The organism is Limosilactobacillus portuensis (assembly GCF_028607025.1).
Classification (GTDB): Bacteria; Bacillota; Bacilli; order Lactobacillales; family Lactobacillaceae; genus Limosilactobacillus; species Limosilactobacillus portuensis.
Window position 1 is genome coordinate 1,152,411 of sequence record NZ_CP117296.1, and the last position, 461,373, is coordinate 1,613,783.

Sequence of the window (461,373 nt, forward strand, 5' to 3'; positions counted from 1 at the left end):
GCAGTACAAACACTCAATATCAAGCTACAGTAAAGCTCCATGGGGTCTTTCCGTCCTGTCGCGGGTACCCTGCATCTTCACAGGGATTTCAATTTCACCGAGTCTCTCGTTGAGACAGCGCCCAGATCGTTACGCCTTTCGTGCGGGTCGGAACTTACCCGACAAGGAATTTCGCTACCTTAGGACCGTTATAGTTACGGCCGCCGTTTACTGGGGCTTCAATTCAGAGCTTCGCCGAAGCTAACCCTTCCTTTTAACCTTCCAGCACCGGGCAGGCGTCAGCCCCTATACTTCATCTTACGATTTTGCAGAAACCTGTGTTTTTGATAAACAGTCGCCTGGGCCTATTCACTGCGGCTGGTCTTGCGACCAGCACCCCTTCTCCCGAAGTTACGGGGTCATTTTGCCGAGTTCCTTAACGAGAGTTCACTCGCTCACCTTAGGATTCTCTCCTCGACTACCTGTGTCGGTTTGCGGTACGGGCAGTTAACGTGCTCCTTAGAAGCTTTTCTCGGCAGTGTGACATCGGCAACTTCGCTACTGTAATTTCGCTCCCCATCACAGCTTGTCAACCCGGATGTAAGCATTTGACTCACATCCTGACTTACTGCTTGGCCCCACTCTTCCAATCGTGAGGTTTGCTTAGCCTCCTGCGTCCCTCCATCGTCAAACGCAGTTAACTGGTACAGGAATCTCAACCTGTTATCCATCGCCTACGCCTCTCGGCCTCGGCTTAGGTCCCGACTTACCCTGGGAGGACGAGCCTTCCCCAGGAAACCTTAGTCATTCGGTGGACAGGATTCTCACCTGTCTTTCGCTACTCATACCGGCATTCTCACTTCTAAGCGCTCCACCAGTCCTCACGGTCTAGCTTCACCGCCCTTAGAACGCTCTCCTATCACGTGCACGTAGTGCACATCCACAGTTTCGGTAATATGCTTAGCCCCGGTACATTTTCGGCGCAGAATCACTCGACTAGTGAGCTATTACGCACTCTTTAAATGGTGGCTGCTTCTGAGCCAACATCCTAGTTGTCTATGCAACTCCACATCCTTTTCCACTTAGCATATATTTAGGGACCTTAACTGGTGATCTGGGCTGTTCCCCTTTACACGGTGGATCTTATCACTCATCGTGTGACTCCTGGGCATAAATCAATGGCATTCGGAGTTTATCTGAAGTTGGTAACCTATGACGGGCCCCTTGTCCAAACAGTAGCTCTACCTCCACGATTCTTTTTCCCAAGGCTCCCCCTAAAGAGATTTCGGAGAGAACCAGCTATCTCCAAGTTCGTTTGGAATTTCACCGCTACCCACACCTCATCCCAGCCATTTTCAACTGACACGGGTTCGGTCCTCCAGTGCGCTTTACCGCACCTTCAACCTAGACATGGGTAGGTCACCTGGTTTCGGGTCTACAACTACATACTTCGTACGCCCATTTCAGACTCGCTTTCGCTGCGGCTCCGGTTTTTCCACCTTAACCTTGCATGCAATCGTAACTCGCCGGTTCATTCTGCAAGAGGCACGCCGTCACCCATTAATGGGCTCCGACAGCTTGTAGGCACATGGTTTCAGGAACTATTTCACTCCCCTTCCGGGGTGCTTTTCACCTTTCCCTCACGGTACTGGTTCACTATCGGTCACTAGGGAGTATTTAGCCTTGCGAGATGGTCCTCGCTGCTTCCGACGGGGTTTCACGTGTCCCGCCGTACTCAGGATCCTGAACTGAGAGAGTGCCGTTTCGTCTACTGGGCTTTCACCATCTCTGGCACAGCTTCCCAACTGTTTCGACTACGTCGCTCTTTGGTAACTCAAATGTTCAGTCCTACAACCCCAACGAGCAAGCTCGTTGGTTTGGGCTCTTCCCCGTTCGCTCGCCGCTACTAAGGGAATCGATGTTTCTTTCTCTTCCTGCAGCTACTGAGATGTTTCAGTTCACTGCGTCTACCGCTTGCTAGCTATAGATTCACTAGTCAAGCAACCAACGACTAAGTTGGTTGGGTTTCCCCATTCGGAAATCTCCGGATCAAAGCGTACTTACCGCTCCCCGAAGCATATCGGTGTTAGTCCCGTCCTTCATCGGCTCCTAGTACCAAGGCATTCACCATGCGCCCTTCATAACTTAACCTTGATAATCACTTCGTGATTATCCGATTAATTGAGTTAGCGATTAATTTCTAAAAAACTCAAAATAACGCGGTGTTCTCGGTTTGTTTTGTTAATTAATAAAGAAAATTGATATTATTTAGTTTTCAAAGTGCAAGCTTGAGAGTAAACCTCTCAAAACTAAACAAAGTTTCCACAATGTGTAGGTTTCCGTTTTATTCCTTAGAAAGGAGGTGATCCAGCCGCAGGTTCTCCTACGGCTACCTTGTTACGACTTCACCCCAGTCATCTGCCCTGCCTTAGGCGGTTCCCTCCAAATGGTTAGGCCACCGACTTTGGGCATTGCAAACTTCCATGGTGTGACGGGCGGTGTGTACAAGGCCCGGGAACGTATTCACCGCGGCATGCTGATCCGCGATTACTAGCGATTCCGACTTCGTGTAGGCGAGTTGCAGCCTACAGTCCGAACTGAGAACGGCTTTAAGAGATTAGCTTACTCTCGCGAGTTCGCAACTCGTTGTACCGTCCATTGTAGCACGTGTGTAGCCCAGGTCATAAGGGGCATGATGATCTGACGTCGTCCCCACCTTCCTCCGGTTTGTCACCGGCAGTCTCACTAGAGTGCCCAACTAAATGCTGGCAACTAGTAACAAGGGTTGCGCTCGTTGCGGGACTTAACCCAACATCTCACGACACGAGCTGACGACGACCATGCACCACCTGTCATTGCGTCCCCGAAGGGAACGCCTAATCTCTTAGGTTAGCGCAAGATGTCAAGACCTGGTAAGGTTCTTCGCGTAGCTTCGAATTAAACCACATGCTCCACCGCTTGTGCGGGCCCCCGTCAATTCCTTTGAGTTTCAACCTTGCGGTCGTACTCCCCAGGCGGAGTGCTTAATGCGTTAGCTCCGGCACTGAAGGGCGGAAACCCTCCAACACCTAGCACTCATCGTTTACGGCATGGACTACCAGGGTATCTAATCCTGTTCGCTACCCATGCTTTCGAGCCTCAGCGTCAGTTGCAGACCAGACAGCCGCCTTCGCCACTGGTGTTCTTCCATATATCTACGCATTCCACCGCTACACATGGAGTTCCACTGTCCTCTTCTGCACTCAAGTCGCCCGGTTTCCGATGCACTTCTTCGGTTAAGCCGAAGGCTTTCACATCAGACCTAAGCAACCGCCTGCGCTCGCTTTACGCCCAATAAATCCGGATAACGCTTGCCACCTACGTATTACCGCGGCTGCTGGCACGTAGTTAGCCGTGACTTTCTGGTTGGATACCGTCACTGCGTGAACAGTTACTCTCACGCACGTTCTTCTCCAACAACAGAGCTTTACGAGCCGAAACCCTTCTTCACTCACGCGGTGTTGCTCCATCAGGCTTGCGCCCATTGTGGAAGATTCCCTACTGCTGCCTCCCGTAGGAGTATGGACCGTGTCTCAGTTCCATTGTGGCCGATCAGTCTCTCAACTCGGCTATGCATCATCGCCTTGGTAAGCCGTTACCTTACCAACTAGCTAATGCACCGCGGGCCCATCCTGAAGTGATAGCCGAAACCATCTTTGAAACGAAAACCATGTGGTTTTCGTTGTTATGCGGTATTAGCACCTGTTTCCAGATGTTATCCCCCGCTTCAGGGCAGGTTGCCCACGTGTTACTCACCCGTCCGCCGCTCACTGGGAATCCAACGTCAATTCAGTGCAAGCACGTCATATCAGTTGGGCCAGTGCGCTCGACTTGCATGTATTAGGCACACCGCCGGCGTTCATCCTGAGCCAGGATCAAACTCTCATATAAAATATAAGAACTTGAATAGCTCTAATTCAAATTAATTAAGCGAATTGACTTCGCAAATGTTTTGCTTCAAATCATTATGATTGAAGACCCTACACATTTGATTCGTCGAAACTTTGTTCAGTTTTCAAAGGTCTACCTTAGTCAGCAACAAGTGTTGACTAACAAATTTATTATATCAGATGCTCTTTGTAATGTCAACAACTAATTTTAATATTTTAACTAGCTGTCATACTTTTTAACAAGCAACTTTTATAATATATCATGTTGTCTCGCTTAAGTCAACAATTAATTTCAATCAACATTTGATAGAAATCATTGCCTCGCAGACAACGTTAATTACTATACCTTGTTCTTAATACTATGTCAACAGAATTTCTAAAAAATATTTTGCAATATTATTTTAGTCATTATTAAGCTTTAACAAAGCCTTTAAATTGCACTTCACAAAGTTAACAACGGTTGATAAACTTACTAAGTATTGTGAATTTTTAAAAGGAGCTAGTCAATGATTTCAACATTAATTGATTTTGTTTTACATATTGATACTCACCTTATTCAGATCGTAAATAACTTTGGTGATTCAACCTACCTTATTCTCTTTGCGATCATCTTTATCGAAACTGGTGCAGTGATTCTTCCATTTCTCCCCGGTGACTCACTACTATTTGCAGCAAGTGCTCTAGCAGCTAACGCACAATATCACCTTAATATTTGGATATTTGTTTTTGTTTTCCTTGTTGCCTGCCTTCTTGGTGATTCACTAAACTTTTATATTGGCCACCGAATTGGCAAAGGACTATCTAACCATTCATTATTTGGAAAATTAATTGATAAAGATAGTCTTACAAAAGCTGAGCAGTTCTTTGAAAAGCATGGCGCTCCGGCAATCATTCTTGCCCGCTACATGCCAATAATTAGAACGTTTGCTCCATTTGCAGCAGCTGGTTCTGGATTCCCTTACAGGAAATTTATTCGTTACAGCGTCATTGGCTGTCTTTCCTGGGTAACCATTTGTTGTGCAGCTGGCTATTTCTTTGGCAATCTTCCATTCGTTCAGGAACACTTCTCAGTAATTATTATTGCCATCATTGTCGTTACGTTAATACCAGCAGTGGTCAGCTATCTAAAATCTAAATTTACCGCTAAATAATTTTTGCCGATTATAAAACCGCAACCAACTAAGAATCGCAACAGTAACTACCAGCCAAATACCGAATAATTTCAAAAAGAAAATTGGTGGCATCCCCATAATGATTGGGTCAGTCTGCGGATTAAAGATCCACTTATTATCACTAAATAGTAAGTAATGGAACGAAATAAATGTTCTCCCAAAGTCAATTGCCGCTAACCCGCTAAATATTAACAATCCAAGATATAGATAATCAATAAGCGAAACCAACGTTATCAGCTGGCTTCGCTTTTTTTCCTGTTTGATTTTGCTAATAACTAATCCCCAACTGACAAAGCATACTCCTTCATTAACTATCAAGAAGTACCGTACCATTGAAAAATGTTCAATTGCATTGTTACTAATCGGTAAATAATGAAAAGTTAACTGATTAGCTATTGGGGACTGAAGATAAATTATTAAGCGACGATAATCACTCATAATTTCTCCCCAGTTCAATCCGTTAACGGCAAATGGGCACAATAAATTAATCGAGATGTTTGTCGTAATGATTACTGCAATAGAAGCAGCTGCAAAGAAATATACTAACACCTCCAGGATGCTCTTTAGTCCTATTTTCATCGCTCAACCTGCCAATCATCCAAACTATCAACTTGATGAGTCGGTTGAATAGCTTCCTTGCTAACCTCTGATTTTGTAGATAAACCTGAATATACTAATAAACTATCAATTCCAAAATTAATTGCCGCTTTAATATCCGTATTGTAGTTATCGCCGACCATCACAACCTGCTCTTTATTAAGGCCGCTTTTCTTCAGCGCCATTGCCATTATAATTTTTTCTGGCTTGCCAATCATAATTGGTTGCTTTTGGGTAGCGTATTCTACTAATTTCACTAAGGAGCCTGCTCCAGGAACCATTCCCCGCTGATTTGGCAAATTACTATCTGAGTTGGTTCCAACAAACGTTGCTCCTGCTCGAATTAGTAAAACGGCAGTTGCTAACTTGTCATACGTTACCTCTGAATCTAATCCTACAACCACATAGTCTGGTGATGTATCTGTAATAGTAAAATGACGATTAGTAAGCGCATTTCGTAGACCACTTTCACCAACTACGTACACCCGTCGTTTCTCTCCTGCAATTTGATCTAAATAATCAGCAGTCGCGAGGGCAGTCGTATAAACGTTATCGCTATTTACATGAATATCGTGGTTAATAGTTAAGTTATTAGCGACAAACTCTGGTGACCTCGTACTGTTATTGGTTACAAATAAAATTTGCTTACCTGCCTCTTGAAGGCGCTTAATAAACCTTGCCGCAGCTGGGATCCGCTTAGTTCCTTTGTACATTGTCCCATCAAGATCGATAAAATATCCTTGATAATTATTTTTCATTTTGATTCCTCTTTACCCGTTGATGGATAACAAATTTTTGTTGGTGATTACCAACTTTAACTCGTTTTGCTGATTGGCGACGACGCTTCCGTGGCTCTGGTTGGTTAAGTTTCCGACGCCGCTCCCTAATTGCCGGAGAATGTTCTTTTCGGTGTCGCCGATTACGTCGTTTAGGCAGGCGAATATCACAGTTTTGAACGATAAAGTATGGGCAACCAAAATTACAATCTTCGTACAAGTAGTCTTCAATCGTCTCAACTCCCTGTTCAGGTCGAAATAGTGGATTATCTAGATCGTAAAAGCCCTTCAAGCGTAACTGATCGTAACCCCAATCACCAACAATATAGTCATACTTATTTAGAACATTGCTAAAACGATTAGCTAATTGCTCACCATCGAATCCTTCACGATAATTTTTTAATAATTTATACTGGTGACCATTGAGAAGGAAATCATTTTCAGATTGTTCCTCGTAATGATATAAATCGACTCGTTGCTCTTCGCGTTGATCAATATACTCCTGAATTTTTGCACGATTCATTTTTTCACCTCGTTTCATTTAAAACTTAAAATTACTAATTATCATAATACCACGTTCTTAACGTCGCTTGGCAAAGTCATCTGTCTTACCATTGATTAGCTTTTCGATTTGACTAAAGCTAAGTGGTGCGCCAAATGGTATTTTTTCAGGCAATAAATAATCAAATTCTGGTGAATCAATCCCAACATTAATGTTTTCCTTCGCCGGAACTGCATAATGATGAATATGACCATGAAGATTAATAATTTGCGGTGCTATTCCCAACATCAAAGGATAATGAGTTAGGTAATACTGACGATGATCGTATTTCAGCAATACGCCAACATCATGAAAATCAAACTTGGGCTTTCCATTAAAAAAATAGTTGTTTTTAGCTAAGTATTTAAATAATCCTCTACTGTCATGATTTCCTTTGATTAATACTAAATGACCATTTAATGAGTTAAGAATTTGAAAAACTTTTTCATACGCTTTAGTCTGCGGCTTAGCAAAATAAACTGCAATATCGCCAAGGTGATAAACAATATCATCCTCACTAACTCGTTCATTCCAATTTTTAATAATCGTTTGATCCATTTGATCAACCGTCAGGAAAGGCCGTGGTGCGAAATCATCAATTCCTAATAAATGCTCATCTAAGAAGTGAGTATCAGCCGTAACAAATTGCATTCTCTTCACCCCTTATTCAAATTTAAATAAAAACAAACCGATAGTTAGGGCAAAAGGTCTTCCCCAACTATCGGTTTTTATAATAAATTACTTGCTTTGCTTCTTCAAGCGTTCAATATCCCGAACGATCATTAATTCTTCGTTAGTTGGAATTAATAACGTCTTAATCTTAGCGTCCGGTGTTGAAAGATCCCGTTCAACACCATGACAATTATTCTTTTCCTGATCAATCTTAATTCCGAAGTATGCCAGCTTATCGGTAACCATCTTCCGAATTGGAACACTATTTTCACCAACACCGGCAGTGAAGACAATTGCATCTGCTCCGCCCATTTCTGCAATGTAGGCACCAACATAACGAACAATTCGGTTTACATAAATATCAATGGTCAATTGGGCACGCTTATCACCCTTGTCAGCTGCAGCAAGAATATCACGCATATCTGGGGAAATACCAGAAATTCCCTTAACCCCAGACTCATGGTTTAAAATATCAATCATTTCTGGTGCAGTCTTACCTAACTTTTCTTGCATAAATTCAACCAAGGAAGGATCTACATCCCCTGAACGGGTTGCCATTGTAATCCCAGCCAATGGTGAAAAGCCCATAGAAGTATCGTATGACTTACCATCCTTAACAGCAGTAATTGAAGCACCCGCCCCAATATGCATTGTGATTAATTTCAGATCTTCAAGTGGCTTGCCAAGCATTTCAGCAGCCCGTCCAGCAACATAACGGTGACTAGTACCATGAGCACCATACTTCCGGGCACCATACTTTTCGTACCATTCATAAGGAACACTATAAAGAGCATTCTTCTTTGGCATATTTACATGGAATGAAGTATCAAATACAGCAACTGCAAATGCATTTGGCAGCACCTTACGGAATTCCTTAATTCCGACTAATTCAGCTGGATCATGTAATGGAGCATACTCAGCCAAACTATCAATCTTGGCAATTACATCATCAGTAATTACTGCAGAATCCTTAAAGTATTCACCACCGGCAACAACCCGGTGACCAACAGCAGTAATCTCATCATAGCTTTTAACAATCTTGAGACTGATTAATTGATCCAATAGGTACTTAACAGCAGTACCGTGATCGGCAAAGACCCGTTCTTCCTCATGCTTTTGACCATCACCATACTTAATCTTAGCATGGCCCATCTTTTCGCCAATTCGTTCAATTGTTCCTTCAGCAACGACATCCTCACTTGGCATATCAAATAGCTTAAACTTTAGTGTTGAACTTCCGGCATTAACTGCAATTGTCTTTGACATATGATAACCGTCCCCTTTATTTTTTAATATTTGTTGCAACCCAATCATTAATTTCCTGCATAAAACGAGCAAAGTTTTTTTGATCCTTAAATGATGGAAATTCGCCAAGGAGAACTTTGGCGGCTTGTTTACCGTTTCCTCCATGACGCTGCAATAGTAAAATTGATTTTTGTGCAGCTGGGTTAGCAAATAATTCACTTGGCAAATTAACGAATCCTTGAAGATAAGCAACTGAATGAATCCACTTAACAAATCCTTCAGTTTCCTTCGTTTGAAATAAACTACTTGGAACAAGAAAAACGCCAAAGCTACCTGGTTTTAAATAATTCATCGATTGTTCAATTAACAGGTGATGAACATACGAGTGCCCATCTTTCGCACGCGTCTGATAATCCTTAGTATTGTTATCAAGCGGGTAATAACCAATTGGTAAATCACTAACTGCTAAATCACACTGTGGAATATCTAAAGCGCTAACGGAATCTTGATGGAATAAATCCACATTAGCATGCTGCAACGCAACGTTGACACTGGCGACACTAAGCATTGAATCATCATTGTCAATCCCAAAACCTTTAATATTATTATGTTCATCTTTATCAAGCTGGTTAATAACAGTCGTTAATAAATTAGCTGTCCCAACTGCGGGATCAAAAATTGTTTCAAGCTTTGTGCTTTGAGTCACCTTTTCGATCAAGAATGCCATCAAAAGGCCAATTGTATCAGGCGTCATTTGGTGGTTTGCTTGAATTGCATCTTTTCGAATAACTTTCAAAAAGCTTAACTGAATTAATTGACGAATTGCCTCTGCTTTAACATTTTGAAGATCAAGTTGCTGGTAGATCTTCTTCAGTTTTTCTTGAGTCTCCTTATCAGGAACGCCATCCTCTACCCGAACAGTATTGTCATCAATAATATTCTCTGCATTCTCTAGCATTGCGTCTAAGTAGGAACAATTTAATGCAGATTGTAAAAGCATCGTTCCCTGATCAAACAACTCAAATAGTTTTTGAACTGATTGCTGTGACAGTGTAGGTCACCTCCATTACATTACAATCATCTTTAAGTTTAACGATTCTGTCTATTAAATTCAAGGTAACGCTTTACTAACGAACATTATTTAACCATTTAAGCTAAAATCACCTTATTTGTTCTTAAAATTGTGAACTTTTTCCTTTGCATAATCATCTGCTCCCTTTAAGTTTTCTCTAATTTGATCCTGTAGTTTTAACATTAATTCACGATTAACTGCCAATTGATTTTTTTGATACTGAAATTCAAACACTACCACTCCAGTTGAAAGCACCAATAAAATCAGACTAATTAATATTGCATACCCCGCCCTCATTCTGATAGTTCGTTTTTTCATAGAACCTCACTACTCCTAATATCGTTTGTCCATTTTTGCGTTGCGCCTTTACTGCAACTCGTGAGCCAGCTAACTTACTAAACATTACTGATCCTGGCTTTATATCATCAAAAAGTAGCAAATAGCCACCACAATTTTCACGACTCAGGTATAAACGATCCGTTGCATGTAATTCATACGTTAATCCGGAATGCTGGCTTGTTAACCATAATTTTTGTCGTTCAACCCGCTCAAGTATAAATTGATGATCAGTGGATTCCAACTCTGTCAAACAAACATACCAATCAAGAGGCTGATTACTCGATTTAACAGTAGTCGATTTAATAACTCTTATCTGAAGTGAGACCAGGGTAGTAATCAACGCCATAATCATCAATGCAATTAAGCACTCTAATAGGGTAAAGCCCTTTTCCCTTATCATTTTCTAACCTCTAAAATTGTTTGACCACCAAGGGATACTATTACTTTCTCTTCAGAAGTAACCGCACTAAGCTTGTCACGTCTTATATAAACCGGCCGGTGAGTCGTTATTAATTCATCAGTAGCTTCCTTAGCAATTCTATATGCTGCTAAATCAATGCATTGTTTTTTAGATTGACGTACCAGGCACTGATGACAAATTAAGGTAAACGTGATCCCTAAGGAAATAATCGTCAACGCAATTAAACTGTCCGCTAAAACAAATGCATAGTGCTTATTTCTCTTCAATCCGATACCCTCCCCAAGCTAACTGAATTCGCATTAAATATTTCCGCCCATTAATTGACGATTGAAACTCCTGCGTCCGTGGCTTTGTATAGCCATTTTCGTGTATTTTAAAGTCATCAAATTTTCTAACAAGGATGGTTTCTGGTATGTCCAGCTTGTCTTTAACCAGCTTGCGTTGTTCGCGCCAATCAAATTCTATTTGATAACTTACGGGGTCAAAAGTCACTATTGTTTCAATGTGTTTAGTTTTGGGGCGAACCTGGGCCGCTTGCCATGATTGACGAAAATCATTCCAAAATTCGTGTTCCACTACTACCTGTCGACTACGCGTCAAGTTAGGAAAAGAAAAGGTAATGATTATAGCAGTTAATATCAAAACAATAATTGCTTCAAGCATGGTAAAAGCCTCTTTTTTCACCGCTTAATAACCTTTCCGTCCACAATTACAATGTGTTGCTCATGAGCTTTCTTTACTTGGGCAGCCGTCAAGTACTTGGCATCCCTTAGTTCTTCTAAACTAACATTCTCATTACCACCATCATTTGCGTATTCATCAACTTGGGTCTGCACAACCGAAACCATTGCATCACGGTGAATCCTTTTAGCACTTTTTCGTTGAGCCGTTAAATTAGGCAAAACGATCAAAATTAACAAACTAATAATAAAAAGGACAATTGACATTTCTAATAAAGTAAATGCTTCTCGCTTTCGTAACATTAAATTACCCCCTGCACTGAATGATAAATCGGCAATAATAGTCGTAAATAAAGTCCAATAATAATTAACGCAATTATGCTAAAAATAATTGGCTGAATAAGTGCTAATAAGCGCTCAATTCGTCTAGTTAAGCGAGTAAACAAAATATTAGCTAAGGCTGTTAAATCACTACCTAGATCTGATAAGGTCGATCCCTTTGCTACAATTATTTTAAGTTCTCCTGGCAGAAATCGTGCACGCTTAAACGGTTCTGTTAATCCGTGTCCTTGATTAACCGCATTTTTTGTAAGATTTCCTAGTATTGATAAGAAGCTTTGCTCAGCACCTTCGCTAACAATTGCGCAAATTTCTTTAATCGTTAATCCATGGCGAATCATCATTGCAAGATTGGTAACCACATAGTAGCCGTAAAACAGTTGATAGCATTTGCCGATTACCGGTAATGAACATAATGTATTGATCCTTTGCAACTGATCTAATTTCAGCCACCGTAGTCCTACTAAAAGGCTTCCAGCTAATATTCCCCCACTAAGATAGGCAACTACTTCTAACAAGTAATAATCAGTCTTATTTTGTGGATTTACCGTTCCCCATTGAGATAGTTCAGGAAAAATGAACATTTTTAATGTCACCATTAAACTTACCAATAATCCCAGTAAGATTAATGGGTATTGCAATAACGTCATTAATTTTTGTCGTTGCTTTTCTTGATGGAGCATCAGCTTACCAATTTCTTGCAAACATTCTTCTAAGCTTCCGTGCTGTTCTGCAAAAAGTAATTGGTAATATAAATTTGTCTTTATATGCGGTTTTAAGCACTCTGCAAATGATTTTCCATCTTGCATTGCCAAATTGATTTCCTGAAAAATAAATTGGTATCTTTTTAAGATTGCTCCTGAAAACTCAACCGCATGGCGTAGGGAGAAGCCGCTTTTTAATAAGTCAGCAACTAATAATAACCACTCTGCTTGAGCACGATAATTAAATTTACCCGTTTTTAAGTTTTTCATAGTTTGCTACCGTGATTCTCCCTTCTTCTCGTAATTTTTTGAGTTGTTGCCGCCAAGCATTACTCATCCCTTGCATTTTTTGTTCTTCAATTACCGTCGATAATTCTTTTCCACTCAATACATCAAATAAAACAGCCGCTCCATCACAGAGAGGAAGCAATCTCTGATAACAAATTCCCGTTAATCCTTGATGAAGATAATATTTTTCAATTCCTAATTGTTGCATCCTGGCAACTACTCCGTAAGCATTTGCTGCATGGACCGTTGCTAAGACAAGGTGTCCACTAAGAGCCGCTTGAATCGCTAGCTTTGCCGTTTCCCGATCACGAATCTCACCAATAACAAAGTCATCTGGACGATGCCGTAAACCAACTTTTAATAACTCTTGATATCCCATTGCCGCTTTATCATTGACCTGTAACTGCAAAAATGTTGCTTCCTCAATTTCTACGGGATCTTCAATCGTCATCACAAGTTCTTCCTTTGCAAGTTCCTTAGCCAACCGGTACATTGTCGTTGTTTTTCCCGATCCCATTGGTCCCGCAAATAATATTAAGCCACGTGACTGAGTTAATTTGGTGATCAGGTTCCACTGTTCCGGTCGATTTACCCGGTAATTAATGTCTTTTAATGAATAAATAAAACGAATAACCATTGATTCTTGCGCTTGATAATTTCCGACAGTCGATAAGCGCATATCAATTGCTTCATTACGGCTAATCCACCATTTGAGTGCTCCAATTTGCGGACGACGATGTTCACTCATAATCATATTGCCGCGGTATTTAAAGTAGGCGATCATCTGATGTCCCTCATTTGCCGTTAATTCCTCAACCACACTTTTTTTACCTTGAACACAGGTTAGGATCCGGTAACGATTCTGGTAGGGAAGAATGAATAGATCAGAACTCCGGTTTTCAATCGCATTATTTATTAGTTTTCGAAACTTTTCCATTTAGTCACCTCCAATATAAAAGAACGGAATTTAATTCAAATTCTATTTTTTAAAAGAAAAAACGATCAAGATTTTCTCTTCTCAATCTTGATCGTCGACTTTTTCTCTACAGCCCATATTAAATTAAGAAATTATTTAAAGTAATAAAGAGATTGGGAATACCAATCTCTTTATTACTACTATTCAGCATCTTCTGGTAGCTGACCAGCTTCATAGATATCCGCAACATCATCATTAGCAGTTAATTCGTCAATAAGGTGATTATATTGCTTAACCTTATCTTCTGGAACTGCAGTCCGGTTTTGTGGAATCATGGTTACTTCAGCAGTATCTAACTCGTAACCCTTTTCTTGCAAGGCATCACGAACACTAGTCATATTACTTGGATCTGTGAAGATTTGGAACTTTTCGTCAGTTGCCTTCATGTCATCTGCACCCGCATCAAGTGCATCCATTAACATATCATCTTCACTCTTATCAAGACCATCACGAAGGACTTCAATTAATCCTTTCCGGTCAAACATGTATGAAACTGAACCGCTAGCGCCAAGTGAACCGCCTGCATGGGTAAATGCTGAACGTACCGCTGAAGCAGTCCGGTTCTTGTTATCAGTCAAGGCAGATACCATTACGGCAACACCACCTGGAGCGTAACCTTCATAGGTAACTTCTTCAAACTTCGCGCCACCAATACCAGAAGCCTTAGCAATTGCCCGATCAATGTTCTTCTTTGGCATGTTAGCAGCGTGGGCCTTATCAATTACCAAACGTAATTGAGCGTTGTTCGCTGGATCAGGGTCACCTGCTTTAGCTGCTTGGTATAAGTCACGTGAAATCTTTTGGAAAATCTTACCACGCTTAGCATCTTGGGCGTTTTTCCGTCCCTGAATGTTATGCCATTTTGAATGTCCTGACATTACTGACTCCTCTTTTCTTAATTAATGTGATAAACAGGTAGATTTTAGCAGATCTCCTTCTGAAATTCAAGGCCACCGTCTTTTTAGGACTCCCCTAACTATTCGCCAACCAAATAAAATAACCGTGAATATTAGGATAACTAACCAAGAACTAATTGCTTGAGAATGGAAATCCGTCCCTAATTGAGCTGTAAAGGAGCTAAAATCCGGATAATTACTACCGATCTGGTTGATAAGTGCTCCCAGACCAAGGATTAAAGCATAAGTAATTAACGAACTCCACAAGCCAACCCACGAAAACGAGCGAATAAAATACTTCCTCAAAACCGCAACTAGGGCCATAATTCCTAAGCCGATTACGGAAATTAAGGCAATTACATGATCAACCGTTTTAGCAATTGAGATCACACTAGTAAATTGCTTAACCTGTGAAGTATTTAACTGACTATTAATTGCATTCGCAACTTCATCGCTAACACCAGCGGTCATTGAATCAGTAACCTCAGCAGATATTCCATACCTTGCAGCTGTTTGTGAGGCTGAGTTGCCAACATTATTTATTACTGGTTGCAAGTTAAGGTTAATCTCTTTTTCTGAATAAACCTGATCAACAGCTTGAGTAACAAGTTTATTTGCTTCCTTATCGGATAAAGCCGTCGTTGATATTCCATACTGCGATAGGTTACTGTTCACGGTTTCCATTACCGTTGAGGATAAGTTTGAGCGAGAAATTTCGTGGTTAACAAACCGCGCATTCAGGAGTGTTTGGTTTAAAATTAACGAAAGCATTAACAAGACAACTAAAATTGTCCCCCAAACAATCACTAGCGGATGACGGTGTGGCTGTTCCGAACCACTACTTAGCGATTTTTGCTGTTTACGCCGAATTGCACTTCGCGTTTCCACGATCTTATTAACCCCGTCGCGTGGATTGCCGTTCAATAATTCCGTGATCAAGAATTACATCGTCAGTGTCACTAACCTCGCCATCCATCATTTTCGTTAAGAGGCGCATTGAAATTGCACCAATATCATAAAGGGGTTGTGTAATCGAAGTTAAAGTTGGCCGAGTGATCTTGGCATATGTTGTATCATTCGAGGTAACAATTTCAAAATCATCGGGAACTTTAACCCCATTATCAGTTAAGCCATTTAAGAGCCCGGCAGCTAAATCATCATCACTAACGTAAGCAGCTTTAATTCCCTGCTCAATTAAGTGATCAGCTTGTTGATAAGCACGATTATAATCACCGTTTGTTTCAATTACGTATTTAGATTCAAATGGGATCCCATGTTCTGCCAATGCCTCTTTATATCCGGCCAACCGGTACTTAGAGTTAATTGAGTAGTCAAGGGAACTAACAACAAAGGCAACTCGATCATCGTTATGATCTAACAGATAGTTTGTTGCTTCTTTAGCAGCGTTCTGGTAGTCAATCCGAACTGTAGCAAGCTTATCATCGTTAACAATAGAGCCAGCAACAACTACCGGAGTATTAGAAGCTGCAAATTCTTGCTGTAACTCAGCAGACATATCATGACCCATGAAGATAATCCCATCAACCTGCTTTGCAAGCAAGCCACGAGCAACCTTTAGAATCTTATCGTCGTTAAAGTCTGAATTAGTTAAGATAATATTGTACTTGTACATGGTTGCAATATCATCAATTCCTAAGGCAAGTTCGGCAAAGTAGGGGTTAGTAACACTAGGAATGATTACCCCAACCGTTGTTGTCTTCTTTGAAGCTAAACCACGAGCAACGGCATTAGGCCGATAGTTTAACTTTTTAATAACATCAAGAACCTTTTGACGAGTTTCCGGCTTAACGTTTGGGTTCCCATTTACCACCCGTGAAACGGTAGCCATTGAGACTCGTGCTTCTCGCGCTACAGTATAAATGGTAACTGCTTGTTTCTCCATATTGATAGCCCTTTCTTTACTGTTTTTATTTGTTTTCATATTTTTTCATAACCACATTAATATAGCAGATCAATATTCTTTTGGCAAACGTTATCATAAAAAAATTTTAAAATCTCAATTAATTAATTATGCAGAATTATCAGATCTAAAAAGGCCGACAACATCACTTCTTGATATCATCAGTCTTAATCACCTTTATTGCTAATTAATTCTTCGTTAAATTTAAAAGCCACTGGCTAATCCTTATCAGTTTTACTTTCTTCAGCTGAGGCATCCTTAGAATCTTGAGTGTCTGGTTTAGCTGCTGCATCGGTCTGGCTTGTAGCATCAATGATAATATCAGGATCGGCGCTTTTAGCAAGTTGTTGCCGAATTTCTGCCGTTTCCTTATCAAAATCATCATTGGTAAAGTGATCAACTACGTGGTTTGCCTTGCTCTTAACCTTATCTGCTGTCTTGCTAAAACGACTGCTTAAATCATCTAACTTTTCACTTGCGTCATGTTCAGCTAGCTTCTCATCAATAATATCAAGAGCATTTAATGCATAGTCAGTGGAAGCGTCAGCAACTTCATTTACATATGAATTAACATTTTTCTTAATATCATTCTTTTGCTTATCAGATAAACACTTCCATACAACATAAGTAGCGGCACCACCAAGGATGGTTCCTAATAATAAATTCTTACTCATTATTCATCCATCTCCTTTGCCTTTTTTGTTTGTCGGTGTTGACGTATTTTTCGCCATGCGCTCATGGCAACAGCTTGAGTTGCCAATTTAGTAAGTCCAGAAAATTTACTTTGGCGTTCTTCATGACGTTCAACAAAGTTATTAACCGCTTCGTTAACATTTGAAACGCTTTGACCAACATCAGCAACTGCTTTCACTGCCGGATCAAGTTCAATAGATTTCTTATTCAAATCTTCCAATAAACTATTAGTATTTCCTAGCAGCTTTTCGGTTTCTTTGCTCAAAGTATCAACATCATCCGATAAGACTTTAACTGATTCATTAGTCTCCTTAAGAACTTTACTTACTCGACTAAGTGAAATGCAAGCAAAAATAACCAAAATAACAAATGCAATTGCTGCAATAAGACCAGCTAATTCACCAATTGTCATTATTTATCCCCTTCCTATCAAGAAATCTCGATAATTCTACCCACATTAGTAGAATAGCATACCTAACTCCCATTCGACAATTGATCCAATGGCTTGTACAATAAAATAAGTCTTTTTAAGGAGGAAAATAATGAATTCGGTGCTTAACAAGCAAGTCCAACAAGTTACTAAAGTTTTTACTGATTTATCATGGCATGAAATTTCACAACATTTTTTCAGTCGATTACTCTTAATCGTGGTTACCCTTTTATTATTTTGTGTCCTACTCTGGTTAGGACGGTTAATTATCGATCACTTATTCGTTGAATCAAACCATGTTAAATTTCTCCAATCAAGTAACCGGGTTGCTACTATCCATGCCCTTACCCTAAACATCTATCGTTATACCTGTTACTTTTTTCTACTCTACGCCATTTTATCGGAAATTGGTGTTCCAGTCGGGACATTAATTGCTGGAGCCGGAATCTTTAGTATTGCTTTAGGGCTAGGTGCTCAAGGATTTGTCAGTGATATGGTTACCGGTTTCTTCATTCTTTTAGAACAGCAGCTAGACGTTGGTGATGTTGTAAAGGTTGATTCAATCAAAGGAACAGTCACCGCGCTCGGGCTTCGGACGACCCAAATTACAAGTAGTGATGGAACACTTAACTACATTCCAAATCGAAATATTACAACCGTGCAAAATTTTTCACGAAATAACATGGTTGCTAACGTTGATATTCGTATTTCTGCTAAGGCACCATTAGAAAAAATTGCTGAAATTATTAGTGCAGAAAACAAAAAGTTGGTGGCCACCATCCCTGAGCTTCGTTCTACACCGGTAATTGTTGGTCCCGTTAATGTCGGTGGTCAACTAGTTTTTCGTGTTACAATTACCACTCAAAACGGTGTTCAGGATAAAATTGCTAGCCGCTTTCTTTCAGATTACTTAAAGGCATTACGAAAAAACAAAATTCCACTAGGCTGGGTTAATGATTCTAATCCAAATCCAAATAACTAAAGATAATGCAATAGGTCTCTAAAGTGAATTATCTTAAATTGTTAGGTTTGTCTAACAATTTTAAGGTATTTCAAACTCTAGAGACCTATTTTGCGCTCTCTTCTTTTCCAAATATTACTATTTATTATCCAACTGTTTTTTGGACATAACCTCATAGTTTTTTCCAAATTCATGCAAGGTATAACTAACTGCCTTTAATAATTCTCGCCGTGTTACAATCCCACAAAACTGATCTTGGCGATCAACAACCGCCAAAAATGACTGATCAATCATTAAACGAAGGTTTTCTTCAACATCAAACGGATCCTGAATTACAGGGGTATTAGTTTGCATTACGTCGGCAACCGTTAATTCATTCAGCTTATTAACGTTAATTTGCTCCGTTTCTAACAGCCGATCAGTAATCATTGCTAAAGACAGCTGACCACGATAATGATTTTCATTATCAACCACGATAATCTTCGCATAACGATCCTTCGTCAATACTAAGAATGCATGATCAAGACTGTTATTAACGTTCACCGTTGCTACCAAACTTGCAGGAATCATAAATTTCCCCCGACGCTGAAGTAGTAACTTTTGGAGATGTTCTTCAATCATTAACTAGCCCACCCTTCATCTTTAATTAATTTCAGGAACGATTAAATTCAAAATGTAATTCAGAAATTGGCGAACAATTACGGTTATAGTAATCAACAACAAATTGCTTCTTTGTAATCCCTACAATTGCAAATGTGCCCCCAATTCGTGAGTATTCACCAAGAGGAAGACTAATGCTCCCAGGATTAATGAAGAGGGTTCCTGCATCCATTGAGACCGCTAACTGGTGAGTATGACCATAACAAACTACTTGTACACCAAGTGACTGGGCTTTAAGCATTAGCGGTGTTAATGAATAATTAACCCGATCGCGATCACCATGAACAACTAGGAATTTAACGTCTTTAACCGTCAAAGTTAGCTGTGGCGGGTAATTTAACCCCCAATCATTATTTCCCTTAACTGCCTGAAAATGGGTCATCTCGGTAGAATCATTTGGTAATTCAGAATCACCGCAATGGATTAGAACATCAACCTGCTTAGCAAACTGATCCTGGATATCCTTCAAGATTTTTTGATCACCATGATTATCGCTAACAATTAGTGCCTTCATTATTTATTCCACCATTCTGCAAAATGTTGAAGAAATTCTTCTAACGCCTGTCCACGATGACTAATCGAATTTTTCTGTTCAGCAGTTAGTTCTGCCATCGAACAATCAAATTTTTCGACATAGAATAATGGATCATAACCGAAACCATTTTTGCCACGGGGACTTGTTAAGATTCGTCCGTCAACTCGACCATTAGCAACTAACTTAGCACCATCTGGTTTTAAAGCAACAATCGTAGTATGAAAGTGAGCTGTCCGCTTCATTGGAGGTACTCCTGCTAATTCACGAAGCAACTTTTCATTATTTGCTTGATCATCATGGTCACCAGCATAACGAGCTGAATGAACTCCTGGAGCACCATTCAGCGCATCAACTACTAGCCCTGAATCATCCGCCATTACAGGGACGCCCAGCCTTGCCATCACAGTTTGTGCCTTAATTGTGGCATTTTCTAAAAAGGTTGTCCCATTTTCATTGATCTTAATCGGTACTGAAAAATCAGCTAGCGTTTTCACATCAATGTTGTAGGGAGCAAACATTTCACGATATTCACGTGCTTTTCCTTGATTTTTAGTTGCGATTACTAGGGAATCCATTAATTGTCTCCTTCTAAATTCAAATTATTACAACTATCATATTGACCATGCAACCACTTATCCGCACCAGCAATCAAATCATTACGGTCTCCAGTAGAATAGAGCTGATAGCTGGCAGCTTGTTGTGCCAATCGGTGCTCGGTGGTTAATAATTTTTTTACTTGATTAACTGTTTCTAGTGCGGGATCGATTAGCCTTACTTTGTTCCCCATTTTTTGATTAATCTCATGGGTAAGAAATGGAAAGTGAGTACACCCTAAGATTAACGCATCTACTGGTTCCTGATCAAAGGATGCTAATTGTTGATCTACTGTTTTCTGTGCTTCCACGGTTCCGGTCTTACCGTGCTCAACAATTGCTACTAACGGTTGTGTTGCTTTACTAATCACCTTAACGTGAGGATCAAGTTTCTGTAACTCACGTACATACGCACCATCTTTAGTAGTTGACTCAGTTGCGATAACACCAATCCGTTTTGCTTTACTTTCAATTGCAGCAGTTGCTCCAGGATTAATTACGCCAATAACTGGAATTGGCAACTCTTTTTGTACCGTTGATAAAGCAGCTGCCGTGGCGGTGTTACAGGCAATTACCATTAATTTTACTGGCTGTGCTGCTAAAAAACGGCCAATTCTTAAAACAAGTTGGCGAACAAGCTCTTGTGGTTTAGTACCGTAAGGAAAATGCCCTTCATCCCCAACAAAAATAACAGATTCATTTGGAAGTTCTTGTTGAATGACCCGGACAACGGAAAGCCCTCCTAATCCTGAATCCATAACCCCGATTGGTCGATTATCCATTTTATGCACCTCATTCTTTAGAAATCCTTGAAACTATATTATTTAATTTTCTCAAATCTTTTGCAAGTTTTCGAGTAAAATCACCGTCTTTTCCCTAATTATTCAGTATAATAGTAGTGATTTATCAAAAGGAGTATTAATCAATGAGCCAAAAGTTATATGATTCACTGCTAAATAGTCACAGGGGACTAATGAACGGAAGTCTTCGCGATGTTATTCTCCCCGCAATTCTTGGTAAAGAAACCGATGAAATGCTTTACTGGATTGGAAAAGATGTCGCCAGGCAATTCCCCGTTGGCTCGCTTGAGGATCTGCAACTAATCACCAGACAATTGGGATTCGGTGAACTATCGCTACAAAAGAAAACCACTACTAGTCAACAATGGAAACTAAGCGGTCCCATTGTTCAAGAGCGGATCAAGCAAAATGGCGAACAGACATCCTTTGGTCTTGAAATTGGATTCATCGCCCAAGAAATTGAGTTCCAATTAATGACCGTTGCTGAAGCTGAACTTAGTGAGCGAAAAAAGGACTGTATCTTCATCGAAGTCAAAAACGATCCACAAAATAAAGCTGATAGTGAACGAACAGAATTAATAACGTTCCTTGATCTTCACAATCATCAATCCGCAAACGATAAGAAGCAGGATAATTAAAAGCTAAAGAAAGTCGGCTGAGAAAAAGGAAAATCTTTTCTCAGCCGACTTTTTATTATTTTTCGGACTTACCGAGTTTAATCACGGAAATTCGAATAGACTTATTTAGGAATGGGTAAGCAAAAAACTTCTTTAAATGAATACTTCACTTAAGCATTCTCATATTGTTCAAGCAATTGCTTCAATTGCTCCTTTGAGTGATAACCCACTACTTTATCCACTACCTTACCATCTTTCTTAATCAGCAAGGTTGGAATACTCATAATTTGAAACTCTTGAGGTACCTGACGATTTTGATCAACATCCATCTTCGTAAAGTGAACATTTGGCATTTCTGCAGATAAGTTTTCAATTACTGGTGACTGCATCCGACATGGGCCGCACCAAGTTGCCCAAAAATCAGTCAAGCTTACACCAGTAGAAGTATCTTGTTCAAAGGTTTGATCCGTTGTTACTTTAACAGTCATATCAAATTCCTCCTCGATTGATTTACTCATAGTGTATCAAACTCTTACGATCTTGTCAGATAATATGCTTACTTTTTAGAAGTATTTATAAATTAACAATTGTTGCTCCATCACCGCCATTATTTGGTGCCGCATAATCAAACGATTTTACCCGCGGATTGGACCGAAGATACTCCTGAGTTCCCTTCCGTAAAGCACCGGTTCCTTTACCATGGATGATTGTTACGCTTGAAAGGTTATTCAATAATGCGTGATCGATAAAAGCAGATAATTCACTCATTGCCTGTTCATAGCGATGACCACGAAGATCTAACCGCGCACTGGTCTGTCGAGTTTGGGTTGTCCTAACTCCAGAGCTAACCTTTTCCTTTGCCCGTTCTTCTTTTCGTAACTGCTTATGGCTAATTTTTTCAAGATCATTCTCGTCAATTTCCATCCGAAGAATTCCAATTTGAACTTCCCACTTATGCTTACCACGTTTCGACAGTAGTTCGCCCTGTTGACCATAAGATTTAACAAGGACTGCATCCCCAACGCGAAGATCGTGCTTCTCCTTTGCTCTTCGCAGTACTGCATTTTTCTTCAAACGCGGACCTTCACGGTGAAGGGCATTTAATGCTCCTTGTGCATCAATTAATTCATTTTCCTTAACATTTCCGGCTTGACTAATTTCTAACTGACGCAGGTGGTGGATAATCCGGTCAGCTTTCTTCTTAGCCACTGATACTTCGTGATTAGCTTCATTCCGCGCTTTTGCCAATAGCGAATCGCGTTGTTCGTTAAATCGCTCTAACTTAGTTGTTAAATCGGTTTGCTTTTTACGGTTAGCTACTAATAGTTTCTCTAACCGTTCCTTTTCTTCACGAGCAGCTTTCCGTTGTTCAACTAACTCCCCAATCATTTGGTTAAGATCCTGACTATCTTCACTCACTAGGGACTTAGATTCATCAATGATCATTTGATTAATTCCTAGCCGTTGAGCAATTTCAATCCCGTTTGAGCGCCCAGGAATACCTAGAAGAAGGTGATAGGTTGGCTTAAGGGTCTCCTGATCAAATTCCATACTAGCATTAATTGTTTCCGGACGATCATAGCCATAAACCTTTAACTCTGGATAGTGAGTCGTGATCACTACGGTACTCCCCTTACTTGCAATATAGTCAAGAATGGACATTGCAAGAGCGGCCCCTTCCTTAGGATCAGTTCCGGCACCTAGTTCATCAAGAAGAACTAAACTTCGACTAGTAATTCGTTCAAGAATCGACTTCACGTTCTCCATATGACCGGAAAACGTACTCAGGTTTTGTTCAAGCGATTGCTCATCACCAATGTCCGCATAGATATTATCGAAGACCGCAATCGTACTTCCCTCTTGGGCTGGAATGAACAGCCCTGCCTGACCCATCATTTGAATCAAGCCAAAAGTTTTAAGGGTAATTGTCTTCCCACCAGTATTTGGTCCGGTAATTACAATTGACTGGTATTCGTCCCCGATTTTAATATCATTAGCAACAACTTTTTGCGGATCAATTAAAGGATGTCGAGCCTGACGAATAATTACCTGATTATCCGTACTGAGTAATGGCAAACTATCCTTATGGTCGCGGGCAAAACGAGCCTTAGCATTGATAAAGTCAAGGTGCCCCAAGATTTTTGCATTTGCAGCAATCTCGCTTCGGTATGGGGAAATAAGAGCTGATAACTCCGCTAATACTTCTAAAATGGCCTGTTTTTCCTCTATTTGAGCCTGACGCAGCCGGTTATTATACTCAACAACTGCGGCCGGTTCAATATATAATGTTTGCCCACTTGCACTTTGGTCATGAACGACACCGCCAAACTTGTTCCGGTAACGTGCTAATACTGGGACAACATATCGATCATTCCGGACAGTTACAATTGCATCACTCAAATACTTGGCATTTTTCCCTTGGGTAAACCGTTCCATCCGTTGGTGTATCTCTGCTTCAGTCTTGCTAATCAGTTGCCGAATCCCATGAAGTTTGGTTGAGGCTTCGTCTGTGACTCGACCATCAGGATCAATTGATTGAATTAACCGTTTGGTAATTGTTGGAATTGTTATTAGTTGCTGAACAGATTCATTAATTACTCGTAATTCAATTTTTTGTTGTTCCTTAAACTCAGCAAAGAAGTTTTTGACACTCATACTAGTCTGAAGGACCTTAGTAATTTGCGCAAGTTCGGTTCCGTTTAAATTGGCATTGATTCGTAACCGTTTTAACTGAGGCTGAATATTTTTTAATTTTGGAATAGGAATACTACCCGTTAAGCGTAAGATATCAGCACCATCGGTTGTTTCATCTAACCAATACTGAATTTGATCATGATCGGCTGATGGTGTTAACGTTGATAGTTCGTGTTTACCTGCTGCTGAGACCAGATAGCGTCCCAGCTCATGCTTAACCTGATCAAATTCCATTGTTGAAATTGTTTTTTGATCCACTTTTCTTTCCTTTCTAACCTAAAAAATTAATAAGTGTCTGCGTCAAAAATGGTGTCTCCTTAATCATTAGTTGAGCAATTTCCGAATTTGCTAACTGAACTTGCCACCAACCAACGGGACATAACTGAAAAACCATTAGTAAAATAAAAATAATTACATAGCAAATAATAAAATCTAATATTGCACCAATCCAGCGATCAACTGTTCCTAAAATCGGTAGCTTTGCAAACCATTTTAACCGTCGTAACAAGAGTCGAATAACTATCATTAAGATAATAAAACAGCTAGTAAAAGCGATCCCCCGATAAAAGAATTGGCTAAGGTTTAAACTCGCCAGGACTTCTCCCGAAATTGTTGTCCCATGATTAATTTCAGGAAAAAAGTTTGTCAACCAGTCGCCAATTACTGGTGCTAAAAACTTAGCACCAAAATAACTAATAAAGAACGTTAATCCCGTAATAATCATTGACAGTAAGCCATTTCGATAGCCACGAATAATGCTAACTATCAGTAGTAATAAAATAATTGTTGAAAGAATCAATCGTCAATCCCCCGTTAAAGGTAATCAAGAGGCCAAATGCTATGATATTTCTTCTATTCCATAGATAAAAAACGAAGCTATGAACAGTAACTGTCACGCTTCTAATGCTTCCCCTCTAAGCAAGATCAAAATTTAAGATATTTAAGATCGAAAAAAGACCAGGTTACCACCCAGCCCTTTATAGAATACAGTTAGCTTTAAGCCTTAAAGTTTCCATCATTATCCAAGAAAGTATTTAAAACTTCTTCAACCATATCCCATTCTTTATCGTCTTCAATCGGTACCAAGTCTTCACCATCACCATCTTGGTTATCAGCAATGATATAGGCCTGAATATCTACTGAATCATCATTTTCTTGTTCAGCTAGATAAATAAAAATATATGATTTTCCCCAATCATCTGAATCAAACGTAAACAATTCCTTAAAAAGCTGTTCATTACCGTTCTCATCAACTAGAGTGATCATTTGGTCATCTGTATTTTGTTGCTCACTCATTAATCTTTACCTCATTTCAATACTTGGACAAGTTTGCCGTGTCGATCTAAGTAACTTTGCAAAATAAAGGTGGCAGCCACTTCATCAATTACCTTCTTCTGCTTAGCCCGCGAAATATCAGCCTCTTCAACTAACATCCGGTGAGCCTCCACTGTTGTTAACCGTTCATCCTGAAAATCAACCGGAATTGATGGAAAACGCTTCTTGAGCAATTCACCATAATGGTGCGAAGCCTCGACACGGGGACCTTCAGTGTTATTCATATTTTTCGGTAAACCAACAACAAATCCCGCAACTTGCTTTTGCTTAACGATTTCAGCAACCCGATCAATTCCGAAGATTTCTTCATCTTCATTAATAGGGATAATTTCAACTGCTTGAGCGGTCCAGCCAAGGGGATCACTAACCGCAATTCCAACAGTTTTCGAACCAACATCTAATCCTAATAACCTCATTTGGTTTCCCCATTATTTTTAAGATATGACCGTACTAACTCCTCAATAATTTCATCACGTTCATGCTGACGAATAAGGTTCCGCGCATCATTTAACCGTGGAATATAAGCTGGATCACCTGAAAGAAGGTAACCAACAATTTGGTTAATGGGATTATATCCCTTTTCTTCTAGTGCTTCATAAACAGTTTTTAATGTTTGTTTGATATCTTCTTGACCATTTTGACCAAAATCAAAAAACATCGTCTTATCATTATTCCCTGACACACTTGTCACCTCCAGTGACTATTCATAGTTCAATTTTACTATAATCATTGGTAAATCACAATTCACTCGCTCGAAAAATAAAGGGAGCAACCATCCAAAGTCATTCCTGGCTTTTTAATGGTCACTCTCTCTTAAAGTTAACTGTAGCCTATTAACAAGTATTAATGAAGGCTTCAGTTACCTATTTAATTATTCAGATAATCAGCTGCTTGCTTAAGGGCGTCTTGGATTCCCTCTGGCTTCTTTCCACCTGCTTGTGCAAGGTTTGGTCGTCCACCACCGCCCCCGTTAATAGCAGGAGCAATTGCTTTAATTAAATCACCGGCCTTTAAGCCGTCCTTAACCTTGTCATCACTAACAGCAACTAATAAATTAGCTTTACCATCATTAGCGGTTCCTAAGACAAGAACATCTGAAAGGCTCTTTGCCCGCCAACTATCAGCTAATTGACGAAGCTGACCCATACCAGCTACCTGAACTTCAGCAGCGATTAAACTACCATTAGCCGTCTTCTGAACATTTTCGAAGACATTGTTAGCTTGTTGAGCAGCAATTTTAGCTTGAAGTGCAGTGCTTTGCTTTTGCGCATCTTTAAGCTCACTTTGCAAAGCTTCAACTTGGTGAGGAACTTCCTTAATTTGGGCAACCTTCAAATCAGTAGCCACCTTATTAAGAAGGTCGTCCCGATCCTGGAGGAAGTTAAAGGCATCGCTTGAAGTTACCGCTTCAATTCGCCGTACTCCAGCACCAACACCTCCTTCAGAAACGATCTTAAAGAGGCCAAGCTCGTTCGTATTCTTAACGTGATCACCACCACAGAATTCAGTGTTGTAATCACCAATCTTAACAACCCGAACCTTATCACCGTACTTATCAGAGAAGAGGGCGATCGCTCCCATTTCCTTAGCAGAATCAATATCGGTCTCAACAGTTTTAACCGGAATTTCCTTCCAGATTTGTTCATTAACCATTTGTTCAACTGCCTTTAGATCCTTAGCGGTAACTTGACCAAAGTGGTTAAAGTCAAAACGAAGGTAATGTTCTTCAACTAGGGAACCGGCTTGTTGAGTATGACCACCAAGAACATTCCGCAATGCTTGATCAAGCAAGTGTGTAGCAGTATGGTTCTTTTCGATCTTTAAGTGACGAATCCGGTCAACAACTAATTTGTAACGGGCACCCTTTTTCAATGGAGCATTTAATTCAACTCGGTGAAGATTTTGTTGGTTAGGAGCATGTTGAACATCAACAACCCGACCAACTTTCTTTCCATAATTGTCAATAATGTCACCAGTATCAGCAACTTGTCCACCCATCTCAGCATAGAAAGGAGTTACATCAAAGATTACTTCAATGTTCTTATCACCCGGTTGCGCATCGTCAGCCTGTTTGCCATCATGAGCCAACCCAATTACCTTAGCATCATCAACAGTTAAATCAGTGTAGCCAACATAACGACTTGCTTCCTTAAAGTCTGTCCACAGATCCGTTTGAACACCCATTCCGTTATCCATATCACGAGCATTCCGTGCCCGATTTTGCTGTTCAGTCATTGCAGCTTGGAAACCATCTTCATCAACTGTTAAGCCCTCATCGCTTGCATATTCCTTAGTAAGTTCGATTGGGAAGCCATAAGTATCATAAAGTTTGAAGGCAGTCCGGCCGTCAATTTCATTGCTGCCATCTTTCTTGGCATTTGCGATCACGTTGTTCAAAAGGTTTAGTCCACCGTTTAACGTTGCACTGAAACGATCCTCTTCAGACTTGATTACTGATGCAATGTAGTCAGCATTTTCTAGTACATCTGGATAGTAGTCTTCCATGATCTTACCAACGGTTGGCACCATCTTAGCAAGGAATGGTTCATCAATTCCCAGCTTCTTTCCAGCAACAACTGCTCGCCGAAGAAGCCGTCGAATAACGTAGCCTCGACCAACATTCGAAGGAAGTGCACCATCACTAATAGCAAAGGTAATGGTCCGAATATGATCAGCAATGATCTTGAACTGAATATCATCTTCCTTGCTTTCGCCATACTTTTTACTACCGCTAAACTTTTCAGTTTGCTTGATCAATGGCATAAAGAGGTCAGTTTCAAAGTTAGTTGGCGCGTTTTCAAAAATTGAAACAACCCGTTCAAGTCCCATCCCGGTATCAATGTTCTTATGTGGAAGTGGTTCATAGGTGTCTTCAGGAGTGTGGTTAAATTGACTGAACACGATGTTCCAAATTTCAAGGTACCGTTCGTTTTCGCCACCCGGATAATTTTCAGGATCGTCGTCAGCCAAATTGTTAAATTCTTGACCACGGTCGTAGAAGATTTCGGTATCTGGACCAGAAGGACCCTGACCAATATCCCAGAAGTTATCTTCATCAGGAATAAGGTGATCCTTTGCCACACCAACTTCACGCCACTTGTTATAAGCATCATGATCCTTTGGGTAGTATGTAATATAAAGCCGTTCTGGGTCAAAGCCAAACCAGTCATCACTCGTTAGTAATTCCCAGGCCCATGGAATAACTTCATTCTTGAAATAATCACCAACTGAAAAGTTACCGAGCATTTCAAACATCGTATGGTGCCGCGCAGTCTTCCCAACATTTTCAATATCATTGGTCCGAATACTCTTTTGTGAACTAGTCATTCGGGGATTTTCAGGAACAACCTTACCATCAAAGTACTTCTTCATCGTTGCAACACCAGAGTTAATCCATAATAAGGTTGGATCATTAACCGGCACAAGGGAAGCACTTGGCATAATCTTGTGACCATGTTCTTCAAAGAACTTCAAGTACATTCGTCGTACTTGGGCACTGTTCAGCTTCTTTAACTGCTTCATAATATCTCCCTTTCAAAAACAAAATCCATCCCTGCTTTCAGAGACGCCGAACAGACGCGGTACCACTCTGATTGCAACGATGGATTTCGTTAACCTCTTATTTCTTACTTAAAAGTAAGTTTAATATTAAATTTTCTGAATGGGTAGCATTAACTAAAACCGCATCAACTGTCACACCACCCCAGTTGTCTCTGGAATGCAGGCTTTGGCTAATATGTCCCAGACGAGTCATATTATAACGAATAATAATCGCAAAATCAACGGCTATTTCGTTCGCGACGATGTTGCCGTTGTCGTGCTCGTTTAGCTTTCCGGATTTTATGTCTTAATTCTTGTTTTTTCTTTTGCTGCTCATCCTCACGAATTGCCCGCTTAATTCGTTTTTTATAACCCGGCTTAACCTTCTTCTTTGTCTTCTTCACAAAGCCCTTCATTGAAGGATCAAGTTTTGCTTGGCGGCGACTATAATTTTGCCGACGGTTACGATCATGAGTTGTAACAATTCGACCATGACGAATTTCTTTTGGTACAAACTTAATTCCGCGTTCTTCCAATTTAGCAATTAATTCATCCTCAGAAGGAGCATAAAGGGTAATTGCTGTTCCCGGCATCCCGTTTCGACCAGTCCGGCCAACACGGTGAATAAAGTATTCCAAGTCGCTTGGAATATCATCGTTAATTACCAAAGAAACCCCATCAATATCGATTCCCCGTGCTGCTAAATCTGTTGCAACAACATATTGAAAGTCAAGATCACGAATCTGACGCATCGTTCTCTTCCGCCGACGCGCTTCTAAGCCACCATGAATTAAGGCAACCTTCAATCCCTGCTCACCTAAATACGTAGCCAGCTCAATTGCCCGCTCTTTAGTATTCGCAAAAACCAATGCTAAGTAAGGTTCGCCCATTGTCAGTAATTGGTATATTAACTGGTTTTTATCCCGACCTTTAGTCGACATTAACCAGTTTTTAACGTCAGGATTAATTACGGTCTCTGTTGGGATTTCCTCCATTACCGGATTTTCCATATATTTTTTCAAAAATGGTCGCAATTTTTGCGGTATCGTAGCAGAAAAGACCATCATCTGAAGATCATCAGGAAAATGACTAGCAATTTGATCAACTTGATCCAGAAATCCCATATCAAGTGTCATATCTGCTTCATCAACAACAAACTTAGTTGCGGTATGAATATCAAGTGCTTGACTCTTGATCAAGTCTAATACTCGTCCTGGAGTTCCAATTACTAATTGTGGTTGCTGACGCTTCAGTTGCTCAATCTGGTGTTGCTTATCAGTTCCACCAACATAATTATGAATTGTTACTGGTGTAGGCAAATGCTTGTTTAATTGCTTTGCGGCTGCATATATCTGGTAGGCAAGTTCACGACTTGGAGTAGTTATTACTGCTTGAACCTCTTGTTTAGCAGGATCTAATTGAGAAAAGATCGGCAATAGAAAGGCATGTGTTTTTCCACTACCAGTTGCTGACTGTCCAACAACACTTTCACCTTTTAGGATTAATGGAATCACCTTTTCCTGAACCGGAGTTGGTTGGTGAAAGTTAATCTCTTTAATCGCGTCTAAAAGGTATGGTTGCAAATTAAAATCAGCAAATGTTTTTGTTTGACCCATCATTGGCCTCCCTTCGTTACTTTTGGCATTCACTTACCAATGTATCTAATTCTTTTATAACTTGACTAATTTCAGCGTGATCTACCGCCTTAGCACCACTTGCTAGTGGATGTCCGCCACCATCATGATTCTTAGCAAGCTCATTAATTACCGGGCCCTTTGAACGTAAACGAATCCGAAAATGGCCATCCTCTTGTTCTACGAATATTGCCCACGCTAAGACATTTTGAATTCGTCCAGGAAGTGAAACGACAGCTGAAGTACCAGCTTCAGTAAGGCCAAACTTGGTCAAGGTGTCATTGTCCAAAACAATGTAAGCTGCGCCACTCTCATTGATCGTTAAGTTTTCATAAACATAGGCTGATAAGCGCGCCACTGGTTCGGAAATTTCATTTTCTCGCTGACTAATTGCTGAGGCATCAGCACCCGCAGCCATTAGTGCACCCGCTACCAACATTGTCCGTGGGGTAGTGGCGGGATATAAGAACCGTCCTGTATCCCCAATAATTCCTGCATAAAGCGCCGAAGCAGCCTTCTTTGGCAGCTTTAAATCCTTTGCAAAATGTTGATAGAAAGAATAAATCATTTCTGAACAACTCGATGCTTCTGGTTCAACCCACATTAAGTCGCCATATGGTTCATCATTCGGATGGTGATCAATTTTTATTAACTTGTCACCGTTATCGAAGCGGCGATCATCGATTCGGGGAGCATTCGCTGTATCAGTAACAATTACTAAGGCGCCATCAAAAGTTTGCCCGTCAATTTCATCCATTTGACCAATCCAATCTAAGCCAGGAATATCTTTCCCCACAACGTAAATTTGCTTATAGGGAAATGATGCTTTAAGGATCTCAGCCAAACCGATCTGCGACCCAATAGCATCAGGATCCGGTCGTTGATGACGATGAATAATAATCTTATTATATTTTTTGATTTGTTCAAGAATTGCTTCTAATTGATCAGCCATGTCATATCTCCGTTTCTAAATTAGTACTCTTTAAAATTATAGCACTGCTAACCAGTTTGATTAAAATATTAATTTTACCGATAAGTTAATTAAATGTCTAGGCTACTGCCACTAAACCAATAAAATAAATGGGTCAAAGCACTCACAGTGTGAATGCCTGACCCATTGTGATTAGGAAATTTATATAATTAAACTAAACTTCCTACTCTGTATTATTATTTAAGGTTTACTTAGCCTTGTCCATTGCGTGGCCACCGAAGCTATTCCGTAATGCAGAAACAACCTTACCATCAAAGCTGTCATCTTGCATTGAACGGAACCGTTGACTTAATGCTTCGTAGATAACTGGAGTTGGAACTTGCTTGTCCATAGCATCCATCAAAGTCCAGTGAGCTTCACCAGAACTGTGCATCCGGCCAGCAATCTTATCAAGGTGAGGATCCTTTTCAAAGGCTTCTTGAGCCAATTCCATCAGCCATGAACGGATAACAGAACCGTGGTTCCACATCTTAGCAACAGCTGCGTTGTCGTAGTCAAAGTCAGAAGCTTCAAGAACTTCGAAACCTTCACCCATGGCTTCCATCATACCGTATTCAATTGCGTTGTGAACCATCTTAAGGTAGTGACCAGAACCAGCCTTACCAGTGTAAAGGTAACCATCCTTTTCAGCGATACCATCATAAAGTGGAGCAAGACGTTCGTCAAAGACCTTCTTGTCATCCCCACCGATCATGAAGTTACCATCCTTAAGGGCACCCTTCCAACCACCGGAGGAACCGCAGTCAAAGTAGTGAATACCCTTTTCGGTAAACATACGGTTGTGGCCCATAGAATCTTTCCAGAAAGTATTACCACCATCAATAACAACATCATCAGCATCAAGCAATTCAGCTAACTTTTCCATGGTGCTGTCAGTTGGCTTTCCGGCTGGAACCATTACCCATACAGTACGTGGCTTGTCAAGCTTAGCAACCATGTCTTCAAGACTACTTGACTTAGTTGCACCATAAGATGCAGCTTCATCAACAAGGTCTTGATCCAAATCAAAGGCAACAACATCGTTACCATTGTTCATCATGTTTTGAGCAAGGTGAATACCCATCTTACCTAAACCAATCAATCCAATTTGCATTCTAAAATTCCCTCCTGTTTTACAGTCGTGATGAGCGAAAATGCGAACACTCAACAATAATAATGGCAATAGCTTATTGTCATTATGAAATTACAAACTAAAAGGCTTGCAATAACGTTCTTTAAAAGTTTCCCACGTTTCGCTATACGTGTCAATTACTTTTCATCATTATTGTCATCTGATGCTGGCGCTTCAGACTTAGCTGAATCAGAAGCAGCTAGTTCTTCCTTAGTGTCAGAGCTAGTTTCTTCTTTTTCAGTAGCTTCCTCGGCTGGCTTATCTTCAGACTTAGTTTCTGCGGTATCCGCTGGTTTAACAACCCGCGCAATTGCTACCATATCAAAAGTTAAGTAAATTCCTTCACAGTCCAAAGTAACTGTCCGGTCTTCACGGTTAATTGAATCAATTTTGCCGTGCATCCGACCAATTGTGACAACTTCATCACCCTTGTGCAACTGACTCATCATGTCTTGATGTTGTTTCCGTTGCTTTTGTTGTGGGCGAATCATAAAGAAATACATTAAAGCAATCATTAGAATGATTAAAATCATTCCAGAATAACTACTAGCACTGCTTGATGCAGCACCAAGGTTCATAAATTGTAACCCGTTCACTGAATATCCATCCCTTCAAAATTCTTCAAGTTTAACTGTAACAAAAAACACGGTAAAAAGCTACTCACTACTAGGTAGAATAGTAATCAAAATCAATTAATTTTCGAACTAAGGTTAGCTATAAATTGGTTTAGCCAGAAGAGATTATGTTCCAAGATTAAACTGGTGTATTGTGGCGAATTTGTTCTGGCAAGGTAATGAAGATAGGCGCGTGAATAGTGACTGGTACATACAGGACACTGACATTCTGAATCAATAGTTTCCCAGTCATTACTAAAGGACTCCCGAGTAAAATCAAGGCGCTTTCCCTTATCCACCAACGCATTGCCCATTACTGCTTCGTGAACAGCAACATCAGAGTAAACTATATCAATCCCTGAACGAATTACCGTTATTAATTGTTCGAAATTAGCCTTTATCTTCGTTACCCGCAGACTTTCAAACGGTAGTAACTTTATTATTGCTGCAAGATTACGCTTAATTTCAGCAAGTGAATCAATCTGTTCAGTTTGGGTAACAAAATAGCCAAACGGTTGCTGTCCGGTTACAGAATCAACACTTTGCCGATGAAGCTTTTCCAAGCCGCCACCAGTAATTGGAAATAATTCATTCTGATTAGCTGAATGCCAACGTCCCGTTAATTCCACCGCGGCAGCTAAGTCATCAACCGGAGCATAATAATTTACATCACGATATAGTTGTTCAGTTATGTCTGCTCCCGATTGTTCTTGAAGCTGGATTGCCTTTTTCGGTGATAAGCTAATCAATTGTCCCTGATTGGGCAGTCGAAAATTAACCCCATTAGCCTTGTATCCTCGTGGCTTGGCAAGTTTACCAATTTCAGTAGCACCAGAAGTTGTAAAAAGGGTCCCTTGCCAACCGAGTACCCGGTGTAAATCAGGCAAATCGGCAAGATCTCTTTTGCCCAGTTCTTTTGCAAGAACTATTGGATCATAATATAAAGCCTTAGTATTAGTAGCGCGGACTTGTTCTGTCCTTAAGTATCGAATTACGTTTTCCGAGTGAACAAGCAGTGGTGTCCTCAGTTCTAGCCCATTAACCACTAATTTCCCGGTGCGTAACCCCTCTTCAGTCCGCTTAATTTTAAAATACCTATTCATAGCAACCTCACTTTGTCGGGTACTCCAAACCTAAATGCTTATAGGCAGCTGCTGTAACCATTCTTCCCCGTGCAGTTCGCGTCAAATAACCGATTTGCAGAAGGTACGGTTCGTACATTTCTTCAATTGTTGACTTTTCTTCACCAATGTTAGCTGCGATTGTTTTTAGCCCTACTGGACCACCATGATAATAGTTAATCATTGTCAAAAGAAGCTTCCGGTCAATTTCGTCAAGACCCTGATCATCAATTTGAAGGAGTTTTAATGCCTGACGGACACTCACTAAATCGATCGAGCCCTTTCCAGCCACTTGAGCAAAATCACGAACCCGTTTCAATAAGCGATTAGCAATTCGTGGCGTTCCTCGTGAACGTAAGGCTAATTCATGCGCTCCCTCATCTTCAATTTTTGTTTGAAAAATACCAGCTGAACGAAAAATAATCCTTGTTAATTCATCTTGGTTATAGTAACTCATATGTTCTACAATTCCGAAACGATCTCGCAGCGGGGCAGATAGCATTCCAGCACGAGTTGTTGCACCAATTAAAGTAAAGGGCGGTAGGGGAAAATGAACGGGGTGGGCTGTTGGACCCTCACCAATTACAATATCAATATAGTAATCTTCCATTGCGGAGTATAGCATTTCCTCAACTACTTTCGGCAAGCGATGAATTTCATCAATAAACAAGACATCTCCTGGCTTCAATTCATTCAGCAAGGCTACAAGGTCTCCTGGCTTTTCAATTGCCGGGCCACTCGTTGTTTTGATATTTACTCCCAGTTCATTGGTAATTACCATTGCGAGAGTAGTCTTTCCCAAACCAGGTGGGCCGTATAGAAGAACATGATCTAATGCTTCTTCCCGTTCTTTTGCGGCCTTAATATAGATATTTAATTCATGCTTGATCTTGGCTTGACCAATATAATCAGCTAAATTTTGTGGACGAAGAGTTAGTTCAAACGCCGACTCCGCTTTTCCTGTTGTCTTACCGGAAACTAGTTCATGTTCATCTTGATCTGCCATCTTCTCTAACCCCCTTCCTCTAGTTTAGTAGCCTTAAAGCATGACGAAGATATTCTTCCGTAGAAGTTTCTGCTTCTTTTGCCAGTTCTTTTTTAATTCGTTTAACTTCTCGTTCTTTATAACCTAAAGCAGTCAACGCTTCTAGAGCATCCTGTAAAGCCTCATTACCATCTTCACTCTCTGGCAATAGTGGTTTTAACAAGTTTGCTTCACTCGGTGCTAAACGTTCAATCTTATCCTTAAGATCCAAGCAAATCTGTGAAGCAGTTTTCTTGCCAATTCCCGGAAATTTAGTCAGGTATTTAACATCATCGTTAGCGATTGCATTAATTAACCCTTCATGATCCGGATTGGCCAAAATTGCCAAAGCGCTTTTGGGGCCAATTCCAGAAACATTAATCAACTGCATAAACAACTGCTTCTCGTCTTCATCACTAAAGCCAAATAACGAAATATCATCATCACGAACAGCTTGGTAAACATAGACGGTTACTTTTTGTTGCTTGTCAATATGATAACGGTAAGGATTAGCAACTAATAGTCGGTAGCCGATCCCGTTTACTTCGACCACAATGTAACGCGGTTCGACTACTGTAACTAGTCCGGTTAGGTATTCATACATTCTCTTGTACTCCTCTTTTAAAATTCATGTTCATCAAAATCTTGAGCAAATGGGACATGTGAATCTTGAATCCGCTTAAACATTTTCTCTAAGTCACGGTCGTTAAAGTGAACCGTCACTGGCCTACCGTGCGGACAATTAAAGGGATTTTCACATTTTGGCAATCGCTGTAAAAGTGCCTTAGCTTCACGATCATCGAGGTGATGATTAGCTTTAATCGCCCGTTTACAACTCATCATAATTGCGGTCCGCTGACGAAAATCGTGAACTGAAATTTTTCCATCATTAATTAACCATTCAATCATTTCCTTAGCAGTTGCTTCTTCCTGCCCTTCTGCAAACCAGGTTGGATGAGAACGTAAAATAAAACTATTCGGGCCAAAGGATTCTAAGTGAAGACCAACTGCTTCAAGCGTATCCAAGTGTTGAGTAATGGTCATCGTATCAACTGTTGAATAATTTAACACTAATGGCACTAAAAAGGTTTGTTGATCATCGCTTACTTGACCAATCTCTTTACGAAACTTTTCATAATTAATTCGTTCTTGAGCAGCATGTTGATCAACAATATATAACCCATCCCCCGCCTGTGCTAAGAGGAAAGTTCCTTGCAACTGGCCAATATATTGTAAATCAGGAAAACGTTTTTGCGATTGATCGCTTTTATCGCGCACATCTAGTTCAATACTTTCCGCCCGGATAGGTTTCTGGGGAGCCTGCTCATCTGGACTACCAAACGGATAAGCAATTTCCTCGTCATGATAGCGTTGATCAAATTTTTGCATCTGCAAGCTTACCAGTTCATCTTTCTTATGGATAACAACTGGTTCGTGAACAATGCTATCAGCTGCATCAACATCCGCTGGTCCCCCATTTGTAATTACACTTGCAGAAGACGAAGCAGTAGATGAATGAGTAAAACTAGTCGATGGAGTTTCGTACTGTTTAGCTGCCTCATTCAGTTGTCGTTCCAAATCGTCCACATCTGGTTCGTCAGGAATAAATTGCTTAGCGTCCACATCGGGAATTAAATTTTCTGTTGATATCCGTTGGCGAATAACCTTAGCAATTAGCTCCGCCAGCTGCGGTTCTTTGCTCAACCGGACCTCACGTTTTGCTGGATGCACATTAACATCAACTAATACGGGATCCAGCTGAATATTAAGGACAGCAATTGGGTAACGACCAACCATCAATTTTGATTCGTAGCCATTGATAATTGCTTTCGTTAATTCAAAATTACGAATATAACGATGGTTAATCGTGATCGTGATGTACTGACGTGATGCGCGCGTAAGTTCAGGTAAGGAAACTAGGCCACTAATCTTAAAATCATTATCTTCTCCCGCAAAGGGAAGCATTTTCTTGCCGACCTGAATCCCGTAAATTGCAGCAACAACCTGTTGCAAATTATCATTCCCTGCAGTTCGGAATAGTTCCTTATTATTATGCGTCAGGCTAAACGCTACTTGCGGATTAGCCAGAGCCAAACGATTCACGATATCGGTAATTCGTGCTAATTCAGTTTGGGGTGATTTCAAATATTTTAACCGTGCTGGGGTATTAAAGAAAAGCTCACGAACAACCACGTCAGTTCCTTGACGCGCTGGTCCTGGCTTTACATCAACTAATTCACCACCATGAATATGGATTAAGGAACCGGTCGTACTACCTGGTGTCGCTGTTGTTAACGTAACATCAGCGACTGAGGCGATACTTGGCAAAGCTTCGCCACGAAACCCCATCGTCCGGACCTTAAAAAGATCACGCCGAGTCGTAATCTTACTAGTAGCATGACGTTTAAATGCAATTTCAACATCATCATCCGCAATTCCAGATCCATCGTCAATCACTCTAATACTATCTAGGCCAGAATTTTCGACAATAATGTCAATTCTCTTACTGTTGGCGTCTAACGAATTTTCGACCAGCTCCTTAACAATTGACGCGGGCCGTTCGATTACTTCCCCAGCGGCAATTTGATCCGCTAAGACATTAGTTAATTCATGGATCTTTCCCATTTATGCCACCTTACTTTAACTTTTGCTGCCATTGATAAATTTGGTTCATAACATCCATTGGTGTCATCCCCATCAAATTAAGGTTCTTTAACTGCTTAATAATTTTTGCAGCTGCCGGATCCTTTGCCTTTGGCGTAGGAGATCCAAATAGTTCTAGTTGCCCATTTGGATCAACCAATGGCGGCTGAGAAGCAGAATGAGTAGTCTTTTCTTTAACCTTACCTGTCTCAGGTTGCTGCTCAGCGGAGTCAGAAATTGTCGGCAACTTCACATCCTTTCTTTCTAAAGAGCTAAGAATTTTATCGGCACGCTTAAGTAGAGTCTCAGGCATACCAGCCAATCTAGCAACATGAATCCCATATGACTTATCTGCTGGTCCGGCGCTCACCTTATGCAAGAAAACCAATTCGCCATTCTTCTCTGTTGCACCAACATGGACGTTTTTTAGCCTCGACAAAGTCGTTTCAAGAGCAGTTAACTCATGATAGTGAGTCGAAAAAAGTGTTTTAGCTCGCAAATGTTCGTGAATGTATTCAATAATTGCTTGAGCTAACGCCATCCCATCATAGGTAGCAGTCCCCCGACCAATTTCATCAAATAAGATTAAACTACGATCAGTGGCGTGCATTAAGGCATTATTAGCTTCCATCATTTCAACCATAAAAGTACTTTCACCAGAAATTAAGTCATCCGCTGCCCCAATCCGGGTAAAGATTTGGTCAAAAATCGGTAATTCTGCCTGTTCCGCTGGGACAAAGCATCCCATTTGAGCCATCACTGCTGTCAATGCTAATTGACGCATATAGGTACTCTTACCAGACATGTTCGGTCCAGTAATCAAAAGGATATCCGTTGATTCATCCATCAGTACATCATTAGGAACATATTCTTGATGCCCCATAAACTTTTCAACAACGGGGTGCCGCCCATCCTTGATTTTCAATACGTGCCCCGTGTTCATTTGTGGACGGACAAAATGATAATCCTCACTGACAACTGCAAAGCTTTGGAGAACATCTAATTCCGACAACGCTTGAGCCAAGCTTTGTAACCGTTTAATCTGGCCCTTCACTTTCTCCCGAATTTTAACAAAGACATCATATTCAAGTGCGGTTGATTTTTCTTGCGCTCCCAAAATCAACGCTTCTTTTTCCTTTAATTCAGGCGTTGAGAACCGTTCTGCGTTTACCAGTGTTTGCTTCCGTTCATAGCGGTCACGGGGAATTTTATTGAGGTTAACTTTGGTCACTTCGATGTAGTAACCAAAAACATGGTTATAGCCGATCTTGAGGTTATTAATTCCCGTTACCTCTCGTTCGTGCTTTTGTAGATCTGCGATCCATTGCTTACCGTTATTCATCGCGTCACGATACTCATCAAGCTGCTGATCATAACCATCCTTAATTACACCACCATCAGTCACGCTAATTGGCGGATCTTCAACAATTGATTTTTCGATCAAAGATGCCACGTCACTCAACGGATCAAGCTGCTTTTCTAAGTCAGCAAATGCCGGTGCGTCAAGTGTCTCTAAGGTATATTTAATTTTTGGTACCTGGAGCAATGAAGTCTTTAACTGAATTAGATCCCGACCGTTAACACTTCCATATGCCACACGACCAGCAAGGCGCTCTAAGTCATAAACTTTGATCAATTCTTGCTGAATATTATTTCGCTCAAAATAGTGTTCAAGAAGCTCTTGAACCTTATCCTGGCGAGCACTAATTTGCTTGGGATCAATTAATGGTCGATCTAGCCACCGTTTTAATAGTCGGCTGCCCATTGCTGTTTTTGTTTCGTCAAGTAACCAGGCTAACGTTCCCTGTCGTTTACCGCTCCGCATGTTGGTCATTAATTCAAGGTTAGTTTTTGAATAATGATCAATCTTCATAAAAGAGCTAGGCCGGTAGGAAATTGCTTTTTGCAAATGAGCTAGTGACCGTTTTTGTGTTGTTAACAAATATGAAACCAGGAGCGAAACAACAGTTTGCTGCCCCTCATCAGTTAAGTCTTGAGTTAAGTAACTCACTTCTGCTTCATTCACAATTTCCGGCTGATGTGATTGTAAAATATTTCGTTTAGTCAGCTGCTGCTTAAAATCATCCTCAACTGAATCATCAAGGACAACTTCCCGACTCTGCAAATTAATCAACTCGTTAATCGTTTCGTCCTCACTTGCAAAATCAGTTGTTTTTAACTCCCCAGTTGATAAATCAGTATAAGCCAGATAATAATGACCATTTTGACGAATGATTCCCGCTAAGTAGTTATTATTTTTAGCCTGATCACCATTCAGATCCATTTGAGTTCCCGGAGTAATTAACCGGGTAACTGCCCGCTTAACCATTCCCTTTGCCTTTTTAGGGTCTTCCATTTGCTCGCAAATTGCAACTTTATACCCTTTATCAATCAGTACATCAATGTAGCTATTTACAGCTCGATGCGGAACACCACACATTGGAATGGGGTTCTTAGCACTATGATTTCTTGTTGTTAGCGTTAACTCAAGCAATTGAGCACCCTTAATTGCATCATCGTTAAAGAGCTCATAAAAGTCCCCTAACCGGTAAAATAAAAATGCGTCTGGGTATTGATCCTTGACCTTTTGGTATTGTTCCATCATTGGCGTTGTTTTCTTTGCCACCTAATTTCACCCCGTAAATTTTCTCTCTATATAATTTAGAACGTTTTTTTACCCTATCTTTACTTTATTTATTATATTTTTTGCGTAATTCAAGTGCAAGAAAGAGAATCGCCAAAATAAAGAAAGAGGCCAGGAGGTAACCTAGTCTCTTTACCATATTAAAGTATTTTCCCTAACATGTTATTTACTTTGCGTAGTCGATCGCACGAGTTTCTCGAATAACAGTTACCTTAATATGACCAGGGTATTCAAGCTCCTGTTCAATCTCATGTTTAATATCATGGGACAAAGCAACTGCTTGAAGATCTGAAATTTTCTTTGGTTTGACTATTACTCGCAGTTCACGACCTGCCTGAATTGCGTAACTATGATCGACACCATTATGGGCATTTGCAATACTTTCTAGTTTCTTTAAGCGTTGGATATATTGTTCAAGCGATTCACTCCGCGCACCAGGACGTGCACCAGAAATAGCATCAGCAGCCTGAACCAGCGCAGCAATTACTGATTTTGCTGGAACGTCACCGTGGTGTGAAGCAATCGTGTTAATTACTACTTTATTTTCTTTATATTTGGTAGTTAATTCAACACCTAGCTCAACATGCGAACCATCAACTTCGTGGTCAATTGCTTTTCCAATATCATGAAGAAGACCTGCCCGTTTAGCAAGGGTCACATCTTCTCCTAACTCTGCTGCCATTATTCCAGCAAGCTTAGCAACCTCAATCGAGTGATCAAGAACGTTTTGACCATAACTAGTCCGGTACTTCATTCGTCCAATTGTCTTAATCAAGTCTGGGTGCATTGAATGAATTCCGAGATCAAACAGAGCCTGTTCTCCAGTTTCCCGAAGGTTAGCATCCATTTCTTGACGCGCTTTATCAACAGCCTCTTCAATTCTTGCCGGATGAATCCGTCCATCCTGAATCAACTTTTCCAAGGCAATCTTAGCAATTTCACGCCGAACCGGATCAAAACCACTTAGCACAACGGCTTCAGGAGTATCATCGATAATCAAGTCAATTCCCGTTAACGTTTCCAGGGTCCGAATATTCCGTCCTTCTCGACCAATAATTCTCCCTTTCATATCATCGTTTGGTAAGTTAACAACCGAAACCGTTGCTTCAGAAACAACATCCGCAGCACTTCGTTGAATTGCTTCAACAATTAACTTCTTTGCCGTCTTATCAGCAACTAATTCAGCATTTTGTTCACTATCACGAATCATAATTGCCCGCTCGGTCTTTAGCTCTTCCTTAACCTGATCTAAAACCTGTGTCTTCGCTTCATCATGAGACAGTTGAGCAACTTTTTCCAATTCTTGTTGTCGCTGTTCAATCAATGAATCTGCCTTTTCTTGAGATACTTTTAACTGGTTAGTTTGCTGTTCAAGTTGGTGTTCCCGTTTACCAACAGCACCTTCTCGCTTTTCAAGAGCATCATCTTTACGATCTAATGAGGTTTCCCGTTGTAAGAGACGATCTTCTTGCTTTTGAACCTCATTCCGTCGTTGTTTCAGTTCTTGTTCAACACTTTCCCGGTAACGATGGCTTTCTTCCTTGGCCTCTAAAATAGCCTCTTTTTTCGCCGTCGCTGCATCTTGTTTTGCAGTGGAAAGAATTTGCTCTGCACTTTGATTAGCAGCTTTAAGTTGCTTTTCAACAGAAACTTTATGAATTGCATATCCAATAATAATACCGATAATCATAGCAAGCGCGGCGAAAACTAAGCCGAAAGCTTCCATCATTTCACCTCCGCTTTCACTATTTTTATTATTGGTTCAATTAATTAGTTTAATTTAACCGTATGATAAATTAAATACCACACAAATTAAATTTTAAGCTTGCCATTAATTAGTGTCAACCATTCTTTCAATAATTAAAGAAGACCGAGAAAAACAAAATGATTTCCCGATCTTTATCTATTACTAATAGTTATTAAACTTAAAGAATCTAATTCTTAGTATTTACTTTTTGCTTGCTTCTTCAATGGTTTCTTGCTTAGCTTCAGAATTAGCGCTTTGCTTCTCATTATGAGTCTTATTTGCAGTATCCTTTAATGGTTCCATTCCATTGGCTTCGCGAACCTTGTTCATCAGCTCGGTCATACTATCAGGGTGTTCAGCTAACCACTTCTTAGCATTTTCACGTCCCTGACCAATCCGTTCATCGCCATATGAGTACCATGCGCCAGATTTCTTAACAAGATCTTGCTCAACAGCCATGTCAAGAAGTTCACCAGTCTTAGAGATTCCCTCACCATACATAATGTCAACTTCAGCACGTTTAAATGGTGGAGCAACCTTATTTTTGACGATTTTAATCTTAGTCCGGTTACCAATAACATTAGTCCCGTTTTTAATCTGTTCAGACCGACGAATTTCCATCCGAATTGTTGAGTAGAACTTTAATGCTCGACCACCAGTAGTAGTTTCTGGATTCCCGAACATCACACCAACTTTTTCACGAATTTGGTTAATAAAAATGGCAATCGTCTTCGTCTTATTAATTTCTCCAGAAAGCTTCCGCAATGCTTGCGACATTAATCGTGCTTGAAGACCAACATGGGCATCACCCATCTCACCCTCAATTTCGGCACGGGGAACAAGCGCAGCCACGGAGTCAACAACCACCAAATCAACTGCTCCACTGGAAATTAATGCATCTGCAATCTCTAGCCCTTCTTCCCCAGTATCAGGTTGGGAAAGAAGCAAGTCATCGACATTTACACCCAATGCCTCTGCATATTGAGGATCAAGGGCGTTTTCCGCGTCAATATAGGCAGCCGTTCCGCCTTGACGCTGTACTTCAGCGACCGCCTGTAAAGCTACGGTCGTCTTACCTGAACTTTCAGGACCATAGATTTCTACAATTCGACCACGAGGATAACCACCTACACCAAGGGCCTTATCAATTGCTAATGAACCACTTGAAACTGTAGCAATCTTCATATCGGCAGCGTCACCCATTCGCATGATGGAGCCCTTACCGAAATTCTTTTCAATTTTACGAATTGCGACATCAAGTGCTGCTTTTCGTTGATCAGCCAAAATAATTCCTCCTTTGAAACGGAATATCCGTTAATAATCATAACAGTTTTAGACAAAAAAACAAGAATTTTAGCAAACAATAGTTCGGTTATTTTTTTAATTCTTGTAAAAGCATCTGTAGACCATATTGGACACTCAACAACCGAATTTCTTGTCGTCCCAAATATCCAGCCAATCGCAACTGCTTAGAGATAGTAGGTTGTCCTTTGCGTGCTAGTCCAATCCACACCGTTCCGGCTGGTTGTCCTTCTAGCTCATCGGGTCCTGCTACACCTGTAAAGCCGATTCCAAAATCTGCATCAAGTTTTTTTCGTGAGTAATCTGCCATTGCCTGAGCAGTTGCGCTACTTACAACCCCGTTTTGTTTAATTAGTGAAGCTGGGATACCGAGCAAGCTGATTTTTGCTTCAGCAGCATAGGTAACAAAGCCGCCATCAAAGATTGCTGAAGCTCCAGGAACTGAACAAACCGTACTTTGAAAGAGCCCGCCAGTTAAGCTTTCAGCTCCCGTAATTTTTAACTTTTGCTGCTTCAAAAGACCCACAACTTCATTTGCTAAATTAAAGTCATTTCCCATTCCTAAATAGTATTGTTGCTCCTTTTTCAGAATTACCTCAGTCACCTGATCAAACATTGCCTTAATATCTGCTTGTGCATCTGTAATTATCGTCAACCGCAGTTCGATATTAGTTGGTTTGACATAGGAGGTAATAGCAACGTTAGGGTAGTCTGCCATTATCGGCTTTAACTCGTTCATCAAGGTCGATTCAGGTCGACCAAGAAAATGGAGTGCTCGTGTTTTGATCGTTTTTTGAATACTAAACTCCTTGATAATTCGTGGAAGGACCTCCTGATTCACCATTGCTTGAAATTCGGCAGGGGGTCCGGGAAGAATTACCACTCGGTGCTTTTCCGCTTTAAACCAGCTTCCTAAAGCGAGTCCCCGCGAGTTTGGAATCAGCTCACCAATATATTGAGCCTGTCGCTTATTTTCAGGTTGAACCGGAATTTGTCGCTGTGCAAAGATCCCCAAGAGGTGGTGCCAGGTTTGATCATCAGTCTTTACCAGTGCTCCAACACCCCGTGCAACAGCTGACAAGGTAACATCATCTACTGTTGGTCCTAACCCGCCACAAACAAAAATAATCTCCGCGCGATCCTGCGCATCCCGCACACAGTTAATAATGGCAGTTGGATCATCCCCGACTGTTACTTGTGTTGCCACCGTAATACCCAACGAATTGAGCTTTTTTGCTAAAAACGCTGAATTAGTATTCGCAATTTCACCACGCTGCAGTTCATCACCAACCGAAATAATTTCTGCATTCATGTTTTTTGCCTCCAACTAGTAATAACGTAAAATTACTTTAATTTTATTTTTTAAGGAAATAATTTTAGCTGTCCTAGGTAAATGATATAACTAATTTCTTAAAGATATAAGTCTCAAACAAAAAACTCTAGTATCCAGATAAACTGAAACTAGAGTCTTTCGGTTACGAATGTTATTAAAAAACAGCTTGGTACTTATTCCTTAATATTTTCCTCTTTGGCAAGCTTAGCCACACGATTTTCGTTAAACATAATATAGATTAACAATAAGAGGGCAAGCGTTGTAGCTGAATAGAGGACAATGTTACTTGCTAGCCAACCATACTTGGATACTAAAACCCCAATTAAGGCGGTTGCTAAGGTTTCACCAAAAATGTATTGGAAGAAGCCCATGAATCCTGTTGATGATCCAACAGCAAACTTGGGAACAGCTTCATTAACCATTAAACCAACCAATGTTAGCGGTGCATAAATTAGAGTTCCCATAATGAAAAGAACAGTAACAATCAAAGCATGACTTGTACTAAAGAAGTAGGTAGTCAGGCAAATGAAAAGTAAGATAACACAAGCGATACAAACAATTGCCCGTCGATCTTTCAAGAAGTCAGAAATAGCACCCATGATAATAACACCAGGAACAGTTGCTAATTCAAAGATCCCAACTAACCACTTAGCAAACGATGGACTAAAGCCCTTAGATTGAACAAGGAAACTAGGAATCCAACTCATAACCCCGTAACGAACTAGGTAAAGAGACATTGAAGTTAACGTGATCGCCCAAACTACCTTGTTAGTTAAAATGTACTTTACAAAAATTTGTGGCAAAGTTAAGTTTGTCAATTCTGATGAAGAAGCCTTACCATTTTCAAGGACAACTTCATCACCAGTATATTGAGAAATACTTGGCAAACCTACAGTTGTTGGCCGGTCAGCACCACAAATCAATACGAAGGCAGCAATAATCAGTGAAACAACTGATGCCGTGTAGAACACAGCTGGAATTGAGCCAGAGAACATGAAAGTTGCTAATTGGACAACGGCAACACAGACAAAGGCACCAGCGTTGTGGGCAGAGGACCAAATGGAGTAAATAGCCCCACGGTGCTTCTTACCCCACCAAAGTTGAACGATCCGTTGACATGCGGCTGCCCCCATCCCTTGCGCAACTGACATTACAAGCATTAAGAACATCATTACGTAGAGGTTCTTGGTAGCCCCTAATCCGAAGTTCAAAATCGCTGAAATAATCAGCCCAGTTGCCAAGTAATGGTTTGGGTTACTCTTATCACTAAGTGCTCCCATGAATAACTTAGAAATACCATAACCAATACCAAAACATGAAAGAACCATCCCGATATCAGCCGTAGTAAATCCATATTGCTTCATAATGTCGTTCTGTTCGGTTGTAAAAATAAGACGAATAACATAATAGCCAATGTAACCAATACAGATTGACAATAAGACACCAACTTGACGCCACTTATAAACGGTTGAAATTTTATCCTTCGGAACCTTAGTTTTAGCATCAGGAGCTGGTTTTAAGAATGAAAGCATAACTACATCTCCTTAATATGAAATCCCTTTCAAAAAAGGTACAGACCAATTTTATCATATTTCAAAACATAAATGAACATTTTTCCTAAAAATATCAATAACTATTTTTATTACAATAAAAACGACCCTACCAAAGATGAGCAAGGTCGCTTCTTAATGTATATAAAACTAATAGTTATTTAAAGCCGTCTGAAAAGACATCCCGTCCCTGAATAAAGTAGTCAACTCCAGAATAAATGGTAAAGAATAAGCAAATGTACAACATAATTTGGCCAAATGGAATTCCCCAAATTGCAAAAATCACGTTATTAAGAAGCAGGAAGATAATTGCAATAAACTGGGTAGTTGTTTTGATTTTCCCTGGCATTTTAGCAGCCAGAACAACGCCATCTTGTTCTACTAATAAGAGCCGCAATCCAGTCACCGATAATTCTCGCCAGATAATAATTGATGTTACCCAAGCAGGAACAACCTGATTACCAGTTAAAACAATAAATGCCGTCATTACTAGTAATTTATCTGCTAGCGGGTCAGTAAACTTCCCAAAATTAGTTACCAAGTGGTGTTTACGCGCAATTCGACCGTCTAAATTATCAGTCAATGTTGCTGCAATAAACAAGATTGCCGCAATGAATTGTGAAACAGGGATCGTTGCTCCCCAAAAGCTGACTGCTCCCCACGATTGTAACGGAAGAACCATTAATAGTAAGAAAAAGGGGATAATGATTAACCGCACAACGGTTAGTTTATTAGGTAAATTCAAATTACTTCCTCCTCATACCCATTAGCGTGATTGCGTTTGATTTGTTTGTGACTGTTGTGTCTGTGTCCGGTTCTGACCTTGATTTGTAGTAGTCCGGGACGCATTAGTCGTTGTACTCTGACTTGTTCTCGTCGGTTGAGGAGCAGTCTGCTGACCACTAGTAGCTCGACTAGAAGAACCACCGCTTGATACGGATGAACTTGATGAATTACCAAAGTGGATCGTCACTGTCCGAGTATTGTTGTAGCGACCATTATCCGTAAAGTTAATCTTCTTATTACCAAGTTTTAAGGTAGTAGCTGAAGCATTACCGACTGTAATAACAACCGTATTAGTAGTTCGCTTAATAGTCACATCAGCCGTTGAATTAGCGTCCATTGTCCGACTTAAAGCATTTGTGCCATCGGTAGTAACACTGTTCCATGCCCGACCGCTTGTCTTGATTTGTAACTTGGCATCCTTCTTTAATGAAGCGGCATTGTAAGTAACACTATTATTATTCCGGCTAGCTTCCGTTAATTTAATGGCCGTACTCTTCTTCGTCTTAGTGGAACTCTTCTTTACAGAACTGCTACTCTTCTTTCGGCTTTCACCTGAAACCGAAACGGAACTATTATCAATCTTGGTTGAGGAATCCTGGTGACCGCGAACAATTGCAGTTACCCAAATTGCAGCTAGAACAATTACAATTACACACGCAATAATAATGGTTGGCATGTATTGACGAACCTTACTAACCCCTTGGCTAACAGTTTTTCGCCGATTTGCTCGGGTTTCAACTGCCTGATTAATATGATCGGAATATTCTTCTGTTTTTGCCTTAGGTAATTGTTCATTGAACTCTTTTAACAGCTCATTACCATCAAGGCCCACCGTATCTGCATACTGCTTAATAAAAGCCCGAACGTAAAAGTCCCCTGGCAATTCGTCAAACTTTTCGTCTTCAATTGCAATTAAGTATCGTTTCTGAATTTTCGTTAACTGTTGTAAATCATCTAACGTATAGCCCTTAGCTTGTCGAGCACCACGTAGCTTCTTTCCAATTTGGATTTGTTGTTCATTATCGTTTTCACTCATTGTGATATCTCCATCTCTGAATTTTAATCCTACCTGCTAATTATAGCATGGCATCCCGCTATCAATTATTAAGAAAGTCTTGAATTAACGATGCTGGGGAATGATTTGGAATACAGAAATTCCCTGTGAAACAATGAAGCGCTTGGCAACATCATAAAGGTCATTCAAATCAATTGATCGTAATTCCCTAATCTCATCCATCAGGTTAGCACCATCAAAGAAACTTCCTCCATAATGGTTTGCAACAGCCTCTGGTGAATCCAATAAGCCAGTTAAACGGCCAATCTCCGCATTCTTGATTTCATTAAAGCGTGTTCTCGCGGCATCAATTTGCTGATCCGCACTTTCTAAGATAGCAATCACTTCATCCGCAAATCGTTCCATTTGATCGGTGTCAGAACTGAAATATGCAAAGTAAAAGTCCCGTTGCATTTCTAAATTATAAGCAAATGAATCGTCAAGAACCTCATTGTTGTATAACCGTAAATAATTGTCCGAAGTATCATCAAAAAGAACATCAAGTAACAAATCAATTGCTAATTTATAATGTAATCGTTCTCGACCACTTTCAGGCATCTCAATTCCGCGCAACCCAACAATGACTTTTGGTCTAGCCACATCCATCGTTAGGGACCGAAACGGAATAACATCGTGAGCGGATGGATCATTAAGGTTAAATACCCGCTCTGGTGTTATTGCAGGTAAGAATTGCCGATGACTTTGATTATCAGTTACCCACTCAACAACCTCATCCGGATCCAACTTTCCTGCCAATACTAGGTTCATATTACTTGGTTGATAGAAGGTCCGATAAGTTTCCATTAAGTACTCGGGAGTAATCTTACTAATACTATCAACAGTTCCTGCAATATCAATGTGCATGGGATCATTAGGATAAAGGTTACCTAAGATTCCAAGATATAACCGCCAGGAAGCGTCATCCTCATACATTTTTATCTCTTGACCAATAATTCCCTGTTCTTTCTTTACCGTTTGTTCTGTAAAGTACGGTTCCTGGACAAAATCGAGCAGGACATTCAGACTTTCCCGAACATGATCGGTAGTAGAAAAGAGGTAACTAGTTTGAGTAAAGCTCGTAAAGGCGTTTGAATCAGCGCCAAGTTTCCCAAATAAGTCAAAGGCATCATGATCAGCCTTTTCAAACATTTTATGCTCTAAGAAATGCGCGATCCCGTCCGGAACCTGAATTGCGTCTTTTTTGCCGTACGGAACAAAATGATTATCAATTGAGCCAAAATTAGTAGTAAAAATTGCATAAGTTTTATGATAACCACTCATTGGAATCATTTGCAAAGATAAGCCGGTTGGTAGCTGTTGCCGGTAAACCGGTTGGTTGAATTCGTCATAAACTTCTTTATTCATATAGTTTTATTTTTCACCACTCAATAAATAACTTGCCTGTAGTTTGATCATTGATGCAACTTTCATCACATCATTCTTTGTCACCCGGTTGATTTGATTTGCAAAGTCTGTTTGTTCTCCTAATGAAAGTAATTGATTAACCAAGTGATGTTCTAAAATGTTATTTGCAAGATCGAAACCAGCATAATGCTGATTAATTAACGCGTCCTGAACTTCACGCATTAAGTCGCCAGTAAAGTTTCCGGTTTGGAGTTCGTTTACTTGTTCCTGGATCATTGTTAAAGCAGTTTGGTAATCAGTTGGCTGGATTCCGGTCTGCACGTTAACTAATCCAGAGAATGGTGCCAGGCGACTTGAAGCGTAATATGCTAATCCTGCCTTTTCACGAACATTAGTAAATAGTTTTGAATAAGGTGTCCCACCAAAGAGACCATTGAAAACGAGAGCAGCCGGATACAGCGGATCACGGTAATAAATCGGCAGGTGATAGCCAAGGTCTAGTTTAGCCTGACTAACATGTTGCTGTTCTTCTTGACTAACTACATCTTCATGAACTTGTTGAAAGTAGAATGGTTGGTTGGGAAGTTGTGGATTTCGGTCAGCAAATGGTAATTGATAAATTGCTGAATACACGTTTTCAGGATCAACATTTCCCAAAACAAAAATATCAATTTTATCCTGATTAATCATCTTTTCATATGTTTGAACAAGACTTGCTGGCGTACAGTAATCAAGATCCGTAATTTTACCAAAGCTTGGCGTCCTCATCACAGAATCAGGAGAATAATAAAGCTTTAATAATTGCTGATTAGCGTAAAATTGCTTGTCATCATATAGCGCCTTAATTGAACTAGCAAGGTTATTTACCTGCAGACGAAATGTTGGGCTATCAAATTCACCATCATCAATTAATGGGTGGAATAGTACCTGATTAATTAACTCAGTTACCTGTGCAAATAAATTATTCTGTGCCAACTGATTATTAATAAAACTTGATCGCAGCCGAACGGTATGCAACTGGCCTACCCGACCAACACCAAGCGAAACAAATGCTCCATACAATTTTGCCATCTGACGTGCAAACGCTGTTTGTGTCGGATAAAGATGAGTACTTGTTTCTAATAGGTTAGCAAGGAGGTTCCTTGCTGTGGCATTCGTAGTTGTCTGTAGTGTCGCAAAGTCAATCAAGATATGGGTCATCTTAAACTGCTTTGTCGGAATAACATGCAAATCGACACCCTTAGCAAGACGATAATCCACTGATATATCTCCCTTCCCCAATGCAATTAAAATTATAGATCGAACTAAATCATACTGAATAATAATACTTTATCACGCTCTAAATTACAAACTTTGCCAATAATTTAATTTTAATAAAGATGGGAGCGTGACAGAAGTCATTTATGACTTCGTTTTCACGCCCCCGCGAGCGCAAATAGGGTTCCAGAGTTCGGTTATACCGGACACTGGAACCCATTTGCGTACCGCGCTGTTCGTATTTGAACTTGGTAAAAGTACTTATGTCACAATCCCTTTTATGGTTTAAATATGTCACAGAAAATTTTTAATCCGCACCAAGGTAGTTACTATTAGTACCAAACCATTTCTGGTTAATTTTCCTTAGTTCACCATTCTTTTGTAGTTTACCCAGTCCAGCATTAATTTTTTGGTGAAGAGTCTTATCACCCTTCCGCATCCCCACAGCATAATACTCAACAGGAAGTTCTTTACTAGAATAGGTTCTGTAGGAAGAACTATTTTTTTGGTGTTTAATATAGTAATCCGCATATACCTGGTCCATCAAAATTCCTTGAATCCGATTTGCATTTAAATCAATAAATGCGTCCGGAAAAGTATCATAGAGGACTGGCTTTTGGTTTTTGATTAAGTCCTTAAGAACCTTTGGCCGCTCATCCAATGCGGTAAGTCCAGTTGAGCCATTCTGAACCCCTAATGATTTCCCCTTCATATCAGCAAAGTTTAAAATATTAGACGCCTTTTTGGTAACAAGAATCTGTTTATTCTTCAAGTATGGTCGACTGAAAGCAACCTTTTTCCGTCGACTAGGGTTAATTGAATAACCATTCCAGAGCAAATCAATTGTCCCATTTTTTAATTCCGTTTCCTTCATTGACCAGTCAATTGGTTGAAAATCAGCTTTAATTCCGTACTGCTTAAAAACGGCCCGTGCCAAGTCAACATCATACCCAACTAACTTTCCGTTTTTTTGCCGAAAACCCATTGGAACAAAACTATCATCCAGTCCAATAATAACCCGCTTTCTACGTTCAATTCGATTCCAGGTATCTTGAGTATCCGCACGTTGGGTGACACTCTCACAACCACTAAGAATAATGACAGGCGTAATTAAAGCTAGAAGTACCAGCCAATATTTAATTTTACGCATCTCAAACACCTCTCATTCTTAGTCTCGACTTTGATCAAGCGGATTAACCTTCAGTAAATCGTCAGCAATTTCTTCAGCAAAATCCAAATCGTGCGTAACTACTAACTGCGTTACGCCACCCTTCTTTAGTGAAAGAATAATGTTAGCAACATCTTGACGAAGATTAGGGTCAAGGGCTGATGTCGGTTCATCATAGCAAAGAATTTTAGGTTTCATTGCTAAAGCCCGCGCAATTGCTACCCGTTGCTTTTGCCCACCAGACAATTGCCAGGGATAAAGATTTCCCTTTGTTGACAAACCTAATTCAGCTAATAACTCCTGGGCTTTTTTTACTGCCTCATCTTTTGGTTGTTTAAGCACCATCGTTGGCGCAAGGGTAATGTTTTCCATCACTGAGAGATTTGGGAAGAGGTTAAAATCTTGAAAGACAACCCCAATCACCCGATCTGAAGCACCTGTTCCTTGAGGATCAAATGGCTTACCATCCATCAGGAATTCACCACTATCAGGAGTATCTAGTCCAGTAATGCAACGCAACAATGTCGTTTTCCCCGCACCAGAAGGACCAACAATACAAAGAATTTCATCGTCCTTAACGGTTAGGTTAACATTATCAAGAATTACCCGATCGCCAAAACTTTTCTTTAAATTTTTAACTTCTAACATTGACTACTCCTCCTTACTTAAAATATGAATACCGCTTTTCGACTTGGCGTAATACCAACGTGCAAATTCCAACAAGAATTAGGTAAATTAAACCAACTAGGAGCAATGGGACAAGAGTAACATCCCGTGAAGTTGCCACATTCCCCGCACGTAAGAGGTCACCAAGACCAATAACATAAACTAAGGAAGAATCCTTTACCAAGTTAATAACTTCATTTCCAATTGACGGGATAACGATTTTAACAACTTGGGGAATAATAATCTTTCGAACGGTTTGCCAGTAATTTAACCGTAACACCTTAGCAGCTTCATATTGACCAACACTAACTGATTGAAAACCACCACGGAATATTTCAGCAAAGTAAGCGGCGTAATTAAGAATAAATGCAACTAAAGCCGCATCGTATCGTTGAAAAACAATCCCAATAATTGGTAGTCCATAAAAGACAAAAATTAATTGCAGAAGTAACGGCGTCCCCCGCATCAGCCAAACATAAATTTCTAAAACCCATTTAAGTGGCTTAACCTTCGATGTTAGTCCCAAACTTACAATGATTCCTAAGGGGATTGAAACAATTAGTGTCCAAAAAAAGATTTGTAGCGTTAATCCAGCCCCCTGAATAAGTGAGGGCAAGATTTGTGAAACATAATTGAGTGACATTTTAAAACCTCCTTGAATTGCGAAAAACGTTAAACAAAAAATCCTCTTAAACTAGTGTTAGTTTAAGAGGACGAGCAAGTCGTGATCCCACCTCATTTTATAATTACCTCACAGTAATTACCTCGTGAGTCTAATTATCCGGAAAGAGAAAAACGCCCTCATAGCCAAAATTGACTATGAGGGCGTTTTACGCGGTTCCACCTCATGTTGTTACTTTCTCACAAAAGCAACCTCAGTAAGTTCATTAATTAAACTCCGCGCTGTAACGGGCTTCCCCGGATCCACCTACTTACTTCAATGGATCAACTTGCAGATGTGATTCAAGAACACTAACCCATTCACATCCCACCATCGTGAACTCTCTAAAGAGCAAGTTAATTCTTTACTAGTCTGTTCTTCGTTTTTTGATATTGTCATGTATCTTACACTTGATAATTAACTTTGTCAATCCTTTTCTAAGATCTTTTTTTCGTTAAAGCCCAAGTATAAATTGCCTGGATTGGCCAATAAAGGATCACAAAATAAACCAAGTTAAGGGCTAGTGTTGGCGCAAGAGTGTACACAAGGTAATCGCCAAGATTCATATGCGTAATCCCGACCAATGAATATGCCCAGTATGTTAACGTTACAAAGGCAACAATATCAATAAAGAAAATCATAATAATCGTTAAAAATGACTGGCTAAAATATCTCGAAAGAACTTTAGTAAGTTCAACGATTAATGGGAAAAGGAAAATATCTAATCCCAGAATTCCCGTAAAATAGACATCAAATACGATCCCTGCAAGTGCAGCAAAGGGAATTAATGGAATTTCAATATCCTCTTCAAAGTAATACGAGAGAACCAACCACAGCAGCACTAATTCACTCATCATTGAATACGGATAGCTAAAAAATAGCTTTGCCCAGACATTACTTAATGAACCATCTAAGAACAATGATATAAACAACCCTAACGGAAAAATGTATCTTAATCTCGATAATCTATACATTCAACCACCTCGATTAAGCCGGCTCGGCAACGGTCACAATATTAACGTCATTCATATCAGCAGCAGGCTTAATGTATACCTTTTGAGCTAGTCCATAGTCGTCTTTCCCTACACGGGTTACGCGACCGACATAAAGGCCCTTGGGTGTTACTCCTCCCATACCACTCGTCATTACTTTGGTCCCCTTCTTCAACTTAGCCTTAGAACTAACCTGCCCCATAATTAGCTCATCAGTTGAAGCATCATAACCGGTAATAATTCCGTTAACAGTTCGGCCATTAGTCCCGTCAATCGTTACGGCAAATCGATTGGCGGATTCACCAGTATTGCTTAATAGTTCAACTTTACTATTAGTCTTGTTAACCTCACTAATTCGACCAATCAACCCGCTACCACTCATTACTGGCATGTTTTTCTTGATCCCATTAGTTTGTCCCTTATTGATTACCAATTGTTTCTGCCATGAGGATGGTGTTCTCATCATTACAGAAGCCGTAATTGTATTGTAATCAGTCAAGGATTTATTAAGCTTTAACTCTTGTTTTAGTTCTTTATTTTCCTTTGCTAAGGTCTGATCACGGACCTTCGTTTGTGCTAATTCAGTTACCTGTTGCTTCAATTCCCGGTTTTCAGAATATGTATTCATCAATTGTCCCACAGAACTAAAGCCACTCTGAACAGCGTTTACCGGAATAGCAACGATTCCATCTACAAAACCAACGATATCATTACCAAATTGTTGGATCAATGGAGGCGTATTCCGACGATTACGCATTGAAACAGAACCGGCCATTAAACCGAAACACGCAATTAAAATCAGCACAAGAATAACAAGCCGTCGATTGGAAAAAAACTTGCGCATTTTATTCCTCCAGCATTTCTTTACTAGGTAATAAGAAAGGACTGGACAAAACAAATCGTTTTGCGACCAGCCCCATCCCGTTACTTATTACTTTTTCTTCATTACATCGATACTCTTTAATGATTCACCTGTCCCAGTTGCAACACAGTCAAGCGGATCATTTGCAATAAATACGGGAACCTTAGTAGCATCAGCAATTACGTCAGGCAGGTGCTTTAATAATGCACCACCACCGGTGAGGACGATTCCGTGATCAATAACATCAGCAGCAATTTCTGGAGATGTTTCTTCCAGAGTCCCTTTAATTGCATCAATAATTGAATCAACAACATCCTGCAATGCAACGGAAACATCCTTTGCAGAAACTTCCATTGTCTTTGGTAATCCGGTAACAAGATCCCGTCCCCGAACTTCTGTTGAACCCATTTCAGCAGCAGCATCGGTAGAAGCAGAACCAATATCCCATTTAATTTTTTCAGCAGTTCGTTCACCAATCAGCAGATTCATATTTTGACGAACATACTGTGCAATTGCATCATTCATTTCATCCCCAGCCATCCGAATTGAACGACTAGAAACAATGCCACCTAATGAAATAGTAGCAACGTCGGTAGTTCCCCCACCAATATCAACAACCATACTTCCTGTTGGATCCATAACTGGAAGACCCGCACCAATGGCAGCTGCAAATGGTTCTTCAATAACGTAAGCGTCACGTGCTCCCGCAACACGAGTAGCATCAATCACAGCTCGTTTTTCAACTTCAGTAATTCCACTTGGAACACATACCATTACGTATGGCTTACCGTTAGAATTACCAAGGGCCTTCTCAATGTAATACTTCATCATGGCAACAGTCGTGTCATAATCGGCAATAACCCCATCCTTCATTGGCCGAATGGCTGTAATACTACCTGGGGTTCGACCGATCATATCTCGAGCATCTTTACCTACGGAAATAACTTCATTGGTCTTGGTATTACGAGCAACAACTGATGGTTCACGTAATACAATTCCTTTGCCTTCAACATACACAATTGTGTTTGCTGTTCCAAGGTCGATGCCAATATTTTTGGTTCCGATTCCTAGCAATCTGCTTCTTCCCTTCATTTTAGTAAATTATTTTCAATCTAATATCGAGCATATTATACCATAGCAAAAAGCCATATACGAACCTTAATATACACAATAAATTGCCACAAAAGGCTTATTCTTTGATAAATTAACGTTTTCTTTAACTTTTTTCTTCCTCATTTTTGTGAAATGCCTGATTTTCACGCCAACTATAATAACTATTCTGACCAATAATGAGAAAATCAAGGAACGTTATTCCTAAGATCCGACTGCCACTTTCTAATCGCTTAATCATCGCGATATCAGCTGATGACGGTTCAACATTCCCAGAGGGATGATTATGAACCACTGCAATCCCATTTACAGATTGTAACAACGCCCGGCGGAAAACCCGGTCAGGGTAAACACTACATTCGCTCAATCCGCCAACAAACATTTTTTTAATATCAATAATATCATTATGGACATCCGTACCAACTAAATAGAGGCTTTCTTGCTTTTCCCCGCTTAACCGATCCATCATCTCAGTGCTTAACAGTTGGCTAGAATAAGCGTGGCCAAGCAATGGCGCCTGACTCCGGACCACCATTGCCCCAAGTTCAATTGCTGCAAGAAGAACTTCCATTCGTTCATCTTCTTCAATCAGTTTATCTTTTTCAGCATTTGTCATATTTTTGATTGAAATTGGCGTTGGATACTGACTAATAAACTGCCGAAATAGTACATTTGCTTCTTCACTACCATCAATTAGAATTCTGCTAACAAGCTGTAGGTATTGGGTTGATTCTGATGTAAACATAAATAAAAACTCCTTTTTTCCGTTCTATATATACATGACGGAATAAAAAGAGCTTTGCATTATTTTATTTTAAATTTTTTCTAACTTCAGAAACAAAATAGAGCGAGCCAGTAATAATCATTACATCATCGGCTGCCAATTCTTGAGATAACTTGACGAACCCAGTCTGCCAATTTTCTGCAACCTGGATTGGGTGTTTCGTCTTAAACTCACTAATTGTAGTAGTTAGATTAGCGCTCGGTCGCTGAGGTCCGGGACCCGCAAAATTAGTAACCATCAAATGCACATTCCCCAGACTAGCCAATTCACCAAGCATTAGCTCATATTGTTTATCAGCTAAAATAGCAACGAGGACGTATACTTCACGATCGCTAAAATCATCGTGAATTGTTTTAACTAACGCCTGCATTCCGGGAAGATTATGCGCCCCATCCAATAATACTAGCGGCTCGTTAATCACCGTTTCCATCCGGCCAGGCCACTGAGTCAGTGCTAACCCCTTTTTCAAGTCAGCGGCAACTACCGGGATTCCTAGTTTCTTTAGTACTATTTGTACTGTTGTAATTGCAATTACAGAATTTTCAACTTGGTAGTCACCAGCTAGCCCGAGATTACTCCGAAAATGATGCAATTGACCACCATCATATATAATCTCCGCTTTAATGACATTGTGGTTAATTTTCCGCGCTGAAAAGTCTTTACCCAGTTCATAAACTTTGGCATTCTTTTCGGTTGCTTCTTCCATAATTACTTGATGCGCTGATGGGGAAAGCCGACCGATCACTACGGGAACTTTCTCCTTAATAATTCCCGCCTTTTGGTGAGCAATTTTGGCTAAAGTATCACCAAGATATTTCATGTGATCCCAACTTACGGTGGTAATCACACTTACTAACGGTGTAATTACATTTGTCGAATCATATAGACCGCCAATACCAACCTCAAGAAGAACTAAATCTGGTTGCTTTTCTGCAAAATAGCAAAACATAATTGCAGTATCAATTTCAAATTCAGTTGGTCCACCGGTTGGTAATTCCTGGTCTAACTGCTGAACAACCGGTTCTACTTTGCGGGCGAACCTTGTCAAATCTTCATCGCTAATCGGCTTAGCATTCAGTGCTATTCGTTCGTTAAAGCGAGTAATAAATGGAGAAGTAAAGCTCCCTATATTTAGCCCCGTCTCCATTAACATTGCTCTTAACATTGCAACGGTTGAGCCCTTGCCATTTGTTCCCGTAACGTGGACGTACTTCAACCCCTTTTGCGGGTTTCCTAACCTTTCGAGGAAAAGTTTCATCCGGTCTAACGTTGGAATTTTTTTGAATTTTGTCCGTCCATGAATAAAATTCAGCGCTTCAGCATATGATTCAATCATTTCCTATTCCTTCCACTTAATTAACTTAATACCACATCTTAACATAATTTAATCGGCAAATGGACTCCATCCCCAGAACATAGAATTCACTTTCCAGATAAACAATGCAGTATATAGAAAATAAAAGAGTTGTGACATAAGTTATATTACCTAGATGATATGCAAACGACACAGGATATAAAAAGGCTTCAACGCCAGGAAATCCCGAACGTTGAAACCTTTTTGTGTGGGGTTCGAAGATGAACTAGCGAGCTAGTTATCTCTCCCTATTCTAGTGATACAAATCAAACCGTCCCTTAGCAAGGAGTTCCTTCAATCCCCCCACTTCTAAGAGTGAACGGTTAGCAATCATTTTCTTCATGAACGAACCGATGTATCCCTTAACTTCATGTCCCATAGCAACACCAAAAGCACGTGTATTACCGACTGAAGCAACGGTACCAAGTGACTTGTATGAGTATGGTTCGCTTAACCGTTCGCCTTTTCTTACCCGATCGGCAATGTCATCAGCCACATAATCAGCCATTGAAAGTGCCAACTGAGCTGTAGTTGGGTATGGACGAGGTGAACCTGGAGCCATAACCGCTGCCACATCTCCAATAATGTAAAGGTCTTCGTGATCTGGATCATTTAAGTGATCAGTAACAACAACCCGACCACGTCGTTCATTAAAACCAGACTCAGCCATTACTGGGCTACCACTAACACCGGTTGTCCAAATAATAGTACCAGCAGTCATTGATTCATCACCATTGCCACGACCATGTTGATAAATTACGGTACTTGGCTTAATCCGTGAAATCAAGCAACTTGTGTAAAGATGAACTCCAAGCTTCTTTACCAAGTTAACACCATAATTAGCAAGATCTTGGTTAAACATTGGTAAAAGACGTTCTGAGGCTTCAATCAGTGAGATTTGAATATCTTCAGGCTTTACCCCGGCAATTTGGGCATAGCGTGGACGAGCATCAACTAGTGCACCCGCTAATTCAATTCCAGTAAATCCGGCACCACAAACGATAATCTTCAAGTCATCAGGATTCTTGGTAATCTTGTAATCTTTCATCTTATCAACAATGTGCCTGTGAATTTCAAGTGCTTCCTTTACGTTTGTCATTTGAAGCGCATTTTCCTTAGCCCCTTCGATTCCAAACGTTTCAGAAGTAAACCCAAGACTAACAACACAATAGTCATAATCTAATGGTTGTTCACGATGTGCTAATTCAACTGTTTTATCATCAGGATTAATTTTAACAACCTCATCTTGAATAAAGGTCGTTACCTTAGAATTAATCAAGTCACTAACTTGATATGAAATCTTTGCAGGTGGCAAATTTCCCGCAGCTACTTCATGGAGGTCAGTTGCTTCGTAGTGGTAAGTATTCCGGTCAACTAAGACAATTCGTCCTTCACCCTTCAACTTCTTTTGAAGGAGAACAACAGTTTTTAGGCCCGCGTATCCCGCACCTAATACAACAATCTTTTTCATAAATAATTCATCCCCTATTTAAGTAATAGTATAAAACATTCTTCAGCAATTATGCTTCTTTTTTACAGACCTTGATCTGCTTTTTTGAGTTTTTGGTAATGGGGATTATTTTCCCATAACTCTTGTGGTGTCCCACTCATTGTTATTTTACCATTTTCAAGGAAGATCACGCGATCCATTGCATCAATTCCTTGTAAATGGTGCGTAATCCAAATAAGTGTCTTCCCAGCTAATTCGTTCATAAAAGTATCAATAACCTGCTGTTCAGTTAGCGGGTCAAGGCCAACAGTTGGCTCATCTAAAATAACAATTGGAACATCCTTTAACAGGATCCGAGCTAAGGACAGCCGGTGGCGTTCACCACCAGAAAAGATCAGTCCAGCCTCGCCGATTTTTGTGTTTAGGCCATCCGGCAATTGACGAATTTTTTCTTCCAGACCGACTCGTTTCAGGACGCTCCAAACATCTTCTTCCGTTGCATCCTCATTTCCTAAACGAATATTATTCAAAACTGTCGTGTTAAATAAGTATGGCGACTGGTGAACAACGCCAATATAGTTAGCAATTTGATCACCAAATTTGGCTGTTGGCTCGCCATTAATCGTTATCTGTCCTTCGGTAGGTTGCAGATCACCACGAATTAGACTGGCTAACGTACTTTTCCCGGTTCCGCTACGTCCAAGAATCGCTAACTTCTCACCAGGCTTAATTTGTAAATTCAAGTGTTGCAGAATTTGCTTTGTATCTGGTGAATACCGAAAACTAACATTATCAATATCAATCTGGTACGGCGCTTTAATTTGCGAGATCGCTTGCTTATCCTTACTAGGTTCTGGGAGGCTATTCAAACGGACTAATGAATCTGTATAAACGTTCGTTTGCTGAGCAGCAGCTGGCAATCCGGCCAAAGCTTCATCCAACGGAAAAACACAGAGAACAAATGCAGCAATCCAATTAGCACCCCAATGACCGCCAAAACGATAGGAGCCCCAGACTACTAATGAAATAATAACCAGGAGAATTAACATTTGGAGAACAAAGTCACGGAAATTATTGAACCGGTGCATTTGTCGTTGCGAATTCAACAATTTCTTTTCATCGTTATCATGCCGCTGAAGATACTTACTAGAGTTCCCTGAAAGCACCCAATCAGTAATTCCCATCACGTTATCAGTTAAGTCAGAATAAAGCCTGTTAGTTGCTTCCTTTTCCTGTTCTTGACGTGCTCCATTAACCAAGATTGACCAAACTGGGATTCCAAAAATAATTAACCCAAATAAGATTAACATTAACAATCCCATCCATGGCGTTAAGGCACCCAGAGCAATTACAATAATGAGATACAGCCCGCAAGCAACCAACATTGGAAAAATAGTCCTCAAATATAGGTTTTGAATATGGGCAACATCTTCAGAAAGCAACCCTAAGATATCACCAATCCGGTACTTGCTGTTGAAAAACACTGCATCCTTTTCTAATGAGTCATAAAGTCTCTTACGAAACATTGAAGTCATTTTAAAGACCCAATTATGACTCGTTAATCGTTCAGCATAGTGAAATACGGGACGAAAAATTCCGAATGCCCGTGTTAATACTATTGGAACATAAACAAGTAAAATGTTAAACGGCATTGTTGCACACTTGCTGATTAGGTAACCAGCAGTGAACATTAAACCACCAGCACAAACAAAGGTTAAAATTCCCAATGAAATAGCTAATACTAATGTCCAACGATATTTTTTGAGGAATGGTCGAACCCATCGATCATGACGGAGGGCTTTTAATAATGGAATTTTATTCATTAATCTTCCCCCTTTGAACGGTCAAACACCAAATCTGTGAAATATCCTGGCTTAGCCATTAATTGATCATAGGTTCCTTGTTCGATAATCTTACCATGGCGCATCACAATAATGTAATCCATCTGTCGCATCCAATGCAACCGGTGAGTAGCAAACAAGACAAGGTGTTCCTTCATGATTGGGATCATCCGTTCCTTCAATTCTAGTTCAGTTTCAATATCTAAGTGAGCGGTTGGCTCATCCAAGATCAAGATTCGCCGCGATTGATCCAAGAAGGCCCGAGCAAGCGCTATTCGTTGTGCCTGACCACCGCTTAATTGCCGATGCCCCTTACCAATCATTGTGTCAAGGCCATCAGGTAATTCGGCGACCAGTGATGTAAGGCCCATCATTTCAATAGCTTTATCAATTTGCTCCTGGCTAACATCCGGCGTATAGAAACAAATGTTGTTTCGCAAAGTATCATCAAAAATATATGGATCCTGGGGAATATAAATAATCTGTTTTTGCCAATCTTCAATATTTAAGGTTTTAACAGTTTGTCCCTGAATTTTTATTGTTCCGGATATGGGATGGAGGAAACCGCCTAAAAGATTAATTAAAGTGGTTTTCCCAGCCCCACTCATCCCCACAATTCCCACTTTCTGAAAGCCGTGAAGGTTGATGTTAACTGGTGCTAATTGACTCCCGTGTTCATATTGAAATTCCACATCGTTTAACTCCAATTTACTATCTGCTTGCCATTTTTTGAGATTAACATGCGGTTCAGGCGGAACTTCTTCTTGCAAAATTCTTTCAACTGCATGAAATGAATTCTTTCCGTTGAGAGTTGCATGATAATCATTGGCAAAATTACGGATCGGCATGAAGTATTCTGGAGCTAAAATTAGGATTCCCAATGCCGGAAACAGTAATAGGTGCCCCTCAATCAACCGTAAACCCAAGAAAACCGCCAAAACAGCAATTGACAGGGTGGTAAAGAAGTCAAGAGCGAAAGTCGATAACATTGCAACCCGGATAACACTCATCGTTGATTTTCGGAAACGTTCACTTGAGCGAAAGATACTCTTAGAATACCGTTTGCTTAAGCCAAAATACTTTAGTGTGTCAATTCCCCGCAATGAATCAATAAAGTGGTTTGACAGAACTTGAAAGTTAGCATATTGACGATCGGCTTTAGCCTTGGCGGCATAACCAAGAATAATCATAAAAAGAATTATTAATGGGTAAACAAGCAACATTACCAGACCAGAAATCCAGTCCAACCAAAAGCAAACAATCAGAAGCATCACTGGAATAATCATCATGCTAACAAACTTACTAAACAAAAGATTAATGTAGTTTTCCACTTCAGAAATCCCGTCTAAAGTTAACGTAACAATATTCCCCGTACCTTGCTGTTGAACTAGTTGCGGGCCAAGCTTAAATAGTTTAGCTAGTAATTCTTGTCGTAAATGCTGTGCGGTTTTCCGGGCATAGTTATCAAGCAAAACAGTATCGAGCCAATTAATAATATGCCGACCAATAAAACAACTAATAAATCCAACTAGCCAGCCCCATTCACTTGCCAGAGAATGACCAGCCCAAAGATTTGTTAATAGTGAAGCTAGCGAAATTGCTTGACCAATGATAAGAAAAGCTTGCAGGACATAAAACCCTACAAGCTTTATCATGATCTGTTTGCTCCCCTTAAGCATGAAGAGTAATCGATCAATCATAATGCTTACTTAGCCTCCGTAACAACTGGCATTGCAATCCGCTTACGGAAAATCCAGTATGCCCAGATCGTGTAAGCAAGAACAAATGGCAATAAGCAGCATGTAGCAATTGTCATTACTGTCAATGTGTACTGAGTTGATGATGCATTCTGAATCAATAAGTCATACCGTGGGCTAATTGAACTAATTAGTACCCGTGGGAATAAGCCGACAAACAGAAGAACAACCAATGCAACTAAAGTTAATCCACTAGCAATAAAGGCAGTTAATTCCTTCCCCTTGATCGCTGCTACTTGAGCAATAATGGTTAAAGCAACCATAACAACTAGCATTACAATTGTTGCGACTGGGTGAACCTTCATGAAGTCGGTCATAAAGATCAGCATCAATGCAAAGACAACCAACCCAACATAAAGTACCCAGTAGAGGAACTGGGCAACATTATTTGCCCGTTGACGAATATCTCCAGCAGTCTTTAATGCAATATAGTTAAGTCCGTGAAGGTATGTTAAGAGGGTTAAAGCAACCCCACCAACAACGGAGAACCAATTAATGTAATCAAAGAAAGTTGCGTGGAAGTTCCCGTTAGCATCAATTGGCATTCCTTGAATCATGCTGATAAACATAACTCCCAGGAAGAATGGTGCCATAAAGCTTCCGATACCGAGTGCCCAATCCCAGATCCGCTTTCGTGGCATTGGTGACTTTGCACGGAATTCAAAAGAAACCCCACGAATGATCAAGCCAACCAGAACTAACATCAAAATAATGTAGTAACCACTAAATAAACTTGCGTACCAGTATGGGAAAGAGGCAAACATTGCCCCACCGGCAGTAATTAGCCAAACTTCATTTCCATCCCATACAGGACCAATCGTCCGAACCATTTGATCACGTTCTGCTTCGTTACTAGTTAACGTAACGGTTGCCATTCCGACACCATAGTCAAAACCATCGAGGAAGAAGAAGCCAGCAAAGAGAACACCAATCAAAACAAACCATAATAATTGGAGAAAACTCATTTAGAACGCCTCCTTATCGAATGGATCAAGAACCTTCTTGAACTTTGGCTCAATCGTTTGAGTTGGATCCTTCTTCAACTCATGAACAATTAACCCAATCAAGGTAATTGCTAACGCTGTAAACAATACAAAGTAAACAATATTAGAAGTTAATAGTGAGGCAACAGAAACGTTTGGCGAAACACTTTGTTGAATAGTAAAGAGTCCGTAAACGGTCCATGGAACACGACCAAATTCTGTAACGAACCAACCAGCAGTGTTACCAATAAATGGTAAGAAGGTGGTTAGTGCCAAAATCCAAAGTGTCCACTTATGCTTGTATAGGTATCCCGACTTCTTACGACTCATAATCAAGCCAACGAATGAAACTAGAATAATCCAAGCAGAAATTGCACACATAATCCGGAAACTATAGAATAGTGTATTTACTGGTGGATAATAATCAATATTCTTACCATACTTCTTCTTGTATTGTGCATTCAGTTCATTCATCCCGGTAACGGCCCCGGTTGTCTTGTGATAAGACAAAATACTTAACATATCTGGAATATCAATGTTATTTTGAACCTTATGTTCTTTCGTGTTAGCGATTCCGACAATAGTCCATGGAGCATGCTCACCAGTTGTGGTGTAAACATCTTCAGTAGCAGCAAACTTCATTGGCTGTTCCTTAACAAGGTATTGCATTTGCATATCACCAAGTACAAGACCAAAGATCGCAAAAATCAATGACATCCACAAGCTAAGACGCATTGTCTTCTTGTAAATTGTTCGTGCTTCATTGGAAATCTCACGCTTCTTCAATAACTGGAATGCGGTTAATCCAGCGAAGATTACCCCACCCATCATAATTGCGTTCAAGATAACGTGACCGAATTCAAACCATAATTGAGGATTCTTCAATAGGGCACCAAAATCAACCATTACTGCACGACCACCACGAATGGCGTAACCAACCGGGTGTTGCATAAATGAGTTGGCGGTCAAAATCCAAAGAGCGGAAGTAAGTGAACCAAAACTGATCATCCAAATAAAGAAAGCATGGAGCCCTGGCTTTACCTTATCCCAGGTAAATACCCAGAGACCAATAAATGTAGATTCAATAAAGAATGATAGCAAAGCTTCCAAGGCTAATGGAGCACCAAAAATGTCCCCCATGAACCGTGAATAATCAGACCAGTTCATCCCAAACTGAAATTCTTGAATAATACCTGTAACAACACCGACAGCAAAGCTTAACAGGAAGATATTCCCCCAAAACTTTGTCATCTTTTTATATGATTCATTCTTAGTATGAACATACATTGATTCCATAATTGCAACAATGAAGGCTGTTCCGATAGTAAATGGAACAAAGAAAAAGTGGTAAACAGTCGTCATTGCAAATTGGAATCGAGCAAGACTAAGAATACTCATAATAAAGGCCTCCCTCCGAAAAAGAAATAAACGTGAAACCGTTACCGTGTTTCATTCACCTTTAATCATAATACTGTTGATAAATAATTACAATTTTTATTCCGAATTATTTTAATCTTTTTTCAAATCTAATCGCTTGACTTAGCTGTGCTTTTCATCTTATCAAATGATATGCAATTCATAAAAATAAAGAATTAAAATTTGAACTAAGCTGTCGGTTCACCTGCTTATTTTGTAAGGACGGCTTAATTAGTCAATCGTTAATTTTAGGCATAGCAAAACCCCATAATTAGAATTTCTCATCCAACTATGGGGCTCCATATCATAAGTAATAATTAAGCATCCTGAAGTGAAGCTAAACGATCCTTAGCAGCATCAAGTTTTTGTTGCCATTCTTTAGCCTTAGTTCGTTCTTCTTCCACAACTTTTTCTGGTGCATTCTTAACAAAGTTCTCGTTGCCTAATTTCTTTTCCGAACGCTGAACTTCTTTTTCTAAGTTAGCGATCTCTTTCTTCATCCGTGCTCGCTCTTCATCTAAGTCAACTAATTCCGCCATTGGAATGTCAACTTCTGCTCCGGTCAAAATCCCGGATAAAGCAAGCTTAGGTGTTTCAACATCGGTTCCAATAATTAACTTTTCTGGATGACAGAAGCGGTCAATGTAATCCTTGTTTGCTTCAAATGTCTCAGCAAGGTGATCATTTTCAACCTTAATGATCAAATCAACCGGCTTCGACATTGGGGCATTTGCTTGGTTCCGAATGTTCCGAACCGCGGTAATTAATTCAATTAAGTGGCCCATTTGTTCAGTCGCAGTATCATCGTCGAATTCATCATGAGCAACTGGATATTTAGCAACCATAATCGACTTGCCATCATGCGGCATTGATTGCCAAAGCTTTTCTGTAACAAATGGCATGATCGGGTGCATTAATTTCAAGATTTGGTCTAAAACGTAACCAAGGATATTCTTCGTATTGGTCTGCTCTTCAGCTGTCCCATTATTAAGCTTTTCCTTAGTCATTTCAATGTACCAGTCACAGAAGTCATTCCAAATGAAATTGTAAAGTGCTCGACCTGCTTCACCAAACTCAAACTTCTCGAACTGAGCATTAACTTGCTTAACAGTCGCGCTTAACCGACTTAAAATCCAGCGATCTGCCAAATCCCACTTATCCTTTTCCGGAAGAACAGGTGCTGGCATCTCGCCAAGGTTCATAATAACGTAACGACTAGCATTCCAAATCTTGTTAATAAAGTTCCAAGCAGCATCCATCTTGGTATAGCTAAAGCGAATATCCTGTCCAGGGGTTGAACCGGTAATCAGGAACCACCGTAAGGCATCGACACCATATTTCTTAATTACGTCCATTGGATCGATTCCGTTACCAAGAGACTTACTCATCTTCCGGCCTTGTTCATCACGAATCAACCCGTGAAGCAAAACATTTCTGAATGGGGCCTTGCCAGTAAACTCAAGTGATTGGAAAATCATCCGGGAAACCCAGAAGAAGATAATATCGTAACCAGTTACCAAAGTGTTAGTTGGGAAGTAACGCTTGAAGTCCGCGGAATCGGTGTCTGGCCAACCCATTGTCGAGAATGGCCAAAGAGCACTTGAGAACCAGGTGTCAAGAACATCCTTATCTTGTTCCCAATTTTCAGCATCTTTAGGTGCCTCCATCCCAACATAAACTTCACCAGTCTTCTTGTTATACCAAGCCGGGATCCGGTGTCCCCACCATAATTGACGAGAAATAACCCAATCATGAATGTTTTCCATCCATTGTGTAAAGGTATGTTCGAAGCGTTCAGGAATAAAGTTAACGCGATCGTCAGTTTCCTGATTCTTTAAGGCAGCTTCTGCTAATGGCTTCATCTTAACGAACCATTGAGTTGAAAGCCGTGCTTCAACCTGAACTCCGGTCCGTTCTGAGTGACCAACTGAGTGAACAATTGGATCAACTTTAAGCATATAGCCTTGATCTTCCAGATCCTTAACCATTGCCTTTCGAGCTTCAAACCGGTCCATTCCTTCGTATTTCCCGGCATTTTCGTTCATTGAAGCATCTTCATTCATGGTATTTAGCTCAGGAAGATTGTGGCGCTTACCAACCTTAAAGTCGTTTGGATCGTGAGCTGGGGTAATCTTTACCATCCCGGTACCAAAGTCAGGAGTTACATAGTCATCCGCAATAATTTCAATTTCCCGATCAACTAATGGGACGCGAACATGCTTACCAACTAAGTCCTTGTACCGTTCGTCATGCGGGTTAACGGCAACTGCTTCGTCACCAAACATTGTTTCTGGACGAGTAGTAGCAATTTCAATGTAGTCCTTACCGTTAAACTTGGTTCCATCAGTAAATGGGTATTTAACGTGGTAGAATGCCCCTTTATCGTCTTTGTGGATAACTTCAATATCTGACAATGCGGTCCGTGCTTGCGGATCCCAGTTAATAATGTAAGTTCCCCGGTAAATTAATCCCTTATTGTAAAGATCAACAAAGACCTTCCGAACAGCCTCGTTCAGCCCTTTATCAAGGGTGAATCGTTCCCGATCATAATCAACGGAAATTCCCATTTTAGCCCACTGCTTATGAATAATGTCAGCATATTCATCTTTCCAGTCCCAAACTTGTTGAACAAATTTTTCTCGGCCTAAATCGTAACGTGAAATTCCTTGTTTGCGTAGCCGTGCTTCAACCTTTGCCTGGGTAGCGATTCCGGCATGATCCATCCCCGGAAGCCAAAGGACATCGTATCCCTGCATCCGCTTTTGACGAATAATCATATCCTGCAACGTTGTATCCCATGCGTGACCCAAATGAAGCTTTCCGGTAACATTCGGCGGCGGAATAACAATTGAATATGGATGTGCCTTTTTATCTCCACTAGGCTTGAATAAGCCTTGATCAATCCACCATTGATAACGACCAGCTTCGACAGCTGTTGGGTCATACTTAGTGGACATATCTTTTTCAGTACTCATCATGAGTCCTCCTCTAAGTAGTTAATTAACAAGTATTTTTACGTTGAAAAAATAAAAAAACTCGCCCTAAAATATAGGACGAGTTCCGCGGTACCACCTATTTTAGACTATCTAATTATAGTCTCACTCATTCATTTTATAACGGTAAAATGAACCGTTCTAACCTACTATTATTTTAGTTAGAGTGCTACCAAACTACTTTCAATAACTATTTTCTAGGAATATCCCATCAACTATTCCCTTTCTGCAAAGAAAATAGCTACCTACTCTTTTGATCAACGCATTTACTATTTGTTTGTAATAATAGCCAATTTAAAAACGATCGTCAAGCAGAAGTTTAAAGAAGTTCTGCAAAAACGTCCTCATTCTGGTTTAAGAAATCTTCACCAGAATGAATTTCAGTAATTTCAATCCCGTCTAACGCCCGTTTGATTAAGCCGTCAATATCCAAACGTTCTTCGTATTTCCGGGTTTTTTCAAGATCAGGTTTAGTCTTTGGCGAAGGCGGTGTAAAGACAGTACAGCAGTCTTCGTATGGCAAAATAGAAAGATCGTAAGTATCAATTTTCTTCGCTACATCGATAATTTCGGTCTTATCATAAGAAAGAACCGGTCGCAATACCGGAAGGCTAGTAACGTCATTAATTACTAGCATACTTTCCATCGTTTGCGATGCCACTTGTCCTAAAGATTCACCATTAAAGATTGCTAAGCCATGACGTTTCATCGTTAGTGCAGCGGCTAATCGCAGCATCATCCGTCGCTGTACGGTCATTAAATATCCTTCTGGAACCTTCTCCTTGACGGTTTCCTGAATTTCAGCGAATGGTACCTGGATGAACTTAATACTCCCACTGTACTTAGCAAGTTTTTCCGTCAATTGCTTTGCCTTTGCAAGGGCTTGAGGACTAGTATATGGCGGACTGAAGAAGTGAACCATTTCCATGGAAACGCCCCGCTTCATTCCTAGGTAGGCAGCAACAGGTGAATCAATTCCACCCGAAAGCATCATCATTCCTTTACCAGCGGTTCCAACGGGGAGACCACCAGCACCCTTAATGGTTTCACTTGAAAGGAAGATCCCGTTCAAGCGAATTTCCACCCGGAGCGTTAAATCAGGATGGTGAACGTCAACCTTCAAAAGATCTGGAAACTTTTTCAGGAGATAGCCGCCTAGTTGATCATTCATTTCAAACGTATCAATTGGAAACTTATGATCAGAACGACGGGTATTAATTTTAAATGTAATTGGGGACTTAACCTGTTCACGGATCATTTGCTCGGCAGCCTTAGCAGTTGCTTCAAAACTTTTCTCAACCCTAATTGATGGTGAGAAATTTTGAATTCCAAAAACATCCTGTAATCGTTCCATTACTTGATTGTAATTAGCCCCGTTTAATTCGACGTGAAGGCGATCTCGCTGAGCATGAACTTTAACCTGTTCAAAGCGATGAAGCGCCTTTCGTACATTAGTACCAAGACGGTCAATGAAGTTTTTCTTGTTATGGCCCTTGGTTGATAATTCACCATACCGAACCATAATCTCAGTATAATCCACTAGTATCGCTCCCTCCTATTCAATAATTTTCTTAAATCCTGCATAGAGCTTATCAAAGGTTTTATTAAACTGATCTGCTTCTTCCAGCGTATTCTGATCGCCTAAACTAATCCGAACCGCACTCGTTGCTTCGTCTTCTGGAACTTTCATTGCAGCCAGTGTTCCTGCTTCAGCATGTTTCTTTGATGAGCAAGCACTGGTCGTTGAAATATAAATTCCTTGATCTTCAAACGCATGAACGATTGTTTCACCACGAACACCGACAATTGCAAAGCAAAGGATGTGGGGGGCAAATCCCTGATCACGTCCAGAAAAGATCTTAACGTGGTCAAACTGCTTAATGTGGTCATAAATTCGGTCTTTAATGGCTTGTTCACGCTTGATAGCATCAGCCTCGCCCTCTTTAACTAACCGAATTGCTCGGGCCATTGCAACGTCACCAGGAGTATTTTCAGTTCCGCTCCGTAATCCGCGTTCCTGACCACCACCAGCTACTAGCGGCGCTAACTTTCGCCCAGCCTTAACATAAACAAAGCCGGTTCCCCGAGGGGCGTGAAATTTGTGTCCAGAGAATGTAGCAAAGTCAACCCGATCACTAAAAACGGCGGCATCAATTCCCTTGCCAATTGCTTGAACAGCATCAACGTGAAAATGGATATTCGGATAATCCTTTAATATTTCACCAACTTCTTTAATTGGTTGAACTGTTCCAACTTCATTATTTACTGCCATAATTGAAACCAAGATCGTGTCTGGACGAATAGCTGCTTTTAAATCTGCTGGATTAATTCGTCCTTCCTTATCAACGGGAAGATAAGTCACATCAAAGCCCAACTCCTTTAGCTGTTCTGTTGGGTTACGAACAGCGGCATGTTCAACCGAAGTTGTAATAATGTGTTTACCAAAGCGTTGTTTTGCCATCGCAGTTCCTTTAACTACCCAGTTATCCCCTTCGGAACCACCACTAGTAAAAATTATTTCGCCTGGATTAACGTGAAATAAGTTAGCAATTTGTTGTCGTGCTTGTTCCAACAGGTTCCAAGCTTCTTCCCCAAAATTATGAAGACTGCTTGGGTTACCCCAAATCTTTTGGCTAACCGTGTTATAGGTTTGGAGAACTTCAGGTGCTACCTGAGTTGTCGCACTATTATCAAAATAGATCATGCTTATTTTCCTTTCATCAAACAAAGCTTGATTATAAATATTATTAATGCGCTAAAATTGGATAGATATTTTGGTTGCGACGCCAATAAACCAGTTTTTTATTATAACAGATAATAATTAAGAGGGTGAGAAAAACATCTGCTTTTCTTACCCTCTTAAATTTATTTTTCATTATAGTAGCTATCTTCAATTCGCTTATAACTACCCGGCTCAACTTCTTCTAGTGCTGTTGCAATCGTTTCTAAGCTTGTCGTGTAATTAAACTTATTAAACTCTTCCTGAGACTTTGCCGCTGCAGCAGCAATTTTTGGCTCATCACTGAAGCGATTAGCATATTGTTGAAGTCGCTCAGTTAGCTCAACGCTATCACGAATATCATTTGTCTTTTCACCAAGAGTTTCTAAGTCTGATTCAACAATGATTAGTTGTTTAGTAACTTCATCCATATTAACTTTATATTTTTGGAGTTCATCAGCTAACCGCTTGATCTCATCACTAACCCCAAAGAAGTAGTTCAAATAATCCTTTGGTAATCCAGGCAAATTTAGTTGCTCAACTTGTCGCCGCGTCGTCCGCAGCTTTGTTGAATACTTTTGCAGCATTTGTTCAGCCCGTTGCTGATCGCCTTGCAACTTAGCAACCTCATCGTTAATCTTTGCCTGTTGCTTTTCAATTTCTTTTAAAGAACGTTCATTTTTATTTTGCCGTGCAAGGACTTGACTATAAATTGCATTATGATCATTGATTGCAGCCTGATCGTTCTTATATTCCTTTTCAATATTAATAATCTGTTCATTTAATGAACGAGCAGTTTCAATTTCGTGGTTATTCAACGTGTAATTAATGCTTAACCGCTCAAGTTCATTACTCAACTCATTATTTTGGGTTGCAGCATGGTTAATAAACTTTCCTAAAACTCCCATCAGATGTTCGACTTGTGGTCGCGCATCAATTTCACTTTGCATTGCTGCATATAAATCGTCAATCTGATCAGCAATGTCTTTAATCGAATCCTCAACCCCGTCAAGCTGAAGATTGTTAATCTGCTTGAGATCCTCTTGGCATAACTGCCGTAGCTGATCAACCTTTTCAGGAATGTTATCCATAGTAAACCGATAATTTTGCTTAGTTAATTGCTTATAGCCACTTGCCAATTCATTTAACTGAGTAGGAAATTCAGCAATCAATGGTTTATAAAGCTTCGGAACTTGTTCAATCAAGTCTGCCAGTTTTTGATTATTCTGCTTTAAATCAGTCAACACCTGCTGAGCAGCATCAAAATCTCCCGTCTGACTTAACTTAGAAAACTGATCGTATTCATGTTCAAGCTCTTCAAGTTGATCATTAAGCATTTTAATACTATCGCCATATTCAAAGCTCTTTTCATCAAGGACGTGATGGAAATGACGATAACGTTGCTTGATTTGATCGATTGCCCGCTTATGAGCTTGATGCAGCTCTTCTAAATGATGAAGTGAAGCTTTTATTTGTAAGCACTGATCGTTCAATTGATAAACCGCTAATTCCAAATCACTTAACTGTTTAGAAAGGACGAGGGCTTTACTTGTATGAATTAGTGACTTAATTGTTGCTAACTCGGCCACTAGCTTCTTTTCTTGAGGAACAACCTTGTCTTGATAGTCTTTTTTGAGCTTCTTTAATTGCTCCTGGGAATCGCCAGTTACCTTCAATTGCTCAACCTTTTTAAAGTGTTGCTCAATTTTCATTTCCTGTAACTGCTTAACTTGTGCATCAATTTGCTCATATTGACGGATTAACCGCTTTTGGTAGTAATATAATGCCGCCAAGATAATTGCAAGAACAATTAAAATCCCAATTATTATTTGAAAAACCAATTTATCCACCTACACATTTTTTAGCCATCATTGACAAATTATATCTATCGGCTCTAAAATTCTATGAAAATTATACCATAATGGGCTACCATTACTGGAATCAATTTAACATTAACAGAAAGAAGAGACGATTATGACAGAATTATCCCTGCTAAATGAACAGCTTTCCGCACTATTGACTAACGAACATTCAGCAATCGCTAACTTAGCAAACGCAAGCGCATTAATCAATGAGAGCGTAGATAATCTAAATTGGGCCGGCTTTTATCTTTACAACTCTAAAAACGATCAGCTTGATCTTGGACCATTTCAGGGGAAGGTTGCCTGCATGCATATTGCACTCGGCAAGGGAGTATGTGGGGTTGCCGCCTCAACTAAAGAAACACAAATTGTAGACGATGTTTCTAAGTTCTCTTCATACATTGCCTGTGATAGTGCTGCCAAGTCAGAACTTGTTGTCCCAATGTTAAAACAGGACGGCTCACTCTATGGTGTCCTTGATTTAGATGCACCAATCCTCAATCGGTTTAATCAATCATTTGCTAGCGAAATGGAAGAATTTGCTAGGCGGCTCATGGCAACTATTGACTAATAAGGAATAGTTGTTGTATATTATTCTTTGTGTAAAATAATGCAGCAGTGAGGGGCAAGCTCGTCAACAGACTGGTGCCATAAGGTGTTTTTAGTAACCCAGCTGCAAGGGTGAACAATTCAGATCAGCCTGCACGAATGTCAATCTCACATCGGATTATTTTACTCCAACAAAAATATTGGAGGATTTTATTTATGTCACGTTATACAGGTCCTAGCTGGCGTCTTTCACGCCGCTTAGGTGTTTCACTTTCAGGTACTGGTAAGGAATTAGCTCGTCGGGCTTACGCTCCTGGTGATCATGGTCGTGATCGTCGTGGTAAGCTTTCTGAATACGGTACTCAACTTCGTGAAAAGCAAAAGCTTCGTTTCATGTACGGAATGACTGAACGTCAATTCTCAAACCTTTTCGTACGTGCCGGTAAAATCAAAGAAGGTACTCACGGTGCCAACTTTATGGCTTTACTTGAACGTCGTCTTGACAACATGGTTTACCGTCTCGGTTTAGCTACTACTCGTCGTCAAGCTCGTCAATTGGTTAACCATGGTCACATTACCGTTGATGGTAAGCGCGTTGACATTCCTTCATACGAAGTTAGTGTTGGCCAAGTTATCGCTGTTCGTGATAAGTCAAAGAACCTTGATGTTATCAAGAACGCTGTTGAAGCAGTTGTTTCTCGTCCATCATACGTTGACTTCGACGCTGACAAGCTTGAAGGTAAGTTAAACCGCATTCCTGCCCGTGAAGACATGGATGCTGATATCGACGAATCACTTATCGTTGAATTCTACAACAAGTAGTCTTTAAGGTTACTAAAAGGTTGATTTATCAACGTTTATGAACTAGCTGGTGTCGCAATAGTGTCCCAACTATCAAAAAAGAGTACTTCCACTACTTTGTGGAAGTGCTCTTTTTGTTCCAACCCAATTACACTATCGCATAAACAGCTGTTCGCTTTACGGAAATAAAAAAGACGATATACTTTAACTGTCAAGTCTAGTATATCGTCATTGCCATCAGTTATCCCTGATGGATTTTTTTATTTTAAACTAATGATAACTTTTGCAAAGTTTTTACTAATTTAGGGTTTTCTAATAATTCATTCATAGTTGATTTAGGATTAATATCAACAGTTTTATTTACAACCTTGCTTATTTTTTTACTTGGAACTTTAACGAATTGTCCTCTTAACCTTTTATTCATTATATCAGCTCCTTATTCATAATATATATATATCTTAATTAATTATTATACGACAAAAACCCGAGTGGCCATTGCATTATCTGCAACAACCACCCGGGCCGTGTTACATTGCCAGAGGGTCTATCCTCCTATTCTTCCACTTTAATTTTTAATTTTGCAAGTTGTGCCTTAACTTCACTTTGAATGTAGGCTTTAAGCTGATCATCAAGCATAATCTGCTTATCAACAATTGGCTTTACTTCAGCTGGCTTAGTTTCCTGAGTAGTTTCTTCTTTCAGGACGCCATTTTCATCAAAGACATACTCTTTACCGTCAATGGTTTGCTTGCCAGTTAACATCCAAGCATTCTCTGGATCAAAGTAGTACTTCTTATCATTGATGGTTTGCCAACCTGTGAGACACCAAGCGTTATCCGAATCCATGTAGTACCAATGACCATTAATCTGTTGCCAGCCAGTTAGAGCAGCACCAAACGTTCCGTCATGGTTAATATCGAAGTAATACCAATGATTGTTAATCTGTTGCCAACCAGTAATCATATTCCCAGACTCATCTAGGTAATACCAACGATTATCAACCTTGCGCCAGTCGTTCTTAACTGGTGTTCCGTTTTCGTAATAATGCCAGGCGTCACCTGAACCTTGCCAGCCATTGTTGCTTGCACTTGGATTAGCCATTTTTTGCCACGTCTCCTTCGTAAGGTAGAAGATACTTCGGTCCATGTCGCCACCGGTAAACTGCCAACCAGTCAGGGCGCCAAAAGCACCAGAAGAAACGCTCATGTTTGGTAAAGTCCAACTGTTCCAAGTCATTGATGCATACTTAGCTACCCAGGCACCGCAGTATTGAGCACAGTTAGCAGCCTGCCATAACGCCGATTCCTGTGCATAAATTAAAGGCCATACTCCAGTAAGTCGATGTACTTCTGTAACGAAGCGCAACGACCATGAAGCATCGCCCCAAGCGCTATTTTGGTAACTTTCCCAGTCAAGAATTAAGATACCTTGACCAACGTAGTTCTTAATGTTGTTAATGAAATATTGGGCTTCACTTTCAGGATTGCCACCACCCGCGTAATGATACAGTCCCCGTAGCTTGCCTAATTGTCCGGCTAAGTCCCATTGGTGATTGCAACGGGGGTTAACATAGCTAGTGCCTTGGGTGGCTTTAACAATGACCCCATCAGCGTGTGAATCTTGAATAATACTATCGGAACTTCCAGAATAAACATCAACTGTATACAATGCCATTGCTAATCAGCCTCCTTTGTTAAATCATTAGCCCGGTTAGGTGCGTTTTGAATGGCAACCTTAACCGGGTCAGTAGTATCATTACCAGTTAAGTTTGACTTTTCATAAGCTGATTGCACTGCTGATTCAATCGACTTCACATCAACGTTAGTAAAGCCCTGCTTAGCAAGTGCATCTTGTACAATTGCCGTTGCTTGGGCGAACTTAGCATCACCAGTAATGTCCTTACTTACTAAGGAGTTGACTGCCGTATTAGCAACCTGTTCAATGAAGCTCCACAGCTCTTTTGATTGAGTAGTTTTGGCATGTTGAACCTTGCTGTGTAGTAAGTTCTTCCCTGCATTCATGAGATAAAAAATAGCGGTAGAAACAACCGCTGTAATTACATATTCCGGAATTGCATTAATAATTTCATTCATTATTTGTCACCCTTCTTAAATACTTCATGCTCTAAATTGGCAATCCTTGTATTTCGTACTTTTGCCTCACCAATATGCTCCTCAAAGCGATCTTCTAGTGAATCAACCCGATCGGCTGTCCGATTGGCTGTTGATTCAATCGAATCCATTGTGTGACTTAGGTTATCAATCTTTACAATCAGATCCTTTACCACATTTGACAGCTTTTCAGTTCCATTCTTAATTGCTAAGTTAAGCAACCAAATCAAGAATCCACCAACGATTGAAAAAATAGTTACGATTGCCAACAGCTCATCCCACGAATACCCCGCAATGCTATGCATGTATTCACCTCCAATCTACAAAGATTATTTATGATATAATATGTTTACAGATAAAGATTACATCGTGTGTAGTGAGTATTTTCCAGCTCACAAGCCGGTGTGGGTGGATGCCTTTTTGGCACCTGCCTTTTTTATAGCCGCCCATAATAAAAGCGTGCGATTGCGTTAAATTTTTAACGCTTTCGTACGCTTTTTACTATGTATTGTGTATTTCTTCGGCGACTATGTGTTAGCTATATATCAACTATATCTAGCTATCTAATTTACTATCTAGGCAACCGTAGCTGGTGCCACGTAATCCTTACCAGTAATTTGCTTGTACTGTTCGGGCGTAATTACCACATTAACATACCCTGTTACTACATTACCTAGGCTAAACATCGTTTTAACAAATTCCGTCCAATCCATAATTAGTTACCTCCATTTTCTTTCTTATCTTTCATGGTTAACTGTGCTAACTGCAAGCCTAGCTGATTAATTGACTGCTTTAATTGCTTATTTTCAGCTGTTAATGACGCAACTTGTAAACCAAGGGTATTCATAGCCTGTGCACTTTCACTTGGTTTAATGTTAGCTTGTTGCTGGGCGATTGATACCGCTACTTGTTGTTGGAATGTTGCATCGTCCATTCCGCCAACCCACTCAGTACCATTAAACTTTTGATAGCTCTTAGTTGGATCTGGCGCTACCGTTGTCGTATATGGCGGTAAATTATTGGCATCTGCAACTTCAGTTTCAGCTAATAGATACCCGTAATGTTGATCATACATGAATGCTTTCATCCGATTTCACCTCCCCTTTATTGTTCGTACTTAGTTTGTACTATTGTCCATTTATCCCATGCAGTGCCCGCATAGATTCGCATGAACATCCAGCCACCAGTACAACAGATTAACTGTACTTTACAGTTATCGCCGGTTCCCAGATGGATAAGCCATCCCCATTCAGCGTTGTTTTGTAGTGATTGAGGCCAATTACTATTCGCTGGCACCTTGCTATCATCCCAAAAGCCAAAGCCATGCACTCCCCCACTGATATTATTAAGATCAGGATTATCTTTCCCGATAAAGTTGCCAATTTTCAGTGCATTATTACTCAACGTGTCTAATTGATTGTCTTGACCAATATTTTCTTCAAGTAGTTTGTTAAAGTTTTCAGCAATCTTTTCTGCACCTAAGTCCATACCAGTAAAGATGCTTGCAATATCTTTTGCTGTTAAAGCCATTAATTATCATTCCTCTCTTTTGTAATAAAGAGCCTTGTAGCCTTCAAAGACTCCAAAGCTCTTGTCTGGTAGTTGCTTCATTGTTAAGCCATCGCTCATCAAGTTAAAGCTGTTGGTAATTTCAATCGTGCTCATCCCGTTAGCTGAACTAATCACTTTTGACGGTAAAATTTGTCGATTGCCACCACCGAACATGCCCTTGGGTTCTGTCCCAATCGGAACTAATCCCAATGCATATTCAAGGTAGACTAACGACACCGTTGCCCCAGCGGTTAAGCTAACTGGCACTTTAACTTGAATCCCCCGAGTTTTAACTGTCAAGCTCGTCCTTGGACTTTCACGGAAGCCATTAAAGGACGCTACTGACAAGTTATAAGCAGTGTTGGGAGTTAATCCCGTTACTTGGTACTGCTTATTGCTTACCGTAGCAATTAGCTGGTCGCCATTCCTGATTCGATACTGCATTCATCATCAGTCCCAACTTAGGTCAACACTATTAGCAGTAACGTTCTTAGCAGCTAAATTATTCACGTTAACCAGCGCTTCGTAAACCGTTAAGCTAATCACGTTAGAAACCTTTTCGCCAATCTTTGCGGTGATCGTAGCTGTCCCCGGAGCAATTGCTTTGACATTCCCTGCACCATCAACCGTTGCCACTTGTGGGTTTGATGAGGTCAATACTGCTGCACCGTCAGTTTCATTAGCCGGCGTAATTGTAACGGTAACCTTAGCAGTTCCACCAACTTCAAGTGCCGTTTTATCAATTGCCAAAGTAATACTTTGAACTGAAGTAGCACTTGTCTTAACCGTGATCACGTTCGACTTAGCACTTTCTCGCAAGCCATTGTAGGAACTTACAGCGAAGCGATAAGTTGCGTTAGCCGTTAAACCAGTAACGATGTATTCTTTTTTATTCTCAACTTCGGCAACCTTCTTCAGTTCACCGTCCGTTCCAACGCCTTGATAAATATAGAATTTCATTAACTAATCCCTCCATAGTAACCGTTGCGTGTGTTCATCAATGTAGACCGCCCGGAGGTCGGTTGGACTTGTTGGCTTCGAGAAGTAACCCGTGTTCGGTGAGAGGTAGCTGCTACCTTCCCCATCGCCTGCTTGGGCTTTAGCGTCATCAATCGGCATTCCCAAGTCAACCTTGATCGTCCGGTTACCGTCAATCAGATACCAAGCACCAAATTTATAGTGCGGTACGGCATCAAGATAGAAGTTCCGGGGAATCTTAACCTTGATTGTGTTCGCATCGGGATACTCCGCAATGCAATTAATTAACTTGGTGTTTGTTTGCCCGAAGCCATGACTAGTCTTTCCTAGGCCATCTCGTTCAGTCCCGATAGCGTCCTCGTAGTACAGCACTGCCGGACGTAACGGGTGCTCACATTGATTATGCTTAATCTCAATTGTGTACCCGTAGAGGAAGTCTTCTAAGCTGTCCGCACTCAACAAGGATGAGTTCCGTTCCGCAACTAAGCCCATATCGGTATTAATGCTAATGACGTTCTGCTCATCCGGCGTTTCATCCTTATGCTTAACCCGAATATTCCAGTAAGCCCCGTGACCATCGTCGTAGTTATCCCAACCTTGAGTAATAACTACATCTCCAGCAATTAACGGTGTATATGATTTCATATCCGCAACTGTTTTCAATTGAAACGGTCGATCATGAAACTGTGCTTGCTTCAAGGTCCCCTGGATTTGCTTAGTCATATCAAGCAATTGCTTATAGCGAATATACAATCCATCTTTAGGATCGTTAATTTCCGCCATTGCATCATTTAAGGCTTGCTTATATTTATTAATCCAAGTTTCAAAATCAGTTTTAAATTTAGCACCAGTATCTTTAATATCCTGAGTGGTTTTGTTTCCGGCATCGGTTACCGCTTGAAGAATTTTTTCAAATTCTTCGACATAAATATCTTCAGCATCACCAATATGCGCTAAAAATTTATCATCAATAACGTCAAAGTCAATGTCGATTGATGAAATCGTTTCCTCGTTTTCATCAATAAACCGAATATAGAATTGTTCCCAATGTCCCGGAACATTAAAAGTATGCTCGTCAAAAGGCAAGGTGAACTTTCCTTTAACTGGAGCATCACCGTGATGAATCTTTAGGTCCCCTATCCGTGTAATAACATGACGATGAGGAACCGTATTAGGATCTACTCCACCATAGATAACTCCGTAATTACGCAAATCAACTGTGTAATCATTATTTGTTATCCGTAATGAAAGCAAGTCTTGAGTATCACCAACCCGAGCGTTAAAGTGCCCAGAAATATCCGTTTCTTGTTCGTTATATCGTGTTAAGTCTAATAGAACACGTTTTCCATCACCTTGTAACGTCATTTTCTCACTCCTTTCTTTTAGTAATTCATAAACTCTAGAGTGTAACTGTTGAGCTTATCTAATAGCTCGTTACATTCATCAAAATTATTTTGAAGTTTCAACATATAAATATCATCTACCACTAATCTTTCAGGCAACCAAAGCTTCAGTTCCGGTGTATCACCAATATCTTCATCAATAATATCGTTATCATTAAAATCTCCGACAACATTGTTCATGACCATTTGAAGCCGCTGGATACAAGACACCGTCCACTGATAAACAACACGATTCAGCAGGTCGGTTGGATTGTTTAACTTCACTACCTGAAGATCCGGAAGCTGAACATCCTGATCAAAATAAGGACTTGCCTTTGAGTACAAGTCCTTAATTCGGTTATAGATATTTTGAATATTATTCTGATACGTTGCTATCAGATCCATTTTGCTTATCTCCTTCTGAATTATCAATTAGCGCTTCGACCATTGGTTTTAATAATTTCCAAAGTCGTTCAGCATCGTCTTGCCTATATTTGCGCCCTTCAGTAGTATCCTGGACTATAAAAGTTTTACCGTTATCTGGAGAATATCCTCGACCAAAATTTCCGGTCTCAGTATCATAACCATATTCGCCAACTATTTGTCGAATTACATCTTCTTGAGGTGTTGGTACTGGTTTATTGGGCTTGTCAGGTTCACTTGGCTTATCTGGGTTAGACGGTTTACTACTCTCACTAGGATTAGCTAACTTATTCCAACCAATTTCGTCAAGGTAAAAAATACTTTTATCCATTCCACCGCTACCAAATTGCCAGCCAGTAACCGTATCCCACGCTCCAGTAGGAACTTTAATATTAGGAAGCTCCCAACTGGTCCAATTATCTGTCTTATAATCTGCAACCCATAAGCCGCAGTCACTTGAACAATTATCAATTTGATCCAGTGAAGATGCTTGGCAGTAAATTAACGGCCAGATGTTAGTCTGACGATGAACTTCATCAACGAACTTACGTACCCAGTTAGTATTGTCCCATGCTGAATTCTGGTCTTTTTCCCAATCAACCGCTAGTACAGCTTTACCAATGTAATTGTGGATATTGTTCAGGAAGTATTGAGCTTCAGCAACCGGATCACCACCAGCAGCATAATGATAAAGTCCTCGCAGTTTACCATTTGCTCCGGCTAGATCCCACTGGTGGTTACACTTTGGGTTAACATAGTTTGTCCCTTGAGTAGCCTTAATAATAACCCCTTGTGCATGAGAATCAGTCACGATGCTATCTGCACTACCTGAAAAAACATCAACAGTATATATAGGCACCATCGCACCTCCTAGCTATCAACAAACTTCTTAATCTTTTCTTGCTCTTCTTTAGTAAGTAACACCATGTTGTTGAAATGATTTTCACGTCGCCCACCAGTAGCACCATTAAAGTTAGTATTACCAACATCAGTATTAATATTAGTAATGCTTTTTAACAATATCGCATTAATATCTTTCATAGCCTTGCCAGTATTATTGAAATTAATTGTTGCATCAACAGGGTTGAAATCATTAACGGTATAGCTAAAGATAACCATATCAGTATCAACGTTTAATTCTGGGTCAATAGTGTGGATACTATCGCCAAGCTCGTAGTGAAAGTTATCCTTATGGGTCCAAGTCATTGTAGTAGCAGGTTCAACTTGCAAGTGATTTTCAAGCCAATTGTTAACTGCATTCTGATCATAAAGAGTATCCAGTGTCTGAACTTCTCCTCTATGTTCATCGTATTTATCAATTGAATCTTGATTCTTATAAGTACCGCTCAATTGGTAAAACTCAGTTGTTGATGAGGAACTACCTGAATCGTCAGCGTTCCCACCACCAGAAACTATCGCTGCCATTTGATCATTACGAGCAATCCAGCTTGGGTAATACCAACTAGCCGGTTCTTCTTTACAAACCTCACCAGGCTGTGGTTCAAAGATAATCGTATTTGCATCTAGGAATAAGCATATATGATATGGATTTCCATGTGCTCCATAAAACCCAACATCCCCTGTCTGTGGCGTGCTGACTTCATGGAAGCTAGACTCTTGTGACCATGTAGTCCAACCAATATCAATACCAAACTTGGCATATACAAAGTGAACAAATCCTGCACAATCGGTTCCAGCAGTAGTTCGCCCACCAAGTATATATGGAACTCCTAGCCATGAACGAGCATAGTCAATAACCCCCTGTGCATTCTTAGTTACAGGAGTATTATCGTCACCTGTTGTAACAGTCTTTTCCATTTTTCCGGCCTGATACTGAACAGAGTTAACCATATCGGTACTTGATGATTGAATATCTACATTGGGCGAGTGATAAATATATCTAAATGTTTCACCAGTTTTATGAGTAAGACTAGGTAAATCATATATCTTAAGTGTGTTCCCATCTGGGATCCAATATCCACCAAACGCTGCTAGATTAGAAGTAAGATAATCAAAGCAGCTTCCTTGAGCTTGTGCTGGCTGATCAATAAACTGTCCGTGTAATTCATACCTTATTCCTTGATCATTATTATCAAAGAATTGGTGCATCACACTATCTAATGAATAAGTTTGATCAGCTTGTGCTCGCTGAATTACTGTTCCAGGTTGCTGGTTATCATTACTAGAATCACCTGCTGATGAATTGCTATCTTTGTTAGCCTCCGGTAAGCGAAGATTACGTAGTTTATCAATTAAAGCATTAACAGCAGTGATTTTATTAGTTACTACTCCTTGCTCACTAGTGATTGGCTCAACTTCTTTAATCTTGTACACTTGCCCGTTGAACAGCACTTCTGCCTGAATTTTTGCTAAATTGAAAACATATTCAAATCCTGGCAAATATCTCATAGTAAATGACACCTGAAAGGTTTGCGATAAAGCAAATTCCCTAGACCAAGTATTATACAAGTCAGCAAAGTTAATTTGTTCTTCTGCTTTACCATCATGGCTCCTAATTAAGGCATATGTCATGACTTCCACCAGAAAGGAAAGTCAACCGTGACTTTACCTGAAAAATTATCAATTTGGAAATCGTTCATACCAATTTGAAGAGTAATTACACCATGATCAGTGTTAATTCCATCATGGTTACCATTAAGCATTGGATTTATTTCATCAAGTTCCCACTTACCTGACCAGCTACTTGTTCGACTAATACTATCCCCAGTAGTCTTATTAGTAATCTTCATATTACCTTGTGAACTACCCTCTAACATTAACTTAAACGGATGACCCCGTCGCTCTGGATCAATTAAGACATCAGACTGATTAAGAACGCTGAATGAATTGCTATTGAATGAATAACTAGCATTAGCTATTGAATTATTTCCAATACCTAATACATAACTAGTAGAAGTTCCTACACTTCGACTTAATCCAATCAAATCAGTAAATGTGACATTGCACGTCCATCCTTTATCGCTCGTATAGGTTGGGGTTGTTAACTTTGACTTACCATAATACATACGTTGTGGCCAATTTTCCCAACAAATCCAATATGGTTCACGAGAATCTAAGAACCGTTGCAATGCATCAAACGCTAAATACATATCCGGTTCATCTAAACCATTAAACCAGAACGACATAGTTAGTTCACGATTAGAATACGTTGAAGAATTTAATCGCTGACCATCATTAATACCTAATTTCTCAGTATTATCAGATTGAGTAACTGCTGACGGTGAATGCATATAACAAAGCACACCACCTAAATCTGGTTGATCGTAGATAGAGTGCCATTTTTTACCATCTGGTGAGATAGATAATTCAATCGGTTTTAATGGGACATAAGTTTTAAAGTCATCGTGAGGTGTCAGGAATGGATATTGTTTAGGTTTATCTTTTCTTGTAGAAAAAACTTGCATTAAATCACTATCCTCTCATTGCCATCCGCCAATCTGTGGCGTTTTGTTTATTAATCATGCGTCGGGTTTCATCAACTGGCAACACTGGTTGTAAGTTAATACTCTTGATAGTTTCAATCGCCTTTTGTAGCAGTGCTACTACTTGGCCATTGAACTGACCAGCACTAGCAGTAGAACGAAGTTCGGGATGAACCATTTCCATTTTTTGCCAAGCATCACGCATTAAAGGTATTGCCTGACTATTATAGGGATTAATTACATATTCATCATGTTCAGCATTATCACCAATTAGGGCAACGTCGGGATGCGTCATGTGAACCCCAGAAGCCCAACCATGACCATTACCGATATTGCCCCAGCCACCTTCGCCACCATGATTAAGAGCGTTGATAGCTGCCATAATCTGATCAAATCCAGAAAGGATATTATGGTGTCCTGGCATAGCCCATGTATTAAATGTTGATGGAATAAATTGAAGTAACCCTTGTGCAGGATTACCACTTGCCATATTTTGATCCCAAACTTTTTGGCTTACCTTTTCATCACCACCGGATTCAGTCGCAATCTGACGAAGTAATTTTTGAACTTGCCAATCTGCTATATGAAAATGCATTTTAGCGGCAGCCGACCTGATTACTCGAGTCCAATCGCCATTGATGGGTTCTTTGACTTCTCCAAGTAAATCTTTCAATACATTAGCAATTCCACTGGATAACCCGATAGCTAATGACTTACCGAACGAAGGAATGATTGGAACAGATGAATTCCAATCAGTTAATTTAAGCATTAGTTGCTTAGATGCACTAACTGGATTATTTTCAAATTGTTCAGCCAATTTATCCATTTCTTCATCGGATAAAGTACCATCTGCGTAATGTGGAATTCCAAGTCGTGAAAGTATTGGATGAGCATGCGGTGCATCGATAACCATTGCTCCTTCTTCCAAATCGTGAACAGTGTTCTGCCCTTGTGGAAGTGAGAAGCCACGTGATGGTTCCCAAACAATTTCTTGTTTATGTGCAGTTAATCCATCATTAAGTACAGCCTTACCACCCGGATGAGCGATTGTCCCGTGAGCATAACTAATAGTGCCAAGCTTCTTGTCTCCACCAAAATCACCGATTACTTTGTTAATTCCTGAAATACCTTTGTTCAAGCGACTAACAATCTCAGACATTGATTTGCCAGCAATCCCGGGGAGCTTATTAAAGCCACTTCTAAACTCACTAACAATATCATCAAGCCAATCTGACCATGATTTCTTAAAGCTCGATTCAAACCCGTTTTCAGTTGAACGTAATGAATTAAATCCATGATATTCTGCTCTATCAGCTCTAGTAAGAGCACGATCAACGTCACGATCTAAATTTCTCCACACAGAATCCCATTCACGTGAAAAAGCTTTATTAAAGGATTTAAGACCCGCTTCAATTGAAAGAATCATATTACCAAATTCTTTAACAAAACCATGCTTGCCAACAGCCTTATTGGCTTCTTGCATTTGTTTAGACAATGTTTTAGCAAAATTATACTTAACTAAGTCCTTTGATAAGGTCTTCAAATCTGAATCAACTTTTGATAAGCCTGTCTTTTTATTCGACAGTTTACTTATAGTCTTTTCAAAAGAATTAAATTCCTTATCAGCTGATTTCAATGGTTTGATTAGATGTTCCCAATCTTTGACCATTGCACCAAGATACTTAGTAAGTGACTTAAATTCATCAGCCAATTTTGACTTCTTAATTGACTTGGCTAATCGGTCAAAATACTCTCCAACTTTGGAATGTTTCATATCCTTATCAAGTTTGGAAATATCCTTGTCAAATTCACCTAAGCCGTGCTTACCAGTTAGACTCTTGATAGAATTAGCCATTGTTTTAGTAGACTTGCCAAAAATCTTAAAGTCCTTAGATGCTTTATCTAGGGGTTTAACTTCTTTTTGAAGCTGTTTGACAAATTCTTTTAAACGCTTGTTCATCGAGTTCAACTGTTTAGTAGGATCATTATGCTTAATAACTTGCTTTAACGACTTCAGTGAACGAGTGTACTCAATAATTGCACGATTCATTTGCTTAACATTGGCAATATCAGTTTTAGAATAATGATTTCCGCCTAGTGAACGAATTTTCTTTTCAGATGGCTCACTAGATTTATGAGAACTTGAATTGCTACTTGATGATGAATCGGTGCCATTCCACCAATCCTTGACTTTCTTCCAAGTGTCTTTAGCCCAACCGGTTACACTCTTCCACATAGATTTAAATCCTTTTGCAATACCACTAAAAGCATCGCTCCAATCACCTTTAAGAATATCCTTAAAGAATTTGATAGAACCCTTAAAGGCTTTGGAAAGTCCCGGGCCAAGTTTGCCACCAATCAAGCCACCAAGCATTGAACCAACGATCGGGCCAAACGGGCCAAGTACGGGAGTTAATGCCATACCAGCAGCAGTACCGGCAATAGTGCCGACACCTTTACCAATCATTTTGGCTCGATTATGGATATGTGAACCAGTTAAGCCACGGAGAATATCAACAGCGCCTAAACCGATACTTATTCCACCAGCTAATTTAGTCGCTATTCCTTTACCAACGAAAGAAAAGTTAACACCCTTAAACCAGTTAGTAGGATTAATACGAAGCTTACTAATTTGCTTTAAGTTGCCCATTAAATCGCTGAGCATATGACCGCTAAACTTGAACTTACCAATTGCACCTAGTTTCTCATTTACTAGTCCTAAACCACCAGCAATCTTAAATAACTTACCGTAAGCAAATTGTGTCATCAAGATTCCACCGATTCCCTCAAGAACCGTCATAGCAATCTTGTTTTTACTAATATGGTCAAGTGCATCAGCAAATTTATCAAAACCATCAGCAGATTTACTGGAATTACCGCTTAATAGTCTAAATGGAGCACCTAATGCTTCAACAATTAGTTCAAATGACTTCCAAGCACCTTTGGCAATAACGGAGCCAATTCTTGTTAAAGCTTCCAGCACAGTCACTAAATCTTTAGCATGCTGAGGAGTTAACCAGTCACCCATCGCCTTAGCAACATTAGCAATACCTTGACCCAGTTGTGCAATAGCACGCTGAGTTTCTTTATTATCTAATGCTTTACTGAGTGAGTCTAAGCCAGTAGCTGAAACACTAACCAACGGTGCCATTAAAGCCTTTTTAGTATCAGCCCATGAAACTTGCATATGGTGTAATGCACCATCAGCGGTTTTATTCCATTCACTGGAGTTCTCTTTCCAATCATTAGAGGCTTTTGACAAGATATCGTTGAATTGATCACTCGTCATTTTACCTGAAGCTAGTAAATCATCGAATGCTTTCTTCGACATTCCAGAAGCTTCTTGAAGTGCTTTAGTAAGACCAGGGGCAGAGCGTTCAAGACGTCCTAACGACTGAGATGTTACTTTTCCAGAAGTCTCAATTCGAGTTAAACCGTTAGCAAATGCATCAGCCTGATCATTAGAAAGCTTCATTTTATCCGCTAAGGAGCCAATACCTGTTGCTAATTCTCTAGCTTTCTCAGTTGAACCTGTAAACCCATAAAATCGGGTTACCAAGTTACCAACTGCTGCACCTGATAAGTTAGAATTCTCTTTTAGATCCTTAACGGTTGCTCCAACTTGTTTAACCTCTGCATCGGTCATTCCTAAGTTTTTCCATCTTTCAGCTACTTCAGTACCTGCTTTGGCAGCATTATAACCTTCAACAGCCCAACTTTTAAGGCTACCAACAATATTATTAATACCATTAGTAATCATTCCACCAAAGACAAAGCTTTTGGTTAATGAATGACCAATACCTTCAGTTTCCTTAGCGCCTTTATTAAGCTCACTATTATCCATCTTAGGCTTAATGATTGGAGATTTTAGTTCATTAACAGTCCGTTCAAACTCAGATGTTTTTTCATTAGCCTGAGTTGTATCAGCTTTAATTTCGACTTTCTTATCGTGTAAGCCACTGATAGTATGATCTAATCTTTTTGTTGCTTCCGCCGTTTCAGAGGCAGAAGCTCTGACCTCATTTAACGACTGCTTAAATAAATTCTGAGCACTTACTCCTGAATTCATTTTTTGATCAAGTTCACTAAACTTCTGCACAAAATCAGTTAGTTTTTGATTCATTAATGATATCGGTTCAGTAACCTTATCAATCGCTTTAACAACAATTTGCTTTTCGGCAATAATTGCTGGCATTCACTCCTACCTCCTTTCACATAAATATGTCAATGAACCGTTGCCGTTGTTTCCGTTCATTTTCCATTTGCTTATGCAACTTTTCATCGGTAATAGCATTAATTGCATTACGACGCTTTTTTAGTGCATTATCTGCTTCACTAGTATCAGCCTTAGGATCAGCAAGTGCCGCAGGGACGATTGTATTAGCTACAACAAAGCGATTATCAATCAAAGCGTTATAACTTCGTTGATAACCACCAGCTAAAATATAATCAACCTCCTTAGGGGTTAAATCGTAAACTTCTTCTGGCATAGTCTTACCAACTACCTCATTCATCTCACGGAGAAGGTTCAACATTGCCTGATGAAAGTTATCAACTACTTGGACAGCTCTTGAAGTTGCTTCTTGGCTAGTTCGTAATTCTGCTTGGCTACTTCTACCCCAAGTTCTGCTTCCCGAAGATTCTTTTGGTCGCTCTTGTTGGTCTTCTGACGAACCACTTTCAATGCGACTTCGGAGTTCTTCCAGGCGTCTTTCAGCAAGTAGAGTAAGTGATGAATCTTCATCGCTAAAAAACCGTTAGCTTTAATTTCTTTGTAAACATTATTGAAAACATCTGCTGAATCAAATACTCCTGATTCTTCTAATGCGTCGCCAACAGCATTGACACTCGGCAATGACTTTGACTGGCATGCACAACGATAAGCATTAATAACAGCATCTGGATCTTGTGAGATCAAGCCCTCAATAAGGTTGTTAAATCCATCGACATTTGAATCTTTATTTTTACGAGCATATTCACTAACGATACGGTCATAAAAACGGTGATTGAACTTGATTGGGTACGTCTTGCCGTTAATTTCTAATTCATTCATTTTATTTCCTCCAAATAACCGCCCTTACGTACTGTTTATTTCATAGGCGATTTAATATTTTTATTGATTAGAAGCAGAACTTTCTGGCGCTACTTGACCAGCTGAAGAAGCTGGCGCACTTGGTTGACTAGTGGCAGACGCACTAGTAACTGGTGTATTGCTTGCAGGAGTATCCGCATGGTTTACCTGACTAGTAGCAGGTTGACTGTTAGGATTTACTCGCGGAATCATTCTTTTGGCCTGCTTCCATCTTTTGGTTCATTGGAACGGTACCAGAAGCATCCCCTTTGTTATCATCATTAATCCCAGCGGTTGAAACAAGCTTACCTTCTGCATTAGCACCAATTTCAGTAGGCTTAGTAAATCCGTAGTATTTAACAATATCTGAGAACATTCCCGAATCGAAGTCTTCAGGTCCAAGGACAAATGGGTTACCTTGTTCGTCATATCGACGTGCAAGCCCGGTAACTTCAAAGGTAACGTTTTGAGTAACTGCTGTGTTAAGTGCTTCTGTTTCTGGAAATGCTGAAATCTTAACTTCGGAAAATTCCGCATTAACTACTTGCTTGCCATTGACAGTTCGTAATGAGTTCCAATCAACTCGCCATAAAAGCATTGTCATCTTATGTTCCCAAATGTAATAAAGGTCACGAGCAACATCAGTAAGCATATTGCCGCCCTTAGTCATTACAACGTTAACAACCCGCTGTTGGTTAGTTGAACCAGTATCCTTAATAGTTGCCTGCTTTGTAGGCGTTGAACCCAATGTAGCTGTGTTAGTGCCTGATGAAGCACCTTGAACACCTAAAACGTGGCAAGGATTTGATTGAGGTTCCCAAGGAGCCTTGTAGTAATACATCACCTTGTCAGATGATTGTGGTTCAACAATTGGCTTTAATGAGTCATCTGCCATAATTTTCTTCATTCCTTTCTAAAAGAAAAACCACAACTAAAAAGCTGTGGTTTCAATTACCGAGTAATTAATTCTGATTATTTGTCGATTTAATGTTTTATTGGTCGAATTATCGACCATTGATGTTAACGATGGCTCGTCATGACCTACAGAATATCCGCTGATGCTTAATTGACAGCATAACTGCATAATCTTATAGGCATTGACCAAGCTTCGTTGTAGGGCATTCTGAACATCTACTACATCAACTTGAAAAGAATAGGAATATTGCCGTGCATTCGTAAACTGATTAGTTGAGTTGTTGTTTAACAGCTGAATACGACACACAGGCATTTGTTTCGGTATATCTTGTGATGCAGAAAATGTTTTGATTCCTAATTCATTAATTTCTTCAATTAATTTCAAATAAATAGCAACAAAAGGTGGTTCTTGTGTCATACATCAAACCCCTTTCTAATTGCTTCATCAATTTCATCATCAAATGAACTGTTAAGCTGGTTGACCCCCAAATGATTAACAGCATCTTGAAAGGGATGATGAGCAGGATAATTTTTAGTCAACAATCCAAACTCAAACGCTTGTGAATAGTTATAACCACCATTCGTTGTAGTCGTATAAATACGATGTTTATTACCATCAACATGATCTTTCAAGTTATCAACCATATGCTGGTTATTAGCTTTCCGACCAAAAGCCTTTGTCCCTGGACGATAACCTGGTTGACGATACTGCCGTTCACGCATAAGATTACGGACTTCATTTGTCGTTTTTTCAGCCATCTTATTAACAGCACGTTCACCATTATAAGAAGCCATTGCAGTCATATTACGCAATTTAGCTCCAGCATTGCCAAAATTGTTCTTATCCAACGTAGCCGATATATTAGCCATTACTGATTTCAATTGCTCATCATTGTAGATAAAATCAATTTCAGGGATGTTGTCGTTATTCCAGCTCATTAGCACTCACCTCCAAATCATTAGAGAAGTAAATATCAGTTCTCGTCGCATGTTTCCGCACCTGAATAACTGTCATCTTCTCTAATTCACTATCGGGTTTACCATTTTTTACGAATGATACTGAGTCAGCATTAACGTTACCTTGAATCCGAGCAACCCATGACATGCCATATTGCTTGCCAAAAAGATTATTTTGTAATTGAGCACCATTAACTTCAGTAACATGGGCACGTACAACTTGATACGTCCACTTTTCGCTGTCGTCTAATGTCCCGTGAACTAACTCTTTATGACCAAGCACCAATGGAATAAACCTTACCATGACCACACACGACCTTTCGATCCTGTGGTCTGATTGGCAAGATAACGCTCCAGCAATGGAATATATGGGTCTAATTCGTTATCTTGAAATGACCAACTAGCTCCTTCTTCTGAATATGACTTTGTCCCATCGGCATCATTAACCGACTGAACGTAGTGTGCTTCAGTAATCCTAATAACTACAACTTCAAGCTGAGATGGTAAATCATCGGCTCCAACAAACAGGCAAACCATATCGCTTGCCTGCTTAATAAAGTTTGATAAAAGCTTGTCCAAGTCATCCCCATCAATATTCTTATCAAGCTTAACGGTGGCCAATAGTTCACTGACCTTTGTGTCTTTCATTTAGACCACCTCTTTTTTTAATTACTTGCTTTGTTTAGGATCAGGCTGCTTGTCATCAACTGATGGATTAGGTTGCGGCGCTGAGGTAGAACCACCAGCAAAGCCAATAGTTGCAAGTAAAGCATCGTTATAAATAGACGTTGCAAGGTATTCGGTAGTTGAAGTCTTGTTGATTTGATGATCGCCATCATACCAAGCATAAACTTGTGGAGCTTGCTTCATGTAAGTCTTCATAGCACCAGGCTTTACAGCAATTGCATGTCCTTTAGTTAACTTAGCAGTCCGAATGATTTCCCATCCCAACAACTCACCAAAGCCACCATTAATTAAAACATCATCGCCTAAATCAGATGCACGAGTCCAGTTGTCCCCGGCCGCCTTACGCAAAGAGGCAGCATCTTTATATGAGACATAAAGAACACCTTGTTGAGGATAAGTGGTACCTTCAATGGCGTTTGTAGCGTGAGCAAAAGCGTCTTCAAGATTATCAATTAAATCAATTTGATCTGGAGTATTACTAGTAACCCTTAATGGAGCGTTCTTAGCAGTATCGAGAACATCATCATCAACGTAAGTAGCTAGAGCCATAGCCATTTGACGAGCCGCTTCAGTACGTGGATCGCCATATGGAATCTTAGCCGCTTCATCTGAAATGGAATAAGCAGATACAATTTTCTTAATCTTCGCTTGTTGAGTCGTGTATTCCAGTGAATCGAAGTTAATTTGTTCACCTTCACCATATTCACGAGCTGAACCGGTGTACTTGTACTTTGGCACAGTAATTGTGTCACCAGGACGACCTTCTAAAGTAGTATCAACCGGTGCAATAGATGAAAACACATTGAGTTTTGATAATTGGGCGCCAATCATCGGTGCTAGAACTTGCGGGTCTAACATATCGGCAAAATGAGTATAATTTGTTGAACTTGCTACCATAATTTAATTCTTCCTTTCGCTAATTAGTTTTTTGACTTTCAACATATTTCTGCATTTCTGCATATGTCATTTCAGCCATATTCTTGTTTGAGATATCTGTCTGTGCTGGAGAACCATTTTGTGGAGTTTTACCAGCAGATGACTTGTGTAACTCATTACGCACACCCTGACTAACCAATTGTTTAAATCGTTCAATGTTAGCCTTAGTTTCATCTTCTGTTGAGCCAAGTAACATATCAGCCCCATCAGTTGGCAAATTCTGTTCAGCTAACAAGTCTTTGGTATGAGCTAAATGCTCACGACGATCTAGTTCTTGTTCACGCTTGTTTAAAGCGTCTTCTTGTTGCTTAACCTTGTCGGCTTGCTCCTTAGCTTGCTTTTCCGCTAACTCCTTGGCGGTCATGTTTGCTTCAGCCTTGCCGTCTTCCTTTGCCTTTTCGATTTCTGATTGATGTTGTTCTTCCCACGTCTTCCGCTCTTTAGCAATTTGAGCTGAGACAATCTGCCCTAATTCTTCACGTGTAAAAGTCTTTTGAGCTTCTTTTTCTGGCTGTTTCTCAGGCTCTTGTTGCTCTTGAGTTTCTGTCTTTACAGGTTCTTCTGCCATTTCAAATTCTCCTTTACGTGTAACGCTCGCCAGCGAAACTCGTTTAACGTCCGGCGACGAATCAGTGTTCTTTACCGACTGCACCGAAAAAAGTCCAAAATAAAAGCAACTGTTCGATATTTTCGAATAGTTGCTAACTAATTTCTGTTATCTTCGTAATATTTGACGACATTAAAATAGTTTCTTTGCCATCTAACGTTGTCGTTGATATAAACGGGATACCATTACATAAAGCATCCAAGGTTTCATTACTTATTTTTAATTTAAGGCTATGCCAAAATCCCTTTGAAATATCTTCAGGACTAGGTCCGTCCCAATAAGTTACTTGATAAGTTTTTATCTTTGTCTTCATTAGCTATCCTCTGTTACTTCTAAATCATCGCCATTACCATATTCATCAGTGGTATCTTCAACTTCTTCAATCCAGCACTGACAATTAGGGTGCATAGGAGGTAGATTAACACCTTCTTGTGCATCCTCAATGTTATAAATGTTTCCATCTAAATCAGTACAGTCCTGACAACTATTTGCAGCTTCAAGAGATAAGAAACGATATTGAGCAACTCCACGTGCTTGAAAATCTGCAATTGTAGAATTATTTAGCTCACGACAAGTTTGTGTTCGCATAGTAGTTTCAGCTTGTGCGCTAGCACCACCTGAACCATCTTTACCACTTAGAATGCGTTCAATATCTTTCATATAATCATGTTTGCCATCACTATCTTGTGCTGCTTGTTGGCATACGTTACTAATTTTTGTAATCGTTTGATGAATATTGCGATTAATATTATCCTCAACACTTTTGCGTTGAGTTACAGTACGTGACACAGATTTCTGAAGCATAACGTCATAATTGTAAGGAATATGGTGCATTACCGGTGTAACTACTTGCTGAGTTCTACTAATTTTCTGAACATCACGGGGTATCTTACTACCGCAGTGCTGCATCATATTATGAATTGATTGACCAACTTTAATCATAGGAACTGCAACCCGTGCGGTTAAAACATCAGATTGTTTAGGGTGACCCAGCAAAAGACTAGAGGTATAAAAAGCGGCAAGTGGAGCCACACTGTTATTAAAATGCTTTAATTCTTCCACAGCATCCTGTATATCGTCTTTTTCCGCTGGAGATGACCAATTTTCACTAGCTAAAAAAGCACTAATTTCGCCTTTAATTTGACGATTAGCATTACGATACATTTGTTTTATCTGCTTAATGAATTGAGCGCTGGTTCCATATGTCGAGCGAATCAGTCTTCTTTGTTGGTTTTTACTTAGCATTATCATCATCTCGTTGTTGATGTTGAGCTATAAAATCAATTGGTGACTTAGGCTGTTCTGTTTGTTGCTCAGCCTGATTTCTTGCTTCAGCTAAATCAGCTGGATTAACTCCTTGAAGAGGGGCTTGGTCGAAACCATAAGTATTTTGATTAGGATCCGCTTTCTTTTCTTCTTCCAGTCGTTGTTCTTCGGCATCAGCGGATACACCAGTAACAGTTGCAATAAACTCACGCATCGTCTGATCGCTTAAGATACCCAAACTATTTAATTGGACTGCCATCTGTACAATATCAGCATTATTACGTGGTAAATTCGGGTAATAGTCTGGTTTGTAGTTATTCATAACATCGGGATCACTAAGTTCCTGATTATACTTCCAGTAATTTCCAAGCAACCGTAAACGACGCATAATTCCACGAGTGTATAAACTTTCCTGCATTGATCGCTCCTGATCTTCACCAAATAGTTTATACATAAGTGCAACTCCTGATGATTGACCACTAAATGCATCATCTGTGGTGTTTGGCGTATTAGTATCCTTATGGATATCAGTAATTAACTGATTAATATAGGTTTGCCATCCCTGTTCATTTAATTGCTTGGTCAAGTATTGAGCAGATGAAGGAACGACTGTTGTTCCGTTAGCATTATCATGGAATGCTGGCTTTAACCATAAAAACGGGTCTTTAGTATCAATCCTTGGCACCTGAACTGGTTCGCCGTTGTTATCAACCATATCAGTACCATCCGAATTCTTAACCGTAACTAGGTCATCACTAAAATCAATATCACCATTTAACATAAGCTTAGCATTAGCAAAATCTTCTTCACTGTTAGCCATCTCTGACATCGCTAAATCGTAAGCGTCAATCTCGTCAAGCTTAGATTCCCAATCTCCAGTTTTATTCTCATTGTTAATGAATTCGGTAAGTGGAACTGCCCCAAAGTTAGTTGATTCTTGGCCAAGCAAAGTATAGTCACCACTATTATCTTCGTTAGTTGTATTTGACCGAAAATGGTAAGTAGTATCAGCTGTATAAACATCAACATAATATTGCTGTTGATTATCATAATTAACAACGTAATAACGAACGCCAAACAGTGAATGGCGGTCAATTGACGTGTCGTAAACCACAAAGGCAGTTGCTGGGTCAATAGCCCGCATTTTAACTTCTGGTGTAGCAACATTACCGTCTTCATCTTCTGTTGCTTCATCGGCATAAAGAAGTTCGTAAGCTCGACCAGTAACAGATAGATTAGTCTTCATAACTTTTTCGTGGTATTGCTCATCGTTTTTTTCGTTAAAGTCCTTTAAATCTTCATCGACCATTGTGTCAGGATCACCCTTCTCCTCATTATATTTGAATTGAATTGGTTTACCTAACATATATCCAACACGCATATTAGTAATAAATTTAGCGAAGCCAGAAGCAATTCGATTATCAGCTCGTCCCATTTGCTTCTTATTGTTAATCCAGTAATGAATATCATTATCACCTAAATAATAACGTTGAAGCTTGGCAATCCGAGGAGCATCTTGCGTTGAATGACGTTCAACAAATTTTTGAACAACTGTAGCAATTCCTGATGGATTATGATTATCAAAAATCTTATGAAATACATTGTCAGGCATAACATATGTCTGATTAACCTGCGTATTCCACCGCTTGCCATTTAAAATTGACCGTGAATACAATTCAGGATTATCTTGTAACATTTAATCACCTCACTATAAACCGAATCTCTTAAGCCCGGCTTTAATGTTGTTTCGACTATTAGTTTGATGTTGTTTCTTAAGCTCTTCCAAATGAATTGGAGTAGCTAATGCATACCGCATGGAATCCATTACGTGATCCATCTCTTTAACAGGCTTGTCCTCCGCTTTATCGTCCCATTGGTAGTTGTAAACTTCTTCCATAAACTTCTGAGTATGGTTCTTCCATACAAAAAAGCGCCCCTGTTTCATAAGAGACGCTACTATTTCAATTCCGGGAACAACTTGCTTCCATCCATTCAATGCATTAATTCCAGCGTTCTTGAAGTGTTGGATATACGCTGGTGTTGCAGTATCACAATAGAACGGCATGTTATAACCATATTTTTGTTGTAATTTCTTAGCTACATTAGTCCAGTAATCTATTTCCTTAAATCTCTCCGTATATTCGTCAACCAGATAGTACCTACCAAACTCATCAATTCCAAACACCGTGATAGAGCAAGGGTGATTATATCCCCAGTCGACCCCGGCATAATATTTAAGTTTTTTTGGTGCTCCATCAACGACCATCTTCCTTTCATTGAAATCACGGTAAATAGCACCTTCACCAGTGACCCATAGGCCTTTAATAGCTCGATCATAGTACATCCCTGATGGAGTTGAAGCTTTAATCCGTTCAACATAATCTGGCGCCAAGTGGGTGTTGTCGTCAATCGTAAAGTGATAGACAAATTTCTTCATCTTCTTGTCTTCCTTGTCGATATAATCCACTTTCAACCAGTGTTGCGGGTTATCTGGGTTGGTATCCACAATGATATGTGATCCTGGCATAGAACAACGCTGAAGTATTTCTTGAAATACAGGTTCTACACCAAGCGTCGCTTCGTTAACATAGCCTCCATACGCAGTAAAACCACGAGCGCCTTTCAATCCTGCCATCGTAGCAGTCGAAACGGGTGTTATATCAACGCCAAATAAATGATAATGGCCGTGACGGTCAAGCTTAAACTCAACACCAAACTGGTTCATGCACGAGATAATCACGTTCTTGTTAATACTGTCTGAACTAGCACCAGCAAGAATATACTGGGGATGTTTATCGCCATGTTCCTTAGCAAGCCTAGCTGTTCGCCTTAACTCATAGATAAACAGCAGATTATCAATGAAAGTCTTGCCTGAACGAACAGCACCAGTTAGAATCATCATCCCAAAATCATCATTCAGATAAGAGTGAAGCACTTCTAATTGTTTTGGTGCTAAGTAATCACTTAGGCTCATCACTCTTATCCTCCTTTGTGATGGTATCTAACATCTTATTAAGCAGTAGTTCCATATCTTGACCATTATCTTCAAGCGCCTTCGCTCTGGCTTCAGCAACCCGAGCATCAGCATTAGCCTTACGAATCTTCGCTCTATCTAACTCTGGTGTACTGTTATCTGACAACATACCAGAAAGCTTCAAAATTGAGTTGGCAGCTTGAAGCTGAACCATCTCCGACTTAGCTTCTAGCAAATCAACAAGTTTCTTTAATGCCCTACTTTCAAAGCTTCTTTTGACGACCAAATGGTTATATTGTTGTTGAGCCGCCTTAAACAATTCATCGTTTTTCCAATTATCTAGTGTGGATCTACGCCGTTGGACAGCTTCAGCAATTTGTTCGTCCGTTAATTCGTCTTCAAACAGCAATCTAACAGCTTTTCTACGACGTTTATCCAATTGATAAAAAGGGCCAGATTGTCCAATTTTATCCAATTTTTTCATGGCATATCGCCACACCACCTTTCTGATTCAGTGTAAAAGAAAAGACGGTAGCCATTAAGCTATCGCCTTTACCAATCTAAATTGCTAGTAATCCAAGAGCAAAAATAACAAGCACAATAACTAACATTTGTGGACAAGCAGACACAATAATAAGAGCCAAAATACCTGCCAGAATTGAATAGAATTCCTGCTTCATAAAAAGCACTCCTTTCTGCACAATTTGATGAGATTAATCTTCATCAATTCTATGATTACATAAAGGAACTATTTCTTAGTTATTTACTTAATTTTTTCAAAATCGTAATTTTCTATAAGATTATTTTCTATTTCTATATACTTTAAAAGCCGGCAAGCGTTGACCTGTCGGCTTTTTCTATACGTTCCTTTGCAATCTTGAAATAGTCCTCATCTAGCTCCATACCAATAAAGTTGCGGTTAAGGCTAACCGCTGCAACACCAGTAGAACCACTACCCATCGTGTTATCTAATACGGTCATACCCTCATCAGTATATGTCCTGATTAGATATTGCAATAAACCAATCGGCTTCTCTGTTGGGTGATTACTATGATTGTTTCCGTTGCCAAAATTAATTACATCAATTGGGAATCGTTCACCGTGTTTGGAATCAATCGGCTTATAGTTTCCACTCGCTTTATGATAATTATGTCCGGCACCTTGACTATGCCCTTTATACGGCTTAAAGCCCAATCGCATTTGTGGGTGATAAGTTGGCAAATGCTTATAAAACACGTATATATTTTCATGAGCCCGTAATGGCATATGGTGTGACCATAGGAAACCAACAGGCATTGTTTTTTGCCATACCCAGTCATAACGATACGATAGTTTCTTAGGAGCATTCATGATTAATTGAGCACCAAACTTACCCATCCCAAATAAAAGAACAGCACCATGTGGCTTAATAATTCGTTGGTACTGTTCAAATAGTGGAGTTAAGGGAATAACCGAATCCCATTTATTAGCTGTCATTCCATAAGGTAGATCGGCCAGGACTAAATCAATTGATTCATCTTTTATTTGTTTTAGTAGTTCTAGGCAATCGCCTTTGAACAGCTTTACGCTCACGTTCAAGCTCCTTTCTATGCTGTTCAGCATGTGCCATCATGTATACTTCTGCACCACAGCTCACGCCCCAGTTCTTATAATGTTTCATTGCTAAACTTCCCAGAAAATCCGTTCATTCAGGATATGCTTGTAAGTCTTCATGACACTCTTTTGTGCCTTAAGCAGTTCTTGATCATCTTCATCCAAGTTATGAAAATCATCGCTATGCATGAACTTCTTTAACTTATTGATTTTCAATCCTAAATCATCACGTTCTTTAACTAGTTTCAAATTATGTTCACTCATATTTTTCACTCCCAAGAAAAGTGCTGCAATCCATTCAGTATTAGGCATCCTGTATGGTAGACGTAACTTTTTGCTTGTAATATCGTAAAGCCACGTCGAAACATCTGGCATTCCATGAGGATTGCTTACTGGTTTACCTTCAATATCGAAGAACTGCATACTTGGAATATCCGCACCATCATATGTAAAAGTGTGATATGTTTTACCGTTTTCAAGTTCGACGAAAAGAATTTCGTTGCCTACCATATGTATTCCTCCAATAAAAAAGCCAGCGCTAGGCTGACTTCTAAAGATATATTTATTTTACAAATAGCTTAATAAAGATAGGAACTAACATGCTGCCAATTATTAAAGTTATAACCCAATTTAATTTTGAGTTAATTCCATTAACCTTATCACCTAGAGAATCAACTTTTACATCCAAAACATTAATTTTCCCACTGGTCTTTTCATTTGAAACTTCAATTTTACTATTTAATTTCTGTTCTGATAACTTTAATTCATCATGGGTTGCGTAATTGTTATTATTCATTGAATCATCCCCAACTGACCAATTATTAGGCGAAACTGGTGGAACACTTGTTAACTTTTTAGAAGGGGTCAATCACCTTCCTAAAATTATTTGTGCTTCCAATGCTGATGTATGGAATCGAACCATACCATTAAGGGGTTCAGCCTTAACCTTTATCAGCATAATGTAAAGCGCTCGCCCCGCAATAGGCTCCGTAGAGTATCTATCACTCTTTCTTCTTACGAAGGCGAAACTTACCTAGCTTTACATAGTAGATACCGGGAACTGCCCCCGCAAGCGTTGTCGCTTGGTGTCTAACTTCACGTATCCACATAATCAGAACTAATTAACTCCCGCACCCGGTCGTAGTTTTCCGCCTACTCCTGTAACGGACGTTAGTGTTCTGAATAATTGTAATCTTCTAGCCGCTGAGTTAGATTACAGAACTCTTCTGCTGATAACAGCACGGCTACCGTGAGACTAGCAGAGCCGGTATACATAAATACAAAGGAAGTGTTTCTTTACATCATCGAAATGTGTATGGCAAGTACATGCTAGTCTCAACGTGGATTATGGAACTTGCATCCATCTCCGGCTTGGTTACCGTTCCACACACTTAACAGAGAGAATCCTGAGTTGCTGGTAGTAACTCATCTACTCCTCTGCCAGAGTCAATAAAGTCGTATTATTAAGCAGTTTAAGGACGTGAATGCTGAAGTCATTCGTGCTCAGGTCACATCTTATTCTTTCGACAATACCATTATTGCTTATAAAGTAGCCCCGTGATGACCCCAATTTGGCCCCTTTTTTGCCTCGTTTTGGCCCATTTTTGTCCCAAATTTAGTATGGAGGTCTGGGATTATCTTTTCTTCAACAGAATAATAGTCACAAGCCGGTTCAATACAATCCGCAAATTCTAAGGCTGCCTGCTTAACTAACTTGTTATAGGTCCCATTTCCTTTATAGCCAATTTGATTTTTAATTTTCCAGTTAGGCAACTCGTCAATATATTTCAGTTGAATTATCTTTTGACTAGTTAGGCTGCACCCTTTAATTGCATAACGCACAGCATACAAGGCGCTAGCATAACGGGAATGATTAATCATTCTTCTCTCAGAACCATTACCAGCAGAGGGGGCTTTAGGCATACCGTCAATAGATGGCGAACTATAATCTCCCCATGCTCCAGCTTTTCGCTTAATTTCTGGTAATCGTTCATAGAAGAACCATCTTACAGCACGATAGGTCTCATCTACGTCTAACTCATCGAACAACGCCACCATTAGCACTCTCCCTTGTGATATAATTGATTTGCTTTAATTAATATCTCAAGGGCGCTCTCATGGTAGAGCGTCTTTTTTATTCGGCTCTCATTAGTGCCAAAGCGTCAGTTATTTTTAAGACCTTTCGATTTTCACCATAGTGGTTATTTCGATAGTTCAAAATAATCTGATCGGCTGTGCTCTTAGGAATATCAATTATTTTCGTTATTTTTCCAGCAGATAAGCCATGCTGATATAAGAACTCTGTTTGATATTGCTTATCCGTAAGCTTGCGTTTAGCTAATTCCTGTCGAATAGCTTTTATATCATGCTGTTCACGTAACTTCTCAGCAGAAGCTATCTGTTTTCTAAACTTGATAATCTCTTTCATTCGCCAATCATTGGGTGGTAAAACGTTATCTATCTTTTCACGCAACGCACCCCAGTTATCAATAGCATTAAGAGCTTCGCTTAGATCCGGTGTAATCAAGTCCATCTTGACGTTCCCTCTTCAATTCATTTTCCTTCCGCCGTTCCCGCTTCTTCCGGAGACGGCTTTTTTGCTTTCTTTTTCTTTGATTTCATGCCTCTTCCTAAAATCCGATTAAGTCGTGCACATCATAATCAATGCTCTTGTATACGTTATAGTAGTCGTAGTAAGGTTCTCCATTCTTCCTTCGTCGAACATTACCATGAATATCGTGTTGAGCATGTGCTTCTTGAATCCTCGGATTAGTAAACCCGAATAATTTCATCTTGAAATCGTGTTGATGAGGAACAACTACTTCAACCGGTAATCCAGTTCTTAGTGAGAACAGCTTAAAACGTAGCTTAGCGCTCGTATCGACTGCTCGTTGATTAATTCCCGTCTTCACATCGTAAACGTGCTCAACGGCTCCGTCAGTGCTAAATACAACAAAGTCTGGTGCGTACGTAATTCCACGCTGATTATATCCACCAACCGAAAACTTATTGACTACCTTGTAGCTTGGATGAACTTTGAACTTCTTTCCACTGCTCTCGATGAACTGAATGAAGAAGTCACGTTCCTTAATCGAATCAAAGTCCCAATCCTTGTAATGAACTTTCTTCCCAAAATGCTTCACTTGCGCTTAATCCTTTCGTGCGTATCGTCGACCTTAATCGTTGTTACTACTCCCAGAACGAAGCCAACTGCTCCGGCTGCTGTGATTGCTAGTAAGTCGTATATACTCATTAGTTATCCTCCACTGGTTTAAACTTATTACTATATCCTTCTCCGCTTTTATACACGTCAACTTCTTCCCCATCCACTAAAGTTGATAAAGAACGACATGCTTTTGAATTGTTAAACAAGAATTCATTCCACTTGTACTTACGGATAACAATACTGTCATCATCAAACCACCAGTGTTCTTGCGAGTTAACGTAGTCTGCTGCTTGCTTAGCCAGTTCTAGCGCTCGTTCTTTGCTGTCAGCAATTCCCACAACTTGCTCAAGATAGTCGCTATAACATCCTGTGCAATACACAGCTACATAAATTGTTTGTCCTTTTTCCATTGTTATTCCTCCATCGGTTCTTTCATTGCATCAAACGCTTCTTTGGGGAACCATTCAGATAAAATGCTCAGATCTTCATCTGTAAATTTGTGGGCATATTCTTTGCTTCCAAAATTAAACTTCATGCAGTCACCATTAGCGTAAAAACTTGTAACGTATTGCTTAATGGCAATTGGCCCTTCAATATATCGCATAGTTGCTAGACAATATATCTTTTCTGGAAAACGTTCCTTAACTGGAGTATGAAGAAGTTTTTCAATCAATGCTGATAAATACTCACGATCTGCCTTATTCCAATACAGACTATTGCTCGTTGCACACGTATCAATTTCAATAAAGTTAGTTGCATCTTCTGGAATAAAGAAAATTCCCATATTATCTGGTGTGCCGATTACAATCTTTTTATCGACTTTTTTAGCCCGCATTCCATCATGTTCGTTTACTTTTTCGATAAATTCATCAATCTTCATCTTTGCTGACCTCCTAAAAAGGTAACTCTTTATACGTTGTTTTAGCGTGCTTTAGGATTCCGTCAATATGTTTGTATTCGTGAAAAGTTGGTTTAGGCTCCCCGTCATGCCAATAGTAGGCACTTAAAGGCTTTTGACCGGGTTTGAAATCCATCTCCCAACCATATAGATTAGGTTTAATTTCATACCATTCGCCTTTTGGATAATCTTTGCCAATTGGAAACCACCGATATGTACAATCATAGCCACCATCGTATTCACCATTAACATCAGGTACATCGCTACCTGCGGGCCAGATTTCCTTAGTTGGTCTTGATTCATACCATTCACCATCCACGTTCCTGACAATTTTATGAGGAGTTGCTTTATAGCCCCTAATTGTTTTTGGATAAATCATCACTACCACCCTTCATGAATTCGCCCTGCAATGAATGCTAGACCTGCTGTTAGTATCATCGGTACCATTATCCAGCCACCGACTATGCTCATAGTTACCAGCACCGCAAGCGCTATGGTAAACCAGATGATGCCATACAACACACTATCCATTTTCTTTATCACTCCTAAATTCATCTAAGCTAACCCCTAATGCATCAGCTATCTTGATCATGTTACTGAAAGTTGGCTCAACGCCATTGTTCTTGTAAGAAAATATCGTTGGATTAGGTATCCCTGTCAGCTTTGACAAGCGGTAAACCGACATTGATTGTTTTTCTAATTGATTTTGTACCAATTTCCACATCATATTGTATTATCCTCTTTTCTATATCAATATCTTGTGATATGGTTAGTTAGCAATTAATAATAAATCTCCTTTTGAATAAATAATTAATTGCAATTCAGTCACAAGTGAGGTGAATTAAATAATGTATTTTTCTATTCATAAAGCAACCAATGGTCAATACTATTTCTTAATTAATTCTGACAATCATGAAGTAGTTGCTACTAGTGAAACTTATTACTATAAAGAATCAGCCAAGCGTACTATCAATTCAATTAAGCGTGGTATTAATCCCGATACAATGGTTATTGATGTTACAAAGCATTAATAATACGTTTGATTCTATTTGCTAGAGTTAGATTTTCAGCTGCCTGTTCTTCAAGTTGCTGAACAATCTTCTCTAGCTCTTTTTTGTTCAAATCCATTATTCAAGTTCACTTCCCCGTTGCCATTCGGCTATTAATTCCTGCGCTCTTACTAACTGGTCATGCTCATAATCACTGTTAACACCTATCCGTACCAGCTTTGTGTACTCACGTTGACTACCTAACAGCTCACATTCACCAGCAAATCCTTTGCCGACAAAGCGCATCTTGTAGTTGTTTAACTGGGTTACTGCCACACCAAGGTGAGTTAGTGTCATTTTCAAACCTTTAAAGTTCAATCCAGCTCACTCGCTTTCACTTCGTAAATATCCGGAAACATCTGGTCCACCTCTGCAACTTGTACGGTATGATTCAAGTAATTAATGCCAATAATCTCACACAACTTGCCTTTGTAGTGTACGTTAGCTCCAGCTTCGTACAGGGCTTTCAGTCGTTCAAACTTCATACGCATTTCTCCTAGCCATCTTGGCGCACTCATGCTTAATCCTGATTGCTTCATCGAGCTTTTTTTTCCCAACAGGCTCACTCAACAAGCTTTCAAACTTCTTTCGGTCAAACGGCACTTGGTATTCTTCACCTCGTTCGTCAAGGCACCCAAGATAATACACAGCTACACGCAGGTTAGACTTAACAGACCCACTAGCTTTGTAGTAAACGACACCATCATCGCCAATGAATTTATCTTCGGGTAAAACTTCTAGTTGCTTAATCGTGGAAGCCCATTTTCTTCTAGCTGCTGTTATCATTTGTTCCACCTCACTTTGGTATTGGATCCATGCTGTCATCTGGCATTACATAGCCATGCTGAATACGTGGATCAGGATTTTGTTTGGACTTATCCTCAAGGTCTTTTCGCATCCACTCTGGTATTGGTTCACGCCTTTTTGGCTTGTTGAACGACCTAGCCCCGTATTCACGACTAGCCTGTTGTTGATGCTGATTTTCTCTTTTTTCAGCCTGTTCAACGGTGGTTATCCCTTCTTGCTGGTAACGTTCAAACGTTCTGGCTAGGTAGCGATCGGCGCCCTTAGAGTTAATATTTCGCCGTAGTGCAAAAGTAATCGCATGTATTACTAAGTCAGCGCCAAACTGGTTAGTCCACTCGGTTAAATCTTGTTGAGCAATTCCGTTTGGAAATCCCCAATTTGACTCCCAGAGATTAAAAACATCTGAAATTGATTTTTCATCGCGTGCGTCACTTAACACTTTATTATTTTGTTTAGTTTTGTCTTGTTTAGTTTTATTAAGGGGCACACTGTTATCACTACTGTTATCCCCACTAATATCACTACTGTTATCACTACTATTAACACTACTGTTAAATGCACTCTTATCACTACTAAGGTCTAACAGCTTGTAAACAGTGGATTTTCTTCGTCCTCTGGATTTGAAATCAATCAACCCTAGAGCTTTCAGTTTTTCACGTGCCTTTACTATTCCATTGGCTGATAAGCCACTGTATAGTTGTAAGGTTGCACTTGTTGGATCAAAGCCATCCGCCCAAGATTTTTTCTTGCCTGTTTTGTCTTTGAAATTCATATCAATATTTTTTAAATCCAAGAGGGCATGAAACAGCGCAATTTCTCCTGTTGTGGGATTTAGCATTGGAATCTGTCGTGCAAAATTGATACTGATGCTCAGGTAATTCATGACTTCACCTCCTATTCGTTATAGTTTCCTTTGATACCTAGTTTCTTTAAATCTTCCTCACTTAACTTGATACCAGGTTTAGTTAAGTGATACTTCTTGCAGAACTCACTAGGACCAATTTTGTGATATTCGGTATGGTGAATCCTACATAGTGCCATTACTCGGTGCTTAGTATGATCCACCTTTGTTTGATCTCTTCCCATGCCTACCGTGTCGATATGGTGAACATCTGCATGCTGTCCGCAAATTAAACAGCTCTTATGCATTACGCTTTGATACTGGAAGTGTTCTTCGTTTCTCGGCAATAATTCATAGCCCTGTTTAACCGGAACCTCATTGTCGAAGATAAAATCAATCACATAATCAATCATTCTTTTAGCGTCACTGACCGTATTGGTTGTGTTATTACTTAAACTAATTTCTTGACCACATGTTTTTTCCCAGTAAAGATTGTGGAAATATTCATCAAGGTAATCCTTAGCCTCACCGGACCAATTAATGATGTCGCCAAGCAACGCATAATAGAGTCGTCTTTGACGTGGCCTTGCTCTTCTCGGGTCCACATAGTTAACTTCAACAGGGACACCTTGAAGGTTGCCATCATTAATTGTTGCGATGTGTTCCCAGTTAGGTTCAACATCATATTTAATTATTCCGTAGCCCTTTTGAATCCAAGCTGACCCTGTTTCCATCATTTGTCAGTCCTTAGAACGGTAGTTGACTGTCATCAATATCAATTGGTGCACCGTCACCACCGTATGATTGTGCTTGACTTTGATTATTGTTGTAGTTGCTATTACCAAATTTATTGTTTTGATTATTGCTTTGAGGTCTCTTGATACCATTAGGTTGACTACCGTTAGCAAGCAACTGCTGGTAGCTCTTAACATTCAAATAATAGTTGCCGTTATCACTTCTTTGCCATTCAGTTTCAACAGCAAGCCGTTGATTAGTCATTTGTTGAACAAATTCTGGAATAGAATGAATTTTAATTCCGTCTTGAAAGCCTGCTGCCATCATCGCAGTATTAAATCGCTTAACTGATAAGTCATGATTCTCTTGAGTATTAGCAGTCCAAGTTAATCGGTCAAAAATACGTTTACCCTTTTGTGTTCCGTCAAGCACCACATAATTCATTGAAGCCATTGGATTATTATTGCTAGAATTTTTTGCGATTGATTGTGGTGAAACAGAAACGTTATAAATACCAGCTTCATCTGGTACCTGTGATCCGAAAACATTTCTATGATTAGTTATAAATAATACTGGTTGGTTATCCATGATTAAGCAGCTCCTTTTTCTTTTGGTTCTTCTTGTTTAGGTTCGATTAATTCTTCCGCACGAAACTTCTTTCGTTCATCAATTCGATTTTTACCGTGATTACCGCTCTCTGGGTTGCAATCAATCCAGCGCTGGTCATCTTCAACGTACAAGCGTCCAACGAAATCAAATACGCTAGTAAAGGCATTAAACGTTTTCTCGTTCATATCGGCGCCATAGCGTCCTGCTCCGGTAAGACCTCCTGCACCATTATCTATTTGGTGTGCCGTTGCGAATATTGTCATATTGCTTTCTCGCAACATAGTTGCTAACTGACGGAACCACAACTGCAACTTTTGATAGTTTTGTCGATTATCTTTCGAGGCATGGTCAATGTTATCCAGTACAATATTTTGCAGTGAACTAACGTTGTCTAATGCAATTGCATCGTAATCACCGCTATTAATAACTCTTTGAATAAAACCAGTTACTAAATTTTGAACATTAGCAAAATCTTGTTCTTCAATGACCATGAAGTCTGTATCTTTCTGACCTCGTAATGGATTGGTTGAGCGGTCAAAACTAAATAAAATCTTCTTACCTTGAAATTGTTTAAACAGGCTTGTCTTACCTGTTCCACCATCTCCATAAATAAAGTACATGTGTGGAACTTCTGGAATTTCTCCAGCTTTATAGAACTTCATGATGAACACCTCACTTGTCCAATCGAATGACTACTTGTTTTTGACCACCCTTGATACCAAATAAGCCATTAATAATTTCTCCGGTATCATTCAGTACCACCTTGCCATCATCGGTAATAGTGGTTGCTTCCTTGATTTTTGGCTTATCTAATTCAGTTACAGTTTTAAGTAGTTCACTCGGTAATGACTTCATCGCTTTCTGTTGGATGCTTTTACTTCCCCACTTCCAGCTATCCTTTGTGGTCCGTGCTTGAACATTCCCCATTGAGGTAGTCACTGATGTTTGACCATTCTCGGTATCAATAAACCCAAGTAGTTCTTGTTTAAGCCGTTCATTATCTTCTTCAAGCTGATTCCGCTTGTAGTCATAAAACTGCTTAACTTCTTGCAGTTCAGAGCGTTCGGACTCATCAATTGCTTCAAGTTTCTTCTTGTTAGCTCGATATTCACGCAGGCGAAGATTAATAGCCGCCGCTTCATCGAGTGCATAATCGGTTGTTTCCATTAGTCTTCCTCCTCGTCTTCGTCACCGTAGTAAGTACCATCGTCATATGGTGTATGGTCAATCCAAGGACAATTAGACATGGACTCACTATCGTCCTCAAACCACTTATCCCAATTAATGTTATTCACTAGATCCACCCCATTTCTTCAGCAAATCGCTCATCAAAAGAATCTGCTAGAAGGTAATAAACTTTGATGCGTCCGATCTGAGTTGGAGTAGTCTTAACCTTAGCTAGAGCAAGCTCATCAGCTAACTCTTTCCGATAAGCGTCACGCTTACCCATGTAGTAAGCAGCCTTTAATGGCATATCTTTAATTGCATTCAAAATGTTTTCCATCTATAATTAACCTCGAATCTATATTTGATTTATTACTTATTTTGAGCATTCGTTTTTGCGGAACGAGTGCTCTTTTTTTGATCCATGTGATTGAGTAGCAGTAGCAGCGCATAAATCATTGGGATAAATAATGCCCCGTCATATGCACCGATTGAACCGCAGTAAACCATCCACGCTCCAAGTGCGAATGCTATCAACCGTGAGTGCAGAACTTCGTTAATCATGACTTCTTACCTCCTTTCAATGTGATATGCTTAACTCATCTCCTATGAAAGGAGGTGAATTGTATGACTGATAAAGAACAACGTGCTCATGATTTGGCAATGCTGATGCTTAGTCATGGTATTAATCATTTAAGTGCTGACGGACAAGGCTTTTCATTTGAAATGTGGGAAAAAGCCGTGTCAGGTAATGCAGATGGATGTGATGCTATTACCGATTACTATCAGCGTGCTTACAATGGTTTCTTGAAGTCACTTGAAAAGAAAGACTTTTAATTAGGCCAGCTCTTATCGTTGATAGTGAGAGCTAAGATTATTTGAGCAATTTTACTGATTTGCCTATCGGTAAAATTGTTCTTTTTTAATGATTCATAAGTTTCTAAAGCACATTTAATTGAGCTATTTTTAATCATTTGTTTCCTCATTCCTTTAGGTTGAAATACAATCCAATTAATGATGCTGCTAACGTTATTAGTTGAAAAAACAGTATCCATGCTGTCATTTAGTCATCTCCTTTCGAGGTGGCTTTTTTCTTTACCTCTTGAAACGAATTACCCAGCACAATCAGCATTGCGATTGCTACTGCTGCAAAAAATACTATCTGTGTCATGATTACCTCCTTATGCTGTTTTAGCTTCCCAGTCGATGTCATATTTATGTTTTTCCATCCACCGGGTAGCTTCGTAAGCAAAAATAGTAGTTCCTTTGATGCCATCAGTTTTATGTGGTGCCAAGCACCAACCACCATTTGCATAGTCTGTTTCAGGAAACTCGTCAAAAATGAATGTCCGTACCCAAGTTGGTGACTTGCCGCCACAACACTTCTTACGAAACTCGTCCATTGTCCAGGTAATTCCTTGCAAATCACTCTTCGGCACGAGATTCATTTTTTCTACTACCTCATGCACAGCAGAATTAATTTGCTCATCTGGAATGGGAATACTCAACTGTGCCATCTAATCAACTCCTTTCTTTTGCTATAATTAATTCATCTCCTAATGAAAGGAGGTGAATATTAATGGAGCCCAAAAAACATATTTATGCCAATTTAGCCCCGATGGGTTGGACTGATTTAACATCTGACCCCAACTGCGAAGTTGGCATTCATCACAAGTCGCCTTTAATCTGGTGGGAAGAAAATGCTAAAATCTATGCACCGGAAAAACGTGACATGTTTAACTCCGCATATCAGTTGCCTTACTTAGAACTGATTTACGAGGGCAAGGAATATCGCATTAGTCCTTATCTGTTGCAAATCGTTTATGACTAATGTACGTTCTTAATTGCTGAACTGATCTCTTCGGAGGTCAGTTCTTTTTTTGTTACGTGATAGCTCGCTTCAATAATGCTTGCTACTTCTTCAAATTCACGATAGCTGAGTCCGCTCATCGCTTTAGCAATTTCTTTTACTTTTTCTTGTTTCATCAAATCACCTCCTACATATTCAGAACACGGTAAATCTTCTTGCGAATTTCAAACGCTTTAGGCGAATTGTCACCCTTGATTGCGCGATTAACTTGTTGACGATTAATGGTTAGCAAACGTGATAACTCAGCTTGTGTCATATCACGCTCAAGAAGCTTCATCTTAATGTTTCGCTCTACATCAGCTGTTGCCTTTTCAAGCTCGTTTTCTACTGACATAGCCTATTCCCCCTCTCTTGAAACGTTTATCAACTTGTTGCTTGTTTCTATCACTCGTGATAAAATCAACTTAAAACAAAAACCGTTATTTTACGGCGTTTATGGCTTTTTGTTTATGTTACTTAACTTGTTGACAATCTTATTATCAATCATTCGTGATAAATTGTCAACTGTTTTTTAATCATTCGTGATAAAAATAGTCAAAAGAAGGTTTGATTGATATGAAAACTGTAGACAGAATTAAGGAATTATCAAAAAAGAGAGGATGGTCACTGCAAAAAGTAGCAGAAGAAGCCGGTATAGGAATTAATAGTATATATCGTTGGAACTCAAAAACTCCCAGTACACAATCTTTAAATAAAGTTGCTAAGGTTTTAGGAGTATCCGCAGACTACTTGCTTGGCGAAACCGAGAAAAAGAAAACAGCCGATCTTGCAGATAAAGATACTATCTTTACATATGAAGGGAGAGAAATTCCACCAGAAGATCTAGAGTACATGAAACGTTTATTGCGTGGTGATGAGGAATGATTTATGAACGAGTAGAGGAAGCTTGTGACTATTTATTAGAAAAAGCTAAAGAATATCATATTGACATTAAGTGGAAACATTTTTCGCCTATTACCCCACCGGGTAGTAGTTATGAATACAGACGTGTAGTAATGAATCTTGATTGGCATAATCCTAAAGAATTCGTTTTTCAATTAGCTCATGAAATGTCGCATGTCATTCATGGAGACAAAGGCGATGTTTATTATTACCACGCCTGCTTTACTGGTAAAGAATCTGTGGAATATAAGGCAAACGTTGGAGCTGTTAAGCTTTTGATCCCGTTCTATTGTCAAGATACAGATATTCAATGTGTTAACAGTGCTAATTTCATGCAAGCTTTTCATGTGCCACACTATCTTTCTAGTGTAGTAAGTGAAGAAATTAAAGAGTATTATGCGAAATAATTAATGTGTGTCCAAATACTGATGACGATAAAAGCTGAAATTATGAGGAGTTATGAAATCAATAGTAAAAATTAATAATGAAAAGCCAGATAACAATTAAACTTTATAATGCTTCAATGGCTACTTTAGCCGTTATATCCATTCTGCTTATGGTCATGGATTATAGCAACGAAATTAATATTGTTAGTCCACCATACAGCTATATTGATAATGGTATTTTAATAATCTTTGCAATTGACTATTTCGCTAGACTAATATTTTCAAAAGATAAGCTTAGATTTATCAAAAATAATGTTTTTGACTTACTATCTATTATTCCTGCAAGTGGAATATTTTCACTGTTCAGAATTAACCGTATAGGTAGACTGATTAGATTATTCAAGATACTTAGAATTGCTCGTTTAGTTGGTCTTGTAGGTCGGCTCGAAAAATTTTTAAAGATTAATGGATTAATGTATTATCTGTATATCAGTCTGGCAGTTATGATAATAACGTCGTCAATCTTTTGTATATCCGAAAAGGTTAGTTTTGAAACTGCTCTTTGGTGGTCAATTACAACGGCAACGACTGTTGGTTATGGTGATATTTCTCCAGCAACAGGTTTAGGGAAAATTGCAGCAGTTATTGACATGCTTATCGGAATTGGACTAATTGGTATGTTAACTAGTAGCTTAACAAGCATTTTTGCTAAAAATAATAGTTCAAATAATGAAATTGATGAGTTAAAACGGCAAAATAAAAGGCTAGAGGATAAGTTAAATGAAATAGAGTCATTGCTAAAAGAAAGGAAGTTGTAACTATGGGGTTATTCAGTTCACGTGAAGACCAAATAAAAAAATTAGATGAAAAATTATCAAACTTCGATGATGAGTTAGCATATAAAAAGATTATTTCAAGAATTCAAGATTCAGTAGATAGTGGCAATATTATAGGAACTGACCCAAGCTTAGTTAGTGCTTACATTATTCATCATGATTTGCAGGAAATTAAGAAGGAACTCCATAAACTAAACGAAAAATAAAAATAACCGCCCCACCGGTATTTGTGGAGCGGTTTAAAAAGAAAGTAAAATGAACATACGTACGAAGAGGTGAATTGAAAGAATGATTGAATATAGTGAGGAACAAAAAAGAAAAAAGATTTCTAAATTTAATGATATTTATTATGGTGGAGACCCTTCCAATTGGAAAGTATCCAGATTACCTAATTGGATGTCGTCATATGGATATCTACTTGATAAAGAAATTAAAAATAATTTGCCACATTATTATAGGCGATTTCGCCAGGGTACTATTGTTATGATTGATTATGGTGTAACGATTGGTAACGAATTGGGTGGAAAACATTTCGGGGTTGTTATTAACAATGATGATACTAAGTATAAACGGAAGGTTACGGTTGTTCCATTATCATCTCATTATCACAGAGGATATATAGATCTAGGATACGATTTAATGTCCGGTATAAATGAACTAATTGAAACACGTAAGGCCGAAGAGCAAAAGAAGATCAAAAAAGTTGTTAACAGGCTTGAGGAGTTCACTAGTAGCCATAAAAATAATCATTTTTCTTTCACAGATAATGACATTAAGTTTATTAACGACAATAACATAAAAGACTTTCCTAAATCAGATTATAAGATTGAACTAAGCCCATCTAAAAATGATGAGCTTGAATCCTTAATCAAACAAATAAAACAAGCTGACTCATGGGAACAGCATAAGAATATTTTTGATTTTGTATCATTCGTTGAGACTGCGATCATTTTCCAAAAAAATATAGATGATACTATTAGTGAACTAAATGATAATCTTCAACAGATGCAGGAGTTAGCTAAGAAATTAAACAGATATAATAAGCAATCTTATGCTGTCATTTCTGATATTAAGTCGGTCAGCAAGTTACGTGTTGCAAAGCTAAGCCACTATACAATTTCAGGAAATACACAGATTTCCCCTGAAAATTTAGATAAGATTAGACAGGGATTAATTAAAATAATTGAATAATATAACACTATATGACATAATAAACGTATCGACAGAAATGCCGACCATTTTCTACTAAATGGTCTATATCTATTACTCTATTAAGAGCGAGGGCTATATTATTTCTTTTGAAGTAATATAGCCCTCTTTTAATTAAAAAGAGGTGAATTAATCATGGCTCAAATAGTAAAACGTGGTAAAAGTTACATGGTTCGTGTAACGTGGCGTGACGCTTCTGGTAAGCAACATAAAAAGTCAAAATCAGGGTTTAAGACTAAATCAGCAGCACGGGAGTACGGTGCAAAACTAGAAATTCAAAAATATAATGGCGTTCTAACCTCACTTAACCCCACGTTCTTAAAATACTATCAAGATTGGTACGATACTTATAAGAAAAATAACGTCTCAACAGCAACCGCTAAATTTTATAGTTACTGCATCAACGTTATTAATCAATATTTTGGTAATTCTAAGCTAGAAAATATCACGAGAAGGCAGTACCAGTTATTCATCAACGAGTTCGGTAAAAGCCATTCAAAACCAACAGTCAGCAAGGTTAATAGCTACCTTAAAACTTGTGTTAAATCTGCAATGGCTGACGGAATCATTCATAAGGACTTCACTGCTAATGCGCAATTAGTGTGGAATGATGAGAATGTCAAAAAAGTACAGTATCTTAGCATTGATGAGTTGAACAGATTAACTAACGCCCTGGAATTTAAGTTGACCCCCTATTTCACAACTCGGTATATGATTTTGACAGCAATTTATACTGGAATGCGATTATCTGAAATTGCTGGGTTAACTTGGAACGATGTTAATTTCAGCTTTAAAACGATCACAATCAACAAGTCATGGAACTATCTTTCAGGAACACCAGACAATCCATTCAAGCCAACCAAAACGCAATCATCAAATAGAATTATCCACGTTAACGATGAACTTCTTGACCTGCTATCACAGTTAAAAGGCAATGATGAACAGCTTGTCTTTATGAACCCAACTTACGGTAAAATGCCCGGCTCTTCATCTGTTAACCGTACGTTGAGAACGTTTCTAAAGAAGTGCAACATTGACAAGCCTAACTTTCACTTTCACAGCTTACGTCACTCTCATGTCGCTTACTTGCTAGCTCATAACGTTCCATTATATGCAATAAGTAAAAGGTTAGGGCACAGTAATATCACCACAACCGCTAATCGGTATGCTTATTTAATTGACGAATACAAAAAAGAAGGAGATAAGCAAATCGACAATGCACTTTCACAAATTGGTGTCCCGAAAAGTGTCCCAACTTCAAAATTGGTAACGAAAGGTAACGGCTAGAAATAGAATTTTTAGCTCTTTAAAATCGGTAAAAATTACAGTAAACGCTACAACAAGTAATCTTTAAGGTTACTAAGTTCCTAAAAAGGAGTCGGAATTTCCGGCTCCTTTTTGTTTTCCTAACTATAAAAAAGACATTCCCTTATGGATTATCAGCCGATATTAAAAGGGAATGGATCTACCGATCATTTCATTTGATTAAAAATAAAAAATATTATATATTCATAACTGTAAATAGTAATTATTATTTATATTTGATTAGCACAAGTGGATTATTAATATAATTCGTTCTTTCTAAATCTTACCTAGGAGTCTCCGCTTTATCCCGCCTTCTATCTTATTGAAATGCCTACGTCCTAAAGTTATAGCAACACTTGTCAATATATTTAAGGTAGTAAATCCCCACTTATCCACATCCCAAGAGCCTTGAGATAATTGAAAGACAACGAATTATTTATCGCGCTGCTTTCGAAGTGAGTCATGTTCAGCAGTTTATTGTTGAGCTAAAACGTGACTTTCAAAACTAAACAATCTAAAATAATTGAACATAAAATAATGCATTAAATTAAGAGTTTTCTCACTAGTGAAAAAATACATTGAATCTGATACTGTATCAGTTCAACCTACTTTTCCTTCCCACAATTATTGAGTATAGGTTCATAGCTACTAATTTCTTTCTTTAAATAGAGGGTCGCAAGTCTGATCTGGTAAGACTTGTGACCTTCGTTTTGTTATTAGTTCATTTTTCATGTTTCTGAAGTTCAAAATAAAACTTTTCAGTTGTAGAAAGGTCTTTTCGAAATTGATATCCACCAACGGAAAACTCTTTTAAATCAGATGCCTTGGTTGCGTCAATTTCTGCTAAGAAGCGAACCATATTCCCTCGAGCCATTTTTGCCAAGGTTGCCTTTTGCTTAATCTTACCGTTAACTTCTTCGCCAAAAATACAGGTAATCATTCGATCTTTTGGCTGCAAGAATGGTTTGACTGCCTTTGAATATTCATTTGAGGCGAGATTAATCACTAATTGATCATCCCGAAACAGCTCCTGATACAAGCGATCACCCCAAAATTCATATAAGTTCTTAGTATGATTAACCGTTGCTCGATCACCCATTCCCAGACGATATTGAGAAATTCCATCAAACGGTTTAAGGATTCCGTAGAGCCCTGATAAAATTCGCAAATGATCTTGAAGATAATCTAACTGACGTTCGGTCATTACTCCTGCACCAATGTACTGGTATTGAAGTCCCTGAAAGGCTAAAACTGCGGTGGTGAGATTATCAGTAAGGGTCATTTCTTTAACGCGTCGATAGTTAGTTTGCGCAAGTTGCTCACTACAATTCCACCATAACCGGTGTAATTGTTTAAATGTTAATGTCTTTAACCACTTCAATATTTCCTGGCTCTGTTCCAGATATTGAGGTAAGGAATCATAAGGTAAAGAATCAGGATCACTTTTCATTCTTCGTGCTGGTGAAATAATAATTTTCATTATCTACCTCCTTCTAATCAAAATAACCGAAAAATTTTTTAATTGCAATTTTTGTTTTTAAAATCACTTATATGTTAACCGGTTAACATATAATTTAATAAATTTATTTATAAAGAGTTAATATGTCACAATCGCACTATTGACAACCCTTTCATAAGGTTGTAAATTTATTTTCCGTAATAAGCGTGAATACTTTCACGATTTATAAGTTCACAGATCAAAGGAGCATAATTATGAACGATGATATTCCAACACAAGGACAAGTACAGCAACGAACAATTTCTTTGGCCGCTAGCTGGGCTCTCTTTGCTTTCTCAATTGTAATCAATTCAATGGGGAACGTTCTGACACTAGTAACTAGTTCACACATTCATCCCCAATTTCTTGGTTCAGCATATTGGACAGCTGCCGAAAACAACCTTGGGATTGCTGTTCTCGGGAACAAGCCCACTACCCTTTTCTGGGCATTTATGGTACTAGGAATGTTAACCTCCGTCCTTAATGCAATTTTGATGCACAAATGGGATTGGCGGCGGATCGGTGGTAACTTTATCTTTATGTTGCCATTCTCACTGTTTATCCAATGGTTTTCAAATATTTTTAACCGAATTATGCCTGATGCAACTACCCTACCAATGATTATTCTTTACGTATTCATTAACTTCTTAGGGGTTGCCCTTATTGGAACTGCCATTTCAATCTACCAGCGGGCTAACCTAGTTCTTCACCCAGCCGATGACCTCTTCCAAATTATCCGCTTCCGTTACTGCAAGGGGAACGCAACAATTGCAATGTGGTTATCATACATTCCACCGACAATCATGGCAATCATTGCTGCTGTTATGCAAGGCGGAATTTACAACTTTGGTCTTGGAACCTTATTTGCTCTTGCTTTCCAGGGAGCAATTACTGGTTGGGCTGATAAGAAGATTTTCCCTAAACTAAAGCACCAAGCTCTTGATATTGGTAATTAATTTCCGCGATTAGAGAGGCTGAGAAAAACGTTTTGTTTTTTCTCAGTCTTTTACTATTACTAGTAATTTCCGAAATTGCCGAGTCTAATCACGCAAATCAAGCTTCGCATCTTTTACCAAATGCTCTTTTCTACCACCGCTTAATCATTATTGGTATAATAGTTAGATATATTATCAACGGGAGGTTAAGCCATGACAGAAGATAAATCAGCAACGGAACAACGGATCGATAACGCAATTTATGGTCCGCCAAAGATCAAACCAGACGAACAGCGAAAATATCTTGGTACTTTTCGTGAACGGGTCTGCCTTACAATCAGTGTTGCTGAGCTTCAAGAACGAAACTGGTCATTTGCTGTCTCTAAAGAATTACGGCGAGGGATTGGTAACCAAGTTTTCCTTAATGGTAACCTTCCCCACGCTGAGTTACGTGATTATATCAAAAGCGCCACTGCAGCTAATGCTAATTTTACATTAAAAACCGAACCAGAATTTCGAACTGATCCAGATTCGTTAGCTGTCGTTGTAGCCGCAAAAACAGCTGTTTATCAGTTACCAGTCGACGTCAAAAAGAGATATCCTAACACCCAAGTTCAGCCGTCGACAAACCAGGAACCATCAAAGAAACATTTCTGGCAGAAATTATTTAAGAGGGAGGATAAATAGTTTTGCAACCGTTGGCATATCGAATGCGACCACGGAATCTTAGTGAGGTCGTTGGTCAGCAACACCTCGTCGGTCCCAATAAAATTATTTCCCGAATGGTCAAAGCAAGAATGTTATCATCACTAATTCTTTATGGACCACCTGGTACTGGAAAAACAAGTATTGCGAGCGCCATTGCTGGTTCAACCAAGTATGCATTCCGTAAACTAAATGCAGCAACGGATACAAAGAAGGATCTCCAAGTAGTTGCTGAAGAAGCAAAAATGAGCGGGACAGTAATTCTCTTGCTTGATGAAATTCATCGTTTAGATAAAAGCAAACAGGATTTCTTACTTCCCCATTTAGAAAGTGGTCAAATCATCCTTATTGGGGCCACAACCGAAAATCCTTATATTAGTATTAATCCGGCAATTCGAAGCCGAACCCAAATTTTTCCGGTACCCCCCTTAAGCATTGATGATATGAAAGTTGCAGTTAATCGTGCTCTTACTGATTCAGAACGTGGATTAGGTAAAATGCCAATTAAATTAGATCCTGCCGCCGAAGAACAATTATTGACCGCAACAAATGGTGACTTACGAAGCGCTCTAAACGGCCTCGAATTAGCAGCTAAGTCAACTGATCCGGATAAAGATGGAATAATCCACCTAACCCTCCCCGTAATCGAAGAAAGCGTGCAAAAGAAAGCAATTGCCAGTGAACGGGATGGCGATGCTCACTATGATGTAATTTCCGCATTTCAAAAATCGATCCGGGGTTCTGATACTGATGCTGCCCTGCATTACCTTGCCAGGCTGATTGAAGCTGGGGACCTAATTAGCATTTGTCGACGATTAATCGTGATTGCTTATGAGGATATTGGTCTCGCTAACATGCCTGCAGTCCAACGAGCTGTTACCGCAGTTCAAGCTGCCCAACAAATCGGTTTCCCTGAAGCACGGATCCCCCTAGCTGATGTTGTAATCGAACTTTGTCTCTCACCAAAATCAAATTCGGGAATCAGTGCCGTTGACAGTGCATTAGAGCAAGTCAGAGCTGGCGGAACTGGCGAGGTCCCTGATCACCTGAAAGACGCTCATTATAAAGGTGCTAGTAAACTTGGTCATGGCAATAACTATCTATTCCCTCATGACTATCCGCAAGATTGGGTTGCTCAACAATACCTTCCAAGAAGAATTCAAAACGCTCAATACTTCCATCCTAAGAAGAACGGCCGGTTTGAACAAGCATTAGGCAATCAATATTGGCAACTTAAAACCGCTCAAAAGAATGGGCTTCGTCACCATTCACAACGCCCTTAATTAATTGCTAATTCAGGGAGATCATGCTAATATAAATGGTGAAAATTCTGTGGTGTACGCGTTGTCTAAACGCAGGTTTGCCTTACAGTCTTATAAAATTGGGACTAGTACTTCGTTAGTTGGCCAGTATGCCTTTTCACTTGGTAACTGAATAGCTAACAGTCATGTCCCACCTGTCTTAAACACAGGTCAACACTGAATGACAATTAACGGCACTAACGGAGTTTTCGTACATAATTGTCAACTGGGCGTCAATGTTCTCTTTCACGAACGTTGACGCCCATTGATATCTTATTAAAAATACGAGGTTAATCATGTTACTATCAATTTTAATGACGCTTTTCGGCTTAATTGCTGCATTTGAAGGTTTGTTCTTCTTAACTCATCTTCACAAGCCATTTCTAATCTTTCATCCTGAACGGCAAGCCCCCCTTTCCAAAGCATTAATTATCTGGGGATTTCTGTTATTAATCATCGGTGGTTTAGCGATGATCGCAGCCTGGACCAATTCAATTCTCTTTATCGTTATAATGGTCGTTATTGGCTGTGTTTGTGAGACTTTAATGGCTTATTCATTAATGGGATATTTTCAGGCAGAACAACGAAAAAACTAGACGCTTGAGTCTTTACTGTCATTTTTGTTTCAGTGTATAATAGAGGTAAATAATTAAGGAGGCACCACAATATGGCTCAACAATACAAACATATTTTGGTTCCAGTTGACGGTTCTGAAGAAGCTGAATTAGCTTTCAAGAAGGCTGTTGCTGTTGCTAAGCGGAACGGTGAAGAAACAGAATTACGGTTATTACACGTTGTTGATACCCGGGCATTCCAAAACATTTCCAGTTTCGATAGTTCAATGGTTGAACAAGTTACTGAGACCGCAAAGAAGACTCTTGATAAGTATATTGATTATGCTAAAGACAAGGGCGTTAAGAATGTCAACTACTCAATCGAATATGGTGCACCTAAGACAATTATTGCCCGAGATGTGCCAAAGGAAATGAATGCTGATTTAATTATGATCGGTGCTACAGGGCTAAATGCCGTTGAACGGATCCTAATTGGTTCTGTTACCGAATATGTTACCCGGACAGCAATCTGTGATGTATTAGTCGTTCGGACTGATTTGGATAATAAGCCAATCGAAGTTGATAAGAAGAAAAAGAAGTAACTCTAACTAAAACTAACAGGAACTCCGTAATTATTAATACTAGTTATGGAGTTCCTGTTAGTTTATATCTAAAGATAGGAGCATTGATATATTTTCTGGTATTGACGAGAAATCAATACCAGTTTTTTACATAAAAAGTGTAACTTCTACTTTAGTGTAGTGCAATCAATTCACCACAAAAATTATGTAAAGAAAGTCATACAGATATCCCAAAATAATTTACACTTATATCTCCTTGGAATTGAAGACCAGAATATTAAGGTTCTTAATATTAAATCTATTCTTAAACCTAACAAACAGATCAAATTAATCCAGGCTACGTTATCTTATCCGATGATACACTGTAAAAAAACAGTCATTCATACATGCTACCAAGTATGAATTTCCAACGGCCTCCTAGAAGGAATTAACTGTAAAATTAAAATACTCAAACGAACCTGTACGAGTTTACCAATCAAGAATTTTTCTTTTTAAGAATTGATTATCTATTTACATAAAAATGCCACCCACATTTCTGTGAGTGGCATCAATATCCGTCAATACTAGTTGACAGATACTCTTTTTTAATTCAATTTTTCTAATTCAGCAGCAATTTCATCTTTAACGAAAGATTCACGACGCGCTACACTAATGCTTCGAGCAATTTCCAAAGTTTCCTTTGCCTGCTCATCGTCACCCAATGCTAGTTCGTCTTTTCCTCGAATAAGGTATAATTCGTCCAAAATGAAAAGGGAATCATGCTCACGACAAAGTTCAATTCCCCGTTCAACAATGTCTTTCGAATCCTTATAATTACCTAAGTTACTATAAAGTTCGCCAAGTTGGCAGTAAATTGATGCCCATTGGTGCAGGCTCCCGATCAATTTTTTATTATCAATTAACCGAACCGCCCGATCAGTTAATCTTGCTGCCCGCTCTGGATCATTGCGTTTACAGTATGCCAATGCCATTCCCGCAGTGGTCATTGCAAGGTAGATATTAGCGCTGGTTGTCGCAAACTGGGTTAACACTAATTCAAAGCTAAAGATTGCTTCATCAATCTTATTGGAGTTAACTTGAACCATTCCTAATAGGTAATAATACCGTTGCTTATCAAAATCACTTTCTAGCTTCTTTACCGGAATCTTATTTAATGCTTCCGTAGCAATCTCGAATTTACCAGCAACTAAATCATTTACAATTGTGTTAAATTGGTCATTAATGCCGCTTCCGCTATTCTCCACAATTCGTTCTGTGGGAATATTTAGCCGCTCACAAATTGCAGTCAGAATATTCATTTTAGGCAACCGGTTCTTCTTTTCCATTAAACTAATTGTTGCCTGGGTACAGATACCTTCTGCTAATGCTGTCTGTGATAACCCTCTTTTGCGGCGAATTTTCTTTAAGACGTCTCCTCGGAGTTTCATTTTCTTCCCTTCCTCAACTTATTAATAATATGACTAAAATTATTAGAAAGATCAACTGATCTACAAACTATAGTTGAAAATATCCTTATGCATTATAGCACTAATCATGGGTTTATGCGAAGAAATCTGGAACAAAAAAAGACTAGTAGGACTTATTTTGACCAGTCTTTCTTTTCTTATTCTTTTTTCATAAATTAAATAGACAGTTTAAATAAAAATGAATATAAAGTGAATACTTTAATCTTCATTGTACTTTTTAGTACCGACTTTTTCTTCACCAAGTTTACGGAAGTCATACTTAATCTTACTATTTCGATCAAATTCTTCTAGGCCAAGCTGAATTAATCGGTCAATCAAATCGGAGTAACCAATTCCTGAAACTTCCCACATTTGCGGATACAAACTAATATTAGTGAATCCTGGTAACGTATTAGGTTCGCCAAGGTATGGTACATTATTTGAATCAACCAAGAAATCAATCCGTGCCATTCCCTTCATGCCAAGAACCTTGTATGCTTTCAAAGCCATTGAAGTAATTTCTTCAGTTAAGTATTCTGGTAACTTTACTGGTAATTCAAAAACAACCCCACTAGCATCCACAAATTTATTTTCATAATTGTAGAAAGAATCGCCTTCAGGGACACGAACAGCACCAAGCTTAGAAGCAACTGGATGCTCATTTCCAAGAATAGAGATTTCAACTTCTTGCGGGTGATCAATCCCTTGTTCTACAAGAATCTTGTAGTCATATTTAAAGGCATCATCCAACGCCTTTTCATACTCTTCCGCATTTGTTACCTTATGGATTCCAACAGAAGAACCTTGTTTTGCTGGCTTTACGAATGCCAAATCACCAATTTTTTCTTCAACCTTAGCCCATGGATAATCTGCCCGGTTTTCTGGTGTAACCACCACGTAAGGAGTATTCCGAATGCCAGCTTCTGTAAGGATCTTCTTGGTTAAGTCCTTATCAAAGGCCATCGCACTGGCCGCAATATTAGAGCCAACATATGGTTTCTTCAAAAGCTTAAAAAGCCCCTGAACAGTCCCATCTTCTCCAAGGTTACCATGAATTACCGGGAAGAAGAGATCGACAGTCTTCATCTCGTTTAATGCCATAATTGGTGCTAATGGTTGATTCAGGTCCATTTTTTGGTATTCTTCTTGAACAACTTGGTCTTCATCATCACCATTAAAGATTCGCTGTGATGCGCTATTACCAAGAAGAATCCCATCTTTAGTGAACATAAATAAGCTAACGTTATACTTATCTTTATCAAGAGCATCATAAATATTATGCGCCGAACGTTTTGAAACATCATGCTCAGATGAATTGCCACCAAACAGCAATGCGATGTTTAACTTTTTAGTCATTGCGTATACCACCTTATTTAGTTTAACTTTATTTATTACCGTTTTCCTAGAATCTTTAGTATACCATGAATTAGTTCTTCTTACTAGATTTAAGCAAGAAAGCCTTAAATTAACATCCCCGGTACTTTGCGTTATAATAAAAAACACTTTTTTCGCAAGTTTAAATTAAAGGAGTTATCGTATGGTAGAAAAGAGAATCCCAATTTGGCAACGGAACTTACGCGTTCTTGCAATTGCCGTCTTTATCGCCGGAATTGCTTTTTCCGAAGTAATGCCATTCTTGCCACTTTACATTAACACGCTGGGCCATTTTTCCCATCAACAATTAAACATGTGGGCCGGATTAGTTTTTTCAGGAATTTATTTTGTCTCTACTTTTGTTTCTCCATGGTGGGGGAAATTAGCAGATCAAAAAGGACGGAAACTAATGATCCTCCGTGCATCCCTTGGTATGGCAATCGTCTTAGCAGCAATGGGACTTGTTACTAATGTTTGGCAACTGTTTATTCTCCGGATGACTCAAGGTTTCTTTGCCGGCTTTGTTTCTAACTCCAATGCCTTAATTGCAACAGAAACACCAAAAGAGAAATCAGGTCAAGCATTGGGAACCATGGCTTCCTCGTTTACAGCCGGGAATCTTCTCGGTCCCTTTATTGGTGGTGCTCTTGCTTCGTTATTTAGTTATCGGGTTACTTTCTTTATTACCGGTCTTTTGCTTTTGATCGCCTTCTTCTTAGCCCTCTTTTTTGTTCATGAAGATGATTTTAAACCGGTAACCAATCAGAAGCTTGCAAGTTCACGTAGTGTGGTGGCTGCACTTAAAAAGCCACGGTTGATCTTTGGACTTCTCCTAACAACCCTGATCATTCAAGCAGCCAATAATTCGATTAACCCGATCGTTTCCCTCTACGTTAGTCAATTAATGCGTCACCAGGGGAACGTTGTCTTCGTTTCTGGAGTAATTGCAGCACTTCCTGGAATTGCCACTTTTCTTGCCGCTTCTCGGTTTGGTGCAATTGGTGATCGTATTGGTACCCAAAAAGTAATTATCGCCGGTTTTACTGGTGCAATTGTTCTCTTCTTCCTGACCGCCTTTGTCCAAAACGCGTTTGAACTTGGGATCTTACGCTTCCTGGTTGGCTTTACGGATGCATGTCTTTTCCCACAAGTACAAACCCTTCTTACCAAAAACACGCCTGCAATGATTACTGGACGTATTTTTTCCTGGAACCAAAGCGCAATGTACATTGGAAATATTTTTGGTCCACTACTTGGCTCCACTATCGCTGGAGTTTCTAGTTATAGTATGGTATTTATCATTACAGCTGTAATTGTTACCTTTAACCTTCTCCTCTTCAAACTCAATGTTGTTAATTCACTAGGTTAAGTTTTAAAATATTAATAGCTCCAAGCTTTCGATAAAAACGAATTCTTGGAGCTATTTATTTATATTGAAACGGTTACTCTTTTATTTACCATTAGGGTAAACCGCAACGACACCACCGTTGTAGTGCTTATTAATCCATTGTTGAGTTGACTTGGATTGAAGGGCCTTAACTAACTTCTTAATTGCTGGATTATTCTTGTTCTTCTTTTGAACTGCAATTAAGTTAGCGTAAGGTGAAGTATTCTTTTCAAGGGCGATTGAATCCTTCTTTGGATTTAAGCCCGCTTGAACAGCGTAGTTGGCATTGATGACAACTGCGTCACCTTCACCACGCTTGTAGAATTGCGTCATGAGCTTTGGTTCAAGATCTGTCTTGAACTTCAGGTTCTTCTTGTTAGTTTGAATATCATTAAAGTTAGCAGATTCAATCTTAGTTCCCGGCTTCAATGTAATTAAACCGGCATCCTTTAAGATTTGAAGAACCCGTCCATAGTCCGCAACGTTATTTGAAACTAAAATCGTTGCCCCATCAGGTAAATCAGATAACTTCTTGTACTTCTTAGAGTAGAATCCAATTGGTTCCAGGTGAACATTTCCGACACTAATTAAAGTTCCATGATTCTTCTTGTTCCAGTTGTCCAAGAATGGCTTGTGTTGGAAGTAGTTGGCATCTAAATCACCACTTGCTAACTCTTTGTTTGGCAATACATAATCTTGGAATGTCTTAATTTGAAGGTTAACCCCTTCCTTCTTTAATTGAGGTTGAACGTGCTTCAAAATTTCAGCGTGAGGGGTTGAAGAAGCCCCCACAGTCAAAGTTGTTTCCTTTTGCTTTCCACATCCGGTAAGGACTAATGCCCCTAATGCTAATGTTGCAATTGCTGCTAACCATTTTTTCTTCATAAGAATTCCCTCCGTTTTCTAATTAACGCTTATCAATTTTCTTAACAACTGTGTCACCCAAGAATTGGAAGACAAAAACAATTATGACGATAATAATCGTGGCCATCATTGTAACGGCATTGTTACTTGCCTGGAAACCATCTAAGTAAGCAAGGTTCCCTAAGCCACCGGCACCAATTGCCCCAGCCATTGCGGTGTAACCAATTAATGAAATGGTAGTAACCGTAATTCCCGAAACTAAAGCTGGCGAACTTTCCGGAATTAAAACCTTAGTAACAATTTGCCAGCGGGTTGCGCCCATTGCCTTAGCTGCTTCAATCACCCCATGATCTAAATCATCAAAGGCGATTTGAACTAACCGGGCATAGAATGGTGCAGCTGAGATAATCAGCGATGGTAGCGCCGCTCGTGGTCCCATAATCGTTCCAACCAGTGCTTGAGTTGCTGGTAGCAACAGAACAATTAAGATAATGAACGGGATTGACCGGAAGATATTTACTAGCGCTGCAACTACCCAGTTAACAATCTTGGCACCAATTGAGTTACTATTCTGGGTTTCAAACAAAATCAATCCAAGAATAATCCCCAAAATTGCTACCGCAACCATAGAGACAACCGTCATCCAAACAGTCTCCCAGGTTGCTTGACCCATTTTTGTCCAATCAACTTTATTAAATTCAAAGAATGAAGCAAATCCACTATTGTTCACGGTTAATCACCTCTGTTTCTACTCTCATTGTCTTCAGATAATCTAAAGCGCCCTTAATTTGATCCTGGTTATCGTTATCGACAGTTAATTGAATATACAATGAACCAATTGATCCTTCCTGTGTTTGGTGAATATTCCCTTCAATAATACTCATATTTGTTTCAGGGAATTGTCGTAACATTTCAGAAACGATTGGCAATTTTGCCTGGTCACCATGGAAGGTTAATTTAACAATTACCCCATCAGGATGGGATTCCAATAATTGTTTAACGACAACTTGGGTATCATCGGCAGAACCAGTAGATGTTTCTTGGTTAACAAACCGTTTCGTAATTGCTTGTTGCGGGTGCTTAAAGACATCCAAAACCGGCCCCTCTTCAACAATCGTTCCAGCATCCAGTACCGCAACATGATCACAAATTTTACGAATAACATGCATTTCATGAGTAATTACGACAATTGTTAATCCTAAACGGCGATTAATATCAACAAGGAGATCCAAAACTTCATCCGTTGTCTTTGGATCCAAAGCGCTTGTCGCTTCATCAGATAATAAAATTTTAGGGTCATTAGCAAGGGCGCGAGCAATTCCAACCCGTTGCTTTTGCCCACCAGACAATTCTGAAGGATAAGCATTTTCTTTTCCTTGAAGGCCAACCAGTTTAATTAATTCTTCCGCCTTTTGCTGACGTTCTGTCTTGTTTCCCTTTTTAGAAATTTCTAATGGAAATTCAACATTTTCCTGGACGGTTCGTGACCATAACAAGTCGAAGTGCTGGAAAATCATCCCAATTTTTAATCTGGCTTCCCGGAGCGCTTCCCCTTTTAGTTGACTAATTTCTTGACCATTTACGGTTACAGAACCAGTAGTTGGTGTTTCCAAGCCGTTAATCATTCGAATTAGAGTACTTTTCCCAGCTCCAGAATAACCAACGATCCCATAAATTTTTCCATCAGGGATTGTCAAGTTAACGTCTTTAATTGCCTTTACCGGGCCTTCTTTACCATTATATGTTTTTGAGACATCCTTAAACCGAATCAATTACTCTTCCTCCTTTTCAATAAAAAAGCCTTTCGTTCGTTCAATAAACAAATTATTAAACGGACGAAAGGCTTCGTGGTACCACCGCAGTTTATGATCACTTCACAATGATCACCTTAATAAGTGTCAGTAAACACTCACCTGCGATAATGGGCAGTAACCAATATTAGCTTATCATCAGACTCACTAACACGCTTTAATCAAAGACCATCTTCGGTACCATCAACCAATTCTCTTTCACCAATCAAGAACTCTCTGAGTGATTAATTAGTATCTACTCATCTTTTCAAATAGTATTCTAATATTTCAATTGATATTATAATACTAAGTTCACTTTTTATTGTCAATACCTAATTCAAATTAATTTTAAAAATGAAAAAGGCCAGGTTTCCCTAAGCCTCTTACCATATATCATTAGAATGTTATGCCTTAACCTCAACAATCCAATTATCATTTTTGTCACTTGAACCAAGCAATTCTGGTTGATCAATTGCTTTTTGGTTTACCGCAACAATTTCACCGTCAATTGGACTATCAATATCAGTTACTGCCTTCTCAGCTTCAACAGCAACAAACTTACCCCCGTTAGTTAACTTTGTTCCAACAGCAGGAACATCAATAAAACTAACTTGGCCAAGATCATCACGACCATTATCATTTAAACCTAAACGTGTGTTACCGTTGTTTTGTTTTTCTGTCCAAAAGTAACTTTCAGTAGCCATCTTCCACTACACCCCATCTATCTAAATTCTTTGTTATTACTAAACATGTAAGAGTGATGGTGATATCTCATCGACATTACCATCCCGATTCCGATCAGGTTACCAATCAGGGACGAACCACCAGCACTAATAAATGGTAATGGAATACCAGTTAGTGGTAGCAATCCGATGTTCATTCCAATATTTTCAAAAACGTGGAATAAAATCATCATGATTACACCCGTTGAAATATACGCATAGAATTCATTTCTGGTATCAAAAGTTACCCGAATCATTAAATAAATTAACAGAAGATAGAGAAGAATCAACAGGGCACTTCCAATAAAGCCAAAGTTTTCCCCAATAACTGAGAAAATCATATCTGATTCACGAACAGGGACGTATACCTTAGAGTTATCAAAGCCAGTTCCGGTAATTCCGCCCGAACCAACTGCCTTAATACTTTGCCATAGTTGGTAGCCCTGGTTGCTTGTGTCTTGTTCTGGATGAAGCCAAGTATCAACCCGGTCAAACTGGTAGGCTTGAAAGCCAATATGCTCCAAAATTGTCCGACCAACAGAACTTGTAACCATTGCCAGTGCCGATCCCCCAACAACAATTAGCCCAATTGCGGTTGGGGCAATAATCCGCCATGTCACTCCGGAAACCAGGATCATTCCACAAAAGATTGCAAAGAAAACTAATCCTGTCCCAAAGTCATTTTGTAACTTTAGTGAAATTAAAATTGGTAATAACCACAAAAACATTGTCCCAATTAATCGCCAATCGGACCTAACTGTATGAACATTATAATGGTTATTGTGAGTTGTAATTACCCGGCCCATCATCAAAATGTAAGCCGGTTTCATAATTTCTGATGGTTGAAAAGTAAATGGTCCAATCGCAAACCAGCTTTTGGCCCCCGTATTGGCGTAATATGCTCGACTGTAAAATACGAGGATCGCAAACATTAAAAATATTCCAACCCAGTAAACTAACGGAGCAACCTTCCATAGCTGTTCCGAATCGAACTGCATAATTATAATAACCAGAATTGTTCCGATGACATACCAAATCAACTGACTTACTACTTGACGCATAACACTAGTTGAACCACCCGTGTCATGGACAGCCGCAACGTAAATTGAGGCTAACCCAATTAAGGCCAGAAGTAAAACACAGAAAATAATCCCCCAGTCAATTCGACTCTCATCATCACTTTGAGAACGTTGCATTCTTGAGCTCCTTTTTTGAGATTTTAGCAACGCTGCTGCATCGCATTATCCTTGATGTAAATGATATTGTTGGAGGACAACTTCTAGTCCTTCTTCTTGAGAACGAACATAAAACTCGCTTTCGTCAGCGGTTAGCAAGGCTTTGAATCGGTTACCATCCGCTAATACTTCACCAATCAGTCGCTTGCCAATGAACACTTGCTGAACTGGTTGATGACGACGCTCAATATCCTTTACATTAACTTCAATTTTTTTATCTTTTTTTGCCACTTTTTCACCTTTACTATTTCATAACTCGATGGAAAGTAAATTTTGTTGGAACCGGATCGTAACCACCATGAGCAAAAGGATGGCACCGTAGTACCCGAACGATTCCAAGCAGTATTCCCTTTAATCCAAAACGCTGAATTGCTTCTAACGTATATTGAGAACAAGAGGGATAGTACCGACAAGCTCTAAAAGATCGCTTCGCCGATATGTTTCGTTGATACCACCGAATCATCCGACACGCGAACTTACTCACTAGTCCTTACCTTTTTTACTATTATCTGTCTTTTGCATTCGTTCTAGCATTTCACCAGCACCCTTGGCGACATTATCAAGTGGATCCTGAGAAACAACAACGGGAACCTTTAACTGATCACTGAAGAGTTGATCAATTCCCTTAAGAAGTGACGTCCCTCCAGTAAGCATAATTCCCCGATCAATAATATCGCTTGCTAATTCAGGTGGGATGGTTTCAAGAACACTAATTGTTGCCTTAACAATTTGATCAAGAGTACCGTGAATTGCCTCTTCAATTTCATTTTCATCAGTTGTGATTTGCTTTGGCATTCCGGTAGCAACATCACGACCACGAACATCCATTTTTTTAGGTTCATCAACTGGTAATGCAGTTCCAATCTCCATCTTAATTTGTTCAGCAGTATGCTCACCAATAATTAAGCCATGGTGATCCTTAATGTAGGCAGTAATATCATTGTTTAACTTATCACCAGCCATCCGGATTGACCGGCTAGCAACAATATCACCTAGTGAAAGAATGGCAATATCACTAGTACCACCACCCATATCAATAACCATGCTACCACGTGGTTTAAAGATATCGAGCCCTGCACCAATTGCAGCAACCTTAGGCTCATATTCAAGGTAAACTTTACCCCCACCTGATTGCTCGGCTGCTTGAATAATTGCCTTTCGTTCAATTTCAGTAATGTTTGTTGGAGCACAGATCATGATATCTGGCTTTGACATAAAGCCCTTAACACTCAATTTGCCGATAAAGTATGAAAGCATTTCTTGAGTAACATCGAAGTCGGAAATAACACCGTTCTTCAATGGACGAATAGCACGAATATTGCTTGGTGTCCGCCCAACCATTCGATATGCTTCTGAACCCACAGCTAATACTTTATTAGTTTGCGTGTCAATTGCTACAACTGAAGGTTCATTCAGGACAATGCCCTTGCCTTGAACATAAATTAGAACGTTTGCAGTTCCTAAATCGATTCCGATATCCTTTGCCATTTATGTAATTTCTCCTTCCGGTCAATTTTTATAATAACGTTGGTAATTATACCACATAATTGAAAATGCTAACCACGTTCAGGATGGTTAACCTCTTTAGTAGATGCCAACTCGATTTGGTCCTCAATATTAACCCGATCAATCTGTGCACCGAGTTGTGCCAGTTTCTGATGAAGGTGGTAATATCCACGGTCAAGGTACTTCAAATTACGAACTTGGGTAATTCCCTGGGCAACCAATCCCGCAATGACCAAAGCTGCACCAGCACGTAAATCGGTGGCGGCAACCTCCGCCCCGCTAAACTTCGTTGGCCCACTCAATACAGCCGTTGAGTTTTTAATTTGGTATTCTGCATTCATTCGGCGCAATTCTTCAAGGTGCATGAAGCGTTTTTCAAAGACCGTTTCATTCATCATACTTGTACCGTTTGCTAATAGCTGTAATACTGTCATTTGCGGCTGTAAATCTGTTGGGAAACCAGGATACGGTGCTGTTTGGACCGTTGATGGTAACAAGACCGAAGTTCCTAGCACTCGAATTCCATCATCCTGGTCGATCACCGTAACTCCCATATCTTGCAGCTTTGCAATTAATGGTTCATTATACTTGCTTTCGGCATTCTCAATAACGACATCACCATTAGTTGCAGCGGCTGCAATCATAAAGGTTCCCGCTTCAATCCGGTCAGACATTACCCGATAATCACAGCCATGTAAAAAGTTAACTCCTTGGATACGGATAACATCGGTCCCAGCCCCATGCACCCGGGCACCCATTTTATTTAAGGCGTTTGCTAAATCAACAATTTCTGGTTCACGAGCACAATTCTCAATTGTTGTAATCCCCTCTGCTAATGTTGCCGCCATCATAATATTCTGGGTAGCACCAACGCTAGGAAAATCTAAGTAGATATTTGTTCCAACTAATCGATCGGCTCGTGCTTCAATATAGCCATCGTGCTGTTCAATAACTGCTCCAAGCTGACGGAGTCCTTTAAGATGAAGATCAATTGGTCGGGAGCCAATTGCACATCCGCCTGGAAGAGCAATCTTAGCATAACCAGTTCTTGCCAATAATGGGCCCATTACTACCATCGAAGCACGCATTTTACTTACATATTGAAACGGCGCTTCTGATGAAACCTTTTGACTAGCATTCAAATCGATAACATGATTCTCCTGATTAAATTGAACCCGAATATTTAAAAATTTTAATAATTCATTCATCATTAGGACATCTGATAATACCGGAACATTAGTTAAATGAAGAGTTCCAGTAGAGGCAAGAATTCCTGCTGCTTGAAGCGGTAAAACAGCATTCTTTGCTCCCTCAACGGCAATGCGTCCAAATAAACGATGACCACCCTTAATAATTATCTTTTCCATAATTTAACTCCTTATTAAGTCAACGCAATAAACCGGGTAGTTGGCTAACTGCATTAATGAACCCGATGAAAAAACTGGCGCATAAGTAACCGATCGCTGTAGAAAATAAGACAATTGCTAACGGTAACGTTTTCGGGGGACGACGAAAAAGACGTTCAAGCCGAAAGCCCTGAATTGCGGTAAAGGTTAGCCAGATCATTCCGAGTTGGATAACTATTTCTACTAAAGCTTTAATTCCTGTTATCTGCACCTTTTCACCCTCTTTAAAACCAACTACAATTTTATCATACCAACTAATGAGTGATCAGTCATCATTAACAACCTTTAGACTAAGTTAATAATCAAAAAAGGATATTTAACAAGCATTTTACTCATTAAATATCCTTTTATATCGTTAAAAAGTAGGGTTACTTTTGCTTAAACTTAGAAACTTTAAGACGGTTAACAGCACGCTTTAAATGAACCTCAGCACGAGCAAGATCATTTTGTCGGTGCGCTTCCTTCGCTTTCCTAATTGCTTCTTCAGCACGTTGCTTAGCTTCTTCAGCACGAGCAACGTCGATCTTTTCGGGCATTTCAGCACTATCTGCGGTAATTAAGGCAGTTTCACCATCAAATTGCATGATTCCACCGTTAACAGCAGCAATTTCATCAGTACCCTGATCATGCTTAATTCGTAACTCACTAATTGTTAATGATGCTAATACAGGTACGTGTTTAGCCATGATCCCCATTTGACCACCGGAAGTGTTCATAATAACCATCGTGGCATTATCATTATCATAAACCGTACCATCAGGAGTGATAATGGTGACTTTAAACTTAGTATCAGCCATAATTATCCCTCCTACTCTGCAGTTTCTTTAGCAGCATCAGCCTTCATTTTCTTAGCCTTTTCAACAGCATCATCGATTGTACCAACTAACCGGAATGCTTCTTCTGGTAAGTCATCATACTTTCCTTCAAGAATACCCTTAAATCCTTTAATAGTATCCTTCAATGGAACATACTTACCTGGCGTACCGGTAAACTGTTCGGCAACACTGAAACTTTGTGATAAGAAGTTTTGAATCCGCCGAGCACGAGCAACAATAACCTTTTCATCATCAGATAATTCATCCATCCCTAAGATAGAAATGATATCTTGCAATTCATGGTATCGTTGCAAAACGTGTTGAACTTCAGTAGCAACTTCATAGTGTTCCTTACCTACAATTTCAGGAGTTAACGCTGTTGAAGTTGATGCTAATGGATCAACGGCAGGGTAAATACCAATTTGAGTCAACCGCCGTTCCAAGTTAGTGGTGGCATCCAAGTGCGCAAACGTTGTAGCCGGAGCAGGGTCGGTATAGTCATCGGCTGGAACATAAACGGCCTGAATCGAGGTAATTGAACCCTTCTTAGTAGAAGTAATTCGTTCCTGTAACTGACCCATTTCAGTAGCCAACGTTGGCTGGTAACCAACGGCAGAAGGAATCCGTCCTAACAGGGCAGAAACTTCTGAACCGGCCTGGGTAAACCGGAAGATGTTATCAATGAATAGCAAAACATCTTGACCCTTTACATCACGGAAGTATTCCGCAATGGTAAGTCCAGTTAAGGCAACCCGCATCCGGGCACCAGGAGGTTCGTTCATTTGACCATAAACCATGGCAGTCTTTTCAAGAACTCCTGAAGCCTTCATTTCGTAGTACATATCGTTACCTTCACGGGTCCGTTCACCAACACCCGTAAAGACAGAAATACCATTATGCCCTTGTGCAATGTTGTGGATCAATTCCTGAATCAAAACGGTCTTACCAACACCGGCACCACCGAATAACCCAATCTTACCACCACGAACATATGGGGCTAACAAGTCAATAACCTTAATCCCAGTTTCAAGGATTTCAGTATTGTTGTTTAATTCATCATACTTAGGTGCATCACGGTGAATAGGCATCCGCTTTGCATCTGGTCCAAACTTAGGACCGTTATCAACTGGTTCACCTAAAACGTTGAAAACACGTCCCAGAGTATCGTCACCAACCGGTACACTAATAGGTGCTCCGGTATTTTCGACTTCCATTCCCCGTTGAAGACCATCGGTACCGTCCATGGCAATTGTCCTCACTACTCCATCACCCAATTCAAGGGCAACCTCAGTAGTTAAGGTTTTGTCATCACTTTCCTTAATCTTTAACGCGTCATTAATCTCTGGTAGCTTTTCATCTAAGGGGAACTCAATATCAACAACTGGTCCGACAACTTGAACAACTTTACCAGAACTCATGTTGTTTCCTCCTCAGTTAAATTTTATTCTTGTGCCGTCATACCACCGGTAATTTCAGTAATTTCGGTGGTAATAGCAGCTTGACGAGCACGGTTATATTGCAGTTCCAGTGATGAAATGATGTCATCTGCATTATCAGTAGCAGACCGCATTGCGTTCGCACTTGATGAGTGTTCTGACGTCTTTGCATCAAGGATGGCTCCATACAATAAACTTTCCGCATATTGTGAAACAAGTCCAGCAATAATTTCCGTATCCGAAGGTTCAAATTCGTATTCAGCAGTAATTGGTGATTCATCTTGAACGGATTCTTCCTCATCCTCCATCAATGATTCAGCCGTAATTGGTAATACATCATGAACCCGTACTCGGGACGTAATTCGATTAACGTAATGGCTGTATGCCAAGTACATTTCATCGAATACGGCATCGTCATACATCTGAACAGCAGTCTTTACAATTTGATGAACTTCACGGAATGTTGGCACATCGCTAATTCCTGAATACTCGTAGACGACGTTCATCCCACGTTTCTTAAAGAATTCAGTCCCGGTTTTACCAACAGTTAAGAATACTGTGTTTTCAGCAGTTAGATTCTTGTCCTTCATTAATTGTAAAGTTTGCTTGATAATATTGTTATTGTAACTACCAACCAAGCCACGATCAGATGTAATAACTAAAATTCCAGTCTTTTTAACTGGACGCTTCTCAAACAACGCAGCGTAAGCGTCATGACTGGCGCTAGCTGCAGATGCGTTGTGAGATTTAACCAGATCGGACAACATCTTCTTAACCTTCTCAGCATATACTTCATATGACTGAGTATGGTGTTGAATTTGATTCAATTTTGCAGTTGAAACCATTTGCATTGCAGCAGTAATCTGGCGCGTGCTTTTTGTGGATTCAATCTTATGCTTAACAGCAGCAAGTGAAGCTGGCACTAAATCTCACCGTCCTTTCGACTAGTCATTATTAATTCTTTTGTGCGGCTTTTTTCTTGTCATCACTGGTTTGGAAAGATTTCGTAAACTCAGCGACAGCATTCTTTAAGTCGTCACCTTCTGGTAACTTACCAGTTGACTTAATCGTGTCATAAAGGTCTTGGTGATTAGCATGCATAAATGAAGCAAGTTCGCTTTCATAGCGTGGAACATCATCCACCGGAATTTGGTCAACGAAACCGTTTGACAAAGCAAACAGTGTTACAACTTGTTGTTCAACAGGTTGTGGTTGGTGCAATCCTTGCTTCAAAAGTTCCATAGTGTGCTTACCACGTGATAACTTGGCTTGAGTTGCTTCATCCAGATCAGAACCGAACTGAGCAAATGAAGCTAATTCATTATATGATGCAATATCCAAACGCAATGTCCCGGCAACTTTCTTCATTGCCTTAACCTGAGCATCACCACCAACACGAGAAACTGATGTACCAGCATCAATGGCTGGACGTTGACCTGCGTAGAATTCATCAGAATTCAAGAAGATCTGTCCATCAGTAATTGAAATAACGTTGGTTGGAATGTAGGCAGAAACATCACCAGCTTGGGTTTGAATAATTGGTAATGCAGTCATTGATCCACCACCAAGGTCATCAGATAACCGTGCAGCACGTTCTAGTAACCGTGAGTGAGTATAGAAAATATCACCAGGGTAAGCTTCACGACCAGGAGGCCGACGAAGAATCAATGAAAGTTCACGGTATGCATCGGCCTGCTTTGAAAGATCATCATAAACAATCAAAACATCTTTGCCACCATACATAAACTCTTCACCCATTGCGGCACCAGCATAAGGGGCAATGTAAAGCATTGGTGCAGGGTTAGAAGCACTAGCTGAAACAATAATTGTGTAGTCTAATGCTCCATAACGCCGCAAGGTTTCAACGTTTGCTCGAACAGTTGATTCCTTTTGTCCAATGGCAACGTAAATACAAATTACGTCCTTGTCCTTTTGGTTAATGATGGTATCCAATGCAATGGCAGTCTTACCGGTCTTCCGGTCACCAATGATCAACTCACGCTGACCACGACCAATTGGTACTAAGGCATCAATAACCTTAATACCTGTTTGTAATGGCTCACTAACACTCTTCCGCTCCATAACACCTGGAGCTTTCTTTTCAATTGGACGTGTCTTGTCAGTCTTGATTTCACCAAGTCCATCAATTGGTCGACCTAATGAATCTACTACCCGTCCTAACAATGCTTCACCGACGGGAACTTCCATGATTCGACCCGTCCGCTTAACGGTATCACCTTCACGGATGCCAGAAAAGTCTCCCAAAATAACGATACCAACATCGTTACTTTCGAGGTTTTGTGCCATTCCGTAAACACCGTTACTAAATTCGAGCAACTCACCAGCCATGGCATTTTCCAAGCCGTCGGCACGAGCAACACCATCACCAACATAGGTAACAGTACCCGTTTCCTCGACAGATACTTTGTCTTGGTAGTTGGCAAGTTGTTTCTTGATGAGTGAACTGATTTCCTCAGTTTTAATGCTCATAAAGGTCTCACCTCTTCGAAATAAGATAATTTATCTAACTAGTAAACGACGAATCTGCTTAATCTTTGAACTTAAGCTACCATCCAATGTCTTATTATTAAGATGAACGATAACCCCGCCCAAAATTTCGGGATCAACTTGTTCATGAAGAACAACCTCCTTAGCTCCAAATCGTTGGGCTAAGTTAGCCTTAAGTTGATCACGTTGTTGTTTATCAAGTTGGATCGCTGTAACAACGTCGGCATGAACACGTTTCATCTTAGCGTCATACCGTCGCTCAAACTCATCAATGATTGCAACTAGATCGTTAATCCGGCCATAATCAAAAGTCATTTGAATTAAATTTGAAACTGGTTGAGAAAAACCCTTCTTCAAATCATCAATAAGGGACTTCTTTTCACTGAGTGATAATTGAACTCCTGATAAAACAGAAGCCAGTGCAGCGTTGTCCTCAAAGACTTGACGTAGAGCAGTCAATTCTTGATAAGTTTGATCGAGTGTATTGTCTTCATCGACCAACTCGAACAGTGCTTTCGCATAACGATTTGCAACTGTTTGCTTATCAAGACTCATGATCTACCAACCCTTCAATATACGAATCGATCAATTCTTTTTGGTCGTCCGCATTTAATTCTTTGTGGATGAGTTTGGAAGCAATCTCAATAGATAAGTTTGCAACGTCATCCTTTGCACCATTCAACGCATCACGACGAGCCTGCTTAGCATCTTCTTGTGCGCGTTGCTTAAGTGCTTGAGCGTCATTTTGTGCAGTTTCAACAATTTGAGCACGTTGGGCTTCACCAGACTTCTTGGCATTATTAACAATGTCAGCAGCTTCTTGGTGAGAGTTTTGTAACTCAGCTTGTCGTTTAGCAGCCATCTTTTCAGCGTTCTCACGTGATTTAGCAGCATTGTCAATATCACTAGCAATCTTATCTGCACGCTTTTTCATCATATCCGTAACTGGCTTCCAAGCAAAGTGCTTGATAAGTAACATCAGGATAATGAAGGTAACGATATAGAATACCAAATCACCAACGTATAAGCTATTAGATTCAGCTAAAACACTGTTCACAAACATCTATTGACACCTCCTTGTTCTCTAAAATAAAAATTATTAATCAAAATAATTACTTGTTCATAACAAGGAAGCCGATAACAATAGCGATGATAGGCATGGCTTCGATCAAACCAACACCGATGAACATCGTTGCTTGTAATCTACTTTGTAATTCTGGTTGACGCGCGATACTGTCAACAGTATGTCCGATTAAGATACCATCACCAATACCACCACCGATAGCGGCACCCATAGCCGCGAGTCCTGCAGCAATTGCTCCTAATGCCATTTTAAAATTCCTCCTTAAGAGATAGATTATTATTCGGAAACCTTCCGAGAAATATAAACTGTCGTTAATGTTACAAAAACATATGCCTGAATTGAACCGATAAATACTGAGAATCCTTGCCAAAGCAACTCAAGTAAGAATCCTGGAATGATTGTTAAAGCACCGTGTGAAAAGGCAACTCCAGCAACCAACTTTAATAGCAATTCACCAGCAAAAATGTTACCAAAGATCCGCAAACCCAAAGTTAAGAAGTTAGCCAATTCTTCAATGATATTGACTGGCAACATCAATGCAAATGGCTTTACATACCCCTTCAAGTAACCGCCAAGACCCTTATTTGCAATTCCTGCAAAGTGAGCGAGCGTAATTACCATCAGCGAGAATGTTAAAGTAACAACTGGATCCGCCGTTGGACTTCTAAGGATTTCTTGGTTATTCCAACTAAGATTAAAAATCAGACCAAACTGGTTGGCAAAGAAAATGAAAACGAAAAGAACAAAGGCCAAAAAACTGTAATGACCAGTCTCTTCATTTGGCATCTGACTACGAACAATTCCATTCGTAAAGTCGATTAACCATTCCAAAACATTCTGCGCACCTTTTGGCTTCATTTGAATCTTTCGGGACATGCCAAATAATACAAAGAATACGATTGCATAAATAACAAGACCTGAAATGATGTTAGTTGCATTAAAAGTTAAGCCAAGAAACTTAAAAGTAAAAGCATCACCGCCCATTCATATTTCACCTCTTTCCTTAATAACAATAATTTGGCTGTAAATTGGATGAACGTCGTATACTAATACGAACTAGCCCAATATACGAGTATTAATATATCATCATTTGAAGCAACATTCAAAAAGATTTCTTGTTTTTTTAAGAAATAAACCGTTAACAAAGACCGTTCTAATTAGATTTCCTATTTAATAATTCATTTCTTCTTGTGATCCTTTAATCATCTTTTAATAAAAAAAGAAGCTTAACGTGAGCTTCTTTTCCTGAACTATTTAACTTTGTTGACTTTTTCAGAAATTTCTTTTTCACTCCGCGCTTCTTGTGGAAGAATGAGGTTTAATGCAATTCCCAAAACAGCCGCAACTGCTAATCCAGAGAACTGGTATTGTCCTAATTTCAAGTAGGCATTCCCAATTCCGATAACCAAAATTGCTGAAGCGATCATTAGGTTCCGCTTTTTATTAAAGTCAATCTGGTCTTCAATCATTACTCGTAAACCACTAGATGCGATCACCCAAAAAGAAGAAAAGAAATCCCACCAATAACTGGCATTGGAATTGTTTCAATTAACGCACTTAACTTGCCAATAAAACTAAAGAAGATTGCAAACGCTGCAGCACCAGCAATAACATAAACAGATTGAACCTTAGTAATAGCAATAACACCAATATTTTCACCGTAACTAGTAACTGGAGGGCCACCAACGAATCCAGCGATAATTGATGCGGTCCCATCCCCTGCTAAGGTGTGGTTTAATCCCGGATCCTTAAAGAAATTTCGCTCGGTCAATTCGTTTAATACCATAATATGACCTAAGTGTTCAGTCATCGTTACAAAGGCGATCGGTGCCATACTTAGAATTGCTCCCCAGTAAAATTGTGGGTGGTAGTTAATAAACGGAATTTGGAACGCAGGTAGACTGAACCAATGAGCTTTCTCTACCGGTGTAAAATCAACGATCCCAAATAAGCAAGCAACAATGTAGCCAAAAACAATCCCCATCAAAATTGGGATCAGTCCCATGAACCCTTTAAAGTACATATTAAAAGCAATTGTCAGTAGCATCGTGATCATTGCAACTGCAAAGAATTTAAGATCATACTTTCCCGTTACTGAATTAATGGTGGCATCCTTGGCCGCTGTGCTAGCCAATGAAAGTCCAATAACAACAACCACAGGGCCAACGATAATTGGTGGCAAGATCTTATCAATCCAATCCGAGCCAATTAAACTAACAACTACTGAAACAATCAGGTAAACACACCCAACGGCAATTGTCCCCTGTGCAATCCCCGGATAACCAGTTGACTTCATTAATGCCATCATGGGGACAACAAACGAGAAACTTGAACCCATATATGCTGGGATCTTATGTTTTGTAATTAACAGGTACATTAACGTACCAACACCGGAACTAAAAAGTGCAATCCCTGGATTCAACCCAACAAGAATTGGTACCAGAACAGTAGAACCAAACATGGAAAACATGTGTTGGAGTGAAAGTCCAATCCATTGACCTGTTTTTGGCTTTTCATTAACGTCTAACACGACATCGTCACGATGAGCCATGAATATTTCCCTCCCTAAAAAAAATAAAGCAGCTTTGAGTGAGGCCTCAAAGCTGCTTTAGTAAATATTCTCCTACAAGCATGTAGTGTCATTTCACCGCACCTTTGAGGCCTCACAGGACCTCGTTTAAAGGTTTTAATTTCAAAATGTATCTTACTTCGTTTCTACTGGTTTGTCAATGACCCGATTTCGTCGTTTAACCATTACTAATGAAGTAATTGGAACAGTCAGGAGGACACCGAGAAATGAAATCAAAATTTCAATTAGCTCGGCAACAAAAATCTTATTGTTGAAAATCATTCCAAATGAATAGTGTAATCCGGCAAACCAAATAAAGAGAGAAAGAAAACCACCAAAGAAGCCGAAAAATAAAGTATTCAGAGTAGTTCCGATAATTTGCCGACCAATTTCCATTCCCCCCTCAACTAATCGGGAATTGCTGATTTGAGGATGAGTTTCCAGGATTTCCGTTAACCCTGCGGATATTGCCATTGCTGCTTCAGCAATGGCTCCTAATGTACTAATAACAATTGCGGTAACCGAAACCTTTAAATAACTAATTCCAATTAGGATCGACATTCCCTCAAGGTCATCACTATCCTCAGTACCAAATCCTTGAACCATTGCCCAATGACTGACAAACAGAATAAGTAAAATCAGAATTGCTAAAACAATCAATGAAGCATAAAAAGCCGTCACTGTTGTTCGTAGGTCATCTTCCCCCATAAAAATTGTGATTGCTAAAATCGTAATTCCGGTAGTCGCAACAACAAACATTGGCGGAACATGAAATTCAATCAGGACAATGGCGAAAAACAAAAAGCCAAAATTCAATAATAAGCTAAGAAAGGATCGCCATCCTTGCTTACCGCCAACAAGGATCATCAAACATAGCAATACTATTCCTAATGCATAAATCGCGCTCATTATCGGTTCCTCCTTCCTAGTAGTAATGCACCAAGGAAACTAACTACCGGAACTGCTAGCACAATTCCAATTCCGCTAATTAAACTTTGCACCATCCCCAAGCTCATATTCATGCTGAATGTATACCCCCATGAATTACCATTTTTTAGGTAAAGTAAGCTGTTTGTAAAGGTATCTGCCATAAAGATCAGAAAAAGGACATTTACTAACGGCCCCATGATCGATTTACCGATACTCCTTCCAGACATAAACAACTGCAGCCGTGTGACGGTTGGATCAATTCGTTTCAATTCAAATAGCGTTGCTACAATATCACTTGATTCATCCATAACTGCACCTAATGATCCTAGTAAAATTTCCGCAACGAATAACGGTCGCGGTACTTGAGTCACATACTGCATGGATTCATAGTAAACCCCTCGATTATGGGTAAGGTGAAGGACCAGGACCCCAATTAAAATTGCCACTCCTGTTCCAATAACCGTTGCGCCTAATGTGGCGAGCATTTTTTTAGTTGGTCCAAGAACAAGCAGGAGACTAATAAAAGTAAAAATTAAAGCTAATGTTGAAAAAATCAGCAGGACATGATTCCCCTGATTATGAAGGTCTAGTGAAACCGCCAGTAAAAATAAAATAGTATTAATTACTACACTAATAAGTGCAAACGTTCCTGCTCTTCCCATTGTTAGCAGTAAAACTGTAATAACAAGCCAGCTTAAAAAGACAATCACTGTATCTCGCTTTGGCCCTGCTGGATTAGCTGATAATTTCCCATGGTTGGTTTTTAATTGAGAAAGAAATAACTGATCACCTACCTTATACTGCTGATCCATTGGTTGCGAATCACTAAATGTGTTTTGAACCTTAACTTTATCCCCACGTCTTTTTCCGTTCATCAGGATTGTTGTAAGCTCCTGATTAGTCTGATGATCAACGTTTTTAAACTGGTCTTCAGTTCGTTGAGGCTTTTCATTAGTTACTTGCACAACCCGAGCAATTGGTTGCCGATAAAGGCGCTGGTTATGAGTAACAAAAAGCATTGCTACAATTCCGCAAATAATCATCCCAATTAATAAGTATGTTCTCTGGCGTGACCACTGAATTGTCACGATTTTCACTTCCCTTTTTTACAATCACCCAATATTTTACTATTCATTTAAAACAAAAAAAGAGCTGATAAAAATCTTATCTTTATCGTAAGCTCTTCACTATTAATTATTCGCTTTTAGCCAATTTTCAACTAAGTCGTGAACTTGATTGGCAGTTTCACACTTTGTTACTGCTTCATGATATAACTGCTGACATTCTTTAATATCAAGATTCCTCATCATTGAACGAGTACGTAAAATCGATGTTGCACTCATCGAATACTCGTCTAATCCCATTCCCATTAAAAGTGGCAAGGCGAGACGATCACCGGCCATCTCACCACACATCGCCACCGTTGTATTATGCTGGTGACCTGATTTGATAATGTGATCAATTAGTTTTAAAAACGGTGGGTTCAGTGGTTGATAAAGGTAGGAAACCGCTGCATTCCCCCGATCGGCCGCAAAGCAGTATTGAATCAGATCATTGGTTCCAATGCTAAAGAAGTCGACCTCCTTGGCTAATCGCTCTGCATATAGTGCAGCCAGTGGAACCTCAATCATAATTCCTAATTTAATATTTGCCCCAACATGCGGATAATCTTGGCGCAACTTTTCTCGCTCTTCATAGTAAATCTTTTTGGCTGACCGAAGCTCTTCCAAAGTCGTAATCATTGGAAACATGATATTGATTTGACCAAACTGTGAAGCCCGAATTAGTGCCCGTAACTGAGTACGAAACATTGATGGGCGATCCAACGAAATCCGAATTGCTCGATAGCCTAAAAACGGGTTTAATTCATGAGGAAGCGGCATGAAAGTTAGCGGCTTATCTCCGCCAATGTCCAGTGTTCTCACTACTAGCGCCTTCCCCCCGAGGCTTTCAACCGCATCCTGATATGCTCGAAGCTGCTCCTCCTCAGTCGGTAAGTGTTCACTCTTCATGTAAAGAAATTCAGTCCGGAAAAGACCAATTTCATCTGCCCCATTATTAACGGCTGCCGGAATATCATTCGACGAACCAATATTAGCAGAAATAGTTAACTGTTGACCATCCTTCGTAACTGAAGGACTATCAACTAACTTCGCCCACTGAAGCTTTTCTGCCGCATACTGACTTGCTAGTTGTTGATAATGCTCTACCTGTTGAGCAATGGGTTCGACAATTGCTGTCCCTGAAAAACCATCAACAATCATTCGTTCACCATTTTTTACTTGGTGAGCAATCTTTTTACAACCAACAATTGCCGGAATCTGCAATGAACGAGCCATTATCGCAGCATGACTGGTTCGACCACCAACCTCAGTGACAATTCCCTTAACATACTTAGCATTCATTTGGGAAGTATCCGATGGTCCAATCATATGGGCAACCACGATTACTGGGTGATCAAGCGTTTGCAGATTAGGAAGCTGTTTTCCTTCAAGCTTTGCTAATACCTGATCCCGAATACTAGCAAAGTCCGTTGCCCGTTCCTGCATGTACTTATTACCCGTCATTGATTCAAATTCGTGAATAACCCGTGTGATTACTTCTTCAAAAGCTGTTTCCGCGTTAATCCGCTGACTACGAATCCGGGTAACAACCTGATTAAACATTTCTGGATCATCTAAGATTTCAATGTGAACATCAAAAATCGCGAGCTCATCTTTTGATAACTTTTTTGTAGCTGCTTTTTTTATCGCCCTAAGATCATTACTAATCGCAAGCAAGGCATTTTTAAAGCGCTGAATTTCTGCAAACGGATCACTAATCCGTCGCTTTTCAAAACTCAAATCAGGTTTATCTACAATATATGCTGGTGCAATTCCGATACCATTACTAGCCGCTGTTCCTGTCGTTTTTAAAGTCATTTCTATCTGCTTACCCTCTTTAAAGAAACCGGTTTACATCTATTATAGGAGAATCTTTTCTTAATGACCAGTTCAATAAATACCCATTTAGAATTTAAAGAAGAGACAAAAAAGACCGAGAAAAAACTATTTTGCTTTTTCTCGATCTCTTTCCATAATCGGCATTTTTTAACTTACCGAGTCTAATCAAAGTTACTTTGTACCAAAGAGACGGTCACCAGCATCACCTAATCCCGGAACAATGTAACCATCCTTATTTAAGTGATCATCAAGCCCAGCAGCGTAGATATCTACATCTGGGTAAGCTTCACGAACAGCCTTAACCCCTTCTGGAGCAGCAACTAAACATGCAAACTTCATGTTCTTTTCAGAACAACCGCGCTTCTTCAATGCTTCAATTGCCATCATTGCTGAACCACCAGTTGCTAACATTGGATCAACAATGAATAATTGCCGTTCAGTAATGTCATTTGGTAACTTTACAAAGTATTCATGTGGCTTTAGCGTTTCTTCATCACGGTACATCCCGATAAAGCCAATCTTGGCAGCTGGAATCAAATCAGTCATTCCATCAACCATTCCTAGACCAGCACGAAGAATTGGGATAATTGCTACTTTCTTCCCCGCTAATTCCTTCTTAGTTGTCTTGGCAATTGGTGTTTCAACTTCAACATCCTTCAATGGCATATCACGAGCAACTTCATATGCCATCAATGTCGAAATTTCCTTTACCGTTTCCCGGAAAAACTTTGTCCCAACGTTCTTATCCCGAATCATTGTCAATTTGTGTTGGATCAATGGGTGATCCATCACTTCAAATTTACCCATGCCTAATACACTCCTTTGAATTTCTTCCCTATTTTACCAAAAAAAATGCCTATTTGATAAACAAATAGGTAATTTTTTTATTTTGTTGCAAAATGTTCGCCACCAGCTGACTTATTCAACCGGTTCATGTATGCCCGACCAAGATCCTTTGCCGGGAATGCTTGGGTAACAATTGCCTTAACATTCGGTTGATCATCAAACTGACGTAAACCATCAAATAAACGAGCACTTGCATCAGCAACATTCTTCCCTAACGAAAATTGAATTGCATTCATTGGTAAAGTCGACTGTTGCAAGATTTTTTCTTCTGCCATCATCCCTACATCAAATGGCTGTTGCTTAATCCAATCAACAACTTGTTTCCAGTCGCTTCCCTCATCAACAATGTAAACCTGAGCGTTAGGAGCATAGTGCTTATACTTCATTCCCGGCGCCTTAGGGGTTTCATTTTTACCAACATGGTGGTGATTCAAGTCAATCGAACCAATTACTTCTTCAATTTGGTGCTTCGTTACTGCCCCAGGACGTAAAATAACGGGCTGATCAGTTGACATATCAAGGACCGTTGATTCAACCCCCACTCGAGTAGGACCATTATCAATTATTCCCGCAATTTTCCCGTGAAGGTCATGATAAACGTGCTGGGCAGTTGTTGGACTAGGTTTCCCAGAAGTATTGGCTGATGGACCAACGATCGGTACTCCGGCTTCTTTAATTAAATCAAGTGTTGGTTGACAATCAGGAAAACGGAAAGCTACCGTTGAAAGGCCCCCAGTAACGGTCTTTGAAAGAACCTCCTTCTTAATATTTAGGATAATTGTAAGCGAGCCTGGCCAAAATTCCTTCATTAACTTTCGGGCGTTATCTGGAATCTCACTTGCATATTTCTCTACCATCTCAATTGAGGCAACGTGAACAATTAGCGGGTTATCACTTGGACGTCCCTTTGCCAAATAGACATTTTTTACTGCCGCTTCGTTAGTCGCATCTGCTCCTAGCCCATAAACAGTTTCGGTAGAAAATGCAACTAATTTGCCATCTTGAATGGCTTTCGCCGCTTGATTAATTTCATCTAAATGAAAAATCCTCGTATCCATTCTTTCTAATTTCCTCCTACGTTTGAAAAATCCCATACGTGTATCATCCTCATCTTCCCAGCAACGTCATGCCGTGGTTCAATTTGGGCAGTGCTGTCTACCCGATGCAATAATTCTTGAATTGCTTGTTCCTGATCAAAACCAGTTTCACCAAATAACTGCCCTTGCGAAGTCAAATGACTAGCAATCGTTGCAAATAAACGATGATAAAATCCTAGCCCATTCTCATCGGCAAAGAGTGCTAATTTAGGTTCATATTTCAAAACTGACCTATCCATCAGCGCAGTAGCATCATGAGAAATATATGGTGGATTAGTAACAATCAAATCATACTTTTCATTAACCAGGTTAGCAAAAAGGTCGCTTTGCACCAGCCTTAAATTAAGGTTAAACCGCTGCATGTTTTTTTGTGCGACCATCAAAGCCGCGGGTGAGACATCACTTAATGTAACATCCCATTGCGGACGCTCCAGAGCCAAGGTAATTCCGATTACCCCGCTCCCGGTTCCTAAATCAAGAACTTTTAACGGGGCAGAAGAATTTTCCTTCAAGACCCAATCAACTAGCTCTGCAGTCTCGGCTTCTGGAATCAGGACATCATGATTAATAATGAATGTTCTTCCGTAAAACGGAGCACTTCCAACAATATACTGAGCAGGCTCATCATTTAGCAAGCGCCTAACTGCCCCCTGAAACCATTGCCATTCATCATCTGGCATCAATTCGCGATTATGAACCAGTAGGTGGGTATCATCCCAACCGTGACGCTCTTTTAAAAGAAATCGAGGTGAGCCGGGATCAATATTTTGTCCACTTAATTGTTCCTTTGCCCAGCGTTGTGCAGCGAAATAAGTTTGATTATTCATTCCGTAATTGTTCCAACTTCTTCGTTTGGTCAGCAACAATTAATGCCTCGATAATCTCGTCAAGATCACCTGACATAATTTTATCAAGCTTATTGAGGGTTAAACCGATTCGGTGATCCGTAACCCGGTTTTGAGGATAATTATACGTCCGAATTCGTTCAGAACGATCACCCGTTCCAATCGCATCTTTTCGCTTGGCATCGTATGCGCTTTGCTCTTTTTGTTGGTAGTAGTCATAAACCCGGGATTTCAAAATCCGCATGGCCTTGGCCCGGTTTTGTTGCTGTGACCGCTCATCCTGCATGGCAACAACAATTCCCGTCGGCAAGTGAGTCATCCGCACTGCTGATGAAGTTTTGTTAACGTGTTGACCACCAGCACCACTTGAACGGTAAACATCAACCCGAATATCTTTTGGATCAATATCAACGTCAACATCCTCTGCTTCTGGCATTACCCCAACAGTAGCGGTAGAAGTATGTACCCGTCCAGCAGATTCGGTAACTGGCACCCGTTGAACCCGGTGAGCCCCGTTTTCAAATTTTAGTTTTGAGTAAACCTTATCACCGGTAATCATCAAAGCAATTTCCTTAAAGCCACCGACTTCCGTTTCACTCTTATCAACGACTTCGACCTTCCATCCCTGGTTTTCAGCATAGTGAAGGTACATGTTGTAAAGGTCAGCCGCAAATAGGCTCGCTTCATCCCCACCAGCGGCACCACGGATTTCCATAATAATGTTTTTATCATCATTTGGATCTTTTGGAATTAAAAGGATTTCCAATTCTTTTTCTAATTTAGCTTGTTGATCCTTAGCGCTACTTAATTCATCTTTTGTTAATTCAGTTAGATCAGGATCATCGCTCTCCCGTAACAATTCCTCATCATCGCTAATTGTCTGCGTCACCTTTTTATACTCATTATACTTTTCAACAGTTTCTCGTAGACTCCCCTCTTCTTTAGAAAGTTTCATAAACCGTTGTGAATCAGCAATCACTTCAGGATCACTAATCAGCTCATTTAATTCGTCATATCGGTCAGCTACAGCTTGCAGCTTATCGAAAATTTCAGCCATTTCCATAGGTTACTTTTCTCCTTTTTCCTGTATTTTTGGATGGAAATAATGGTAACGACAAACTGGATAATACGACTCATTACCACCAATTTGAACCTGCTCACCTTCATAAACTGGTTGTCCATTATGAATCCGTAAATTCATCGTTGCCTTTTTCCCGCAGAACCAACAAATTGTCTTCATTTCTTCAATTTTGTCGGCATAGATTAGTAAGTACTTTGACCCCTCGAATAATTCGTTTTTAAAGTCATTCTTTAGGCCAAACGTCATTACCGGAATGTGAAGCTCATCAACAATCTTGATTAGTTGAAGAACATGTCTCTTCTTTAAGAATTGTGCCTCATCAATCAAAACGCAATATATTTTTTCGTTCATTTGACGAACATAGTCATAAATATCTGTGTCCGCCATTACAGGTTGAACTTTACGTGAAAGACCAATTCGACTTGCAATTACACCTCTTCCGGAACGGTCATCAACCCCGCTGGTTAGCAAGACTACTTTTTTACCTTGCTCCTCATAATTATGAGCAACCTTCAGGATATCAATAGACTTTCCGGAATTCATTGCGCCATACTTAAAAAATAGTTGCGCCACAATTCGCACTCCTTTTATACACATAGATAAATCTATTATATCTGAAAGCATTTTTCATTTAAATACTTAGCTAGTGAGTAATGGTTTCTTAATATTAATCCGAAACACTTTTCTTTTAATCAATTAAAGATTAAAATTAGTCGTAATCTAATTTCGGTGAAAGGATTTTTAATACATGTCATTACGCAGTTCATTTGCTGAAGCAGCTGGTCGGTCAAGCTACTGGTTTCTCCACACCTTCATGAATGGCGGGAGTTCATTACCCGGGAAATTAACATTAAAGCTTGACCCTAATATTCTGCAAGCATTCAGTAAAAAGTATGATTTAGTAATTGTCACTGGTACTAACGGCAAGACCTTAACAACTTCTTTAAGTGTTAGGGTTCTCCGCGAAAAATACGACCAAGTATTGACCAACCCAACCGGTTCAAACATGGAACAAGGAATCGTTACTACTTTCATTACGGCACCACGGCCAAAGAAAAAAGGGTTGGCAGTACTTGAAGTTGATGAGGCAAACGTGGTAAAGGTCACTAAGTATATCACACCAATTGCTTTTATCTTCACTAATATTTTCCGTGATCAAATGGATCGATATGGGGAAATCTACACCACATACCAAAAAATTCTTAACGGGGTTAAATTAGCTCCAAAGGCAACAATTATTGCTAACGGTGACGAACAGTTGTTTAATTCTCACGATTTACCTAATCCCATTATTTACTATGGGTTTAATCACGAGCAACGGGAACCATTCGATGCGCCAGCTAACACGGACGGCCTTCTTTGTCCTAAGTGTCAGCACATCCTAAAATATCGAATGCGAACTTATGCTAATCTTGGTGATTATTTCTGTCCTCATTGTGGATTTAAACGGCCAAAGCTGACTTATGCTGTCACAAAAATTGATCAACTGACGCCAACTAGCTCAACCTTTGAACTTGATGGTGAAAAATACAAAATCGGTATCGGCGGTCTCTATAATATCTATAATGCCTTAGCAGCCTATGCGTTAGGAAGATTTCTCGGGGTTAGCCAAGCCCAAATTAAAGATGCCTTTGAATCTGATGAACGGGTCTTCGGTCGTCAAGAAGTCATTAATGTAGATGGTAAAGAAGTTACGTTAATTTTGGTTAAAAATCCGGTTGGGTTAAACCAGGTCCTTGATATGATTGAAACTGATCCCCAGCCCTTTAGCTTTGCTTTTCTTTTAAATGCTAACTATGCTGACGGGATTGATACTAGTTGGATCTGGGATGGTAACTTTGAAAAGCTGGTTCAGCATAATATTCCTCAATATATGACCGGTGGTGAACGTTATAAAGATATCACTACCCGACTTACAATGGCTGGCGTCGACAGCATGTGGCACGAGCCTGATTTAACTCACGTAATTGCTAAAATTAAAGAAATGCCGACAAAGCATGTCTATATCCTAGCTACCTACACTGCAGTTCTGCAATTACGAAAACAACTGGCAGAAAAGGGCTACATTAAGGGAGGAATGGATTAATGGCAAAATATCATCTTAATCTTGCACACCTGTACGGAAATCTACTAAACACTTATAGCGATGTCGGTAATATTATTGCTTTACAGTACTATGCTAAACAGATGGATGCTGACATTACGGTTCAAGTGATCAGTATTGGTCAGGAATTTGATCCAGCAAAGTTTGACCTGGCCCTTTTTGGTGGCGGTCAAGACTATGAACAATTCGTTGTTTCAAAGGATCTGCCAAATAAGAAGACTGGGATTAAACAATTTATTGATGATCAAAAACCATTACTTGCAATCTGTGGTGGCTACCAATTACTTGGTCAATATTATATTGGCGCTAACGGAGAAAAAATTCCGGGATTAAATATTCTCCCTCACTATACTCTCAGTCAGGATCACAACCGTTTTATCGGTAACATCACTATTAAGAACGAACAAACGGGTGACGAATACCACGGCTTTGAAAATCATAACGGGATGACCTTCTTAGGCGATGGCGAACGACCACTCGGCAAAGTAATCTCTGGTCACGGAAATAATGGTCAAGACAAAACTGAAGGAGCAATTTACAAAGAAGTTTATTGTTCATACTTCCACGGGCCAATTCTTACCCGGAATGGCGAAATTGCCAAGCATCTTTTGTTAGCTGCCCTTCACAAAAAATACCCAAATGAGGACTTTAGTAACCAAGAACAGTTAATAATTAAACAAACATTTTAGCTAATAAAAACAGGTCCTGAGAATGAATGTAAGCATTCTCAGGACCTGTTTTCATTAAAAGTTAATTCCTCCACGAAGGATCATTATTAGAGCTAGAATTCCCGCTAAGCCGATTACTAGCGCAATTGCTTTTTCATATTTTCTCATTTTTGGTTTTGCAGCTAAATAAACTGGAATACCTAATGAAAAAATAATTGCACTTGCAAAGGCATATTCAATCCCAGTAGCAAATAATGTATAAATCGCATAGGCAGACGCGATTAACGCAACGATCTTAAACCCAAAACCATATGATTCCTTAAAAGCTAGTTTGAGTCCATACAAAGACGATAATAAATATGCTACTAAGGTCGTTGTTGTCGCCAACGTATAAGCAATTGTATAAGCAGTTTGTAACTGTGGCAATAGAAGGACCATTAGGAGTACCTGCATAATTAACGTATAGATAATTAATGCAAATCCCGGAACATTATGCCGGTTGACTAACTTAAATGGTTTGGGCATTGCATGATCCATGCTCGTAACGTAAGCAATTTCAGGACCAATCATAAACCAACTCAACAACGCTCCTAACAACGAAATTAGTAATCCGACTTTAATAATTAATGCACCCCAGCTACCGATAACACTTTTACTAAGCACAGTTGCCAGTGGCACAGAGGAAGTACTTAATTCGGGTGCCGAAACAATCCCCATTGGTAAAAGCGAAACTAAAACATACAAGCTCCAAACGATGACAAAGCTAATTACCGTTGCTAAACCAACTTCTGAATGTTTCTTTGCTCGACGTGACATTGAAACTGCTGCTTCAATCCCCACAAAGCACCAAACAATCGTACTCATTGCTTGACCAATTTGCTGAGAAAGATTAGCAGTTTTCCCAGTTGATACCAATTGCTGTGTCCAATGCGGAACGCTAAAGATGTGTGGCTGGAATAGCGTAATTCCGATAATAATTACTAAAATCAGTGGTAAGACTTTAGCAATCGTAATAACTGAATTAAGAATACTAACTTCGCGAACACCATGCCACACGATTAGCGTGTATCCCCATAAAATAATGGAACCACCAATAAAACATCCAAAAGGCGATAACTGATGTGGCAACATACTATTTAGGGTCTTAAAGAAGAGAGAAATAAAGGCAATATTACCAAAAATTGCTCCTAACCAATAACCCCAAAACGAATTAAAACCAACATAATTACCAAATCCTTCTTTTGCATAGGTATAGATTCCACCATTAAGATCTGGTTTGACAATTGCTAGCTTATAGAAAACAAGCGCTAGCATTAAAATTCCGAATCCGCCAATTATCCAAGCAATTAACGCTGCTAATGGATTAGCCTTTAAAATAAGGTCGGTGGGACTATTAAAAATTCCACCGCCGATTATTGTTCCAACAATTAAGGTGATTAAGAGGAATAGATTTAATTTCTTTTCCTTCACCTTAATCACCTCACTTGTTTTTTATTCAATTATTATATCACATTAACCCACAGTGATTGTACCATTGGCAACAAGCCAAATAGCAACAACACTAAGTACAAGAATTAATACCATAACCCACTTTTCGGCAGCGCTCATCTTATGGTCATTTTCGCGGCAGGCAAGGTAATAGATGATAAATCCAGGGATGAAACTGATGGAAACAAGTAATACTTCTTGCCAACCAGCCAAGAACATGCATGCGAACATGAATGCAGCTGAAAGCAAACCAATGGTGAATTGACCCCATTCTTTATGTTCCGAACTGTACTTCATTTGGTAAAGACCAACGAATAAGTATGAGAACAAGATAGCAGCAGAACAAAGTGAGTAAGCAAATTCATATGCCTTATCAGTGAAAAGCAATGAGAAGAGGAAGATGGTTTGCAATACAGCAGTAATCATCAAGGAAGCAGTAGGTGCGTTCTTTGAGTTAACCTTTCCCCAAACCTTAGGCATTGCCTTATCTTCAGCAACCAGCATTGTAGTTTCAGCTGGCAGCATCGTCCATGATAACCATGAAACAATGGTTGAAATAATCAAACCAACGTTAATCAGAATTGAGCCCCAAGTACCAACAGTTGCTTGAAGAACGTGACCAATAGCAGGTTGACCCATTGAAGCCAATTGTGCACGGTCTAATACACCATATGGCAAAATTGAAATCAAAACATAGATTACAACCAAGAGAACAAAAGCAGTAATTGATGCTTGCTGAGCAGCAGAGCGTGACTTAGCACGGTGGGCCATAACAGAGGCACCTTCAACACCGATAAATACCCAAATCAGAGTCATCAATGTTCCTTGCATTTGTGCCCAAACAGAACCAGTAGTGGTTCCCTTTGAAGCATTGCTAGCAACACGACCCCAGAAATCTGCGGTAAACATTCCGGCCTTAAAGCAAACAACCATGATAATAATGAAGATAACAAGTGGTAAGACCTTGCAGATTGTCCCAATCATGTTTACGAAGGACGCACTTTCCACACCATTGTTAACAAGGATTGTCAAAAGCCAACAGAAAACAATTGCAACAATAATTGATGGTAGGTTTTGACCACCCTTAAAGGTTGGGAAGAAAGTACCAATTGAACTCATCAACATTGTCGCGAAGGCAATGTTACCAAGCCATGCAGATAACCAGTATGACCAACCGGAAATAAATTCACCCATTGGTCCGAAACCGGCACCAGCATATGAGAAGATCCCAGCAGTTAAGTCAGGACGCTTTTCAGATAAGTTGTTCAATGAGAGAACAAGCATTAAGAATCCGATACCAACGAAGACCCATGCTAACAGAGCAGGACCTGGCGCAGCGGCAGCAGCAACATCACTGGTAATCCCAAAGATACCAGTACCAATACAGGAACTAACAATAAGGGCAATTAATTCGCCTTTACTGATCCCTTTCTTTTCATTTTCCATCTTTACACCCCTTTTAGTCTAAATGTGAGCTAATGTGCTTCATTATTAAATTGTAAATTGCACGCGCATCGTTACTATTTTTACTAATAATAATTAACGTATCATTCCCCGCAATTGTGCCAACAACTTCAGGAATATCCAGCTCATCAAACATCCCACCGAGGATCGTTGCGTAACTAGAATTCAAGGCCGTTTTTACAACATTAATAAATTGCACGGTTTCAATTGTACGAACATTCTCACGAATTCCCGTATACAATCTACTGAAATCATGCTCCGGCGCTAATTGTAGTTGGACATAGTAGGTATGGCCTTCACCATCATTAGCCTTAACAATATTGAGCGCATGAATATCACGAGAAATCGTCGCTTGGGTGGTTTCGATCCCCTGTTGGGTTAATAAATCCAACAATTCATCCTGGGTTTCGATTTTGTGATCACTAACTAACTGTTCGATCACCTTTCGTCGCGCCTTACGATTCATTCACGTTCACCCCTAATCACAATTTAACAAATTAATTATACAACAATGTTATTTCAGTACAATAAAAGCAGCAAGAAACACTACAACTGAACCAGGATTCAGCTTCCAAGTGCATTTGCTGCTTTCAAACTAACTAGTTTTTAAGATCTTCACGTACAATTGGGCAGGACATGCAACGTGGACCACCACGACCACGAGACAATTCACTTGAACGAACCTCATGAACGAGAATTCCGTGCTTCCGCAGCAAATCATTAGATACATAGTTACGGTCGTAAGTAACAACCTCACCTGGTGCAATTGTTAACGTGTTAGAACCATCGTTCCATTGTTCACGTGGAGCAACGATTGGATCACCATTACCAGTAGGGATCAAGTCAATTTCAGGCTTGTCCAATACTTCTTCAAGAACCTTTTGAAGGTCTGTCCGGTGTTGAATTTCAACTTCCCCATCCTTACCTGGGTGGAGAATGTAAGTATCAATCTTACCACCATCCAAGATTTGCGGATGAACAGTAAATTGATCGTAATTAATCATTGTGAAGACCGTGTCAAGGTGCATCATAGCATGGTTATGTGGAATGTGGATAGCAACAACAGTGTCGTAGTTAGAATCCTTGAATAAGTTCCGTGCGATGTCCATGATTGCATCTGCTGAAGTACGTTGAGAAATACCAATAGCAAATACGTGGTCGGAAAGAACTAATTCATCCCCACCTTCGATCCGAGTGTCATGGTAACGGTCACGCCATACATGAACACCCTTGTTAGCGAACCGAGGGTTGTGCTTAATAATATATTCAGTGAATAGTGATTCACGTTGACGAGCCTTAAATGTCATGTGGTTAATGGTAATACCATCACCAATTGAGGCTTGTGGGTCACGAGTGAAGTATGCGTTTGGCATTGGATCCATGAAGAATGGGTAATCTGCATCTTCAGCCATTTCTGCAAGTGAAACGAACTTGGTGTGGATTTCATCCTTCCGTACCCCAGCAATAATCTTGTCAACCATTGCTTGGGTATCCATGCTAAGTAAGTATTCCTTCAAAGCGTCATGAACAGCACCAGCAGCGTGGCCAGATTCTGCTAACATTTTTTCAAGGAATTCATTCTTTACTTGATCATCTGCTAAAGCTTCAGCTGCCAACTTAGCGAAGTAAAGTACTTCGATTCCTTGGTCCTTTAAAGTCTTAGCAAAGTAATCATGTTCTTCTTGTGCGATTGGCAGGTATGGAATATCATCAACGAGCATCCGGTGAAGAATGTCAGGGTAGACGTTTTCAATTTCATGGCCAGGTCGATGAAGCATAACTGTCTTAAGCTTACCAATTTCAGATGTTACGTGAATTGGGCTTTGCATATACACTCACTCCTTTTGTGTGCTTTCATTTGATTACGTGTATATAATAACTAGTTTTGAAACCGTTGTCAAATACCATTTTGACGCAGATTTGTGTAATTTTATCCTTGAATGAATTTTGGCAAAAATTATACATTTTTATATACAATCAAGACCACAAAAATGCATAATCCGTCCATCTGTTTTGTATAAAGTTGAATAATAATTTCACAAAGTTTTTTTAGTAATTAATTACGCGTTTTCTTTTTCGTGGAGATAAGTAGCATAAAGTCGGTCACGGGCCTGCAGGTAAGCCTCATTTTTGGCAGTAGGATGAACTCGATTTGTCAAAACTATCATCCCTTGGTCTTCTTCTCGGTCAAGGATTAACCACGTTCCCGTAAAGCCGGTATGGCTAATGATGAGATGACGATCATTAACTGCGTGAAGAAGTTTCCACCCTAACGAACGACTATGCTCTCCCGGAATTAATGTCTGGTCCTTAAATAGCTGGTCAACCATCCAATTGTCTAACAGGCCATTAAGGTTAGTTTCAATCAGTGCGTGACTATAAAGCAACAAATCATCTAACGTTGAAAACATTCCGGCACACCCACACTCGGATCCTAGAACATACGCCTTCGGATCATGAGCAGTTCCCCGAATTAACCCTCGTTCTTTCTGCACTTCAGTCGGAACACTATTTATCGCAAATGGTTTGAACGTTGTTTCCTTCATGTTCAGCGAATCTAACACCTGCCTTTGAATCAACGACTGAATTGACTGTCCATAGATTTTTTCTGCAATCCAACCAAGATAAAGGAAATTAACATCAGCATACCTGATTTGACGATTGAGACTAGAATCAACATGCTGTTGTGTTAAGTATGCCTGCTTAAGCTCTCTTGCCGTTAATTCATCACGGTGCGGAATATATCCACAAATTCCTGAAGTATGCGTTAAAAGATTCTGAATGGTCGGTCGAGGGTCCTTAAACTCTGGTAAATACTTTTGCACTGGATCAGTTAGCTTAAGTTTCCCCGCTTGAATTGCGATTGCAATTACCGGAACAGTACCAATTACTTTTGTTAGTGACGCTAAGTCATACTGCATTCTTGCTTTTAATGGTTCTCTTTTTGGCTGTATTTCTGCATAACCCTTTACTTCTCGATACTCTGTTCCGTGATCAAAAAGCGCATAGCTTATTCCCGGAACAATTCCCCGTTCAACCAACTCATTTAATCCAGCAATTGTTTCTCGATATTGATTTTTCATTCCTCTTTCCCCCATTCATTCCATTCAGTCCATACTATTGTAGCGCAAATAAAAAAGCCGGGAAATTCTCCCAGCTTTATTCAAATAATTCAATCTTTCATTAAAGGTTATTACCAACAAACTGACTATTATAAAGGTCAGCATAAAAGCCATTTTTCTTCATCAGGGACTTATGATTTCCCGTTTCAAGAATATGACCATGATTCAACACAATAATTTTATCCGCATTTCGAATTGTCGACAACCGGTGGGCAACAACAAAGCTTGTTCTTCCCCTCTGTAATTCATTCATTGCCCTTTGAATTAGTTCTTCTGTCCGCGTATCAACAGAACTTGTCGCTTCATCCAGGATTAATACCTCTGGATTTGCTAAGAATGCCCGGGCAATTGTTAATAGTTGACGCTGTCCCTGTGAAATATTGGATGCTGACTCATCCAATATGGTGTCATAGCCGTCTGGAAGTTCACGAATAAAGTTATCTGCATGTGCTAGTCGAGCCGCTTGGTAGACTTCATCATCACTTGCATCGTTTCGTCCATATTTAATGTTATCAAAAATTGTCCCAGTAAATAACCAGGTATCTTGAAGCACCATTGCAAGACGACTTCGCAGTTCATCACGCGACATCGACTTGGTATTTTGCCCATCAAGATAAATCTTGCCGCCCTTAACCTCATAGAACCGTTCTAAGAGATTAATAATGGTAGTTTTTCCTGCACCAGTTGGCCCGACAATCGCTACCATTTCGTTTGGCATCGCTTTAAGGTTAAAGTTTTCAATTAATGGCTCGTCATTATAGCTGAAATCAACATTAGCAAACTCAATCTTTGGTAATGGTTTCTCCTCAACTAATGTTGGATCCGCGTCTGAAGAAACCATCTCTGGCGCATCAAGCACCTCAAAGATCCGTTCTGCGGAAGCAATTGTTTGCTGAATTGTACTACTCAAGTTAGCGATTTGGGTAATCGGTTGAGAAAACTGGTTCGTATATTGAAGAAAAGCTTGAACATTACCTAATGTGATCTGCCCATGAATTACCTCAATTGCTCCTACTACCGCAACCATTAAGTAGCCAAGGTTCCGAACAAAATTCATTAACGGAAAGATCAAAATAGAGAAAAATTGGGCTTTCCAGGCAGCCTGATAATAGCGATGATTTTTCTCTGCGAATGTTTTCTCTTCATCTTTTTCCTTATTAAAAGTCTTAACAATCGTGTGTCCGGCGTAGGTTTCTTCAACTTGACCGTTAATTTTACCAAGTTCTGCCTGTTGATTACTAAAGAGTCGTTGGGCAGTCGGTGCTACAAAAGCAACAATTAACGCACTCAGCGGTAACGTAATCAGTGCCACTAATGTTAGCTTCCAGCTAATTGTAATCATTAACGCTAAAACCCCGACAAAGGTAATAACGCTCGTAACAATCTGAATTAAACTTTGTTGAAGAGTTCCCGCAATATTATCCATATCGTTAACCATCCGGCTCATAATATCACCATTACTATGGGTATCATAAAATTTAACCGGAACCCGTTGCATCTTCTCCTTTAAATCGCCACGAAGATTGAAAACGACCTTCTGGGAAATTCTGGTCATAATAATCTGCTGAGCAAAACTAAATAATCCCGAGAAGACATACAGCAGGATTACAGTTAAACCGATCTGAAAGATCCGGTGAAAGTCAATTGGCAGGCTAGTAAGGTGGACTCCTTGCTTCATTTCTGCATAGCCACGCATTACCCCATCATAAATAATGGTGGTTGCTTCCCCAAGAATTTTTGGTGCCAAGATTGATAGAACAACGGAGATGATCGCTAATATTATTGAAATAATTACGCCAAACCGCCACGGCTTAAGGTAAGCAAATAGTCGCTTCGTCGTTGGCCAAAAGTGTTGAGCCTTTTTCACTCGTCCACGTGGTCCGTTATGCATTCTGGTCATCCCCCTTTGCTATTTGTGAATAAACAATTTCTTGATATACCGAATTATTCTTCATTAATTGCTCGTGAGTTCCCTGACCAACCACTTTACCATCATCTAAAACAATAATTAGGTCAGCATTAGCCACGGTCGAAACCCGCTGAGCCACAATTACACTAACAGCATTTTGTAATTGCGGATCTTGCTTAAGAGCTTGTCGTAATTCGGCATCTGTCTTGAAATCAAGGGCAGAGAATGAATCATCAAAAATGTAAATTGAAGCTGGCTTAATAATCGTCCGGGCAATTGCTAATCGTTGTCGCTGACCACCAGAAAAGTTACTTCCCGACTGCTCAACCTTAGCATCTAAGCCACCAGCTTCCTTAACAAAGTCAGCTGCCTTAGCAATTCGTAGTGCCGACCACATTTCGTCTTCCGTTGCATTCGGGTTTCCAAATTGAAGATTTGAACGAATCGTCCCGGTAAAGAGAACCGCCTTTTGCTGGGTAATTGAAATGACCGAGTGTAGTTCCTGCTGACTTAATTTATCAATTGAGATACCGTTAACCTTGATTTCACCACTCTCAATATTAAAGAGCCGCGGGATTAAATTAACAAGGGTCGACTTCCCCGAACCAGTTCCACCGATAATCGCTAATGTCTGTCCAGCCGTTACTTTAAAATTAAGGTTTTCCAACGCTAAACGTTCAGCGCCCGTATACCGAAAATTAACGTGATCAAAACTTAATGAAGCTGGAGTCTCTTCTGCAAGATGTTCCCGATCTACTACAGGAAGATCTTTAACGCTTGGTTGATGTTCAAGGACAGCATTAACCCGCGCTGCTGAGGCAGATGCCCTGGGAACAAAAACGAAGACCATTGATAACATCATAAAACTAATCATGATCTGTGTAGCGTAGGTCATAAATGCAATTAGGTTCCCGACTTGCATCGTCATATTTGCGATCAGGTGACTTCCTAAAAGAATAATCCCAACATTCGTCAAACTAAGGATTAAGGTCATTACGGGAAACAAGAATGAAACTAATGTGTATGCTTTAATTGCAGTATCTGTATAATCAGCATTAGCCTCTTTGAACCGTTTTTGTTCACGCTGATCCTGACGGAATGCCCGAATTACCCGCACCCCGGTCAGTCCTTCCCGAAAAATCAAGTTAATTCGGTCAGTTTTAAACTGAATGCTTTTAAACAGAGGAACCGCAAAGTACATTACAACGCCAACAACAATTGCCAAAATCGGTAAACTAATTAAAAATACCTTAGTCAGTCGTGGCTCACGAATATAGGCTAAGACACAAGCGGCCACCAGCATAATCGGTGATTGCAGCATCATTCGCAAGACCTGCATCATAACATTTTGAATTTGCACAATATCGTTAGTGGACCGGGTAATTAGCGACGAGTCGCCAAACTTACTCATATCACGACTAGAAAACTTCATCACATGACTAAACACTTGTTTACGAAGCTTTTCACCAACCTGCATTGATTGAGTAGCCGCAAAATAAACATTCCCCGCTGCTGCTGCGACACCGATCCCAGCAACAATTAGCATTAACCCGCCAGCATGCCAAATATAACCTAAATTTTGCTTTACAATCCCGTTGTTTACTAGATCGGATGTGATTGTTGGCAAGTATAAGTCACAGGCAACTTGGACTAATAAGAACAGCACAGCCAAGGTCGTTGCCCATTTAGCAAGGTTATCTCTAGCAATTTTGATCAAAGCGTTCACCTTTCCTTTCTTTTGATAACCGATCACCGTAATAACAGTGAAGGTTCTTTTCCATCATATTGACTACCTTAACAAAACGCACTAGGTCTTCCTGCTTGATTCCTTCTAAAAGGTGACTGCCAAATTCATGCCGCTCTTCTACAATTTTTTGGTAAGCTTTTCGTCCCTTCGTCGTCAACCGGACGTGAATTACTCGACGATCATTTGCAAGGCGTTCCCGCTTTATAAGGTTATCTCGCTCTAAACGTTCAAGCACTTCCGTTAAAGAACCCGGCTTAATATTCGCCATATCCGCTAATTCTCGTTGCGATAACGGTTGATCCCGCATTGCCAAGATATGAATTATTCGGCCCCTCCCAAGGTACATTCCCGAATGCTTAACGTTTCTTTTGGAGAGATTATGCATTTGTCTGATTAAACTAAACAACTGAGGAAATACTTCATCATCGGTGATCATTCTTCCATCTCCCATCGTTAGGTGCATAATTGTTAAGTACATAACCATTACATAATAACCACGTTTTCTGTAAAAAGCAATGATCATGAATAAATTTTAAAAATAAAGACTCAGGTCTCACCTAAAGTGAAATACCTGAGTCCTTAGTAACTTTAACAAAAAACGAAATTATTGGTTCCCAATAGTTGGTTGGGTACTAATTGTTGGTTGATTACTAATGGTACTACCGCCACCAGTATGGCCACCACCATTATAGGAGTGGGATGGTGTGTAGCCGCCACCACCTGTATTACCACGGTAACTACTACCACCGCCATTGTAAGATGCTCCAGAGTTATTATTTCCACCAGCATTATTATTCCCTCTGTTGTTGGAATTACTGCTTGAAGAATGGGATGAGCTATGACTAGAAGATGAGCTGCTAGAAGAGCTAGAACTACTTGCAACAGATGAGGATGAAGAAGATGATGAATCATTCTTTTGTTCCTTAATTGTAATGGTCTTCTTAACCTTCTTATCACCACGAGTTGCGATAATATCGTACTTAGCAGCATATTCGAAGTCATACTTAATTGTTACAGGACCATCACTCTTTTCCGCCTTGAAGGTCTTGTAAACTTTACCAGTATCATGGCCAACGATTTTCACCTTTGTATCTGGTGAGACAATAATTTTCATTGGTGCTACACCATCACTATTCAACCGTGCCTTCTTCTTGTCGAAGTTAATATATACTTGGTCAGCTTCCTCATCATTATCATTGGTAATTGCCTTGGTTTCTGTTATATCAGAATCCGCCTTTGAGTGGTGATCTGCATAAACAGTTCCACCAATACTACCAATAATAATAAACAACAATAGCCAGTTAACAAATGCTCGGCCGCGGCTAACAAAGTTATTACCTTGGCGCATTCGTCTAACTTGCCCAACATACTGGATAATTAACAGAATTAGTGCAATTACCCCAACAATTATAAGTACATTTTTTAAATTCATAATCTAAACACCATTTATTTTTGCAAATTTAAAAATAACACTATCTTAGTGTAACACGTTTCACTATTATTCTTAATCATTTTCATTAAAATAATCGTTAAATTCAAAAAGCGCTAAAAGAAGTAGTTAGCCTGCCTCCCTTGCGCTTTCTTGTGGTTAAATATTATTTACCTATACTACATAGTTGAAAATAAAAAATCACCCGCACGGGGATCGAACCCGTAACTCCGCCTTGAGAGGGCGACGTCTTAACCAATTTGACCAGCGGGCAATAAACAATACAAGAGAAGTATACAGATTTTCTCATATATTGTCAAACATTAATTAACTTAATTTACTATCTGGATCAATCAGAATTGATTCAGATAGTAATACATCGTTATACAATTGAAAAACATACTCGCGCATATTTTCGCGTTGGGAAACCATGTCTAAATAATCCCGCTCGGCCTTAAACGCCCACCGAAGTGCTCGCTGTTCCAGTTCTCGCTCCTCAGCCGAAAATTCAGGCGATTTACTGAAGCGGAACTATTGTTGCCAAAAATCTTTGAGCGAGTTATTAGATCTTTGATCCCGAAGATCGTAACACACACTTTCCCTAACCCGGTCAGGAAGATAAATATTTTGAACAGCCTTTAATCCTTCTTCCACCATTGCTTGTTTTAGACTGTTCATTCGTTGAATAGTCTCTTTCTCAGAAATATCATGCTTCAGGATAAACGGAAAAACTATGGTAGGAACTACCATACTTAAGATCACAACCAATGCCTCAATCAAAATAATGTTGCGAAATTGAGTTGCTGTTACACTATTGGCAACGGTAAATACTAATGCAAGAGTAATCGCACCACGTACACCACCGAGGGAGAAGATCCAACTGCCACGATTTCCCATCTTATATCCACGACCAAAAAGATAGCGAATGATGATATTGATAAGGTAAAGAATGATCCCGATGCCAATCCAATTAAATCCCGCGTCTTGGTTGATGATATCATCCCTAATAACTCTTATTATGAGAACACCCAAAATAACAAAGACAAAGTTATTTAACAGTTCATTTAAAAGATTAATCAAAACCTCACCAGTATGAAATTGTCGAGGATACACAAAACGACTACTTGCACTTTCACTATTTTGCATTAATCCCGCACAGACTACAGCAATAATTCCGGAAACATGTAATTCTTCAGCAATAAAGTAAATCACAAATGGCGTAATAATGAACAAAATATTCTGTGCATTAGAAATCAAAACATTAAACCGGTATAGACTCCGGCGAAAGCTAATCATAATCAAAGCAAAAATAACACCTACAATGATCCCGCCAATTGCTGAAAAGAGAAAGCCGCTAATTGTTCGTTGATAGTCAAAATTACCCTGTTCAACCCACAAGGCGGTAGCACTCGTTAAAATAATTCCGCTTGCATCATTGAAAAGCGATTCCATTTTTAGGAATGATTTTTGAATTGGTGGGACAATCAACCCTTCCGACACTGCTTCAGTTGCTGTTGCATCCGTAGGGGTACTTAACGCTGCCACCAAAAAGGCAAGCGCCACCGGAACACCAACTAAACTTAACGTTGTTCCTGACACAACCATCATAATTACAACCAAAATAACGGCTGTCCAAACAATTTTCCAAACTGACTGTCGAATCAAGTTAATCCTCATTGTTTGCCCCTCAAAATAAATTAGCGGTGCAACCACGTACATAAATACTTCAGAATGGAAAGGCGCAATTAGCCGATTCAATGGCACAATTAATGCAATTCCTACTCCAATTATCATGCTGACATAGTTAATTGATATTCGCGGGACGAGCGCATGAATGATACTAGCTACGATCGCTGCCCCAGTAATCACAATCGTGGAAATGAATAATGCCATAATCTCCTTTGCACCATCCCTAAATTATTCAAACGATAGCTCTAATAAATAAACCCTCATCTTCTTGACGTGAGCAGTTGTTACCCAAACATCATGATAGTTTTTTTCTTTTTGATGCGTCTTAACAAAAAAACTTTCTAGCAAATCACCATTTTTAGCCACAAAGTCATTTGATAGCCGATTTACCATTAGGCGATCATCCGGAAAATAGAAAGAAGCATCCGCAATTTTCAATGAGTCCTTAATAAAAACGGAAATTGTGTTGGTATATTGCACTTTTTCACTAACTATTAGTTCTGGATGATGCTTAATCTTGGTTAATACGTAATAAATTGAATCAGAATTACTTGCCATTTTATCTTCCCCTCAATGTCTAAAGGTATTTTACCAAGAAACAAATCACACATGAAATTTCAATAAAAAAAGGCTCCGAATAATACGGAACCCTAACTAATTGGGCATACTGGTCTCGAACCAGTAAATTATGGATTCAGAGTCCACTGCCTTACCAGTTTGGCGAATGCCCAATAAGATAACAATAATAATATACACGGTGAATTTTAATTAGTCAACCATTTTCTACGGATTCGTTTTAATCAAATTCACTAGTGACGATGTTTTTGTAACCAAATCCGCCACTTCGTTACCATATTAATCCACGGGTGCCTAGTACCATTATTCCAATAATCAACATCTGCTTTAATTTGTCGTTGTGACCACCACGGATAATCATGATGCATAAAGTTATAATCCTGCACATCAGACTGGCTTTCCCAGATAGCAGCCATTATAAACTGGCTTCGGGTCCGTTGTAGCTTAGGATCGACTTGATCTACCGCAGTAACATCCAGCACTTTAGCAGTTGCAATTGGCGGAATCACCCGATTTTCCTTAATATATGGGCCAACCGGAACGTTAATCAAAGCCCCCTTCATTACCTCTTGCCAATTCTCTCGTGTTTGATAACGATGCTCTAAGCCCGGCTCTACATCATTTGCTAATAGGTAATCTCTCTTTTCGCCCCAACTAAGTTCAACATGGAGTTTAAATCCTGCAACCATGATCGATTTCCCCCTCGCAACCTTATTATAAACTATTTTACCGCAAAACTTTTCCCAGTAGCGGCTTATATAGTTATAAATCCATTCTAAATAATAGACAAGCTGTGAGAAGTTCATTAGAATGCACTTTATGGGGGCAATCCAATGAAGAAATATTCGAAATTCTTTCTCCCACTAATTTATAGCTTGATTTTTATCACTGCAATCTGGTCTTATCAAAATATTGAAATAGTAAACTCTAACGTTAATATTTTCATCCATGAAGTTCAGATTCACACCCAAAACGTTATTAACCAGGTTACGGGAAAAAAGAAACAAAAACCAAAATTAACAAAAGGCAACTCGCAAAGAACAGAAAAGAAAACCACTTACTCGAAGCCTGTCGGTAAATGGCCAACAAATTTTGCCACTATTTTTATTAATATCAAAGATCCGGTTTTACGAAGTGCTGCTAAATCAGCAATCAAAGCATGGAACGATACTGGTTCCTTCACTTTTCACGTGGTTAAGAAGCAAAAAAATGCTAATATTCTTTTTACAACAATTGACGATGACAAGGATGGAGCAGCTGGTTTAACAGAAGCAAACATCAATTCTAGCAATGGCAACTTCATCTATGTGAGAGTTGAGCTTAACTCTGCATATCTACTAAATCCAGTCTATGGCTATTCACAACGACGCATTGTCAATACAGCCGAACATGAACTTGGTCATGCAATTGGTCTTCACCATACAGATGATATTTCAGTAATGCAGCCAAGCGGTTCTAATTACCCAATTCAATCAACAGATATTCAAAACGTTAAGCTCCTCTATTCAAAGAAAAATGCCTCATCAACCGCACCTCAAGCTCAAACTAATAATAACTAGATTCCTTCTTAAAATTTAAAATCCGCCAACTGATTCATGGTAAAATGACATCGTGTGTATTTTTAAGAAAGGTTATCGTTTCAATGAATTCAAATAAAAAAGCTCTTGGTCTTGCAATGGTAATCACCGCAACCACTTTTTGGGGAATTTCCGGTCTGTTTGCCAAGGCCCTTTTTAATATTAGTCCATCCATCACTTCATTATGGCTAACTCAATGGCGATTAATTTTTGGTGGTGTGATTATGATTGTAATCAGCAAACTAATGGGCAACCATCCATTTGCAATTTTCCATAACTTGCACGATACCTGGGTTATTTTTGCCTATGGTGTAATTGGTCTGGTACCTGTTCAGTTTGCTTACTTTATGGCAGTTCAGGAAGGAAATGCCTCCATTGCCACTATTCTTCAATTTGTTGGTCCATTCTTCATTATCGCTTACCTAGCAGTTTTTCGACATGAGCCGCCACGACGGATTGAAATCATTTGTGCAATCATCGCTTTCCTTGGTGTTTTTATCATTGCCACTCACGGTCGCTTTAACCACTTAGCCGTTACACCGGCGGTCCTCTTTTGGGGCTTTATCTCAGCGGTTGGGGTTGCAACCAACACCTTGATTCCTCAGAAGATGTTGCAAACTGGGCGCGTGCCCTCGTTAGACGTTACTGCATGGGGACTTCTGTTCGCTGGTATCGTTCTTTTAGCAATTCACCCTCAGCAACCGTCAATTCCAAACGTTCCCAGTGTTTGGATTGATTGTGCAAGTATCCTAATTATTGGAACAATTATTCCGTTCTACCTGGCAAATACCTCACTTAAGTATATTGATGCAACAACATTTAGTCTAATGGATGCCTTTGAACCACTTTCCGCAACTATTGGTTCCGTTTTAATTTTCCACCTTTACCTAACCGGAGCTGATATTCTTGGATCCATTCTGGTTATCGTTGCGGTATGTGCAATCAACATTCGTCCACACTGCAAGAATGCTAATGACTAATAGGAAGGGGAATATAAAATATGGCAGAAGATGGTTATAAATATGATGAAGATGGTTTTCGTGAGGATCTTAAAAATGATCCAGACGTTCTTCACCAGCCTGACGCTGATAGGACAAGCTGGAAATTAAAGGTTCTTTCTTACGATGAAACAATTGACGTTCTTAATGGTGATACTAAGGTCAAACCTGAGTTTAAATTCTCTGATGAAGTATTGGATAAAATTGTTAAGGAAAAACCTGAGTTGAAACCTGATGAGGATATTAAAAATCTCATTAAAGATAAGGACCAGCAAATCCTTCTTGCCAGGTACAACGAAGATCAAGCTAAAAATTATACAATTAGCGCAGACAACAAAAAGGATAACAACTAAAACAGCAGCTCAAGAAATGATTAGCCTCAGGCCTGAATTCAAAATTCAAGTCTGAGGTTTTGTTTAGTTTAAAAGCTCAATGTTAATGGGACAAAAAAAGACTATCCAGAATCATCTGGATAGTCTTTTGAGAGATAGACTTATGATTAGTTATCACTAATAACAGTACCAACCTTACCAGCAAGGGCATCGTCTAAGCCGTTAAGTGAAGTAATCAAAGCTTTCCGCTCTGGGTGACCTTCAACGAAGGATAAGCAGGCTTCAATCTTAGGAAGCATACTACCAGCAGCAAATTGCTTTTCATCCATGTACTTTTGGGCTTCAGCAACATTTAATGTCTTCAAAGCCTTTTCATCTGGCTTACCGTAATTTACAAATACGTAATCAACAGCAGTTAAGATGATTAAAGTATCAGCATCAATCTTATCAGCAAGCAATGCGCTAGAACGATCCTTGTCGATAACTGCTGGAACACCTTGTAAGCCATCGTCAGTCATGATAACGGGAACACCGCCACCACCACCAGCAATAACAAGATCGCCAGCTTCAATCAAGGTCTTGATACTGTTCAATTCCATAATCTTCTGTGGAAGTGGAGAAGGAACAACTTGACGGTATCCACGACCAGCATCTTCTTTGAAGGTGTAGCCCTTTTCCTTTTCAATCTGTTCAGCTTGTTCTTTAGTGTAGAAGTCACCAACAGGCTTAGAAGGATTTTGGAATGCAGGATCTTCTGGATCAACAGCAATTTGAGTAACAACAGTTGCTACATTTTTGTTCATCCAACGACGGTGCAATTCATTTTGAAGACTTTGTTGTAAGTGGTAACCAATGTAACCCTGACTCATTGCGCCACATTCTGGAAATGGGAAGGCAGCAGTCTTACCATTTTCAGCAGCAAAGTTCATACCAAGGTTGATTGCACCAACTTGTGGACCATTACCGTGACTGATAACAACTTGATTACCAGCATCAATTAACCCGATTAATGATGAAGCAGTATTCTTAACTAACTTCAATTGTTCTTCGGGAGACTTACCGAGGGCATTACCACCCAAGGCAACAACTACTTTAGCCATTTAGGAGTCCTCCTTAGTTGTGTTCACCTAAGGTTGCAACCATAACAGCCTTGATAGTGTGCATCCGGTTTTCAGCTTCACGGAATACAACTGAGTTCTTGCTTTCGAAGACTTCATCAGTAACTTCCATTTCCTTAAGACCGAACTTCTTGTAGATTTCCTTACCTACTTCAGTGTCAAGGTTGTGGAATGCTGGAAGACAGTGTTCGAAGATAGCGTTAGGGTTTTCAGTAGCGTCCATAACTTCCTTAGTAACTTGGTAAGGCTTGAGAAGCTTGATCCGCTTTTCCCACATGTCATCTGATTCACCCATTGATACCCAAACATCGGCGTAGATAACATCCATGCACTTAACGCCTTCCTTAACGTCGTTAGAAACAACGATCTTAGCGCCAGTTTCGGCAGCAATAGCGTTAGCCTTGTCAAGAACTTCCTTAGTTGGGTTCAATTCCTTAGGAGTTACAACGTGGTATTCCATACCCATAACAGCAGCACCTAACATCAAAGCGTTAGATACGTTGTCTTGACCGTCACCAACAAAGGCGAACTTGATTTGTTCGTAAGGCTTCTTCAATACTTCATGAGCAGTTAAGAAGTCAGCCAATACTTGTGTTGGGTGGTCTTCATCAGTTAAACCGTTCCAAACCGGAACACCTGAGTACTTAGCCAAAGTTTCAACATTCCGTTGTGAGAAACCACGGTATTCAATACCATCAAACATACCACCAAGAACACGGGCAGTATCCTTAACAGATTCCTTGTGACCAATGTGTGAGCCTGATGGGCCAAGGTAAGTTACGTGAGCACCTTCATCCTTAGCACCAACTTCGAATGAACAACGAGTACGAGTTGAACTCTTTTCGAAGATTAAGGCAATGTTCTTGCCTTCAAGGTTCTTACCTTCAGTACCAGCATACTTAGCCTTCTTTAAATCTTCAGCAAGGTCAAGCATGTATTCCATTTCACGCTTGTTAAAGTCTGAAAGTGTCAAAAAACTACGATTACGTAAATTGAATGCCATAATTAAATTTCCTCCTTGAAATTCTTTACGGTTTATATAATAGTAAGCACTTTCAGAAAAATTCATTTTGCTTCAAAATGATTCACCAAAAAGTTTGAATTTATTTTCACAATGATCGAAAATATACATTTAAAGAAAGCGGATCCATCACTATTCATTCATTATTCAACCCAATAATATACATTTCACAAGCATTTTATTAATCAGTATGCTTAATATTCAATATCTAATGAATTATTATTGACTTTCGCTTTAGCTTCAAATAAACTCAAAATGACTCAATTTGATTCGAGGTATTAAAATGAACTTCTACATTGTTGATAATGATAATAACGCTACATCTCTCCTTAAAGATATTATTGAAAATGACTTTAATAATTCAGTTGTTGGTACAACCTTCAATGCTGAGCAGGCATTTGAGGACGTTATTCGCCTAAGTATTGATGTTATGTTTGTTAACCCGTCCCTGTCCCAAATTAACGGAATTGAACTAATTAAACGAATTCAACAAAGCAACCATCACCCTCATTTTATAATGGTTAGTCAGGCATTTGATCCTGCTGGAAGGACAAATGCTTACCAGGCCGGAGTTGACTTTTGCATCGAAAAACCCTTGAACGTTGCTGAAGTAAAAACTGTCATTAAATTAATTGGCGAAAACATCAACATGTCAAACCGGATGTTGCAGATCCTTGATCTGGTCAGTGGAGCTGCTAATCAAAACACAACTAATATTAACTTCAAGAGTAAAGAAAAGGAAAATGTGAAGTCAATTCTTCGTTTTCTCGGGATTACAAATGGTTCTGGCGCCCAAGACATTACCCGGATTATCAATGTCATGATTGAACAAGGAATTACGTTTGATAACATTAACTTTCATGAAATTTTCCGCTGTGACGATCACGGTAAAAAAATTATTCTTCAGCGAATTCGTCGTGACCTTAAGACGGGGCTAAATAACCTCGCCCACATGTGCATTGATTATCCAGAAAACGATATTATTTTGGAATATGCTAATAACCTTTTTGAATACAAGAATGTTCATAATGAAATGAAAATTATTAACGGTACTGCCTCACGTGGTGGTCAAGTTTCAGTCAAGCACTTTTTCAACGGTTTGGTTCAGGAAAGTGCTCAAAGTTAAATGATTATTAAAAATAAGAACCATTCAGAAACTAGCAAAGTTTCTGAATGGTTCTTCTATTTTTTCATCAGTTGGATCGTCAAATAAACCCAAATAATAATCAAAATAAAGGTATATAGTGCTGCGATCCACATAACCCACTGCAAGAATGGGATTAGTTTGAACGTATTTAAAATCGTAAAGCAAATTGTCAAAACACACCAAACAGCAATTCGCATCTGCAGATGATGACGTTGCTTATTGAGTTGCTGACGATTCATTTACTTATTCTCGTCCATTTCAGCCCGCAGCTTCTTGCCGATCTCTTCGTAACCTGGCTTGCCTAACAGGCCAAACATGTTAACTTTGTAGGCTTCCACTCCTGGTTGGTTGAATGGGTTGATCCCGTTAAGGTAGCCGGAGATTCCCATGGCCACTTCAAAGAAGTAAATTAGGTAACCAAGGGTGTATTCATCTTCCTTTGGAATGTGAACAGTCATTACCGGTACTCCACCAGCGGTATGGGCAGCGACAACCGCTTCATAAGCCTTGGTATTGGCAAAGTCCATCGTCTTGCCTTCCAAGTAGCCTAAGCCATCGAGATTGTCTGGTTCACTTGGAATTTCCATATCATGGTTTGGCTGGTCGAGCTTCACAACGGTTTCCATCAAGAACCGGCGACCTTCTTGGATGTATTGACCAAGGGAGTGAAGGTCAGTGGTGAAGTTAGCACTGGATGGGTAAATCCCCTTGTGATCCTTCCCTTCAGATTCACCGGCTAATTGCTTCCACCATTCGGCAAACATCGTCATGTTTGGTTCGTAGTTTTCGAGCAATTCGGTTTCGTAGCCCTTCCGGTAAAGGATGTTCCGGTAAGCAGCGTATTGATAAGCTTCGTTGTTTTCTAACTTTGGATCCGTGTAGTCCTTTTCCGCTTGGGCAGCCCCGGCCATTAACTGGTCAATGTCACCGCCAGAAACGGCAATTGGTAAGAGACCAACTGGGGAAAGAACAGAGTAACGACCACCGATCCCGTCTTGGATGACAAAGCTTTCATAGCCGTGGGCATCGGCTTCGGTCTTTAAAGCCCCCTTAGCTTTATCGGTGGTAGCGTAGATCCGCTTGTTAGCTTCATCTTCGCCATACTTCTTAATCAAGAGGTTCTTGAAGATCCGGAAAGCAATTGATGGTTCAGTGGTGGTTCCGGACTTGGAAACGACGTTGACGGAGAAGTCCTTGTCGCCAATTAATTCGATTAAGTCATGAACATAGGTTGAACTTAAGGAATTGCCAGCAAAGAGTACTAATGGATACTTCCGGTCTGCAGCCTTTTGGGCTTGGTAGAAGGTATTGTGCAAGAAGTCAACTGCCATCCGGGCTCCAAGGTAAGAACCACCAATCCCGATGACCACTAAGATATCTGAATCTGATTGAATCTTCTTGGCAGCGGCTTTAATCCGCGCAAACTCTTCCTTATCATAGTCAGTTGGCAAGTGGAGCCAGTCACGGAAGTCAGCTCCGGCACCAGTACCGTTGCGTAATTCATCATCCGCCGCATTCACCATTGCTTGCATTTCGCCTAATTCGTTATCGTTAACGAATTTCTTTAAGCCTGTACGATCAAATGAAATATGTGTCATTTCCAGAACTTCTTTCTTAATTGTATTTACACTCCTAATCATACCGAACCATGAAGCCGTTTTCAATTAGAATTGCTAAATACAAAATTAATGCTTTCCTGGGATTTTTCCGTCTATCTATATTAGGGAGTGTTCCCTAAATTAATGTAAGGAGTAGCATATGGCAAAATCAAATTTAGAAAAGCGTTGGGAAGAGGCAGGATTAACTGACGACTTTATCTTTAGCAAGGTCTTTCTCGATCCGCAAATTACCTTGGAATTACTGCGACGAATCTTTCCCGAACTCGTAATTAAAGATATCAAAGTGCTCAATAGCCAGCAGGAAATCAAGAGTACTTACGATGCTAAAAGCGTCCGTTTTGATATCTACATCGAAGATCGGGACAATAATCACTACGATATTGAAATGCAGGTTGCAGATCACCATAATCTCCCCCAACGAAACCGCTTCTACCAATCTAGCCTATCAACAGCCGCATACACTAAAGGCCAGAACTACAGTCAAGCAGATAATACGTTTATTATTTTCTTCTGTTGTTTTGATCCCTTTGGCCTGGGCGAACAGCGTTATAAGGTTAAGCGTGGCATTGAGGCCTACCCCAACTATCCATACCAAGATAGTGAGCAGACTCTCTTCTTTGACATCACTAGTCTTCAGAAAACTGTCGGTCCAAAATTGCAACGTGTATTAGATTTGTTAGCCAACCGAAAGCTTGATGAAGATGATGATTTCATTATAAAATTAAGGCAAAGAATCTGTTTTGTAAAACAAAACCGGAAATGGAGGAAAGAATATATGCAACGCTCATTATACGAAATGGATATCGAGAACGAACGGAATGAAGCTGTTAGAGAAGGCCATGAACTCGGCCGACAACAAGGGTTAAAAGAAGGTCGGCACGAGGGACACGAACAAGGACTGAAAGAGGGTCGTGAACAAGGTCGTGAAGATGGCCGTAAGGAAGGCCAAGCTAAGGAGCGTCTTTCGCTAGTGACTGACTTAATTCAAAGTGGTCAAAATCAAGCACAAGTGGAAAACTTTTTAATTAATATTCGGAAAATGGATCCTAGTCAGGCTACCCAGTATTATCAAGAAGCTCTAAGACTGTTAAAGTAATATTTTTCCAATAACTAATCAAAAATGGTCTTGCCGAAGCAATGATGCTACGACAAGACCATTTTATTTTTAAATGATTTTCTTGATTATGCAAAGGCAGTAGCGATACTACCAACAACGATCAAAACAATTCCCCAAATGGTGTAAGTCATTTCGCGGTGACTCTTGTGTTCGTGAAGAATCCAAATTCCACCAAAGGTTGCAATAATAACATTCAGTTGGGTAAAGATGAATGCTTCGGTAACACCAAGGGCCTTAGCAGAAAAGATATAAGCAAAGGCGGCAATTCCCCATGAAAGACCACCGAGAATGTTTAAGTACTGTTCCTTTTGCTTGAATGAAGAAGCATTGCCAGAGCAGATTGCGTAAATTACAGAGCCAAGTAGGATTCCGAGCATTTCTGGAAGGAAGATCCCTTGAGCACTTTCATTGGCAACGATTGGAATCTTTGGAAATGCTGAATATACCCAGTAACCAATAGTAGTTACCAACAAGAAGATAAAGTTACTAGCAGTAACTTTCTTATCCGAATTACTATCAGAAACTGATGTCATCAAAGCACCAACAATAACGATTGCCAATGCAACAAAACCGATTGTAAGCGCCCGAGCACTATGCCATTCACCAAAGATAATAACCCCAATTAGTGAGTTACCAACTAATTGTAAAACGGTGGAAAGCGGCATGGTATTTGAAACACCCATCCGTTTAAAAGAAACGAATTGTCCAACCTGACCAATCGTCCATAAAGCACCACATAATACAGAAAACCAGAAAGCAGTTGTACTAACAGTCGGCTGAGTAACCGCATAGGCAACTAATCCAATGATTGTGGCACCAGCACCGATACCGAACATCTGATTAACAGCAGAACCACCAATCTTACCAGTGATTAATGGCATAAGCCCCCAACCAAGTGCTGGGATTAATGCAAGTAAATAAACCATCTTTATTTCTCTCCTATCAAATGAATAATTGATTACGAGATAGTATTATAACCGGTTGCAAACGTTTACACAAGTATTTTCACAAAATAAATAGATGGTATAAATATAATAAAAGTTTGCATTATCTATAAGAAAGCGTTTAATAAATTATTGGTATAAATGTGAAATATTAATTCTGGCTATTCCTATGCGGTGCATGTTGAGGATCCGGAAGAAAGATAGTAAAGGTTGTCCCCTTTTTGGGTTTACTTTCAACCGTTACCTTTCCGCCATGAAGATTTACTAATTCATGAACGATCGGGAGACCAAGTCCCGACTCACTATATTGATTACTTCGTGACTGGTCAGCTTTATAGAATCGCTCCCAAATGTTCTTTACTTGATCATTTGTCATCCCAATTCCATTATCGCTAATCTTAAACTCACATCCCCGTTCAACACGACGCGCCGAAATTTTAATTAGTCCCTTATTGGTGAACTGAATGGCATTCTGAATAACGTTAAACATAATTTGGACAAAACGATCGTAATCGGCATAAACCAGGAGGCCTTCAGGAACATCTAATTGGATGTGGTCTCCTTTCTCTATGGCACGCTTATTCAATTGTTCTTTAAGATTATTTAAAACAGCAGAACAGTCAAATAGTTTCCGATCCATTGAAATTTGATTAGTGCGGATCTTCTCATAATCTAAATTGTCGTTAACCAACCGAATCAACCGCTGAGTATCGTTCTGCATTAATTCAATACTATGGTTCCAATCTTCTTTAGGAATAGCATCATACCGAAGTCCTTCTAACAATCCATTAATTGTCGTTAACGGAGTCCGCATTTCGTGGGCAGCATCAGCCAAGAATTTTCGCCGCCGTTCTTCTTGTCGCCGAATTTCCCGATCGGACTCACGAAGAGCAGTTGTCATCTGGTTAAAGCTTCGGGCAAGGTCATCTACCTCATCCTTGCCGTTAACTGGTACCTTTACATGGTAATTCCCTTTAGCAACCTGACGAGTAGCAGTCCGGAGCTGATCAATTTTTTTAGTAATTGACCGAGCAAGAAGATAACTAATTAAAAGTGCAGCTAAGGTAGCAATAAGAAAGGCAATTGCTAAGTTAATTTTCAGCTGATGCATATTTTCTTCTACCACCGAGACAAAGGTAGCAATCGAAACGACCGCAATCATTTTCTTATGATAGAAATACGGGCGAATTACTTCTGTCATTGCTGACTGGTGAGCTTTTTGATTATTAATCTGTGGCCGTGTAAGTCGAAGATAAATGGTCTTGCCTTTCTTTAATTTTTTCCAATCATCCTTACTTATTTGAGGAGCAAAGCCATTGCTAGCAAACGTCTGCCGCTGTGTTACATCAAAAATTGCAAAATGAACATGCTGGTTAGAAAGCAAGGCTGCATTGCTCAATAAAGCCTGATTCTCAAAGCCCTTAAAGGTATGATCAACCGTATCATAACGAATTGCATCTTGAACCAAGCTATCAGAATAAGTTTTCAACTGATTCCAGGTATTTCGATACATCGTCTCATTAGTCACATTAATGAAAGCCAGACTCAAAACCGTCATCAGTGTAATAATTACCGTAAAGAAAGCAATCATTAATCGATATAGTAACTTCATTATTCGTTTCCTTCATCATCAAACTTGTAACCAACACCCCAGACTGTTTGAATTACCTGTGGGCCAACCGCTTCAAGTTTTTGACGAAGCTTTTTAATATGGGCGTCAACCGTTCGTTCATCACCATAGTATTCATAGTCCCAAACTAGTTGGAGCAATTGAGAGCGGGTGAACACCTGACGAGGCTTGCTAGCCAATGTCTTTAATAGATCAAATTCCTTTGGGGTTAGATCCTTTACTGGCTTACCGTACATGTATACTTCACGGGTCTTAGTATCCATCTTAAAATGCTTAGTCTTAATGTCAAAACGATCCTGATCAGGATGTTGTGCTCCCTGCGTCGTACTTAATTGGGAACGCCGCTGAAGAGCCTTAATACGAGCAATTAACGTAATCGGACTAAATGGCTTAGTTACATAATCATCCGCACCAATCTCCAACCCAAGCACTTGATCACTTTCAGAATCACGTGCAGTCAGCATGATCAAGGGTACTGTGGTTGATAGCCGACGAATATCGGCCGCCACCTGCATCCCGTCCTTCTTTGGTAAATTCAAATCTAAAAGAATAACATCCCATTCATGCGGAGCAGCACTAAATTTTTCTTCTGCCGCGACCCCATCATAGGCGAACTCATATTGCCAACCCTCTTTTTTGAAAAACATTGCCATCATTTCGCATACTGAGTGGTTATCCTCAATCATCAAAATTTTCATTCTACAATTCTCCCTCACTAATTATAAAAATCAATTCACTATTTCCCGGGAAATAACTTTCTTCACCCTACCTTAATAAATGATATTTACAAATAAAAAGGCTGAGAAAAACAAAAGCTTTTTCTCAGCCTCCCTTCTGCAATGGAGATGACGGGAGTCGAACCCGTGTCCAGGCATATCGCCATTCCAACCTCTACGTTCATATCTCAACTATTTAGCATTCATTAATCAAAACGCCGTTGATCAGGGCAACCATGATTAACTAGCTTGGTAATCTCTTCTTAATACTTCAAGCGTGAGTGTTAAGCGTAGTCCACTAATATATGAAACCCATCACTGCATCATGAACGAACCCAGGATGGATTTACGCGCGCTACTTGTTAGGCAGCGTATGCGTAAGAGTTTGAATTATTGTTTGCAGTTATAATTTAAAACTGAGCGTTTTTACGAAGACGCAACCTTCGAAACGCAATTGAAACTCGACCTATACCTGTCGAATCCAAAAACATCCCCAAAATACAGTACTAATTGTAACATTGATAAAACAACAATGCATCATTTATGCATTAATTTTTCTAAGTAAAAAAACGGTAATGGTATTACTCACCACTACCGAGAAAATCGATTTATTCTTTCTAGACTATATAGTTAAGTTCTGTTTGCCAGAAGCTTGCTGGAGCTGTTCTAATACATCATGGTCAAAACGCGCTCGCAGGAAAGTCCTTAGAGACAACAAACTCCCTCCCAGATGCTTTCAGCATCCAGTCGGGAGAAATTGTTGTCTTACAGGACCTTTTTAATCCTGCTCGCGCTCTCATTTTTAATACCAACCATTTGCCATCCAGTGTTGTTGGGCGGCGGTCCAAGAACCGTAACGACTAGCTACATATTGATCCGCAACTCGTTCTTGGTTGGCTGCTGAGTAGTCACCATTGAGGTATGATGCTGAAAGTTGATACTTTCCAATGTATTGTCCATTAGTAGCACCATAATTTCCACCAGATTCGCGGTTAGCAATCCATGCTTTAGCAGCCGCTTCTGAACCACTTACAGTACTTGTTGACGACTGTTGACTAGTAGCATTATTACTATTTTGGGTAGTTGTTTGAGATGATGCTGGTTGAATTTCACCATCGCTCTTAATAATTAAGCGTTGGCCAACATAAATCTTGTTAATATCCTTAATGCTGTTCTTTTGGGCGATTTCATTAACAAGGCTGTTGTTCTTATTAAACTTGTAAGAAATGCTTGAAAGCGTATCACCACTCTTAACAGTGTAAACTGTATCAGCATTAACAACAGCTTGAGTAGCTGCAACACCAAAGACAATTGCACCGACAGACGCAGTTAATTTTGCAAGCTTTTTCTTAGAAACCATAAATTCAATACCATCCTTTTTTATTATTCCGATTCAACAGTCCCTATACTACACGATGAATATTACTACTAGATAACAACGATTTATCGTTTAACAAATTATTGCGAAGTGTTTGTAAAGCTACTGAAATATTAATTGTAAATAATCGCACATTTATAGAAATTGACGTGCTAAAGACTATCATAGTAGGATCTGAAATTTTCTTTGGTTGTCCTAACTTCTTTATATGATAATAAAAAAAGTTGTTAAATTAAGGGCAATTTTCACTAAAACCGTCTAATTTAACAACTTTATTGACTAATTTTCTACTTTTTTATTACAGTAATGTTGCAAAATACTGCTCACAGTAGCTTGCAACGCCATCTTCATCATTCGAATCCGTGATTGCTGTGGCAACCTTCTTAACTTCAGGAAGACCGTTTGCCATGACAATTCCCTGAGCAGCAGCTTGAATCATTTCCAGATCATTATCAGCATCACCAAAACTCATCAAGTTACTAAAGTCTAAATTAAAGTGCTGTAAAAGTGCTTGCAAGCCAACCATCTTATTAACTTTGGGGGGCAAGAATTCCATAATCATTGGCTGTGATTGGACCGCATGATACTTCTTCTTAAGTTCAGCAGGAAGGCCCTGAATGATCGGGGTTAATTTCTCAGCGGGAATTGCCATAACCGCCTTGCTGTAAGTCGTTTCCTCAAGCTCAGTACTTTTAGTATCACGAAATTCAATGTTCTTTAAGACTGTCTTGTAAATTGAACGGGGTTGATCAATTAGTTCGTAAACTCGATCGTAGTCCAAAATATCAAGAGGAATGTTTTCATGCTGAACAAACTTTAACAGTGGTTGAAGATCGTCTCTAGTCATTCCTAACTCAAAAAGATGTTCCTTAGAGACATTATTAATTACCAATCCACCATTAAAGGTAATTGTATAATCATCTGGTTTTGTCAGACCAAGTTGTTCAATCAATGGCCAAATAGCGTTAATCGGCCGGCCAGTACACAAGACAACGTGAATGCCTTGAGAATGAAGTTTCTTTAGGACCCGTTCATTACGGATACTAATTTCCTTGTTACTGTTTAACAAAGTATTATCTAAGTCTAACGCAATTACTTTAATCATTTTTTCTCCTCGCTATAATTTGCCTGAACAATTTGCTTATTAAAATCTTCTAAAAGATCCAATAACTCAGTACCTCGATCCTTTCCGTAAACATCAAGCCAGTTTGAAAAGCGTTTCAACACAAGTGAACCAATGTGCTGTTCAACCTGCTTCCCTCTAATGGTACTGATTAAGAACAACCGACGACGATCTTCAGGATCGGCCTCTTGTTGGATGTAATTATGATTCAAGAGGGGCCGAAGCTGCCGTGAAATCGCACTTCTGGTTACTCCACGTTCATCAGCGATATCCATTAATTTTATTTTGGGGTTATGAACAATCTTTTTTAAAATTAGATACTGTTCAAATGAAAGGGAATATTCCGCAGAAGGCTCCGAAATAAACGAGTCAAGGCCTTTCAACCCGGTTAAATACAGATCGATCGCCTTATCTAATAATTTTTCATTATCATTCATTAACTATTCACCCCGTTGATCCTTCAAAATAGTTTTCGTAATTAATTTTGCATAATGGTTATTTCCCTGTTTATTCATGTGAACGCCATCTTTTGCAAACCAACCGGATTGACCATTACTTGCGGTATACCAATCAACTAAGTGAACATTATGGTGTTCCTTTGCAATCTCCTGAATCTGATTATTAACCTGCTGTTGCCAGCTCTTTGATGGAATATGGGGAGTTACCCAGTAAACTTGCCGATCCTTTCCAATTGTCTTTAGAATATCATCAATCGTTTTTTGATCCATGGCTCCATTATTCCCTAAGTTCAAAATAACGATCCGATTGAGGTGCCCACTCTCCTCTAACTGACTAAGGACTTTAGGCGTTTGTGAACCCTGACGTCCCACCTTAGCATCAACGTAGGCGTGCGGCATTAATTGTTGAAGGCTATTAGAAGCATCAAGCATTACTGAATCACCAACCGCAGTGACCTTCAGTTTTTGAGCCCGCTTAATCTCGTTCTTACTTAGCTGGTACTCTTTTTGCACAGTGCTAATCTTAGCTGTTTCAACATTTTTTCCCTTACTAAGTTGCTTATTATGCTTTTCAGTTAATTGATCATTCTTTTCAATTTGTTTCTGAACCGTCGTTTTTTTTGGTTGAACATTAGGCTGACAGAGTCCGTAACCTGCTGTACCTACAATTAACAAAGCGATGATTGCCGTTACCGCCTGTTTCCAATTATTAAACTTAATCTTTTGCCAATTGAAATCACTTAACCGACGCTTAGCAAGCGGTTGTTCGATCAACCGGTATGAACATTCACTGATAATCACAATTAGCGCTAGTTCTTCCACCCCGCTAACAATTGGGTGTACACCAACATTAATTGCTCGTTCGTAAAATATAAGAACAGGATACTGATAGACGTAGATCCCGTATGACCGCTGACCACACCAACTAAAGAACGGGTTAGTTAGCCACCGGTTCATCCGACTCCCCGGATGAAGGATCGTTGCTAGTAAGACAGTCCCAACTATACTATAAAGAAACATCCCCCCATGGTAAGTAAATGGGGACTGCCCATCTAAAGTTATAAAGCCATATAGGGTAATAATTAAAGCAGCAATTCCTAAGCCATCTAATATCCGTGAATCAGTTGCGGTAACCTTTGTACTTAACCGGTCAAGCGGCCAAACTAGACCAAGCCATGAGCCAAGTAAAAGGGAGAATGCTCGCGTATCAGTTCCATAGTAAACCCGGTTAAGCGTCTCCGGATGGTACAAAACAGCCATTTCAATTGCTGACAAGACCGCTAGCCCCAAAACAAGGTATTGAACGATTGAACGTTTCTTGAATACCTTAAATAAGAGGAAAATGATCAGCGGCCAAAGGACATAGAATTGTGCTTCAACTCCTAATGTCCAAAGGTGAGTAAATGGTGATTGATTGGCGAACTGATCAAAGTATGATTGCCCATGATAAATCTCCCACCAGTTGTAAACCCACAAGATATTAGTAACAAAGATTTGTCGAATGTTATGCAATAGCTCATGAGCAAACAGCGTAATGTATGCAATTGTTAATACTAACATCGTAATTAAAACTGGATAAAGGCGGTAAAAGCGTTTAGCATAAAAATGCCTTAACCCAAGTCCAGCACCACGTTCAAGCTTTTTACTGAACTGGTAAGTAATAAAATAACCCGAAATTAATAGGAATAGTGGAACACCGAGAAAGCCACCCTTTAGCTGAGTTGGCAGTAGGTGATAAATAATTACTCCCAAAACTGCAATTGTTCGTAACCCATCGATTCCTGTAACGTGGTGTGGCTGAGCTCGACTGCTCACTAGGCCTTCTTTTTTGTTCATTAACAGAACCCCCAAGAAATATCTTTTCTAATTATAGTGTCTTGGCAAATTACTGTATAGCCTCTTTTAAAAGAAAATTTATTGAATAATAGTACCCTTAACTTTTTAGCCAATATGGTTTTCTTCCAATATATCATGAACAATTTTATCTGCTTCCGGAGTCCGCTTCCACTCGTCCCAGTGATCCATCGACTCATCCTGCATTTGGTAATGGGTATTGATGAAGTGTTCATACTTAATGACGTTTTGGGAATGAGGAATATTTAACTGCAAGATCCGAACCTCCTTGATAAAGCCACGTTCAGCAGCTAATTCAGCTCGTCCATTTTGAACCATATTACCAATTTCATAGTAGCTAGTCCCATCATTCCGTGTAATTTGTTCAATCAAATCCAAGACTTCATGTTGTTCTTCCACAATCCTAACTCCCTTCATAATCTCCAATTTATTATAACGAGAAGCACAAAAAAAATCATCGTCAAAATTGGCGATGATTGGCATAAGAGAGAAAGAGAATTGATTAGAAGGTAATTACTTAAATACCTTACAGTTATTATGATAGCGGTTTCATATATCGCTGTCAACAACTTTTTAGCAATTTTACTAAAAAGTGTCAAAGTATTTCTTTCCTAATACACAAATAATCGTCAGTTGCTAACGTCTCTCACGTGCAACTGACGATTATTGATTAATTATTGAACAGTAACAGACTTTGCCAAGTTCCGTGGCTTGTCAACATCCAGACCCTTACCAAGACTAGTGTAGTATGCCAATAGTTGCGCTGGAACAACACTCAGAAGCGGACTAAGTAATTCGTCAACATCTGGCAGGATAATGTTATCGCCATCCTTTGCCAAGTGACGAGATACAATTGTCAGAGTATTAGCACCCCGCGCTTCAGTTTCTTCAAGGTTACTCCGTGTTAATCCAGCAGTCCGGTCTTGAGTAATAATCCCAATAACTGGCGTTCCCTTTTCAATCAGAGCAATTGTTCCGTGCTTTAATTCACCTGAGGCAAATCCTTCAGCTTGGACATATGAAATTTCCTTTAGCTTAAGAGCTGCTTCAAGTGAAACTGACCAGTCGATTCCCCGACCGATGTAGAAAGCATTCCGTGGCTTTGAAAGGTACTTGTCTGAAAGATCCTTCAAAATGCTCTTACTATCAGTAATTGATTGCATTCCGTTGGCAACCAAACCTAATTGGTGCTTAACATCGAAGGCACCAGCAACTGGCTTATTCATGTATTCACCAAGTGCCTTAGCTAAGATTGCTTCAACGGCAATTTGTGCTGTGTAAGCCTTAGTTGAGGCAACAGCAATTTCTGGACCAGCATAAAGCAATTCAGTAAAGGTTGCTTCACGAGAAAGAGTTGACTTATCCACGTTAGTAATTGTAAGGCTTGGCCAATTATTCTTGTTAACGTTAACCAATACTTCACGACTATCAGCCGTTTCACCACTTTGACTCAAGAAGATAAAGAATGGCTTCTTAGAAAGCAATGGTTGCTCATAAGCAAATTCTGATGAAATGTGAACAGAAGTTGGGATTCCAACCAACTTTTCAAAAATCCGCGCACCAATCAACCCGGCATGGTAACTAGTCCCAGCTCCAACAATGTACAGGTGATCGGCTTCAGACATTGACTTTAATAATTCTTCATCAATTGTTGGCTTGCCATCTTCATCAAAGTACTTTTGAACTAACTTCCGCATTACAGCTGGTTGTTCATCAACTTCCTTTAACATGTAGAATGGGTAAGCACCCTTGTCTGCTGCGTTTGGATCCATATCAACAGTGAAGGTATCACGGTGCTTTTCGTTACCGTCAAAGTCTTCGATTTCAACTGAGTCCGGCTTAACAATAACTAATTCATGATCATCCAATTCCATAAATTGGTTAGTTTGCTTCAACATTGAGGTAGCGTCTGAGCCGACCATGTTGTAGCCATCAGCGATTCCAACCAGTAATGGACTCTTATTCTTAGCAACATAAAGGGTATCTGGTTCTTCCTTATCCATTAATACAAATGCGTATGAAGAATCAGGACTGATTAACTTCAAAACCTTTAATAACGCATTCTTAGTTGAAAGGTGATCTTCAACAACAAATTTGTCCACTAATTGAACAATTACTTCAGTATCAGTTTGGCTCTTAAAGTCAACATCCGCCAAGTAATCTGCCTTTAATTGAGCATAGTTTTCAATTACCCCGTTGTGAACAAGGTAGAAGCGTTCGTCACTAGAATATTGAGGGTGAGCATTAGCTTCATTTGGTTCACCATGAGTAGCCCACCGGGTATGACCAATGCCTGACATTCCATGAACATCATCGGTCAATGCATCTTCAAGGTTGCTAATCCGACCGGCGCGCTTAACCAGGTAGTCATTACCCTTGTTATCATTAACGTAAACCCCAGCTGAATCATAGCCACGGTATTCAAGCCGCTTTAAGCCATTAATTAAAATTGATAGACTGTCTTGACTCCCAGTCACTCCAACAATTCCACACATATTTAATACCATCCTTTTTAAAATTGGTATAGACACATATAGCATGTCCAGCCCATTGAATACACTTAGTATAATAATGTTTTTAACTAGTATTGTCAAACTAAGCGACTTTAATTGGTCTAGGTAAGATATTTAGTGAGCTGATCAAAAAAAGAACAGGAAATTTTCCTAGTTCTTTTTCAATCATTTTTATTTAACTTCTAATTCCTTACGGGCAACCTCAGCAATTCGTTCAACATATTGATGAACTAATTCTGGTGTCGCTGCTTCTGCCATGATCCGAAGCAATGGTTCTGTTCCGCTCGGACGAACAAGAACTCGCCCATCACCGTTCATTTCACCTTCAACTTCTTCAATAATTGCCCGAAGCTTTTCGTTCTTCATTGCAGCAGCCTTATCAGCAACTTTGATGTTAACAAGTTCTTGTGGGTAATTTGTAACGTCGCTAGCTAACTCCTTCAGTGACTTACCTGTTTCCTTAATTACTGAAAGGAGCTGTAAAGCAGTCAGCATCCCATCACCAGTTGTGTTGTAATCTAAGAAGATAATGTGTCCCGACTGTTCACCACCCAGGTTATAGCCGTTCTTTAACATTTCCTCAACAACATACCGGTCACCGACCTTTGTCTTCACACTGGTCATACTATGACTTTCAAGCGCCTTGTACATCCCCAAGTTGCTCATTACGGTAGTGACAATTGTATCCTTCTTCAATAGACCGTTATCATCCATGTATTTTCCACAAATGTACATAATCTTGTCACCATTAACAATGTTTCCTTCATTATCGACGGCAATACAACGGTCACCATCACCATCAAAGGCAATCCCAAGATCAGCCTTATTCTCGACAACAGCTTTTTGTAAACCTTCAGGATGAGTTGAGCCACAGTTGAGATTAGTGTTCAAGCCATTTGGTTGAGCGTTGATTGGAATAAAGTCAACATTCATATCGGCAAATAGGTTGGAAACAAACCCTGAAGTTGCACCATTAGCAGCATCAACAACTACCTTTAACCCAGAAAGATCGGTTGAAACTGTTTGTTCAAGAAATGAAGTATATTTCAAGGCACCTTCATGATAGTCAGCAACAGTTCCTAATCCTTCATCAGATGGTCGTGGCAACGTATCTTCCTCAGCATCTAATAGCTGTTCAATTTCATATTCCAAGTCATCTGATAGTTTGAAGCCGTCTCCACCAAAATATTTAATACCGTTATACTTAATCGGATTATGACTTGCGGTAATCATTACACCGGCATCAGCTTCTTGGGCACGAACAAGGTAGGCAACCCCCGGAGTGGTAACAACTCCTAATCGTAAAACTTCAATTCCAACCGAGAGTAAGCCAGCAACCAACGCGTTTTCTAACATTTGACCAGAGATTCGGGTGTCGCGTGAAACAAGAACTTGCGGTTGCTTTCGTTCAGAGTGCCTAGTAAGAACGTATCCACCAGCACGACCAACCCGAAAAGCCAACTCAGGACTTAAATCCCGGTTTGCAACACCACGAACACCATCAGTACCAAAATATTTTAACTTCATTATTTTTCTCCTCTTAACTAAAATCTACTCATTTGAACTTACTTGTGCGCTACTACTCGATGAACTACTACTTTCACTTGAACTTACGCGACTAGAGCGACTATTACTTGAGCTTGACTGCGCATTATCATTATCACTTGCTGAGCTACTAGTAGTATCGCCCTCACCATGAATCGGAATCGTTACGTTAGTTGTGTTTGGTTCAATTACCACGTTAAGGGTTTGCCCATTTTTATCCACTGCTTGTAGGGTTACTAACCGATGAATATCGGACGTTGCCTTGGTCGGCATTGCAACAAATGCGAGAACCCGATCAACCTTATTAACTTCTTCGCGAGAGCCAGATATCTGAACGTGATCAATATCAGTCCGTGGCGTTCCCACCTGGTAATTATTACTTAGCGAATGGGAACTTAACCGGACGGTAATTTTTTTAGTAATTGTCTTCCGCGGCTGAATATTAACTGTTACATACTGTGGCTTTACGGTTGCGTGAAGCTCAGAATTCAAACCGCTAGTTTTAACCTTCACCCGATGTTTTCCTACTCCAACATTAGTCAGATCAATATAAGCTTTAAAGTTTTGCGTATTTGAAGTTGTTGTTACCAACGCCGAAGGACCATTTACGGTTACCCGGACAGTTTTAGGATAGCCGCTGACAACGTAATTATTATCGGTTGTAATGTCAAGTGGCATCTTAATAACCGCAGTTTTGTTAGACATCAAGGCGCTCGTCTGATCATGCTGCCTGGTATTTTGTCTTAAGAAACCATTACTCCCGTTATTAACGTAGAAAAAGAGGAAGAGAGCCAGGACTAGAGAAGTGATCCGTAAGAACCATTTGTTATTAAAAAATTCCCAGTTATTCATTGCTGCCACCTCCCCGACGACCGAAGAATGAAAATAGCTTAGTAAAGAAGTTATTATCCTTCCCGGTTGTTTGGCTGTATAGTTGGGCCCGCAAGAACTTCAAATAGTCATTTCGTGACATATTGCGAATTAACTCATTATCCTTCGTAATTGAAACTTCACCAGTTTCTTCAGAAATAACGATTGTTAATGCATCGGTAACTTCACTAATTCCAACGGCAGCCCGGTGTCTGGTCCCTAATTCTTTAGGAATCAGTTTACTGTCAGATAGGGGTAAATATGCCGCTGCAACTGAGATTCGATTATTTTTGATGATTACCGCGCCATCATGAAGCGGTGTATTAGGAATGAACGTGTTAATCAGTAATGCACCCGAAATATCTGCATCTAGCGGAATCCCAGTTTCAATATATTCTTCCAAACCCGTCTTCATTTCAATACTAATCAACGCTCCGATCCGTCGCTTTGACATGTATTGGATTGCCTGATCTAATTGCTTAATCGTCTCTTCTTCAGTTTCGTTAGCCGTTTGATTGTGGGTAAAGAACGTCCCTCGTCCTAGGTGTTCCAGCCCCCGACGAATTTCTGGCTGGAAAATAATCACAATGGCGATTACTCCCCAGTTAATGATCTGATCCATTACCCAAGAAACCGTACTTAAACCAATGTACCAACTGACTACCTTCACCAGAATGATAATCAGAATTCCCCGGAATAGTTGAACAGCCCGAGTACCACGAATTAATAGTAATAACTCGTAGATTAAAAACCAAATTACTAAGATATCAATTAGATGGATCAGGTTTTGCCAAGTAAACAGCGCCGAAATAAACTGCATAACTTATCTCACCATCCTCTAAATTACCATAACATTATATCATTTTATCCCGGAAAGAACTGTACTTCATTAAATTTCTGGTATCTGTGATAAAGTCTGGTATTCTAAACTATAAAAGACTCATTTACGGAAGGGACCCGATCAGATGTTTAAATTAACTAAGCAATGGCAAATTCGTTTTTTCTTCTGGATTGCAATCATCCTCCTGAAAATTTTTATGCCAAAGCCGTTTAACTTTATGGCTTTTAACGTTTTCTTAGCTTATATTCCGGTTGAAATTGGCTTTCAGCTCCCCCGTTTTAATGATCGACGGGCGTTAGCTTTCTGGGGGTGCCTCATTATTTGGTTATTGTTTTACCCAAATACTCCCTATGTCATGACTGATCTTTTTCACCTCTCCTGGCTTAATCCCCATACTAGTATCAACGGACTCTTAAAATCTGATCCCCACATTTGGTTAATTTTTGCCATAATGGTTCTTTGCGCGATCAGTTGTCTCTTCTTCGGTCTTTTGTCGTTAGATCAAGTTAGTCATCAACTCACTGAATTAATTTGTCCGCATCATCCAAAAATCAAATTTTGGTGGATCATCATCTTCTCATTCATTTCAAGCATTGGAATTTACATTGGTCGCTTCCTTCGTCTTCATTCCATCTACCTTTTCTTTACCCCAAGTTGGTTTTTCCGCCAATTAATGTCCATTTGGTCAATCGATATGTTAAAATTCACCATTATTTTTACCTGTTTGCAAATTCTTTCCTACTGGATCCTTAAAACAGTTCAAAACACAAAATACAAGGGATAATAGTTTAGTTATACAAAAAGTAAACGGATAAGAAAACCAAGGAATTTTCTTATCCGCTTACTTTTTTACTTCTAATCCTAACAAACTAATCCCGACCAATAATCCGGACTTCGGTCTCCAATGAAACACCAAATTTATTCTTAACGACTTCTTGAACGTGGTGAATAACATTTAAGTAATCGGTGGCCGTTCCGTTATCAATATTAACAATAAAACCAGCGTGTTTCTTTGATACTTGCGCGCCACCGGAAGTATACCCTTGTAAGCCAGCATCATGAATTAGTTTTCCGGCAAAATATCCTGTTGGGCGCTTGAAGACACTTCCACAAGACGGTAACTCTAATGGTTGTTTAGCGGCACGTCGAGCATTCAGTTCATCCATTTGAGCGGTAATCTCTTCCTTGTCTCCTGGTTTTAGTTCAAATGTTGCTTCAAGAACAATCCCATGATTATCTTGAACGCTACTATGACGGTAACCAAAGTCAAGTTCTTCATTGGTTAATTCTTGAATTTCGCCAGTTGGCAACATAATGGTAGCTGACTTAACCGCAAATTTGGTTTCGCCACCATATGCACCGGCATTCATAAAGACAGCACCACCGATGCTTCCAGGAATTCCGGCAGCAAATTCCAAACCAGTTAAACTATGATCTCGTGCAACCTGAGTCGTCTTAATATAAGTTGCTCCTGCTTGAGCCACAACATTGTTACCCTCAACCTTAATCTGGTTCATACCAGTTACAATTAATACCAAACCCGCAATTCCGCCATCACGAACAATTAAGTTACTGGCATTGCCAATTACGGTCAATGGCATATCATTTTTCTTAACAAACTTTACTAATTGCTGGACCTGCTCAACATTTTCTGGGAAAGCCAACCAATCTGCCTTTCCTCCAGTATGAGTAAAGGTATATTTGGATAGTGGTTCCTGCTTTTTAATATTAATTTGGGGAAATTCTTGAATTAAATTAACTACCATAATCTTGTCGTCCTTTATTTTAATCTAGTATTATTGTACCATGCTTAATCACTAATCTTTTGGCAGAAGAAACGAATTACTGGTAAAATTGAAGTCATTAACCTACCCCTGACGAAAGGAGATCTCGCTTCATGAACTTTGTTGCAATGGACTTTGAAACAGCAAACGGCAAACGATACAGTGCCTGTTCTCTAGCACTGACAATCGTTCGAGATAGCAAAATTGTTGATGAATTTTATACTTTAATTAATCCCCAAACTGATTTTTTCTGGCGAAATGTGCAGATCCACGGAATTCATGAAGAGGATGTTCAAGATGCGCCAACATTCCCCGAGGTTTGGCAACACATTAAACAGTTCTACCGACCAGAACAACTTGTAATTGCCCATAATAATAGTTTTGATAATAGTGTCCTGCGAAATACCCTTCTTCATTATGGTATTCAACCGCCGACCTTTCAAACTCTTGACACCGTGAAAAGCAGTCGTCAACTAATCCCTGGGCTTAACAACTATCGGTTAAATACCGTTTGTGATGCCTTACAAATCGATTTGCATCACCATCACAATGCTCTCGATGATGCTCAAGCCTGTGCCAATATTCTTTTATATGAAGCTCAGCATTTTGGTGGAGAACAGCTTCGCCCATTTATTAACTTTTATAATTAAAGGAGAACCCAATCTATGAATAATGAAACAGTCAAGCTATTAGGCGGTAGTTTAACCCTAACCCAATTAAACGCTATTTTTCAAACCATTCCTGAAGAATTTGACTTTATTGATGAACATGACATTGTTCGCTGGTCTTCGGCAAATAAGCACCGCCTCTTCAAGCGGACTGACGATGATCTCGGCAAACACGTCTTAGAGGTTCATCCCGGTCATAGCCAAGAACGGGTGAAACAAGTCTTACAGCAAATGCACGATGGCAAACGTGGTGTCTTAAGTCTAATCATTCACTATCACGATAAGCCAATTAACATTGCCTTCTATTCACTTCATGATAATAATGGTAAGTATATCGGCTGTGTTGAAGTAACCCAGGATGTTTCAGGACATCAAGAAAAAGGTGCCTGGTTACATAACATTAAGCAAGTACTATTCAAACATAAATAATCAATAACGGCTCCTGACATTCGCAACTCTGAATGCCAGGAGCCCTTTATTCTTGCCGATAATCCATCTGGAGTGCCTTTCGTCCTGAAACTAATCGATGCTCACGAACCACAAAGTTCATCTTACGATATAAGTTAATTGCCGGAACATTATCCTCAAAAACATCTAAGGTAAGTTGAGCCAAACTACTATAATTAGCAAACCAATATTCAGCTTCATCCACTAATAACTGGCCAATTCCTTGATGCCAGTATTTTTTGGCCACAATAACTCCTAACTCACCCATCTGAGTTTCGTTAGGTAACCGCATTATTGTTACCATCCCCACAATCTCTTTTTCAAACACTGCTAGTAACATTATACAATCGTCCACGCTGTTAATTATTTGAATATTTTCGCGTTCTTCCTTCGCGGTTACTCTTTCTAGGTGCGGAATTGTGACCGCATCACTTTCCGTTGCTGCTTGTCGAAGAAAGTTAAGAATAACAGCTGCATCCTCAGGTTCAGCTAATTTAATTTTAACAGTCTCTGACATTATTACAGCTCCGTAACTACCTGTTCAAAGTGACGGCCGTGTGGTTCAAATTGAAGAAGACGGGTATTTTCGTCATCCGTTCGCTTAAAGTGAATTGCCAAAAAATCAGTAGGTAACTCCTCTTCAACAAATTGGGCCCACTCCACAACACTCACTCCGTCACTATCAAAGTATTCCTCTAGTCCTAAGTCTTCTGCACCACCGTTTTCAAGGCGGTACGCATCCATATGGTATAGCGGTAGTCGACCATCATGGTACTCACGGATAATGGTAAAGGTTGGACTCTTAATCAGGTCTGGAATATCTAATCCCTTAGCTAATCCCTTAGTAAAAGTTGTCTTCCCGGCACCAAGATCACCATCTAAAACTAAAACATCTCCAGCCTTTAATAGCCGTCCTACCCTTTCACCAAGCTCAATCGTTTTTTCGCGATCAGTTAACTTTACTTCTTTCATCCGTCTCCGCTCCTCAGTTTTTCTAAAGCTATTGTAGCTGATACCTAAGCTTAAAAGCAACAAAAGAGAGAAGAGACTGGTGTTTCCCAGTTTCTCCTCTCAAGAGTTTTTAAACTTATTATATTCTATTATAATGCCTGAGCAGCTGTAATAATAGCTACCTTGTAAGCATCATCCTCACTGCATCCCCGCGAAAGATCGGCAATTGGAGCATTCAAGCCTTGGAGAATTGGGCCTACAGCAGTAAAGCCACCAAATCGTTGGGCAATCTTGTAACCAATATTTCCGGCTTCAAGGCTTGGGAAAATAAAGACATTTGCGTGGCCGGCAACCTTAGAACCTGGAGCCTTTAACTCGCCAACTGAAGGAACAACAGCAGCATCGAATTGCATTTCACCATCAGCAGGAAGATCTGGTTCCATTTCATGAACCTTTTCTGTGGCTTCAGCAACCTTAGTAACCATGTCTCCCTTAGCCGAACCCTTAGTAGAGAAGCTAAGAAGGGCGACCTTAGGATCAATACCAAAGATTTTGGCAGTCTCTGCACTTTGAACAGCAACCTCAGCCATGGTATCCGCATCTAATTCAATGTTAATTGCACAGTCAGCAAAGATGTACCGTTGGTCACCTTTTTGCATCAAGAATGCCCCACTAATTCGGTGAGCATTTGGCTTTGTTTTAATAATTTGTAATGCTGGACGAACAGTTGAACCGGTTGAGTGAACTGCTCCAGAAACCATTCCATCAGCCTTTCCCATATAAACTAACATGGTTCCAAAGTAGCTAACGTCTTCAAGCATCTTTTCAACTTGTTCAGGAGTATTCTTTCCCTTACGGCGTTCCAAGAGAGCATCAAACATGGCCTTCTTATCAGCTTCTGGATAAGTTGCTGGATCAATAATCTTTAAGCCGGTAATATCGAAGTTATTTTCCTTAGCGGTTGCTTCAATCTCATCCTTTGTTCCAAGCAGAATTGGTTCTACTAAACCATCGTTTTGTAAACGAACGGCAGCACCTAAGATTCGCTTATCAGCACCTTCAGGGAAGACAATGGTTTTGTCTTGTCCCTTTACCTTTGCAGCAATTTCATCAAATAAATCCATCTACAAGAACCTCCTTATTGGTTATCAAGCCTTACCGTCAACTATCGGTTGGTCCGGTAATTGCCAATCAATTGGCTCCTCTCCCATTGCGCGAAGTGCTTCATTTGTCTTTGAAAATGGTTTTGAACCGAAGAATCCACGGTTAGCTGAAAGCGGACTTGGGTGTGCTGATTCCAAGATAATATTTGTCTTAAGGTTAATCAGCTTTTTCTTATCCCGCGCCGCTCTTCCCCAGAGAATAAAGACAACTGGTTGAGGGCGTTCGGACAATGCGTGAATTGCAGCGTCCGTCAATTGTTCCCAACCATGCCCCTTGTGAGAAAAGGCTTGGCCTGCACGAACTGTTAAGACCGAATTCAAAAGCAAAACACCTTGATCAGCCCATTTTTTTAGGTAACCATGTTGAACCAGATGACAACCGACATCACTTTGCAGTTCCTTATAAATATTTTGCAATGATGGTGGAACAGGGATCCCTGGCAAAACCGAAAAGCTGCATCCATGAGCCTGGTGAGGACCATGGTACGGATCTTGACCTAAAATGACAACTTTGACTTTACTAAAGGGTGTCCATTCAAAAGCCTCAAAAATATGATGCATCTCCGGATAGATTGTCCGATGGCTGTACTCTTCTTTTAAGAAATTATGTAACTGCGCATAATATGCACTTTCAAATTGGGGTTTTAAAACGTCCCACCAATCATTATGAATAAGTTGTTTCACGATTCTAGCACCTCAACTAATATTTTAGCATAAGTAGCGATGGGCGGGAATGGAAAATGAAACCGCTTTGTAAAGTTATCATTTTTATAAGTAAACTGGTACAATAATGGTAATTAATTTGTCTTTAAGGAGCGGTGATTGGATGCGGCAACTTTATTTACGTGATCATGATACAGACCTCCACGGAACTACCGTTATTCGTAACTATCAAGGACGTTCGCTATACCTCCTGGTAGGTAAATGGGGTGCGCTTCACGATGTTTTATCTTTATATTCAATTTCTGGTGACTTACTTGCCGAAGTGAAACAGCTCAGTTTTGGAATAATTCCAAAGTTTGCCTTATTTAAGGATCGCCAAAAAGTGGGAACAGTTAGTAAGTCTCTTGGTTTCGTTCGTGAGGTTATTTATATTAAGGGCCTTAGCTGGGTTGTCGTTGGTTCACCATTTTCGGGAAAGTATCGCGTTTTTAAAAAGAATCACCTCGTCTTTTCCATCCAGCCAGTTGCTTTTACCGGCGATTATTATCACGAGTTAAAGGTAAAAAATGAAGAAGATGAACCACTTGCCATCCTTGTTGCAAGTGTTCTCCAACATTGGGCTCGTCGCAAACAATCATCCCCACTCCACGTCCACTGGGGAAGCGTTGCTACGGGGAATGATACTTGTCTTGGTTACCAAATTGAATCGTCACAGTTTAAAAAGCAAAAATAATGATTAAATTAAAGCTGCTTAAACAAACAAGCGACTGACAAAATTGTCAGTCGCTTGTTTTGCGTATATGGTTGCATCGGCGACATAGTCAAGAACTGCTCGCCAGGAACTTGCTAGCTCGCACTCTATTAAACGTGCTCAGCCTAAGCTCCCTCAAGATAACGACCTCTCTCCGCAGTAGCTGACCGAACTTTATATTCATAAAGTTCTAGTCATCCTTGCGAAGGTTAGCGATTCTACTGCAATCGAGTCAAAACGAGTTCGCCCTAACCTTCCTCGAGCTAACGACCTCCACCTCCGACGACGAAACGTCGTTCGGTGGAGAAATCGTTAGCCACCAGAAGGTTTTAACGGGCTCACTCTCTAATAATGCTTCATCACCCGTTCCATCTCACGGTTGGCTTCACGGCGCTTAATGGATTCACGCTTATCGTATTCGTGTTTTCCTTTAGCAAGACCGAGAAGAACCTTTGCATAGCCGTGCTTAATATACATCTTTAACGGGATAAGGGTAACTCCCTTATCTTGGAGAGCACCAGTTAATTTATGAATCTCTTTTTTGTGGAGAAGCAGTTTACGATTACGAAGCGGATCCTGATTGAAGAAAGTTCCATTATCGTATTCACTAATATGAACATTCATTAACCATGCTTCACCATTACGAATTTGAGCAAAGCCATCTTTTAAATTAACCCGGTGTGCTCGTACAGACTTAATCTCCGTTCCCGTTAAAACTAGTCCTGCTTCATATGTGTCAGTCACAAAATAATCATGACGGGCCTTTTTGTTTTGAGCGATTAAATTATCATTGTTTTCATGCTTTTTGGCCATGGAATCCCCCCATCAGGTCAAAATATTAATGTCGGCGTCGACGCTGTCCTTCAAAATCACGAGAATTATTATGGTGACGGGCCTGTCCACGATTTATTTGCCGGTTATTCCGATTACCATTCTCACGACCATCGTGTTTCCACTTTCCTTGTGTATTCCGGAAGTGACCGCCATTTTGCTTGTGACTACCATTACTGTGACCATGCCGATTATTTCCCCGACGACCGCCACGACGATCATCGTTATGGGGAACCCGAATCTTGGTTGTTGGTGCTTCTTCGGGGTTAACTAATTGAAAATCGACTTCACGTAGATCCTTGTCAACCCGAACTAGTTTAACCTTGATCGGTTGACCAATTTGGAAAATTCGGTGGTGACTACGACCAATTAAAGCCAGATGCTTTTCTGAATATTCATAGTAGTCATCATTCATGACGCTAATATGGACGAGTCCCTCAACGGTATTCTCTAATTCAACAAATAGTCCGAACTTCATAACTGAACTAACAACTGCATCGAAGGTTTCTCCAACATGGTCCTCCATATATTCAGCCTTCTTCATGCTATCAACATCACGTTCAGTATCAATTCCCCGCCGTTCTGTAAATGACGTATGCTCAGCAATTTCTGGCAAACGATCACGCCAGGCAGCCTTTGCGTCTTCTCCCTTACCATGCTTTTCATACCACTTGATTAAACGGTGAACCGTATCATCAGGGTACCGCCGAATCGGTGAAGTAAAGTGGGTGTAATACTTTGCACCTAAGCCAAAGTGACCAACCTCTTCATCGTCATACTTTGCCTGTTGCATACTCCGCAACATCATTACTTGAACCATTTGTTCTTCCGGCTTTCCAGCAACCTGTTTCAAAACATTTTGAAGCATTTTCGGCTTAACATTATTAATATCACCATGAGCATTAATCCCGAAAACATTTAGGAATTCAAAGAAAGACTTAATCTTCTCATTATCAGGTTGTTCGTGAATCCGATAAAGGAATGGGACATGCTCCTTGTAATAATGTTCAGCAACCGTTTCGTTAGCGGCAAGCATAAATGATTCGATCATCCGCTCTGCCAATCCGCGTTCACGAAGTTGAATATCAGTTGGGTGCCCCTGATCATCAACAATAATCTTGGCTTCCGGTGCTTCAAAGTCAATTGCACCCCGGCGTTTCCGTGCATTTAACAGGATCTTATGAATATCGCGCATGGTTTCAAACATCGGAACTAAATCCTTGTATTCAGCCATTGTCTTAGCATCATGGGATTCCAGGATCCGATTGACTGCCTTATAAGTCATTCGCGCGTGGGACCGCATTACACTTGGAAAAATCCGGTGCTTAACGATCCGTCCTTGTTCATCAATCTCCATTTCACAACTCATGGAAAGTCGTTCTTCACCTGGATTAAGTGAACAAATACCATTAGAAAGCCGTTTAGGAAGCATTGGTACTACCCGGTCAGTTAAGTAAACTGAAGTTCCCCGCTTAAATGCTTCCTTATCAAGAGCGGATCCTGGCTTAACGTAGTGGCTAACATCAGCGATATGAACTCCAAGATGATAGTGACCGTTATCCATCTTCCATGCGACAACCGCATCGTCCAAATCTTTAGACTCAATTGCATCAATTGTTACTAACGGCTGGTCAGTAATGTCTACCCGACCCTTCTTTTCTTCAGGAAGGACCTTCAATGGGATTTTATTAGCTTCATCCATTACCTCTTGAGGAAATTCATGAGGAACGTCGTGGGCATAGATCACCGAAAGAATATCAATTCCCGGCTCATCCTTATCACCAATCACTTCGTTAACTGCACCAGTCATTACTTGCGGGGCCTCATCATCAGGATAGGTGGCAATAGTCGCGGTAACTACTTGACCATCCATTGGTTTTAGTCCTTGATCATTGACGAAGAACCGGTAATTAGAAAGCTTTTTATCCTTTAAAAGAATTTCACCAATGTAATCACCGACAGTTTCTTGCTTAAACTCACCAACGATTTGATCGTAGTTATGTTCAACAATTTTAACTACTTGCCCTTCAGGGCCCTGGTCACTCCCTGGCTTAGCGGGGCGAAGAATTTTTACTTCAACCTGATCACCATTTAAGGCGTGCATTGTATGGTCAGGGTTTATATACATATCCGGTAAGTCAGGATCATAGTCAACAAAGCCAAATCCCTTATCATTAGCATGGAAAGTCCCGATAATTGCTTGGGGCTTAATCACAGCCTTAAATTCTCCGCGATCAGTCACTGTCACTTTCTTCTCACGTTCAAGTTCGGCTAATGCTTGAACAATTGGCGTAAAGGAATCAGCATCAGCCATCTTTAATGCCCGTCCTAGTTTTTCAGCTGAAAAACTAACATTGGCATTTTCCTTTAGGTAATCTAATATCTGATCTTTTAATTTCGTTTTTGTTGTCATATTACACCTCAAATGTTTTTTGTAGGAAGTCAGTAACGTCAGCAAATAACTGGCGATGGGCATTGTTAACGGTAAGAACGTGACCAGCCTGCGGATAATAATGATAGTCAGCTGGAGTTCCTTGGGCTAATAACTTTTCGGCTAATTCTTTTCCAGAATGAGGGTTAATCATTTCATCCCGACCACCTTGACCAATAAAAAATGGCTGGTGGATTTGCTCCAGGTGCTGATCTATTTCCCGTGTCATTTCGCTAATAGCAGTTAATTGTTTTGGTAACAATTGATTAATTTTTACAATTCGTTCGTTAATTTCCCGGGAATCCAATCCTGCTTTCTTATAGTAAGTAGTTGCTAATTGCGGGAAAAATTGTGGAACATTTGATTGTCCCCAAGTAGTAACGGGAGACGCAAAAACTCCCCCGCCTACTAGGGTTGGATCATTCTCTAATGCCTTGGTAGCTAATAATCCTCCTAATGACAAACCGAGAATCGCTATCTTCTCCATTCCCATATCCTTTAATCGCCGAATTGCAAATTGCGTATCAGTCCACCAATCTTCTGGACCACTTTTTTCTAAGACAGTCAGTGGACCGCTCCCGTGCCCAGTAAACACTGGAGCATAAATCGTATAATCCTGTCGCTCCAGGTGTCGTGCAAGCATTCGCATATCAGCACTACTACTCGTATATGAATGTAATAGAATAACCCCAAAACGACCGTGCGGAAATAAAAAGGGCTTCCCCGAACTAACTTCCATTATTTCTTACTCCTTAAAATAAAAAAGCCTCCTGAATACATGATACAGGAGGCAGCGCCGCTTTAGTGTGATGAAACGAAAACCAAGGCCAAAGCTAGGATAAAGAAGATCGCCCCACAAATCGTAGTAACAACTTGCATTACGGCTTCAAATCCACGAGCCTTACGCCGTGAGAATAAATCTCCAGCTCCACCTGTTAAAGCAGACATTGCATCATTATCGTTCTTAGCTGGTTGCATCATTACACATGCAATCAGAACTACACAATCTATTAAAAATAAAGTCATTAATGTGTTATACAAGGATTTTTCCTCCTAATAATTGCCCACTATATCTAATACAGAATAACATACTCTTTACCTAATTTCTACATTTTTGGCGTGTGAGATGACCGTTCTAATATTTCTTGAAGCTTATTCTTATCGGAAATATTTGCTTGGATGAGCAAGGTATCGCCAGCCAAAAGAATTGTTTTCCCGTTTGGAATAATTTTATCTTCTCCACGATAAATAAGGGAAACGATGCAATCAGCCGGCCATGAATAATCCGCTATTTGACATCCATCAAGTTCTGATCCCGGATAAATCGTTACCGAAAGCGTCTCTTGGTGGAGTGGCTTTTTCTCAGCACGCAGTCCGATAAAGTTTTCAAACATCGCGGTATAAACAGGTCTACCATGCAACGCATCAACCACCAGATAGGCAATAATCGAAACCATTGCTAACGGCATCAAATGTGCTAACGAACCTACCATTTCGGTAATAAGCAGAATTGCAGTAAATGGCGCCTTACTGATACAAGCAAAGTAGCCTGCCATTGCGTAAATAATGAAATTTGGTAGGTACCGCGCAGGCAAAATTCCCACTTTAACCATTAGTGTACAATAAACTGCTCCCAAGACTGCTCCTAAGGTCAAAATCGGCAGAAAGATTCCCCCAGGTAATTGGCTTCCGTAGCTAATCATTGAAAAGACAAAGCGAAGAACAAACAAGCCGATAAAAAGAGTTAGGGAGAATGGCAGTAATCTTAACTCAGCAATTAACTGGTTTCCACCACCAAGAGTATAAGGAAGGTACCAAGCAACCGGGATAACTAAAAGAAATGGGATAACAGGATATACTGAAGGCTTAAGCCATGTTAGCTTTCCTGACCAATGATCAAGTCGCAAAATAACAACCTGATAAAGCCGGCCCAGAAAGCCAAGCGCAATTCCTAGAATAATTAGATGCCAATACAAGCCAACCGGCAATTCATATTGATAAGGAACATTTAATACCGGCTTAAGGCCAAAGATAGTCATAGAAACCATATTTGAGCAAAGCGAACTAATAAAGGTTGCCAGCCAAATTAACGGTGAGAAGTTATGATAAACTTCCTCCAGAATAAAAATGGTACTTGCAATCGGTGCATTAAATGCTGCTGCCAATCCAGCAGCGGCACCACTAGCAATGCCAACACGACGGTTAAGTGAACTAACGTGGGCCGTTTCGGCAACCCCCTGACCAATTGTCGCTCCCAACTGGATTGAAGGTCCTTCGCGGCCGAGAAACAGACCAGAACCAATGGCAAAAATTCCGCCAAGATACTTTCGCCATAAAACCGGCCACCATTTTTCGTCAAATTGACACTTTAACTGACCCTCAACCTGAGGGATCCCGGACCCTTTAATATTCGGGTAGCGCTGTGCAAGCTGGCCCAAAATTAATGCTAGAATTACCGAACCAACTGTCCAATAAATTAATCCCGTTGGGTGATGGTGGAAATAGGCAAAACTCGCACTAACAAATTCCAAAAAATGTTGAATGATTAACCGAAATGTACTAACCACTAATCCCGTTAACAGTCCAATAATAATGGCGCGAATCATTTGCTTAACTTGGCTATCCTGGTTAACAGTTCTTTCCTTATTCATTGTTTCTCCTAACTTTCCCTAAGATTCACCCAAGTATTGTACTACATCTCCAAAGAAAAAACAGGTAGTGGATAGTGATTAATCCAGAACCTGCTAGTTAAGTTCTTATTTAGCTGTTGTTCTCTTTAAGCCATGCCGAACAAGGTAAACAATTGTTGCAACAATCAGAACAATTGCCCCGACAATAACCGAAATCCGGGTATCAGGATTAATGAACATAAAGATCACAATTACAATTAGCATAATAAACGCGAAGTAATTTGAGAATGGATAGAGAGGTAACTTAAACGGATGATCTACCATCAAGTCTGCATTATTCTTCCGGAAACGTAATTCCGCAAGAAGGATTACAAACCACGGAATCATCCCTGGCAGAACTGAAGAACTGAAGACAACGACAAACATATCGGAAGTTGAATGATTATAAATTGAGGAAATCATATCAATGATAAAGCCAATTAAAATCCCCCCGGAGATTCCAAGAATTGCCGCATCAGGAACAATTCGCTTTGAAAGGCGACCAAAAATCTTTGGTGCATCCCCTTCATGGGAAAGTTTAAATAGCATCCGACTTGAACTGTAAATTCCGGAGTTAGCACCAGAAAGGGCTGCCGTTAGTACAACAAAGTTAATAATTGATGCTGCAGCAGTAATCCCCACCTTAGCAAAGGTTGATACAAATGGTGAACCAACACTGCTTAGCTTATCCCACGGGTAAATCGTTACGATAACGAAGATAGCCCCAACATAGAAAATCAGGATCCGAAAAAGGACAGACTTAACAGACTTAATAATTGCTTCCTGCGGATCGGCAACTTCACCAGCAGAAATTCCCAGTAATTCAATTCCCTCATATGACCCAACGATAATTGACATTGAGAAGAAGAAACCACTAATTCCGCCCGTAAAGAAGCCACCATGTGCCCAAAGATTACTAAAACCTGTTGGGTGACCACCGTTACCAAAACCGAAAAGGATCACCATGAAGCCTAAGAAAATCATGAAGATAATTGTAACAACCTTGATCATTGCAAACCAAAATTCTAGCGAGCCATATGCCTTAGCACTAGCAAGGTTTGCCAATACCAAGAAGATAATGATCACGATCCCGGCAATCCAAGTATGCATGTGTGGCCACCAAAATTTCAGATATTCGGTAGCCGCCACAACTTCCGACATTCCAACAACAATATATTCAAAGACATTCGCCCATTTAGCAAGATATCCTGCAAGTGGGTGCACATACTCAGTAGCGTAGTCCGCAAACGACCCCGTTCCCGGATTAATGTAGATCATTTCTCCAAGAGCCCGCATAACAATGTAGAGGATTAAGCCAACAAATGCATAAGCTAAGAGTACTGATGGTCCGGTCCACTTAATTGTTGATGTTGAACCCATAAATAACCCAACACCAATTGCTCCACCTAAGGAAATCATTTCCATTTGGCCAGCAGTCATTGATCGCCGTAACTTTGGCGCAGAATTTTTCATTAGTATCAAATCCCTTTCTCAAATTATAGCTCTTCAAATTATATTATATGAATCACTAATTGCCAAGAACTTTTCTAATCATTCTCTCATTATTAATTGGTTTAACAAAAAATAATTAACTTAATTAAGAAAGAAAAGCTGATAAAATAATAAAAATAACTTAAACAAAAATAGACCTTCCACAGTCAACTGAAATTGACTATGAAAAGGTCTATTATTCTTTAACGTTATGTTAATTAACGGTTTTCGATGTCTTGACGAGCTTGTTCACTCAAGTTGTAGAAGGAGTGGATACCCTTGTATTGAGCAACATCACCAAGTTGGTCTTCAATCCGCATTAATTGGTTGTACTTAGCAAGACGGTCAGTCCGGCTCATGGAACCAGTCTTGATTTGTCCAGCATTAGTAGCAACAACTAAGTCAGCAATGGTAGTATCTTCAGTTTCACCAGAACGGTGTGAAACAATAGCAGTGTAACCAGCTTCCTTAGCCATTTCGATTGCTTCAACAGTTTCAGTCAAAGTACCGATTTGGTTAAGCTTAATTAAGATTGAGTTAGCTGCACCCATCTTAATACCCTTCTTAAGGTAATCAGTGTTAGTTACAAAGAAGTCATCACCAACAAGTTGAACCTTCTTACCAAGCTTGTTAGTAAGGGTTACCCAGTCATTCCAGTTGTTTTCATCAATTGGGTCTTCAACAGATACAACTGGGTACTTTTCAATAATTCCTGAAAGGTAGTCAATAAATTCATCAGTAGTGAATTCTTCACCAGTTGACCAACGAAGCTTGTACTTCTTGTCTTCGTCGTTCCACAATTCTGAAGCAGCAACGTCAAAGGCAATTGCAATATCCTTACCTGGCTTGTAGCCGGCATCCTTGATAGCTTTAATCAAGTATTCGAATGGTTCTTCGTTGTTAGCAAAGTCTGGAGCAAATCCACCTTCGTCACCAACAGAAGTTACCTTTCCAGCAGCTTCCAATTCCTTCTTCAAAGCATGGAAAGTTTCTGAACCCCAACGAATTGCTTCACGAACAGTTGGTGCACCAACTGGCATGATCATGAATTCTTGGAAGTCAACCTTGTTATCAGAGTGAGCACCACCGTTGATAACGTTCATCATTGGTGTTGGCAATACGTGAGCATTGAAACCACCAAGGTAGTTGTAAAGAGGAATTTGTAATTCGTCAGCAGCAGCACGAGCAGCAGCAAGTGAAACAGCTAAAATAGCGTTAGCACCTAACTTACCCTTGTTTGGAGTACCGTCTAACTTAATCATTGCCTTGTCAATTGCAATTTGGTCGGTAACTTCCATACCAACAATTTCCTTAGCAATAACGTCGTTAACATTAGCAACGGCCTTTAATACTCCCTCACCGCCAAAACGGTTCTTATCACCGTCACGTAATTCAACGGCTTCGTGTTCACCAGTTGAGGCACCTGAAGGTACGATTCCACGGCCAACACCACCAGCTTCAGTATATACTTCAGCTTCAACTGTAGGGTTACCACGTGAATCAAGAACTTCACGTGCATAAATATCTGTAATAAGTGACATTTGATGAATCTCTCCTCTGTCTTAAATTCGATAGCAATCGCGCTATTTCATTAATATTGTATTATTTTGTGCAACCAAAAACAAGCATTTAGTGGTTAACTAATTTTAAAAATGTTTCAGGATCCAAGCTCGCACCACCTACGAGGACCCCATCAATATCCTGACTTGACATTAAGTCATTGATATTACTAGTTGTTACGCTTCCTCCATAAAGGATTCGAACGTCATCAGCAACGTCATTCCCGTACATATAAGCTATCGTCTGCCGAATTAGGTAACATCCCTCTTCAGCTTCATTAGGATCCGCACTTTGACCGGTCCCAATTGCCCAACTTGGCTCATAAGCAATTGTAACGTGTCTAATCTCGTCGCTTGAAAGTCCCTTAGCATCGTAAAGAATTTGGTTTACAACCCAATGAACTTTTTTCCCTGCTGTCCGTCGTCCCATTGTGTCATCACAACAAACGATGGGGCAAAGATGATCAGCTAATGCTGCTTTAATTTTTTTATTTACGATCTCATCAGTCTCATGAAAGTACTTCCGGCGCTCGGAATGTCCAAGGATTACATGGTGAATTCCTGCTTGATAAAGGGCGTATGGACTTGTCTCGCCTGTATACGCACCTTCATTTTTATAATAGCAGTTCTCAGCAGCAATTTTCAGTGGAGAGCCTGCAGCAGCTTCTTTCATTGAAACTAACGATAACGTTGGCCCCGCTAATGCAGTTTCCAACTGTTTTGCTGGTGGCAGCTGATCCTTTACCTTTTTAACAAAATCAACTGATTCAGCCACCGTTTTATGCATTTTCCAATTGCCAGCGATAATTGGTACCCTCATCAAAATCACTCCTTTAAACCGCAAAAAAAGCAGAATAGTCCCGTTTCAACCATTCCGCTTTATTATATATTACTTTTCAGAAATTGCAGCAATTCCTGGCAAAGTCTTACCTTCAAGGTAGGTTAATGAAGCTCCACCACCAGTAGAAATGTGGGTAAGTTGATCGGCAACTCCTAATTGCTTAACAGCGGCAGTAGAGTCACCACCACCAACAATCGTAGTTGCATCGTTCAAAGTACCAAGGAACTTACCTACTTCAAGGGTTCCCTTAGCAAAGTTAGGCTTTTCAAAGACACCCATTGGTCCATTCCAAACAACTGTCTTAGCATCTTTCAAAACATTCTTGAATTCTTCAACAGACTTAGGACCAATATCAAGAGCCATCCAGCCGTCGTCAATGTCGCCTTCAACAACCTTAGTGTTAGCATCATTGTCAAACTTGTCAGCTACAACGTTGTCAATTGGAAGGACGATCTTATCGCCAGCCTTATCAAGGATCTTCTTGGCAACATCAATCTTGTCTTTTTCAACAAGTGAGTCACCGGTCTTAATACCCTTAGCAGCGTAGAATGTGTAAGCCATTCCACCACCAATGATAATCTTGTCAGCCTTGTCAAGAAGGTTATCAATAACGCCAATCTTGTCTGATACCTTAGCACCACCAAGAATAGCAACGAATGGCCGTTGTGGATTATCAACTGCGTCACCCAAGAACTTGATTTCCTTTTCCATCAAGAAGCCGGCAGCAGCCTTTCCTGGCATGTTAGTAGCAATTCCAACATTAGATGCGTGCTTCCGGTGAGCAGTACCGAATGCATCGTTAACATAAACGTCACCCAAGGAAGCCCAGTACTTACCTAATTCAGGATCATTACCAGATTCACGCTTTACGTATTCGCCATTCTTAACATCTTCATAACGAGTGTTTTGAACAAGCAATACTTCGCCATCCTTAAGTTCGTTAATAGCATCTTCTAGTTCCTTACCTTCAGTAACTGGAACAAACTTAACGGGCTTATCAAGTAATTCAGAAAGACGTTCAGCAACAGCCTTTAAAGACTTAGCAGGCTTGTCTTCTTCTTTCTTAATTCGACCAAGGTGTGAGAACAGAATAGCCTTACCACCATGTTCGATAACGTACTTAATAGTTGGTAAAGCGGCAACGATTCGGTTATCATCTTCAACCTTAGTACCGTCATCACTAATTGGAACGTTAAAGTCAACCCGCATTAAAACTTTTTTACCGTTTAATGGTAAATCTTCAACAGTTAATTTTGCCATAAATTATGTTTCCTCCTTCTTTGTTAAGAAAAAGGGTGGTTGGAGTCTCCTCCTCCCACCTTTTTTATGTCGCTAATATTTCAGCATTCCGGATTAAAGGTTTGCAAAGTGAAGCAAAGTCCGGATCATGTTGCAAGTGAAACCATTTTCGTTGTCGTACCATGCAACAGTCTTAACTAATTGAGTACCATCTTCGCCTTCCATAATTTCGGTTTGTGATGGGTCAAATACAGAACCAAAAGTAGAACCAATAATATCAGTTGAAACGATTGGGTCATCAGTGTAACCGAATGCTGGGTTATCCTTGGCAGCTTCCTTCATAGCGTTGTTAACATCATCAACAGAAACCTTCTTGTTCATGATAGTAACAAGTTCAGTTAATGAACCATCAGGAACAGCAACACGTTGTGCGTGACCTGAAAGCTTACCATTCAATTCAGGAATAACAAGACCGATAGCCTTAGCAGCACCACTTGAGTGAGGAATAGTGTTAACAGCAGCAGCACGGTTGTTACGGAACTTCTTGCCACGTGGTTGGTCAAGAACAGCTTGGCTACCAGTGTAAGCGTGAACAGTAGTCATAGTACCAACCTTGATACCGAAGTTCTTGTTCAACCAGTATGCCATTGGTGCAAGACAACTAGTTGTGCATGAACCAGCTGAAACAATCTTGTCATCAGCCTTCAAAGTATCCAAGTTAACACCAGGAACAACAGTTGGAATGTTACCAGCAGGAGCAGAAATAAGAACACGCTTTGCGCCGGCATCCAAGTGAGCTTGTGACTTTTCTGCAGAAGTGTAGAAACCAGTACATTCAAGGACAAAGTCAACACCGTCGTTCTTTACCCAAGGAATGTTACGTGCGTCACGTTCTGCGTATACAGGGTATTCCTTACCATCAACAACGATACCCTTGTCAGTTGATGAAACTTCGCCATCAAAACGACCTTGGGTTGAGTCGTACTTAAGTAAGTAAGCCAACATTTCTGGTGAAGTCAAATCGTTGATAGCAACAACTTCAATATCATCAGTGTTGAGTTCGTGAATACGACGGAATGCCAAACGACCAATACGGCCGAAACCATTAATACCAATCTTTACAGTCATACTGCAATTTCCTCCTTTAGGAAAAACATAATTAGTGTCTTTGCTAATTCAATCACATTCATACAATACTAACCACATCTAAGCAGTATTAAGCATCTACCAGATCATGACTTAGCAATTACAACCTTACGGTATTAATAATACTCATATTTCACTAACTTGTCTATCCAATTAGCCTGAAAAGTTTTATTTTTCTTGTGAAAACGTTATCATTATTAAAAATAAAAATTTATTGTTGCAATTATAGTTAAAGTAAGATAATATAATATTTGTTGACGCGCCCTTAGTGTAATGGATCGCACGTGAGATTCCGGTTCTCGAGATCCGAGTTCGACTCTCGGGGGGCGCATTTTTTATAAGGAGACTAGCAAAATTTGTTAGTCTCCTTTTTTAGTAATATTTAATATAGAGGGAAACTGGGAATTAACCCATTTAAGAGCCTGATGGGCTAACCTAGAACGACGAATGATGATAAACTCATCAGAGTCGTTCGTAGCCGAATAGGCTTGCTCCGCTGTGTTAGACTCGAAGGCTCGGGTTACGAAATGAAGTGAGCCTATTTGGATTCTCGCGATTAGACTCAGTAGTTTCGAAAATTGCTGGTAATAGTTAAGAAGCCGAGAAAAAACGTCTTGTTTTTTCTCGGCTTCTTAACTATTGTTTAATGATTTCATCAATATTTATCGTCCTATGCTAGTCAGTCTTTCCTCTAAGAAAGTTAACTTCCGGTTGATCCCTATTATTAAATAAAGTAAATAAAAAAGTTGACTAAAATAGATTCAGTCAACCATTACGATATTAAACTACTTTTCTTCAGCTGGCTTTTCCTTAGCCCACTTACGAATAGCTTCAATCTTCTTTTCCTTTAATGCTCGCTTGTACTTAGGAGCAATTGGCCGACGACCTTGAACGCCGTATGGGTGTGCTTTACGCATAGCAAATGCCTCCTTATATATTAAACGTAAATTAATTAACGTTCCAATTATACCGGGCATGGATTTAAAAAGCAACCCTTCATAAGATGCTATCTCTTGTCAGGATTATCATAGCAGCATTTGCTAAAGTAAAAAAATTTCTTCAAATTAAACTATACCAATTTAATAATATCTTTAACAAAATTAATAAGCAAAAGAACTTACAAAGTATACCAATAGGAGGTACTATATAGTCGTAAACAAAAAAGGGCCAATTAAAAGTCCCAATATATGAAAACGAGGTAATTTATTATGACTAAAGATACATTCAAAGCATTCATTAAATTTAACAACACCGACTGGACAACCCTTGATAAAGAATCAGCTGCTACTGAACTCAGTTTGATTGCTAAGGATCTTCACTAAATTAAATTAATACCAACTATGCTATACGGCTCATTATTTCCTCTCCCCCTATCATTAATGATGCTTAGCCGTATAAACACCACGAATTGACCATAATAAAATAATGAGACCGTTAAACTCCCAGTCTCATTTTATTTTTCACGACAAATCATTTGACCTTTTTTGACCAAACGAGTATAGTATTCACATAAGTTAGCAATTAATGCTAACAAGTGCTAAAAATAAGGGAGGCTAATCGACTATGAATTTAGTTCCTACTGTTATTGAGCAATCATCTCGTGGTGAACGTGCTTATGACATTTATTCACGGCTTCTAAAGGATCGGATCATCATGCTATCTGGTCCAATTGAAGACGATATGGCTAATTCAATCGTTGCGCAACTTCTTTTCCTAGATGCGCAAGATTCAACAAAAGATATTTACCTTTACATCAACTCTCCAGGTGGTGTGGTTACATCTGGAATGGCAATTTACGATACCATGAACTTCATCAAGTCTGATGTTCAAACTATTGTTATCGGAATGGCCGCTTCCATGGCTAGCGTCTTAGTATCTTCGGGTGCTAAGGGTAAGCGGTTTGGTTTACCACATTCACAAGTCTTGATTCACCAACCATCTGGTGGTGCCCAAGGCCAACAAACCGAAATTGAAATTGCTGCTACTGAAATTCTGAAGACACGAAAGATGATTAACGAAATTCTGGCCAAGAATTCAGGGCAGCCAATCGAAAAGATTAATCGTGATACCGAACGTGATCACTACTTAACTGCTCAAGAAGCTGTTGATTATGGTTTGCTTGATGGAATTATGGAAAACAATTCTAAGTTAAAGTAACTAATGATCAAAAATAAGCTGAAGGAAAATTTCCTTCAGCTTATTTTCGTTTAAACTTTCTTATTTAGTCAATGCTCTGGTTCGCAGCTCATCCGCATACGCGTTTAGCTTTCGCAAGCGATGATTGACACCAGACTTCGAAATTGGACCACCAGGAACTAATTCTCCTAATTCTTTTAAACTGACTTCCTGGTGAGCAAGCCGCGTTTCAGCAATCTCGCGTAACTTATCTGGCAAGCTTTCTAAGCCGACACTTGCTTCAATGAGCTTAATATTTTCGATCTGTTTAGTTGAGGCATTAGCGATCTTATTCATATTTGCATTCTCACAGTTAACGAGACGATTAACCGAATTACGCATATCGCGAACAATTCGAATGTTTTCAAATTGCAGCATCGAATTAGTTGCGCCAATTAGCGACATAAAGTTAGCAATTTTCTCAGCTTCTTTAAGATAAACAATGTACCCGCTTCGTCGAGCAGTTGTTTGCGCATTTAAGCCAAACTTATTCATCATTCGAGCAATCATCTCATTATGTTCTTCATAGAGAGAATAAATTTCTAAATGATATCGAGAAGTTTCGGGATTATTTACAGAACCACCAGCTAAAAATGCACCACGTAAATATGAACGAACCATCCATTCATCCTTTAACAGCTCAACAGGAACCTGTTCCTTGATTTGCATCCCTTGTAAGATTTGTAAATCATCCAAAACACGTTCTGCAGAATAACGCAAACGAACAATATACTGATTATTTTTCTTTAGTTTCATCTTCCGCCGAACAACAATTTCACTTTCAACGTGATAGAAGTCTTTTAGCAATGAATAAATTCGTCGAGCAATGGCAGGATTTTCAGTTTGAATATTCAATACTAGGTGATGATTACTAATTCCGATTGAGCCATTCATCCTGATTAAAGCCATTAGTTCCGCTTTAGCATTATCACGATGAACCTTAATTGCCGTTAACTCTTTTTTTACTTCGCTAGCATAGGACAATGCTAGTCACCCCCTAATCATGAACTTCATGGAGGCGATTCATTAACTCATTAACAACCTTATCACGGTCATGAAATGCTCCATTATCCTTTAGCTGTAAGAAGTTGGAACTAATAACTCGGCATCCCTGCTTCCGGAGCCCCTGAAAATCATGTCCCACAGGCTGGGAAATTTCGTTCCATTCCTTAAAGTCAATATAATTATCGGGAACTGGCTGAATATTAACCAATACGGTATCAATAAAGTCTTTCCCAAGGTGACGGTTAAGTACCCGAACATGATCGGCATCAGTAAAGTGATCGGTTTCTCCCTTTTGCGTCATAATATTACAAATATAGACTACTTCTGCCCTACTTCTGCATACAGCCTGGGCAACATTGCGAATCATCAAATTTGGCAGAATACTTGTAAACAGACTACCCGGTCCCAAAACAATTTGATCTGCATTTTCAATTGCCTTAATAACCTCAGGAACCGCTTTTGCTTTATGACCGTCATCATCATTTGATGGCGTTACCCAGACACGTTTAATCTGCTTATGGGCCTTAGTAATTTCTGACTCACCACTAATTGTCGAGCCATCCATAAATTCAGCATTCAATGTTAATGGTTCATCAGAAACAGGGAAAACGTGTCCCCGAATCTCCATCATCTCTGAAAGTTCCTGAACTGCATCAAAAATGTCACCCTGCATTTCTGAAAGTGCGGAAATAATAAGGTTGCCAATGGCATGGCCTGCTAAAAATTGGTCAGTCGTTTTGAAACGGTACTGGAAGATTTCTTTCTGTAATTTTGGTAATTCAGAGAGAGCAACCAGAACATTTCGAATATCACCAGGCGGGACCACATTAATATAATCTCGTAGGATTCCCGATGAACCACCATCATCCGCAACGGTAACTACCGCTGTAATATCAGCATTTTGATCGCGTAACCCACGAAGGATAACTGGAAGACCAGTTCCACCCCCGATCACAACGATCTTTGGCTTATGAAACATATAATCCTTCCTCTACTTCTTTATTTTGCCTTATCGACGTCCCGATGGTGAATATTAACTTGATAACCATCAGCTTTTAAATCAGTTGCAATCTTATTTGCAATAGTAACGGAACGGTGTTGCCCTCCAGTACAGCCAATTGCAATCGTTAGACTACTTTTCCCTTCATGAATATAGCCTGGCATTGCCGTTTCTAATAATGACCTTAAATGAGCATAAAATTCCTTTGCTAACGGGCTTTTCATCACGTATTCCTGGACGGCAGCATCATTACCTGTCAAATGTTTAAGCTCTGGAACGTAAAAGGGGTTAGGGAGAAAACGAACGTCAAGCACAATGTCAGCATCTAACGGCAATCCATACTTAAAGCCAAACGACATTACTTCAATATAGAAATTGCTTCCCTCACCATGACCAAAGATTTTATTGAGTCTTAGTTTAAGGTTTCGTGGCGTCAAAGAAGTAGTATCAATCCGAATGTCTGCCTCACTTTTAAGATTATTCAGTAGTTTTCGCTCAGCCGTCACTCCGTCCAATAACCGACCATGAGGTGATAGTGGGTGTGAACGACGTGTTTCCTTATAACGAGAAATCAATTTATCATCGGCGGCATCGAGGAAAAGTAAACTAACCTCAAGATCTTCACGTCTTTTCAATTGTCGAATACTTGGCAGCACTTGATCATAGAATCTCTGGGAACGAGAATCCATTACCATAGCTACCTTATTAAACTGACTCGCTTTTTCCATCACATCGACAAATTTTTCTGCCAAGTTAGGAAGCATATTATCGAACACGAAGTAGCCTAAGTCTTCAAGACTATGAACAGCAACGGTTTTCCCGGCACCGCTCATTCCGGTAATAATTACCACTCGCATCTTCTCTACCATGTTCTCCCCCTCTTTTCTACACTTATACCTAATCATTGTATCACAACAATCCGGGCGTGTCTTTTAATAACTAAAACTAAAGCAGGTCTTATTATTTTTCAGGAAATGCTAGTTAATACTTAAAAGACACAGAAAAAGCTTCAAAGCTCGCCAATCTCGAACTCTGAAGCCTTCTTGAACCATTTTCCAAGGAATCGCTATGCGTTAGTAATGGATCCCTTCCCTAGGTTATTTAGAAACTTTAATGTTGCTTTTTCTCTTCAAGTGCCTTATCCCGTTCTAGCATCTTCTTCAGATATTGTCCGGTATAACTTTCCTTAACCTTTGCAACCTCTTCAGGAGTTCCAGTAGCAACAATATAACCACCCGCTTCTCCTCCCTCGGGGCCAAGATCAATTAGCCAATCAGCTGATTTGACAACATCAAGATCATGTTCAATTACCAGGACGGTGTTTCCAGTATCAACTAATCGCTGTAAAACCGCCAGCAAGCGTTTAATATCATCCATGTGTAGTCCAGTGGTAGGTTCATCAAGAATATAAAAGCTTTTACCTCGTGATTGACGATGGAGTTCGGCAGCAAGTTTCATTCTCTGGGCTTCACCACCTGAAAGTGTAGTAGCTGGTTGACCTAGAGTTACGTAACCTAAACCAACATCTTCAATTGTTTGCAGTTTTCGCTTAATTTTTGGAATTGCACTAAAGAATTTCAAGGCTTCAGAAACGGTCATGTTCAGAACCTGTGAAATATTCTTTCCCTTATATTCAACTTCAAGGGTTTCTGAATTATAACGTGTTCCATGACAGACTTCACACGGAACGTAAACATCTGGTAAGAAGTTCATCTCGATCTTAATAATTCCGTCACCATGGCAAGCTTCACAACGACCACCCTTTACGTTAAAACTAAAACGTCCCTTATTATAGCCGCGCATCTTTGCCTGATTTGTTTGAGCAAAAAGCTCGCGAATATCATCAAAGACACCAGTATATGTAGCAGGATTACTCCGTGGTGTTCGCCCAATTGGCGATTGATCAATATCAATTACCTTCTCGATATTTTTAATTCCACTAATTGATTTATACTTGCCTGGCTTAGCAGAATTATTGTTCAACTTCTGTGCCAGGATTCGTTTCAAAATCACATTAACTAAAGTTGATTTCCCAGAACCAGAAACACCAGTTACGCAGATAAACTTACCAAGAGGAAAATCAACATTAATGTTCTTTAAGTTATTTTCAGCAGCGCCCTTAAGAATAATGTGTTTTCCATTACCCTCCCGGCGTTCTTTAGGAACCTCAATCATCTTTTTACCAGAAAGATACTGGCCTGTTAGTGATTTTCTGGAACGCATAATTTGTTTTGGTGTCCCAGCAGCCATTACCTTTCCACCATTAGCTCCTGCTCCCGGACCGATATCCACAATATAGTCTGCAGCCCGCATGGTATCTTCATCGTGTTCAACCACAATCAAGGTATTCCCAAGATCACGCATCGCTTTAAGGGAAGAAATTAGTCGATCATTATCCCGCTGGTGTAAGCCAATTGATGGTTCATCAAGGACGTACATAACCCCAGAAAGATTTGAGCCAATTTGTGTTGCCAAACGGATTCGTTGAGCTTCACCACCGGAGAGCGTTCGTGCAGAGCGACTTAATGTTAAGTATTCAACACCAACATTTTTCATAAATGTCAGCCGATCTAAAATCTCTTTCAAAATTGGCCGGGCAATTTTTTCTTGTTGTTCAGAGAATTGAACACCTTCAAAGAACGTAATAGCCTTACTAATTGGCAATTCAGAAACTTCACCAATATTTTGACCGTTAATTTTAACTGCTAACGCCCGTTGGTTAAGCCGGTAACCGTGACAAGCCGGACAAGGCAGTTCTGTCATGTACTTTCGCATTTGTTCTCGAGTAAAGTCAGAATTGGTTTCCTTGTACCGACGCTTAATATTATTAATAACTCCCTCAAACGGCACATCAACATCCCGGACTCCACCAAAGTCATTTTCGTAGTGGAAATGGAATGTCTGATCGCCGTTACCATACAGGACCTGCTGCTGTTGCTTTTTGGAAAGTTTATTAAATGGCGTATCCATGTTAATTCCAGCAGCTTCACAGAATTGTTCCAGTAACTGTGGATAGTATTGTGAAGAAATCGGGTTCCACGGAATCATTGCTCCCTCCCGAAGCGTTTTAGTTCGATCAGGAACCACTAGATCCACGTCAACTTCTAGCTTTGAACCCAAGCCCTCACATTCAGGACAAGCACCAATTGGAGCATTGAAAGAAAACAGTCGCGGTTCAAGCTCACCTACAGTAAATCCACAAATTGGGCAAGCATACTTTTCGGAAAATGGAATTGGTTCCCCACCGATCACATCTGCAATCGCGTAACCGTCACTTAACCTCAAAGCAGCTTCAAATGAATCAAACAAGCGAGAGCGAATCCCATCCTTGATAATAATCCGGTCAATGACAACATTAACCGTATGCTTCTTATTCTTATCAAGTTCTGGGACTTCATCTAGTTCATAGGTTTCACCATCTACTTGAACCCGCACAAATCCTTCCTTTTTGATCTTTTCAAAGATCTTCTTTTGGGTTCCACGCTTATCACGAACAACTGGAGAAAGAATTTGAAGTCGAGTTCGCTCAGGGAGTTCCAGTACCCGGTCAACCATCTGGTCAGGTGATTGACTGCTAATTGGAGTGTGATCGTTGGGACAAATTGGAGTTCCTACCCGTGCCCACAACAATCGCAGAAAGTCGTTAATCTCCGTGACAGTCCCTACCGTGGAACGGGGGTTATGAGATGTAGTCTTCTGGTCAATCGATATTGCGGGTGAAAGGCCATCAATTGAATCAACATCCGGTTTATCCATTTGACCTAAGAATTGACGAGCATAGGCAGATAAACTTTCCACATAGCGGCGTTGTCCCTCTGCATATAAGGTATCAAATGCTAGCGAACTCTTTCCCGAGCCGGATAGGCCAGTAATTACAACTAACTTATTCTTGGGGATTTTTACATCAATATTCTTTAAGTTATGGGCACGTGCGCCATGAATAATAATCTTATCGTTTGCCACGAATAATTCACTCCCCCTTATTTTTTACTCTGCTTTATCCTTTTAGTTTTCTTTCCTGTCATCTGTGCTTTTAATTCCATTATCGTATCACGAAGCGTTGCAGCCTGCTCAAAGTCTAACCGCTTAGCTGCCGTCCGCATTTGTTCAGTTAATTCTTCAACCATCTTTGTTTGATCATCACGGTTTAGCTTAGCAAAGTCCTTAGTAGTAAATTCTGTACTGTCAGCTTCTTTTCCGCTATCCTCAGTCTTCGTAGTTGAGGAAATAGCCTCTTGAATTGGCTTAATGATAGTCTTAGGATTGATCCCATGCTTCTTGTTGTAAGCCATTTGAATTTCCCGTCGCCGCTTTGTTTCGTCGATTGCTTTTTGCATTGAATCAGTAACTGTATCAGCATACATAATTACGGAACCATTTGCATTCCGCGCTGCTCGACCAATTGTCTGAATTAAGGAACGCTCATTCCGTAAAAAGCCTTCCTTATCCGCATCAAGAATCGCGACTAAAGATACTTCTGGAACGTCCAGCCCTTCCCGAAGAAGGTTAATTCCTACAAGAACATCGAACTTCCCTAAACGAAGATCACGAATGATTTGTGTCCGCTCTAGTGTTTTGATATCGCTATGAAGATATTTAACCTTCAGTCCAAGATCTTTAAGGTAGTCAGTAAGATCCTCTGACATTTTCTTAGTCAATGTTGTGACAAAGACTCGTTCATGTTTCTCAATCCGCTTATTAATCTCACCAACCAGATCATCAATTTGTCCCATTACCGGTCGAACCTCAATTGTTGGATCCAGCAAACCAGTTGGTCGAATAATTTGCTGAACAACGTGATCTGTTTGTGCCATTTCATATGGACCTGGGGTGGCTGACATATAAACGACTTGATTAACGTGTTTTTCAAATTCTGCTAGTTTTAATGGTCGGTTATCAAGCGCACTCGGTAATCGAAAGCCATAGTCAATCAGCATCTGCTTCCGAGCACGGTCACCATTGTACATCCCCCGAACTTGGGGCATCGTTTGGTGCGATTCATCAACTACTAGTAAGAAGTCTTTAGGGAAGAAATCCAGTAAGGTATATGGTGGCTCTCCAGGTTTGCGTCCATCCATATACCGTGAGTAATTTTCAATTCCGTTGCAATACCCCATTTCACGGAGCATTTCGATGTCATAAGTTGTCCGTTGCTGAATCCGTTCTGCCTCAAGGAGTTTTCCTTCATCAGTAAACTTTTTGACCTGTTTTTTCATATCGCTTTCGATCTGCGGAAGTGCCCGGTCCATAATCTCTTCACTTGTTAAGAAGTGCGTTGCCGGGAAGATCGAAATATGTTCCCGATCACCAATTACTTCGCCAGTAAGGGCATCAACTTCACGGATCCGGTCAATTTCATCACCAAAAAATTCAATTCGCAATGCCTTATCTTCACGTGATGCGGGGAAGACTTCAACAACGTCCCCGTGAACTCTGAATCGGCCCCGTTGAAAGTCAATATCGTTCCGTTCAAACTGAATATTAACCAATTCACGGAGTAATCGATCCCGTTCAATTTCTTGGCCAACTCGTAGTGAGACTACGTGATTATGGTACTCACTTGGATCACCAAGACCAAAAATACTAGAAACAGAGGCCACAACAATAACATCGTCTCGTTCCATTAATGAACTAGTTGCTGAATGGCGTAATTCATCAATCTCATCGTTAATTGATGCGTCCTTTTCAATGTATGTATCGCTAGAAGGAACATATGCTTCTGGCTGATAGTAATCGTAATAGGAAACAAAATATTCAACCGCATTATGTGGGAAGAATTTTTTCATTTCACTATATAATTGTCCAGCTAGCGTTTTGTTATGAGATAGAATTAATGTTGGTTTATTAACTTTTGCAATAACATTTGAAATCGTAAAAGTTTTCCCCGTTCCGGTGGCCCCTAACAGGATCTGGGCCTTTTCTCCCTTTTTGATTCCAGTAGTTAATTCCTTAATTGCTTCTGGCTGATCCCCAGTCGGCTTATAGTCTGAAACTAACTCAAAATTTTTATGAGGTTGACGATATATCACGATTAATCCTCCTCAGCACTCGAAAATGGAAGGCAACAACTCGTTCTTCATTACCTTCCGTCTTTATGATCATAAATTACCTTCTTTAGTTTATCATCAGAACATGCATTCGTCTATCAATATAAAATTTCTAAATTGTCCTACTATAAAACGATCAATATCCGTAAATTAACTTTACCTTAATCATTGTTCTCTACTATTGAATCACGACTTTGCTTGCACATATAATAGTAATGTTTAAATTTCATAAAAGGAAAGTTGGAGATCAATGTTTAGTAGTTTAAAGCAAAAGTGGGGACAGCAATTGGGGACGTTGTTTGTTGTCTTAACAATTATTTGCTTTTTAGGAACCGCAAGTCAGTTTCTCACCCACCTCCAAGAAGCAACCTGGCCCTTTATTCTTTGGTGGATTCTAAAAACGTTTGTTAGCACAGTTGTCTTATGGGTACCAATCGCCATTGGTGCTAATCAACAGCAAAAGCAATTTAACCGTCAGGCAGTTGTCCTTGCTCTCTGGATTATCGGAATTATTACCTTCACCTGGGCAAAGTTTACTACCCAACCAGTAACCACAACCGACCAGCCATCTCCCGAACTCTACGTTGTTCAACAAGTATTTATCACTTGGCTTGTCTGCAGTGGGCTATACCTTTTTGCTCACCCATTACAAAAACTGTGTCATCATTGGTCAACAATTACGCGTCGTCACTGGTTGATTAGTTTTTCATTCATTTTCTTTCTTATCAACCTGATCAGCGGTTATGATGCATTTGGATTTCATCGTGGAACAAGCCTAATCTGGTTCAGCTATCTTTTTGCCCTTGGCGACTGGTTAGCAAATGATCAACAGTGGCTGAAGAAGTGGTCAAACAACCGCTATGCCGGATTAACAATGATTAGCTTACTGGTTTCCTCACTAATTACCTGGCTCAATATGAACCATGTTGATTATAGTCCGCATAGTGATCTTACTCCCAATACGCACTATTTATTAGGAATTAACTCATACCAACCATTTCTTCTCCTCACTTGTTTACTGATGACTGCATGGTTCTTACGAGCAAGTAATAAGAGTCCGAAAGACTACCTTTTACCGATCACCGGGATCCTGCTTCTTAACCTGCTCGGGTTGCCAATGATCTTTACTCCCTGGCTCTTACCACATGTCAATTGGCAGCTTTCACTTCTAATCGGTATTATAATCGCTGTCGTTTTTGCTGGAATTTTAACACTAATTAATTTCCTGGGAAATAAAATAACCTGGCAGTTAAATTATCGTAGCCTTCTTAACCGTCTTAAACAAATTTGCCAAAACTTCTGGCCGATCCTCTTAACCTTTCTCATTCTCTGGCTGATCACTCTCGGTTCATTCGCTATCCTTTGGGATGGTAAATTTACGATGGTTCAGTGGATGTTAACTGAACGACCAAAGATCATTACAGTAAACGTTCTTATTATTTTTGCAATTGCTTTGATCTTAATGGCAATTACTAATCGTTGGTGGTTAAGTTCAGGAATAACAATTCTTTTCTACCTATGCTGGTTAGGCGCTTCGATCCTCAAAATTGCGGCCAGAAATGAACCAATTATCCCTACCGATATTTCAACACTAACCGCCCCTAGTGAAATGCTGGGAATGGTTAATAAGTGGGTGATTGTTTTTACTTTAATTGGCACCATCGTTATTATTACGGTTTGCTGGCAACTAGAAAAACGTGTCGGTAAGTCATGCCGGTTTAACCCATTTGTCCGGATTGCAATTGCGTTTCTTTCCTGTGCCTATCTTTTTAGCTTTAGCTTTGCAAATCATAGTAATTCGATCGTCTATAAACAGTTGCAAAATATCAACGATACTCCATACTTCTACTCCCAATTACGGGGTGCTAAAATGAACGGTACTCTTCTCCAATTTGCCAACAATATTGACGTTCACGTAATGAATAAGCCTAAAGGGTATTCAGCTTCTACAATGAAAGACTTAGCTAACCGTTACTCTAAGTTGGGAGCAAAAATTAATCAAAATCGTACCCATAATAGCGTTGGGAACCAAAATCTGGTGTTTGTCCTTAGTGAAAGCTACTCTGATCCATCCCGTGTCCCAGGAATGAAAGTCAGCGGTAACCCAATTGCCTACCTTCATCAGTTAAAGAAGCATTCAACTAGTGGATTAATGCTTAGTTCTGGGTATGGTGGCGGAACAGCTAATATGGAATACCAGGCCCTAACTGGTCTTTCGATTGCAAACTTCTCGCCAACATTACCAACACCGTATTCACAACTAGTCCCTTACCAAAAGCGGACTTTTACCATTAACAACCTGTTTAATTACAGTATTGGAATCCACCCGTTTTCCGCAAACCTTTATAGTAGAAAAACGGTTTACAAAAAGTTTGGCTTTAATAAGTTTTATCACTTCGATGGTGGCAACAAAATTACCTATACTCAAAAAATTCAGCACAGTCCCCGTGTTAGTGACGATTCTGCCTACAAAGAAGTAACATTAAACCTTAAACGTCAACCCCACGGTAAGTTTGTTCAATTAGCGACGATGCAAAACCACATGCCATATGAACCAACCTACTACGCCAAAAATAATTACCATGTTTCCGGAAAAGGATTTAAAACTCCTGACCAAAAAGCGCAAATTGAAACCTACATTCAAGGAATTCATTATACTGATCAAGCATTAAAAAAGTGGATTACTGAGCTGGATAAGCTTAATCAGCCGACCACTGTCGTTTGGTATGGTGATCACCTCCCCGGAATTTATCATGGCCTGCCGATGGGGAAATATGGTACTCAGCTCCATGAAACTGATTACTTTATTTATAGTAATGCTGCCGCACGAAAGACTAACCAAAATCGCCTTACCTGGCAGCATCGGCTTGTTGGGCCAAATAATTTTGCCGCAATGGCACTTGCTCAAATGGATGTTAAAGTTTCACCCTACTACGCTCTGCTAACGAAAGTTGCCGAAGATATTCCGGCAACATCATTACCGACTAACGGAACCGCAAAAAACAATTCGGCTCATCAAGGAGGAACCGATTTTGTTAACGCTCGCGGAGAACACGTTAAGCTTACTTCAAAGCAAAAGAAACTCTTTCACGACTATCAACTAGTTCAGTATGACCTTACTGCTGGTCACCATTACCTACTAAAAGATTCATTCTTAAAACAAATTGCAAAATAAAAAAGAAGCTGGAAATTAACCCATTTAAGAGCCTGGTTGGCTAACCTAGAACGACGAATGATGATGAATTCATCAGAGTCGTTCGTAGCCAAATAGGCTTGCTTCGCTGCGTTAGACTCGAGCTCGGGTTACGAAACAAAGTGAGCCTATTGGATTTCCGCGATTAGACTCAGTAAGTTCGGAGATCACTAAATATAGATAGAGGGTGAGAAAAACATTTAGTTTTTTCTCACCCTCTATCTATTTAATATTCTACACCGCTAAAGCTATTCTTCTGCAAATTCCTTCAATGCCTTTTCAAAAGCAGCTAGCTTAGAATTAGCTTCGTCAAGTGATGGTGCACTAGTACCAATATAGAACTTTAATTTTGGTTCAGTACCGGATGGTCGGATAGCAATCCAAGTCTCGTCATCAAGAACGTAACGAAGGACATTTGATTCAGGAATTCCAAGTTCACTAACCTGACCATCAGCAGTTGTCTTTGTTCCCTTAGAGAAGTCTTCAGTTACCATTACCTTGTGTCCAGCAAAGTCAGTTGGTGCCTCTTCACGGAACTTCTTCATTAATCCTTGAATCTTAGCTGGACCATCAACACCTGGATACATGTTAGCAACGGTCTTTTCACGGAAGTAACCATACTTCTTGAATAATTCTTGAAGGCCATCATACAATGTCATCTTCCGACTTCTGTAATAAGCGGCCACTTCAGCCAGTAAGGTTAATGATTGAATAGCATCCTTATCACGGACAAATGGCTTAATAAGGTAACCGTAACTTTCTTCAAAGCCAAACATGAACGTGTGGTCAGCCTTACCAGTTTCATATTGGTGAATTTGGTCCGCAATCCACTTAAAACCAGTTAGAACATTAATCATTTCAACACCGTAACTTTCGGCAATCTTAGCAGCAAAGTTAGTTGAAACAATTGACTTTACAGCAGCAGCATTCTTTGGTAAGGTTCCTGCTTGTTTACGAGCTTCAAGAATGTAAGCCAACATGATTGAGGCAATTTGGTTACCAGTCAGCAATTGGTATTCACCATTTGGTTGACGAACTGCACAGCCAAGTCGATCCGCGTCAGGATCTGTAGCAATCAAAACATCTGCATCAATTTCTTTTCCTAACTTAATGGAACGAACAAATGCCTCTGGAAATTCTGGGTTAGGGTGTTCCAGGCCAGGGAAATCACCGTTTGGTTGTGCTTCAGTTGGTTCGATTGTAAAGTTAGTGAAACCAGCTTGACGTAATGCCCGTTCACCAAGCATCCGACCAGTACCACATAATGGAGTAAAGACAAACTTCATGTCCTTGCCATATTCTTTTGCCAAATCCGGATTAACGGTAACGCTCTTTGCATTAGCCAAGTATGCAGCATCCACATCTTCACCAATAATTGTTTCCGTCCCGTTATCTAACAATTCTTGTTCATCAGCTAATTTGATGTCAAAGATATCGGTAATCTTCCGGATATAACCAGTCATCATGTCTGATTCCTTTGGTGGCATTTGACCACCATCTTCGCCATAAATTTTATAACCATTGTATTCTTTAGGGTTGTGACTAGCTGTAATCATAATCCCAGCATATGTGTGTAGGTGACGAACCGCAAATGACAATTCTGGTGTTGGCCGTAAATTATCGTAAATGTAAACCTTAATTCCGTGAGCACCTAATACTCGTGCTGAATCGTGAGCAAATTGGCGTGAATTATGACGAGAATCATAACTAATTGCAACCCCACGATTTTTAATTTCATCCCCTAGAGAATCCATTAACGTTGCCAAACCTTCAGTTGCTTGACGAACAGTGTAAATATTCATCCGGTTAATTCCAGGACCCATTAGTCCCCGCATCCCGGCAGTACCGAAAGACATTGGTGCGTAAAATGCATCTTCAATTTCCTTATCATCATGCATTGCAGCTAATTCTTTCTTTAATTTTGGTTCAAGATCAGTCCGGTCTTTCCAAACTTGGTAAGTATCTTTCCAGCTCATCAAAATTGCTCCTTTGTTTCTCATAATCTGCTATCAGTATAACTCATTATCAAGTAGCTGTGTTCGTTTACTTCATTGTTTTACTAAAGTTTTACTCCGACTAATCGATCGTCCGAATCCAGTCGATCATCTTTTCTACTTGATCATTCTCGAAGACTAAGTACTGGTCATTTCCGGCCATACTCATCGTATTATTAAATGCCAGAACTGGTTTCCCGCTTTTAAGAAACTGCCTAATTACTTTAATGTCTTTCATCCCCCGATTAACATCAAGATAGGCTTTCGCACAATTAAGCCGGTCTGTCATTACTTGTGGAAGAATTCCCTGATATAACCGAACATTGGGGTACTTTAGGAGTGACACTAGCTTTGGTCCCATTGAAGTTCGCGCGGCAATTTCAAATTGGTAATCTGATAGGGTCGTCACAAGTTCGGTCAAATGGCTAAAGTCCTGGCTATTCGTTAAACAAAATAGTGGACCACGAAGTTTTGACCATTGCGGCTTATTTGTTCCTAAAGTGACGTGATCAATAATATCCCGAATACTCATTCCGTTATAGTACCACCACAATTCACGGTAGCGAACTGTTGAAAGTAAATTCCAGGGCTTATCGTCAGAATCAAAGTGAATAATTACCGGATCACTGATTCGTGCTAGCTCGCTAATTATGCGGTCAATATGGTGATAGACCGCATAACCTTCTATTCCAACCTCATAATTATAGGTACGGGGCAAAAATTTGGCCTGGTGGTAAAAGAACTGACTTAAAACCGATTGATCAGCATTCTTTAACCCAGGTCGTTTACTAGCAGACAATAACTGATCAACAATCCCCTGTTGTTGATTAATTACTGGATTATTAAAATACACTACTCCAGCATTAATTTCACTGTCTGGAGAATTAAGATCCTTAACTGCTGCTACTGGTTCAGAAAAATCAAGGTTAAGTAAGGTAGTTATTGAATGATTAATAATCACATCGCTGTCTAAATACAGTACCTTTTCTCCCGGTAAAAGCTTCGGTAACAATAATTTATTAAACGTCATCGTATTTAAACGATTACTGAATGAAATTTGGCTACCAACGAAAACCGATTGATCCACTTTCAAGTCAATTACACTATCGCCAATTGAATTCAACTGCTGATTAACATTTTTAAACCACTCTTGAGGAATATCAGGATTTAAAATATAAACTTTCAAGCCGCTATTATGATAAAGAAGTGATTTTAAACTAGTAAATAATTTATCAAGGTACGCATAGTTACATTGCATTGCGATTACTGGTACTGACATATTAGTGCTCCTCCTCATTCATCATAACTATACCCTTTTAGAATTAAAAAGAAAATAAGAAAAGGGAGATGACACATGCTTTAAATAGCTTCTGTCATGCTCCCGTTCTCCAGTGATTAAATTATTTACTTTTCTAATGATTGAATATATTGGTAGACCTGTTGTCCGGCGATTGAACCATCACCAACAGCCGTTGCAATCTGTCGTAATGGTGTGTCACGAACATCACCGACAGCAAAGATCCCAGGAACTGCTGTCTTCATCGTGTTATCAGTCTTAACCCAGCCTGCATCGTCAAGAATACCTAATGAGGTAAACTGCTTTGTCATTGGCACGTTCCCAACATAAATAAAGATCCCATCTGCAGCCATAGTTCCATCTTCACCAGTTTGGTTGTTGTGGGTTTTGACACCAGTAACCTTTGTATCGTTACCGACAATCTCAGTTACGCTAGTATTAAAGATAAACTTCATTTTATCGTTTTTCCTTGCTTCATCTTGGAGCATTGGTTGCGCGCGAAGCTTATCACCACGAACCAAAACTGTTACTTGAGATGCTAAATTAGCAAGGTACATTCCCTCTTCAACAGCAGAATCACCACCACCAACAACGATCAGAGGTTTATCCTTAAAGAAAGCACCATCACAAACAGCACAGTACGAAACACCACGACCGCTAAATTCTTCTTCACCAGGAACCCCTAAGTGACGCTGCTCAGATCCTGTTGCGATTACAATTGCCTTAGCAACAAATTGTTCATCCATATCAGTGGAAACTGTTTTGGTCCCATCAGCATTCACTTCAACCTTAGTTACGGTTCCATAAGCATATTCAGCACCAAACTGAACCGAACCATCATACATCTGTTGAGCAAGCTCTGGTCCTTTAATACTCTTAAAACCAGTATAGTTTTCGATCGTTGCCGTATTATTCAAATTACCGCCATAAATTCCGCGATCGAGCATTAAGACGGATAAGTTAGCCCGTGAAGCATACATTGCCGCAGTCATTCCACCGGGTCCGGCACCAATTACTACTACATCATAACGGTCCTTGTTAGCCATTTTAAAGCTCCTCCTTAGTACACAATTTAATTATTATTCATGATAACTTGTTTCACTGTTATTGTCTATCACTATGCTTACTTTTTATAAGTATAGAGGCGTGTTTTAAGCAAAAAAAGATTCTTAAATTCAATTACCTGAATTTAGGAATCTTTTTCTATACTGTTACTGTGTCTAAAGGAGTTCACCGCGACCGCCACCTCCGTCTAAATTGTCCAGACTCGATTGTACCAATCATCATCTGGACTTCCTTAGTACTCGGTGGCTAATCCCGTCGCGGTTCACGTTCTACTTTTTCTTATCCTCAGCTTCAAACTTGGTGCCAAGTTCTTTGATGTATTGACGAAGTTCATCCTTAACTTGTGGGTGCTTCAACCCATATTCGATGTTAGTCTTAACCCAACCAAACTTGTTACCAACATCATAACGGTCACCCATGTATTCACGAGCAAAGACCCGTTGAGTTTGGTTAAGAGTATCAATTGCATCAGTTAATTGAATTTCGCCACCCTTACCAGGCTTAGTCTTTGCTAAAACATCAAAAATTTCTGGAGTAAAGACATACCGACCAATGATTGCTAGGTCACTTGGTGCTTTTTTTGGATCTGGCTTTTCAACAAAACTAGTAACGTTAAAGAGACCTGGTGTGACTTCCTTACTTGGATTAATAACACCATACTTAGCAGTATCTTCATGTGGTACTCGCATAACAGCAAGGGTTGATGCACCAGTTTGTTCGTAACTTTCGATTAATTGCTTAGTTAATGGTTCACCATCATTGTTAATGTTGTTCAAATCATCACCTAACATTACAACAAATGGTTCATCACCAATAAAGTCACGAGCTGTTAAGACGGCATCCCCAAGACCACGTGGATGTGATTGACGAATGAAGTAAATGTTAATATCGGTTGTTTCTTCAACTAACTTCAACATCTCATTCTTATGCTTAGCCCGTAAATTATCTTCAAGTTCTGGATTAGAATCAAAGTGATCTTCGATTGAGCGCTTGTTCTTACCATCAACAACAACAATATCTTCAATCCCAGACTTCCGAGCTTCTTCAACAATAAATTGAATCGTTGGCTTATCAACGATTGGTAGCATTTCCTTTGCTAAAGCCTTTGTTGCTGGAAGAAAACGAGTCCCCAAACCAGCAGCAGGAATAATTGCTTTACGTACGCGTTTCATAATAATAAACCCTTTCCATGAGATTTTTTAATTCCCAATCTCTACTGTATGCATTTTACCATACTTATTCAATTTCTGAAGTAAGATCTCGGCTCATCAGCTGGGAAATTGCGTTTTTTATGTCCTCACCCTCATACAGAACCCGGTATAGGGCATCAGTAATTGGCATCTTAACTTGACGCTTGAGGCTTAGTTCGTGGGCCGCTTTGGTAGTATATACTCCTTCGATTACCATTCCCATATGTTCAATTACATCGTCAAGCTTTCTCCCTTGGCCTAATTGATAGCCTGCACGCCAATTCCGTGAGTTCTTACTGGTTGCGGTAACGACAAGGTCACCAACACCAGAAAGGCCAATAAAGGTCATCGGATTAGCACCGAACGCTACACCAAGACGCCGAATTTCAGCAAGTCCCCGAGTAATTAATGCCGCACGAGCATTATCATGGTAACCGAGTCCCTGAAGTGCCCCTGCACCAATCGCAATGATGTTTTTCAGGGCAGCACCAAATTCCGCACCAATGACGTCATTATTCGTGTAAACCCGGAAGTAGTTGTTGCTAAAAAGCTTCTGAATCTTATCCGCATCATTGATGTTAGCGCATGCGGCAGTCACAGCAGTCATATCCTTAATTGCAACATCTTCGGCGTGGCTAGGACCAGACAATACAACAATGTCTCGCCGATTTTCTTCATTTATTTCTTCCATTAACATTTCAGAAGGCCGCTTATAAGTATTTTGTTCCAACCCTTTAGTGGCATGAACAATTAATGGCCGTTGATTATTCTGCTCCAGAATTTTATTGAGTTGGCCCGCTACCTGGCGAAGTCCCTTAGTCGGAATAACAATCAAAATCACCTGAGCACCCTTAACTGCATCTGCCATGTCAGAAGTTGCCACTAACTTGTCCGAATAAACAAGATCCTTCATGTAATGAGGATTTACATGCTCATTATTTAATTGGTCAACCTGTTCTTGATTACGTGACCACAGCTTAACGTCATGACCGTTTTCAACCAACATATTTGCCAATGTACTTCCCCACGAACCTGCTCCTAAAACTGCAATTTGTTCAGCCATAATTCTTCTCCTTTAACAAATTAAACTTATTGATTTACATACCACGGAAGATCTATCCGTCGCCTTCTAACGATTAAGGTAACTAGTGCCACAACGAAAAAGATTAATGATAACATTTGTGACACTCGAATTGTATTGCCGATCATTAAACTATCTGTTCGCATTCCTTCAATGAAGAACCGCCCCACGGAATACCACATAACATAGGTCAAGAAAACTTCTCCCCGTTTGAATAGGTGGTGGCGGTGACGCAACAGCATTAATAGGGCAAATCCACTAAGATCCCATAGCGATTCATATAAGAAAGTCGGTACGCGATAGTGATTTCCAATATCCATTTGGTTAATAATCCACATTGGTATATGCTGGCTAATTAATGCTGCACGGCTAGTAATTGCCCCGAATGCTTCTTGATTCATGAAGTTTCCCCAGCGACCAATTCCCTGAGCCATAATCAACGCTGGTGAAATAACATCCATCATTGTCCACATTGAAATTCGACGAGCACGACAGAAAAAGTATAGTGTGAGGATTCCACCAAGAATCGCTCCATAGATCGCAATTCCACCGTCCCAAATTGCAATAATTTCTGCAGGATGGTGTGAATAATAACCCCACTGAAAAATAACGTAATAGAAACGGGCACAAATAACCGCAATCGGTAACGCCCATAAAAGGTAATCATAGAAATAATCCTCATTGATACCTCGTCGTTGTCCCTCACGTACCGAAAGAATTAACGCGAGAACAACTCCAGTCGCAATAATAATTCCATACCAGTGAACTTGAATTGGTCCAAGATTGAAGGCAATTGGGTTAAGTGCCAGAAGCGGTAAGCTTAAATTAATCATTGCTTTGCTTTTCCTTTGTATCCCGTGCAGAATTCTGCTTAATTAACCGGTTCAAATTATCATCGAATGTCTTGGTGGCATCATACCCCATTGTTTCTGCCCGGTAGTTCATTGCAGCAGATTCAATGATAATTGCTAAATTCCGCCCAGTCTTAACGGGAACAGAAACCTTGGGAACAATTACGCCTTGAATTGTCTGCTTATCGCCCCGATCGCCTAACCGGTCAAACTGAACATCTGGAGTCCACGTTTCCAAGTGAACAATCAGGTTAATAACATCACTTGGCATAATTGCTCCAGTCCCATAAAGAGTAGAAACATCAATAATTCCAATACCCCGAATTTCCATAAGGTGCTTTAAAATTGCTGGTGCCTTACCAACAAGGGTTTGTTCATCACGGGCATAAACTTCCACCCGGTCATCAGCTACTAACCGGTGACCCCGACGAACTAATTCAAGAGCAGTTTCACTCTTTCCTACTCCCGAATCACCAGTAATTAAGACCCCAACACCATTAATATCAACAAGAACACCGTGTAAAGACTGCCGCGGTGCTAGTCGCCCAAGGAGATAGGAAGTCATGTTACTCAAAATTTGTGATGACGTTAGGTGGGTTCCTAAAATAGGAATTTTAGCATTTTTAGCAGCGACTTGCAGTTCTGCGGGAATCGGTAAGTTAGTTGAAATAACGAAACATGGCGTCTGAGGGGCACACATTTTCGTTAAATATTTCTCGCGCTTTTCGTGAGTTAAATCTTTGGCAAAGGACGTTTCAGTAATCCCTAATAATTGAATCCGCATTGCAGGGTAGTGTTTAAAATAACCAGCGAATTCAAGGGCCGGCCGTGAAATATCACTAGTAGTAATTGGCCGTTGAAGATATTCCTCACCCTGTAAAACTTTTAACCGAACATTATCAACAAGTTCTTTAACAGTAATATGATCTGCCACTATTTCCACTCCTTCACTAATTATTAATGTGATCGGAAATAATCACATTGCAAATCGACATAACAATTGCAATCAATATTGCTGAGCCAAAGGATGAGAAGTGAAAATAATATGATCCGACAAAGGATGATGTTAACTGTAACATCAGGGCGTTAATCACAATACTAAACAATCCTAAGGTAAGCACATTAATGGGCAACGATAGTATTAACAAAATTGGTTTTACTAACACATTCAACACTGCTAAAACAGCACTTGCTAGCAAGGCAGTTCCCACACTGTTGACATAGAACATTCCAGTCCGCGAAAAGAGACCGGCTAATGCAATAAAGAGAATTGTATCTATTATTACACGTTTGATAAATTCCATCTACGACCGTCCATTCTTCTTTATATCTTTCTCTTCAACATCAGTTAATTGCCGTCTTCCTTGTGAATCCCGCGTTTTTTGCGGGGTTGACGTTAAATCAGCAAACGTCTTAAAGAGACCAGCAATTCCGGGATGGGCTTGATCGGGTGGGATAATTGCCAGTAAAACAATGTAAACAATAACTCCAGGAATGATCCCGGTAATTGCGGTAAAGAGAATATAGGCAATCCGCAAGTAAAGCGGCTTAGTATTGAAATACCTAGCAAATCCACTAAGGACCCCAGCTAGCCACCGATCATCGTAGGATCGAGTTAGCTTTTTTGACATAGTTCATCCCTCCTAATAGCTTAATCTTACTGTGTTTTTCCGGTAACTGCAATTAGATTTACTGAGGATTCTTCTGACTTAATTTCCATTGAAGATAGGCATTAATAAATGGATCCAGATCACCATCCATGACCGCTTGTCCATTATGCGTCTCATGGCCACTCCGGTTATCCTTAACTAAAGTATAAGGGTGGAAGACATAGGAGCGAATCTGGGAGCCCCAACCGATTTCAAGCTGTTCCCCTTCAATTTCAGCTCGCTTTTTTGCCTTCTTTTCTTCCTCTAATTCATACAGTTTTGACTTCAACATGTTCATTGCGGTTACCCGATTTTGCAACTGGGATCGTTCTGCTTGGGAAGAAGTAACAATCCCCGTAGGAATGTGAGTAATTCGCACTGCTGATTCGGTCTTATTAATGTGCTGACCACCAGCCCCGCTTGAACGAAAAGTATCAACCCGAAGATCGGAAGGATCAATATCAATATTCACACTCTCATCAAGTTCGGGCATCACATCAACCGAGGCAAATGAAGTGTGTCGCCGGCCTGTCGCATCAAATGGTGAAATTCGGACAAGGCGGTGAACACCCTTTTCACTTCTTAAGTAACCAAATGCATTATGTCCCTTAATTAACAGGGTAACACTTTTAATGCCGGCTTCTTCCCCTGCTTCATAGCTTGCAGTTTCAACGTTAAAGCCATGTTGTTCACCCCAGCGAACATACATCCGCAGCAACATTGCTCCCCAGTCCTGAGCTTCTGTTCCCCCGGCTCCCGGATGAATTTCCAGAATCGCGTTTTTCGCATCATACTCGCCGTCAAGCAACTGATTTAACCGGTATTGCTCTAGTTCTTTCTGTGTTTCGCCAAACGATTTTTCAAATTCACTCTGTAACTCATCATCAGGTTCTAATTCCAACAGCTCGATTGATGTTTGCAAATTACCGATATTATCCCGTAATTTCACAAAGGTATCGCGCTTATCTTTTAATTCATTATTCGCATTAATTACTTTTTGTGCTGCAACATTATCGTCCCAAAAACCAGGTTCAGCCATTTTTTGGTCATTTTCTGCAATACTTTCATCTAAAGCATCGAGGTCAAAGAGACCTCCCGAAGCGGGCAACCTCTTGTTGCATTGCTTCTACTTTTTTCTTTGCTTCACTAAGTTCCAAAACGGTTCCTCCAATATTTAATTTAAACCAAAACGGCAACAGGTACCGCTTTGGGGCCACCTGCTACCGTACCTTGATAGTTAACACTATTTAATTATTGATTAACGGGTAACATTTTGCCGAATTTGTGACTTCATAAAGAGTCGAGTAGTTTCGTATTCGATATCCGCAATCATTTGTTCAAACATGTGGTAACCAGCAGTTTGATATTCAACTAATGGGTTCAACTGACCATAACCACGGAGACCAACAGATTGACGGAACTGATCCATCACATCAATATGATCTGTCCAGTGTGAGTCAACTACCCGCAAGAGAACAACTTTTTCAAATTCAAGCATTTGGGCTGGATCGTAAAGTTGCTTCTGCTTATCCTTGTAGATCTGCTTAGCATATCCCATTAAGAAATCAACCATTTGTCGTGGCGACTTATCTGCCAAGTCAGCAACGGTAATTGTATCTGGCTTAACAATGACTTCTTCTGCGAAATCAATAATTCCTTTAAGATCCCAATCCTTGCGATCGCCTAAAGTATGTTGTTCGACTTCTCGTTGGATTGTCTGCTTAAAGATTGGCATTAGAACCCACTTTAATGACTTATCTTCTGTGATGATTTCCTGACGTTCTTTATAGATGATTTCCCGTTGTTCACGCATTACATCATCATATTGAAGAACGTTCTTCCGGGAATCATAGTTATTCCCTTCAACCCGCTTCTGAGCTGACTCAACTTGGTGGGTTAAGAACCGGCTCTTAATTACTGCATCATCGTCAACTTTCATCCGTTCCAAGAAGGCCTTAATCCGGTCACCACCGAACCGTTTCATTAAATCATCTTCAAGGGAAAGATAAAATTGGGAAAGGCCTGGATCACCTTGACGACCAGAACGTCCCCGCAGCTGGTTATCAATCCGTCGTGATTCATGTCGTTCGGTACCAATAACAGCAAGTCCGCCTAATTCACGGACGCCAGGGCCAAGTTTAATATCGGTCCCCCGTCCAGCCATGTTCGTTGCGATTGTAACCGCACCTCGCTGACCAGCATTCTTAATGATATCAGCTTCCTTTGCGTGGTTCTTCGCATTCAAGACAACATGCGGAATATGTTCTTGATCCAGTAAGTGGGAAAGGTATTCTGAAGTTTCAACAGCCACAGTACCAACTAGGATTGGCTGTCCCTTTTCGTGAAGACTCTTGATCCGCTTAACTACCGCGGCAAACTTACTCTGCAATGTCGGATAAAGCAAGTCAGGTTCGTCCTTCCGTTGAACTGGCTTGTTAGTTGGGATGGTGATTGTTTCCATGTTATAAATCTCACGGAATTCTTCTTGCTCAGTCTTAGCAGTACCAGTCATCCCCGCAAGCTTGTTGTACATCCGGAACAAGTTTTGGTAAGTAATGTTAGCCATAGTCTTGTTCTCTTCTTGAATTTGAACGCCTTCCTTAGCTTCAATTGCTTGGTGAAGACCATCAGAGAACCGTCGTCCTTGCATTACCCGTCCGGTAAATGAATCAACGATCAAAACTTCCCCATCAGAAACCACGTAATCCTTATCCAGAAGCATAATGTAGTTAGCACGCAATGCTTGATCCAAGTGGTGGGTCAATGCAGTGTTTTCTGGATCATACAGATTCTTTAAGTTAAAGTACTTTTCAGCTTTTTGAATTCCTTCATCGGTTAAGGCAACCGTCTTTGATTCAAGATCGACCTTATAATCAACCTCGTTCTTTAACGTCTTAACAAACCGATCAGTTTGCTTATAAAGTTTTGATGTTCCTGTTCCTGGACCAGAAATAATCAATGGAGTCCGCGCTTCATCAATTAAAATTGAATCCACCTCATCAACAAGAGCGTAGTTTAATCCTCGTTGTACCTGGTCTTCTTTATAAACGGCCATGTTATCACGAAGATAGTCAAAACCAATCTCACTATTAGTGGAGTACATAATATCAGCTTTATATGCTTCACGCTTTTGATCGGGCGACATCTCGGAATTATTGACACCAACACTGCAGCCCAACCAATTGTAGAGCTGGCCCATTTCAGTAGCATCACGTTTTGATAAGTATTCGTTAACTGTAATAACGTGAACACCCTTGCCACTAATTGCGTTTAAGTAAACAGGCATGGTAGCAGTCAATGTTTTACCTTCACCGGTCTTCATTTCGGCAATATTCCCTTCATGAAGAACAATTCCCCCCATAATTTGAACATGGAATGGGTAAAGCCCTAAGACTCGTTTGGCTCCTTCACGTGCTACCGCAAAGGCTTCCGGTAACATGTGGTCCAAATCTTCACCTTTTTTGTAGCGTGCACGAAACTCATCAGTCTTAGCTTTTAATTCATCATCTGATAGTGCCGCCATTGGCTTAGCATATTTTTCAACTTTATTAGCGATCTTATTAATCCGTCGCAGTTCACGACGATCGCTTTCAATCCATTTTTTTAGAATGTTAGCCATAAAAGCGTCCTTCCTAATTAACGTTTTTAAATTTTAACTTGAGATTTAGCAACTACTCAAGCCAATTTTAATTTATATTCTAACCTTAATATTCTAACACGTTTCGGGTTAGAGTGCGAGCCAGCAAACCGTGAAGTCTTAAAAAGCTTCCGGTTGATAACAAATTCTCTCGACAAGGGCAACTTGAGAGTTTGTTATTTTGAGGAAGCTTAACTTTTTAGCTATATCGCTTAAAGCATTAGCCAAAAAATAAAAAAGACTGGTTTTTCACCAGTCTACTTAATATTTTATTATTCAGCTTCAATTAAACCGTAACGGCCATCTTTACGACGGTAAACAATGCTGGTTCCGTCAGTTTCAGCATCTTGGAAAACAAAGAAGTCATGTCCAAGCATATCCATTTGGAGAACTGCTTCTTCTGGATCCATTGGCTTGAGTGAGATTTGCTTTGTCCGCACAATCTTCAAGTCATCTTGACTTTCAGCGTCGTCATCGGTTGGGACAAATTCTAAGTTCTTGAAGCCTTTTTCACGGGACTTACGGTTAACCTTAGTCTTGTACTTCCGAATTTGCCGTTCAAGCTTATCGGTAACGAGGTCAACACTACCGTACATGTCATTAGAAGTTTCTTCGGCCCGTAATGTAAGGTATGGTAATGGAATAGTAACTTCTACCTTGTAAGTACGGTTAGGATAAACTTTTAAGTTCACATGGGCTGTTGCTTCTACGTTATCTTCGAAGAACTTTTGTAACTTATTAATCCGTTTTACCACATAATCACGAATTGAATCAGTTACTTCGATGTTTTCACCACGAATATTGAACTTTAACATAGTAATTTCTCCTTTCAGTTCAAGCACTTTGCTTGATCTGGTATCAGAAGGACCACTCTTCTCATATCCTTAACTATATTATAGTGTAGTTAATACTATTTAACAAATGGATCAGGATAATATTTAGATTTTTTTAACGAGCAAGCGAAAGGCTTTGGACACGCTTACAACCATTCTGGTAGCAAAGTTCTGCAGCATGATATAAAGTCCGTCCAGTGGTATAAACATCATCAACCAGAACGATCTGTTGTCCTTGTAAACTAATCCTTTTATTAAGAAAGAATGGCTGCTTGGCTTTGAGCCGTGATTGACGATCTTTCTTTGATTGAGCTACTTTCTGCTTTTCACGATGCTTTATCAATTCTGTATACCGAATATTTTCTAACAATCCCGTTACCTGATTAAAGCCTCGTGTCCTCATCGTATGATTAGTGACCGGGATCGGAATTAAAAGGTCATAATCCATCTGGTTAATTACTGTCTGCAAAGATTGCTGAAAAACCGCTCGTAAATGATACTGTCCTTGAAATTTATACTGTTGCATAAACTCCTTCATTGCCTGGTTATAATGAAAAAGTGGCCGATGACTTAAATACCACCCATATTGTTGCTGCCATCTTTGGCAATCAGCGCATAACTCCCCCTCATTCTCACGACCACACCCTCGACAAACGTCCTTACTAGAATAACGATCAAATTTTTGAAAGCAAACTTTACAAACTACCTGTTCCCTAATTGGGCCAGGAAAAACGATCTCACTAATCGTTAATTTTTTTGTTAACGAACGGTTACAAAGCAGACAATTAACCATGAAGTAAACGCCGCCCTTTCCTATTCATATAGGCAATTTGTCGCTGGGTTTCCCGGACTTGACGACTATACGACTGAATCCAAAACATCACTTTACCGGTCGGTCGACTAACCGAACGTCCTGCTCGTCCTGCAATCTGAACCAGTGCTGACGATGAGAAGATCGGATCATCAGCACCAAGAACAAAAACGTCAATTTCTGGAAAAGTAACCCCCCGTTCTAAGATTGAGGTAGTAATTAAGAATTCATACTTTCCTTCCCGCATTTGCTGAACTTTTTCTAGCCGTTTGGGATCAGCAGCATGGACGGTAGTAAATTTCTTATCGGTTAAAGCTTCTTGTAAACACAAAAAAGTTGGTTGGAGATCTGAAACATGCGGAACAAACAAAAGACACCGGTAATTAGCTAGTGTTTTCATTAACTCATTCAGGAGTTTGTTAGGGAGTCGCTTTCTTTGCAGCTGTTTCCGCCAATCAGATGTTAAGAAAATCTTGATTTGAGGAAGTAGGTTGCCGTGATAACGAAGTGGAAGATAACTAACCATTAATTTTTTCTTGTTAATTTGGCGAATCAACTTTTTACCAGGAGTCGCTGTCATAAACAATATACCGCCATTCTTCTTAACTGCCTGCTTAGTAGCAAAAAGCAACGCCGAATTGGCAGCATACGGAAAAGAATCAACCTCGTCGATAATTAAATTATCAAAGGCATGGTAAAAGCGTAACAACTGGTGAGTTGTGCAAATTGTCAGCTGACGATACTTATATTTCTGTGACTCTCTCCCGTGAAGAAGAGCAATTGAAAAATCAGCAAAAGCCACCTGGAGCCTAAGGTATAGCTCCAGGCAAACATCAACCCGTGGTGATGCAATTGCAACCCGTTCGCCTCGTTTCAGCGCTGCAGCAATTCCGGCAAAAATCATTTCTGTTTTCCCTGCACCAGTAACTGCCCATAACAACTGATGACGATGTTGACCCATCCGTTCTTTTATCATTACCGATGCCTTAGTCTGCAATGGTGATAATTGTCCCGCCCACGTTAAAATCCGCTGAGGAACTTCAAATTGATTTGGTTCTGGAACATGGTAAAATTTATCAAGAGTTGACACCCGTCCTAATGTAACGCATTGTGGGCAATAGTATTGCTGATTAGGCATTGCAGTAAGCTGCTTATTTGTTATCGTCCCGCAACGTAAACAGGTTATTGTCTTTTTTCCTACTTTCAGCGTTGGTAAAGTTTGGATTTGCGAACCATCAATTGGTAATCGTTCTACTTGCGGGCATAATACTCGTCGCCCGTATAATTCACTAATATCCATTCTGATCCCTCCCACTAAGTTAATACGGGAAAAAGCCAAGAATTCACCAAAGGAGTAATAATTAATGTCAGAACCCTTTCTCACTATCTCTAAAAGCACTAGCAATGAGATGATCATCAAAAAGTCTCGTTTTATATGTTCAATTGCCCGGGTAACCTCCGATGAAGCAGCCCAACAATTCATTAACCAGGTTAGTACCGAAAACAGGAAGGCAACTCATAACTGCTATGCCTACATGGTCGGCGATCGTGACCAAATTCAACGAGAAAGTGACAACGGTGAACCTAGCGGAACAGCTGGTGTGCCAATTTTGGAATCACTTCAATTAGCTAAGATTCATAACGTGGTCGCCGTTGTTACCCGTTATTTTGGCGGAATCAAGCTAGGAGCTGGAGGCCTTATTAGCGCTTATAGCAACTCCACCACCAACGCGATTCACAAAGCGGGATTGGTCCAATTAGTTACCCAGGCGATCCTTGAAATTACGGTTAGTTATGCACAACATGATTCCCTTCTCCATTATTTAAAAGAGCATCAGATTGAGGTTGCTGATGAACAATTTGGTGCTACGGTTCAAACAAGCATCTATGTTGATGAGGATCAAGTTGCCGCTTTCACTAAGTTACTAATCAACCGTTTCAACGATCAATTAACGATCAAAAAAGGAACCTCGCGTGAGCACGAGATCCCTTATCTTACTAACTAGCTTAATACCGTTTCGATTACATTAAGAATAACAATAAGCAGTAATAGAATAATAACCCATGTGGTGACCACCCTTGTTTTGTGATCACCACTTTTTAATTTCGACCAATTAAAGCCAATATAGGAACCAATTAAGAGAAAGGTCCCTAAAATTCCAATCAAATCAGAATGAAAGCCCAATTGGTCAAGGCTAAAGCCGCCCATTAAAAATAAACCAACAGCAAACAACAAGCCCAAGACGATATTTCTTTTTCTCACGTTATCCACCCCGTAAATAATTTCCCGGGAAATTTCAAGCCAACCTTTTTTATAACATTGAAAACTGTCCCTGAACTTATTAGTATTCACCAGCAAAATTATTCAATTTACGCCTACTCATGTAAATGATAATTGTAGCTTGCAACAACAATATTCTGCCGAGAATTAAGAACCGTCCGTAGCCGAACACTAGTCTGGTTATGAAGAGCAAGCTGCCATGGGTGCTTAGGGATAAATTGCGGAACTAAAACAGTCGTTGAATAGTTACGGGCAGCTGCCCTTTTAGCAATCACATCTACAAACCGCAAAGTTGGCTTAGCAATTGACCGATACGATGAATGAATATCAACAAAACGAACATCTGGAAATTCAGCCTTAAATTCATTAGCAGTCTTATGCTCTTTGCCTGGATTTTCATCAAACGAAACGTGCATTGCGATCACGTAATCACCAATGGAACGCGCATAGTTAATTGCTCCCCGAGTAACTCGCGTAACGTTCCCAACTAAAACAATAACAGTTGCGCCATCATAATCATGTAACTGCACCTTTGTCTTTTCGGCAACCCGTAATTGTTTGGCAACTTTTATATAGTGACGGTGAATTGCATGAAACATGTAAAGCAATAGCGGCATGATAATTAAGTACGGCCAAACATTACCAAAGTGCTGCCAGAATAATGCAAGAACTAATGCCAGTGAAATTAACGCTCCGACAAGATTAATAAACGCCTTCCCTAGCCATAGACCTTCCCGTTCACGGAACCAATGAATGATCATCCCAGATTGAGATAGTGTAAACGGAACAAAGACCCCGACGGCATAAAGCGGAATCAGCATGTTAGTTTGTCCATGGAAGATCAAAATTAGGATAATTGCGCCAACCGCCAACGAGATAATTCCATTAGAATAACCGAGACGATCTCCACGATCCATAAATGCATGGGGCATATACTTGTCTTTGGCCATGTTAAAAGCAAGGATTGGGAAAGCAGAAAACCCTGTATTAGCAGCAACAGCAAGGATCATTGCCGTTGATAATTGAAGAAGGTAAAAGCCAATCCCATGGCCGCCAAATACGGCAAGGCCAATTTGCGAAAGCACGGTAGTCCGTTTATTAGGAACAATTCCAAAGTAAAAGCCGTAGAAGATAATTGCAATGAAGAAGATTGCCAGGATCGTACTCATAATTGCTAGAGTAACCGAAGCATTCTTTTCCTTTGGTTTATTAAAGTTCGGGACAGCATTACTTACCGCTTCAACCCCGGTTAATGAAGATGAACCAGCAGAGAATGCCCGAACGAACAGAACAAATGTCATTCCGGTAACTGGAGTTCCATAATCAGCAGGTGCTTGGTAATGAACTTGACCCGTGATTATATTATAGGCACCCCACAGAATCATTACAGAAATCATAATTACGAAAAAGTAAACCGGAATTGTCAGGAAATTGGCACTTTCACTCATTCCCCGCAAGTTCATGAACATAATTAAGAGAACGATAACAATTGCAATTGGAACTGAGAACCGGTAAAGTGCCGGGATTGCAGAAGTAATTGCTTCCACTCCTGATGTCGTAGAAACCGCCACGGTTAACATATAGTCAACCAAAAGCGATCCCCCGGCAAATAGTCCACCATTGCTTCCCCAATTTCGGGTGGCAACAACATAGGCACCACCACCACTTGGGTACGCACGAATAATCTGTTGATACGAAAGAGTAATTGCCAATAACAGCAATAATACAATTGCGGCAATTGGAATCGAGTACCACATTGCCATTGCAGATAAGGTTACTAAAACCGTCGTGATCTGTTCTGGCCCATAAGCAACTGACGAAATTGCATCGGATGACAGCATCGCTAATGCTTTGAATTTAGTTAGGTGAGTTTGTCCCTCATCCAAAGTTTTCAAAGGTTTCCCAATTAAAACTCGTTTAATATAACGCCACATACTATCCTCCCAGTATTCATGGAATGTAATCGTTTAATCGATTTCGGATAACTGAACAATAATACAATTATTTTAACTACTTTGCAATCGCTAAAACAAGACGTAATTACTACTGATTGTCTATTTTTCTTTAAGTCGCTCATTCACTTTCTTTGCTACTGGATCTATTTTAGTCATTCGACTGTTGACTGCCCAGGCATAAAAGAATAAGGAAACAAGGATAATCACAATGAAATCAAACGGGTACGGAATCCAGTTTTGACCACCAAAGCCCTCACTTCCCGCGTAAGAAATTAAGGAAATAAAGGCCATATAACAAATTAACCAAGCGGCACTTCTCAGCTGCTGACGCCAGTTTGTCTTTTGATAGCGCCATTCATAGTAGAGATAAATCGGTAAGCCAAGCGCAATCACAAAGATTACCTGAACTGTTGTTGGCCACATTGTCCAATAAATCGCCAATCCCGTTACCACGAATGCAAATGGTGCTAGCCACTTCATATAGTTAGGTGCAAACGGCCGTTTTAAGTCTGGTGCCATTTTTCGTAAAGAAATCACCGTTACTGGCCCGGTTAAGTAAGCGATCAGAGTTGAACCGGTGATGACCGTTGCCAATAAGCTCCAATTTCTGAAGACATTTACTAAAATCGTGGCTAAAATCAGATCCGCTACCATAGCAAACCGTGGAATCATATAACGTCGCTCTAACCGACCAAGCCATTTTGGTAAGTGTCCAGTATGGGTCATTGCGGCCAATGCTCGAGATGCCGTTGCCACAAACGCAACTCCTGTCCCAAATGGTGAAACAAACGCATCCATGTATAAGAGAATCGCTAGCCAATTCAAGCTCAATAGAATTGCAATATCAGCAAATGGTGACGCAAAGTTAATCCCATGCCAGCCGCTCTTTGCTAGTGAAGCAGGACTAACTGCACCGATAAATGCTACTTGAAGCATGATATAAATTGCAGCGGTTATCAACATTGAGATGAGGACTCCCCGGACAATATTCTTATGGGGGTTCACCATTTCACCACCCATATTAATAACTGTTTGGAAAGCATCATAGGACATAATGATCCCTGATACTGCTGCCGCTTCAAAAATCGAACGACTTCCATATGGCATAAACGTCTGAATGTTATGACCAAAGTTCTCAGTATGAAAGCCGCTGATAATCAACATAATAATCGTTAAGGTTGGCAACAAAATTTTAAAAACTGAAATCAAATTTGTAAACCGGGTCATTAATTTAACAGACCAAAAGTTAATCAAGGTAAAAATTACCATAAAGATGAATACAACAAACATCCCCATTGAAGTAATATTTCCCCCGCTAACAAAATGATGCGTCCAATTAGCCCACGACCACGGCCATGAACTCATATATTGAACTGATGCAACTGCTTCCATTGGAACAAGGGTAATCAATGAAATCCAGTTAGCCCAAGCGGCAACAAACCCCAGCAGTGAGCCATGACTATACTGTGCATAGCGACTCATCCCCCCGCTTTCTGGAAACATTGCTCCTAATTCAACATAGGTCAATGCAATGCTAATTATAATTACTGCACCAATAATCCATGAAATAATGGCCGCTGGTCCGGCAACTTTAGCAGCGGTTCCGGCACCAAATAACCATCCAGAACCAATTAACGAATTTAGGGCTAACATCACAGCGGAAAATAACGTTATTTTATGCCCTCTCATCTTATCCATGCTTTTCTCCCCTATTAATTGCTTTTTTGAATAGATAATTAATCATACCACTAACTCTAACACTTTATTATTAAAATCGAAAAAGAGCTAGATTTTTTGATAAACGTATAACTATTATTTATTTTTTGTAGGATATAATACTATTTCGTTTTAATTGATTTATTTCGTACATCGTTTGATAATATAAGTGATATTTGTTGTAGATTAAGATGATGGGAGGAGAAAAAAATGATTGATCATGCTACCAAACGATCTGATGAGATCGTTGTTAGCAAAAAGTATAAATACTTTATGGTTTTTCTTTGTATGTTAACTCAAGCTATTCCGTATGAAGTAGCACAAACAATTCAACCATTGTTTGTACACCCAATCGTTAATACTTTTCATTTTACGTTAGCTTCATACACGTTAATTTTTACCTTTGGAGCGGTGGCTGCTTCGTTTACCTCGCCATTTATTGGTAAAGGCTTAGAAAAATTCAATTTTAAGCTGATGTATCTTATTGGGATCATCTTATCAGCATTGGCTTACGTTGTTTTTGGAATCAGCACTAAGCTTCCCGAGTTTTACGCTGCTGGAATTCTCTGTATGATTGGTTCAACATTCTATTCCGGTCAAGGTGTGCCATGGGTTATTAACCACTGGTTTCCATTTGAAGGTCGTGGTGCTGCGTTAGGAGTAGCCTTTTGTGGTGGTTCAATCGGTAATATCTTTATGCAGCCAATTACCCAAAATCTTCTTAGTCACTACATGACTGGTAATGCAAAGACTGGTCACCTAATTTCCATGGCTCCATTTTTCTACTTTGCTGGAATGTTATTAATTGTTGGTTTAATTATTACTTTCTTTATTCGAACACCAAAGAAAGATGAGACAGTTGTTTCGGAAGCCGAAATTAAAGCTGGTAAAGAAGCCGCAGCAAAGAAAAAGGCCAGTGAATTTCAAGGCTGGACAAGTAAGGAAGTTATTCGGATGAAAGAATTCTGGATCTTCAGTATTGGTTTCTTGATTATCGGCCTTGGTTTAGCCTCACTTAACGAAGACTACGCTGCCTTCCTTGATACTAAGTTGACCCTTACAAAGGTTGGTCTAATTGGATCAATGTACGGTGTCGGGGGATTAATTGGTAATATCACCGGTGGGATCCTCTTTGATAAATTTGGTACCGCTAAATCAATGTCTTACGCCGGAGTAATGTATGTCCTAGCTATTTTAATGATGATTATTATTAGTTTTCTCTCCTTCGGTAATAAGATGAATATGATTGCGGGATGTGGCTATGCCATCTTCACTGGATTAGCAGTCTTTAGTTATATGTCAGGACCTGCCTTTATGGCCAAGGATCTTTTTGGTGCCAAAGAACAGGGGGTTATGCTTGGATATATTGGTTTAGCCTATGCAATTGGTTTTGCGGTTGGCGCACCTCTTTTCGGAATGATCCGTGATAGCGCTAATTTTACAGTTGCATGGTGTGTAATGATGATCTTTGTTGTTATTGGTTTCCTGCTGCTTGTTTCTGCTGCTGTCAAAATAAAGCATCGTCAGAAAGAACTTATTAACGGTAACCATTAGTTCTAATGCATAAAGGAGGAATTAAATTGCCTAGTTCATCATCAACGGCGAACCATCCTACACGGACAGTTAGCAACGCCTATAAATATTTCATGGTCTTCCTATGTATGCTAACTCAGGCCATTCCTTATGGGATTGCCCAAAATATTCAGCCACTATTTATTCACCCATTGGTTAACACATTTCACTTTACACTTGCTTCCTATACCCTAATTTTCACTTTTGGGGCGGTTGCCGCTTCAATTACCTCACCATTTATTGGTAAAGGCCTGCAAAAGTTTAACTTTCGGTTAATGTATATTATCGGGATTGCCTTATCTGCATTAGCCTACGTTATCTTTGGCTTTAGTACCAAGCTTTCTGGTTTTTATACGGCAGCGATTGTTTGTATGATTGGTTCAACGTTCTTCTCCGGTCAAGGGGTTCCGTGGGTTATTAATCACTGGTTCCCACTAAAGGGCCGGGGTGCTGCTTTAGGAATTGCCTTTTGTGGTGGCTCAATCGGTAACATTTTCTTACAGCCAGTTACTCAGGGAATTTTAAAGCATTATATGACAGGAAATACTAAAACTGGTCACTTACTTTCAATGGCCCCATTCTTCTACTTCGCCATCGCTTTGCTAATTACCGGTGTAATTATTGCTTGCTTTATTCGGACGCCAAAGAAAGACGAAGAAGTTGTTTCGGAAGCTGAAATTAAAGCGGGGAAAGCTGCCGCTGCCGAAAAGAAAGCCAAGGAATTCCAAGGTTGGACTGGTAAAGAAGTTCTTAAAATGAAAGAATTTTGGGTATTTAGTCTCGGCTTCTTAATTATCGGTCTCGGTTTGGCCTCATTAAATGAAGATTACGCTACATTCCTTGATACTAAGCTTTCCCTAACTGAAGTCGGCTTAATTGGTTCAATGTACGGAATTGGTTGTCTAATCGGTAACGTTTCTGGCGGAATTCTTTTCGATAAACTCGGAACGGCAAAGTCAATGGCATACGCAGGTTGTATGTACGTTCTTTCTATTGCCATGATGATTTTCGTTAGTCATCAACCATTCGGTGCCCACATCAGTAAAGTTGCCGGAATTGCATATGCGATATTCTGTGGATTGGCTGTTTTCAGCTATATGTCAGGACCAGCATTCATGGCAAAGGATCTGTTCGGTTCTCGTGAACAAGGGGTCATGCTTGGATATATTGGTTTAGCTTATGCCATTGGATACGCTATCGGTGCTCCCCTTTTCGGCATCATCAAGGGAAAAGCCAACTTTACCGTTGCTTGGTACTTTATGATGGCATTCGTCATTATCGGCTTCATCCTCTTAGTCTTTGCCGTTGTTCGGATCAAGCGTTACCAGAAACAATATATAGCTAGTCATAAAGAAACTAATTAATGGAGGTCTTTAATATGTGTACAGGTTTAAGATTTACTGATCCAGAAGGAAATTTATATTTTGGACGAAACTTAGATGTCGGAATTGATTACGGTAAAAAGTTAATCATCACTCCTCGTAACTATCCGCTTCCGTATAAGTTCTTAGACGATAGTAAAACCGTTAAAGCCACGATCGGGATGGGAATCGTCATGGATGATTACCCACTATACTTTGACTGCTGTAATGAAGATGGGCTGTGCATTGCTGGTCTGAATTTCCCTCACTATGCTCAATTTAGTGACGGTCCGGTTGATGGTAAAACTAACCTCGCTCCTTATGAACTAATGATGTGGGTCACCCAAGAATTTTCGTCAGTTGCAGAAGTCAAGCAAGCACTTAAGAACGTTAACTTGGTTAATAAGGCCCTTATTGACTCACTTCCGGTTGCTCCACTTCACTGGCTTATCAGTGATCAGCACGAAGCCATCGTCCTTGAACAATCACGACAATATGGTTTACGTGTATTTGAAAACCATCTAGGAGTCCTCACTAACAGTCCTGACTTTGCATGGCAAATGACTAATCTTTGTAATTACACTGGCTTAACTCCTCATGATGCTAAGCCACAGACCTGGACAAAGCAAAATATCATTCCACTGGGTGTTGGGACTGGAAGCATCGGTCTCCCTGGTGACAGCGTTCCAGCATCACGGTTTGTTAAGGCTGCATATTTAAATGCTAACTATCCTACAGTTGAAGGTGAAACTGCAAACGTAGCAAAATTCTTCAACATTCTTAAAGCTGTCGCTATGGTTAAAGGAAGCGTTGTTAACGTTAAGGGAAAGTATGAGTACACCGTTTATACCGCTTGCTACTCCGCCAAGACCAAGACTTACTACTATAACCTTTACAACGACTTTAACCTTCATTCTTGCCAGCTCACTGATGATCAGGTTAACGGCAATAAGCTAGTTGTAATGGATGCCTAGTTGAATACTGGAAGTTAACTTTATTATTCGGGATGACTATTCTGAATTTAAGAGTTAACTTCCAGTTTTTTTGTTAAAATGGTCTAAAACGAAAGGCATAATTATGAATTACTTCATCACTAGCCGTGAAGACATCAAAACTTCAGCAATTGAACTAGCTCAAGTTAAGCGACTCCAAATTTTTGATTACCTTCATCAACCAGCTAAAATTGTAACCATGTATTATAATTTTGCTCATCTTGATGCGGAGAACAAGCTAGGTACTAGCGGACGGGTAATTAATCTTTTCCAATTTTACCAACGACTTTCTTATCATATGGAGCCGAACTTCGATCAATCCCTTATTAAGCAAATTTTAAATGTTCCAGGCTATCAGGTAAAAGGCAACCAGGCTGAACGCAATGGGAAAGTCAGAATTAGAGTAAATCAAGATAATAACCGTCTTTACTATGTCGATTATTTAGATCAGTATGGGTTTACTGATCGACGTGATTACTATGATTGTGGCTGTAAAACTTATACCGAATTCTTTGAAGATCGCGCCCGGCTAGTTTGTCGACAATACTATGACCAGTCAGGAGCAGTCAAAATAACTTATCATTATCGTGGTGGTCAGGGAAACGTCCCCGTCCTTACTCTGATCCAATTAGTTGATAAGAATCAAGAATTACAATTTGATAACCAAAACGAATTCCGCGCATACTTTCTTGATCAGTTAGTTACTGATGATCCTGACGCACTGTTAATTAACGATCGTTCTGACGTGACATTAGCTGCCTTTCGGTTAATGCGGACCTCACCGCGCCGTTACCAAGTTTTTCATTCCGCATTTACCCAAGATGGGCAAAGTAACAGCGAGATCTCACCTGTTTACCAGCCCATTAGTGAAATGCTAAATCAAGGACAATTAACTGGACTGATCTCATCAACAAAGCGCGAAGCAACTGATGCAAGTCGACGTTTCAATACCAATATGAGCTTTGATCTTCCGGTAACCTTCCTTAGTCAAGCACAACTTGAAAAAGATATTCCGGCGACCCAACGGCAGGCTGGTCATTTTATCGCTGTTGCTCGTCTTACAAAGGTTAAACAACTCGATCAACTAATTAATGTTATCATTCGCCTTCATAAGGATTTCCCTAAAGTACAATTAGAGATCTACGGCTATTCTGATGGTTGGAATAATTATCAAACAGCGAACGAACTTAAAAAGATCGTTAATCATCAAGGTGCTGACCATTACATTCATTTCTGTGGTTATCAACATGATCTAACCCGTGTTTACGAAACTGCTCAAGCTGAAATACTTACCAGCCAGTATGAAGGATTTGAAGTGCAACAAAAAAGTTAGACAAAATTGATTATTTAAGCTACCAAGGTATGATTTCGGTATTCAACCGGAGTCATACCTTTTGTTTTTAAGGAGATACGTTGGTAATTAAAGTAATGAATGTATTGAGCTGAGAGTGATTTTAATTCAGCTAAGTCTTTACATGGTGGGAAACCATCTAATAACTCTGTCTTAAACAGGTGAAAGAAACTCTCCATTGGTGCGTTATCATGACAATTTCCCTTACGGGACATACTTTGAATAAAGTGATTATCAGCTAACTTTTGGGTATAGTACCCCAGTTGATAGTGCCACCCCTGATCAGAATGAATAATTGGTTGAGCATTATCAGGCAGCTTTGTACATAGCTCGTTGAGAGTAGCGGTAATCAACTGTCGATCAGGATGTTGACTCAATTGGAAGGCTAAAACTTCCTTACTGGCTTCATCGATAATTGAGGAAATATAAGCCCAACTGTGATTAGCTAAGCGAACTTGAGAAACATCTGTGTGGAGGACTTGATAAGGAATGGTGGCCTGAAATTGTTGTTTTAGTAGATTATCCGCAACTGTGCCCACATTACCTTCATAAGATGAGTATTTACCACTACGGTGGCGATTATACAGTGCCACTTGAACATCTAATTTCGCCATCAACTTGTTCACCGTCATGTCCGCCAAATGAATGCCCATTGCCCGCAGTTTTTGGTTCACGCGACGATAACCGTAGGTCCATCGTCCGCGGACTTGCCCTTCTTTAGCCACGCTAAGAATCACTTGCTTAACACTCGCATATTTATCATGATGGTTAGCGATGCGCTTGCGCTCATCATGGTAAGTAGCCTTAGGAAGGTTGATTTTATGGAGAATGTCACCAATCTTATAGCGATATTTCTTCGGTAGCGATGCTTGATCTGCCCTGATCTGATCAACTATTTGCGTTTTCTCTTTGCCTTGGAGGGTCCGAACAGGGCCAACGATTTTTTTAAGATGTCACGTTCCAATTTTGTGTCATAGAGTTCTTGGCTTTTCTTGGCAAGTTCTTCTTTTAAACGTTCCACTTCAGTCTTATTAGTAAGACGACGAAGTCGTTTCTTAGTATGTTTCACCTTTGACGGCCTACCTTTCGGGTGAGGTTTCAAGGCTTCAATACCATCTCGCTTGAACTGTGACCGCCAAAGTGAAATTTGGCACGCTTGCACGTCAAATCGAGCCGCTACTTTAACCATCGATTCCTCATGAGTTTGGTAGTAGTCTATCACACTCAACTTAAAATCTGCGGTAAGGGTTCGTGGATGACGACGCCGTTTCAAGGCGTCTATCCCACTTAAGCGATATCTTTGAATCCATTTCCTGATCAGTCGGCTACTGATACTGTATTTGCGCCCCAAGGCTCGAGAACTTTGTGGAGTAGTCAGATATTCGTGGACAATTTTAGCTTTAAAGTCAGGTTTGTATTTAGTCATAAAAAGTGCCTCACAATCGTTAGAACTTTTGTCTAACAATTATGAGGCACTTCAATTCGCCATGGCCCTATTAGAATCGCAGGGGCATGGTTGTCCAGCAATTAGTTATGATATTAATTACGGCCCCGCTGAAATTATTGATAATAATATTAGTGGCAAATTGCTTCCCGCTAATGACTGTGACGCCCTTTATCAAAGTTTGCGCCAGTTACTGGTTAACCCTAAACTATTTCACCGATACACGCAAAATGCTCAACATGCCGCTGCTAAATTTTCCTTTAATAAGGTTGCTAAAAAGTGGCAGGATTTTCTCAAAAAAGCATAATTAAATAACCTTTCTCGCAAAGGGAGTGAGACAGAACTAGCTCGCTAGTTCGTTTTCGAACCCCCGCAAGCACAAATAGGGCTTCAGCGTTCGGATTTTCTGAGCACTGAAGCCCATTTGTGTACTGCGTCGTTTGTATTTTATCTAGGTAATATAACTTATGCCATAACCCCTTTATAGTTTAAAAGAAACAATTATTAGTTTCTTACTATTAATTTCAATTAATCACGTTGTTTCCGACCAATTTTACCAAGTCCAAACGCAGAGAGTAATCCCATGATGCCTAATGCTAATGCACCACGATTATTTTCATTACCGGTTTGAGGTAACTGAGCATTCTTTTGCTTGTTAACCATTACTGGTGAGTCAGAAGCTTGGCCTTGACTAACTGTCCTTGGTTGGTCACCTGTTGTTTGTGTAACTTGCGTCGGTTGGGTAACTTGTGTTGGTTGCGTTACTTACGTTGGCTGAGTTACTTGCGTTGGCTGCATAGCCTGCGTCGGCTGAGTGACTTGTGTTGGTTGCGTCACCTGCGTTGGTTGAGTTACTTGCGTTGGCTGCGTTACCTGCGTTGGCTGTGTTACCTGCGTTGGCTGCGTTACTTGCGTTGGCTGTGTGACCTGCGTTGGTTGCGTCACTTGCGTTGGTTGCGTTACCTGCGTTGGCTGCGTCACTTGTGTTGGTTGCGTCACTTGCGTTGGCTGCGTTACCTGCGTTGGTTGCGTTACCTGCGTTGGCTGCGTTACCTGCGTTGGCTGCGTTACCTGCGTTGGCTGCGTTACCTGTGTTGGCTGCGTTACTTGCGTTGGCTGTGTTGGTTGTGGCAATTGCATGTAAACAACATAACCATCTGGCAAAGTATTGTTCTTTGGCCATTCCATCCCTGTTGGATCAACAGCAACAACACCTGTATTCTTATCCAAGGTAACTTTGTGTTGCCATTGATCATTACTTTCGCCAATAGTATCTGGCGTATCTGCTTTAGCAAACTCATACTTGCCATTGTTTTCGGTAACACCGGAATGCTCACCATCAATTATCCAAGTTTCTTTAGCAGGATTTTCGGCAGTTGGCTCAACAACGACATCGTATTGTTGACCATTAATAGTAACGGTCTTCGTATTAACACGGTTACCATCATGGTCAGTGTAGTAAGTACCAGTTAAAGTTACTTTCTGTGTAGTCGGTTCTTTCAACTCCTGACCTTGAGTTACGTCATCGCTATCATTAACAATACCAACATAGTGAATGGTCCGTTCTGCTTGCTTAGTTTCAGTTTGCTTATTAGCAACTCTCATTAAGTAAACGTATTGATCTGGTGTATCTTCAGAGAGTGGTTGTTTCCCTAATTGATCCGGCTCTGATACTAAAACATAACCGTCATCTTCATAATTCTTCCATAAATCGGCAGTTCTATCAGGTTTTTCCCCCACAATGCCATTAATGTTAGTAACTTCATGACCTAAATCATTACCGTCAGTTGGCTTAAAGCTATCTGTCTGACCTTTAGCTACTAAATCAGTTACATCACGGTAATGGATGCTGTAACTACCCTCTTGCTTGTAAACTAGGTAGCCGTCTTTGACTTTAAATTGACCATCTTTACCAGTAAGCGTTCCATTCTTTAAGGCAGCTTGCCAATCAGAATCTAGGGCTTGTTCACCGTTATTCTCCTGTGATACCAAATGCCAAGCATCCTTACCTTCGCCAATCACTTGTGGCGTATTGATCTCATCTAAGGAAATATTGCCATTATTAACAGTTACCTGATCGTCCTTTGCAGGGGCTACTGGGCTCCATTTGACAGCGACACTCTCGCCTTCTACACCCTTAGCAGCTTCAACTTTATTACCATCCTTATCTGCAATCGTTTCGTGCTCAGCAACTTTCTTACCCGTAACGGCATCTACCCAAACTTCTCCATTAAATTTAGCTGTTTGAGTTGTCTTGTTTTGTAGGTCTTTGCCGTCTTTCGAGTTAGCCTTGTAATATACGTCACGAGTAACAGTAACTGTTAATGTAGATGGATCAACGGCTGGTTTACCATCCTTATCTTTTGGTACATCGTTTGTCTTTGGAGTTACCTTAACCGCTTTATGCTTCAAGTAAACATAAACATCATCAGTAGGTTTGGAAATTGTACCGCTTGTTGCAGAGTCAGGAACAGCTTCCGCTAAAACATAATTATGTTTAGCATAATCCCAAAGCGTGTTGGTGTATTTATCACCATAATTCTTATCAGTAATACTTTGCAGAGTACCTGAAATTTCCGTACCATCACTAGGCTTGAAGTGACCATCAGATTCCTTGCCATTAACATCAATGTAGTGGATATTTACGTTCCCCTGCTTGTGAGTAACGTAGATAGTAAATAACCTAGGTTCAGTTTCACTAAAGTTACCATTGATCTTATCGGTTACCTTTAAATTACTACCTGCTGACGTTTTCAAAACAACATTATAGTTTGGAAGTTCTTTGGCCAAATTGTCTATGATACTTTGATATTTCTGCGCTAAAGTTTCTGAACTCTTGCCTGATGGATCAGACAAACTAGTAGCAATATCTTCATCTTGACCACCAACACCTAGTTTTGTGGTTGTTATTAATGGATTATCGTCAACCTTACCATTTTCGTCTTCTACAAGGACTTGATAGTTTGCTGGATATTTAGCCTGCTTCTTAAGGAATACATAGTAATTCAATGTTGCATATAAAGATCCAGCATATCTCATACCCGCATCATTTCCGTCATATGATCCATTACCCTGATCACTATCTAAAACATCAAATTGATGCTTACCACGAGTTTGCTTATCACGTTGAACAACAACATATCCCTCTTCAGCTAATTTAGAGATAATATCATTATCTTTATTTGTATTATCAAAGGTTTGATCAACATTAGCTAAGTTAAAGATCGATGGTGGATTTCCTTGAGCATCTGTTTCTAATTCTTGCCCCATATAAACACCATACTTACTTGTTGCAGGATCGAGTTTGTATTGAATACCTGCATTTTCTGGATTCAGGTGATCTACTCCAGTTACGTCCACATAGTGAATTTGTACCTTCGCACCACTACCGTCTTCTGGCAATGGAATAGGAGCATAGTGTAAGTTCAAAATTTGAGGACTAGGATCCTGCATCTTTTTAGCATCATATTCAGTATTATCAAAAGCCCAAGTTTGATCAGCTGGAATACTGATATACTGACGTCCCGATTCATCAGTCGATACTTTCCAATTTTCATCACCAGTAATTTTTACTTTGTATGGTGTCGTTTCTGCTGTATACCCATCTAGAGTTAAATAAAGTTTATTATCCCCACCATATTGTGAAGGACCGCTAGCTAAATAATTAAGAATAGGTAGTAAAATACTATCACTAGAATAGTAAAAACCTGATAGTCCTTGACTCGGATCATAATTCTTCGTCAATTCTGCAGTAAATATAAGTTCATGCTTCTTCCCTTGAGAGTCGGTGTACTCATAACTTGCTTTATCAATACGATAACCTGTACGTTGGTATACCAGCAATTGACTTAGGTAAGAATTAGAATCATCTTGTGGTACAGACGGTGTATGTTTAATTGGGTTACCATTTTCATCATAATCAGATTGACCAGCAGTATAGTTAACTGGACTCCCGTTATTGTACAAAGCATTATATGTGCCTGAACCATCCGTTTTAGTCGGTAAAACAGTATTTCCTGTCTCACCTTGCATCTTAAAGTAATCAGTGCCCGACTTATCAGCATCTTTTATCGTTTCAGGTAATGCAAATTGCTTAGTCACAGGATCTCTTCTATATGGGTCGTTATCACTCAAAATATAGAATTCTTGTTTTCTTTCCTGAACTGGCGTATAAACTACAAAGAAATTCTGAGAATACTCTGCTGGAATAATTCCATCAGTAACTGAATCATATTTTCCGTTAGCCCTTAAGGCATCGGCTAAAGTATCGTAAGCGGAAAGAGTCCCATCATTTACATGACTCAATAAAGAGGATTGTGACAATGAATGAACAACTTCATCCTCTGTACTTTCATAGTCTTGAGAAAGGTCCATTAAATTTTGCTGATTTGAATAGTAAATCTTATAGTTATAGCCATCACGCTTCAAATCAGCATCAGTTAGCTTGAACTTGATATCTGTATCACTATTCTTACCAGACGATGAATCTAATATCTGATTTGGTTTGCCTAATCCTTGACCTATCAAAACCAAATTAGCGTGGTTAAGCCCATACTTAATGACGATGTTTTGATCAAATTCAAAGGTGTTTGCTGGAACTTTGTTACTAGTTACTTTTTTAACACCATTATCACTAACATTGTACATTTCACCGGGGGTATCTGAACTAATGTTATTACTATTCAAAGTATTATTAATATAAGCGGCTAATATTGAGCCTGGAACCTCAATTGTTGTCCAATTATTTTGATCTAGTTGGCCAGTTCTGGTATTAGCATTCTGGTATATTAAATCATCTAATACATCCGGAAATTCATATTTCGCTAAAGTTAACCTATCACTACTATCTGAAAGATCATTAACGGTTAATACTTTCCCTGTTAATGGGTTATATGTTCCTGAAATTTCAACCGGATCTAATTCCTTATTATCGTCTGGCTTAAGTGGTACACCAGGATTATCAATATCTTCAAATTTAACAATTCTTTTAACTATTATTTTCTTAGTAAAAGTCTCTGCCTTAACCAGATTATAAACAACCGTATCACCATCAAAATCATATATTACCGTTTTGCCAAATTCGGCCGGATTATTTGCACAATTGTCTGGATACTTAGCATTTGAATTTTCAATGTTAGCACCAGATTCAACATCCAATACATATCCATTCGGAATTGCATCGATCACTGCTTTAGGGATTAAAGTATAATCCTTATTCTTAACGGCATCATCAAAGTCACTATTCTTAGTTGCTTTAATAAAGTCGGTCTTTTGCATTGTATCTTTACCATCTTGGTAAGTATGACTTAATTCAGGAATAGCGATATCTGCCTGACTATTATCATTAAAGTGTAGCTTAAAATTCACAGTTAATTGACCTGTAATTGTAACTGAAGCAGAATCCTTACTTCCGGCAGCTATTACAATTGGCTTTAGTAAATCTGTCCATACAACAGAAGAAGCATATGCCGTCTTATTATTATCACGAACAAAATTAGGGGCATAGCCATCAAGATTAAGACCATAAACTGTATCCCCTGGAATTTCAGCAATCGTGGCCATAACGGTCTTAACCTTTGACCAGTCGTTTATTTGATCAGCACTAACAAAGTGGGTCATCAGGTCAGAGTCATCCGAATTAAGCTGAGTTAAGTTTAGATTTTCTGTCGAATAATAAATTCGTACTCCCTGAGATACTGTTTGGTTAGTAGTAATATTTTTTACTTTAGCTGAATTCCCGCCTTTCAACTTAAAATCAAATTCAGACTTCGTATCATCCGTTCCAGGAACATGAGCAATAATCACTGCATCATGTTCTGCCTTGGATTCAGAATTAACTAAAACATTAGAAAATGTCATTTCTGATGAACCCTTATCATCAGATTGACCTTGCATGGTTAAATCTTTATTTTGGTTACCTTGGGCTTGAGTTTTTGGATAAACACCTGTTGCGGCAATAACATTCCAATCACCCCAAGCAAGCTGATAAGCATTAGTAGAGTTATCTACAAAAGGCAGCTTATCAGGATTTGTCAGTGCAGAATAGCTATTGTTTCTTTCACCATCAGGCAATACTACATAGACCTGATAATCACTATTCAGGTTACTATGAGTAATTAAATTAGAATTATCTAGGTTGATTTTCCATTGTGTACTTGTATCCTTCCGACTAAAATCACCCACAATCTTAACAACATTCCGCCCATTAATTCTCAGTTCAGACATCTTTGTATTCTTAGGTAAGTCTGCACTATTAAAGACTGCATTAGTTGGCAGTACCACATAATAGGTCAATTTTTCTGGATCATTTAGGAAATCGCTCGCATAGGAATATATAGATCCAGCGTTCTTGGTTCCTGGTTGCTTATTAGTCTGGGATCCCGATGCACTAATTTGATTGTTGTGAATTTCAGGTCTTACTGGAATTTTTTCAACAATTTTCTGATTTTGGGTAAAGGTGGCAGGCTCATCTGGTGATGCAATTCCATTGGCAGTTAAATGAAGTTCAGTATGTAAGTTATTACCTGCTTTTACTTCAGAGCCATCTTGATAGTTCTTAGCCAAAACCCCGTTTAAGCCAAAATTATTTACTGAATCAAAGGCAATTAGTTTGTCAAATACTAATTGAACTTTTTTGATCTTCTTTCCAGCAGTTGTGCTAAGTAATGTTGATAAACTACCTGCATTAAACGTCCCTGTCTGCTTACTGCCATCCTCTAAAGTAAAGGTGTAAGAGAAACTGTGTCTTGTATCATTCACCGATAAGCCACTAATATCCATTCCATCAGGAACATCAATTGTTGCCTGAACATCGGATAAGTCATAGGGACTGCTATTGATAATATCGATGTTTTTATTCAAATCATGATTAGTCTTATTTTCAATTGCCGTTACAGGCTTACTAGTATCCTGATTGCCATTTTGATCATATTCATAAGTATCCGGTTCAATGTTGCCTGAGAATATATCACCCGCTGGAATCTTATCCAATCCATGGTCTTGTCCCAGAATTATTACTGACACAGGGTTAACTATATCGCTTACACTATTATTGTTTCCTGTTTCTTGGGTTACTTTAGGATTAACATTACTTGCTAGCGGAGTATCTCCCTTGGGGACATCCATCTTAAACTGGCCAATGATCTCAAAATTTAAAGAAGATGAATATCTAATCTTTAGATTTTTTAGCTGTTCGTTAGACAATTGTGGCAAATTAATCTTTACGACATTACCATCCTGAGTTACAGAAGCATTATATGATTTTCTCAAGTCAGCAATTGCATTATTAGTAGCAGCTGTATTTAAGACAAAATGATCCGGCATCGGAATTTCCAATGTTGTTCCATGATTAAATTGCGGATAAAAAGTACTAATAACCGGTTTCCAAACATAATCAGTATTAGCCAGAATTGCCTTATTCGTTACTTCTTTACCTGCAGTTGTATATATGGCTTCATTACTAGAATATACACCGTCTTTATGTTTCCAAGCTAAACTTACATAAGTAGAAATTTTTTGATTAAATTCAACTGTCTTAAGTAATTGGTCATTCTTATACAAATAAGCCTTACGTTTAAATGTACCAGTTGAATGAAGCTTACTTGTGTCAAAAGAACTATTTGTAGACAAAATAATTGGCTGCGTATTGGCATTATCCTTAGTAAAAGTATCAGTTAGTACCCACTGTTTATTAGCTTTATCGTAAGCTAAACTTCCGTTCCCGTAATCACCTTGGAATTGACCAAAATCAACTGTATCAATTCCATTGCCATCTGAGTCGGTTGCGTCAAAGCCATCACTGGTTTCGGGGATGACAACTTTGTAAATGTCCCCAGCCTTAGCCTCATTGGTATTGAAGTTAAAGGTAATGTCATTACCTGAATTAATATCAGTCTTATCAGCCGTAAATTCAGTATGTTTTACTTGTCTATCCCCGTCTTGGTTTTTCTGTTCCTTAACCGCATCTTGCGTAAGTGGTTGTTGTGTCTGGTCTGAATTAAGGGTTGTCGTTTCCGCAGTTGACTTTGATTTCTCCGAATTCTGGGCATTATCGCCTTGCTTATTTGACAAACTAACCGTCTTTTCAGACTGAATAGCTACCGCTGAAGAGGAGGCACTTTCCGAAGAACCCGTTTCAGGCTTCACCGGCGAATTGCTATCAGCGTGGGCTACCGTACTTCCTCCAATAACAATAGTAGTTCCTAGTAAAACTGAAGCAACGCCAACTGTAAGTTTTCTTAATCCGAAACGTTGACGTTGCTTTTCCATTTTACGTAAATATTCTTGAGTATTTCTACTAGACAATGTCCATTTCCTCCCCATTAGCAAACTATCTAATAATTAAAACTATAACTTCAATCGATTTAATTAATTATACGATCAATTTAACCTATTGAAAACTAATTCCAACAAATCAAACGATAAGCAAAAAGACTGTCAGCCCCTCGCTTTTTAACGAAGGACCGACAGTCTTTTAATTAATTAAATTTAATTTGTGATTAGCGGAATTACATCATTCCACCCATTCCGGCACCTGGTTGAGGAGCTGGAGTTTGGTTATCATTTGGTTCTGGCTTGTCAGCAACAACTGCTTCAGTAGTCAACAACAATGCGGATACTGATGCAGCGTTTTGAAGTGCAGAACGGGTAACCTTGGTTGGGTCAACAATTCCGGCTTCAACCATATCTTCAAACTTGCCATCAGCAGCGTTGTAACCAATTCCTGGCTTTTCGCTCTTTAATTGGTTAACAATTACTGAGCCTTCAACACCGGCGTTTTCAGCAATTTGACGAACCGGTGCTTCCAAAGCATCCTTAACGATGTTAACACCAGTAGCTTCATCGCCAGTAGCCTTAATGTCATCTAATGCTGGAAGAACGTTTACTAAGGCAGTACCACCACCAGGAACGAAACCTTCTTGAACGGCAGCCCGGGTAGCGTTCAAAGCATCTTCAATCCGGTACTTCTTTTCCTTCAATTCGGTTTCAGTTGCGGCACCAACCTTAACAACTGCAACACCACCAGAAAGCTTTGCAAGACGTTCTTGAAGCTTTTCCTTGTCAAAATCGGAAGTTGACTTACTGATTGCTTGCTTAATTTGGTCAACCCGTTCAGTGATTGCTTCCTTGGAACCCTTACCATCAACAATAGTAGTGCTGTCCTTAGTAACAGTTACCTTGTTAGCTTGACCAAGTTGATCAACGGTAGCATCCTTCAAACTCATACCTAAGTCATCAGAAATAACTGTACCACCAGTCAAGACAGCGATATCTTGCAATTGAGCCTTCCGTCGGTCACCAAATCCAGGAGCCTTAACAGCAACAACGTTAAAGGTTCCCCGAATCTTGTTCAAGACAAGGGTTGGCAATGCTTCACCAGTAATATCATCAGCAATGATTAAGAGTGAACGACCTTCTTGAACAACTGATTGAAGAAGTGGCAAAATGTCTTGAATGTTGCTAATCTTCTTGTCAGTAATCAAAATGTATGGGTTATCCAAATCGGCTTCCATCTTGTCATTATCGGTAACCATGTATTGTGACATGTAACCGCGATCGAAGCTCATCCCTTCAACGACGTCAACACTGGTTTCAACACCACGAGAATCTTCAATAGTGATAACACCATCGTTACCAACCTTTTCCATTGCATCGGCAATCAACTTACCAACTTCTGGGTTAGCAGCTGAAATTGAAGCAATTTGTGCAATGTCGTCCTTAGTCTTAACGTCATGGGACATCTTCTTCAATGCTTCAACAGCAACTTCAGTAGCCTTGTCAATTCCCCGACGAATACCAACTGGGTTAGCACCAGAAGTAACGTTCTTCATCCCGGCATTAACAATTGCTTGGGTCAAAACGGTAGCAGTAGTAGTACCGTCACCGGCAATATCGTTAGTCTTGGAAGCTACTTCTGAAACAAGCTTAGCACCCATGTTTTCAAAATGATTTTCTAATTCAATGCTCTTAGCGATTGTAACACCATCATTAGTAATGGTTGGTGTACCATAGCTTTGTTCAAGGACAACGTTCCGTCCCTTTGGCCCCATAGTGGTCTTAACTGTGTCAGCTAACTTATCAACACCGCGAAGCATTGAGCTCCGTGCATCTTCAGAAAACTTAATTTCTTTTGCCATTTTTTAATTCACCTCATATTAATATTAATGCTGTCATTTATTAAACCTTGATCGCTTATTCAACAATAGCAACAAGGTCCTTTTCATGAACAACGAGGTACTTTTCGCCGTCGTATTCAACTTCATTTCCGGCATACTTATCAAAGAGGACGCGATCGCCTTCCTTAACAACTGGTGCTAACTTTTCGCCATTATCTAAAGTCCGTCCAGCACCAACAGCAATTACCTTTCCTGTAGTTGGCTTTTCCTTAACGTTAGAAGCAAGAACAATGCCACCAACAGTCTTTTCTTCTTCTGTTTCTGCTTTAAGAAGAACGCGATCTCCTAATGGTTTTAACACGTTAATCCCTCCATTTTGATAAATTCCATACTCAAATTAGCACTCTCATGTACCAAGTGCTAATTACATTTTCTACTATACCATTTTTAGAGTTGATTGCAACCAATATGCTCTTCAGCGATGCTAACTAAAAAATCGCCGGTAATTACAGTTAACGTAACTACCGACGATTCTATAATTTAGTTTGTTTTCTCATCATGATTATTTTCAGCATAATTCTTGATGAAGTAAATTAACGTTTGAAGTTCATTAGTTAAGTCAATATTTTGCACTTGAACATTCTTGGGAACCGAGAGACGAACTGGCGTAAAGTTCAAAATTCCCTTTACCCCAACGCTAACTAATTGATCAGCAACCTTTTGAGAAGTTGAACTTGGAACGGTTAAGATCACGGCATCGATCTGCTGTTCCTTAATTTGCTTTTGCATCTCGCTTGCTGGATAAATCGGGATCCCGCTCTTTACGGTATTTGCTAATTCCGGCTTAGTATCGAACGCTGCGCTAATCCGTAAGTTAGTATCTTGATGGAAATTATAATTAAGGAGCGCGCTTCCTAACGAGCCGACACCAACAAGGGCCACGTTAGTAAGGGTATCCTGATTTAGGATCCCCTTGAAAAAGTTCAGCAGGCTCTCAACATCATAACCATAGCCCCGCTTTCCTAATTCACCAAAATAAGAAAAGTCACGGCGAATGGTTGCGGAATCAACCTGGACCGCTTCTGAAAGCTCCGTCGATGAAACCCGTCGTTTGTTTGCACTTAATAGTACACTAAGGTAACGGTAATAAATTGGTAACCGTTTGGCCGTTGCCTTAGGAATTTTCTTGGTAACCATTCTTTGTTATTCCTCCTACGATTTTTATATTATTCAACATTAGTGAGCTTTAAATCTTTACTCAATTTTGCTAGTTTGTGAAATCCAATTCTCTTATTATTCTAGCAACAAACTCTCCCATTGTGAACACTCAAACAAAATTATTTTCAAAAAATTTTCCATTTGCTTAATCGTTAACGTAATTTACAGGTTAATTTTTGTGAAATCAAGGTCAACCAGCGTATAATGGAAAGGTACATCTTTTGAAGAACGAGGTAAACAAAATGATTCTTTTGCAAGCCAATAATGTAATGCGTCGTTTTGGCGCGGATGTCCTCTTTCATGACATCAATCTCCAAATTCAAGGACATGGGCGAACTGCCCTTGTTGGTCGCAATGGTGCTGGAAAAACGACCCTCTTAAAAATGATTGCCGGAATCACAAGCCCCGATGAAGGAACAATCTCTAAGAGCAAGGATTTAACTATCGGTTACCTGGCTCAGGATCAAGGGTTAGACAGCCAAAATAGTATCTGGGCTGAACTTGATCTAGTATTTGCTCCCCTCCATAAAATGGAAAAGCAAATTCACCAGTTAGAAGATCAGTTAGCTTCACTTGATCCAGCAACTAAAGAATTTCAACTAACAACGGAGAAATATTCCCAACTTCAAGCTGAATTCAAGAAACGAGGCGGTTTTGAGTACGAATCGCGAATGCGGGGAATCTTAAAAGTCTTTGGGTTTGGAGAAGCTGACTACCAAACCGCGATCAACTCCCTATCTGGCGGACAAAAAACGAAGCTCGCCCTTGCTAAAATTCTTTTGCAGTCTCCTGACCTTTTGATCCTGGATGAACCAACAAACCACTTAGATATGAACGTCCTTGCATGGCTAGAAGATTATTTAAAAAGCTATCAGGGCGCTCTCCTTGTTGTTTCTCACGACCGCTACTTCCTTGACCGAGTTGTTTCCGATATTTATGATCTCGATAACCATACATTGCGGCATTATACCGGCAATTACACCCAATTTATGCAACACAAGCAGGAATGGCTTACTGCTGAATGGAAGCACTATGAACAGCAACAAAAGAAGATTGCGAAACTTGAAGACTTTGTCAACCGTAACATTGTCCGTGCATCAACCACAAAACGTGCTCAAGCGCGCCGGAAACAACTAGAAAAAATGGAGCGGCTGGATCGTCCCGAGACTGACGATCGGTCAATCCACTTCCACTTTCACAGTGATAAGGATAGCGGTAATGAAGTTCTTGACGTTGATCACGCGGTAGTTGGTTATAATGATCAGAAGCTTGCCGGGCCATTATCTTTCTCCGTTCGTAAGCCCCAACGAGTTGGAATTATTGGGCCCAACGGAATTGGTAAATCAACCCTGCTAAAGTCAATTTTGGATCGGATCCCGCTAATTAGCGGATCGATTAAGTTAGGTGCTAACCTTCAAATCGGTTACTATGATCAGGAACAGCAACAACTTCATCCCGAAAAATCAGTTTTAAATGAAGTTTGGGACGATCATCCAAACATTCCCGAAAAGGATATTCGCTCTCTCCTTGGTAGTTTTCTCTTCGTTGGTGATGATGTTTATAAACTTGTCCATGATCTTTCTGGTGGCGAGAAGGCTCGTTTAGAATTAACCAAACTTTCTTTTAAACCAATTAACTTCTTAATTCTTGATGAACCAACAAACCACTTAGATATTGATAGTCGTGAAGTCCTTGAGAACGCAATTAACGAGTTTCCTGGAACGGTCCTATTTATTTCCCACGACCGGTACTTTATTAACCAGGTTGCTACGGATGTTCTTGACATGAGCGCTACCGGAATTAAGCATTATGAAGGTGACTATGATGACTACCTTGAAGCCGTCAATAAGGAATTAGCTTCAACCGCAGGGCAAGAACAACAAGACAGCTCTACAGCTAAGCCCAAGAAATCCAGCGCTCAACAGTCTTACCAGCAAAGTAAGGAAACCCAGCGTGCCCGGCGAAAGCTCCAGCGACAGGTTGACAAGTTAGAAAACCAGATGGCTTCCCTTGAGGAACAGGAACAAGCACTTCAAGAGCAGATGAGCCAACCTGAAATTGCTACGGATATTGGTAAATTGACGGACCTTCAAAAACAACTAAATAAGTTAAACGAGCAGTCTGAAGAAGTCGAATTGGAGTGGACTAGTGCAGCTGAGGAATTAGAGAAGTTCGATCAAGAAAATAGTTGACTTTTCACCAAGAAGAAAGTAAACTGCAATCAAATGATCCAAGTAGGAAGTTCCAGAGAATGGTGGTCACCGGCTGAGAGCCACTTGCATAATTCCGAATCCTAATCATTACTAATCCAACACGTAAATAATATTTTTGAAAAAGAGTAAAGCATGTCTTTGAACGAGGATGGTAACGCCGTAACTGGTGCCTCGACTTAGGCATGCTTTTTGTTTAGAAGGGATGGTTAATATGGGAAAGCAGCATCAACGCATTGTCGTTAAAGTCGGGACAAGTAGTTTAATCTACCCCAATGGTCAGGTTAATTTACGAACGATTGACCGTCTTGCGTATACTCTCGCAACTTTAAATCATCAGGGGTACGAAATGGTTCTAGTTTCTTCTGGTGCGATTGGTGTTGGTCTTGCTAGCCTTGGCTTAACAAAACGACCAGCTGAAATTGCCCAGCAACAGGCCTTGGCCGCAATTGGGCAAACCGAATTAATGCGGATCTATTCCCAACGCTTCTTGGACTACCAGACTAAGGTCGGCCAAATTTTATTAACCCGCGATGTTCTTGATTATCCGGTTAGCCGTCAGCATATTCTAAATACAATTGAGACTCTTCTTAGTGATGCAGTCGTCCCAATTATCAATGAAAACGACCCAGTTTCGGTTGATGAGCTGGATCACCACACCACTTTCAGTGATAACGATGAACTCTCTGCTCAGGTTGCCACTAAAATTAAGGCCGATCTGCTAATCGTTCTTTCTGATATTGACGCTTTCTACGATCGTGATCCGCATAAATTTACCGATGCACACCCCATTCGTCACGTTAGCGAAATGACTCCAGAATTAGAACAAGCCGCAAGTGGTAGTAGTACCCAATTCGGAACTGGCGGGATGGTCACTAAGCTCCGGGCCGCTGCCACTATTATGCAGGCTAACCAACATATGGTCCTTTGCAACGGCCGTGATCCCAAAATTATCTTCCAAATCCTCGACGGTAACGAAGAAGTAGGAACGAGGTTCGGAAAATAGAGTGTGAGTCGTGACGAATTAGCAATCGAGTACTAAGGAATCCCGGACGATGATTGTCTTACAATCAAGGACGGGATAGTTAGACGGAGATTGCGGTCACGGCGAACACGTTTCGACTCAGTCGCCTAGAACGTTATCTTGAGGGAGCCTAGGCTGAACGCATTTAAAAATAGAGTGCCTTCGCCCCAAAGAGTTTCCGGAAAGCTAGCAATTTCTCCTGACGAAGGCGTCTCGTGCCTAGGAAGGAGGTTGCTAGCTCTAGGAAACTCGGACGAAGCACGTTTCGACTCGGTCGCCTAGAACACTATCTCTAGCAAATTCCTAGCGAGCAGAGACTATATAACAATAGGAGAAAACTCAAAATTCAACCAAGGAGGACTATCTCATGACATCACTTAATCAAATCGGTAAACAAGCGCAAATAGCTGCACGACAATTAGCAATCCTTGATACTGCATCTAAAAATAAGGGTCTCATTGCAATGGCTAATGCTTTAATTGCCAACCAAGCTACTATTCTTACAGCAAATAAACAAGACTTGGCTAATGCTAATGAAATGCCAAAGAAGTTTCTTGACCGCTTAATGCTCAACGAACAGCGAATCACTGACATGGCAAATGGCCTTCGCTCTATCGCCCAGCTTTCCGATCCGACCGCGCAAATTGACCGAGGATGGATTAGTGCTGACGGATTACAAATTATTCAACGGCGAGTTCCGTTGGGCGTCATTGGGATTATTTTTGAAGCCCGACCAAACGTTACTGCCGATGCTGCTGGTCTTACTTTTAAGAGTGGTAATGCGGTAATTCTCCGTGGCGGTAAGGAAGCATTACAAACTAATCTCGCAATTGCCAAGGTTCTTCGCGAGGCTCTTACCCAATCCGGACTTCCAGCCGATGCTATTCAAATGATCGCTGATCCAAGCCATCAAAGTGCTTGGGAAATGATGAATTTAACTCAGTATATTGATGTTCTCATCCCCCGAGGCGGTCGTGGCCTTATTCAACGAGTTGTTAAAACCGCAACCGTTCCCGTAATTGAAACAGGAGCCGGTAACTGTCACGTTTACGTCGATCGTGATGCCGATCTTGAAATGGCAACTGCAATTGCGGTTAACGCCAAGGTTCAACGCCCATCCGTCTGCAACGCTGCTGAAAAGCTACTAATTCATAAAGACATCGCTAAGCAATACTTACCAACTATTACCCATGCTTTAATCGATCATGGTGTTCAACTTCGTGGTGATGAAACGGCACGGGAAATTGTTCCCGAGATTATCCCAGCAACTGCAGAAGACTGGGACACTGAGTACAATGATCTCATTATGGCGGTTAAAGTTGTTGACAGTCTTGATGCTGCAATCACTCACATTAATGACCATAGTACCCATCACTCCGAAACAATTATCACTAACAACTTAGAACGAGGACGAAAATTCCAGGAGCAAATTGACTCTGCGTGTGTTTACGTTAACGCTTCTACCCGGTTTACGGATGGCGGAATGTTTGGCTTCGGTGCTGAAATTGGTATTAGCACCCAAAAGCTTCATGCCCGTGGACCAATGGGACTACACCAACTAACAACGATTAAGTATGAAATTACCGGTAATGGACAAGTTCGAAAATAACAAAATGTGAGCTTTAGAGTTCGGCTTTTCCGAACACTGGAGCTCACATTTTATTTTTTGCACACTTATCTTACTTCATTCGTCCATACATTAATCCTGGCTCTGCATTCAAATCCATTCCAGCACGATCACCATGTTGATAGCACATGTATCCAGCGGCACCGATCATTGCTGCATTATCACCACATAGTTTCAGTGGTGCCTGAAGCATCGTTACGTCTGGATGATACTTATGCATGTCATGATCTAATCGGGAACGAAGACCATGATTAGCAGCAACCCCACCAGCCAAGATCAGTTGCTTTACCGGATAGCGGTCAAGTGCCCGCATCGTTTTTTCTGCTAACACGTCAACAACACTTTGTTGGAAGCTGGCCGCCAAATCATACTTATTTAGTTTTTCACCCCGCTGATCAGCATTATGAACTGTATTAATAAAGGCACTCTTTAAGCCGCTAAAACTAAAGTCATAGTTTGCCTCTTTTTCCATTGCTCGTGGGAAGTGGAAAGTATCTTCCCCCTTAGCCGCCCATTCATCGATCGTTTTTCCAGCAGGATAATTAACCCCAAGAACCCGACCAATTTTATCATAAGCCTCTCCAGCAGCATCATCACGCGTTTCACCAATGATTTCAAATTCATGTTCAGCTTTCATGTAGACTAATTCTGTATGACCGCCTGAAACAAGCAATGCCATTTGTGGATATTTAAACTCGCCGACATACCGAGCAGCATATAAGTGACCAGTCATATGGTTTACCGGCACTAGTGGTAAATTATGTGCCCACGCAATTGCCTTGGCTGCAGTAACCCCGATTAATAATGAGCCGACAAGTCCCGGACCATAAGTAACCGCGACAGCTTTTATATCGTTATATGAAACATTAGCTTCTGCTAGTGCCTGGTCAGTGCACCGGGTAATCCATTCAATGTGGTGCCGACTAGCCACTTCCGGAACAACACCGCCAAATCGTTGGTGACTATCAATCTGGGTTGCAACAATATTTGACAAAATCTTGGTGCCATTTTCAACAACCGCGACACTTGTTTCGTCACAGCTCGTTTCAAATGCCAAAATTAACGTTCTATCTGCCATAACTAAGTATTTTCCCCTCTATTACAATTTTACTTCCATCTCAACCGCGTCTTCACGGTTATCAATATAGTAGTGCGATTTTATGCTGGTTTGATGAAACCCAAGTTGTTCATACAGTTTTCGTGCCCTTAGGTTATGAATCCGGACTTCTAATGTCATTCGCGGATAACTATGGTTGCCAGCATAAGCTTTTAAGGTTTGAATCAAATTAGCACCGATTCCTTGATCTTGATAAGCCGGACTTACACCAATATTAGTAATGTGACTTTCATGTTTATACCAGTTAAATGAACAACCAGCATAGCCAACAACCTGTCCATCATAGACCGTTACAAGATATAAACGATCGTGATCCCGTTCTAGTTCAATTTGAAAAGCATTGGCGCTCCAGGGAGCCGTCCCGTAAATCAATTCTTCAATTCTAATAATTGAAGGGATATCAGTGAACCTTGCACGGCGAATGGTAAACTGACGCCCATTGATTAGCTTCGTTTGTTGATCAAATGTTAATTGACCTGCTTCCCGATGATGTTTAAGCCAGTTTTTAAACTTCGCGAACATAATTTTGCCTAGTCTCACCCGGATGAAGTTTTTGCCAATTAGCCTCAGCCTCTGTAATCCGTAGATAATGCGGAATCAGCGAATCAATATCTGCAACTGGCTGAGCATTTTCTCCAACAAGTGCTAACTGGTAAGTTGAAGGAATGGCAAATGGTCGTGGAGCTAACTGGATGTTAGCTGGCATTTCTCCCATTGTCTTCTCAATCCGTTCAGTTAAGTGCCCAACTAACAAAATTGGCTGCTGTAATTGATCAAGCTGCTGCAGGAGGTCCTTCATTGCTAGATGTTGATCGGGAATCCGATTAATCAATTTTCCATCTTGCCACTGGTATGCACCTGCAAAAACATTTCCGCGCCGGGCATCAAAAAATGGCACAATTACTTCTTTAGTCGTTGGAACAACATTCCGTGCTAATACTTCAAGGCTCGAGATACCGACTAACTCCTTCTTCAATGTGTCAGCGAGTACCTTAGCGGTTGAAACTGCAATCCGAATACCGGTATACGATCCCGGTCCCTGAGCAACAACGATCCTGTCAACGTCTTCTGGTTGCCACTTAACAAGTTTAAATAGCTTATCAATTGCTGGCATCAAATAAATACTATGGTTACGCACCATGTTCAATGTTTCAGTTGCCAAAAGCTGATCATCCTCAACTACCGCAACACTCATTGGATGGTTTGACGTATCAATGGCAAGTACTTTCATTTCTTCGATCATCCTTTCAATCATCTAACATCTTATCACACCAACCACTTTTTGCATTAATTTTACGCCAAAATAAAAAGTAGCGGTCAGCTAAACTCCCCCTGCTAAACGTTACTTTTTAAAGGTTTATTATTATGAGTACATTCTAGGTTTTACTAATTAGTCGCGGTCATCATAGCCCTTTGGGTGGGTTGAATGCCACTTCCATGCAGTTGCGATAATATCATGAACATCATCGTACTTTGGATCCCAGCCAAGAACGTTCCGGGCCTTGTCACTAGCGGCAACTAATGAATCAGGGTCTCCTGGACGCCGTGGACCGATCTTTGCGGGAATTGGTTCGCCAGTAACTTCCCGAGCTGCTTCAAGCATTTGCTTATTAGAGAATCCGGTTGAGGAACCAAGGTTAAAGGCATTACTTTCATTACCAGCTTCAAGGTACTTAATTGCTAGGATGTGAGCATCAGCCAAGTCCATAACATGAACATAGTCACGAACATTAGTCCCATCTGGTGTGTTGTAGTCATCCCCAAAGATACTCAATTCGTCACGCTTACCTTGAGCAACTTGCAAGATAATTGGAACTAAGTGAGTTTCGGGACCGTGATCTTCACCAATAGTGCCGTCTGGTGCAGCACCAGCAACGTTGAAGTAACGAAGGGCAACAAACTTAATCCCGTAAGCCTTGTCAGCCCAGTGCATCATCTTTTCCATCATCAGCTTACTCAAGCCGTACGGGTTAATTGGATTTTGTGGATCCGTTTCCTTAATTGGTATATGCTCTGGAACGCCATAGGTAGCAGCGGTAGAGCTAAAGACAATGTACTTAATATTGTGGTCACGCATTGCTTCAAGCAAGGTAATCATTCCACCGGTGTTGTTATCAAAGTACTTCAATGGCTTGCTCATTGATTCAGGGACAATTGAAAAGGCAGCGAAGTGAACGACCGCTTCAATGTTTTCATTATCAAAGATCTTGTCCAAAAACTTCCGGTCGCGAATATCCCCTTCGTAAAACTTAGCTTTAGGGTTAATTGCGTCACGGTGACCTGTAGAAAGATTATCGGCAACGACAACTTCTTGACCATGTTCTACTAAATCCTTAACCATGTGCGAACCGATATAACCGGCACCACCAGCAACTAAAATTGCCATGTTGTTTCCTCCTTATCCGACAACATCTGCTAATACCAGACTGTCTACTAATTCCTTGTTCAAATACGATTGTAGCACTTTTATAATTGGTCGTTTAGTAAAATTAAGTAAAATTTTAGTAAATAATGTAACCGATTACAGAGTGATTAAGTTTTCTAAACTAGTTTCATGCTCAAGGTACCGAAATAGTAATCCTTCGCGAAGACCACTATCACTAAATTGAATTTGTTGAATTTGCTGCTGGCGGACAATACTCATTAATGGTAATAAACCCCCAACAATAACATCAGCCCGTTCTTTATTAACACCACGAATTCCAGCCCGTTCACTTCGCGAGCTTCTTAATAGTTGCTGCATAATTGCGAATGCCTCATCAGGACTCATTGTTAACCCATGGACTGGTGCAACCCGGCTTGAATTAACTGCTTGTTGCCAACGAAAGATCTTCGCTAATGCTCGGTTGCAACCGCCTAGTGCAACTAGTTCACCATGGCGAATTCGATTTAACCATAATTCCTTACTTAGGACCTGATCTACCTTTACAATTGCGTTAAACAAGTTAGCAGCACTAATTTGATCGCCAAGTTCATACCGTTGTGAAAGTAAAACTGAACCGAGCGGGATACTTACTACTTCCTCAGCCTGACCATCATTAACCAGGATAATCTCCATACTAGCACCACCAGTATCTAAAATGGCACCATTCTTAAGAGCTAGAGTATGACTAACCCCGATATAATCAAGGTAAGCTTCTTGTTCACCAGAAATCACGTGAATTACAAAGCCAGTTTTTTTCTGCACTTGCTGTAAAAAATCACTTTGATTCTGTGCCTGACGAACCGCTGCTGTCGCCACAGCAAGGATTTTCAGATGCTTATACTGATCACAAATCTGGCGAAATTCGGTAAGAGCTCTTAGCGTTCGTTTAATTGGTTCCGGTTTTAAAATCTTTTCTGGTCCCATCTCTGACGAAAGACGAACATATCGTTTCTCGTACTGCTTTGTCTGGTACGAACCATCAAGGTTAATCTGATCAATCTTTAAGCGGACTGAGTTAGAACCAAGATCGATGATTGCTAAGTATTGAGAATCCTTACTCATGATGTTCACCCTTTCGTGAATCAAGGTGGAGACTTGGAACGTGGCGACTTAACGTTTCAAAGACATTTGAAAAATGACGTTTCGATTTTTCCTGACGTTTCGTTTGCTTGCTTTCAACATTTGCCCGTTGAACAAAGAATTCTTGGGCATTAAATGGCTCTTCACCATGATTATCAATTCGTTCATAGTGATCGCCAACAAGGATCCGGGCTTTGACGTTATCCTTCCACATATCGTCAAGAATTGAAATTGCCTTGGCCTTTGTATCTGCTTGTTCTACCGGATAAAGTTCCTCAACCCGCCGATTAAGGTTTCGGGTCATCATATCAGCACTTGAAAGGTAAATTTCTTCATTACCGTTACCTTCAAAGTAGTAAATCCGGGAGTGTTCAAGGAACCGACCAACAATTGAGTGAACCTCAATATTCCCGTGCAGTTCCGGTAAATCATTCCGCAAACAGGTAATTCCCCGAATAATCAGCTGAATCTTAACTCCCTTAGATGCTGCTTCATACAAGTGAGCAATAATTTGTTTATCCGAAAGTGAATTCATCTTCATTCGAATTAAGGTTGGATTGCCACTCTCAGCAATTTTAATCTGCTGATCAATCTTCTGGTTAATAAAGTTCCGAATCCCGTTTGGCGAAACCCGAATCTTATTGAAGTATGGTGGTCGAGCAAATCCAGATAACATGTTAAAGAGGTTTGTCATATCCATCCCAATTTCCTGATCACAGGTAAGAAGCCCCATGTCAGTGTAGAAATGAGCAGTCACATCATTATAGTTTCCGGTCCCAAGGTGCATGTAACGACGAAGGCCATCTTCATCCCGCCGAATAACCAGGGCAACCTTACAGTGTGTTTTAAGACCGACAAGTCCGTAAATTACGTGACAGCCCATTTGCTCTAGTCGTTGAGCCCACCGAACGTTGTTTTGTTCATCAAACCGGGCCTTAACTTCTACCAGAACAGTTACTTGTTTTCCTCGTTGGGCAGCCATCCCTAAATACTTAATAATCGGTGAATTCCCAGATACCCGGTAAAGGGTCATCTTGATCGCAAGAACCTCTGGATCAAGGGCAGCCTGGTGAATAAAGTTAACTACCGATTGGAAACTATCATACGGGTGCTGCATTAAATAGTCATGCTTCCGGATAGCAGCAAAAATATTGTGTTCCATGTCTAAAGCAGGATTTTGGTAAGCGTGGAATGGTGGGAAACGGAGATCGTCATGCCCATCAACCATCCCCAAAAGCTTCTTCAAGAAGGTTAAATCTACTGGACCATTTACCCGGTAAATTGAACGCTCATTCACGTGCAGGTTGTCAATCAACTGATCCTCTAGCCACTCATCAATTGAATTTTCTACCTCAAGCCGCATTACCTCACCATGTTCCCGTTCACGTAACTGATGCTTAACGGCTCGTAACAGGTCAGAAGTATCTTCTTCTGCCACATCTAAGTCCATATCCCGCATTACTCGGTAAGTTGCTGAAGCTAAAATTTGATAACCAGGAAATAGCTGACCAAGGAATCGTTTAATCACTTCATCAATTAAAATAAAGTTATTCTCTCCCGGCAAACGAACAAGTCGCTTATAAATAGACGGAACACGAACAGTCGCAAACTTAATATCCGATTCTCGACTATCATCGTGAGGTTCAAGCTGGCGACTCTTAACTTCCTGATCGCCTTCAAGGATTTCTTGTTCCTGAACGGCTTTCTTTTGCTTTGGATCCCGCCGTAATTGAATGGCAATGTTAAGTGAATTGTTAGCAATAAACGGGAATGGTCGTGATGTATCGTCAGCCATCGGTGTTAATACTGGCATTAGTTCATCGCTAAAGTACCGCCGAATAAATTCCTTTTGCCGATCATCTAAATCAGCTAACTGCATAATCTTAATATGGTGTTGTTTTAGGTCAGGAATAATTTGCTTGTTATAGACTTCATAACGTTCCTTTACCATCTCATGTTCTTTTTTATTAACAGCCGTCAACTGTTCCTCAGGTGTCATTCCTGATGCATCCGTCGTTGTTACATTAGCAGCTGCCAATTTATGAAGTGACGCAACCCGTACCATAAAGAATTCATCGACATTACTTTGGGTAATTCCCAAGAAGTTTGCCCGTTCAAGAAGCGGGTTACTAGTATCTGTTGCTTCTTGAAGAACCCGACCATTAAAATCGATCCAACTAAGTTCCCGGTTAACGTAATTTTGTGGTTTATAAAATTCCTTGTACATTTTACCGCCCCTCTTTTTCCTTCAACACCGGTTTAATACCAAAGACATCACCAAATAGTTGCGACTTCTGGCTAAATGACCAGCTTTCTAGCACTAGATCATCTGAGCTAGTCGCTTTGATAATTAAGCGGCCATTTTTCAGTTTCAACTGAATTCGACTAATCTTCTGCTGCCGTGAATCATCTAAGGAATCAACTAACCTTAAGATTGCTGCTAATTTAGCAACCGGCATTTGAATATCTTCATCCAGGTGACGATAGTGTGACTGGTTGATAGTTGGACTTTCCGTACTGTGATAACGGGCAACCTCGGCAATAATCAGGTTGTCTTCATCTGAAAGCCCAATCATCGGGTTAGCCTCCAAAATATATGCCGAATGGCGATAGTGACCTTGCTGATTTATAAAATTCCCAATATCATCAACTTTAGTTGCCACTTCCAACAACAACCGATAATGATTACTTAACCGATGAATTGGCCGTAATTCGTCAAAAAATTGAAGCGCATATTTCTTCACAAAGTCTGCATGAGCAAAATCAATTCCGTACCGTTTAGCAATATTATCAGCAGATGTCCGAATCATATTATTTACGGTAGCTTGAGAAACGTCATTATCTGTTGCAATCCCGTTTGCAATCCCATCCATAATTGAAAGGTTAGTAACGTAAAGGCTTGACGGGTTAATCAATTCTGACATTCGAGCAATTACCAAATAGTTCGGTAAAATATATTCATCTTGCGCCTCCGCTAGATCAATATCATTGTTGTACATATACCGATCTTGAGGAATCAGTAGGTGATTAAACGTTTCCCGAAACTTTTTCCGGTCAATTTCGCCAATTTTTTGGTGTTTCTCTACATAACGTTTTGCCAACGAAGGTGCATTCTGGACAATCATCGTTGTCTTCTGCTGTTGTGTTAGCTCAGGTGCTAAGTAACCAAGCTTACTACCGATATAATCCTGAATAATTTCTGTCGGATTGGTCGTTGTTTGTCGTAGCTGGTTAACTAAGCGATGGATTTGAGCACCACCAAGATCAATTTCCCATGAAGTTTCAAAGTTGCCATGGTGGAAAAATGCCAATGTTGAGCTATCTAAACCAATACTCAAAATATACAAACAGTGTTTACTTAGCCTCTTAAATTCTGGTAACTGATCAACAATATAACTCATTGACTGGGCCATTAACTGATTATTATTCAGCCACTCAATCTTCAGCCCAGTACGAACCTTTAGCTGGTCCGCAACATAACTAGCAGTAACGCTATCCATATCTTCATAAGCACCGTAGAACCTAATATTATCAACTTGATAATCACTGATCAGTTCCTTAAATCCTTCTATATTATCGGTAATTGCCGCCATATTTTTTCGATAATTAGCGGTTTTATCATCTTCACCGATATCAAATAACCCTGAACGGACGTCATTAATTACCTTAAGGCTTGGGAGCTCAATAATCCGTAAGAAAATCTGGTCCGGTTGTAAATAAATTACTGCCGTCAACGAATTTTTCATTCTAATCACCCCTCAATGTTTTTCCACTTTAAGTCTACCATTAATGAACAAAAAGAGAGTGCTAAAAAGGGTTCAGAAAAAAACAAAATGTCTTTTCTGAACCCTTTTTAGTACAGTAGTTTTTGAACATCTTCAATTCGATAATTTTTTAACTCAACCAGCTAAACTCAGCCCTCGTACAAAGGGTACCGTTATTTTTAATCTGGTGAAGACTAGTATGCGAATCTACCATCATGAACTCACTAGTAATGTCGTGGTCGGCACGAACTTCTTGCTGATATTGAATTGAAAAGGACTTTAACTGATGAGTCGTTAAAAATTCTTCACCAAGCGGATCCAAGAGCCAATCAAAGTAACGAGCATTATTGACATGGTGATTAGCATCTAAGTCAAAGTAGCGAACATGGTATTGTTTCCCTGATAAGGTTGCGTCTTCTGGGATTTGCTTAGGTCGCTGCCCGCGTGGCACCCGTTTAACTTGTGGTGCCTGGTAAGCTGCAATTACCTTTTCAGGAATCTGCTCCATCTTTCGACTAGTTAAATTCATAAATACTAGTAACGCTTTTACATGGGCATATTCTTTTTGACCATCCTTATCACGAACCCAAAACTCACGGGTAGCAAAAAAACGGTTATACCCTGTTGCTCGTGTCCCCAGAATAACAGTGTCACCACTTCTCAAAGATTGAAGATCAAGCTCCCCTTCAAAATTCACAAAGACCCACGAACCACCTGTCGATTGAACGACTTCCCGATTTAATCCTAGTTTGTTGCTTTGTTCATCTGCAACAACAGAGAGCATACTCATTACCATACTCAAAGTAGGGTGATCTAATTCATCACACTCATAATAAGTTAGTTGATGCGGAATTTCATATTCTTGTGCTGATTGTTTTAATTCCATTTTTACTCCTAAATATTATGGTACTGCTTATAGAGTTCCTGACGGTTTAGCTTATTTTTCTTAGCAACTAGTTTAATCGCCTCATTAGTAGACAATCCCTCACTGATTGCCTGATCAATTTGTTCAACCGGGGTACCAGTTTCTTCTTCCTCTTCTTCATCAGGATGAGAATTTCCCGCAACTAACACAACGTATTCCCCTCGTGGCTGGTGTTCATCATAAAAAGCAATTATCTCAGCTAAACTTCCCCGACTAAACTCCTCATACCGTTTAGTCAATTCACGAGCTAAAACTGCCTGCCGATCGTCACCAAAAACTTCAGCCATCACTTTAAGAGTTTTTTTCAAGCGATGAGGTGCTTCATAGAAGATCATGGTCTCTGAACGATTCCGCAATTGTTCTAATTCCTGAACTTGTTGCTGGTGCTTCCGTTCAAGAAAACCATAAAAGTAAAACGGCTGGGGAACGAGACCAGAGGCAATTAATGCTGTCAAACCAGCGTTAGCACCGGGTAATGGAACAACCGGGATTCCCTCTTTTACTGCTGCCGCAACTAATTCTTTTCCGGGATCAGAAATTGATGGCATCCCCGCATCACTACATTGAGCAATCGTAATTCCGGCTTTTAATTTACCAATTAATTCTGGAATTCGTTGTTCCGTATTATGTTCGTGGAAACTAATCTCAGGCGTGTGAATATCAAAGTGATTTAATAATTGTTGAGTATGCCGCGTATCCTCAGCTGCAATCAGGTCTGCTTCCGTTAGCACTTTAACTGCTCGAAATGTCATATCGTCTAAGTTGCCGATCGGTGTTGGTACAAGGTATAACGTTCCCGAATTCTGATTTTGAAAGCTACTAACCTGTTGCATTTTCCTCTCCCTACTTAATTGTTGGCTGATCATGACCGAAAATCGTATCTAAACAAAAAGTACACGATTCATTCTGTTCAAGCCGCTTTCCAAAGTATTCACTGCAAACATGAAAGCCTTGCTGGTACAACTTTTTTAAATTTTCCCGTGAACCGGAAAGATGATCATCATGCTTTGGCTGATGCATCTTCTTTAACATCGTTCGTAAATGGTCATTTTCAATTGAAAGTTCAGCATTAGTTTCCATTAATTCTGTCACCTGGGCCTGGAGCTGTTCCATATTAGCAACTAGGTCATGCGTTTGCTTAGTTACCTGAGCGAAGCGATCATAAATATTACTTGGATTACTATGTTCACTCATTGTGATTATCCTCCTATGCCGAAAGTGCTTGGGCAATTTTGATGGTTAACTGTTCCGTAACGTTCTGAAATGCCATGTTTTGATCCAAAAGATGTCGACTAGCCAATGTTTCCTGACTAATTTCCAACAATGTCTGTACAGAATATTGTTGAGCAGTTGTAGTTAGGAGTTCTTGATCCTGTAAAAAGTGCAGATCCTCTTCAGCAGTCATTCCGTTGGCAATCAATAACGTATCTCGCCAAATCAATGCCATGAGATCGAGAATCAACTGCTGCTTTTGGCGATCAGTTGCTAGCTTAACGATCTCTGTTTGAACATCAACGAAGCCTAGCATGTTTGCATTACTGATGTGCCGATACCACAGCGAGATTGCTGCAATCGCCTGCTTTAACCAGTCATCTTTTCGCCATTCCAGAATCTCGCTTACAGAGTCGGTTAACCCAATAGCAACGCTTCGTTCTGTTCGTGGAATTTCTTGCTTAGCTAATGCTTTTTCAAGTTCAGCCCGCGCTAAAGGACGCAACTCAATCACTTGTGTCCGTGAACGAATTGTTGGTAACACGGCACTCTTATTAGTGGTTAACATCAAAATGTAAATTCCTGGGCTCGGTTCTTCAATAAATTTTAACAAGCTATTGGCAGCATTATTCGTCATCTTTTCGGCATCATGAATAACAAAGAGCTTTTTATTGCCCTCAACAGCACTTTTGGTAAATTCATCCTTTAAGTGACGGATCTCATCAACCTTAATTTGCCGTCCTTCTGGTTTAGCAACGACCACATCAGGATGGTTGCCGCTTAAAATTCGCTGACATTCAGGACAGGTAAGATCAGGCTCACCATTTTGTAAATGAAGACAGAAAAGGCGTAGCGCTAACCACATGGCCAATTGACTTTTTCCTGAGCCGGTTGGACCAACAAAGAGGTACGCATGCGCTAATTCATGATTTTTTATTACCGTTTGCAATTGCTTAACAATTAAAGGCTGCAAACGCTCTGCCTGCAATTGGTCAGCCACTTCTTTTCACCTACTCAACTAAAACTTATGGAACTGTTCTACTGGCATTACAAAGACAGTTGCTCCGCCAATTTGAACATTAACCGGAAAGGCAGAACCACCTTCAACATCCATGTGCATTTGCGACGTAACATATTGTTCACGAGATTTAGCGTTCTTCTTAATAATATCAAGAACGTCTTGAACGCGCTCATCTTCAATTCCAATCAAAAACGTTGCGTTTCCTTCACGAAGAAAGCCACCGGTTGTAGAAAGTTGAGTCATCTGGATATGGTTGTTGGCAAATGCCTTCCGAAGCCGATTACTGTCCTTGGATTGAACAATCGCAATTATCATTTTCATAATAAATCACCTTTCTTTAAATGCCACTAACTTAAAATAAATCGTTAAACTTTGCGTGAATCGTTTGTTTAACATCGCTAATTACTTTAGGCAGTGACTGACTAGCATCAATCAACTTAATTCTTTCTGGATTTTCTCGTTGAAGACGAAGAAATGCTTCACGAACAGTTTTATGGAAACTTAACTGTTCTTCGTCTAACCGGTTAACTTGGTCAGCTCGGTGTTTAGCAATTCGCTGCAACCCCAACTTTGACTCAACATCCAAATAAATAGTTAAATCAGGCAGCAGCCCGTCAATTGCGTACTGGTTAATTTGCCAAATTTTCTGCTCACCAAGGTGGCGGCCAGCTCCCTGATAAGCAATTGAACTATCGACATAACGATCACAAAGAATTACTTTACCTGCCTTTAAGGCTGGCAAAATCTCTGAAACGATGTGCTGACGACGGGCAGCCGCGAATAATAGCGCCTCCGTCCGGCCATCCATATCAGTGTTATGCTCGTCAAATAAAACTCGGCGAATTTGCTCAGAAATATGGTTGCCTCCAGGTTCACGCGTATACATTACCCGTTCTTTACCAAGCTGTTGCTCTAACTCAGTTTGAATTGCGGCAATTACACTTGTTTTCCCAGCACCATCTGGTCCTTCAAATGAAATAAATTTTCCTACCATTAATCCTCTTCCTAACGATCGATTACGCTCTGGTTTAGTTCACCATGTACTTTAAATTTGCGTGCAATTCGGTAAAGGTACAAATATTTTTGTTCTTGCAAGCGACTTCGATAATGAAGTTCCGTACTTGCATTTGCCTCGTAAACGGCCCGCTCTGTTTCCTTTGCGTGATCCCAACTTGCCTTTGTTTCATAAATTAAATTCAGTAGTCGCTGGTCACGCTCTTGCTTTACCTCTTCTTGATTCCGATGATGAAAAAGCATTTGTTACATCTCCGTTCGTCCTTGAACAGCCTTAAACAGGGTTACTTCATCCGCATAGTCGATATCAGCCCCGACAGAAAGTCCATGGGCTAACCGCGTAACTTTGATTCCGGCAGGTTTAATTAATTTTGCAAGGTAACTAGCAGTTAACTCGCCATCCGACGAAGCGTTAGTTGCAATAATCACTTCTTTTATCTCATCGTCCTTTTTCAGACGATCTAATAGGCTAGTAATATTAATATCTTCCGGGCCAGTCCCTGCAACGGGTGAGATTACACCATTTAAGACGTGGTACAAGCCATGGTACTCATGCATTCGTTCCATTGCCATAACATCCTGTGATTGCTCAACCACAAGAATTTGTGAACGATCACGAGTCTTATCTTGGCAAATTGGGCAAGGATCGTCTTCCGTAATGTTGCCACAAATACTACAACTATGGAGATCACGCTTAGCTGATAATAATGATTTAGCAAAGTTTGTAACGTCATCACCTTGCATCGTCAGTGTATAAAAAGCTAGCCGGGTAGCCGTCTTTTGACCGATACCCGGTAGTTTTGTGTAGCTTTCAATTAGCTTTGCTAGCGGTTCAGGATACTGCACTCTTACATCCCCAAGCCACGAGTGTACTTACCCAAGGTACTTTGGGTAGCATCGTTGACCTTCTTCATTCCATCATTAACGGCTGCCAGCACAAGATCTGAAAGCATATCAATATCATCTGGATCAACAGCTTCTGGCTTAATTTCCAGATTAACTAACTTATTATCGCCAGTAAAGGTTGCGGTTACCATGCCATCTGGTGCTTGGCCAACGAATTGTTGCTTAGCAAGTTCTTCGTGTTCAGCCATCATTTTCTTTTGCATTTCTTTAGCTTGTTTTACCATTTGTTGCATGTTCATACCGTTCATCATAATTTATCATTCCCCTTTAATTATTTTCTACCTTAACAATATCACTACCGAACAGCTCTTGGGCAGTCGTAACCAAATCTTTTTGCTCGTCTGCCTTTGGTTGTGGTTCTTGAACCGCTGCCGGCGCAGTTGAAACCGGCTCCTCTGCTGGCGCTTCAGCACTTGCTGTCGTGAGTTGCGGGTTATCACCAGTAGAACGAGAAGCCCCTTTTCCTAAGCCATGACTTTGAATATACTCTTTCCGTATTTGCGGCCACTGATCCTTAGGGACAAACACAACTCTTCGCTGATCACCACTCAGGCGTTGCAGTCCATCTTCCATCGCTTGAATTAAAGCTTGATCATCAGTTGCCTGCTGAAAAAGGAATGCATAGTCAAATGCCACGATAATCCCATCCGGGCTGGCAGCCACAGGTTGAGAAACGTGTAGGAGAGAGCGCTGAGGGACGCTAAGCATATTAAGCATATCTCCCCAGAGTTCCTTCATTTTAGCAAGATCCTGACGCGTAGCAGCCCCAAGAACCGGATAAATCTGGTGCAAATTGACCCGATTACTTCGTGATTTAACACGTGGCTGCCCTTTAACTGCTTTAGAAGAACTTTTAGCAACCGGCTTAACAGTTGGGGCTTCTTGTTGCTGAAGCTCTTTAACAGTTTGCTGCAGGGCTTGAATCTGCGCTTGAAGTTTATTAACTTCCGCTTGATTTGCCTCTTGATTAGCTTGGGTTGGCTTTGACACGCTAGCAACAGGCTGATCTGCTTCCGGCTGGGATAACTTAACGGTTAAAACCTCTAAATAGACATCCGGATGGGTCGTAAATCTCATTTCCATCTGAATATTATTTAGATCATCAATCATTCGGTATAACGTTGTTGACGAAGCTGCTTTACTTAGTTCCGTAAAGTCCTCATCTTTTAACCCCGTGCTCTCAACCTTTATCAAATCAGGCGATTCTTGATACAAAAGGACATCTCGAATAAATGAGATTAAATCTTCAATAAATCGCTGACCATCTTTCCCCTCACCAAGGATTTGCTTCATTGTCTCTAACGCAGAAGCACTTTGGTTTTGGCAAACCTCCAAGAAATACTTCTTTAAAAGTTGTTTAGTAACACTCCCCGTTACTAAAAGGGCGTCATCAAGCTTAACCTGATTATCGCTAAAGGAAAGAACTTGATCCAGAATACTTAATGCATCCCGCATCCCACCTTCTGCAGCATTTGCGATTACCCATAATGCCTTTTCATCATACTCCACCTTTTTCTGATCCAAAATGTACTTCATGCGTTCAAATGAATCAGTAGCTGAAATACGACGGAAATCAAACCGCTGAACCCGAGAAATAATTGTAAGCGGGATCTTATGCGGCTCAGTTGTTGCCAAAATAAAGATTACATTGGCAGGTGGTTCTTCCAACGTCTTAAGCAAAGCATTAAACGCCCCTGTTGAAAGCATGTGAACTTCATCAATAATGTAAACTTTATAGTCCGCTTGCGTTGGTGCATACTTCGCCTTATCACGAATATCACGAATCTCCTCCACACCGTTATTCGATGCAGCATCAATTTCAATAACATCATTTAATTGGCCGTTAGTAATTGCTTTACAAGTATCACACTCATTACATGGCTCACCATCTTGAGAATGATGACAATTAACAGCCTTGGCGAAAATCTTAGCCGCAGAAGTCTTCCCAGTCCCCCGTGGCCCAGCGAAGAGGTAGGCATGACTAATTTGGTGAGTAATAATGGCGTTTTTGAGTGTCCGGGTAACAACTTGTTGACCAACCATATCGTCAAACCGTTGTGGACGCCATACACGATATAATGCCTGGTAACTCATTAATCAGCTTCCTTTCCGTAATTTTAATGCTGCTTAATATTATACTAGCTTTTATCAAAAGAAAAATCATTTGAACTGAATTTAAGACAAATAAAATTTTCAATTATAAAATTAAAGAGGCCAGGAAATAGAATCCCAGCCTCACGGTTAATTTCTTAAAAAACTTAGAGCACAAGATACATCAAACTTAGTGCTGCTTCCTTCCGGACCTGACACGGTTCGTAAGCATACCCTTGCTCTAAGGCCTTACGGCAAATATCATCATACAACATTTTATTTAGAATTACTAGTCTTTTTCTTTTTTCGGGCAAGTTTGCGTTTTTTTCTCACTGTCCGAAAAAAATCCTTTAACATTTGACTACACTGTTCACCAAGAACACCAGCGGTCACATAAACCTGATGATTCAATCGCTCATCACCAAGCAAATGATACAAACTATCGACCGTTCCTGCTTTAGGATCAGTCGCCCCGTAAAAAACATTTCTGATTCGCGCATTTACAATTGCTCCGCTACACATCATGCACGGCTCAAGAGTAACATATAGGTCACAATCTTCAAGACGCCAACTATGAAGGTAGGAACAAGCTTCCATAATTGCTAGCATTTCTGCATGATAAGTCACGTCCTGAAATTTTTCCCGCATGTTATGACCACGACCTATAATCTTACCTTGATAGGTCACTACCGCACCAATGGGAACCTCGTTTAACAACGCTGCTTTTTTTGCTTCAGTAATGGCCGCTCGCATAAACTTTGCTTGTTCTTCTCGGGGAACTGTTACTCTTTCCCTCATCGTAAAAATTCTCCTTTAATTCATGTTAAATTTCTCTTTTCAGTGTATAATATTAATTTGTTGATCAATCTATCATTTATCAAGAAATAAATCAAAAAGTTTCACATACATAATTGCCCACCTCATGTGCTATATATTGTGTTTCACCATTTAAAGTCACACAATATATAGCACTTTTTCATTGATTTTTTACATAAGATCGCTATACTAGAAAACATCAAATAAGACGAGTGAGGGGATCAAAATGGTTACTGTGTTTTCCAAAAATAACTGCATCCAATGCAAAATGACGAAGAAATTTTTAAAAGCCCACAACATTAATTTCGTTGAACATAATATTGATGAACAACCAGAATTCATTAACAGTTTAAAGTCAGAAGGCTTCATGGCAACTCCAGTCGTTAAATTGCCAAATGGTAATGCCTTTTCTGGTTTCCGTCCTGACGAATTAAATAAATTAACTCAAGCTATTTAATCTAATCGCAAGGACTATTCAAAATTCATCAACCTATACCGAAATTTGATGATTTTAGAGTGGTTAGTGATAGAAAGTATTTTTTATCGCAGCCACTTTTTTTATTCGCTATTTTTAATGAATAATAGAAAGTGAGAAAAAACATGGCACTGTCTGATATTGATTTAACACAAGTTAAGTACTATGACCTTAATAATGAAGTTAATATTCCCAAGGATGGCAAGATCCAATTAGACAAGGATCAAGCTGCCCTCAAAGACTTTATTGAGAATAATGTAAAGCCTAATACCAAGCAATTTGCTTCGGTAACCGCTCGCTATAAGTGGTTAGAAGACAATGACTATATTGAAGACGGTTTTATGGACAAGTATAGTGATGCTTTTATTGAAAAGTTATACGACTACTTGAAGCAACAAGATTTTCATTTTCATTCATTTATGGCCGCTTACAAGTTCTATGCTCAATATGCCTTGCGAACTAACGACAAGGAATATTATCTCGAGAACTATATCGACCGGGTTGCAATGAACGCCCTTTACCTAGCAAACGGGGATGAAGATTTAGCAATGATCTTGGCTGATGAAATTATTCACCAGCGCTACCAGCCAGCTACCCCAACCTTCTTAAACGTTGGTCGGAAACGGCGGGGAGAGTTCGTTTCATGCTTTGCCATTCAGCCAACAGATAACATGAACACAATTGGTCGGACAATCAATTCCGCACTCCAGCTTTCTAAGATTGGTGGCGGTGTGGGAATTAATTTAAGCAACCTCCGTGAAGCTGGGGCCCCAATCAAGAAAATCGAACATGCTGCTAGCGGGGTTGTCCCGGTAATGAAATTGTTAGAAGATAGTTTTTCCTATTCTAACCAGCTGGGACAGCGTCAAGGTGCCGGAGTTGTTTACCTTAGCGTCTTCCACCCGGATATTATTGAATTCCTAGGTGCCAAGAAGGAAAATGCTGACGAAAAAATTCGGCTAAAGACTCTCTCACTTGGAATCACCGTTCCTGATAAGTTCTATGAATTGGTTGAAAAAGACGAAGATATGTACCTTTTTAGCCCTTACGATGTAGAACGGGTATACGGTAAGCCATTCTCCTACGTTGATATTACTGAAGAATACGATAATATGGTTGCTAACGATGAGATCCACAAAAAGAAAGTGAATGCCCGTGACCTCGAAGATGAAATCAGTAAGCTTCAACAAGAATCTGGCTATCCTTACATTATCAACATTGACACCGTTAACCGTGACAATCCAATTGACGGTAAAATCGTGATGAGTAACCTCTGTTCTGAAATCGCTCAGGTTCAGACCCCATCTGTTGTTGCCGATGATCAAAGTTACGAAACGCTTGGTACTGATATTAGCTGCAATTTAGGTTCTACTAATATTGCTAACATGATGAATACCCCAGATTTTGGTCGTTCAATTCGCGCAATCGTTCGTGGTCTAACTCGGATCAGTGACGTTGAAAGCCTCGATGTGGTTCCTTCAATCAAAAAGGGGAACGAGCTTAGCCACTCAATTGGGCTTGGAGCAATGGGCCTTCATGGCTACTTAGCAAAGAATCATATTCAATACGGAAGCCCAGTTGCTGTTGAATTCACCAGTGTTTACTTCATGTTGCTTAATTACTGGTCATTAGTTGCATCAAATGAAATTGCAAAGGAACGCCACGAAACGTTCCATAATTTTGAAAAGAGCAAGTACGCTGATGGTTCATACTTTGACAAATACGTAAGTAAGGATTGGGGTCCTAAGTCTGACCTTGTTAAGAAGCTTTTTGCAAACATCCATATTCCAACAATTGACGACTGGAAGAAGCTAAAGGATGACGTTATGGCTGATGGATTATACAATGAATACCGGTTAGCGGTTGCGCCAAATGGTTCCACTTCATACATTAACGATTCAACTGCAAGCTTGACACCAATTATTAATCGGATTGAAGAACGTCAAGAGAAGATGATTGGGAAGATTTACTATCCTGCTCCATACCTTTCCAATGACACAATGCCATATTACCGTTCTGCATATGATATGGATATGCGGACAGTAATTGATACTTATGCAGCTGCTCAACAGCACGTTGATCAATCTCTATCGCTCACCCTCTTCGTTCGTTCAACCATACCAGAGGGTCTCTATGAATGGAAAAATGGTCGAACAAATAAAATGACCACTCGTGATCTCAACATTCTGCGGCACTATGCTTACAAGAAAGGGATCAAGTCAATTTACTACATCCGAACATTTACCGACGACAATGATGAAATTGGTGCAAACCAATGTGAAAGCTGTGTTATCTAAGCGGGATTAAATTGATTTTCAGATCGATGCTTGCTAAACTTAAAAATATATGAATTTTAAAAATTCACGTCTTAAAATGGTGATTGTGAATAAGGAGCCTAATAAATGAAGCTTGAAGAATATAAACCTTTGACAGAATACAAAGCGATTAATTGGAATGAAGTTTCCGATATGATCGACAAAGCAACTTGGGAGAAACTGACAGAACAGTTCTGGCTCGATACGCGAATTCCTGTTTCAAATGACTTAGATGATTGGCGAGAGCTTGATACCGATCATCAGTGGACTGTTGGTCACGTTTTCGGGGGATTAACCCTTCTGGATACTGTTCAATCTGAAGCTGGTTTAACTGCCTTAAAGCAAGACGTTAAGACACAGCACGAAACAGCAGTTTTAAATAATATCCAATTCATGGAATCTGTTCACGCTAAGAGTTACTCAACAATTTTCTCAACATTAAATACCCCTGAAGAGATTAACGAAATTTTTGACTGGTCAGATTCTGAAGAGTTCTTGCAAAACAAGGCGGTTCAAATTGCTAATATTTACCGTAATCCAGAAGAAGATCCATTAAAGAAGAAGGTTGCCAACGTTTTCCTTGAAACTTTCCTCTTCTATTCTGGTTTTTATACCCCACTTTATTATCTAGGACATAACAAGTTGAACAACGTTGCCGAAATTATTAAGTTAATTTTACGGGACGAGTCAGTTCACGGAACTTACATTGGTTACAAGTTCCAAGTGGGAATGCATGACCGGACAGAAAAGCAACAACAAGATATGAAGGATTGGATGTATAACTTCCTTTACGAATTATATGATAACGAAGAAAAGTACACCCACTTGCTTTATGATCAGGTTGGCTGGACCGAAGACGTCTTAACCTTTATTCGTTACAATGCCAATAAGGCCCTGATGAACCTCGGACAAGACCCACTCTTCCCCGATACCGCTTCAGATGTTAATCCAGTTGTTATGAACGGGATTTCCACATCAACTGCAAATCATGACTTCTTTAGTCAAGTAGGTAATGGCTACCGTTTAGGGGCTGTTGAAGCGATGAACGATGACGATTACAACGTTGCTGATCCAAACGCTTCAAAAGATAAGAACGATAAAGAGTAAAATTAAATATCCTAATAAAAACTGCAAGATAATCACTATTTGAGATTATCTTGCAGTTTTTGTTTAGCCTGTTCAGCTAAGAACATAGCTATCAAATATGCACTAAATATTTTTATTATAAGATTGTGAACTACATTTCAATCAATAATAAATAAAAGATCCTTCATTAGTGGACTAGTCCAAAAATAATACCAATATTTTTATTGTTTTCTCAGTCATTGAAGTAATAATATTGGAAACGCTAACACGACTTTTTACCATTGTTCATTCAATCACATAGCTATTTACTTTTTCAAAAAATATAGTATATTTATTTATGTTCAATGATTAACAAAAACTATAAAAACTAAAGGAGCTTATTCTCATGGCTAAAGATAAGAAAAATCTTGAAACTACAACAACTGTTGATAAAGAACAAGAAGCTCAAACTATGATTAATGACTTGGTAGAGCGTAGTCAAAAGGCTTTTGACAAATTACGTTACTACAGCCAAGAACAAGTTGATAAGATCTGTCAAGCAATGGCATTGGCAGCAGAAGAACACCACATGGATTTAGCCGTGGACGCTGCAAACGAAACTGGTCGTGGTGTTGCTGAAGATAAAGCAATTAAGAACATCTATGCTAGTGAATACATCTGGAACAACATTCGTCATGATAAGACTGTCGGTATTATCAAAGATGATGATGAAGACCAAACAATTACAATTGCTGATCCACTGGGAATTATCGCTGGTGTTGTCCCAGTTACTAACCCAACTTCAACTACAATTTTCAAATCCATTATTTCTGCTAAGACACGGAACACAATTATTTTCTCCTTCCACCCTCAAGCTTTAAAGTCATCAATTAAGACTGCAAAGATTCTTCAGGAAGCTGCAGAAAAAGCCGGTGCTCCTAAGGACATGATTCAATGGATTCCACAATGTAGTCTCGAAGCTACCAATGCATTACTTCGTCACCCTAACATTGCTACTATTTTGGCAACTGGTGGTCCTGCATTAGTTAAGGCTGCTTACAGTTCAGGTAATCCTGCATTAGGTGTTGGTCCTGGTAACGGTCCTGCCTACATTGAAAAGACTGCTAACATTGCTCGTTCTGTTTACGACATTGTTTTATCCAAGACCTTTGATAACGGTATGATTTGTGCTACTGAAAACTCAGTAGTTGTTGATGACGAAATTTATGACCAAGTAAAAGAAGAATTCAAGAAGTGGAATTGTTACTTCGTTAAGCCAAATGAGTTAGATACCTTCACCGAAGGATTTATTGACACTAAACGGCACCAAGTACGTGGCCCAATTGCCGGTCGTTCTGCTAACGCAATTGCTGAAATGTGTGGTTTGAAAGACGTTCCTGAACACACTAAGGTAATTATTGCTGAATACGAAGGTGTCGGTGACGATTATCCACTTTCAGCTGAAAAGCTTTCTCCAGTTCTGACCATGTACCGGGCAACTTCTCACGAAAACGCCTTTGATATTTGTCGTCAATTACTTCACTACGGTGGTGAAGGACACACTGCTGCTATCCATACACTTGATGATGATTTAGCTACTAAGTACGGCCTTGAAATGCGTGCTTCTCGGATCATCGTTAACTCACCATCTGGTATCGGTGGTATTGGTAACATCTACAACAACATGACCCCATCCCTTACTCTTGGTACTGGTTCATACGGTGGTAACTCAGTATCACACAACGTTACTGACTGGGATCTGTTAAACATTAAGGTTATTGCTAAGCGTCGTGAAAACCGTCAATGGGTTAAGATTCCCCCAAAAGTATACTTTCAACGCAACTCACTAAAAGAATTGCGCGACATTCCTAACATCGACCGTGCTTTTATCGTTACCGGTCCGGGAATGAGCAAGCGTGGTTACGTTCAACGAGTAATTGATGAATTACGTCTTCGTCAAAACGAAACTGCTTTCTTAGTTTTCGATGATGTTGAAGAAGATCCATCAACTAACACCGTTGAAAAGGGTGTTGCCATGATGAACGACTTTAAGCCGGACACCATCATTGCCCTTGGTGGTGGTTCACCAATGGACGCTGCCAAAGCAATGTGGATGTTCTACGAGCACCCAGAAACTTCATGGTACGGTGTTATGCAAAAGTACCTTGATATTCGTAAGCGTGCTTACCAAATCAAGAAGCCAACTAAGTCACAATTAATTGGGATTCCAACTACTTCAGGAACTGGTTCAGAAGTTACCCCGTTTGCCGTAATTACTGATTCAAAGACCCACGTTAAGTACCCACTTGCTGACTACGCATTAACTCCAAACATTGCGATTGTCGATTCACAATTCGTTGAAACTGTTCCTCCCAAGACCACTGCTTACACGGGCTTGGACGTCCTTTGTCACGCTACTGAATCATATGTTTCAGTAATGGCAACTGATTATACTCGTGGTTGGTCACTTCAAACTATCAAAGGAGTTATGGAATACCTTCCTAATTCTGTAAAGGGTGACAAGCTTGCTCGGCGAAAGATGCACGACTTCTCAACCATGGCTGGGATGGCATTCGGTCAAGTATTCCTTGGAATTAACCACTCTCTTGCCCACAAGATGGGTGGAGCATTTGGCCTTCCTCACGGTTTATTGATTGCAATCGCCCTTCCACAAGTTATCCGGTTCAACGCTAAGCGACCACAAAAGCTTGCTCTCTGGCCTCACTACGAGACTTACCACGCAACTAAGGATTATGCTGACATTGCTCGTTTCATCGGTCTTCAAGGAAACTCTGATGAAGAATTAGCTGAAGCATACGCCAAGAAAGTAATTGAACTTGCTCACAAGTGTGGTGTTAAGTTAAGCCTTAAAGACAATGGTGTTAGCCGGGAAGACTTTGACAAAGTTGTTGATAAGCTTGCCGTTCTTGCCTACGAAGATCAATGTACAACTACTAACCCAGTTGAACCACTCGTTAGCCAGCTTAAGGAACTCCTTGAACGTTGCTACGAAGGTACTGGTGTAGAAAACGACTAATCAACTGATTAAATTCAAAAAGAAGATCGAGTTTTCTCGGTCTTCTTTTTTGCTACTTAAATTCCTTACTTTAATACCAGTTCCGCTTTACAAAATTTTCTCATATTGTCCCAATCAATTTCGTAGCCTAGCCCGGGGCGATGAGAAACATTGACGTAAGTTCCATCTAGCTCAACTACTGGTTTGATAATATCTTGATTATAATAACGAGTTGAGGCAGCAATATCATTAGGAAGTGTATATCCTTGAAGAGTAGCAATCGCAACATTTTCCGCCCTTGCCACTCCAGAATCTAACATTCCGCCACACCAACATTGAATACCATGCTTACTTGCATATTCCTGAATTTGTTTTGCTGCTCCTAGTCCACCAACCCGAGCAACTTTAATATTAATAATACGACCACTACCTAATTGAATCATTTTCTTAGTATCAGCCAAAGAAAGGATACTTTCATCCAGACAAATTGCTGTCTTTAATTTGGATTGAAGTTGTGCATGATCAACTAAATCGCCCGGCTCCAACGGCTGTTCAATCATGAGTAACCCTAATTCATCAAGCCGTTGTAACATTGGTAGATCTTTTAAGCGGTATGCCGAATTGGCATCAGCCATGAGCATTGCTTCTGGGAACTCGTTTCGGACAGCTTTAATGAACTGATAATCGGCTCCCGGTTTTATTTTCATTTTTATTCGCCGATAGCCATCATTGAGATAGCCACGAACTGTTTCAACTAATTTCTCCGGTGAGGATTGAACACCAATACTAACCCCAACTTCAACTTTCTGTTTGTCTCCGCCTAATGCTTTTGCTAACGGCAGCTGAAGCCGTTTAGCATATAAATCCCAAAGTGCGCAATTTACACATGCCTTACTCATATTATTTCGCCGAATATGACTAAATAGTTGATAAATATCATCTGGATGATTAATGTCATGGCCAACAACTTTGGGCAATAATTGTTCTTTTAATAGGTCCCATGCTCCTGAGCGAAATTCTTCATTATAAAATGGAACATCAAAAGCTGAACACTCTGAATATCCACAATTGCCATCCTGATCCGTCAATTCTAAGATAATCGTGCGCTTATACTTAATTACCCCGAAGCTAACCTCAAAAGCATTCCTTAAGGGTAAATCAATTTTAAATAATCGTGCTTTTTCAATTTTCATCTCATCACTTTCTCCTACTAATTTGCCTTTTTACCATGGATAGTTAATGAAGCAACAAATGCCAGTAATGCAAAGAACGTTAATACCAAGAAGGCTGCAGTATAGCTATGAGTAACTTGGATAACAAGGCCAATTAAAATTGGTGCTAAGAAGCCCGCAAGTTGTCCACCAAAATTAACTACCCCAATTGATGCCCCGTAATTTGTTTTTGCAACCAATTGTGCCACAAACGCATAGGAGGCAGCGAAACCAATTGATTTAGTAAAGTAGGCCAATACTTCAAAGGTAATTACTCCGGTCAAGCTTAGCGAATGGAACATTCCATACATGAATACCATAGTCACTAACGCTGAAAGAGAAATTAACCATTTCTCATGACCGGTAAAGAACTTAACCATGATGAATCCGGCAATAAATGATCCAATCCCTGCCGTAATGGAAGGAAGGGGAACTAACCAAGCAATTCCTTTTAGATTAATGTGGCGTGCTTGAAGAAGATAAGTAGGCATCCAAGTATCTAATCCCTTTGTAATCACGCTAAAGCCAAACACAACTACCGAAAAGCTTAATACTCGCCAGTCAAACTTTCCTTTAACCTTTTGATCTCCTGTATCATAATCTGGAATTTCGCGATTTAATGGTCGTTCGAAGAAGTAATAGAACGCCAAATAAACAAGGCCTAACGCTCCAACAACATGAAACGCGCCACGCCAACTTAACAGAGCAATCAAGGGAGCCACAATAAACGGTGCTAGTGCGTTTCCAATATAATTAGATGAAATAGCAACCGCGGATGCTTGACCACGTTTATTTTCTGGAAATGCCAAGCGAACCTGTTTCATTGCTGCTGACGGATATGAGCCTTCACCAATTCCAAACAGAACCCTAATAATAATCAGCGAAGTAAATGACCAGGCAAATCCTGTCATCACAGTAAATACTGACCAGGCCAAAAGCGAAAGCACCGTCATCCATTTAGTGCCAAAGCGGTCAACCAGCCAACCACCTGGAACCTGCATTAACGAATAACTAAAGAAAAACGCAGAGCCGACTACTCCTAATTGAGCCGGAGTCAACGTAAAGCTTTTTCCAACATAAGCAAGCGCAATATTCATTGCGGAACGATCAATAAAGCAAACAATAAATCCCAAGAAAACCAATACTAGTGTTCGATATGACTTTGGCCTTTCATTCTGGCCCATTAACTGTTGTGATTCATCCATAAGGTAACCTTCTTTCCATTATTTAGAATTTAAATTTCGACAGAGGTAAGTAATAATTTTTATTCCATCAAGAAAAGCATCAATTGTTATATTCTCATTTGGTGCATGGTTATGCTGATCATAATTTGCCAATGGAATAGTAAATGGCGGAATCCCGACAATATCTTTCCAAATATAATTGGGAACACTGCCAGGCATTACCGGCTCAATCAGTGCTTTACCGGTGGCTTCTGTAATTGTCGAAACCAGCCGAGGGATTAATGGGTTGCTGGCTGCAATTTTTACAGGATCAAGCTTAACCAAGTACTTAATTTGGATTTGTTCTTCATTTAATTCCGCTTTAAGCGTGTTGTTAATTAATTTAATTACCTCATCACATGTCTGATTAGCAACCAAGCGGCAGTCAATAATTGCAGTTGCTTTACCAGGAATAATTGTTTTTACCCCGTTACCCTCATAGCCACTACTCAAACCATTAATTGTCATTGATGGTTGAAACATTAGCCGATAATAATAATCAAATTTATCCTTATAAATTGGTGCTGGAATATTGTACGGACTTGGCAGAGCATTTAGCCACTCTCGTTCTTGACTGCTTGGCTCAGCCACTTCTTTATAAAATTCCTTAATTCTACATTGACCAGTTAGTGGGTTAATTAACTTATTTAAAACCCGCATAAGCTCAACAGCCGCATTCTTACTAACATTTCCAAAATTCCCTGAATGCAGGTCGTTTCCGTTAGTCCTTACTCCTAATCTAAACGATAAGACACCCTGATTCCCTAATCGTAAAACATGGTCTCCTGATTGGCTCATTGATCCATCCATTACAAAAACTGCTGAAAGGTTATTTAAGTATGGATCTTTCAAAGTACGAACTGTTTGAAGAAGGTGCGGACTCCCAATCTCCTCTTCACCCTCAATGAGAATTTTGGCTGTAAAAGGTAACTCCCCATATAATTGCTGATAAACATAAAAGCCACATATTTGTGCCATTAATTGGCCCTTATTATCGCCAGTACCGCGACCATACAAACGGCCGTCACGCTGAGTTAATTTGAATGGCTTTACTTTCCATTCAGCCAATTTTCCTGGCAACTGAACATCATAATGCCCATAAAACAAGTATTCATTATCCTTCCCTGGAGAAAGGGTTGCGATAATAATTGGATTACCAGCCGTTTCAATAATCTCAACTTTCGCATGAATGAATTGTTCTAAAAGTTCTTTCAAGAATTTAATCGTTGCTTGGATTCCTTCTCCTGTTTGACTAAGGCTTTTTTGACTTACAAAGTTAGCTAATAGATTAATAAACTGCTGCTGATTTTTCCTAACATAGTCATCAATCGTCATTTCATCACCTCCAAAATTATAATATAATTAGAATATTCTCATTTATTTTTAAAATCCAATATTACTTTTTATGTAGTTAATAACAAAATTGCTATGAAAGAGGTAACAAAGATGAACTTAACGCAATTAAAATACTTTACCGAAGTCGTCAAAACAATGAATATGACAAAGGCAGCAACTAAATTACATGTTGCTCAACCATCTATTAGTCGCAGTATTCGGGAATTAGAGAACGAATTAGGCGTTTCGCTATTTATTCGTCAAGGGAAAAAGTTAATCTTAACCGCTCAAGGTAATTATTTCTTTACGGTAGTTAATCGTTTATTCAATCAACTACGGTTAGCAAAGGAAAATGTAAAGGCAATTCACTCACTTAACAATAAAAAGATTACTATTAAGATGTGTGAAACTACTCCCTTACTGGTTTCATTTCTCAAAATCATTCATCACAAATATCCCCAAATTAATCTTCAATTTATCCAAAGTAAGATCGACAACGATCCTCGTCATTATGATTTTCAGCTTGTGCCTCTACCGGTTCCTGAGCAACATAACGAATTGTTACTATCCGAAGAAGTCTTTTTGGCAACGAGTAAGGAAATTTCACAGTCAACATTTCAATTGGAAAAAATTAACCAACTACCCCTAATTGAAATGAACGAGTCACCATTTGCCGACTTTATCCAACGCTTTCTTTCTGCACAAAGAATAGATCCTCAAGTTGTCTTGCGAACAGGCGATCGTAATCTCATGATTAATTTAGTAGCTCAGGGCTATGCTTCATGCTTTGTTCCTGAGTTATCCTGGAACTGTACAACTAACCTTGAAAAGATTTCATTACATAGAATTGGGAAGAATGGCTTTCATAGAAGGATTTATCTCTCCTATCCTTATGGGCCAAGGACAAGTATCCAAGAGCAAGTTGCAACGCTCCTTCTTAATTACTGTCATTCCTTAAAAAAGGCATAGTTAAGCCCTCCTTTGCGTTCGCAGAGCAATTCATAATGAATGAGGAACTCACCTCAAGTGATCGTTTGAATAAAATAAATACAAAAAGTCCTTAGTACTAAGAATTTCCTAATACTAAGGACCATTTTTACTTATTCCACTGCTTTAATGTTAATTACCGAATTATCACCGTCATTTGCCTCCAAGCGAAGAAGGTTCGTTGCTGATTCATTTTGCTGAAGGTCTTCAGCCCCATGGTCAACCCCATCGAGTTTATTATCCCCATCATCAGTATGGAGAATAAAACCATCAGCATGCGAAGCAATTACTTTATTGTCTCCGTCATCAGTTTTCACCGTATAGTGCCCCTTAAAGATGACTCTGTTACTGGTGAAATCACCGTCACCAAGAGTTGTCTTTCCTTCAGTTACAGTGAGATTGTTATAAACAACGTCACCATCAGCAACGTTAACATCCATGTTCTCCAAATCAACATTCGTAATACTCAAATCGCCATCAGCAACATCAAGTTTCCCGGCTAATTTAGTTCCCTTAGGTACTGTAATAATAATGGTATCGTCACCATTATTGTAGGAAAAGAATGTCCCATAAGCCTCACCTTGATGAATGGTTGCAGACTGATTAGTTACCGTAACCTTAGGAAGTCGTGCATTACTTCCCTGGTAACTAATTGAGAATTTTGAACCTGTCTTGATTAAAACGTTAGCACTTGAGCTAGTAAGATTAACTCTATTAAATTTAGCCGTGCTTAATTTTTTAGTAACTTGTTTCTCAATTACTGGGGTAGCTCCCTTAAAACTAACATTTTTCATTCCGTGGCCAGCAAAGCCAACTACCATTAAAACAATCCCAATAACTAGTATCCCTAGACCAATCTTAAATGTTTTTTTCATGCTTCTCAGCCTTCCTTTGAAGTAATTTTTGGTAAATATACTTAGCTAAATTAGCAATTGCCTGTGCTAACCAGCGAATAATCCAATATCCTACAGGGATACATAAGAGTAAAACACCAATCATTGTTACCCCAATTCCGGCATAGAGGATCCCCGTCATTGGAGCAGCAACAAGAACTCCAATTCCTGAATAGATCATTAACCCACTACCAAAAATCAAGCCAACTAGGGATCCTAATATTCCCACACTGACCCCAAAGACAGCTGCCAGAGCACAAATAAGAACGATTAACGCTCCCAGACTCAACACAAACGTAATTGGTGATGTAATAATTGCAATAACTACTAACCAAAAGACCCGCCAGTTGGAACGGGGTGATGCTGTATGACTATTCTTAATTTCCTCATTATTAGCCTTAATTGAGTAATCAGCTAAAATCTTGTGACTTAGTTGTCGTGGATTTCCCAGTTCCTTAATAATTTGCTGGTAATTATCATAACCAGCATCCTCAATATATTCATTATAAAAATCTAACGCGTCCGTTCTTTCTTCAGCAGTTAATGGCGCTAAAAAGCTTTTCAATTCTGAAATATACTTTTGGCGAGCATCCATTATTTTTCTCCACCCTTCTGATAAAAAATCTGATCCAAGTTTTGCTTATACCCTTCCCATATTCGTAAGATTTCCTGTAATCTTTGTTCACCAATTTCTGTTATGTGGTAATAACGTCGGTTTCTCCCTTGAAATGGCTTATCATAAGTTGTCAAATCGCCATTCTTTTTTAAACGGCGAAGGACCGGATACATTGTCGACTCTGAAACATCAATCACATTTTTCACCTTTTGCGTTAATGCATAGCCGTAATAATCGTCTTGTTTCAGAATCGCTAAAACCAGTCCATCAAGGAGTTCAGCTGTTATTTGAATTTTCATTTATTCTTCCTCCTTAATACATCCAATATTATATAAGATATAATATTGGCTGTAAATATAATAATGAATATTTTTAAATTTGATTAAATTCATCACTGATTATCAGATGCACGATAATCTTGTTTGATAAAATATAACTTACCTAATAAGTAGTTAATAAGAAGGAGGCCCATATGATAAAAGAATTTAAGGACTTTATTGCGCGCGGAAATGTTGTCGATATGGCAGTCGGTATTATTGTCGGTGCTGCGTTTACATCGATCGTAAAATCATTAGTAGATAACCTTATTAATCCATTACTCGGTATCTTTATCGGTAAGATTGATCTCTCAAACCTTACCTGGACAGTTGGTGAAGCTCAATTTAAGTATGGGAGCTTTCTCAATGCAGTCATTAATTTTCTGATCATCTCCTTTGTGGTTTTCCTGATGGTTAAAGCAATTAATCGTTTTCGCATAAAGAAAGATGAAGCGCCTGCCAAACCAAGCGAGGAAGTTCAGTACCTAAAAGAAATCACTGAACTATTAAAGAAGAAAGAGCGAAACTAAACTAAATCCTGCCAGTGAAATTATAACTTTCATCGGCAGGATTTATTATTTTTATTATTTACTTATCATTGGATTTACAGCTATTTTCCTGTTAATATAACTTAAAGGGGGTAGTAATAAGTGAGGTGATTATTGGCAGGACTTCTGAAGATCTACCTATATCGTTAACTGCAAAGGAATCCGTACTACCCACGTTGACTTACTAATTAAATATCAGCAATTATTTTCTAAGGTTAGCTCTTATTAAATAAAGGCATTTAATTAGTATTCACCTATTCCCTTCACTAACCGGTATTGGCTAAAATTTTGTTCTTGTTTAACATGTAACTGCTAGTCTTGTTTCATTCGCATGAATTGTAAAGGAGAGATGCATTATGTTTAACACAATTTTTTGGATTTTAGCTATTTGGTTCGTTGTTAACGTTATTTGGATGTGGTTCCAACTCGACAACCAAACCCTTCAAAAGACATTTGCTTGGATTAATGTCTGTGCTGTCTTCATTGGATTCTGGGTTTACTATGGAGTAACCCACGATGCCAGCATGCTAAATGGCTGGTTCGTTGCCTTGAATTGGATCAACATCGTTCTTGCCACTATTCAATTCTACTTTGGCTACCGGATTGTTACTACTCACCACACTCACCCGGCAAACTAGTTTAATTGATGGCACGGCGACTAGCTGATTTGTTCACTAAAAAGGACGTAACGAGGAAATTTTTCCTGGTTGCGTCCCTTTTCTTGAGCTTAAATAAGTAGTAATCACTACTTTTGTGCCCGAGCCATCGCTTCTTCATAATCTTTAGTTCCAACAAAGACTTCATGGGTGTAAGGGTTGATTCCCATACTAGTAGCCCGTTTCCAAATAATGGCAAAGACCACAACGTTAATTGCAAGCGATAGGATCGCAATTACCCCCATCATTGTCGGATCAGCAGCTCCTGGATGAACTGCCGGATTCATTACGCCGTTCTTGTACAGAACAGGTAAAACTGAAAATCTTCCACTATCCTGAAATTCTGGAATGACTTGAGCAAACATACACCAGATTGCTAGCGTATTTGCCCGGTTTTGAATCCAGCCACCCTTGTTCCAAATTGCGGCCGCAAACGTTGGTGCAAGCAAAAGAGCAACACCACAGTACCATGAATGGGTCGGAAGATTACTATAAGTATACTCAAAGTTCCAAACGTCATATGCCAGAATAAATAGCCAAATCATGTCAGGCCACAGCATGTCGTCCTCGTTCTTTGAGGAATAAATTCCCCACCAACCAGTCATACAAAAAACATTAATAATCCCGGCAATACCATTAAGGACGTTCCACCAGCCACCGTAAAGCCAAACACCCTCAGAAGAAAGCCACCACTGACTTCCGGTAGTTTGTAACGCGTTCATTCCCCGAATAGCTGATTCAAAGTCGCTTCCCACAGCGATAAAAATATTAATTGCAACAATTACAAACGGGAAGCACTTAAACCAGTATGCTTTTCCTAATTTACCCCAATGATACTTAAGGATCATAAAACCAATACAGCCAAATGTCGCAGCGTATAACTTCGCATAGTGAAACCAGCTATTCATATGGACATAGGTCTGGTTATGTAATGCCCATGCCTGTCCTTGAGCAGCACCTATATAAATTGCTGTGAAGTAAATCGTCAATGCAATCGGTAAGACAACGAAGAAAAACAGGCCCCCAGCTCTACTACGCCGTGCTATTTCATTTGTGATAATCAAACAAGCAAATACTAATACCCAACCGAATAATTGCCAACCTGATTGGCTACCATAAATTTGAAATAACATACTATCTCCTCCCTATAGTGTATGTTAGCGGTTACATAGAACCTACTTTTATTTTATAAAAGGATAATAGAGATAGCAAACTCATTTTGGGATATTTGTCTTATAAGGCGACATTTTTAAACAAAAAGAGAGGCTGAACATAATTGTTCAACCTCTCTTTTTGTTTATTTGAAGTTAGACTACTTAAGGGTAACAATAGCACCAGCGGCTTCAAGCTTTTCCTTGATGTCGTTAGCTTCGTCTTCCTTAACGTCTTCCTTGATTGCTGAAGGAGCACCGTCAACAAGGTCCTTAGCATCCTTAAGGCCAACACCAGTGATGTCCTTAACAGCCTTGATAACCTTAACCTTAGCAGCACCTGGTTCAGTCAATTCAACAGTGAAGCTGTCCTTAGCGGCAGCAGCGCCACCAGCAGCACCTGCAGCTGCAACTGGAGCAGCAGCAGAAACGTCGAATTCTTCTTCGATAGCCTTAACAAGATCGTTAAGGTCAGAAATTGATGCTTCCTTTAATGAAGCAATGATAGCATCCTTATCAAAAGCCATGATTATATTCCTCCAATATTTAGGTAATTAATTTTGATTTGATAATATATGGTAATACGACAATTATGCGGCTTCGTCTTCCTTGTCGGCAACGGCCTTGACTGCACGAGCAATCTTCCGCATTGGGTCTTGCAATGCAGATGCAAGCATTGACAACAGATCTTCACGACTAGGCATAGTAGCGTATTCGTTAATTTCATCGAGAGTCTTAACTTTCTTTTCGATGAAACCACCCTTGATTTCAAGAGCGTCGTGGTCATCGGCAAAGTTCTTCAAGATCTTTGCTGGAGCAATTGGGTCTTCGTCAGAGAAGGCAACAGCAGTTGGGCCAACAAAAGTGCTCTTAAGATCTTCGTAGTCAGTACCTTCAACGGCACGGTCAAGAATCTTGTTCTTGATAACTGACATCTTAACACCGGCGTCACGAAGTTGCTTACGTAAATCAGTAACTTCAGCAACAGTTAAACCACGGTAGTCAACAACGATAGCTGATTCGGCATTGTTAAGTAATTCAACAGTTTGCTTAACAACTTCAGCCTTTTTAGCAATAGCTGCTTCACTCATGAATTTTCACCTCCTGCAATGTAGTTTGACCGGATTTATAAAAAAATCCCTATGACCGCAGACATAGAGAAGGAACTTAATTTCTTCCTCGGCAGGCTATATCATTAAGGCTTTCGCCACCTGAGTCTTAGGCAGAGTCATATTTAATCAACTGTTGTAGTATAACATTTCCCTTAATCCTTGTAAAGAACTATTTGGCTTTATTCATTAGGAACCGGAAATTATTCCCAAACGCGCCAGATTAGTTTTGTTGTACAATTAACTTACTAACTTACTTCAAGGAGTGCTAGATGCATGAAAGACTATGGCTTATTACTTGTTAACCTCGGTTCACCTGCTGAACCAACAACACCTGCTGTTAAGGAATATCTTCGTCAGTTTCTCGGGGATCGCAACGTTGTGGAAATGCCACCGGCACTTTGGAAGCCACTTTTAAATGGCATTATCTTACCAACGCGATCATGGCGTTCCGCAACATTTTACCGTGATTGCTGGTTAAAAAATGGTTCGCCATTAATTGTTAATACTAAAAAGCTAACGGCAAAAGTTCAACAAATGCTTCCTGAGTGGTCGGTTAAAATGGCAATGACTTACGGCAAGCCCAGTATCAGTGATACTCTCCAGCAAATGAAACAGGAATGTAAACACATTATTGTTCTTTCTCTCTTTCCCCATTTCACTAAGAGTACAACCCAGTCCATTATTGAGCAGGTCCAAGCTGTTGATCCAACTTTACCAATCATCGATCGTTTCGCTGACGATCCACGGTACCTCACTGTTCTTAGTCAGCACATTCAAGAAGCTTGGGACAACGGGAATTACGACATGTTGATTATTTCTTATCATGGTATTCCCGTTTCAATGGTTAAACACGGCGATCCATATCAGGATGAAACTGAACGAACTACAATTGAACTAAAAAAGCGGCTTATTATTCCCGAAAACCAAATTGAAATGGCTTACCAATCTAAATTCGGCCCAATGCCCTGGCTAAAACCTTATTTAAAAAACCGCCTGCTCCAATTAGTTCAACTTGGTAAGCGGAATATCTTAATCGTTGCTCCATCATTTGTTACCGACTGCTTAGAGACGATCGAAGAAAATTCAGTCCAAAACTATCAAACATTCCGTGAAAGTGGCGGCAATACCCTTGATGTTGTCTCATCCCTCAACGATGACTCCCACTTTGCTGAGTTTATCGCTGACCTCGCTAAGGAGCGACTAAGTTAATGAAGAAGAAAAGTTTAGATGAAATCAACGGAAGCGTCAACGTCCCTACCGTCTACGAATCAGCATTTTGGCAAAAATTTCTTGCGTATAGTGGCCCAGGCGCGCTTGTTGCCGTTGGTTATATGGATCCAGGTAATTGGCTAACTTCACTAGCTGGTGGTGGACAGTATGGCTACACGTTATTAAGTGTCCTCTTCGTGTCAATCATCGTTGCCATGATCATGCAGTCGCTCTCAATTCGCCTCGGTGTTGTTACGAGGACTGATTTAGCTCAAGCAATCGCTCAACGGGCCCCTAAATCGGTGCGGATTAGTTTATGGTTACTAAATGAACTTGCCATGATGGCAACAGACTTAACCGGAGTAGTTGGAACTTCGATTGCCCTCTACCTCCTTTTCCGTCTTCCGTTAATTGTCGGTGTCTTCATAACCGTTGCGGACGTCCTGATTGTTCTTGTTTTTTTGCGGTTTGGTATTCGCCGTGTTGAATTCATTGTTCTGACAACAATTCTTATCGTTGGCACGATTTTTACGATTGAAGTTTGCCGGGCACACCCGAATTGGCTTGCAATTCTCAACGGTATTATTCCACAATCAAAAATTATCACTAACCATTCAGAATTACTTATGAGCCTCGGCATCATCGGAGCAACAATTATGCCCCATAACATTTACCTTCATTCGGCCTTAGCACAAAGTCGGCGTTACGATGAACATGACCCGGCACAAGTTACTGAGACACTTAAATTTGCTAACTGGGATTCAGTTATCCACCTGATTGCTGCCCTAATTGTTAATGCACTCCTTCTCATTCTTGGCGGAACCCTCTTCTTCCACACTGCAACATTAAACAGTTTGGCAGACGTCTTCTATGGACTGAAAAATCCCCATATTGTTGGTCCACTATCTAGTCCCGTTATGAGTTGGCTATTTGGCTTTGCTCTCCTTATTACGGGGCTGATCTCGTCAATCACCAGCACTTTAGCTGGTCAAATCGTTATGGAGGGGTACATCAACATCCGTCTCCCGTTATGGAAACGCCGCTTGCTTACCCGTTTTGTAACCCTAATCCCGATCGTTATCATCGGTTGTCTAATCCGCTTTAACGAGCAGCAATTTGAGCAATTAATCATCTATGCCCAAATAGTTCTCAGCATTGCACTCCCTTTTACCCTGTTCCCACTTGTTGCCATCACGAGTGATCAAAAGTTAATGGGAAACCATGCTAGTCCTACTTGGCAAACAATTATTGAATATGCCCTTGTCCTCCTATTAACTGGCTTAAATATCACAGCATTGTTCTAAGGAGAAAGTAATGAAGAAAAAAACGTTAACATTAATTAGTGGGATCGTCTGTTGGTTACTATTTGGGATATTTCTAGCTGGTGTTATCCAGAATGCACACTGGATTAATCAAGTGGATCGTTTTGGTTATCAGTTAACCCAGCCCACCTACCATTTAAAAACGCAAATCATGATTGCCCTAACATACTTTGGAGATCCAATCATCATTCAAGTTCTTACCATTTTCCTTGCTCTCTACCTCTGGTGGCAAGACAGGTTCAACGAGAGCTTATGGTATGTACTTCTTCAATTTATTGGTTACTCACTAGTTATTTTGACTAAGTATAACGTTCTCCGTGCTCGTCCAAGTAATAAGCTTTTCCCGGCTAACGGCTATAGTTTTCCTAGTGGGCACACTTTCGCTACAGCAATCTTTGTTTTTACCCTACTTGCCGTGATTCTTCCTTACCTTCACTTTCAAGGAGCAAGAATTGGGGTAACCTTAATATTCTTCCTCTGGATTATTATAATTATGGTTACTCGGGTTTATCTCCGTGACCATTTTACAAGCGATGTCATTGGCGGCTTCTTACTGGCAAGTGGCTGGTGGCTAATCACCAAGACGTTTCGTCACCAACTTTCTCAATGGCTGATCAAGCCGATTACAAGAATTCAAAGTAGGAATTAAAACAAAAAAAGAACTCAAGAGAAGAAACCTTCTCCTGAGTTCTTTTTAGGTCAGGGCGGTATGTGGGATTCGAACCCACGCGTGCCGGACCCACAAACCGGTGTGTTAACCAAACTTCACCAATACCGCCATAATGACTCCAAAGAAAATAATATCACATATTGGTTCAGTAATACAATAAAAATCAAAAAGACTTTGTAATGATTACTAATTTGGTATAAATTAGCACCATCCAAAGCCTTTTCAATCAGGAACATCATCATTTGCTGTTAGAAGAATTAACCAGAACTTTTAATTACTTTTCTGCTTTTTTACTTATCTGATCATTTTCTGCCATTAATTTCTTAACTTCTGGAGTCCATGAATCCTTTCGAATCCTTACAAACCAGAATGGTAGAAGGATTAATACTGCACTAATAATTGCAACAATGATAAAGTCCTTCAGCGTCCCTACAGCGAACGTTGCAACTAGGGCAATAATAATGGTAGCAATTAAGATCAGTGCAATTAACCATGCTACAAAAGTATTACCGACCTTAAATGGCCGTTTCAAATTTGGCTGTTTAATCCGCAATTTAATGAACCCGATTGCCATAAAGATATAAACAGCACAATAAAGAACAGTGGTAGCATTAACTAATTCCAAGAATGCCGAATTAATACCTGGAATTAGTAAATAAACAAGTGCAAAGAAAGAAATAATTGATGCTTGAGTAATCAGAATAGTATGTGAATCACCAAAACGATCTGTCTTCCAGAACTTAAACTTAGGAGGATATAATCCCTTCTGAGCACTTGAAATAATGGTCTTACCTGGACCTGATGCCCATGCCGATAGCTGAATACTAACACCAATGAAGACTAAAATACTAAATACATTAGCGATCCATGACGGCAAGCCTAAAATTTTATCATATACGATAACCGGTTGAACAATGTTATTAAGATCAATTTTACTTGATGAAACAACAGCAGCTTCGAGGAACCCGTTAACGATATTAAGAGCAAACATAAAGACTAGTGTAACCAAAACACCAATTGGGTAGTAAGATACCTTTTTAATCCGTGTAATATAAACAGAAGACATTTCAATTCCCGTATAAATAAAGATAATTGGTGAGAAGAAGGCAAGTGATTTCATGTCTGTAGGATCTGGTAATAATTTACCAGCTGAGAAATTACCCAAAATTGATGAAGGGTGAATTCCTGATTTAATAACTGCCCAAATTCCCAAAACAGTCATTATAACCAGTGGGATATAAATTCCAGCCCAAGCACCTATTTGTCCAGTAATCTTCGCCATATCAAACTTCATATTAAGAAAGGTAATAATCCAATACACAACTAAGATAACAATTAATGTAAAGATATTATTATTACCCAAACTTTCTCGGTTAATTGCAGTTACTAAAAGCGGTGCAAAGCTGAGGCAACCATAACCATCCCTGGGAACATTTGAACCCACAGTAACCAAGAAGTGGCAAAGCCATAACTTCCTCCTAAAGAGCTACTAACCCATAATTCTGGTCCCCCTTTTTCAGGGAAGGAACTACCAAATTCACCTGCAATCAGGCAAATTGGTAAGGCAAATAGTAAGCTAGCTACTCCCATGTAGAAGAACATAGTCCATCCAGAACCAGCTACATCAGGGATATTACGAATACTTGCCGCCAAAGCAACCGTCATCCCAATAAAAGTTATGAGGCTAACCTTTGACGTTTTACTTTTCATACGATAAACTCCCCTCTAATAATTAAAGAATCTCATTTAGCTTCTTTTCCATTGACTTAGCGATACCTTGTGAGTAGAAGTCGAAGAGTTTAGTATCATTTAAGTAAGGTGTCATAATAGCAGCCCGCAACAATGTTACTGCGCCAACTTTATTCCACTCGTCTTCAGAAAAGCCAATCCGCTTAATAAATGGAACTGGTGAATCTCCATACGTATCTTTTCTAAAAATAGTATGGGATGTTATGAAGCGATTAGAATAAACATGACTATCATAAATTGATGAGAAGTTAAACATCTTTTCGTTCAATTCATTTGTCTTCTTTAAGCTAGTTTCACCATTAATCTTCAGAACCCAATCAACCATATTAAAGTCTGGGTTATCAAGAGGATATACATCGACTTCCTTACCCTTAACATTAAACTTTAACTTCTTAAGGAAGTCACGGAAGCGTTGAGCAGTTTCAATAGAAGAACCAATTAAACGACCATAGCCAGTTACGTTAAGTGGTAATGTCCGGTGAGCAGCCCAAACAGCGGCAGCAGTAGCACCAGACTTTGACCCACCAATAATATAAGATCCAAGCATATCTGGAGCTTCAGTAGTTTTCTTTTCGAAAACATATGGTGCAAAGTAAGAAATAACATTTCGCATGCTTTGATACTTAATAGCAATTCCACCAGCTGAATATGGAACATACCCCATCTTGTGAGGGTCAATAGTTACTGATTCAGCATCCTTGATTGCTTTGAAACCACGATATACATGCTCAGAGATACGAACTGGGTAGTTGAAGACGTGGTGCTTTTTAAGCATGTCAGCTAATTGATCGTATTCAACAAAATTGCCATTTTCGTCCTTAAACAGTGCACGACCATAGCCACCGTAAGCAGCATCGACGTGAAGATAGAAGTAGACACCTTGCTTCTCCATTTCTTTACGGAATTTAACGATCCGATCAACCTCATCAACTTGACCTTCTTCAGTAGTTCCGACAACGGCAACTACTCCGAGAATTGGGGTCTTTTCGGCAGCTAACTTCTTAATTGTCTCTTCTAGAATATCAATGTTCATCCGAAAATCGCTCTTTACTGGAATTTGAATCATTTGGTCAAGACCAACACCAGAAATATCAAGAGCTTTGAGCCAAGAATAGTGTTTAGTATATGGGACAATGAACTTTCCTAGTTTTTGAATATTCTTACCGCTTCGTGATGAATGAGCCTTAACAGCATTAATTTCATCTGGAGTAAGTGTTGCTAAGATCTTAAGCACCTTTTCAACTGACATATTAAGGAGTTCCCAATCGCTTAAGCCTTTAACTTTATCAGGAACAACTTCCTTAAAGGCTAATGTCATTGACTTAAATTGTCGAGCATACCATAATCCCTCAAGATTAGCCATCGAACCATCATGAGTAATGTGACCCCAGCCATCTTTATAATCAAATAGCTTAGCAAAGTCTTCTCCAACTTCCGATTCCATCTTTGAAGTGGCAACTGATGATTCCAAAGCAACGTTATTACTGTTCCACAACATGTAATCTTTCGATTGCTATAATCGTTGATATATCAACGTTCGTCAATCAGTTGGTGTCGCCAAAGTGTCCCAACTACTTAAAAAAGAGCAATTTGAGTATTCAGATTGTTCTTTTTTTGTTTTAAAAATAATACCCGACACCTCAAAGGAAGTGCCGGGTTATCTTGTTCCACTCAAACTTAACTTACCTGCATTATAACATAAACTGCTGTTCACTTTACGGAAATAAAAAAGACGATATACTTTAACTGTCAAGTCTAGTATATCGTCTTTACCATCAGCTCTTCCTGATGGATTTTTTTGTTTTAAACTAATGATAACTTTTGTAAGGTCTTTACTAATTTAGGGTTTTCTAATAATTCATTCATAGTTGATTTAGGATTAATATCAACAGTTTTATTTACAACCTTGCTTATTTTTTTACTTGGAACTTTAACGAATTGTCCTCTTAACCTTTGATTCATTATATCAGCTCCTTTCAAATTGATATCAGTATACTACTATAGACATTTGTAACAACCAAATATCCGTAAAGCTTTTCATCATTCATAATATATACCTCAAGCAATTATTATACGACAAAAATCCCTAGTGGTCATTGCAGATTGTGCAACTACCACTAGGGATTGATTCGTTTATTCAAATTTTCCGTATGCTTCGTTGGTGTAGGCGTTTCGTACTGCTACATAACCATATTGACCGTTACCACGTGGCTGACGAATATAAACAAAACCATTAGTCCGAGCCCAGGCATCGTACTTCACGACATCACCAGCATGTAATACCGAGATTACTGAACTAGAAGGAGTAGCGCCCCAACGAAGATGTAAATCAGTATTAGCGGTAAACTTACCATTCTCAGCGTGCCAAGTTACTCCAAGAGAGTCTTGCCAAGTTGTCCCAGCGTATGATGGAACATTGGAAGTCTTTGCTTCGTTTTTCTGTGGTGCTGGTTGAGCGGTATGAGTAACAGTTCCATCACCCTTAGCGATTGCTTGCCAGCCATTAGCATCAACATAGAATAAAGAACGGTCTTCAGTGTTACCCGTGAATTGCCAACCAGTAAGATCTTTCCAAGGAGCGAAATTATAACTAGACAAGAATGGTGGAACTGTCCAAGAATTAGTGTACCAAGGATAACCAGCGCCCCATAATCCACAAGTATCTGCACAATTAGCTACTTGCCATACCGCAGAAAATTGTACATAAATAATCGGCCAGACACCAGTCTGACGGTGAATCTCATTAACAAATTGACGACACCAATTAGTGTTACCCCACGAAGCATTTTGTGCAGATTCCCAATCCAAGCCAAGAATTGCCTCATGGACGTAGCCCTTAACATTCTTCAAGAAGTAGTTAGCTTCTGAAATTGGGTCCCCACCGCTTGCATAGTGATATACACCTAGTAGTTTCCCAGCCTTTTTTGCTGCTTGATAGTCAATATCACAGAACGGGTTAACATAGCCCGTCCCCTGCGTGGCTTTAACAATAACAGCGTCCGCATTATCATCTGTGGCGTACCAGCGAGGTGAGCCTGAATAAACATCTACTACTTTTAATGGCATAAGATAACCTCCTTATTTTGCTTCAACAGGTTGGGTGTTATTTACGTTGTCTTGAACTTTTGGTTTATCTTGATTCGGCTGTTCAAGATTCTTAAATACATACGGTTTCTCATTACTTGTAGGCGTTAATGGCGACTTTTCGTAAGCTGATTGCACCGCTGATTCAATTGCCTTGACATCAACGTTAGTAAAGCCTTGCTTAGCAAGTGCATCTTGTACAATTGCCGTTGCTTGGGCGAACTTAGCATCACCAGTAATGTCCTTACTTACTAAGGAGTTGACTGCCGTATTAGCAACCTGTTCAATGAAGCTCCACAGCTCTTTTGATTGAGTAGTTTTGGCATGTTGAACCTTGCTGTGTAGTAAGTTCTTCCCTGCATTCATGAGATAAAAAATAGCGGTAGAAACAACCGCTGTAATTACATATTCCGGAATTGCATTAATAATTTCATTCATCTTCGTTCCTCCAAACTAGTGATTCTCCGTTCATGATCTTTTAGTTCTTCATCATGTCGAATAAACTTCTTATCACCATTTTCCAATCGTGCTTCTGCCTTTGCCTGACGACGATTAAATTCAGTTAAATTGTCGTTAACGTCACTTAGTTTTCGTCTAATCGGGCCAAAAAGCTCAATATCGAGCTTCTTGATTACCCATCGAATAATCCCTACTATCACTATCAAAATTGCAGCTATCGATCCCCACTCGTCCCAACTTAAACTAAACAATGAATGAGGTGTAATCCAACCCATTTCATGCTCACCTCCAAATTTTTGGTACAAAAAAAGCGCCAACCGAAGTCAGCGCTGAAACTATTACTTGAACAGTTTATGAATTAGATGTTTAATGTGCTTACTAGGCACAATCAAGAAGATTACACACCAGTGCATGGAGTCACCCCCCATTCTTGCACATAGTAAGAGCTGATTAGACCCTCGGCGTGCTTGTCTATTGTATCATAATAGGTTTATGTTATAATACATGTATCAAGAAGATTATACCGGCGTGCAAATCGGTTTCAGTTGATTACTTAAACCGTACCGGTAAACTTGGGCGCTTAATAGGCGTCCTTTTTTAGTTTAAACTTTATCTAATTAATGATATAATGAATTTGTCTTATTAAAGACACATTATTTATTGGCCCTTTGAGGTCGCATAGTTATCCTTCCCAAAGGTAACTACAACAAACATATAGAAAGTGCTAATTCTCCGATTCGGATTAGCGCTTTTTCCTTTTATAGCCGCCCATAACAAAAGCCCCGTTGTATTAACAGCGAGGCTTATTTATGTATTGTGTATTTCTTTGGCGACTATGTGTTAGCTATATCCAGCTATCTAATTTACTATCTAGGCAACCGTAACTGGTGCCACGTAATCCTTACCAGTAATTTGCTTGTACTGTTCTGGTGTGATTACCACATTAACATACCCTGTTACTACATTACCTAGGATAAACATCGTTTTAACAAATTCCATCCAATCCATAATTAGTTACCTCCATTTTCTTTCTTATCTTTCATGGTTAACTGTGCTAACTGCAAGCCTAGCTGATTAATTGACTGCTTTAATTGCTTATTTTCAGCTGTTAATGACGCAACTTGTAAACCAAGGGTATTCATAGCCTGTGCACTTTCACTTGGTTTAATGTTAGCTTGCTGTTGCTGAATTGTGGCTTCCACTTGTTGCTGGAATGTTGCATCGTCCATTCCGCCAACCCACTCAGTGCCATTGAACTTTTGATAGCTCTTGGTTGGATCTGGCGCTACCGTTGTCGTATATGGCGGTAAATTGTTAGCATCTGCAACTTCAATTTCAGCTAATTGATACCCGTAATGTTGATCATACATAAATGCTTTCATCTTACTTTACCTCCTTTTATGATTCATACTTAGTTTGTACGACTGTCCATTTGTCCCATACACCGCCAACATGAAGTCGCATGAACATCCAGCCACCACTGCTAAAAATTAACTGTGTGTTAACGCCGTTGCTATTTCCCAGCTGGATAAGGTAGCCCCATGCAGTTGTGTTTTGCATTGCTTTAGGCCAATTACTATTCGCTGGCACCGTGCTATCACTCCAAAAGCCAAAATTATGCACTCCCGCACTGACATTATTAAGATCAGGATTATCTTTCCCAATAAAGTTGCCAATTTGCAGTGTATTACTATTCAACGTGTCTAATTGATTGTCTTGACCAATATTCTCTTCAAGTAGTTTGTTAAAGTTTTCAGCAATCTTTTCTGCACCTAAGTCCATACCAGTAAAGATGCTTGCAATATCTTTTGCTGTTATTGCCATTAATTATCATTCCTTTCCCTTATAGTAAAGAGCCTTGTAGCCCTCAAAGACTCCAAAGCTCTTGTCTGGTAGTTGTTTCATTGTTAACCCGTCACTCATCAAGTTAAAGCTATTAGTGATCTCAATCGTACTCATCCCATTAGTCGAGCTAGCCACTTTTGCTGGGATAATTTGTCGATTGCCACCACCGAACATACCCTTGGGTTCCGTCCCAATTGGGACTAACCCTAATGCATATTCAAGGTAGACTAATGACACCGTTGTCCCAGCAGTTAAGCTAACTGGCACCTTAACTTGAATCCCCCGAGTTTTAACCGTCAGATTTGCCCTTGGACTTTCACGGAAGCCATTAAAGGACGCCACTGACAAATTATAAGCAGTGTTGGGAGTTAATCCCGTTACTTGATACTGCTTATTGCTTACCGTAGCAATTAGCTGGTCGCCATTCCTGATTCGATACTGCATTCATCATCAGTCCCAACTTAGGTCAACACTATTAGCAGTAACGTTCTTAGCAGCTAAATTATTCACGTTAACCAGCGCTTCGTAAACCGTTAAGCTAATCACGTTAGAAACCTTTTCGCCAATCTTTGCGGTAATGGTTGCCGTCCCTGGAGCAATTGCTTTGACGTTCCCCGCACCATCAACCGTTGCCACTTGCGGGTTTGATGAGGTCAATACTGCTGCACCGTCAGTTTCATTAGCTTGGGTAATCGTAACGGTAACCTTAGCGGTTCCACCAACTTCAAGTGCTGTCTTATCAATTGCCAAGGTAATACTTTGAACCGGAATAGCACTTGTCTTAACCGTGATCACGTTCGACTTAGCACTTTCTCGCAAACCATTATAGGAACTTACAGCGAAGCGATAAGTTGAGTTAGCTGTTAAACCAGTAACGGTGTATTCTTTCTTGTCCTCAACTTCGGCAATCTTCGTCAGTTCACCGTCCGTTCCTGTTCCTTGATAAATATAGTATTTCATTAACTAATCCCTCCACAATAATCTTTGTGTGTGTTCATCAATGTAGACCGCCCGGAGGTCGGTTGGACTCGTTGGCTTTGAGAAGTAACCCGTATTCGGTGATAGGTAAGAATTACCTTCTCCATCACCTGCTTGGGCTTTAGTGTCATCAATTGGCATTCCCAAGTCAACCTTGATCGTCCGGTTACCATCAATCAGATACCAAGCGCCAAACTTATAGTGCGGTACGGCATCAAGATAGAAGTTCCGGGGAATCTTAACCTTAATCGTGTTTGCATCGGGGTACTCCGCAATGCAATTAATCAGCTTGGTGTTTGTTTGCCCGAAACCATGACTGGTCTTTCCCAAGCCATCCCGTTCAGTCCCGATAGCGTCCTCGTAGTACAGCACTGCTGGACGTAGTGGGTGTTCGCATTGATTATGCTTAATCTCAATCGTGTAGCCATAGAGGAAGTCTTCCAGGCTGTCCGCACTCAACAAGGATGAGTTCCGTTCCGCAACTAAGCCCATATCAGTATTAATGCTAATAACGTTCTGCTCATCCGGCGTTTCGTCCTTATGCTTAACCCGAATATTCCAGTAAGCCCCATGACCATCATCGTAATTGTCCCAACCATGTGTGATTGCAAGGTCACCGTCCATTAACGCTGTGTACTTCTGCATAGCACTAACGGTAGCAAAGTGGAATGGCCGGTCATGGAATTGGGCTTGTTTAAGAATCTCTTGAATCTGCTTCGCCATCGTTAGCAGCGATGAATACTTCGTCATTAATCCTTCTTTAGGATCATCAACGGCTGCTAAGGCATCTTGTAGTGATTGCTTATACTTCGCTAACCATTCAAGAAATTGTTGCTTAGTATCATCACCAAGCTCAGTCAACATTTTATTAGTATCGTCAACAATTTTCTTTAGTTGCTTAGTATCAACATCAGCTTCATCTTGAAGCTTCTTCAAAATATCGTTGAACTCATCAATAACCGACTTAGCATGTTTTCCCATGCGAGCGTAGAAGTTACTCCCCATGACTACTAATAGAATATTAACGGTTGATACAATCTTGCCGTCAGGACTGATAAAGCTGAAATATGCTTGTTCCCATTGACCGTCACATTGAAAAATGTTCGCATCAAAGTAAAGGGTAATCCGCCCGGTCTTAATCATATCAAGCTGTTGTGAATCGTCCATCTTCATATATGACCGAAAATCATTGTGCTGAAAATCAGTACCTTGAAACAGAACTCGCCAACCAGTCATATCTTGTGGAAGTGAATTTGAGTACACCCACAGCTTGATATAGCTATCAACATCACCAACACGTCCCTTAAACTTATCTGTAATATCAATCGTTTCATCTTGATCACGTAATAAGTCCACCGGAATATATTGATTTAATTTTGCTAATTGTGTTGCCACTATTTCTCACCTCCTCCTAGTTGGTTTAATGCTTCATCGCTCAATCCTAAAGTACCGGTCAGATTATTTTGTTTCTTATCTAAGCCGTCAATAGCATCACCAATGATTGTAAAGTTCTCAATTAACTGTTTACGCAGTTCTTGACCGTCTAGCGACAAGTCATGAATGTGTAGTCTGTCCTTTATCGCCATTTGTATCTTCCCCTTCTTCCGTACTCAACTTTAATTTGCCATCGTCACCAGCAGTTAAGGTGTAGACTTTCCCGTTAGGAGAGCGCAGTTGTACTCCATTAGTAGGGATATCATCAGCAGTAACTGGTGGATTAATTTCGTGTGACTTACTACCACTACTACCGTTACCACTATGAATAGCCGTTCTTGCGGCACTATCTCGATTACTCCATTCATCAGGGCCAAAAATCTTATTGCCAAATGTGATGGTATCGGTTTGAGTGGTCGTCGGGTCCTTATACTGAGTGAAGCTCTGAATACGCACATTCACGTCAATTCCAAAGCGGTCACGTAACCAGCCATTGTTACCAATTGCAATTTCGTTATTAATTCCACTCAGATTATTTTTAAAACTTACCCAATCCATTGTGTACTGAACATCCGGGTAATCGTGGAGTTGAGCCTTCATGGCATCTTTTAAGGCATTCTCATCTGTGATGGTGTCACTAGTAAACGGGTCCGCCCAGATTTTGTCCCACTTATCATCTGCTGCCATCGGACTATCATATTCGCCCTGACAGGTATATTGCGGCGGCTGGTCAGTCGTATCAGTTGTTGACGAATCATCAGAATCACTATTACCTTGAACCTTTGCTGCCATCTGTGCATTTCTTACACCAAAAGCAGGTGGCCACGCATTAATTGCTTGAATAACCGTTCCCCGTTCTGGGTTAGCTGCCATTTCAAGCGTGTTACTATCAAGAGCTAATGCAACATGGTAGGTTGAGCCTCTCGCACCCCAAAAGAGCATATCGCCCTCTTGATAAGGCGGACCAACTACTTGGCCTTGATACTCTTCGTAAGTAGTCGGTTGATGCATCGGAATACCAAAATGATTGTAGACATAAGCGACAAAACCGGAACAATCCCAGCCACTTGGTGTATTACCACCCCAGACATAAGGTGTTCCGGCATACTGACGAGCAAATGAAGCTACTGCTCCACTACCACCACCGGAATCACCGCCTGTGTTGTCTTGCTCAATCTCTTTACCAGTTCCCTTAATGGCTGTTTCGATTGTGGTGTAGTCCTCGCTAACTTGAATCTTTGAAGCGTTAACCTTGTCAATAAAGACAAATGAGTTGTCTTTACCAATCTTGGTTGCTAAATGAATTGTCGTGTTGTCGAACCAGAACTCAATGCCAAAAGCTTCAGCAATTGAACTCAGTACATCATCACCATGTGCATTGCCTAAGGTATCAGAGCCAAAATCATGGTCGCTAATGTTACCGTCAATTGAATAACTGAACTTACTTCCTGATACTAAAAAATCACAGCAAGCCTTTAATGATTGACTACCTGTGATTGTGTTATCTAAATATAAATCGTGTAAGTCATGAGCAATATGAATAGTTGTCACGGCATATACTCGGTATTTATTCGTTGGTACGGGGTTAGAAGTAGCAATGCGGTATTGTTGACCTGTTGTCGGGTCAGTAATAATTGCCCGAGGAGCAATCATCTTTTCAGCTACTTCATTATCCTCATTGGCAATAAAACTGAAGTTAAGTGTCGGATACGATTTTAACGTATCAGTAACGGCTACATCATAAGCATGTACTGCTGTTACATTCCCAGCTGGTGAGCGAATTGGTAAACTAAGCACGTGATCATCCCCCTAGTAATAAAACCGTGTATCAAACTTAATCGTGAAGTTACTAGCACCATCAAGGTGTAGCTTGTTAACTCCCGTTGCAAAATCTAAGAAGCCATGATTACCAGCATCATAATTTTGCGTACCGTTAACCGTTGGCATTACACCCTCAATAGTTAGCTTATCGTTAGCTGTGAGGGCGTTTTTATATTGAAATGATTGTCCCGTTGTCTGATTAGTCAGCGTAATACCATTTGAAGCGGTGCCTTGAAACTCAATCTTAACCGGATGTTCTTCTGCCGTAAGTTTGATAATCCCGGCGTTGAGGAACTCAAAATCACTTTGATTAGTAAAGGTATATTGCCATTCATTACGAAATAGTCCCATACCTAAACCAATTCCTTTACCAGTCTCTTTATCAAACTCTTGGGTGGTGTAAGAACTCTCGGCATATCCGGTCGGGCAGTCTAAGTTAATCTGCACGTTAGATGCCCGCCAAAATGAATTATCACGGCTAACGCTAACTGGTTCAGCATAAACCTTCCAACGAATTTCTTTATTAGCGGTGTCATAAACATAGAATGCTTCATGACTTTGGAGCATTCGATTAAGTTTCATTCGTTGCAGAAACAAGTCGTTAGAATCAATTGCCAACACATTCAAAGTTAACGGGATAACTAGCTGTTGGGCTTGAACACCAGTCATTAAGGCTCCGTACTGCCCGACTTGCTGGTAGTTGTAATTGTAGTTAGTCGTTGGTACATCAAACTTCTTTACCCGGAAACCAAGCTGATCTAAATCAAAAATAGTCCCATCGAGTTTTTGAAAAATTATTGTACTCACTAATAAACACCTCCCAGTGGTTGAGCACCTCCAACAGGAATAGCGCCACCGTTAGCTTGAATATTGATTTCATGACTTCTGATTGCTCGCCAAGTAGCGTAGGTAAGGTGACCGATTGTCTTACTATCAACATTCATGACAACGTTTAGATTACCGTCAATCTTTGTCGAACGACTAGCCACAGAACTAGCGGTTCGTACTTGATTAGTTCCCTGATTGATAACCGGCACTAAATTATTAGCGCTATTCTTGGCAGATTCAATCAGCTTGCTAAGAGTGCCGGCAAAGCCATTCGGGTTAATTTTGGCCCGTGCTTCGATGGCTTCGGCAATATGACCTTCTGAACTATCACGGGCTGGATTAATCGCAACTTCAGGTTCACCCGGTACTTCACCAAAGATAGAGAACTTATCAGCCCAACCACCATTAGCAAAACGACGACCACCTGTCGGCCCCCAACCGCCAAGAGTTAGATCAGAACGCCAAGTAGTATCGTTGAACATTGCTAGTAACTGGTCTAATGGGCTAAGAATATTTGTATGACCAGGCATTGCATAATGCATAAACGTTGGCTCAATAAATTGCAGAACCCCTTTTGATGGGTGCCCAGCTTTCGCATTACTGTCCCAGTTATTAACAGCGTTAGCTCGACCTCCAGATTCATGTTGAATAACATTCAGAATATGAGATATATCACCAGCGCTAACATCAACATGCATCAATTTAGCGGCTGCTTCAATCATTTCAGCACTAACTGAACCGCCACCCATAGTTTCCATGAATTTGTCGGCCATCTTTTTGATGAATTTTCCAATAGCGTCTTTAGCATAATCAAACGTTCCGTGAGTTGTACGCTTAACACCACCAAACGATGGCTGAGAGCTTAGCATACTATCAAGACCTGTCTTTTGCTTTAACCAGTCCCATATCTCACTAATACCCTTACCTAATAGGTCAAGAGCATCTTCAGCACCATCTTTAACATCATCAACAAAATCAGCCACCTTAGCACCAGTACCTTTTGCATAACCCGGCAACTTACCACCATTCATTAGCATTGCAGCTTTTGACTGTTCGTGAGTCAGAATTGAAGTACCCGCAGATAGGTAACGTAATTCAGGACCATTTGCACCATAGATTTCATAGCCTGTTGGGGTATGTGCAAGTTCAAATCCTTCTTCACCAACCATTGCTAGTTGATTGTTCATCAAAGCACCGGTACCAGTTGCATATCCTGTAGGAACGTTTGGCATATTGTTAGTGCTTTGTTGGAAAAACTTCAGCACGCCTTTAACACCGTTAAGGAACTTATTCCATATTCCACCAGCACGGCTATAACCTGAAGAATAATTGCTATTAACGCCTTGCATTTCAGTTTGTGAAGCTGTGATATGCCCAGTAGCTTGGTCCATTGCAGACCGATTAACTTCATTCTTTTGGTCTTCAATTTCTCTTGAAACTTTACGGTGCTGTTCACGGGCGGTCTTTGTTACTGAGTCGTATTGACGGTCAGCTTCTCTAACAGAGCCGTCACGTTGTTTCTTAGCATTATCAACAATATTTTCATACTGCTTTCTGCTAATGGTGTGATTCTCTTTGTATTCCCGTTCAGCCGTTTTAACAGTTTCTCGGTACTTCTGCTTAGCAGCTTTAACAACTTCATCTCTAGCCTTTTGAGCTGGGCGGACAGTTGCTTGATACTGCTTATTAGCGTCACGCTGTGTCTGCTTTAAATCTTGTTGACTTAACTTACCTTTTTTCTTGATTAAGTCCTTATAGATTTTTTCTTGCTGAGTGGCACCTTTCTTGACACTGGCATTAATCTTCTTATCAGCTTTCATCTGATCCTGAACTAAGACTTTTGTATAACGCTGATTCTCTTTCTGAAGTTCTCGAATTCGTTCCTGATTATATTTCTTTGAATTAGTACCATACTTACGGGCTATTTCTTGAAGTTTCTGAGTGCCACCGTTTTCGATATTTTCTAACTTTTTATAGTGATTGTTAGTATCTTTCTGCATGGTACTAAGCGTTTTCTGCTCTTGCTTAATACGAGCATCGTCAGCTTTTTTCTCAGCTTGTAGTTTCTTGTTAGCTTGCTGTTGAGTGATAACCCCTTCTTTAACAAGCTGTTCAAGATCCTTCTTGGAACGAGCTTCCTTATCCGAATAATATTTCTTCAAAGACCGGCTCATATCGCTATAAAGCTTGTCAGTCTTTTGTTTAGTATCCGCAATACTTTTTGGATCGACACTCATTTTAATAACAGTACGAGTAATCTTATTAAGATCCGGGCGAATCGCTTTCGAGGTACCTTCCGTATCGGCATCAACCTTAATCTTAGTATGAGCAACTATTGAGTGACCTTTTAAGGCTTTATTAGCTGCATTACCTGCAGCCTCACCAATCTTCTTGCCAAGCCATTCACCGGCCATTGCGCCAACTGCTGTTCCACCTGGCCCCATAAATGAACCAGCAAAGGCACCTAACGCAGTACCCGCTACTGAGCCAACAGACCCGCCAACTTTTTGACCGGTATTGTGATTCGATAGTAGTTCAGTACCAACTCCAGCGGCCGCAGTTAGCATTGGGACGGCTTTATTAGCTCTTAATACACCCAATGCACCACTAGCTGAGTTAAGTCGTGGCAACATCATACGACCAGCGTTTTGTTCAGCACTATTCGGTGTTAAATATTGTGGACCCGCCGAGCTACTACCTAATGCATCAACTGCTTTTTGAGCAACGCCAAATGAAAGAACTGCATCCCTAGCTTTTGCCATCCACATGACAAATTCAGAAATCCGCTTTACAGCAAACATTGCCATCAATGCAACTGTAAAAGCTCTAACAGCTCCTTCGTGAGAAACTATTGCCTTAGTAAGATTGTCTAACAGAGTTAAAACGTCTACCGTCTGTTTTCCATTCGTTCCGACAAGCCCAAACATAGTACCAATGATTCGCAAGAAATCTCCGAATACTTGCCAAACCGTATCACCCATAATAGCAACTAATTTAATAAGATTACCCGTTAAATCAACGATAGTGTCTTTATGATTGCCAATATAGGTTAATAGCTTAGCCGCACCGTCCATGATCGTACCGATTGCATTACCTAGCAACTTGGAATAACGAGAAATCATCTCATCGGATAGCAAGTCACGAATATCTTTTGACATCTGCTTGTTAGCTTTGAATGAGGTATTCATGACCTCACCCCAGAGAACGGACCAGCGTTGTTTGATATACATTTGCATACCAGTGAATGAGGTCATCGCTTCTTCAGTTGAGTTCTTGTACTTATTACTTAAGTAGTCAAGAGCTTTTTCAAAATCACCAGCTGTTAGTTTTCCTTGCGCTGATAACTGGTACAACTGCTTCATTGATTTACCAGTTGCTTTTTGCAAGGCTTCACCAAACATTGGGAACCGGTTAATCATGACAGACATATCTTCAGCGTTAGCCTTACCACCAGCAACGATCTTGGCGAACTGTTCACCAGCTTCAGCTAACTGGTCATTGGTCATATGGAGCGTTGAACCTAAACGAATGAAGCCATTAGTCCAATCTTTAGTTTCTTTAACGCTTGAATGAACGTGATAGAACGATTGAGCCATTCGGTCAATGGTACTTGCTGCATAGATAGAGTGCTGAGCCATATCATTGATATAGTTAACCAGCACTTTACCATCTTTCGGTGCTTCAGTGGTTAACGCCGTCCAAACCGTCTTCATTCGGTCTTGTTCAACGTTGTATTCCATACCAGCACGAGCGGCTTCTTTTAATCCATTACCGATTGCATGAATACCATTAATCGCCATTCCACCGATAAAGGTACCAGCGATCATATCTTTCAATCGCCCAAAACTATTAGTGGTCTGCTTGGCTTCTTGCTGTAACTGACGCATAGGGAGTGAAGCCTTGTCGTTCAGCTTAGCTTCAGTGATAATTCTTGCGGGAACTTTTCTCAATAATTCCTCGTAGTTAATCACTTCGCCACGTTGTGCTTGAGCAATTAATTCAGTGAGCTGTTTTTTAGGTATCTTTTTCAGTAACTGATCAAAGTTAGTAATACCCTGTTCTTTAGCTTGAGCGATTAACTCAGTCTTAACTTTTTGGGGAATTTTAGTGACCGATTTTTGCAATCCGTTAAGTTTCTCGTTGGCTGAATCGGTGTCAACCTTAGGCTCTATTTTGGGCTTTTCTTCACTGAGCTTCTTGCTCTTTTTTTCCAAATCGCCTAAGGCTTTTTCGGCTGGTAGTTTTTCAACATCAATATGAATAACGCCTTTTTCATCAGTCCACCTATTAATGTTGGTAACCATTTCCTTCGTCTTTTCAGAAGCTTTCTGAACGTTATTCTCAATGTTCTTTTCAGCTTTGTCACCAGCACTTTTACCAGTGTCTTTAAGGACTTGATCAAGTTCTTTTGATGCCTGTTGTGCTTGATCCTTATGCAAAACAACGTCAATGTTGACTGTACCGTCTGCTGCCATTTATATCCCCCCTTTTGTTAAGATTGCGCCCAATTTCTCAGAGTATTCATAAAGCCCGTGAATTGTTGTTCACGGGCTTCTTCAGTCCTATTCTCGTTAAGTTCGTAATATTGTTTTGCATTAAGTGCATCAGTTAGTTCTTGACCCTTTAATTCACTGGTATCTCGCATTCTAATTTGAATAATCCTACTCATATAAGTTTTATCATTCAGGCCAGCAAATAATGCCTTGAATTCGTCCCAGTGCATTTTTCCTTTCTCTTGAAGCAAGTTAATGCCGTACTGTTCACGGAAACTAGCGTAAATGGCTTGTGCATCTTGAGTATACGAATAGTATTTTATGGCTGGTGTTGGGGTGCCTTGCATATCTGAGCTAGATTCATCTTCACTATCGTTGCCATACGGTTGTTCTCGTAGGTAATTGCTAATCTGCTCAAAGGCAGAAACGGCGAAATCAGCGTCTTGTGGCTTAAAGCCAAAAAACATTTCAAAGGCAACTGACACCTTTTCCTCAGCGGTAAAATGTTCATCATCTAGTAACTGATAGAAACTAATTACCGTATCAAACGAGAGGTCAATTGGGTATGTCTTGCCTTGATACTCAAACTCATTGTTTAAGCCAGTCGGGTTACTTCTTGGATTCTCGCTTCTTGTTAGCGATAGCATGTTCATTCACCCGCTTCTTTTTACCTGTGTATTGAGCAGTACGGGCTTCATGCTTTTCACGTTGGCGAGCTTCGTTAGTACCATCAAGTTTTTCCTTAGTTTCACGCAAAACTTGGATCGTCTTAAACAGTGCATATGATTGTTGATCGTAGTAATCATAAATAGATTTACCCGCACCTTTAACACCAAGTACATCATCTAGTGCATCAAACACATCGCTAAGTAATGCTTTTTGCTGTTCTTCAAGGTAATTTTTGCGTTGATCAACAGTCATTTCATCTTCAAATTCCTTGGAGCTTTCTACCTGTTTATTGTAAAAGTCAGAAATCTCTAATTGCAGATTACGCAAAGCACGATCCATTTCATCATTAAATGTAACGTGATAGGTTTTACCACCAATAATTACACTTCTCTTGAAATTAAACTTGAATCGCTTATCTAAATCCATATTGATTGCAGACATCTTATGTATCCTCCTATCGTCTCACTTTGACTCGTCTCTGTTGTTTCTTAGTTACTACTTATTAGCGCTTGCTGGAACAAACTTAGGCTTACCGTTGAACACGGCTACAAAGCTGAATGTTTGCTTAGCACCTGGTTGACCACCAGCTGGGACAATGTTAGTTAGAGTGACAATCCCGTATACCTGTGAACCATCTGCAAAGGTAACCCGCATTAAAGTCTTTAAGTTGTCACCAATTTCTAACATCTTAGAAGCAATGTAGTCTTGCGCCTTATCACCATAGACACGGTGACCTGCAACAGTGAATTGGTAACGCTTAGAGGTAACGTCTGAAGTCCCAAAACCTTCACCATCGTAATATTCATCGTTAGCGGTGGTGTCGTTTTCAGCTGGGGTTAGGTTGTTAATACCAGCTGCTAAACGTGCCCATGCCGCCTTAGTAATATCGTTAACGTTATCTAAACCATCGGTAGCAATTTCAATCTTGTTTTGCCAGTTCAGTAAGAACTTACCGATATTAGTAGGTGCAGTATCGTCACCTGCTAGAGAATTGCTGTTCGTTGTCGTGCCAGCAGGTTGTGGTACTACATTACCCGCTGTTCCTGCTGCACTTGTTGGAGTTGTATTTTCATCAGCCATAATTTATCCTTCTTTCTTATTTTTCAAAAGTATCAACCGTAATTTTAAAATCAAAAACATATGTTACTGTTCCAGTAGTATCAGCCATTGCTGGGTGCGGGAACGAAGCAATCTCTAACGTTGAGAAAACAAAAGAGCCATCTTTTGAGATGACTCTAAAATCGTTATCGCCAAGTACGTTGGCAATCTGCCATAGCACTTGATTAATCAATCCTTCATCACTACCTCGCATGATTACTTCCATGAGGTATTGCTCAGTCTTATTACCAGCATAATCACGCTCAATCACATTAGAACCCGGTAACATTTGCAAACGAAGCTCTGGGTCATGCTTACCATTCAAGTAGCCGAGCAAGCATTTAAGCGGTAAGGCTAGTGAATTAATTGAGTCTTTAACTCGTTCTTTTAAATCCATTAGTGACCTCCTAATAATGAATCATTAACTTTATTCAGCCAGCGATTCATATATAAGTTCTTGGCTCGTAGATCCCAACGCCGTGACGCTTGCGGGTGTTCTGAACGAGTGTAATTACGAATCCGTGATTGTTGACCGGTCTTGTAGTTAGTAATAAATCCATAGAACTGTGCCTTAGCATACGGCTCATCATAAACAATTGTTTGTTTATTACCACTAATATGAGCCGAACCGGCTAGGTGACCCTGTTTGTATGGTACAAACTGGTCCATATCCTGCATGGCTTGGTTTGCAACAACATAGTTAGCTTTTTCTAGGTTAGCTTGACTAAATATTTCGGCTAGCTTTTTGCCGTTATAACTAACTCGTACACTCATCACAGCACCTCCAGTTCATACGAATACACCTTATTACTGTAAGGCTCTCGATTATCCACAATATTAGTAATCGTGTAGTCTCGTCCCTCAAATTTAAGGTGAGTTCCGACCCAATCGGGAGTAATCTTCGGTAGTGGCTCTGAAATACCAGCAAACAAAAAGACAATCGCATTAGCTGTGATTGTCCGGCTGTTATTTGAACCTGAATAAATCGTTTGTGGTTGAACCAACACGTTGTTGATTACTTGTTCCACAGTCTTTTGCTTCCCGTAATCGTCCTCTTCGCCCGTTGGCACTTTAAGCACGATGGATTGATTACACATCTTTTTAGGAATGCGTGGCAACATACCAATCACTCCCTCGGCCTCGATAAAGCAAACCATAATGAGCTAACAAACGGTAAGCTTCACGACAGACACCGTGAATCATTCCGTTTGTTGATGTATGGTTAGTTGGTTGTAAGGACAGCCGGCCAATCGAAATACTATTGAAGTCATCCCCGTTAACATATGAGGAGGTAATCCCTGTTTCAACAATAAAATCAATCTGTTCGCAAATAGCCGCTTTATAGGCATCTACTCGCTTCAAATTCTTGTCTTGGCTAATATCGTGATCGTTATAGTAATAATCAATCACGCCATCAATTGCTCGTTGAGCTTGTTTCTCAATTGAATCAAAATCAGAGGCAGATTTAAAAGCTGTATAGCCTAAATCGGAATATTCACTGAATGTTAGGTGTGCTGGATAAGCCATTACTTACCACCACCGTTAACTACATTGAGTAAATCATCCTTACTCATTGTTGAAGTGTAAGCCAAGCTGTGAGCGTCCATATAAGCCTTAATTTGATCTACTGTTTGAGCAGTCGTTGGCTTCACGCTACCATTTGGATCATAAGTTGGGACTGATTCCCCGCCTTGATTAGATGGTGAAACATTTGTCGTCCCACTATCAGTTGACGGGGTTACGCTTTTGGGGAAGCTGCTACATAAATAGCCTTCTTGGCATTGTCAAATACTAGAATGTCGTAGTATGACAATCCCTTAATGGTTGTCCGATAACCAGAACGGTCAGTAGAAGCATCAAGGACATCGACAGTATCGTACTTAACGATTGGTGCTAATGCGTAAAGTGGTACTGCCATGAAGTTAACGTTATCAGGAATAGTTAGCCCTGAAATACGGTCCTTGGCACAGGTAAGAATAGGAACCCCACCGTCAAGTTGACCAACACGCCGGTCAATTCCATTAATTTGTTGAGTGTTAGTGGAGAAGTTCTTAGTAACACCCTTAGCGTTCTTTAATGCCCGGTAATATCCAGCAGAAGCAAAGATAACATATCCACCAGGAATTTCATTATCAATCATGTATTGTTCAAGGTCATCATAGGCATCAAGAGCGTTGTCGCTAGTAATTGTGTCAGTAACTAACTTCCCACCATTCTTAGCGGTGTCATAAATCTTTTGAGCAGCGAACTTGTCACGATGAGGAACGGTAATTAACCGTTGGTGTTCACGAACAACGTTAGCTACTTGATAAGCCCCGTTTTCGCTCATATCAAGTTGATCTAAGTCATATCCGATCCAATCTTCTTGGGTGAGGTCAAACGTTTCCTTTTCAACGTTAACGTTATGCCGAGCATTATCACCATTCCGGTTATATTTTTCAGCTTCAACAAAGCCTGAAAACTTGTTTACTCGTACAGTATGAACTCCAGTAAAATCAGCAGCAGTAATCGACTTAGCACCACCAGTCAATGGTTGCCAAATCTGAGAATCAGCTGCAAATTGTTCATCAATTGCATTTAAGTCTTTTTGATCTAGTGCAAGCATTTATTTTTCCTTCTTTCTTTAATCCTTAGCTTCTTGCATTCGTTGAGCGATATTATTCACGATGTCATCACTACCAGAGTTACCATCATTGCCGTTATTAAATTCATTGCTTAATGAAATGTTTGGCTTAGGCTGTTCAGCGTCAAACAGATAACTATTATCTTTCTTAACGGCATCAATTTGTTCTGATAAGCCGGTCAATGAGCCATCTTTATTCACGCTCACTTTGTCAGTGTCGATTAATGGAAGCACGGTCTTAATGTTCTTCGCTTTGGCATCACGCAATGCACCTTCAATTTTGAAGCTCTTACTTTGGCTTGCTAGTTGATCTTGGTACTTTTGTGTTGCCGTTTTGTTATCTTCTTGTAACTGCTTAATCTGGTCCTTTAATGCATCGTTATCCTTAACAGACTTCTTCAAGTCGTTTAACTGATTGTCACGGTCAGCAATTTGTGATTGCAAACCATCACGTTCATTAGTTAAACTTGTAATCTTTTCATTCAATGCATTAATATCTTTTCCATTTTGGCTCATTACAAAATTAATCTGAGTCTCATTAAGTCCTTGTTCCTTTAAATCGTCACGCTTCATTGCGATCTCTCCTTTACGTTAGTTGTTTACGGAGTTACGAACTCCGGGAATTGATTGCATAACAAAAAGACAGTTTTACGACGTGTCCGGGTCGAATATTATTTTCTAATTTGTTATCTTTTCCAGTTTAATATTACCAATCGCTTTTACTATCTTTGGTATAAGTTCCAAATTCTCAGTAGTAGCCATTACTGGTAAATCAAAATCAATGTGGAATTTCATTTTTTCAAAAGTATTAGCATTACCTTTAAATTCAACATTTTTTAATCATTGGACTGATTAAATCCATCTTCTCTTCACCGTCATACGTTTCAAAGTGTTCTTCCATAAATATCACTCCGTTATTTTTTCTCTGTTGTAATCACGGGTAAGAATCGGCGTTTTATGATTTTCGTTCGTTTGCTTGATAAACTCTCGCATATTCGCCTGTCGTGCCCGTATCAGCGTTTTACACTTAGTTACTTGTTCTTCATCGCCTAATTCTTTAGCAGCTACTAGACGGTGCTTGGCGTCTCTGATAGCCCGTTCACGTGCTCGTTGTTTCTGAACTATCTTTCCGTTCTTAATCGCCTGTTCGGGGTCATATTGGGGTTGATGATTCACGTTAACACCCGGAACAAACGGGAACAGTCGATGATGACAATTAATCCCTTGGGTTCCTGCTGGTGTTCCATAGCCGTGATTATAGATACTATCGTATTTATCGTTATAATCAGGGCTTTCAGGTGGGACGATGTTAACCACGTGTCCTTGAATCCAAGCACAAGCCGGTCGACTGTTAGGGTGGCTACTCATCAATGCTAAGTGCATATCAAAGTCCCTCATCCTGCTAAGTCGTAAGTCGTTGTAAGTCCGATTAACTGTCGTATTGATTACCATTCGAGAATAACCCTCAATGCTCCAGTTATGACCGGCTTTATCAACTAGCCTTGTAGGCAAACCACGATCAACCGCACGATAGACCGCACTTTCGACAGCTTTTTGGTGAGTCATTAGACCAGATACCGTTGCCAATGTTGATTCAGTAAGTATCTGCCGATATACCCTTGTCGTTGCCGTAGCTCCATAATTACGGCTGATTAATGATTCGTTAATGTTATTGTTCAAATCAGACCAAGTTTGGCTCACAACGGCTGTGAGAACATTCTGGGTGTCACTAGATACTGGTTCTTTTCGCCCTGTTGCCTCTTGCAGCTCGCCATCAACTTCATTGATTACTTGAATACCATGAAACTTAATCAAGTCCTTGATTGCTTTTTCACTTAAGCCATCAGCATGTGCAATTAGCTTCATAGTTTGCTGATTAAGCTTTCCCATTTGAGCTAACTGTTTCGCCTGCCAAGTAACAACATCATCTTTACTAACGTGCTTGTAATCTCCAGCCTTTAACGTGTCAATAATCGTGTTAAATATCTGTGATTGCAGTTGTTCGTAAAGGTCGATGATTTTATTACCGGCTTTTTGGAAGTCGTCACGTGCGGTCATGATTAATCAGCTCCTACATCATCGTCACCATCTGGTCCCCTATTCTCTTCAAAACTGTTAGGCGTATACTCTGGTTGCTCCTTTTGAACTTGTTGAAGCCATTGTTGAGCATCCTCTTCGCTTAGTCCCTCGTTACGAATCAAGAACTGCAATTTAGGCATAACACCAGCCGCAACAAGTGCTAAGTCGTTGGTTTGTTGCTTATCTTTATCAACGAAAACGCCATCGTCAAAATGAACGCTTAATCCTAATTCATCATCAGCATTAAACTTGCATCTTGCTTGACCATCGCTGAAGAACTCTGGTGTACTAGCAACTTCTAAAATGGCCGTAACTAACTGATTAAGAAATAACTCAACTTGGGTCAAGTAACTTGAACGAGTTTGGTAAGTGGTTGAGTTCTCACTAACAATTTCAGTAGCGGTTTTAACCGACTGACCATCAAATGAAAATGTTCCGGCACTAAATCCAGTCTGTTCTTCAAACTCACGTAAGAAGTAATCAATAGCTTCTTTATATTGCTGAGTTCGAATATCACTAGTTAAATCGGTAATATTCATGCTGTCAGCATCCCCATAGAACTGTTCATACACATCCATGTCGGGATCAAACATTAACGGGTGTGTTTCATCATCATTAGTAGTATTACCGAACTTATTACCCGGTCTTAGCATTTCAGCAGGGACCGCAATACGACGCTTGCCCATTTTAATTTCATGCACAAACTCATCGTGGGTAGTATTAATTGCATTGATGATATTCTTTGAGTTATCAACAATCCCCATTCCAAGCGGACTATCTAGGTCTTTGTTATTTGCTCCCGGTGTACGGAAGTAAGCAAACAAAGGCTTTTTAATAATCCCGTTATTAAAGGTGATGGTTGGCTGCATCTTTGGATAGAGGGTGCTAAGCGGTACAGATTGACCGACAACATCTCGTTCAGTCGAGCGATACAATTCGTTAGTAATCTGGTAGGTATTGGTGTCTAGCCATTGGTGGAACTCTAATAAGGTGTAATAAACTAATTGCTTATTCTCGGTTCGAGCTGAACGACTGGCAAAAACACATTCACTAATATTGTCAGTGTTGCTATGTAGTGGATAAAACTGATCCGCATTAGCCCAGGCAATACGAATATTATCTTGGTCGTCAACATAAGGACGTGCGGCTAATCCACCTAGTGCAACACCTGTTTCCAAATGCTGCTCAAATTGCAGATTGAAATGATTGTCGTCGATAATCTGGCTAAGTAATTCATCATTAGCATGATCCTTTAACGATATTTCACATTGTTCATTAAAGATGATTGAAGCTAATCGTTTAGCTGATAACTTAGTGATGTTTAGCGTATTCATTTTACGGTGTCGCTTATGTCCGTAACTATTTCGGTACCAGATAACCGGTAAATCATCACGATAATACTTTTTAGCTTCTTGAATACGGGTGTACTCTGATTCAGCGATTGCCACTCGTTCATCATCAGTGATTTTAGTTAAGCTCTTAGTCATACCTAGCTTAGCGCCTCCTTTCCATATAAGATTCTTCAGTGTTGTTAGAAAGCTCATTGTGTCACCTCCTACCACTTCAGCCCAAGGTCACGTTCGTTGTCACGTACAACGTATTGGAACATATCACACGTGTGGTCATCTTCCTTAATGACTTTGGGATCGTCACTTTGTAACGTATTCTCATCCCACTGGTACTTTTGATGTTCAGCAATAAAGATTTCATTTTCAGGACGTTTCAGATAATAAAAACGACCTTGTGCTAGTAAATCTTGCACTCGGTCAATCATATCTACCTTTTTTAGCTTATTAACTTTATGCCAGTGAATACCATAATCATTGTAGAACTGATTGTCTAACGCCCCTTCTGCTGAGTCGATAGTCATACGTGTAGGCTGTTTTCCTATCCATTCAGTAACTTTATCAATAAATGACTTCAAGTCCTTAGAAAGCTCGCTAGGTGGCTTTTTATGTGATTTACCTTGTGGACTGTAATAGTAGGTGTCGAGCAGTATCAAATTACCCTTTTTAGTTAATCCATAAGCACCACAAGTAGTTGCCGAAACTTCATGCCCTGTATCAACAGAATAATAAACATTAGTGATGTAGTCATCATCTGGCAACTTATCTATAGCTTGGAAGTTATCCATGTTATAGATATTTGTTCCAAGCCCAATAACTTCCCCAAGATACATCCAACGGTAATAGTCATAATTATTTTGCTTAACGGTATTGATTTCATCAATATAATCTTGTGACAAGATGTTGGGAAGCGTGACGTCCTTATATGTAGAATGATCGACAAGCCAATTAGGTATTCCTTCTCGTTGTGTAACCCATTCGTTAATCCATTCATAAGGATTTTTAGGTGGGTTGTAGCTGTAATATGTAACAACATGAGCGCCAGGTGGTAGTTGTTTACGAGTAAACGAAGCTCGTACCATATCAACCTCTTGCCAAGAATCAAACTCAGCTAATTCTTCAAACCAAAGATAACGTACATATCCCTTAGCAATCATCATTGACTTTAATTTCTGCGGGTCATCAACCCCACTAAAATAGAAAGCCGTTCCGTTGCGTTTATCAACAATTCGATATGGTGATTTTTTGAACTCAAAAAGGCTATCTACATGCAACATGTAAATGGCCCATTTAATCTGTTCATAAACTGACAACTCAATCGTATTGGCAACCTTACGCATAATTAAAACGTTAGCTTGTGAATCCTGTAAAAAATCCATCACTAATTGAATACTAATTACAGAAGACTTAGTAGATCCACGTCCGCCTTTTAGAACCTTATTTAAGCAATGAGAAAACAGTATCCGATCAAAATGAGGGCATATCATGTTGTCAGCATTAATTGTTATTTGCTTCTTCATTTTCTATGCTCCTATCATTTCTAACTATATTGATTGTTAAGTCATCGGTTACATCATTACTCAATTGTTCAGCCTTACGTTCTGCAATATCTGCCTCAGCATTAGCCTTGCGAATCTTGGCTTTATCTAACTCTGGTGTACTATTATCTGACAACATACCAGAAAGCTTCAAAATTGAGTTGGCAGCTTGAAGCTGAACCATCTCCGACTTAGCTTCTAGCAAATCAACAAGTTTCTTTAATGCCCTACTTTCAAAGCTTCTTTTGACGACCAAATGGTTATATTGTTGTTGAGCCGCCTTAAATAATTCATCGTTTTTCCAATTATCTAGTGTGGATCTACGCCGTTGGACAGCTTCAGCAATTTGTTCGTCCGTTAATTCGTCTTCAAATAGCAATCTAACGGCTTTTCTACGACGTTTGTCCAATTGATAAAAAGGACCAGATTGTCCAATTTTGTCCAATTTTTTCATGGCATATCGCCACACCACCTTTCTAATCGTAAAAACATTTGCTATTTATTTTTATGTACTTTAAAAGCTAGTAAGCGTTGACCTGTCAGCTTTTTCTTTTGCTTCATATGTCTATCAGCTCGACATAGCATCATGTATTCTTGCTTAGATGCCACCAAGCCAAATCGTTTAGTTTGATACATCATAATGACCTCACAAACTTATGAAATTCATCATGTGCTTTCTTCTTTTTGTTGATTGTACTTTGAAGAGCTTTTTCGACTTCTTGCCCTTCTCTTTTTCGGCTTGTCTCTACTGCTAAGTTTTGAAACACTTTGCAGATTGCCATAATACCTTTAGCAAGTTCTTCTTGGCTCATATGTATTCCTCCAAACAAAAAAGCCAGCGCTAGGCTGACTTGTTATTAGAAATTATTATTATAAAACTCAGTTAATTCGCTTAATCTATCTTCATATCGTTTTTTCTGTACACCATTCGGTATTTTATTATCGATTTCATTTAATCCTTGAAAATCAACGTATACATTATCGTTATCTAAGTAACTTTTTTTAGAATAATCTGATATTAATCCTGTATGAATATAGGAGCTTGGTTTAGGTAATCCCTCGACATCCTTAGTAATAATATCGAGTTCCGATCCAAATGCAGATAAGGTTTGGCCTTTAGCACCGTCTAATAGAGGAATTAATTTTGCATTGTCGTATCTACCACTCTTTATTAATACCTCCACTCTAGTAACAAAGTCGGCTAATATTTCTGATTTTGGACCTATATTTAAATATCCTGCCGAATCTGTTTGACCAAGAGTAATCTCAAGCAATGGATAAATTGTTTCTTTGAATTCTTTATACTGAACTTCTACTTCTGTTAACTTCTTTGTAACACCAAACCATTTTGTGGTTAGCGATTTTATCTCTGGCAACCACATAAATGAAAGCATCGCAATCACTATGCACCAGCATAGGATGTAACCAATATTTTCTTTTAGCCACATCATAATTACTGTACCTCCAATTAATAATCCGGAAAGTACCATTATTTTAATTTTGTTTTTCATAAACATCACCGATAACATAATACAAAAAGCCCAGTCATTTGACTAGGCTTGGGTGATGTATATGTGTGCCCGGCTTTCCACACCAGACACGCTCCAGCAAACGTGTTGCATTCACACCAATATATGATTATCAATATATTTTGTGGTGCTTGCTGAAGCTCGTAAGCAATCGAGTTGACGTGTCTAAAAATATAGTAGTTATTCTTAATGATTGCTTACTATGCTAAGAGCCGGAATCGAACCGGACTTCATGCGCAGGCTTCCGTTGAATCGCATAAAATTTCCACCTGTGCTCTCACCAGAGAACGTTAGCGACAGAGAGTTTGTGAAAAGCAGGTGACTATCAACTCCTTTAAATTGAATTGAGTGTCATCTCTATCTCTCTGCTTGAAGCACTGTTAAACATTAAAAGAGGAGGCTTAACATCTCCTTTAATTTATTGTGCTTCAATATGGAAGGCATAAGACAAGTGAGGTGCTAGCTTCACCTCCAGATATATATTGCCTTCCAAAGTGAACACTGGGAACTGCCCCCACAAGCGTTGTCGCTTGGTGTCTACTTTCACGCATTCACATAATCAGAACTAATTAACTACCGCACCCGGTCGTAGTTTTCCGCCTACTCCTGTAACGGACGTTAGTGTTCTGAATAATTGTAATCTTCTAGCCGTTGAGTTAGATTACGTACTCTTCTGCTGATAACAGCACGGCTACCGTGAGACTAGCAGAGCCGGTATACATAAAAACAAAGGAAGTGTTTCTTTACGTCATCAAAATGTGTATGGCATTAGTACATGCTAGTCTCAATGTGCATTATAGGATTTGCACCTATCTCCGGCTTGATTACCGTTACACACTACCTACGCTTAACAGAGAGACCCTGAGTTGCTGGTAGTAACTCGTCTACTCCTCTGCCAAAGTCAATAAAGTCGTATTATTAAGCAGTTTAAGGACATGAATGCTGAAGTCATTCGTGCTCGGGTCACATGTATTTGGTAATTGTGAGTTCAATTAATTTTTTGAACAATACCATAATACGGCTGTTTTTAAGGCGAAACCGGTCAAATGCCGGCAAATTCCGGACAAAAACCGGACAACTTCATTTTATGACACGAACTGAGTCATCAGGACACATCAACGCACCTTCCCATAACGCTTGATCTTGCAGTCTTCTGTACTGTCTATCGTCCATATAGGTGTTGTACCGCTCATTAATGTAATTCATTGTTCTAATTGCTGACCAGTTCTTAATAAAGCGGTGAAGCAAAATATCGCCTAAGATTTCTTCTTCCTCTCCCACGCTCATCAATACCTCACAGCACTTGATTCTTGTCTTGTACTGATAAACGGCTTCAGCGTGGTTAACGAACTTCTGGTCCGGATCATGTGGCGTCCCATCGTTCGGTTGTCCGTCCATACTAGGCGACTTCAAACCTGGGAACCGTTGCATTGCCTTAAGCTTGTACTTTTTCCATTCTCTTAGATACTCCTTGAATGCTTCCTTAGTGGCTTCTTTATCCAAATTACCAAATACGCTGTCAACCACGCTCTACACCCCTCGTCTCTTGTGATATAATTGATTTGCTTTAATTAATATCTCAAGGGCGCTCTCACGGTAGAGCGTCTTTTTAGTTTCTAACTAAATAAATTGCTTATCAGTGAAGCAATTGGTGCACAAGCATGAATAACATTAACAACCAAGCACCCCAACATAACTAAACTAAGAGCCCCGCCAATCATTGATGTGCTCATACATGCAATTGAATAATCAGGCTCATGCATTCTATCAGAGAATGTTTGCTTTTCGGACTTTTTAAAAAAGTAAATTGATAACCATATCGTAGCTACTAAACACGTAATAAATAAAATGCCACACAATACCGATAAAACTATCGCCGACATTTGATACTGCTGAACCATCGTTTTAGCAACGGAAGGTAATTCGCTTAATTGCCCATTTAACGTCTTTAATAATTGTTGTTCTGCCTCATGTTTCATTTACTTTTCTCCTGTCGCTTCAATTCATTTTCTTTCCGCCGTTCCCGTTTCTTCCGGAGACGGCTTTTTTGTTTCTTTTTCTTTGATTTCATAATTTCTCCTAGTCTGGTGTGTTTTCTAATGAATCAGCACTAACTTTTACTGCTTCGTATTGATTAGCCCGTGGCCCAATCGGCTCAATTTCAAATACGTGATAACGGCCTTTAACTTTATTAGCAGTAATTCGATACTTACGGCCCATACAATAAACCGGTGTTTGTTCTTTCAACGCCTTTACTGCTTGTGAATACAACATGCTTTCTTCACCTCAATTTCTACTCGTGGTTTGTCTGAATAATACTTATGTGCTACTAGGTCGACTATCTGATTATCGTCTTCCCACAGAAGCCCATTTAAGCCATCCAAAGTAGATTTAATGTAATTATCCGTGTCGGGCTTTACAACAGGTCTGTGGCTACCTGACAAGCGCAATGCACGCTCTTTTTTTGATAGGCTCGATTGCACATGACGAAAGAAGTTCAATTCAACCTTGAGCGGACCAGTTAACGGCGCTTGTTTGTATTGAAACTGGCACATCATCGCTAACTGCTTTTTGTACACTGACACCTTCTTAGGGTCATACAAGCGAATACCTCGCCCCATTCTGGTTGCTCGTGGTCGTGCTTGTTCAACTGGTTCAATCTCGAATACTAGTTTCACTTGCGATTAATCCTTTCATGCGTATCGTCAACCTTAATCGTTGTTACCACTCCCAGCACGAAGCCAAGCGCTCCCGGTTACTGTGATTGCTAGTAAGTCATATATGCTCATTCTCTATCTCCTATAACCGTTAACCGAAGCGAACACTTTAACTATTCTCCTCATCATGGAAACTCTTCGCTTCTCTAATTGAGTCATCCCCATCCATCTAGCACGTTCAATCCCACGCCTACGGGTTCGCTTAATTCCACTTACTCGTGCATAGCCTAAAAGAAAAGCTCTTGCTTCTTTTTGTCTTCCAGGATGTCTTCGATAATATAAGTCAAACTCAACCATTGGATAATAGTTGCTTGGCTTATAGTGTAGTAATCCTTTAACAGGTACTGATGATGGCTTGCCGGCGGACCAACCAATCAGCTTAGCAGATTCTGAACTACCCTTTTCCTTAGCAAAATATTGAATATCATTCATCAGTCGCACCTCTCGTAAGTTGATCGAAATACATCATCTGCAATTGCATAGCTTGGAAACGGTGGTCTACCAACAATCCAATCTCCAACGTGAATTTGATGTTCAACTGAACTTGAGGGTTTTGTATACCAATAGCGACTAATTAAGTTTTGAACACTAACATAATCACCGTCTGATTTAATATCGTGAATACACCACTTTTTAATCATTTCATCCGACCCATCAAACTGTTCAGCTTCAATTAAGGCTGTTTTTTTGTATTTGTGTAGCATTAGTTCAATAGCATCTCCTCTGCATAGTCTTCTGGTTCGACTGGACCATTAATAGCTAAATCAAGCTCAAACTCTTTTCCGTGCTTAACTAGGACAGGATTTCCCCACTGATTAAGCACAATGCAGTAATGTTCATCTAAATCAATTCTCATCAGTCGTCCTCCACGCAAGCAACGCAATCATAATTGAGTAATATTTTCTTTTCAGACGCTTCTATGAGCAAAAATTGTGGTCTTAGCCATCTACTAGTATTAAAGCCTTTCATAACTTCATCGAAGTCAGCAGTAATCGTAATTGTTTGCCCATCCGTCAAGTGAATCTTAGTCATTGTTATTCCTCCACCGGTTCCTTCATTGCGTCAATTGCAGGTGCTAATAATGGCTCACGTTCCACAAGCACTTTTAAATCGCTATCGTTATACTGCATTGCTTCACTTTTTAGATTAGTGAAATCAATAATAAATTCATCAAATCCTGTAATTATTTTTTTAACGTATTTAGGCATTTGGTCAATTTTGCGCTTAGCCACTAGACGATACCTCTTTTCAATAGCACGATCCTCAATTGGTGTTTTAAAGAACTCTTCAATTAATTCTGATAGATACTTACTAGTTTCCTTGCTAATGAAGTCATTAGCAGAGGTAAACCAATCTATTCCTAGGAAATTCGTTGCATCAAGTGGGATTCTAAACAATAAATCATTTTCGTTATCATAAACACGAATTAAGCTATCGCAACGATTTACTACTATTTCATCATTATGATTTGCTTTATTAATAAATTCATCAATTTTCATTTGCGTCCCTCCAGATCTTACACGGCATTGTCGTTTCACCGCCAAATCGCATTAATTCCAGATTTTCGATTGGATAGCGATATACATTCCACCAATCAGGTCTATACGTCTGTACTTTGAAATTTAGAATGGCGTTGTTCTCTTTCAAAATTTCCCTAAACTTTTTGACAGCTTCTTTCTTCGTGTTAGCAGCTACCATGTACTCTTCTACGCAATCATCACGGACGTAATCCTTTGACTGAAACATATACAGGTACATTTTTACCATCCCTCTCTCATTCGTCCTCCACCGGTTCCTTCATTGCATCAATTGCAGGAGCAATGTTTGGATACCTCTTTTCAATGTCCTTTAGATCTTTTTCTAAAAAAATAGTTGGTTCACCATAAACAAAAGAGAAACTATCCATACTTTCTTTAATCCGTGCAACATACTTTGTAGGATATGTTCCTGTTAGCTCAAAAGAACCAGGAATGGCAACTAGGCGGTACTTCTTTTCTGGGAAACGTTCCTTAACAGGTGTTTCAAGGAACTCTTCAATCAGTGCTGATAGCTTCTCACGATCAGCGTTTGCGAAATACTTTCCTTGATTATCAACGTAGAAATATACATCCATAAAATTAGTGGCTTTTTCAGGCACCAATAGAAGTTCATCGTCATTACTGGAGCTTATTAAGATTCCGTCATCTCTTTTAATTGCTTTTAAATCCAAGAAAGAACTGTTTATTTCCTTGACAAGTTTGTTAATCTTCATTTTTACCATCCCTCTCTCATTCGTCCTGCAATGAACGCTAAGATAATCACTAACGCCACTGGCAAAATTACCCAGCCACCAGCAAACTTCATCGTCGTTACTGTAATCAGCGTAATCGCAAACCACAGCACCGCATACAACACACTATCCATTCGTTTCATCACTCCTAAACTCATCTAAGCTAACACCTAATACATCAGCTATCTTGACCATGTTTGTAAAACTGGGTTCTGATATTCCTCTGCTATACGAGTAAAGGGTGTTATCTAATATTCCCGTTAACTTTGACAAACGATATATCGACATTGATTGTTTGTCTAATTGTTTTTGCACTAATTCCCACAACATATAGCTATCAATCCTCTTTTTAACCACAAAATAATGTGGTATAGTTATTTTCGCAATTAATAATAAAAACTCCTTTTGAATAAACAATTAATTGCAATTCAGTCACAAGTGAGGTGAATTAAATAATGTATTTCTCTATTCAAAAAGCGACCAATGGTCAATACTATTTCTTAATTAAATCTGATAATCATGAAGTAGTTGCTACTAGTGAAACCTACTACTACAAAGAATCGGCCGAGCGTACTATCAATTCAATTAAGCGTGGTATTAATCCCGATACAATGGTTATTGATGTTACAAAGTATTAATAATACGTTTGATTCTATTTGCTAGAGTTAGATTTTCAGCTGCCTGTTCTTCAAGTTGCTGAACAATCTTCTCTAGCTCTTTTTTGTTCAAATCCATTATTCAAGTTCACTTCCCCGTTGCCATTCGGCTATTAATTCCTGCACTCTTACTAACTGGTCATGCTCATAATCACTGTTAACACCTATCCGTACCAGCTTTGTGTACTCACGTTGACTACCTAACAGCTCACATTCACCAGCAAATCCTTTGCCGACAAAGCGCATCTTGTAGTTGTTTAACTGGGTTACTGCCACACCAAGGTGAGTTAGTGTCATTTTCAAACCTTTAAAGTTCAATCCAGCTCACTCGCTTTCACTTCGTAAATATCCGGAAACATCTGGTCCACCTCTGCAACTTGTACGGTATGATTCAAGTAATTAATGCCAATAATCTCACACAACTTGCCTTTGTAGTGTACGTTAGCTCCAGCTTCGTACAGGGCTTTCAGTCGTTCAAACTTCATACGCATTTCTCCTAGCCATCTTGGCGCACTCATGCTTAATCCTGATTGCTTCATCGAGCTTTTTTTTCCCAACAGGCTCACTCAACAAGCTTTCAAACTTCTTTCGGTCAAACGGCACTTGGTATTCTTCACCTCGTTCGTCAAGGCACCCAAGATAATACACAGCTACACGCAGGTTAGACTTAACAGACCCACTAGCTTTGTAGTAAACGACACCATCATCGCCAATGAATTTATCTTCGGGTAAAACTTCTAGTTGCTTAATCGTGGAAGCCCATTTTCTTCTAGCTGCTGTTATCATTTGTTCCACCTCACTTTGGTATTGGATCCATGCTGTCATCTGGCATTACATAGCCATGCTGAATACGTGGATCAGGATTTTGTTTGGACTTATCCTCAAGGTCTTTTCGCATCCACTCTGGTATTGGTTCACGCCTTTTTGGCTTGTTGAACGACCTAGCCCCGTATTCACGACTAGCCTGTTGTTGATGCTGATTTTCTCTTTTTTCAGCCTGTTCAACGGTGGTTATCCCTTCTTGCTGGTAACGTTCAAACGTTCTGGCTAGGTAGCGATCGGCGCCCTTAGAGTTAATATTTCGCCGTAGTGCAAAAGTAATCGCATGTATTACTAAGTCAGCGCCAAACTGGTTAGTCCACTCGGTTAAATCTTGTTGAGCAATTCCGTTTGGAAATCCCCAATTTGACTCCCAGAGATTAAAAACATCTGAAATTGATTTTTCATCGCGTGCGTCACTTAACACTTTATTATTTTGTTTAGTTTTGTCTTGTTTAGTTTTATTAAGGGGCACACTGTTATCACTACTGTTATCCCCACTAATATCACTACTGTTATCACTACTATTAACACTACTGTTAAATGCACTCTTATCACTACTAAGGTCTAACAGCTTGTAAACAGTGGATTTTCTTCGTCCTCTGGATTTGAAATCAATCAACCCTAGAGCTTTCAGTTTTTCACGTGCCTTTACTATTCCATTGGCTGATAAGCCACTGTATAGTTGTAAGGTTGCACTTGTTGGATCAAAGCCATCCGCCCAAGATTTTTTCTTGCCTGTTTTGTCTTTGAAATTCATATCAATATTTTTTAAATCCAAGAGGGCATGAAACAGCGCAATTTCTCCTGTTGTGGGATTTAGCATTGGAATCTGTCGTGCAAAATTGATACTGATGCTCAGGTAATTCATGACTTCACCTCCTATTCGTTATAGTTTCCTTTGATACCTAGTTTCTTTAAATCTTCCTCACTTAACTTGATACCAGGTTTAGTTAAGTGATACTTCTTGCAGAACTCACTAGGACCAATTTTGTGATATTCGGTATGGTGAATCCTACATAGTGCCATTACTCGGTGCTTAGTATGATCCACCTTTGTTTGATCTCTTCCCATGCCTACCGTGTCGATATGGTGAACATCTGCATGCTGTCCGCAAATTAAACAGCTCTTATGCATTACGCTTTGATACTGGAAGTGTTCTTCGTTTCTCGGCAATAATTCATAGCCCTGTTTAACCGGAACCTCATTGTCGAAGATAAAATCAATCACATAATCAATCATTCTTTTAGCGTCACTGACCGTATTGGTTGTGTTATTACTTAAACTAATTTCTTGACCACATGTTTTTTCCCAGTAAAGATTGTGGAAATATTCATCAAGGTAATCCTTAGCCTCACCGGACCAATTAATGATGTCGCCAAGCAACGCATAATAGAGTCGTCTTTGACGTGGCCTTGCTCTTCTCGGGTCCACATAGTTAACTTCAACAGGGACACCTTGAAGGTTGCCATCATTAATTGTTGCGATGTGTTCCCAGTTAGGTTCAACATCATATTTAATTATTCCGTAGCCCTTTTGAATCCAAGCTGACCCTGTTTCCATCATTTGTCAGTCCTTAGAACGGTAGTTGACTGTCATCAATATCAATTGGTGCACCGTCACCACCGTATGATTGTGCTTGACTTTGATTATTGTTGTAGTTGCTATTACCAAATTTATTGTTTTGATTATTGCTTTGAGGTCTCTTGATACCATTAGGTTGACTACCGTTAGCAAGCAACTGCTGGTAGCTCTTAACATTCAAATAATAGTTGCCGTTATCACTTCTTTGCCATTCAGTTTCAACAGCAAGCCGTTGATTAGTCATTTGTTGAACAAATTCTGGAATAGAATGAATTTTAATTCCGTCTTGAAAGCCTGCTGCCATCATCGCAGTATTAAATCGCTTAACTGATAAGTCATGATTCTCTTGAGTATTAGCAGTCCAAGTTAATCGGTCAAAAATACGTTTACCCTTTTGTGTTCCGTCAAGCACCACATAATTCATTGAAGCCATTGGATTATTATTGCTAGAATTTTTTGCGATTGATTGTGGTGAAACAGAAACGTTATAAATACCAGCTTCATCTGGTACCTGTGATCCGAAAACATTTCTATGATTAGTTATAAATAATACTGGTTGGTTATCCATGATTAAGCAGCTCCTTTTTCTTTTGGTTCTTCTTGTTTAGGTTCGATTAATTCTTCCGCACGAAACTTCTTTCGTTCATCAATTCGATTTTTACCGTGATTACCGCTCTCTGGGTTGCAATCAATCCAGCGCTGGTCATCTTCAACGTACAAGCGTCCAACGAAATCAAATACGCTAGTAAAGGCATTAAACGTTTTCTCGTTCATATCGGCGCCATAGCGTCCTGCTCCGGTAAGACCTCCTGCACCATTATCTATTTGGTGTGCCGTTGCGAATATTGTCATATTGCTTTCTCGCAACATAGTTGCTAACTGACGGAACCACAACTGCAACTTTTGATAGTTTTGTCGATTATCTTTCGAGGCATGGTCAATGTTATCCAGTACAATATTTTGCAGTGAACTAACGTTGTCTAATGCAATTGCATCGTAATCACCGCTATTAATAACTCTTTGAATAAAACCAGTTACTAAATTTTGAACATTAGCAAAATCTTGTTCTTCAATGACCATGAAGTCTGTATCTTTCTGACCTCGTAATGGATTGGTTGAGCGGTCAAAACTAAATAAAATCTTCTTACCTTGAAATTGTTTAAACAGGCTTGTCTTACCTGTTCCACCATCTCCATAAATAAAGTACATGTGTGGAACTTCTGGAATTTCTCCAGCTTTATAGAACTTCATGATGAACACCTCACTTGTCCAATCGAATGACTACTTGTTTTTGACCACCCTTGATACCAAATAAGCCATTAATAATTTCTCCGGTATCATTCAGTACCACCTTGCCATCATCGGTAATAGTGGTTGCTTCCTTGATTTTTGGCTTATCTAATTCAGTTACAGTTTTAAGTAGTTCACTCGGTAATGACTTCATCGCTTTCTGTTGGATGCTTTTACTTCCCCACTTCCAGCTATCCTTTGTGGTCCGTGCTTGAACATTCCCCATTGAGGTAGTCACTGATGTTTGACCATTCTCGGTATCAATAAACCCAAGTAGTTCTTGTTTAAGCCGTTCATTATCTTCTTCAAGCTGATTCCGCTTGTAGTCATAAAACTGCTTAACTTCTTGCAGTTCAGAGCGTTCGGACTCATCAATTGCTTCAAGTTTCTTCTTGTTAGCTCGATATTCACGCAGGCGAAGATTAATAGCCGCCGCTTCATCGAGTGCATAATCGGTTGTTTCCATTAGTCTTCCTCCTCGTCTTCGTCACCGTAGTAAGTACCATCGTCATATGGTGTATGGTCAATCCAAGGACAATTAGACATGGACTCACTATCGTCCTCAAACCACTTATCCCAATTAATGTTATTCACTAGATCCACCCCATTTCTTCAGCAAATCGCTCATCAAAAGAATCTGCTAGAAGGTAATAAACTTTGATGCGTCCGATCTGAGTTGGAGTAGTCTTAACCTTAGCTAGAGCAAGCTCATCAGCTAACTCTTTCCGATAAGCGTCACGCTTACCCATGTAGTAAGCAGCCTTTAATGGCATATCTTTAATTGCATTCAAAATGTTTTCCATCTATAATTAACCTCGAATCTATATTTGATTTATTACTTATTTTGAGCATTCGTTTTTGCGGAACGAGTGCTCTTTTTTTGATCCATGTGATTGAGTAGCAGTAGCAGCGCATAAATCATTGGGATAAATAATGCCCCGTCATATGCACCGATTGAACCGCAGTAAACCATCCACGCTCCAAGTGCGAATGCTATCAACCGTGAGTGCAGAACTTCGTTAATCATGACTTCTTACCTCCTTTCAATGTGATATGCTTAACTCATCTCCTATGAAAGGAGGTGAATTGTATGACTGATAAAGAACAACGTGCTCATGATTTGGCAATGCTGATGCTTAGTCATGGTATTAATCATTTAAGTGCTGACGGACAAGGCTTTTCATTTGAAATGTGGGAAAAAGCCGTGTCAGGTAATGCAGATGGATGTGATGCTATTACCGATTACTATCAGCGTGCTTACAATGGTTTCTTGAAGTCACTTGAAAAGAAAGACTTTTAATTAGGCCAGCTCTTATCGTTGATAGTGAGAGCTAAGATTATTTGAGCAATTTTACTGATTTGCCTATCGGTAAAATTGTTCTTTTTTAATGATTCATAAGTTTCTAAAGCACATTTAATTGAGCTATTTTTAATCATTTGTTTCCTCATTCCTTTAGGTTGAAATACAATCCAATTAATGATGCTGCTAACGTTATTAGTTGAAAAAACAGTATCCATGCTGTCATTTAGTCATCTCCTTTCGAGGTGGCTTTTTTCTTTACCTCTTGAAACGAATTACCCAGCACAATCAGCATTGCGATTGCTACTGCTGCAAAAAATACTATCTGTGTCATGATTACCTCCTTATGCTGTTTTAGCTTCCCAGTCGATGTCATATTTATGTTTTTCCATCCACCGGGTAGCTTCGTAAGCAAAAATAGTAGTTCCTTTGATGCCATCAGTTTTATGTGGTGCCAAGCACCAACCACCATTTGCATAGTCTGTTTCAGGAAACTCGTCAAAAATGAATGTCCGTACCCAAGTTGGTGACTTGCCGCCACAACACTTCTTACGAAACTCGTCCATTGTCCAGGTAATTCCTTGCAAATCACTCTTCGGTACGAGATTCATTTTTTCTACTACCTCATGCACAGCAGAATTAATTTGCTCATCTGGAATGGGAATACTCAACTGTGCCATCTGATCAACTCCTTTCTTTTGCTATAATCATCTCGATAGGAGGTGATTAAATTGAATTTAAATATAGAATTACGTCCATTGATGGAATCAGCTTGCCAAACCGCTCTTAAAGAGTTGGATAGAGACAACATTAAGATCGACATGACCAACCCAACAACTCTTATTAATTCCACAGCCGACTCTTGTACTAAGGAATTGTCTAAGTACATCAATATAGAATTGAAAAGACAGTTGAGTGAAATTATTGGTCGTGCTTTGAAGAGTTAAATGAGCCTTTAGCTACCGTTTTTCCGTCTAGGCTTACCGTAACTTCCTCAACAGGCATGTCTATATCAATTTCATCTGGTACGCATTCAATCGTTAATTTAGGCTTGGCTCCAGCTGGCATATCAAGTTTCAAGCTAGTAACACCATGTCCTAATTTTTGACCGTTAATGTATACCGCTGATTCAAACGAATAGCCACAATCATTTTGACTGGTTATTCGTTTTTTTATTTGTAATCTAATAGGCTTCATTCGTTGTCTCCTTGATTTGCTATAATCACCTAGAAAGGTGGTGATATTTTGAGTTTTCGTGCACATATTTTCTTCAAGAACAATCCAATTGACCAACCATTAGATGTTGCGAATATTTTCAAGATTACTGTGGGACAAAATGAGGTCCAACCCAGTAAACTAAACGTTGATAGTTCAGAGACAATAGCTCTTCATTGTTATGGTAATAGCTTTAGTGACAAAATAAGACATTCTACAATGGTTTTAAAAAGCTCAGAACTTTTAGCAATTGAGTTTATTGAAGAAACTAACGACTAAGCATTAAATACAGCTTGATTAAGATAGCTTTCTTAATCAAGCTTTTTGTTTTTAACTCTTCTTCTAGAAGTTCAAGTACCATTCTTTGCTTGAGTTCAATAATCTCTGTATTCATTACACCGCCTCCTTGACTACAAATTAATATCAATTCATCAAATTCAAGCATTTTTTGAAGTGATTTTGTGGTTAGAAAGCGCAAAAAAAATCTCATCTTCACTTACATCCAGAGCCTTAGCTAATTTGCTAACTTTATCAAATCTAGGATCTGTTTTTCCAGTTTCCCATTTTGATACTGCACCGTAGCCAACACCTATTAATTTTCCTAATTGTTCTTGGCTTAGCCCTTTACGAACTCGCAATGCTTTTAACTCATTTCTCATACCTTGTCCTCCTTTCAACAGTTTTTATATTACTACATTTTTTAATCAAAGTAAAGCCTTTAAATACATTTATTTATCATTTTAACTATAAAATTGTAGTTGCACTATAATTATAGTTAAAATGAAAGAAGGTTTAACAATGGAAACAGGGAGGATAATTAAAGACTTACGTAACGAAAAAAGATTATCGCAACGTGAATTAGCAAAGATTTTACATGTGTCACAGCAAACAGTAACATCGTGGGAAATTGGAAGATCAGATCCTAGCAGTAGTGCTCTTGAAGCCTTATCAGATTACTTCAACGTATCAGCTGACTATCTCTTAGGTAAAACAAAAGCTAGGAATCCAGAATCACATGATTTCTTTGATGTCATGTCTTTTGACGGTCAACCACTGGATGAACACGATAAAAAATTACTCGCTGATATTTACAGAACTATTCAGGCTAACAAGAAGAAGTGATCGTTATGAATGACATGGAGAAAATACAAGCCATGTTATCCGAACTTCACGTTAGCGTTGTGTACGGTCCTTTTCATGAACGTGGCTTTTATCATCCAGAAACAAACAACATCTATTTAAGTACCTTGCTAAATAAAACCGACCATAATTTTCATGAAACGTTTTTACACGAAGTTGCTCATGTTTCTAAGCATTATAATATGTTTGCCCTTTACAAGGCTTCAGAAGTTGCTCGTCTTAAAATGGAACATGAAGCTGAAGAATTTAGAATAGACTGCTTAGTTAGAGAGTATGTTGCTGAATACGGAACAGATCATGATATAGACATTTATAATTTTATGGATAATAACGACATCAATTTTTGGGACGAAAAGGATGTTCGTTCTGCCTTTAATAAGGAATACGAAAAATTGAATGAGGAGTAATTATAAGATGATTGCATTTACCGCTATTTGGTTACTGTTGGGATTAATTGCTATTTTAGTTCTGCTTACATTAGCAATTAAGAAAAAATTCAAGTGGAATTTTTTTGGATTGACTTTAGCTATTTACCTTTTACTTTCATTTATCTTTTTGGTAGTTGCCGGATCACCTTCGTCAACGAATTCCGCTAAGGAGTCTAACCAATCATCGCAACAATCAACGGTTAGAATTTTTAAATTAATATACAGCGATGACGATGACTATAACGGTGAAATCCATTTTGATTCTAATAAGGATGGAAAGTACACTGTTAAAATCAAAGGGCTTCAAAACGGTAAAGTAAAGCTAAAAAATGCAGACGACAGCCAAGAAAAGTTTAAAACACAGACTTTTACTATTAAGAAAGGTCAAACTCTAAAGATACCAATTACATTGAAGAGCGATGATCTAGTCCACAATTTTAAATTGGAAGATAGCAATGATAACTCTAAAAAATTTTCAATTTATAACGATTCTGATAGTGCCAATTCAATTATGAATTCAATGAGCGCCAGTGAATCGTCAGAAAGCGAAAACGATAAAACTAATAGTAATTTTGAAAAGGCATCAAAATTTGAATCACAATTAAACACAGCAATCGAAAAATCTAATGGTGCTATTAGTGATATTAAATGTGACATAAACCCGACAACCGGAAAAATTAACTCTGTAACATTTATTGTGGATGATAGTGTTGCCTACGCTGATAATAAAGATATTCAAAAAATTAGAGATAAGGCTGATTATGCGGTAAGCTCCATAGCTACACAGAATCACATTAAACATGTACCTGATACACACATTCAAACAGAATCTGGTCAAACACTTAAGTAAATTGAGGAAAATGTTATGAAAAAAATAACTTTATTATGTATTGCTGTTATTACCTGCTTATCACTCTCGGCATGTGGTAAACAGGCAACCAAAAAATCTGATTCATCAAGTAAATCAAGTAGTAGCAAAGTTGTTAAAAAACACAAAAAGAGTAATAAACAATATAAATCTGTTAATTCGAGCAGTAGCTCTAGTCAGCAGACACAAGTTCAGTCATCTGCTACTCCTGTAAAGCAAGCTAATCAGTCTAATGCTCAAAATTCGTACCAAGCATCTAATAATCAAATATCTCAAAATAATGCACCTATTAGTGAAGATCAAGCACGAACAATGCTTGGCGGTGCAAATGGTGATTTGCAAGCTACCAGAACCGGCAATGGTTGGACTTTTTCTGGCAATGGTTGGACTTTTTCTGGCAATGGTTATACGGCTACTGTTAATGATGATGGAAATATCTCACACAATTAATTTTAAACCGGTCGAAATCGACCGGTTTAAAAAACGAACGTTAAGAACATACGTACGAAAGAAGGTAGCATAATGGCTCAAATAGTTAAACGTGGTAAAAACTATATGGTGCGAGTGACGTGGCGTGACGCTTCTGGCAAGCAACATAAAAAGTCAAAATCCGGGTTTAAGACTAAATCAGCAGCACGGGAGTATGGTGCAAAATTAGAAATTCAAAAATATAATGGCGTTCTAACCTCACTTAACCCCACGTTCTTAAAATACTATCAGGACTGGTACGACACTTATAAGAAAAATAACGTCTCAACAGCAACCGCTAAATTCTATAGTTACTGCATCAACGTTATTAATCAGTATTTTGGCAATTCTAAGCTAGAAAACATCACAAGGAGGCAGTACCAGTTATTCATCAACGAGTTCGGTAAAAGCCATTCAAAGCCAACCGTCAGCAAGGTCAACAGCTACCTTAAGACTTGTGTTAAATCTGCAATGGCTGACGGGATCATTCATAAGGACTTCACTGCTAATGCTCAATTAGTGTGGAATGATGAGAATGTTAAAAAAGTACAGTATCTTAGCATTGATGAGCTAAACAGATTAACTAACGCCTTAGAATTTAAACTGACTCCATACTTCACAACTCGCTATTTGATTTTGACAGCAATTTATACAGGAATGCGGTTATCTGAAATCGCTGGTTTAACTTGGAACGATGTTAATTTCAGCTTTAAAACGATCACGATCAACAAGTCATGGAACTACCTTTCAGGAACACCAGACAATCCATTCAAGCCAACCAAAACGCAATCATCAAATAGAATTATCCACGTTAACGATGAACTTCTTGACCTGCTATCACAGTTAAAAGACAATGATGAACAGCTTGTCTTTATGAACCCGACTTACGGTAAAATGCCCGGCTCTTCATCTGTTAACCGTACGTTGAGAACGTTTCTAAAGAAGTGCAACATTGACAAGCCTAACTTTCACTTTCACAGCTTACGTCACTCTCATGTCGCTTACTTGCTAGCTCATAACGTTCCATTATATGCAATAAGTAAAAGGTTAGGGCACAGTAACATCACCACAACCGCTAATCGGTATGCTTATTTAATTGACGAATACAAAAAAGAAGGAGATAAACAAATCGACAATGCACTTTCACAACTTGGTGTCCCGAAAAGTGTCCCAACTTCAGAATTGGTAATGAAAGATAATAACTAGAAACAGAGTATTTTGCTCTTTGAAATCGGTAATAATCGGTAAAAATTACAGTAAACGCTACAACAAAGCATAGCAATATGCTAGCATGGCTGGCATCAATGTATCAGAGTTCATTTGACCCCAATAACGACCAGCTGACATCCAAGGAATAGTACCTGGACGTAACCGTTGATCAAGTTCAGTTAACACTTCATGTTGACGACGCAACGAATCTTGATATTCTTTCTTAGTTTGATCACTGTCAGTAATTGCTGGAATATCTGAAGGAATATAATCTTTCCGCCAGCCTAAATGGTTAGTGACTAATCGTTTTAATTCATCCATATAGACTGAGCCATTTTCTGATTTATCACCAATAAATAGTGATTTATAATTCATATCTTCACTCATTACTTGTTCTCCTTCCAGAATAGCGATCTCTTAAAAGCGCTTTTAAGTTTATAAAAATATAAAAATAATTATTTTCATATTTTTATAATAAACGATCTCTGTCATTTTACCAAACAAAAAGCCATATCAATTTTATAAGTCCTTAAAAATGAGCGAATAAATAATATAAGTAAAATAAAAAAGCATTATCAGGGTACTTTGCTAAAGCATTACCCTAATAACGCAAAAAAGATGGAATCAATCTGATTCCATCTTTTTATCTTCTAATTATTCAATTTAGAAGCTTTCCAAATCAAGTGTAACACTTGGTCCGAAAGTTGAAGCAATTGAAGCGTGTTGTACGTAAGTACCACGTACAGAAGCTGGACGAGCCTTCATAACAACATCTTCAATAGTCTTTAAGTTTTCAACTAACTTATCAGTATCGAATGAAGCCTTACCGAATGGAACAGCAACATTACCATCACGGTCAGTCCGGTAAGTAACCTTACCAGCCTTAGATTCTTCAACTGCCTTAGCAACATCCATAGTAACTGTACCAGTCTTTGGGTTTGGCATTAAGCCCTTAGGTCCAAGAATCCGACCTAAACGACCAACAACTGGCATCATGTCTGGAGTTGCGATTGCAACGTCAAAGTCTAACCAACCGTCTTGGATCTTGTCAGCCAAGTCAGCGTCACCAACAAAGTCAGCACCAGCATCCTTAGCAGCCTTAGCATTGTCTCCCTTAGCGAAAACAATAACTGTTTGATCCTTACCAGTACCGTTTGGTAAAACAACGGCACCACGTAATTGTTGGTCAGCTTGCTTAGTATCAACGTTTAACTTAAATGCAACTTCAACAGTTGAGTCAAAGTTAGCGAAATCAATATCTTTTACTAATTGAACTGCGTCGTTAACAGCGTACTTCTTCTTGCTGTCAACCTTTTTAAGCGCATCTTGGTACTTCTTACCACGATTTTTAGCCATCTTGTGTTTTCCTCCTTGCAAATGTGGTCTAGCGGAGTTAATACCTCCCACGGGATGTACTACTTTTATAGTGCATCCGGCCTGCTTCTCAGCAATTAGTCTTCAACAGTGAAGCCCATGCTCCGTGCAGTACCTTCGATCATGCGCATAGCTGCTTCAACGTCAGCGGCGTTTAGATCTTGCATCTTAGTTTCGGCGATTTCCTTAACTTGAGCCTTGGTTACAGAAGCAACCTTGTTAGTGTTAGGTTCACCGGAACCGTGTTCAACACCAGCGGCCTTCTTCAATAAGACAGCAGCAGGTGGCGTCTTGGTAATGAAGTCGAATGAACGGTCCTCATATACAGTAATAACAACTGGGATCAACATTCCTTTTTGGTCTGCAGTCCGAGCGTTAAATTCCTTAGTGAAGCCCATAATGTTAATACCTGCTTGCCCAAGTGCAGGACCTACTGGTGGAGCTGGTGTAGCAGCACCGGCAGGAATTTGCAACTTGACAACGTTAGCTACTTTCTTTGCCACGAGACAAAACCTCCTTAGTCCGTGTTGTGGTCATGATGAGGCAGTAAATTTACCTCTCCCACAGTATGTCGAATAGCATACTTAGGTAACTTACCACATTTATAATTAAAATTCAAGGTAAATAGTGTAAAAATAAGATTATAACGTGCTATGCAGCACAATCGAGAATAGTTCACCGCGACCGCCACCTCCGTCTAAATTGTCCAGACTTGATTGTAAACAATCATCGTCTGAACTTCCTTAGTACTCGGTGGCTAGTACGTCGCGGTTCACCCTCTCCTTTTATTCCACCGTATCAATTTGGTCAAAGCCTAATTCAGCGGACGTTTCACGACCAAACATTTCAACGTTAACCTTCAACTTCATCTTTTCATGGTCAACTTCTGTAACCTTACCGGTTAAGTCAGCAAATGGTCCGGCAATCACCTTAACGCTATCACCAACACTAACGTCAATATCGTGTTGAACGGTTTGAACACCCATCCGCTTCATGATCCGATCAACTTCTTCTGGAAGTAATGGGGTTGGCTTTGAACCACCACCGTGAGAACCTAAGAAACCGGTAACACCAGGTGTATTCCGCGCAATGTACCAGGCTTGGTCAGTCATAACCATTTCTACCAAGACGTAACCAGGAAATGTCTTTTCAACTACTTCCTTAGCTTGACCGTCCTTAACTTGACGAACCTCATCTTCAGGAACAACTACTCGAAAAATGTAATCTTGCATCCCCATTGATTGAGCACGTGACTCCAGGTTGCTCTTAACCCGGTTTTCATAACCTGAGTATGTGTGTAGAACGTACCAGCGTTTTTCATTTGATTCCACGATGAATCCTCCTTAATTAAAATTAACTCTCATTTTCAATTTCAAAATAAAAAACCTCGCGGATCCCCCACGAAGCTTGTTGAATTTAGTATAACAAATCTCTTATAGTTTGACCACTGCTTAGACAAATAACTTCATTAAGAGTTGAATTAGCCAATCAAACAGGGCAAAGAATAAGACGAAGAAAAGCGTTAACGAAATAACAATGGTTGTATCACGCCGGTTTTCACGAGCAGTTGGCCAAACAACCAGCTTCATTTCGTGGTTTACACTTTTAATAAAACGAAACAGATGCATAATTTCCTCCAGCTAACTAACGGGTTTCACGGTGAAGAGTATATTCACCACAATGTTTACAAAACTTTTTTAATTCTAATCGTTCTTGTCGTTGAGGATTAGCGGTAATTGTATAGTTATGAGCACCGCACTTCGTACATTCCAGTGCAGCTTTCTTTTGGGACATACTTTCACCTCCACACATAATTAAGATTAGCATGTTCCATTTACTAAAACAAGTCTTTGCGTTATGTCATCAGTAATTGTTATCAAGGGCCAAAAGATTATGCTTTTTTACGTTTAATGATTAGAAAAAGACTGATTAAATTACCAGCCTTGTTCTTAACTTATTGATCCTTTACCCTGATCACTCACCCGCTAAAATCTTGATTAATTTTGTCCGGGCTCGTGAAAGAGCACTCTGAACCTGTCGCTTGCTACATCGAAGCTTTCGGCACACATATTCAACCGATTTTCCAGTAACAATCAGCGCCAACACATCTCGTTCAAATGACGAGCTAACTCTAATGATCTCTTTAATACTCTTATGACAATAGACAATATCTTCTAGTAAAATTTCTCCGCCAATCATTGTCTCACTATCACTTTCTCCCAAAGAGTCCAATTGATCAACCGGGATCCGTTTATCTGCTTGCCTGGCACGATACAAGTCAAGAAGGCGATTGATTAAGCTCTGCTTATAAAAACCGCTAAATTGATTAATATCTTTGCCGTTATATGAATAAATAACCTTTAGCAGGACAAGTTGTGCCTCTTGCTCCCAATCCTCAAGCTCTAAATCAGCAATATAAAATCGCTGCCAAAGTCGCTTAACAAGTGAAGAGTAACAATCAAATAATGCCATAAATTGATCCTCGTTGCCGACTTGTGCCTGAGTGAGTAATTCGAGATTAGCTGAATGATTTTTTATCATTGTTTCACCTTAATTTGATTAAGGATCACCTTTCTTGAATTTGGCTCCTTCACCCATTCATTGATTGCCTGGTCGAGGGATTCCCATTCCCATCGTCAGGAAGATTCTCAATTCCTAGTACCGGTTCCTTATACTAAGCCTCTCGATCTTGGTGACTAATGCCTGAAAATAATCTACCAAACTTTTAGTAGTTTGAGTAGCACTTTCTTGTGATTTGGTGAACAACCATTCAAATGATAGTTAATCAACAAATTTAGCTGCATAAAAATTTGCTTTTCTAACATGAACACAATCGCCAGAATAGTCTTTTAATGCGACAAGTGTTTCAATATACCAATTATTTGTTGTTATGGGATATTTTATAATTTGAAAAAATTTTGCTTTTTGAATCCCTGTTTAAGCACGTAAGGTGAATTATGCAATTTCTCGTTATCATAGTTTAGCCATTTTTATATACGCCTAGTATCACATATGCACGCTAAGTTTATCTTTCCTCGCTAATATTAAAAATAATAGTGATTATGAATATACTGAACAAAACTATAATTACTAGGTGAACTTATGCTAAAAAGAATTCCTTTTCATGGTAAAACAACTAATATCCATAAATTAGCTACAATATATAAAATTTCTGCCAAGGAAATCACTTTTCGTTATGAGCATGGCTGTCGCAAAGATAATTTAGTAGTCAAGCATGTTTATGATGAGTCTCCTTACAGCTTCATCAAATTTAATAACAAAAAAATTACTATTAAAGAATTCCTAATAATGTATCCCAACTTCAACGTTTTCATTATTAGGAATCGTTTTAATGCCGGGAAAAGCTTAATTGCTCCCTTAACTAAATACGAGACTAATCAATACCGCCATTTATATAAATAACTAATGAAATCGATCCATTTCAATTTGGTAAAGCTTCATTAATTCTACTGGTGACTTAGTTTGAACGAGTCCTAATAATCGCTTGACATCATCAATTCCGATTGAATTGTTGCTATTCCCCCAAAGTACCAGAATATCAATTATGCCATGTACATAAATATTTCTTATAAATCTTAATGTTAAAGAATTTTCCGTTTCCATTTCTTCTTGGAATAGGTATGGAAAGCGGTTATTAAATTCCTGATTGCCTAACTTAACCACTTTTTTATAAAAATAAATATCGCCATTTTGGGATAGTAACCCAGAGAAAGCCGTCTTATTTCGGTTACAGTACGCAATTGTATTATTAAAAGCAATGTCAGCTAACTTATTAATTTCTTCAGCGCTAGGAATATGCTTAATTTGTGTAAGTTTTTCACGATCAATTGCCAAATTTTCTTTTAATCCCTTAAGCAATTGAGTCTCAATTGTATTTAGTAGATCATGCTTTCCTTTATAGTATGCATAAAAAGTTCTTTTGCTAATTTCAGCATACTCAACAATCTCGTTAACATTGCATTTCGTAAATTCTCTAACCTTAAGAAGATTGAACAATCCTTCTTGAATTCTTCTCTTTGTCGTTATTGTTCTTATATCCATGTCTCCCAACCCTTTCATTACAAAAAAGTATTATATCTCATGTCGTAAGGGAGCTTAATTTTTTTACACTAATTGTGCATTTACTAAACACAACGGATATTTACGCTTAATTTTCTATTGCACAATTCAGTCGCTTGATATATTTAAGATAAATCAATTATTAAGTGGTGAAAATCAATGAATAAGAATAAGATTATTAAGCGATTTGAAATGCTATTAATAATACTGACCTTTTTAGGAAATTTCGGTACCGTTATTTATGATGGAATCATCGACAGTCATCAAGCTTCTAATAATTCGCAAAAGGTATTATTCCAGACGCGCCACTACTACAATCTGGATGCGAGGTTACGCAATCTAGGATACGCATTGCTAATTGTTTCATTAACCGAAGCTGGTCAATTAATCTTAGAGAATAAGAAGTAATCACCTATGAAAAAGGTTCAATATCTTATTCTGATAATAATTAGTGTATTTTTAACTGTTTTTTCGATTCCGCTACTATTTCCGCAATTATCACTATTGCTTCAATCAGCAATCATCAATTACCATAGTCCTAAAATTGTTAGTGAAAGTCCACTTCCTAAGGCAATAAAAAAATGTGATTGGGAATCCGTAAAGTTACTTAGTTTAAACTCAATAATTATAGGTTCGATTAGAGATTCTCCGGAATACGTTGGTGCAATCTTAGTTCCCTCACTTAATATGAATGTTCCGCTCGCTAATTATACAGATAACGGAACTTATACATTTGGTGCGGGGATGCTTGAACCGCATTATATAAGCAGTAATAGTCATTTAGTTATTGGCGCCCATAATCTCGGTCATAAAAGCTGCTCTGCATTATTCACTCCACTAGCTTTTCATTCTTTAACGGGACGAAAAGTTATAATTACAAATTTCAAAATTGCTAAAGAATATAAAATCGAAAGCAAACAGGTTATTTCACCATCGGATGTGGAGAAACCATTTGAAGGCTCCAGTGATTCAATATCATTAATAACTTGTACCTTCAATAATAAAAAAAGGATCCTCATTAACGCTAAACTTATTAAACAATTATCAGTAAATAAATTAAATAACCAAGTCCAAAACGCCATCCAGCAAAAATACCAAATTAACGCTGTTGATAAAATTCATCTAAACAATTAAATCCTCCTTTCTGCTCTAAACAAGCAGAAAGGAGGATTAATTTTTCTATAATGGGTGGCGTGAATTGAATCCTTGGTAGACTAACAGACTCGCTGCCACACTTGCATTAAGACTTTGAACGTGACCAATCATTGGAATAGTAAGCATCTCATCACAGTTTTTCTTCAATAATGAAGAAATTCCCTTTCCTTCATTACCGATAACTAATGCTACCGCTCCCTTTGCATTCCAGCGTCGGTAATCAGTCCCCTTCATATCGGTTCCAAATAACCAAACTCCCCGGTCCTTCAATTCTTGAGCTGTTTGAACCAGGTTAGTAACTCGGGCAACCAGAACGTGTTCAATTGCTCCAGTAGATGTTTTAGCAACAACCGAAGTTAACCCAACAGCGCGACGCCGGGGAATAATAATTCCATGAACTCCGGCCGCATCGGCTGTCCGAATAATTGAGCCAAGATTATGCGGATCCTCTAATTCATCAAGAATTAGGAAAAATGGATCTTCATCATGTTTAGCAGCATTTTCAAACAGGTCATCAATCGTTGCATAGTGGTATGCAGCAACTGCCAAAGCCACGCCCTGGTGATTTTGGTGTTCGCTCATCTGATCGAGCTTTGTCTTGGGGACGTTTGAAATTACTAACCGCTTTTCCTTTGCTAATTTAATAATTTGTGAAATGGCATCAGACTTTAATCCTGATTGGATAAAGACCTTATTAATTTCTTGATCGGACTTCAGTGCCATCACTGCCGGGTGGCGACCAATAATAAAATCATTGCTTTCAGTTTTCATGCTTCGTTCTCCCTGCTTCAACTTGCTGAATGCACCATTCTGCTAACTCTTCGATTCGGTCTTGTTTCCCCGCCAATTGCAGGTAACCCATCATTGCTTCAAAACCAGTCGATATCCGATAAGTCAGAACAGAAGTATGTTTTGCGTGTGTGTGACTGTTGGCGTTTCGCCCCCGTTTAAAGTAACTCCACTCATCCTCAGTTAGAATGTCATCCTGCTTCATCAGATCAATCAATGCCGCTTGCGCTTTTGCAGAGACATAATGAGTTGCAATGTGCTGAAGCTTAGTCGGCTTTGCTAGCCCCTGGCTCAAAAGATGCTGACGAATAAATACTTCGTAAACAGCATCCCCCAAGTAAGCAAGGGCAATCCCGTTTAATTGTTGATAATCTGCTTGTTCCATTAATTTCCTTCCTGTCTACTTCTTTACTCGTTTGAACCGCGTTCCTTGTGGCGTATCTTCAAGAATAATTCCCTGTGCCTTTAATTCGTCACGGATTTGATCGCTCCGGGCAAAGTCCTTATTCTTCCGCGCTTCATTTCGCTCATCAATCAACGCTTGGATGTGTTCATCATTAAGTTCATTATCACTTGATGCTAACTTCACACCAAAAATACTAACTAATTCAGCAATCAAATTCTTCATTTTGGTTAGTGCATCCGCCTTAACCTCTTCTTGTTGAGCATACACATTAGCAAACTTAACTAGTTCATAAACAACGGTAATCCCATTTTGGACATTAATGTCGTCATCCATTGCTTCCGTAAATGATTGCTTAAAATCAGCTAATTTTTGGGTAATCACTGGATCAGCGCCATCTTGGGCATCCTTTTGGCGATAGGTTAAATTATCAAATGCTGTTTGGATATGTTCCAAATTATTCTTAGCGTCAATCAGATTGTCCTCGCTGTATTGAATTGGTCGCCGATATTGAGTAGTTGCCATAAAGAACCGCAATACTTGAGGATCGACCTGCTTAATAATGTCATGAACAGTGATAAAGTTATGCAGCGACTTGCTCATTTTCTCATTGTCCTTGCCGATGGTGACAAAGCCATTATGCATCCAGTAACGGACAAATTTCTGCCCAGTTTCCGCTTCACTTTGAGCAATTTCATTTTCATGGTGGGGGAATTCTAGATCTTGACCACCACCATGAATATCAATCGTCTTTCCCAAGTACTTAGTCGACATCACTGAGCATTCAATATGCCAGCCTGGTCGTCCCTTTCCCCATGGCGAATCCCAGTTAATTTCACCCGGCTTGGCAGCTTTCCAAAGGGCGAAATCCATTGGATCCTCTTTTTTATTAACTTCATCGGCACTAACATGTTCACTCGCCCCAACTTCAAGATCATCAATCGACTGGCCTGATAGTTGACCATAGTCCTTGAATTTCCGGGCACGATAATAAACATCCCCGTCTTTTTCGTATGCATACCCCTTATCAATCAATCCCTGAACAAATTTGATGATTTCAGGAATGTTTTCGGTTGCTCGCGGGTGCATTGTCGCTGGTTCGATATTAATTGCCTTAGTATCTTCCATAAATGCTTGAATGTATTTATCTGCTAATTGGGGAACTGTAATTCCTTGCTCATGAGCGGCCTTGATCATCTTATCATCAACGTCGGTAAAGTTAGAAACATAGTTCACCTTGTACCCCTTAAATTCAAGGTAGCGCCGCACTGTATCAAAGGCAATCGCTGAACGCGCGTTACCGATATGGATATAGTTATACACCGTTGGGCCACAGACATACATGTTAACAACTCCTGGGGTTTGCGGTTTAAATTCTTCTTGTTTACGAGTCAATGTATTATAAATTGTTAGCATGACTGTCTGCTCCTTTCATATCTATACCCATAATACTAACATATCTAGTTAAATGAACATATTACTGGATCTTTTTTCGAGAAAAAAGTTTTTTTACTTAATAGTCACAATTTCTTCACATTCTCCTGGTAGTATATAAAGCGTAGTAAAGATATAACCTTTACTACTAATGAAACCTATTATTTTTCAATTACTCCTCCCAATAGTAACCGAAAAAATAATTAATATGAGGATACCCCAAGTCCTCGTAATACTCCTCAAGAGATAGCTGTTTCTTAAGCTATCTCTTTTTGGATCATAAAAAGCGGGAACGGCTAAGATTTAGCTGTTCTCGCTTTTAATTTTAAGATGATTAACAACTTCTAATGCAACAGAATCTAAACATGTTCGCCGTGACCGCAACTTCCGCCTAGCTATCCCGTCCTTGATTGTAAACAATCATCGTCCGGGATTTCCTAGTGCTCAGTTGCTAGTTCGTCACGGCTCACACTCTATTTACTAAAACAATCCCTTTATCCTACCCTGAGCGTCGATGGACATGTTGACGGCAGCGGGAGTTTTGGAAAGGCCGGGCATGGTCATCATGTTACCTGAAAGGGCAACGATAAAGCCAGCACCGAGCTTAGGAACGAATTCCCGAATATGGAAGGTAAAGTCTGTTGGTGCCCCAAGCTGAGTTTGATCATCAGTAAAGGAATACTGGGTCTTGGCAATGCAGACGGGAAGATCATTCCAGCCTAACTTTGCAAACTGCTTCAATTGCTTCTTCGCCTTTTTGCTAAACGAAACTTCTTTAGCTCCGTAAATTGTTTTGGCAATTGTATTGACTTTTTCTTCAATCGAATCACTAGCATCGTAAAGGGGCTTGAAATCACTCTTTTGGTCAGCTAAGCGAACAACTTCCTTAGCAAGATCTTGGGTTCCCTTGCCACCCTTAGCCCAACTATCAGCGACCACAACGTTAACCCCGAGCCGCTTGCAATTGTCTTCAATAAACTTGACTTCAGCATCAGTATCATTAATGAAGTGGTTAATGGCAACTACTACTGGTAAGCCATAACGTTGCATATTCTTAATATGACGATTTAGGTTAACGATTCCCTTTTCTAATGCTGGTAATTGTTCTTCCTTAATTTCGTCTAAACTAGCACCACCATTATATTCAAGCGCACGAACCGTAGCAACAATGACAATTGCATCTGGATTCTTTCCTAATACCGGTCGTTTAATGTCAAGGAACTTTTCGGCCCCCAAGTCAGCCCCAAATCCAGCTTCTGTAACGGTGTAATCTGCCAATTTTAATGCTGTTTGGGTAGCTAAAATACTGTTGCATCCATGAGCAATGTTAGCAAACGGGCCACCATGAACAATCGCTGGAGTATGGTCAAGAGTTTGCACAAGGTTAGGCTTAATAGCGTCCTTTAAAAGAATTGTAATCGCATCTTCAAAACCGAGTTGGCCTACAGTTACTGGTTCCCGGTCATAGGTGTAACCAACAACAATTCGGCTGATCCGCTTCTTGAGGTCCATCAAGTCAGTAGAAAGACACAAGATCGCCATTAATTCTGAAGCAGCAGTAATATCAAAGCCGGTTTGCCGCGGAACTCCTTGCATAATTCCACCAAGACCAGTAATAACATTCCGTAATGCCCGGTCATTAACGTCTTCTACCCGTTTCCAAATAATCCGGCGTGGGTCGAGGTTTAATTCGTTTCCCCGCATTACATAGTTATCAATTAAAGCAGCTAATGTGTTGTTAGCGCTAGTTAGTGCATGAAGGTCACCAGTAAAGTGCAAGTTAATGTCTTCCATTGGGATTACTTGGCTATAACCCCCACCGGTTGCCCCACCTTTGATTCCGAACACAGGGCCCATCGAAGGTTCCCGCATTGCAATGATTGTTTGGTGGTTTAATTGGTTTAAGGCATCCCCTAAGCCAACCAAGACAGTTGACTTTCCTTCACCGGCTGGAGTCGGATTGATTGAAGTCACAAGAACTAGCTTATGCTTCTTCCCTGGTTTTTCGGCAACTGGCAATGAAATTTTAGCCTTGTACTTCCCGTATTGTTCAATCTGGTCATCATCAAGACCAATTGATTCAGCAATCTTATTAATCGGTTCGAGTGTGGCTTGGTCAGCAATTTCTATATCTGTCATTTCAATCCGCTCCAATCTTAAATACGAACTTTAACTAAAAAAACACCGTTAAAGTTAAGAATTAACTTCTACGGTGTCTAGGATAAAAGATTCTCAGTCATTTGTAAACAACTATTTAGACTCTTTATCAGATTTTGCTGATTTTTTATTGTCCTTTGTGGATTCGCTATTTTTTTCGTTGATCCCCCGACGTGAATGGAGTGGTCGAGCAAAGATCATCCGACCAGCATCAGTTTGCAATGCGCTAGTGACCTCTACTTCAATTCGTTCATTCATAAAGTAACGACCATCCTCAACGACAACCATGGTTCCATCATCAAGGTACGCAACCCCTTGCTGACGTTCAGTCCCGTTCTTCACAACAACAACCTTGAGCGTTTCACCAGGAATTACCCGTGGGCGCAACGATTTAGCAAGATTATTAATATTCAGAACTTGGACATTTTGGAATTGAATAACCTTATTCAAATTATAGTCGTTAGTGACAATGACCCCGTTAACCTTCTTAGCTAACGCAATCAATTTACTATCAACTTCCGGAATATCTTCAAAGTCGCCATCGTACATTTCAATTGGCACGATCTTTTCTTTCCGTAACTTATTTAGGATGTCTAATCCTCGTCGTCCCCGAACTCGCTTAATACTTTCACCAGAATCGGCAATGTATTGAAGTTCATAAAGAACAAAATTAGGCACGAGTAATGTCCCTTCCAGAAAACCAGTCTTTACCAAATCATAAATTCGACCATCAATTAAGATGTTCGTATCTAGGATTTTGTAATGATGATAGTTCTCATCCTTTTGGTCAATCACTTCGGTATTCGGATTTTTCGGCCGAATTCGGTGACCAGAAAGTAAATTTTTCCAATCATCGAGTCGGGTTGTCCCAATCCGGTAGCCAAAATAACTAAAGATGATCATTAACAAGATCGGTAAAACATTATTAACAACTGGGATTCCCGTTCGCCATAGCGGAATCGAAATTAACACCGCGAGAACTAAGCCAACAATTGTCAGTAGCGTCCCAAAAAACAGGTAAACTGGGCTTAAGCTTGTCAGACTCTTTTCAATCCGTGCAACTAACTGTTCAGTTGGTTTGGCAAGTGGTAGTGAAAGGAGAAAGAAAATCAAAGCACCAATAACGATATCCATAAAGACTAATAAGGCACTATTTAAATGAAAATTAACTAAGTCCCAAAATAATGGCAAATAATAGAAACCAGTTGCGGCACCAACAATAACGTATATCAACCGAATAATTCGTTTTCGCATATTACATCCCTCCTTTATAAATTAACCTAATGCAAGACGCAATGCTTGGCGGAGGGTGGTTACCCCGACAACCTCGATCCCGGTTGGTGCTTGCCACCCTTTCAAATTATTCTTTGGAACAAAGATTCGTTTAAACCCAAGCTTCTGTGCCTCGGCGACACGCTGTTCAATCCGGTTAACCCGCCGAATTTCACCAGTTAACCCGACTTCCCCAACGAATGCATCCGTGGCTTGCGTTCCCTTGTCCCGATAACTCGATGCAATACTAATCGCAATTGCCAGATCAATTGCCGGCTCATCTAATTTTACACCACCAGCAGCCTTCAGGTAGGCATCCTGATTTTGGAGCATCAAGTTAGCACGCTTTTCAAGAACCGCCATGATCAATGATACCCGATTTCTGTTCAAACCAGTAGCAGTTCGCTGAGCATTTCCATAAACAGTTGGCGTCACCAAAGCTTGAATTTCGACAAGAATTGGCCGCGTCCCTTCTAATGATACAACGACAGCCGAGCCAGTGGCATCTTTTAACCGTTCTTCAAGAAAAATTTCTGAAGGATTTTTTACCTCTGACAAACCATTCGTATGCATTTCAAAAATTCCCAGCTCATTGGTTGACCCAAAACGGTTTTTAACTGACCTGAGGATCCGGTATGTGTGGTGAAGATCCCCTTCAAAGTAAAGGACAGTGTCAACCATGTGCTCTAAAATCTTTGGCCCAGCAATTGCCCCACCTTTAGTAACATGTCCAACAACAAAGATCGTAATATTATTACTCTTCGCAATTTGCATTAACTGAGCGGTTACTTCACGGATCTGCGAAACACTCCCGATCGCTGAAGTGACATCCGTTGCCTGCATCGTCTGAACAGAATCAATCACCACGTATTCTGGTTTTAGTTCACGAATCGTGTCTTTGATGCTGTCCATATTGGTTTCTGGGTAAATATAAAAATCATCTGCTGCCACATCAAGCCGCTCTGCCCGCATTTTGATTTGAGTAGCACTTTCTTCTCCAGAAACGTAAAGGACCCGGTGATGTTCACTCGATAATTGTCCAGAAACTTGCAGGAGCAACGTTGATTTCCCGATACCAGGATCCCCACCAATTAAGATTAACGACCCCGGAACAATTCCGCCACCAAGGACCCGGTTTAACTCGTTCAATTTGGTTTTTACCCGGGGCGTCTCGTGACTATTAATTTCACCAATTTTCTGTGGCTTAGCAACCAAACCAGTTAACGTCGTGGTTGGCCGTTTTGTGGCTGCACTAGAACTTGAAGACTGGATTTGTTCTTCAACTAACGTATTCCATTCACCACAGTTAGGACATCTTCCTAAATACCGTGGTGAATTATAGCCACAATTTTGACAAACATATTGTGTTTTTACTTTGGCCATTCATGCCATCCTTTCATTACCTAAACTTACTTACTAACAACGATCCTGAAATAAAAGTGCGCCCTACCAATCCTTTTAAAAAAAACTATTGGACCGTTCCACCAACGAAAATCTGGACATTTTGAGAAAAATTTGCCTAAAATTATTCCGATTTTATTCAAGATTTGCTATATTACTTTTTGGTTGAACCGAAGCCACCAGTCCGCCGTGCGATTGGTTGTTTCTCATCATCAGCGACAAGGAATGGCATAAAGATTCCTTGACCAATTCGTTCACCTTTCTTAATCTGATAATCCGTTAATCCATAGTTAATGAGTTGGAAGAAGATTTCGCCTTCATTACTATCATTATCATAATAATCAGCATCCACAATGCCGACACCATTTGGAAGGATTAACCGACGCTTTAGCGGACCACTAGAACGATTAGCTAATAGCAAGAATTCATTATCCTGCATGTAAGCCTTAATTCCAGTTGGGACTAGATATGGTTTAAGGCATTGATCAGCGTGTTTAAGTTCATCAGGGCTTAGCTTTGATTGCTGATGGATTTTCCAAAGGGTCTTTAAAAAATTCCCTTTCCAAATTGATGGCAGGACAAAATCCTCTGCGGCTTCAAAGTCATAACCAGCTGCATTGGCAGTTTGCCGACTTGGTAAATGAAGCCCCTGATCCTGCTTGCTTGAAACAATCTTAAATCCGCGTTTCATTTATATCACCTAATCCTTTTTATAAACTATCTACTTATTATAAAATAGATATAGGATTTATGGTATTGCTTTACACTGAATAGATTTGGAATGGATGTGATCAAATGGATTACAAGGTTGAAGAAAACCGAATTGTCGCTAGTGATGATCAACAACCCTTCGTGGGCGAAATAAGCTTTCCAAAAATAACAGGGGTGCCTGATCGGGTCGTTGTTGAGCGGGTCTTCGTTCACCCTGATTACCGTGGCCAAGGGATTGCGGCAGAGTTGGTTCGCCAATTCGTTAAGTACGCCACTACCCATCAACTAACCGTAAAATTAATGTGTCCTTATGCTGTCAAACAGTTTAAGATACATCCCGAATACCAACAATTATTATTACCTGAAGATCGTTTCTAAGGAGGAAACTCATGAATCAAGATGAGCTAAAACAACAAGTTGGCCGTGAAGCAGTTAAGTACATCCGTCCAGGGATGGTTGTCGGCCTAGGAACAGGGACAACCGTTCACTGCTTGGTGGAAGCACTCGGTGAGCATGTTAAGAATGGTGATTTATCTGATATTGTTTGTGTTACAACCTCAAACAGAACTACTCGCCAAGCTCAAAGTCTTGGGATTAAGGTTGAAGAAATTGATGATGTTGATCATATTGACCTTACTATTGATGGGGCTGATGAAATCAGTGATAATTTCCAAGGAATCAAGGGTGGCGGTGGCGCTCTCCTCTGGGAAAAGATTGTCTCCAACTATTCTGACCACGTAATGTGGATTGTTGATGAATCAAAATTAGTTCACCACTTAGGAGCATTTCCACTACCAGTTGAGGTTACTCCATACGGAAGTCAGCACCTCTTTACTAAGTTGGCTCGACGTGGTTACAACCCAACATGGCGAATGCTTCCTGATAACAGTGACAAGTTCCGGACACACCAACGAAACTTCATTATTGATCTCCACCTGGAAGACATTAATGACCCATTCGCTCTTCATGAAGAATTGATCGGGATGGTTGGTCTAATTGAAGATGGGTTGTTCCTAAACCAAGTTAATGACATTCTTGTTGGTACCCAAGATGAGCCAAAATTCCTTCATGCCCGTCCATAATGTAAGAACGTAAAATTTAATAAATGATCTTAATGAAGCTGAGAAAAACGTTTGGTTCTTTCTCAGCTTTTTACTATTACCAGCAATTTCCGAATTTACTGAGTCTAATTGCGGGAATCCAAATAGGCTCTTAAATGGGTTAATTCCCAGCTTCTCACTAATTTTCCCTACCACCATAATCAAGAATTAGCTCCCATAACTTTTCTTTAGCAGGTGAAAGGATCTCATTACGGCGCGCGACTAGTGAAAGATGAAATACTGGTTGCTGCGGATCGGCCAAGGCTACATTAACCAACCGATCGTTAGGCGTAATCGCTAATTCAGTCAAAAATGAAATTCCTAAGTTTTCGGCCACCATATTCTTAATAATATGAATATCATTCGTTCGGTAAATAACTTTGGGACGGATATGGGCAAGCCGACACATTTTACGAAAGGCTTTTTCATGAATAAAATCGGTATCTGGCAAAATAAACGATTGTCCCTTCAGATCAGCAAATTGTAAATTCTGCTTCTCTGCCAATTGATGCTCCCGACTCATAATAATGTGAAATGGGTACTGCGCAAACTCCTTAACCGACAGTTCTGGTTGCTGAAGAGGACTGGCAGATCCCAAGAGAGCCATGTCGAGTTCGCCCCTTAATAACATTTGAAGTAAGTTCTCCGATCCCTCTTCGGTAACCTCCAACTTACCAATTAAATTTGTGCGAAGCAGCTGTGGAGTAAGTGGTGGAAAATAGTAGTTACCGATAATTGGTGGCAAGCCAAAGCGAATTTTATTTAGCTTAGCGTGGTCAATCTCCCGGCGTGCAATCGCTAGTTCACGTAAAATCATGCGGACATGTTGAGCGTACTGCTGGCCGACCTTAGTGACGGTTATCTGGTGATGAACATGATCACGGATGAAAAAAGTTGTCCCGTACTCTTCTTCTAGCCGGTTAATTGCCATCGTAATTGTTGGCTGACTAACTTGAAAATGGTCAGCAACCACCGAAAAATTTTTATTTTTAACAAGTTCAATAAAATATTCTAAATCTCTAATTTTCATTTTTTACCTCAAGAATGGATTATTTCCCTTAGTATATCAATTTTATTTATAGGATAGCACAAATTTGACTATACGCTAATTTGCTTCATATCATTGCAATATCAATAATAAATTAAAGGAGATCCTTTGCAATGACAGACGCAATGTCAATTCTTAATAATCCCTTTAAAAACAAGGGGACTGCATTTACATTAGATGAACGGAAGAAATTAGGGCTAGTCGGTACTTTGCCACCTCGGGTAAAGACAATTGAAGAACAAGAAGCTGATACCTATGCCCTCTACCAAAGTAAGACTTCCCGAATTGAAAAGCGTCACTTTTTAATGGAAGTGTTTAACGCTAACCGAACACTCTTCTTCTACTTAATGAAAAAGCACATTACCGAAATGATGCCAATCGTTTATGATCCAGTAATTGCTGAATCAATTGAAAAGTACAACGAACGATACCTTCGCCCCCAAGACGCCGTTTACCTCTCCGTTAAGCACCCTGAAGACATTGAGCAAAGCCTTCAAAATGTTAGTGCTGATCGCGACATTCGCCTAATCGTTGTTACCGATTCTCAAGGGATTTTAGGGATTGGTGACTGGGGTGTTGATGGTGTTGACATTGCTGTCGGTAAGTTAATGGTTTATACCGCTGCCGCTGGGGTTGATCCTTCTCAAGTCCTCCCAATTTCAATTGATGCGGGAACCGATAACGAAACATTACTCAATGATCCAAACTACCTTGGTGAACGGCACCACCGGATTACTGGTCAAGAATACTTTGACTTCATTGACCGGTTTGTTGAAACGGTTGAAAAACTGTACCCAAAGAGCCTGCTCCATTTTGAAGACTTTGGTCGGGGAACGGCAGCCCGAATTCTGGATAAGTACCATGACAAAATTTTAACCTTCAACGATGATATTCAAGGGACCGGGATCATTGCCTTAGCAGGTGTCCTTGGTGCATTGAACATTTCTAAGGAAAAATTAGCTGACCAGAAGTTTTTAACATTCGGTGCCGGAAGTGCTGGGATGGGAATTGCCAAGATGCTGTTTGATGAACTGGTCCGTCAGGGGATGGATCCGGCTGAAGCTAAGAAGCACTTCTACCTTGTTGATAAGCAAGGCTTGTTATTTGACGATACGGAAGGGCTCACGCCAAAGCAAAAGCCATTTACCCGGAAGCGGAGTGAATTTAAGAATGCCGATGAACTAACTAACTTAGCTGCCGTTGTCGAAGCTATTCACCCGACTGTCATGATCGGAACTTCTACTCAACCAGAAACATTTACCGAAGAGATTGTTAAAGAAATGGCTGCGCATACCGAACGACCAATCATCTTCCCCCTTTCCAACCCAACTAAACTTGCGGAAGCACGGGCAGAAGATTTATTGAAGTGGACTGATGGTCGTGCTTTAGTTGCTACCGGGATCCCAGTTAATGATATTGAATACAACGGAACTACTTACAACATTGGTCAAGCAAACAATGCCTTGATCTATCCTGGAGTTGGTTTTGGTGCAATCGCAACCGAATCAAAGAAGATCAATAATGCCATGCTAGCTGCCGCTGCCCACTCACTTGTTGGGTTGGTTGATCCGGATAAGCCCGGTGCTGCGGTTCTTCCTCCAGTTAAGGATATGGCAAAGTTCTCCAAGACGGTTGCCATCGCAGTTGCCCAATCTGCCATTGACCAAGGCTTCTCTTCGGCAAAGGACGCTCAAAAAGCGGTCGAAAAGATGACCTGGGAAGCGAAATACTAATATTATTAACGACGATCAAGTCAAGTTACTTGGTCGCCTTTTTCTTGAGGAACCACTATAATAGTAAGTAACTATTTTAAGGAGGGTGACCAATTGTGAGTTTTGAAATTGATAATTCCGCAATTAATTATTTCCACGAAGATTATGATCAACGAAAAGAATCCGCTGTCCTCGAAAATGCCGTTACTAAGAATGGGGTTAATGCCGCAAGTTTTAACTGGCACTCAATTGCTGACAATGCTCCCCACTTTTCAATTGATTTGAAGACTGGTGACGTTGCTGACCAAAAACAATCAGGACGTTGCTGGATGTTTGCCGCTCTAAATACGATGCGTCACGACATGCAACATAAGTTTAACTTACCTGATAACTTTGAACTTTCTCAATCCTACCAATTCTTCTGGGATAAGTTTGAAAAGGCTAACTACTTTTACGAAAATGTGATTAAGACCGCTAAGCTACCTACGGATGATCGCAAAGTAGCTTGGTTAATGGCTGCCCCACAATCCGACGGTGGTCAATGGGATATGCTCTGTGCCCTCATTGAAAAATATGGAGTCATGCCTAAGTCAGCAATGCCTGAATCATTTAACTCCAATCGTTCTAACGGGATTAATAACCTCTTAAACAATAAGCTACGTCATGACGCTGTAATTTTACGGAAGATGGTTAATGATGAACATGCTAGTGAGAACGACCTCAATATTAAGCGGAAGGAAATGTTAAATGACGTTTATCGGATGCTTGCATATGCCTTTGGTGAACCAGAAAGTCACTTTGACTTTGAATACCGGACAAAGAAGGATAACGAATTCCACCGGGATGAAAACATTACCCCACAAGAATTCTTCAAGAAGTATGTCGGCTGGAACCTTGACGACTATATTTCGGTAATTCAAGCACCGACTGCTGATAAGGAATACTACAAGACTTACACAATCGACATGTTAGGTAACGTTGTTGGTGGTCGGCAAATTAAGCACTTAAACTTACCAATGGATGAATTTAAGAAGCTGGCGATCGACCAACTTAAGGCTGGTGAAAGTGTTTGGTTCGGTTCTGACGTTGTTAAATATTCAGAAACTAAGCTTGGAATTATGGCATTAAACACTTATGACTATGCCAAGTTATTTGACACCGACCTAGAAATGACAAAGGCCCAAGCACTGGACTATGGTCAAAGCATGATGGATCACGCAATGGTTCTTACAGGTGTCGACCTGGTCAACGATCAGCCAACCAAGTGGAAGGTCGAAAACTCTTGGGGACCAAAAGTTGGTACTAAGGGTTACTTTGTAATGAGCGATGCTTGGATGGATAAGTACTGCTACCAAATTGTCGTTAACAAGAAGTACCTTAGTGACAAACTCAAGCAAGCCCAAACTCAAGAACCAATCGTCCTAAAGCCTTGGGATCCAATGGGAACATTGGCGTAGGAAGAGAGTATCTTCGCCCCAAAGAGTTTCCGGAAAGCTAGCAATTTCTCCTGACGAAGAAGTGAACCAGAAAATTTATTTTCATCTGTGAACCCTCGCAAGGCTGATTAGACTTCTTGCTATCAACTTGTTGATGAAAGAGGTCAATCAGCTACTGCGCAGATCTTGACTTAGCTGCCTAGAACATCAGTATAGGAAAGATTAGAGTAATTATATAAAACGAAAATTCCCCTAATACTCAGGTAAATTCCTGAATACTAGGGGATTTGTTAGTTAATGGGATGTCTACTGCAACCGAGCCTAGATCTGCTCGCCCTAACCTTCCTCGAGCTAACGACCTCCACCTCCGACGGCAAGACGCCGTTCGGTGGAGAAATCGTTAGCCACCGGAAGGTCTTAACGGGCTCACACTCTTATTCTGTAATATCCGCGCCGAAGTACCTTTGGGAAAGCTTCTTGACGGTACCGTCTTTTTGAAGCTTCTTTAGAGCCTCGTTATATGAAGATTGGATTACTGAATCCTTTTTATTGAAGAGTGCCGAGATTTTAGTTGGTTTAGCTTCGCTGGAAACGTCAATCATCTTCAATCCCTTTGTGCTGTTCTTCTTGCTGTAAGCATACCAAGCTTCACGGGAATTAACTGTCCCTTCAGCACGCCCCTGTTTTACCATTGCTACTGAATTGCTAAACTCGCCATTAGGAACAAGGGTCCCGTGATACTTCTTCACAACATCGGCATTGTTGGTTCCTGTACCAGCAACGATCTTCTTACCGCTGATTTGTTTCAAATTCTTAATTTTACTATCTTTAGGAACAATTAAAACGTACCGTGACTTGATATATGGGGTCGAGAAATTGTACTTCTTTGCTCGTTCTGGAGTTTGCGTAATATCATTCATTACCACGTCATACTTTCCAGAGCCTAACCCCGCTACCAGAGAATCCCATTTACTAGGAACAAACTTAGCCTTCAAGCCCATTTTCTTAGCCACGGCTTTCCCCAGCTCTACTTCAAAACCAGTTAACTTATTGTTCTTCCGATATGAGTAAGGAGAGTATGTTCCTTCAAGCCCAATCGTCAACTCACCTTTTTGCTTTAATTCTGAGTTCACTTGTGATGACGCTGCGTGAATACTACTAATGCCGGTGGTTGTTCCGACCGTAAGCGCTGCTAATGTTACTAATACCTTTTTCCAAATCTTCATCTTATCTTTCTCCTTTTATTTTAAATTCTCCATGGTCATTGAGGCGATAAAGTTCCTAATCCGTTCATTGGGATTTTCAGTAGAAAAGAATTCTTTTGGTGCCCCATCGTAAATGATTTCGCCACTTTCTACAAACACAATCTTGTCAGCAATTTGTTTAGCAAACGCCATGTTATGAGTTACAAGAACCATTGATTGCTTCTCCCGCGCTAACTGTAAAAGAACCTTTAGCACACTCAATTCTAATTCCGGATCGAGAGCTGAAGTTGGTTCATCTAAAAGAACATACCGTGGCTTCATTGCTAGTGCCCGGGCAATCGCGACTCGTTGTGCCTGCCCACCGGATAGTTCACTTGGATAAGCGTTGCCATAATCAGCCATCCCCACTTTTGCCAACATTTCTTTAGCTAACTCATTAGCCTGTCGACGGCCCATTTTCAGAACCTGAGTTGGTCCTTCAGTAACGTTATTAAGGACTGTTTTATGGGGAAACAAGTTATAATCCTGAAAGACCATTCCCGTTTCTCGCCGAATTGCTAACTTTTCTTTATTGCTAACGGGCTGGCTAAAGTCAATTTGGTGACCATTAAAGTCATACTGACCACTCTCAGGCGTAACAAGAAGGTTTAGCGAACGTAAAATTGTCGACTTCCCTGAACCTGATGGCCCAACAAGAACCGTAATCTGACCTGCAGGAAACTCTAATGTAATATCTCTCAAGACATGTTTGTTACCGTACGTTTTATTAATTTGGGTCAATTTCATCAATCTTCACCTACTTAACTAATTTCTAGCTGACTGCCCAGCCGCTTTTCGAGATAGTGCTGGAGAACTGAAAGAACCGTTGTAAATACCGCATAGATTAAGGCAACTAACGTATACATTAATAATGGTTGATAATTAGCCGCTGCAATCTGTTGACTGACTTCAAACATTTCCATAATTGTAATCGAGGCAGCCAGTGAAGTATCCTTCACTAAGCTAATGAAACTGTTTGAAAGTGGTGGCAGGGCAACCCTAAGAGCTTGAGGAATAATAATCCGCCACAAAATTTGCAGGCGGGTCATCCCAATCGCCGCTCCAGCTTCCCACTGACCATGATCAACAGAACTAATTGCGGCCCGAATGGTTTCCGAGGCGTATGCTCCAGTATTAAGTGAAAAGGTAATAATCCCTGCCGTAAATGGTTCAAGCTTAATCCCGTGAGGCAATATTCCCCGGATCCTTAAATACGGGAGACCAAAAAAGACGATAAATAATTGGACCAGTAATGGTGTCGACCGGAAAAGCCAAACGTAAAATTGGACAAACCACTTGAGAATTATAAATGGTCCTCGTTGGTGTGACAGCCGAATCAATGCGGTTACCAACGCAATAATCAAACCGAAGAAAAATGAAATTAACGCTAAGGGAATTGTATATTTAAATCCCGCTGCTAGAAGTTGAGGTAACGATGTCGTGATTATTTCCCACATGGTTCACTAATCCTTTCTTAGTTAATCTAATTGAGCTAACGCTTGTTTTAAGTCAGCAATAATATCTTCAGGGTCTTCAATTCCCACAGATAGCCGAATTAGTTCATCCTTAATTCCGTTCTTCAACCTAATTTCTCGTGGAATTGAACCGTGAGTCATTACTGCAGGTACTTCAATCAAACTCTCAATTCCGCCAAGACTTTCTGCCAAATCAATCAATTGAAGACTTTCAACGAACTTTTTGGCATCAAGGCCAGCCTTTAATTCAAAGCTAATCATTGCGCCAAAGTTTTTCATCTGCTTTGCCACAATTGAATGTCCTGGGAAATCGGTTAACCCTGGGTAGTAGATTTTTCCAATCCGGGGATCATGTTGTAAGAACTTAACTACCGCAGTTGCATTTTCCTGGTGAACCCGCATTCGTGCACCAAGGGTCTTAATTCCCCGTTGTAATAGCCAACTGTCATCTGGACCTAAAGTGCTACCGATTGAGTTCTGCAAAAAGGCCAACTGCTCAGCGATCTGTTGATCTGTCGTTACAGCTAACCCAGCAACAACATCACTATGACCGCCAAGGTACTTTGTTGCGGAGTGAACTACGATATCCGCTCCCAAAGTTAATGGTTGCTGATTGTACGGTGTAGCAAATGTGTTATCAACAATTGTTCTTACGCCGTGTCTCTTGGCAATTTTGGCGATTGCTTCAATATCGGCAATTTGAAGGAGCGGATTAGTCGGTGTCTCAAAATAAACGGCAACCGTATTATCTTGAATTGCGTTTTCTACCGCATTCAAATCTTGCATATCAACGACTGTAAATTCGAAGCCGAACCGCTTTAACACCTTATTAATCAACCGGAAAGTCCCACCGTAGACATCACTCCCAACAACGAAATGATCACCTTGAGAGTAAAGTGAAAAGACAGCGTGAATCGCAGCTGAACCAGATGAAAACGCAAAGCCGGCAACCCCATGTTCCAATTCAGCAATCAACTTTTCTAATGAGGCTCGGGTAGGATTTCCCGTCCGTGAATATTCCCATTTTGGCTGTCCGCCAAGTTGATGTTGGTGGAAAGTAGATGACCGATAAATTGGTGTTGATACGGCTCCGGTTGTTTGATCTTCGCTATTACCGCCGTGAATTAATTGAGTATTGAATTTCATGAGATGTTTTTCCTTTCTTAAACGCAATGATTATTTCGAATAAATGATCCAAAAAAGGCGCAACCTCAAGTTAAACTTGAAATTGCGCCTTATGTACTTACCCCGACAATATTAGCAGGCCAAATTAACTTTGGGTACGCCAAAACGTGGGTCGCATAAGACGCGATCCACTGCAACAAACAACTGTGTTAACGAATTGAATGTTTTTCATGACGTGTTCCTCCTAATAAAGTATGGATAAAATATAACTTATTTATTGTAAGTTGTCAACATAAAAAATTAAAGTAATGGATCATAGCGGACTGAATCGGGATTCTGCGTATCGTTAAGGTAAGTTCTCCAGTCGGTTTATTCTCTTTTACATTCTTTTACATTTCGTTTTTCTTTTACATTTTTTTACATTTTCACGCAAACGATAATAAATAAAAATAGCACCCGACCTGCTCAGTCAAGTACTATCACAATTATCATAGTAGCTTTTTCTCTAGAATATAATCACTGGTAATAGATTTAACTTTTTAACATAACCTATTAATTATTAAAGTTTCAGCTTCTTATCCAAGAATATCAGCACATGATCATAGATTGCTTGGCTCCAGAAGTCGCGCTCGTGATTGGCATTAGTAACCCGGTAAGCCTCAACCTCGGCACCAACTGATTCCAGTTTTTGCGCCATCTCTTCCATTTGGTGATATGGAACCACCTTATCTGCATCCCCATGGAACAGCTGGAATGGCGGATATTGCCTTCCCTCAACCACCCGGTAAAGTGGACTCATTTCATGCATAATCTCCGGCCACTTCTTTTTATCCATCCCAAAGAGGCAGTATTTCAAAATATCATTCCCCGGAACCTTATCGGTATACTTAAACGTCTCTTCAACGTCCATTGGGGCGAAGCAAGAGACAACTGCTGAAACCGCATCTGACTGATCATCATAATCAGCCGTCTTATACTTTGGATCATCCCCCGTAAGGCCAACTAACATGGCTGCATTGGCTCCTGAAGAAGTTCCCCAGATTGCCACTCGTGAAGGATCAATCGCGTACTTCTTGGCGTTTGCCCGTAAAAAGCGGATCGCTGTTTTGACGTCAGCAAGAAATGCGGGGAACGGATGCCCATCTAAGGAATTACGGTGTTGCACCGTTGCAACTATATAGCCGTTCTTTACAAACTGAACCAACTGAGGAATCTTCTCCCCAAACGTTGGTAACCGCCATGAGCTCCCCTGAACAAACACAATCAGTGGTCGTGGCTCAGTAGTGTACTCTTGAGGGTAGCGTTGTGTCCATGGGGTTAGAACTTCAAGTTTTAATGCTTGACCATCTGCCGCAGCATAAACGACATTTTCAATTAAGCGAACCTGTCCACTAAGAGTCGGGTTGTTCTTAATCTCATGAATTACCATTCTCTTCACCATCCATTGTAATAAAAGTTTTCTTAGTAATATTTAATGCTGGATCAAATTCATACAGGATCGGCTTCCCGTTTGGAACCTCCACCTGGTCAATTTGATCGTCCGGAATTTGATCAAGGTACTTAATTAATGCCCGTAATGAGCTCCCGTGAGCAACAATTAGTTGGTTCTTGCCGTCCATTAATCGTGGCGCAATCTGGTCTTCCCAGTATGGCAACAACCGTTTTTGGGTCATTGCTAGACTTTCGCTGTATGGCATCTTAACACCAAGACGATCATAGCGCCGTTCGTGTTGCCGCTGCTTCAATTTTGGTGGAACCTCACTGTATCCCCGGCGCCACCGATGCAATTGCTCTGCACCGACCTCTTCCTTGACCTTGGCCTTATTTAAGCCGCTAAGGGCACCATAATGACGTTCATTTAGTCGCCAGGTTTTATAAACCGGAATGTAAAGCTGATCAATTCTTTCCAGAATAATGTTCATCGTCTTGATTGCTCGTGACATATAAGAAGTATGGGCATCATCAAATTGAATCCCCATTCTTGCTAATTCATCACCAACCATCTGTCCCTGTTCAATTCCCTTTTCAGTTAGCGGAACATCTGTCCATCCTGTGAAAATATTATCGCGATTGGCCTGACTTTGGCCATGACGTACGATTACTAACTTTGCCATTCTTAGCCACTCCTTTGCCTCTATCTATGATACAGCAATTGTGTACAATTGAACAGGATTGGGCAATGGCGTTTTTGGGTTTAATCCAGGAATAGAATAAAAATAAGGGAAAGTGCCCCTTTCAGCCGTTAAATCAACGTTGAGTCGCACTGTCCCTTATTATTTTTTGTCGCTAATTCAAACTGAACGAAAATTCAATATCATGGTCAGCTGGAATATGATATTGTTTTTCAACATCAGCGCCCCAGCTATCAATTCCACCGACACCACGAACTGCGCCGGCAATCACTAGAACTGTCCGCCGAGCCAATGGCAATTCTTCGATATGGGTTGCCGATTCAAGCTCTTCCGCAGTATATGGTAAGCAACTGAAGTTAAATGGCTTACCTGACTGACCAACCTTCAAGGAGAACGGTTCTGTTGAATGGTCAGCATTATTTTCAGTTATTTCCCGGGTAATTTTAAGCTGTTCGGTTTCCATATGCATCCCATTTTCCTGAGGAACTAGGTACTTAGTTACCGGAAGGCCATTAACATGGTATTTCCCGTGTTCAGCACCAGCCATTCGGTCAGGATAGGTCTCACCAGAAAGCCCTTCATAATCAAAGCCAGTTGCTGTTGTTGGCATAATGAAACGAAGGCCAAAGACAGGTAAACTAGGAAGATCCTGGTGACCAAAGTAATGAGCCTTAATCTTAATTTGACCGTCACTAGTCACTGTATAAGTTACGGTAACCTTGGTGGCAGGAATAGTTAGTGTTTCGTAAGTAAATGTGATTTTTACCTTATCGGCAGTTTCGTGGTTAGAGAATTGGTTTGTCTCTGGGGCAATTGGCAACTTTTCAAAATGATGGTCATCAACCGTTAAGTCGGTTTGATCGCTAAGACACTTCGTAAAGGTATCCACAGCTAACCATTGTGCTGACTTAATATTAAAGCCGCTTCCCCGATCATTATCAGTGGTTGCTCGCCAGAATGTTGGTGTCGGTACGCGGTAGAGCCACTCCTTACCGTTGAGCTTTAGTGATTCTAGGCCGCCCTTTTCGTAACTAAAGATATAGTGAAAGCCATCACCACCAAGTCCCAGCGTTCCGTCACCGTAGATCACGTGTAATTTATTTGTGTAAGCCATAGTAATAACGTACCTCCTGCATAGCTGGTTTTGGTGTCCGGTCAGCAAACATTAGACCATCGCCAGAGAACTCATAATCTGAATGACGATCATCAAAGTCGCCACCATACCGCATAACCATTTGTCCACTAATTGAGTCCTTTACCTGGAGTGCTTGGTCGATGAAGTCCCAAATGAAGCCGCCAAAGTATTGCGGATACTTATCAAGAAGCTTAATGTATGAACTCATTCCACCAGCAGAGTTCCCCATATCATGCATGTATTCACATTCCATAAACGGCTTGTCTGGATTATTCTTTAAGTATTCTTCAACCTGCTTTGGTGGCAAGTACATCCAACTTTCAACATCTGAGATTTGATTCCGATAATCCTTAGTACCACCCTTTGGCAGGTAATTAGCCGGATCCAAGCTTGGAATTTGTTCACTATAATCATGCGTATGACAAACGCCCTCATAGTGAACTAGACGGCTATCATCATGGTCCTTGTAGAATTGTTGCATGGCTACAAGGTTGTCGCCAGCAAATGATTCATTCCCAAGTGACCAGAACAGGATCGCCGTGTGGTTCTTGAAAAATTCATAGTTGCTTCGTGCCCGGTCAACAACCACTTCTTTCCATTGAGGGACTGAACCAGGAACATTATCTGATGGCTCAATTGCGCCCATCTTTTGCCAAGTAGCGTGTGATTCCAAGTTATTCTCGGCCATCATGTAAATGCCGTTTTGATCGCAGAGGTAGTACCACGGAATTTGATCTGGGTAGTGACAGGTCCGCACAGCATTAATATTATTTTCCTTAAAGGTATGTAGATCACTCAGCATGTCCTTCATCGTTACTGAACGACCACGGTGATCATCCCACTCGTGACGGTTAACCCCATTAATAATGAGCCGCTTCCCATTTAACAGGACAACATGTTCAGGACTGCTTTCAATTCGCCGGAAACCAAATTGATACGGAACCAACTCGATTAGGTTCCCTGCTTCATCCTTAACTTCAATGATTAATTGATAAAGGTATGGGTCATGATTATCCCAAAGGTGAACGTTCTTAAACTCGTGCGGTTCAATCGCAACCGACTCGTCAATCGACTTAGTTTCATCCAGTAAAGTGCTCCCATCATGGTCCTTAACCATAACATGAACGCTTCCAGCCTGTTGACCAGCAAAATTAAGGTCCATTGATAATTCACCATCACGGTAATTATCAGCAACCCGTGGCTTCAACGTAAAGTCTTCCAGGTGCGTTACCGGTTGGGCCAGTAGTTCAACACTTCTAAAAATACCAGAGAAACGGAACATATCCTGATCTTCAATCCAGGAAGCAGTACTGTGCTTAAATACCTCGACCGCGATTACATTATCTTCGTCCTGAATATATGGGGTGAGATCAAATTCAGACGGCGTAAAACTGTCTTCAGCGTAGCCAATGAAATGACCATTCAGCCACAAGTACATTGACCGTTCGACCCCTTCAAAACGCACCCGAATTTGCTTACCTCTTAATTCATCATTCAAATCAAAGTGCTTCAGGTAAAGACCAACAGTGTTATCTTCACCCTCGCTAAAGGAACCTTCTTCAGGATCGTCCTGACTTAATGCGTATGCCGGACGACGATAGATTTTACCTTCCCACGGAATTAAGGTGTTAATGTAATTATTCTGTGCATAGTCGCTTAACTCAATTTCACTTGGAACTTCAATCTGATCAAAGTTGCTAGCATCAAAATCAACCTGATAAAAGTCCTTAATCCTTTCCTGAGGCGTTTGGGCAAACTTAAATTGCCACTGACCATCAAGGCTCTGTTCAAAACTACTCTTGTGGCGTTGCCATTCCGCATAATTGCGGTAAAAGTGGTGGTCACTATGTGCTGGCAATTGATTAACCCGAAATGTCTCCGGATCATCCAACCATTTTATCTCTGCTTCCATCGACGAAATGCCTCCTCAAAAAATCATTACAATTTAAGTATAGCGCTTTCATCAGTGTAAAGATAGGTTTTGCTAGACAAGAGCAGCTGATAATGACCAATTTCTATGATGAAAAAAGCATTAACTAGCCATTTTTAAGAATGCTTAAAATTTTTAAAAACAAAAAAGCACTTAACCAAATAGTTAAGTGCTTTTAGTAGTGCGGCCGAGAGGACTTGAACCTCCACGGTCATAATCGACCATAAGATCCTTAATCTTACGCGTCTGCCAGTTCCGCCACGGCCGCATATCAACCAACGAATATTATTATAGCAAGATCCCTATTCGTTGGCAACAACTTTTTTTAATTTTTTAGGATAAAATGGTGACCGCACCGTCTGCAAACATAACGGGCAGTGTTAAACCGGCGTTGACGCGCGATCCTAATCCCACATCCGGTACATCGGTAATACCAATAATGACGGGAAGTTCGTCTGGTTTTCGCTTTACTCGTCGCTGGTGCAAAACGTGAACCACCAACCCTAGCTAACAATCGACGAAAATCTGTACTCCGGTGGCGATAGTCACGTCCGGTTAAGTGAAGGTGGTAGTGACAAAGCTCATGAAGCACTACTCGTTTCAAGTTAGCCAAATCAAATTCGGTGTACATTAGTGGGTTAATGTCAATATGATGATCATTTAAGTGATAACGACCACCAGTAGTTCGTAAACGCGAATTAAAGAAGATTTGATGTTTAAATGGTCGATGGAAACTTTCCATCGACCATTTTTCAGTTAACTCTTGTAATTGTTGATTATTCATTTGTCCCATCTTGAGGTGCAATCATTGTTAGTTGGATCCGTTGACGCTTAAGATCAACATCATCAATCCAAACATCAACAATATCACCAACTGAAACGGCTGCTCGTGGATCCTTAATGAATTGTTTACTCATTTTGGAAACGTGAACCAGGCCATCATGTTTTACACCAATATCAACAAAGGCACCAAAGTCGACAACGTTTCTCACTGTTCCCTGGAGTTTCATCCCCGGCTTTAGATCGTCAATCTTCATTACATCTTGGCGAAGTAGCGGTGCGGGCATCGAATCACGTAAGTCACGACCCGGCTTTTGAAGCGATGCGATAATGTCCTTAACCGTTTCTTCACCAGCATTTTCCGTAGTAAAGTCATCAACAGCAATCTTCTTTAACTGCTTTTCGGCAGCGTCAGAGCCAAGATTATCAACATTAATCTCAGCGGTCTCCATAATCTTCTCTGCAATTGGATAGCTTTCCGGGTGAACATCGGTATTATCAAGCGGGTTATCACCATTAACAATCCGTAAGAACCCAACCGATTGCTGATAAGCCTTAGGACCCAATCTTGGAACATCCTTCAACTGCTTTCGGTTAGTGTATTTCCCATGCTCATCACGGTATTTAACAATGTTCTTCGCGGTGGTCTTGTTTAATCCAGAAATCTGGGTTAACAGTTGGTAACTCGCAGTGTTCAGGTTAACTCCCACGCGGTTAACTGCCCGCTCAACAACTGCATCAAGCTCACCAGCTAGTTCCTTCTTTGGCAAGTCATGTTGATACTGGCCGACACCAATTGCCTGTGGTTCAATTTTCACTAGTTCAGCAAGTGGATCCTGAAGTCGCCGACCGATACTAATTGTACTCCGTTGTTCAACGTGAAGATCCGGAAATTCATCCCGTGCTTCCTTACTTGCCGAATAAACGGATGCCCCTGCTTCGTTCACAATCACATAGTAAACCGGTCGTTTAATCTTCTTGAGAGTGTTCACAACAAACTGTTCCGATTCACGACTAGCAGTCCCATTACCAATTGCGATCATTTCAACATGGTATTTTTCAATTAAATCAATTAATTGTCCTTCAGCCTTTGCCCGCTCTTCTTCTGGGGCCGGTTTATGGGGATAGATAACCGCCTTAGTGAGGAACTTCCCGTTTTCGTCCAGTACAGCTAACTTACAACCAGTCCGGTAAGCAGGATCAAAGCCCAGAACGACTTTCCCCTTAATCGGTGCCTGCATTAATAAGTGATAAAGATTTTCACCGAAGACCTTAATTGCTTGCTGATCAGCGTCTTCTGTTAATTGACGACGAATTTCCCGTTCAATTGCTGATCCCAAGAAGCGCTTGTAAGAGTCTGTATAGGCATCCTCGATTAATTTAACCGCGGCGTTTTCCTTGCTTGTCCGAATCAACCGAAAATGAAGATAATTCAGGACCGCATCATCATCAACGCTAACTTTAACGTTCAAAATGCCTTCCTTTTCTCCCCGGTTAATTGCTAATACTTGGTAAGAACTTAAATCCTTCACCGGACTTGCAAAGTCATAGTATTGTTCATACGTCTTTAACTCGTCCTTTTCCTTACCATTACGCTTCACCGTGGTCACTAATTGACCATGTTGACTCATAAAATTCCGCAACCAGCTCCGCACAGTTGACATCTCACTAATTGCTTCTGCCAGAATTTCGTGTGCACCATTCAATGCATCTTCAACAGTCTTAACGTCATCGTTTAGGTACTTTGCTGCTTCAGTTTGTGGATCAGCATCAGGATAAGTTAATAACCAATTAGCGAATGGTGCCAGACCATGCTCACGAGCAACTTGCGCCTTTGTTTGCCGTTTTTGCTTATATGGCAAGTAAAGATCTTCAACGGTCTGTAGCTCAGTTGCCGCTAAAATTTGCTTTTCCAGAGCAGGAGTCAGCTTACCAGCTTCCTTGATTTTATTAATAACGGTTTGCTGCCGATCAAGCAGTGTCGTCGCGTGCCGATATTGGTCATGAATTTCTTGAAGTTGCACTTCATCCAACGTCCCAGTCGCTTCTTTTCGGTACCGGGCGATGAATGGAATGGTATCTCCCTCATCCATTAACTTCAAAGCTGCTTTAATTTGTGATTCATGCAGTTTTGGAAGTTGCTTGTTTACTAATTTAATCGATTTTTCGTCCATACAATCCTCCGTCAGTAATTTTACCGCCACCAAGTATCAGCGGGATTAATTGGCTGATGACGCTTGTGTTGTGTTCGCTTGTACCAGTTTTCAATTGTCTTGGCTGCTTTTGAATCAACATCCTTACCTTCGAGATAATCATCAATTTCCTGGTATGAGACTCCCAGTGCTTTTTCATCAGGCAACATTGGCTTGTCGTCTTCCAGATCAGCAGTCGGTACTTTTTCATACAAGTGTGCTGGCGCATTTAAGTATTCTAATAACGCTTTCCCTTGACGCTTATCTAATCCGGATAACGGTGTAACGTCAGCACCACCATCCCCAAATTTAGTATAAAAACCGGTAACTGCTTCAGCCGCGTGATCTGTGCCGACAACCGCACCACCGTGTTCACCAGCAATTGCATATTGAACAATCATCCGTTCACGAGCCTTAATATTGCCCTTATTAAAATCACTGATATTGGTGCCTGCCATAGTTAATGATTCAAGTAATGCATCGGTTCCCGGTTTAATGTTAACCCGCATCATCTTATCAGGATGAATAAATTGGTCAATTGCCATCATCGCATCAGATTCATCCGCTTGTTCACCATATGGCAACCGGACCGCAATAAATTGGTATCCTTGATCGTCAGTTTCTTGACGAAGCTTTTCCACTGCTAATTGTGATAAACGACCAGCCAATGATGAGTCTTGACCGCCAGAAATTCCCAGAACTAGTGTCTTCATCCTCGTCTTTTTGAGGAAACTAGCTAAAAAGTCAACCCGCCGTTCTACCTCAGTTGCTGGAGCAATTTCCGGCTGGACATGAAGAGCTTTAATGATTGTTTCTTGTAAACTAGTCATCGCTATGCCTCCCCATTATCAAGCGTCTTTACATATTCGTGAATCCGGTGAATCATGTTGAGCTTATTGTCGTAACACTTCTGTGAAAGATCTACTGGATATACTTCTGGGTTAAGATCACGTTTGTATTCATCCCAAAGGGCATCCAAGTTTTGCTTTCGCCGTTTTCGTGTCTCCTCTAGGCTTGGTTCATCATAAACAAATTGCCCATCTTTCCAAATATCCTTCAGCATTGGCCGGGCCTTAAAGTCATCCACATCCTTTTGCTGAAGAGGGAAATCAGGATTGAACATATTTAGTGAGCGTTGGTCGCGCGGATCTTCATCAGCTAAGGTAATGTAGTCACCTTCACTCTTGTTATCCGCACAGTCATTAATCCGCCAAACCTGCTTTTTCCCAGGAGTCGACATTTTGCTAATATTATTCGATAGCTTAATCGTATCAACCATCTTGCCATTATCATCTTCAATCGCAACGAGCTTATAAACTGCTCCTAACGTTGGTTGATCATAAGCGGTAATTAGCTTTGTTCCAATTCCCCAAACATCGATCTTGGCACCCTGCATTTGAAGATTTTGAATTGTCTTTTCATCAAGACCATTTGAGGCAAAAATTTTAGCATCCTTAAAGCCGGCATCATCAAGAAGTTGCCGAACCTGCTTTGAGAGGTAGGCCATATCGCCACTATCAATTCGTACTCCAAGGAAGTTGATTTTATCGCCGAATTCCTTTGCAACCTTAATTGCAACTGGAACCCCACTCTTCAACGTATCAAAAGTATCCACAAGGAATACACAATTATGGTGAGTTTCAGCATAGGCCTTAAATGCATCATAATCATTATGGTAAGCTTGAACGAGCGCGTGGGCATGGGTCCCAGAGATTGGAATTCCAAATAGCTTACCGGCACGAACGTTACTGGTTGCGTCAAACCCACCAATATAGGCAGCCCGGGTTCCCCATAAGGCCGCATCAAATTCCTGTGCCCGGCGTGTTCCAAATTCCATTACCGGTTGATCCCCAACAATCGATTTGATTCGCGAAGCTTTGGTTGCAACCATAATCTGATAATTAATAATATTTAACAGTGCTGTTTCAACTAATTGAGCCTCTATCATCGGTGCATCAACTTGCAGAATTGGCTCATGGTTAAATACCAAGTCGCCTTCTTCAAAGCTCCTAATTGAACCAGTAAACTTAAAGTCTTTCAAGTAATCTAAGAAGTCATCAGCAAATTGACCAGTTGACCGGAGATAATCAATGTCACTTGCCGTAAAATGAAGACTTTTAATATAACGAATAATATGATCCAGACCAGCAAAGACTGCATAACCATTTTGAAATGGCATTTTGCGGAAAAAGGCCTCAAAAACGGCCTGGCGGTTTCCTTGCCCTTGCTTCCAATATGTTTGCATCATGCTAAGTTCATACGCATCGGTATGAAGAGCTGTACTATCATCTGGATAATTAAATTTCATTGTTCAGTATCCTCTCACTTATGTTAATAACCAACATTGTAGCACGATTTTTACTTTTCCAAAACGAACTCAAATCGTGAGCCAACGTATTGAGTATGGACGTATTCAAATGGTGTTCCATCCTGCAAATAAGATAATTGTGTCATTCGTAATAATGGATCGCCACGCTTAACATTTAAATAGGTCGCAATTCGTTCATTCGCTTTAGTCGCGGAAATATGCTGAACTGCATGCCCAGGATAAAGGTGCGCCTTGTGTTCAAGAGTTTCCCAAAATGAAGTCGTTACTTCTTCTTTGCTTAACCCCTTTACTAGGTTAGCTGGGATGGTTGCTACCTCAAAACAAATCGGAACGTCATTCCCTGACCGAATTCGCTCCATCCGGACAACCTGATCCCCTTCTTTAAGATCTAATTTTTCAATTTCAACTTGAGAAGGGATCGTTAAATGGTACGAAATAGTGGTACTGGAGGGAACCTTTCCCAAGGACTTCATCAGGTCCGTAAAGCTTGTTACTCCAGACATCCGTTCCTGAACTTTCCGGTTAGCAACAAATGTTCCGGACCCAACCCGGCGTTCAAGAATTCCTTCATCGACAAGTTCTTGAATTGCTTGCCGTAATGTCATCCGGCTAACATTAAATTGACCAGCCAGTTCCCGTTCAGCAGGAATCTTTTCGCCAACTTTCCATTTACCATCCTCAATGTTCTCCCGTAATTGATTATGGATTTTAATATATATTGGTGAACTCATGCTGCTCGTCCTCCTTACACCATTTAGAACAATAATTAGCTATTTACAATTGTAACATCAATTAATAGGATTAGACCAATTTCAAAACAATTATTAAGAAAAAGGTTCTAACGTTTTTTAGTAACTGCCAGAACCTTTTCAGTAAATTTATTAATTTTCGTTACGAATTTTCATTGCCCGTTCAAGAGTCCGGTCAACGATAATTGATTGTGAATCAGCAACCGGATACTTAGTTTCAGGATCCATCTCTTCAGCATAGGAAAGCTCCGTGCAGCCAAGGATAACAATGTCACAGTGCTCTTCCTCAATCATCTTTCTAACAAGCTCATGGTATTTTTCACCGTTGGAATGACCACTTTCTTTAATATCATGGTAGATTAAGTCCTCAGTCATTTCCTGAATCTCAGGAGTAGCCTTGACTTCCTCATAACCCGCGTTTTGGATATAAGAATCGTAAATCCCAGATACCATTGTTCCATCGGTCCCTAAAAGACCAACTCGTTTTGCATCAGGCTTTAACCGCTTAATTTCGTTAACTGTTTCTTGAAGCATGTTAAGAATCGGAATATCAGTAGCTGCTTGTAGCTCATCAAAGGAATAGTGGGCCGTATTGCAAATTAAAACAAAGAACTCTGGCTTAAGGAGACTCTGCTGTTTAATATCCTCAATTAAGGCCTTGGTTGGACTTGGCTTACTGTGATCAAGGATCCAGCTTGTCCGGTCAGGAACCGTTGCGTGGTTAACCACGATGTAATCTAAATAATCCTGATCACGCTTCGTTGGTGTTCGTTGATCTAAAATCCGCATATAACTTTCAGTGGCTAATGTTCCCATTCCACCAAGAACTGTAAAAAATTTTTTCATGATTATAACCTCACTTTATGGTTTCTGATTTCTTATCTTAAGCTAATAAAGCAACAAAAATTGGTCCTAGTAAGGTAATCCCGACATTTCCCATAATGTAGGCCGGTGTTAATGCAGCGGCAAAATATGCCCCACCTTCTGAGCCGGCTTGATCAGCAATCTCTGTCATTGCTGCCGCACAAGTTCCTGAACCTGTTAACCCACCAATTAGTGCTAAGGGTTCCATATGGAGAATATAACGACCAAATAGCAACGTTAACAGGTGAGGAGCAATCGCAATAACCGCGCCAATAAACAACACGCCAATTCCTAATGACTTAATCGCACCAGTGAACGCTTGAGCTGACTGAAGGCCAACCGTCCCAACGAAAAGCGTTAGTCCCAAATTTTGGAAAAAGGCGGTCACTGTTGGTGGAATTGAATCGTGATCACGGTGACGGGAAATCCACGTACTCAGGGCTAATCCCATTAATAACGCGGCAACACCATTTCCTAGTTGTAACGGAATTCCATTCAATTTTAGTCCTAATATTCCTAATAAGGAAGCACCAGCAATCCCCAGTGAAAAGAGTGAATAGTTAATGGCTAATGCACTGGTATGCCACCGTCCCATTTTCTTTAAGATCGCCGATGTTCGTGATGTGTTCCCGGTTAATGAAATTACATCTCCGGGACGCAGTTGATTAAATAACTGTTCATTTCCCGTGTCCGGATCCTGAATATTAATGAAAACTCCATGTTGCCGTAAATGAGCTAACTGGGTCGGCTTGAAGTTCTTTCCTAAGACAAATTTCCGTTCTCGTGGTGCCTTTGTTGGCGTTAGAACTTCGGCAATTCCCTTAATACCGTGCATTCGGTCAAAGTGAATCGCATACCCAATTACCGTTATCAGATCGCCAGGCTGCAATTGATATTCCAAGTGGTCAGTCATTTCATCGCCATGAAAGGCAACCAACACAATTAGCCGATAGTGACTCCACTTGTTAAAACCACCAATTGTTTTACCGACCAATGGCGAATCGTCATTCAAGCGATACGTCCGTCGCCAAGTTGGGTTAGGGTTCTTGGCATGGAAATGATACTTCCGTGCCATAAGCGGTCCCCGTGTATTTACCTTAATTCCAAGGAGCTTGGGAGCAATATCCCGAAGAAAAATAATAACCCCTAGCGTCCCAAAAACATAGGTTAATGCATACGCAACGGGCAATTGCGCCTCATAAGTTGAACGAACAGCACTGCTTACCGGTAGAGCGCCGATTGTTCGCAACGAACTAGCAACGGTTGAAGACTGAGTCAATGAACCAGCAATAATCCCCGAAGCAACCCCTGGTCCAATATGAAATGCTACAAACAATCCCCATGAAACAAGAAAAGCCGCTACCAACCAAAAAATACTAATAATCAAAATCCGTGACCCGAAGATCTTCAGGCTCGTCATCATCTGTGGTCCTATGCGGTAACCAACAGAAAACATAAAGGCCCCGAAGAAGATTGTGCCAAGCATCTCATCACGCGGGAAGGCACCAATTTGACCAACAATCAACGTCACAACCAATGTTGCCACCGTTGCGCCAATGCTAAACCGACCCCCAATTTTATAATCCCCAATTGCAAAGCCTAAAGCCATGCAGATAAACAAGGTAAAAACCTGGTTATGAACCATAAAGTGAATAATTGTATCAACCATAAGAATTTCTTTTTTATCCCTCAAACAATTCCTTGAATCTGTTCATTACAGTCATTCATTTTAACATTATCCACGGCTTAAGGCTATCTACTAGTTAAGCTTATTCTTTTCTTGAATTCGATAATTCAAAATAACGGTAATAAGGGTCACAAAAGCCAAGCAGGTTACGATTAAGTAATCAATACGGCCCCCGATCATTGTCCGGTTAATTAACGAACCGGTTGATTGATTCTGGAAATAGGCAACCAAAGATGCCAGCAATCCGGTTCCCATTGATCCAGCAAATTGCTGAATCATGTTAAATACCGAATTAACATCAGAACTATTTTCCTGCTTAACCAGCATTGAAGCATTTGAAATTGTACAAGAAAACGAAAGATTAAAACCAACTCGTAAAATCAAGAAAAAGATAGCAACGGTTAACGCATTCAGGCTAGATTGAAAAAGAATAAAGCATGACGCTCCAATAACCAGTAAGACACTCCCGGTAATAACCGGCTTAGCATATCCCTGCTGATCGGCCCACCGACCGCCAAGTGGCGCGATAATTGCCCCAATTGCGGAACCGGGAAGCAATACTAAACCGGCAACCATTGCGGACGAATGAAGAACATATTGCATGTAGACCGGAATAACCAACGAGATTCCAATATTAATAAATTGGAGATTAAAGTACGTAATGGTCGAGAGCCGAATTGGTACTACCCGAAAAATTGAAAGATTTAATAATTGAGAGTGTCCTGAATCATTAACGTAAATAAATAGCAAGGAGAAAATTATCCCTAAACATAAACTAAACCAGAATCGACCCGTTAAGCCGCCATTACCGATCAATGACACTGAATACACAACCAGAACTAATGCCAACCCTAATAAGAATAAGCTCAAGTAACTAAAATGCTTGGAATTGCCAATTGGCTGAGTATTAATTGTTAGTTGACCAATAATTAAACTGATTAAGGCTAACGGTAAGATTAACCAAAAAATCATCCGCCAAGACATTGTTTCTGAAACAATTCCACCGTATGTCGGCCCAATTGCGGGAGCAAACGAAATTACCATTCCTGCAAATCCAGTCATAATTCCCTTCCGATTAGCTGGAATTTCCGTAAAAATCAAATGGAAGAGGATTGGTGTTGACAGTCCCGTAGCCATTGCTTGAATTAACCTTGCAACTAGCAATACCGGAAAGTTAGTTGCGCAAGCGCCAATTACATCCCCCACAACAAACATTCCAACAGCAACAAGCGCTAGTTTTTGTGCAGGAAATTGGCGTAAAAGATATGCCGTTGTTCCCATAACAATTGTCACCATCAACAAATATCCAGTAGTAATCCACTGGATAACGTCAAGAGAAACGCCAAAAAACTTTACTAGTTCCGGATAAGTAACGTTCATTGCGGTTTCGTTTAAAATTCCGACAAAGGTTAATAATGCCATGGAAAAAATCGCCGCATAGGTATGATTACCCTGTTTTATCTTCTCTATCATCTTTTCACCTCAATTTAGATCAAAAAAAGCCATGGCGATAAACTCCGCCACAGCATCTCTTATTATTCTAACAGCTGATTATTCTTTTTCCAATGCCATTAACCATTCTTTCGTTCCTTGATCTAATTGAGGGTCAATTGTTAACGGAAATGGCTTGAACAAAGTTGCGATCTGCTGCCAGTTAATTTTATTCCCTTGATAAACTGCCTGGAGAAGACGACTTTTCGTCATTTCTTGAATTTGCTTGCTGACTGGACGATTTAAAAACGTCATTGCAGTCGCCTTAGTCGCTAATTCTTCTGCCACCATTTTAGTTAAATCTTCTTTAGTAACCGTTCCTGAAACAAGGATTTGCTTTTTTAGCGGTACTCCTGGAAGTTCACGACGAATAAACTGCTGAAGGACTTCCCATCCCGCAATGATCTGGCGATAAAATTGCCAAGGAACTCGACTATTTAATTTTTTCAATAGTTCTGGAATAGTGGCATTCAAATCTAGGTTCCGTTTTTGACAAGCATCGAGGATTTCAATTAGGAACCGCTGATTACTTTCTTGGATGTCCTTTTCCAACCTTTTCTTACTTGTCAAATTGAATCTTAAGACTACATAGTCCACAAATTGTTCATCATCAATTACGTTTTGCTGAGAATGCTGCTTTACCCTAAATTGATTCAGCTGTTTTAGACGACTAGACTTGGCAAACTGCCCTTGCTTAGGCATTGTAATTTCCCCTTTACATTAACCAGTTAAATATAAACAAAAAAGCCACCAACCAAACAGTTGGTGACTTTGGCAGTTGGGCTAGCTGGATTCGAACCAGCGCATGACGGTACCAAAAACCGTTGCCTTACCGCTTGGCTATAGCCCAATAATAAAAGTGGAGGAGGGTGGATTCGAACCGCCGAACCCGAAGGAACGGTTTTACAGACCGTCGCGTTTAGCCAGACTTCGCTACTCCTCCATAACAACGTGATAGTTAAGTAGTAACAATCAACGTTTATTATAATATCGAACTTTACTAAAAATTGCAAGGATTTTTTGAGAAAAATTAAAAAGAGCTTGTGGCATAAATACTTTTACTAAGTTCAAATACAAACAGCGCGGTACGCAAATGGGTTCCAGTGTCCGGTATAACCGAACTCTGGAACCCTATTTGCGCTCGCGGGGGCGTGAAAACGAAGTCATAAATGACTTCTGTCACGCTCCCTTTCATCTTTAACAATTGTAATTTATAAATGGTTTAATTTACACCATCCATCAAACTGTGAATCTTCTTAACGAAGAACATCAGAATGATACCAAAGACGATACTTACGATTCCGACAATCATGAAGTAAGGTACTTCAGTTGCGGATGAGTAGTACTTAACGATTTGGGCATTCACAGCTTGACCAGCTGAATCGGCCAAGAACCACATACTCATCATCTGAGACTTAAAGGCCTTTGGTGCAAGTTTAGTCGTTACTGACAAACCAATTGGTGAGATTAACATTTCACCAATTTCAACAATAAACCATGAACCAACTAACCAGAATGGACTAACCCGACCTGCTGTTCCGTACATCATTCCTGGGAAAGCCATTAAGATGTATGATAATCCAGCAAAGACAAGCCCTGCAGAGAACTTACCAGGGGCACTTGGTTGACCCTTCCAGTGATCCCATAGAGCAACGAATACTGGTGTCAGGATCATAATGAATAATGGGTTCAAGGTCTGGAAGTTAGCAGCTGCAAAGTGCCAGCTACCAATGTGAAGAACTGTCCGTTGTTCAGCAAATAATGCTAAAACAACTGAACCTGACTCTTCAATTGCCCAGAAGATTGCCGCTGCAATAAAAAGTGGGATATAAGCAATAACCCGTGACTTTTCAGGCTTGGTAACCTTCTTGGAATTTAACATCATAATGAAGTAGTAAATTGGCAGTGCAATTGCAATAAACGTAATGATGTTAATGATATTCGTAATATTAAGCTGACCCATAGCAGCTAATAACCCAAGGACAACGACCAAGACAGCAACACCAACAAGTGTCCAGATAATAATTGGCCGTAAATCGTCCTTTTCAATTGGGTCATTAGGATAAAGACTATCCTTAGAAAGGTACTTCCGACCATCAAGAGTATATTGCAGTAACCCAAAGAACATTCCGATTGCAGCTAGTGAGAAACCAGCATGGAAGTTCATTTCATTACCGAATAAGTGGAAGCCGAAACCATTAGCAGCCCACGGAACAGCCCATGGCGCAACAGCCGCACCCAAGTTAATCCCGAAAACAAACATACTAAAACCAGAATCACGCCGTTCGTCATCTGGACTGTACAAGCCCCCGACCATTTCAGAAACGTTTGGTTTTAATAAACCAGTACCAATAACAATCAACACAATTGAAACGTACAATGCAGTAACGCCAGCTGGCAATGACAAGGCAATGTGCCCAAACATAATCAGCACACCACCAATGAAGACAGTCTTCCGAGAGCCCCATACACGGTCAGAAAGCCACCCACCAACAACACTTGATAGGTAAACTAATGAACCATAGATCGCCATAATTGAAGCAGCTGTGGCTTGGTCCATGCCCAAACCACCCTTAGTTACGGCATAGTACATGTAGAATAGCAGGATGGCACGCATCCCGTAGTAACTAAACCGTTCCCACATTTCAGTGAAGAACAGAGTAGACAGCCCTCTTGGTTGCCCAAAGAAGGCTGTATCTAAGTTTTTCTCTTTACTCATACAATTCCTCCAAATAATATCTTCAGGAGATAAAATAAGATGTGAAGGTTAATTATTTTTTAAAAACTTTCACATTAAAAATTCAGAATATAATTATTATAGGCGTCTAATTTGAAAGCGTCAATTCAAAAATAAATTTTTAATGAGAATAAACAGCGATAGATAGCCATTTATAGTACAATTATTTAAATTTAAGGATCAGGTTATTAACAGTCTCACTACCATTTAATTAATTATTTTAAGTTAGTCGTTATTAAATGACTAACTTTATAAAGTTGTTCTCATTTTCACTGCATAAAAAAACTGGAAAGAAATAATCTTTCCAGTTTCACTATCAACTCCGGCAGTCAGACTCGAACTGACGACAACCTGATTAACAGTCAGGTGCTCTACCAACTGAGCTATGCCGGAATAATATATTATTGCTATCTCAACAACGAAATTTATTATACAGGAAAATAGCGAAAGTAGCAAGCAGAGATTTCAATTTACTAATTATCTTTTCTCATAATGATGAATTATTTGCTGGTGAGCAATCTATCAACTATAATACTTATGAAAAGTAAGAGAACTTTGAGGAGGCATTTAATATGGCTAATACACTTGTTCTTTATCTCTCCGCTACGGGAACAACAAAGAAAGTGGCAGAAAAAGTAGCAGAAAAGCTTAATGCTGATATTGCAGAAATTCATCCAGTAACTCCATATACTGATGAGGATCTTAATTGGCATGATGAGTCAACCCGAGCTACAGTTGAACAAAAGCAAGAACATGATGGTCGGGTTCCAATCAAGAGTGACTTGCCAGCACTTGATAGTTATGACAATGTGGTAATTGGTCACCCAATCTGGTGGGGAATTCCGCCACGCTTAATTGCTGCTACCATTGATGCCCTTAATCTTAACGGCAAGCATTTGGCAACCTTTGGAACATCGAGTAGTACAGGCTACACTCGAGCACAATCCAATATTGAGCGGACAATTAAAGAAAATAATTATGACGTTAAACTGAATAAGGGTAACGTCTTAAATTCACAATCAGCAATCGATAGCTGGTTAAACTCGCTATCCTTAGCTCATTAATCATCATTAAAAGATCCGAGATGCTAGTTCATAGCGCTTCGGATTTTTTAGTTATTAATTTAGTCTCCACCAGCTCTTAATTAAGATCAAAAAAGCTTTCAACAACGTTCATAAGACTCGCTGTTGAAAGCTTTTATAATGATTCAAATGCTAACTAGAGGAGTCGAACCTCCGACCTTCTCTTTACGAGGGAGATGCTCTACCAGCTGAGCTAAGTTAGCAAAACCAATCAACGAATACTATTGTATCATGCTAATTAGTTAGTGAAAACACTTAATTTAAATTAAACTATATTCTCCTATATCAAAATTCATTTTACCTGAATCGATAGAAAAATACGATATCAAGAATAATCACCACTACAGTATATAAGGTACCGAAAGTTTGATGACGCTTTGGAATATACATATACTTATCTTTCTTGCCAAGCACTTTTGATAATGCTTAGTGTTTCCCCTATGTATTTACCATCTTAAATACATGAGCAATAAATTGCCTCATCTCAAAATAGGTCAAGGAAATTTTCTTTCCATATTTTTTCATAAAACTTAATTGTTTGCTTAGCCGTCATAAATTGATTATCAAACGTACTACTTGCACCACATTTCATTGATAGTTGATAGCCAAGGCCATGTGCCATTTTAATAGTGGTATTTACACAAAATTCGGTTTGTGCACCACAAATTTCTAGTTCACGTACCTGAAGATTATTTAACACTTCTTGTAACTTTGTCTTGTAAAATGAGTTGAGATGAGTTTTATTAATATAAAAATCATTGTTTTGATAATTTAATTCACTAACAAGTTTCCACTTGGTAGAGCCTTTTAATAGTGATGAACTTTCATGTTGAATAAAAACAATTGGTAAATCTTGAGCACGAAAAAATGCTATTCGCTCGTTTATAAGCTTTATAAGAGATTTTAAGTTAAAGATCTCTTCAGGCTTGCGGCAAACACCGTTTTGTAAATCAATTACTAATAATGCCTTAGTCATCAATCTTCTCCTTTTAGGACAAATAGTATAATAAAAAAAAGAGGCACCGATTACAATCAGTACCTCTTTATTAACTCCGGCAGTCAGACTCGAACTGACGACAACCTGATTAACAGTCAGGTGCTCTACCAACTGAGCTATGCCGGAATAATCGCGTGGCAACGTCCTATCCTCGCAGGGAGCGATCCCCCAACTACTTTTGGCGTGTTGAAGCTTAACTTCTGTGTTCGGCATGGGAACAGGTGTATCCTTCAAGCCATCATCACCACACTTACCCTTCCGGGCAAGAGCTTGCGCTCTCAAAACTAAACAATATCGCTCTTCTTCCAAACCTTACCGCTTAACTTGGTTAAGTCCTCGACCGATTAGTAATGGTCCGCTCCATGCCTCACGGCACTTCCACTTCCATCCTATCTACCACATCATCTTTGTGGGGTCTTACTTCCCGAAGGAATGGGAAATCTCATCTTGAGGCGAGTTTCACACTTAGATGCTTTCAGCGTTTATCTCGTCCATACATAGCTACCCAGCGGTGCTCCTGGCGGAACAACTGGTACACCAGCGGTATGTCCATCCCGGTCCTCTCGTACTAAGGACAGGTCCTCTCAAATTTCCTCCGCCCGCGACGGATAGGGACCGAACTGTCTCACGACGTTCTGAACCCAGCTCGCGTACCGCTTTAATGGGCGAACAGCCCAACCCTTGGGACCGACTACAGCCCCAGGATGCGATGAGCCGACATCGAGGTGCCAAACCTCCCCGTCGATGTGGACTCTTGGGGGAGATAAGCCTGTTATCCCCAGGGTAGCTTTTATCCGTTGAGCGATGGCCCTTCCATGCGGAACCACCGGATCACTAAGCCCGACTTTCGTCCCTGCTCGACCTGTCTGTCTCGCAGTCAAGCTCGCTTGTGCCTTTACACTCTGCGAATGATTTCCAACCATTCTGAGCGAACCTTTGGGCGCCTCCGTTACCTTTTAGGAGGCGACCGCCCCAGTCAAACTGCCCACCTGACACTGTCTCCCAGCACGTTCAGTGCTGCGGGTTAGAGTGGTCATAATGCAAGGGTAGTATCCCACCAACGCCTCCGTCGAAACTAGCGTTCCGACTTCTATGGCTCCTACCTATCCTGTACAAGCAGTACAAACACTCAATATCAAGCTACAGTAAAGCTCCATGGGGTCTTTCCGTCCTGTCGCGGGTACCCTGCATCTTCACAGGGATTTCAATTTCACCGAGTCTCTCGTTGAGACAGCGCCCAGATCGTTACGCCTTTCGTGCGGGTCGGAACTTACCCGACAAGGAATTTCGCTACCTTAGGACCGTTATAGTTACGGCCGCCGTTTACTGGGGCTTCAATTCAGAGCTTCGCCGAAGCTAACCCTTCCTTTTAACCTTCCAGCACCGGGCAGGCGTCAGCCCCTATACTTCATCTTACGATTTTGCAGAAACCTGTGTTTTTGATAAACAGTCGCCTGGGCCTATTCACTGCGGCTGGTCTTGCGACCAGCACCCCTTCTCCCGAAGTTACGGGGTCATTTTGCCGAGTTCCTTAACGAGAGTTCACTCGCTCACCTTAGGATTCTCTCCTCGACTACCTGTGTCGGTTTGCGGTACGGGCAGTTAACGTGCTCCTTAGAAGCTTTTCTCGGCAGTGTGACATCGGCAACTTCGCTACTGTAATTTCGCTCCCCATCACAGCTTGTCAACCCGGATGTAAGCATTTGACTCACATCCTGACTTACTGCTTGGCCCCACTCTTCCAATCGTGAGGTTTGCTTAGCCTCCTGCGTCCCTCCATCGTCAAACGCAGTTAACTGGTACAGGAATCTCAACCTGTTATCCATCGCCTACGCCTCTCGGCCTCGGCTTAGGTCCCGACTTACCCTGGGAGGACGAGCCTTCCCCAGGAAACCTTAGTCATTCGGTGGACAGGATTCTCACCTGTCTTTCGCTACTCATACCGGCATTCTCACTTCTAAGCGCTCCACCAGTCCTCACGGTCTAGCTTCACCGCCCTTAGAACGCTCTCCTATCACGTGCACGTAGTGCACATCCACAGTTTCGGTAATATGCTTAGCCCCGGTACATTTTCGGCGCAGAATCACTCGACTAGTGAGCTATTACGCACTCTTTAAATGGTGGCTGCTTCTGAGCCAACATCCTAGTTGTCTATGCAACTCCACATCCTTTTCCACTTAGCATATATTTAGGGACCTTAACTGGTGATCTGGGCTGTTCCCCTTTACACGGTGGATCTTATCACTCATCGTGTGACTCCTGGGCATAAATCAATGGCATTCGGAGTTTATCTGAAGTTGGTAACCTATGACGGGCCCCTTGTCCAAACAGTAGCTCTACCTCCACGATTCTTTTTCCCAAGGCTCCCCCTAAAGAGATTTCGGAGAGAACCAGCTATCTCCAAGTTCGTTTGGAATTTCACCGCTACCCACACCTCATCCCAGCCATTTTCAACTGACACGGGTTCGGTCCTCCAGTGCGCTTTACCGCACCTTCAACCTAGACATGGGTAGGTCACCTGGTTTCGGGTCTACAACTACATACTTCGTACGCCCATTTCAGACTCGCTTTCGCTGCGGCTCCGGTTTTTCCACCTTAACCTTGCATGCAATCGTAACTCGCCGGTTCATTCTGCAAGAGGCACGCCGTCACCCATTAATGGGCTCCGACAGCTTGTAGGCACATGGTTTCAGGAACTATTTCACTCCCCTTCCGGGGTGCTTTTCACCTTTCCCTCACGGTACTGGTTCACTATCGGTCACTAGGGAGTATTTAGCCTTGCGAGATGGTCCTCGCTGCTTCCGACGGGGTTTCACGTGTCCCGCCGTACTCAGGATCCTGAACTGAGAGAGTGCCGTTTCGTCTACTGGGCTTTCACCATCTCTGGCACAGCTTCCCAACTGTTTCGACTACGTCGCTCTTTGGTAACTCAAATGTTCAGTCCTACAACCCCAACGAGCAAGCTCGTTGGTTTGGGCTCTTCCCCGTTCGCTCGCCGCTACTAAGGGAATCGATGTTTCTTTCTCTTCCTGCAGCTACTGAGATGTTTCAGTTCACTGCGTCTACCGCTTGCTAGCTATAGATTCACTAGTCAAGCAACCAACGACTAAGTTGGTTGGGTTTCCCCATTCGGAAATCTCCGGATCAAAGCGTACTTACCGCTCCCCGAAGCATATCGGTGTTAGTCCCGTCCTTCATCGGCTCCTAGTACCAAGGCATTCACCATGCGCCCTTCATAACTTAACCTTGATAATCACTTCGTGATTATCCGATTAATTGAGTTAGCGATTAATTTCTAAAAAACTCAAAATAACGCGGTGTTCTCGGTTTGTTTTGTTAATTAATAAAGAAAATTGATATTATTTAGTTTTCAAAGTGCAAGCTCGCTAACCTCACGGTTAGCAATGGAGAATAACGGAATCGAACCGATGACCTCCTGCTTGCAAAGCAGGTGCTCTCCCAGCTGAGCTAATTCCCCATATATGGGCCTAAATGGACTTGAACCATCGACCTCACGCTTATCAGGCGTGCGCTCTAAACCAGCTGAGCTATAGGCCCAAATAAGCGTCATAATCTTGTTTTGAGAGTAAATCTCTCAAAACTAAACAAAGTTTCCACAATGTGTAGGTTTCCGTTTTATTCCTTAGAAAGGAGGTGATCCAGCCGCAGGTTCTCCTACGGCTACCTTGTTACGACTTCACCCCAGTCATCTGCCCTGCCTTAGGCGGTTCCCTCCAAATGGTTAGGCCACCGACTTTGGGCATTGCAAACTTCCATGGTGTGACGGGCGGTGTGTACAAGGCCCGGGAACGTATTCACCGCGGCATGCTGATCCGCGATTACTAGCGATTCCGACTTCGTGTAGGCGAGTTGCAGCCTACAGTCCGAACTGAGAACGGCTTTAAGAGATTAGCTTACTCTCGCGAGTTCGCAACTCGTTGTACCGTCCATTGTAGCACGTGTGTAGCCCAGGTCATAAGGGGCATGATGATCTGACGTCGTCCCCACCTTCCTCCGGTTTGTCACCGGCAGTCTCACTAGAGTGCCCAACTAAATGCTGGCAACTAGTAACAAGGGTTGCGCTCGTTGCGGGACTTAACCCAACATCTCACGACACGAGCTGACGACGACCATGCACCACCTGTCATTGCGTCCCCGAAGGGAACGCCTAATCTCTTAGGTTAGCGCAAGATGTCAAGACCTGGTAAGGTTCTTCGCGTAGCTTCGAATTAAACCACATGCTCCACCGCTTGTGCGGGCCCCCGTCAATTCCTTTGAGTTTCAACCTTGCGGTCGTACTCCCCAGGCGGAGTGCTTAATGCGTTAGCTCCGGCACTGAAGGGCGGAAACCCTCCAACACCTAGCACTCATCGTTTACGGCATGGACTACCAGGGTATCTAATCCTGTTCGCTACCCATGCTTTCGAGCCTCAGCGTCAGTTGCAGACCAGACAGCCGCCTTCGCCACTGGTGTTCTTCCATATATCTACGCATTCCACCGCTACACATGGAGTTCCACTGTCCTCTTCTGCACTCAAGTCGCCCGGTTTCCGATGCACTTCTTCGGTTAAGCCGAAGGCTTTCACATCAGACCTAAGCAACCGCCTGCGCTCGCTTTACGCCCAATAAATCCGGATAACGCTTGCCACCTACGTATTACCGCGGCTGCTGGCACGTAGTTAGCCGTGACTTTCTGGTTGGATACCGTCACTGCGTGAACAGTTACTCTCACGCACGTTCTTCTCCAACAACAGAGCTTTACGAGCCGAAACCCTTCTTCACTCACGCGGTGTTGCTCCATCAGGCTTGCGCCCATTGTGGAAGATTCCCTACTGCTGCCTCCCGTAGGAGTATGGACCGTGTCTCAGTTCCATTGTGGCCGATCAGTCTCTCAACTCGGCTATGCATCATCGCCTTGGTAAGCCGTTACCTTACCAACTAGCTAATGCACCGCGGGCCCATCCTGAAGTGATAGCCGAAACCATCTTTGAAACGAAAACCATGTGGTTTTCGTTGTTATGCGGTATTAGCACCTGTTTCCAGATGTTATCCCCCGCTTCAGGGCAGGTTGCCCACGTGTTACTCACCCGTCCGCCGCTCACTGGGAATCCAACGTCAATTCAGTGCAAGCACGTCATATCAGTTGGGCCAGTGCGCTCGACTTGCATGTATTAGGCACACCGCCGGCGTTCATCCTGAGCCAGGATCAAACTCTCATATAAAATATAAGAACTTGAATAGCTCTAATTCAAATTAATTAAGCGAATTGACTTCGCAAATGTTTTGCTTCAAATCATTATGATTGAAGACCCTACACATTTGATTCGTCGAAACTTTGTTCAGTTTTCAAAGGTCTACCTTAGTCAGCAACAAGTGTTGACTAACAAATTTGTTATATCAGATGCTCTTTGTAATGTCAACAACTAATTTTAATATTTTAACTAGCTGTCATACTTTTTAACAAGCAACTTTTATAATATATCATGTTGTCTCGCTTAAGTCAACAATTAATTTCAATCAACATTTGATAGAAATCATTACCTCGCAGACAACGTTAATTACTATACAAGCTCATCATTAATAAGTCAACGTCTATTCTAAAAAAATTAAACAAATTTTCTATAAGCGAATTTTGTGATTTCTTAGTTCATTATTGTTCATAATATTTGCCGTTTTAACGTAAAAAATAACGATCGATCAATTTAAAGTTCGATCTATTTTCAATAACGTTTACACCTACACATGAAAATGTTTCTTACTATATTCATCGCAAAGATTTTATTACTGACTAATCAAAATTTTTTCACTCCTTTATCTATTTCTAGTAATTCTAAAATTCATCAACAAGATAACCATCCCTTGGATCTTCAAACACTATTAACATTCGTTTCAGATTAATTTTCTCTCTACAGAAATCTAATATAAAAAGACTCCGCATTGCCTTTTAAGACATTGTGAAGTCACTATCTGGTTCCATTATCGTTGTTCTTCTGGTACCCCCGAATAAATTCGGTCAACTACTTTATCAATTGGATCAATTTGATGAATGAAAGAAATGCCAAGACCAAGTGAAGCATATCCCTTACTGAGATCACCATCAATCATTCCATCGTGCATTCCGCGATAAGCATTGGCAGTATGCCACACTTCTTCTTTACTTTTACCTTCGTCGGTTAATCGAACTAGTCGATTAGGTAATTCTCCTGGAAGAGAGCGATAATATTTCGGTTCAGCACTAAACAATACTTCGTCATATGCATCATTTTCTATAACCGCTTGCTTAATATTATCAGCCATTGGTGATTCTTCCGTTGCCAAAAAAGCAGTACCTGCAAAAATGCCATCAGCGCCTAGAGCAAAGGCAGCTTTGGCGGTACGAGCATCGACAATTCCTCCAGCAGCCATTACTGGTATTCGACCATTAACTATATCAACCACATACGGAACTGCAGAAAATGTTCCTACAGCTTTGTCTGGAACGGTTCCACCTTCGTCAAAGCCTGTTGCGACGATAACGTCAGCCCCCATTTGAACACTTGCTTCAACTATTTCTTTTGTTGGCGTAGCAGGACGATAAATAATTTTAATACCGTTATCGCGTAGCTTATTAAACCACCGAGAAATTGGTTTAGCAGCATAGATTACCGCGGCAGCAACCTTCTCTTTAGCCATTAATTCAATCATCCTACCAGTAAAAGCACCTTTATCTGGATCAGGAGTAAAAATAAGATTAATTCCAAATGGCTTTTTCGTTAGTGCTTTAGTTTTTCGAATTTCCTTTTGCATGTTCTCAAAGGTCTGATTATGACTTTCTGAGGTATCAATTGGATACTGACCAGCATTAATCCCAAGTGTTCCCATTCCTCCAGCATTAGAAACGGCAGCAACCATTTCTGCATTTGTTAACCAGAATAACGGACCCTGGATAATTGGTTTTTCGATTCCTAATTTTTCGGTAACTTTATTCATCATGATCCCTCCATATCGTTTATACTATTATTATGATGTTATAACCATAGCAAGTAAAATAGTAATAGTTAGTGAAATTATTACAGATGAGGAATAATAATGAATAATTTAAGACGAGAAATTCAAATCTTAGAAGGTGCCCAATACACCGCTACCTTAACCACCCTTGCTGAAAAATTATATTTAAGTCAGCCTTACATCAGTCGACTAATTAAAAAAATGGAAGACAATTATCAAATCAAATTAGTTAATAGAACTAATCCACTCTCTTTAACAAAGGCAGGAGAATCAATTCTTAATAACATGAAAGAAATTCAAGCCGCCGAAGATAATCTCCATACCAATATTAGGAGACTCAAGCATCAAGAAGAAGGGGTAATTACAATTGCTTTTTGCTCTCTAATTGGCTTGTCAGTAACTAATATCATTGCTATCCTCCATCAAGCCTTTCCTGAAACACTATTTAAGGTTACAACAACTGCTAATGAGCACTCCTTAACTAGTAAAGAGGTCGATATTGTAATTGGTCAAAAATGCAACAATCCGCTTTTTCAGATTCTGCCATTTGAACCAGCAGAAATGTCACTGCTTATTCCAGATACTTGTCCCCTATACAACCCCCATCAAAAAATTATTTCTTTTTCTGAAGAAGGATTATCGAAACTAAATAATAGCAACTACATTGCCGTTAGTAATGCTTCTTTCTTTCAGCAGCAAGTTAATTATCTTCTCAAGAAAAATCATATTTCTATTAATAAGTTAGCTGAAATGCCAACAAGTAGATTAGCAACCCAACTAGCACTCAAGACTAAAGCAACAACAATCACAACCACCAAGATTGCGCAAGATAGTTTAACTAAAGAAAGTGCATACTGTCTAATGCCGCTCCCTCGCAACTTGATTAATCTAACTCTTGCCGTCTCTTACTTACAAAGTGCACCAGTATTAACTAGGCAGGTAGCACAAAAAATATATGATCTAGTGAAATAACCAAAAGAGCCACACCTCTCTCAAATTTCAAGAGGATGTGGCTCCTTATATGTTACTTCTTCTTATTCTTTTTCTTCTTACCGTTCGTTTCTTCCTTTTCTGGACGCATTGTTGGGAAAAGGATGACATCACGAATAGACTTAGCATCAGTTAATAGCATTACTAACCGGTCGATACCGATTCCGAGACCACCTGTTGGCGGCATCCCATATTCAAGGGCCTCAACGTAATCTAAGTCTACTGGTTCTGCTTCATCATTACCATTAGCCTTTTCCTTAGCTTGCATTTCAAAACGTTCCTTTTGGTCAATTGGATCGTTTAATTCACTAAAGGCATTCGCTAATTCACTACCGTCAACGTACAATTCAAATCGATCAGTCATTGCTGGATTTTCCTTGTTCCGCTTTGCTAGTGGTGAAACTTCAACTGGGTACTCATAAACAAACGTTGGTTGAATCAAGGTATCTTCAACGAATTCTTCAAAGAAGGCATTCAAAATATGACCCTTTGTCCAGTATGGCTTATATTCAACCTTATGCTCGTCAGCCAGCTTCTTGGCGTCATCATCAGTCATTGATTCATCGCTAAAGTCAATTCCTGTCTTTTCCTTAACAGCGTCAACCATTGTGATCCGCTTAAATTCACCACCAAGGTCGATTTCATGTCCTTGGTAAGTAATCTTGCCATCATCAGAGACAACCTTAGCCGCTACCTTAACAATCCCCTCAGTTTCATCCATTACGTCACGGAAGTCAAAGTAAGCAGCATAGGTTTCCATTGTGGTAAATTCAGGGTTATGGTGTGGATCCATCCCTTCATTCCGGAAAATCCGGCCAAGTTCGTAAACCCGTTCAAAGCCACCAACAATCAACCGCTTCAAGTAAAGTTCGGTTGCAATCCGCAAGTACATATCAATATCCAATGCATTGTGGTGGGTAATAAATGGTCGAGCATTTGCACCCCCTGCTTGGGTGTTCAAAATTGGTGTTTCAACTTCAGTAAAGCCATGTTCATCCATGTAACGACGAACTGCTTTAATGATCGCTGTTCGTTGGTGGAAGCGCTTGAAGCTTTCTGGATTTGAAATCAGGTCAAGATAACGTTGCCGATAAATTGTTTCAGGATCGGTAACCCCTTCCCACTTGTTTGGAAGTGGCCGAAGAGCTTTAGACAAGAATGTAATCTTGTGGGCCCGAACAGTTAATTCTCCCGTATCGGTTTTGATTACATCCCCTTCAATCCCAAGAAAGTCACCAATATCAGCACGCTTAAAGATATGGTATGGTTCATCACCAACCATGTCTTTTCGAGCATACACTTGAATCTTACCAGTTCGATCAACGAAATCAGCAAAGCCAGCCTTACCGCTACTCCGCTTCCGCGTCATTCGACCAGCGATAATCACCATTTCGCCCTTTTCGCTTAGTTCTTCCTTATCAAATTGATCGTACTTATCGTGCAAGTCTTGAGCAAGGTGATCCCGCTTAAAGCGACGACCGAATGGTTCAATTCCCGCCTCTTTAAGTTCTTCCATCTTTTCGCGACGAACGCGCATTTGATCTAATTCTTGTGACACGTACTTTCTCCTCCTCTTAATTAAGCGTGCTTCCGTTGCTCTTTCTTCAATTCACGCTCAGCTGTTTGTTCAGCAAACCGATCAAAAATATCATTCATTTCCTGACGAGTCTCCGCTTCAACTAACGAAGCTTTGGTCCGGGCAGAACGTGGAATTCCCTTAAGATAGTAAGTAGAAAGGCCACGAAATTCCCGAACACCCTCATATTCACCTTTGAGGTCAATCAACCGATTAAGGTGTTCCTTAGCCATCTTAATTTTTTGTTCAGGTGTGGCTTCAGGAAGAAGCTCGCCAGTTTCCAAGTAATGTTCTGTTCGCTTTAACATCCATGGGTTACCAAGAGCTGCTCGACCAATCATTGCAGCGGTTGCTCCCGTCTCATCCAGAATCCGCTTAGCATCTTCTGGAGTCCGAACATCACCATTAGCCATAAATGGAATTGATAAATGATCTGCTACTTCTTTTAGTATATTCCAATCAGCGTGTCCCGTATACATTTGTTTTCGGGTTCGACCATGCATTGCTAGAGCTGCAGCACCTGCCCGTTCAGCTGCTAGGGCATTTTCAACTGCATAGATATGCTTATCGTCCCAGCCAGTCCGCATTTTTACCGTAACTGGTTTTTTCACTGCATCGGTAACATATGATACCATTTCGTAAACCTTATTGGGGTCAAGAAGCCAGCGGGCACCAGCATCCGTTTTAACAACCTTATTAACTGGGCATCCCATATTAATATCAATCACATCAGCTGCTGTATGTTCATCAACATACTTAGCGGCCTGAACTAAGGTTTCCTTTGTACCACCAAAAATTTGAATTCCCATCGGGTGCTCACTTGGATCGACATCCATCATGTTCAACGTTTTCTTGTTATGGTACATAATTCCTCGATCAGAAATCATCTCGCAGACTACGTATCCTGCACCAAACTCCTTGCAAATCACCCGAAATGCCGAGTTGGTAACTCCAGCCATTGGGGCAACCACAACTTGGTTAGGAATTTCGACAGTTCCAATATGCCACTTCATTTTTTCACCTCATTATAAAATTAATGTGAACTGCACTGGCTAATTCTTCGTTCAATAACCAAATCATGATAGCACATCATCGATTTTTCACCAAATAAATTGGGTTATTTAGATTCCTCTTGGTTCATTTTGGCATAGATATCTTTTAATTTCTGCTCATTAAATTCATACTTCTTACCACAGAATTGGCAGACCGCTTCAGCATGGTGATCTTCATTGATCATCTTTTCCAGATCCTTCTTTGAGATACTTGCCAACGCGTGAGCAAACCGTTCCTTACTGCAATCGCAACGGTATGAAACTGGCATCCGGTCTAAAATCTTCAATTGATCACCAAAAATTCGTTTCAAGATATCCTCAGGAGTATCACCGTCCCGAAGCATTTCTGATACTAATGGCAACTCCTTCAATTTCTTTTCAAGTTTACTAATTTCTTCATCACTTGCCCCAGGGAGCACTTGAATCATAAAACCACCAGCAACTTCAATTGATTCATCAGGATTAACAAAGACAGAAAGACCAACCGCTGACGGAATCTGTTCCGATTGTGCAAGGTAATAGGTAAAGTCATCACCAAGTTCACCAGAAACCAAATTAACCTGCCCGGTATATGGCGTCTTATCTCCAGGCGCCATTTTGGTAACGGATAATGTTCCGTGTTTGCCAATCGCTCCAGAAACATCGATCTTTCCCTTTTCATTTGCCGGTAAACTAACGTGGTTATTCCCCATGTAGCCCTTAACGGTTCCCTGAGCTGTCCCATCAGCAACAATAAACCCAACTGGACCATCACCCTGAATTTTAACGGTCATCCCTGCTTCACCTTGGAGACTGGCAGTTGCCAAAAGGAGAGTTCCAATTAGTGTTCGACCAAGAGCAGCTGAAGAAGCACTCCAGGTATCATGAATTTCATGGGCCTTTTCGACTAATTGACTGGCATTAACCGCATAAGCACGAAACTTGCCGTCCTTGCTAATACTTTTTACTAAATAGTCTGTTGATTTCATTTTTATCATCCTTTCACGTAAAAAACAGGAAGAACACGACCGACCTCTCGGCTTATTCCCCCTGTTTCTCAATCTAATTATTTATCACGCTCATCCGGAGCATCGGAATGATCGGAATCAGAATCTGCATCACTAGCAGATGTTGGTGCATCAGCTGCCTCACTATTTGGAGTATCAGCAGCTTGTGAAGCTTCATCATCTGTAGCTGAACTACTTGCTTTTAGTTGTTCAGTTGCGTTACTGTGCTTTTCATCTTCTAATCTTTCCAAGGCACGCTTTGACTCTTCAAAGGTTTGTGCACGGGCTTCTTCATCAGCCGCAGCAATATCCTTATCAGGCAATTTCCCAGTCTTATAAAGACTAAGAATTTGCTTTTCGTCAAGTGTTTCATACTTCAGTAACGCTTCAGCAATCAGCTTATGTTGTTCACGGTGGGTCTCGATGATGTGAAGAGCTTGTTCGTGTCCTTCACGAAGGATCCGGCGAACTTCCTCGTCAACTAAGGCAGCAGTCTTTTCAGAGTATGGTGACTGGTCGTAGCCCTGACCTATAAATACTTGACCAGAACTTTGTAATTCAACAGGACCAATCTTATCACTCATCCCGTATTGGGTAACCATTGCCCGCGCAATTTGAGTTGCTTGTTCAAAGTCATTAGAAGCACCTGAAGATTGAGACTTGAAGATTAATTCTTCAGCTGCACGACCACCCATTAATCCGGCGATCTGTTCTTCAGCGTTCTTCTTAGACATTAACATCTGATCTTCCCGCGGCAGCATAATAGCGTAACCACCAGCACGACCACGAGGAACAATTGTTACCTTATGGACGACTCGGGCATCATTCAAGACAAGCCCAACAATTGTGTGCCCTGCTTCGTGGTAAGCAACAGTCCGCCGTTCTTGCTTTGATTCCACCCGATCATGCTTAGCCGGACCGGCAATTACCCGGTCTTCAGCCTCATCTAGATCAGCAGCATCAATTTGCGTCTTGTTTCGGCGAGCAGCTAATAGCGCAGCTTCATTTAGCAAGTTAGCCAAGTCAGCACCGACGAACCCAGGCGTTTGCTTTGCAATTTCCTTCAGATCAACGTCATTTGCCAATGGCTTATTTTTAGCATGAACACGGAGAATAGCTTCACGTCCCTTAACGTCTGGACGACCAACTAAAATCTTCCGGTCAAACCGACCTGGACGAAGCAAAGCAGGATCCAAGACATCAGAACGGTTAGTAGCAGCCATTACGATGACACCTTCGTCACCTTGGAACCCATCCATTTCAACCAGTAATTGGTTCAGGGTTTGTTCACGTTCATCATGGCCACCACCCATTCCGGCACCACGCCGTCGACCAACGGCATCAATTTCATCAATGAAAATGATTGCAGGGGCTGCTTTTTTAGCCTGTTCGAATAAGTCCCGAACCCGGCTAGCACCAACACCGACAAACATTTCAACGAAGTCAGAACCAGAAATTGAGAAGAATGGAACTCCAGATTCACCAGCAACCGCCTTTGCAAGCAAGGTCTTACCAGTACCTGGAGGACCCTCAAGTAGAACACCAGATGGGATCTTAGCACCCAAACGAGTGAACTTCTTTGGATTCTTTAAGAATTCAACAACTTCAACCAATTCTTGTTTTTCTTCTTCTTCACCAGCAACGTCAGAGAACCGAACCTTGTTTTTCTTGGCATCAGCAGGCTTTGCTTTTGTCTTACCAAAGCTCATTACTCCACGACCGCCACCACCTTGGCCAGCTTGGCCCATCATCATGTAGAAAAAGAATATCATGATGATTAGTGGCAAAACAGTTAACAGCAAGTTCATCCAAACACTGTTAGATTCCTCTGCCCGCGTACTGATCTTAACGTTATCCCGGTTAGCATACTTTTGCAGTTGACTAACAGTTACGTCACTTTGTAATACCGAACTTTGGAAGTGGTTAACTTTACTGTTTCGTTGCGTGGCAAAACCAAAACTATTAGCAGAGTTATTATCAACAGATTGTGGTTTACGATAAGTACCAGTAATCTTATAAACTCCACCATTTGGCTGTAGCTGGAAACTCTTAACCTTGTTACTCTTCAATTCAGAGATAAACTCTGTTTGTGAGACAGTCTTACTTTGTCCATTATTTTGGCTTCCACCAAAGAAGAAGTAAGCAATTCCCATAATACATAAGAAAATCACTGCGTAGAAGAGAACGTTATGAGTAAAATTATTGTTTCTCCGATTGTTATTCATAACAACCTCCTATCTACCAGCAACAATAGTGTGGTTACAATTGTAGTGACTATCATAGCATAATTGACAAATATTGACCAGCCAATTATCACGCTGATAATCACCACCCATCATTGGTCAATTTTACATTTTTTAAATTAACTTTTCCACTGATTTGACAGTAACTAATCTCAAATAAAAAGGCGAGAAAAAATTTTTCTCGCCATCACCTTATTAATCCTTTTCATAAACAGCTGGTTTCAAGATCCCAACATACGGAAGATTTCTGTAATATCCTTGGTAATCCAAACCATAACCAACTAGAAATTCATTGGGAACATTAAAGCCAACATAATCGGCCTTCACTTCAACTTGTCGTCCCTCAGGCTTATCTAATAAAGTACATACCTTAACACTCTTTGCACCACGTTCTTTTAAGAGATCGATTAGGTACTTTAAAGTATGACCAGTATCAACAATATCTTCCATAATGAGGATTGAACGATCACGAACATCTGACTTCAAATCCTGAACCAGTTTTACTTTCCCAGTAGAAGAAGTTCCGCCATAGTAACTAGAAACATCAATAAAATCAAGTTTTGCCATTATATCCATTCGCTTGATCATATCAACAGTAAATAAAACAGCACCAGTCATTACGGAAATAATCAATGGACGCTGATCCTTGTACTCAGCAGTCAGTTGTTTAGCAAGTTCGTCCATCCGCCGATTAAGTTCTTCCTTACTGTATAAAACTCGTTCAATATCGTTATTCATTCTTTTCTCCTCTTCAAATCGCGCCTGCCAATAAATAGTCGTTGCCACCGGGTAGGGTAGTCGCGGGGACGAGTAAACCATCCCCATTTACGCCCAACAATCCAGACAACATTATTTTGAGCGTCAACAATTACTAACTGTTGATTACGTCTTGATAACGGCACTTTCTGATCAATTAAAACCCGACCAACTTTTTGGTGACCGCCATTCTTCAATGGTAGCCGATCTCGTTCTCGCCACCGCCGAATTGTTAATGGTAACTGCTCAGGTGATAACCACATTTCTTGACAGTATTCTCCCTGGTTAAAGAAGGTCCTATCCTTAGCGACAGCGATTTGATAATCGTTTTCAATTGAATACCAACGGCCCAATTTTACCACAGAATTTATGGAAGTTTGAGTTTTTTGTGGCGATTGATTAACATTTTTTATATATAGTTCGGAATAGTTCTTAAATAGTGCTAAATCAGGGGCAACCTGGCGTTCAAACTGGGGTAAATGACGATTATTAATGTCTGCAAGTAACTGCTCAATAAAGCCCCGTTTCAGCCCTAAGGCGCCAGTTTCCTCCAGCCACTTTACTAAAACCAGCCGCTCCTTAGCTAGAGATAGCTGACCTAGTTTTTTTATATCCAGATGGTCATTCTTGTTACTAAGTTTTGCTAGTTGTTCTTGAGCAAACTGGTTTTCAAGTTCAACTGCTAATTCTAACTGCTCATGGTAACTATTTAAAGAAGCTAAGAAATTAGCATTTTCTTTTTCTAATAATGGAATAACCTGATGACGAAAACGATTGCGACTAACATTCAGTTCGTGGTTAGTTAAATCTTCATACCACTTCAAATGATTATTGATGGCATATTCACGCAATCGGTGTTTAGGAAAAATTAAAAGAGGGCGTTCAAGCACTCCTGATGCAAAGGGCCGCTTTTCCTCAATCCCGATTAACTGGTGTAATTGACCACCACGGGTAAGCTTCATCAGCATTGTTTCAGCAAGATCATTTTGGTGATGAGCTGTCAATAAAATTGTTGCTTGCTCTTCTTTCATCACCTGAGCAAAAAACCGGTAACGCATTTTCCGGGCAGCTTCTTCAATCCCAGTTTGTGGATGATCAGCTAATGACCAATGATGAACGAGCAGTTTGAGCTGGTGTTCATTGCAATAATTTCGAATAAATCGCTCCTCTTCCTCACTCTGCTTTCGTAACCGATGATTAACATGGGCAACAATTATTTGAGGGCGGATACTTACGGGAAGCTCCTGTAGCAACGCTAACAAGACCATTGAATCTACTCCCGTTGAAACCGCCACGACCACTCTATCATTTTTATTAAAAAAGCGACCCCGTTCCAGGTGCCGCTTAAATTCGTTGTTTAATTCCATCTTAGCTCCGACGACCACCACGACCGCCACGCTTACCATCAGTTTGACGTTTTAATGTTGAAAGGCGGGATTCGCTTTCTTTCAAGTATCCAGCTAACATTTCATCAAAATTTTCGTGGTGTCGCGATTGGTGATGGCCTGAGTTGAATCCACGGTGGTAACCATGCTGACCTTGACGCTCAAAATCATTATTCCGGTGTTCATGATGCTCGTGATGGAAGTTATTATGACGATGCTCGCGATGTTCGCCACGTTCGTCGTCATGATGGCGTTCTTCCGCATCCTTCATGGATAAAGCAATTTTGCCATCATCGCCAACTTTAGTGACCTTAACAGTCACGGTATCACCAACTGATAATACATCATGAATATCTTTTACGTAATTATTTGAGATCTGACTAATGTGTACTAAACCAGTTTGGTTATCATCCAAATCAACAAAGGCCCCAAAATTAGTAATTCCTGAAACCTTACCCGAAACCTTTGCTCCAACTTCAATTGACATGAAATTAATTGATCCTCCTCAAGCCACAATATTGTGATAAATGTACGTTGAGTATACCATACTTCAAACCAGAAAAGGTGCTAAAACTAAGAAAAAACAGGAACAAGTTATCCATGACCCTGTTCCTGTTTTTTATCGTTAATTATCTAAATTATAAACTGTCTCGCCCTTCTTCGTATAGTTATACTTTGAGCGAATTATTTGTTGCAGATAATCGGGATTATGTAATTGCTTTTTTTCTTGTTTAAGGTCTTTTCCAATATCCCTCTGACGAGCTAATTGCGTTTTTGAAGTACGAATACTTGCTTCAATCTTTGCTAAAGACCGTTTGCTTTGAATAATTTGAAAACCAAGAAGCAAAAAAACAACCGAGAAGATTAACAAAATTCGTTTACAGCGCTTAATGTGCGCACGACGAACCAACTGCTGGTTAACAGTCATTTGTTGCGCATAAGGCGTATTAATTTGTGAAATTTTGTCAGATCGACTCCTCATTTTAGTTGCCCCCTAATTTGGCTTATCACGGACTAAGTATAACAGCTTTTTAGGGAAATTGTCTATAAACATTTAAAATTATTAAATATTTTATTAATAACTGTTCAAAATCAGCGTTAATCAAAATTTTCCGCATAGGTTTCATCAATAATTTTGTACATATTTTCCGCTTCACTCTTCTTGGTTGTTTCAACAATTTGGTTAACTTTAACCGTTTCAGTCTTATTACCAAACTTAATTGTTAACGTATCACCCGCTACAACCTGACTTGAAGACTTTGCTGGCCGATTATTAATTAAAATTCTTCCCTGATCAGCAATCTCCTTGGCAACGGAGCGTCTCTTAATAATTCTTGATACCTTGAGAAACTTATCTAATCGCATTCGATCCTCTTCTTTCTATTTATTTTTCTTTAAATTGCTCAATGCTGTGACAAACTTAAGAAGCTGATGAAGCCAATCATCAATCGTCATTTTCGGTTGAATTACCAGCCGGGCATTTAATTGCCGATCATTTTCACCAATTGTTGCCTTAAATTTTGTCTGAGCTAACTCTTTAATAATTTGTGGCGCCGTAATGTTCCGGCTCCCCTTTTCTGTAAAAGTAATCATGATCTGATCACGTTGTCGTTTGATACTTGCAATCATCGCTAAATCCGCATGTTGTTTCAACTGACTAATCAGGAGTAAATTCCCGACAGCCGTTGGATAATCACCAAAGCGATCAATTAAATCACCTTGAATATCAAGGAGTTCTTCATCACTGGCCGCGGTGCGGATGGTCTTATATAACTCAATTTTTTGTTGTTGATCGTTAATGTAATCATCAGGTAAGTAAGCTTCGACACACAGTTCAATTTCAGCATCTGACTTATCAACTTGCTTTTTCCCCTGCTTCTTGGCAACAGCATCACTCAGCATTGAAGAATAAAGGTCATAGCCGACTGAGTCAATAAAACCGTGTTGCTGCTTTCCCAGAAGATTTCCAGCACCACGAATTGAGAGGTCGCGCATCGCAATCTTAAATCCTGAACCCAGCTCGGTAAAATCGCGAATTGCCGCTAACCGCTTTTCACCCAACTCCGTTAAAACTTTATTGGGCTGGTACATAAAGTAAGCGTAAGCAACCCGATTGCTTCGACCAATTCGGCCGCGAATCTGGTACAGCTGGGCTAATCCCATTCTATCGGCATTCTCAACAAAGAGAGTATTAACATTCGGAATATCAACCCCGGTTTCAATAATCGAAGTCGTCACTAACACGTCATACCCGCCCTGAATAAATTCATAAAGGACTGACTCAAGCTGATTCTCACTCATCTGGCCGTCAATATAGCCAATCCGCGCTTCGGGAACCAGTTGTTGCAAGCGAGCTACGGTCTCTTCAATATCCATTACCCGGTTATGCAGATAATAAACTTGTCCACCCCGCTGCATTTCCCTAAGAATCCCATCTCGAATAGCCCCTGAATTTTGTTCCATCACATAGGTCTGAATCGGATACCGACCAGCAGGAGGCGTCTCCAAGACAGACAAATCACGAACACCAAGCATTGACATATGAAGTGTTCGTGGAATTGGCGTGGCTGTCAACGTTAGGACATCAACGTTGTTCTTCAATTGTTTCAGCTTTTCCTTATGTTTAACCCCAAATCGTTGTTCCTCATCAACAATTAACAGCCCCAAGTCCTTGAAATGGACATCTTTAGATAGGATTCGGTGCGTACCGACAACGACATCAACCGTCCCGTCAGCAAGCCCCTTTTCAGTTTCCTTCAATTCTTTTCTTGTCTTGAAGCGGGACATCAATGCGATCTCAATCGGGAAACCCTCAAATCGTTTTTTCATCGTGTCATAATGTTGTTGAGCTAAGACGGTCGTTGGTACGAGAAAGGCTACTTGTTTTCCGCCAGTAACTGCCTTAAAAATCGCCCGTAAGGCAACTTCGGTTTTCCCGTAACCAACATCCCCGACTAGCAATCGATCCATCGGTTTTGCTTTTTCCATATTCTCCTTAATTTCCGTAATGCTTCGTAATTGATCACGGGTTTCGGAGTAAGGAAAGTTAGCATCAAATTGCTTTTGCAGGTAATCATCCTTTGGAAAGGCATACCCTTTTTCGGTTTCCCGTTTAGCGTATAGGTCGACCAACTCGTCAGCAATATCTTCTACTTTAGAGGCAACGCGGCGTTTAGTCTTAGCCCATTCGTTGCCACCCAACTTGTTAATGTGCGGGGTCTTCGATTCAGCAGAAACGTATTTTTGTACCAGGTTTAATTGGGTAACCGGAACAAAGATTTGCGCATTATTTCGATAATTAATTACCATGTACTCTTGGTGAACACCATCAACTTCCATGGTCCGGATTCCGCTAAAGATCCCAATCCCGTGGTTAACGTGAACGACATAATCTCCTGGTTTTAGGTCTAAGTAATTCTTAATCCGTTCAGCGTTAGCAAGTTTCTGTGGACGAATTCGCCGCTTCTTGACCTGCTTAAACATTTCTCCCTCAGTAATAATTACTAGTCCCATCTGAGGGATTTCAAAGCCGTTTGCTAAATTGGTTGGCACTAATTGAACGACATTTTGTTGAAGATGATTTAACTCGGTTGAGGTAACTTTAATACCAAAATCATCCATTGTTTGGGCAATTTGGTTTCGTCGCTCCTTGCTGGTCGCCATTAAAATAACGGTTTGCCCCTGATCGAGCCACCGTTGCATTTCAGTTTTCAACAGTGGCATTTGGCCAAAGAACCGTTGCATCGTTCGACTACCAAAGTCAGTAAGAACCTTAAACCTTAACTGGCCCATCCCCTTGCGGAAGAGTGCCCAAAAGTCTTGAGCATGTTTGTCACTGCTAATTAATTTACTAACATCATGACCAAGGCTAACTGCTTGCAAGATTTGATGATGTTTAGCCTTATCTTCTAACCATCCTAATTCTTCTTCACCGATCTCTTTAGCCGTCTGCTTAATCCGCGTCCAATCATCAATATGAACCGCCCCATCAGCAGAAAGATAATCCAGAAGAGAATGCCCTTGCGGATAAATCAAATTAGTATAAGTAAGAAATTCGTTAGTTAACTGGTGCTGCTTTAGATCCGTAAGTAACGGTTCAAACCAGTTTGCCAGTTGCTCTAGCTCATCTTCTCCATCAGCCTGTTTTTTCAACTGTTCATACTGTTCGGCTAATTTTTCTTCTACTCGCTCAAACTCATTAACCGGAAGAATAAAGTCAGTTGCGGGAAGAATCTCAACCTCATCAACGTTTTTAATGCTTCGTTGCGTACTAGCATCAAAATACCTCAAGGAGTCAATTTCAGTGTCAAACAGATCAACCCGGACCGGATCATCGGTATTCAAGGAGTAGATATCAATAATTGATCCCCGGACAGCAAAGTCTCCTGGACGCAGAACCATCTTTTGGCGCTGGTACCCCATTGAACTTAATTGGTCTGCCGCTTTTTCAGGATCAATTTCACCGCCGACTTTAAGTGATAATTTTGCCTGTTTAAACAATTCTGGCGCAACAATATTTCGTCGAAGACCAGCAGTCGATGCAATTACAATTGCTGATTTGTTATTAATTAACGCGTTCAATGCTTGAACTCGTTGCAGCCGATAATTCGGTGAACTTGTTGCTACTTCGGCAGCTAAAACTTCTTCTACTGGGAATTGATAGATTTCCTCCTCTGGTAACAGGTTCTCTAAATCCGCTGCCAGCTCTTGCATATGAAAAAGACTATCAGTAATCACTAATTGAGGCTGATCAAGGTTCTTCTGCAATGCCATAAGTAGCAATGTTCGCGCCGATCCTGAAATACCAGTGATTAACTGTCGCTGATGCTTTTGAATTGCCGTCAAAACCTGTTTAAATTCCTTTGTTCGGGTGCAAAAGTCTGTTAATTCCATGGCTTCTCCTCCTTTCTGTTACATTTTTATTTACATTGTGAATTTAATGTTGAAATGCGCTCGCCAGGAACTTGCTAGCTCGCGCTCTAGTTATATTCATTCATCAACTGGGCAAAGTTTTTGCCGTTAATCCAGTCTTCGAGGGCATGTTCGGCGGTAAGGACGGCTTGATCGAAATCTGGACGTTCTTCTTTAGTGAATTTACCGAGAACGTGGCTAACAACGGTGCCATGTTTAGGATGATCAATTCCGACCTTAATGCGATTAAATTTATTAGTCCCTAATGCGTTAATGATGCTCTTCAATCCATTATGACCACCTGATGCGCCATGAGTCTTCAACCGAACTTTACCCACTGGCATATCAAGATCATCATTAACTACTACCAGATCATCAAGGTCAAGATCATAGTAATCAACAAGCGGTCCAACAGCTCTTCCAGAATCATTCATGAAAGTAGTTGGCTTGACGAGCATTACTTTCTCACCGTTGATCATTCCGGTAACGGCAACAGCCTCTTGCTTAAGATGTGTAAAAGCTCCTAGGTGATAATCACGGGCTAATTGTTCTACTACCATAAAGCCTGTATTATGACGAGTTTCATCATAGCGCGTTCCAATATTTCCTAAGCCGACAATCATTTTCATTATTTTAATTCGTCCCCTTTAAGTCAAATGCAAAAAGGCCGCCTTAGTTGCAGCCTAATGCTTATTTACTTCGTTCAATTCTGATTATGTAGAATTACCTGAATGTTATTATACCCTAGCCGTAACTAAAACTAAAACAATTAACGTTACCATTCTTTGGTTATCATATTAGTCATTCTTAATTCTCTCATTTTGTTCTAATACTAAGATCAATTCTGTGTTATGATGATTTATGCACTTAATACGTTTTAATTTAGTAAAGGAAGAACATTATGATTTTTAGTTCGCTTATTAAGAAAAAGGCAGATCTGACTACATTGCCTGAAACCGCAACTCTCCAGGAAGCATTGACCGTTCTTGAAAATACTGGATATCGTTGCGTGCCGATTTTAGATAAGTCTGGGAAAATTTTCCGTGGCAATATCTACAAAATGCATATCTACCGTCATAAGTCACGAAATGGCGATATGACGCTTCCGGTAACTTCACTACTAAAGAACTCTACCAAATTCGTTTCCATTAATTCTGCTTTCTTCTCTGTATTCTTTGCGATCCGTGATCTCCCATACATTGCCGTTTTGGATGAAAATAACCAATTTTATGGCATCCTAACTCACAATCGTTTACTCCGAATGCTTGCAGCCGGATGGAACGTTAACAACGGTAGCTACGTTTTAACTGTCGTTGCCCATGACGAACGGGGGGCTTTAATGAATGCCGCAAAAGAAATCACCCGCTTCTGTCAAATTGTTAACGTTATTTCTTTAGATCCCGATCATTCATCCGTTAAGCAGGTCCTGTTCACCTTACCGACCGATGTTGATCATGACCGAATGGAACGAATTGTTCGGCGGTTAACCAAAAGAGGTTTCGAAGTTACTGAAATTGAAGATTTGCATGAAGCTTAAAAAAGGAACCAAAAATTTGGTTCCTTTTTTTAGATCTCTGTGTAATCAACGACTGCGACAGAGTCAAAACGTTCTTCGCTCGAGTTTCCTAGGCTACATAGTCAAGATCTGCGCAGTAGCTGATTGACTTCTTTCATCAACAAGTTGATAGCAAGAAGTCTAATCAGACTTGCGAGTGTTCACAGACGAAAACAAGTTTTCTGGTTCACTCCTTCGCCGTGACCGCAACTTCCGCCTAGCTATCCCGTCCTTGATTGTAAACAATCATCGTCCGGGTTTTCTAGTGCTCAGTTGCTAATTCGTCACGGCTCGCGCTCTAATCTAAATTCACCCTTGTTTCTGCTGGTTTGGTTTGGGCAAGGATTTTGCCGTGGCGAACATTGGCTAATACTTCGACATGCTTATTCAAGGCATTGTAAAAGTCAGGAGCATTTAACAAGATAAAGTTAGCTGGCTTACCAACCTCAATTCCATACTGATCGGTAATATGAAGAGTTTTAGCTCCATTATACGTAACGAACTTGAACGCATCTTGAAGCTGATGGTAGCCCATCAAATGACCAGCATAAACACCCATGGTTACAGCATCAAGCATGTTCCCATTACCAAGCGAATTCCATGGATCTTGAACATCGTCTTCACCAAAGGAAACGTTCATCCCCGCTTCGGTTAATTCCTTTACCCTGGTCATTCCGCGACGCTTCGGGTAAGTATCAAATCGGCCACCAAGGTGAATATTAACTAATGGGTTAGCAACAAAGTTAATCTCACTTATCTTTAATAGGCGGAATAACTTATAAGTATAAGCATCATTATACGACCCCATTGCAGTCGTATGACTTGCGGTTACTCGATCTTTCATTCCCCGTTCATAGGCTTCGGTTGCCAAGACTTCGAGGTTCCGTGAAGCAGGGTCATCAATCTCGTCACAGTGAACATCAACCAGCCGATCATAATGGTCCGCTAACTTCATTAAGAAATGAACTGATTGCCAGCCATACTCAGTAGTAAATTCAAAATGAGGGATTCCACCAACAACATCGAGGCCTTCCTTAACAGCTTGTTCCATTAGTTCACGCCCATGAGGGAAACTCAGAATTCCTTCTTGCGGAAAGGCTACTAACTGTAAGTCAATCTGATCCTTTAATTCTTCTCGTAACTCCAATAAGGCTCGGGCAGCAATTAAATGCGGATCCGTAACGTCAACGTGACTCCGAATATGCTGAATTCCGTGACCAACCATGTTCTTAATCGTTGCTTTAGCTCTCTGCTTAACGTCTTCAATCGAAAGATCCTGCTTCCGTTCGCTCCAAATCCGAATGCCATCGAATAACGTTCCCGTTTCGTTCCATTCAGGCTCACCAGCCGTTAGTGTTGCATCAAGGTGAACATGGGAGTCAACAAACGGTGGCAACATCAATGCACCATTGCCATCAATAACTTTTTCATCTTCACGCGGCTTGATTTCAGCGGCGATTTCAGTAAATTGACCATCAGTAACGCGAACATCTTTTAACTCTTCATCATTTTCATCATTATCAATGTGAACACTCTTAATTAGCATGACGTGATCCTTTCCGGTCATAAATGGCCATTAAAATGTAATAAAGCAATCCGCTTAGTACCATATCAACAAATGTTGCCCCAACTGTATTAGCAAAAATTGGCATTTGGTGAACCGCAATAAAGAATACTACTCCTAAAGCAAAGACAAGGTAAGCAATCCAGTTAAAGCCGTGATGGTACCAATACTTACCGTTAATTAAACCTAATTGTTTAACGTCATAGTGACGGTGCGCACGAATATAGAAATCAGTACAGATGATCGCAATTGTTGGTCCCAGAACCATTCCAACATAATCAAGGAAAGATTCAAAAGTATCCAAGAAGCTCCCAACAAACATTGGAATAAAGGTTACAATTGTTGCTAAAAGAACCACGATCCACAATGAGTATTTTAGCCGTAGCCGAATAAAAATATTCGATAAGGCTGATCCGGCGGCAAGCAGGTTAACCGCGTTGGCAGTCATTGACGTCAAGATAATTACTAAGAACGCTACAACCCCAAGGCCTAACTTACTTGCAATTGTCGATGGATCCGAGTTATTAGCATTATAAACGCCGCTTGAAATTGCAATACTAATTGTGGAAATTAAACCAATAAAGGCAAACCACACAACCCCAATCAATGCTCCCCAAAATGGTGTATGGATCGCATTATTCTTGATTGAAGTAAAGCGGGTAAAGTCAGCACCGGCAGTCACCCAAGCCAGGTTAAAAGCAGCTACGTAATCAATCGCTGCTCCAGTAGCCATCCGTGCCTTTGCCGGTACATGCCAGCCAATGATTTGATCCATCGAAACTGTCTTAAAAACAGCAACAGATTCCCAAAGGACAAAAATAAAGACAAGGATAATCCCAATTCGTTCAATCAATTGAACCGACCGTGAACCACTGGAAACACTGATGATGTGAAGAATACTCATAATCAAAATCCCAACAACTAACCCTTTGTCACCACCTGGTTGTCCCCAAAGCGGCCAGTGAAGCAACTGGTGGAAAATAAGACTAACTGATTGAGCAGCGATAAATGTATTAACTGCCGTCCAGCCAATAAACTGGGTAATGTTAACCAGTGATGGTAAGTAGCTTCCGCGTTCCCCAAAGGATGCCCGGCTAATCGCCATGGTTGAAACACCTGTTTTGTAACCAATATAACCGATTAGGCTCAGGAAAACATATGATAAGGCTGACGAAAGAACAAGCACCTTCATTGCCACGGCAAATCCACAAGCAGCAAGAACACCACCGACAAACCAGGTTCCGTTATTTGCGTTTGCCCCAACCCAGGTTGCAAACATGTCCCATCTTGTTGTTCGCCGACTCTTCATGGGAATACTTAAGATTGGCGTGTGTTGTTTATCTTCCACAATCGTTCCTCCTAAATAAATAACCTTGAGTCCCGTAAAGAACTCAAGGCTATCCAATCTCTGCGTGGTCGACTGTGGATCACTGCTTATTAATTCGGTAGTCTTTTGTAGTCTCACGGGGCTACATTAAAGGACCTATAAAATTATCTAAATTATATCAAATGGATCAACGATGTCAAGCAACTAATCAGTATAAACCCGGTGAACACGGTTACTGATATTTGTCATAATTTCATAGTTGATTGTTCCTGCTCGATCAGCAAGATCATTAGCTGTGATTTTCTTGTCTCCGGACCGCCCCATTAAAACAACTCGTGTTCCGACTGGGTAAGGCTTAGGCAGACGGATCATCATCTGGTCCATGCAAACCCGCCCGGCAATATCACAAAATTGACCGTCGACAAGAACCTTGTAACCCGTCATACAACGTGGATAACCGTCAGCATAACCGATTGGCAAAGTTGCCAGCCATTCATCTTCTTGCGCGGTATAGGTTGCACCATAGCTTACTGATTCACCAGCCTTGAGTTTCTTAACAAAACTAATACTGGTAACCAGCTGTTCCACTGGTTTCAAATCAAGGGTCGCGGTCAATTCACGACCGGATGGATTTTGTCCGTACATTGAAATTCCCATTCGAACAGTATTGGCCGTGATCTTTTCTCGGTGCCACATTCCGGTAGCGGAGTTTGCCATATGGACAAATGGTGGTAACTCAGTCAAACTATTGACAAATTGTTCCCACTTATTAACCTGCTTGTTAAAGTAGCTATCATCAGCACTATCTGCAGTTGCAAAATGGGTAAACATCCCTTCAAATTCAAATTCGTGGTGCTCACGGACGAACCTAGCTGCTTCATTAAAACTTTCAACAGTTGTAAAGCCAATCCGCCCCATCCCTGAATCAATCCCTAGGTGAACCTTCAACGGCTTAGTCCAATGATTGGCTACTGCTAATTGATGATAGTCTTCAAGCCAGTCTAACGAACCAACAGTCAACGATACTCCTGCTTCTGCAGCAATATGAGCATTCTCCACGGGGGTAATTCCTAAAACCAAGATTAATGATGTGATCCCACTATCGCGTAATTCTAGTGCCTCATCTAGGATTGCAACGCAAGTCCCCGTTGCCCCAGCCTTAATTGCTGTTTGCGCCACCGGAACTAGGCCATTTCCATAAGCATTCGCCTTAACAACCGTAAGGATCTTACTATTAGGAGCCAGTAACTTTTGCTGTTCATAAATATTGTGCTTAATTGCTCCTAAATCAACAATTAATTTTGTATCTCGTAATCGTCCACTAATCATTTTTATCCTCCAAAAGAATTTCTGTGATGACATTTACTGCAGTATGGCTAACCGATGCATGGACACGACCAGCAAACGGCGCTTTAGTAACAATTGGCGCTCCCAGCTGGTTATCAATAACCTCAATATCTTGAAAGCCAACTTCACTACCAATTCCGGTTCCATATGCCTTTGAAAAGGACTCCTTTAATGACCAACGACCAGCTAAGTATTCCAGTGCACGTGAACCATCTAGCCCCTCATACTGCTTTTGCTCTGCCGGTGTCAATATTTTGCTAACAAATTGGGGATGCTTTTGCCGCATTTCCTGAATTCGTTTAATCTCAGTGATGTCAATTCCAATTCCCTTAATCACTGTCATAACCTCTTATTTAATAAAATTTACCTATCATTATTATTTGAACTCTTATTTTCGCATAAATAAATAATAATTCGCAAGATTACATTATTTTACTTTGAACCTTACCGCAAATTATCTATAATAAATAGGTGTAAAAATTTAATTACGAATATCTTAAATTTTTGCTGGAACAATTAACTAACTTACTATGGCGCGCTAAACTCGTTATGGTATATTAGCTTTTATGAGCGAAAGGAGCGATTCGTAATCTTTAGTAAAAGTATTAAGAATCATCCTGCACTAATATTCATCTTAAAAACGGTATTCTACTTTATCGTTATTCTCCTGCTAATTTACCTTTATGGTTATTATGGAGCAGGTCAAGAACCGTTCATTTACAATGAATTCTAATGTGGAGGAAATAGAATTGAATACAAATATCGTTACTGTCTTTGACCAAATTGCCAAGGATAATTCAACGCGGGTTGCTTATGACGAAATGGGAAAGCAGACAAGCTATGGTGAATTAAAAGCCAATTCAGACAGTTTAGCTACTTGGCTTACTAAGCAAAATATGACCCGTCAAAGTCCAATCCTCGTATTCGGTGATCACCAAGTCGAGATGATTACCAGTTTCTTAGCAGCATTAAAAGCGGGCCATCCATATATTCCCGTCTCAACTGATTCCGCAATTCCGCGGATCCAATCAATTCTCGATACTGCTAAGCCAGAATTAATTATCGCTGTTGATGATTTTCCAAGTGATAATCTCAATTTCGATGCTCGGGTAATTTCTAACGAACAGCTAACTAATGTTTTAGCGGCTCACCAAGAGTTTACCCCTACTGATCCCGTTTCTGGAGATGAACTGGCCTACGTCCTCTTTACTTCTGGAACGACTGGTTCACCTAAAGGGGTGGAAGTTAGCCATGATAATTTCAAGACCTTCGTCGATTGGGTTCTTGATTCAGATTTCAATATTCCTGAACACGCTAACTTCCTTGGTCAACCGCCATACTCATTTGACTTATCTAACATGTACTGGTTGCCGGCACTATTAAACGGTGGAACCATCAAAGCTCTTCCGCACTCAGTGGTGGAAAACTTCGGTCAAATGTTTACCGCATTGCCAACTTTGGACCTCAACGTCTTTGTCGGCACACCATCATTTGCTGACATGTTAATGCTTAGCCCTGCATTTAATGAAGAAAAGATGCCAAGTCTAAGTATCTTCATGTTCTGTGGCGAAGAGCTCACCGTTAAGACAGCTAAAGCCCTTCACCAACGCTTCCCTCATGCCCGAATTTTTAACACTTACGGGCCAACCGAAACAACGGTCGCAATCTCTGGAATTGAAATCACTCCAGAAATCATCGCTAATAATGACCGGTTGCCAGTTGGTTACGCTAAACCAGGAGTCGAGCTTTCAATTTGGGATGGTGATAAGCAGTTAACCGAACCAGGCCAACAAGGGGAAATTATTATTAGCGGTAATAGTGTTGCTCGTGGCTACATGAACAATCCTGAAAAGACTGCTAAGGCCTTCTTCAAGATCAACGGTGTACCAGCATACCGGACTGGAGATGCCGGTACTCTCGATGCAGATGGTCTCCTTCATCATAAAGGACGAATGGACTTCCAGATCAAGCTCCACGGTTTCCGGGTTGAACTTGATGAAGTACGGGCTAGCCTTGAAAAGAGTCCGCTCATTAAACAAGCCGTTGCCGCTCCAAAGTATAACAAGAATGGTCAAGTTGCCCACCTCATTGCTTACGTTATCCCTAAGGAAGAGGTTGAGGATCAGGAGCAACTAACTAAGGAAATTCGGGAAAGTCTCAATGGTTTGATCATGCCTTACATGATGCCAACCCAATTCATCTATCGGGATTCATTCCCAATGTCTGCAAATGGCAAGATTGCAGTTAAACAACTAATCAAAGAGGCTAACCAATGATTAATTGGCTCGCAAGTTTGCCGAATTTCACTGCCTACGGGACACCAGTTTATTTTATTTACTTACTACTTGCCCTAGGCATTGGACTGTACTTCGGCAAACGTTTCCAGTGGTACGAAGCACTAATTAGCTTCATCTTCATTTTTCTGATGTTTGATGGCGCTAGTTGGCAACAGCTCTTTTCCCTAATTGCGTACGTTATTTACCAAACCATTTTGGTAATGTACTACCACCATTACAGAAAAACTAATAATTCTACCGGTATCTTTTACCTCTTCTCATTTCTTTCTTTGATCCCAATCATTATTGTTAAGTTATCACCAGCAATGGTTGGTCATAACTCGCTGCTTGGTTTCTTGGGAATTAGTTACCTTACCTTCCGAGCAGTTGGAACAATTATCGAAACCCGTGATGGGATGGTAAAAGAAATTACACCGTGGCATTTTATTCGCTTCATGCTCTTCATGCCAACCATTACTTCTGGACCAATCGATCGTTACCGGCGTTTCTCTAAGGATTACCAAAAAACGCCTGAACGTTCCGATTATCTCAAACTTGTTGAAAAGGGGATCTATTACCTATTCCTCGGTTTTCTTTACAAGTTTGTCATCGCCTACTTCTTTGGCCAACGCTTCTATCCACACTTTGAACAGGCGGCCATGGGCGATGGATTATTTTCGTGGAACATGCTCGGTGTAATGTACACTTATGGGTTCTACCTGTTCTTTGACTTTGCTGGATATTCACTCTTTGCGGTTGCGATTAGTTACTTTATGGGTGTTAAGACCCCAATGAACTTTAAGCAACCATTCAAATCTAAGAATATCAAGGAATTCTGGAACCGGTGGCACATCAGTTTATCATTCTGGTTCCGTGATTATATCTTTATGCGGTTTGTCTTTATGGCAACTAAAAAACGCTGGTTCAAGAACCGGAATACATTATCCGCAACAGCATACATGTTAAACATGCTGACAATGGGATTCTGGCACGGAATTACATGGTATTATATTCTATATGGATTCCTTCACGGACTGGCACTTGTTATCAATGACTGGTGGCTGCGTTACAAGCGTAAGCACTTGAAGAACCTGCCACATAACAAGTTCACAGAATGTGTTGCCATCTTTGTAACGTTTAACTTTGTAATGTTAACGTTCTTACTCTTTAGTGGTTACCTCAATACTTACTTCTTCGGGTAATCGAGATTTATTTAGGAGGATTTTATAATGAAAGACGATATTATTAACATTTTAGCTGACGCAACTGGTCGGGATGCAAGAGACTTCAGTGATACTAGCGAAGACTTATTTGCAGATGGTTTATTAGACTCAATGGCTACTGTTAGCGTGCTCCTAGCACTTCAAGATCAATTCGATATTCAAGTACCTGTTTCCGAATTTGACCGGAGCCAATGGAGTTCAGTTGATAAGATGGTTGACCGTGTAAAGGAGCTCCAAAATGACTAACCGCAAGCGACTGTGGTATATCTTTGGCCCAGTTATTCTTGCCTTTGTTCTGATTTTAATTCTTTTTACAATGCCTTTAGGTAGCCACTATTCAGCTAAAACTGAACAACGGGCTGCTTCCTCGCTTAGTCCCGTAGTTTTCAAAAACCAAAAGTTGAAACAACAAGCACTTTCTGATAAGAATACCCGTTATGTTCCGTTTTTTGGTTCAAGTGAATTACGGCGGTTTGATAATTTCCACCCATCAATTATGGCGGCACGTTATCATAACTATACCCCGTTCCTTCTAGGACAGCGTGGAGCACAATCACTCCCCCAGTTCTTTAACATCACTACGATGGAGGGCCAGTTGCGAGATAAAAAGGCCGTTTATATTGTTTCGCCACAATGGTTTGTTAAAAAGGGAATTTTACCCCCAGCTTTTAAGTACTACAACGGTGAATTAGCTGACTTAACCTGGTTAAAGAAAGCTAATCCAAAGTCACCATATGATCAGTACGTTGCCAAGCGGTTAATCCAAATGATTGGTAATGATGGTTCAGTTGCTGAAGACGCTGCTAAGATTGCTCAAGGAAAGCCTTTAAGCAGTTGGGATAAAGCCATTTTAAGTTTCCGGCTGACGCTGTTACAACACCAGGATGCATTATTTTCAGGAATCCAGTTAGATAATAATTATAGTCACTTCATTAAGTCACAGATTCACAAACTACCGGCTAAGTATAATGAAGACCGACTACACAAGATGGCAGTTAATGAGGCTGCTAAGGAAACCGACAATAATGACTTCCACGTTAAGAATTCCTTCTATACTAAGAAGGTTAAGCCTAACTTGAAGAAACTTAAAGGTTCACAACGTCACTTTAACTATAACCAATCACCAGAATATGGCGATTTACAAGTTGTACTTAATCAATTTAAGAATAACAACACAAACGTTATGTTCGTTATTCCTCCCGTTAATGGTCAATGGGAAGCATATACTGGAATGGATATGCAAATGTACTATCGCACCGTTAACAAGATTAAGTTCCAACTTCGGCAACAAGGGTTTAACAACATCCTTGACCTTTCTCATGATGGTAACAAGCCTTACTTCATGGAAGATACAATTCACATTGGTTATGCTGGTTGGGTTAAGTTCGATAGTGCGACAAGCAAATTTATCGAACAAAGTCAGCCTCAACCACACTATCACTTGAGCGATGAGTTCTTGACCAAGACTTGGGCAAACCTTATCCCTACTCAACAAAACCTGAACCAATTTAAGGAACAAAAATTGAATAAGTAATATTCAGTAAATCCCAGAGTGAGCTAATCTCATCCTGGGATTTTATTTGATCAAAAAAGCGGCTCAAGAGGATTTCCCTCTCGAGTCGCTTTTGAATTTAAGTAGCTAACTAAGCTAACTTACTAGTCTTCCTTCTTCTTACCTAACTTGGTAAAGCCGAAGAGACAGGCAAGACTAGCAGCTGCTAAGCCAACTACACCAAGACTAGTATTAGTTTGGTTACCAGTCTGTGGCAATTGAGCTGCTTGCTTATTAACATTATTCTTAACATTTAGACCAGTAGCAGAAACCTTTGCACCATTTGATTGACTTGTTGTAGCACCAGTTACTGAACCGGCTTGACTACCATTATTATTCGTAGCTTCACCTGAACCATTATCAATGGTACTACCGTTGTTGCCTGATTGTCCATTTTGGTTATCTGAACTAGTAGCAACCTTAATACTATTAATTGCTGCAATTCCGGCATTCATTGCATTGTTTACTTCAGCAGCATTATCAACACTATCAATGCTCTTCTTAGCGGTGTCAGCAATTACCTTGACCTCATTCTTCAAATCGGCCTTTTCCTGATCGCTTAAGTTGCTTGCATCAATTTCAGCATCCTTATTCTTAGCAGCCTGATCAATCGCGTTCTTAGCAGCATCCTTAGCATCAGTAATGCTTGGGATATTAATGTTGTTAATCGTCTGAATACCACTGGTTTGGGCTTGTTCAACCTGACTTACTGTTGTGGCATTGTTGATTGCTTGCTTAGCCTCATTAGCAGCCCGATCAACTTGCTGATTCAAATCAGTTGCTTGCTCAGCGGTAATAGTACCAGCATCTTGGGCAGCCTTGATGGCATTCTTCTTGGCTGCGGCAGCGTTGTCAATGGCAGTATTGGCAGCATTCTTAGCATCTGTCAGGTTAGTTGTTGGCACTGATGGAATCTTAATATTATTAATGTTATCAATACCATTGTTCTGTGCCGTAGTTACTTCATCAGTAGTCGTAGCCTTAGCAATATTGCTCTTAGCTGTTTGTACTTGTTGATCAACTTGCTGATCTAAGGCTTGCTTTTCAGCATCAGTTAATGGTGATTTAGCAATTTCAGCCTTCTTACCAGCGGCAGCGTTATCAATTGCTGCATTAGCAACATCCTTGTCAATTGCTAATTGACCGTTATCAGTAGCCTTCTTAACATCACTATCAGTATTAGCATTATTGATCGCTTCTTGAGCAGTCTTAGCATCCTGATCAATTGCGTCCTTAGCTGCTTGCTTTTGGTCATTAGTCAAGTTAGTATCTTGATCAATTGCCTTCTTAGCATTATCAACAGCATCCTTAAGGTCAGTTGTTGCTTTGGCCTTGGCATCTGAAGTTTCTGGGATAGCAATCTTGTTGATGTTATCAATACCATCATTCTGTGCCTTAGTTACCCCAGCATCAGTTGAAGCATCATCAATCGCCTTATTAGCAGCTGCTTGGGCGGCACTAACTTGCTTCTTCAAGGCAGTCTTTTCGTCTGATGTCAAATTGGAATTGTCAATTGCCTGATTCTTGGCATCGGCAGCCTTAGCAACCGCATTCTTAGCTTCCTGTTGCTTCTCAGCCAAACTTGGAACCTTGATGTTGTTAATATCATTCAAGCCCTTAGTTTCAGCATCCTTAACAGCATCATTAGTTGTTGCATCCTTGATTGCTTTAGTAGCATCATCCGCAGCTTGATTTACCTGATCAGTCAAATCTTGTTTCTCTTGATCAGACAAGTTCTGAGCATTATTGATCTCATCAATCTTAGCGTTCTTAGCAGTTTCGATTGCATTAGTTGCATCCTTTTGGGCACCATCTAAGGTTGGGATAAACAAGTTAGTGATTTGGTCAATTGCATTATCACAGATTGTAGCAACTGAATCATTAGTAGTGACTGAAGAATCATTAATCTGCGCAATCGCATCATCAGCAATTTTATTAACCTGATCAGTTAAACTCTTTTGTTGATCTGCATTTAAGTTCTTAGCATCACTAATTTGCTTGTTTTTAGATTCTTGAACCTGCTTGATGGCATTGATTGCTTTTTGCTTAGTTTCATCAAGACTAGGAACAGTTATATTAGCAATTGCTTCAATTCCCTTGTTTTGGGCATCAGTTACAGCATCGTTAGTAGTTGCCTTAGCAATGTTGTCCTTGGCAGTAGTTGCTGCGTCGGTTGCCTTGCTAATCAAGTCTTGCTTCTCATTTTGAGATAAGTTAGAAGCATTGTTAATTTCATTAGTCTTGTTAGTTAATGCATTATCGATAGCGTTATTGGCTGCCTTCTTGGCATCATCCAAGTTAGTGAAAGTAATGCCTTTAATACTGTCAACACCATTATTTTCAGCGTCCTTAACTGCATCGTTGGTTGTTGCTTTATTGATATTATCCTTAGCTGTCTTAGCTGCAGTATTAGCCTTATCAATCGCTGCAGTAGCATTGTCCTTAACAGAAGAAGAGGTTGGAACATTAATGTCGTTAATAGCCTTAACGCCATTTTCTTGAGCGGTTGTTACCTCTGCTGGAGTAGTTGCACTAGCAATATTTTGCTTAGCATTCTCACCAGTTTCCTTGATCAAATCAGTCAAGGTCTTTTGCTCATCAGTAGTTAATGGCGCCTTAACGTCCTTAATCTTACCAGCCACTGCATTATCGATTGCAGCATCGGCGACTGTCTTATCAATTGCAAGCTTACCGTTATCAGCGGCATTATTGACATCAGCATCGTTCTTAGCGTTGTCGATGGCATCTTGAGCGTTCTTAGCGTCAGTATCAATTTGATCCTTAGCGGCTTGCTTTTGATCATCGGTTAAGTTGTCGTCCTTATCGATGGCATCCTTAGCATCTTGAACTTGCTTATCAAGGTTTTCTTTGGCCTTGTCTTTTTCTGGTGAAGTTGTTGGAATCTTAACACCGTTAATTGCCTTAACACCATTATCCTTAGCAGTAGTTACTTCAGTTGGAATAGTTGCGCTATTGATGTTGTCTTTTGCAGTCTTTACTTCCTTAGCTACTTGATCATGCAACTTGTTTTGCTCATCAGTAGTTAATGGAGAGTTAGCAATTTCTTTGTTCTTGCCAGCTGCTGCGTTGTCAATGGCAGCATTTGCCGCTGTCTTATCGATAGCAAGCTTACCACCATTAATTGCATTGTTGACATCAGTATCAGTCTTAGCGTCATCGATCGCCTTTTGAGCATTCTTAGCATCGCTATCGATTTGATTCTTAGCTGCTTGCTTTTGATCATCGGTTAAGTTGCTGTCTTGATCAATTTCCTTCTTAGCATCATCAGCCGCTTTATTGATGTTGCCTTTTGCTTCGTCTTTTTGAGTTGAAGTTGACGGAACTTTAATACCGTTGATTTCATCAACACCATTCTTTTGAGCAGTAGTTACTTTTTGTTCAGTATCAGCGGCAGAAATTTCACCCTTAGCATTCTTTACTGCTTGAGCTACTTGATCTTTAATGCCGTTCTTTTCTTCATCAGTTAATGAAGATCCATCGATAGCCTTATTCTTGCCAGCAGCAGCGTTGTCAATTGCAGCATTTGCGACAGTCTTATCGATGGTAACTTTACCTGCAGTTGCAGCAGAAGTTACAGCATTGTTAGTGGTTGCCTTATTGATAGCTTCTTTTGCAGCGCTAGCATCTTGATCTACTTGAGCTTTAGCTGCATTTCTTTCATCTTCAGTTAAGTTGGTATCTTGATCGATTGCCTTCTTAGCTGCATCAACAGCAGTAGTTAAATCAGCAGTAGCTTTTTCCTTAGCATCCTTAACATTAGTTGTAGCACTAGTAGTTAAAGCACTTTGTGCGTCTGTAATTGCCTTAGCTGCTCTATCAACATCGGCTTGAGTCAATGGAGATGGTGCTGTAGTTGGATCCAATAATTGTTGACCTGCTTTTACTGCATCATCGTATTGCTTTTGATAATCAGCACTAGCATCTTTGTAGTCATTGCTTGCTTTTACGGTATTGGCATTATCGACTGCTGCTTTAAGCTTGCTGGTGTCAGTTGCCTTACCATCTAATGCGTTCTTTGCTTCATTAATCTTATTCAATTCAGTTGTTAAGCTTTCAACTGTTGGATTTTGAACCTTTAATGCATCAGTACCAGCACTAATTGCTGTGTTATATGCTTGTTGCTTATCAGAATTGGCATTGTAGTATGCTGGGGTCTTTTCTGTAGTTGACTTGGCATCTACTGCTTGTTGCAATGCATTTTTGGCATTTTGTAATGCTGAGCTATTGTCTAATGCTGTCTTTGCATTAGTTAATGCGGTGTTTGCTTCTTTTACTGCTTGTTGTGTTGCATTTGGATCTGCCAATACTTGTTTAGCCTTATCAAGTGCATCAGTGTAAGCTTTCTTAGCTTGAGCATCGGCATTGCTTTTATCCAGATCTACTGCATTATCTACACCATTTTGTAAAGTAGTTTTATCTGTTGGATCTCCGTCTAACGCGTCTTTTGCAGCATTAATATTATCTAAAGCTGTCTTTATTTGAGCTGCTGTAGCACTTGGATTATCTAATACTTTTTGACCTTCTGATACAGCATTCTTATAGTCATTTTGTGCTTTTTCAGTGCCGTTATAGTACTTAGAATAAGTCTTTTCAACTACTGGTGCTTCTTTTACTGCTTCTTCAAGAGCAACCCTGTTAGCAGCATCTGTCTTGGCATCTCCGTTCAATTTGCTATTGGCAGTATTAAGATCTTTTAATGCTTGATTTACTTGAGCTTGAGTTGCGTTTTCGTTGTCTAAAACGCCCTGAGCAGCTGTTACTGCATTGTCGTATGCTGTCTTTTCATTTTGATCAGCATTAGCGTAGTTATTGCTGTCCTTGATACCTTTAGATTTATTAACTGCATCTTGAAGGGCATCTTTATTTGTTGGTTGGCCATCTAATGCTTTCTTAGCATTAGTAATTGCATCTAATGCATTCTTGACTTCTGCTGGAGTGGCATCCTTATTATCTAAAACTGCTTGTCCATCAGTAATTGCCTTATTGTATGCATCTTGAACTTTGCTATCTCCATTGTAGTATGCTGGAGTATTTCTTACGTTCGGTGCGTCCTTCACTGCATCTTCAAGAGCTTGCCTGTTAGCGGCATCTGTCTTGGCATCTCCGTTCAATTTGCCATTGGCAGTATTTAGATCTTGCAATGCTTGAGTTACTTGAGCCTGAGTTGCATTCTTGTTGTCCAAAACGCTTTGAGCAGCTGTTACTGCATCATCATATGCTGTCTTTGCTGCTTGATCAGCATTAGTGTAGTTGTTACTGTCCTTGACGTCTTTAGAATTATTAACTGCAGCTTGAAGATCTTGCTTATTGGTTGGTTGACCATCTAATGCAGCCTTTGCATCGTTAATCTTATTTAATGCATCTGTTAAGCTTTCAACTGTTGGATTTTGAGCCTTTAAGGCATCACTACCGGCACTAATTGCATCTGTATATGCCTTCTGCTTAGCAGGAGTTGCATTGTAATAAGTTGCAGAGGTATTTTCAAAGCCTGGAGCTGCGTCAACAGCAGCTTGAAGATCTTGTTTTACCTTGTTGAGATCACCGTTTAAAGCAGTCTTGGCAGTGGTGATGGCATTAGCTGCAGCTTCAAGTTGTTCTGAAGTAGCGCTAGAATTTTGAAGAAGAGTACTACCATCACTAATTGCACTAGTATAAGTAGTCTTAAGATTGTCAGTAGCATTGGTAAAGTTAGAGCCTGCTTCAACAGTAGGAGCTTCATCAACTAACTTTTGCAATTGATCACGGTAAGAGCTAGTCATCCAGTCAGAAACAGTCTTAGTGTCTGTATCACTAGTTACAAAGTCCTTAGCTCCATATACTGAAACTTGATCAGTATCTTTTAATTTGCCAAGGTTAACAGTGAATTTGCCATCTGTTCCTGTTTCAGCAGTGTAAGGAACTTGAGAAGAAGTTGGATCTCCAGTTTCTCCAGCTGTCCAAAGAGTTTGTGAATCTGTTGGAGCAACTTGGTGAACTGTGCCATTTACTGATACATAAACATATGCGCCCTTATTATCAGCGGTATTTGCATTACCACTCATGGTGTAAGTTCCGTCAGCATTCTTAACAAAACTTACATTAGATAAGTTAACTTCTTCACCAGCAGCAACTAAGTTAATCTTATTCTTGGCATTATTACCAGCAGTTCTAGTTGCTGTAGTTGCAGCTTCATCATAACTAGTAACTTTAGTAACAGTTGGGGTACCATCACTAGCATAAGTAATGTCGATTTCACCAATTGGCTGACCATCAGCTGAGGTCTTTACACCCTTAAATTGAACTTTACCGTTCTTAATTGCAGTGGCGCCATCTGGCATTGAAATGTTAAATAATTCTGGTTGAGTTGAAGTAAAGGTACTACCACTACCAAGTGATACACCAGTAGCTTGGGTGCCATCACCAGTTACATCAAAGGTACCATGGTGATTAATGGCGATCGTTGAATTTCCATTTGAAGTAACAACTGAACCCTTGTAATCACCCATTTTAGTAGCATTAGCCTTGAATGAACCACCATTAACATTGATGATGGCATTACCGTTGATGTAAACCGGATCATCCCAGCCTTGAGAGCGGTAATATGGTGTACCATCAGAATTAATGTTCAAATTACCATTAACATTAATCGTTGCACCAGAATTCAAGTAAAGAGCACCAGAAAGATACTTATCTTCGGTATTCTTTGTCAAGTTAATGTCTAGGTTACCACCCTGATCAATGTTCAAAGTAGTATCACCATTTGAAGCAATCCCACGGGCAATACTATCCATACTCATCCCATTAAGTTGTTCTGGTCCATTTTGAGTATGTGGATTTAAGGAAACTTGGGCACCATTCTTAACGTTGATCGTTGTTGTTCCCTTATCAACTTCAAGAACGTTTGAATTAGTAGTGGTTAAGGTAACATTACTTCCAGAATTAAAGTTAATCGTATTTGTTCCAGCAGCAAATTGAATTACCTGTTGAGTATTACCACCCTGGCTGACTTGAGACTTATTATTTAGTGGACTGGTATATGAACCCACTGAATGAGCAGTAACATTACCATCAAAGTTAACTGTCGTGTTATATCCAGAATCAGTATAAATTAATTGTGACCCGGTGTAGTTAACATTATCAAAAGTATATGATCCAGCACTTCTAACAATACCGAAATAACTTCTACCATATAAATCTAAGTCTTTGAAAGTAACTCCATAATCGTTACTGTACATGTTAAAGCCATAACCGTTAAAGTCTACAGTATAGTGCTTACCATCAGCAGATTGAATTATGATGTTACGTTTATTAGAAATATTGGTATTGGTGTACTGGCTGCTAGTCTTTTCACCTAAATCAATATTCTTCCCAATATTAATTGTCGTTGCGGTTCCCTTTTGAATTGCATCAATCAATTCTTGGGCAGTATTAACGGTTATCGTATCTTCATCGTTAGTAGCTGCCTTCGTTTGCACTAAGGAAGCCTTCGCTGCTTGGGCCTTAAGAACGCTTCCCTTAGTAAGACTTAAGTTAGTAGTTTTGTTGTCGTTCGCCTTAGCGTCATTGTTTTCTTCATTCTTTACAGCTGTTTGATCAGTCGTGGTTGATTGATCCTTAGCAGTGGTTGAAGCATTATCATCCGCTGCTGCCTTCTTTGTTGAAGTAGCTTGATCGTTATTTGTCTTAGCTGCTTGATCTTCAGAAGCTTGGTCGGTCTTTGATTCAGTAGCTGTCTGCTTGTCGGCATTCGGTTGAGTCTTGGTACTATCAGAAGCATCTGTCTTCGCATCAACACTTGCCTGATCTTCAGTCTTTGTTTGTGCTTGAGCAGTTGTTTGATCATCAGATTGTGCAGGTGTCATCGTCTTAGCTGATGATTCGGTTGTAGCTTGGTCAGTCTTAGCGGTCAAAGTAACCTGCTTCTGATCAACTAAGGATGACCCCCCTCATTGGTTTTCTGGGTGTCAGCTGCCTGATCGCCGGCATTAGTAGTATCAGCGTGAGCGACTAGTTGTCCACCGCCATATACACTGAATGTTACCCCTAAAAGGACAGAAGCAACACCAACATTAAGCTTCCGTAAACCAAAGCGCTGTTTTTCGTTCTTCCGATTCTTGCTTGCAATTAATTTCCGGTTATTCTTTGATACCATTGAATATCCTCCCCTAATTGTTAACTACAACAAAATCGATTACTTACTCCAAAATTAGTTACTTATGATTAACTAATCATACTATCAGTCAATAAACTAATAGTTAATTTATACTTTCTTCGTAAAGCAATCGATTATCCTATATTTCATTTCCTTTTGATAAACATTTTCCTGATTAGTAAATCGAAAAATTTTTTCAAAATTACTACACAATTAGTTTAACTTATTGGTAACTTATAAGCAATTAACTTTACTTACTATCAATTAGTCCTAAATAAAAAAAGCAATTCAGAGGTATCAGTTTAACTAAATCTCTGAATTGCCTTAAATTTTAAATCTCAGCTAGTCTAATCTTCCCGATGACGGATATTAAAAGCATGTCGACTAGAATGATTACTACCATGATTATCGTGACGACGGGAACGACTCCGACCACCGTTGTTATGGCGACGATGACCACCATAGTTGTTATGGCGATGCTCACGTGGACCACGGTAACCATGTCCTGAGCGCCCATTACGGTGATTCCGCCGTGGTAATGGCCGTTCTGGTGTGATTTTGACTGGCACATCACTAGCTGGTTCCTTAGTCATTTCATTCAGCAATGCAGCAACCAAATCGGTGGCATCGTGAGTTGCCAATAACTTTTCTGCAGACTCTTGGTAACGTTCCGTAGAATCTTGAGAAATCAACTCATCAATATCATTAAAGGCACTGGCAACTTGTCCCTTAAATGCTTCCTCGGCCGTTGGTGGCTTTAATGGGAGCATCCGAACCCGGGTTAATTTTTCGATTTCTCGCAGGTAATCCATTTCATTTGGTGTAACAAATGTTAACGAAACACCATGATGTCCGGCACGACCAGTCCGACCAATTCGGTGAACATAGCTGTCTGGATCTGACGGAATATCGTAGTTGTATACGTGGGTCACCCCTGAAATATCCAATCCCCGCGCTGCCACATCGGTTGCAACAAGGATATCCAGTTCACCGCGTTTGAATTGCTTCATGATCTTAGTCCGGCGATCCTGACTTAGATCACCATGGATCCCGGCTGCATTATAGCCACGAGCAATTAGCCCCCGTGATAATTCATCAACCCGGCGCTTAGTCCGACCAAAAACAATGGTAAGATCTGGATCCTGAACATCAATCAGCCGAGTCATAATATCAAACTTTTCGTAGTCCCGAGCTTTAACGTAATATTGATCAACTAAATCAGTTGTTAATTCCTTTGCTTTAATCCGCACCATTGTCGGGTCAGTCATAAACTTAACCCCGATCTTCTTAATTTCTGGTGGCATTGTGGCGGAGAATAAGAGTGTTTGCCGATCAGCAGGTGTTTGGTTGATAATCGCTTCAATATCATCCAAAAATCCCATATTCAGCATTTCATCCGCTTCATCGAGCACTAATGTTTTAATGTGGTCTAGCTTTACCGTATGGCGGTTCAGGTGATCACGGAGTCGTCCCGGCGTCCCCACAAGGATTTGCGGGTGTTGCTTTAAGTTCCGGATCTGACGACGGATATCAGCCCCACCGTATACAACTTGCACCCGAACATGCTTATCTTTCCCTAAACGGAATAGTTCCTCTTGAGTTTGGATCGCTAATTCCCGAGTTGGCGAGATGATAATTGCTTGGACATTAGGGTTATCCGTATCAACGTGTTCAATAATTGGCAACCCAAACGCAACTGTTTTCCCTGTACCTGTCTGTGCTTGACCAATTACGTCTTGTCCCTTTAATACCATTGGAATGGTTTGTTCTTGAATCGGTGTTGCTTCTTCATAACCACTCCGTTTGATTGCCTTTAATAAACTATCTGACAATCCTAATTCACTAAACTTCAAATATGTTCCTCCTAAAAATTACCAGCCGACTAAACAAGCTCTGTCTGTCGGCTGGTCTTGCTATCTATTTTGTTGTTAATTCAGCTAAAACTTTCTCTAAGTGAATCCCGTGGCTAGCCTTTAATAATACGAGATCATCGGCATTAATCGTTGCCTGTAACTCTGCCACTAGCTTGTCCAATTCAGTCGTGGAATAATGGTGAATTGCTGAAGCAGGGTAGTCCTGCTCTTCTAAGGCATTTCGAAGATTTTCCATCTCTGAACCAACAAGGTAAACTTCTTCGATCTTTTTAGGATCAATATTAGCGGCTAAACTAGCATGAAGCCGTGCTGAGGCATCCCCTAATTCAAGCATATCACCCAAAACAGCGATCCGCTTACCAGCTGTTGGCAATTCTTCAATCGTCTTCAAGACTTGCTTAGCAGCTGTCGGGTTAGAATTATAAACGTCACTCAGAATTTTCTCCCCTTGAGCACCGTCAACCCACTCTGCACGATTTTCAGTTAGTTCAACATTCTTCAATGCTTTCTTAATGTGTGCTGGCGTAATGTGAAGCTGTTTGCCAACCGCAATTGCGGCTAATGCATTATTAACATTGTATTCACCAACCATTGGGATTGTGAATTCCTCATCCGGCCATTCGTTAACCTTAAAGTCGATTGAAGTCTCGTGCTGTTTAACACTCGTTGCGTAGAAATCATCAGTTAATTGGCGACCAAATGTAACCTTACGTTGTTCAACATTAGCTGCGCGTTCTTGAAGCAATGGTTCATCACCATTAAAAATGAAAGTTCCATCTTCTTTTAAGCCATGAACAATCTCCATCTTTGCATCAGCAATCTTGTCCCGTGTCCCAAAGAATTCGATATGGGCCTCGCCAATCATTGTTATTACTGCAAAGTCAGGGGACACTAACTTACTCAAGAAATCAAGCTGACCAGGACGATCCATCCCCATTTCAACTACAACAACCTCGGTACTGGACTCCATGTTCAAAAGGGTTACCGGTACCCCGATCTCATTATTGAAGTTCGCGTGGGTCTTTGTAACGTTCAACTGGGTACTGAGGATTGAAGCGGTCATATCCTTAGTAGTTGTCTTACCGTTACTCCCCGTAACCGCAACAACGATTGGGTTAATTTTATGTAAGTAGTACTTACTTAACTGTTGTAATGATTCAAGCGGATCATCAACGACAAGAATTGGTTGGTCCTCTGTCGTTGTTACATCGTGATCACTTGCCCATAGAGTTGCAACTGCGCCGTTTGCAAAAGCGCTCTCAACATATTGGTGGCCATCTTGGGCTCCTTGAAGTGGAATAAATAATGCTCCTGAATCAAGTTGTCGACTATCAAAGGCGACACTCGTAATTTCAACATCTTTCCATTGTTCAATATTGTTTTCTGCGCCGATTGCCTTCGCAATTTCGGCCAATTTCATTTTCATGGAAAAGCTCCTCTATCTCCTATATCTAAGTCTAGCTTATTAAGTATATCACACTATTAGAGTACGAGTCAGCTACTTAGAGCTTGATTTACCGCAAAAAACAGGGACGTGAAAATAAAAATAGAGCTCCAGGGTTTTACCAGACTCTGGAACTCACTTGTGGACTATGTTGTTCGTATTTTATCTAAGTAATAGGACTTATGTCACAGGTCCTTAGTTTCTTACATCTCCTCTAATCGTGCAATCCGTTCATCTAAGGGCGGATGAGTGTCAAAGAGGTGCGCAAATCGTTTATGACGGCGGTTAAGTTCTGGATCACTAATATAGAGTGATGAACTACTTGGTGCAACGTTCTTCATCGGTTGCGCATTTTGCAGTTTTTGTAACGCGCTAATCAAGCCATGAGGATTCCGTGTTAACTCCACGGCCCCAGCATCAGCTAAATACTCTCGATTACGCGATAATGCCATTTGAGCAATCGAAGCAGCTAACGGAGCCAAGATAATTAACAAAATCGAACCAATGATGGCAAAAATACCAATCGCACTATCATCATCGTCATCCGACCTCCGCCCACCGCCAAACCACCAGAAATTACCGGCAAAATTAACTAAAGCCGTAATCGCTGCTGACAGGGCGAGCGCAATTGTTTGAAGTCGAATATCATAGTTGCGCACGTGACTCATTTCGTGTCCCATCACGCCCTCTAATTCTTCCCGGTTCATTATTTGGAGAAGGCCTGTCGTCGCGGCAACTGCAGAATGTTGGGGATCATTTCCCGTAGCAAACGCATTAGGGCTTGGGTCATTAATGATAAATACCCGTGGCATCGGAACCTGAGCAACCATTGCCATATCTTCAACGACATGCCAAAGTTCAGGCGCTTCCTGTGCCGAATGAACTTCCTGAGCATTATTCATGTTCATTACTACATCAGTTGATTGGCTAACCATGACCGACATATAAATTACTGCCAGAACTCCGGCAATTATAATTCCCCCTACTGCTGTTCCCGCAAATAGGTAACCAATTGCCGCACCAATTAGTGCTACAAGAATTAAAAACCCGGCCAAAACAAAAATTGTTTTTCGCTTATTTTTAGCTATTTGTTGGTATAACATTAGGCATCACCTAATTATCAAATGAAACCTTTGGTACTTCTTTTGTTTCCTTTGGCACTTGAAGGTAATCCATCTGCTTAAAATGATGAATTTTGGCAACAATGTTACTTGGAAATGATTGAATCTTAGCATCCAAGTTAGCAACAGTTGAATTGTACAGTTGACGAGAATAAGCAATCTTATTTTCAGTGTTGCTTAACTCTTCCATTAATGATTGATACTGGGTACTAGCCTTCAAGTCAGGGTAATTTTCAGCAACCGCAAATAAGGAGCGTAATGTTCCTGTCAATTCATTAGAAACCGCCATTTTTTGTGCGTGATCATCATCTGGAACATTTTCTAATTGGCTCCGTAACTGGGTAACCTTTTCTAAGGTGCTTGCTTCGTATTTACTGTACCCCTTAACCGTTGAAACCAAGTTAGGAATTAAGTCATTCCGTCGTTGGAGCTGAACATCAATTTGACTCCAGGACTCCTGAGCATGAGTCCGCAATTGTACTAGACCGTTGTACAGGCCAGCATAAAGAGCAACTAGTAACACAATAATTACAATGACAACAATTGTCGCTACCATTTCTCTTCCTCCTCTATTATTTTTTAGTAACAATTATAATATCAAATTGATCATTTAAGAGCGATACTTAAATCATCAATTTAGCAAAAAATTAGCAAATCCGGTATGATGAAAGAAAGATAACTATGAGGTGGTTAAAATGAAAATTATTTTTGTCTGTCTCGGCAATATCTGCCGTTCTCCAATGGCAGAGGCAATGTTCCGCCAAATGGTTGCTCAAGAACATTTAAGCGACCAAATTGAAATTGATTCCGCGGCCACTAGCAATGAAGAAGAAGGCAATTCTCCTCATCCTGGTGCACAAAAGACAATGCGTCACCATCACTTAGATCCCAGCGGTCTGGTTTCCCGCCCCATCACAAAAGCTGACTTTGACTCCGCTGACTATATTATCTGCATGGACGATATGAATAAACGCAACCTCTTGCGAATGGCCCCAGCGATCGATCGTTATAAGATCTACCAGGTATACGACATTGTTCCGGGAAAAGAAGGCACAGTAATTCCCGATCCTTGGTATACCCACCGCTTTGAGGACACTTACCACAGCCTTGCTGAAGCCCTCCCGTTCTGGTTGAAGAAACTAAGTCATGAAATTAAAGCCCAGTAAATTTCCACCAAGTATTGCTAGATTCTTGTGGTATAGTATAGTTACGATTTATGGAAAGCGAGGCAATTATTATGACAAAGTACGTTGTTGAATTAAACGAAGAAGATTACCAAATGATCAAGGACTGTCATTCAAAGAACCCTTCATTAATGAAGGCAATGGATGAAGCAAAAAAGGTTGAAAAATAGAGTGCCTTCGTCCCAAAGAGTTTCCAGAAAGCTAGCAATTTCTCCTGACGAGCAGTTCTTGACTAAGTTGCAGTAGAACGTTAGCTCGAGGAAGGTTAGTGCGAGCACGTTTCGACTAAATTACAGTAGAACCGTCATTAGCTCAAGGTTCTCGAAAAATTAAAAGGATGCATGGTAGAAGTCATTAACGATTTCTGTCATGCATCCTTTTTATTTATGAATTTCTTCCTGTCGTATACTTACTGCTAAAATTATGCTGTACTTGCTGAGGGGCTTCATTAAATGGCATCTTCTTAACAAAGCTACCGCGAACCATTAATCGGCGAGCACCGGTTTCATCACAAGTAATCAGAGTAATAATCTTATTCTTGGTATTATTAACTACCTCAACCTGTGAAGGCGAGATAATCTTCCGTTCATAAATTTTGTATTCATAAATGTTCTTCAAGTCAGTAATGTACACTTTTTGACCAACCTTAGATTTAGAATACAGGGGAGAGAACAGAACCTTACTACCATTAGCCATATTATGACCGGCCAACGCATAGTTACCTTCCCCCATTTTCATGTTTGGCCGTAACGTTCCGGTTGCTAAAGCTAACGTTGTGTTATCAACACCATTAGCAATCGGAATCGTCATGTCAATTGCTGGCACAGTAATCTCACCAATAATGTTAATTGGTTGTTTCTTTGCTCGTGCTCTTGCAACGGTCTGTAAGCTTAGATCCTGTGCATTGCTATAATCGTAGTTAGCACTGCTTTGCTTACTTTGATTCTCTTTAATTGCTTGACGAGTGATCTGCGGTTGATAACTTTCAGTTAAGTAATACTTAATTTGCTGGTTAAAAATGAGAACTACCGCAATTAATAGCAAGATAACTACTGCGGTCCAGCGCAGCCATCCCCGTGATTTTTTTTGTTGTTTCATCCTACTTATCCCTCTTGTTCAATTAGATAGACATAGTATAACCTGTTTTCCATCTTTTGAACAGAAACTTTAATTATCACTGTTCTTCCTACTTCCGTCGTTCCTATTTACCGGATTATTTGGATTTCGGCCATCAAGGAGGTACTCCTCAATCATCTTAACGATTTGCTTATTTTGGGGCAAATCAGAGTGTTGCGCCTCATCACCGGTTACTGTCATCGCCGTATAATGAGCAACCTGTTTTTGAAAAATATACTTCCCTGCTTGAACACTTTCCTCTGGAACCAAACCATCAGAATCATAATTTTCCGTCCCGGCAATAGAAAAGACATTTAACGTTTTCGGTAACTTATCACGATACTTTATTAATTCCGTGAACATTTGAGTAGGCGTTTGAATCGACTTTTCAGCAAAGTTATATGGTGTTCCGAGAGTCATTAAACTTTTAATTTTAATATTATCCTGATAGTTAGCGTAATAGTGTTCTAACCAATACGTCCAGATTAATCCACCATTTGAATGACCAAACGCCTTAAAGTTATTAAAGTAATACTGATCGGTCAATTCATCAAATGCATCGTTTAGCATTGCTGCTTGTTTCTTGATGTTTGAAAGACCGTCCTTATTATTTTCAAAACTAATAATAATAAATGGTTCGTTATCATTTCGGGCAATCGTTCCGTTGTAACTAATCTTGCCATTGTTATATACTTCCAGTTTCAAAACACTATGTTTTTTATCAGTATTCTTATTCAAAAGCTCAATCAACTGATTAAACCGTTCCTTCGTTGCAGAACTGCCTGGAACCATAATTACCGGGGACATTCGTGACTTTTCTTGAAGAGCTAAATAGCGGTTAGTATGCTTCATCCAGAAATAAGTTGGTAGGGCAATCAGGACTAAAACAATAATGATTGATATTAAAATGCGACGACTCTTTTTCCGGAGACTTCCTTCATTTTTAACCATAGTAGTCCACCTCCGAAGAGTCTAAGTATAATTCTTTATCAAAGTGATCAATAATTTTAACAAATGGAATGAAACACCATACATCCAAGACAAATAGCGCTAATGTAAAAATCAGTACCCACCAATTACCATTACTAGCAACAAAGCTAATCAGTGGCCCTGGCGTCCCTACCAGAACAGGATATGGAGTTGGTGGGATTAAATGAATCGCAATTGCTCCCGCAGCAATTAAAATATTGACAACTGGTAATATTAAAATCGGCAAGAGGTAAAGCGGGTTCATAATAATCGGTAAGCCAATCATCGCTGCATATTCTGAATTAAAAAGTGTTGGTAGCAGTGTCCACCGAGCAACTTGGTGTTGTCCCTGGCTTCGCGAAGTAATAATAATGGCCACTGTAAGAGCAAGTAACAGTCCGTTGCCACCAAAATTAGCGAATGAATTATACAATGAACCCCCGAAAAACGGGTAAGGAACATTCCATGAGGAGCCATGCCGCAAAGCATAGCTCAGGTTACTAGCAAACGGCCCACCGCTTAAGATTGCACCCGAGTTAGCAACGTTCCCTAAACCTAACCAGTCAAAAATTGTTACCAAAGTAGTTCCAGCAATCGTCAGGAGAATCCCTTGATTGTTGTGCCCTACTGTTACCATTTGTGAATAAACGCCCCGTAATACTTTACTTAACCAGCTAAAGTTTAAAATATAAGTAAAGATAATTGCTAATACAACGGAGGCTACCAATGGCTTCATTGCATAAAGCGACCGTTCACGAACACTGATAATTTGGTTGGTCTTCTGAAAGTTACGTTCGATTCCTAACCAGTGATAGATTTGCCCAATCGCGTAACCCACAATCAAGGCAATCAATAAACTCTGCGTTCCGAGAAGACGCCAATTGAAGGCAATTGCTCGATCCACTGGTGCGTGATCATAGCGAAAGGCGATAATTAAAATAACAATAATTCCCGTTGCCCCAGCTAGCTGCGAATCACGATGGTAGATTCTTGCAGTATATTTTGCGGCAGCATAGGCAACTAAAATCCCAAACAAGTTAAACGTAATCTTACTAACTCCGATAAAAGCAGCTTGTAGATTTGTCATGATCCATTCTGGAACCCAAACACCAAGGTAAGCCACATTATAAAATAGACTATCTTGACTAAGAAAAGTTCGATATATCATCTGTGAAAACGAACCAAGTAATGCGAATGGAAATAGCATTGATAAAGTCTGACGAACTACCCGAAAAAACGAGCAGTTATTTAGCTTCATTATTATCTTTATTAAGCGACGAATCATCTAGTCATCATTCCTTTTAAAAACTAGCTTTATTATACCTACCGTAGTGTTACTTTTGTTAATCCTATTTAGTAATTTTAAAGAAAAAAGACGTTGGGAACTCCCAACGCCTTTTTGAATAAATAAAGTATGTCTTACTTGAGACCGTACTTCTTGTTGAACTTGTCCACAGCACCATCTGCTTGAGTAAACTTTTGCTTACCAGTGTAGAATGGGTGTGAATCAGAAGTAACTTCAACCCGTACTAATGGGTATTCATTACCGTCTTCCCACTTGATAGTTTCGCTTGAGGTTACAGTAGAACCTGAGAGAAACTTGTAACCAGTAGATGCATCTTGGAATACTACTGGATGATAATCTGGATGAATTCCTTGTTTCATAATTTATTACGCTCCTTTTGCCATGAATCATTGCCTGAAACATAGATAATCAACCCTAACAGAATAACATGGATCCATTATCGATGCAATAGACAATTAGATTTTTACTGAGCTGTCATCTTCGATAGATACTTTTGCACCCAACCGGTTTAGCTTCCAAACAATTCGGTCATAACCACGAAGGATATTTCCAGCATTGTTAATGACCGTTGTGCCTTCCGCCATTAAGCCGGCAATTGTTAGCGAAGCTCCGGCCCGGATTTCCCCAGCAGAAACTTCCGCACCATGAAGCTGATCAGTATGTTTAATAACGATCATTCCGTCATGTACTTCAATCTTCATTCCCATCTTTTGTAATTCAGGAATATGCTTAACCCGCTTTGGATAAATTGTATCAACAACTGTACTATCACCTTCCGCAAGCGACATCAATGGCGTAAGCGGTTGTTGCAAATCAGTTGCAAATCCAGGGAACGGCATCGTCTTAACGTGAATTGCTTTGAGTTGCTTAACTCGCGGAACATAGATTTTATCGCTATCAATTTGCAAGTCGACGCCCATTTCAATCATCTTACTGGTAAATGATTCTAGGTGTTCTGGAATGACGTTATGAACCATTACACCATCACCAACCGCTGCTGCCATTGCTAAGTAAGTTCCTGATTCAATCCGGTCAGCAATGATAGTATGAGTATTCATTGATTGTAAAGTGTCTACCCCGTTAATCCGAATTGTGTCCGTTCCAGCACCACGAATTTGGGCACCCATATTGTTTAAGAAGGTTGCTAAATCAATAATTTCAGGTTCTTTCGCGGCGTTTTCAATCACGGTTGTTCCTTCCGCGCGAACAGAAGCTAAAATGGTATTAATCGTTGCCCCAACCGATACCATATCTAAGAAAATCCGGGTACCGTGAAGACCATTTGGTGCGTCCAAATGAACGGTTCCGTTGTTTTCACTAACAGAAGCGCCTAATGCCTTAAATGCTTTCAGGTGCTGATCAATTGGTCGTGGTCCAATATTATCTCCACCAGGGAATGTCAACGTTGCCCGATGGAAGCGTCCTAAAAGAGCACCCATAAAGTAATAAGAAGCCCGCAAACTCTTAATTGCCTTACTTGGAAGTTCAGCTTCAATGATCTGAGTCGGATCGATTTCCAAAAATCCGTGAGTGAATGATGATTTAACGTTCATCGATTCCAAGATGATCATTAAGTTGTGAACATCCAAGATATCTGGAACAGTATCAAATTCAACTGGAGTATCAGCTAAAATTGCTGCTGGGATCAAAGCAACAGTACTGTTCTTGGCACCACCGATCGTAACTTCGCCCGAGAGTCGGTTTCCTCCTTGAATGATCATTCTTTTCATGTCCGTGTTTCCTCACTTAAAATTTCTATGATTTTATAATATTTTTAATTTAATTTTAGCTAAACATTGTTTGTTTCTCAAACAAAACAATCAATAACAATAATAATTAATAATTTAACAAATTACAACCTTTTGCAGGCAATCTTAAACAATTTTGAAAGCTGGTTTTTTTCGCAAAAAAAGCTCTCAAGATAAGTCATAATTCTCATCCCTATCCTGAGAGCAGTTAAAAGAAATTAATTATTCTTATTTTCAACAGCAGCCTTAACAAATGCCTTAAATAAACCTTCTGGGTGGTTTGGCCGTGACTTAAATTCTGGGTGATATTGAGCAGCAACAAAGAATTTCTTCTCTGGCAATTCAACAACTTCAACTAAGTTCCGGTCTGGGTTAACCCCTGAAACAACCAGGCCGTGATCCTCCATCTCTTGACGGTAATCATTGTTAAATTCGTAACGATGACGGTGCCGTTGACTAATCATCTTTCGGTTATCGTAAGCTGCAGCTGCAACAGTTCCTGGCTTCAACTTACATGGGTAAGCACCTAACCGTTGAGTACCTCCCATATCTTCAACGTCTTCCTGATCAGACATCAAGTCGATAATGTTGTGCTCAGTGTTTGGATCAAATTCAGTTGAGTTTGCATCCTTATAACCAAGGACATCACGGGCAAACTCAATACATGCAGTTTGCATCCCAAGGCAGATTCCCAAGTAAGGGACATCGTTTTCACGAGCATACTTAATTGCAGTAATCATTCCTTCAATGCCTCGACTACCGAAACCACCTGGAACAAGGATCCCATCATAATCCTTAAGGGTATCAGCAACATTCTCTGAATTAATGTTTTCAGCATTAAAGTGATCAATATCAACCTTAGCATCAACTGGGTAACCAGCATGACGAAGAGCTTCGTTAACGGAGATGTATGCATCTTGGAGGTCAGTGTACTTACCAACCATGGCAATCTTAACGGTCTTCTTCAAATCATTTTCGATGTGGTTTACCATATCGGTCCATTCACGCATGTCAGCAACTGGGCAATCAAGGCCAAAGTGATCAACTACTAATTGATCCATCCCTTGTTTTTGAAGGTTTAATGGAATTTCGTATAACGTATTTACATCCATTGATTCAATTACGGCTTTAGGATCAACATCACAGAATAGGGCAATCTTGGTCCGCATTTCATCAGTGATTGGTTTTTCGGTCCGAACAACCAGGATGTTTGGCTGAATTCCTAAGCCACGTAATTCACGAACACTGTGCTGGGTTGGCTTTGTCTTCATTTCACCAGCTGCCCGAAGGTATGGAACTAAGGTCGTGTGAATGTATAAAACATTGTCATCGCCGACTTCTTCCTTCATTTGGCGAATAGCTTCCATAAATGGTTGTGATTCAATATCACCAACGGTTCCACCAATTTCGGTAATAACAACTTCAGCGTCAGTACTTTCACCCGCACGCTTAATTTTATCCTTGATTGCGTTAGTAATGTGTGGAATAACTTGAACAGTTCGACCCAAGTAATCACCACGACGTTCTTTCCGTAATACTTCAGAGTAAATCTTCCCAGTTGTAACGTTTGAGTACTTGTTTAAGTCGTTGTCAATAAACCGTTCATAATGACCTAAATCCAAATCAGTTTCGGTTCCATCATCAGTAACAAAAACCTCACCGTGTTGGTATGGACTCATGGTTCCTGGATCAACGTTAATGTATGGATCAAATTTTTGAATAGCAACCTTTAAGCCACGGTTCTTTAACAAGCGACCCAGGGAAGCAGCAACAATTCCCTTGCCTAGTGATGATACAACTCCACCGGTTACAAAAATGTATTTAGTCATCGCGTAATTTTCTCCTTTTTGTTTTTTAATGGGGTTAATAATATAGAAAAGACTCCCCATTTCTACTGAAACAGGGAGCCAACATTTTAACGAACGATTACCTGTAATTCACAGGCGCCCAAGAAAGATAATACAGGCTCGGCATCAGATAGTCAAGAACAAAATATTAAAAATTATTCTTCATCATCGTCATCGTCGTCTTGCAACTCAGATAATTGACCTTCAATACCATCATCAAGGCCATCATCATCGCTGTAATCGTCATCATCGTCGTCATCATCATAATCTGTGTTATCGTCATCATCCTGATCATCAAGATCTTCATCTTCAGGATCATCGTTATCGTAATCAATAACAACATCATCAGAGTTAGAATCAGCTAAGAAGGCATTAACCTTACGACGCTTTGTCTTTGGACGATCGTCCTCTTCATCATCTTCATTTTCACCAACGGTTGCTTCGTCGATTGATTCGTATGGGTACCATGCACGCAGACCCCAAGTGTTATCACCGAGGGAGATAAAACTGCCGTCAATGTTCAAATCAGTGTAAAACTGAGAAAGTCGTTCACGAATCTCTTCATCACTCTTACCAAGGTATTGTTGAACTTCATTAGTTAAATCAACAAATGCCATTGCTTCGCCGTGGTGTGCGAGAATAGCGTGGGCAACTTCGATCATTGAAAGTTCTGATTTGTCTTGGCCGTCAAAAATCTTTAAATCCAAATTGGTGCACATCCCTTCAAAAGTCTAAATTACAGTATACAATGCTAGGCTGCAAATTGCAATTGAACTTGGTAAGTTCCAATTAATTGTTCATTCGCGGTTAATTGATATTCCAAATTGATTGAACCATTAACGTCTTGTGGATCAAATTCTACCGCTAACCGGTTTGTTGTAACCAGCATTCCAATAATCCCATATTCTGTTCGGTAACGGGTTTTTGTCGGTGCTGATAATTGAAATTCAAAGTCTGTTTCCCGGATACCGCTTCGCCTTAAGTGAAGCTGGTCCGTTCCAAGGCGAAACTGAACCGGAGTAGCTGTTCCGTCTTGATGTTCCTGATAGCGCAGATAATACTTACCATTTAATTCAACAAATTGTCCCTGTTCGTCAAAATGGTATTGATCACGCTGACCATCTTGTTCCATCGTGGTCGTTAATTGAATATGAACTGGCACTACACGTTTGATACTAAGGACCTCCCATTTATTAAATATCTTGCCCTGATTATAACTGTTTTTTGTCTCTGAATGTTATTATTCAACCTAGTTTAGTATAATGAAAATGTTAAATAATACCAGTATTTATAGAAAAGAAGAATTAATTATGATTAACATTTCAAACCAACACGTTGAGCTCTTTGACCAACCATTAAAACCAGCAAATAATCTTTCTTCATTTACATATACTAATGCGATCCTCCGCGCCAGCGATCAATTAGCATCCCCCGTTCTTCATTTCTGGACACTAGAAGACACGATTATTTTAGGATTAAAGGATCAGCGACTTCCATACCTTTCCACCGCATTAAACTACCTTTCTAATAAAGGACTGCACTATTTTATTCGTAATTCAGGTGGTCTTGCCGTTGCCAGTGACTCTGGGATCCTCAATTTTTCTATTTTCCTTCCATGGCACGTCATTGGCGATGAGCTTAAAATTGATGAAGCCTACCAAGTAATGACCGATGTGGTTAGCGCTGCCTATCCTGAACTGACAATTAAAACTGGCGAAATCACCCATTCATACTGTCCCGGAACCTTTGATCTTAGCGTTAATGGGCAAAAAATTGGTGGAATGTCCCAACGCCGGAACAAATCAGGAGTAGTTGTGATGCTGTACCTTAGTGTCAATGGTCCTCAAATGTTACGGGGAGAAGTAATCCGCGATTTCTATACCAAGGGACTACAAGGCGAAGAGAACAAGTGGCACTTCCCAGATATTTGGCCAACATCAATGACCACCCTAGAAGAACTGCTTGGCAAACCATTAAGTCTCAACGACGCTAGGCAACGCCTGTTAAATGTTTTTGCCGACCGCGGAGAACAACAATTACGGCAAGCAATGTGGTCACGGGAATTTATCCAGTACCTAGGCCAAGAATTATCAACAATCACCCGTCTTCAAGAACGCCTTCAGGAGGAGGAATAAATAAATGTCCTTTCAGGATGAACAATTAGCTAAAGAAAAAGTCTTTCGGGACCCGATTCATGGGCAAATCATTGTCGATAACCAGATCCTGCTCGACTTAATTAATACTCCAGAGTTCCAGCGATTACGGCGGATCAAACAATTGGGAACTTCCTCGCTCACTTTTCACGGTGCAGAACATTCCCGGTTTGGTCACTGCTTAGGGGTTTATGAAATCACACGAAGAATGTGCAACAGGTTTCAAAGAAATTACCCAACTCGCAAATCTGGTGATGGCCTCTGGGACGACCGAGAACGTCCCGTTGCGCTTTGTGCAGCCCTCTTGCACGATCTTGGTCACGGCCCCTATTCCCACACTTTCGAACATATTTTTCATACGGATCATGAGGCAATTACCCGGGAAATTATTACTAGCTCGTCAACCAATGTTAACCGAATTCTAAGCCGGGTTTCCCCAACTTTCCCAGAAGAAGTTGCGAGCGTAATCGATCATACTTATCATAACCCCCAAGTTGTTCAAATGATTTCCAGTCAGGTTGACGCAGATCGAATGGATTATTTACAACGGGATTCCTACTATACCGGAACTAATTATGGTAAATTCGATCTCGACCGGGTTCTCCTCATGATGCGGCCTATTAAGAGCGGAATTGCCTTTGATATTTCAGGGATGCACGCGGTTGAGGACTATATTATCAGCCGGTTGCAAATGTACCTTCAGATTTATTTCCATCCCGTTTCTCGCTCAATGGAAGTAATTCTTGACCACCTTTTAAAACGGGCCAAGTATATTTACCAGCACCCCAGTGAATTTGAACCAGAATTCACTCCCTATATGTTGATGCCATTTTTCAATAATCGATTCACGTTGGACGACTACCTTGCTCTTGATGACGGTGTTCTTACTACCTACTTTAATCATTGGACTCACTCACGAGATGAGATCCTTAATGACCTCGCTAGAAGGTTTCTCAACCGACGACCACTGAAGTCTGCCTTGTACGATGAGAAATCCAAGCCACTTTTGCCAAAGTTGCGGAAGCTAATCCAAACGGCAGGATTCAATAGTGATTACTACACCGCTATTAATGATAGTTTTAAGCTTCCTTACGATACTTATAACCCGCAAAATTCAAATCCACAAACTCAAATTGAATTAATCCAGCCAAACGGCAACTTAATCGAACTGTCACAGGTTAGCACGCTTGTAGCAAGTGTTTCTGGCAAAGAAGCTGGAGACCAACGATTCTTCTTTCCTAAAGAAATGCTTAATGAACACCAAGATATTGAAATCTTTGAGCCAATCTATGAAGAATTTCAAAGTTATATTCAAAATAACCACATTATTAACCCAAAGGAGCGTAAACAATGACCATTAAACTAGTAGCAATTGATATTGACGCAACCCTGATTAACGACCAGCGACAAATTACCCCTAAAACTAAAGAAGCCCTCGAAGCCGCTAAGCAGCAAGGGGTTAAAGTCGTTCTTTGTACCGGTCGGCCGATGACTGGAGTTAATGCTTACCTTACAGAACTCGGCTCAAACCACCAGGATGACGAATACGTAATTAGTTTTAACGGTGCTCTCGCTCAATCAACTAATGAAAGAGTCCTCGTTAACTATACGTTATCCTTTGACGATTACATTGACTGGCAATCTTTTTGCACCAAGAACAATGTTAAATCACAATTTGAATCTCGTGATTATATCTACACGACTAACCGTGACCTTAGTCCATGGACGATCCACGAATCCGACCTAGTAAGTATGCCTGTTCGTGTCCGTTCACTTGATGAAATGGCACATACGCAAGACCAGTATGTCCTTGCCAAGGGAATGATGTTGGGCAATAAGGAAGAGTTAGATCGAATCCAAGCTAAGTTTATTCAGGAGTTTGGCAATCGATTTACGGTTATTCGCAGTGAAGACTTTTACCTAGAAATTATTAACCACCGGGTAAGTAAGGGAAGTACCCTTAAAGCATTGAGTGAAGAGCTCGGCATTAAGCAAGACGAAGTGATGGCTCTTGGAAATGCTCAAAACGATAATTCAATGATTGAATATGCCGGAATTGGTGTAGCAATGGGAAATGCCGTTCCCGAAACTAAGGCAGTCGCTGATGTAATTACTGACACTAATAATAATGATGGTGTCGGCAAGGCGGTCGAAAAGTACGTTTTACGTTAAGCAAAGTTGAAAAAATAAGCACGGGGATGGAAAAAACTAAGCGTTTTTTCATCCTCTTTCCATATTTAGCGCTCTCCGAACCTATAGAGTCTAATCGCGGGAATCCAAATAGGCTCACTTCGTATCATAACTGAGGGACTCGAGCCTAACGCAGCGAAGCAAGCCTATTCGGCTACGAACAATTCTGATGATTTCACCATCATTCATCGTTCTAGGTTAGTCAACCGTCCCTCCGAGAAAGTTAATTCCCAGCTTCGTAGTTATTTTCTATTCAAATCGCTGAATTTCTTTTTCTCGAGCGAGTTTTTTTATATTATCAGTTGTCACTTTACCAGTCATCTGATTGTAAAAACTATATTCCCCAGTTTGTTGATTAATAATTGCCTGATAATGAGTATAGTTGTGCGGATGTTGATCATTTTTAGGGATTGTGACGGATTGAAGAAAGGACTTTAACCCGTCAACCGTTGATATTTTACTCCCCCAACGCGCCTGAGCTGCCAAAATAAAGCGGTCACTTGAATTTCTACCAGTAATTTGGGCACTCATTTTGGCTAAACCAATCTTTGTTTGCGCTGTAAATTGAGACGCTGAATCATTGCCAAGATAGTGGTTTAATTTCTCTATCTGAACCGGATAAGCTGGGGTATTAGTATATGCACCAACCATATTTTTAAACACTACCAGCTTACCAGCTAATGGCTCAATTCCATAAGTCCCTGTCGAATCCATTAATAGCCAGTGAAATGGGTATTGCACCCCATCAAACCACCATTCCTTTACAACGCTAACGTTTTCTAAATCATCAATCACTTCTCGCACCGTAGCGTGACTTGCTAAAACCCAATGGATAAAGTCCTGTGGGGTTAATGTTAGCTTCCTGGAGCCTGCTTGCTCGTAACTAGCCGCTATCGGGAAAAAGAGTTCAGCACAAACCAGTCCCTGAGCATTAATTCCGTCACCAATCAGGTAATGGTTGCTGACAAGACGCATCCCGCCCAAAATAGCATAACGATTATCAATTGATTGTTCTTCACTTACGGGACGCCAGCGATAACCAGCTGGTAAAAACGTTAATCGCCACGGTGTCCGAGGTGGAAAGTCCATGGTCCGACCAAACAGTTTTTCCTGATCTAGCGTTAATACTGTACACATCTATCTTCACCCACCTGAAATAAAAAAGTTGTGACGTAATTCACATTACTTATATAAAAAGCTAATAGACGATACAACAATGGTCTCTAACGTTCTAGTAAAGCCGAACGCTAGAGACCCTCTTGTTGTAACTACGAAGTCATAAATGACTTCTGCCATACTCCCATTGCCTATGTCTTATTGTAATTTGGTAACCGCACCTGTTTGACTGTTGTACTGATAAACTCCAATCATGTTGGAAACAGTATTATCACTATTATTTTGCCGAACTTCTAACTTATAAACATTCCCGTTAGCAGATGTTGGGATAATTGAATAGCCCTTTTCGCCTGTGAAGCCCATCTTATTTGCAAAGGCTTCGACAACACTATCACTCGTCTTAGCAGATGCTTGTTGATTTGCGATCCGCTGACTAGAAGAGGAACTTGTTGTGGTCTTAGCATTTTGCTTCTTGTTAATCTTAGATTGAAGCGTCGTATAAGCATCCCGCATTGCTGTGCTGGTAGACTTTAATGGTTTCAAATTGTTAGAGGCAGTTTGGTAATCACCATTATCATATGCGCGCTTAGCAGTTAAATAATTTTGTAAATCATCCTTTAAATTATTAGCTTCATTTGAACGATTATTGGTGTTATTTAAATTATCGTATGCTGCTTGAAAGTTATTATTCCGAATTGAACGGTTAGCTGAACGAACCGCCTTAGTTGAGTCATTTTCAGACGACTGAGTACTGCTATTGGCAGATGAGCTCTTCGTAGAACTAGCCGATTGACTATTACCGCATCCGGCTAACGTTAGAACAAGAGTCAGTGCAGCAGCACCTACTGAAACATTCTTGAAGAACTTATTTACTGTCATAATTACTCCTCCTTTTTCTCCACAAATAATTATACCATGCTGAATTCACTACTACTCTTCTCAACCTTGCTCTTAAGAATATCGTTAAAAATGAAGAAGCTGAGAAAAAGCAAAACGTTTTTTCTCAGCTTCTAACTATTACCGATAATTTTCAAATTTAATTGCGGGAATCAAGCTCTCTATATAATTAAATTTCCGCACTCTTAAATACTTTCTTGAATAATGGGCTAACCGGCCGATTTTCGTTAATCCGCTTAATAGCTGCTCCAATAAGCGGGGCAACTGATACTTGCTTAATCTTATCAATTTGCTTTTCCTTTGGCAGTTGGATTGAATCAGTCACAACAACCTCTTTAATTGGCGAATTGTCTAACCGTTCGATCGCTGGACCCGAAAGTACCGCATGGGTACAGGAAGCATAAACTTCTTTTGCTCCGGCATCAATTAAGGCTTGGGCTCCCAAGGTAATGGTTCCAGCAGTATCAATCATGTCATCAATCATGATACACTTTTTACCCTTAACATCCCCGATGATGTTCATAATTTGAGCGACGTTTGCTCGTGGACGACGCTTATCAATAATCGCAATTGGTGACTTTAAGAATTCAGCTAATGCCCGTGCTCGAGTAACCCCACCATGATCTGGTGAAATTACAACAGCATCTTGAGCAACGCCTTCCTTAATAAAGTATTCAGCCAATAATGGCGCTCCCATCAAGTGATCAACTGGAATATCGAAGAACCCTTGAATTTGAGCAGCATGAAGATCTAAGGCGATTACCCGATCAACACCAGAATTTTGTAACATATTCGCTACTAACTTAGCAGTAATTGGTTCCCGACTACGTGCTTTCCGGTCTTGACGTGCGTAACCATAGTAAGGAATTACCACATTGATGGTCTTTGCACTAGCACGACGTAAAGCGTCAACCATAATCAATAGTTCCATCAAATTATCATTAACGGGTGCTGAGGTAGATTGGATAACGTAGACATTATCACCACGAACACTTTCTTCAATGTTAATTTGAATTTCACCATCACTAAAACGGTCAACGGACAACTTACCCAATTCAACGCCAACATGTTCCGCGATCTTTTCGGCAAGTGGTCGGTTTGAATTCAAAGCAAAAATCTTCAACTTAGGGTCAAAATAATGATTAGTAGTCATTGCATCCTCCACTGGATTAATTCAAAACTGGGAAACCGGAAAATTAATCTCCAGTCCCTTTAATAAAAATTATGTGTGCGACAAACATTATTATACCAACACTTTAATGATATAAATTTGCCACACAAAAAGCAAGAGCAGAAACCTTACCAAGGCAATTTCTTAGCGTAATTTTCCTTATTAACCTGACGTGCCCGGGCAATTGCCATATCATATTCTTCAACATTGTCCGTAATTGTGGAGCCCGCTGCAACAAACGCATTGGCAGCCAAATTAACTGGGGCAACCAAGTTACTGTTGCTACCAATGAAGGCATGGTCGCCAACATTAGTATGGTGTTTATTCTTACCATCATAATTAACAAAAACAACACCGCAGCCAACATTGATATCCTTACCAAGAGTAGCATTCCCAATGTAAGTTAAGTGACCAACCTTCGTTCCTTCACCAATAAAGGCTTTCTTAACTTCGCAGAAATTACCAATGTGAACGTTCTTGCCAATTTCAGCAGCTGGGCGAAGATGACTATTAGGTCCAATATCACTGCCATCATGCATTTCAGCTTCTTGAAGGGTTGATGAAGTAATGGTTACCCCATCGTGGATAGTGGAATCTTCAATTCGTGAATGCGCACTAATGTAGCATTCATTACCAATTGTGGTCTTGCCCTTAATGACCACTCCACCTTCAATAACCGTATCCTGACCGATTTGAACACCATCATCAATGTAGGTAGTTTCTGGATCCAACATTGTAACTCCAGATTCCATTAACTTAGTGTTAATCCGCTTGCGCATAATCTTATTAGCACGAGCAAGAGCAACCCGATCATTAACCCCCATTGATTCATCAAAATCTGACATCTTGTATGCAGTAACGATTTCTTGTTCATTTTTCAAGATTTCAATTACATCAGTAAGGTAGTATTCACCCTGAGCATTGTCGTTATTAATATTCTTTAGAGCAGCAAAGAGCTTCTTGTTATCAAAGCAGTAAACACCCGTATTAATTTCATGAATTGCTTGTTCTTCTGGCGTAGCATCCTTTTGTTCCACAATCCGTTCAACAATTCCCACGTCATTGCGAACAATTCGACCGTAACCTGTTGGGTCAGGTGCTACAGACGTAAGAATCGTTGCAGCAGCATGGCGTTGTTCGTGGTATTCAAATAACTTCTTAAAAGTATCAGCAGTAAATAAAGGTGTATCACCACTTACAACAATGGTTTCCCCATCTTCGTTCGCTAAAAGATCCTTGGCTTGCATTACTGCGTGTCCAGTCCCCAACTGTTCATTTTGTAAGGCAAACTTAGTCCGGTTACCAACAACCTCTTCAACCTTTTCGGCACCGAAACCAACAATGGTAATAATATTTTCAATATCAGCTTTTTCAAGTTGACCGACAACATGTTCCACCATTGTCTTTCCACATACCTTATGTAAGACCTTATATAACTTTGAACGCATCCGGGTTCCCTTACCGGCTGCTAAAATAATCGCATTCCGCTTCATTTTGTTACTTTACTCCTTCTCAAAAACATCTTTAATAAAGCTTCCTGGTCCAGCTTGAATTGTCTTTTTCTCATCATCCACCGCATTGACCTTAAGCAAAGACGTACAGTTATCTACTAATCGTTTACCAGTAACTTCACCCTCAGCTAAAACAGTCATTCCGACTAAGTTAGCATCGAATTCCTTAATCAGTGACTTCATCCCGTTCAGGGTTCCGCCACCCTTCATAAAGTCATCGACAACAACCACGTTTGCTCCCGCTGAAAGGGTTCGGCGTGATAACTCCATCTTCTTAATTCGTTTTACAGAACCAGAAACATAGTTAACACTCACGGTTGGCCCTTCAGTGATATGCGAGCTATTCCGCACAATTACAAATGGCTTATTCAAGTACATAGCAGCACTTTGCGCAATCGGAATTCCCTTGGTTTCAACCGTCATAATAACATCAACATCTTGATCAACATATTGGGTGGCAATTAACCGACCAACCCGCCGCAAAATATCCGGCCGACCAATTAAGTCTGACAGGTAAACATAATCTCCAGGTAACAGCCGGGTATCATCGCTCACCGCATCAACAAGGTCAGCAATGGCTTTTTCTGCATTTTCTTTTGAATAAAATGGCGTTAATACAGCACCACCACTTGCTCCAGGAATTGTTTCTAGTCGTCCCATTCCCCAAGAATGAAAAGTGTGCCGAATAATACTAAGGTCTTCGCTAATTGAAGACTTAGCAGAATCATACCGTTCCCCAAAGAATTTGAGTGAAACGAGCGAACGGGGATGTTCCATCAAGTATCTTGTCATATCGACAAGGCGGTTACTACGTCTAACCTTCATATCTAATCCTCCAAAAGTATTAATTGCCTTTGATTTTAACATAAATGTTCGTCTTTTACTTAATGTTCATTAAAATAACTGGACTTTTCTTCAGTATTAGAAGACGTCCAGTTACAAATTATAATAACGTAACAATATTAACGTTCCGACAAAAGCCCCGAATTCCATTCTGAACCCGTCGTGCTCGCGATTCGGTATGGCAAATTGCAAAAACAGATGGTCCGGTTCCGCTCATCTGTGCAACATCTGCCCCCAAAGCAAGCATCTTATCTTTCAATCGTTTGATTTCTGGGTAATAATGCATCGTTAGTGGTTCCAGAACGTTTCCCATATACTTGGTTGCCGTCCGCCAATCACCATCCCGTAAACTTTGAAGTAACAGTGAATTATTTAGGTGATCAATCTGCGTATAATCAATTTGCCGTAATATTTGCGGAGTTGACACACTAATCTGCTGTTTGGCAATTACCACCCAGTAATGGGGTTGTGATGGTAGTAACTCAATTTTTTCACCATGTTCGGTTACGTGAGCCAGCTTACCATATACACAATACGGAACATCTGAATCAATTGAAAGTGATAGCCGTGCTAATTCTTCTAACGAAAGGCCAAGTTCCCAGGCTGAATTCAAAATTCGCAATACCGCGGCAGCATCAGAAGAACCACCGCCTAGTCCCGCAGCAACTGGAATGTGTTTCTTAATATTAATTGTTAATGCTTCCCGATGGTGAAATCGATTACGTAAAATATTGGCAGCCTGAAATGCAAGATTTCGTTGGTCGTTAGGAAGAAAACTACTGTCTGTATATACTTTAATGTTTCCCGGCCGGTCAGCAATTTCAATTGAAACATAGTCAGCCAGATCAACAGAAACCATTACCATATCCCATTTTGGCATCCCATCGAGGTATCTCATCGGCGAATCTAAGCTTAGGTTAAGCTTTGCCGGTGCTTTTTCAGTGATCAGCATTCAGAACACCTCCCCGTTTAGTCAAATAGTTACTTTGATTATAGCAGAGAGAAAGCTGGGAAAGAAGTTAGGAGATCTAAAAAGCCGTGACAAAAGTCTTTAGCAACTCCTATCACGACTCTTCATCGCCTATTTTATGCTTGCGCTTCTTCATCTTCGAAATCAATCGAGATATTTTGTGTTAAGAGATCAGTATAACTGTAACTGATCCGGCTAATTTGCCCTTGTCCTTCATTAACGTGAACGACAAAGATTGCTGGATAAGTTTTACTAAGTACTCCATGATGCTTAGCAATACGCTTCCGGCCTGCTTGAGCAGTTACCAGAACTCGTTGGCCAACACGACCCTCAAGTTCTTGTTTAATCTCTAAAATACTTTTAGCCACACATCTCACCTCACAGGCTGAACTATACGCTAATTCCGTATAAAAGTCAAAGTTTTATCACAAGTTCAGTAATAATTCAATCGTATTTTAAATTAATTTTTCTTGATGCAGGGCATTCAAAAGGTTGATAAACTGGGCTAAGGTCAGCTTTTCTGGCCTAAGTTGTGGTGAGATCTCGATTTTTTCCAAAACTTTTGTCATTTTTGCTTTTATATTTTCGTCTTTACCAATGACAGTTTGTAAATTATTCCAGAGACTCTTCCGCCGGTGAGCAAAGCATCCCCGAATAAAACCCATTAATTTTTGCTTATCAAAGGGCTTAGTTGTTAACGGCTGCTGACGTTGCTTAAGAACCACAATTGCAGAATCAACGTTTGGTGCTGGAATAAATGAATGACGAGAAACGTTAAAGGCAACTTCTGCATCCATCTGGTATTCGATTGCTAAGGTTAAAGCACCATACTGTTTTGTCCCTGGTTTAGCAGTAAGCCGCTGGGCAACCTCCTTTTGCATCATAACAGTAATTGATGACCACTCTACCGGACTAGCCAGTAAGTTCATCAGAATTGGGCTAGTAATGTAGTACGGTAGGTTAGCAACTACCTTGATTGGTTTGGTTGGGTCGGTAAACCGTTGCTGAATTAATTCAGGTAAATTGGCTTTTAGAATATCCTGATTAATTACCGTCACATTATCGTAGGGAGCTAAGGTCTTCTCTAAAACGGGAATCAAGTCTTGATCAATTTCAACGGCAACTACCTGGCCGGCAGCCTGCGCTAACTTTTCAGTCAACGCCCCGATTCCTGGTCCAATCTCAATCACGTTATCAGCGGTTGTAACCTCAGCAGCCTCAACAATTCGCTGAAGGATTGCCGGATCAGTCAGAAAGTTCTGGCCAAACCCCTTCTTGGCATGAAGGCCATATTCATTCAGAATTGAACGGGTTGTTTTCCGGCTACCAATTTGTGCTGATTCACTCATTTTGCTTCCTCCTGATCCAATTGATGAACGGCATCTTCAAAATCTTGTCGGCGAATTTGAAACATATTCAGCCGTTTTAAGAGTTGCTTACCATTTCCATAGCCAATCCCGAGAATCTGCCCAAGACGCTCACGCCGGTAACGAGAATTTTGCTTCCCGGTTAAGCCAGCTGCTTTTAAATCAGCGCTAGTAATCTCGGCATCCGCTACTGTTCCCTGAGTATAAAGTTTTTCTAGGGCACTCCTAATCACTTCCGGTGTTGCATGCTCAACGCCAAGACTTCCCTTAAATTCAGGAATGCCCTGATCACGACGAATAAAGGCATGCTTAACCCCTGGAATTGCGTTGCTAATCATTTTACGGATTCGTTCGCCATTAAAGTCTGGATCAGTAAACACGATTAATCCTCTTGTTTCCTGAAGCTTTTTCAACCGGTCAATATCAGCTGCCGATAATGCCGACCCGTTAGTCTCATAGGTATCGGCATTAACCGCTTTTAGGATTTGCTTGGTATCGTCCTTTCCTTCAACGACGATTACTTCTTTAATCTTCTTCATTTGGCTCTCTCTTCGTTAAAAATAGTCTTTCAGCATTATGAAAAGTTTTGTAAGTAACCAATTCCGCATCAACATTCTTTAACTTTGCAATTGCGTCAACCACAAACTTAGTAAAGCCAGGCTCGTTTTTCTTTCCCCGGTACGGAATCGGTGTTAGGTAAGGAGCATCGGTTTCAACCATCAACCGATCTAACGGAACCGCTAATGCAGCTTGGTGAACCTCTTCAGCTGTTTTGAAACTAACAACCCCGCTAAAAGAGATTGCCATCCCTAATTCCATGAACTTTTCTGCCATTTCAGGCGAACCATTAAAGCTATGCATTACCCCGCCAAATTCATCAATATGAGAATCACGAAGGATTGCATAAGCATCTTCAAGAGCGTCCCGGACATGGATTGAAACCGGAAGCTTCAATTGACGGGCAATTTCTAACTGTCGGGCAAAAATTTCTTGTTGACGATCATGGGGTGATTTTTGGTCATTAAAGTAGTCCAACCCAATTTCACCAATTCCCACAACTAGAGGATCCTGCAATTGCTCAATTAGTTTTTTCTCAGTCTGATCAGTATATGAACGAATATCTTCTGGGTGCCAGCCGATAATTGCATGAAGATTATCGTATTCATGAGCCAGCTTAATCGCCCGTTCATTCAAGACGGTATTTGAACCTACAATATTCATTTGGGTGACCCCATAATGGGCAGCTCGGGCTTCAAATGCTGGAACATCATCATAAAAGGCGTCATCGTTTAGATGCGTATGCGAATCATAAACTTGACGCCAGTTTTTATGTTGTTTACTCATTGGATAACCTGATTATTCAACGCCCATCCCAGGAACGAGTGAGTCAGGAACAGTCACAACAGTTACGTTACCATCCTTTTCCGCAGATAGAAGCATTCCTTGGCTAACTTCTCCACGCATCTTCCGTGGCTTCAAGTTAGCAACAATTAGGACCTTCTTGCCAACAAGAACGGCTGGATCTGGATACCATTCGGCAATTCCCGAAAGAATTTGCCGGCCATCTTCAGTCCCATCATCCATGTGGAACTTCAACAGCTTGTCTGCTCCTTCAACATGATCTGCTGAAGTAATTTGAGCAACCTTTAATTCAACCTTATCAAAAACATCAATCCGAATTTGCTTCTTACCAGTTGTTTCTTCTTCACTCATTGTTTTTTGCGCTTCTTTCTTTGCTTGTTCCATTGCTTTACGTCCCTTTTGCTTTTGGTTAGCACTCATTTGGCTCTTAATGAACTCAACTTCTTCCTTAACATCAAGTCGAGGGAAGATTGGTGTTCCCTTAGCAACCACTTGGGCAGTTTCAGGGAAATCGTTAAATTGTAAGTCAGTCAATTCAAGGTTCGTTCCTTCAAGACCAAGCTGGGTCACAATCTCCTTTGGTGCGTGGGTCATTACTGGCTGAATCAGTGCCGCAGTTACCCGTAAGCTCTTGGCAAGGTGAGTCATAACATCAGATAACTCAGCCTTCTTACTTTCGTCCTTAGCTAATACCCATGGTTCAGTTTCATCAATGTACTTGTTAGCCCGAGCAACCAATTTCCAAACAGCTGATAAGGCATCGGCAAAGTGAACCCGATCCATTTCCGCTTTAAATTCAGCAATTGCATTAGCGGCAGTTTGTTCAAGATCAGCATCATATTCAGTTGTGGTGTCATTTTGAGCAACTAGCTTACCATCTTGATACTTATTAATCATAGCAACGGTCCGGTTCAGTAAGTTCCCCAGATCGTTAGCTAGATCGTAATTGACCTTATCAACAAAGTCTTCTGGACTAAAGACCCCATCGTTACCAAACGGCATTGCCTTCAAGAGGTAGTAACGAGTAGCATCCAGGCCATAACGGTCAACCAACGTTTCAGGATAAATGACGTTTCCCTTTGACTTGGACATCTTCCCGTCTTTCATCGTCAACCAGCCGTGGCCGATAACATGCTTGGGTAGTGGTCGTCCAAGAGCATGGAGCATGATTGGCCAGTAAATCGTATGAAAACGAACGATTTCTTTTCCAACCATGTGAACATCAGCTGGCCAGTACTTCTTAAAGAGGCTGTCATCATCAGAACCATAGCCTAAAGCAGTAATATAGTTGGATAACGCATCAATCCAAACATAAACGACGTGCTTAGGATCATTAGGCACCTTAACTCCCCAGTTAAAGGAGGTCCGGGTAACAGCAAGGTCTTCAAGGCCCGGCTTTAAGAAGTTATTAACCATTTCGTTAACCCGAGTGTGCGGTTCAATAAAGTCAGGGTGTTCTTTATAATAGTTCATCAACCAGTCAGAATACTTGCTCATCTTAAAGAAGTATGATTCTTCTTCAACCAGTTGAACTTCGTGACCAGAAGGAGCCTTCCCCCCGATTACATTACCATCGTCATCACGGTAAACTTCAGCTAATTGGCTTTCAGTGAAGTATTCTTCATCATCAACTGAATACCAGCCCTTATATTTACCCTTATAAATATCGCCCTGGTCAATAAACTTTTGGAAGATTTTTTGGACAGCTTTTTCATGATAGTTATCCGTTGTCCGAATAAACTTATCATTAGTGATTTCCATTGTCTTCCAAAGCTTCTTAATTCCGGCAACCATTTCATCCACGTATTCTTGTGGTTGTTTGCCCAGTTTTTCAGCTTTCTGTTCAATCTTTAACCCGTGTTCATCAGTTCCGGTTAAGTAGAAAACATCATAGCCCATTAACCGCTTATAACGCGCTTCAGCGTCACAAGCAACGGTCGTATATGTATTACCAATATGTAATTTACCAGATGGATAGTAAATTGGCGTTGTAATGTAATAAGTTGGTTTTTGTTCAGCCATATGAGGCCCCTCTTTCTTATTAATTCCTAATTTTTAATTAATCTTTAGTATAGCATTATCCGTAACCCACTCCAACCTCAAAAGAGATCTAGTTGTTGAGGATCCCGCGGGGCAAGGCCACTAAATTTAACTCCCATTAACTTTTGCAATTGAAGAGCATTCGGTGCGGCATCCCCACCAGAATTGTTATTAAAGATTACGCAGAGTTCCTGCGGTTGAGGATTAACCTGACTAATCTTTTGAGCAAAACCGGCTAGCTCTTCTTGCGTATAACGATAAAGCGTCCGCGTCTTCCGCCATTCTTTTCCCGCGTTATCCCAGCCTTTTCTGTTACGGCCATGTAGCCTAATCATTGCTAGTTTAGGATTGGTCGTTGCTAGGTAAAACGGAACGGACGTAACTGTATCATGAGGTTCATCCGCGGCAACTAGGGTAAATTGCAGATCCTGGCAATACGAGACTAACGAATCAACCACTCCCGGTCGATACCACGAATTGTTACGGAGCTCAATTGCAATTGGTAAGTCACCAAGCCAGTCACGAACCAGCTTTAAATATTCAATATCCTTTACTTCCGCATCGAAGTACGGTGGAAATTGGAAAAGAATTGTTTTTAACTGCCCAGTAGCAATCAATGGCGCAATCGTTCGTCGATACTGCTGAAATAGTAGTGCTAATTCACCCTTTTCCTGATTTCGCTGATGGAGAGTCATTCCCTGATGAGCCTTAATAATGAACTGAAACTCACTTGGTACTTGGGAAAGCCAGTTCTGAATCGTCGCCATTTGGGGCAACGCGTAGAAAAAAGTATCAATTTCAACCGTTGGCAGGTGTTGGGCATACTCGTTTAGCGTCACTGGCCGTTGCTCGCCATTGATTAACGCTGGGTGTTCAGTCCATGTTGTCAATCCCATTGTAATTTTCATGTATTTTCCCTCCCTTGTATTCTCAGCGATTTCTTATTTTCTCAAAAATAAATCTATACTCATTTATTCTGGCGATTAATTGCCGTCATCATCACTTTTATGCACAATTTCCACTAATTCCACGCAAAATATACAAAAATAGCCTTTTAAGAAATGAGACGTCTTCTTAGAGTTGTTCCATTCTGTAATCGTTCATGATATCTTGAAGGTGGAAACAATGAGTGTCCAAAAATGAAAGGAGCGATCAAAATGTCATTAACTACAAAGACTATTCGGAACGTATTTTCACTAAAGAAGAGTGGTAACGAAAAACGTCATCAGGGGATGCCATTTAAGGTCGCTGGCAAAGTGATCTACTTCAATTAATTACCTCGTTTCAATAAAAAGAAGCTGCTAGTTTGCGTTTAGTCTTGTTGATTTGCGCACGGCAGCTTCATTTTTTTATTTTACTTGTAATTCCTTGAAGAATTCAGTTGCATCAGTCTGGATCATTTCAAAATCACACGGTAACTGAAGGGCTTCCTGATTAATCGCTACTACCTTGGCGGTTGGGTTTCGGTATTCAAGAAGGCCAGCAAATGGGTAAACCTTCATTGAAGTTCCAACAATGACAACCAGATCTGCCTGTTGCATTGCGCGAACGGAATTAATAATGTTTTCCTGCTTAATCCCTTCATCGTAAAGAACAATATCAGGACGCAGTGCCCCGCCATCCTTTTGGTGAAGCCGACTCTTTAAATACTCGTCTACCGAAACAGTTTCATGGCATTTTTCACAGTAGACATTAAAAAGGTTCCCGTGAAAGTCGATCAAGTGTTTAGTTCCTGCTTCTTCATACAGGTTGTCAATATTTTGGGTGATTACCGTAGCCCGATCTTGTTGAGTTAAGGCTGCCTGTTTTTGGTGAATGATATTCGGCTTAGCATCAGGGAAATATAAATTTTCCTTGCAAAACTGATAAAAGCCTTCTGGATCACTGACAAAATAACGGTGACTTAAATAATACTCCGCATTCCGGTCCTTAGTATACAATCCATTTGCAGAACGAAAATCCGGAATCCCGGAGGCAGTTGAAACCCCTGCTCCAGTTAAAAACACAATCCGTTGAGCATTATCAAATAATTGCTGTACTGCTTGTTCCATTAAATTACTTCCTTATGATATATGGAATATGATTTTGTTCTAAGAATTTCTTTACGGGCTGATCATAAATCTGCTTAAACTCTTCTGGCGAATGCTTAGCAGTAGTAAATGAATTTTGACCAATATTCCGGCGAAGGCCAACATAGGCGGGCTTCCCGGTCTTCCGGTCCTTCATTCCAGAATTAAAAATTTCAAATACCTGACGAACTTCAAGACGTAATTGACGTTCACTTAATACTGGTGAAAGGGTCGTAAATTTATCATTATTTAATGCTGGAAGACCCCATTCTTCCATTTGCTGATCATACAAGGAATAAATTTTGACAATCGATCGCCACATGTCAAAGGCGTTCTTTATTGGCTTTTTTGTAATTTCAGCATATATCTTTTTGGCTGCTGCCAATGCCTTAGGATAATTATTCTGTAATTGTTCCTCGTATCTTGCCAAGTGGTCACCAAAGAATACCAATGCATCAAGCAAGGTCAATAACCGCAAAGCTCGTTCATCATCGTCTTCGCTTTCAGGAGTTAATGTATGTTCAACCCCCTTAAGATACTCTTCTTCTACCCGCTTATTAATGAAGCCATGCTTCCGTTGTTCCGCAACCACAACCCGGTGCATTGCAACGTTATACAGATCTGTCGACATGATCATCATTTGTTCATCAAGTTCTCGGTCACCTAAAGAAAGCTGGAAGAAAATTTGCGGAAATCCCCGAAGAAGCATTAATAGGTGTAGCAATTCGTGGGAAGCTGTATAGTTTGGTTCCGTTAAATCAGTTACTAAAATTACCAAAGCACCTGGAATCGTCTGCTGGGTAGCTTGATCATGGCGAACATAACCAGCCCGCTTGCCCTTAAATTGAACAAAGACTGACCCCTCTGGATACAGTTCATTAACCTGGTCGAGGAGGACTTTATTTGCATCATTTAACTTGATTTCTTGTTCTTCACTCATTGGTGGACTCCTTTCGTAACGTTGTCAATAATTGTTTAGCAACTTCACGATCAACATGTGGTTGCTGACTAAGTTCTTTTACTAATTGTTCGATTTCTGATTGTTTTGCGCCAACGCTAATTGCTAAGGAACGGTATTGGAGTTTCATATGGCCTGCTTGAATCCCGGTAGTAGCTAATGCCCGGATCGCTGCCAGGTTCTGTGCTAATCCTAAACTGGTAATCACAGCCGCTAATTCTTGGGCGGTCTGAATTCCACTCAAATGGTAATTGAGGCTCGTCAAAGGATTCAGCCCGATTGAACCGCCAACCACACCAACTGGCATTGGCAGGGTTAATTTTCCTTCAAGGTGATTGTCATTAATTTGCCATGTGCTAAGGCCACGATACTGACCATCACGACTAGCATAAGCATGAGCGCCGCTTTCAATTGCCCGCCAATCATTTCCACTTGCAATTAACGCAGCGTCAATTCCGTTCATGATTCCCTTATTATGAGTTGCTGCCCTGTATGGATCGACCTGAGCCAAATCACTTAAATCAGCGATCCGCTTGGCAACTTCTTCGCCCCTCATCTGCTTCGTCGCTAATTCCGCGTAATCAACACTACAAGTTACGGTTTGCAAACTATCCGTGGCGTAATTACTGAGAATAGCAGTAACAACATGAACACCATTTTCACGCAAGTAATGGGCAACTGCTTCTGCCATCGTATTAACTGTATTTGCGCCCATTGCCTGACAAACGTCAATCAGCAAATCAATACTAATGAACCGTCCAACTTGACGAATACGAACTTGCTTAGCACCGCCGCCCCGCTTTTGCATTGATGGGTGAGCGGCATTTGCAATTGTAATTAATGTTGATTCCTGATTCTTTAGCCAGTTAATTTTAGCTTCTAGATCATTAGGCAACTCAACAACTACTTGGCCTACCAGCGCTCGTGAAGCTTTTTCTGCCTTAAAGCCACCAGACTTAGCTATCCGCTGCGCCCCATTATTAGCTGCCGCAATTACTGAAGGTTCCTCAATAACAAGCGGTACAGTATAATCCTTGCCATTAACTACTAGATTAGTAACTATCCCCTCTGGCAATGGGTAATCAGTAATGTAATTTTCAACCAAGTCATTTCCTAAATCACTTGTATGCTGTTCGAGTAATTCCTGTTCCGACCGGGAAAGCCGATAACGATCGGCAAGTATTTGCCGTCGTTGTTCAGGAGTTAGCCGATAAAAGCCGTGTGCCCATTGCATTTTACTCATGATGTTTCTTCCTTTGGTTAACGTACTCGGTGATAATTCCTTCACGAACACCACTTTCGGAGAAGATCACCCGGCCATCACTATTCCGTTGCAAGAGTGAAACTAGTGGCAGCATCCCGCCGATAATAATGTCTGCCCGTTCTGGTTCTAATCCTGGCATCCTTTTGCGTTGGGCAAGGTTCTTACTTAAAAGTTCCCGATAAGTTGCAAAAACAACTCGTGAAGACAATTGATATCCATGAATCGACCCTGAAGAATGGCGCCGTCCATGATGGTGGTAGGCCCGAGTCATTCGTGCAAGCGTTCGGTTAGCACCACCCAAGAGGACAATTGGTACCCGAGTAGCATAACGAAGCCACGGAATTTTCGTCAACCGTTCATTCATCGAAACCTGTGCCCGAAACAGGTCAGTGGCGCGAACATACCCTCCTAAGTGGAATTGTTCGGATAAGTTAACTGCACCAACAGGAAGTGAGATCAGGTCCCGTGCCCGCCGCTGCTGAACTAAAATCAACTCACAACTTGCGCCACCAACATCTAAAATTAAACAGTGGTTGAGTTTGAGTGTCCGAATGACACCCAGGTAATCGTAATATGCTTCTTTTTTCCCCGAAAGAACTTGCAAGTGAATACCAACTTCATTTTCGACCCGGTTTAAGAATTCTTGACGATTCTTTGCCTGACGAACTGCTGCCGTTGAGATTGCTCGTACCTGAATATTAGGTACCATTGAATAAATTTTCTTGAACCTTTTTAAGGCAGCAATCGTTCGATCCATTGCATTTTTCTGAAGCACTTTCTCCCGGCCCATTCCTTCTGAAAGACGAGTATTTTCTTTGACCCGTTTGATTTCACGAAAACGACCATCAGGTGCAATTTCGGTAATTGCCATCCTTGTCGAATTGGAACCAAGATCAACAATCGCGAGGTTTTCTTCCACCATTTTCACCTCCGATAATCTG

Annotated in this window: 463 protein-coding genes, 11 tRNA genes, 5 rRNA genes, 3 other RNA genes, 2 pseudogenes and 4 other annotated features (1 of these 488 cut by a window edge); of the genes and pseudogenes, 80 read left to right on the forward strand and 404 right to left on the reverse strand. The window is 40.2% G+C overall.

All coding sequences use genetic code 11. From position 1 onward, the window contains the following. Together PRK60_RS05885 and PRK60_RS05890 are read right to left on the reverse strand one after the other, a co-directional pair. Positions 1-2,130, reverse strand: a 23S ribosomal RNA gene (locus PRK60_RS05885) (it extends 792 nt beyond the left edge of the window). A gap of 204 nt (positions 2,131-2,334) precedes the next feature. After that, a 16S ribosomal RNA gene (locus tag PRK60_RS05890) occupies positions 2,335-3,909 on the reverse strand. Together the 16S and 23S rRNA genes form the textbook arrangement of a ribosomal RNA operon. 508 nt (positions 3,910-4,417) lie before the next feature. Between PRK60_RS05890 and PRK60_RS05895 the strand changes: the two genes are divergently transcribed. Then, complete coding sequence (locus PRK60_RS05895) at positions 4,418-5,059, forward strand: VTT domain-containing protein (RefSeq protein WP_102169582.1); 642 nt, start codon at positions 4,418-4,420, stop codon at positions 5,057-5,059. On the opposite strand, the gene PRK60_RS05900 is transcribed toward PRK60_RS05895, so the two are convergent. The 17 genes from PRK60_RS05900 to PRK60_RS05980 form a co-directional block, all read right to left on the reverse strand. Continuing rightward, complete coding sequence (locus tag PRK60_RS05900) at positions 5,033-5,659, reverse strand: TIGR01906 family membrane protein (RefSeq protein ID WP_102169581.1); 627 nt, start codon at positions 5,657-5,659, stop codon at positions 5,033-5,035. The genes PRK60_RS05895 and PRK60_RS05900 overlap by 27 nt on opposite strands. Continuing rightward, on the reverse strand, positions 5,656-6,435 hold the full coding sequence (locus tag PRK60_RS05905) for a TIGR01457 family HAD-type hydrolase (RefSeq protein WP_102169580.1): 780 nt from the start codon (positions 6,433-6,435) through the stop codon (positions 5,656-5,658). The genes PRK60_RS05900 and PRK60_RS05905 overlap by 4 nt, the downstream gene beginning before the upstream one ends. Continuing rightward, positions 6,425-6,976 carry a YutD family protein gene (locus tag PRK60_RS05910; protein WP_178695439.1) on the reverse strand — a complete coding sequence of 184 codons (552 nt, stop codon included), beginning with the start codon at positions 6,974-6,976 and terminating at the stop codon, positions 6,425-6,427. The genes PRK60_RS05905 and PRK60_RS05910 overlap by 11 nt, the downstream gene beginning before the upstream one ends. Before the next feature lie 57 nt (positions 6,977-7,033). After that, positions 7,034-7,645 (reverse strand): metallophosphoesterase, encoded by a 612-nt coding sequence (locus PRK60_RS05915; RefSeq protein WP_178695441.1) that lies wholly within the window; start codon positions 7,643-7,645, stop codon positions 7,034-7,036. 87 nt (positions 7,646-7,732) lie between these two features. Beyond that, entirely contained in the window at positions 7,733-8,932 is a 1,200-nt protein-coding gene (locus PRK60_RS05920; RefSeq protein ID WP_191913271.1) for an acetate/propionate family kinase, read from the reverse strand. A 16-nt stretch (positions 8,933-8,948) separates the two neighbouring features. Then, the gene (locus PRK60_RS05925; protein ID WP_392391021.1) at positions 8,949-9,911 is read right to left on the reverse strand and encodes a class I SAM-dependent methyltransferase; all 963 of its coding nucleotides are present in this window, start codon (positions 9,909-9,911) and stop codon (positions 8,949-8,951) included. A gap of 340 nt (positions 9,912-10,251) precedes the next feature. Beyond that, the gene (locus PRK60_RS05930) at positions 10,252-10,722 is read right to left on the reverse strand and encodes a prepilin-type N-terminal cleavage/methylation domain-containing protein (protein ID WP_148444643.1); all 471 of its coding nucleotides are present in this window, start codon (positions 10,720-10,722) and stop codon (positions 10,252-10,254) included. Next, positions 10,719-11,009: a hypothetical protein gene (locus PRK60_RS05935; RefSeq protein ID WP_102169417.1), complete on the reverse strand. Its 291-nt coding sequence runs from the start codon at positions 11,007-11,009 to the stop codon at positions 10,719-10,721. Before PRK60_RS05935 ends, PRK60_RS05930 begins: the two co-directional genes overlap by 4 nt. Beyond that, a complete protein-coding gene (locus PRK60_RS05940; protein ID WP_102169416.1) occupies positions 10,996-11,406 on the reverse strand; it encodes a hypothetical protein in 411 nt (136 codons plus the stop codon). The genes PRK60_RS05935 and PRK60_RS05940 overlap by 14 nt, the downstream gene beginning before the upstream one ends. A gap of 17 nt (positions 11,407-11,423) precedes the next feature. Further along, on the reverse strand, positions 11,424-11,726 hold the full coding sequence (gene comGC, locus PRK60_RS05945) for a competence type IV pilus major pilin ComGC (protein WP_102169415.1): 303 nt from the start codon (positions 11,724-11,726) through the stop codon (positions 11,424-11,426). Further along, positions 11,726-12,736 carry a type II secretion system F family protein gene (locus PRK60_RS05950; RefSeq protein ID WP_273645759.1) on the reverse strand — a complete coding sequence of 337 codons (1,011 nt, stop codon included), beginning with the start codon at positions 12,734-12,736 and terminating at the stop codon, positions 11,726-11,728. The genes comGC and PRK60_RS05950 overlap by 1 nt, the downstream gene beginning before the upstream one ends. Further along, positions 12,714-13,691: a competence type IV pilus ATPase ComGA gene (gene comGA / locus PRK60_RS05955; protein WP_273645760.1), complete on the reverse strand. Its 978-nt coding sequence runs from the start codon at positions 13,689-13,691 to the stop codon at positions 12,714-12,716. The genes PRK60_RS05950 and comGA overlap by 23 nt, the downstream gene beginning before the upstream one ends. A 179-nt stretch (positions 13,692-13,870) precedes the next feature. Further along, a complete protein-coding gene (locus tag PRK60_RS05960) occupies positions 13,871-14,608 on the reverse strand; it encodes a YebC/PmpR family DNA-binding transcriptional regulator (protein ID WP_102169412.1) in 738 nt (245 codons plus the stop codon). 66 nt (positions 14,609-14,674) lie between these two features. Continuing rightward, positions 14,675-15,514: a hypothetical protein gene (locus PRK60_RS05965; RefSeq protein WP_273645761.1), complete on the reverse strand. Its 840-nt coding sequence runs from the start codon at positions 15,512-15,514 to the stop codon at positions 14,675-14,677. Positions 15,515-15,521: 7 nt separating this feature from the next. Further along, entirely contained in the window at positions 15,522-16,529 is a 1,008-nt protein-coding gene (ccpA, locus tag PRK60_RS05970; RefSeq protein WP_102169410.1) for a catabolite control protein A, read from the reverse strand. Between the two features lie 236 nt (positions 16,530-16,765). Further along, on the reverse strand, positions 16,766-17,221 hold the full coding sequence (locus PRK60_RS05975; RefSeq protein ID WP_102169409.1) for a hypothetical protein: 456 nt from the start codon (positions 17,219-17,221) through the stop codon (positions 16,766-16,768). After that, positions 17,221-17,652, reverse strand: coding sequence for a DUF948 domain-containing protein (locus tag PRK60_RS05980; RefSeq protein WP_102169408.1), 432 nt, complete (start codon positions 17,650-17,652; stop codon positions 17,221-17,223). Before PRK60_RS05980 ends, PRK60_RS05975 begins: the two co-directional genes overlap by 1 nt. 130 nt (positions 17,653-17,782) lie before the next feature. Here PRK60_RS05980 and PRK60_RS05985 point away from each other — a divergent pair, with 130 nt between their 5' ends. Continuing rightward, positions 17,783-18,652: a mechanosensitive ion channel family protein gene (locus PRK60_RS05985; protein ID WP_102169407.1), complete on the forward strand. Its 870-nt coding sequence runs from the start codon at positions 17,783-17,785 to the stop codon at positions 18,650-18,652. 117 nt (positions 18,653-18,769) lie between these two features. Here PRK60_RS05985 and cbpB read toward each other — a convergent pair whose 3' ends face one another. From cbpB to murI, 4 genes are read right to left on the reverse strand one after another with little or no spacing between them, the layout of a single operon-like run. Next, positions 18,770-19,252, reverse strand: coding sequence for a cyclic-di-AMP-binding protein CbpB (cbpB, locus tag PRK60_RS05990; protein WP_102169406.1), 483 nt, complete (start codon positions 19,250-19,252; stop codon positions 18,770-18,772). A 31-nt stretch (positions 19,253-19,283) separates the two neighbouring features. Further along, positions 19,284-19,805: a metallophosphoesterase gene (locus tag PRK60_RS05995; RefSeq protein ID WP_102169405.1), complete on the reverse strand. Its 522-nt coding sequence runs from the start codon at positions 19,803-19,805 to the stop codon at positions 19,284-19,286. Beyond that, a complete protein-coding gene (locus tag PRK60_RS06000; RefSeq protein WP_102169404.1) occupies positions 19,805-20,401 on the reverse strand; it encodes an XTP/dITP diphosphatase in 597 nt (198 codons plus the stop codon). Before PRK60_RS06000 ends, PRK60_RS05995 begins: the two co-directional genes overlap by 1 nt. Next, the gene (gene murI / locus PRK60_RS06005; protein ID WP_216972392.1) at positions 20,401-21,201 is read right to left on the reverse strand and encodes a glutamate racemase; all 801 of its coding nucleotides are present in this window, start codon (positions 21,199-21,201) and stop codon (positions 20,401-20,403) included. The genes PRK60_RS06000 and murI overlap by 1 nt, the downstream gene beginning before the upstream one ends. A gap of 143 nt (positions 21,202-21,344) precedes the next feature. On the opposite strand from murI, the gene PRK60_RS06010 reads away from it, so the two are divergent. Further along, positions 21,345-21,857: a DUF2507 domain-containing protein gene (locus PRK60_RS06010; protein WP_102169402.1), complete on the forward strand. Its 513-nt coding sequence runs from the start codon at positions 21,345-21,347 to the stop codon at positions 21,855-21,857. Positions 21,858-22,006: 149 nt separating this feature from the next. Here PRK60_RS06010 and trxA read toward each other — a convergent pair whose 3' ends face one another. The 41 genes from trxA to ezrA form a co-directional block, all read right to left on the reverse strand. Then, a complete protein-coding gene (gene trxA, locus PRK60_RS06015; RefSeq protein ID WP_040531681.1) occupies positions 22,007-22,324 on the reverse strand; it encodes a thioredoxin in 318 nt (105 codons plus the stop codon). An 85-nt stretch (positions 22,325-22,409) separates the two neighbouring features. Then, complete coding sequence (locus PRK60_RS06020; RefSeq protein WP_273645762.1) at positions 22,410-24,788, reverse strand: endonuclease MutS2; 2,379 nt, start codon at positions 24,786-24,788, stop codon at positions 22,410-22,412. A 13-nt stretch (positions 24,789-24,801) separates the two neighbouring features. Further along, positions 24,802-25,329 carry a CvpA family protein gene (locus PRK60_RS06025; protein ID WP_102169400.1) on the reverse strand — a complete coding sequence of 176 codons (528 nt, stop codon included), beginning with the start codon at positions 25,327-25,329 and terminating at the stop codon, positions 24,802-24,804. A gap of 197 nt (positions 25,330-25,526) precedes the next feature. Further along, positions 25,527-25,826, reverse strand: coding sequence for a DUF1292 domain-containing protein (locus PRK60_RS06030; RefSeq protein ID WP_273645763.1), 300 nt, complete (start codon positions 25,824-25,826; stop codon positions 25,527-25,529). 11 nt (positions 25,827-25,837) lie between these two features. After that, positions 25,838-26,281, reverse strand: a complete 444-nt coding sequence (gene ruvX, locus PRK60_RS06035) for a Holliday junction resolvase RuvX (RefSeq protein ID WP_102169399.1) — start codon at positions 26,279-26,281, stop codon at positions 25,838-25,840. Then, on the reverse strand, positions 26,278-26,523 hold the full coding sequence (locus PRK60_RS06040) for an IreB family regulatory phosphoprotein (protein ID WP_102169422.1): 246 nt from the start codon (positions 26,521-26,523) through the stop codon (positions 26,278-26,280). Before PRK60_RS06040 ends, ruvX begins: the two co-directional genes overlap by 4 nt. Before the next feature lie 209 nt (positions 26,524-26,732). Then, positions 26,733-29,387, reverse strand: a complete 2,655-nt coding sequence (gene alaS / locus PRK60_RS06045) for an alanine--tRNA ligase (RefSeq protein WP_216972393.1) — start codon at positions 29,385-29,387, stop codon at positions 26,733-26,735. A gap of 257 nt (positions 29,388-29,644) precedes the next feature. Next, positions 29,645-31,021, reverse strand: coding sequence for a DEAD/DEAH box helicase (locus PRK60_RS06050; protein ID WP_273645764.1), 1,377 nt, complete (start codon positions 31,019-31,021; stop codon positions 29,645-29,647). 16 nt (positions 31,022-31,037) lie between these two features. Then, positions 31,038-31,991, reverse strand: a complete 954-nt coding sequence (locus PRK60_RS06055; RefSeq protein WP_273645765.1) for a DHH family phosphoesterase — start codon at positions 31,989-31,991, stop codon at positions 31,038-31,040. 226 nt (positions 31,992-32,217) lie between these two features. Beyond that, complete coding sequence (gene gnd, locus PRK60_RS06060; protein WP_273645766.1) at positions 32,218-33,123, reverse strand: phosphogluconate dehydrogenase (NAD(+)-dependent, decarboxylating); 906 nt, start codon at positions 33,121-33,123, stop codon at positions 32,218-32,220. Positions 33,124-33,278: 155 nt separating this feature from the next. Beyond that, on the reverse strand, positions 33,279-33,719 hold the full coding sequence (gene yajC, locus PRK60_RS06065) for a preprotein translocase subunit YajC (protein WP_102169421.1): 441 nt from the start codon (positions 33,717-33,719) through the stop codon (positions 33,279-33,281). Positions 33,720-33,829: 110 nt separating this feature from the next. Beyond that, positions 33,830-34,858: a tRNA-guanine transglycosylase gene (locus PRK60_RS06070; protein ID WP_273645767.1), complete on the reverse strand. Its 1,029-nt coding sequence runs from the start codon at positions 34,856-34,858 to the stop codon at positions 33,830-33,832. 7 nt (positions 34,859-34,865) lie between these two features. Further along, complete coding sequence (gene ruvB / locus PRK60_RS06075; RefSeq protein ID WP_178695567.1) at positions 34,866-35,882, reverse strand: Holliday junction branch migration DNA helicase RuvB; 1,017 nt, start codon at positions 35,880-35,882, stop codon at positions 34,866-34,868. A 19-nt stretch (positions 35,883-35,901) separates the two neighbouring features. Then, a complete protein-coding gene (ruvA, locus tag PRK60_RS06080) occupies positions 35,902-36,504 on the reverse strand; it encodes a Holliday junction branch migration protein RuvA (protein ID WP_102169392.1) in 603 nt (200 codons plus the stop codon). Between the two features lie 17 nt (positions 36,505-36,521). Next, complete coding sequence (mutL, locus tag PRK60_RS06085; RefSeq protein ID WP_273645768.1) at positions 36,522-38,525, reverse strand: DNA mismatch repair endonuclease MutL; 2,004 nt, start codon at positions 38,523-38,525, stop codon at positions 36,522-36,524. Between the two features lie 10 nt (positions 38,526-38,535). Continuing rightward, a complete protein-coding gene (gene mutS, locus PRK60_RS06090) occupies positions 38,536-41,169 on the reverse strand; it encodes a DNA mismatch repair protein MutS (RefSeq protein ID WP_273645769.1) in 2,634 nt (877 codons plus the stop codon). Between the two features lie 184 nt (positions 41,170-41,353). Next, on the reverse strand, positions 41,354-42,913 hold the full coding sequence (rny, locus tag PRK60_RS06095) for a ribonuclease Y (RefSeq protein ID WP_273646439.1): 1,560 nt from the start codon (positions 42,911-42,913) through the stop codon (positions 41,354-41,356). A 222-nt stretch (positions 42,914-43,135) separates the two neighbouring features. Continuing rightward, on the reverse strand, positions 43,136-44,218 hold the full coding sequence (gene recA / locus PRK60_RS06100) for a recombinase RecA (protein ID WP_102169388.1): 1,083 nt from the start codon (positions 44,216-44,218) through the stop codon (positions 43,136-43,138). Positions 44,219-44,306: 88 nt separating this feature from the next. Beyond that, on the reverse strand, positions 44,307-45,548 hold the full coding sequence (locus PRK60_RS06105) for a competence/damage-inducible protein A (RefSeq protein ID WP_102169387.1): 1,242 nt from the start codon (positions 45,546-45,548) through the stop codon (positions 44,307-44,309). A gap of 194 nt (positions 45,549-45,742) precedes the next feature. Continuing rightward, positions 45,743-47,101, reverse strand: a complete 1,359-nt coding sequence (locus PRK60_RS06110) for an MFS transporter (protein ID WP_273645770.1) — start codon at positions 47,099-47,101, stop codon at positions 45,743-45,745. A 175-nt stretch (positions 47,102-47,276) separates the two neighbouring features. Then, positions 47,277-47,864, reverse strand: coding sequence for a CDP-diacylglycerol--glycerol-3-phosphate 3-phosphatidyltransferase (pgsA, locus tag PRK60_RS06115; protein ID WP_102168159.1), 588 nt, complete (start codon positions 47,862-47,864; stop codon positions 47,277-47,279). A 21-nt stretch (positions 47,865-47,885) separates the two neighbouring features. Further along, positions 47,886-48,941 carry a helix-turn-helix domain-containing protein gene (locus PRK60_RS06120; protein ID WP_273645771.1) on the reverse strand — a complete coding sequence of 352 codons (1,056 nt, stop codon included), beginning with the start codon at positions 48,939-48,941 and terminating at the stop codon, positions 47,886-47,888. A gap of 84 nt (positions 48,942-49,025) precedes the next feature. Continuing rightward, positions 49,026-50,324 (reverse strand): EF-P 5-aminopentanol modification-associated protein YfmH, encoded by a 1,299-nt coding sequence (gene yfmH, locus PRK60_RS06125; protein ID WP_102168157.1) that lies wholly within the window; start codon positions 50,322-50,324, stop codon positions 49,026-49,028. Between the two features lie 6 nt (positions 50,325-50,330). Further along, positions 50,331-51,584, reverse strand: a complete 1,254-nt coding sequence (yfmF, locus tag PRK60_RS06130; RefSeq protein ID WP_178696187.1) for an EF-P 5-aminopentanol modification-associated protein YfmF — start codon at positions 51,582-51,584, stop codon at positions 50,331-50,333. Positions 51,585-51,888: 304 nt separating this feature from the next. Beyond that, positions 51,889-52,731, reverse strand: a complete 843-nt coding sequence (locus tag PRK60_RS06135) for an amino acid ABC transporter substrate-binding protein (RefSeq protein ID WP_273645772.1) — start codon at positions 52,729-52,731, stop codon at positions 51,889-51,891. A gap of 18 nt (positions 52,732-52,749) precedes the next feature. Next, a complete protein-coding gene (locus PRK60_RS06140; protein ID WP_102168154.1) occupies positions 52,750-53,397 on the reverse strand; it encodes an amino acid ABC transporter ATP-binding protein in 648 nt (215 codons plus the stop codon). A gap of 13 nt (positions 53,398-53,410) precedes the next feature. Beyond that, a complete protein-coding gene (locus PRK60_RS06145; RefSeq protein ID WP_102168153.1) occupies positions 53,411-54,058 on the reverse strand; it encodes an amino acid ABC transporter permease in 648 nt (215 codons plus the stop codon). A gap of 175 nt (positions 54,059-54,233) precedes the next feature. Further along, positions 54,234-54,465: a binding site (T-box leader), on the reverse strand. A gap of 48 nt (positions 54,466-54,513) precedes the next feature. Next, on the reverse strand, positions 54,514-55,050 hold the full coding sequence (gene mreD, locus PRK60_RS06150; protein WP_102168152.1) for a rod shape-determining protein MreD: 537 nt from the start codon (positions 55,048-55,050) through the stop codon (positions 54,514-54,516). 13 nt (positions 55,051-55,063) lie between these two features. Further along, positions 55,064-55,912, reverse strand: coding sequence for a rod shape-determining protein MreC (gene mreC, locus PRK60_RS06155; RefSeq protein ID WP_102168151.1), 849 nt, complete (start codon positions 55,910-55,912; stop codon positions 55,064-55,066). An 87-nt stretch (positions 55,913-55,999) separates the two neighbouring features. Then, positions 56,000-57,004, reverse strand: coding sequence for a rod shape-determining protein (locus tag PRK60_RS06160; protein ID WP_148444673.1), 1,005 nt, complete (start codon positions 57,002-57,004; stop codon positions 56,000-56,002). Positions 57,005-57,146: 142 nt separating this feature from the next. After that, entirely contained in the window at positions 57,147-57,785 is a 639-nt protein-coding gene (locus PRK60_RS06165; protein WP_273645774.1) for a JAB domain-containing protein, read from the reverse strand. 64 nt (positions 57,786-57,849) lie between these two features. Then, positions 57,850-59,160 carry a bifunctional folylpolyglutamate synthase/dihydrofolate synthase gene (locus PRK60_RS06170; RefSeq protein ID WP_273645775.1) on the reverse strand — a complete coding sequence of 437 codons (1,311 nt, stop codon included), beginning with the start codon at positions 59,158-59,160 and terminating at the stop codon, positions 57,850-57,852. A 271-nt stretch (positions 59,161-59,431) separates the two neighbouring features. Then, positions 59,432-60,649, reverse strand: a complete 1,218-nt coding sequence (locus tag PRK60_RS06175) for an NAD(P)/FAD-dependent oxidoreductase (protein WP_191912277.1) — start codon at positions 60,647-60,649, stop codon at positions 59,432-59,434. A gap of 62 nt (positions 60,650-60,711) precedes the next feature. After that, positions 60,712-62,451, reverse strand: a complete 1,740-nt coding sequence (cydC, locus tag PRK60_RS06180; protein WP_273645776.1) for a thiol reductant ABC exporter subunit CydC — start codon at positions 62,449-62,451, stop codon at positions 60,712-60,714. Beyond that, on the reverse strand, positions 62,451-64,169 hold the full coding sequence (cydD, locus tag PRK60_RS06185; protein ID WP_273645777.1) for a thiol reductant ABC exporter subunit CydD: 1,719 nt from the start codon (positions 64,167-64,169) through the stop codon (positions 62,451-62,453). Before cydD ends, cydC begins: the two co-directional genes overlap by 1 nt. A 5-nt stretch (positions 64,170-64,174) precedes the next feature. Further along, the gene (cydB, locus tag PRK60_RS06190; protein ID WP_273645778.1) at positions 64,175-65,191 is read right to left on the reverse strand and encodes a cytochrome d ubiquinol oxidase subunit II; all 1,017 of its coding nucleotides are present in this window, start codon (positions 65,189-65,191) and stop codon (positions 64,175-64,177) included. Next, on the reverse strand, positions 65,192-66,607 hold the full coding sequence (locus tag PRK60_RS06195) for a cytochrome ubiquinol oxidase subunit I (protein WP_273645779.1): 1,416 nt from the start codon (positions 66,605-66,607) through the stop codon (positions 65,192-65,194). 335 nt (positions 66,608-66,942) lie between these two features. Beyond that, positions 66,943-69,600 (reverse strand): valine--tRNA ligase, encoded by a 2,658-nt coding sequence (locus tag PRK60_RS06200; RefSeq protein ID WP_273645780.1) that lies wholly within the window; start codon positions 69,598-69,600, stop codon positions 66,943-66,945. A 71-nt stretch (positions 69,601-69,671) separates the two neighbouring features. Then, positions 69,672-69,888, reverse strand: a binding site (T-box leader). Between the two features lie 49 nt (positions 69,889-69,937). Continuing rightward, positions 69,938-71,158 carry a tRNA uracil 4-sulfurtransferase ThiI gene (gene thiI, locus PRK60_RS06205; RefSeq protein WP_102168141.1) on the reverse strand — a complete coding sequence of 407 codons (1,221 nt, stop codon included), beginning with the start codon at positions 71,156-71,158 and terminating at the stop codon, positions 69,938-69,940. A 15-nt stretch (positions 71,159-71,173) separates the two neighbouring features. After that, positions 71,174-72,322, reverse strand: coding sequence for a cysteine desulfurase family protein (locus PRK60_RS06210; protein WP_102168140.1), 1,149 nt, complete (start codon positions 72,320-72,322; stop codon positions 71,174-71,176). Between the two features lie 161 nt (positions 72,323-72,483). After that, complete coding sequence (gene ezrA / locus PRK60_RS06215; RefSeq protein WP_316243087.1) at positions 72,484-74,178, reverse strand: septation ring formation regulator EzrA; 1,695 nt, start codon at positions 74,176-74,178, stop codon at positions 72,484-72,486. Between the two features lie 133 nt (positions 74,179-74,311). On the opposite strand from ezrA, the gene PRK60_RS06220 reads away from it, so the two are divergent. Together PRK60_RS06220 and rpsD are read left to right on the forward strand one after the other, a co-directional pair. After that, a complete protein-coding gene (locus tag PRK60_RS06220; RefSeq protein ID WP_273645782.1) occupies positions 74,312-74,770 on the forward strand; it encodes a GAF domain-containing protein in 459 nt (152 codons plus the stop codon). Between the two features lie 194 nt (positions 74,771-74,964). Further along, entirely contained in the window at positions 74,965-75,570 is a 606-nt protein-coding gene (gene rpsD, locus PRK60_RS06225; RefSeq protein WP_102168137.1) for a 30S ribosomal protein S4, read from the forward strand. Between the two features lie 244 nt (positions 75,571-75,814). Here the strand turns inward: rpsD and PRK60_RS06230 are convergent, their stop codons facing one another. From PRK60_RS06230 to PRK60_RS06425, 40 genes are all read right to left on the reverse strand, one after another. Next, positions 75,815-75,973 carry a hypothetical protein gene (locus PRK60_RS06230; RefSeq protein ID WP_273645783.1) on the reverse strand — a complete coding sequence of 53 codons (159 nt, stop codon included), beginning with the start codon at positions 75,971-75,973 and terminating at the stop codon, positions 75,815-75,817. Between the two features lie 128 nt (positions 75,974-76,101). Then, on the reverse strand, positions 76,102-77,223 hold the full coding sequence (locus PRK60_RS06235) for a GH25 family lysozyme (RefSeq protein ID WP_273645784.1): 1,122 nt from the start codon (positions 77,221-77,223) through the stop codon (positions 76,102-76,104). A 2-nt stretch (positions 77,224-77,225) separates the two neighbouring features. Further along, positions 77,226-77,642: a phage holin, LLH family gene (locus PRK60_RS06240; protein ID WP_273645785.1), complete on the reverse strand. Its 417-nt coding sequence runs from the start codon at positions 77,640-77,642 to the stop codon at positions 77,226-77,228. Then, a complete protein-coding gene (locus PRK60_RS06245) occupies positions 77,642-77,965 on the reverse strand; it encodes a hypothetical protein (protein WP_148444712.1) in 324 nt (107 codons plus the stop codon). The genes PRK60_RS06240 and PRK60_RS06245 overlap by 1 nt, the downstream gene beginning before the upstream one ends. 270 nt (positions 77,966-78,235) lie before the next feature. Further along, positions 78,236-78,373 (reverse strand): XkdX family protein, encoded by a 138-nt coding sequence (locus PRK60_RS06250; protein WP_273645786.1) that lies wholly within the window; start codon positions 78,371-78,373, stop codon positions 78,236-78,238. 2 nt (positions 78,374-78,375) lie between these two features. Next, positions 78,376-78,747: a hypothetical protein gene (locus PRK60_RS06255; RefSeq protein WP_273645787.1), complete on the reverse strand. Its 372-nt coding sequence runs from the start codon at positions 78,745-78,747 to the stop codon at positions 78,376-78,378. A gap of 17 nt (positions 78,748-78,764) precedes the next feature. After that, on the reverse strand, positions 78,765-79,190 hold the full coding sequence (locus PRK60_RS06260) for a hypothetical protein (protein WP_273645788.1): 426 nt from the start codon (positions 79,188-79,190) through the stop codon (positions 78,765-78,767). Positions 79,191-79,196: 6 nt separating this feature from the next. Continuing rightward, complete coding sequence (locus tag PRK60_RS06265) at positions 79,197-79,655, reverse strand: fibronectin type III domain-containing protein (protein WP_273645789.1); 459 nt, start codon at positions 79,653-79,655, stop codon at positions 79,197-79,199. A gap of 6 nt (positions 79,656-79,661) precedes the next feature. Continuing rightward, entirely contained in the window at positions 79,662-80,171 is a 510-nt protein-coding gene (locus tag PRK60_RS06270) for an Ig-like domain-containing protein (RefSeq protein ID WP_273645790.1), read from the reverse strand. A gap of 3 nt (positions 80,172-80,174) precedes the next feature. Continuing rightward, positions 80,175-81,554, reverse strand: a complete 1,380-nt coding sequence (locus PRK60_RS06275; protein ID WP_273645791.1) for a DUF2479 domain-containing protein — start codon at positions 81,552-81,554, stop codon at positions 80,175-80,177. A gap of 17 nt (positions 81,555-81,571) precedes the next feature. After that, positions 81,572-81,976 (reverse strand): hypothetical protein, encoded by a 405-nt coding sequence (locus PRK60_RS06280; protein WP_273645792.1) that lies wholly within the window; start codon positions 81,974-81,976, stop codon positions 81,572-81,574. Continuing rightward, positions 81,948-82,856 (reverse strand): GH25 family lysozyme, encoded by a 909-nt coding sequence (locus tag PRK60_RS06285; RefSeq protein WP_273645793.1) that lies wholly within the window; start codon positions 82,854-82,856, stop codon positions 81,948-81,950. The genes PRK60_RS06280 and PRK60_RS06285 overlap by 29 nt, the downstream gene beginning before the upstream one ends. An 8-nt stretch (positions 82,857-82,864) precedes the next feature. After that, on the reverse strand, positions 82,865-84,526 hold the full coding sequence (locus tag PRK60_RS06290; RefSeq protein ID WP_273645794.1) for a phage tail protein: 1,662 nt from the start codon (positions 84,524-84,526) through the stop codon (positions 82,865-82,867). Continuing rightward, entirely contained in the window at positions 84,523-85,419 is an 897-nt protein-coding gene (locus PRK60_RS06295) for a distal tail protein Dit (RefSeq protein ID WP_273645795.1), read from the reverse strand. The genes PRK60_RS06290 and PRK60_RS06295 overlap by 4 nt, the downstream gene beginning before the upstream one ends. A gap of 7 nt (positions 85,420-85,426) precedes the next feature. Further along, positions 85,427-89,632 carry a tape measure protein gene (locus PRK60_RS06300; protein WP_273645796.1) on the reverse strand — a complete coding sequence of 1,402 codons (4,206 nt, stop codon included), beginning with the start codon at positions 89,630-89,632 and terminating at the stop codon, positions 85,427-85,429. 16 nt (positions 89,633-89,648) lie between these two features. Further along, a complete protein-coding gene (locus PRK60_RS06305; protein ID WP_273645797.1) occupies positions 89,649-89,927 on the reverse strand; it encodes a hypothetical protein in 279 nt (92 codons plus the stop codon). 65 nt (positions 89,928-89,992) lie between these two features. Continuing rightward, positions 89,993-90,490: a tail assembly chaperone gene (locus tag PRK60_RS06310; protein ID WP_269296123.1), complete on the reverse strand. Its 498-nt coding sequence runs from the start codon at positions 90,488-90,490 to the stop codon at positions 89,993-89,995. A 60-nt stretch (positions 90,491-90,550) separates the two neighbouring features. Beyond that, a complete protein-coding gene (locus PRK60_RS06315) occupies positions 90,551-90,721 on the reverse strand; it encodes a hypothetical protein (protein ID WP_269296122.1) in 171 nt (56 codons plus the stop codon). Further along, positions 90,699-91,403: a hypothetical protein gene (locus PRK60_RS06320; RefSeq protein ID WP_273645798.1), complete on the reverse strand. Its 705-nt coding sequence runs from the start codon at positions 91,401-91,403 to the stop codon at positions 90,699-90,701. The genes PRK60_RS06315 and PRK60_RS06320 overlap by 23 nt, the downstream gene beginning before the upstream one ends. 36 nt (positions 91,404-91,439) lie before the next feature. Then, positions 91,440-91,841, reverse strand: a complete 402-nt coding sequence (locus PRK60_RS06325) for a hypothetical protein (protein WP_273645799.1) — start codon at positions 91,839-91,841, stop codon at positions 91,440-91,442. Beyond that, a complete protein-coding gene (locus tag PRK60_RS06330; protein WP_273645800.1) occupies positions 91,838-92,362 on the reverse strand; it encodes a hypothetical protein in 525 nt (174 codons plus the stop codon). Before PRK60_RS06330 ends, PRK60_RS06325 begins: the two co-directional genes overlap by 4 nt. Further along, the gene (locus tag PRK60_RS06335) at positions 92,349-92,684 is read right to left on the reverse strand and encodes a hypothetical protein (protein WP_273645801.1); all 336 of its coding nucleotides are present in this window, start codon (positions 92,682-92,684) and stop codon (positions 92,349-92,351) included. Before PRK60_RS06335 ends, PRK60_RS06330 begins: the two co-directional genes overlap by 14 nt. Beyond that, positions 92,678-93,028 (reverse strand): phage head-tail connector protein, encoded by a 351-nt coding sequence (locus PRK60_RS06340; protein ID WP_273645802.1) that lies wholly within the window; start codon positions 93,026-93,028, stop codon positions 92,678-92,680. The genes PRK60_RS06335 and PRK60_RS06340 overlap by 7 nt, the downstream gene beginning before the upstream one ends. A gap of 21 nt (positions 93,029-93,049) precedes the next feature. After that, a complete protein-coding gene (locus PRK60_RS06345; RefSeq protein WP_273645803.1) occupies positions 93,050-93,964 on the reverse strand; it encodes a N4-gp56 family major capsid protein in 915 nt (304 codons plus the stop codon). Positions 93,965-93,983: 19 nt separating this feature from the next. After that, entirely contained in the window at positions 93,984-94,571 is a 588-nt protein-coding gene (locus PRK60_RS06350) for a capsid assembly scaffolding protein Gp46 family protein (protein WP_273645804.1), read from the reverse strand. 133 nt (positions 94,572-94,704) lie between these two features. Then, complete coding sequence (locus tag PRK60_RS06355; protein ID WP_269296114.1) at positions 94,705-94,923, reverse strand: hypothetical protein; 219 nt, start codon at positions 94,921-94,923, stop codon at positions 94,705-94,707. After that, positions 94,923-95,855: a minor capsid protein gene (locus PRK60_RS06360; protein WP_273645805.1), complete on the reverse strand. Its 933-nt coding sequence runs from the start codon at positions 95,853-95,855 to the stop codon at positions 94,923-94,925. The genes PRK60_RS06355 and PRK60_RS06360 overlap by 1 nt, the downstream gene beginning before the upstream one ends. Further along, positions 95,845-97,572 carry a phage portal protein gene (locus PRK60_RS06365; RefSeq protein WP_273645806.1) on the reverse strand — a complete coding sequence of 576 codons (1,728 nt, stop codon included), beginning with the start codon at positions 97,570-97,572 and terminating at the stop codon, positions 95,845-95,847. Before PRK60_RS06365 ends, PRK60_RS06360 begins: the two co-directional genes overlap by 11 nt. A 12-nt stretch (positions 97,573-97,584) precedes the next feature. Then, complete coding sequence (locus PRK60_RS06370) at positions 97,585-98,850, reverse strand: PBSX family phage terminase large subunit (protein WP_273645807.1); 1,266 nt, start codon at positions 98,848-98,850, stop codon at positions 97,585-97,587. Beyond that, positions 98,837-99,334: a phBC6A51 family helix-turn-helix protein gene (locus tag PRK60_RS06375; RefSeq protein ID WP_273645808.1), complete on the reverse strand. Its 498-nt coding sequence runs from the start codon at positions 99,332-99,334 to the stop codon at positions 98,837-98,839. The genes PRK60_RS06370 and PRK60_RS06375 overlap by 14 nt, the downstream gene beginning before the upstream one ends. 338 nt (positions 99,335-99,672) lie before the next feature. After that, complete coding sequence (locus tag PRK60_RS06380) at positions 99,673-100,422, reverse strand: DNA-methyltransferase (RefSeq protein ID WP_273645809.1); 750 nt, start codon at positions 100,420-100,422, stop codon at positions 99,673-99,675. Positions 100,423-100,512: 90 nt separating this feature from the next. Next, positions 100,513-100,953: a crAss001_48 related protein gene (locus PRK60_RS06385; protein WP_273645810.1), complete on the reverse strand. Its 441-nt coding sequence runs from the start codon at positions 100,951-100,953 to the stop codon at positions 100,513-100,515. Positions 100,954-101,005: 52 nt separating this feature from the next. Further along, positions 101,006-101,311, reverse strand: coding sequence for a hypothetical protein (locus tag PRK60_RS06390; RefSeq protein WP_273645811.1), 306 nt, complete (start codon positions 101,309-101,311; stop codon positions 101,006-101,008). A 674-nt stretch (positions 101,312-101,985) separates the two neighbouring features. Next, the gene (locus tag PRK60_RS06395; protein WP_273645812.1) at positions 101,986-102,501 is read right to left on the reverse strand and encodes an ArpU family phage packaging/lysis transcriptional regulator; all 516 of its coding nucleotides are present in this window, start codon (positions 102,499-102,501) and stop codon (positions 101,986-101,988) included. Between the two features lie 76 nt (positions 102,502-102,577). After that, a complete protein-coding gene (locus PRK60_RS06400) occupies positions 102,578-102,976 on the reverse strand; it encodes a hypothetical protein (RefSeq protein WP_273645813.1) in 399 nt (132 codons plus the stop codon). A 97-nt stretch (positions 102,977-103,073) separates the two neighbouring features. Then, the gene (locus PRK60_RS06405; RefSeq protein ID WP_273645814.1) at positions 103,074-103,586 is read right to left on the reverse strand and encodes a DUF1064 domain-containing protein; all 513 of its coding nucleotides are present in this window, start codon (positions 103,584-103,586) and stop codon (positions 103,074-103,076) included. Positions 103,587-103,695: 109 nt separating this feature from the next. After that, positions 103,696-104,019: a hypothetical protein gene (locus PRK60_RS06410; RefSeq protein WP_273645815.1), complete on the reverse strand. Its 324-nt coding sequence runs from the start codon at positions 104,017-104,019 to the stop codon at positions 103,696-103,698. A 2-nt stretch (positions 104,020-104,021) separates the two neighbouring features. After that, positions 104,022-104,489 carry a hypothetical protein gene (locus PRK60_RS06415; protein WP_273645816.1) on the reverse strand — a complete coding sequence of 156 codons (468 nt, stop codon included), beginning with the start codon at positions 104,487-104,489 and terminating at the stop codon, positions 104,022-104,024. Positions 104,490-104,502: 13 nt separating this feature from the next. Further along, positions 104,503-104,886, reverse strand: coding sequence for a hypothetical protein (locus tag PRK60_RS06420; protein ID WP_273645817.1), 384 nt, complete (start codon positions 104,884-104,886; stop codon positions 104,503-104,505). 144 nt (positions 104,887-105,030) lie between these two features. Then, positions 105,031-105,234, reverse strand: coding sequence for a helix-turn-helix domain-containing protein (locus PRK60_RS06425; RefSeq protein ID WP_316243088.1), 204 nt, complete (start codon positions 105,232-105,234; stop codon positions 105,031-105,033). 121 nt (positions 105,235-105,355) lie between these two features. On the opposite strand from PRK60_RS06425, the gene PRK60_RS06430 reads away from it, so the two are divergent. Next, on the forward strand, positions 105,356-105,538 hold the full coding sequence (locus PRK60_RS06430) for a YegP family protein (protein ID WP_273645818.1): 183 nt from the start codon (positions 105,356-105,358) through the stop codon (positions 105,536-105,538). 96 nt (positions 105,539-105,634) lie between these two features. On the opposite strand, the gene PRK60_RS06435 is transcribed toward PRK60_RS06430, so the two are convergent. From PRK60_RS06435 to PRK60_RS06485, 11 genes are read right to left on the reverse strand one after another with little or no spacing between them, the layout of a single operon-like run. Further along, positions 105,635-105,874, reverse strand: a complete 240-nt coding sequence (locus tag PRK60_RS06435) for a hypothetical protein (RefSeq protein ID WP_269295884.1) — start codon at positions 105,872-105,874, stop codon at positions 105,635-105,637. Continuing rightward, a complete protein-coding gene (locus tag PRK60_RS06440; RefSeq protein ID WP_273645819.1) occupies positions 105,871-106,041 on the reverse strand; it encodes a hypothetical protein in 171 nt (56 codons plus the stop codon). The genes PRK60_RS06435 and PRK60_RS06440 overlap by 4 nt, the downstream gene beginning before the upstream one ends. Beyond that, the gene (locus PRK60_RS06445) at positions 106,031-106,342 is read right to left on the reverse strand and encodes a hypothetical protein (protein WP_273645820.1); all 312 of its coding nucleotides are present in this window, start codon (positions 106,340-106,342) and stop codon (positions 106,031-106,033) included. The genes PRK60_RS06440 and PRK60_RS06445 overlap by 11 nt, the downstream gene beginning before the upstream one ends. 10 nt (positions 106,343-106,352) lie before the next feature. Beyond that, the gene (locus PRK60_RS06450) at positions 106,353-107,246 is read right to left on the reverse strand and encodes a DnaD domain protein (RefSeq protein WP_273645821.1); all 894 of its coding nucleotides are present in this window, start codon (positions 107,244-107,246) and stop codon (positions 106,353-106,355) included. Positions 107,247-107,257: 11 nt separating this feature from the next. Continuing rightward, complete coding sequence (locus tag PRK60_RS06455; RefSeq protein WP_273645822.1) at positions 107,258-107,941, reverse strand: putative HNHc nuclease; 684 nt, start codon at positions 107,939-107,941, stop codon at positions 107,258-107,260. A gap of 10 nt (positions 107,942-107,951) precedes the next feature. Beyond that, on the reverse strand, positions 107,952-108,527 hold the full coding sequence (locus tag PRK60_RS06460) for a DUF669 domain-containing protein (protein ID WP_273645823.1): 576 nt from the start codon (positions 108,525-108,527) through the stop codon (positions 107,952-107,954). A gap of 2 nt (positions 108,528-108,529) precedes the next feature. Next, positions 108,530-109,210, reverse strand: coding sequence for an AAA family ATPase (locus PRK60_RS06465; RefSeq protein WP_273645824.1), 681 nt, complete (start codon positions 109,208-109,210; stop codon positions 108,530-108,532). Positions 109,211-109,220: 10 nt separating this feature from the next. Further along, positions 109,221-109,715 carry a host-nuclease inhibitor Gam family protein gene (locus PRK60_RS06470; protein WP_273645825.1) on the reverse strand — a complete coding sequence of 165 codons (495 nt, stop codon included), beginning with the start codon at positions 109,713-109,715 and terminating at the stop codon, positions 109,221-109,223. Next, on the reverse strand, positions 109,715-109,843 hold the full coding sequence (locus PRK60_RS06475) for a hypothetical protein (RefSeq protein ID WP_273645826.1): 129 nt from the start codon (positions 109,841-109,843) through the stop codon (positions 109,715-109,717). The genes PRK60_RS06470 and PRK60_RS06475 overlap by 1 nt, the downstream gene beginning before the upstream one ends. Further along, positions 109,843-110,052, reverse strand: a complete 210-nt coding sequence (locus PRK60_RS06480; RefSeq protein ID WP_273645827.1) for a hypothetical protein — start codon at positions 110,050-110,052, stop codon at positions 109,843-109,845. The genes PRK60_RS06475 and PRK60_RS06480 overlap by 1 nt, the downstream gene beginning before the upstream one ends. A gap of 32 nt (positions 110,053-110,084) precedes the next feature. Continuing rightward, complete coding sequence (locus tag PRK60_RS06485; RefSeq protein WP_273645828.1) at positions 110,085-110,276, reverse strand: hypothetical protein; 192 nt, start codon at positions 110,274-110,276, stop codon at positions 110,085-110,087. 63 nt (positions 110,277-110,339) lie between these two features. Here PRK60_RS06485 and PRK60_RS06490 point away from each other — a divergent pair, with 63 nt between their 5' ends. Beyond that, complete coding sequence (locus tag PRK60_RS06490) at positions 110,340-110,549, forward strand: hypothetical protein (RefSeq protein ID WP_148444598.1); 210 nt, start codon at positions 110,340-110,342, stop codon at positions 110,547-110,549. A 344-nt stretch (positions 110,550-110,893) separates the two neighbouring features. On the opposite strand, the gene PRK60_RS06495 is transcribed toward PRK60_RS06490, so the two are convergent. Further along, the gene (locus tag PRK60_RS06495; RefSeq protein WP_273645829.1) at positions 110,894-111,229 is read right to left on the reverse strand and encodes a DUF771 domain-containing protein; all 336 of its coding nucleotides are present in this window, start codon (positions 111,227-111,229) and stop codon (positions 110,894-110,896) included. 62 nt (positions 111,230-111,291) lie between these two features. Between PRK60_RS06495 and PRK60_RS06500 the strand changes: the two genes are divergently transcribed. Beyond that, positions 111,292-111,543 carry a hypothetical protein gene (locus PRK60_RS06500; protein WP_153704196.1) on the forward strand — a complete coding sequence of 84 codons (252 nt, stop codon included), beginning with the start codon at positions 111,292-111,294 and terminating at the stop codon, positions 111,541-111,543. Here PRK60_RS06500 and PRK60_RS06505 read toward each other — a convergent pair. Together PRK60_RS06505 and PRK60_RS06510 are read right to left on the reverse strand one after the other, a co-directional pair. Beyond that, on the reverse strand, positions 111,540-111,698 hold the full coding sequence (locus tag PRK60_RS06505; RefSeq protein WP_273645830.1) for a hypothetical protein: 159 nt from the start codon (positions 111,696-111,698) through the stop codon (positions 111,540-111,542). The genes PRK60_RS06500 and PRK60_RS06505 overlap by 4 nt on opposite strands. An 11-nt stretch (positions 111,699-111,709) precedes the next feature. Beyond that, positions 111,710-111,916 carry a helix-turn-helix domain-containing protein gene (locus PRK60_RS06510; protein WP_273645831.1) on the reverse strand — a complete coding sequence of 69 codons (207 nt, stop codon included), beginning with the start codon at positions 111,914-111,916 and terminating at the stop codon, positions 111,710-111,712. Positions 111,917-112,137: 221 nt separating this feature from the next. Here PRK60_RS06510 and PRK60_RS06515 point away from each other — a divergent pair, with 221 nt between their 5' ends. The 6 genes from PRK60_RS06515 to PRK60_RS06540 all read left to right on the forward strand — a co-directional run bounded on the left by PRK60_RS06515 (position 112,138) and on the right by PRK60_RS06540 (position 116,182). Further along, complete coding sequence (locus PRK60_RS06515; protein WP_273645832.1) at positions 112,138-112,446, forward strand: helix-turn-helix domain-containing protein; 309 nt, start codon at positions 112,138-112,140, stop codon at positions 112,444-112,446. After that, positions 112,443-112,871, forward strand: coding sequence for an ImmA/IrrE family metallo-endopeptidase (locus PRK60_RS06520; protein ID WP_148444604.1), 429 nt, complete (start codon positions 112,443-112,445; stop codon positions 112,869-112,871). Before PRK60_RS06515 ends, PRK60_RS06520 begins: the two co-directional genes overlap by 4 nt. A gap of 77 nt (positions 112,872-112,948) precedes the next feature. Then, positions 112,949-113,668 carry an ion transporter gene (locus PRK60_RS06525; RefSeq protein WP_392391022.1) on the forward strand — a complete coding sequence of 240 codons (720 nt, stop codon included), beginning with the start codon at positions 112,949-112,951 and terminating at the stop codon, positions 113,666-113,668. A 2-nt stretch (positions 113,669-113,670) separates the two neighbouring features. After that, entirely contained in the window at positions 113,671-113,892 is a 222-nt protein-coding gene (locus PRK60_RS06530; protein WP_273645834.1) for a hypothetical protein, read from the forward strand. An 82-nt stretch (positions 113,893-113,974) separates the two neighbouring features. After that, a complete protein-coding gene (locus PRK60_RS06535; RefSeq protein WP_273645835.1) occupies positions 113,975-114,877 on the forward strand; it encodes a type II toxin-antitoxin system PemK/MazF family toxin in 903 nt (300 codons plus the stop codon). Positions 114,878-115,030: 153 nt separating this feature from the next. Continuing rightward, complete coding sequence (locus PRK60_RS06540) at positions 115,031-116,182, forward strand: tyrosine-type recombinase/integrase (RefSeq protein ID WP_273645836.1); 1,152 nt, start codon at positions 115,031-115,033, stop codon at positions 116,180-116,182. A gap of 739 nt (positions 116,183-116,921) precedes the next feature. Here the strand turns inward: PRK60_RS06540 and yaaA are convergent. Further along, a complete protein-coding gene (gene yaaA / locus PRK60_RS06545) occupies positions 116,922-117,680 on the reverse strand; it encodes a peroxide stress protein YaaA (RefSeq protein WP_102168081.1) in 759 nt (252 codons plus the stop codon). A gap of 233 nt (positions 117,681-117,913) precedes the next feature. Between yaaA and PRK60_RS06550 the strand changes: the two genes are divergently transcribed. The 6 genes from PRK60_RS06550 to PRK60_RS06575 all read left to right on the forward strand — a co-directional run bounded on the left by PRK60_RS06550 (position 117,914) and on the right by PRK60_RS06575 (position 121,795). After that, on the forward strand, positions 117,914-118,654 hold the full coding sequence (locus PRK60_RS06550) for a DUF6198 family protein (RefSeq protein ID WP_219721687.1): 741 nt from the start codon (positions 117,914-117,916) through the stop codon (positions 118,652-118,654). A gap of 192 nt (positions 118,655-118,846) precedes the next feature. Then, positions 118,847-119,320, forward strand: coding sequence for a YueI family protein (locus PRK60_RS06555; protein WP_102168080.1), 474 nt, complete (start codon positions 118,847-118,849; stop codon positions 119,318-119,320). 23 nt (positions 119,321-119,343) lie between these two features. Continuing rightward, positions 119,344-120,621, forward strand: coding sequence for a replication-associated recombination protein A (locus tag PRK60_RS06560; RefSeq protein WP_273646441.1), 1,278 nt, complete (start codon positions 119,344-119,346; stop codon positions 120,619-120,621). Between the two features lie 41 nt (positions 120,622-120,662). Beyond that, a non-coding RNA gene (ssrS, locus tag PRK60_RS06565) (6S RNA) lies at positions 120,663-120,850 on the forward strand. Between the two features lie 85 nt (positions 120,851-120,935). Further along, positions 120,936-121,235 carry a hypothetical protein gene (locus PRK60_RS06570; RefSeq protein WP_102168079.1) on the forward strand — a complete coding sequence of 100 codons (300 nt, stop codon included), beginning with the start codon at positions 120,936-120,938 and terminating at the stop codon, positions 121,233-121,235. A gap of 71 nt (positions 121,236-121,306) precedes the next feature. Next, positions 121,307-121,795 (forward strand): universal stress protein, encoded by a 489-nt coding sequence (locus PRK60_RS06575; protein WP_102168078.1) that lies wholly within the window; start codon positions 121,307-121,309, stop codon positions 121,793-121,795. A gap of 563 nt (positions 121,796-122,358) precedes the next feature. Here the strand turns inward: PRK60_RS06575 and PRK60_RS06580 are convergent. After that, complete coding sequence (locus PRK60_RS06580) at positions 122,359-123,201, reverse strand: helix-turn-helix transcriptional regulator (protein ID WP_102168077.1); 843 nt, start codon at positions 123,199-123,201, stop codon at positions 122,359-122,361. Positions 123,202-123,438: 237 nt separating this feature from the next. Further along, the gene (locus tag PRK60_RS06585; RefSeq protein ID WP_102168076.1) at positions 123,439-124,575 is read right to left on the reverse strand and encodes a D-alanine--D-alanine ligase family protein; all 1,137 of its coding nucleotides are present in this window, start codon (positions 124,573-124,575) and stop codon (positions 123,439-123,441) included. 181 nt (positions 124,576-124,756) lie between these two features. Here PRK60_RS06585 and PRK60_RS06590 point away from each other — a divergent pair, with 181 nt between their 5' ends. Continuing rightward, a complete protein-coding gene (locus PRK60_RS06590) occupies positions 124,757-125,962 on the forward strand; it encodes an MFS transporter (RefSeq protein ID WP_273645837.1) in 1,206 nt (401 codons plus the stop codon). An 81-nt stretch (positions 125,963-126,043) separates the two neighbouring features. Here PRK60_RS06590 and PRK60_RS06595 read toward each other — a convergent pair whose 3' ends face one another. From PRK60_RS06595 to PRK60_RS06725, 27 genes and pseudogenes are all read right to left on the reverse strand, one after another. After that, entirely contained in the window at positions 126,044-126,865 is an 822-nt protein-coding gene (locus PRK60_RS06595; protein ID WP_102168074.1) for a MetQ/NlpA family ABC transporter substrate-binding protein, read from the reverse strand. Positions 126,866-126,887: 22 nt separating this feature from the next. Further along, the gene (locus tag PRK60_RS06600; RefSeq protein ID WP_178696159.1) at positions 126,888-127,517 is read right to left on the reverse strand and encodes a methionine ABC transporter permease; all 630 of its coding nucleotides are present in this window, start codon (positions 127,515-127,517) and stop codon (positions 126,888-126,890) included. A gap of 46 nt (positions 127,518-127,563) precedes the next feature. Further along, positions 127,564-128,616: a methionine ABC transporter ATP-binding protein gene (locus tag PRK60_RS06605; protein WP_273645838.1), complete on the reverse strand. Its 1,053-nt coding sequence runs from the start codon at positions 128,614-128,616 to the stop codon at positions 127,564-127,566. A 56-nt stretch (positions 128,617-128,672) separates the two neighbouring features. Then, positions 128,673-128,915 (reverse strand) — a binding site (T-box leader). Positions 128,916-129,038: 123 nt separating this feature from the next. Continuing rightward, a complete protein-coding gene (locus PRK60_RS06610; RefSeq protein WP_102168071.1) occupies positions 129,039-129,338 on the reverse strand; it encodes a glycine cleavage system H family protein in 300 nt (99 codons plus the stop codon). A 17-nt stretch (positions 129,339-129,355) separates the two neighbouring features. Continuing rightward, on the reverse strand, positions 129,356-130,552 hold the full coding sequence (locus tag PRK60_RS06615) for an FtsW/RodA/SpoVE family cell cycle protein (protein ID WP_102168070.1): 1,197 nt from the start codon (positions 130,550-130,552) through the stop codon (positions 129,356-129,358). A gap of 45 nt (positions 130,553-130,597) precedes the next feature. After that, a complete protein-coding gene (locus PRK60_RS06620; RefSeq protein WP_003717674.1) occupies positions 130,598-130,822 on the reverse strand; it encodes a DUF2969 domain-containing protein in 225 nt (74 codons plus the stop codon). A 13-nt stretch (positions 130,823-130,835) separates the two neighbouring features. After that, on the reverse strand, positions 130,836-131,054 hold the full coding sequence (gene yidD, locus PRK60_RS06625; protein WP_216972381.1) for a membrane protein insertion efficiency factor YidD: 219 nt from the start codon (positions 131,052-131,054) through the stop codon (positions 130,836-130,838). Between the two features lie 20 nt (positions 131,055-131,074). Then, positions 131,075-132,079: a rod shape-determining protein gene (gene mreB / locus PRK60_RS06630; RefSeq protein ID WP_273645839.1), complete on the reverse strand. Its 1,005-nt coding sequence runs from the start codon at positions 132,077-132,079 to the stop codon at positions 131,075-131,077. Positions 132,080-132,147: 68 nt separating this feature from the next. Further along, positions 132,148-133,464 (reverse strand): UDP-N-acetylglucosamine 1-carboxyvinyltransferase, encoded by a 1,317-nt coding sequence (gene murA, locus PRK60_RS06635; RefSeq protein ID WP_273645840.1) that lies wholly within the window; start codon positions 133,462-133,464, stop codon positions 132,148-132,150. A gap of 19 nt (positions 133,465-133,483) precedes the next feature. Then, complete coding sequence (locus PRK60_RS06640) at positions 133,484-133,714, reverse strand: DUF1146 family protein (RefSeq protein WP_102168066.1); 231 nt, start codon at positions 133,712-133,714, stop codon at positions 133,484-133,486. A 157-nt stretch (positions 133,715-133,871) separates the two neighbouring features. Next, a complete protein-coding gene (locus PRK60_RS06645; RefSeq protein ID WP_102168065.1) occupies positions 133,872-134,300 on the reverse strand; it encodes a F0F1 ATP synthase subunit epsilon in 429 nt (142 codons plus the stop codon). Between the two features lie 11 nt (positions 134,301-134,311). Next, on the reverse strand, positions 134,312-135,736 hold the full coding sequence (gene atpD, locus PRK60_RS06650) for a F0F1 ATP synthase subunit beta (RefSeq protein WP_191912250.1): 1,425 nt from the start codon (positions 135,734-135,736) through the stop codon (positions 134,312-134,314). Positions 135,737-135,759: 23 nt separating this feature from the next. Next, the gene (locus PRK60_RS06655; protein WP_273645841.1) at positions 135,760-136,677 is read right to left on the reverse strand and encodes a F0F1 ATP synthase subunit gamma; all 918 of its coding nucleotides are present in this window, start codon (positions 136,675-136,677) and stop codon (positions 135,760-135,762) included. 31 nt (positions 136,678-136,708) lie between these two features. Continuing rightward, positions 136,709-138,244, reverse strand: coding sequence for a F0F1 ATP synthase subunit alpha (gene atpA, locus PRK60_RS06660; protein ID WP_102168062.1), 1,536 nt, complete (start codon positions 138,242-138,244; stop codon positions 136,709-136,711). A gap of 30 nt (positions 138,245-138,274) precedes the next feature. Beyond that, positions 138,275-138,817, reverse strand: coding sequence for an ATP synthase F1 subunit delta (atpH, locus tag PRK60_RS06665; RefSeq protein WP_003717665.1), 543 nt, complete (start codon positions 138,815-138,817; stop codon positions 138,275-138,277). Next, positions 138,807-139,325, reverse strand: coding sequence for a F0F1 ATP synthase subunit B (gene atpF, locus PRK60_RS06670; RefSeq protein WP_273645842.1), 519 nt, complete (start codon positions 139,323-139,325; stop codon positions 138,807-138,809). Before atpF ends, atpH begins: the two co-directional genes overlap by 11 nt. Before the next feature lie 49 nt (positions 139,326-139,374). Then, entirely contained in the window at positions 139,375-139,593 is a 219-nt protein-coding gene (gene atpE, locus PRK60_RS06675; protein ID WP_003666561.1) for a F0F1 ATP synthase subunit C, read from the reverse strand. 29 nt (positions 139,594-139,622) lie between these two features. Continuing rightward, positions 139,623-140,330: a F0F1 ATP synthase subunit A gene (gene atpB / locus PRK60_RS06680; RefSeq protein ID WP_102168060.1), complete on the reverse strand. Its 708-nt coding sequence runs from the start codon at positions 140,328-140,330 to the stop codon at positions 139,623-139,625. A 266-nt stretch (positions 140,331-140,596) separates the two neighbouring features. Beyond that, positions 140,597-141,897, reverse strand: a pseudogene (locus tag PRK60_RS06685) (solute carrier family 23 protein). Positions 141,898-142,050: 153 nt separating this feature from the next. Then, the gene (locus PRK60_RS06690) at positions 142,051-142,824 is read right to left on the reverse strand and encodes a YibE/F family protein (protein WP_102168058.1); all 774 of its coding nucleotides are present in this window, start codon (positions 142,822-142,824) and stop codon (positions 142,051-142,053) included. Beyond that, on the reverse strand, positions 142,824-143,936 hold the full coding sequence (locus PRK60_RS06695; RefSeq protein ID WP_102168161.1) for a YibE/F family protein: 1,113 nt from the start codon (positions 143,934-143,936) through the stop codon (positions 142,824-142,826). Before PRK60_RS06695 ends, PRK60_RS06690 begins: the two co-directional genes overlap by 1 nt. 99 nt (positions 143,937-144,035) lie before the next feature. Continuing rightward, positions 144,036-145,766, reverse strand: coding sequence for a phosphoenolpyruvate--protein phosphotransferase (gene ptsP, locus PRK60_RS06700; RefSeq protein WP_178696141.1), 1,731 nt, complete (start codon positions 145,764-145,766; stop codon positions 144,036-144,038). Positions 145,767-145,958: 192 nt separating this feature from the next. Continuing rightward, positions 145,959-146,594, reverse strand: coding sequence for a uracil phosphoribosyltransferase (gene upp, locus PRK60_RS06705; RefSeq protein WP_102168056.1), 636 nt, complete (start codon positions 146,592-146,594; stop codon positions 145,959-145,961). A gap of 77 nt (positions 146,595-146,671) precedes the next feature. Beyond that, positions 146,672-147,691 carry an L-threonylcarbamoyladenylate synthase gene (locus PRK60_RS06710; RefSeq protein ID WP_273645843.1) on the reverse strand — a complete coding sequence of 340 codons (1,020 nt, stop codon included), beginning with the start codon at positions 147,689-147,691 and terminating at the stop codon, positions 146,672-146,674. A 5-nt stretch (positions 147,692-147,696) separates the two neighbouring features. Beyond that, a complete protein-coding gene (gene prmC, locus PRK60_RS06715; RefSeq protein ID WP_102168054.1) occupies positions 147,697-148,557 on the reverse strand; it encodes a peptide chain release factor N(5)-glutamine methyltransferase in 861 nt (286 codons plus the stop codon). Then, positions 148,550-149,632, reverse strand: a complete 1,083-nt coding sequence (prfA, locus tag PRK60_RS06720; RefSeq protein ID WP_178696161.1) for a peptide chain release factor 1 — start codon at positions 149,630-149,632, stop codon at positions 148,550-148,552. The genes prmC and prfA overlap by 8 nt, the downstream gene beginning before the upstream one ends. Before the next feature lie 9 nt (positions 149,633-149,641). Further along, on the reverse strand, positions 149,642-150,229 hold the full coding sequence (locus PRK60_RS06725; RefSeq protein ID WP_102168053.1) for a thymidine kinase: 588 nt from the start codon (positions 150,227-150,229) through the stop codon (positions 149,642-149,644). A 175-nt stretch (positions 150,230-150,404) separates the two neighbouring features. Here PRK60_RS06725 and PRK60_RS06730 point away from each other — a divergent pair, with 175 nt between their 5' ends. Further along, the gene (locus PRK60_RS06730; protein WP_102168052.1) at positions 150,405-151,742 is read left to right on the forward strand and encodes a Mur ligase family protein; all 1,338 of its coding nucleotides are present in this window, start codon (positions 150,405-150,407) and stop codon (positions 151,740-151,742) included. Continuing rightward, entirely contained in the window at positions 151,742-152,449 is a 708-nt protein-coding gene (locus tag PRK60_RS06735; protein WP_273645845.1) for a type 1 glutamine amidotransferase, read from the forward strand. The genes PRK60_RS06730 and PRK60_RS06735 overlap by 1 nt, the downstream gene beginning before the upstream one ends. Positions 152,450-152,503: 54 nt before the next feature. On the opposite strand, the gene PRK60_RS06740 is transcribed toward PRK60_RS06735, so the two are convergent. The 14 genes from PRK60_RS06740 to PRK60_RS06805 form a co-directional block, all read right to left on the reverse strand. After that, a complete protein-coding gene (locus PRK60_RS06740; protein WP_273645846.1) occupies positions 152,504-153,898 on the reverse strand; it encodes an amino acid permease in 1,395 nt (464 codons plus the stop codon). A 42-nt stretch (positions 153,899-153,940) separates the two neighbouring features. Next, entirely contained in the window at positions 153,941-155,362 is a 1,422-nt protein-coding gene (locus PRK60_RS06745; RefSeq protein WP_273645847.1) for a basic amino acid/polyamine antiporter, read from the reverse strand. A 13-nt stretch (positions 155,363-155,375) separates the two neighbouring features. Next, positions 155,376-155,846 carry an arginine repressor gene (locus PRK60_RS06750; protein ID WP_102168048.1) on the reverse strand — a complete coding sequence of 157 codons (471 nt, stop codon included), beginning with the start codon at positions 155,844-155,846 and terminating at the stop codon, positions 155,376-155,378. A 133-nt stretch (positions 155,847-155,979) separates the two neighbouring features. Further along, positions 155,980-157,209, reverse strand: a complete 1,230-nt coding sequence (gene arcA / locus PRK60_RS06755; RefSeq protein ID WP_102168047.1) for an arginine deiminase — start codon at positions 157,207-157,209, stop codon at positions 155,980-155,982. A gap of 231 nt (positions 157,210-157,440) precedes the next feature. Continuing rightward, complete coding sequence (locus PRK60_RS06760; protein WP_102168046.1) at positions 157,441-158,463, reverse strand: serine hydrolase domain-containing protein; 1,023 nt, start codon at positions 158,461-158,463, stop codon at positions 157,441-157,443. Positions 158,464-158,563: 100 nt separating this feature from the next. Continuing rightward, a complete protein-coding gene (locus tag PRK60_RS06765) occupies positions 158,564-160,393 on the reverse strand; it encodes an ABC transporter ATP-binding protein (protein WP_102168045.1) in 1,830 nt (609 codons plus the stop codon). Next, the gene (locus PRK60_RS06770) at positions 160,386-162,128 is read right to left on the reverse strand and encodes an ABC transporter ATP-binding protein (RefSeq protein ID WP_273646442.1); all 1,743 of its coding nucleotides are present in this window, start codon (positions 162,126-162,128) and stop codon (positions 160,386-160,388) included. Before PRK60_RS06770 ends, PRK60_RS06765 begins: the two co-directional genes overlap by 8 nt. Then, positions 162,112-162,594, reverse strand: a complete 483-nt coding sequence (locus PRK60_RS06775) for a MarR family winged helix-turn-helix transcriptional regulator (RefSeq protein ID WP_273645848.1) — start codon at positions 162,592-162,594, stop codon at positions 162,112-162,114. The genes PRK60_RS06770 and PRK60_RS06775 overlap by 17 nt, the downstream gene beginning before the upstream one ends. A 168-nt stretch (positions 162,595-162,762) precedes the next feature. Next, entirely contained in the window at positions 162,763-163,590 is an 828-nt protein-coding gene (locus PRK60_RS06780) for a hypothetical protein (RefSeq protein WP_178696153.1), read from the reverse strand. A gap of 198 nt (positions 163,591-163,788) precedes the next feature. Continuing rightward, positions 163,789-163,861, reverse strand: a tRNA-Glu gene (locus PRK60_RS06785). Positions 163,862-164,118: 257 nt separating this feature from the next. Then, positions 164,119-165,480, reverse strand: a complete 1,362-nt coding sequence (locus tag PRK60_RS06790) for a cation:proton antiporter domain-containing protein (RefSeq protein ID WP_273645849.1) — start codon at positions 165,478-165,480, stop codon at positions 164,119-164,121. A gap of 24 nt (positions 165,481-165,504) precedes the next feature. Next, the gene (locus PRK60_RS06795; protein WP_102168041.1) at positions 165,505-165,834 is read right to left on the reverse strand and encodes a hypothetical protein; all 330 of its coding nucleotides are present in this window, start codon (positions 165,832-165,834) and stop codon (positions 165,505-165,507) included. Positions 165,835-165,934: 100 nt separating this feature from the next. After that, positions 165,935-166,007, reverse strand: a tRNA-Gln gene (locus PRK60_RS06800). A gap of 78 nt (positions 166,008-166,085) precedes the next feature. Then, complete coding sequence (locus tag PRK60_RS06805) at positions 166,086-166,541, reverse strand: DUF7679 family protein (protein WP_102168040.1); 456 nt, start codon at positions 166,539-166,541, stop codon at positions 166,086-166,088. Between the two features lie 144 nt (positions 166,542-166,685). Between PRK60_RS06805 and PRK60_RS06810 the strand changes: the two genes are divergently transcribed. The 3 genes from PRK60_RS06810 (at position 166,686) to PRK60_RS06820 (ending at position 168,780) form a co-directional block, all read left to right on the forward strand. Continuing rightward, complete coding sequence (locus PRK60_RS06810) at positions 166,686-167,411, forward strand: M57 family metalloprotease (protein ID WP_244974038.1); 726 nt, start codon at positions 166,686-166,688, stop codon at positions 167,409-167,411. 83 nt (positions 167,412-167,494) lie between these two features. Further along, on the forward strand, positions 167,495-168,409 hold the full coding sequence (locus PRK60_RS06815; protein ID WP_102168039.1) for an EamA family transporter: 915 nt from the start codon (positions 167,495-167,497) through the stop codon (positions 168,407-168,409). Positions 168,410-168,429: 20 nt separating this feature from the next. Beyond that, positions 168,430-168,780, forward strand: coding sequence for a hypothetical protein (locus tag PRK60_RS06820; RefSeq protein ID WP_191912236.1), 351 nt, complete (start codon positions 168,430-168,432; stop codon positions 168,778-168,780). Between the two features lie 146 nt (positions 168,781-168,926). Here the strand turns inward: PRK60_RS06820 and arcC are convergent, their stop codons facing one another. Both arcC and argF read right to left on the reverse strand, forming a co-directional pair. After that, entirely contained in the window at positions 168,927-169,859 is a 933-nt protein-coding gene (arcC, locus tag PRK60_RS06825) for a carbamate kinase (RefSeq protein WP_102168037.1), read from the reverse strand. Between the two features lie 13 nt (positions 169,860-169,872). After that, positions 169,873-170,880: an ornithine carbamoyltransferase gene (argF, locus tag PRK60_RS06830; protein WP_273645850.1), complete on the reverse strand. Its 1,008-nt coding sequence runs from the start codon at positions 170,878-170,880 to the stop codon at positions 169,873-169,875. Positions 170,881-171,181: 301 nt separating this feature from the next. Between argF and PRK60_RS06835 the strand changes: the two genes are divergently transcribed. Continuing rightward, on the forward strand, positions 171,182-172,024 hold the full coding sequence (locus PRK60_RS06835; protein ID WP_178696155.1) for a DNA-binding domain-containing protein: 843 nt from the start codon (positions 171,182-171,184) through the stop codon (positions 172,022-172,024). Between the two features lie 56 nt (positions 172,025-172,080). Here PRK60_RS06835 and PRK60_RS06840 read toward each other — a convergent pair whose 3' ends face one another. Further along, entirely contained in the window at positions 172,081-172,284 is a 204-nt protein-coding gene (locus PRK60_RS06840) for a hypothetical protein (RefSeq protein ID WP_102168034.1), read from the reverse strand. Next, entirely contained in the window at positions 172,285-173,643 is a 1,359-nt protein-coding gene (locus PRK60_RS06845; protein ID WP_191912234.1) for a glucose-6-phosphate isomerase, read from the reverse strand. It abuts the gene before it with no gap. A gap of 160 nt (positions 173,644-173,803) precedes the next feature. Here PRK60_RS06845 and PRK60_RS06850 point away from each other — a divergent pair, with 160 nt between their 5' ends. Continuing rightward, complete coding sequence (locus PRK60_RS06850; RefSeq protein ID WP_273645851.1) at positions 173,804-174,760, forward strand: TdeIII family type II restriction endonuclease; 957 nt, start codon at positions 173,804-173,806, stop codon at positions 174,758-174,760. An 86-nt stretch (positions 174,761-174,846) separates the two neighbouring features. Here the strand turns inward: PRK60_RS06850 and PRK60_RS06855 are convergent, their stop codons facing one another. The 13 genes from PRK60_RS06855 to cdaA form a co-directional block, all read right to left on the reverse strand. Further along, on the reverse strand, positions 174,847-175,707 hold the full coding sequence (locus PRK60_RS06855) for a GRP family sugar transporter (RefSeq protein ID WP_178696019.1): 861 nt from the start codon (positions 175,705-175,707) through the stop codon (positions 174,847-174,849). Positions 175,708-175,876: 169 nt separating this feature from the next. Continuing rightward, positions 175,877-177,337, reverse strand: a complete 1,461-nt coding sequence (locus PRK60_RS06860) for a sensor histidine kinase (RefSeq protein WP_102169165.1) — start codon at positions 177,335-177,337, stop codon at positions 175,877-175,879. Further along, the gene (locus PRK60_RS06865) at positions 177,337-178,053 is read right to left on the reverse strand and encodes a response regulator transcription factor (protein WP_102169166.1); all 717 of its coding nucleotides are present in this window, start codon (positions 178,051-178,053) and stop codon (positions 177,337-177,339) included. The genes PRK60_RS06860 and PRK60_RS06865 overlap by 1 nt, the downstream gene beginning before the upstream one ends. A 139-nt stretch (positions 178,054-178,192) precedes the next feature. Continuing rightward, positions 178,193-178,566: a transfer-messenger RNA gene (gene ssrA, locus PRK60_RS06870) on the reverse strand. A 307-nt stretch (positions 178,567-178,873) separates the two neighbouring features. Then, positions 178,874-179,431 carry an aggregation-promoting factor gene (gene apf / locus PRK60_RS06875; protein WP_102169167.1) on the reverse strand — a complete coding sequence of 186 codons (558 nt, stop codon included), beginning with the start codon at positions 179,429-179,431 and terminating at the stop codon, positions 178,874-178,876. Positions 179,432-179,747: 316 nt separating this feature from the next. Next, positions 179,748-180,554, reverse strand: coding sequence for a Cof-type HAD-IIB family hydrolase (locus tag PRK60_RS06880; RefSeq protein ID WP_102169168.1), 807 nt, complete (start codon positions 180,552-180,554; stop codon positions 179,748-179,750). After that, the gene (locus tag PRK60_RS06885) at positions 180,551-181,009 is read right to left on the reverse strand and encodes a MarR family winged helix-turn-helix transcriptional regulator (RefSeq protein WP_102169169.1); all 459 of its coding nucleotides are present in this window, start codon (positions 181,007-181,009) and stop codon (positions 180,551-180,553) included. Before PRK60_RS06885 ends, PRK60_RS06880 begins: the two co-directional genes overlap by 4 nt. Positions 181,010-181,012: 3 nt before the next feature. After that, positions 181,013-182,866 (reverse strand): acyltransferase family protein, encoded by a 1,854-nt coding sequence (locus PRK60_RS06890; RefSeq protein ID WP_273645852.1) that lies wholly within the window; start codon positions 182,864-182,866, stop codon positions 181,013-181,015. 105 nt (positions 182,867-182,971) lie between these two features. Further along, positions 182,972-183,283 (reverse strand): hypothetical protein, encoded by a 312-nt coding sequence (locus PRK60_RS06895; protein WP_102169171.1) that lies wholly within the window; start codon positions 183,281-183,283, stop codon positions 182,972-182,974. 275 nt (positions 183,284-183,558) lie between these two features. Then, entirely contained in the window at positions 183,559-185,379 is a 1,821-nt protein-coding gene (gene glmS / locus PRK60_RS06900) for a glutamine--fructose-6-phosphate transaminase (isomerizing) (RefSeq protein WP_102169172.1), read from the reverse strand. A gap of 189 nt (positions 185,380-185,568) precedes the next feature. Further along, positions 185,569-186,924: a phosphoglucosamine mutase gene (gene glmM / locus PRK60_RS06905; RefSeq protein ID WP_102169173.1), complete on the reverse strand. Its 1,356-nt coding sequence runs from the start codon at positions 186,922-186,924 to the stop codon at positions 185,569-185,571. Between the two features lie 24 nt (positions 186,925-186,948). Further along, positions 186,949-187,794 (reverse strand): CdaR family protein, encoded by an 846-nt coding sequence (locus PRK60_RS06910; RefSeq protein ID WP_102169174.1) that lies wholly within the window; start codon positions 187,792-187,794, stop codon positions 186,949-186,951. After that, complete coding sequence (cdaA, locus tag PRK60_RS06915; protein WP_102169175.1) at positions 187,787-188,632, reverse strand: diadenylate cyclase CdaA; 846 nt, start codon at positions 188,630-188,632, stop codon at positions 187,787-187,789. The genes PRK60_RS06910 and cdaA overlap by 8 nt, the downstream gene beginning before the upstream one ends. A 145-nt stretch (positions 188,633-188,777) precedes the next feature. On the opposite strand from cdaA, the gene PRK60_RS06920 reads away from it, so the two are divergent. Further along, the gene (locus tag PRK60_RS06920; protein WP_102169176.1) at positions 188,778-189,437 is read left to right on the forward strand and encodes a DUF1361 domain-containing protein; all 660 of its coding nucleotides are present in this window, start codon (positions 188,778-188,780) and stop codon (positions 189,435-189,437) included. Positions 189,438-189,522: 85 nt separating this feature from the next. Here PRK60_RS06920 and murB read toward each other — a convergent pair whose 3' ends face one another. Next, positions 189,523-190,419 (reverse strand): UDP-N-acetylmuramate dehydrogenase, encoded by an 897-nt coding sequence (gene murB / locus PRK60_RS06925; RefSeq protein ID WP_273645853.1) that lies wholly within the window; start codon positions 190,417-190,419, stop codon positions 189,523-189,525. A 131-nt stretch (positions 190,420-190,550) separates the two neighbouring features. Here murB and PRK60_RS06930 point away from each other — a divergent pair, with 131 nt between their 5' ends. Together PRK60_RS06930 and PRK60_RS06935 are read left to right on the forward strand one after the other, a co-directional pair. Further along, positions 190,551-191,087 carry a 3'-5' exonuclease gene (locus PRK60_RS06930; RefSeq protein ID WP_102169178.1) on the forward strand — a complete coding sequence of 179 codons (537 nt, stop codon included), beginning with the start codon at positions 190,551-190,553 and terminating at the stop codon, positions 191,085-191,087. Positions 191,088-191,102: 15 nt separating this feature from the next. Next, positions 191,103-191,534, forward strand: coding sequence for a PAS domain-containing protein (locus PRK60_RS06935; protein WP_102169179.1), 432 nt, complete (start codon positions 191,103-191,105; stop codon positions 191,532-191,534). A gap of 46 nt (positions 191,535-191,580) precedes the next feature. On the opposite strand, the gene PRK60_RS06940 is transcribed toward PRK60_RS06935, so the two are convergent. The 4 genes from PRK60_RS06940 to PRK60_RS06955 all read right to left on the reverse strand — a co-directional run bounded on the left by PRK60_RS06940 (position 191,581) and on the right by PRK60_RS06955 (position 194,350). Next, positions 191,581-192,069: a GNAT family N-acetyltransferase gene (locus PRK60_RS06940; protein ID WP_102169180.1), complete on the reverse strand. Its 489-nt coding sequence runs from the start codon at positions 192,067-192,069 to the stop codon at positions 191,581-191,583. Between the two features lie 2 nt (positions 192,070-192,071). Further along, positions 192,072-192,524 carry a tRNA (adenosine(37)-N6)-threonylcarbamoyltransferase complex ATPase subunit type 1 TsaE gene (tsaE, locus tag PRK60_RS06945; protein WP_102169181.1) on the reverse strand — a complete coding sequence of 151 codons (453 nt, stop codon included), beginning with the start codon at positions 192,522-192,524 and terminating at the stop codon, positions 192,072-192,074. A gap of 128 nt (positions 192,525-192,652) precedes the next feature. After that, the gene (pta, locus tag PRK60_RS06950) at positions 192,653-193,627 is read right to left on the reverse strand and encodes a phosphate acetyltransferase (protein ID WP_148444579.1); all 975 of its coding nucleotides are present in this window, start codon (positions 193,625-193,627) and stop codon (positions 192,653-192,655) included. A 24-nt stretch (positions 193,628-193,651) separates the two neighbouring features. Further along, positions 193,652-194,350, reverse strand: a complete 699-nt coding sequence (locus PRK60_RS06955) for a uracil-DNA glycosylase (RefSeq protein ID WP_273645854.1) — start codon at positions 194,348-194,350, stop codon at positions 193,652-193,654. 142 nt (positions 194,351-194,492) lie between these two features. Between PRK60_RS06955 and PRK60_RS06960 the strand changes: the two genes are divergently transcribed. Continuing rightward, positions 194,493-195,062, forward strand: coding sequence for an LURP-one-related/scramblase family protein (locus PRK60_RS06960; protein ID WP_235980890.1), 570 nt, complete (start codon positions 194,493-194,495; stop codon positions 195,060-195,062). A 363-nt stretch (positions 195,063-195,425) separates the two neighbouring features. Here the strand turns inward: PRK60_RS06960 and smpB are convergent, their stop codons facing one another. The 11 genes from smpB to PRK60_RS07015 all read right to left on the reverse strand — a co-directional run bounded on the left by smpB (position 195,426) and on the right by PRK60_RS07015 (position 208,204). Then, positions 195,426-195,893 (reverse strand): SsrA-binding protein SmpB, encoded by a 468-nt coding sequence (gene smpB, locus PRK60_RS06965; RefSeq protein ID WP_003717609.1) that lies wholly within the window; start codon positions 195,891-195,893, stop codon positions 195,426-195,428. 25 nt (positions 195,894-195,918) lie between these two features. Further along, positions 195,919-198,324: a ribonuclease R gene (gene rnr, locus PRK60_RS06970; RefSeq protein ID WP_102169184.1), complete on the reverse strand. Its 2,406-nt coding sequence runs from the start codon at positions 198,322-198,324 to the stop codon at positions 195,919-195,921. Position 198,325: 1 nt separating this feature from the next. Further along, complete coding sequence (locus tag PRK60_RS06975; RefSeq protein ID WP_273645855.1) at positions 198,326-199,081, reverse strand: alpha/beta hydrolase; 756 nt, start codon at positions 199,079-199,081, stop codon at positions 198,326-198,328. 62 nt (positions 199,082-199,143) lie between these two features. Then, positions 199,144-199,383: a preprotein translocase subunit SecG gene (secG, locus tag PRK60_RS06980; protein WP_040531604.1), complete on the reverse strand. Its 240-nt coding sequence runs from the start codon at positions 199,381-199,383 to the stop codon at positions 199,144-199,146. A 65-nt stretch (positions 199,384-199,448) separates the two neighbouring features. Then, positions 199,449-200,993 (reverse strand): ClC family H(+)/Cl(-) exchange transporter, encoded by a 1,545-nt coding sequence (locus PRK60_RS06985; protein WP_178696009.1) that lies wholly within the window; start codon positions 200,991-200,993, stop codon positions 199,449-199,451. 105 nt (positions 200,994-201,098) lie between these two features. Continuing rightward, entirely contained in the window at positions 201,099-202,484 is a 1,386-nt protein-coding gene (locus PRK60_RS06990; protein ID WP_102169187.1) for an amino acid permease, read from the reverse strand. A gap of 236 nt (positions 202,485-202,720) precedes the next feature. Further along, complete coding sequence (gene eno, locus PRK60_RS06995) at positions 202,721-204,043, reverse strand: phosphopyruvate hydratase (protein WP_102169188.1); 1,323 nt, start codon at positions 204,041-204,043, stop codon at positions 202,721-202,723. An 88-nt stretch (positions 204,044-204,131) separates the two neighbouring features. Then, complete coding sequence (gene tpiA, locus PRK60_RS07000; RefSeq protein WP_102169189.1) at positions 204,132-204,881, reverse strand: triose-phosphate isomerase; 750 nt, start codon at positions 204,879-204,881, stop codon at positions 204,132-204,134. Between the two features lie 69 nt (positions 204,882-204,950). Further along, positions 204,951-206,162, reverse strand: coding sequence for a phosphoglycerate kinase (locus tag PRK60_RS07005; protein ID WP_102169190.1), 1,212 nt, complete (start codon positions 206,160-206,162; stop codon positions 204,951-204,953). Between the two features lie 93 nt (positions 206,163-206,255). Continuing rightward, complete coding sequence (gene gap / locus PRK60_RS07010; protein WP_102169191.1) at positions 206,256-207,269, reverse strand: type I glyceraldehyde-3-phosphate dehydrogenase; 1,014 nt, start codon at positions 207,267-207,269, stop codon at positions 206,256-206,258. Between the two features lie 803 nt (positions 207,270-208,072). Then, a complete protein-coding gene (locus PRK60_RS07015; RefSeq protein ID WP_255372237.1) occupies positions 208,073-208,204 on the reverse strand; it encodes a hypothetical protein in 132 nt (43 codons plus the stop codon). Between the two features lie 646 nt (positions 208,205-208,850). Between PRK60_RS07015 and clpP the strand changes: the two genes are divergently transcribed. Next, complete coding sequence (gene clpP / locus PRK60_RS07020; RefSeq protein WP_003717598.1) at positions 208,851-209,444, forward strand: ATP-dependent Clp endopeptidase proteolytic subunit ClpP; 594 nt, start codon at positions 208,851-208,853, stop codon at positions 209,442-209,444. A 60-nt stretch (positions 209,445-209,504) separates the two neighbouring features. Here clpP and whiA read toward each other — a convergent pair whose 3' ends face one another. The 5 genes from whiA to uvrB all read right to left on the reverse strand — a co-directional run bounded on the left by whiA (position 209,505) and on the right by uvrB (position 217,496). Continuing rightward, entirely contained in the window at positions 209,505-210,446 is a 942-nt protein-coding gene (gene whiA, locus PRK60_RS07025) for a DNA-binding protein WhiA (protein ID WP_102169193.1), read from the reverse strand. A 13-nt stretch (positions 210,447-210,459) separates the two neighbouring features. Then, complete coding sequence (locus tag PRK60_RS07030; protein WP_273645856.1) at positions 210,460-211,446, reverse strand: gluconeogenesis factor YvcK family protein; 987 nt, start codon at positions 211,444-211,446, stop codon at positions 210,460-210,462. A 20-nt stretch (positions 211,447-211,466) separates the two neighbouring features. Beyond that, positions 211,467-212,336 carry an RNase adapter RapZ gene (rapZ, locus tag PRK60_RS07035; protein ID WP_102169195.1) on the reverse strand — a complete coding sequence of 290 codons (870 nt, stop codon included), beginning with the start codon at positions 212,334-212,336 and terminating at the stop codon, positions 211,467-211,469. Positions 212,337-212,577: 241 nt separating this feature from the next. Next, positions 212,578-215,430 (reverse strand): excinuclease ABC subunit UvrA, encoded by a 2,853-nt coding sequence (uvrA, locus tag PRK60_RS07040; protein WP_273645857.1) that lies wholly within the window; start codon positions 215,428-215,430, stop codon positions 212,578-212,580. Between the two features lie 17 nt (positions 215,431-215,447). After that, on the reverse strand, positions 215,448-217,496 hold the full coding sequence (gene uvrB, locus PRK60_RS07045) for an excinuclease ABC subunit UvrB (RefSeq protein ID WP_102169197.1): 2,049 nt from the start codon (positions 217,494-217,496) through the stop codon (positions 215,448-215,450). 268 nt (positions 217,497-217,764) lie between these two features. Here uvrB and PRK60_RS07050 point away from each other — a divergent pair, with 268 nt between their 5' ends. Next, entirely contained in the window at positions 217,765-220,689 is a 2,925-nt protein-coding gene (locus PRK60_RS07050) for an LTA synthase family protein (protein ID WP_273645858.1), read from the forward strand. Positions 220,690-220,955: 266 nt separating this feature from the next. On the opposite strand, the gene PRK60_RS07055 is transcribed toward PRK60_RS07050, so the two are convergent. From PRK60_RS07055 to PRK60_RS07120, 14 genes are all read right to left on the reverse strand, one after another. Then, positions 220,956-222,683, reverse strand: coding sequence for a phospho-sugar mutase (locus PRK60_RS07055; protein ID WP_273645859.1), 1,728 nt, complete (start codon positions 222,681-222,683; stop codon positions 220,956-220,958). A gap of 100 nt (positions 222,684-222,783) precedes the next feature. Continuing rightward, positions 222,784-223,980, reverse strand: coding sequence for a glycosyltransferase (locus PRK60_RS07060; protein ID WP_178695548.1), 1,197 nt, complete (start codon positions 223,978-223,980; stop codon positions 222,784-222,786). Between the two features lie 125 nt (positions 223,981-224,105). Next, the gene (trxB, locus tag PRK60_RS07065) at positions 224,106-225,044 is read right to left on the reverse strand and encodes a thioredoxin-disulfide reductase (RefSeq protein ID WP_102169201.1); all 939 of its coding nucleotides are present in this window, start codon (positions 225,042-225,044) and stop codon (positions 224,106-224,108) included. A 288-nt stretch (positions 225,045-225,332) separates the two neighbouring features. Continuing rightward, positions 225,333-226,235, reverse strand: a complete 903-nt coding sequence (gene galU, locus PRK60_RS07070; RefSeq protein WP_003717587.1) for a UTP--glucose-1-phosphate uridylyltransferase GalU — start codon at positions 226,233-226,235, stop codon at positions 225,333-225,335. Positions 226,236-226,299: 64 nt separating this feature from the next. Next, the gene (locus PRK60_RS07075) at positions 226,300-227,316 is read right to left on the reverse strand and encodes an NAD(P)H-dependent glycerol-3-phosphate dehydrogenase (RefSeq protein ID WP_102169202.1); all 1,017 of its coding nucleotides are present in this window, start codon (positions 227,314-227,316) and stop codon (positions 226,300-226,302) included. 26 nt (positions 227,317-227,342) lie between these two features. Further along, positions 227,343-228,167, reverse strand: a complete 825-nt coding sequence (lgt, locus tag PRK60_RS07080; RefSeq protein WP_102169203.1) for a prolipoprotein diacylglyceryl transferase — start codon at positions 228,165-228,167, stop codon at positions 227,343-227,345. Continuing rightward, positions 228,160-229,119 carry an HPr(Ser) kinase/phosphatase gene (gene hprK / locus PRK60_RS07085; RefSeq protein ID WP_040531592.1) on the reverse strand — a complete coding sequence of 320 codons (960 nt, stop codon included), beginning with the start codon at positions 229,117-229,119 and terminating at the stop codon, positions 228,160-228,162. Before hprK ends, lgt begins: the two co-directional genes overlap by 8 nt. Positions 229,120-229,135: 16 nt before the next feature. Further along, positions 229,136-229,489 carry a phage holin family protein gene (locus PRK60_RS07090; protein ID WP_273645860.1) on the reverse strand — a complete coding sequence of 118 codons (354 nt, stop codon included), beginning with the start codon at positions 229,487-229,489 and terminating at the stop codon, positions 229,136-229,138. After that, complete coding sequence (locus PRK60_RS07095) at positions 229,490-229,816, reverse strand: PspC domain-containing protein (RefSeq protein ID WP_102169206.1); 327 nt, start codon at positions 229,814-229,816, stop codon at positions 229,490-229,492. It lies immediately after the preceding gene. Between the two features lie 58 nt (positions 229,817-229,874). Next, positions 229,875-230,991, reverse strand: a protein-coding gene (prfB, locus tag PRK60_RS07100) for a peptide chain release factor 2 (RefSeq protein ID WP_392391024.1) whose coding sequence is annotated in 2 segments (ribosomal slippage) — positions 229,875-230,918 and positions 230,920-230,991 — 1,116 coding nt in all. Because the reading frame shifts where the segments join, the coding sequence is not laid out codon by codon here. A gap of 101 nt (positions 230,992-231,092) precedes the next feature. Then, the gene (gene secA / locus PRK60_RS07105) at positions 231,093-233,453 is read right to left on the reverse strand and encodes a preprotein translocase subunit SecA (RefSeq protein ID WP_273645862.1); all 2,361 of its coding nucleotides are present in this window, start codon (positions 233,451-233,453) and stop codon (positions 231,093-231,095) included. Between the two features lie 290 nt (positions 233,454-233,743). Further along, a complete protein-coding gene (hpf, locus tag PRK60_RS07110) occupies positions 233,744-234,286 on the reverse strand; it encodes a ribosome hibernation-promoting factor, HPF/YfiA family (protein WP_102169209.1) in 543 nt (180 codons plus the stop codon). Positions 234,287-234,419: 133 nt separating this feature from the next. After that, a complete protein-coding gene (locus PRK60_RS07115; protein WP_102169210.1) occupies positions 234,420-235,097 on the reverse strand; it encodes a ComF family protein in 678 nt (225 codons plus the stop codon). Beyond that, entirely contained in the window at positions 235,090-236,415 is a 1,326-nt protein-coding gene (locus tag PRK60_RS07120; RefSeq protein WP_273645863.1) for an ATP-dependent helicase ComFA, read from the reverse strand. The genes PRK60_RS07115 and PRK60_RS07120 overlap by 8 nt, the downstream gene beginning before the upstream one ends. A 64-nt stretch (positions 236,416-236,479) precedes the next feature. On the opposite strand from PRK60_RS07120, the gene PRK60_RS07125 reads away from it, so the two are divergent. After that, entirely contained in the window at positions 236,480-237,121 is a 642-nt protein-coding gene (locus PRK60_RS07125) for a YigZ family protein (protein WP_273645864.1), read from the forward strand. On the opposite strand, the gene PRK60_RS07130 is transcribed toward PRK60_RS07125, so the two are convergent. From PRK60_RS07130 to PRK60_RS07140, 3 genes are all read right to left on the reverse strand, one after another. Continuing rightward, on the reverse strand, positions 237,118-237,468 hold the full coding sequence (locus PRK60_RS07130) for a hypothetical protein (RefSeq protein WP_219721806.1): 351 nt from the start codon (positions 237,466-237,468) through the stop codon (positions 237,118-237,120). The genes PRK60_RS07125 and PRK60_RS07130 overlap by 4 nt on opposite strands. A 23-nt stretch (positions 237,469-237,491) precedes the next feature. Then, entirely contained in the window at positions 237,492-239,330 is a 1,839-nt protein-coding gene (locus PRK60_RS07135) for an APC family permease (RefSeq protein WP_102169214.1), read from the reverse strand. Positions 239,331-239,450: 120 nt separating this feature from the next. Further along, on the reverse strand, positions 239,451-241,049 hold the full coding sequence (locus PRK60_RS07140; protein WP_102169215.1) for an APC family permease: 1,599 nt from the start codon (positions 241,047-241,049) through the stop codon (positions 239,451-239,453). A gap of 228 nt (positions 241,050-241,277) precedes the next feature. Between PRK60_RS07140 and PRK60_RS07145 the strand changes: the two genes are divergently transcribed. The 4 genes from PRK60_RS07145 (at position 241,278) to PRK60_RS07160 (ending at position 246,325) form a co-directional block, all read left to right on the forward strand. Further along, a complete protein-coding gene (locus PRK60_RS07145; protein ID WP_273645865.1) occupies positions 241,278-242,621 on the forward strand; it encodes a conjugated bile salt MFS transporter in 1,344 nt (447 codons plus the stop codon). 92 nt (positions 242,622-242,713) lie between these two features. Continuing rightward, positions 242,714-244,003 carry a conjugated bile salt MFS transporter gene (locus PRK60_RS07150; RefSeq protein WP_273646443.1) on the forward strand — a complete coding sequence of 430 codons (1,290 nt, stop codon included), beginning with the start codon at positions 242,714-242,716 and terminating at the stop codon, positions 244,001-244,003. Positions 244,004-244,017: 14 nt separating this feature from the next. Then, complete coding sequence (gene bsh, locus PRK60_RS07155; protein WP_102169216.1) at positions 244,018-244,974, forward strand: choloylglycine hydrolase; 957 nt, start codon at positions 244,018-244,020, stop codon at positions 244,972-244,974. A 103-nt stretch (positions 244,975-245,077) separates the two neighbouring features. Then, complete coding sequence (locus PRK60_RS07160; RefSeq protein WP_219721810.1) at positions 245,078-246,325, forward strand: glycosyltransferase; 1,248 nt, start codon at positions 245,078-245,080, stop codon at positions 246,323-246,325. Positions 246,326-246,339: 14 nt separating this feature from the next. Here PRK60_RS07160 and PRK60_RS07165 read toward each other — a convergent pair whose 3' ends face one another. Beyond that, positions 246,340-247,284, reverse strand: coding sequence for an IS3 family transposase (locus PRK60_RS07165; RefSeq protein WP_144356498.1), 945 nt, complete (start codon positions 247,282-247,284; stop codon positions 246,340-246,342). Next, on the reverse strand, positions 247,236-247,769 hold the full coding sequence (locus PRK60_RS07170) for a helix-turn-helix domain-containing protein (RefSeq protein ID WP_102169382.1): 534 nt from the start codon (positions 247,767-247,769) through the stop codon (positions 247,236-247,238). The genes PRK60_RS07165 and PRK60_RS07170 overlap by 49 nt, the downstream gene beginning before the upstream one ends. 61 nt (positions 247,770-247,830) lie before the next feature. Here PRK60_RS07170 and PRK60_RS07175 point away from each other — a divergent pair, with 61 nt between their 5' ends. After that, positions 247,831-248,094, forward strand: coding sequence for a glycosyltransferase (locus tag PRK60_RS07175; RefSeq protein ID WP_273645866.1), 264 nt, complete (start codon positions 247,831-247,833; stop codon positions 248,092-248,094). 221 nt (positions 248,095-248,315) lie between these two features. Here the strand turns inward: PRK60_RS07175 and PRK60_RS07180 are convergent, their stop codons facing one another. The 5 genes from PRK60_RS07180 to PRK60_RS07200 form a co-directional block, all read right to left on the reverse strand. Continuing rightward, entirely contained in the window at positions 248,316-248,450 is a 135-nt protein-coding gene (locus PRK60_RS07180) for an LPXTG cell wall anchor domain-containing protein (RefSeq protein ID WP_273645867.1), read from the reverse strand. Positions 248,451-248,552: 102 nt separating this feature from the next. Continuing rightward, positions 248,553-256,091, reverse strand: a complete 7,539-nt coding sequence (locus PRK60_RS07185) for a YSIRK-type signal peptide-containing protein (protein WP_273645868.1) — start codon at positions 256,089-256,091, stop codon at positions 248,553-248,555. Between the two features lie 203 nt (positions 256,092-256,294). Continuing rightward, positions 256,295-257,923, reverse strand: a complete 1,629-nt coding sequence (gene groL, locus PRK60_RS07190) for a chaperonin GroEL (protein ID WP_273645869.1) — start codon at positions 257,921-257,923, stop codon at positions 256,295-256,297. Positions 257,924-257,978: 55 nt separating this feature from the next. Continuing rightward, complete coding sequence (groES, locus tag PRK60_RS07195) at positions 257,979-258,263, reverse strand: co-chaperone GroES (protein WP_102168655.1); 285 nt, start codon at positions 258,261-258,263, stop codon at positions 257,979-257,981. Positions 258,264-258,442: 179 nt separating this feature from the next. Then, positions 258,443-259,099, reverse strand: a complete 657-nt coding sequence (locus tag PRK60_RS07200) for a redox-sensing transcriptional repressor Rex (RefSeq protein ID WP_102168654.1) — start codon at positions 259,097-259,099, stop codon at positions 258,443-258,445. A gap of 263 nt (positions 259,100-259,362) precedes the next feature. Here PRK60_RS07200 and PRK60_RS07205 point away from each other — a divergent pair, with 263 nt between their 5' ends. The 3 genes from PRK60_RS07205 (at position 259,363) to PRK60_RS07215 (ending at position 263,963) form a co-directional block, all read left to right on the forward strand. Then, the gene (locus PRK60_RS07205) at positions 259,363-261,312 is read left to right on the forward strand and encodes an ABC-F family ATP-binding cassette domain-containing protein (RefSeq protein ID WP_273645870.1); all 1,950 of its coding nucleotides are present in this window, start codon (positions 259,363-259,365) and stop codon (positions 261,310-261,312) included. A gap of 223 nt (positions 261,313-261,535) precedes the next feature. Then, positions 261,536-262,336: a glutamate 5-kinase gene (gene proB, locus PRK60_RS07210; protein WP_102168652.1), complete on the forward strand. Its 801-nt coding sequence runs from the start codon at positions 261,536-261,538 to the stop codon at positions 262,334-262,336. A gap of 385 nt (positions 262,337-262,721) precedes the next feature. Beyond that, the gene (locus PRK60_RS07215; protein WP_273645871.1) at positions 262,722-263,963 is read left to right on the forward strand and encodes a glutamate-5-semialdehyde dehydrogenase; all 1,242 of its coding nucleotides are present in this window, start codon (positions 262,722-262,724) and stop codon (positions 263,961-263,963) included. A gap of 70 nt (positions 263,964-264,033) precedes the next feature. On the opposite strand, the gene tsaD is transcribed toward PRK60_RS07215, so the two are convergent. From tsaD to tadA, 19 genes are all read right to left on the reverse strand, one after another. After that, positions 264,034-265,059, reverse strand: a complete 1,026-nt coding sequence (tsaD, locus tag PRK60_RS07220) for a tRNA (adenosine(37)-N6)-threonylcarbamoyltransferase complex transferase subunit TsaD (RefSeq protein WP_102168650.1) — start codon at positions 265,057-265,059, stop codon at positions 264,034-264,036. 21 nt (positions 265,060-265,080) lie between these two features. Next, positions 265,081-265,620: a ribosomal protein S18-alanine N-acetyltransferase gene (gene rimI / locus PRK60_RS07225; RefSeq protein ID WP_273645872.1), complete on the reverse strand. Its 540-nt coding sequence runs from the start codon at positions 265,618-265,620 to the stop codon at positions 265,081-265,083. Beyond that, positions 265,604-266,329 (reverse strand): tRNA (adenosine(37)-N6)-threonylcarbamoyltransferase complex dimerization subunit type 1 TsaB, encoded by a 726-nt coding sequence (gene tsaB / locus PRK60_RS07230; RefSeq protein ID WP_102168648.1) that lies wholly within the window; start codon positions 266,327-266,329, stop codon positions 265,604-265,606. The genes rimI and tsaB overlap by 17 nt, the downstream gene beginning before the upstream one ends. 159 nt (positions 266,330-266,488) lie before the next feature. Continuing rightward, positions 266,489-267,484, reverse strand: a complete 996-nt coding sequence (gene galE / locus PRK60_RS07235; protein WP_273645873.1) for a UDP-glucose 4-epimerase GalE — start codon at positions 267,482-267,484, stop codon at positions 266,489-266,491. A 135-nt stretch (positions 267,485-267,619) separates the two neighbouring features. Then, the gene (locus tag PRK60_RS07240; protein ID WP_102168646.1) at positions 267,620-268,585 is read right to left on the reverse strand and encodes a Ppx/GppA family phosphatase; all 966 of its coding nucleotides are present in this window, start codon (positions 268,583-268,585) and stop codon (positions 267,620-267,622) included. After that, complete coding sequence (locus tag PRK60_RS07245) at positions 268,578-270,830, reverse strand: RNA degradosome polyphosphate kinase (RefSeq protein WP_273645874.1); 2,253 nt, start codon at positions 270,828-270,830, stop codon at positions 268,578-268,580. Before PRK60_RS07245 ends, PRK60_RS07240 begins: the two co-directional genes overlap by 8 nt. A gap of 1 nt (position 270,831) precedes the next feature. Then, positions 270,832-272,349 (reverse strand): exopolyphosphatase, encoded by a 1,518-nt coding sequence (locus tag PRK60_RS07250; protein WP_102168644.1) that lies wholly within the window; start codon positions 272,347-272,349, stop codon positions 270,832-270,834. Positions 272,350-272,497: 148 nt separating this feature from the next. Then, positions 272,498-273,253 (reverse strand): acyl-[acyl-carrier-protein] thioesterase, encoded by a 756-nt coding sequence (locus tag PRK60_RS07255; RefSeq protein ID WP_102168643.1) that lies wholly within the window; start codon positions 273,251-273,253, stop codon positions 272,498-272,500. Between the two features lie 8 nt (positions 273,254-273,261). After that, positions 273,262-274,125, reverse strand: a complete 864-nt coding sequence (gene rsmI / locus PRK60_RS07260) for a 16S rRNA (cytidine(1402)-2'-O)-methyltransferase (protein ID WP_102168642.1) — start codon at positions 274,123-274,125, stop codon at positions 273,262-273,264. Positions 274,126-274,135: 10 nt separating this feature from the next. After that, on the reverse strand, positions 274,136-274,486 hold the full coding sequence (locus PRK60_RS07265; RefSeq protein ID WP_273645875.1) for a DNA replication initiation control protein YabA: 351 nt from the start codon (positions 274,484-274,486) through the stop codon (positions 274,136-274,138). Between the two features lie 13 nt (positions 274,487-274,499). Continuing rightward, positions 274,500-275,504, reverse strand: coding sequence for a DNA polymerase III subunit delta' (gene holB, locus PRK60_RS07270; protein WP_102168640.1), 1,005 nt, complete (start codon positions 275,502-275,504; stop codon positions 274,500-274,502). An 18-nt stretch (positions 275,505-275,522) separates the two neighbouring features. Next, positions 275,523-275,846 (reverse strand): cyclic-di-AMP receptor, encoded by a 324-nt coding sequence (locus tag PRK60_RS07275; RefSeq protein ID WP_102168639.1) that lies wholly within the window; start codon positions 275,844-275,846, stop codon positions 275,523-275,525. Positions 275,847-275,877: 31 nt separating this feature from the next. Then, a complete protein-coding gene (gene tmk / locus PRK60_RS07280; protein WP_102168638.1) occupies positions 275,878-276,519 on the reverse strand; it encodes a dTMP kinase in 642 nt (213 codons plus the stop codon). Between the two features lie 11 nt (positions 276,520-276,530). Then, complete coding sequence (locus PRK60_RS07285) at positions 276,531-276,782, reverse strand: YaaL family protein (RefSeq protein ID WP_102168637.1); 252 nt, start codon at positions 276,780-276,782, stop codon at positions 276,531-276,533. Between the two features lie 3 nt (positions 276,783-276,785). Further along, positions 276,786-277,385 carry a recombination mediator RecR gene (gene recR / locus PRK60_RS07290; RefSeq protein WP_003717549.1) on the reverse strand — a complete coding sequence of 200 codons (600 nt, stop codon included), beginning with the start codon at positions 277,383-277,385 and terminating at the stop codon, positions 276,786-276,788. A 2-nt stretch (positions 277,386-277,387) separates the two neighbouring features. After that, a complete protein-coding gene (locus tag PRK60_RS07295; protein WP_003717548.1) occupies positions 277,388-277,696 on the reverse strand; it encodes a YbaB/EbfC family nucleoid-associated protein in 309 nt (102 codons plus the stop codon). A 16-nt stretch (positions 277,697-277,712) separates the two neighbouring features. Next, the gene (gene dnaX / locus PRK60_RS07300; protein WP_102168636.1) at positions 277,713-279,539 is read right to left on the reverse strand and encodes a DNA polymerase III subunit gamma/tau; all 1,827 of its coding nucleotides are present in this window, start codon (positions 279,537-279,539) and stop codon (positions 277,713-277,715) included. Positions 279,540-279,692: 153 nt separating this feature from the next. Continuing rightward, positions 279,693-279,790, reverse strand: an RNA gene (gene ffs / locus PRK60_RS07305) — signal recognition particle sRNA small type. 22 nt (positions 279,791-279,812) lie between these two features. Then, entirely contained in the window at positions 279,813-280,334 is a 522-nt protein-coding gene (gene tadA / locus PRK60_RS07310; RefSeq protein ID WP_273645876.1) for a tRNA adenosine(34) deaminase TadA, read from the reverse strand. A 244-nt stretch (positions 280,335-280,578) separates the two neighbouring features. Between tadA and nrdH the strand changes: the two genes are divergently transcribed. The 4 genes from nrdH (at position 280,579) to adhE (ending at position 287,244) form a co-directional block, all read left to right on the forward strand. After that, on the forward strand, positions 280,579-280,809 hold the full coding sequence (gene nrdH / locus PRK60_RS07315) for a glutaredoxin-like protein NrdH (RefSeq protein WP_003717545.1): 231 nt from the start codon (positions 280,579-280,581) through the stop codon (positions 280,807-280,809). A gap of 143 nt (positions 280,810-280,952) precedes the next feature. Next, positions 280,953-283,124, forward strand: coding sequence for a class 1b ribonucleoside-diphosphate reductase subunit alpha (gene nrdE / locus PRK60_RS07320; RefSeq protein ID WP_273645878.1), 2,172 nt, complete (start codon positions 280,953-280,955; stop codon positions 283,122-283,124). Positions 283,125-283,229: 105 nt separating this feature from the next. Beyond that, positions 283,230-284,249 carry a class 1b ribonucleoside-diphosphate reductase subunit beta gene (gene nrdF, locus PRK60_RS07325; protein ID WP_102168633.1) on the forward strand — a complete coding sequence of 340 codons (1,020 nt, stop codon included), beginning with the start codon at positions 283,230-283,232 and terminating at the stop codon, positions 284,247-284,249. A gap of 364 nt (positions 284,250-284,613) precedes the next feature. Next, a complete protein-coding gene (adhE, locus tag PRK60_RS07330; RefSeq protein ID WP_273645879.1) occupies positions 284,614-287,244 on the forward strand; it encodes a bifunctional acetaldehyde-CoA/alcohol dehydrogenase in 2,631 nt (876 codons plus the stop codon). 65 nt (positions 287,245-287,309) lie between these two features. Here the strand turns inward: adhE and menC are convergent, their stop codons facing one another. From menC to PRK60_RS07345, 3 genes are read right to left on the reverse strand one after another with little or no spacing between them, the layout of a single operon-like run. Continuing rightward, positions 287,310-288,416 carry an o-succinylbenzoate synthase gene (gene menC, locus PRK60_RS07335; protein ID WP_102168631.1) on the reverse strand — a complete coding sequence of 369 codons (1,107 nt, stop codon included), beginning with the start codon at positions 288,414-288,416 and terminating at the stop codon, positions 287,310-287,312. A gap of 17 nt (positions 288,417-288,433) precedes the next feature. Beyond that, positions 288,434-289,639 carry an MFS transporter gene (locus PRK60_RS07340; RefSeq protein WP_102168630.1) on the reverse strand — a complete coding sequence of 402 codons (1,206 nt, stop codon included), beginning with the start codon at positions 289,637-289,639 and terminating at the stop codon, positions 288,434-288,436. 18 nt (positions 289,640-289,657) lie between these two features. After that, entirely contained in the window at positions 289,658-290,992 is a 1,335-nt protein-coding gene (locus PRK60_RS07345) for a M20/M25/M40 family metallo-hydrolase (protein WP_273645880.1), read from the reverse strand. A gap of 111 nt (positions 290,993-291,103) precedes the next feature. On the opposite strand from PRK60_RS07345, the gene PRK60_RS07350 reads away from it, so the two are divergent. Further along, positions 291,104-291,961 carry a LysR family transcriptional regulator gene (locus tag PRK60_RS07350; RefSeq protein ID WP_273645881.1) on the forward strand — a complete coding sequence of 286 codons (858 nt, stop codon included), beginning with the start codon at positions 291,104-291,106 and terminating at the stop codon, positions 291,959-291,961. Positions 291,962-292,092: 131 nt separating this feature from the next. Here the strand turns inward: PRK60_RS07350 and PRK60_RS07355 are convergent, their stop codons facing one another. Genes PRK60_RS07355 through PRK60_RS07365 form a run of 3 tightly spaced genes read right to left on the reverse strand, consistent with a single transcriptional unit; the run spans position 292,093 to position 293,787 of the window. Beyond that, positions 292,093-292,854, reverse strand: coding sequence for a DUF4097 family beta strand repeat-containing protein (locus tag PRK60_RS07355; protein WP_273645882.1), 762 nt, complete (start codon positions 292,852-292,854; stop codon positions 292,093-292,095). Next, positions 292,838-293,467 (reverse strand): DUF1700 domain-containing protein, encoded by a 630-nt coding sequence (locus tag PRK60_RS07360; RefSeq protein ID WP_273645883.1) that lies wholly within the window; start codon positions 293,465-293,467, stop codon positions 292,838-292,840. Before PRK60_RS07360 ends, PRK60_RS07355 begins: the two co-directional genes overlap by 17 nt. Further along, positions 293,467-293,787 carry a PadR family transcriptional regulator gene (locus PRK60_RS07365; protein WP_102168625.1) on the reverse strand — a complete coding sequence of 107 codons (321 nt, stop codon included), beginning with the start codon at positions 293,785-293,787 and terminating at the stop codon, positions 293,467-293,469. Before PRK60_RS07365 ends, PRK60_RS07360 begins: the two co-directional genes overlap by 1 nt. Before the next feature lie 173 nt (positions 293,788-293,960). On the opposite strand from PRK60_RS07365, the gene mscL reads away from it, so the two are divergent. Together mscL and PRK60_RS07375 are read left to right on the forward strand one after the other, a co-directional pair. After that, positions 293,961-294,335, forward strand: a complete 375-nt coding sequence (gene mscL / locus PRK60_RS07370; RefSeq protein WP_102168624.1) for a large-conductance mechanosensitive channel protein MscL — start codon at positions 293,961-293,963, stop codon at positions 294,333-294,335. Positions 294,336-294,709: 374 nt separating this feature from the next. Continuing rightward, on the forward strand, positions 294,710-294,991 hold the full coding sequence (locus PRK60_RS07375; RefSeq protein ID WP_273645884.1) for a hypothetical protein: 282 nt from the start codon (positions 294,710-294,712) through the stop codon (positions 294,989-294,991). Positions 294,992-295,098: 107 nt separating this feature from the next. On the opposite strand, the gene PRK60_RS07380 is transcribed toward PRK60_RS07375, so the two are convergent. The 3 genes from PRK60_RS07380 to rplJ form a co-directional block, all read right to left on the reverse strand. Continuing rightward, entirely contained in the window at positions 295,099-296,142 is a 1,044-nt protein-coding gene (locus tag PRK60_RS07380; RefSeq protein ID WP_273645885.1) for a DUF5692 family protein, read from the reverse strand. Positions 296,143-296,321: 179 nt separating this feature from the next. Further along, positions 296,322-296,687, reverse strand: coding sequence for a 50S ribosomal protein L7/L12 (gene rplL / locus PRK60_RS07385; RefSeq protein ID WP_102168621.1), 366 nt, complete (start codon positions 296,685-296,687; stop codon positions 296,322-296,324). Between the two features lie 63 nt (positions 296,688-296,750). Beyond that, positions 296,751-297,251 (reverse strand): 50S ribosomal protein L10, encoded by a 501-nt coding sequence (rplJ, locus tag PRK60_RS07390; protein WP_102168620.1) that lies wholly within the window; start codon positions 297,249-297,251, stop codon positions 296,751-296,753. 31 nt (positions 297,252-297,282) lie between these two features. Continuing rightward, positions 297,283-297,401 (reverse strand) — a sequence feature (ribosomal protein L10 leader region). Positions 297,402-297,545: 144 nt separating this feature from the next. Here rplJ and hemH point away from each other — a divergent pair. From hemH to PRK60_RS07405, 3 genes are read left to right on the forward strand one after another with little or no spacing between them, the layout of a single operon-like run. Then, a complete protein-coding gene (gene hemH / locus PRK60_RS07395; RefSeq protein ID WP_102168619.1) occupies positions 297,546-298,481 on the forward strand; it encodes a ferrochelatase in 936 nt (311 codons plus the stop codon). After that, positions 298,481-299,785 (forward strand): Nramp family divalent metal transporter, encoded by a 1,305-nt coding sequence (locus PRK60_RS07400; RefSeq protein WP_273645886.1) that lies wholly within the window; start codon positions 298,481-298,483, stop codon positions 299,783-299,785. The genes hemH and PRK60_RS07400 overlap by 1 nt, the downstream gene beginning before the upstream one ends. A 10-nt stretch (positions 299,786-299,795) precedes the next feature. Beyond that, positions 299,796-300,452, forward strand: a complete 657-nt coding sequence (locus tag PRK60_RS07405) for a phosphatase PAP2 family protein (protein WP_191913035.1) — start codon at positions 299,796-299,798, stop codon at positions 300,450-300,452. A 54-nt stretch (positions 300,453-300,506) separates the two neighbouring features. Here PRK60_RS07405 and PRK60_RS07410 read toward each other — a convergent pair. The 45 genes and pseudogenes from PRK60_RS07410 to PRK60_RS07635 all read right to left on the reverse strand — a co-directional run bounded on the left by PRK60_RS07410 (position 300,507) and on the right by PRK60_RS07635 (position 333,362). Then, positions 300,507-300,581: transfer RNA gene (locus tag PRK60_RS07410), tRNA-His, on the reverse strand. A gap of 166 nt (positions 300,582-300,747) precedes the next feature. Beyond that, positions 300,748-302,183, reverse strand: a pseudogene (locus tag PRK60_RS07415) (amino acid permease). A gap of 22 nt (positions 302,184-302,205) precedes the next feature. Continuing rightward, complete coding sequence (locus PRK60_RS07425) at positions 302,206-303,720, reverse strand: pyridoxal-dependent decarboxylase (protein WP_273645888.1); 1,515 nt, start codon at positions 303,718-303,720, stop codon at positions 302,206-302,208. A 305-nt stretch (positions 303,721-304,025) separates the two neighbouring features. Then, positions 304,026-304,184, reverse strand: coding sequence for a hypothetical protein (locus PRK60_RS07430; RefSeq protein ID WP_164498286.1), 159 nt, complete (start codon positions 304,182-304,184; stop codon positions 304,026-304,028). A 171-nt stretch (positions 304,185-304,355) separates the two neighbouring features. Then, positions 304,356-305,288, reverse strand: a complete 933-nt coding sequence (locus PRK60_RS07435; protein ID WP_216972446.1) for a GH25 family lysozyme — start codon at positions 305,286-305,288, stop codon at positions 304,356-304,358. A 12-nt stretch (positions 305,289-305,300) separates the two neighbouring features. Continuing rightward, positions 305,301-305,744: a phage holin, LLH family gene (locus tag PRK60_RS07440; RefSeq protein ID WP_273645889.1), complete on the reverse strand. Its 444-nt coding sequence runs from the start codon at positions 305,742-305,744 to the stop codon at positions 305,301-305,303. Further along, positions 305,741-306,040, reverse strand: a complete 300-nt coding sequence (locus PRK60_RS07445) for a hypothetical protein (RefSeq protein WP_102168910.1) — start codon at positions 306,038-306,040, stop codon at positions 305,741-305,743. Before PRK60_RS07445 ends, PRK60_RS07440 begins: the two co-directional genes overlap by 4 nt. Before the next feature lie 595 nt (positions 306,041-306,635). Beyond that, entirely contained in the window at positions 306,636-306,773 is a 138-nt protein-coding gene (locus PRK60_RS07450) for an XkdX family protein (protein ID WP_273645890.1), read from the reverse strand. 2 nt (positions 306,774-306,775) lie between these two features. Next, positions 306,776-307,147 (reverse strand): hypothetical protein, encoded by a 372-nt coding sequence (locus tag PRK60_RS07455; RefSeq protein WP_148444710.1) that lies wholly within the window; start codon positions 307,145-307,147, stop codon positions 306,776-306,778. Positions 307,148-307,163: 16 nt separating this feature from the next. Next, entirely contained in the window at positions 307,164-307,589 is a 426-nt protein-coding gene (locus PRK60_RS07460) for a hypothetical protein (protein ID WP_273645891.1), read from the reverse strand. A gap of 6 nt (positions 307,590-307,595) precedes the next feature. Continuing rightward, positions 307,596-308,054, reverse strand: coding sequence for a fibronectin type III domain-containing protein (locus PRK60_RS07465; RefSeq protein WP_273645330.1), 459 nt, complete (start codon positions 308,052-308,054; stop codon positions 307,596-307,598). A 6-nt stretch (positions 308,055-308,060) separates the two neighbouring features. Next, a complete protein-coding gene (locus tag PRK60_RS07470; protein ID WP_273645892.1) occupies positions 308,061-308,570 on the reverse strand; it encodes an Ig-like domain-containing protein in 510 nt (169 codons plus the stop codon). A 3-nt stretch (positions 308,571-308,573) separates the two neighbouring features. Next, positions 308,574-309,983: a DUF2479 domain-containing protein gene (locus PRK60_RS07475; RefSeq protein WP_273645893.1), complete on the reverse strand. Its 1,410-nt coding sequence runs from the start codon at positions 309,981-309,983 to the stop codon at positions 308,574-308,576. Then, positions 309,983-310,174, reverse strand: coding sequence for a hypothetical protein (locus tag PRK60_RS07480; protein ID WP_102168127.1), 192 nt, complete (start codon positions 310,172-310,174; stop codon positions 309,983-309,985). The genes PRK60_RS07475 and PRK60_RS07480 overlap by 1 nt, the downstream gene beginning before the upstream one ends. Continuing rightward, positions 310,143-311,819 (reverse strand): phage tail protein, encoded by a 1,677-nt coding sequence (locus PRK60_RS07485; RefSeq protein ID WP_273645894.1) that lies wholly within the window; start codon positions 311,817-311,819, stop codon positions 310,143-310,145. The genes PRK60_RS07480 and PRK60_RS07485 overlap by 32 nt, the downstream gene beginning before the upstream one ends. A gap of 12 nt (positions 311,820-311,831) precedes the next feature. Beyond that, on the reverse strand, positions 311,832-312,650 hold the full coding sequence (locus PRK60_RS07490; protein ID WP_273645895.1) for a phage tail domain-containing protein: 819 nt from the start codon (positions 312,648-312,650) through the stop codon (positions 311,832-311,834). After that, complete coding sequence (locus tag PRK60_RS07495) at positions 312,650-317,146, reverse strand: tape measure protein (protein ID WP_273645896.1); 4,497 nt, start codon at positions 317,144-317,146, stop codon at positions 312,650-312,652. The genes PRK60_RS07490 and PRK60_RS07495 overlap by 1 nt, the downstream gene beginning before the upstream one ends. Before the next feature lie 17 nt (positions 317,147-317,163). After that, complete coding sequence (locus PRK60_RS07500) at positions 317,164-317,817, reverse strand: Gp15 family bacteriophage protein (protein ID WP_273645897.1); 654 nt, start codon at positions 317,815-317,817, stop codon at positions 317,164-317,166. Beyond that, positions 317,774-318,274, reverse strand: coding sequence for a hypothetical protein (locus tag PRK60_RS07505; RefSeq protein ID WP_273645898.1), 501 nt, complete (start codon positions 318,272-318,274; stop codon positions 317,774-317,776). The genes PRK60_RS07500 and PRK60_RS07505 overlap by 44 nt, the downstream gene beginning before the upstream one ends. 54 nt (positions 318,275-318,328) lie before the next feature. Then, positions 318,329-318,913, reverse strand: a complete 585-nt coding sequence (locus tag PRK60_RS07510) for a phage tail tube protein (RefSeq protein ID WP_316243089.1) — start codon at positions 318,911-318,913, stop codon at positions 318,329-318,331. A gap of 16 nt (positions 318,914-318,929) precedes the next feature. Next, entirely contained in the window at positions 318,930-319,328 is a 399-nt protein-coding gene (locus PRK60_RS07515) for a phage tail terminator protein (protein WP_273645899.1), read from the reverse strand. Beyond that, positions 319,328-319,705, reverse strand: coding sequence for a minor capsid protein (locus tag PRK60_RS07520; protein ID WP_273645900.1), 378 nt, complete (start codon positions 319,703-319,705; stop codon positions 319,328-319,330). Before PRK60_RS07520 ends, PRK60_RS07515 begins: the two co-directional genes overlap by 1 nt. Beyond that, positions 319,705-320,052, reverse strand: a complete 348-nt coding sequence (locus PRK60_RS07525; RefSeq protein ID WP_273645901.1) for a putative minor capsid protein — start codon at positions 320,050-320,052, stop codon at positions 319,705-319,707. The genes PRK60_RS07520 and PRK60_RS07525 overlap by 1 nt, the downstream gene beginning before the upstream one ends. Next, entirely contained in the window at positions 320,033-320,458 is a 426-nt protein-coding gene (locus PRK60_RS07530; protein WP_273645902.1) for a head-tail connector protein, read from the reverse strand. The genes PRK60_RS07525 and PRK60_RS07530 overlap by 20 nt, the downstream gene beginning before the upstream one ends. Beyond that, positions 320,458-320,583, reverse strand: a complete 126-nt coding sequence (locus PRK60_RS07535) for a hypothetical protein (RefSeq protein WP_273645903.1) — start codon at positions 320,581-320,583, stop codon at positions 320,458-320,460. The genes PRK60_RS07530 and PRK60_RS07535 overlap by 1 nt, the downstream gene beginning before the upstream one ends. Positions 320,584-320,669: 86 nt before the next feature. Continuing rightward, a complete protein-coding gene (locus tag PRK60_RS07540; protein WP_102168117.1) occupies positions 320,670-321,536 on the reverse strand; it encodes a capsid protein in 867 nt (288 codons plus the stop codon). An 18-nt stretch (positions 321,537-321,554) separates the two neighbouring features. Then, on the reverse strand, positions 321,555-322,127 hold the full coding sequence (locus PRK60_RS07545; protein WP_273645904.1) for a phage scaffolding protein: 573 nt from the start codon (positions 322,125-322,127) through the stop codon (positions 321,555-321,557). Positions 322,128-322,460: 333 nt separating this feature from the next. Further along, the gene (locus PRK60_RS07550) at positions 322,461-323,612 is read right to left on the reverse strand and encodes a phage minor capsid protein (protein WP_273645905.1); all 1,152 of its coding nucleotides are present in this window, start codon (positions 323,610-323,612) and stop codon (positions 322,461-322,463) included. Between the two features lie 2 nt (positions 323,613-323,614). Then, positions 323,615-325,120 carry a phage portal protein gene (locus PRK60_RS07555; protein ID WP_273645906.1) on the reverse strand — a complete coding sequence of 502 codons (1,506 nt, stop codon included), beginning with the start codon at positions 325,118-325,120 and terminating at the stop codon, positions 323,615-323,617. 68 nt (positions 325,121-325,188) lie between these two features. Then, a complete protein-coding gene (locus tag PRK60_RS07560) occupies positions 325,189-326,499 on the reverse strand; it encodes a PBSX family phage terminase large subunit (protein WP_273645907.1) in 1,311 nt (436 codons plus the stop codon). Beyond that, a complete protein-coding gene (locus PRK60_RS07565) occupies positions 326,477-326,971 on the reverse strand; it encodes a phBC6A51 family helix-turn-helix protein (protein ID WP_273645908.1) in 495 nt (164 codons plus the stop codon). Before PRK60_RS07565 ends, PRK60_RS07560 begins: the two co-directional genes overlap by 23 nt. A 181-nt stretch (positions 326,972-327,152) precedes the next feature. After that, positions 327,153-327,329: a hypothetical protein gene (locus PRK60_RS07570; RefSeq protein WP_273645909.1), complete on the reverse strand. Its 177-nt coding sequence runs from the start codon at positions 327,327-327,329 to the stop codon at positions 327,153-327,155. Positions 327,330-327,374: 45 nt separating this feature from the next. Then, the gene (locus tag PRK60_RS07575) at positions 327,375-328,028 is read right to left on the reverse strand and encodes a hypothetical protein (RefSeq protein ID WP_273645910.1); all 654 of its coding nucleotides are present in this window, start codon (positions 328,026-328,028) and stop codon (positions 327,375-327,377) included. 1,098 nt (positions 328,029-329,126) lie between these two features. Then, positions 329,127-329,573, reverse strand: coding sequence for a hypothetical protein (locus PRK60_RS07580; protein WP_273645911.1), 447 nt, complete (start codon positions 329,571-329,573; stop codon positions 329,127-329,129). A gap of 89 nt (positions 329,574-329,662) precedes the next feature. Further along, positions 329,663-330,025, reverse strand: a complete 363-nt coding sequence (locus PRK60_RS07585) for a hypothetical protein (RefSeq protein ID WP_273645912.1) — start codon at positions 330,023-330,025, stop codon at positions 329,663-329,665. Positions 330,026-330,125: 100 nt separating this feature from the next. Then, positions 330,126-330,320, reverse strand: coding sequence for a hypothetical protein (locus PRK60_RS07590; protein ID WP_178695920.1), 195 nt, complete (start codon positions 330,318-330,320; stop codon positions 330,126-330,128). After that, entirely contained in the window at positions 330,299-330,724 is a 426-nt protein-coding gene (locus tag PRK60_RS07595) for a RusA family crossover junction endodeoxyribonuclease (protein WP_178695921.1), read from the reverse strand. The genes PRK60_RS07590 and PRK60_RS07595 overlap by 22 nt, the downstream gene beginning before the upstream one ends. Positions 330,725-330,838: 114 nt before the next feature. Next, positions 330,839-331,195, reverse strand: a complete 357-nt coding sequence (locus tag PRK60_RS07600; protein ID WP_178695923.1) for a hypothetical protein — start codon at positions 331,193-331,195, stop codon at positions 330,839-330,841. Next, entirely contained in the window at positions 331,195-331,467 is a 273-nt protein-coding gene (locus PRK60_RS07605; protein WP_178695925.1) for a hypothetical protein, read from the reverse strand. Before PRK60_RS07605 ends, PRK60_RS07600 begins: the two co-directional genes overlap by 1 nt. Beyond that, positions 331,467-331,619 carry a hypothetical protein gene (locus tag PRK60_RS07610; RefSeq protein ID WP_178695927.1) on the reverse strand — a complete coding sequence of 51 codons (153 nt, stop codon included), beginning with the start codon at positions 331,617-331,619 and terminating at the stop codon, positions 331,467-331,469. Before PRK60_RS07610 ends, PRK60_RS07605 begins: the two co-directional genes overlap by 1 nt. Continuing rightward, the gene (locus PRK60_RS07615; RefSeq protein ID WP_273645913.1) at positions 331,619-331,795 is read right to left on the reverse strand and encodes a hypothetical protein; all 177 of its coding nucleotides are present in this window, start codon (positions 331,793-331,795) and stop codon (positions 331,619-331,621) included. The genes PRK60_RS07610 and PRK60_RS07615 overlap by 1 nt, the downstream gene beginning before the upstream one ends. A 2-nt stretch (positions 331,796-331,797) precedes the next feature. Next, on the reverse strand, positions 331,798-332,262 hold the full coding sequence (locus tag PRK60_RS07620; protein ID WP_273645914.1) for a hypothetical protein: 465 nt from the start codon (positions 332,260-332,262) through the stop codon (positions 331,798-331,800). A gap of 275 nt (positions 332,263-332,537) precedes the next feature. Beyond that, the gene (locus PRK60_RS07625; protein ID WP_273645915.1) at positions 332,538-333,014 is read right to left on the reverse strand and encodes a hypothetical protein; all 477 of its coding nucleotides are present in this window, start codon (positions 333,012-333,014) and stop codon (positions 332,538-332,540) included. A 2-nt stretch (positions 333,015-333,016) separates the two neighbouring features. Then, a complete protein-coding gene (locus PRK60_RS07630) occupies positions 333,017-333,190 on the reverse strand; it encodes a hypothetical protein (RefSeq protein WP_273645916.1) in 174 nt (57 codons plus the stop codon). Further along, on the reverse strand, positions 333,159-333,362 hold the full coding sequence (locus PRK60_RS07635) for a helix-turn-helix domain-containing protein (protein ID WP_316243097.1): 204 nt from the start codon (positions 333,360-333,362) through the stop codon (positions 333,159-333,161). Before PRK60_RS07635 ends, PRK60_RS07630 begins: the two co-directional genes overlap by 32 nt. Positions 333,363-333,487: 125 nt before the next feature. Between PRK60_RS07635 and PRK60_RS07640 the strand changes: the two genes are divergently transcribed. After that, positions 333,488-333,670 (forward strand): YegP family protein, encoded by a 183-nt coding sequence (locus tag PRK60_RS07640; protein WP_269295885.1) that lies wholly within the window; start codon positions 333,488-333,490, stop codon positions 333,668-333,670. A gap of 96 nt (positions 333,671-333,766) precedes the next feature. On the opposite strand, the gene PRK60_RS07645 is transcribed toward PRK60_RS07640, so the two are convergent. The 11 genes from PRK60_RS07645 to PRK60_RS07695 are packed head-to-tail and all read right to left on the reverse strand — an operon-like array spanning position 333,767 to position 338,408. Further along, positions 333,767-334,006 (reverse strand): hypothetical protein, encoded by a 240-nt coding sequence (locus tag PRK60_RS07645; protein ID WP_273645917.1) that lies wholly within the window; start codon positions 334,004-334,006, stop codon positions 333,767-333,769. Then, positions 334,003-334,173, reverse strand: a complete 171-nt coding sequence (locus PRK60_RS07650; protein ID WP_273645819.1) for a hypothetical protein — start codon at positions 334,171-334,173, stop codon at positions 334,003-334,005. The genes PRK60_RS07645 and PRK60_RS07650 overlap by 4 nt, the downstream gene beginning before the upstream one ends. After that, complete coding sequence (locus PRK60_RS07655; protein WP_273645820.1) at positions 334,163-334,474, reverse strand: hypothetical protein; 312 nt, start codon at positions 334,472-334,474, stop codon at positions 334,163-334,165. The genes PRK60_RS07650 and PRK60_RS07655 overlap by 11 nt, the downstream gene beginning before the upstream one ends. A gap of 10 nt (positions 334,475-334,484) precedes the next feature. Further along, complete coding sequence (locus PRK60_RS07660) at positions 334,485-335,378, reverse strand: DnaD domain protein (protein ID WP_273645821.1); 894 nt, start codon at positions 335,376-335,378, stop codon at positions 334,485-334,487. 11 nt (positions 335,379-335,389) lie between these two features. Next, complete coding sequence (locus PRK60_RS07665) at positions 335,390-336,073, reverse strand: putative HNHc nuclease (protein WP_273645822.1); 684 nt, start codon at positions 336,071-336,073, stop codon at positions 335,390-335,392. Between the two features lie 10 nt (positions 336,074-336,083). Next, on the reverse strand, positions 336,084-336,659 hold the full coding sequence (locus PRK60_RS07670; protein ID WP_273645823.1) for a DUF669 domain-containing protein: 576 nt from the start codon (positions 336,657-336,659) through the stop codon (positions 336,084-336,086). Positions 336,660-336,661: 2 nt separating this feature from the next. Further along, positions 336,662-337,342, reverse strand: coding sequence for an AAA family ATPase (locus PRK60_RS07675; RefSeq protein ID WP_273645824.1), 681 nt, complete (start codon positions 337,340-337,342; stop codon positions 336,662-336,664). A gap of 10 nt (positions 337,343-337,352) precedes the next feature. Then, positions 337,353-337,847, reverse strand: a complete 495-nt coding sequence (locus PRK60_RS07680) for a host-nuclease inhibitor Gam family protein (RefSeq protein WP_273645825.1) — start codon at positions 337,845-337,847, stop codon at positions 337,353-337,355. Next, positions 337,847-337,975 (reverse strand): hypothetical protein, encoded by a 129-nt coding sequence (locus PRK60_RS07685; protein ID WP_273645826.1) that lies wholly within the window; start codon positions 337,973-337,975, stop codon positions 337,847-337,849. The genes PRK60_RS07680 and PRK60_RS07685 overlap by 1 nt, the downstream gene beginning before the upstream one ends. Further along, a complete protein-coding gene (locus tag PRK60_RS07690; protein WP_273645827.1) occupies positions 337,975-338,184 on the reverse strand; it encodes a hypothetical protein in 210 nt (69 codons plus the stop codon). The genes PRK60_RS07685 and PRK60_RS07690 overlap by 1 nt, the downstream gene beginning before the upstream one ends. Positions 338,185-338,216: 32 nt before the next feature. Then, on the reverse strand, positions 338,217-338,408 hold the full coding sequence (locus tag PRK60_RS07695) for a hypothetical protein (RefSeq protein WP_273645828.1): 192 nt from the start codon (positions 338,406-338,408) through the stop codon (positions 338,217-338,219). Positions 338,409-338,471: 63 nt separating this feature from the next. Here PRK60_RS07695 and PRK60_RS07700 point away from each other — a divergent pair, with 63 nt between their 5' ends. Beyond that, on the forward strand, positions 338,472-338,681 hold the full coding sequence (locus PRK60_RS07700; RefSeq protein ID WP_148444598.1) for a hypothetical protein: 210 nt from the start codon (positions 338,472-338,474) through the stop codon (positions 338,679-338,681). A gap of 344 nt (positions 338,682-339,025) precedes the next feature. Here PRK60_RS07700 and PRK60_RS07705 read toward each other — a convergent pair whose 3' ends face one another. Next, positions 339,026-339,361, reverse strand: a complete 336-nt coding sequence (locus PRK60_RS07705) for a DUF771 domain-containing protein (RefSeq protein ID WP_273645829.1) — start codon at positions 339,359-339,361, stop codon at positions 339,026-339,028. A gap of 51 nt (positions 339,362-339,412) precedes the next feature. On the opposite strand from PRK60_RS07705, the gene PRK60_RS07710 reads away from it, so the two are divergent. Beyond that, on the forward strand, positions 339,413-339,628 hold the full coding sequence (locus PRK60_RS07710; protein WP_251951141.1) for a hypothetical protein: 216 nt from the start codon (positions 339,413-339,415) through the stop codon (positions 339,626-339,628). Here the strand turns inward: PRK60_RS07710 and PRK60_RS07715 are convergent. Then, complete coding sequence (locus PRK60_RS07715; RefSeq protein ID WP_148444600.1) at positions 339,603-339,878, reverse strand: hypothetical protein; 276 nt, start codon at positions 339,876-339,878, stop codon at positions 339,603-339,605. The genes PRK60_RS07710 and PRK60_RS07715 overlap by 26 nt on opposite strands. A gap of 48 nt (positions 339,879-339,926) precedes the next feature. Between PRK60_RS07715 and PRK60_RS07720 the strand changes: the two genes are divergently transcribed. Continuing rightward, positions 339,927-340,175, forward strand: a complete 249-nt coding sequence (locus PRK60_RS07720; protein ID WP_273645918.1) for a hypothetical protein — start codon at positions 339,927-339,929, stop codon at positions 340,173-340,175. Here the strand turns inward: PRK60_RS07720 and PRK60_RS07725 are convergent. Both PRK60_RS07725 and PRK60_RS07730 read right to left on the reverse strand, forming a co-directional pair. Then, a complete protein-coding gene (locus tag PRK60_RS07725) occupies positions 340,165-340,290 on the reverse strand; it encodes a hypothetical protein (protein ID WP_273645919.1) in 126 nt (41 codons plus the stop codon). The genes PRK60_RS07720 and PRK60_RS07725 overlap by 11 nt on opposite strands. 43 nt (positions 340,291-340,333) lie before the next feature. Further along, the gene (locus PRK60_RS07730; protein WP_273645920.1) at positions 340,334-340,555 is read right to left on the reverse strand and encodes a helix-turn-helix transcriptional regulator; all 222 of its coding nucleotides are present in this window, start codon (positions 340,553-340,555) and stop codon (positions 340,334-340,336) included. Between the two features lie 139 nt (positions 340,556-340,694). Between PRK60_RS07730 and PRK60_RS07735 the strand changes: the two genes are divergently transcribed. From PRK60_RS07735 to PRK60_RS07755, 5 genes are all read left to right on the forward strand, one after another. Beyond that, entirely contained in the window at positions 340,695-341,018 is a 324-nt protein-coding gene (locus PRK60_RS07735) for a helix-turn-helix domain-containing protein (RefSeq protein WP_102168087.1), read from the forward strand. Between the two features lie 32 nt (positions 341,019-341,050). After that, the gene (locus PRK60_RS07740) at positions 341,051-341,443 is read left to right on the forward strand and encodes a hypothetical protein (RefSeq protein ID WP_273645921.1); all 393 of its coding nucleotides are present in this window, start codon (positions 341,051-341,053) and stop codon (positions 341,441-341,443) included. Positions 341,444-341,450: 7 nt separating this feature from the next. Further along, the gene (locus PRK60_RS07745) at positions 341,451-342,314 is read left to right on the forward strand and encodes a hypothetical protein (RefSeq protein ID WP_102168085.1); all 864 of its coding nucleotides are present in this window, start codon (positions 341,451-341,453) and stop codon (positions 342,312-342,314) included. A 15-nt stretch (positions 342,315-342,329) separates the two neighbouring features. Beyond that, entirely contained in the window at positions 342,330-342,782 is a 453-nt protein-coding gene (locus PRK60_RS07750) for a hypothetical protein (RefSeq protein WP_273645922.1), read from the forward strand. 72 nt (positions 342,783-342,854) lie between these two features. Continuing rightward, on the forward strand, positions 342,855-344,006 hold the full coding sequence (locus PRK60_RS07755) for a tyrosine-type recombinase/integrase (RefSeq protein WP_273645923.1): 1,152 nt from the start codon (positions 342,855-342,857) through the stop codon (positions 344,004-344,006). A gap of 57 nt (positions 344,007-344,063) precedes the next feature. Here the strand turns inward: PRK60_RS07755 and PRK60_RS07760 are convergent, their stop codons facing one another. From PRK60_RS07760 to PRK60_RS07795, 8 genes are all read right to left on the reverse strand, one after another. Continuing rightward, positions 344,064-344,396 carry a hypothetical protein gene (locus tag PRK60_RS07760; RefSeq protein WP_273645924.1) on the reverse strand — a complete coding sequence of 111 codons (333 nt, stop codon included), beginning with the start codon at positions 344,394-344,396 and terminating at the stop codon, positions 344,064-344,066. 276 nt (positions 344,397-344,672) lie between these two features. Beyond that, complete coding sequence (rplA, locus tag PRK60_RS07765) at positions 344,673-345,365, reverse strand: 50S ribosomal protein L1 (protein ID WP_102168614.1); 693 nt, start codon at positions 345,363-345,365, stop codon at positions 344,673-344,675. 95 nt (positions 345,366-345,460) lie between these two features. Further along, positions 345,461-345,886, reverse strand: coding sequence for a 50S ribosomal protein L11 (gene rplK, locus PRK60_RS07770; protein ID WP_003717526.1), 426 nt, complete (start codon positions 345,884-345,886; stop codon positions 345,461-345,463). 282 nt (positions 345,887-346,168) lie between these two features. Next, positions 346,169-346,714 (reverse strand): transcription termination/antitermination protein NusG, encoded by a 546-nt coding sequence (nusG, locus tag PRK60_RS07775; RefSeq protein ID WP_040531564.1) that lies wholly within the window; start codon positions 346,712-346,714, stop codon positions 346,169-346,171. A 120-nt stretch (positions 346,715-346,834) separates the two neighbouring features. Further along, a complete protein-coding gene (gene secE, locus PRK60_RS07780) occupies positions 346,835-347,011 on the reverse strand; it encodes a preprotein translocase subunit SecE (protein ID WP_003717524.1) in 177 nt (58 codons plus the stop codon). 16 nt (positions 347,012-347,027) lie between these two features. After that, on the reverse strand, positions 347,028-347,177 hold the full coding sequence (gene rpmG / locus PRK60_RS07785) for a 50S ribosomal protein L33 (RefSeq protein WP_273645925.1): 150 nt from the start codon (positions 347,175-347,177) through the stop codon (positions 347,028-347,030). Positions 347,178-347,357: 180 nt separating this feature from the next. Further along, positions 347,358-347,855 carry a sigma-70 family RNA polymerase sigma factor gene (locus PRK60_RS07790; protein WP_102168613.1) on the reverse strand — a complete coding sequence of 166 codons (498 nt, stop codon included), beginning with the start codon at positions 347,853-347,855 and terminating at the stop codon, positions 347,358-347,360. A 951-nt stretch (positions 347,856-348,806) separates the two neighbouring features. Beyond that, the gene (locus PRK60_RS07795) at positions 348,807-349,445 is read right to left on the reverse strand and encodes a TetR/AcrR family transcriptional regulator (RefSeq protein ID WP_273645926.1); all 639 of its coding nucleotides are present in this window, start codon (positions 349,443-349,445) and stop codon (positions 348,807-348,809) included. 177 nt (positions 349,446-349,622) lie between these two features. Between PRK60_RS07795 and PRK60_RS07800 the strand changes: the two genes are divergently transcribed. Then, entirely contained in the window at positions 349,623-349,871 is a 249-nt protein-coding gene (locus tag PRK60_RS07800) for a hypothetical protein (RefSeq protein ID WP_102168610.1), read from the forward strand. Between the two features lie 6 nt (positions 349,872-349,877). Continuing rightward, a complete protein-coding gene (locus PRK60_RS07805; protein WP_273645927.1) occupies positions 349,878-350,597 on the forward strand; it encodes a sortase in 720 nt (239 codons plus the stop codon). A gap of 45 nt (positions 350,598-350,642) precedes the next feature. Here PRK60_RS07805 and rlmB read toward each other — a convergent pair whose 3' ends face one another. From rlmB to PRK60_RS07840, 7 genes are all read right to left on the reverse strand, one after another. Continuing rightward, positions 350,643-351,389 (reverse strand): 23S rRNA (guanosine(2251)-2'-O)-methyltransferase RlmB, encoded by a 747-nt coding sequence (gene rlmB / locus PRK60_RS07810; RefSeq protein ID WP_102168608.1) that lies wholly within the window; start codon positions 351,387-351,389, stop codon positions 350,643-350,645. Further along, on the reverse strand, positions 351,379-351,792 hold the full coding sequence (locus PRK60_RS07815) for a Mini-ribonuclease 3 (protein ID WP_003717520.1): 414 nt from the start codon (positions 351,790-351,792) through the stop codon (positions 351,379-351,381). Before PRK60_RS07815 ends, rlmB begins: the two co-directional genes overlap by 11 nt. Positions 351,793-351,807: 15 nt before the next feature. Next, complete coding sequence (cysS, locus tag PRK60_RS07820; RefSeq protein ID WP_273645928.1) at positions 351,808-353,226, reverse strand: cysteine--tRNA ligase; 1,419 nt, start codon at positions 353,224-353,226, stop codon at positions 351,808-351,810. A gap of 498 nt (positions 353,227-353,724) precedes the next feature. Continuing rightward, a complete protein-coding gene (locus tag PRK60_RS07825) occupies positions 353,725-355,383 on the reverse strand; it encodes a formate--tetrahydrofolate ligase (protein WP_102168606.1) in 1,659 nt (552 codons plus the stop codon). Between the two features lie 111 nt (positions 355,384-355,494). Next, positions 355,495-356,655, reverse strand: coding sequence for a PIN/TRAM domain-containing protein (locus PRK60_RS07830; RefSeq protein ID WP_148444540.1), 1,161 nt, complete (start codon positions 356,653-356,655; stop codon positions 355,495-355,497). Between the two features lie 21 nt (positions 356,656-356,676). After that, on the reverse strand, positions 356,677-358,056 hold the full coding sequence (gene radA, locus PRK60_RS07835; protein WP_148444539.1) for a DNA repair protein RadA: 1,380 nt from the start codon (positions 358,054-358,056) through the stop codon (positions 356,677-356,679). 172 nt (positions 358,057-358,228) lie between these two features. Further along, entirely contained in the window at positions 358,229-358,765 is a 537-nt protein-coding gene (locus tag PRK60_RS07840; RefSeq protein ID WP_102168603.1) for a dCTP deaminase/dUTPase family protein, read from the reverse strand. 104 nt (positions 358,766-358,869) lie between these two features. On the opposite strand from PRK60_RS07840, the gene PRK60_RS07845 reads away from it, so the two are divergent. Both PRK60_RS07845 and rpiA read left to right on the forward strand, forming a co-directional pair. Continuing rightward, complete coding sequence (locus PRK60_RS07845; RefSeq protein ID WP_102168602.1) at positions 358,870-359,163, forward strand: GNAT family N-acetyltransferase; 294 nt, start codon at positions 358,870-358,872, stop codon at positions 359,161-359,163. Positions 359,164-359,174: 11 nt separating this feature from the next. Continuing rightward, on the forward strand, positions 359,175-359,867 hold the full coding sequence (gene rpiA / locus PRK60_RS07850; protein WP_273645929.1) for a ribose-5-phosphate isomerase RpiA: 693 nt from the start codon (positions 359,175-359,177) through the stop codon (positions 359,865-359,867). A 157-nt stretch (positions 359,868-360,024) separates the two neighbouring features. Here rpiA and PRK60_RS07855 read toward each other — a convergent pair whose 3' ends face one another. Continuing rightward, on the reverse strand, positions 360,025-360,915 hold the full coding sequence (locus tag PRK60_RS07855; RefSeq protein WP_178695991.1) for a LysR family transcriptional regulator: 891 nt from the start codon (positions 360,913-360,915) through the stop codon (positions 360,025-360,027). Positions 360,916-361,046: 131 nt separating this feature from the next. Between PRK60_RS07855 and PRK60_RS07860 the strand changes: the two genes are divergently transcribed. Then, positions 361,047-362,666 carry a malolactic enzyme gene (locus tag PRK60_RS07860; RefSeq protein ID WP_273645930.1) on the forward strand — a complete coding sequence of 540 codons (1,620 nt, stop codon included), beginning with the start codon at positions 361,047-361,049 and terminating at the stop codon, positions 362,664-362,666. A gap of 95 nt (positions 362,667-362,761) precedes the next feature. Continuing rightward, entirely contained in the window at positions 362,762-364,102 is a 1,341-nt protein-coding gene (locus PRK60_RS07865) for a C1 family peptidase (RefSeq protein WP_102168598.1), read from the forward strand. 413 nt (positions 364,103-364,515) lie between these two features. Here the strand turns inward: PRK60_RS07865 and PRK60_RS07870 are convergent, their stop codons facing one another. From PRK60_RS07870 to PRK60_RS07975, 22 genes are all read right to left on the reverse strand, one after another. Continuing rightward, complete coding sequence (locus PRK60_RS07870; protein ID WP_273645931.1) at positions 364,516-365,307, reverse strand: transporter substrate-binding domain-containing protein; 792 nt, start codon at positions 365,305-365,307, stop codon at positions 364,516-364,518. A 15-nt stretch (positions 365,308-365,322) separates the two neighbouring features. Continuing rightward, a complete protein-coding gene (locus PRK60_RS07875) occupies positions 365,323-366,072 on the reverse strand; it encodes an amino acid ABC transporter ATP-binding protein (protein ID WP_273645932.1) in 750 nt (249 codons plus the stop codon). A gap of 14 nt (positions 366,073-366,086) precedes the next feature. Further along, positions 366,087-366,782 (reverse strand): amino acid ABC transporter permease, encoded by a 696-nt coding sequence (locus PRK60_RS07880; RefSeq protein ID WP_102168595.1) that lies wholly within the window; start codon positions 366,780-366,782, stop codon positions 366,087-366,089. A 21-nt stretch (positions 366,783-366,803) separates the two neighbouring features. Next, on the reverse strand, positions 366,804-367,946 hold the full coding sequence (locus tag PRK60_RS07885) for a trans-sulfuration enzyme family protein (RefSeq protein ID WP_273645933.1): 1,143 nt from the start codon (positions 367,944-367,946) through the stop codon (positions 366,804-366,806). A 538-nt stretch (positions 367,947-368,484) separates the two neighbouring features. After that, positions 368,485-369,354, reverse strand: coding sequence for an alpha/beta hydrolase (locus PRK60_RS07890; RefSeq protein ID WP_273645934.1), 870 nt, complete (start codon positions 369,352-369,354; stop codon positions 368,485-368,487). Next, complete coding sequence (locus PRK60_RS07895; protein WP_102168592.1) at positions 369,341-370,039, reverse strand: 2,3-bisphosphoglycerate-dependent phosphoglycerate mutase; 699 nt, start codon at positions 370,037-370,039, stop codon at positions 369,341-369,343. The genes PRK60_RS07890 and PRK60_RS07895 overlap by 14 nt, the downstream gene beginning before the upstream one ends. A 172-nt stretch (positions 370,040-370,211) precedes the next feature. Then, the gene (locus PRK60_RS07900; protein ID WP_102168591.1) at positions 370,212-371,171 is read right to left on the reverse strand and encodes a beta-galactosidase small subunit; all 960 of its coding nucleotides are present in this window, start codon (positions 371,169-371,171) and stop codon (positions 370,212-370,214) included. After that, positions 371,155-373,104 carry a glycoside hydrolase family 2 TIM barrel-domain containing protein gene (locus tag PRK60_RS07905; protein ID WP_273645935.1) on the reverse strand — a complete coding sequence of 650 codons (1,950 nt, stop codon included), beginning with the start codon at positions 373,102-373,104 and terminating at the stop codon, positions 371,155-371,157. Before PRK60_RS07905 ends, PRK60_RS07900 begins: the two co-directional genes overlap by 17 nt. 200 nt (positions 373,105-373,304) lie before the next feature. Beyond that, positions 373,305-373,390: transfer RNA gene (locus tag PRK60_RS07910), tRNA-Leu, on the reverse strand. A gap of 57 nt (positions 373,391-373,447) precedes the next feature. Continuing rightward, positions 373,448-373,906: a SprT family protein gene (locus PRK60_RS07915; RefSeq protein WP_102168589.1), complete on the reverse strand. Its 459-nt coding sequence runs from the start codon at positions 373,904-373,906 to the stop codon at positions 373,448-373,450. Next, positions 373,899-376,076, reverse strand: coding sequence for a Tex family protein (locus PRK60_RS07920; RefSeq protein ID WP_273645936.1), 2,178 nt, complete (start codon positions 376,074-376,076; stop codon positions 373,899-373,901). The genes PRK60_RS07915 and PRK60_RS07920 overlap by 8 nt, the downstream gene beginning before the upstream one ends. Positions 376,077-376,096: 20 nt before the next feature. After that, complete coding sequence (gene nadE, locus PRK60_RS07925; RefSeq protein ID WP_273645937.1) at positions 376,097-376,924, reverse strand: ammonia-dependent NAD(+) synthetase; 828 nt, start codon at positions 376,922-376,924, stop codon at positions 376,097-376,099. 2 nt (positions 376,925-376,926) lie between these two features. After that, positions 376,927-378,402, reverse strand: coding sequence for a nicotinate phosphoribosyltransferase (locus tag PRK60_RS07930; RefSeq protein ID WP_102168586.1), 1,476 nt, complete (start codon positions 378,400-378,402; stop codon positions 376,927-376,929). A gap of 50 nt (positions 378,403-378,452) precedes the next feature. Next, positions 378,453-379,154: a GntR family transcriptional regulator gene (locus tag PRK60_RS07935; RefSeq protein WP_102168585.1), complete on the reverse strand. Its 702-nt coding sequence runs from the start codon at positions 379,152-379,154 to the stop codon at positions 378,453-378,455. Between the two features lie 150 nt (positions 379,155-379,304). Beyond that, a complete protein-coding gene (locus PRK60_RS07940) occupies positions 379,305-380,018 on the reverse strand; it encodes an aspartate/glutamate racemase family protein (protein ID WP_102168584.1) in 714 nt (237 codons plus the stop codon). A 37-nt stretch (positions 380,019-380,055) separates the two neighbouring features. Beyond that, on the reverse strand, positions 380,056-381,705 hold the full coding sequence (locus tag PRK60_RS07945) for an aspartate-alanine antiporter-like transporter (RefSeq protein WP_102168583.1): 1,650 nt from the start codon (positions 381,703-381,705) through the stop codon (positions 380,056-380,058). A gap of 90 nt (positions 381,706-381,795) precedes the next feature. Then, positions 381,796-383,196 carry an MFS transporter gene (locus PRK60_RS07950; protein WP_273645938.1) on the reverse strand — a complete coding sequence of 467 codons (1,401 nt, stop codon included), beginning with the start codon at positions 383,194-383,196 and terminating at the stop codon, positions 381,796-381,798. 78 nt (positions 383,197-383,274) lie between these two features. After that, complete coding sequence (locus tag PRK60_RS07955) at positions 383,275-383,916, reverse strand: hypothetical protein (RefSeq protein ID WP_102168581.1); 642 nt, start codon at positions 383,914-383,916, stop codon at positions 383,275-383,277. 76 nt (positions 383,917-383,992) lie between these two features. After that, positions 383,993-384,064 (reverse strand) — tRNA-Gln (locus PRK60_RS07960). A gap of 10 nt (positions 384,065-384,074) precedes the next feature. After that, positions 384,075-384,157: transfer RNA gene (locus PRK60_RS07965), tRNA-Tyr, on the reverse strand. A gap of 279 nt (positions 384,158-384,436) precedes the next feature. Further along, positions 384,437-385,933 carry a peptide MFS transporter gene (locus PRK60_RS07970; RefSeq protein WP_273645939.1) on the reverse strand — a complete coding sequence of 499 codons (1,497 nt, stop codon included), beginning with the start codon at positions 385,931-385,933 and terminating at the stop codon, positions 384,437-384,439. Positions 385,934-386,271: 338 nt separating this feature from the next. Continuing rightward, positions 386,272-386,344: transfer RNA gene (locus PRK60_RS07975), tRNA-Asn, on the reverse strand. Between the two features lie 179 nt (positions 386,345-386,523). Between PRK60_RS07975 and PRK60_RS07980 the strand changes: the two genes are divergently transcribed. Then, positions 386,524-387,015: a flavodoxin gene (locus tag PRK60_RS07980; protein ID WP_273645940.1), complete on the forward strand. Its 492-nt coding sequence runs from the start codon at positions 386,524-386,526 to the stop codon at positions 387,013-387,015. Between the two features lie 148 nt (positions 387,016-387,163). On the opposite strand, the gene PRK60_RS07985 is transcribed toward PRK60_RS07980, so the two are convergent. The 9 genes from PRK60_RS07985 to PRK60_RS08025 form a co-directional block, all read right to left on the reverse strand. Then, a tRNA-Thr gene (locus PRK60_RS07985) sits at positions 387,164-387,236 on the reverse strand. A gap of 281 nt (positions 387,237-387,517) precedes the next feature. Further along, complete coding sequence (locus tag PRK60_RS07990) at positions 387,518-388,009, reverse strand: cysteine hydrolase family protein (RefSeq protein ID WP_102168578.1); 492 nt, start codon at positions 388,007-388,009, stop codon at positions 387,518-387,520. Positions 388,010-388,083: 74 nt separating this feature from the next. Then, positions 388,084-388,156, reverse strand: a tRNA-Asn gene (locus PRK60_RS07995). A 6-nt stretch (positions 388,157-388,162) separates the two neighbouring features. Beyond that, a 5S ribosomal RNA gene (rrf, locus tag PRK60_RS08000) occupies positions 388,163-388,279 on the reverse strand. 75 nt (positions 388,280-388,354) lie between these two features. Then, a 23S ribosomal RNA gene (locus PRK60_RS08005) occupies positions 388,355-391,276 on the reverse strand. 159 nt (positions 391,277-391,435) lie between these two features. Beyond that, a tRNA-Ala gene (locus PRK60_RS08010) sits at positions 391,436-391,508 on the reverse strand. Positions 391,509-391,513: 5 nt separating this feature from the next. Then, positions 391,514-391,588: transfer RNA gene (locus PRK60_RS08015), tRNA-Ile, on the reverse strand. An 89-nt stretch (positions 391,589-391,677) separates the two neighbouring features. Then, positions 391,678-393,252, reverse strand: a 16S ribosomal RNA gene (locus tag PRK60_RS08020). Positions 393,253-394,006: 754 nt separating this feature from the next. Next, positions 394,007-395,002: an NAD(P)H-dependent flavin oxidoreductase gene (locus PRK60_RS08025; RefSeq protein WP_273645941.1), complete on the reverse strand. Its 996-nt coding sequence runs from the start codon at positions 395,000-395,002 to the stop codon at positions 394,007-394,009. A 96-nt stretch (positions 395,003-395,098) separates the two neighbouring features. Here PRK60_RS08025 and PRK60_RS08030 point away from each other — a divergent pair, with 96 nt between their 5' ends. After that, on the forward strand, positions 395,099-395,989 hold the full coding sequence (locus PRK60_RS08030; RefSeq protein WP_102168318.1) for a LysR family transcriptional regulator: 891 nt from the start codon (positions 395,099-395,101) through the stop codon (positions 395,987-395,989). Positions 395,990-396,041: 52 nt separating this feature from the next. Here the strand turns inward: PRK60_RS08030 and lysS are convergent, their stop codons facing one another. From lysS to pth, 11 genes are all read right to left on the reverse strand, one after another. Further along, positions 396,042-397,565 (reverse strand): lysine--tRNA ligase, encoded by a 1,524-nt coding sequence (gene lysS, locus PRK60_RS08035; protein WP_273645942.1) that lies wholly within the window; start codon positions 397,563-397,565, stop codon positions 396,042-396,044. Positions 397,566-397,585: 20 nt separating this feature from the next. Then, positions 397,586-398,596 carry a tRNA dihydrouridine synthase DusB gene (dusB, locus tag PRK60_RS08040; RefSeq protein WP_273645943.1) on the reverse strand — a complete coding sequence of 337 codons (1,011 nt, stop codon included), beginning with the start codon at positions 398,594-398,596 and terminating at the stop codon, positions 397,586-397,588. Between the two features lie 104 nt (positions 398,597-398,700). After that, positions 398,701-399,603 carry an Hsp33 family molecular chaperone HslO gene (gene hslO / locus PRK60_RS08045; RefSeq protein WP_102168315.1) on the reverse strand — a complete coding sequence of 301 codons (903 nt, stop codon included), beginning with the start codon at positions 399,601-399,603 and terminating at the stop codon, positions 398,701-398,703. 77 nt (positions 399,604-399,680) lie between these two features. Then, positions 399,681-401,846 carry an ATP-dependent zinc metalloprotease FtsH gene (gene ftsH / locus PRK60_RS08050; protein WP_273645944.1) on the reverse strand — a complete coding sequence of 722 codons (2,166 nt, stop codon included), beginning with the start codon at positions 401,844-401,846 and terminating at the stop codon, positions 399,681-399,683. A 213-nt stretch (positions 401,847-402,059) separates the two neighbouring features. After that, positions 402,060-402,602 (reverse strand): hypoxanthine phosphoribosyltransferase, encoded by a 543-nt coding sequence (gene hpt, locus PRK60_RS08055; protein WP_102168313.1) that lies wholly within the window; start codon positions 402,600-402,602, stop codon positions 402,060-402,062. Continuing rightward, a complete protein-coding gene (gene tilS / locus PRK60_RS08060; protein ID WP_148444467.1) occupies positions 402,599-403,987 on the reverse strand; it encodes a tRNA lysidine(34) synthetase TilS in 1,389 nt (462 codons plus the stop codon). The genes hpt and tilS overlap by 4 nt, the downstream gene beginning before the upstream one ends. A 1-nt stretch (position 403,988) precedes the next feature. Next, the gene (locus PRK60_RS08065; RefSeq protein ID WP_102168311.1) at positions 403,989-404,492 is read right to left on the reverse strand and encodes a S1 domain-containing RNA-binding protein; all 504 of its coding nucleotides are present in this window, start codon (positions 404,490-404,492) and stop codon (positions 403,989-403,991) included. Positions 404,493-404,630: 138 nt separating this feature from the next. Beyond that, positions 404,631-404,987 (reverse strand): FtsB family cell division protein, encoded by a 357-nt coding sequence (locus PRK60_RS08070; RefSeq protein WP_102168310.1) that lies wholly within the window; start codon positions 404,985-404,987, stop codon positions 404,631-404,633. Positions 404,988-405,103: 116 nt separating this feature from the next. Further along, the gene (locus PRK60_RS08075) at positions 405,104-405,370 is read right to left on the reverse strand and encodes an RNA-binding S4 domain-containing protein (RefSeq protein ID WP_003717850.1); all 267 of its coding nucleotides are present in this window, start codon (positions 405,368-405,370) and stop codon (positions 405,104-405,106) included. Between the two features lie 15 nt (positions 405,371-405,385). Beyond that, positions 405,386-408,898: a transcription-repair coupling factor gene (mfd, locus tag PRK60_RS08080; RefSeq protein WP_273645945.1), complete on the reverse strand. Its 3,513-nt coding sequence runs from the start codon at positions 408,896-408,898 to the stop codon at positions 405,386-405,388. Positions 408,899-408,984: 86 nt separating this feature from the next. Then, positions 408,985-409,545: an aminoacyl-tRNA hydrolase gene (pth, locus tag PRK60_RS08085; protein WP_102168308.1), complete on the reverse strand. Its 561-nt coding sequence runs from the start codon at positions 409,543-409,545 to the stop codon at positions 408,985-408,987. A 272-nt stretch (positions 409,546-409,817) separates the two neighbouring features. Between pth and cbpA the strand changes: the two genes are divergently transcribed. Beyond that, positions 409,818-410,453 carry a cyclic di-AMP binding protein CbpA gene (gene cbpA / locus PRK60_RS08090; RefSeq protein WP_102168307.1) on the forward strand — a complete coding sequence of 212 codons (636 nt, stop codon included), beginning with the start codon at positions 409,818-409,820 and terminating at the stop codon, positions 410,451-410,453. Between the two features lie 316 nt (positions 410,454-410,769). Here the strand turns inward: cbpA and codA are convergent, their stop codons facing one another. From codA to acpS, 4 genes are all read right to left on the reverse strand, one after another. Further along, positions 410,770-412,017, reverse strand: coding sequence for a cytosine deaminase (codA, locus tag PRK60_RS08095; protein WP_273645946.1), 1,248 nt, complete (start codon positions 412,015-412,017; stop codon positions 410,770-410,772). Next, positions 412,007-413,383 carry a cytosine permease gene (locus tag PRK60_RS08100; protein ID WP_102168305.1) on the reverse strand — a complete coding sequence of 459 codons (1,377 nt, stop codon included), beginning with the start codon at positions 413,381-413,383 and terminating at the stop codon, positions 412,007-412,009. Before PRK60_RS08100 ends, codA begins: the two co-directional genes overlap by 11 nt. Before the next feature lie 183 nt (positions 413,384-413,566). Next, the gene (gene alr, locus PRK60_RS08105) at positions 413,567-414,691 is read right to left on the reverse strand and encodes an alanine racemase (protein ID WP_273645947.1); all 1,125 of its coding nucleotides are present in this window, start codon (positions 414,689-414,691) and stop codon (positions 413,567-413,569) included. After that, on the reverse strand, positions 414,684-415,046 hold the full coding sequence (gene acpS, locus PRK60_RS08110) for a holo-ACP synthase (RefSeq protein ID WP_102168303.1): 363 nt from the start codon (positions 415,044-415,046) through the stop codon (positions 414,684-414,686). Before acpS ends, alr begins: the two co-directional genes overlap by 8 nt. Positions 415,047-415,298: 252 nt before the next feature. On the opposite strand from acpS, the gene PRK60_RS08115 reads away from it, so the two are divergent. The 5 genes from PRK60_RS08115 to dltD are packed head-to-tail and all read left to right on the forward strand — an operon-like array spanning position 415,299 to position 419,742. Further along, positions 415,299-415,442 (forward strand): teichoic acid D-Ala incorporation-associated protein DltX, encoded by a 144-nt coding sequence (locus tag PRK60_RS08115; RefSeq protein WP_102168321.1) that lies wholly within the window; start codon positions 415,299-415,301, stop codon positions 415,440-415,442. A 16-nt stretch (positions 415,443-415,458) separates the two neighbouring features. Further along, positions 415,459-416,985 carry a D-alanine--poly(phosphoribitol) ligase subunit DltA gene (dltA, locus tag PRK60_RS08120; protein ID WP_273645948.1) on the forward strand — a complete coding sequence of 509 codons (1,527 nt, stop codon included), beginning with the start codon at positions 415,459-415,461 and terminating at the stop codon, positions 416,983-416,985. Further along, the gene (dltB, locus tag PRK60_RS08125) at positions 416,982-418,187 is read left to right on the forward strand and encodes a D-alanyl-lipoteichoic acid biosynthesis protein DltB (protein ID WP_273645949.1); all 1,206 of its coding nucleotides are present in this window, start codon (positions 416,982-416,984) and stop codon (positions 418,185-418,187) included. Before dltA ends, dltB begins: the two co-directional genes overlap by 4 nt. A gap of 27 nt (positions 418,188-418,214) precedes the next feature. Continuing rightward, positions 418,215-418,454 (forward strand): D-alanine--poly(phosphoribitol) ligase subunit DltC, encoded by a 240-nt coding sequence (gene dltC / locus PRK60_RS08130; protein WP_273645950.1) that lies wholly within the window; start codon positions 418,215-418,217, stop codon positions 418,452-418,454. After that, positions 418,447-419,742 (forward strand): D-alanyl-lipoteichoic acid biosynthesis protein DltD, encoded by a 1,296-nt coding sequence (dltD, locus tag PRK60_RS08135; protein WP_273645951.1) that lies wholly within the window; start codon positions 418,447-418,449, stop codon positions 419,740-419,742. The genes dltC and dltD overlap by 8 nt, the downstream gene beginning before the upstream one ends. Positions 419,743-419,864: 122 nt before the next feature. Here the strand turns inward: dltD and PRK60_RS08140 are convergent, their stop codons facing one another. The 6 genes from PRK60_RS08140 to PRK60_RS08165 form a co-directional block, all read right to left on the reverse strand. Then, on the reverse strand, positions 419,865-427,670 hold the full coding sequence (locus PRK60_RS08140) for a DUF1542 domain-containing protein (protein WP_273645952.1): 7,806 nt from the start codon (positions 427,668-427,670) through the stop codon (positions 419,865-419,867). Positions 427,671-427,690: 20 nt separating this feature from the next. Beyond that, positions 427,691-427,912 carry a YSIRK-type signal peptide-containing protein gene (locus PRK60_RS08145; protein ID WP_191912420.1) on the reverse strand — a complete coding sequence of 74 codons (222 nt, stop codon included), beginning with the start codon at positions 427,910-427,912 and terminating at the stop codon, positions 427,691-427,693. A 347-nt stretch (positions 427,913-428,259) separates the two neighbouring features. Further along, a complete protein-coding gene (locus PRK60_RS08150; RefSeq protein WP_273645953.1) occupies positions 428,260-429,765 on the reverse strand; it encodes a degradosome RNA helicase CshA in 1,506 nt (501 codons plus the stop codon). Positions 429,766-429,829: 64 nt separating this feature from the next. After that, positions 429,830-431,212, reverse strand: coding sequence for a UDP-N-acetylmuramoyl-tripeptide--D-alanyl-D-alanine ligase (locus PRK60_RS08155; protein WP_148444471.1), 1,383 nt, complete (start codon positions 431,210-431,212; stop codon positions 429,830-429,832). Between the two features lie 221 nt (positions 431,213-431,433). Beyond that, complete coding sequence (htpX, locus tag PRK60_RS08160; protein WP_102168294.1) at positions 431,434-432,333, reverse strand: zinc metalloprotease HtpX; 900 nt, start codon at positions 432,331-432,333, stop codon at positions 431,434-431,436. A 10-nt stretch (positions 432,334-432,343) separates the two neighbouring features. After that, complete coding sequence (locus PRK60_RS08165; protein ID WP_102168293.1) at positions 432,344-432,907, reverse strand: LemA family protein; 564 nt, start codon at positions 432,905-432,907, stop codon at positions 432,344-432,346. A 139-nt stretch (positions 432,908-433,046) separates the two neighbouring features. Here PRK60_RS08165 and PRK60_RS08170 point away from each other — a divergent pair, with 139 nt between their 5' ends. Then, positions 433,047-433,517 carry a low molecular weight protein-tyrosine-phosphatase gene (locus tag PRK60_RS08170; protein WP_273645954.1) on the forward strand — a complete coding sequence of 157 codons (471 nt, stop codon included), beginning with the start codon at positions 433,047-433,049 and terminating at the stop codon, positions 433,515-433,517. 402 nt (positions 433,518-433,919) lie between these two features. On the opposite strand, the gene PRK60_RS08175 is transcribed toward PRK60_RS08170, so the two are convergent. The 8 genes from PRK60_RS08175 to PRK60_RS08210 form a co-directional block, all read right to left on the reverse strand. Beyond that, entirely contained in the window at positions 433,920-434,633 is a 714-nt protein-coding gene (locus PRK60_RS08175) for a class A sortase (protein WP_273645955.1), read from the reverse strand. Positions 434,634-434,702: 69 nt separating this feature from the next. Further along, entirely contained in the window at positions 434,703-435,602 is a 900-nt protein-coding gene (locus tag PRK60_RS08180) for an alpha/beta hydrolase (RefSeq protein WP_102168290.1), read from the reverse strand. Further along, positions 435,595-436,905, reverse strand: a complete 1,311-nt coding sequence (locus tag PRK60_RS08185; protein WP_273645956.1) for a PTS transporter subunit EIIC — start codon at positions 436,903-436,905, stop codon at positions 435,595-435,597. Before PRK60_RS08185 ends, PRK60_RS08180 begins: the two co-directional genes overlap by 8 nt. A 134-nt stretch (positions 436,906-437,039) precedes the next feature. After that, positions 437,040-437,285, reverse strand: a complete 246-nt coding sequence (locus PRK60_RS08190; RefSeq protein ID WP_003717829.1) for a type B 50S ribosomal protein L31 — start codon at positions 437,283-437,285, stop codon at positions 437,040-437,042. Between the two features lie 96 nt (positions 437,286-437,381). Next, positions 437,382-438,656 carry a UDP-N-acetylglucosamine 1-carboxyvinyltransferase gene (locus PRK60_RS08195; RefSeq protein ID WP_148444472.1) on the reverse strand — a complete coding sequence of 425 codons (1,275 nt, stop codon included), beginning with the start codon at positions 438,654-438,656 and terminating at the stop codon, positions 437,382-437,384. Positions 438,657-438,892: 236 nt separating this feature from the next. After that, positions 438,893-440,503 (reverse strand): CTP synthase, encoded by a 1,611-nt coding sequence (locus PRK60_RS08200; RefSeq protein ID WP_273645957.1) that lies wholly within the window; start codon positions 440,501-440,503, stop codon positions 438,893-438,895. 173 nt (positions 440,504-440,676) lie between these two features. Then, positions 440,677-441,228 carry a DNA-directed RNA polymerase subunit delta gene (gene rpoE, locus PRK60_RS08205; RefSeq protein ID WP_273645958.1) on the reverse strand — a complete coding sequence of 184 codons (552 nt, stop codon included), beginning with the start codon at positions 441,226-441,228 and terminating at the stop codon, positions 440,677-440,679. A 44-nt stretch (positions 441,229-441,272) separates the two neighbouring features. Continuing rightward, complete coding sequence (locus PRK60_RS08210; RefSeq protein WP_219721719.1) at positions 441,273-441,683, reverse strand: YwiB family protein; 411 nt, start codon at positions 441,681-441,683, stop codon at positions 441,273-441,275. A 148-nt stretch (positions 441,684-441,831) separates the two neighbouring features. Here PRK60_RS08210 and PRK60_RS08215 point away from each other — a divergent pair, with 148 nt between their 5' ends. Genes PRK60_RS08215 through yidA form a run of 3 tightly spaced genes read left to right on the forward strand, consistent with a single transcriptional unit; the run spans position 441,832 to position 444,846 of the window. Beyond that, a complete protein-coding gene (locus PRK60_RS08215; RefSeq protein ID WP_102168284.1) occupies positions 441,832-442,656 on the forward strand; it encodes a lipoate--protein ligase family protein in 825 nt (274 codons plus the stop codon). Positions 442,657-442,660: 4 nt separating this feature from the next. Beyond that, entirely contained in the window at positions 442,661-444,028 is a 1,368-nt protein-coding gene (locus tag PRK60_RS08220) for an HD domain-containing protein (protein WP_102168283.1), read from the forward strand. Beyond that, positions 444,025-444,846 (forward strand): sugar-phosphatase, encoded by an 822-nt coding sequence (gene yidA / locus PRK60_RS08225; RefSeq protein ID WP_273645959.1) that lies wholly within the window; start codon positions 444,025-444,027, stop codon positions 444,844-444,846. The genes PRK60_RS08220 and yidA overlap by 4 nt, the downstream gene beginning before the upstream one ends. 267 nt (positions 444,847-445,113) lie before the next feature. Here yidA and PRK60_RS08230 read toward each other — a convergent pair whose 3' ends face one another. The 16 genes from PRK60_RS08230 to PRK60_RS08305 form a co-directional block, all read right to left on the reverse strand. After that, a complete protein-coding gene (locus PRK60_RS08230; RefSeq protein WP_273645960.1) occupies positions 445,114-446,001 on the reverse strand; it encodes a linear amide C-N hydrolase in 888 nt (295 codons plus the stop codon). 177 nt (positions 446,002-446,178) lie between these two features. Next, entirely contained in the window at positions 446,179-446,859 is a 681-nt protein-coding gene (locus PRK60_RS08235) for a hypothetical protein (RefSeq protein WP_102168280.1), read from the reverse strand. A 187-nt stretch (positions 446,860-447,046) separates the two neighbouring features. Next, positions 447,047-448,030, reverse strand: coding sequence for a ribose-phosphate diphosphokinase (locus tag PRK60_RS08240; RefSeq protein WP_102168279.1), 984 nt, complete (start codon positions 448,028-448,030; stop codon positions 447,047-447,049). 146 nt (positions 448,031-448,176) lie between these two features. After that, the gene (gene glmU, locus PRK60_RS08245; protein WP_148444474.1) at positions 448,177-449,541 is read right to left on the reverse strand and encodes a bifunctional UDP-N-acetylglucosamine diphosphorylase/glucosamine-1-phosphate N-acetyltransferase GlmU; all 1,365 of its coding nucleotides are present in this window, start codon (positions 449,539-449,541) and stop codon (positions 448,177-448,179) included. 9 nt (positions 449,542-449,550) lie between these two features. Further along, positions 449,551-450,384, reverse strand: a complete 834-nt coding sequence (gene purR / locus PRK60_RS08250; protein ID WP_102168277.1) for a pur operon repressor — start codon at positions 450,382-450,384, stop codon at positions 449,551-449,553. Between the two features lie 118 nt (positions 450,385-450,502). Further along, complete coding sequence (gene ispE / locus PRK60_RS08255; RefSeq protein ID WP_102168276.1) at positions 450,503-451,354, reverse strand: 4-(cytidine 5'-diphospho)-2-C-methyl-D-erythritol kinase; 852 nt, start codon at positions 451,352-451,354, stop codon at positions 450,503-450,505. 134 nt (positions 451,355-451,488) lie between these two features. After that, entirely contained in the window at positions 451,489-451,740 is a 252-nt protein-coding gene (locus PRK60_RS08260) for a Veg family protein (protein ID WP_178695826.1), read from the reverse strand. An 87-nt stretch (positions 451,741-451,827) separates the two neighbouring features. Then, positions 451,828-452,721: a 16S rRNA (adenine(1518)-N(6)/adenine(1519)-N(6))-dimethyltransferase RsmA gene (rsmA, locus tag PRK60_RS08265; RefSeq protein ID WP_102168274.1), complete on the reverse strand. Its 894-nt coding sequence runs from the start codon at positions 452,719-452,721 to the stop codon at positions 451,828-451,830. Then, on the reverse strand, positions 452,718-453,278 hold the full coding sequence (gene rnmV, locus PRK60_RS08270; RefSeq protein ID WP_102168273.1) for a ribonuclease M5: 561 nt from the start codon (positions 453,276-453,278) through the stop codon (positions 452,718-452,720). The genes rsmA and rnmV overlap by 4 nt, the downstream gene beginning before the upstream one ends. Next, positions 453,265-454,083 (reverse strand): TatD family hydrolase, encoded by an 819-nt coding sequence (locus tag PRK60_RS08275; protein ID WP_273645961.1) that lies wholly within the window; start codon positions 454,081-454,083, stop codon positions 453,265-453,267. The genes rnmV and PRK60_RS08275 overlap by 14 nt, the downstream gene beginning before the upstream one ends. A 12-nt stretch (positions 454,084-454,095) precedes the next feature. Next, positions 454,096-456,123 carry a methionine--tRNA ligase gene (gene metG / locus PRK60_RS08280; protein WP_273645962.1) on the reverse strand — a complete coding sequence of 676 codons (2,028 nt, stop codon included), beginning with the start codon at positions 456,121-456,123 and terminating at the stop codon, positions 454,096-454,098. Between the two features lie 77 nt (positions 456,124-456,200). Beyond that, positions 456,201-457,049 (reverse strand): DUF72 domain-containing protein, encoded by an 849-nt coding sequence (locus tag PRK60_RS08285; RefSeq protein ID WP_102168270.1) that lies wholly within the window; start codon positions 457,047-457,049, stop codon positions 456,201-456,203. A gap of 441 nt (positions 457,050-457,490) precedes the next feature. After that, a complete protein-coding gene (locus tag PRK60_RS08290) occupies positions 457,491-458,192 on the reverse strand; it encodes an NAD-dependent protein deacylase (RefSeq protein WP_102168269.1) in 702 nt (233 codons plus the stop codon). A 4-nt stretch (positions 458,193-458,196) separates the two neighbouring features. After that, a complete protein-coding gene (locus PRK60_RS08295; RefSeq protein WP_273645963.1) occupies positions 458,197-459,150 on the reverse strand; it encodes an IpaB/EvcA family protein in 954 nt (317 codons plus the stop codon). Further along, on the reverse strand, positions 459,143-460,411 hold the full coding sequence (locus PRK60_RS08300) for a hydroxymethylglutaryl-CoA reductase, degradative (RefSeq protein ID WP_102168267.1): 1,269 nt from the start codon (positions 460,409-460,411) through the stop codon (positions 459,143-459,145). Before PRK60_RS08300 ends, PRK60_RS08295 begins: the two co-directional genes overlap by 8 nt. After that, complete coding sequence (locus tag PRK60_RS08305) at positions 460,404-461,354, reverse strand: Ppx/GppA family phosphatase (RefSeq protein WP_102168266.1); 951 nt, start codon at positions 461,352-461,354, stop codon at positions 460,404-460,406. Before PRK60_RS08305 ends, PRK60_RS08300 begins: the two co-directional genes overlap by 8 nt. Positions 461,355-461,373: the final 19 nt, after the last annotated feature.

What these genes read in the sequence shown, in the direction of transcription:
- PRK60_RS05900 (WP_102169581.1), bottom strand. Translation starts at nt 5,659, where the DNA reads ATGAAAATAGGACTAAAGAGCATCCTGGAGGTGTTAGTATATTTCTTT.
- PRK60_RS05905 (WP_102169580.1), bottom strand. Translation starts at nt 6,435, where the DNA reads ATGAAAAATAATTATCAAGGATATTTTATCGATCTTGATGGGACAATG.
- PRK60_RS05910 (WP_178695439.1), bottom strand. Translation starts at nt 6,976, where the DNA reads ATGAATCGTGCAAAAATTCAGGAGTATATTGATCAACGCGAAGAGCAA.
- PRK60_RS05915 (WP_178695441.1), bottom strand. Translation starts at nt 7,645, where the DNA reads ATGCAATTTGTTACGGCTGATACTCACTTCTTAGATGAGCATTTATTA.
- PRK60_RS05920 (WP_191913271.1), bottom strand. Translation starts at nt 8,932, where the DNA reads ATGTCAAAGACAATTGCAGTTAATGCCGGAAGTTCAACACTAAAGTTT.
- PRK60_RS05925 (WP_392391021.1), bottom strand. Translation starts at nt 9,911, where the DNA reads ATGCTTTTACAATCTGCATTAAATTGTTCCTACTTAGACGCAATGCTA.
- PRK60_RS05930 (WP_148444643.1), bottom strand. Translation starts at nt 10,722, where the DNA reads ATGATAAGGGAAAAGGGCTTTACCCTATTAGAGTGCTTAATTGCATTG.
- PRK60_RS05940 (WP_102169416.1), bottom strand. Translation starts at nt 11,406, where the DNA reads ATGCTTGAAGCAATTATTGTTTTGATATTAACTGCTATAATCATTACC.
- comGC (WP_102169415.1), bottom strand. Translation starts at nt 11,726, where the DNA reads ATGTTACGAAAGCGAGAAGCATTTACTTTATTAGAAATGTCAATTGTC.
- PRK60_RS05950 (WP_273645759.1), bottom strand. Translation starts at nt 12,736, where the DNA reads ATGAAAAACTTAAAAACGGGTAAATTTAATTATCGTGCTCAAGCAGAG.
- comGA (WP_273645760.1), bottom strand. Translation starts at nt 13,691, where the DNA reads ATGGAAAAGTTTCGAAAACTAATAAATAATGCGATTGAAAACCGGAGT.
- PRK60_RS05960 (WP_102169412.1), bottom strand. Translation starts at nt 14,608, where the DNA reads ATGTCAGGACATTCAAAATGGCATAACATTCAGGGACGGAAAAACGCC.
- ccpA (WP_102169410.1), bottom strand. Translation starts at nt 16,529, where the DNA reads ATGGAGAAACAAGCAGTTACCATTTATACTGTAGCGCGAGAAGCACGA.
- PRK60_RS05975 (WP_102169409.1), bottom strand. Translation starts at nt 17,221, where the DNA reads ATGAGTAAGAATTTATTATTAGGAACCATCCTTGGTGGTGCCGCTACT.
- PRK60_RS05980 (WP_102169408.1), bottom strand. Translation starts at nt 17,652, where the DNA reads ATGACAATTGGTGAATTAGCTGGTCTTATTGCAGCAATTGCATTTGTT.
- PRK60_RS05985 (WP_102169407.1), top strand. Translation starts at nt 17,783, where the DNA reads ATGAATTCGGTGCTTAACAAGCAAGTCCAACAAGTTACTAAAGTTTTT.
- cbpB (WP_102169406.1), bottom strand. Translation starts at nt 19,252, where the DNA reads ATGATTGAAGAACATCTCCAAAAGTTACTACTTCAGCGTCGGGGGAAA.
- PRK60_RS05995 (WP_102169405.1), bottom strand. Translation starts at nt 19,805, where the DNA reads ATGAAGGCACTAATTGTTAGCGATAATCATGGTGATCAAAAAATCTTG.
- PRK60_RS06000 (WP_102169404.1), bottom strand. Translation starts at nt 20,401, where the DNA reads ATGGATTCCCTAGTAATCGCAACTAAAAATCAAGGAAAAGCACGTGAA.
- murI (WP_216972392.1), bottom strand. Translation starts at nt 21,201, where the DNA reads ATGGATAATCGACCAATCGGGGTTATGGATTCAGGATTAGGAGGGCTT.
- PRK60_RS06010 (WP_102169402.1), top strand. Translation starts at nt 21,345, where the DNA reads ATGAGCCAAAAGTTATATGATTCACTGCTAAATAGTCACAGGGGACTA.
- trxA (WP_040531681.1), bottom strand. Translation starts at nt 22,324, where the DNA reads ATGACTGTTAAAGTAACAACGGATCAAACCTTTGAACAAGATACTTCT.
- PRK60_RS06030 (WP_273645763.1), bottom strand. Translation starts at nt 25,826, where the DNA reads ATGAGTGAGCAACAAAATACAGATGACCAAATGATCACTCTAGTTGAT.
- ruvX (WP_102169399.1), bottom strand. Translation starts at nt 26,281, where the DNA reads ATGAGGTTATTAGGATTAGATGTTGGTTCGAAAACTGTTGGAATTGCG.
- PRK60_RS06040 (WP_102169422.1), bottom strand. Translation starts at nt 26,523, where the DNA reads ATGTTTTTTGATTTTGGTCAAAATGGTCAAGAAGATATCAAACAAACA.
- alaS (WP_216972393.1), bottom strand. Translation starts at nt 29,387, where the DNA reads ATGAAGCAGTTAAAGAAGCTGAACAGTGCCCAAGTACGACGAATGTAC.
- PRK60_RS06050 (WP_273645764.1), bottom strand. Translation starts at nt 31,021, where the DNA reads ATGGGTCAAACAAAAACATTTGCTGATTTTAATTTGCAACCATACCTT.
- PRK60_RS06055 (WP_273645765.1), bottom strand. Translation starts at nt 31,991, where the DNA reads ATGGCTGATCAATTAGAAGCAATTCTTGAACAAATCAAAAAATATAAT.
- gnd (WP_273645766.1), bottom strand. Translation starts at nt 33,123, where the DNA reads ATGCAAATTGGATTGATTGGTTTAGGTAAGATGGGTATTCACCTTGCT.
- yajC (WP_102169421.1), bottom strand. Translation starts at nt 33,719, where the DNA reads ATGAACCTTGGTGCTGCATCAAGCAGTGCTAGTAGTTATTCTGGAATG.
- PRK60_RS06070 (WP_273645767.1), bottom strand. Translation starts at nt 34,858, where the DNA reads ATGAATAGGTATTTTAAAATTAAGCGGACTGAAGAGGGGTTACGCACC.
- ruvB (WP_178695567.1), bottom strand. Translation starts at nt 35,882, where the DNA reads ATGGCAGATCAAGATGAACATGAACTAGTTTCCGGTAAGACAACAGGA.
- ruvA (WP_102169392.1), bottom strand. Translation starts at nt 36,504, where the DNA reads ATGTATGAATACCTAACCGGACTAGTTACAGTAGTCGAACCGCGTTAC.
- mutL (WP_273645768.1), bottom strand. Translation starts at nt 38,525, where the DNA reads ATGGGAAAGATCCATGAATTAACTAATGTCTTAGCGGATCAAATTGCC.
- rny (WP_273646439.1), bottom strand. Translation starts at nt 42,913, where the DNA reads ATGGAAGCTTTCGGCTTAGTTTTCGCCGCGCTTGCTATGATTATCGGT.
- PRK60_RS06105 (WP_102169387.1), bottom strand. Translation starts at nt 45,548, where the DNA reads ATGAATGCAGAAATTATTTCGGTTGGTGATGAACTGCAGCGTGGTGAA.
- PRK60_RS06110 (WP_273645770.1), bottom strand. Translation starts at nt 47,101, where the DNA reads ATGCTTTCATTCTTAAAACCAGCTCCTGATGCTAAAACTAAGGTTCCG.
- PRK60_RS06120 (WP_273645771.1), bottom strand. Translation starts at nt 48,941, where the DNA reads ATGAGTGAAAACGATAATGAACAACAAATCCAAATTGGAAAGAAGCTA.
- yfmH (WP_102168157.1), bottom strand. Translation starts at nt 50,324, where the DNA reads ATGAATAAAGAAGTTTATGACGAATTCAACCAACCGGTTTACCGGCAA.
- PRK60_RS06135 (WP_273645772.1), bottom strand. Translation starts at nt 52,731, where the DNA reads ATGCGTAAAATTAAATATTGGCTGGTACTTCTAGCTTTAATTACGCCT.
- PRK60_RS06140 (WP_102168154.1), bottom strand. Translation starts at nt 53,397, where the DNA reads ATGTTAGAAGTTAAAAATTTAAAGAAAAGTTTTGGCGATCGGGTAATT.
- PRK60_RS06145 (WP_102168153.1), bottom strand. Translation starts at nt 54,058, where the DNA reads ATGTCACTCAATTATGTTTCACAAATCTTGCCCTCACTTATTCAGGGG.
- mreD (WP_102168152.1), bottom strand. Translation starts at nt 55,050, where the DNA reads ATGTATAGATTATCGAGATTAAGATACATTTTTCCGTTAGGGTTGTTT.
- mreC (WP_102168151.1), bottom strand. Translation starts at nt 55,912, where the DNA reads ATGCGCAAGTTTTTTTCCAATCGACGGCTTGTTATTCTTGTGCTGATT.
- PRK60_RS06165 (WP_273645774.1), bottom strand. Translation starts at nt 57,785, where the DNA reads ATGTTTACATCAGAATCAACCCAATACCTACAGCTTGTTAGCAGAATT.
- PRK60_RS06170 (WP_273645775.1), bottom strand. Translation starts at nt 59,160, where the DNA reads ATGATTGAATCATATGCTGAAGCGCTGAATTTTATTCATGGACGGACA.
- PRK60_RS06175 (WP_191912277.1), bottom strand. Translation starts at nt 60,649, where the DNA reads ATGAAAAAGATTGTTGTATTAGGTGCGGGATACGCGGGCCTAAAAACT.
- cydC (WP_273645776.1), bottom strand. Translation starts at nt 62,451, where the DNA reads ATGAATAAAATTCCATTATTAAAAGCCCTCCGTCATGATCGATGGGTT.
- cydD (WP_273645777.1), bottom strand. Translation starts at nt 64,169, where the DNA reads ATGATTGATCGATTACTCTTCATGCTTAAGGGGAGCAAACAGATCATG.
- cydB (WP_273645778.1), bottom strand. Translation starts at nt 65,191, where the DNA reads ATGAGTTTTCTCCAATTATTATGGTTTGTTTTGATTGGTGTTCTCTTT.
- PRK60_RS06195 (WP_273645779.1), bottom strand. Translation starts at nt 66,607, where the DNA reads ATGAGTATTCTTAGTCTTGCTCGATTCCAATTTGCAATGACGACTGTT.
- PRK60_RS06200 (WP_273645780.1), bottom strand. Translation starts at nt 69,600, where the DNA reads ATGAGTACTGAAAAAGATATGTCCACTAAGTATGACCCAACAGCTGTC.
- PRK60_RS06210 (WP_102168140.1), bottom strand. Translation starts at nt 72,322, where the DNA reads ATGATCTATTTTGATAATAGTGCGACAACTCAGGTAGCACCTGAAGTT.
- PRK60_RS06220 (WP_273645782.1), top strand. Translation starts at nt 74,312, where the DNA reads ATGACAGAATTATCCCTGCTAAATGAACAGCTTTCCGCACTATTGACT.
- rpsD (WP_102168137.1), top strand. Translation starts at nt 74,965, where the DNA reads ATGTCACGTTATACAGGTCCTAGCTGGCGTCTTTCACGCCGCTTAGGT.
- PRK60_RS06230 (WP_273645783.1), bottom strand. Translation starts at nt 75,973, where the DNA reads ATGAATAAAAGGTTAAGAGGACAATTCGTTAAAGTTCCAAGTAAAAAA.
- PRK60_RS06235 (WP_273645784.1), bottom strand. Translation starts at nt 77,223, where the DNA reads ATGGCATTGTATACAGTTGATGTTTATTCTGGAAGTTCCGATAGTATT.
- PRK60_RS06240 (WP_273645785.1), bottom strand. Translation starts at nt 77,642, where the DNA reads ATGAATGAAATTATTAATGCAATTCCGGAATATGTAATTACAGCGGTT.
- PRK60_RS06245 (WP_148444712.1), bottom strand. Translation starts at nt 77,965, where the DNA reads ATGCATAGCATTGCGGGGTATTCGTGGGATGAGCTGTTGGCAATCGTA.
- PRK60_RS06250 (WP_273645786.1), bottom strand. Translation starts at nt 78,373, where the DNA reads ATGGATTGGACGGAATTTGTTAAAACGATGTTTAGCCTAGGTAATGTA.
- PRK60_RS06255 (WP_273645787.1), bottom strand. Translation starts at nt 78,747, where the DNA reads ATGAAAGCATTCATGTATGATCAACATTACGGGTATCTATTAGCTGAA.
- PRK60_RS06260 (WP_273645788.1), bottom strand. Translation starts at nt 79,190, where the DNA reads ATGGCTTTAACAGCAAAAGATATTGCAAGCATCTTTACTGGTATGGAC.
- PRK60_RS06265 (WP_273645789.1), bottom strand. Translation starts at nt 79,655, where the DNA reads ATGCAGTATCGAATCAGGAATGGCGACCAGCTAATTGCTACGGTAAGC.
- PRK60_RS06270 (WP_273645790.1), bottom strand. Translation starts at nt 80,171, where the DNA reads ATGAAATTCTATATTTATCAAGGCGTTGGAACGGACGGTGAACTGAAG.
- PRK60_RS06275 (WP_273645791.1), bottom strand. Translation starts at nt 81,554, where the DNA reads ATGACGTTACAAGGTGATGGAAAACGTGTTCTATTAGACTTAACACGA.
- PRK60_RS06280 (WP_273645792.1), bottom strand. Translation starts at nt 81,976, where the DNA reads ATGGATCTGATAGCAACGTATCAGAATAATATTCAAAATATCTATAAC.
- PRK60_RS06285 (WP_273645793.1), bottom strand. Translation starts at nt 82,856, where the DNA reads ATGGTGCCTATATATACTGTTGATGTTTTTTCAGGTAGTGCAGATAGC.
- PRK60_RS06290 (WP_273645794.1), bottom strand. Translation starts at nt 84,526, where the DNA reads ATGACATATGCCTTAATTAGGAGCCATGATGGTAAAGCAGAAGAACAA.
- PRK60_RS06295 (WP_273645795.1), bottom strand. Translation starts at nt 85,419, where the DNA reads ATGCAAGTTTTTTCTACAAGAAAAGATAAACCTAAACAATATCCATTC.
- PRK60_RS06300 (WP_273645796.1), bottom strand. Translation starts at nt 89,632, where the DNA reads ATGCCAGCAATTATTGCCGAAAAGCAAATTGTTGTTAAAGCGATTGAT.
- PRK60_RS06305 (WP_273645797.1), bottom strand. Translation starts at nt 89,927, where the DNA reads ATGCCAGAAGAAGTTTACGATTTAACCCCTAAGGAGGTTGATTATATT.
- PRK60_RS06310 (WP_269296123.1), bottom strand. Translation starts at nt 90,490, where the DNA reads ATGAATGAATTAGAAATTAACGGCAAGACGTACCCAATCAAGTTCAAT.
- PRK60_RS06315 (WP_269296122.1), bottom strand. Translation starts at nt 90,721, where the DNA reads ATGATTCCGCGAGTAAATCCTAACAGTCAACCTGCTACTAGTCAGGTA.
- PRK60_RS06320 (WP_273645798.1), bottom strand. Translation starts at nt 91,403, where the DNA reads ATGGCAGATGACTCATTAAAGCCAATTGTTGAACCACAATCATCTGAC.
- PRK60_RS06325 (WP_273645799.1), bottom strand. Translation starts at nt 91,841, where the DNA reads ATGACACAAGAACCACCTTTTGTTGCTATTTATTTGAAATTAATTGAA.
- PRK60_RS06330 (WP_273645800.1), bottom strand. Translation starts at nt 92,362, where the DNA reads ATGAGCTGGAATAACGACAACATCCCTGAAATTGATTTTATCTACAAT.
- PRK60_RS06335 (WP_273645801.1), bottom strand. Translation starts at nt 92,684, where the DNA reads ATGGTAAGGTTTATTCCATTGGTGCTTGGTCATAAAGAGTTAGTTCAC.
- PRK60_RS06340 (WP_273645802.1), bottom strand. Translation starts at nt 93,028, where the DNA reads ATGAAAGACACAAAGGTCAGTGAACTATTGGCCACCGTTAAGCTTGAT.
- PRK60_RS06345 (WP_273645803.1), bottom strand. Translation starts at nt 93,964, where the DNA reads ATGGTAGCAAGTTCAACAAATTATACTCATTTTGCCGATATGTTAGAC.
- PRK60_RS06350 (WP_273645804.1), bottom strand. Translation starts at nt 94,571, where the DNA reads ATGGCAGAAGAACCTGTAAAGACAGAAACTCAAGAGCAACAAGAGCCT.
- PRK60_RS06355 (WP_269296114.1), bottom strand. Translation starts at nt 94,923, where the DNA reads ATGAAGACAAAGATAAAAACTTATCAAGTAACTTATTGGGACGGACCT.
- PRK60_RS06360 (WP_273645805.1), bottom strand. Translation starts at nt 95,855, where the DNA reads ATGCTAAGTAAAAACCAACAAAGAAGACTGATTCGCTCGACATATGGA.
- PRK60_RS06365 (WP_273645806.1), bottom strand. Translation starts at nt 97,572, where the DNA reads ATGTTACAAGATAATCCTGAATTGTATTCACGGTCAATTTTAAATGGC.
- PRK60_RS06370 (WP_273645807.1), bottom strand. Translation starts at nt 98,850, where the DNA reads ATGAGCCTAAGTGATTACTTAGCACCAAAACAATTAGAAGTGCTTCAC.
- PRK60_RS06375 (WP_273645808.1), bottom strand. Translation starts at nt 99,334, where the DNA reads ATGAAAAAATTGGATAAAATTGGACAATCTGGCCCTTTTTATCAATTG.
- PRK60_RS06385 (WP_273645810.1), bottom strand. Translation starts at nt 100,953, where the DNA reads ATGGTAGGCAACGAAATTCTTTTCGTCGAACTTGAAAACGGTAAAACA.
- PRK60_RS06395 (WP_273645812.1), bottom strand. Translation starts at nt 102,501, where the DNA reads ATGGTGGCGTTGTTCGATGAGTTAGACGTAGATGAGACCTATCGTGCT.
- PRK60_RS06400 (WP_273645813.1), bottom strand. Translation starts at nt 102,976, where the DNA reads ATGGACTTGATTACACCGGATCTAAGCGAAGCTCTTAATGCTATTGAT.
- PRK60_RS06410 (WP_273645815.1), bottom strand. Translation starts at nt 104,019, where the DNA reads ATGGAAAAAGGACAAACAATTTATGTAGCTGTGTATTGCACAGGATGT.
- PRK60_RS06415 (WP_273645816.1), bottom strand. Translation starts at nt 104,489, where the DNA reads ATGAAGATTGATGAATTTATCGAAAAAGTAAACGAACATGATGGAATG.
- PRK60_RS06420 (WP_273645817.1), bottom strand. Translation starts at nt 104,886, where the DNA reads ATGATTTATCCAAAAACAATTAGGGGCTATAAAGCAACTCCTCATAAA.
- PRK60_RS06425 (WP_316243088.1), bottom strand. Translation starts at nt 105,234, where the DNA reads ATGATGTGGAAATTGGTACAAAATCAATTAGAAAAACAATCAATGTCG.
- PRK60_RS06430 (WP_273645818.1), top strand. Translation starts at nt 105,356, where the DNA reads ATGTATTTTTCTATTCATAAAGCAACCAATGGTCAATACTATTTCTTA.
- PRK60_RS06440 (WP_273645819.1), bottom strand. Translation starts at nt 106,041, where the DNA reads ATGAAGTTTGAACGACTGAAAGCCCTGTACGAAGCTGGAGCTAACGTA.
- PRK60_RS06445 (WP_273645820.1), bottom strand. Translation starts at nt 106,342, where the DNA reads ATGATAACAGCAGCTAGAAGAAAATGGGCTTCCACGATTAAGCAACTA.
- PRK60_RS06450 (WP_273645821.1), bottom strand. Translation starts at nt 107,246, where the DNA reads ATGAATTACCTGAGCATCAGTATCAATTTTGCACGACAGATTCCAATG.
- PRK60_RS06455 (WP_273645822.1), bottom strand. Translation starts at nt 107,941, where the DNA reads ATGATGGAAACAGGGTCAGCTTGGATTCAAAAGGGCTACGGAATAATT.
- PRK60_RS06460 (WP_273645823.1), bottom strand. Translation starts at nt 108,527, where the DNA reads ATGGATAACCAACCAGTATTATTTATAACTAATCATAGAAATGTTTTC.
- PRK60_RS06465 (WP_273645824.1), bottom strand. Translation starts at nt 109,210, where the DNA reads ATGAAGTTCTATAAAGCTGGAGAAATTCCAGAAGTTCCACACATGTAC.
- PRK60_RS06470 (WP_273645825.1), bottom strand. Translation starts at nt 109,715, where the DNA reads ATGGAAACAACCGATTATGCACTCGATGAAGCGGCGGCTATTAATCTT.
- PRK60_RS06480 (WP_273645827.1), bottom strand. Translation starts at nt 110,052, where the DNA reads ATGGAAAACATTTTGAATGCAATTAAAGATATGCCATTAAAGGCTGCT.
- PRK60_RS06485 (WP_273645828.1), bottom strand. Translation starts at nt 110,276, where the DNA reads ATGATTAACGAAGTTCTGCACTCACGGTTGATAGCATTCGCACTTGGA.
- PRK60_RS06490 (WP_148444598.1), top strand. Translation starts at nt 110,340, where the DNA reads ATGACTGATAAAGAACAACGTGCTCATGATTTGGCAATGCTGATGCTT.
- PRK60_RS06495 (WP_273645829.1), bottom strand. Translation starts at nt 111,229, where the DNA reads ATGGCACAGTTGAGTATTCCCATTCCAGATGAGCAAATTAATTCTGCT.
- PRK60_RS06500 (WP_153704196.1), top strand. Translation starts at nt 111,292, where the DNA reads ATGGAGCCCAAAAAACATATTTATGCCAATTTAGCCCCGATGGGTTGG.
- PRK60_RS06505 (WP_273645830.1), bottom strand. Translation starts at nt 111,698, where the DNA reads ATGAAACAAGAAAAAGTAAAAGAAATTGCTAAAGCGATGAGCGGACTC.
- PRK60_RS06510 (WP_273645831.1), bottom strand. Translation starts at nt 111,916, where the DNA reads ATGTCAGTAGAAAACGAGCTTGAAAAGGCAACAGCTGATGTAGAGCGA.
- PRK60_RS06515 (WP_273645832.1), top strand. Translation starts at nt 112,138, where the DNA reads ATGAAAACTGTAGACAGAATTAAGGAATTATCAAAAAAGAGAGGATGG.
- PRK60_RS06520 (WP_148444604.1), top strand. Translation starts at nt 112,443, where the DNA reads ATGATTTATGAACGAGTAGAGGAAGCTTGTGACTATTTATTAGAAAAA.
- PRK60_RS06525 (WP_392391022.1), top strand. Translation starts at nt 112,949, where the DNA reads ATGAAAAGCCAGATAACAATTAAACTTTATAATGCTTCAATGGCTACT.
- PRK60_RS06530 (WP_273645834.1), top strand. Translation starts at nt 113,671, where the DNA reads ATGGGGTTATTCAGTTCACGTGAAGACCAAATAAAAAAATTAGATGAA.
- PRK60_RS06535 (WP_273645835.1), top strand. Translation starts at nt 113,975, where the DNA reads ATGATTGAATATAGTGAGGAACAAAAAAGAAAAAAGATTTCTAAATTT.
- PRK60_RS06540 (WP_273645836.1), top strand. Translation starts at nt 115,031, where the DNA reads ATGGCTCAAATAGTAAAACGTGGTAAAAGTTACATGGTTCGTGTAACG.
- yaaA (WP_102168081.1), bottom strand. Translation starts at nt 117,680, where the DNA reads ATGAAAATTATTATTTCACCAGCACGAAGAATGAAAAGTGATCCTGAT.
- PRK60_RS06550 (WP_219721687.1), top strand. Translation starts at nt 117,914, where the DNA reads ATGAACGATGATATTCCAACACAAGGACAAGTACAGCAACGAACAATT.
- PRK60_RS06555 (WP_102168080.1), top strand. Translation starts at nt 118,847, where the DNA reads ATGACAGAAGATAAATCAGCAACGGAACAACGGATCGATAACGCAATT.
- PRK60_RS06560 (WP_273646441.1), top strand. Translation starts at nt 119,344, where the DNA reads ATGCGACCACGGAATCTTAGTGAGGTCGTTGGTCAGCAACACCTCGTC.
- PRK60_RS06570 (WP_102168079.1), top strand. Translation starts at nt 120,936, where the DNA reads ATGTTACTATCAATTTTAATGACGCTTTTCGGCTTAATTGCTGCATTT.
- PRK60_RS06575 (WP_102168078.1), top strand. Translation starts at nt 121,307, where the DNA reads ATGGCTCAACAATACAAACATATTTTGGTTCCAGTTGACGGTTCTGAA.
- PRK60_RS06580 (WP_102168077.1), bottom strand. Translation starts at nt 123,201, where the DNA reads ATGAAACTCCGAGGAGACGTCTTAAAGAAAATTCGCCGCAAAAGAGGG.
- PRK60_RS06585 (WP_102168076.1), bottom strand. Translation starts at nt 124,575, where the DNA reads ATGACTAAAAAGTTAAACATCGCATTGCTGTTTGGTGGCAATTCATCT.
- PRK60_RS06590 (WP_273645837.1), top strand. Translation starts at nt 124,757, where the DNA reads ATGGTAGAAAAGAGAATCCCAATTTGGCAACGGAACTTACGCGTTCTT.
- PRK60_RS06595 (WP_102168074.1), bottom strand. Translation starts at nt 126,865, where the DNA reads ATGAAGAAAAAATGGTTAGCAGCAATTGCAACATTAGCATTAGGGGCA.
- PRK60_RS06600 (WP_178696159.1), bottom strand. Translation starts at nt 127,517, where the DNA reads ATGGGTCAAGCAACCTGGGAGACTGTTTGGATGACGGTTGTCTCTATG.
- PRK60_RS06610 (WP_102168071.1), bottom strand. Translation starts at nt 129,338, where the DNA reads ATGGCTACTGAAAGTTACTTTTGGACAGAAAAACAAAACAACGGTAAC.
- PRK60_RS06615 (WP_102168070.1), bottom strand. Translation starts at nt 130,552, where the DNA reads ATGCAACGTTCTCAAAGTGATGATGAGAGTCGAATTGACTGGGGGATT.
- yidD (WP_216972381.1), bottom strand. Translation starts at nt 131,054, where the DNA reads ATGATTCGGTGGTATCAACGAAACATATCGGCGAAGCGATCTTTTAGA.
- mreB (WP_273645839.1), bottom strand. Translation starts at nt 132,079, where the DNA reads ATGGCAAAGGATATCGGAATCGATTTAGGAACTGCAAACGTTCTAATT.
- murA (WP_273645840.1), bottom strand. Translation starts at nt 133,464, where the DNA reads ATGGAAAAGATAATTATTAAGGGTGGTCATCGTTTATTTGGACGCATT.
- PRK60_RS06645 (WP_102168065.1), bottom strand. Translation starts at nt 134,300, where the DNA reads ATGGCTGATACTAAGTTTAAAGTCACCATTATCACTCCTGATGGTACG.
- atpD (WP_191912250.1), bottom strand. Translation starts at nt 135,736, where the DNA reads ATGAGTTCTGGTAAAGTTGTTCAAGTTGTCGGACCAGTTGTTGATATT.
- atpA (WP_102168062.1), bottom strand. Translation starts at nt 138,244, where the DNA reads ATGAGCATTAAAACTGAGGAAATCAGTTCACTCATCAAGAAACAACTT.
- atpH (WP_003717665.1), bottom strand. Translation starts at nt 138,817, where the DNA reads ATGAGTCTTGATAAGCAAACAGTTGCAAATCGTTATGCGAAAGCACTG.
- atpF (WP_273645842.1), bottom strand. Translation starts at nt 139,325, where the DNA reads ATGTTTGTGAACAGTGTTTTAGCTGAATCTAATAGCTTATACGTTGGT.
- atpE (WP_003666561.1), bottom strand. Translation starts at nt 139,593, where the DNA reads ATGGCATTAGGAGCAATTGCTGCAGGACTCGCGGCTATGGGTGCCGCT.
- atpB (WP_102168060.1), bottom strand. Translation starts at nt 140,330, where the DNA reads ATGGGCGGTGATGCTTTTACTTTTAAGTTTCTTGGCTTAACTTTTAAT.
- PRK60_RS06690 (WP_102168058.1), bottom strand. Translation starts at nt 142,824, where the DNA reads ATGAGCGCGATTTATGCATTAGGAATAGTATTGCTATGTTTGATGATC.
- ptsP (WP_178696141.1), bottom strand. Translation starts at nt 145,766, where the DNA reads ATGACTTTAAAAACGACAGGAACAGCGGCTAGTAATGGTATCGGAATT.
- upp (WP_102168056.1), bottom strand. Translation starts at nt 146,594, where the DNA reads ATGGGTAAATTTGAAGTGATGGATCACCCATTGATCCAACACAAATTG.
- PRK60_RS06710 (WP_273645843.1), bottom strand. Translation starts at nt 147,691, where the DNA reads ATGGATACGAGGATTTTTCATTTAGATGAAATTAATCAAGCGGCGAAA.
- prmC (WP_102168054.1), bottom strand. Translation starts at nt 148,557, where the DNA reads ATGAATAATCAAACTTATTTCGCTGCACAACGCTGGGCAAAGGAACAA.
- prfA (WP_178696161.1), bottom strand. Translation starts at nt 149,632, where the DNA reads ATGGCTGAAATTTTCGATAAGCTGCAAGCTGTAGCTGACCGATATGAC.
- PRK60_RS06730 (WP_102168052.1), top strand. Translation starts at nt 150,405, where the DNA reads ATGTCATTACGCAGTTCATTTGCTGAAGCAGCTGGTCGGTCAAGCTAC.
- PRK60_RS06735 (WP_273645845.1), top strand. Translation starts at nt 151,742, where the DNA reads ATGGCAAAATATCATCTTAATCTTGCACACCTGTACGGAAATCTACTA.
- PRK60_RS06745 (WP_273645847.1), bottom strand. Translation starts at nt 155,362, where the DNA reads ATGGAAAATGAAAAGAAAGGGATCAGTAAAGGCGAATTAATTGCCCTT.
- PRK60_RS06750 (WP_102168048.1), bottom strand. Translation starts at nt 155,846, where the DNA reads ATGAATCGTAAGGCGCGACGAAAGGTGATCGAACAGTTAGTTAGTGAT.
- arcA (WP_102168047.1), bottom strand. Translation starts at nt 157,209, where the DNA reads ATGCAAAGCCCAATTCACGTAACATCTGAAATTGGTAAGCTTAAGACA.
- PRK60_RS06760 (WP_102168046.1), bottom strand. Translation starts at nt 158,463, where the DNA reads ATGAAAAATCAATATCGAGAAACAATTGCTGGATTAAATGAGTTGGTT.
- PRK60_RS06765 (WP_102168045.1), bottom strand. Translation starts at nt 160,393, where the DNA reads ATGCATAACGGACCACGTGGACGAGTGAAAAAGGCTCAACACTTTTGG.
- PRK60_RS06775 (WP_273645848.1), bottom strand. Translation starts at nt 162,594, where the DNA reads ATGATCACCGATGATGAAGTATTTCCTCAGTTGTTTAGTTTAATCAGA.
- PRK60_RS06780 (WP_178696153.1), bottom strand. Translation starts at nt 163,590, where the DNA reads ATGAATTTAAAAAATGTACTTATAATTGTTGGGGTAATTGCACTAATT.
- PRK60_RS06790 (WP_273645849.1), bottom strand. Translation starts at nt 165,480, where the DNA reads ATGGCATTATTCATTTCCACGATTGTGATTACTGGGGCAGCGATCGTA.
- PRK60_RS06795 (WP_102168041.1), bottom strand. Translation starts at nt 165,834, where the DNA reads ATGGCAAGTAATTCTGATTCAATTTATTACGTATTAACCAAGATTAAG.
- PRK60_RS06805 (WP_102168040.1), bottom strand. Translation starts at nt 166,541, where the DNA reads ATGGTTGCAGGATTTAAACTCCATGTTGAACTTAGTTGGGGCGAAAAG.
- PRK60_RS06810 (WP_244974038.1), top strand. Translation starts at nt 166,686, where the DNA reads ATGAAGAAATATTCGAAATTCTTTCTCCCACTAATTTATAGCTTGATT.
- PRK60_RS06815 (WP_102168039.1), top strand. Translation starts at nt 167,495, where the DNA reads ATGAATTCAAATAAAAAAGCTCTTGGTCTTGCAATGGTAATCACCGCA.
- PRK60_RS06820 (WP_191912236.1), top strand. Translation starts at nt 168,430, where the DNA reads ATGGCAGAAGATGGTTATAAATATGATGAAGATGGTTTTCGTGAGGAT.
- arcC (WP_102168037.1), bottom strand. Translation starts at nt 169,859, where the DNA reads ATGGCTAAAGTAGTTGTTGCCTTGGGTGGTAATGCCCTCGGTAAGTCT.
- argF (WP_273645850.1), bottom strand. Translation starts at nt 170,880, where the DNA reads ATGGCATTCAATTTACGTAATCGTAGTTTTTTGACACTTTCAGACTTT.
- PRK60_RS06835 (WP_178696155.1), top strand. Translation starts at nt 171,182, where the DNA reads ATGAACTTCTACATTGTTGATAATGATAATAACGCTACATCTCTCCTT.
- PRK60_RS06840 (WP_102168034.1), bottom strand. Translation starts at nt 172,284, where the DNA reads ATGAATCGTCAGCAACTCAATAAGCAACGTCATCATCTGCAGATGCGA.
- PRK60_RS06845 (WP_191912234.1), bottom strand. Translation starts at nt 173,643, where the DNA reads ATGACACATATTTCATTTGATCGTACAGGCTTAAAGAAATTCGTTAAC.
- PRK60_RS06850 (WP_273645851.1), top strand. Translation starts at nt 173,804, where the DNA reads ATGGCAAAATCAAATTTAGAAAAGCGTTGGGAAGAGGCAGGATTAACT.
- PRK60_RS06855 (WP_178696019.1), bottom strand. Translation starts at nt 175,707, where the DNA reads ATGGTTTATTTACTTGCATTAATCCCAGCACTTGGTTGGGGGCTTATG.
- PRK60_RS06860 (WP_102169165.1), bottom strand. Translation starts at nt 177,337, where the DNA reads ATGAAGTTACTATATCGATTAATGATTGCTTTCTTTACGGTAATTATT.
- PRK60_RS06865 (WP_102169166.1), bottom strand. Translation starts at nt 178,053, where the DNA reads ATGAAAATTTTGATGATTGAGGATAACCACTCAGTATGCGAAATGATG.
- apf (WP_102169167.1), bottom strand. Translation starts at nt 179,431, where the DNA reads ATGGTTTCTAAGAAAAAGCTTGCAAAATTAACTGCGTCTGTCGGTGCA.
- PRK60_RS06880 (WP_102169168.1), bottom strand. Translation starts at nt 180,554, where the DNA reads ATGATTAAAGTAATTGCGTTAGACTTAGATAATACTTTGTTAAACAGT.
- PRK60_RS06885 (WP_102169169.1), bottom strand. Translation starts at nt 181,009, where the DNA reads ATGAATGATAATGAAAAATTATTAGATAAGGCGATCGATCTGTATTTA.
- PRK60_RS06890 (WP_273645852.1), bottom strand. Translation starts at nt 182,866, where the DNA reads ATGAACAAAAAAGAAGGCCTAGTGAGCAGTCGAGCTCAGCCACACCAC.
- glmS (WP_102169172.1), bottom strand. Translation starts at nt 185,379, where the DNA reads ATGTGTGGAATTGTTGGAGTGACTGGGAGTCAAGACAGTCTATCAATT.
- glmM (WP_102169173.1), bottom strand. Translation starts at nt 186,924, where the DNA reads ATGAAGTTAAAATATTTTGGTACTGATGGTGTTCGTGGTGTTGCAAAC.
- PRK60_RS06910 (WP_102169174.1), bottom strand. Translation starts at nt 187,794, where the DNA reads ATGAATAACTGGGAATTTTTTAATAACAAATGGTTCTTACGGATCACT.
- cdaA (WP_102169175.1), bottom strand. Translation starts at nt 188,632, where the DNA reads ATGCAGTTTATTTCGGCGCTGTTTACTTGGCAAAACCTGATCCATCTA.
- PRK60_RS06920 (WP_102169176.1), top strand. Translation starts at nt 188,778, where the DNA reads ATGTTTAAATTAACTAAGCAATGGCAAATTCGTTTTTTCTTCTGGATT.
- murB (WP_273645853.1), bottom strand. Translation starts at nt 190,419, where the DNA reads ATGGTAGTTAATTTAATTCAAGAATTTCCCCAAATTAATATTAAAAAG.
- PRK60_RS06930 (WP_102169178.1), top strand. Translation starts at nt 190,551, where the DNA reads ATGAACTTTGTTGCAATGGACTTTGAAACAGCAAACGGCAAACGATAC.
- PRK60_RS06935 (WP_102169179.1), top strand. Translation starts at nt 191,103, where the DNA reads ATGAATAATGAAACAGTCAAGCTATTAGGCGGTAGTTTAACCCTAACC.
- PRK60_RS06940 (WP_102169180.1), bottom strand. Translation starts at nt 192,069, where the DNA reads ATGTCAGAGACTGTTAAAATTAAATTAGCTGAACCTGAGGATGCAGCT.
- tsaE (WP_102169181.1), bottom strand. Translation starts at nt 192,524, where the DNA reads ATGAAAGAAGTAAAGTTAACTGATCGCGAAAAAACGATTGAGCTTGGT.
- pta (WP_148444579.1), bottom strand. Translation starts at nt 193,627, where the DNA reads ATGGATTTATTTGATGAAATTGCTGCAAAGGTAAAGGGACAAGACAAA.
- PRK60_RS06960 (WP_235980890.1), top strand. Translation starts at nt 194,493, where the DNA reads ATGCGGCAACTTTATTTACGTGATCATGATACAGACCTCCACGGAACT.
- smpB (WP_003717609.1), bottom strand. Translation starts at nt 195,893, where the DNA reads ATGGCCAAAAAGCATGAAAACAATGATAATTTAATCGCTCAAAACAAA.
- rnr (WP_102169184.1), bottom strand. Translation starts at nt 198,324, where the DNA reads ATGACAACAAAAACGAAATTAAAAGATCAGATATTAGATTACCTAAAG.
- PRK60_RS06975 (WP_273645855.1), bottom strand. Translation starts at nt 199,081, where the DNA reads ATGGAAGTTAGTTCGGGGAAGCCCTTTTTATTTCCGCACGGTCGTTTT.
- PRK60_RS06985 (WP_178696009.1), bottom strand. Translation starts at nt 200,993, where the DNA reads ATGAATAAGGAAAGAACTGTTAACCAGGATAGCCAAGTTAAGCAAATG.
- PRK60_RS06990 (WP_102169187.1), bottom strand. Translation starts at nt 202,484, where the DNA reads ATGAAAAATTCTGCGCCAAAGTTACGGCGATCAATGACTGCTGGCCAA.
- eno (WP_102169188.1), bottom strand. Translation starts at nt 204,043, where the DNA reads ATGTCACTTATTACAGATATTTATGCACGTGAAGTTCTTGATTCACGT.
- tpiA (WP_102169189.1), bottom strand. Translation starts at nt 204,881, where the DNA reads ATGAGGGTACCAATTATCGCTGGCAATTGGAAAATGCATAAAACGGTG.
- PRK60_RS07005 (WP_102169190.1), bottom strand. Translation starts at nt 206,162, where the DNA reads ATGGCAAAATTAACTGTTGAAGATTTACCATTAAACGGTAAAAAAGTT.
- gap (WP_102169191.1), bottom strand. Translation starts at nt 207,269, where the DNA reads ATGACTGTAAAGATTGGTATTAATGGTTTCGGCCGTATTGGTCGTTTG.
- PRK60_RS07015 (WP_255372237.1), bottom strand. Translation starts at nt 208,204, where the DNA reads ATGCGTAAAGCACACCCATACGGCGTTCAAGGTCGTCGGCCAATTGCT.
- clpP (WP_003717598.1), top strand. Translation starts at nt 208,851, where the DNA reads ATGAATTTAGTTCCTACTGTTATTGAGCAATCATCTCGTGGTGAACGT.
- PRK60_RS07030 (WP_273645856.1), bottom strand. Translation starts at nt 211,446, where the DNA reads ATGTTTCATAAGCCAAAGATCGTTGTGATCGGGGGTGGAACTGGTCTT.
- rapZ (WP_102169195.1), bottom strand. Translation starts at nt 212,336, where the DNA reads ATGGTAGAGAAGATGCGAGTGGTAATTATTACCGGAATGAGCGGTGCC.
- PRK60_RS07050 (WP_273645858.1), top strand. Translation starts at nt 217,765, where the DNA reads ATGTTTAGTAGTTTAAAGCAAAAGTGGGGACAGCAATTGGGGACGTTG.
- PRK60_RS07055 (WP_273645859.1), bottom strand. Translation starts at nt 222,683, where the DNA reads ATGAGCTGGAAAGATACTTACCAAGTTTGGAAAGACCGGACTGATCTT.
- PRK60_RS07060 (WP_178695548.1), bottom strand. Translation starts at nt 223,980, where the DNA reads ATGTCAGTACCAGTAATCGCAATGCAATGTAACTATGCGTACCTTGAT.
- trxB (WP_102169201.1), bottom strand. Translation starts at nt 225,044, where the DNA reads ATGGCTAACAAGGACCGTTATGATGTAGTAGTAATTGGTGCCGGACCC.
- galU (WP_003717587.1), bottom strand. Translation starts at nt 226,235, where the DNA reads ATGAAACGCGTACGTAAAGCAATTATTCCTGCTGCTGGTTTGGGGACT.
- PRK60_RS07075 (WP_102169202.1), bottom strand. Translation starts at nt 227,316, where the DNA reads ATGGCTGAACAAATTGCAGTTTTAGGAGCAGGTTCGTGGGGAAGTACA.
- lgt (WP_102169203.1), bottom strand. Translation starts at nt 228,167, where the DNA reads ATGATTAATTTAAGCTTACCGCTTCTGGCACTTAACCCAATTGCCTTC.
- PRK60_RS07090 (WP_273645860.1), bottom strand. Translation starts at nt 229,489, where the DNA reads ATGGAATTTATCAAACGTGTAATAATAGATACAATTCTCTTTATTGCA.
- PRK60_RS07095 (WP_102169206.1), bottom strand. Translation starts at nt 229,816, where the DNA reads ATGTCAAAAAAGCTAACTCGATCCTACGATGATCGGTGGCTAGCTGGG.
- secA (WP_273645862.1), bottom strand. Translation starts at nt 233,453, where the DNA reads ATGGCTAACATTCTAAAAAAATGGATTGAAAGCGATCGTCGTGAACTG.
- hpf (WP_102169209.1), bottom strand. Translation starts at nt 234,286, where the DNA reads ATGTTAAAGTTCAATATTCGTGGTGAAAACATCGAAGTAACTGATTCA.
- PRK60_RS07115 (WP_102169210.1), bottom strand. Translation starts at nt 235,097, where the DNA reads ATGGTTAATTGTCTGCTTTGTAACCGTTCGTTAACAAAAAAATTAACG.
- PRK60_RS07120 (WP_273645863.1), bottom strand. Translation starts at nt 236,415, where the DNA reads ATGGATATTAGTGAATTATACGGGCGACGAGTATTATGCCCGCAAGTA.
- PRK60_RS07125 (WP_273645864.1), top strand. Translation starts at nt 236,480, where the DNA reads ATGTCAGAACCCTTTCTCACTATCTCTAAAAGCACTAGCAATGAGATG.
- PRK60_RS07135 (WP_102169214.1), bottom strand. Translation starts at nt 239,330, where the DNA reads ATGTGGCGTTATATTAAACGAGTTTTAATTGGGAAACCTTTGAAAACT.
- PRK60_RS07140 (WP_102169215.1), bottom strand. Translation starts at nt 241,049, where the DNA reads ATGGATAAGATGAGAGGGCATAAAATAACGTTATTTTCCGCTGTGATG.
- PRK60_RS07145 (WP_273645865.1), top strand. Translation starts at nt 241,278, where the DNA reads ATGATTGATCATGCTACCAAACGATCTGATGAGATCGTTGTTAGCAAA.
- PRK60_RS07150 (WP_273646443.1), top strand. Translation starts at nt 242,714, where the DNA reads ATGGTCTTCCTATGTATGCTAACTCAGGCCATTCCTTATGGGATTGCC.
- bsh (WP_102169216.1), top strand. Translation starts at nt 244,018, where the DNA reads ATGTGTACAGGTTTAAGATTTACTGATCCAGAAGGAAATTTATATTTT.
- PRK60_RS07160 (WP_219721810.1), top strand. Translation starts at nt 245,078, where the DNA reads ATGAATTACTTCATCACTAGCCGTGAAGACATCAAAACTTCAGCAATT.
- PRK60_RS07170 (WP_102169382.1), bottom strand. Translation starts at nt 247,769, where the DNA reads ATGACTAAATACAAACCTGACTTTAAAGCTAAAATTGTCCACGAATAT.
- PRK60_RS07175 (WP_273645866.1), top strand. Translation starts at nt 247,831, where the DNA reads ATGGCCCTATTAGAATCGCAGGGGCATGGTTGTCCAGCAATTAGTTAT.
- PRK60_RS07180 (WP_273645867.1), bottom strand. Translation starts at nt 248,450, where the DNA reads ATGGTTAACAAGCAAAAGAATGCTCAGTTACCTCAAACCGGTAATGAA.
- groL (WP_273645869.1), bottom strand. Translation starts at nt 257,923, where the DNA reads ATGGCAAAAGAAATTAAGTTTTCTGAAGATGCACGGAGCTCAATGCTT.
- PRK60_RS07200 (WP_102168654.1), bottom strand. Translation starts at nt 259,099, where the DNA reads ATGGTTACCAAGAAAATTCCTAAGGCAACGGCCAAACGGTTACCAATT.
- PRK60_RS07205 (WP_273645870.1), top strand. Translation starts at nt 259,363, where the DNA reads ATGATTCTTTTGCAAGCCAATAATGTAATGCGTCGTTTTGGCGCGGAT.
- proB (WP_102168652.1), top strand. Translation starts at nt 261,536, where the DNA reads ATGGTTAATATGGGAAAGCAGCATCAACGCATTGTCGTTAAAGTCGGG.
- PRK60_RS07215 (WP_273645871.1), top strand. Translation starts at nt 262,722, where the DNA reads ATGACATCACTTAATCAAATCGGTAAACAAGCGCAAATAGCTGCACGA.
- tsaD (WP_102168650.1), bottom strand. Translation starts at nt 265,059, where the DNA reads ATGGCAGATAGAACGTTAATTTTGGCATTTGAAACGAGCTGTGACGAA.
- rimI (WP_273645872.1), bottom strand. Translation starts at nt 265,620, where the DNA reads ATGTTCGCGAAGTTTAAAAACTGGCTTAAACATCATCGGGAAGCAGGT.
- tsaB (WP_102168648.1), bottom strand. Translation starts at nt 266,329, where the DNA reads ATGAAAGTACTTGCCATTGATACGTCAAACCATCCAATGAGTGTTGCG.
- galE (WP_273645873.1), bottom strand. Translation starts at nt 267,484, where the DNA reads ATGGCAATTTTAGTTGCTGGTGGTGCCGGTTATATCGGTTCGCACATG.
- PRK60_RS07240 (WP_102168646.1), bottom strand. Translation starts at nt 268,585, where the DNA reads ATGAGTAAGGATTCTCAATACTTAGCAATCATCGATCTTGGTTCTAAC.
- PRK60_RS07245 (WP_273645874.1), bottom strand. Translation starts at nt 270,830, where the DNA reads ATGTACAAGGAATTTTATAAACCACAAAATTACGTTAACCGGGAACTT.
- PRK60_RS07250 (WP_102168644.1), bottom strand. Translation starts at nt 272,349, where the DNA reads ATGAAAAATTCGTTGACGGCAGTAATTTATTTACAACCGGACCAGATT.
- PRK60_RS07255 (WP_102168643.1), bottom strand. Translation starts at nt 273,253, where the DNA reads ATGGAATTAAAACAATCAGCACAAGAATATGAAATTCCGCATCAACTA.
- rsmI (WP_102168642.1), bottom strand. Translation starts at nt 274,125, where the DNA reads ATGCAACAGGTTAGTAGCTTTCAAAATCAGAATTCGGGAACGTTATAC.
- PRK60_RS07265 (WP_273645875.1), bottom strand. Translation starts at nt 274,486, where the DNA reads ATGAGTGAACATAGTAATCCAAGTAATATTTATGATCGCTTCGCTCAG.
- PRK60_RS07275 (WP_102168639.1), bottom strand. Translation starts at nt 275,846, where the DNA reads ATGAAAATGATAATTGCGATTGTTCAATCCAAGGACAGTAATCGGCTT.
- tmk (WP_102168638.1), bottom strand. Translation starts at nt 276,519, where the DNA reads ATGGTAGGAAAATTTATTTCATTTGAAGGACCAGATGGTGCTGGGAAA.
- PRK60_RS07285 (WP_102168637.1), bottom strand. Translation starts at nt 276,782, where the DNA reads ATGCTTTTTCATCATCGGAATCAAGAAGAGGTAAAGCAAGAGCGTGAC.
- PRK60_RS07295 (WP_003717548.1), bottom strand. Translation starts at nt 277,696, where the DNA reads ATGATGAACGGTATGAACATGCAACAAATGGTAAAACAAGCTAAAGAA.
- dnaX (WP_102168636.1), bottom strand. Translation starts at nt 279,539, where the DNA reads ATGAGTTACCAGGCATTATATCGTGTATGGCGTCCACAACGGTTTGAC.
- tadA (WP_273645876.1), bottom strand. Translation starts at nt 280,334, where the DNA reads ATGAGGGAAAGAGTAACAGTTCCCCGAGAAGAACAAGCAAAGTTTATG.
- nrdH (WP_003717545.1), top strand. Translation starts at nt 280,579, where the DNA reads ATGGTTACTGTGTTTTCCAAAAATAACTGCATCCAATGCAAAATGACG.
- nrdE (WP_273645878.1), top strand. Translation starts at nt 280,953, where the DNA reads ATGGCACTGTCTGATATTGATTTAACACAAGTTAAGTACTATGACCTT.
- nrdF (WP_102168633.1), top strand. Translation starts at nt 283,230, where the DNA reads ATGAAGCTTGAAGAATATAAACCTTTGACAGAATACAAAGCGATTAAT.
- adhE (WP_273645879.1), top strand. Translation starts at nt 284,614, where the DNA reads ATGGCTAAAGATAAGAAAAATCTTGAAACTACAACAACTGTTGATAAA.
- menC (WP_102168631.1), bottom strand. Translation starts at nt 288,416, where the DNA reads ATGAAAATTGAAAAAGCACGATTATTTAAAATTGATTTACCCTTAAGG.
- PRK60_RS07340 (WP_102168630.1), bottom strand. Translation starts at nt 289,639, where the DNA reads ATGGATGAATCACAACAGTTAATGGGCCAGAATGAAAGGCCAAAGTCA.
- PRK60_RS07345 (WP_273645880.1), bottom strand. Translation starts at nt 290,992, where the DNA reads ATGACGATTGATGACTATGTTAGGAAAAATCAGCAGCAGTTTATTAAT.
- PRK60_RS07350 (WP_273645881.1), top strand. Translation starts at nt 291,104, where the DNA reads ATGAACTTAACGCAATTAAAATACTTTACCGAAGTCGTCAAAACAATG.
- PRK60_RS07355 (WP_273645882.1), bottom strand. Translation starts at nt 292,854, where the DNA reads ATGAAAAAAACATTTAAGATTGGTCTAGGGATACTAGTTATTGGGATT.
- PRK60_RS07360 (WP_273645883.1), bottom strand. Translation starts at nt 293,467, where the DNA reads ATGGATGCTCGCCAAAAGTATATTTCAGAATTGAAAAGCTTTTTAGCG.
- PRK60_RS07365 (WP_102168625.1), bottom strand. Translation starts at nt 293,787, where the DNA reads ATGAAAATTCAAATAACAGCTGAACTCCTTGATGGACTGGTTTTAGCG.
- mscL (WP_102168624.1), top strand. Translation starts at nt 293,961, where the DNA reads ATGATAAAAGAATTTAAGGACTTTATTGCGCGCGGAAATGTTGTCGAT.
- PRK60_RS07375 (WP_273645884.1), top strand. Translation starts at nt 294,710, where the DNA reads ATGTTTAACACAATTTTTTGGATTTTAGCTATTTGGTTCGTTGTTAAC.
- PRK60_RS07380 (WP_273645885.1), bottom strand. Translation starts at nt 296,142, where the DNA reads ATGTTATTTCAAATTTATGGTAGCCAATCAGGTTGGCAATTATTCGGT.
- rplL (WP_102168621.1), bottom strand. Translation starts at nt 296,687, where the DNA reads ATGGCTTTTGATAAGGATGCTATCATTGCTTCATTAAAGGAAGCATCA.
- rplJ (WP_102168620.1), bottom strand. Translation starts at nt 297,251, where the DNA reads ATGAGTGAAGCAGCTATTGCTAAAAAGGCTGAAGTTGTTAAGCAAACT.
- hemH (WP_102168619.1), top strand. Translation starts at nt 297,546, where the DNA reads ATGAAAGACTATGGCTTATTACTTGTTAACCTCGGTTCACCTGCTGAA.
- PRK60_RS07400 (WP_273645886.1), top strand. Translation starts at nt 298,481, where the DNA reads ATGAAGAAGAAAAGTTTAGATGAAATCAACGGAAGCGTCAACGTCCCT.
- PRK60_RS07405 (WP_191913035.1), top strand. Translation starts at nt 299,796, where the DNA reads ATGAAGAAAAAAACGTTAACATTAATTAGTGGGATCGTCTGTTGGTTA.
- PRK60_RS07425 (WP_273645888.1), bottom strand. Translation starts at nt 303,720, where the DNA reads ATGTTGTGGAACAGTAATAACGTTGCTTTGGAATCATCAGTTGCCACT.
- PRK60_RS07430 (WP_164498286.1), bottom strand. Translation starts at nt 304,184, where the DNA reads ATGAATCAAAGGTTAAGAGGACAATTCGTTAAAGTTCCAAGTAAAAAA.
- PRK60_RS07435 (WP_216972446.1), bottom strand. Translation starts at nt 305,288, where the DNA reads ATGCCATTAAAAGTAGTAGATGTTTATTCAGGCTCACCTCGCTGGTAC.
- PRK60_RS07440 (WP_273645889.1), bottom strand. Translation starts at nt 305,744, where the DNA reads ATGAATGAAATTATTAATGCAATTCCGGAATATGTAATTACAGCGGTT.
- PRK60_RS07445 (WP_102168910.1), bottom strand. Translation starts at nt 306,040, where the DNA reads ATGGGTTGGATTACACCTCATTCATTGTTTAGTTTAAGTTGGGACGAG.
- PRK60_RS07450 (WP_273645890.1), bottom strand. Translation starts at nt 306,773, where the DNA reads ATGGATTGGATGGAATTTGTTAAAACGATGTTTATCCTAGGTAATGTA.
- PRK60_RS07455 (WP_148444710.1), bottom strand. Translation starts at nt 307,147, where the DNA reads ATGAAAGCATTTATGTATGATCAACATTACGGGTATCAATTAGCTGAA.
- PRK60_RS07460 (WP_273645891.1), bottom strand. Translation starts at nt 307,589, where the DNA reads ATGGCAATAACAGCAAAAGATATTGCAAGCATCTTTACTGGTATGGAC.
- PRK60_RS07465 (WP_273645330.1), bottom strand. Translation starts at nt 308,054, where the DNA reads ATGCAGTATCGAATCAGGAATGGCGACCAGCTAATTGCTACGGTAAGC.
- PRK60_RS07470 (WP_273645892.1), bottom strand. Translation starts at nt 308,570, where the DNA reads ATGAAATACTATATTTATCAAGGAACAGGAACGGACGGTGAACTGACG.
- PRK60_RS07480 (WP_102168127.1), bottom strand. Translation starts at nt 310,174, where the DNA reads ATGGCGATAAAGGACAGACTACACATTCATGACTTGTCGCTAGACGGT.
- PRK60_RS07495 (WP_273645896.1), bottom strand. Translation starts at nt 317,146, where the DNA reads ATGGCAGCAGACGGTACAGTCAACATTGACGTTGTTTTGCATAAGGAT.
- PRK60_RS07500 (WP_273645897.1), bottom strand. Translation starts at nt 317,817, where the DNA reads ATGAACATGCTATCGCTAACAAGAAGCGAGAATCCAAGAAGTAACCCG.
- PRK60_RS07505 (WP_273645898.1), bottom strand. Translation starts at nt 318,274, where the DNA reads ATGTCTGCAATCAATATGGATTTAGATAAGCGATTCAAGTTTAATTTC.
- PRK60_RS07510 (WP_316243089.1), bottom strand. Translation starts at nt 318,913, where the DNA reads ATGGCTGATGAAAATACAACTCCAACAAGTGCAGCAGGAACAGCGGGT.
- PRK60_RS07515 (WP_273645899.1), bottom strand. Translation starts at nt 319,328, where the DNA reads ATGGATTTAAAAGAACGAGTTAAAGACTCAATTAATTCACTAGCCTTA.
- PRK60_RS07520 (WP_273645900.1), bottom strand. Translation starts at nt 319,705, where the DNA reads ATGAGTGTACGAGTTAGTTATAACGGCAAAAAGCTAGCCGAAATATTT.
- PRK60_RS07525 (WP_273645901.1), bottom strand. Translation starts at nt 320,052, where the DNA reads ATGTTGCCACGCATTCCTAAAAAGATGTGTAATCAATCCATCGTGCTT.
- PRK60_RS07530 (WP_273645902.1), bottom strand. Translation starts at nt 320,458, where the DNA reads ATGGCTTATCCAGCACACCTAACATTCAGTGAATATTCCGATTTAGGC.
- PRK60_RS07540 (WP_102168117.1), bottom strand. Translation starts at nt 321,536, where the DNA reads ATGCTTGCACTAGATCAAAAAGACTTAAATGCAATTGATGAACAATTT.
- PRK60_RS07545 (WP_273645904.1), bottom strand. Translation starts at nt 322,127, where the DNA reads ATGAAGCGTGACGATTTAAAGGAACAAGGACTTAATGAGACTCAGATT.
- PRK60_RS07550 (WP_273645905.1), bottom strand. Translation starts at nt 323,612, where the DNA reads ATGACCGCACGTGACGACTTCCAAAAAGCCGGTAATAAAATCATCGAC.
- PRK60_RS07555 (WP_273645906.1), bottom strand. Translation starts at nt 325,120, where the DNA reads ATGACTAAGAGCTTAACTAAAATCACTGATGATGAACGAGTGGCAATC.
- PRK60_RS07560 (WP_273645907.1), bottom strand. Translation starts at nt 326,499, where the DNA reads ATGAAGAAGCAAATAACAATTAATGCTGACAACATGATATGCCCTCAT.
- PRK60_RS07565 (WP_273645908.1), bottom strand. Translation starts at nt 326,971, where the DNA reads ATGAAAAAATTGGACAAAATTGGACAATCTGGTCCTTTTTATCAATTG.
- PRK60_RS07570 (WP_273645909.1), bottom strand. Translation starts at nt 327,329, where the DNA reads ATGAGCCAAGAAGAACTTGCTAAAGGTATTATGGCAATCTGCAAAGTG.
- PRK60_RS07575 (WP_273645910.1), bottom strand. Translation starts at nt 328,028, where the DNA reads ATGAAAAACAAAATTAAAATAATGGTACTTTCCGGATTATTAATTGGA.
- PRK60_RS07585 (WP_273645912.1), bottom strand. Translation starts at nt 330,025, where the DNA reads ATGAAACATGAGGCAGAACAACAATTATTAAAGACGTTAAATGGGCAA.
- PRK60_RS07590 (WP_178695920.1), bottom strand. Translation starts at nt 330,320, where the DNA reads ATGTTGTATTCACAAGCAGTAAAGGCGTTGAAAGAACAAACACCGGTT.
- PRK60_RS07600 (WP_178695923.1), bottom strand. Translation starts at nt 331,195, where the DNA reads ATGAATGATATTCAATATTTTGCTAAGGAAAAGGGTAGTTCAGAATCT.
- PRK60_RS07605 (WP_178695925.1), bottom strand. Translation starts at nt 331,467, where the DNA reads ATGCTACACAAATACAAAAAAACAGCCTTAATTGAAGCTGAACAGTTT.
- PRK60_RS07610 (WP_178695927.1), bottom strand. Translation starts at nt 331,619, where the DNA reads ATGAGAATTGATTTAGATGAACATTACTGCATTGTGCTTAATCAGTGG.
- PRK60_RS07615 (WP_273645913.1), bottom strand. Translation starts at nt 331,795, where the DNA reads ATGACTAAGATTCACTTGACGGATGGGCAAACAATTACGATTACTGCT.
- PRK60_RS07620 (WP_273645914.1), bottom strand. Translation starts at nt 332,262, where the DNA reads ATGAAAATTGATGAATTTATTAATAAAGCAAATCATAATGATGAAATA.
- PRK60_RS07625 (WP_273645915.1), bottom strand. Translation starts at nt 333,014, where the DNA reads ATGAAGATTAACAAACTTGTCAAGGAAATAAACAGTTCTTTCTTGGAT.
- PRK60_RS07630 (WP_273645916.1), bottom strand. Translation starts at nt 333,190, where the DNA reads ATGAGTTTAGGAGTGATGAAACGAATGGATAGTGTGTTGTATGCGGTG.
- PRK60_RS07635 (WP_316243097.1), bottom strand. Translation starts at nt 333,362, where the DNA reads ATGTTGTGGGAATTAGTGCAAAAACAATTAGACAAACAATCAATGTCG.
- PRK60_RS07640 (WP_269295885.1), top strand. Translation starts at nt 333,488, where the DNA reads ATGTATTTCTCTATTCAAAAAGCGACCAATGGTCAATACTATTTCTTA.
- PRK60_RS07650 (WP_273645819.1), bottom strand. Translation starts at nt 334,173, where the DNA reads ATGAAGTTTGAACGACTGAAAGCCCTGTACGAAGCTGGAGCTAACGTA.
- PRK60_RS07655 (WP_273645820.1), bottom strand. Translation starts at nt 334,474, where the DNA reads ATGATAACAGCAGCTAGAAGAAAATGGGCTTCCACGATTAAGCAACTA.
- PRK60_RS07660 (WP_273645821.1), bottom strand. Translation starts at nt 335,378, where the DNA reads ATGAATTACCTGAGCATCAGTATCAATTTTGCACGACAGATTCCAATG.
- PRK60_RS07665 (WP_273645822.1), bottom strand. Translation starts at nt 336,073, where the DNA reads ATGATGGAAACAGGGTCAGCTTGGATTCAAAAGGGCTACGGAATAATT.
- PRK60_RS07670 (WP_273645823.1), bottom strand. Translation starts at nt 336,659, where the DNA reads ATGGATAACCAACCAGTATTATTTATAACTAATCATAGAAATGTTTTC.
- PRK60_RS07675 (WP_273645824.1), bottom strand. Translation starts at nt 337,342, where the DNA reads ATGAAGTTCTATAAAGCTGGAGAAATTCCAGAAGTTCCACACATGTAC.
- PRK60_RS07680 (WP_273645825.1), bottom strand. Translation starts at nt 337,847, where the DNA reads ATGGAAACAACCGATTATGCACTCGATGAAGCGGCGGCTATTAATCTT.
- PRK60_RS07690 (WP_273645827.1), bottom strand. Translation starts at nt 338,184, where the DNA reads ATGGAAAACATTTTGAATGCAATTAAAGATATGCCATTAAAGGCTGCT.
- PRK60_RS07695 (WP_273645828.1), bottom strand. Translation starts at nt 338,408, where the DNA reads ATGATTAACGAAGTTCTGCACTCACGGTTGATAGCATTCGCACTTGGA.
- PRK60_RS07700 (WP_148444598.1), top strand. Translation starts at nt 338,472, where the DNA reads ATGACTGATAAAGAACAACGTGCTCATGATTTGGCAATGCTGATGCTT.
- PRK60_RS07705 (WP_273645829.1), bottom strand. Translation starts at nt 339,361, where the DNA reads ATGGCACAGTTGAGTATTCCCATTCCAGATGAGCAAATTAATTCTGCT.
- PRK60_RS07715 (WP_148444600.1), bottom strand. Translation starts at nt 339,878, where the DNA reads ATGAAGCCTATTAGATTACAAATAAAAAAACGAATAACCAGTCAAAAT.
- PRK60_RS07725 (WP_273645919.1), bottom strand. Translation starts at nt 340,290, where the DNA reads ATGAATACAGAGATTATTGAACTCAAGCAAAGAATGGTACTTGAACTT.
- PRK60_RS07730 (WP_273645920.1), bottom strand. Translation starts at nt 340,555, where the DNA reads ATGAGAAATGAGTTAAAAGCATTGCGAGTTCGTAAAGGGCTAAGCCAA.
- PRK60_RS07735 (WP_102168087.1), top strand. Translation starts at nt 340,695, where the DNA reads ATGGAAACAGGGAGGATAATTAAAGACTTACGTAACGAAAAAAGATTA.
- PRK60_RS07740 (WP_273645921.1), top strand. Translation starts at nt 341,051, where the DNA reads ATGTTATCCGAACTTCACGTTAGCGTTGTGTACGGTCCTTTTCATGAA.
- PRK60_RS07745 (WP_102168085.1), top strand. Translation starts at nt 341,451, where the DNA reads ATGATTGCATTTACCGCTATTTGGTTACTGTTGGGATTAATTGCTATT.
- PRK60_RS07750 (WP_273645922.1), top strand. Translation starts at nt 342,330, where the DNA reads ATGAAAAAAATAACTTTATTATGTATTGCTGTTATTACCTGCTTATCA.
- PRK60_RS07755 (WP_273645923.1), top strand. Translation starts at nt 342,855, where the DNA reads ATGGCTCAAATAGTTAAACGTGGTAAAAACTATATGGTGCGAGTGACG.
- PRK60_RS07760 (WP_273645924.1), bottom strand. Translation starts at nt 344,396, where the DNA reads ATGAGTGAAGATATGAATTATAAATCACTATTTATTGGTGATAAATCA.
- rplA (WP_102168614.1), bottom strand. Translation starts at nt 345,365, where the DNA reads ATGGCTAAAAATCGTGGTAAGAAGTACCAAGATGCGCTTAAAAAGGTT.
- secE (WP_003717524.1), bottom strand. Translation starts at nt 347,011, where the DNA reads ATGCATCTGTTTCGTTTTATTAAAAGTGTAAACCACGAAATGAAGCTG.
- rpmG (WP_273645925.1), bottom strand. Translation starts at nt 347,177, where the DNA reads ATGTCCCAAAAGAAAGCTGCACTGGAATGTACGAAGTGCGGTGCTCAT.
- PRK60_RS07790 (WP_102168613.1), bottom strand. Translation starts at nt 347,855, where the DNA reads ATGGCATTATTTGATTGTTACTCTTCACTTGTTAAGCGACTTTGGCAG.
- PRK60_RS07795 (WP_273645926.1), bottom strand. Translation starts at nt 349,445, where the DNA reads ATGGATATAAGAACAATAACGACAAAGAGAAGAATTCAAGAAGGATTG.
- PRK60_RS07800 (WP_102168610.1), top strand. Translation starts at nt 349,623, where the DNA reads ATGAATAAGAATAAGATTATTAAGCGATTTGAAATGCTATTAATAATA.
- PRK60_RS07805 (WP_273645927.1), top strand. Translation starts at nt 349,878, where the DNA reads ATGAAAAAGGTTCAATATCTTATTCTGATAATAATTAGTGTATTTTTA.
- rlmB (WP_102168608.1), bottom strand. Translation starts at nt 351,389, where the DNA reads ATGAAAACTGAAAGCAATGATTTTATTATTGGTCGCCACCCGGCAGTG.
- PRK60_RS07815 (WP_003717520.1), bottom strand. Translation starts at nt 351,792, where the DNA reads ATGGAACAAGCAGATTATCAACAATTAAACGGGATTGCCCTTGCTTAC.
- cysS (WP_273645928.1), bottom strand. Translation starts at nt 353,226, where the DNA reads ATGCTAACAATTTATAATACATTGACTCGTAAACAAGAAGAATTTAAA.
- PRK60_RS07825 (WP_102168606.1), bottom strand. Translation starts at nt 355,383, where the DNA reads ATGACAGATATAGAAATTGCTGACCAAGCCACACTCGAACCGATTAAT.
- PRK60_RS07830 (WP_148444540.1), bottom strand. Translation starts at nt 356,655, where the DNA reads ATGCGAAAACGAATTATTCGGTTGATATACGTTATTGTTGGTGCCGCA.
- radA (WP_148444539.1), bottom strand. Translation starts at nt 358,056, where the DNA reads ATGGCCAAAGTAAAAACACAATATGTTTGTCAAAATTGTGGCTATAAT.
- PRK60_RS07840 (WP_102168603.1), bottom strand. Translation starts at nt 358,765, where the DNA reads ATGAAACGCGGATTTAAGATTGTTTCAAGCAAGCAGGATCAGGGGCTT.
- PRK60_RS07845 (WP_102168602.1), top strand. Translation starts at nt 358,870, where the DNA reads ATGGATTACAAGGTTGAAGAAAACCGAATTGTCGCTAGTGATGATCAA.
- rpiA (WP_273645929.1), top strand. Translation starts at nt 359,175, where the DNA reads ATGAATCAAGATGAGCTAAAACAACAAGTTGGCCGTGAAGCAGTTAAG.
- PRK60_RS07855 (WP_178695991.1), bottom strand. Translation starts at nt 360,915, where the DNA reads ATGAAAATTAGAGATTTAGAATATTTTATTGAACTTGTTAAAAATAAA.
- PRK60_RS07860 (WP_273645930.1), top strand. Translation starts at nt 361,047, where the DNA reads ATGACAGACGCAATGTCAATTCTTAATAATCCCTTTAAAAACAAGGGG.
- PRK60_RS07870 (WP_273645931.1), bottom strand. Translation starts at nt 365,307, where the DNA reads ATGAAGATTTGGAAAAAGGTATTAGTAACATTAGCAGCGCTTACGGTC.
- PRK60_RS07875 (WP_273645932.1), bottom strand. Translation starts at nt 366,072, where the DNA reads ATGAAATTGACCCAAATTAATAAAACGTACGGTAACAAACATGTCTTG.
- PRK60_RS07880 (WP_102168595.1), bottom strand. Translation starts at nt 366,782, where the DNA reads ATGTGGGAAATAATCACGACATCGTTACCTCAACTTCTAGCAGCGGGA.
- PRK60_RS07885 (WP_273645933.1), bottom strand. Translation starts at nt 367,946, where the DNA reads ATGAAATTCAATACTCAATTAATTCACGGCGGTAATAGCGAAGATCAA.
- PRK60_RS07890 (WP_273645934.1), bottom strand. Translation starts at nt 369,354, where the DNA reads ATGGTAATTCATGAGATTAAGAACAACCCGACTCTTAGTGGACAGGTT.
- PRK60_RS07895 (WP_102168592.1), bottom strand. Translation starts at nt 370,039, where the DNA reads ATGGCAAAGTTAGTAATCGTACGTCATGGCCAAAGTCAGGCCAATCGC.
- PRK60_RS07900 (WP_102168591.1), bottom strand. Translation starts at nt 371,171, where the DNA reads ATGGCTTACACAAATAAATTACACGTGATCTACGGTGACGGAACGCTG.
- PRK60_RS07905 (WP_273645935.1), bottom strand. Translation starts at nt 373,104, where the DNA reads ATGGAAGCAGAGATAAAATGGTTGGATGATCCGGAGACATTTCGGGTT.
- PRK60_RS07915 (WP_102168589.1), bottom strand. Translation starts at nt 373,906, where the DNA reads ATGAATAATCAACAATTACAAGAGTTAACTGAAAAATGGTCGATGGAA.
- PRK60_RS07920 (WP_273645936.1), bottom strand. Translation starts at nt 376,076, where the DNA reads ATGGACGAAAAATCGATTAAATTAGTAAACAAGCAACTTCCAAAACTG.
- nadE (WP_273645937.1), bottom strand. Translation starts at nt 376,924, where the DNA reads ATGACTAGTTTACAAGAAACAATCATTAAAGCTCTTCATGTCCAGCCG.
- PRK60_RS07930 (WP_102168586.1), bottom strand. Translation starts at nt 378,402, where the DNA reads ATGAAATTTAATTATCCAGATGATAGTACAGCTCTTCATACCGATGCG.
- PRK60_RS07935 (WP_102168585.1), bottom strand. Translation starts at nt 379,154, where the DNA reads ATGAGTTCACCAATATATATTAAAATCCATAATCAATTACGGGAGAAC.
- PRK60_RS07940 (WP_102168584.1), bottom strand. Translation starts at nt 380,018, where the DNA reads ATGAAAAAATTTTTTACAGTTCTTGGTGGAATGGGAACATTAGCCACT.
- PRK60_RS07945 (WP_102168583.1), bottom strand. Translation starts at nt 381,705, where the DNA reads ATGGTTGATACAATTATTCACTTTATGGTTCATAACCAGGTTTTTACC.
- PRK60_RS07950 (WP_273645938.1), bottom strand. Translation starts at nt 383,196, where the DNA reads ATGATAGAGAAGATAAAACAGGGTAATCATACCTATGCGGCGATTTTT.
- PRK60_RS07955 (WP_102168581.1), bottom strand. Translation starts at nt 383,916, where the DNA reads ATGCCTAAGCAAGGGCAGTTTGCCAAGTCTAGTCGTCTAAAACAGCTG.
- PRK60_RS07970 (WP_273645939.1), bottom strand. Translation starts at nt 385,933, where the DNA reads ATGAGTAAAGAGAAAAACTTAGATACAGCCTTCTTTGGGCAACCAAGA.
- PRK60_RS07980 (WP_273645940.1), top strand. Translation starts at nt 386,524, where the DNA reads ATGGCTAATACACTTGTTCTTTATCTCTCCGCTACGGGAACAACAAAG.
- PRK60_RS07990 (WP_102168578.1), bottom strand. Translation starts at nt 388,009, where the DNA reads ATGACTAAGGCATTATTAGTAATTGATTTACAAAACGGTGTTTGCCGC.
- PRK60_RS08025 (WP_273645941.1), bottom strand. Translation starts at nt 395,002, where the DNA reads ATGATGAATAAAGTTACCGAAAAATTAGGAATCGAAAAACCAATTATC.
- PRK60_RS08030 (WP_102168318.1), top strand. Translation starts at nt 395,099, where the DNA reads ATGAATAATTTAAGACGAGAAATTCAAATCTTAGAAGGTGCCCAATAC.
- dusB (WP_273645943.1), bottom strand. Translation starts at nt 398,596, where the DNA reads ATGAAGTGGCATATTGGAACTGTCGAAATTCCTAACCAAGTTGTGGTT.
- hslO (WP_102168315.1), bottom strand. Translation starts at nt 399,603, where the DNA reads ATGAAATCAACAGACTATTTAGTAAAAAGTATTAGCAAGGACGGCAAG.
- ftsH (WP_273645944.1), bottom strand. Translation starts at nt 401,846, where the DNA reads ATGAATAACAATCGGAGAAACAATAATTTTACTCATAACGTTCTCTTC.
- hpt (WP_102168313.1), bottom strand. Translation starts at nt 402,602, where the DNA reads ATGAATAACGATATTGAACGAGTTTTATACAGTAAGGAAGAACTTAAT.
- tilS (WP_148444467.1), bottom strand. Translation starts at nt 403,987, where the DNA reads ATGGAATTAAACAACGAATTTAAGCGGCACCTGGAACGGGGTCGCTTT.
- PRK60_RS08065 (WP_102168311.1), bottom strand. Translation starts at nt 404,492, where the DNA reads ATGTCAATTGAAGTTGGAGCAAAGGTTTCGGGTAAGGTTTCAGGAATT.
- PRK60_RS08070 (WP_102168310.1), bottom strand. Translation starts at nt 404,987, where the DNA reads ATGAGGAGTCGATCTGACAAAATTTCACAAATTAATACGCCTTATGCG.
- PRK60_RS08075 (WP_003717850.1), bottom strand. Translation starts at nt 405,370, where the DNA reads ATGCGATTAGATAAGTTTCTCAAGGTATCAAGAATTATTAAGAGACGC.
- mfd (WP_273645945.1), bottom strand. Translation starts at nt 408,898, where the DNA reads ATGGAATTAACAGACTTTTGCACCCGAACAAAGGAATTTAAACAGGTT.
- pth (WP_102168308.1), bottom strand. Translation starts at nt 409,545, where the DNA reads ATGAAAATGATTGTCGGCTTAGGAAATATTGGAACGCGCTATGATGAA.
- cbpA (WP_102168307.1), top strand. Translation starts at nt 409,818, where the DNA reads ATGATTTTTAGTTCGCTTATTAAGAAAAAGGCAGATCTGACTACATTG.
- codA (WP_273645946.1), bottom strand. Translation starts at nt 412,017, where the DNA reads ATGCTAATTAAGAGTGTTCACATTGATAATGATGAAAATGATGAAGAG.
- alr (WP_273645947.1), bottom strand. Translation starts at nt 414,691, where the DNA reads ATGATTAGTGGACGATTACGAGATACAAAATTAATTGTTGATTTAGGA.
- dltB (WP_273645949.1), top strand. Translation starts at nt 416,982, where the DNA reads ATGATTAATTGGCTCGCAAGTTTGCCGAATTTCACTGCCTACGGGACA.
- dltC (WP_273645950.1), top strand. Translation starts at nt 418,215, where the DNA reads ATGAAAGACGATATTATTAACATTTTAGCTGACGCAACTGGTCGGGAT.
- dltD (WP_273645951.1), top strand. Translation starts at nt 418,447, where the DNA reads ATGACTAACCGCAAGCGACTGTGGTATATCTTTGGCCCAGTTATTCTT.
- PRK60_RS08145 (WP_191912420.1), bottom strand. Translation starts at nt 427,912, where the DNA reads ATGGTATCAAAGAATAACCGGAAATTAATTGCAAGCAAGAATCGGAAG.
- PRK60_RS08155 (WP_148444471.1), bottom strand. Translation starts at nt 431,212, where the DNA reads ATGAAAATGAAATTGGCCGAAATTGCGAAGGCAATCGGCGCAGAAAAC.
- htpX (WP_102168294.1), bottom strand. Translation starts at nt 432,333, where the DNA reads ATGTTATACCAACAAATAGCTAAAAATAAGCGAAAAACAATTTTTGTT.
- PRK60_RS08165 (WP_102168293.1), bottom strand. Translation starts at nt 432,907, where the DNA reads ATGGTAGCGACAATTGTTGTCATTGTAATTATTGTGTTACTAGTTGCT.
- PRK60_RS08170 (WP_273645954.1), top strand. Translation starts at nt 433,047, where the DNA reads ATGAAAATTATTTTTGTCTGTCTCGGCAATATCTGCCGTTCTCCAATG.
- PRK60_RS08175 (WP_273645955.1), bottom strand. Translation starts at nt 434,633, where the DNA reads ATGAAACAACAAAAAAAATCACGGGGATGGCTGCGCTGGACCGCAGTA.
- PRK60_RS08180 (WP_102168290.1), bottom strand. Translation starts at nt 435,602, where the DNA reads ATGGTTAAAAATGAAGGAAGTCTCCGGAAAAAGAGTCGTCGCATTTTA.
- PRK60_RS08185 (WP_273645956.1), bottom strand. Translation starts at nt 436,905, where the DNA reads ATGATTCGTCGCTTAATAAAGATAATAATGAAGCTAAATAACTGCTCG.
- PRK60_RS08190 (WP_003717829.1), bottom strand. Translation starts at nt 437,285, where the DNA reads ATGAAACAAGGAATTCATCCAGATTATCATCCAGTAGTATTCCAAGAT.
- PRK60_RS08195 (WP_148444472.1), bottom strand. Translation starts at nt 438,656, where the DNA reads ATGAAAAGAATGATCATTCAAGGAGGAAACCGACTCTCGGGCGAAGTT.
- PRK60_RS08200 (WP_273645957.1), bottom strand. Translation starts at nt 440,503, where the DNA reads ATGACTAAATACATTTTTGTAACCGGTGGAGTTGTATCATCACTAGGC.
- PRK60_RS08215 (WP_102168284.1), top strand. Translation starts at nt 441,832, where the DNA reads ATGATTAACATTTCAAACCAACACGTTGAGCTCTTTGACCAACCATTA.
- PRK60_RS08220 (WP_102168283.1), top strand. Translation starts at nt 442,661, where the DNA reads ATGTCCTTTCAGGATGAACAATTAGCTAAAGAAAAAGTCTTTCGGGAC.
- yidA (WP_273645959.1), top strand. Translation starts at nt 444,025, where the DNA reads ATGACCATTAAACTAGTAGCAATTGATATTGACGCAACCCTGATTAAC.
- PRK60_RS08230 (WP_273645960.1), bottom strand. Translation starts at nt 446,001, where the DNA reads ATGTGTACAGTATTAACGCTAGATCAGGAAAAACTGTTTGGTCGGACC.
- PRK60_RS08235 (WP_102168280.1), bottom strand. Translation starts at nt 446,859, where the DNA reads ATGACAGTAAATAAGTTCTTCAAGAATGTTTCAGTAGGTGCTGCTGCA.
- PRK60_RS08240 (WP_102168279.1), bottom strand. Translation starts at nt 448,030, where the DNA reads ATGACTACTAATCATTATTTTGACCCTAAGTTGAAGATTTTTGCTTTG.
- glmU (WP_148444474.1), bottom strand. Translation starts at nt 449,541, where the DNA reads ATGAAGCGGAATGCGATTATTTTAGCAGCCGGTAAGGGAACCCGGATG.
- purR (WP_102168277.1), bottom strand. Translation starts at nt 450,384, where the DNA reads ATGAAGGTTAGACGTAGTAACCGCCTTGTCGATATGACAAGATACTTG.
- ispE (WP_102168276.1), bottom strand. Translation starts at nt 451,354, where the DNA reads ATGCTGATCACTGAAAAAGCACCGGCAAAGCTTAACCTAAGCTTAGAT.
- rsmA (WP_102168274.1), bottom strand. Translation starts at nt 452,721, where the DNA reads ATGAGTGAATCAGCACAAATTGGTAGCCGGAAAACAACCCGTTCAATT.
- rnmV (WP_102168273.1), bottom strand. Translation starts at nt 453,278, where the DNA reads ATGAAGAAGATTAAAGAAGTAATCGTCGTTGAAGGAAAGGACGATACC.
- PRK60_RS08275 (WP_273645961.1), bottom strand. Translation starts at nt 454,083, where the DNA reads ATGAGTAAACAACATAAAAACTGGCGTCAAGTTTATGATTCGCATACG.
- metG (WP_273645962.1), bottom strand. Translation starts at nt 456,123, where the DNA reads ATGGCTGAACAAAAACCAACTTATTACATTACAACGCCAATTTACTAT.
- PRK60_RS08285 (WP_102168270.1), bottom strand. Translation starts at nt 457,049, where the DNA reads ATGAAAATTACAATGGGATTGACAACATGGACTGAACACCCAGCGTTA.
- PRK60_RS08290 (WP_102168269.1), bottom strand. Translation starts at nt 458,192, where the DNA reads ATGGAACAAGCAGTACAGCAATTATTTGATAATGCTCAACGGATTGTG.
- PRK60_RS08295 (WP_273645963.1), bottom strand. Translation starts at nt 459,150, where the DNA reads ATGAGTGAAGAACAAGAAATCAAGTTAAATGATGCAAATAAAGTCCTC.
- PRK60_RS08300 (WP_102168267.1), bottom strand. Translation starts at nt 460,411, where the DNA reads ATGAGTAAAATGCAATGGGCACACGGCTTTTATCGGCTAACTCCTGAA.
- PRK60_RS08305 (WP_102168266.1), bottom strand. Translation starts at nt 461,354, where the DNA reads ATGGTGGAAGAAAACCTCGCGATTGTTGATCTTGGTTCCAATTCGACA.